This is a genomic window from Actinoplanes sp. NPDC023714 (assembly GCF_040639855.1).
GTDB lineage: Bacteria > Actinomycetota > Actinomycetes > Mycobacteriales > Micromonosporaceae > Actinoplanes.
This window is the reverse complement of record NZ_JBFAAR010000006.1, coordinates 1-426,177: the sequence shown is the minus strand read 5'-3', so window position 1 is coordinate 426,177 and position 426,177 is coordinate 1. Positions and strand designations below refer to the sequence as shown.

The 426,177-nt window shown below is 70.8% G+C and carries 396 protein-coding genes, 3 tRNA genes, 6 pseudogenes and 1 riboswitch; of the genes and pseudogenes, 199 read left to right on the top strand and 206 right to left on the bottom strand.

Annotated elements, in window-relative coordinates; all coding sequences use genetic code 11:
* The first annotated feature begins 293 nt into the window (after positions 1-293).
* Genes AB0G10_RS27615 through AB0G10_RS27605 form a run of 3 tightly spaced genes read left to right on the top strand, consistent with a single transcriptional unit; the run spans position 294 to position 2,710 of the window.
* Positions 294-821 carry a SigE family RNA polymerase sigma factor gene (locus AB0G10_RS27615; protein WP_360927634.1) on the top strand — a complete coding sequence of 176 codons (528 nt, stop codon included), beginning with the start codon at positions 294-296 and terminating at the stop codon, positions 819-821.
* Positions 818-1,657 carry a hypothetical protein gene (locus AB0G10_RS27610; protein WP_360927631.1) on the top strand — a complete coding sequence of 280 codons (840 nt, stop codon included), beginning with the start codon at positions 818-820 and terminating at the stop codon, positions 1,655-1,657. Before AB0G10_RS27615 ends, AB0G10_RS27610 begins: the two co-directional genes overlap by 4 nt.
* 9 nt (positions 1,658-1,666) lie before the next feature.
* Entirely contained in the window at positions 1,667-2,710 is a 1,044-nt protein-coding gene (locus AB0G10_RS27605) for an amidoligase family protein (protein ID WP_360927628.1), read from the top strand.
* 340 nt (positions 2,711-3,050) lie between these two features.
* On the opposite strand, the gene AB0G10_RS27600 is transcribed toward AB0G10_RS27605, so the two are convergent.
* Positions 3,051-4,028, bottom strand: a complete 978-nt coding sequence (locus tag AB0G10_RS27600) for an arabinan endo-1,5-alpha-L-arabinosidase (RefSeq protein WP_360927625.1) — start codon at positions 4,026-4,028, stop codon at positions 3,051-3,053.
* 198 nt (positions 4,029-4,226) lie between these two features.
* On the opposite strand from AB0G10_RS27600, the gene AB0G10_RS27595 reads away from it, so the two are divergent.
* The 4 genes from AB0G10_RS27595 to AB0G10_RS27580 are packed head-to-tail and all read left to right on the top strand — an operon-like array spanning position 4,227 to position 7,582.
* A complete protein-coding gene (locus tag AB0G10_RS27595) occupies positions 4,227-4,952 on the top strand; it encodes a PIG-L deacetylase family protein (protein ID WP_360927623.1) in 726 nt (241 codons plus the stop codon).
* The gene (locus AB0G10_RS27590; RefSeq protein ID WP_360927620.1) at positions 4,949-5,635 is read left to right on the top strand and encodes a 4-carboxy-4-hydroxy-2-oxoadipate aldolase/oxaloacetate decarboxylase; all 687 of its coding nucleotides are present in this window, start codon (positions 4,949-4,951) and stop codon (positions 5,633-5,635) included. Before AB0G10_RS27595 ends, AB0G10_RS27590 begins: the two co-directional genes overlap by 4 nt.
* Positions 5,632-6,636 (top strand): PrpF domain-containing protein, encoded by a 1,005-nt coding sequence (locus AB0G10_RS27585; protein WP_360927617.1) that lies wholly within the window; start codon positions 5,632-5,634, stop codon positions 6,634-6,636. The genes AB0G10_RS27590 and AB0G10_RS27585 overlap by 4 nt, the downstream gene beginning before the upstream one ends.
* Positions 6,629-7,582, top strand: coding sequence for a VOC family protein (locus AB0G10_RS27580; protein ID WP_360927614.1), 954 nt, complete (start codon positions 6,629-6,631; stop codon positions 7,580-7,582). The genes AB0G10_RS27585 and AB0G10_RS27580 overlap by 8 nt, the downstream gene beginning before the upstream one ends.
* Here AB0G10_RS27580 and AB0G10_RS27575 read toward each other — a convergent pair.
* Positions 7,572-8,261, bottom strand: coding sequence for a GntR family transcriptional regulator (locus AB0G10_RS27575; RefSeq protein WP_360927612.1), 690 nt, complete (start codon positions 8,259-8,261; stop codon positions 7,572-7,574). The genes AB0G10_RS27580 and AB0G10_RS27575 overlap by 11 nt on opposite strands.
* A 42-nt stretch (positions 8,262-8,303) precedes the next feature.
* Positions 8,304-9,065 carry an alpha/beta hydrolase gene (locus tag AB0G10_RS27570; protein WP_360927609.1) on the bottom strand — a complete coding sequence of 254 codons (762 nt, stop codon included), beginning with the start codon at positions 9,063-9,065 and terminating at the stop codon, positions 8,304-8,306.
* A gap of 166 nt (positions 9,066-9,231) precedes the next feature.
* On the opposite strand from AB0G10_RS27570, the gene AB0G10_RS27565 reads away from it, so the two are divergent.
* Positions 9,232-10,188, top strand: a complete 957-nt coding sequence (locus tag AB0G10_RS27565; RefSeq protein WP_360927606.1) for a LysR family transcriptional regulator — start codon at positions 9,232-9,234, stop codon at positions 10,186-10,188.
* Here AB0G10_RS27565 and AB0G10_RS27560 read toward each other — a convergent pair.
* The 8 genes from AB0G10_RS27560 to AB0G10_RS27525 all read right to left on the bottom strand — a co-directional run bounded on the left by AB0G10_RS27560 (position 10,172) and on the right by AB0G10_RS27525 (position 18,791).
* Positions 10,172-11,374 carry a VWA domain-containing protein gene (locus AB0G10_RS27560; RefSeq protein ID WP_360927603.1) on the bottom strand — a complete coding sequence of 401 codons (1,203 nt, stop codon included), beginning with the start codon at positions 11,372-11,374 and terminating at the stop codon, positions 10,172-10,174. The two genes, AB0G10_RS27565 and AB0G10_RS27560, sit on opposite strands and share 17 nt — an antisense overlap.
* A gap of 66 nt (positions 11,375-11,440) precedes the next feature.
* Positions 11,441-12,661, bottom strand: coding sequence for an SRPBCC domain-containing protein (locus tag AB0G10_RS27555; RefSeq protein WP_360927600.1), 1,221 nt, complete (start codon positions 12,659-12,661; stop codon positions 11,441-11,443).
* Entirely contained in the window at positions 12,658-13,521 is an 864-nt protein-coding gene (locus AB0G10_RS27550; RefSeq protein ID WP_360927597.1) for a MoxR family ATPase, read from the bottom strand. Before AB0G10_RS27550 ends, AB0G10_RS27555 begins: the two co-directional genes overlap by 4 nt.
* Positions 13,508-14,089 carry a nucleotidyltransferase family protein gene (locus tag AB0G10_RS27545; RefSeq protein ID WP_360927594.1) on the bottom strand — a complete coding sequence of 194 codons (582 nt, stop codon included), beginning with the start codon at positions 14,087-14,089 and terminating at the stop codon, positions 13,508-13,510. Before AB0G10_RS27545 ends, AB0G10_RS27550 begins: the two co-directional genes overlap by 14 nt.
* The gene (locus tag AB0G10_RS27540; RefSeq protein ID WP_360927592.1) at positions 14,086-15,042 is read right to left on the bottom strand and encodes an XdhC family protein; all 957 of its coding nucleotides are present in this window, start codon (positions 15,040-15,042) and stop codon (positions 14,086-14,088) included. The genes AB0G10_RS27545 and AB0G10_RS27540 overlap by 4 nt, the downstream gene beginning before the upstream one ends.
* 13 nt (positions 15,043-15,055) lie before the next feature.
* The gene (locus AB0G10_RS27535) at positions 15,056-17,449 is read right to left on the bottom strand and encodes an aerobic carbon-monoxide dehydrogenase large subunit (RefSeq protein ID WP_360927589.1); all 2,394 of its coding nucleotides are present in this window, start codon (positions 17,447-17,449) and stop codon (positions 15,056-15,058) included.
* On the bottom strand, positions 17,446-17,916 hold the full coding sequence (locus AB0G10_RS27530) for a (2Fe-2S)-binding protein (RefSeq protein WP_360927586.1): 471 nt from the start codon (positions 17,914-17,916) through the stop codon (positions 17,446-17,448). The genes AB0G10_RS27535 and AB0G10_RS27530 overlap by 4 nt, the downstream gene beginning before the upstream one ends.
* Positions 17,917-17,918: 2 nt before the next feature.
* Positions 17,919-18,791: a xanthine dehydrogenase family protein subunit M gene (locus AB0G10_RS27525; protein WP_360927583.1), complete on the bottom strand. Its 873-nt coding sequence runs from the start codon at positions 18,789-18,791 to the stop codon at positions 17,919-17,921.
* 127 nt (positions 18,792-18,918) lie between these two features.
* Here AB0G10_RS27525 and AB0G10_RS27520 point away from each other — a divergent pair, with 127 nt between their 5' ends.
* Positions 18,919-19,968, top strand: a complete 1,050-nt coding sequence (locus AB0G10_RS27520) for an XdhC family protein (RefSeq protein ID WP_360927580.1) — start codon at positions 18,919-18,921, stop codon at positions 19,966-19,968.
* Positions 19,969-20,007: 39 nt separating this feature from the next.
* On the opposite strand, the gene AB0G10_RS27515 is transcribed toward AB0G10_RS27520, so the two are convergent.
* On the bottom strand, positions 20,008-20,304 hold the full coding sequence (locus tag AB0G10_RS27515; RefSeq protein ID WP_111647469.1) for a metal-sensitive transcriptional regulator: 297 nt from the start codon (positions 20,302-20,304) through the stop codon (positions 20,008-20,010).
* 101 nt (positions 20,305-20,405) lie between these two features.
* Between AB0G10_RS27515 and AB0G10_RS27510 the strand changes: the two genes are divergently transcribed.
* Genes AB0G10_RS27510 through AB0G10_RS27500 form a run of 3 tightly spaced genes read left to right on the top strand, consistent with a single transcriptional unit; the run spans position 20,406 to position 23,757 of the window.
* On the top strand, positions 20,406-20,618 hold the full coding sequence (locus AB0G10_RS27510) for a copper ion binding protein (protein WP_360927577.1): 213 nt from the start codon (positions 20,406-20,408) through the stop codon (positions 20,616-20,618).
* Entirely contained in the window at positions 20,615-21,562 is a 948-nt protein-coding gene (locus AB0G10_RS27505) for a hypothetical protein (RefSeq protein WP_360927574.1), read from the top strand. Before AB0G10_RS27510 ends, AB0G10_RS27505 begins: the two co-directional genes overlap by 4 nt.
* Positions 21,563-21,573: 11 nt before the next feature.
* Positions 21,574-23,757 carry a heavy metal translocating P-type ATPase gene (locus tag AB0G10_RS27500; RefSeq protein ID WP_360927571.1) on the top strand — a complete coding sequence of 728 codons (2,184 nt, stop codon included), beginning with the start codon at positions 21,574-21,576 and terminating at the stop codon, positions 23,755-23,757.
* 119 nt (positions 23,758-23,876) lie between these two features.
* Here the strand turns inward: AB0G10_RS27500 and tuf are convergent, their stop codons facing one another.
* The 3 genes from tuf to AB0G10_RS27485 form a co-directional block, all read right to left on the bottom strand.
* Positions 23,877-25,067 carry an elongation factor Tu gene (tuf, locus tag AB0G10_RS27495; protein ID WP_360927568.1) on the bottom strand — a complete coding sequence of 397 codons (1,191 nt, stop codon included), beginning with the start codon at positions 25,065-25,067 and terminating at the stop codon, positions 23,877-23,879.
* A 298-nt stretch (positions 25,068-25,365) separates the two neighbouring features.
* The gene (locus tag AB0G10_RS27490) at positions 25,366-26,205 is read right to left on the bottom strand and encodes a PfkB family carbohydrate kinase (RefSeq protein WP_360927565.1); all 840 of its coding nucleotides are present in this window, start codon (positions 26,203-26,205) and stop codon (positions 25,366-25,368) included.
* Positions 26,206-26,558: 353 nt separating this feature from the next.
* On the bottom strand, positions 26,559-26,951 hold the full coding sequence (locus AB0G10_RS27485) for a nuclear transport factor 2 family protein (RefSeq protein ID WP_360927952.1): 393 nt from the start codon (positions 26,949-26,951) through the stop codon (positions 26,559-26,561).
* A 260-nt stretch (positions 26,952-27,211) separates the two neighbouring features.
* Here AB0G10_RS27485 and AB0G10_RS27480 point away from each other — a divergent pair, with 260 nt between their 5' ends.
* A complete protein-coding gene (locus AB0G10_RS27480; protein ID WP_360927563.1) occupies positions 27,212-27,826 on the top strand; it encodes a DUF4360 domain-containing protein in 615 nt (204 codons plus the stop codon).
* Positions 27,827-27,853: 27 nt separating this feature from the next.
* Here the strand turns inward: AB0G10_RS27480 and AB0G10_RS27475 are convergent, their stop codons facing one another.
* On the bottom strand, positions 27,854-28,516 hold the full coding sequence (locus AB0G10_RS27475; protein WP_360927560.1) for a response regulator transcription factor: 663 nt from the start codon (positions 28,514-28,516) through the stop codon (positions 27,854-27,856).
* Positions 28,513-29,634, bottom strand: a complete 1,122-nt coding sequence (locus AB0G10_RS27470) for a sensor histidine kinase (RefSeq protein ID WP_360927558.1) — start codon at positions 29,632-29,634, stop codon at positions 28,513-28,515. The genes AB0G10_RS27475 and AB0G10_RS27470 overlap by 4 nt, the downstream gene beginning before the upstream one ends.
* A gap of 193 nt (positions 29,635-29,827) precedes the next feature.
* Between AB0G10_RS27470 and AB0G10_RS27465 the strand changes: the two genes are divergently transcribed.
* From AB0G10_RS27465 to AB0G10_RS27455, 3 genes are read left to right on the top strand one after another with little or no spacing between them, the layout of a single operon-like run.
* The gene (locus AB0G10_RS27465; RefSeq protein WP_360927555.1) at positions 29,828-30,568 is read left to right on the top strand and encodes an ATP-binding cassette domain-containing protein; all 741 of its coding nucleotides are present in this window, start codon (positions 29,828-29,830) and stop codon (positions 30,566-30,568) included.
* Positions 30,565-31,314 carry a hypothetical protein gene (locus AB0G10_RS27460; RefSeq protein WP_360927552.1) on the top strand — a complete coding sequence of 250 codons (750 nt, stop codon included), beginning with the start codon at positions 30,565-30,567 and terminating at the stop codon, positions 31,312-31,314. Before AB0G10_RS27465 ends, AB0G10_RS27460 begins: the two co-directional genes overlap by 4 nt.
* Positions 31,311-31,937: a hypothetical protein gene (locus AB0G10_RS27455; protein WP_360927549.1), complete on the top strand. Its 627-nt coding sequence runs from the start codon at positions 31,311-31,313 to the stop codon at positions 31,935-31,937. The genes AB0G10_RS27460 and AB0G10_RS27455 overlap by 4 nt, the downstream gene beginning before the upstream one ends.
* On the opposite strand, the gene AB0G10_RS27450 is transcribed toward AB0G10_RS27455, so the two are convergent.
* Positions 31,918-32,358: a hypothetical protein gene (locus AB0G10_RS27450; RefSeq protein ID WP_360927546.1), complete on the bottom strand. Its 441-nt coding sequence runs from the start codon at positions 32,356-32,358 to the stop codon at positions 31,918-31,920. The two genes, AB0G10_RS27455 and AB0G10_RS27450, sit on opposite strands and share 20 nt — an antisense overlap.
* The gene (locus AB0G10_RS27445; protein WP_360927543.1) at positions 32,310-32,684 is read right to left on the bottom strand and encodes a hypothetical protein; all 375 of its coding nucleotides are present in this window, start codon (positions 32,682-32,684) and stop codon (positions 32,310-32,312) included. The genes AB0G10_RS27450 and AB0G10_RS27445 overlap by 49 nt, the downstream gene beginning before the upstream one ends.
* 543 nt (positions 32,685-33,227) lie before the next feature.
* On the opposite strand from AB0G10_RS27445, the gene AB0G10_RS27440 reads away from it, so the two are divergent.
* Positions 33,228-34,136, top strand: coding sequence for a CDP-alcohol phosphatidyltransferase family protein (locus AB0G10_RS27440; RefSeq protein WP_360927540.1), 909 nt, complete (start codon positions 33,228-33,230; stop codon positions 34,134-34,136).
* 84 nt (positions 34,137-34,220) lie between these two features.
* Positions 34,221-34,886: a hypothetical protein gene (locus AB0G10_RS27435; protein WP_360927537.1), complete on the top strand. Its 666-nt coding sequence runs from the start codon at positions 34,221-34,223 to the stop codon at positions 34,884-34,886.
* Positions 34,887-34,908: 22 nt separating this feature from the next.
* On the opposite strand, the gene AB0G10_RS27430 is transcribed toward AB0G10_RS27435, so the two are convergent.
* The 4 genes from AB0G10_RS27430 to AB0G10_RS27415 form a co-directional block, all read right to left on the bottom strand.
* Positions 34,909-35,526: a hypothetical protein gene (locus AB0G10_RS27430; RefSeq protein ID WP_360927534.1), complete on the bottom strand. Its 618-nt coding sequence runs from the start codon at positions 35,524-35,526 to the stop codon at positions 34,909-34,911.
* A 130-nt stretch (positions 35,527-35,656) separates the two neighbouring features.
* A complete protein-coding gene (locus AB0G10_RS27425) occupies positions 35,657-37,360 on the bottom strand; it encodes a glycerol-3-phosphate dehydrogenase/oxidase (protein ID WP_360927531.1) in 1,704 nt (567 codons plus the stop codon).
* 2 nt (positions 37,361-37,362) lie between these two features.
* A complete protein-coding gene (gene glpK / locus AB0G10_RS27420) occupies positions 37,363-38,880 on the bottom strand; it encodes a glycerol kinase GlpK (RefSeq protein ID WP_360927528.1) in 1,518 nt (505 codons plus the stop codon).
* On the bottom strand, positions 38,873-39,715 hold the full coding sequence (locus AB0G10_RS27415) for an MIP/aquaporin family protein (protein ID WP_360927525.1): 843 nt from the start codon (positions 39,713-39,715) through the stop codon (positions 38,873-38,875). The genes glpK (AB0G10_RS27420) and AB0G10_RS27415 overlap by 8 nt, the downstream gene beginning before the upstream one ends.
* A gap of 126 nt (positions 39,716-39,841) precedes the next feature.
* On the opposite strand from AB0G10_RS27415, the gene AB0G10_RS27410 reads away from it, so the two are divergent.
* Together AB0G10_RS27410 and glpK (AB0G10_RS27405) are read left to right on the top strand one after the other, a co-directional pair.
* Positions 39,842-40,603 (top strand): IclR family transcriptional regulator, encoded by a 762-nt coding sequence (locus AB0G10_RS27410; protein ID WP_360927522.1) that lies wholly within the window; start codon positions 39,842-39,844, stop codon positions 40,601-40,603.
* Complete coding sequence (gene glpK / locus AB0G10_RS27405; protein ID WP_360927519.1) at positions 40,600-42,096, top strand: glycerol kinase GlpK; 1,497 nt, start codon at positions 40,600-40,602, stop codon at positions 42,094-42,096. Before AB0G10_RS27410 ends, glpK (AB0G10_RS27405) begins: the two co-directional genes overlap by 4 nt.
* Here the strand turns inward: glpK (AB0G10_RS27405) and AB0G10_RS27400 are convergent.
* Positions 42,086-42,643, bottom strand: coding sequence for a hemerythrin domain-containing protein (locus AB0G10_RS27400; RefSeq protein WP_360927517.1), 558 nt, complete (start codon positions 42,641-42,643; stop codon positions 42,086-42,088). The two genes, glpK (AB0G10_RS27405) and AB0G10_RS27400, sit on opposite strands and share 11 nt — an antisense overlap.
* Positions 42,644-42,753: 110 nt before the next feature.
* Positions 42,754-42,984: a zinc ribbon domain-containing protein gene (locus AB0G10_RS27395; RefSeq protein WP_360927514.1), complete on the bottom strand. Its 231-nt coding sequence runs from the start codon at positions 42,982-42,984 to the stop codon at positions 42,754-42,756.
* A gap of 74 nt (positions 42,985-43,058) precedes the next feature.
* On the opposite strand from AB0G10_RS27395, the gene AB0G10_RS27390 reads away from it, so the two are divergent.
* The 4 genes from AB0G10_RS27390 to AB0G10_RS27375 all read left to right on the top strand — a co-directional run bounded on the left by AB0G10_RS27390 (position 43,059) and on the right by AB0G10_RS27375 (position 47,244).
* Positions 43,059-44,891, top strand: a complete 1,833-nt coding sequence (locus AB0G10_RS27390) for a YncE family protein (RefSeq protein ID WP_360927511.1) — start codon at positions 43,059-43,061, stop codon at positions 44,889-44,891.
* 218 nt (positions 44,892-45,109) lie between these two features.
* Positions 45,110-45,838: a hypothetical protein gene (locus AB0G10_RS27385; RefSeq protein ID WP_360927508.1), complete on the top strand. Its 729-nt coding sequence runs from the start codon at positions 45,110-45,112 to the stop codon at positions 45,836-45,838.
* 92 nt (positions 45,839-45,930) lie between these two features.
* Complete coding sequence (locus tag AB0G10_RS27380) at positions 45,931-46,440, top strand: pyruvoyl-dependent arginine decarboxylase (protein WP_360927505.1); 510 nt, start codon at positions 45,931-45,933, stop codon at positions 46,438-46,440.
* 135 nt (positions 46,441-46,575) lie between these two features.
* Positions 46,576-47,244, top strand: coding sequence for an NADPH-dependent F420 reductase (locus AB0G10_RS27375; RefSeq protein ID WP_360927502.1), 669 nt, complete (start codon positions 46,576-46,578; stop codon positions 47,242-47,244).
* A 128-nt stretch (positions 47,245-47,372) separates the two neighbouring features.
* Here the strand turns inward: AB0G10_RS27375 and AB0G10_RS27370 are convergent, their stop codons facing one another.
* Positions 47,373-48,389 carry a GNAT family N-acetyltransferase gene (locus tag AB0G10_RS27370; RefSeq protein WP_360927499.1) on the bottom strand — a complete coding sequence of 339 codons (1,017 nt, stop codon included), beginning with the start codon at positions 48,387-48,389 and terminating at the stop codon, positions 47,373-47,375.
* 226 nt (positions 48,390-48,615) lie between these two features.
* Here AB0G10_RS27370 and AB0G10_RS27365 point away from each other — a divergent pair, with 226 nt between their 5' ends.
* The 10 genes from AB0G10_RS27365 to AB0G10_RS27320 all read left to right on the top strand — a co-directional run bounded on the left by AB0G10_RS27365 (position 48,616) and on the right by AB0G10_RS27320 (position 60,234).
* Positions 48,616-49,386, top strand: a complete 771-nt coding sequence (locus AB0G10_RS27365; RefSeq protein ID WP_360927496.1) for a polysaccharide deacetylase family protein — start codon at positions 48,616-48,618, stop codon at positions 49,384-49,386.
* A complete protein-coding gene (locus AB0G10_RS27360; protein ID WP_360927493.1) occupies positions 49,379-50,497 on the top strand; it encodes an aminotransferase class I/II-fold pyridoxal phosphate-dependent enzyme in 1,119 nt (372 codons plus the stop codon). Before AB0G10_RS27365 ends, AB0G10_RS27360 begins: the two co-directional genes overlap by 8 nt.
* A gap of 5 nt (positions 50,498-50,502) precedes the next feature.
* A complete protein-coding gene (locus tag AB0G10_RS27355; RefSeq protein ID WP_360927490.1) occupies positions 50,503-51,714 on the top strand; it encodes a glycosyltransferase family 4 protein in 1,212 nt (403 codons plus the stop codon).
* Between the two features lie 14 nt (positions 51,715-51,728).
* The gene (locus AB0G10_RS27350) at positions 51,729-53,243 is read left to right on the top strand and encodes a cellulose synthase operon protein YhjQ/BcsQ (protein WP_360927487.1); all 1,515 of its coding nucleotides are present in this window, start codon (positions 51,729-51,731) and stop codon (positions 53,241-53,243) included.
* A complete protein-coding gene (locus AB0G10_RS27345) occupies positions 53,240-54,505 on the top strand; it encodes an NAD(P)H-quinone oxidoreductase (protein WP_360927485.1) in 1,266 nt (421 codons plus the stop codon). The genes AB0G10_RS27350 and AB0G10_RS27345 overlap by 4 nt, the downstream gene beginning before the upstream one ends.
* A complete protein-coding gene (locus tag AB0G10_RS27340; RefSeq protein ID WP_360927482.1) occupies positions 54,502-55,728 on the top strand; it encodes an O-antigen ligase family protein in 1,227 nt (408 codons plus the stop codon). The genes AB0G10_RS27345 and AB0G10_RS27340 overlap by 4 nt, the downstream gene beginning before the upstream one ends.
* On the top strand, positions 55,725-56,861 hold the full coding sequence (locus AB0G10_RS27335; protein WP_360927479.1) for a hypothetical protein: 1,137 nt from the start codon (positions 55,725-55,727) through the stop codon (positions 56,859-56,861). Before AB0G10_RS27340 ends, AB0G10_RS27335 begins: the two co-directional genes overlap by 4 nt.
* Before the next feature lie 18 nt (positions 56,862-56,879).
* Positions 56,880-57,902: a GNAT family N-acetyltransferase gene (locus tag AB0G10_RS27330; protein ID WP_360927476.1), complete on the top strand. Its 1,023-nt coding sequence runs from the start codon at positions 56,880-56,882 to the stop codon at positions 57,900-57,902.
* A 9-nt stretch (positions 57,903-57,911) separates the two neighbouring features.
* Positions 57,912-59,111, top strand: a complete 1,200-nt coding sequence (locus AB0G10_RS27325; RefSeq protein ID WP_360927473.1) for an FAD-dependent monooxygenase — start codon at positions 57,912-57,914, stop codon at positions 59,109-59,111.
* Positions 59,112-59,220: 109 nt separating this feature from the next.
* Positions 59,221-60,234 (top strand): GNAT family N-acetyltransferase, encoded by a 1,014-nt coding sequence (locus AB0G10_RS27320; protein WP_360927470.1) that lies wholly within the window; start codon positions 59,221-59,223, stop codon positions 60,232-60,234.
* Here the strand turns inward: AB0G10_RS27320 and AB0G10_RS27315 are convergent.
* A complete protein-coding gene (locus AB0G10_RS27315) occupies positions 60,191-60,571 on the bottom strand; it encodes a MerR family transcriptional regulator (RefSeq protein ID WP_360927467.1) in 381 nt (126 codons plus the stop codon). The genes AB0G10_RS27320 and AB0G10_RS27315 overlap by 44 nt on opposite strands.
* Before the next feature lie 58 nt (positions 60,572-60,629).
* Between AB0G10_RS27315 and AB0G10_RS27310 the strand changes: the two genes are divergently transcribed.
* Positions 60,630-61,619, top strand: coding sequence for a 12-oxophytodienoate reductase (locus tag AB0G10_RS27310; protein WP_360927464.1), 990 nt, complete (start codon positions 60,630-60,632; stop codon positions 61,617-61,619).
* Positions 61,620-61,778: 159 nt separating this feature from the next.
* On the opposite strand, the gene fdhA is transcribed toward AB0G10_RS27310, so the two are convergent.
* The 6 genes from fdhA to AB0G10_RS27280 all read right to left on the bottom strand — a co-directional run bounded on the left by fdhA (position 61,779) and on the right by AB0G10_RS27280 (position 66,858).
* A complete protein-coding gene (gene fdhA / locus AB0G10_RS27305; RefSeq protein WP_360927461.1) occupies positions 61,779-63,017 on the bottom strand; it encodes a formaldehyde dehydrogenase, glutathione-independent in 1,239 nt (412 codons plus the stop codon).
* A 205-nt stretch (positions 63,018-63,222) separates the two neighbouring features.
* The gene (locus AB0G10_RS27300; protein ID WP_360927458.1) at positions 63,223-63,627 is read right to left on the bottom strand and encodes a hypothetical protein; all 405 of its coding nucleotides are present in this window, start codon (positions 63,625-63,627) and stop codon (positions 63,223-63,225) included.
* On the bottom strand, positions 63,624-64,991 hold the full coding sequence (locus AB0G10_RS27295; protein ID WP_360927455.1) for a hypothetical protein: 1,368 nt from the start codon (positions 64,989-64,991) through the stop codon (positions 63,624-63,626). The genes AB0G10_RS27300 and AB0G10_RS27295 overlap by 4 nt, the downstream gene beginning before the upstream one ends.
* Positions 64,992-65,062: 71 nt before the next feature.
* Entirely contained in the window at positions 65,063-65,773 is a 711-nt protein-coding gene (locus AB0G10_RS27290) for a hypothetical protein (RefSeq protein WP_360927452.1), read from the bottom strand.
* Positions 65,770-66,231 (bottom strand): hypothetical protein, encoded by a 462-nt coding sequence (locus AB0G10_RS27285; protein WP_360927449.1) that lies wholly within the window; start codon positions 66,229-66,231, stop codon positions 65,770-65,772. The genes AB0G10_RS27290 and AB0G10_RS27285 overlap by 4 nt, the downstream gene beginning before the upstream one ends.
* A gap of 195 nt (positions 66,232-66,426) precedes the next feature.
* Complete coding sequence (locus AB0G10_RS27280; RefSeq protein WP_360927446.1) at positions 66,427-66,858, bottom strand: hypothetical protein; 432 nt, start codon at positions 66,856-66,858, stop codon at positions 66,427-66,429.
* 119 nt (positions 66,859-66,977) lie between these two features.
* Between AB0G10_RS27280 and AB0G10_RS27275 the strand changes: the two genes are divergently transcribed.
* Together AB0G10_RS27275 and AB0G10_RS27270 are read left to right on the top strand one after the other, a co-directional pair.
* Positions 66,978-67,817 (top strand): alpha/beta hydrolase, encoded by an 840-nt coding sequence (locus tag AB0G10_RS27275; RefSeq protein ID WP_360927443.1) that lies wholly within the window; start codon positions 66,978-66,980, stop codon positions 67,815-67,817.
* On the top strand, positions 67,810-68,394 hold the full coding sequence (locus tag AB0G10_RS27270; protein ID WP_360927440.1) for a TetR-like C-terminal domain-containing protein: 585 nt from the start codon (positions 67,810-67,812) through the stop codon (positions 68,392-68,394). The genes AB0G10_RS27275 and AB0G10_RS27270 overlap by 8 nt, the downstream gene beginning before the upstream one ends.
* Here the strand turns inward: AB0G10_RS27270 and AB0G10_RS27265 are convergent.
* The 5 genes from AB0G10_RS27265 to AB0G10_RS27245 form a co-directional block, all read right to left on the bottom strand.
* Positions 68,383-69,588, bottom strand: a complete 1,206-nt coding sequence (locus AB0G10_RS27265; protein WP_360927437.1) for a hypothetical protein — start codon at positions 69,586-69,588, stop codon at positions 68,383-68,385. The genes AB0G10_RS27270 and AB0G10_RS27265 overlap by 12 nt on opposite strands.
* 80 nt (positions 69,589-69,668) lie before the next feature.
* Entirely contained in the window at positions 69,669-70,715 is a 1,047-nt protein-coding gene (locus AB0G10_RS27260; RefSeq protein WP_360927434.1) for a hypothetical protein, read from the bottom strand.
* Complete coding sequence (locus tag AB0G10_RS27255; RefSeq protein ID WP_360927431.1) at positions 70,705-71,358, bottom strand: sugar transferase; 654 nt, start codon at positions 71,356-71,358, stop codon at positions 70,705-70,707. Before AB0G10_RS27255 ends, AB0G10_RS27260 begins: the two co-directional genes overlap by 11 nt.
* A gap of 23 nt (positions 71,359-71,381) precedes the next feature.
* Complete coding sequence (locus AB0G10_RS27250; protein ID WP_360927428.1) at positions 71,382-72,638, bottom strand: nucleotide sugar dehydrogenase; 1,257 nt, start codon at positions 72,636-72,638, stop codon at positions 71,382-71,384.
* 77 nt (positions 72,639-72,715) lie between these two features.
* The gene (locus AB0G10_RS27245; protein ID WP_360927425.1) at positions 72,716-74,635 is read right to left on the bottom strand and encodes a nucleoside-diphosphate sugar epimerase/dehydratase; all 1,920 of its coding nucleotides are present in this window, start codon (positions 74,633-74,635) and stop codon (positions 72,716-72,718) included.
* Between the two features lie 401 nt (positions 74,636-75,036).
* Between AB0G10_RS27245 and AB0G10_RS27240 the strand changes: the two genes are divergently transcribed.
* Positions 75,037-76,251 carry a glycosyltransferase gene (locus AB0G10_RS27240; RefSeq protein ID WP_360927422.1) on the top strand — a complete coding sequence of 405 codons (1,215 nt, stop codon included), beginning with the start codon at positions 75,037-75,039 and terminating at the stop codon, positions 76,249-76,251.
* On the opposite strand, the gene AB0G10_RS27235 is transcribed toward AB0G10_RS27240, so the two are convergent.
* The 3 genes from AB0G10_RS27235 to AB0G10_RS27225 all read right to left on the bottom strand — a co-directional run bounded on the left by AB0G10_RS27235 (position 76,166) and on the right by AB0G10_RS27225 (position 80,194).
* Positions 76,166-76,744, bottom strand: coding sequence for a VanZ family protein (locus AB0G10_RS27235; protein WP_360927419.1), 579 nt, complete (start codon positions 76,742-76,744; stop codon positions 76,166-76,168). The genes AB0G10_RS27240 and AB0G10_RS27235 overlap by 86 nt on opposite strands.
* Positions 76,745-76,838: 94 nt before the next feature.
* Positions 76,839-77,444, bottom strand: a complete 606-nt coding sequence (locus AB0G10_RS27230; RefSeq protein ID WP_360927416.1) for a response regulator transcription factor — start codon at positions 77,442-77,444, stop codon at positions 76,839-76,841.
* Between the two features lie 707 nt (positions 77,445-78,151).
* Positions 78,152-80,194 (bottom strand): M14 family zinc carboxypeptidase, encoded by a 2,043-nt coding sequence (locus AB0G10_RS27225; protein WP_360927413.1) that lies wholly within the window; start codon positions 80,192-80,194, stop codon positions 78,152-78,154.
* A gap of 161 nt (positions 80,195-80,355) precedes the next feature.
* On the opposite strand from AB0G10_RS27225, the pseudogene AB0G10_RS27220 reads away from it, so the two are divergent.
* The 4 genes and pseudogenes from AB0G10_RS27220 to AB0G10_RS27205 all read left to right on the top strand — a co-directional run.
* Positions 80,356-80,838 (top strand): annotated as a pseudogene (locus tag AB0G10_RS27220) (hypothetical protein); the annotation flags it as partial.
* A gap of 544 nt (positions 80,839-81,382) precedes the next feature.
* On the top strand, positions 81,383-81,994 hold the full coding sequence (locus AB0G10_RS27215) for a hypothetical protein (protein WP_360927410.1): 612 nt from the start codon (positions 81,383-81,385) through the stop codon (positions 81,992-81,994).
* Positions 81,995-82,255: 261 nt separating this feature from the next.
* Entirely contained in the window at positions 82,256-83,473 is a 1,218-nt protein-coding gene (locus AB0G10_RS27210; RefSeq protein ID WP_360927407.1) for an AAA family ATPase, read from the top strand.
* Positions 83,470-84,723 carry a VWA-like domain-containing protein gene (locus tag AB0G10_RS27205; RefSeq protein ID WP_360927404.1) on the top strand — a complete coding sequence of 418 codons (1,254 nt, stop codon included), beginning with the start codon at positions 83,470-83,472 and terminating at the stop codon, positions 84,721-84,723. Before AB0G10_RS27210 ends, AB0G10_RS27205 begins: the two co-directional genes overlap by 4 nt.
* A gap of 49 nt (positions 84,724-84,772) precedes the next feature.
* Here AB0G10_RS27205 and AB0G10_RS27200 read toward each other — a convergent pair whose 3' ends face one another.
* Complete coding sequence (locus AB0G10_RS27200; RefSeq protein ID WP_360927401.1) at positions 84,773-85,558, bottom strand: alpha/beta hydrolase; 786 nt, start codon at positions 85,556-85,558, stop codon at positions 84,773-84,775.
* 102 nt (positions 85,559-85,660) lie between these two features.
* Positions 85,661-86,317 carry a phosphotransferase gene (locus tag AB0G10_RS27195; RefSeq protein ID WP_360927398.1) on the bottom strand — a complete coding sequence of 219 codons (657 nt, stop codon included), beginning with the start codon at positions 86,315-86,317 and terminating at the stop codon, positions 85,661-85,663.
* A 72-nt stretch (positions 86,318-86,389) separates the two neighbouring features.
* Between AB0G10_RS27195 and AB0G10_RS27190 the strand changes: the two genes are divergently transcribed.
* Together AB0G10_RS27190 and AB0G10_RS27185 are read left to right on the top strand one after the other, a co-directional pair.
* Positions 86,390-86,764 carry a PadR family transcriptional regulator gene (locus AB0G10_RS27190; RefSeq protein ID WP_360927395.1) on the top strand — a complete coding sequence of 125 codons (375 nt, stop codon included), beginning with the start codon at positions 86,390-86,392 and terminating at the stop codon, positions 86,762-86,764.
* A 2-nt stretch (positions 86,765-86,766) separates the two neighbouring features.
* Positions 86,767-87,462 carry a hypothetical protein gene (locus AB0G10_RS27185; RefSeq protein WP_360927392.1) on the top strand — a complete coding sequence of 232 codons (696 nt, stop codon included), beginning with the start codon at positions 86,767-86,769 and terminating at the stop codon, positions 87,460-87,462.
* 57 nt (positions 87,463-87,519) lie between these two features.
* Here the strand turns inward: AB0G10_RS27185 and AB0G10_RS27180 are convergent, their stop codons facing one another.
* Both AB0G10_RS27180 and AB0G10_RS27175 read right to left on the bottom strand, forming a co-directional pair.
* Positions 87,520-89,094 (bottom strand): DHA2 family efflux MFS transporter permease subunit, encoded by a 1,575-nt coding sequence (locus tag AB0G10_RS27180; RefSeq protein ID WP_360927389.1) that lies wholly within the window; start codon positions 89,092-89,094, stop codon positions 87,520-87,522.
* A 140-nt stretch (positions 89,095-89,234) separates the two neighbouring features.
* Positions 89,235-89,822 carry a CPBP family intramembrane glutamic endopeptidase gene (locus tag AB0G10_RS27175; protein WP_360927386.1) on the bottom strand — a complete coding sequence of 196 codons (588 nt, stop codon included), beginning with the start codon at positions 89,820-89,822 and terminating at the stop codon, positions 89,235-89,237.
* 349 nt (positions 89,823-90,171) lie between these two features.
* Here AB0G10_RS27175 and AB0G10_RS27170 point away from each other — a divergent pair, with 349 nt between their 5' ends.
* The gene (locus AB0G10_RS27170) at positions 90,172-92,133 is read left to right on the top strand and encodes an elongation factor G (RefSeq protein WP_360927383.1); all 1,962 of its coding nucleotides are present in this window, start codon (positions 90,172-90,174) and stop codon (positions 92,131-92,133) included.
* Positions 92,134-92,522: 389 nt separating this feature from the next.
* Here the strand turns inward: AB0G10_RS27170 and AB0G10_RS27165 are convergent, their stop codons facing one another.
* Entirely contained in the window at positions 92,523-93,272 is a 750-nt protein-coding gene (locus AB0G10_RS27165) for a class I SAM-dependent methyltransferase (protein WP_360927380.1), read from the bottom strand.
* Between the two features lie 135 nt (positions 93,273-93,407).
* Between AB0G10_RS27165 and AB0G10_RS27160 the strand changes: the two genes are divergently transcribed.
* Positions 93,408-93,959: an NUDIX hydrolase gene (locus AB0G10_RS27160; RefSeq protein ID WP_360927377.1), complete on the top strand. Its 552-nt coding sequence runs from the start codon at positions 93,408-93,410 to the stop codon at positions 93,957-93,959.
* A 9-nt stretch (positions 93,960-93,968) separates the two neighbouring features.
* Here the strand turns inward: AB0G10_RS27160 and AB0G10_RS27155 are convergent.
* Both AB0G10_RS27155 and AB0G10_RS27150 read right to left on the bottom strand, forming a co-directional pair.
* Positions 93,969-94,041, bottom strand: a tRNA-Arg gene (locus AB0G10_RS27155).
* A gap of 181 nt (positions 94,042-94,222) precedes the next feature.
* Positions 94,223-94,951: an SDR family oxidoreductase gene (locus AB0G10_RS27150; protein ID WP_360927374.1), complete on the bottom strand. Its 729-nt coding sequence runs from the start codon at positions 94,949-94,951 to the stop codon at positions 94,223-94,225.
* A 34-nt stretch (positions 94,952-94,985) separates the two neighbouring features.
* Between AB0G10_RS27150 and AB0G10_RS27145 the strand changes: the two genes are divergently transcribed.
* Positions 94,986-95,345: a DUF2784 domain-containing protein gene (locus tag AB0G10_RS27145; RefSeq protein ID WP_360927371.1), complete on the top strand. Its 360-nt coding sequence runs from the start codon at positions 94,986-94,988 to the stop codon at positions 95,343-95,345.
* Positions 95,346-95,357: 12 nt separating this feature from the next.
* Here AB0G10_RS27145 and AB0G10_RS27140 read toward each other — a convergent pair whose 3' ends face one another.
* Complete coding sequence (locus AB0G10_RS27140) at positions 95,358-95,939, bottom strand: TetR/AcrR family transcriptional regulator (protein WP_360927368.1); 582 nt, start codon at positions 95,937-95,939, stop codon at positions 95,358-95,360.
* Between the two features lie 58 nt (positions 95,940-95,997).
* On the opposite strand from AB0G10_RS27140, the gene AB0G10_RS27135 reads away from it, so the two are divergent.
* Positions 95,998-96,783, top strand: coding sequence for a class I SAM-dependent methyltransferase (locus tag AB0G10_RS27135; RefSeq protein ID WP_360927365.1), 786 nt, complete (start codon positions 95,998-96,000; stop codon positions 96,781-96,783).
* Here AB0G10_RS27135 and AB0G10_RS27130 read toward each other — a convergent pair.
* From AB0G10_RS27130 to AB0G10_RS27120, 3 genes are read right to left on the bottom strand one after another with little or no spacing between them, the layout of a single operon-like run.
* Positions 96,751-98,091 carry a glucose-6-phosphate dehydrogenase gene (locus tag AB0G10_RS27130; RefSeq protein WP_360927362.1) on the bottom strand — a complete coding sequence of 447 codons (1,341 nt, stop codon included), beginning with the start codon at positions 98,089-98,091 and terminating at the stop codon, positions 96,751-96,753. The genes AB0G10_RS27135 and AB0G10_RS27130 overlap by 33 nt on opposite strands.
* Entirely contained in the window at positions 98,088-98,783 is a 696-nt protein-coding gene (locus AB0G10_RS27125) for a response regulator (protein ID WP_360927359.1), read from the bottom strand. The genes AB0G10_RS27130 and AB0G10_RS27125 overlap by 4 nt, the downstream gene beginning before the upstream one ends.
* A complete protein-coding gene (locus tag AB0G10_RS27120) occupies positions 98,780-100,285 on the bottom strand; it encodes a sensor histidine kinase (RefSeq protein WP_360927356.1) in 1,506 nt (501 codons plus the stop codon). The genes AB0G10_RS27125 and AB0G10_RS27120 overlap by 4 nt, the downstream gene beginning before the upstream one ends.
* Positions 100,286-100,373: 88 nt before the next feature.
* On the opposite strand from AB0G10_RS27120, the gene AB0G10_RS27115 reads away from it, so the two are divergent.
* Positions 100,374-101,735, top strand: a complete 1,362-nt coding sequence (locus AB0G10_RS27115; protein WP_360927354.1) for a cation:dicarboxylase symporter family transporter — start codon at positions 100,374-100,376, stop codon at positions 101,733-101,735.
* A gap of 79 nt (positions 101,736-101,814) precedes the next feature.
* Here the strand turns inward: AB0G10_RS27115 and AB0G10_RS27110 are convergent, their stop codons facing one another.
* Positions 101,815-103,053 carry an FAD-dependent oxidoreductase gene (locus AB0G10_RS27110; RefSeq protein WP_360927351.1) on the bottom strand — a complete coding sequence of 413 codons (1,239 nt, stop codon included), beginning with the start codon at positions 103,051-103,053 and terminating at the stop codon, positions 101,815-101,817.
* A gap of 311 nt (positions 103,054-103,364) precedes the next feature.
* Here AB0G10_RS27110 and AB0G10_RS27105 point away from each other — a divergent pair, with 311 nt between their 5' ends.
* The 3 genes from AB0G10_RS27105 to AB0G10_RS27095 all read left to right on the top strand — a co-directional run bounded on the left by AB0G10_RS27105 (position 103,365) and on the right by AB0G10_RS27095 (position 106,133).
* A complete protein-coding gene (locus AB0G10_RS27105; protein WP_360927348.1) occupies positions 103,365-104,234 on the top strand; it encodes a sulfotransferase domain-containing protein in 870 nt (289 codons plus the stop codon).
* A gap of 80 nt (positions 104,235-104,314) precedes the next feature.
* Positions 104,315-105,286, top strand: coding sequence for an ATP-binding cassette domain-containing protein (locus tag AB0G10_RS27100; protein WP_360927345.1), 972 nt, complete (start codon positions 104,315-104,317; stop codon positions 105,284-105,286).
* A gap of 85 nt (positions 105,287-105,371) precedes the next feature.
* Positions 105,372-106,133, top strand: coding sequence for an ABC transporter permease (locus tag AB0G10_RS27095; RefSeq protein WP_360927342.1), 762 nt, complete (start codon positions 105,372-105,374; stop codon positions 106,131-106,133).
* 30 nt (positions 106,134-106,163) lie between these two features.
* Here the strand turns inward: AB0G10_RS27095 and AB0G10_RS27090 are convergent, their stop codons facing one another.
* From AB0G10_RS27090 to AB0G10_RS27075, 4 genes are all read right to left on the bottom strand, one after another.
* The gene (locus AB0G10_RS27090; RefSeq protein ID WP_360927339.1) at positions 106,164-109,436 is read right to left on the bottom strand and encodes a BTAD domain-containing putative transcriptional regulator; all 3,273 of its coding nucleotides are present in this window, start codon (positions 109,434-109,436) and stop codon (positions 106,164-106,166) included.
* A 247-nt stretch (positions 109,437-109,683) separates the two neighbouring features.
* On the bottom strand, positions 109,684-110,373 hold the full coding sequence (locus AB0G10_RS27085) for a TrkA family potassium uptake protein (protein ID WP_360927336.1): 690 nt from the start codon (positions 110,371-110,373) through the stop codon (positions 109,684-109,686).
* Entirely contained in the window at positions 110,363-111,697 is a 1,335-nt protein-coding gene (locus AB0G10_RS27080) for a potassium transporter TrkG (protein WP_360927333.1), read from the bottom strand. Before AB0G10_RS27080 ends, AB0G10_RS27085 begins: the two co-directional genes overlap by 11 nt.
* Before the next feature lie 7 nt (positions 111,698-111,704).
* Entirely contained in the window at positions 111,705-112,163 is a 459-nt protein-coding gene (locus AB0G10_RS27075) for an anthrone oxygenase family protein (protein ID WP_360927330.1), read from the bottom strand.
* A 153-nt stretch (positions 112,164-112,316) separates the two neighbouring features.
* Between AB0G10_RS27075 and AB0G10_RS27070 the strand changes: the two genes are divergently transcribed.
* Both AB0G10_RS27070 and AB0G10_RS27065 read left to right on the top strand, forming a co-directional pair.
* A complete protein-coding gene (locus tag AB0G10_RS27070; RefSeq protein ID WP_360927327.1) occupies positions 112,317-113,279 on the top strand; it encodes a right-handed parallel beta-helix repeat-containing protein in 963 nt (320 codons plus the stop codon).
* Between the two features lie 95 nt (positions 113,280-113,374).
* Positions 113,375-113,602: a hypothetical protein gene (locus AB0G10_RS27065; RefSeq protein WP_360927324.1), complete on the top strand. Its 228-nt coding sequence runs from the start codon at positions 113,375-113,377 to the stop codon at positions 113,600-113,602.
* A 43-nt stretch (positions 113,603-113,645) separates the two neighbouring features.
* Here the strand turns inward: AB0G10_RS27065 and AB0G10_RS27060 are convergent, their stop codons facing one another.
* Positions 113,646-114,488 (bottom strand): DUF5947 family protein, encoded by an 843-nt coding sequence (locus AB0G10_RS27060; RefSeq protein ID WP_360927321.1) that lies wholly within the window; start codon positions 114,486-114,488, stop codon positions 113,646-113,648.
* A 251-nt stretch (positions 114,489-114,739) separates the two neighbouring features.
* On the opposite strand from AB0G10_RS27060, the gene AB0G10_RS27055 reads away from it, so the two are divergent.
* From AB0G10_RS27055 to AB0G10_RS27035, 5 genes are all read left to right on the top strand, one after another.
* On the top strand, positions 114,740-115,246 hold the full coding sequence (locus AB0G10_RS27055) for a carbohydrate-binding module family 20 domain-containing protein (protein WP_360927318.1): 507 nt from the start codon (positions 114,740-114,742) through the stop codon (positions 115,244-115,246).
* A 154-nt stretch (positions 115,247-115,400) separates the two neighbouring features.
* Positions 115,401-118,130: an AAA family ATPase gene (locus tag AB0G10_RS27050; protein ID WP_360927315.1), complete on the top strand. Its 2,730-nt coding sequence runs from the start codon at positions 115,401-115,403 to the stop codon at positions 118,128-118,130.
* A gap of 63 nt (positions 118,131-118,193) precedes the next feature.
* The gene (locus AB0G10_RS27045) at positions 118,194-118,430 is read left to right on the top strand and encodes a YciI family protein (protein WP_360927312.1); all 237 of its coding nucleotides are present in this window, start codon (positions 118,194-118,196) and stop codon (positions 118,428-118,430) included.
* A 2-nt stretch (positions 118,431-118,432) separates the two neighbouring features.
* Positions 118,433-118,741: a YciI family protein gene (locus AB0G10_RS27040; protein WP_360927308.1), complete on the top strand. Its 309-nt coding sequence runs from the start codon at positions 118,433-118,435 to the stop codon at positions 118,739-118,741.
* Complete coding sequence (locus AB0G10_RS27035; protein ID WP_360927305.1) at positions 118,734-120,077, top strand: sigma-70 family RNA polymerase sigma factor; 1,344 nt, start codon at positions 118,734-118,736, stop codon at positions 120,075-120,077. The genes AB0G10_RS27040 and AB0G10_RS27035 overlap by 8 nt, the downstream gene beginning before the upstream one ends.
* On the opposite strand, the gene AB0G10_RS27030 is transcribed toward AB0G10_RS27035, so the two are convergent.
* Both AB0G10_RS27030 and AB0G10_RS27025 read right to left on the bottom strand, forming a co-directional pair.
* Positions 120,078-121,217: a hypothetical protein gene (locus tag AB0G10_RS27030; protein ID WP_360927302.1), complete on the bottom strand. Its 1,140-nt coding sequence runs from the start codon at positions 121,215-121,217 to the stop codon at positions 120,078-120,080. It abuts the gene before it with no gap.
* Positions 121,218-121,443: 226 nt separating this feature from the next.
* The gene (locus tag AB0G10_RS27025) at positions 121,444-123,255 is read right to left on the bottom strand and encodes a Xaa-Pro dipeptidyl-peptidase (RefSeq protein ID WP_360927299.1); all 1,812 of its coding nucleotides are present in this window, start codon (positions 123,253-123,255) and stop codon (positions 121,444-121,446) included.
* A gap of 102 nt (positions 123,256-123,357) precedes the next feature.
* On the opposite strand from AB0G10_RS27025, the gene AB0G10_RS27020 reads away from it, so the two are divergent.
* Together AB0G10_RS27020 and AB0G10_RS27015 are read left to right on the top strand one after the other, a co-directional pair.
* Complete coding sequence (locus tag AB0G10_RS27020) at positions 123,358-124,968, top strand: M28 family metallopeptidase (protein ID WP_360927296.1); 1,611 nt, start codon at positions 123,358-123,360, stop codon at positions 124,966-124,968.
* Positions 124,969-125,050: 82 nt separating this feature from the next.
* On the top strand, positions 125,051-125,818 hold the full coding sequence (locus AB0G10_RS27015; protein ID WP_360927293.1) for a LamG-like jellyroll fold domain-containing protein: 768 nt from the start codon (positions 125,051-125,053) through the stop codon (positions 125,816-125,818).
* Here AB0G10_RS27015 and AB0G10_RS27010 read toward each other — a convergent pair.
* From AB0G10_RS27010 to AB0G10_RS26975, 8 genes are all read right to left on the bottom strand, one after another.
* Positions 125,776-126,624 (bottom strand): patatin-like phospholipase family protein, encoded by an 849-nt coding sequence (locus AB0G10_RS27010; RefSeq protein WP_360927290.1) that lies wholly within the window; start codon positions 126,622-126,624, stop codon positions 125,776-125,778. The two genes, AB0G10_RS27015 and AB0G10_RS27010, sit on opposite strands and share 43 nt — an antisense overlap.
* A gap of 8 nt (positions 126,625-126,632) precedes the next feature.
* Complete coding sequence (locus AB0G10_RS27005) at positions 126,633-126,935, bottom strand: GNAT family N-acetyltransferase (protein WP_360927287.1); 303 nt, start codon at positions 126,933-126,935, stop codon at positions 126,633-126,635.
* A 42-nt stretch (positions 126,936-126,977) separates the two neighbouring features.
* Positions 126,978-127,667 (bottom strand): HAD family hydrolase, encoded by a 690-nt coding sequence (locus tag AB0G10_RS27000; protein ID WP_360927284.1) that lies wholly within the window; start codon positions 127,665-127,667, stop codon positions 126,978-126,980.
* A complete protein-coding gene (wecB, locus tag AB0G10_RS26995) occupies positions 127,664-128,815 on the bottom strand; it encodes a UDP-N-acetylglucosamine 2-epimerase (non-hydrolyzing) (RefSeq protein ID WP_360927282.1) in 1,152 nt (383 codons plus the stop codon). Before wecB ends, AB0G10_RS27000 begins: the two co-directional genes overlap by 4 nt.
* Positions 128,812-130,812 carry an ATP-grasp domain-containing protein gene (locus tag AB0G10_RS26990; RefSeq protein WP_360927279.1) on the bottom strand — a complete coding sequence of 667 codons (2,001 nt, stop codon included), beginning with the start codon at positions 130,810-130,812 and terminating at the stop codon, positions 128,812-128,814. The genes wecB and AB0G10_RS26990 overlap by 4 nt, the downstream gene beginning before the upstream one ends.
* On the bottom strand, positions 130,809-132,152 hold the full coding sequence (locus AB0G10_RS26985) for a glycosyltransferase (protein ID WP_360927276.1): 1,344 nt from the start codon (positions 132,150-132,152) through the stop codon (positions 130,809-130,811). The genes AB0G10_RS26990 and AB0G10_RS26985 overlap by 4 nt, the downstream gene beginning before the upstream one ends.
* A gap of 68 nt (positions 132,153-132,220) precedes the next feature.
* A complete protein-coding gene (locus AB0G10_RS26980; protein ID WP_360927948.1) occupies positions 132,221-132,886 on the bottom strand; it encodes a PIG-L family deacetylase in 666 nt (221 codons plus the stop codon).
* A gap of 2 nt (positions 132,887-132,888) precedes the next feature.
* Positions 132,889-133,437 (bottom strand): hypothetical protein, encoded by a 549-nt coding sequence (locus tag AB0G10_RS26975; RefSeq protein ID WP_360927273.1) that lies wholly within the window; start codon positions 133,435-133,437, stop codon positions 132,889-132,891.
* 228 nt (positions 133,438-133,665) lie between these two features.
* On the opposite strand from AB0G10_RS26975, the gene AB0G10_RS26970 reads away from it, so the two are divergent.
* Positions 133,666-144,678, top strand: coding sequence for an amino acid adenylation domain-containing protein (locus tag AB0G10_RS26970; RefSeq protein WP_360927270.1), 11,013 nt, complete (start codon positions 133,666-133,668; stop codon positions 144,676-144,678).
* Between the two features lie 25 nt (positions 144,679-144,703).
* Here AB0G10_RS26970 and AB0G10_RS26965 read toward each other — a convergent pair whose 3' ends face one another.
* From AB0G10_RS26965 to AB0G10_RS26955, 3 genes are read right to left on the bottom strand one after another with little or no spacing between them, the layout of a single operon-like run.
* Positions 144,704-145,660 carry a hypothetical protein gene (locus tag AB0G10_RS26965; protein WP_360927267.1) on the bottom strand — a complete coding sequence of 319 codons (957 nt, stop codon included), beginning with the start codon at positions 145,658-145,660 and terminating at the stop codon, positions 144,704-144,706.
* A gap of 55 nt (positions 145,661-145,715) precedes the next feature.
* Positions 145,716-146,639: an ABC transporter permease gene (locus tag AB0G10_RS26960; RefSeq protein ID WP_360927265.1), complete on the bottom strand. Its 924-nt coding sequence runs from the start codon at positions 146,637-146,639 to the stop codon at positions 145,716-145,718.
* Positions 146,636-147,172: an ABC transporter permease gene (locus AB0G10_RS26955; RefSeq protein WP_360927945.1), complete on the bottom strand. Its 537-nt coding sequence runs from the start codon at positions 147,170-147,172 to the stop codon at positions 146,636-146,638. The genes AB0G10_RS26960 and AB0G10_RS26955 overlap by 4 nt, the downstream gene beginning before the upstream one ends.
* A 45-nt stretch (positions 147,173-147,217) precedes the next feature.
* On the opposite strand from AB0G10_RS26955, the pseudogene AB0G10_RS26950 reads away from it, so the two are divergent.
* A pseudogene (locus AB0G10_RS26950) lies at positions 147,218-147,460 on the top strand (substrate-binding domain-containing protein); the annotation flags it as partial.
* Here AB0G10_RS26950 and AB0G10_RS26945 read toward each other — a convergent pair.
* Together AB0G10_RS26945 and AB0G10_RS26940 are read right to left on the bottom strand one after the other, a co-directional pair.
* Entirely contained in the window at positions 147,365-148,060 is a 696-nt protein-coding gene (locus AB0G10_RS26945) for a lysoplasmalogenase family protein (RefSeq protein ID WP_360927262.1), read from the bottom strand. The pseudogene AB0G10_RS26950 and the gene AB0G10_RS26945 overlap by 96 nt on opposite strands.
* Positions 148,061-148,125: 65 nt before the next feature.
* Positions 148,126-148,437 carry a hypothetical protein gene (locus AB0G10_RS26940; RefSeq protein ID WP_360927259.1) on the bottom strand — a complete coding sequence of 104 codons (312 nt, stop codon included), beginning with the start codon at positions 148,435-148,437 and terminating at the stop codon, positions 148,126-148,128.
* Between AB0G10_RS26940 and AB0G10_RS26935 the strand changes: the two genes are divergently transcribed.
* Complete coding sequence (locus AB0G10_RS26935) at positions 148,408-149,799, top strand: hypothetical protein (RefSeq protein ID WP_360927256.1); 1,392 nt, start codon at positions 148,408-148,410, stop codon at positions 149,797-149,799. The genes AB0G10_RS26940 and AB0G10_RS26935 overlap by 30 nt on opposite strands.
* Before the next feature lie 3 nt (positions 149,800-149,802).
* Positions 149,803-150,267, top strand: coding sequence for a SitI3 family protein (locus AB0G10_RS26930; protein WP_360927253.1), 465 nt, complete (start codon positions 149,803-149,805; stop codon positions 150,265-150,267).
* 1 nt (position 150,268) lies between these two features.
* Here the strand turns inward: AB0G10_RS26930 and AB0G10_RS26925 are convergent, their stop codons facing one another.
* The 5 genes from AB0G10_RS26925 to AB0G10_RS26905 form a co-directional block, all read right to left on the bottom strand.
* Positions 150,269-151,288 (bottom strand): aldo/keto reductase, encoded by a 1,020-nt coding sequence (locus tag AB0G10_RS26925; RefSeq protein ID WP_360927250.1) that lies wholly within the window; start codon positions 151,286-151,288, stop codon positions 150,269-150,271.
* A gap of 94 nt (positions 151,289-151,382) precedes the next feature.
* Entirely contained in the window at positions 151,383-152,219 is an 837-nt protein-coding gene (locus AB0G10_RS26920) for a hypothetical protein (protein WP_360927247.1), read from the bottom strand.
* Entirely contained in the window at positions 152,216-153,400 is a 1,185-nt protein-coding gene (locus AB0G10_RS26915) for a hypothetical protein (protein WP_360927244.1), read from the bottom strand. Before AB0G10_RS26915 ends, AB0G10_RS26920 begins: the two co-directional genes overlap by 4 nt.
* Positions 153,397-153,699, bottom strand: a complete 303-nt coding sequence (locus AB0G10_RS26910; protein WP_360927241.1) for a hypothetical protein — start codon at positions 153,697-153,699, stop codon at positions 153,397-153,399. The genes AB0G10_RS26915 and AB0G10_RS26910 overlap by 4 nt, the downstream gene beginning before the upstream one ends.
* On the bottom strand, positions 153,692-154,063 hold the full coding sequence (locus tag AB0G10_RS26905; RefSeq protein ID WP_360927238.1) for a YbaB/EbfC family nucleoid-associated protein: 372 nt from the start codon (positions 154,061-154,063) through the stop codon (positions 153,692-153,694). Before AB0G10_RS26905 ends, AB0G10_RS26910 begins: the two co-directional genes overlap by 8 nt.
* Before the next feature lie 130 nt (positions 154,064-154,193).
* On the opposite strand from AB0G10_RS26905, the gene adhP reads away from it, so the two are divergent.
* Genes adhP through AB0G10_RS26885 form a run of 4 tightly spaced genes read left to right on the top strand, consistent with a single transcriptional unit; the run spans position 154,194 to position 159,365 of the window.
* Positions 154,194-155,204, top strand: coding sequence for an alcohol dehydrogenase AdhP (gene adhP / locus AB0G10_RS26900; protein WP_360927235.1), 1,011 nt, complete (start codon positions 154,194-154,196; stop codon positions 155,202-155,204).
* A gap of 31 nt (positions 155,205-155,235) precedes the next feature.
* Positions 155,236-157,461 carry a formate C-acetyltransferase gene (pflB, locus tag AB0G10_RS26895; RefSeq protein ID WP_360927232.1) on the top strand — a complete coding sequence of 742 codons (2,226 nt, stop codon included), beginning with the start codon at positions 155,236-155,238 and terminating at the stop codon, positions 157,459-157,461.
* Positions 157,462-157,476: 15 nt separating this feature from the next.
* A complete protein-coding gene (gene pflA / locus AB0G10_RS26890) occupies positions 157,477-158,205 on the top strand; it encodes a pyruvate formate-lyase-activating protein (protein WP_360927229.1) in 729 nt (242 codons plus the stop codon).
* A gap of 5 nt (positions 158,206-158,210) precedes the next feature.
* Positions 158,211-159,365: a lycopene cyclase family protein gene (locus AB0G10_RS26885; protein WP_360927226.1), complete on the top strand. Its 1,155-nt coding sequence runs from the start codon at positions 158,211-158,213 to the stop codon at positions 159,363-159,365.
* Here AB0G10_RS26885 and AB0G10_RS26880 read toward each other — a convergent pair.
* Genes AB0G10_RS26880 through AB0G10_RS26865 form a run of 4 tightly spaced genes read right to left on the bottom strand, consistent with a single transcriptional unit; the run spans position 159,355 to position 163,267 of the window.
* Entirely contained in the window at positions 159,355-160,314 is a 960-nt protein-coding gene (locus AB0G10_RS26880) for a cation transporter (RefSeq protein ID WP_360927223.1), read from the bottom strand. The two genes, AB0G10_RS26885 and AB0G10_RS26880, sit on opposite strands and share 11 nt — an antisense overlap.
* Positions 160,311-160,991, bottom strand: a complete 681-nt coding sequence (locus tag AB0G10_RS26875) for a transporter substrate-binding domain-containing protein (RefSeq protein ID WP_360927220.1) — start codon at positions 160,989-160,991, stop codon at positions 160,311-160,313. The genes AB0G10_RS26880 and AB0G10_RS26875 overlap by 4 nt, the downstream gene beginning before the upstream one ends.
* A gap of 40 nt (positions 160,992-161,031) precedes the next feature.
* Complete coding sequence (locus AB0G10_RS26870; RefSeq protein WP_360927217.1) at positions 161,032-162,159, bottom strand: hypothetical protein; 1,128 nt, start codon at positions 162,157-162,159, stop codon at positions 161,032-161,034.
* 22 nt (positions 162,160-162,181) lie between these two features.
* Positions 162,182-163,267 (bottom strand): helix-turn-helix transcriptional regulator, encoded by a 1,086-nt coding sequence (locus AB0G10_RS26865; protein ID WP_360927214.1) that lies wholly within the window; start codon positions 163,265-163,267, stop codon positions 162,182-162,184.
* A gap of 196 nt (positions 163,268-163,463) precedes the next feature.
* Between AB0G10_RS26865 and AB0G10_RS26860 the strand changes: the two genes are divergently transcribed.
* From AB0G10_RS26860 to AB0G10_RS26845, 4 genes are all read left to right on the top strand, one after another.
* Positions 163,464-163,697: a hypothetical protein gene (locus tag AB0G10_RS26860; protein ID WP_360927211.1), complete on the top strand. Its 234-nt coding sequence runs from the start codon at positions 163,464-163,466 to the stop codon at positions 163,695-163,697.
* Positions 163,698-163,773: 76 nt separating this feature from the next.
* A complete protein-coding gene (locus AB0G10_RS26855; protein WP_360927208.1) occupies positions 163,774-164,280 on the top strand; it encodes a GNAT family N-acetyltransferase in 507 nt (168 codons plus the stop codon).
* A gap of 9 nt (positions 164,281-164,289) precedes the next feature.
* Positions 164,290-165,249: an NAD-dependent epimerase/dehydratase family protein gene (locus AB0G10_RS26850; RefSeq protein ID WP_360927205.1), complete on the top strand. Its 960-nt coding sequence runs from the start codon at positions 164,290-164,292 to the stop codon at positions 165,247-165,249.
* Positions 165,250-165,455: 206 nt separating this feature from the next.
* Positions 165,456-166,691 carry an erythromycin esterase family protein gene (locus AB0G10_RS26845; protein ID WP_360927942.1) on the top strand — a complete coding sequence of 412 codons (1,236 nt, stop codon included), beginning with the start codon at positions 165,456-165,458 and terminating at the stop codon, positions 166,689-166,691.
* A gap of 3 nt (positions 166,692-166,694) precedes the next feature.
* On the opposite strand, the gene AB0G10_RS26840 is transcribed toward AB0G10_RS26845, so the two are convergent.
* Positions 166,695-167,984: an alpha/beta hydrolase gene (locus AB0G10_RS26840; protein ID WP_360927202.1), complete on the bottom strand. Its 1,290-nt coding sequence runs from the start codon at positions 167,982-167,984 to the stop codon at positions 166,695-166,697.
* 140 nt (positions 167,985-168,124) lie between these two features.
* Between AB0G10_RS26840 and AB0G10_RS26835 the strand changes: the two genes are divergently transcribed.
* The 3 genes from AB0G10_RS26835 (at position 168,125) to AB0G10_RS26825 (ending at position 170,077) form a co-directional block, all read left to right on the top strand.
* A complete protein-coding gene (locus AB0G10_RS26835) occupies positions 168,125-168,631 on the top strand; it encodes a VanZ family protein (RefSeq protein ID WP_360927199.1) in 507 nt (168 codons plus the stop codon).
* A 66-nt stretch (positions 168,632-168,697) separates the two neighbouring features.
* The gene (locus AB0G10_RS26830; RefSeq protein ID WP_360927196.1) at positions 168,698-169,387 is read left to right on the top strand and encodes a hypothetical protein; all 690 of its coding nucleotides are present in this window, start codon (positions 168,698-168,700) and stop codon (positions 169,385-169,387) included.
* Between the two features lie 69 nt (positions 169,388-169,456).
* On the top strand, positions 169,457-170,077 hold the full coding sequence (locus AB0G10_RS26825; RefSeq protein WP_360927193.1) for a hypothetical protein: 621 nt from the start codon (positions 169,457-169,459) through the stop codon (positions 170,075-170,077).
* 39 nt (positions 170,078-170,116) lie between these two features.
* Here AB0G10_RS26825 and selB read toward each other — a convergent pair whose 3' ends face one another.
* The 3 genes from selB to AB0G10_RS26810 all read right to left on the bottom strand — a co-directional run bounded on the left by selB (position 170,117) and on the right by AB0G10_RS26810 (position 173,272).
* Positions 170,117-171,874 (bottom strand): selenocysteine-specific translation elongation factor, encoded by a 1,758-nt coding sequence (selB, locus tag AB0G10_RS26820; RefSeq protein WP_360927190.1) that lies wholly within the window; start codon positions 171,872-171,874, stop codon positions 170,117-170,119.
* 1 nt (position 171,875) lies between these two features.
* Positions 171,876-173,147: an L-seryl-tRNA(Sec) selenium transferase gene (selA, locus tag AB0G10_RS26815; RefSeq protein WP_360927187.1), complete on the bottom strand. Its 1,272-nt coding sequence runs from the start codon at positions 173,145-173,147 to the stop codon at positions 171,876-171,878.
* A gap of 29 nt (positions 173,148-173,176) precedes the next feature.
* A tRNA-Sec gene (locus tag AB0G10_RS26810) sits at positions 173,177-173,272 on the bottom strand.
* Positions 173,273-173,322: 50 nt separating this feature from the next.
* Here AB0G10_RS26810 and selD point away from each other — a divergent pair.
* On the top strand, positions 173,323-174,321 hold the full coding sequence (gene selD / locus AB0G10_RS26805; RefSeq protein ID WP_360927184.1) for a selenide, water dikinase SelD: 999 nt from the start codon (positions 173,323-173,325) through the stop codon (positions 174,319-174,321).
* 3 nt (positions 174,322-174,324) lie between these two features.
* On the opposite strand, the gene AB0G10_RS26800 is transcribed toward selD, so the two are convergent.
* Entirely contained in the window at positions 174,325-174,963 is a 639-nt protein-coding gene (locus AB0G10_RS26800; protein WP_360927181.1) for a haloacid dehalogenase-like hydrolase, read from the bottom strand.
* A gap of 18 nt (positions 174,964-174,981) precedes the next feature.
* Between AB0G10_RS26800 and AB0G10_RS26795 the strand changes: the two genes are divergently transcribed.
* Positions 174,982-175,212 carry a hypothetical protein gene (locus AB0G10_RS26795; RefSeq protein WP_360927178.1) on the top strand — a complete coding sequence of 77 codons (231 nt, stop codon included), beginning with the start codon at positions 174,982-174,984 and terminating at the stop codon, positions 175,210-175,212.
* A 52-nt stretch (positions 175,213-175,264) separates the two neighbouring features.
* On the opposite strand, the gene AB0G10_RS26790 is transcribed toward AB0G10_RS26795, so the two are convergent.
* Positions 175,265-175,537: an Lrp/AsnC ligand binding domain-containing protein gene (locus AB0G10_RS26790; protein ID WP_360927175.1), complete on the bottom strand. Its 273-nt coding sequence runs from the start codon at positions 175,535-175,537 to the stop codon at positions 175,265-175,267.
* 89 nt (positions 175,538-175,626) lie between these two features.
* On the opposite strand from AB0G10_RS26790, the gene AB0G10_RS26785 reads away from it, so the two are divergent.
* Positions 175,627-176,379, top strand: coding sequence for a Glu/Leu/Phe/Val dehydrogenase dimerization domain-containing protein (locus tag AB0G10_RS26785; RefSeq protein WP_360927939.1), 753 nt, complete (start codon positions 175,627-175,629; stop codon positions 176,377-176,379).
* A 37-nt stretch (positions 176,380-176,416) separates the two neighbouring features.
* A complete protein-coding gene (locus AB0G10_RS26780; RefSeq protein ID WP_360927172.1) occupies positions 176,417-177,007 on the top strand; it encodes a DinB family protein in 591 nt (196 codons plus the stop codon).
* A 1-nt stretch (position 177,008) separates the two neighbouring features.
* Here the strand turns inward: AB0G10_RS26780 and AB0G10_RS26775 are convergent, their stop codons facing one another.
* Positions 177,009-177,599, bottom strand: a complete 591-nt coding sequence (locus AB0G10_RS26775) for a TetR/AcrR family transcriptional regulator (protein WP_360927169.1) — start codon at positions 177,597-177,599, stop codon at positions 177,009-177,011.
* 104 nt (positions 177,600-177,703) lie between these two features.
* Here AB0G10_RS26775 and AB0G10_RS26770 point away from each other — a divergent pair, with 104 nt between their 5' ends.
* Positions 177,704-178,441 carry an SDR family oxidoreductase gene (locus AB0G10_RS26770; protein ID WP_360927166.1) on the top strand — a complete coding sequence of 246 codons (738 nt, stop codon included), beginning with the start codon at positions 177,704-177,706 and terminating at the stop codon, positions 178,439-178,441.
* Positions 178,442-178,454: 13 nt separating this feature from the next.
* Here AB0G10_RS26770 and AB0G10_RS26765 read toward each other — a convergent pair whose 3' ends face one another.
* From AB0G10_RS26765 to AB0G10_RS26745, 5 genes are all read right to left on the bottom strand, one after another.
* On the bottom strand, positions 178,455-179,270 hold the full coding sequence (locus tag AB0G10_RS26765) for a hypothetical protein (RefSeq protein ID WP_360927163.1): 816 nt from the start codon (positions 179,268-179,270) through the stop codon (positions 178,455-178,457).
* A 144-nt stretch (positions 179,271-179,414) separates the two neighbouring features.
* Positions 179,415-180,326, bottom strand: a complete 912-nt coding sequence (gene nrfD / locus AB0G10_RS26760) for an NrfD/PsrC family molybdoenzyme membrane anchor subunit (protein WP_360927936.1) — start codon at positions 180,324-180,326, stop codon at positions 179,415-179,417.
* Between the two features lie 53 nt (positions 180,327-180,379).
* Positions 180,380-181,234, bottom strand: a complete 855-nt coding sequence (locus tag AB0G10_RS26755) for a 4Fe-4S dicluster domain-containing protein (RefSeq protein ID WP_360927161.1) — start codon at positions 181,232-181,234, stop codon at positions 180,380-180,382.
* On the bottom strand, positions 181,221-184,421 hold the full coding sequence (fdh, locus tag AB0G10_RS26750) for a formate dehydrogenase (RefSeq protein WP_360927158.1): 3,201 nt from the start codon (positions 184,419-184,421) through the stop codon (positions 181,221-181,223). Before fdh ends, AB0G10_RS26755 begins: the two co-directional genes overlap by 14 nt.
* 54 nt (positions 184,422-184,475) lie before the next feature.
* Positions 184,476-184,787 (bottom strand): hypothetical protein, encoded by a 312-nt coding sequence (locus AB0G10_RS26745; RefSeq protein ID WP_360927156.1) that lies wholly within the window; start codon positions 184,785-184,787, stop codon positions 184,476-184,478.
* A gap of 160 nt (positions 184,788-184,947) precedes the next feature.
* On the opposite strand from AB0G10_RS26745, the gene AB0G10_RS26740 reads away from it, so the two are divergent.
* The gene (locus AB0G10_RS26740; RefSeq protein WP_360927153.1) at positions 184,948-186,903 is read left to right on the top strand and encodes a hypothetical protein; all 1,956 of its coding nucleotides are present in this window, start codon (positions 184,948-184,950) and stop codon (positions 186,901-186,903) included.
* Positions 186,904-186,962: 59 nt separating this feature from the next.
* On the opposite strand, the gene AB0G10_RS26735 is transcribed toward AB0G10_RS26740, so the two are convergent.
* Entirely contained in the window at positions 186,963-188,681 is a 1,719-nt protein-coding gene (locus AB0G10_RS26735) for a hypothetical protein (RefSeq protein WP_360927150.1), read from the bottom strand.
* A 208-nt stretch (positions 188,682-188,889) separates the two neighbouring features.
* Positions 188,890-189,819 carry a hypothetical protein gene (locus tag AB0G10_RS26730; RefSeq protein ID WP_360927147.1) on the bottom strand — a complete coding sequence of 310 codons (930 nt, stop codon included), beginning with the start codon at positions 189,817-189,819 and terminating at the stop codon, positions 188,890-188,892.
* Positions 189,820-189,858: 39 nt separating this feature from the next.
* Between AB0G10_RS26730 and AB0G10_RS26725 the strand changes: the two genes are divergently transcribed.
* Together AB0G10_RS26725 and AB0G10_RS26720 are read left to right on the top strand one after the other, a co-directional pair.
* The gene (locus AB0G10_RS26725) at positions 189,859-190,098 is read left to right on the top strand and encodes a hypothetical protein (RefSeq protein WP_360927144.1); all 240 of its coding nucleotides are present in this window, start codon (positions 189,859-189,861) and stop codon (positions 190,096-190,098) included.
* 11 nt (positions 190,099-190,109) lie between these two features.
* Positions 190,110-190,853 carry an SDR family oxidoreductase gene (locus AB0G10_RS26720; RefSeq protein WP_360927141.1) on the top strand — a complete coding sequence of 248 codons (744 nt, stop codon included), beginning with the start codon at positions 190,110-190,112 and terminating at the stop codon, positions 190,851-190,853.
* Positions 190,854-190,883: 30 nt separating this feature from the next.
* Here AB0G10_RS26720 and AB0G10_RS26715 read toward each other — a convergent pair whose 3' ends face one another.
* From AB0G10_RS26715 to AB0G10_RS26675, 9 genes are all read right to left on the bottom strand, one after another.
* The gene (locus AB0G10_RS26715; protein ID WP_360927138.1) at positions 190,884-191,165 is read right to left on the bottom strand and encodes a hypothetical protein; all 282 of its coding nucleotides are present in this window, start codon (positions 191,163-191,165) and stop codon (positions 190,884-190,886) included.
* Between the two features lie 18 nt (positions 191,166-191,183).
* Positions 191,184-191,363 carry a hypothetical protein gene (locus AB0G10_RS26710; protein WP_360927135.1) on the bottom strand — a complete coding sequence of 60 codons (180 nt, stop codon included), beginning with the start codon at positions 191,361-191,363 and terminating at the stop codon, positions 191,184-191,186.
* Between the two features lie 171 nt (positions 191,364-191,534).
* On the bottom strand, positions 191,535-192,485 hold the full coding sequence (locus tag AB0G10_RS26705; RefSeq protein ID WP_360927132.1) for a glycerophosphodiester phosphodiesterase family protein: 951 nt from the start codon (positions 192,483-192,485) through the stop codon (positions 191,535-191,537).
* A gap of 157 nt (positions 192,486-192,642) precedes the next feature.
* Complete coding sequence (locus AB0G10_RS26700; RefSeq protein WP_360927129.1) at positions 192,643-193,104, bottom strand: hypothetical protein; 462 nt, start codon at positions 193,102-193,104, stop codon at positions 192,643-192,645.
* Positions 193,104-193,619 (bottom strand): GNAT family N-acetyltransferase, encoded by a 516-nt coding sequence (locus AB0G10_RS26695; RefSeq protein ID WP_360927126.1) that lies wholly within the window; start codon positions 193,617-193,619, stop codon positions 193,104-193,106. Before AB0G10_RS26695 ends, AB0G10_RS26700 begins: the two co-directional genes overlap by 1 nt.
* A gap of 88 nt (positions 193,620-193,707) precedes the next feature.
* Positions 193,708-194,238: a snapalysin family zinc-dependent metalloprotease gene (locus tag AB0G10_RS26690; protein WP_360927124.1), complete on the bottom strand. Its 531-nt coding sequence runs from the start codon at positions 194,236-194,238 to the stop codon at positions 193,708-193,710.
* A gap of 81 nt (positions 194,239-194,319) precedes the next feature.
* On the bottom strand, positions 194,320-195,111 hold the full coding sequence (locus tag AB0G10_RS26685; protein WP_360927121.1) for a helix-turn-helix domain-containing protein: 792 nt from the start codon (positions 195,109-195,111) through the stop codon (positions 194,320-194,322).
* Positions 195,112-195,120: 9 nt separating this feature from the next.
* Positions 195,121-195,894: an alpha/beta fold hydrolase gene (locus AB0G10_RS26680; protein WP_360927118.1), complete on the bottom strand. Its 774-nt coding sequence runs from the start codon at positions 195,892-195,894 to the stop codon at positions 195,121-195,123.
* A gap of 53 nt (positions 195,895-195,947) precedes the next feature.
* A complete protein-coding gene (locus AB0G10_RS26675) occupies positions 195,948-196,760 on the bottom strand; it encodes a hydrolase (RefSeq protein ID WP_360927115.1) in 813 nt (270 codons plus the stop codon).
* A gap of 30 nt (positions 196,761-196,790) precedes the next feature.
* Between AB0G10_RS26675 and AB0G10_RS26670 the strand changes: the two genes are divergently transcribed.
* On the top strand, positions 196,791-197,357 hold the full coding sequence (locus AB0G10_RS26670) for a TetR/AcrR family transcriptional regulator (RefSeq protein ID WP_360927112.1): 567 nt from the start codon (positions 196,791-196,793) through the stop codon (positions 197,355-197,357).
* On the opposite strand, the gene AB0G10_RS26665 is transcribed toward AB0G10_RS26670, so the two are convergent.
* Complete coding sequence (locus tag AB0G10_RS26665) at positions 197,346-197,774, bottom strand: hypothetical protein (protein WP_360927110.1); 429 nt, start codon at positions 197,772-197,774, stop codon at positions 197,346-197,348. The genes AB0G10_RS26670 and AB0G10_RS26665 overlap by 12 nt on opposite strands.
* 33 nt (positions 197,775-197,807) lie before the next feature.
* Between AB0G10_RS26665 and AB0G10_RS26660 the strand changes: the two genes are divergently transcribed.
* Complete coding sequence (locus AB0G10_RS26660; protein WP_360927107.1) at positions 197,808-198,740, top strand: TIGR03619 family F420-dependent LLM class oxidoreductase; 933 nt, start codon at positions 197,808-197,810, stop codon at positions 198,738-198,740.
* 41 nt (positions 198,741-198,781) lie between these two features.
* Here the strand turns inward: AB0G10_RS26660 and AB0G10_RS26655 are convergent, their stop codons facing one another.
* Complete coding sequence (locus tag AB0G10_RS26655) at positions 198,782-199,432, bottom strand: hypothetical protein (protein ID WP_360927104.1); 651 nt, start codon at positions 199,430-199,432, stop codon at positions 198,782-198,784.
* A 104-nt stretch (positions 199,433-199,536) separates the two neighbouring features.
* On the opposite strand from AB0G10_RS26655, the gene AB0G10_RS26650 reads away from it, so the two are divergent.
* A complete protein-coding gene (locus AB0G10_RS26650; RefSeq protein ID WP_360927101.1) occupies positions 199,537-200,694 on the top strand; it encodes a hypothetical protein in 1,158 nt (385 codons plus the stop codon).
* Between the two features lie 9 nt (positions 200,695-200,703).
* Positions 200,704-202,674, top strand: a complete 1,971-nt coding sequence (locus tag AB0G10_RS26645) for a helicase-associated domain-containing protein (protein WP_360927099.1) — start codon at positions 200,704-200,706, stop codon at positions 202,672-202,674.
* Positions 202,675-202,687: 13 nt separating this feature from the next.
* Here AB0G10_RS26645 and AB0G10_RS26640 read toward each other — a convergent pair whose 3' ends face one another.
* Positions 202,688-203,359, bottom strand: a complete 672-nt coding sequence (locus AB0G10_RS26640) for a hypothetical protein (RefSeq protein ID WP_360927096.1) — start codon at positions 203,357-203,359, stop codon at positions 202,688-202,690.
* A gap of 236 nt (positions 203,360-203,595) precedes the next feature.
* Here AB0G10_RS26640 and AB0G10_RS26635 point away from each other — a divergent pair, with 236 nt between their 5' ends.
* Positions 203,596-204,102, top strand: coding sequence for a hypothetical protein (locus AB0G10_RS26635; protein ID WP_360927093.1), 507 nt, complete (start codon positions 203,596-203,598; stop codon positions 204,100-204,102).
* 70 nt (positions 204,103-204,172) lie between these two features.
* On the opposite strand, the gene AB0G10_RS26630 is transcribed toward AB0G10_RS26635, so the two are convergent.
* From AB0G10_RS26630 to AB0G10_RS26615, 4 genes are all read right to left on the bottom strand, one after another.
* Positions 204,173-207,193, bottom strand: a complete 3,021-nt coding sequence (locus AB0G10_RS26630; protein WP_360927090.1) for a Z1 domain-containing protein — start codon at positions 207,191-207,193, stop codon at positions 204,173-204,175.
* 1 nt (position 207,194) lies between these two features.
* Positions 207,195-208,172 (bottom strand): PD-(D/E)XK motif protein, encoded by a 978-nt coding sequence (locus AB0G10_RS26625; RefSeq protein ID WP_360927087.1) that lies wholly within the window; start codon positions 208,170-208,172, stop codon positions 207,195-207,197.
* Entirely contained in the window at positions 208,169-209,695 is a 1,527-nt protein-coding gene (locus tag AB0G10_RS26620; RefSeq protein WP_360927084.1) for an ATP-binding protein, read from the bottom strand. Before AB0G10_RS26620 ends, AB0G10_RS26625 begins: the two co-directional genes overlap by 4 nt.
* 680 nt (positions 209,696-210,375) lie before the next feature.
* Complete coding sequence (locus AB0G10_RS26615) at positions 210,376-212,766, bottom strand: AAA family ATPase (RefSeq protein ID WP_360927082.1); 2,391 nt, start codon at positions 212,764-212,766, stop codon at positions 210,376-210,378.
* A 109-nt stretch (positions 212,767-212,875) separates the two neighbouring features.
* Between AB0G10_RS26615 and AB0G10_RS26610 the strand changes: the two genes are divergently transcribed.
* The 7 genes from AB0G10_RS26610 to AB0G10_RS26580 all read left to right on the top strand — a co-directional run bounded on the left by AB0G10_RS26610 (position 212,876) and on the right by AB0G10_RS26580 (position 222,540).
* Complete coding sequence (locus tag AB0G10_RS26610; RefSeq protein ID WP_360927080.1) at positions 212,876-213,703, top strand: hypothetical protein; 828 nt, start codon at positions 212,876-212,878, stop codon at positions 213,701-213,703.
* Between the two features lie 66 nt (positions 213,704-213,769).
* Positions 213,770-214,852, top strand: a complete 1,083-nt coding sequence (locus tag AB0G10_RS26605; protein WP_360927077.1) for a hypothetical protein — start codon at positions 213,770-213,772, stop codon at positions 214,850-214,852.
* Positions 214,849-216,315 (top strand): hypothetical protein, encoded by a 1,467-nt coding sequence (locus AB0G10_RS26600; RefSeq protein ID WP_360927075.1) that lies wholly within the window; start codon positions 214,849-214,851, stop codon positions 216,313-216,315. Before AB0G10_RS26605 ends, AB0G10_RS26600 begins: the two co-directional genes overlap by 4 nt.
* A complete protein-coding gene (locus AB0G10_RS26595; protein ID WP_360927072.1) occupies positions 216,312-217,625 on the top strand; it encodes an AAA domain-containing protein in 1,314 nt (437 codons plus the stop codon). The genes AB0G10_RS26600 and AB0G10_RS26595 overlap by 4 nt, the downstream gene beginning before the upstream one ends.
* A gap of 42 nt (positions 217,626-217,667) precedes the next feature.
* The gene (locus tag AB0G10_RS26590; protein ID WP_360927069.1) at positions 217,668-220,193 is read left to right on the top strand and encodes an ATP-binding protein; all 2,526 of its coding nucleotides are present in this window, start codon (positions 217,668-217,670) and stop codon (positions 220,191-220,193) included.
* Positions 220,190-221,923 (top strand): DEAD/DEAH box helicase family protein, encoded by a 1,734-nt coding sequence (locus tag AB0G10_RS26585; RefSeq protein ID WP_360927066.1) that lies wholly within the window; start codon positions 220,190-220,192, stop codon positions 221,921-221,923. Before AB0G10_RS26590 ends, AB0G10_RS26585 begins: the two co-directional genes overlap by 4 nt.
* A gap of 17 nt (positions 221,924-221,940) precedes the next feature.
* The gene (locus AB0G10_RS26580) at positions 221,941-222,540 is read left to right on the top strand and encodes a hypothetical protein (RefSeq protein WP_360927064.1); all 600 of its coding nucleotides are present in this window, start codon (positions 221,941-221,943) and stop codon (positions 222,538-222,540) included.
* A 56-nt stretch (positions 222,541-222,596) separates the two neighbouring features.
* Here AB0G10_RS26580 and AB0G10_RS26575 read toward each other — a convergent pair whose 3' ends face one another.
* Together AB0G10_RS26575 and AB0G10_RS26570 are read right to left on the bottom strand one after the other, a co-directional pair.
* Entirely contained in the window at positions 222,597-223,424 is an 828-nt protein-coding gene (locus tag AB0G10_RS26575) for a NaeI family type II restriction endonuclease (RefSeq protein ID WP_360927061.1), read from the bottom strand.
* A 255-nt stretch (positions 223,425-223,679) separates the two neighbouring features.
* Positions 223,680-224,729, bottom strand: coding sequence for an NAD(P)-dependent alcohol dehydrogenase (locus AB0G10_RS26570; RefSeq protein WP_360927058.1), 1,050 nt, complete (start codon positions 224,727-224,729; stop codon positions 223,680-223,682).
* Positions 224,730-224,834: 105 nt separating this feature from the next.
* Between AB0G10_RS26570 and AB0G10_RS26565 the strand changes: the two genes are divergently transcribed.
* From AB0G10_RS26565 to AB0G10_RS26555, 3 genes are all read left to right on the top strand, one after another.
* Complete coding sequence (locus tag AB0G10_RS26565) at positions 224,835-225,113, top strand: hypothetical protein (RefSeq protein ID WP_360927055.1); 279 nt, start codon at positions 224,835-224,837, stop codon at positions 225,111-225,113.
* A gap of 145 nt (positions 225,114-225,258) precedes the next feature.
* Positions 225,259-225,480, top strand: a complete 222-nt coding sequence (locus AB0G10_RS26560; protein WP_360927052.1) for a hypothetical protein — start codon at positions 225,259-225,261, stop codon at positions 225,478-225,480.
* Between the two features lie 541 nt (positions 225,481-226,021).
* On the top strand, positions 226,022-226,687 hold the full coding sequence (locus tag AB0G10_RS26555; protein WP_360927050.1) for a DUF4352 domain-containing protein: 666 nt from the start codon (positions 226,022-226,024) through the stop codon (positions 226,685-226,687).
* Positions 226,688-226,895: 208 nt separating this feature from the next.
* Here AB0G10_RS26555 and AB0G10_RS26550 read toward each other — a convergent pair whose 3' ends face one another.
* Positions 226,896-227,657, bottom strand: a complete 762-nt coding sequence (locus tag AB0G10_RS26550; RefSeq protein ID WP_360927047.1) for a hypothetical protein — start codon at positions 227,655-227,657, stop codon at positions 226,896-226,898.
* A 132-nt stretch (positions 227,658-227,789) separates the two neighbouring features.
* Here AB0G10_RS26550 and AB0G10_RS26545 point away from each other — a divergent pair, with 132 nt between their 5' ends.
* Positions 227,790-228,299, top strand: a complete 510-nt coding sequence (locus AB0G10_RS26545; RefSeq protein ID WP_360927044.1) for a DUF4240 domain-containing protein — start codon at positions 227,790-227,792, stop codon at positions 228,297-228,299.
* A 166-nt stretch (positions 228,300-228,465) separates the two neighbouring features.
* On the opposite strand, the gene AB0G10_RS26540 is transcribed toward AB0G10_RS26545, so the two are convergent.
* Together AB0G10_RS26540 and AB0G10_RS26535 are read right to left on the bottom strand one after the other, a co-directional pair.
* Positions 228,466-228,675 carry a hypothetical protein gene (locus AB0G10_RS26540; protein ID WP_360927042.1) on the bottom strand — a complete coding sequence of 70 codons (210 nt, stop codon included), beginning with the start codon at positions 228,673-228,675 and terminating at the stop codon, positions 228,466-228,468.
* A 75-nt stretch (positions 228,676-228,750) separates the two neighbouring features.
* Positions 228,751-230,307, bottom strand: a complete 1,557-nt coding sequence (locus tag AB0G10_RS26535; RefSeq protein WP_360927039.1) for a cellulose-binding protein — start codon at positions 230,305-230,307, stop codon at positions 228,751-228,753.
* A gap of 393 nt (positions 230,308-230,700) precedes the next feature.
* Here AB0G10_RS26535 and AB0G10_RS26530 point away from each other — a divergent pair, with 393 nt between their 5' ends.
* Positions 230,701-231,132 carry a DoxX family protein gene (locus tag AB0G10_RS26530; protein WP_360927036.1) on the top strand — a complete coding sequence of 144 codons (432 nt, stop codon included), beginning with the start codon at positions 230,701-230,703 and terminating at the stop codon, positions 231,130-231,132.
* 93 nt (positions 231,133-231,225) lie between these two features.
* Entirely contained in the window at positions 231,226-232,461 is a 1,236-nt protein-coding gene (locus AB0G10_RS26525; protein WP_360927034.1) for a vanadium-dependent haloperoxidase, read from the top strand.
* Between the two features lie 9 nt (positions 232,462-232,470).
* On the opposite strand, the gene AB0G10_RS26520 is transcribed toward AB0G10_RS26525, so the two are convergent.
* Positions 232,471-233,472, bottom strand: coding sequence for an SEC-C domain-containing protein (locus tag AB0G10_RS26520; RefSeq protein WP_360927031.1), 1,002 nt, complete (start codon positions 233,470-233,472; stop codon positions 232,471-232,473).
* A 137-nt stretch (positions 233,473-233,609) separates the two neighbouring features.
* Between AB0G10_RS26520 and AB0G10_RS26515 the strand changes: the two genes are divergently transcribed.
* Both AB0G10_RS26515 and AB0G10_RS26510 read left to right on the top strand, forming a co-directional pair.
* Positions 233,610-234,740, top strand: a complete 1,131-nt coding sequence (locus AB0G10_RS26515) for a hypothetical protein (protein WP_360927028.1) — start codon at positions 233,610-233,612, stop codon at positions 234,738-234,740.
* Between the two features lie 164 nt (positions 234,741-234,904).
* Positions 234,905-235,999 (top strand): hypothetical protein, encoded by a 1,095-nt coding sequence (locus tag AB0G10_RS26510; RefSeq protein WP_360927025.1) that lies wholly within the window; start codon positions 234,905-234,907, stop codon positions 235,997-235,999.
* Here the strand turns inward: AB0G10_RS26510 and coaD are convergent.
* The gene (gene coaD / locus AB0G10_RS26505; protein WP_360927022.1) at positions 235,920-236,378 is read right to left on the bottom strand and encodes a pantetheine-phosphate adenylyltransferase; all 459 of its coding nucleotides are present in this window, start codon (positions 236,376-236,378) and stop codon (positions 235,920-235,922) included. The two genes, AB0G10_RS26510 and coaD, sit on opposite strands and share 80 nt — an antisense overlap.
* A gap of 30 nt (positions 236,379-236,408) precedes the next feature.
* On the opposite strand from coaD, the gene AB0G10_RS26500 reads away from it, so the two are divergent.
* The 3 genes from AB0G10_RS26500 to AB0G10_RS26490 are packed head-to-tail and all read left to right on the top strand — an operon-like array spanning position 236,409 to position 238,137.
* Positions 236,409-237,161 (top strand): YwqG family protein, encoded by a 753-nt coding sequence (locus tag AB0G10_RS26500; RefSeq protein ID WP_360927019.1) that lies wholly within the window; start codon positions 236,409-236,411, stop codon positions 237,159-237,161.
* Between the two features lie 3 nt (positions 237,162-237,164).
* Positions 237,165-237,713, top strand: coding sequence for a hypothetical protein (locus AB0G10_RS26495; RefSeq protein WP_360927016.1), 549 nt, complete (start codon positions 237,165-237,167; stop codon positions 237,711-237,713).
* Positions 237,714-237,738: 25 nt separating this feature from the next.
* Complete coding sequence (locus tag AB0G10_RS26490; RefSeq protein ID WP_360927013.1) at positions 237,739-238,137, top strand: hypothetical protein; 399 nt, start codon at positions 237,739-237,741, stop codon at positions 238,135-238,137.
* Here AB0G10_RS26490 and AB0G10_RS26485 read toward each other — a convergent pair.
* The gene (locus AB0G10_RS26485) at positions 238,106-239,056 is read right to left on the bottom strand and encodes a YafY family protein (RefSeq protein WP_360927010.1); all 951 of its coding nucleotides are present in this window, start codon (positions 239,054-239,056) and stop codon (positions 238,106-238,108) included. The two genes, AB0G10_RS26490 and AB0G10_RS26485, sit on opposite strands and share 32 nt — an antisense overlap.
* Positions 239,057-239,110: 54 nt before the next feature.
* Between AB0G10_RS26485 and AB0G10_RS26480 the strand changes: the two genes are divergently transcribed.
* Entirely contained in the window at positions 239,111-239,503 is a 393-nt protein-coding gene (locus AB0G10_RS26480; protein ID WP_360927008.1) for a VOC family protein, read from the top strand.
* Here AB0G10_RS26480 and AB0G10_RS26475 read toward each other — a convergent pair.
* Positions 239,498-240,004, bottom strand: a complete 507-nt coding sequence (locus tag AB0G10_RS26475) for a deaminase (RefSeq protein ID WP_360927005.1) — start codon at positions 240,002-240,004, stop codon at positions 239,498-239,500. The two genes, AB0G10_RS26480 and AB0G10_RS26475, sit on opposite strands and share 6 nt — an antisense overlap.
* A 118-nt stretch (positions 240,005-240,122) precedes the next feature.
* Between AB0G10_RS26475 and AB0G10_RS26470 the strand changes: the two genes are divergently transcribed.
* Together AB0G10_RS26470 and AB0G10_RS26465 are read left to right on the top strand one after the other, a co-directional pair.
* Entirely contained in the window at positions 240,123-240,932 is an 810-nt protein-coding gene (locus AB0G10_RS26470; RefSeq protein ID WP_360927002.1) for a GNAT family N-acetyltransferase, read from the top strand.
* A 96-nt stretch (positions 240,933-241,028) separates the two neighbouring features.
* Positions 241,029-241,637, top strand: a complete 609-nt coding sequence (locus tag AB0G10_RS26465; RefSeq protein ID WP_360926999.1) for a DUF4352 domain-containing protein — start codon at positions 241,029-241,031, stop codon at positions 241,635-241,637.
* A 33-nt stretch (positions 241,638-241,670) separates the two neighbouring features.
* Here AB0G10_RS26465 and AB0G10_RS26460 read toward each other — a convergent pair whose 3' ends face one another.
* Genes AB0G10_RS26460 through sigK form a run of 4 tightly spaced genes read right to left on the bottom strand, consistent with a single transcriptional unit; the run spans position 241,671 to position 244,805 of the window.
* Entirely contained in the window at positions 241,671-241,943 is a 273-nt protein-coding gene (locus tag AB0G10_RS26460; RefSeq protein ID WP_360926996.1) for a hypothetical protein, read from the bottom strand.
* A gap of 10 nt (positions 241,944-241,953) precedes the next feature.
* Positions 241,954-243,441, bottom strand: a complete 1,488-nt coding sequence (locus AB0G10_RS26455) for a serine/threonine-protein kinase (RefSeq protein WP_360926994.1) — start codon at positions 243,439-243,441, stop codon at positions 241,954-241,956.
* Between the two features lie 42 nt (positions 243,442-243,483).
* Positions 243,484-244,206 carry an anti-sigma factor gene (locus tag AB0G10_RS26450; RefSeq protein ID WP_360926992.1) on the bottom strand — a complete coding sequence of 241 codons (723 nt, stop codon included), beginning with the start codon at positions 244,204-244,206 and terminating at the stop codon, positions 243,484-243,486.
* Complete coding sequence (gene sigK / locus AB0G10_RS26445) at positions 244,203-244,805, bottom strand: ECF RNA polymerase sigma factor SigK (protein WP_360926989.1); 603 nt, start codon at positions 244,803-244,805, stop codon at positions 244,203-244,205. The genes AB0G10_RS26450 and sigK overlap by 4 nt, the downstream gene beginning before the upstream one ends.
* A gap of 76 nt (positions 244,806-244,881) precedes the next feature.
* On the opposite strand from sigK, the gene AB0G10_RS26440 reads away from it, so the two are divergent.
* Positions 244,882-245,805 carry an NAD-dependent epimerase/dehydratase family protein gene (locus AB0G10_RS26440; RefSeq protein WP_360926987.1) on the top strand — a complete coding sequence of 308 codons (924 nt, stop codon included), beginning with the start codon at positions 244,882-244,884 and terminating at the stop codon, positions 245,803-245,805.
* On the opposite strand, the gene AB0G10_RS26435 is transcribed toward AB0G10_RS26440, so the two are convergent.
* Positions 245,774-246,484: a TetR/AcrR family transcriptional regulator gene (locus AB0G10_RS26435; protein WP_360926984.1), complete on the bottom strand. Its 711-nt coding sequence runs from the start codon at positions 246,482-246,484 to the stop codon at positions 245,774-245,776. The genes AB0G10_RS26440 and AB0G10_RS26435 overlap by 32 nt on opposite strands.
* Positions 246,485-246,534: 50 nt before the next feature.
* On the opposite strand from AB0G10_RS26435, the gene AB0G10_RS26430 reads away from it, so the two are divergent.
* Positions 246,535-247,926, top strand: a complete 1,392-nt coding sequence (locus AB0G10_RS26430) for an MFS transporter (RefSeq protein WP_360926981.1) — start codon at positions 246,535-246,537, stop codon at positions 247,924-247,926.
* A 20-nt stretch (positions 247,927-247,946) separates the two neighbouring features.
* Positions 247,947-248,705: a class I SAM-dependent methyltransferase gene (locus AB0G10_RS26425; RefSeq protein WP_360926978.1), complete on the top strand. Its 759-nt coding sequence runs from the start codon at positions 247,947-247,949 to the stop codon at positions 248,703-248,705.
* 562 nt (positions 248,706-249,267) lie between these two features.
* Here the strand turns inward: AB0G10_RS26425 and AB0G10_RS26420 are convergent.
* Positions 249,268-249,666 (bottom strand): diadenosine tetraphosphate hydrolase, encoded by a 399-nt coding sequence (locus tag AB0G10_RS26420; RefSeq protein WP_360926975.1) that lies wholly within the window; start codon positions 249,664-249,666, stop codon positions 249,268-249,270.
* A 210-nt stretch (positions 249,667-249,876) separates the two neighbouring features.
* Here AB0G10_RS26420 and AB0G10_RS26415 point away from each other — a divergent pair, with 210 nt between their 5' ends.
* The 3 genes from AB0G10_RS26415 to AB0G10_RS26405 all read left to right on the top strand — a co-directional run bounded on the left by AB0G10_RS26415 (position 249,877) and on the right by AB0G10_RS26405 (position 252,537).
* Positions 249,877-250,479 carry a dihydrofolate reductase family protein gene (locus AB0G10_RS26415; protein WP_360926972.1) on the top strand — a complete coding sequence of 201 codons (603 nt, stop codon included), beginning with the start codon at positions 249,877-249,879 and terminating at the stop codon, positions 250,477-250,479.
* A 231-nt stretch (positions 250,480-250,710) separates the two neighbouring features.
* Positions 250,711-251,838, top strand: coding sequence for a hypothetical protein (locus AB0G10_RS26410; protein WP_360926969.1), 1,128 nt, complete (start codon positions 250,711-250,713; stop codon positions 251,836-251,838).
* 147 nt (positions 251,839-251,985) lie between these two features.
* The gene (locus AB0G10_RS26405) at positions 251,986-252,537 is read left to right on the top strand and encodes an excalibur calcium-binding domain-containing protein (RefSeq protein WP_360926967.1); all 552 of its coding nucleotides are present in this window, start codon (positions 251,986-251,988) and stop codon (positions 252,535-252,537) included.
* Positions 252,538-252,656: 119 nt separating this feature from the next.
* Here AB0G10_RS26405 and AB0G10_RS26400 read toward each other — a convergent pair whose 3' ends face one another.
* On the bottom strand, positions 252,657-254,066 hold the full coding sequence (locus AB0G10_RS26400; protein ID WP_360926964.1) for an MFS transporter: 1,410 nt from the start codon (positions 254,064-254,066) through the stop codon (positions 252,657-252,659).
* A 95-nt stretch (positions 254,067-254,161) separates the two neighbouring features.
* Between AB0G10_RS26400 and AB0G10_RS26395 the strand changes: the two genes are divergently transcribed.
* From AB0G10_RS26395 to AB0G10_RS26380, 4 genes are all read left to right on the top strand, one after another.
* Positions 254,162-254,821, top strand: coding sequence for a TetR/AcrR family transcriptional regulator C-terminal domain-containing protein (locus tag AB0G10_RS26395; protein ID WP_360926961.1), 660 nt, complete (start codon positions 254,162-254,164; stop codon positions 254,819-254,821).
* Entirely contained in the window at positions 254,818-255,939 is a 1,122-nt protein-coding gene (locus tag AB0G10_RS26390) for a hypothetical protein (protein ID WP_360926958.1), read from the top strand. The genes AB0G10_RS26395 and AB0G10_RS26390 overlap by 4 nt, the downstream gene beginning before the upstream one ends.
* Before the next feature lie 183 nt (positions 255,940-256,122).
* Entirely contained in the window at positions 256,123-256,425 is a 303-nt protein-coding gene (locus tag AB0G10_RS26385) for an antibiotic biosynthesis monooxygenase (protein ID WP_360926956.1), read from the top strand.
* A 68-nt stretch (positions 256,426-256,493) separates the two neighbouring features.
* On the top strand, positions 256,494-257,237 hold the full coding sequence (locus AB0G10_RS26380) for an AraC family transcriptional regulator (protein ID WP_360926953.1): 744 nt from the start codon (positions 256,494-256,496) through the stop codon (positions 257,235-257,237).
* Positions 257,238-257,675: 438 nt separating this feature from the next.
* Here the strand turns inward: AB0G10_RS26380 and AB0G10_RS26375 are convergent, their stop codons facing one another.
* Positions 257,676-258,944: an alkaline phosphatase gene (locus AB0G10_RS26375; RefSeq protein WP_360926950.1), complete on the bottom strand. Its 1,269-nt coding sequence runs from the start codon at positions 258,942-258,944 to the stop codon at positions 257,676-257,678.
* A 185-nt stretch (positions 258,945-259,129) separates the two neighbouring features.
* On the opposite strand from AB0G10_RS26375, the gene AB0G10_RS26370 reads away from it, so the two are divergent.
* The 3 genes from AB0G10_RS26370 to AB0G10_RS26360 all read left to right on the top strand — a co-directional run bounded on the left by AB0G10_RS26370 (position 259,130) and on the right by AB0G10_RS26360 (position 262,219).
* Positions 259,130-259,471, top strand: a complete 342-nt coding sequence (locus AB0G10_RS26370) for a hypothetical protein (protein ID WP_360926947.1) — start codon at positions 259,130-259,132, stop codon at positions 259,469-259,471.
* Between the two features lie 97 nt (positions 259,472-259,568).
* Positions 259,569-260,639, top strand: coding sequence for a multiple monosaccharide ABC transporter substrate-binding protein (gene chvE, locus AB0G10_RS26365; protein ID WP_360926943.1), 1,071 nt, complete (start codon positions 259,569-259,571; stop codon positions 260,637-260,639).
* A complete protein-coding gene (locus AB0G10_RS26360; RefSeq protein ID WP_360926940.1) occupies positions 260,636-262,219 on the top strand; it encodes a methyl-accepting chemotaxis protein in 1,584 nt (527 codons plus the stop codon). Before chvE ends, AB0G10_RS26360 begins: the two co-directional genes overlap by 4 nt.
* A gap of 19 nt (positions 262,220-262,238) precedes the next feature.
* Here AB0G10_RS26360 and AB0G10_RS26355 read toward each other — a convergent pair whose 3' ends face one another.
* The 3 genes from AB0G10_RS26355 to AB0G10_RS26345 form a co-directional block, all read right to left on the bottom strand.
* Positions 262,239-263,321 (bottom strand): calcium-binding protein, encoded by a 1,083-nt coding sequence (locus AB0G10_RS26355; RefSeq protein ID WP_360926937.1) that lies wholly within the window; start codon positions 263,319-263,321, stop codon positions 262,239-262,241.
* Between the two features lie 313 nt (positions 263,322-263,634).
* Positions 263,635-264,570 carry a DUF5995 family protein gene (locus tag AB0G10_RS26350; RefSeq protein WP_360926934.1) on the bottom strand — a complete coding sequence of 312 codons (936 nt, stop codon included), beginning with the start codon at positions 264,568-264,570 and terminating at the stop codon, positions 263,635-263,637.
* Positions 264,571-264,753: 183 nt separating this feature from the next.
* Positions 264,754-265,572, bottom strand: a complete 819-nt coding sequence (locus AB0G10_RS26345; RefSeq protein ID WP_360926931.1) for an endonuclease/exonuclease/phosphatase family protein — start codon at positions 265,570-265,572, stop codon at positions 264,754-264,756.
* A gap of 119 nt (positions 265,573-265,691) precedes the next feature.
* Here AB0G10_RS26345 and AB0G10_RS26340 point away from each other — a divergent pair, with 119 nt between their 5' ends.
* Positions 265,692-266,357, top strand: a complete 666-nt coding sequence (locus AB0G10_RS26340) for a DUF998 domain-containing protein (protein ID WP_360926928.1) — start codon at positions 265,692-265,694, stop codon at positions 266,355-266,357.
* 9 nt (positions 266,358-266,366) lie between these two features.
* Entirely contained in the window at positions 266,367-267,215 is an 849-nt protein-coding gene (locus tag AB0G10_RS26335) for an alpha/beta hydrolase fold domain-containing protein (protein WP_360926925.1), read from the top strand.
* Positions 267,216-267,291: 76 nt separating this feature from the next.
* Here the strand turns inward: AB0G10_RS26335 and AB0G10_RS26330 are convergent, their stop codons facing one another.
* The 4 genes from AB0G10_RS26330 to AB0G10_RS26315 form a co-directional block, all read right to left on the bottom strand.
* Entirely contained in the window at positions 267,292-267,909 is a 618-nt protein-coding gene (locus tag AB0G10_RS26330; protein ID WP_360926922.1) for a methyltransferase domain-containing protein, read from the bottom strand.
* A 69-nt stretch (positions 267,910-267,978) separates the two neighbouring features.
* Positions 267,979-268,212, bottom strand: a complete 234-nt coding sequence (locus tag AB0G10_RS26325) for a DUF6582 domain-containing protein (RefSeq protein WP_360926919.1) — start codon at positions 268,210-268,212, stop codon at positions 267,979-267,981.
* A 9-nt stretch (positions 268,213-268,221) separates the two neighbouring features.
* A complete protein-coding gene (locus tag AB0G10_RS26320; protein WP_360926916.1) occupies positions 268,222-269,055 on the bottom strand; it encodes a phosphotransferase in 834 nt (277 codons plus the stop codon).
* Positions 269,055-269,321, bottom strand: coding sequence for a helix-turn-helix transcriptional regulator (locus AB0G10_RS26315; protein ID WP_360926913.1), 267 nt, complete (start codon positions 269,319-269,321; stop codon positions 269,055-269,057). Before AB0G10_RS26315 ends, AB0G10_RS26320 begins: the two co-directional genes overlap by 1 nt.
* A 63-nt stretch (positions 269,322-269,384) precedes the next feature.
* On the opposite strand from AB0G10_RS26315, the gene map reads away from it, so the two are divergent.
* Entirely contained in the window at positions 269,385-270,206 is an 822-nt protein-coding gene (map, locus tag AB0G10_RS26310; RefSeq protein ID WP_360926910.1) for a type I methionyl aminopeptidase, read from the top strand.
* A gap of 624 nt (positions 270,207-270,830) precedes the next feature.
* On the opposite strand, the gene AB0G10_RS26305 is transcribed toward map, so the two are convergent.
* Positions 270,831-271,247: a PRC-barrel domain-containing protein gene (locus AB0G10_RS26305; protein WP_360926907.1), complete on the bottom strand. Its 417-nt coding sequence runs from the start codon at positions 271,245-271,247 to the stop codon at positions 270,831-270,833.
* Positions 271,248-271,484: 237 nt separating this feature from the next.
* On the opposite strand from AB0G10_RS26305, the gene AB0G10_RS26300 reads away from it, so the two are divergent.
* The 5 genes from AB0G10_RS26300 (at position 271,485) to AB0G10_RS26280 (ending at position 274,740) form a co-directional block, all read left to right on the top strand.
* Positions 271,485-271,748: a BON domain-containing protein gene (locus tag AB0G10_RS26300; RefSeq protein ID WP_360926905.1), complete on the top strand. Its 264-nt coding sequence runs from the start codon at positions 271,485-271,487 to the stop codon at positions 271,746-271,748.
* A gap of 89 nt (positions 271,749-271,837) precedes the next feature.
* Positions 271,838-272,251, top strand: a complete 414-nt coding sequence (locus AB0G10_RS26295; RefSeq protein WP_360926902.1) for a hypothetical protein — start codon at positions 271,838-271,840, stop codon at positions 272,249-272,251.
* A 32-nt stretch (positions 272,252-272,283) separates the two neighbouring features.
* Positions 272,284-273,717 (top strand): peptide MFS transporter, encoded by a 1,434-nt coding sequence (locus tag AB0G10_RS26290; protein WP_360926899.1) that lies wholly within the window; start codon positions 272,284-272,286, stop codon positions 273,715-273,717.
* A gap of 37 nt (positions 273,718-273,754) precedes the next feature.
* Positions 273,755-273,964 carry a DUF2795 domain-containing protein gene (locus tag AB0G10_RS26285; RefSeq protein ID WP_360926897.1) on the top strand — a complete coding sequence of 70 codons (210 nt, stop codon included), beginning with the start codon at positions 273,755-273,757 and terminating at the stop codon, positions 273,962-273,964.
* A gap of 134 nt (positions 273,965-274,098) precedes the next feature.
* Entirely contained in the window at positions 274,099-274,740 is a 642-nt protein-coding gene (locus AB0G10_RS26280) for a DUF6082 family protein (RefSeq protein ID WP_360926894.1), read from the top strand.
* Here AB0G10_RS26280 and AB0G10_RS26275 read toward each other — a convergent pair.
* Both AB0G10_RS26275 and AB0G10_RS26270 read right to left on the bottom strand, forming a co-directional pair.
* A complete protein-coding gene (locus AB0G10_RS26275; protein WP_360926891.1) occupies positions 274,737-274,985 on the bottom strand; it encodes a hypothetical protein in 249 nt (82 codons plus the stop codon). The genes AB0G10_RS26280 and AB0G10_RS26275 overlap by 4 nt on opposite strands.
* A 452-nt stretch (positions 274,986-275,437) precedes the next feature.
* On the bottom strand, positions 275,438-276,079 hold the full coding sequence (locus tag AB0G10_RS26270) for a TetR/AcrR family transcriptional regulator C-terminal domain-containing protein (RefSeq protein WP_360926888.1): 642 nt from the start codon (positions 276,077-276,079) through the stop codon (positions 275,438-275,440).
* Between the two features lie 81 nt (positions 276,080-276,160).
* Here AB0G10_RS26270 and AB0G10_RS26265 point away from each other — a divergent pair, with 81 nt between their 5' ends.
* Complete coding sequence (locus tag AB0G10_RS26265) at positions 276,161-277,135, top strand: NAD(P)-dependent alcohol dehydrogenase (RefSeq protein WP_360926885.1); 975 nt, start codon at positions 276,161-276,163, stop codon at positions 277,133-277,135.
* Between the two features lie 105 nt (positions 277,136-277,240).
* Positions 277,241-278,296: a LuxR C-terminal-related transcriptional regulator gene (locus tag AB0G10_RS26260; RefSeq protein ID WP_360926882.1), complete on the top strand. Its 1,056-nt coding sequence runs from the start codon at positions 277,241-277,243 to the stop codon at positions 278,294-278,296.
* Between the two features lie 177 nt (positions 278,297-278,473).
* Here the strand turns inward: AB0G10_RS26260 and AB0G10_RS26255 are convergent.
* From AB0G10_RS26255 to AB0G10_RS26240, 4 genes and pseudogenes are all read right to left on the bottom strand, one after another.
* Positions 278,474-279,286 (bottom strand): annotated as a pseudogene (locus AB0G10_RS26255) (FAD-dependent monooxygenase); the annotation flags it as partial.
* A 28-nt stretch (positions 279,287-279,314) separates the two neighbouring features.
* Positions 279,315-280,601: an AMP-binding protein gene (locus tag AB0G10_RS26250; protein WP_360926879.1), complete on the bottom strand. Its 1,287-nt coding sequence runs from the start codon at positions 280,599-280,601 to the stop codon at positions 279,315-279,317.
* Positions 280,586-281,617: a 3-dehydroquinate synthase II family protein gene (locus tag AB0G10_RS26245; protein WP_360926876.1), complete on the bottom strand. Its 1,032-nt coding sequence runs from the start codon at positions 281,615-281,617 to the stop codon at positions 280,586-280,588. Before AB0G10_RS26245 ends, AB0G10_RS26250 begins: the two co-directional genes overlap by 16 nt.
* Positions 281,614-282,405 carry a 2-amino-3,7-dideoxy-D-threo-hept-6-ulosonate synthase gene (locus AB0G10_RS26240; protein ID WP_360926873.1) on the bottom strand — a complete coding sequence of 264 codons (792 nt, stop codon included), beginning with the start codon at positions 282,403-282,405 and terminating at the stop codon, positions 281,614-281,616. The genes AB0G10_RS26245 and AB0G10_RS26240 overlap by 4 nt, the downstream gene beginning before the upstream one ends.
* Before the next feature lie 198 nt (positions 282,406-282,603).
* On the opposite strand from AB0G10_RS26240, the gene AB0G10_RS26235 reads away from it, so the two are divergent.
* The 3 genes from AB0G10_RS26235 to AB0G10_RS26225 all read left to right on the top strand — a co-directional run bounded on the left by AB0G10_RS26235 (position 282,604) and on the right by AB0G10_RS26225 (position 287,706).
* A complete protein-coding gene (locus tag AB0G10_RS26235) occupies positions 282,604-285,405 on the top strand; it encodes an AAA family ATPase (RefSeq protein ID WP_360926871.1) in 2,802 nt (933 codons plus the stop codon).
* Positions 285,406-285,486: 81 nt separating this feature from the next.
* Entirely contained in the window at positions 285,487-287,025 is a 1,539-nt protein-coding gene (locus tag AB0G10_RS26230) for an FAD-dependent monooxygenase (protein WP_360926868.1), read from the top strand.
* A gap of 66 nt (positions 287,026-287,091) precedes the next feature.
* The gene (locus AB0G10_RS26225) at positions 287,092-287,706 is read left to right on the top strand and encodes a hypothetical protein (protein WP_360926865.1); all 615 of its coding nucleotides are present in this window, start codon (positions 287,092-287,094) and stop codon (positions 287,704-287,706) included.
* Here the strand turns inward: AB0G10_RS26225 and AB0G10_RS26220 are convergent.
* Complete coding sequence (locus AB0G10_RS26220) at positions 287,693-288,202, bottom strand: Pycsar system effector family protein (protein ID WP_360926862.1); 510 nt, start codon at positions 288,200-288,202, stop codon at positions 287,693-287,695. The genes AB0G10_RS26225 and AB0G10_RS26220 overlap by 14 nt on opposite strands.
* A 59-nt stretch (positions 288,203-288,261) precedes the next feature.
* Here AB0G10_RS26220 and AB0G10_RS26215 point away from each other — a divergent pair, with 59 nt between their 5' ends.
* The 4 genes from AB0G10_RS26215 to AB0G10_RS26200 all read left to right on the top strand — a co-directional run bounded on the left by AB0G10_RS26215 (position 288,262) and on the right by AB0G10_RS26200 (position 293,612).
* Positions 288,262-288,936 carry a Crp/Fnr family transcriptional regulator gene (locus AB0G10_RS26215; RefSeq protein WP_360926859.1) on the top strand — a complete coding sequence of 225 codons (675 nt, stop codon included), beginning with the start codon at positions 288,262-288,264 and terminating at the stop codon, positions 288,934-288,936.
* Between the two features lie 66 nt (positions 288,937-289,002).
* Positions 289,003-291,435: a transglycosylase domain-containing protein gene (locus AB0G10_RS26210; protein ID WP_360926856.1), complete on the top strand. Its 2,433-nt coding sequence runs from the start codon at positions 289,003-289,005 to the stop codon at positions 291,433-291,435.
* Positions 291,436-291,499: 64 nt separating this feature from the next.
* Positions 291,500-293,062 carry a serine/threonine-protein kinase gene (locus tag AB0G10_RS26205; RefSeq protein ID WP_360926853.1) on the top strand — a complete coding sequence of 521 codons (1,563 nt, stop codon included), beginning with the start codon at positions 291,500-291,502 and terminating at the stop codon, positions 293,060-293,062.
* A gap of 40 nt (positions 293,063-293,102) precedes the next feature.
* Positions 293,103-293,612 carry a hypothetical protein gene (locus AB0G10_RS26200; RefSeq protein WP_360926850.1) on the top strand — a complete coding sequence of 170 codons (510 nt, stop codon included), beginning with the start codon at positions 293,103-293,105 and terminating at the stop codon, positions 293,610-293,612.
* A gap of 66 nt (positions 293,613-293,678) precedes the next feature.
* Here the strand turns inward: AB0G10_RS26200 and AB0G10_RS26195 are convergent, their stop codons facing one another.
* Positions 293,679-294,440 carry an SDR family NAD(P)-dependent oxidoreductase gene (locus AB0G10_RS26195; protein ID WP_360926847.1) on the bottom strand — a complete coding sequence of 254 codons (762 nt, stop codon included), beginning with the start codon at positions 294,438-294,440 and terminating at the stop codon, positions 293,679-293,681.
* Positions 294,441-294,681: 241 nt separating this feature from the next.
* On the opposite strand from AB0G10_RS26195, the pseudogene AB0G10_RS26190 reads away from it, so the two are divergent.
* Positions 294,682-295,211, top strand: a pseudogene (locus tag AB0G10_RS26190) (IS21 family transposase); the annotation flags it as partial.
* Positions 295,212-295,669: 458 nt separating this feature from the next.
* Entirely contained in the window at positions 295,670-296,380 is a 711-nt protein-coding gene (locus tag AB0G10_RS26185; RefSeq protein WP_360926844.1) for a hypothetical protein, read from the top strand.
* A 41-nt stretch (positions 296,381-296,421) separates the two neighbouring features.
* Here the strand turns inward: AB0G10_RS26185 and pdxY are convergent, their stop codons facing one another.
* Entirely contained in the window at positions 296,422-297,273 is an 852-nt protein-coding gene (pdxY, locus tag AB0G10_RS26180; protein ID WP_360926841.1) for a pyridoxal kinase PdxY, read from the bottom strand.
* Between the two features lie 61 nt (positions 297,274-297,334).
* On the opposite strand from pdxY, the gene AB0G10_RS26175 reads away from it, so the two are divergent.
* Entirely contained in the window at positions 297,335-297,844 is a 510-nt protein-coding gene (locus AB0G10_RS26175; RefSeq protein WP_360926838.1) for a hypothetical protein, read from the top strand.
* 28 nt (positions 297,845-297,872) lie between these two features.
* On the opposite strand, the gene AB0G10_RS26170 is transcribed toward AB0G10_RS26175, so the two are convergent.
* The 3 genes from AB0G10_RS26170 to AB0G10_RS26160 are packed head-to-tail and all read right to left on the bottom strand — an operon-like array spanning position 297,873 to position 301,625.
* Positions 297,873-299,558 carry a Na+/H+ antiporter gene (locus AB0G10_RS26170; protein ID WP_360926835.1) on the bottom strand — a complete coding sequence of 562 codons (1,686 nt, stop codon included), beginning with the start codon at positions 299,556-299,558 and terminating at the stop codon, positions 297,873-297,875.
* A gap of 37 nt (positions 299,559-299,595) precedes the next feature.
* Complete coding sequence (locus AB0G10_RS26165) at positions 299,596-300,597, bottom strand: cellulase family glycosylhydrolase (protein ID WP_360926833.1); 1,002 nt, start codon at positions 300,595-300,597, stop codon at positions 299,596-299,598.
* Entirely contained in the window at positions 300,597-301,625 is a 1,029-nt protein-coding gene (locus AB0G10_RS26160; protein ID WP_360926830.1) for a glycoside hydrolase family 43 protein, read from the bottom strand. The genes AB0G10_RS26165 and AB0G10_RS26160 overlap by 1 nt, the downstream gene beginning before the upstream one ends.
* Before the next feature lie 142 nt (positions 301,626-301,767).
* On the opposite strand from AB0G10_RS26160, the gene AB0G10_RS26155 reads away from it, so the two are divergent.
* Positions 301,768-302,502 (top strand): response regulator transcription factor, encoded by a 735-nt coding sequence (locus tag AB0G10_RS26155; protein ID WP_360926827.1) that lies wholly within the window; start codon positions 301,768-301,770, stop codon positions 302,500-302,502.
* Positions 302,503-302,529: 27 nt separating this feature from the next.
* Here AB0G10_RS26155 and AB0G10_RS26150 read toward each other — a convergent pair whose 3' ends face one another.
* Positions 302,530-303,315, bottom strand: coding sequence for an HD domain-containing protein (locus AB0G10_RS26150; protein WP_360926824.1), 786 nt, complete (start codon positions 303,313-303,315; stop codon positions 302,530-302,532).
* Between the two features lie 230 nt (positions 303,316-303,545).
* Here AB0G10_RS26150 and AB0G10_RS26145 point away from each other — a divergent pair, with 230 nt between their 5' ends.
* The 7 genes from AB0G10_RS26145 (at position 303,546) to AB0G10_RS26115 (ending at position 311,536) form a co-directional block, all read left to right on the top strand.
* A complete protein-coding gene (locus AB0G10_RS26145; protein WP_360926821.1) occupies positions 303,546-305,660 on the top strand; it encodes a nitrate- and nitrite sensing domain-containing protein in 2,115 nt (704 codons plus the stop codon).
* A 16-nt stretch (positions 305,661-305,676) separates the two neighbouring features.
* On the top strand, positions 305,677-306,090 hold the full coding sequence (locus AB0G10_RS26140) for a roadblock/LC7 domain-containing protein (RefSeq protein WP_360926819.1): 414 nt from the start codon (positions 305,677-305,679) through the stop codon (positions 306,088-306,090).
* Complete coding sequence (locus tag AB0G10_RS26135; RefSeq protein WP_360926816.1) at positions 306,087-306,413, top strand: DUF742 domain-containing protein; 327 nt, start codon at positions 306,087-306,089, stop codon at positions 306,411-306,413. Before AB0G10_RS26140 ends, AB0G10_RS26135 begins: the two co-directional genes overlap by 4 nt.
* Positions 306,394-306,960, top strand: coding sequence for an ATP/GTP-binding protein (locus AB0G10_RS26130; RefSeq protein ID WP_360926813.1), 567 nt, complete (start codon positions 306,394-306,396; stop codon positions 306,958-306,960). The genes AB0G10_RS26135 and AB0G10_RS26130 overlap by 20 nt, the downstream gene beginning before the upstream one ends.
* Before the next feature lie 153 nt (positions 306,961-307,113).
* The gene (locus tag AB0G10_RS26125; protein WP_360926810.1) at positions 307,114-309,009 is read left to right on the top strand and encodes a DUF2075 domain-containing protein; all 1,896 of its coding nucleotides are present in this window, start codon (positions 307,114-307,116) and stop codon (positions 309,007-309,009) included.
* A 110-nt stretch (positions 309,010-309,119) separates the two neighbouring features.
* Positions 309,120-311,126 (top strand): hypothetical protein, encoded by a 2,007-nt coding sequence (locus AB0G10_RS26120; RefSeq protein ID WP_360927933.1) that lies wholly within the window; start codon positions 309,120-309,122, stop codon positions 311,124-311,126.
* A gap of 14 nt (positions 311,127-311,140) precedes the next feature.
* Positions 311,141-311,536 carry a hypothetical protein gene (locus AB0G10_RS26115; RefSeq protein ID WP_360926808.1) on the top strand — a complete coding sequence of 132 codons (396 nt, stop codon included), beginning with the start codon at positions 311,141-311,143 and terminating at the stop codon, positions 311,534-311,536.
* Here the strand turns inward: AB0G10_RS26115 and AB0G10_RS26110 are convergent.
* Positions 311,523-312,362, bottom strand: a complete 840-nt coding sequence (locus AB0G10_RS26110; protein WP_360926805.1) for a hypothetical protein — start codon at positions 312,360-312,362, stop codon at positions 311,523-311,525. The two genes, AB0G10_RS26115 and AB0G10_RS26110, sit on opposite strands and share 14 nt — an antisense overlap.
* A 380-nt stretch (positions 312,363-312,742) precedes the next feature.
* Between AB0G10_RS26110 and AB0G10_RS26105 the strand changes: the two genes are divergently transcribed.
* Positions 312,743-314,155 carry an NAD(P)/FAD-dependent oxidoreductase gene (locus tag AB0G10_RS26105; protein WP_360926802.1) on the top strand — a complete coding sequence of 471 codons (1,413 nt, stop codon included), beginning with the start codon at positions 312,743-312,745 and terminating at the stop codon, positions 314,153-314,155.
* 124 nt (positions 314,156-314,279) lie between these two features.
* Here AB0G10_RS26105 and AB0G10_RS26100 read toward each other — a convergent pair whose 3' ends face one another.
* From AB0G10_RS26100 to AB0G10_RS26085, 4 genes are all read right to left on the bottom strand, one after another.
* The gene (locus AB0G10_RS26100) at positions 314,280-315,167 is read right to left on the bottom strand and encodes a hypothetical protein (protein ID WP_360926799.1); all 888 of its coding nucleotides are present in this window, start codon (positions 315,165-315,167) and stop codon (positions 314,280-314,282) included.
* A gap of 194 nt (positions 315,168-315,361) precedes the next feature.
* Positions 315,362-315,979 carry a DUF305 domain-containing protein gene (locus AB0G10_RS26095; RefSeq protein WP_360926796.1) on the bottom strand — a complete coding sequence of 206 codons (618 nt, stop codon included), beginning with the start codon at positions 315,977-315,979 and terminating at the stop codon, positions 315,362-315,364.
* Between the two features lie 84 nt (positions 315,980-316,063).
* Positions 316,064-317,401, bottom strand: coding sequence for a primary-amine oxidase (locus AB0G10_RS26090; RefSeq protein WP_360926793.1), 1,338 nt, complete (start codon positions 317,399-317,401; stop codon positions 316,064-316,066).
* A 17-nt stretch (positions 317,402-317,418) separates the two neighbouring features.
* Positions 317,419-318,147, bottom strand: coding sequence for a hypothetical protein (locus AB0G10_RS26085; protein WP_360926790.1), 729 nt, complete (start codon positions 318,145-318,147; stop codon positions 317,419-317,421).
* A 482-nt stretch (positions 318,148-318,629) separates the two neighbouring features.
* Between AB0G10_RS26085 and AB0G10_RS26080 the strand changes: the two genes are divergently transcribed.
* Genes AB0G10_RS26080 through AB0G10_RS26065 form a run of 4 tightly spaced genes read left to right on the top strand, consistent with a single transcriptional unit; the run spans position 318,630 to position 326,671 of the window.
* The gene (locus tag AB0G10_RS26080; protein ID WP_360926787.1) at positions 318,630-320,141 is read left to right on the top strand and encodes a TIGR02677 family protein; all 1,512 of its coding nucleotides are present in this window, start codon (positions 318,630-318,632) and stop codon (positions 320,139-320,141) included.
* Entirely contained in the window at positions 320,138-321,460 is a 1,323-nt protein-coding gene (locus AB0G10_RS26075; protein WP_360926784.1) for a TIGR02678 family protein, read from the top strand. The genes AB0G10_RS26080 and AB0G10_RS26075 overlap by 4 nt, the downstream gene beginning before the upstream one ends.
* 11 nt (positions 321,461-321,471) lie before the next feature.
* Positions 321,472-325,476, top strand: coding sequence for a TIGR02680 family protein (locus tag AB0G10_RS26070; protein ID WP_360926781.1), 4,005 nt, complete (start codon positions 321,472-321,474; stop codon positions 325,474-325,476).
* 55 nt (positions 325,477-325,531) lie between these two features.
* Positions 325,532-326,671, top strand: a complete 1,140-nt coding sequence (locus tag AB0G10_RS26065; RefSeq protein WP_360926778.1) for a TIGR02679 family protein — start codon at positions 325,532-325,534, stop codon at positions 326,669-326,671.
* On the opposite strand, the gene AB0G10_RS26060 is transcribed toward AB0G10_RS26065, so the two are convergent.
* From AB0G10_RS26060 to AB0G10_RS26050, 3 genes are all read right to left on the bottom strand, one after another.
* The gene (locus AB0G10_RS26060) at positions 326,672-327,097 is read right to left on the bottom strand and encodes a tyrosine-type recombinase/integrase (protein WP_360926774.1); all 426 of its coding nucleotides are present in this window, start codon (positions 327,095-327,097) and stop codon (positions 326,672-326,674) included.
* A gap of 33 nt (positions 327,098-327,130) precedes the next feature.
* On the bottom strand, positions 327,131-327,319 hold the full coding sequence (locus tag AB0G10_RS26055) for a hypothetical protein (protein WP_360926771.1): 189 nt from the start codon (positions 327,317-327,319) through the stop codon (positions 327,131-327,133).
* 447 nt (positions 327,320-327,766) lie between these two features.
* On the bottom strand, positions 327,767-327,892 hold the full coding sequence (locus AB0G10_RS26050; protein WP_360926769.1) for a hypothetical protein: 126 nt from the start codon (positions 327,890-327,892) through the stop codon (positions 327,767-327,769).
* Positions 327,893-327,906: 14 nt separating this feature from the next.
* Positions 327,907-328,066: riboswitch (cyclic di-AMP (ydaO/yuaA leader) on the top strand.
* A gap of 597 nt (positions 328,067-328,663) precedes the next feature.
* On the opposite strand from AB0G10_RS26050, the gene AB0G10_RS26045 reads away from it, so the two are divergent.
* The 7 genes from AB0G10_RS26045 to AB0G10_RS26015 all read left to right on the top strand — a co-directional run bounded on the left by AB0G10_RS26045 (position 328,664) and on the right by AB0G10_RS26015 (position 335,996).
* The gene (locus tag AB0G10_RS26045) at positions 328,664-328,906 is read left to right on the top strand and encodes a hypothetical protein (protein ID WP_360926767.1); all 243 of its coding nucleotides are present in this window, start codon (positions 328,664-328,666) and stop codon (positions 328,904-328,906) included.
* 117 nt (positions 328,907-329,023) lie between these two features.
* Positions 329,024-329,158 (top strand): hypothetical protein, encoded by a 135-nt coding sequence (locus AB0G10_RS26040; protein ID WP_360926764.1) that lies wholly within the window; start codon positions 329,024-329,026, stop codon positions 329,156-329,158.
* A gap of 7 nt (positions 329,159-329,165) precedes the next feature.
* The gene (locus tag AB0G10_RS26035; RefSeq protein ID WP_360926761.1) at positions 329,166-330,878 is read left to right on the top strand and encodes a UvrD-helicase domain-containing protein; all 1,713 of its coding nucleotides are present in this window, start codon (positions 329,166-329,168) and stop codon (positions 330,876-330,878) included.
* Between the two features lie 425 nt (positions 330,879-331,303).
* Positions 331,304-332,221 (top strand): hypothetical protein, encoded by a 918-nt coding sequence (locus AB0G10_RS26030; protein ID WP_360926758.1) that lies wholly within the window; start codon positions 331,304-331,306, stop codon positions 332,219-332,221.
* A 641-nt stretch (positions 332,222-332,862) separates the two neighbouring features.
* Complete coding sequence (locus AB0G10_RS26025; RefSeq protein WP_360926755.1) at positions 332,863-333,915, top strand: hypothetical protein; 1,053 nt, start codon at positions 332,863-332,865, stop codon at positions 333,913-333,915.
* A gap of 27 nt (positions 333,916-333,942) precedes the next feature.
* The gene (locus AB0G10_RS26020; RefSeq protein WP_360926752.1) at positions 333,943-334,689 is read left to right on the top strand and encodes a hypothetical protein; all 747 of its coding nucleotides are present in this window, start codon (positions 333,943-333,945) and stop codon (positions 334,687-334,689) included.
* 68 nt (positions 334,690-334,757) lie between these two features.
* Positions 334,758-335,996 carry a hypothetical protein gene (locus AB0G10_RS26015; RefSeq protein ID WP_360926749.1) on the top strand — a complete coding sequence of 413 codons (1,239 nt, stop codon included), beginning with the start codon at positions 334,758-334,760 and terminating at the stop codon, positions 335,994-335,996.
* Between the two features lie 581 nt (positions 335,997-336,577).
* Here the strand turns inward: AB0G10_RS26015 and AB0G10_RS26010 are convergent.
* From AB0G10_RS26010 to cmk, 3 genes are all read right to left on the bottom strand, one after another.
* Positions 336,578-336,651: transfer RNA gene (locus AB0G10_RS26010), tRNA-Pro, on the bottom strand.
* A 52-nt stretch (positions 336,652-336,703) separates the two neighbouring features.
* Complete coding sequence (gene der, locus AB0G10_RS26005; RefSeq protein WP_360927930.1) at positions 336,704-338,095, bottom strand: ribosome biogenesis GTPase Der; 1,392 nt, start codon at positions 338,093-338,095, stop codon at positions 336,704-336,706.
* A 44-nt stretch (positions 338,096-338,139) separates the two neighbouring features.
* Positions 338,140-338,820 (bottom strand): (d)CMP kinase, encoded by a 681-nt coding sequence (gene cmk, locus AB0G10_RS26000; protein WP_360926746.1) that lies wholly within the window; start codon positions 338,818-338,820, stop codon positions 338,140-338,142.
* Between the two features lie 237 nt (positions 338,821-339,057).
* Here cmk and AB0G10_RS25995 point away from each other — a divergent pair, with 237 nt between their 5' ends.
* Positions 339,058-339,741, top strand: coding sequence for a hypothetical protein (locus tag AB0G10_RS25995; RefSeq protein WP_360926743.1), 684 nt, complete (start codon positions 339,058-339,060; stop codon positions 339,739-339,741).
* 11 nt (positions 339,742-339,752) lie between these two features.
* Here the strand turns inward: AB0G10_RS25995 and AB0G10_RS25990 are convergent, their stop codons facing one another.
* Positions 339,753-340,160 (bottom strand): hypothetical protein, encoded by a 408-nt coding sequence (locus AB0G10_RS25990; protein WP_360926740.1) that lies wholly within the window; start codon positions 340,158-340,160, stop codon positions 339,753-339,755.
* 23 nt (positions 340,161-340,183) lie between these two features.
* Between AB0G10_RS25990 and AB0G10_RS25985 the strand changes: the two genes are divergently transcribed.
* The 4 genes from AB0G10_RS25985 to AB0G10_RS25970 all read left to right on the top strand — a co-directional run bounded on the left by AB0G10_RS25985 (position 340,184) and on the right by AB0G10_RS25970 (position 343,189).
* Positions 340,184-341,347 carry an MFS transporter gene (locus AB0G10_RS25985; RefSeq protein ID WP_360926737.1) on the top strand — a complete coding sequence of 388 codons (1,164 nt, stop codon included), beginning with the start codon at positions 340,184-340,186 and terminating at the stop codon, positions 341,345-341,347.
* A gap of 64 nt (positions 341,348-341,411) precedes the next feature.
* The gene (ribA, locus tag AB0G10_RS25980; RefSeq protein ID WP_360926734.1) at positions 341,412-342,080 is read left to right on the top strand and encodes a GTP cyclohydrolase II; all 669 of its coding nucleotides are present in this window, start codon (positions 341,412-341,414) and stop codon (positions 342,078-342,080) included.
* A gap of 55 nt (positions 342,081-342,135) precedes the next feature.
* Entirely contained in the window at positions 342,136-342,612 is a 477-nt protein-coding gene (locus AB0G10_RS25975; protein WP_360927927.1) for a deaminase, read from the top strand.
* Positions 342,613-342,616: 4 nt separating this feature from the next.
* Positions 342,617-343,189: a MarR family transcriptional regulator gene (locus AB0G10_RS25970; RefSeq protein WP_360926731.1), complete on the top strand. Its 573-nt coding sequence runs from the start codon at positions 342,617-342,619 to the stop codon at positions 343,187-343,189.
* Between the two features lie 21 nt (positions 343,190-343,210).
* On the opposite strand, the gene AB0G10_RS25965 is transcribed toward AB0G10_RS25970, so the two are convergent.
* Both AB0G10_RS25965 and AB0G10_RS25960 read right to left on the bottom strand, forming a co-directional pair.
* Positions 343,211-343,753 (bottom strand): Imm1 family immunity protein, encoded by a 543-nt coding sequence (locus AB0G10_RS25965; RefSeq protein ID WP_360926728.1) that lies wholly within the window; start codon positions 343,751-343,753, stop codon positions 343,211-343,213.
* Complete coding sequence (locus AB0G10_RS25960; protein WP_360926725.1) at positions 343,753-347,976, bottom strand: polymorphic toxin-type HINT domain-containing protein; 4,224 nt, start codon at positions 347,974-347,976, stop codon at positions 343,753-343,755. Before AB0G10_RS25960 ends, AB0G10_RS25965 begins: the two co-directional genes overlap by 1 nt.
* Positions 347,977-348,356: 380 nt before the next feature.
* On the opposite strand from AB0G10_RS25960, the gene AB0G10_RS25955 reads away from it, so the two are divergent.
* Genes AB0G10_RS25955 through AB0G10_RS25940 form a run of 4 tightly spaced genes read left to right on the top strand, consistent with a single transcriptional unit; the run spans position 348,357 to position 351,491 of the window.
* On the top strand, positions 348,357-348,560 hold the full coding sequence (locus tag AB0G10_RS25955; RefSeq protein ID WP_360926722.1) for a hypothetical protein: 204 nt from the start codon (positions 348,357-348,359) through the stop codon (positions 348,558-348,560).
* On the top strand, positions 348,557-349,066 hold the full coding sequence (locus AB0G10_RS25950) for a GrpB family protein (RefSeq protein WP_360926719.1): 510 nt from the start codon (positions 348,557-348,559) through the stop codon (positions 349,064-349,066). Before AB0G10_RS25955 ends, AB0G10_RS25950 begins: the two co-directional genes overlap by 4 nt.
* Before the next feature lie 30 nt (positions 349,067-349,096).
* Positions 349,097-349,477, top strand: a complete 381-nt coding sequence (locus tag AB0G10_RS25945) for a hypothetical protein (RefSeq protein WP_360926716.1) — start codon at positions 349,097-349,099, stop codon at positions 349,475-349,477.
* A 1-nt stretch (position 349,478) separates the two neighbouring features.
* Positions 349,479-351,491, top strand: coding sequence for a caspase family protein (locus tag AB0G10_RS25940; RefSeq protein ID WP_360926713.1), 2,013 nt, complete (start codon positions 349,479-349,481; stop codon positions 351,489-351,491).
* On the opposite strand, the gene AB0G10_RS25935 is transcribed toward AB0G10_RS25940, so the two are convergent.
* The gene (locus AB0G10_RS25935) at positions 351,485-352,342 is read right to left on the bottom strand and encodes an LLM class flavin-dependent oxidoreductase (RefSeq protein WP_360926711.1); all 858 of its coding nucleotides are present in this window, start codon (positions 352,340-352,342) and stop codon (positions 351,485-351,487) included. The two genes, AB0G10_RS25940 and AB0G10_RS25935, sit on opposite strands and share 7 nt — an antisense overlap.
* 180 nt (positions 352,343-352,522) lie before the next feature.
* On the opposite strand from AB0G10_RS25935, the gene AB0G10_RS25930 reads away from it, so the two are divergent.
* Complete coding sequence (locus tag AB0G10_RS25930; RefSeq protein WP_360926708.1) at positions 352,523-352,975, top strand: hypothetical protein; 453 nt, start codon at positions 352,523-352,525, stop codon at positions 352,973-352,975.
* 42 nt (positions 352,976-353,017) lie between these two features.
* Here the strand turns inward: AB0G10_RS25930 and AB0G10_RS25925 are convergent, their stop codons facing one another.
* Complete coding sequence (locus AB0G10_RS25925) at positions 353,018-353,599, bottom strand: helix-turn-helix domain-containing protein (protein ID WP_360926705.1); 582 nt, start codon at positions 353,597-353,599, stop codon at positions 353,018-353,020.
* A gap of 80 nt (positions 353,600-353,679) precedes the next feature.
* Between AB0G10_RS25925 and AB0G10_RS25920 the strand changes: the two genes are divergently transcribed.
* Positions 353,680-354,603 (top strand): NADP-dependent oxidoreductase, encoded by a 924-nt coding sequence (locus tag AB0G10_RS25920; protein WP_360926702.1) that lies wholly within the window; start codon positions 353,680-353,682, stop codon positions 354,601-354,603.
* Between the two features lie 45 nt (positions 354,604-354,648).
* Here AB0G10_RS25920 and AB0G10_RS25915 read toward each other — a convergent pair whose 3' ends face one another.
* From AB0G10_RS25915 to AB0G10_RS25905, 3 genes are all read right to left on the bottom strand, one after another.
* Positions 354,649-355,998, bottom strand: coding sequence for a glycosyl hydrolase family 18 protein (locus AB0G10_RS25915; protein ID WP_360926700.1), 1,350 nt, complete (start codon positions 355,996-355,998; stop codon positions 354,649-354,651).
* 399 nt (positions 355,999-356,397) lie between these two features.
* Entirely contained in the window at positions 356,398-356,736 is a 339-nt protein-coding gene (locus AB0G10_RS25910; protein WP_360926697.1) for a helix-turn-helix transcriptional regulator, read from the bottom strand.
* 146 nt (positions 356,737-356,882) lie between these two features.
* Entirely contained in the window at positions 356,883-357,695 is an 813-nt protein-coding gene (locus tag AB0G10_RS25905) for a MerR family transcriptional regulator (protein WP_360926694.1), read from the bottom strand.
* A gap of 278 nt (positions 357,696-357,973) precedes the next feature.
* On the opposite strand from AB0G10_RS25905, the pseudogene AB0G10_RS25900 reads away from it, so the two are divergent.
* Positions 357,974-359,113, top strand: a pseudogene (locus AB0G10_RS25900) (M14 family metallopeptidase); the annotation flags it as partial.
* 13 nt (positions 359,114-359,126) lie between these two features.
* A complete protein-coding gene (locus AB0G10_RS25895) occupies positions 359,127-360,026 on the top strand; it encodes an aminoglycoside phosphotransferase family protein (RefSeq protein WP_360926691.1) in 900 nt (299 codons plus the stop codon).
* Here the strand turns inward: AB0G10_RS25895 and AB0G10_RS25890 are convergent, their stop codons facing one another.
* Positions 360,027-360,554: a hypothetical protein gene (locus AB0G10_RS25890; RefSeq protein WP_360926689.1), complete on the bottom strand. Its 528-nt coding sequence runs from the start codon at positions 360,552-360,554 to the stop codon at positions 360,027-360,029.
* 132 nt (positions 360,555-360,686) lie between these two features.
* On the opposite strand from AB0G10_RS25890, the gene AB0G10_RS25885 reads away from it, so the two are divergent.
* Positions 360,687-361,481 carry a serine protease gene (locus AB0G10_RS25885; protein ID WP_360926686.1) on the top strand — a complete coding sequence of 265 codons (795 nt, stop codon included), beginning with the start codon at positions 360,687-360,689 and terminating at the stop codon, positions 361,479-361,481.
* Between the two features lie 56 nt (positions 361,482-361,537).
* Positions 361,538-362,224 (top strand): alpha/beta hydrolase, encoded by a 687-nt coding sequence (locus AB0G10_RS25880; protein ID WP_360926683.1) that lies wholly within the window; start codon positions 361,538-361,540, stop codon positions 362,222-362,224.
* Positions 362,225-362,264: 40 nt separating this feature from the next.
* Here AB0G10_RS25880 and AB0G10_RS25875 read toward each other — a convergent pair whose 3' ends face one another.
* On the bottom strand, positions 362,265-363,170 hold the full coding sequence (locus AB0G10_RS25875; RefSeq protein WP_360926680.1) for a hypothetical protein: 906 nt from the start codon (positions 363,168-363,170) through the stop codon (positions 362,265-362,267).
* Between the two features lie 194 nt (positions 363,171-363,364).
* On the opposite strand from AB0G10_RS25875, the gene AB0G10_RS25870 reads away from it, so the two are divergent.
* The 4 genes from AB0G10_RS25870 (at position 363,365) to AB0G10_RS25855 (ending at position 366,939) form a co-directional block, all read left to right on the top strand.
* The gene (locus AB0G10_RS25870) at positions 363,365-363,781 is read left to right on the top strand and encodes a hypothetical protein (protein ID WP_360926677.1); all 417 of its coding nucleotides are present in this window, start codon (positions 363,365-363,367) and stop codon (positions 363,779-363,781) included.
* Between the two features lie 67 nt (positions 363,782-363,848).
* On the top strand, positions 363,849-364,475 hold the full coding sequence (locus AB0G10_RS25865) for a hypothetical protein (RefSeq protein WP_360926674.1): 627 nt from the start codon (positions 363,849-363,851) through the stop codon (positions 364,473-364,475).
* 95 nt (positions 364,476-364,570) lie between these two features.
* Entirely contained in the window at positions 364,571-365,746 is a 1,176-nt protein-coding gene (locus AB0G10_RS25860; protein WP_360926671.1) for a calcium-binding protein, read from the top strand.
* A 62-nt stretch (positions 365,747-365,808) separates the two neighbouring features.
* A complete protein-coding gene (locus AB0G10_RS25855; protein WP_360926668.1) occupies positions 365,809-366,939 on the top strand; it encodes a calcium-binding protein in 1,131 nt (376 codons plus the stop codon).
* 94 nt (positions 366,940-367,033) lie between these two features.
* Here AB0G10_RS25855 and AB0G10_RS25850 read toward each other — a convergent pair whose 3' ends face one another.
* Positions 367,034-367,420: a helix-turn-helix domain-containing protein gene (locus tag AB0G10_RS25850; protein ID WP_360926665.1), complete on the bottom strand. Its 387-nt coding sequence runs from the start codon at positions 367,418-367,420 to the stop codon at positions 367,034-367,036.
* A 47-nt stretch (positions 367,421-367,467) separates the two neighbouring features.
* Between AB0G10_RS25850 and AB0G10_RS25845 the strand changes: the two genes are divergently transcribed.
* Positions 367,468-368,214, top strand: coding sequence for a hypothetical protein (locus AB0G10_RS25845; protein ID WP_360926662.1), 747 nt, complete (start codon positions 367,468-367,470; stop codon positions 368,212-368,214).
* An 86-nt stretch (positions 368,215-368,300) separates the two neighbouring features.
* Positions 368,301-368,618, top strand: coding sequence for a hypothetical protein (locus AB0G10_RS25840; RefSeq protein ID WP_360926659.1), 318 nt, complete (start codon positions 368,301-368,303; stop codon positions 368,616-368,618).
* A gap of 16 nt (positions 368,619-368,634) precedes the next feature.
* On the opposite strand, the gene AB0G10_RS25835 is transcribed toward AB0G10_RS25840, so the two are convergent.
* Positions 368,635-370,425 (bottom strand): AMP-dependent synthetase/ligase, encoded by a 1,791-nt coding sequence (locus AB0G10_RS25835; RefSeq protein WP_360926656.1) that lies wholly within the window; start codon positions 370,423-370,425, stop codon positions 368,635-368,637.
* A gap of 154 nt (positions 370,426-370,579) precedes the next feature.
* The gene (locus AB0G10_RS25830; protein ID WP_360926654.1) at positions 370,580-371,761 is read right to left on the bottom strand and encodes a TetR family transcriptional regulator; all 1,182 of its coding nucleotides are present in this window, start codon (positions 371,759-371,761) and stop codon (positions 370,580-370,582) included.
* 113 nt (positions 371,762-371,874) lie between these two features.
* Here AB0G10_RS25830 and AB0G10_RS25825 point away from each other — a divergent pair, with 113 nt between their 5' ends.
* Positions 371,875-373,089: an acetyl-CoA C-acetyltransferase gene (locus AB0G10_RS25825; protein ID WP_360926651.1), complete on the top strand. Its 1,215-nt coding sequence runs from the start codon at positions 371,875-371,877 to the stop codon at positions 373,087-373,089.
* A 14-nt stretch (positions 373,090-373,103) separates the two neighbouring features.
* Complete coding sequence (locus AB0G10_RS25820) at positions 373,104-375,239, top strand: 3-hydroxyacyl-CoA dehydrogenase NAD-binding domain-containing protein (RefSeq protein WP_360926648.1); 2,136 nt, start codon at positions 373,104-373,106, stop codon at positions 375,237-375,239.
* A gap of 51 nt (positions 375,240-375,290) precedes the next feature.
* On the opposite strand, the gene AB0G10_RS25815 is transcribed toward AB0G10_RS25820, so the two are convergent.
* From AB0G10_RS25815 to AB0G10_RS25805, 3 genes are all read right to left on the bottom strand, one after another.
* On the bottom strand, positions 375,291-376,025 hold the full coding sequence (locus AB0G10_RS25815; RefSeq protein WP_360926645.1) for a PIG-L family deacetylase: 735 nt from the start codon (positions 376,023-376,025) through the stop codon (positions 375,291-375,293).
* Between the two features lie 49 nt (positions 376,026-376,074).
* Positions 376,075-376,842, bottom strand: a complete 768-nt coding sequence (locus AB0G10_RS25810) for an aminoglycoside phosphotransferase family protein (protein WP_360926642.1) — start codon at positions 376,840-376,842, stop codon at positions 376,075-376,077.
* Between the two features lie 435 nt (positions 376,843-377,277).
* Positions 377,278-379,089 (bottom strand): ABC transporter ATP-binding protein, encoded by a 1,812-nt coding sequence (locus AB0G10_RS25805; RefSeq protein ID WP_360926639.1) that lies wholly within the window; start codon positions 379,087-379,089, stop codon positions 377,278-377,280.
* A 151-nt stretch (positions 379,090-379,240) separates the two neighbouring features.
* Between AB0G10_RS25805 and AB0G10_RS25800 the strand changes: the two genes are divergently transcribed.
* Both AB0G10_RS25800 and AB0G10_RS25795 read left to right on the top strand, forming a co-directional pair.
* Positions 379,241-380,608 carry an AMP-binding protein gene (locus AB0G10_RS25800; protein WP_360926636.1) on the top strand — a complete coding sequence of 456 codons (1,368 nt, stop codon included), beginning with the start codon at positions 379,241-379,243 and terminating at the stop codon, positions 380,606-380,608.
* A 33-nt stretch (positions 380,609-380,641) separates the two neighbouring features.
* The gene (locus tag AB0G10_RS25795; protein WP_360926633.1) at positions 380,642-382,882 is read left to right on the top strand and encodes a bifunctional diguanylate cyclase/phosphodiesterase; all 2,241 of its coding nucleotides are present in this window, start codon (positions 380,642-380,644) and stop codon (positions 382,880-382,882) included.
* On the opposite strand, the gene AB0G10_RS25790 is transcribed toward AB0G10_RS25795, so the two are convergent.
* Both AB0G10_RS25790 and AB0G10_RS25785 read right to left on the bottom strand, forming a co-directional pair.
* On the bottom strand, positions 382,879-384,033 hold the full coding sequence (locus AB0G10_RS25790) for a hypothetical protein (protein ID WP_360926630.1): 1,155 nt from the start codon (positions 384,031-384,033) through the stop codon (positions 382,879-382,881). The two genes, AB0G10_RS25795 and AB0G10_RS25790, sit on opposite strands and share 4 nt — an antisense overlap.
* A gap of 33 nt (positions 384,034-384,066) precedes the next feature.
* Positions 384,067-384,840: an endonuclease/exonuclease/phosphatase family protein gene (locus AB0G10_RS25785; protein WP_360926627.1), complete on the bottom strand. Its 774-nt coding sequence runs from the start codon at positions 384,838-384,840 to the stop codon at positions 384,067-384,069.
* 79 nt (positions 384,841-384,919) lie between these two features.
* On the opposite strand from AB0G10_RS25785, the gene AB0G10_RS25780 reads away from it, so the two are divergent.
* Entirely contained in the window at positions 384,920-385,159 is a 240-nt protein-coding gene (locus AB0G10_RS25780; protein WP_360926620.1) for a hypothetical protein, read from the top strand.
* Positions 385,160-385,177: 18 nt separating this feature from the next.
* Here AB0G10_RS25780 and AB0G10_RS25775 read toward each other — a convergent pair whose 3' ends face one another.
* On the bottom strand, positions 385,178-386,404 hold the full coding sequence (locus tag AB0G10_RS25775; RefSeq protein ID WP_360926603.1) for an MFS transporter: 1,227 nt from the start codon (positions 386,402-386,404) through the stop codon (positions 385,178-385,180).
* Positions 386,405-386,476: 72 nt separating this feature from the next.
* Between AB0G10_RS25775 and AB0G10_RS25770 the strand changes: the two genes are divergently transcribed.
* Both AB0G10_RS25770 and AB0G10_RS25765 read left to right on the top strand, forming a co-directional pair.
* Complete coding sequence (locus AB0G10_RS25770) at positions 386,477-387,367, top strand: LysR family transcriptional regulator (RefSeq protein WP_360926600.1); 891 nt, start codon at positions 386,477-386,479, stop codon at positions 387,365-387,367.
* Complete coding sequence (locus AB0G10_RS25765; RefSeq protein ID WP_360926597.1) at positions 387,364-387,861, top strand: flavoprotein; 498 nt, start codon at positions 387,364-387,366, stop codon at positions 387,859-387,861. Before AB0G10_RS25770 ends, AB0G10_RS25765 begins: the two co-directional genes overlap by 4 nt.
* A 56-nt stretch (positions 387,862-387,917) precedes the next feature.
* Here the strand turns inward: AB0G10_RS25765 and AB0G10_RS25760 are convergent, their stop codons facing one another.
* From AB0G10_RS25760 to AB0G10_RS25750, 3 genes are read right to left on the bottom strand one after another with little or no spacing between them, the layout of a single operon-like run.
* Entirely contained in the window at positions 387,918-388,673 is a 756-nt protein-coding gene (locus tag AB0G10_RS25760; protein WP_360926594.1) for a pseudouridine synthase, read from the bottom strand.
* Positions 388,642-389,727, bottom strand: coding sequence for an SMC-Scp complex subunit ScpB (gene scpB / locus AB0G10_RS25755; RefSeq protein WP_360927924.1), 1,086 nt, complete (start codon positions 389,725-389,727; stop codon positions 388,642-388,644). The genes AB0G10_RS25760 and scpB overlap by 32 nt, the downstream gene beginning before the upstream one ends.
* Positions 389,721-390,758: a segregation/condensation protein A gene (locus AB0G10_RS25750; protein ID WP_360927921.1), complete on the bottom strand. Its 1,038-nt coding sequence runs from the start codon at positions 390,756-390,758 to the stop codon at positions 389,721-389,723. Before AB0G10_RS25750 ends, scpB begins: the two co-directional genes overlap by 7 nt.
* 108 nt (positions 390,759-390,866) lie before the next feature.
* Between AB0G10_RS25750 and AB0G10_RS25745 the strand changes: the two genes are divergently transcribed.
* A complete protein-coding gene (locus AB0G10_RS25745; RefSeq protein WP_360926591.1) occupies positions 390,867-391,385 on the top strand; it encodes a GNAT family N-acetyltransferase in 519 nt (172 codons plus the stop codon).
* A gap of 31 nt (positions 391,386-391,416) precedes the next feature.
* On the opposite strand, the gene AB0G10_RS25740 is transcribed toward AB0G10_RS25745, so the two are convergent.
* The gene (locus AB0G10_RS25740) at positions 391,417-391,653 is read right to left on the bottom strand and encodes a hypothetical protein (protein ID WP_360926589.1); all 237 of its coding nucleotides are present in this window, start codon (positions 391,651-391,653) and stop codon (positions 391,417-391,419) included.
* A gap of 120 nt (positions 391,654-391,773) precedes the next feature.
* On the opposite strand from AB0G10_RS25740, the gene AB0G10_RS25735 reads away from it, so the two are divergent.
* Positions 391,774-392,049 (top strand): acylphosphatase, encoded by a 276-nt coding sequence (locus AB0G10_RS25735; protein ID WP_360926586.1) that lies wholly within the window; start codon positions 391,774-391,776, stop codon positions 392,047-392,049.
* A 10-nt stretch (positions 392,050-392,059) separates the two neighbouring features.
* Positions 392,060-392,794: a class I SAM-dependent methyltransferase gene (locus tag AB0G10_RS25730; RefSeq protein ID WP_360926583.1), complete on the top strand. Its 735-nt coding sequence runs from the start codon at positions 392,060-392,062 to the stop codon at positions 392,792-392,794.
* A gap of 361 nt (positions 392,795-393,155) precedes the next feature.
* On the opposite strand, the gene AB0G10_RS25725 is transcribed toward AB0G10_RS25730, so the two are convergent.
* From AB0G10_RS25725 to ald, 4 genes are all read right to left on the bottom strand, one after another.
* Positions 393,156-393,833 (bottom strand): hypothetical protein, encoded by a 678-nt coding sequence (locus AB0G10_RS25725; protein WP_360926580.1) that lies wholly within the window; start codon positions 393,831-393,833, stop codon positions 393,156-393,158.
* 11 nt (positions 393,834-393,844) lie between these two features.
* Positions 393,845-394,777 carry an AAA family ATPase gene (locus AB0G10_RS25720; protein WP_229076018.1) on the bottom strand — a complete coding sequence of 311 codons (933 nt, stop codon included), beginning with the start codon at positions 394,775-394,777 and terminating at the stop codon, positions 393,845-393,847.
* 112 nt (positions 394,778-394,889) lie between these two features.
* Complete coding sequence (xerD, locus tag AB0G10_RS25715; RefSeq protein WP_360927918.1) at positions 394,890-395,795, bottom strand: site-specific tyrosine recombinase XerD; 906 nt, start codon at positions 395,793-395,795, stop codon at positions 394,890-394,892.
* Entirely contained in the window at positions 395,792-396,907 is a 1,116-nt protein-coding gene (gene ald, locus AB0G10_RS25710; protein ID WP_360926577.1) for an alanine dehydrogenase, read from the bottom strand. Before ald ends, xerD begins: the two co-directional genes overlap by 4 nt.
* Before the next feature lie 128 nt (positions 396,908-397,035).
* On the opposite strand from ald, the gene AB0G10_RS25705 reads away from it, so the two are divergent.
* The gene (locus tag AB0G10_RS25705) at positions 397,036-398,145 is read left to right on the top strand and encodes a barstar family protein (RefSeq protein ID WP_360926574.1); all 1,110 of its coding nucleotides are present in this window, start codon (positions 397,036-397,038) and stop codon (positions 398,143-398,145) included.
* Between the two features lie 7 nt (positions 398,146-398,152).
* Positions 398,153-401,506: an NB-ARC domain-containing protein gene (locus AB0G10_RS25700; protein WP_360926571.1), complete on the top strand. Its 3,354-nt coding sequence runs from the start codon at positions 398,153-398,155 to the stop codon at positions 401,504-401,506.
* Here the strand turns inward: AB0G10_RS25700 and AB0G10_RS25695 are convergent.
* From AB0G10_RS25695 to AB0G10_RS25620, 16 genes are all read right to left on the bottom strand, one after another.
* Positions 401,461-401,868 (bottom strand): VOC family protein, encoded by a 408-nt coding sequence (locus AB0G10_RS25695; RefSeq protein WP_360926568.1) that lies wholly within the window; start codon positions 401,866-401,868, stop codon positions 401,461-401,463. The genes AB0G10_RS25700 and AB0G10_RS25695 overlap by 46 nt on opposite strands.
* Positions 401,869-401,879: 11 nt before the next feature.
* Positions 401,880-404,216 carry a hypothetical protein gene (locus tag AB0G10_RS25690; RefSeq protein WP_360926565.1) on the bottom strand — a complete coding sequence of 779 codons (2,337 nt, stop codon included), beginning with the start codon at positions 404,214-404,216 and terminating at the stop codon, positions 401,880-401,882.
* A gap of 144 nt (positions 404,217-404,360) precedes the next feature.
* Positions 404,361-405,203 (bottom strand): CPBP family intramembrane glutamic endopeptidase, encoded by an 843-nt coding sequence (locus tag AB0G10_RS25685; RefSeq protein ID WP_360926562.1) that lies wholly within the window; start codon positions 405,201-405,203, stop codon positions 404,361-404,363.
* 378 nt (positions 405,204-405,581) lie between these two features.
* Complete coding sequence (locus AB0G10_RS25680; protein WP_360926559.1) at positions 405,582-406,160, bottom strand: NUDIX hydrolase; 579 nt, start codon at positions 406,158-406,160, stop codon at positions 405,582-405,584.
* Positions 406,157-407,836 (bottom strand): CTP synthase, encoded by a 1,680-nt coding sequence (locus AB0G10_RS25675; protein ID WP_360926556.1) that lies wholly within the window; start codon positions 407,834-407,836, stop codon positions 406,157-406,159. The genes AB0G10_RS25680 and AB0G10_RS25675 overlap by 4 nt, the downstream gene beginning before the upstream one ends.
* Before the next feature lie 118 nt (positions 407,837-407,954).
* The gene (locus tag AB0G10_RS25670) at positions 407,955-410,120 is read right to left on the bottom strand and encodes a hypothetical protein (protein WP_360926553.1); all 2,166 of its coding nucleotides are present in this window, start codon (positions 410,118-410,120) and stop codon (positions 407,955-407,957) included.
* A complete protein-coding gene (locus AB0G10_RS25665) occupies positions 410,117-411,220 on the bottom strand; it encodes a glycosyltransferase family 4 protein (RefSeq protein WP_360926550.1) in 1,104 nt (367 codons plus the stop codon). The genes AB0G10_RS25670 and AB0G10_RS25665 overlap by 4 nt, the downstream gene beginning before the upstream one ends.
* Positions 411,217-412,749, bottom strand: coding sequence for a lipid II flippase MurJ (locus tag AB0G10_RS25660; protein WP_360926547.1), 1,533 nt, complete (start codon positions 412,747-412,749; stop codon positions 411,217-411,219). The genes AB0G10_RS25665 and AB0G10_RS25660 overlap by 4 nt, the downstream gene beginning before the upstream one ends.
* Entirely contained in the window at positions 412,746-413,579 is an 834-nt protein-coding gene (locus tag AB0G10_RS25655) for a hypothetical protein (protein ID WP_360926544.1), read from the bottom strand. Before AB0G10_RS25655 ends, AB0G10_RS25660 begins: the two co-directional genes overlap by 4 nt.
* A gap of 25 nt (positions 413,580-413,604) precedes the next feature.
* On the bottom strand, positions 413,605-414,540 hold the full coding sequence (locus AB0G10_RS25650) for a copper transporter (RefSeq protein ID WP_360926541.1): 936 nt from the start codon (positions 414,538-414,540) through the stop codon (positions 413,605-413,607).
* 7 nt (positions 414,541-414,547) lie between these two features.
* Positions 414,548-415,726: a putative cytokinetic ring protein SteA gene (steA, locus tag AB0G10_RS25645; protein ID WP_360926538.1), complete on the bottom strand. Its 1,179-nt coding sequence runs from the start codon at positions 415,724-415,726 to the stop codon at positions 414,548-414,550.
* A gap of 73 nt (positions 415,727-415,799) precedes the next feature.
* Positions 415,800-417,557: a DNA repair protein RecN gene (gene recN, locus AB0G10_RS25640; RefSeq protein ID WP_360926535.1), complete on the bottom strand. Its 1,758-nt coding sequence runs from the start codon at positions 417,555-417,557 to the stop codon at positions 415,800-415,802.
* Between the two features lie 50 nt (positions 417,558-417,607).
* Positions 417,608-418,495: an NAD kinase gene (locus AB0G10_RS25635; RefSeq protein WP_360926532.1), complete on the bottom strand. Its 888-nt coding sequence runs from the start codon at positions 418,493-418,495 to the stop codon at positions 417,608-417,610.
* The gene (locus AB0G10_RS25630; protein ID WP_360926529.1) at positions 418,492-419,331 is read right to left on the bottom strand and encodes a TlyA family RNA methyltransferase; all 840 of its coding nucleotides are present in this window, start codon (positions 419,329-419,331) and stop codon (positions 418,492-418,494) included. The genes AB0G10_RS25635 and AB0G10_RS25630 overlap by 4 nt, the downstream gene beginning before the upstream one ends.
* Before the next feature lie 30 nt (positions 419,332-419,361).
* The gene (locus AB0G10_RS25625) at positions 419,362-419,529 is read right to left on the bottom strand and encodes a hypothetical protein (protein WP_360926527.1); all 168 of its coding nucleotides are present in this window, start codon (positions 419,527-419,529) and stop codon (positions 419,362-419,364) included.
* 220 nt (positions 419,530-419,749) lie between these two features.
* A complete protein-coding gene (locus AB0G10_RS25620) occupies positions 419,750-420,838 on the bottom strand; it encodes a hypothetical protein (RefSeq protein WP_360926524.1) in 1,089 nt (362 codons plus the stop codon).
* A 96-nt stretch (positions 420,839-420,934) separates the two neighbouring features.
* Between AB0G10_RS25620 and AB0G10_RS25615 the strand changes: the two genes are divergently transcribed.
* A complete protein-coding gene (locus AB0G10_RS25615) occupies positions 420,935-421,270 on the top strand; it encodes an SCP2 sterol-binding domain-containing protein (RefSeq protein ID WP_360926521.1) in 336 nt (111 codons plus the stop codon).
* A 196-nt stretch (positions 421,271-421,466) separates the two neighbouring features.
* Complete coding sequence (locus tag AB0G10_RS25610; protein WP_360926518.1) at positions 421,467-421,712, top strand: hypothetical protein; 246 nt, start codon at positions 421,467-421,469, stop codon at positions 421,710-421,712.
* Between the two features lie 574 nt (positions 421,713-422,286).
* Here the strand turns inward: AB0G10_RS25610 and AB0G10_RS25605 are convergent.
* Positions 422,287-423,084 (bottom strand): annotated as a pseudogene (locus AB0G10_RS25605) (HAD-IIA family hydrolase); the annotation flags it as partial.
* On the bottom strand, positions 423,072-424,091 hold the full coding sequence (locus AB0G10_RS25600; protein WP_360926515.1) for a Replicase polyprotein 1ab: 1,020 nt from the start codon (positions 424,089-424,091) through the stop codon (positions 423,072-423,074). The pseudogene AB0G10_RS25605 and the gene AB0G10_RS25600, both read right to left, overlap by 13 nt.
* Between AB0G10_RS25600 and AB0G10_RS25595 the strand changes: the two genes are divergently transcribed.
* Positions 424,014-426,092, top strand: a complete 2,079-nt coding sequence (locus tag AB0G10_RS25595) for a hypothetical protein (RefSeq protein WP_360926512.1) — start codon at positions 424,014-424,016, stop codon at positions 426,090-426,092. The genes AB0G10_RS25600 and AB0G10_RS25595 overlap by 78 nt on opposite strands.
* The last annotated feature ends 85 nt before the right edge of the window (positions 426,093-426,177 follow it).

Sequence of the window (426,177 nt, the reverse complement as noted above, 5' to 3'; positions counted from 1 at the left end):
TTCACGCCCGAAATGTCGCTCTCCCGTACAGCCACTCCGGGCCGGCTGCACGGGAGGGCCGCCTTCACGCCCGAAATGTCGCTCTCCCGTACAGCCACTCCGGGCCGGCTGTACGGGAGGGCCGCCTTCACGCCCGAAATGTCGCTCTCCCGTACAGCCACTCCGGGCCGGCTGCACGGGAGGGCCGCCTTCACGCCCGAAATGTCGCTCTCCCGTACAGCCGGGTTTCGGACTGTCAGAAAAAGTTTCGTGCACGAGTGCACGGAACGGTGCCGTCGTGCGTCTGTAAGGGTGTGACCTTCGAGCAATTCGCGGTGGCGCGCCTTCCCAACCTGCTGCGCTACGCGGTCGTCCTGACGGGCGACCGCGACCTCGCGCAGGACGTCGTGCAGGAGGTGCTGGCCCGGGCCCAGGTCAAGTGGCGGCGGATCAGCGGCTCCGACTCTCCGGACGCCTATGTGCGCCGGATGGTCCTCAACGAATACCTGTCCTGGCGGCGCAGCTGGGCCTTCCGCAACGTCCATGCCGCCGGTGAGCGCCTCGCCGAGATCGACGACGCGCGTGGCGGCGTCCACGACCACGCGCAGAGCGTCGTCGACTCGGACGCCCTCTGGAACCGGCTGGCCACCCTCGGGCGCAAGCAGCGCGCCGTGCTGGTGCTGCGCTACTACGAGGAGCTCGACGACGAGACGATCGGCGACCTGCTCAACTGCTCGCCCGCGACGGTGCGCAGCCAGGCGTCCAAAGCACTTCGAACGCTCCGGTTGGAGGAGCGGCAAGCAGAGCAAGATCAACGAATCCACGCCGAGGAGTGGTCGTGACCCAGCACGCTGACCGGCTGCGCGAAGCCTTCCAGACCCATGAGAACGAGACGCCCGACCCGGCCCTGGTCTACGCCCGCGTCGAGGAGCTGGCCCGCAAGCGCCGGTGGCGGCGGCGGGGCGCGCAGGCCGCCGGTGGCGCGGTGCTCAGCGCCGGCCTGATCGCCGGCATCGCGAACCTGCCGGCCATCCTCCCCGCCGGCCCGCAGGCCGTGCCGGTCGCCGGCCTGCCCGCGGGGGCGCCGGCCGAGCCGTCGCCCGACCCGTCCGCCGCCGAGAGGGAGCTGCTCGCGCAGTACGACGCCTACTTCGACGCGGGCTACAGCTACAACGAGGCCGTCGAGCTGGCGAAGCTCTGGCAGATGAGCCCGGAGAACATCGGCGAGGTCAAGGCCGAGGCCGGCCGCCGGCTGCTGCTCGGCGAGACGCTGCCGGTCGCGCCCGCCCCGTCCGCTCCCGCCGAGGAGCCGGTCGACCGGCCGACCCCCACCACCGAGGAGGAGAAGCAGCTCCAGGCCTACTTCTCCGGCGGGTTCGACTGGGACGACGCCGAGAAGCTCGCGAAGCTCTGGAAGCTCGACGATCCCTTCGAGGCAAAGGTCGAGGGCGGCAAGCGCCTGCTCGCGGGCGAGACGCTGCCGGGCGTGAAGCCCGACAAGAAGAAGATCGAGGAATACAAGGACGGTGAGCGGGTCAGCGCGTTCTTCGACGCCGGCTACGACATCGACGACGCGGTGAAGCTCGCGAAGCTGTGGAAGCTCGACGACGCGTGGGCCGCGAAGATCGCCGGCGGCAAGAAGATCCTGGCCGGCGAGACCCTGCCCTTCCAGCCGTAAGGTCCCGGTGTGACAGAGCGACTGCGCCGGCGGATCGGCTTCGAGATCGAGCTGATGGCGCCCCCGGGCGTCAGCCGGCGCACGCTCGCCCTCGACCTCGCCGGGCGCTGCGGTGGCAGCGTCCGGCCGGTCTGGCACCACGACAGCGAACCCTCGCTGGTTCCCGGCCTGGGCCGGTTCCTGCATCTGACCCAGGCCTTCGAGGTACGCCGGAACGACGGCACCCTGCTCTGCACGCTCGCCGACGACGTCACGCTGCTGGCCGGCCTCGACCCCCGGGAGCCCGCCGTCCCGGGCTGGTTCCGGATCCTCACCGACGACGGCCGGCTGCTGCGTCTGCTGGCGACGCAGTGCGATCCGGGTTCGCGGCTGCCGATCGTGCTCGAGCCGGCCGCGAAGCTGTGGGGCACCGAGGTCCGGCAGCACGGGGAGATCTTCCGGCTCGACGACCCGGCCGGCGCGACCGTGGCGCTGGCGGCCCCGCTCTCCGGTGAGCGGGAGCGGCCCTGCGAGGTGATCACCCCACCGCTGTCGACGGGGCATCGCGAGGCGCTCGCCGAGCTGCTGGGTCCGGCGCGGGAGCTGGGGTTCACGGTTCCGCGGGAGGCGGCGGTCCACCTGCATCTGGACGGCGGCCCCTTCCGGCCGGCCGCCGCCCTGTCCAATGTGATCCGCCTGTTCGCCCACTGGCGCGAGCCGCTGCGCCATCTCCTCGCGACGAATCCGCACTGCCGGCGCCTCGCCCCGCTTCCGCAGCCGCTGATCGACGCGGTCGCCGGGAATCCGACGCGGGCCGAGCTGCAGGAAGCGGCCAAAACCGGAAATCTGACGAAATTCTATGATGTCAACCTGACCCAGGTGATCGCCGACGAGCCGCCGATCCGCGACACCGTCGAGATCAGGATCCTGCCCGGCATGATCGACGAGGGCCGGATCGCCGACCGGGCGGCGCTGGTCGAGCTGCTCCTGGAGCGTTGTCTCGATCCAGCACCACTACCGATCGGCGAAGACCTGCTGGAGCTGGCCGCGGAGGCACTGGCCGGCCGCGAGTGAGCCAGGCCGGCCGCGCGGCCACCCGCAGCCACGCCGCCGTCCAAGGCCGCGCCGCCGCCCGAAGCAGGACGGCCGCCTAAGCCGCGCCGCCGCCCGAAGCCAAGCCGCCGCCTCGCCCCAGCGCGGCTGCCTGAAGCCACGCGGCCGCCGGGTGCCAGGCGCCGGAGGCCGGGCGCCGGGCGCCGGGCGCCGGAGGCCGTGCGCCGGGCGCCGGGCGCCGGGCGCCAGGGTGCCAGGGTGCCGGGCGCCGGAGGCCGGGCGGCGGGTGCCGGCCGCCGGGCGCCGGGTGCCGGCCGCCGGGTGTCGGAGGCCGGAGGCCGGGCGCCGGGCGCCGGAGGCGTCAGTAGACGTACGGCCAGCCCGCCGCGTCGAAGCCGAGCAGGTTGATGCCGAGCTTCGCGTTCCCGTTGGACTGGTAGTAGTGGTACGCCAGCACCGTCTGCGACCCGTCCTGGAACACCGCCGGATGCCCCGGCCCGTAGACGGCGTCGTGCGACGCCAGAATCTCGGTGCCACCGCCCGCCGTCATCGCCGTGCCCGATTTGTCAGCATACGGCCCGGTGATGCTCCTCGACCGGCCCACCATGACGCGATAGGTGCTGGACGCGCCCTTGCAGCAGAAGTCGAACGCCACGAACAGGTAGAACCAGCCGTTGCGCTCGAAGATGACCGGCGCCTCGACGGACTTGCTGTTCACGAACCGCTCGGCGATCGACCGGATCGTGCTGTCGGCCCGCTTGCCGGTCGACGGGTTGAGCTTCACCAGCTTGATGCCGCTCCAGAACGAGCCGAAGCTCAGCCACCACTCACCCGACGACGTGATGATCAGGTTCGGGTCGATGGCGTTGTAGCCGCTCGTCGCGGTGGACTCGACGACCTTGCCGTAGTCGGTCCAGGTTCCGGCCGCGCCGGTCGTGCTCGCGGCCAGGAAGATCGCCGACTTGCTGGAGCCGAACGTGGAGGCGGAGTAGTACATCAGGTACTTGCCGCCGGTGTACGTGATGTCCGGCGCCCACAGGTTCTTGTCGGCGGCGGTGTAGGCGTCGGCCCACGGGGTGCCGTTCGGGAACGCCTTGCCCGCGTCGGCGAACGCGGTCCGGTCCGGGGACGTCTTCAGGCCGATGCCCGGGGACGTGTAGGCGAGCAGGTACCCGCCGGTCGGCTTCTTGATCATCGTGGGGTCGTGGGCGAACGTGGAGCCGGTGACCACGCCGGGGTTGGGGTAGGTGGCGGCGTCGGCCGTCTCCAGGCCGTAGAGCCCGGCCGCCGCGGCCACGATCGCGGTCACGGCGGTCAGCAGGACCTTGCGCGCTCTCATGGGGATTCACCTTTCGATGGGGGATGCCCCTATGTGTATTGCAGCGCTGAAAAAGGTTGCCTCGAGCCTTCGATTTCCCGAGCCGGCTCAACAAAATCTGTCCCGCCAACGAGATTGTCAACGATTGTTTCAGCACGACAAACGGCCTACGCTACCGAATGTTGACAATCTTGTTGGAGATACGGACGGGACCTCGTGATGACTGATGCCACCCTGGTGCTCACCGCACACCCCGGTGATTTCGTCTGGCGCGCCGGCGGGGCGATCGCCCTGGCCGCCTCCCGCGGGCAGCGGGTGGTGATCGGTTGCCTGAGCTTCGGCGAGCGCGGCGAGTCGGCCTCGCTGTGGCGCCGGGGCTACACCCTCGACCAGATCAAGGCGCACCGGCGGGACGAGGCCGAGCGGGCCGCGGCGGCGCTCGGCGCCGAGATCCGGTTCTTCGACGCGGACGACTACCCGCTGGTCGAGACGCCCGCGCTGTTGCAGGGGCTGATCGATCTGCACCGCGAGGTGCAGCCCGCGGTCGTGCTGACCCACGCGGCGGCCGACCCCTACAACGGCGACCACGCGTTCGCGCACGCCCTCGCGCTCAAGGCGAGGATCCTCGCGCAGGCGCCGGGCGTCGGAGGGCCGGGCGGGGTGATCGGCGCTCCCCCGGTCTTCTGCTTCGAACCCCACCAGCCCGAGCAGTGCGGCTTCGTCCCGGACGTGCTGCTCGACATCACCGCCGTGTGGGAGCGCAAGTGCGAGGCCATGCGGGTGCTGGCGGCGCAGAAGCACCTGCACGCGTACTACACCGAGCTCGGCGGCCGGCGCGGCCTGCAGGCGGCGCGCAACTCGGGGCCGAACCTCGGGCTGCCGGACGAGACGAAGAGCGAGGCGTACATGCGGATCTACCCGCAGGTCACCCGGGAGCTGTCGTGAGCCGCCACGTGATCGTCCGCAGCACCCGGAGGATCCCCTCCGGCGTGGCGGCCGGGCTGGCCGAGGCCGGCGCGTCGGCGGTGCACGAGGCGGACGGCCGGCGCGGCGCGCTGGGCCCCGGGATCACGCCGATCCAGGACGGCGCGCGGATCGCCGGCTCGGCGGTGACCGTCTCCTGCCATCCCGGCGACAACCTGATGATCCACGCGGCCGTCGAGCAGGTCCGGCCCGGCGACGTCGTGGTGGTCACGACGACCTCGCCGTCGACCGACGGGATGCTCGGCGACCTGCTCGCCACCTCGTTGCGGGCCCGGGGCGCGGCCGGGGTGGTCGTCGACGCCGGGGTGCGGGACGTGGCCGGGCTGCGCGCCATGGGCTTCCCGGTCTGGTCGCGGGCGATCAGCACGCAGGGGACGGTCAAGGCGAGCCCGGGCTCGGTCAACGTGCCGGTCGTCGTGGGCGGCCAGGTGATCCGGCCGGGGGACGCGGTGGTCGCCGACGACGACGGGGTGGTCGTGGTTCCGCACGAGCGAGCGGCGGCCGTGCTGGAGGCCGCCCGTGAGCGCGTCGCGAACGAGGAGTCCAAACGGGAGCGCCTCGCCGCCGGTGAGCTGGGCCTGGACATGTACCGGCTGCGGCCGCTGCTGGAGCGGCTCGGCGTCACCTGGGTGGACGCGTCATGAGGATCCCGGTCATGGTGATGCGGGGCGGGACGTCCAAGGGCGCCTACTTCCTCGCCGCCGACCTGCCCGCCGACCGCGACGCCCTGCTACTGCGGATCATGGGCTCGCCCGACCCCCGGCAGATCGACGGCATCGGCGGCGGGCATCCCCTGACCAGCAAGGTCGCCGTGGTCAGCCGGTCCGAGGACGCGGACGCCGACGTCGACTACCTCTTCCTCCAGGTGCACGTCGACCAGCCCCGGGTGAGCGCCGAGCAGCCCTGCGGCAACATCCTGGCCGGGGTCGGCCCCTTCGCGATAGAGCGCGGCCTGGTGCCGGTCTCTTCAGATCAAGAGACAGCGAGGGTACGGGTGAGAATGGTCAACACCGGTGCCCTCGCGACGGTTCACGTGCCGGTCCGGGGCGGCCGACCGGTCTACGCGGGCGACACCGCGATCAGCGGGGTCCCGGGGACCGCGGCCCGGCTGCTCGTCGAGTTCCGGGACACCGCCGGGTCGGTCGCCGGCGCGCTGCTGCCGACCGGCAACCTCGTCGACGACCTCGGCGGGATCCCGGCCACGCTGATCGACAACGGGATGCCGGTCGTGCTCCTGAAGGCCGGCGACCTCGGCGTCACAGGGTACGAGACCCCGGCGCGGCTGGAGGCCGACGAACGGCTCCGGCACCGGCTCGAGGCACTCCGGCTGACTGCCGGGACGATGATGGGACTCGGTGACGTCGGCGCTTCGACCGTACCCAAAATGGGGTTGATCTCTCCGCCGGTGCGGGGTGGGACGGTGAGCACGCGGATGTTCATCCCGCACCGGGTGCACACGCAGATCGGCGTGCTGGCGGCCGTCACGGTCGGTACGGCTCTCCGGCTCACCGACCGTGACCTCGGCCCGGACCTCCGCATCGAACACCCGACCGGCTTCACCGACGTCGTGATCGATCCCGACGCCGGCACGTCGGCCGTCGTCAGCACCGCCCGCCTGCTCCTGGAGGGAGTCGCCCATGCCTGAGAAGATACGCGACGTCGCCCACGTGTCGGCCGTCGAGCTGCTCACCCCGGTCCTCGACGACACGGTCCGGTTCTTCACCGACCAGATGGCGATGGAGGTGGTCGACCGGCGCGGTGACAGCGTGTACCTGCACGCCTGGGACGACTACGAACAGTTCACCGTGAAGGTGACCGGCGCGAACACCTCGGGGATCGGCCGGACCTGGCTGCGCGCCCGGAGCCCGGAGGCCCTGGAGCGGCGGGTCGCCTCGGTGGAGAGGAGCGGGCTCGGCCTCGGATGGAGCGATGACGAACCGGGGTACGGGCCGGTCTTCCACTTCACCGACCCGGACGGCCACCCGTTCGGGATCTACCACGAGACCCGGCGGTACGTCCCCTCGGACGCGACCCGGCCGTCGCTGAAGAACCAGGCGTCGCGCTTCCCCGGCCGCGGGGCGAACGTGCGGCGGCTCGACCACGTCAACTTCCTGGCGCGCGACGTGGTGCCCAGCGAGGACTTCGTGGTGGCGGCGCTGACCGGGCGGCCCAGCGAGCAGATCGTGCTGGACAGCGGGACGAAGGCCGCCGTCTGGCTGACGTTCTCCGACAAGTCCTACGACGTCGTCCACACCCGGGACTGGACCGGCTCGCCGGGGCGGCTGCACCACGTCGCGTTCGCGACCGACACCCGCGAGGACATCCTGCGCGCCGCCGACGTGTTCCTCGAGGCCGGCGTGCACATCGAGACCGGGCCGCACAAGCACGCCATCCAGCAGACGTTCTTCCTCTACGTCTGGGAGCCCGGCGGCAACCGCATCGAGCTGTGCAACGCCGGCGCGCGGCTGCTGCTCGCCCCGGACCACGAGGTGATCACGTGGACCGAGGCGGAGCGGGCGAAGGGTCAGGCGTGGGGGCTCGAGACCATCGCGTCGTTCCACACCCACGGGACGCCTCCCGTCACCGGATGATCCCGGGCTCCTCCAGCGAGCGCAGCACCTCGATCACGCTGGCGATGTGGTCGCGCATCGCGGACTCGGCGGCCACCGGGTCCCGGTCCTGGATCGCCGTGATGATCCGTTCGTGCTGCGGCAGCGACACGAGGGGCCGGCCCGGCAGCAGGGAGAGCATGAACTGGTGCCGGGCCAGCTGCGCCCGCAGCGTGCCGATGAGCCGGTCGGCCGTGGCGTGCCCGGCGATGGTGCGGACCAGGGCGTGCAGCCGGACGTTGAGGTCGCTGTAGCGGCGGAACTCGCCGGACTCGACGGCCCGGCGCATGAGCAGCCCGATCTCGTCGAGCTCGCTCGCCTGCTCGCCGGTGACCCGCTCGGCGGCCTGCGCGGCCACCAGTCCCTCCAGCACCATCCGTACCTGGGTGATCTCGATCGTCTCGGCGAGGCTGATCTTGCGGACCTGGGCGCCGCGGTTGCGCTGGATCTCGACGAGCCCCTCGCCGGACAGGTCCTGCAGGGCGAGCCGGATGTTGAACCGGCTCACCCCGAAGCGCTCGATCAGCTGTGCCTCGACGAGCCGTTCACCGGGCGTGTACTCACCCGCGAGGATCGCCGTACGCAGTTCGTCGCGGGCGGTCGCCTTGCCCTTCCCGTCCCCGGTCCGGCGTACCCCCGTGAGATTCTTCTCCGCAGACATCCCGTTCCCGTCGCACGTGTGCCGGCCCGCACACGATACCCCTCAGGACAGGAAGCTGAGCAGGGCCGGGGCGAACGCCGGCTCGCGCACCGCCCCGAGATGGTCGCCGTCGACGACGGTCAGCTCGGCGCCCGGGACGGCCTTCGCCAGCACCTCGGGACGGGCCGCCAGCACGTCGTCCCGGCCGGCGATGACCAGGGTGGGCACGGCGATGGTGTCGAGCGGGATCGGGTCGGCGTGCATGCGCAGGGCCTGGGCCGCGAGGGCGGCCCGGTCGCCACCGACCGCGTCGATGAAGGCGCGGAACCCGGCGGCCGCCGGGTCGGTGATCGCCGACGGGTCCTCGGCCGACAGCGCCTCCCGCAGCGGCCCCGGACCGATCACCCGGGTGTCCACGCCGCCGAGCTCGACCACCGCCGCGCCCACGCCGCCCGCGACGAGCCGGCGGATCCGCGTCTCCCGGGTCGCGGTGATCAGCGAGACGATCGCGCCCATCGAGTAGCCGACCAGGTCGTAGGACGGCTCGCCGAGCAGATCCATGAGCTGGATCAGGTCGTCCGACATCCGCACCTCGCCGTAGAACGACGGGTCGTGCGGCTTGCCGGACCGGCCGTGCCCGCGGGCGTCGATCGTCACGACGGGACGGCCGGCCGCGGTCAGCGCCGCGACGACGCCCGGCTGAACCCAGTTGGTGAGACCGTCGGCGATGAATCCGTGGTGCAGCAGAACAGGCGGCCCGGACGCGCTCCCCTCCCAGGTCTGGTAGTGGATCTCGACACCGTCACCGGCCTGGAAGCTGGGCATGTGCGCGTGTTCCCTTCTCTCGCGGAGGCAGGTGAAGCGTAGAGCCGCCCGCCATGATCGGGCATCGGTGAGATCACCGGCATCCGCGACGCGGGCAGCCGTCACGGCGTGACCGCGATAGATTGCGGGTGAGCGTCCGATCACTCCATAGGGGGAATTACCGCCTGTGACCCCCACCCAGTTGCGTGCCTATTCCGCCGTGGTCCGCCTCGGCTCGGTCAAGCTGGCCGCCGCCCAGCTCGAGGTCTCCGAGTCGGCGATCTCCCTCCACATCGGCCAGCTGCGCAAGGAGCTCGGCGATCAGCTGTTCTCCCGGTCGGCCGGGGGGCTCACGTTCACCCCGGGCGGCCTGCGGCTGGCGAGCCGGGCCACCGAGATGCTCGGCCTGCAGGACATCACGGTCCTCGAGGTGAGCGCCGCCGGTCAGGGCCGCCGCCTGCTCCGGGCCGGCGCGTCGAGCCTGTTCGCCGAGCACGCCGCGCCCGGCCTCATCGAGACGTTCGCGAACCGCGCCGCCGACCTCGACCTGGAACTCAGCGTGCGCAACCCGGGCTCGTTCGTGGAGGCGCTGCTGGAGCGCACGATCGACATCGCGATCGGCCCGCCGCCGCCGCTGCCCGATCCGGCCGTGGTGTGCCGCCCGGTCATGTACTACAAGGTCGTCACGGTGGCCTCCCCCGACCACCCGCTCGCCGGCACCCAGCCGACGCTGCGCCAGCTCCGGGACCAGACCTGGCTGCTGGGCCCGTCCGCGGTGGCCGACAGCGGCGCGGTCCGCACGCTGGTGCGCCGCCTCGGGGTGCCCGACGACCGGCAGCAGATCTTCCAGAGCCACGCGGCCGCCGTCGAGGAGGCGAAGCGGGGCCGGGGTGTCGCGGCGGCGCTGTCGTTCACGGTCGCCCCGGAGATCCGCAAGGGCCACCTGGTCGGCTTCTGCGGCTCGCACGCGACGCTCGAGGAGGTGTGGCACTCGATCACCCTGGCCGAGCCGGCCACCCCGTCCGCCGCCGGTGAGCTGGCCCGCTTCGCCTCGACGCCGCGCGCGATCCAGGCGATGATGCGCGGCACCGGCATCAACAAGTCCCGCTTCCGGCCGTCCGTGCACGTCACGCTCTGGAGTTGATCGCTTCCAGGCAGGCGTGCAGGTCTCCGAAACTGGCGGCGGGCATGAGCCGGTCGCAGTAGGGAAGTGCGGCGGCCATGGCCGCCACCCGCGGGGTCCAGCCGGGCGTTCCGGCGCGAGGATTGAGCCAGATGATCCGGTACGCCCTGCGCCGCAGTCGCGCCATCACCGCCGTCATCATCTCCGGCGGATCGCTGTCCCACCCGTCCGACGCGATGATCACCACGCCGCCCCGCAGCGCGTTGCCGTGGTGCGAGTCGAGCACGGCCCGCAGGTTCGCGGCGATCCGCGTACCTCCGAACCGGTCGCTCACCGCCGCGCTCGCCTGATCGACGGCCGCCTGCACGGAGGCGTTCCGCAGCACTGGGGTGAGCCGGGTCAGCGTCGTCCCGAACGCGAACGCCTCGGCGTCGGCCACCACCGTGAACGCCCGCATCATCTGGAGGTACGCGGCCGCCTGCGCCCGCATCGACTCGCTGACGTCGCAGAGCAGGACCACCCGCCGCGGCTCCCGGACCGGTTTCTGCCGGACCACGGTGACCGCCTCCCATCCCGTACGCCGCGCCCGCGCGATCGTCGGCCGCAACGCCACCCGGCGCCCGGCCGGGTCGGTGGTGTGCCGCCGGGTGCGCCGCTGCGGCCAGCGGCGCAGCGCCGCGTGCAGGTTCGCGCCGAGCGCCCGGATCTGCGTCTCGTCGAGTTCCTCGAACGGCCGCTCGGCGAGCCCGGCGAGCGCGCTCGGGCGAAGCTCCGGCACGCGCAGCCCGGAGTCCTCCCCGTCCTCGCCGGCGTCGACGACGGGCGGCAGCGTCGCCCAGGGCAGCCCTCCGCCCGCGCTGGTCCCGTCCCCGCCGGCCGGCACCTTCACGTGCACCCCGTCGTCGCGCCGGCCGGGACGCAGCGCCGAGCGGCTCAGCGGCAGCGGCGCGGCGTCGTCGAACACCGCCGCGAACACCTCGTCGAACACCGCGAGATCCGCCTGCCGCCGCACCAGCGCGATACGCGCGGTCCAATAGAGCCTGTCCCGCGCCGCCGGCGGACTCGCCGCCAGCGCCCGCACCAGGTCGTCCGTCTCGGTGATCCCGGCCGTCAGCCCGGCACGGCGCAACCGCGCCACGAACGCCACGGCGAACGCGGCCCGATCCGTGCCGCGCAACAGCACCGGCCCGGCCTCAGCGGAAGCCACGATCACCGCGCTCCGGCCGGCCGGGCACGTCGGGCCGGCTCGGCATGACGGGACATCCCACCGCGATCAGGGACGCGCCACGGCCCAGACGATCACCGCGGCCACCACGGCCACGCCGACGACGACCGGAATCGCCCTCTTGTAGATCGACCCACCGGCCACCTCGAGCAGATCGAGCGCCTCCGGCTCCGCCGACTCGATCTTCCGCTCCCCACTCGCCCCCGCGGCGGCCCGATCAGTGGCAGCGGCAGCACTCGTCGTGGCCGGCACAGCGCCGTTACCGGCCGCAGCGGTGGCGAGGCCGGAGGCGGTGGCGGGGCCAGAAGCTGCGGCGGGGTCGGCCGGGGTGGTCGTCGAGGCGCCGGCGGTGGTCTCGGTGCGGGCCTCCGCCGCGGCCGTGCTGTCGCCGGCCTTGATGAGCTCGGCCTCCGGGACGTTGAGCGGGGCGATCGGGTCGGGCGTGCCATCGGCGACGTCGGTGCGACCCGCGGCGGCTTCGACCTCACCGGCGGACGGATCCGGAACCGACGAATCCGACTTGTCCGTAATGCCGCCCGCAGAATCGGGAGTGCCCGGCGCCACCGAGCCCAGCGCCACCCCGGTGGCCGGCGCCGTCTCCACCGCGGCCGCCGACGCACCACCCTCCGCGACCGGCTCCGCCACCGAAGCACCGCCTGCCGCCGCAGCCCCCACCGACGCGGAGGGCGCAGCCCCGGCAGCCGCAGACGGCGCCGGCTCGGCAGCCACCGCAGCCTCACCCGAAACGGCCGGGGCGGCCTCACCCGGAGCGGTCGCCGCGGCCTCGCCCGAAGCGGCCGCAGCGGCGGGCGCGGCGGCGTCGTCCTCGGCGAGTTTCTTCTCGAGGTTGGCGACGAACTGGGCGAGCAGCTTGCCGGACACCTCCTTGATCATGCCGCTGCCGAACTGGGCCAGCTTCCCGCTGATCTTCAGGTCGGTCTCGACGTTGACCCGGGTGCTGTCGTCGCCGGACGGGGTGAGCCAGGCGGTCACGACGGCGGCGGCGTTGCCGGCCGAGCGGGCGTCGCGGCCCTTCGCGTCGATGACCGCGCGGTAGGCGGCGTCGTCCTTCGCGGTGAACTGCGCCGTGCCGGTGAAGTCGGAGATCACCGGGCCGACCTTGACCTTCACCCGGCCCTGGTAGACGTCGCCCTCCACCCCGGTGAGCTGGGCGCCCGGCATACACGGCGCGACGCCTTCCAGGTCGGTCAGCACCCGCCAGGCGCGGTCGATCGGGGTGTGGACGACGAACTCGTTAGTGATCTTCATGCGCGGGTCTCCCGGTGGACGGCCCCGGCGACCAGATCACGGTCGTCGGGGGTCTTGGCGATGGTGCCGATGGTGCGCAGGACGTCCGCGTCGGCGAGGTCGGCGACCCCGAGCGCGGCCAGGGCGGACACCCAGTCGATGGTCTCGGCGAGGCCGGGTGCCTTGTCCAGGTCGAGCCGGCGCACCCGGCCGATGAACTCGGTGGTGTCGCGGATCAGCGGGGCCGAGGCGCCCGGCACCGCGCGGCGCACGATGGCGGCGGCCCGGTCCGCGGCCGGGAACTCGATCCAGTGGTAGAGGCAGCGTCGGCGCAGCGCGTCGTGCAGGTCGCGGCTGCGGTTCGAGGTGAGCACCACGATCGGCGGCCGGGTCGCGGCGAAGGTGCCCAGCTCGGGGATGGTGATCGCGGCCTCGCCGAGGAACTCGAAGAGCAGCGCCTCGAACTCGTCGTCGGCCCGGTCGATCTCGTCGATCAGCAGCACCGGCGGGGTGGGCCCGGCGTGCCGGACGGCTTTGAGGATCGGCCGTTCCTGGAGGAAGTCGGTGGTGAACAGGTCGGCGTCGCCGAGCGACCGGCCCTGCGCCTCGGCGAGCCGGATGTGCAGGAGCTGGCGCTGGTAGTTCCACTCGTACAGGGCCTCGCCGGCGGTCAGCCCCTCGTAGCACTGCAGCCGGATGAACGGCGTGTCCAGGGCCTGGGCCAGCGCCTTCGCGGCGGCGGTCTTGCCGACGCCCGGCTCGCCCTCGAGCAGCAGCGGCTTGCCGAGCCGCAGCGCCAGGAAGACGGCCATGGCGAGGCCGTCGTCGACCAGGTAGTCGACGGCGTCGAGGCGCTGGACGACCTCGTCAGGACTGTTCACAGGACCTCAGCAGCCGCTCGTAGTCTTCCCGGGTGTCCACGTCGACCGGCACCGTACCGGCGACGTCCACTGCGGTCACCGGGTACCTGCCCGAGTGCAGCAGCTTCCACACCGCCTTGTCGCCGTGCAGGTCCGCCAGCGCGCCGAAGACCTCCCGGCGGAACAGGAACGGGTGCCCGAGGCCGTCGGCGTACCGGCAGACAGCGATCGGCGTGGGCGCCTCGCAGAGCCGGCGCACGTCGGACGGCCGGATCCCGGGCTGGTCACCGAGCAGCAGCACGAGACGGTCCGAGCCGGCGAGGACATGAGCCACCGACGAACGGACCGAGGAGCCACATCCGCTGGAGAACGCCGGGTTCTCGATCACCCGTACCCCGGAAAGATCCACCCGGTCCCGGACGGCCTCGGCCGAACCGCCCAGGGTGACCAGAAGGTCGTCGAAGCCGCAGGCCCGGGCCATGTCGAGGGTGGTGTCCAGCAGCGTGCGGCCCCGGAACGGCAGCAGCTGCTTCGCCTCACCGAGCCGCCGCGAGCCACCGGCGGCCAGCACCAGCCCGGTCACCGTCATCGCTGCGAGGCCAGGAACTTCGTGCGGCAGCCGGGGCAGCAGAACCAGTAGTCCTCGCCGCCGACGACGCCGTGCGGGGTGTCCTCGCCGATCACCACGGTCATGCCGCAGATGGGGTCGACGGCCGTCGCGGCAGGGGTGGCAGGCCCGACGGGCAGCGTCGGACCTGCCACGAACTCGGGCCGGGCCTTGGCGAAGGCGGCGGCCTCCGCATGCGACGACCCCGGGAACGCACGCGGCGCGAGACCGCCGAGGCGGATCTCCCGCACGATCTCCGCGCACACCGCGAGAGCGATCTCCTTCGGAGTACGGGCACCGATGTCGAGCCCGGCGTGCGGGCGGATCCGCTCCCGCTCGTCCTCGCTCAGCTCCATGGCGTCGAGCACCACGGCCGCCCGCTTGTGGCTGGCGACCAGCGCGATCAGGCCGACACCGGCGTCCAGCGCACCGCGGATGGCGCGTTCCTCGTCGCGGCCGAGCCCGGCCACGACAGCCGCGGTAGCGCCAGCATAGGTCCCGGACGGGGCGATTTCGAAGTCCAGGAAGGACGCCAGCTCCGCGACCGCCGTACCGATCGGGGTGTTCCCCTCCACCGTGACCAGCGGCTTGGGCAGAACCGGACGCAGAAAGATCTCGATGGCTCCGCCACTGTGACAGGGGTTGACGACGACGAGCGCGCCGGGCGTCTCGGGGAACGCGGCCGAATCCTCCGGCAGCACCCGCAGCAGCACGGTGCTCCCGTCCCGCAGCGAGTCCATCGCCGCGGCCCGCACCGACGTCTCCGCGCAGACCCCGCCGACGAAGCCCTCGATGGACCCGTCGGCCAGGATCACCGCGTCGTCGCCGGCCCGGGCCGAGGTCGGCTCCTGGGCCCGGACCACGGTGGCGTGCACGAACGGCTTCCGCGCGTCCGTGAGCTGGCGTGCCCGCTCGGCGGTGCTCGTCGTCGTCATTCTCGCGTTCCCCTCAGATCGGCGGCGTGGCCCGGCCGCGCATGGCGTCCCAGACCCGGGACGGGGTGAGCGGCATGTCCGCGTGCCGGACGCCGAACGGCTTGAGCGCGTCGACGACCGCGTTCACGATCGCCGGCGGCGAGCCGACGGTGGCCGACTCCCCCACGCCCTTCGCGCCGATCGGGTGGTGCGGCGACGGGGTGACGGTGAAGCCGGTCTCCCAGTCGGGCACCTCCAGGGCGGTCGGGATGAGGTAGTCCATCAGCGACGCGCCGAGGCAGTTGCCGTCCTCGTCGAACGCGATCATCTCCATGAGCGCCATGCCGACGCCGTCGGTGAGGCCACCGTGCACCTGGCCCTCGATGATCATCGGGTTGATCCGGGTGCCGCAGTCGTCGACAGCGATGAAGCGGCGGACCTTGACCTCGGAGGTGCCCGGGTCGATGTCGACCACGCAGATGTACGCCCCGTGCGGGTACGTCAGGTTCGACGGGTTGTAGCAGATCTGCGCCTCGAGGCCGCCCTCCATGCCGTCCGGGAGGTCGCCCGCGCCGTGCGCCCGCATCGCGATGTCCTGGATCGTCACCGACTTGCCGGGGTCGCCCTTGACCTGGAAAGCGCCCTTGACCCAGTCCAGGTCGGCGACCGACACCTCGAGCATCGCCGAGGCGATCAGCTGCGCCTTGTCCCGGACCTTGCGGGCCACCAGGGCCGCCGCCGCGCCGGAGACCGGGGTGGAGCGGCTGCCGTACGTGCCGAGACCGAACGGCGTGTTGTCGGTGTCGCCGTGCACCACGTCGATGTCGGCCGGCGGGATGCCCAGCTCCTCCGCGACGATCTGCGCGAACGTGGTCTCGTGGCCCTGGCCCTGGGTCTTCACCGAGAGCCGCACCACGGCCTTGCCGGTCGGGTGCACCCGCAGCTCGCAGCCGTCGGCCATGCCGAGGCCGAGGATGTCCATGTTCTTGCGCGGGCCGGCGCCGACCGCCTCGGTGAAGAACGAGATGCCGATGCCCATGAGCTCGCCGCGGGCCCGCTTCTCGGCCTGCTCCTTGCGCAGTTCCTCGTACCCGGCCATCTCCATGGCGAGGCGCATCGTGGGCTCGTAGTCGCCCGAGTCGTACACCCAGCCGGTCTTGGTCGTGTACGGGAACTGGTCCGGCTGGATGAAGTTCTTGAGGCGCAGCTCGGCCGGGTCCATCCGCAGCTCGTAGGCGAGCACGTCGACGATCCGCTCGACCAGGTAGACGGCCTCGGTGATGCGGAACGAGCAGGCGTACGCGACACCGCCCGGCGCCTTGTTCGTGTAGACCGCCGTCATCTTGCAGTGCGCGGCCTGCAGGTCGTAGCTGCCGGTGAAGACGCCGAAGAAGCCGGCCGGGTACTTCACCGGCGCGGCCGTGCCGTTGAACGCGCCGTGGTCGGCGAGCACGTTCGTCCGGATCGCCAGGATCTTGCCCTCGCGGGTCGCCGCGATCTCCGCCTGCATGATGTAGTCACGCGCGAAGCCGGTGCTGATCAGGTTCTCCGAGCGGTCCTCCATCCACTTCACCGGTTTGCCGGTGACGATGGAGCCGACGATGCTGTGCACGTATCCCGGGTAGATCGGGACCTTGTTGCCGAAGCCGCCGCCGATGTCCGGCGCGATCACCTGGATCTTGTGCTCGGGCAGGCCCGCCACGATCGCGTAGAGGGTCCGGTGCGCGTGCGGGGCCTGGGTGGTCGACCAGAGCCGCAGCTTGCCCTCGACCGGGTCGAAGTCGGCGACCGAGCCGCACGTCTCCATCGGCGCCGGGTGCACGCGCGGGTAGACGATGTCCTCCTTGACGACCACGTCGGCGGTGGCGAAGACGCGGTTCGTCTCCTCCTCGTCGCCGGTCTCCCAGTCGAAGACGTGGTTGTCGTTCTTGCCGTCCAGGTCGGTGCGGATGATCGGGGCGTCCTCGGCCAGCGCCCGCCGGACGTCGATCACCGGCTCCAGCACGTCGTACTCGACGTCGATCAGCTCGAGGGCGTCGCGTGCCTGGTAGCGGTCCTCGGCGACGACGAACGCGACCTCCTGGCCCTGGAAGCGCACCTTGTCGGTGGCGAGCACGGCCTGCACGTCGTTGGAGAGGGTCGGCATCCAGGCAAGGCCCAGGCCCTTGAGCGTCTCGCCGGTCACCACGGCCTTCACGCCGGGCGACGCCTCGGCCGCGCTGGTGTCGATGCTGACGATGTTCGCGTGCGCGAACGGCGAGCGCAGGATCGCGAGGTGCAGCATGCCGGGCAGCTGCACGTCGTCGACGAACCGGCCGCGGCCGCGGAGCAGGCGCGCGTCCTCCTTGCGGAGCATCCGGCCGAAGCCGACCGGTTTCTGATCGTTGTCCTCGAAGTCGGTCAGCCGCTTGTCCTGCAGATCGGTCATTTCGCCGCCGCCTCGTGCACCGCGGCCCACCGGACCGACCGGACAATGGAGGAGTAACCCGTACACCGGCAGATCTGGCCGGAGATGGCCTCGCGGATCTCGCCCTCGGTCGGGTCCGGGTTCTTGTCGAGCAGATGCCGGCAGGTCATCAGCATGCCCGGCGTGCAGAACCCGCACTGCAGGCCGTGGCACTGCCGGAAGCCCTCCTGGATCGGGTCCAGCTCGGCGCCGTTGGCAAGACCCTCAACGGTACGGACCTCGCGCCCGCCCGCCATCGCCGCGAGCACGGTGCACGACTTGACCGGCTCGCCGTCCATCCAGACCACGCAGGTGCCGCAGTTGCTGGTGTCGCAGCCCCAGTGCGTGCCGGTCAGGCCGAGCGTGTCGCGCAGGAAGTGCACGAGCAGCAGCCGGCCCTCGATCTCCTTGGTGTACTCGACACCGTTCACCGTCACGGTGACCTGCATGCTCAGCTCCTCGCCCGCTCGACGGCCGTGCGCAGGGTGCGCCGCGTCAGTTCGTCCGCCAGGTGGCGCTTGTAGTCGGCGCTGCCCCGGGTGTCGGTGGCCGGGTCGCAGCTGCGCGCCGCGACGGCGCCGGCCAGCTCGTACAGGGCCTCGGCCGGCTCCTGCCCCCGCAGCGCCCGGGAGATCTCCGGGATGCCGGTGGTGTTGGGCCCGACCGCGGCGAGTCCCACCCGCGCGTCGGTGATCCGGCCGGCGTCGTCCAGCCAGACCGCCGCTCCCGCGCTGACCACGGCCCAGTCGCCGGCGCGGCGCTCGACCTTGGCGTAGGCGCTGCCCGACTTCTCCGGCTTGATCGGAATCCTGATCTCGGTGAGGATCTCGTCGTCCCCCACGGCCGTCTCGTACGGGCCGACGTGGAACTCCTCCATGCTCACGACGCGCTCGGCTCCGCCCGGTCCGCGGATCACGCAGCTCGCGTCGAGGGTCGTGCACACCGCCGACAGATCCTCCGACGGGTCCGCCTGGCAGAGCGAGCCGCCCAGCGTGCCCCGGTTCCGCACGATCGGGTCGGCGATCACCCGCTCGGCGTCCCGGAAGATCGGGAACACCCGCGCCAGAGCATCCGACTCCAGCAGCTCACGGTGACGCGTCATCGCCCCGATCCGCACCTCGTCCCCGCCGAGCCGGATGTAGCCCAGCTCGCCGTGCAGATCGTTGATGTCGATCAGATACTCGAAGTTCGCCAGCCGGAGCTTCATCATCGGCAGCAGGCTGTGGCCGCCGGCCACCAGCCTCGCCGAGCTTCCGAGTCGCTCCAGCAGTCCAATTGCTTGATCTACGCTCGTGGCACGTTCGTACTCGAACGGAGCCGGCACCTGCACCCTGCACCTCCCGCGAATTCGCGAGAAACCCTCACGCCGCGAGCGTCCAATGTCAACACCGACCTAAGCGTTCTCTTAATCAGCGTTTGACTCTCCCGTGAAGATCGCGGATCGTTCGAGCATGCGTGACATCGTCGACGGCCTGCTCGCCTGGCGCGCCGCGGGCACCGAGTTCGCCCTGGCGACGGTGGTGAACACCTGGCGGTCCGCGCCCCGGCAGCCGGGGGCGGCGATGGCCGTCAACGCGTCCGGCGAGGTCATCGGCAGTGTTTCGGGCGGCTGCGTCGAGGGTGCCGTCTACGCGGCCGCGCAGGAGGTCCTGGAGACCCACAAAGCCCAGACCCAGGTGTACGGGGTGAGCGACGGCGACGCCTTCGAAGTGGGCCTGACCTGCGGCGGAACGATCGAAGTCATGATCCAGCCGTCGTCCGCCCTGACCGATCCCGACGAGGTCCTGCGGGCCATCGCGGCCGGCCACCCGGTCGCCACCGTGACCGTCCCGGACGCCCAGATGGTGGTCTGGCCCTCGTCCGTCTCGGGTTCTCTCGGGGACCCCGAGCTGGATCGGCAGGCGGCCCAGCAGGCGGCCGGCCTCCTCGCCCACGGCCGCTCCGCGATCGTGCAGGCCTGCGACCGCGAGGTATTCGTCCAGTCCTACGCCGCCCCACCCCGCATGATCGTCTTCGGGGCGATCGACTTCGCGGCGGCCGTGGCCCGGATCGGCAGGTTCCTCGGCTACCACGTGACCGTCTGCGACGCCCGCCCGGTGTTCGCCACCCCGGCCCGCTTCCCCGAGGCCGACGAGATCGTCGTCGAGTGGCCGCACCGCTACCTGGAGACCACCGAGGTCGACGAGCGAACCGTCCTCTGCGTCCTCACCCACGACCCGAAGTTCGACATCCCCCTGCTCCAGGTGGCCCTGCATACCCCCGCCCGGTACATCGGCGCCATGGGCAGCCGCCGAACCTGCGAAGACCGCGTACAACGCCTCCGCGAAGCCGGCGTCCCCGACGCGGCCCTCTCCCGGCTCCGCGCCCCCATCGGCCTGGACCTGGGAGCCCGCACCCCGGAGGAGACAGCGGTAGCCATCGCCGCCGAGATGGTGGCCCTCTCCTGGGGCGGCTCCGGAGCCCCGCTGACCGACTTGACCGCCCCGATCCACGGCTCTTGACGGGCGGCGCCCCTTTCAGCGTCCTAGGAGGCTAGGTCGTCAGCCCCGCTTCATCAGGCGTCCGACGGCGGCCATCAACTCGGACGCCATCTCGTCGGCGCGGCCCTCCTGCGCCCCCTCGTGCATGCAGTGCCGGGCGTGCCCGTCGAGCAACCCCAGAGCCACCTTGTCGAGCGCGGCCTGGATCGCCGAGATCTGGGTGAGGATGTCGATGCAGTAGCGGTCGTCCTCGACCATGCGGTCGATCCCCCGGACCTGGCCCTCGATGCGGCGCAGCCGTGATTGCAGGTTGTCCTTGGTGGCGGTGTATCCGCGGGTCGGAGCGGGGTTGGTCATGGCAGACATGGTACAACCCCCCAGGGGTATATCCAGTGAGCGCCGGGACACACCAGTCCGATGCTTGCGATACCCCTACCGGGTATGTGTACGCTGAGGGCATGCAGACGACGACGTACTCCGTGACCGGCATGACCTGCAACCACTGCGTGAGCTCCGTCAGCGCCGAGGTGGGGCGCCTACCGGGCGTCACGGCCGTCGAGGTCGATCTCGCGTCCGGCGCGGTCGCGGTCACGAGCGAGGAACCGCTGGACCGGGAGGCCGTCGCGGCGGCGGTCGACGAGGCGGGCTACGAACTGGCGGTGACACCGTGAGGACAGCGGTGAAACTGGCCGCCTACGCCACCGGGCTGATCGCGATCTTCGGAGTGTCGGCGGGCGCCGGCGCCGCGATCGGCCCGGACGGCACGCCCCCGCCGGCCGAGCCGACCCACGCCGGCGCCGCGGCCCACGGCGAGCCGGCAGCGCCCGCCGAGCCGGCCCACGCCGAGCCGGCCCACGCCGGAACGAAAGCCACCGCAGGAGCGCCCGCCACGACGGCTCCGGGCGGGCACGGCGACAGCCACGAAACGGATGCGCAGCCCGCCGGACTCCAGATCACCCAGGACGGATACCGCCTGGAGACGATCACGACGACCCTCGGCACGAGCGCCGCGAAGCCGTTCCAGTTCCGGATCCTGGACGAGCACGGCGACCCCGTCACCGACTACACGGTCAGCCACGAGAAGGAGCTCCACCTCATCGTGGTCCGCCGCGACCTGGCGCACTACCAGCACGTTCACCCGACCCGCGACGCCGCCGGCATCTGGTCGGTTCCGCTGAGGGCGGGCGCGCCGGGCCAGTACCGGGTGTTCGCCGACTTCGAGACGGCCGGCCACGACCTGACGCTGGGGGCCGACGTCCCGGCACCCGGCGACTACCGGCCGGAGCAGCTCCCGCACCCGGCCCGGGTAGCGGACGTGGACGGCTACCGGGTGACGCTCGACGGCGACTTCACCACGGGGGACGTCGGCTTCACCGTCACCAGGGACGGCAAGAAGATCACGACCGAGCCCTACCTCGGCGCCCGCGGGCACCTGGTGGCCCTGCGCGAGGGCGACCTCGCCTACCTGCACGTGCACCCGACCGACCCGGACGGCCTGGCCTTCCACGCGGAGGTCCCGTCGGCCGGGGTCTACCGTCTCTATCTGGACTTCCAGCACGACGGAGAGGTGCACACCGCCGAGTTCACCGCCGATACCGGGCACGCGCACAAGTGAGGAGCCCCGTCATGAACCGGATAGAGCTGGCCATCGGCGGGATGACCTGCGCCTCCTGCGCCTCGCGCATCGAGAAGAAGCTGAATCGGATGGACGGCGTGACCGCCACTGTCAACTACGCCACCGAGAAGGCCACGGTCACCGTCGACGGCCAGGTCACCACCGCGGATCTCATCGCCACGGTGGAGAAGACCGGATATACAGCAGCAGAAGAGAAAAAACCCGAAATAACCGAAGAATCAGACCCATTGCGTACGCGCCTACTGGTCTCGATCACTCTCAGCATCCCGGTCATCCTCCTCGCCATGGTCCCCGCCTGGCAGTTCGACTACTGGCAATGGCTGAGCCTCACCCTCGCCGCCCCGGTAGTGGTCTACGGCGGCTACCCGTTCCACCGCGCTGCCGCGATCAATCTCAGACACGGCGCCGCGACCATGGACACCCTCGTCTCGCTCGGCACGCTCGCCGCGTTCGGCTGGTCGCTGTGGGCGCTCTTCTTCGGCACGGCCGGCGAGCCGGGCATGACGCACCCGTTCCAGTTCACCGTCGAGCGCACCGACGGCGCCGGGAACATCTATCTCGAGGCCGCCGCCGGGGTGACCACCTTCCTGCTGGCCGGCCGCTACTTCGAGCACCGGTCGAAGCGCCGGGCGGGCGCGGCCCTCACCAGGCTGCTGGAGCTGGGCGCCAAGGACGTGACGGTGATCAGGGACGGCGGGGAGGTCCGGATCCCGGTCGGCGACCTCCGGCGCGACGATCTCTTCGTCGTCCGCCCGGGCGAGAAGATCGCCACGGACGGCCTGGTGGAGGAGGGTTCCTCGGCCGTCGACATGAGCATGCTGACCGGGGAGAGCGTGCCGGTCGAGGTCGGTCCGGGCACGCCGGTGACGGGTGCGACCGTGAACGCCGGCGGCCGGCTGATCGTCCGCGCCACCCGCGTCGGCGCCGAGACGCAGCTCGCGCAGATGGCCCGGCTCGTCGAGGAGGCGCAGTCCGGGAAGGCCGAGGTGCAGCGTCTCGCGGACCGCATCTCCGGCGTCTTCGTGCCCGTCGTGATCGCGCTGGCGGTCGCCACACTCGGCTGGTGGGTCGGGACGGGCTCGGGGTGGACGGCCGCCTTCACGGCGGCTGTCGCCGTACTCATCATCGCTTGTCCCTGTGCTCTGGGTCTTGCCACCCCGACCGCGCTGCTGGTCGGAACCGGTCGTGGCGCGCAACTCGGCATCCTGATCAAGGGGCCCGAGGTCCTCGAGTCGACGCGGCGGGTCGACACGATCGTGCTGGACAAGACCGGCACCGTGACGACCGGCGCGATGACCTTGACGGCGACGATTCCGGCGCCGGGTGAGGACGCGAACGAGCTGCTCCGCCTCGCGGCCTCTGCCGAGGCCGCGTCGGAACATCCGATCGCCGCGGCGATCGCGGCCGGGCTGAGTGATCCACTTCCGGTGAGTGGGTTCACCAGCTTCGAGGGCTTGGGTGTACGGGGGGAAGTCGCCGGTCACCGGGTCACCGCCGGTCGGCTCGCGCTGCTGGAGCGGGAGGGTCTCACGATCCCGGCGGCGGTGAAGGAGGCCGTCGCTTCGGAGGAGGCGGCCGGCCGGACCGCGATCGTGGCGGGCTGGGACGGCGCGGCCCGCGGCGTTCTCTCCGTCGCGGACGCGGTGAAGCCGACGAGCCGCGCCGCGGTGGGCCGGCTGCGCGCGCTGGGACTGCGCCCGATCCTGCTGACCGGCGACAACGAGACCGTCGCCCGGGCCGTCGGCGAGGAGGTGGGCATCGACGAGGTGATCGCCGGGGTGCTGCCGGCCGGCAAGGTGGCGGTCGTGAAGCGCCTCCAGTCCGAGGGCCGGGTCGTGGCGATGGCCGGCGACGGCGTGAACGACGCGGCCGCCCTGGCCCAGGCCGATCTCGGTCTCGCGATGGGCACCGGCACCGACGTGGCGATCGAGGCGTCCGACCTCACGCTGATCCGGGGCGACCTGACCGCGGCGGCCGACGCCATCCGGCTCTCCCGGCGCACGCTGCGGATCATCAAGAGCAACCTGTTCTGGGCCTTCGCCTACAACGTGGCCGCCATCCCGCTGGCCGCGGCGGGACTGCTCAACCCGATGATCGCGGGCGGGGCCATGGCCCTGAGCTCGGTCTTCGTGGTGACGAACAGCCTCCGGCTGCGGCGCTTCAAGGCTCTTTGAGCGTTGTTGAGAAGGTGGCCCGGCTTCTGCCGGGCCACCTCTCCTTGCGTGCCGGCCTTCCTCGCGTGCCGGCCTTCCTCGCGTGGCGGCCTTCCTCGCGTGGCGGCCTTCCTTGTGCGTCAGTCGATCACGGCGGTGACCGTGCCGGCCGCCACCGTGCGGTTGCCCTCGCGGACCGCGAAGCCCATGCCCGGCTCGAGCGCCACCGGCTTACCGAGCGTGACCGTCACGGCGTCGAGCGTGTCCCCCGGCATGACCAGGTCACGACCCCCGAGGTCCATCCCGCCGGACACGTCCGTGGTGTGCAGGAAGAACTGCGGGCGGTAGTTCGCCTCGAACGGCGTGTGACGACCACCCTCCGCTGCCGTGAGCGCGTACATCCGGGCCCGGAAGATCCGGTGCGGGCGCACGCTTCCCGGCGCCGCGACGACCTGGCCGCGCTGCGCCTGCTCGCGCTTGACGCCGCGCAGCAGGATCGCCGCGTTGTCGCCGGCCTGCGCCGACTCGAGCACCTTGCCGAACGTCTCCAGTCCGGTCGCGACACTGCCGACGGTCTCCCCCAGCCCGACGATCTCGACCGGCTCGCCGGCCCGCAGCTCACCGCGCTCGACCTTGCCGGTCACGACCGTGCCGCGACCGGAAATGGTCAGCACGTTCTCGATCGGCATGAGGAACGGCTCGCCCAGCTCACGCGGCGGAATCGGGACATAACCGTCCACCGCGTCGAGCAGGTCGGCGATGCTCCGCTCCCAGCGCTCGTCACCCTCGATCGCCTTCAGCGCGCTCACCCTGACCACCGGAACCTCGTCGCCGGGGAAACCGTATTCGGACAGCAGCTCGCGGACCTCCAGCTCCACGAGGTTGAGCAGATCCGGGTCGTCGACGGCGTCCGCCTTGTTGAGCGCGACCACGAGGTAGGGCACGCCGACCCGCTGCGCGAGCAGCACGTGCTCCCGCGTCTGCGGCATCGAGCCGTCCTGCGCCGACACGACGAGGATCGCGCCGTCCACCTGCGCCGCCCCCGTGATCATGTTCTTCACGTAGTCGGCGTGGCCCGGCATGTCCACGTGCGCGTAGTGCCGGGTCGCGGTCTCGTACTCGACGTGCGAGATGGTGATGGTGATCCCGCGGTCGGCCTCCTCCGGCGCCCTGTCGATCCCCTCGAAAGCGACGTACCGGTTGGTTGCCGGGTCGCGCTCCGCGAGAACCTTGGTGATGGCGGCGGTCAATGTGGTCTTGCCGTGGTCGACGTGCCCCATCGTACCGATGTTGAGGTGCGGTTTGGTCCTGATGAACTGGCTCTTGGCCATTGTCTCTTCCTCACTGGATGCGAGGCGTGGGGGTGTTACGAGCCCCGATGCCAGCCGGGGCGCGCCAGAACCGCGCAGCGTGCGGCCACCCTTCCCCTGGGCTCTGCTGCTGGTGGGGAAGGGTCAGATTCGCGAATCAGCGGTGATGTGCAGGCGAGCGGGAGTGTGCTTGCAAGCGGAATCGTGCAGGCGAGCGGGATTCTGGGTGCGCGCGGGAGCCGCCACGAGGGGCAGCTGCAGACCGGGCGCGAAGAACATGCCGGGAAGATTAGCGCGCCCCTTTCCGATCGACCACCGATTAATGCGGGCTGCTCATTTCCCCCAGATCCGGCCGTCCGCCCGGGTGTCCCACGGTGGCGCCGGCCGCGGCCACCGCGAATCGCCCGGCCCCGATCGGCGACATGCCACGCAGCAGGCCCACGGTCAGCGCCGCGGTGAGGGCGTCCCCGGCGCCGGTGGTGTCGACGACCTTCTCGTCGGTCAGCGGGATGAACTCCTCGCCGCCCTTCCACCGCACGACGTTCCCGTCCGACTTGGCGATCATGATGAGCGGACCCTCGACGTTGCCGAGCGCTGCCGCCTCCTTCTCGTCGGCGCGGATCACGTCGGCCAGCGCGATCAGCCGATCACGCTCGCGAGCAGGCAGTTCCCCGTCGAGGACGACGAGCGCCCCGCCCTCCCGGCCGTACCGGGCGGCCGCCAGCGCCGCCGGCCCGGGCTGCTGCAGCTGCACGAGCACGGCGTCGGCCGCCCGCAGCGCCGGCGCGGCCGCGTCGATGTCCGCCTCGGTGAGCAGTACCTCTTCCGGCAGATGCTGCAGATAACGCCACCCGCCGCCGGCGTCGAGCGCCTCCACGATGAGCCCGGTCGCGACGCCCTCACGGCACGCCACGTACCCGACGTCGATCCCGTCCCGCTCGGCCTGCGCGATCAGCTCCTCGCCGACCCGATCGTCACCCCGAACAGCGATCAGAACCGGTCGCGCCCCGAGCTGCGCCAGGGCGACGGCCTGGTTCGCGCCCTTCCCGCCGAGCATCTCCCGCCGCAGCCGCGCGTCCGCCGACGTCCCGGCCTCCGGCACCTCGTCCACGAGCAACACCAGATCACGGGCGAGCTGCCCGGCAACCACCACGTCCATGAACCACGGCTACCCACGTCGAAGCCTCGTAACACCCCCTACATACCCTATCCTCCCAGTAGGCAATGTGACCGTCATCGATCTGGCCGTCCCCCAACCGCGGGACCGCGAAGGCGGATGATCGCACCCGGCGACCGGCTGCCGACCGTGCCCGTGATCGAGGTGGACCCGGCCCCATCACCTGGACCGCCTGCTGAAAACCGGCTCGGCGGTGCTCGCCTTCACCCGCTACGCCGACTCCCCCGAGCGCGAGGCCCTGCTCCGCGCCCACCAGGCCGAGTTGTGGCCGAAGCCGAACCGCCGAGGCGCTTCCCCTCCTCGCGCCCTTCGTTCTCCCGCCGTCGCCCTCGCCCTCAGGGCTGCGGCGTCAACAACTCGGTCACGGACCAGTGCTCGACGATGAGGCCGGCCTCGAAGCGCCAGATGTCCACGACGGCCTCGCGCACCTCGCCGGCCGTCAGCGAATAGTGCGCCACCACGAACTGGTCATCCGCGATCACGTGCTCGATCCCGATCTCCGCGCTGGCGATCGGCGAGTTCTTGATGAACTCGATCCAGGCATCCCGGCCCGCCGGAGCACCGGGCGTATGCGACACGAAATCCTCTCGCAGAATCTCGAACAGCACGTCAGTGTCGCCCTCCGCGAACCGCCCGAACGCCTCCAGGAACTTCGCTTTGTTGATCTCCGCCTCATCGATGTCAGTCATGCCCTCACACTGGCATCGGCGGCGATCGCTGTCGACCATCGTCACGTGCCTACCATCGCCACCCCATCATGTCCGGCGTTTCCGGAATATCTGTCCGGACGTCCGGGCTCGATGCGCCCGGACGGTCAATAAACCGGCCGGGTGCGCCACCGGCAAGCGGGTTGGTTGCGCTATTCGCTGCGCTTTCCAAGCCCGTGATCGTACGTTTTGAAGCGCCTTTTTCGACACGTCACCACCGGCCCGGCCGCACCCCGGCCATCCGATCCCATCCACACCTCCACTCATCCGAGGAGTTCTTCATGCTGACCGCGCTCGCCGCCGGCGCCCTGGCCGTATCGTCACTGACCTGGACCGCGGTACCACCTCCCAGCAGCGAAATGGTGATCGACGTGGTGACGGCGATGGGATCCGGTTGCCCGAAAGGCAGCGCCGAGGTGACCGTCTCGCCGGACAACAAGGCGTTCACCGTGTCGTACAGCAAATTCCTCGCCCAGGTCGGCCCGGAAGCCAAGGCGATCGATTTCCGCAAGAATTGTCAGCTTCAACTCGACGTCCTCGTTCCCTCCGGTTACACGTATGCCGTGGCCGGTGCCGACTACCGCGGATACGCCAGCCTCCAGGAAGGTGTCACCGCCAGCGAGACGGCGTTCTACTACTTCCAGGGCGAGCAGCACACCACGAAGATCAGGCACGAATTCAAGGGCCACCTCGACGAGGAATGGCAGCGCAGCGATCGCGTGGAGCTGACCTCCGAGTCGTTCCTGCCCTGTGGCGACAAGCGTTACCTGAACGTCAACACCGAGCTGAAGGTCAACGGCGCGAACGCCGACGAGCAGGTCACCAACTGGATCACCATGGACTCGGCGGATGCGAGTCTGGAGACCGTTTACCACATCGAGTGGATGAAGTGCTGATCTCCGTTCTCATGCTCGGCCCTCCTCTCACACCGGACGCGGCTGGACCAGGGCGGTGTCGAAGGCCGCGATCACCAGCTGAGCACGATCGCGGGCCTTGAGCTTCGCCATCAGATGGGTGATGTGCGACTTCACCGTCTTGATCGAGATGCCCAGGGAGTCCGCGATCTCCTCGTTGGACTGGCCCTTCCCGATCAACGCCAGCACCTCCACCTCCCGGCGGGTGAGGTGCCGGAGCACGTCAGCGAGCCGTTCCGGCCGGGGCGCCGACACATAGTGCGCCACGAGCCGGGTCAGGATCGACGGCGCGAAGAGCGACTCACCCCGATGAGTACGCCGGACCGCATCGGCGAGCACCTCCGGCCGAGCGTCCTTCAGCAGGAAACCGGAAGCCCCGGCCTGCAGCGCCTCATATACGTACTCATCAAGCTCGAACATGCTCAACACCAGCACCCGGCAATCCCGCAGCACCGGATCGGTACAGATCCGCCGGGTCGCCTCGAGTCCGTCGACACGAGGCATACGCACATCCATGAGCACGACATCGGGTCGCGTGGCCCGGGCCTGCAGCAGCGCCTCAACCCCGTCACCGGCCTGCCCCACCACGGTCAGATCCGGCTCGTTGTCGATGATGACCGCCAGACTCTGCCGCAGCAGCGACTGATCGTCCACGAGCAGCACGCGCGTCATGCCCTGCCACCCGTGCTCTCGGAGCCGCGCCCACCCGAGCCCGAAGCACCCGAACCCGCGCTCGCACCAGCGCCCGGACCAGCGCCCGGACCACACGCGCCTGACGCACCCGAACTCACGCCCGGCCGGCTCACGTCCGACGCGCCGGAACCCGCACCCGGCCCGCTCACGTCCGACGCAAGGGAGGCGGCGCCGGTCCGGACCGCCGCACCGACCTCGGCAGCCCGGACTCCAGCGCCATGAGCGTCGGGGGTGAAGGCGCGGCTGCCGGTAGGTGGCGTGTCGGGAATTCGGGCTGTCAGGCGGAAACCGTCGCCGGACGGGCCCGCGGTCAGGGTGCCGCCCAGGCTGTCGATGCGTTCGCGCAGGCCGGACAGGCCGTGGCCGGCACCGGGCACGGCGTGCCAGCCACCCGCCGCGGGTCCGTCGTCGGCGACGCTCACCACCACGAAGGGGCCGTCTCTGCACAATCGGACATCGACGGAAGTCGGGCCGGCATGACGGGCCGCGTTGCTCAGCGCTTCGCGTACCGTCTTGCAGACCGCAACCTGCACGCCCTGCGTGACCACACCCAGCGGATCCGCGGCGAGCCGCGGCCGCAGGCCTGCGGCCTCCGCCGCCCGGACGATCTCGGGCAGTGCATGGAGATCTTCCAGCGGGGTACGCGGGCCGGCCTCCGACGGATCGCGCAGGACGGTCAGCATGCGCCGCAGCTCACCGGTCGCGTGGCGGCTGGTCTCCTCGATGTCGTCGAGCGCGTCACGCACCTCCGATGAAGCCGGCAGATGACGGGTGGCCGCCGCCCGCACGGTGATCAGGCCCAGCCCGTGCGACACCAGATCGTGCAGATCACGCGCGATCCGCAGGCGCTCGGCCAGAACCGCCTCGGCCGCCGCCCACTCGGTGAGCCGGCGCTCGTAGTCGGCCCGGTCGGCCCGCCAGCGCCGCACGGCCCAGAGCACCACGGCGACCGCGGTGCCGCCGATGAGCGACGGGATCACGGTGGTGAGCGGGCCGGACGTGCCGACCGTGCACATGGCGAGCACCAGCGCCGTGGCGACGGCGCCGACGACCGGGACTGCCCGGGTCCGCCATGTGGGGCGGGGATTCGCTTGCACCCGGCCGACTCTAGCTCTCAGACCCTGGTCTGATATGGCCTCGCTGAGGCGCTCCCGGGCCCGCCCGGCCGGAAGGTTCCGAGCGCATCGTCGCTGCTCGGAACCCGTTTCATCAGACCCTGGTCCGAGCCCGCGGCGAAAGATGCGATCCAGGTCCGATGTGTTCGATCATCGACGCCGGTTGACTGGGGCAATGATCGCCATCGACCACCTCAGCCGTCCGGGCCGGTTGCACGACGTCTCCTTCGAGGCGCGGCCCGGCCGCGTGACGGGTTTCCTCGGCCCCAACGGCGCCGGCAAGACCTCTACTCTGCGCGTGCTGCTCGGGCTCGACCGGGCACGCGGCGGCACGGCGCTGGTGAATGGCCGGAGATATGAGGAGTGGCCGCGCCCGCTCACCGTGGCCGGCGCGCTGCTGGACGGCAGCGGGGCACATCGCGCCCGTTCGGCGCGCGCCCATCTGCGCTGGCTGGCCGCGAGCAACAGGTTGCCACGGTCCCGGGTTGACGAGGTCCTCGAGCTGGTCGATCTGGCGGGCGAGGCGCGCAAGCGGGCGGGCCGGTTCTCGCTCGGGATGAGCCGGAGACTCGGGCTCGCGGCCGCCCTGCTCGGGGATCCGCCGGTGCTCGTGCTGGACGAGCCGATCAACGGGCTGGACCCGGGCGGGATCCGCTGGATGCGCGAGTTCCTGCGGTCCAGCGCCGATGAGGGCCGCACCGTGCTTCTCTCCAGTCATCTCATGGGCGAGCTGGCCGGGGTCGCCGACGACGTGGTCATCATCGATCGGGGACGGGTGGTGGCGCGGGGAACGGTGGAGGAGGTCACTGCCGGGCATCCGACACTGGAGGACGCGTTCTTCGCGCTGACCGCCGGCGGCCACCGGGCGGACGGCGCCTCCTCGCGGGACGGGCATGCGGGTGGTGGGCCGTGGTGAGCCTCGTCCACGCCGAGCTCCGCAAGCTCCTCGGTCTGCCGACCGCCTGGATCGGGATCGTGCTGGGACTCCTCGCCGCGCCGGCGCTCGTGGTGCTGAACGCGTCGGCGGCCCGGAGCGCGGTCGCGGAAGGGCTGACCCAGGACCCGTCCGACATCGGCTTCCAATACCTCGGCATCGGCCTGCTCGGCGCGATGATCCTCGGAGTCGTGGTGGTGAGCAGTGAATACACGCCCACCGGGGACGACACCCCGGGCGCCCGGCAGATGAGCGCCACACTGCTCGCCGCACCGCGGCGCATCCGCTTGCTGACCGCCAAGGGGATCGCCCTCAGCCTGGTGACCGGGGTGCAAGGGACGATCACGGCGGCGGCGACGCTGGTGCTGACCGAGCAGGTGCACGGGTCGCTCGTTCCCGCGCCGACGCCGGGCCGGGTGGCGGCCGCGGTGCTCTACTGGGTGTTGATCGGGCTGCTGGCCTCCGCGATCACCCTGCTCACGCGGAACGGGATCGTCACCCTGGCCGTGCTGGTCGTGAACAGCACGGTGGTGTCGCTGTCCTACCTGTTGACGAAGGTGACGCCGTGGGCGGCCTATCTGCCGGACATCGTGGGGGCGCACATGTTCTTGCGGAGCATCGACGTCCCGGTCGAGATCGGGCCGGTGACCGCGGGCGCGGTGATGACGACGTGGGTGGCCGGGCTGCTGGCGATCGCCGCCGTCCTGTTCCGGCGGCGGGACGCATGAGCGGGGCGGCTGAGGTGATCGACGCGGGTGGGCGGACGAGCGGGGGCGCCGGCCACGTCGTGTGGCTGCTGCGAGCGGAGGCCGGGAAGCTGCTGACTCTGCCGTCGTTGTGGACCACGGCGCTGCTGACCTGGGCGGTGACCGCGCTGCTGCGGCTCGTCGAACTGCCGGGGTCGGTGCTGGTTCATACGCAGGCGGGCTTCCTGGTGCTCGGGGTGCTGGCGGCGGTTCAGGAGCACGATCGGGGCGGGCAGATCCGGGCGACGCTGCTGGCCATGCCGCGACGGCTGCCGCTCATCCTGTCCAAGGTGGTGGTGCTGGTCTTGTTCACGGTTCCGATCGCCGGCCTCGTCGCGGTCACCGCCGGCGAGCCGGGTGGTGCCGGCTATCTCGTGCTGGTGACGCTGGCGGCCTCGGGGATCGGTGTGGTCGTCCGCAACGGGGTCGGGGCGGCGGGGACGGCGCTCGGTGCGTACCTCGTGGCGGTGCCTCTGGTCAGCGCCGCGCTTCCGGACGGGGCGTTCTGGTTGCCGGACGCGCCACGGTTCGAGCCGGCGGCGGTGATGTGGACGCTCACGGCACTCGGGATCGCGGTGGTGGTCTTCAGGTTCCGTGACGCGTGAGAGGACTGCTCGACGGGTGGGGCGGGGTCATGTGGGCGCACAGGTCGACCAGGGCCTGGGCTCGGGAGATCTCGGTGGGAGTCAGGAGGGGCGATGAGCGGATCAGGTAGAGCGGGACGCCTCCGGGGCCGCGCAGTGGTGCGGCGTGGGGGTCGGCGTATCCGGCGTCGGCGGCCAGTTCCGCACCCAGGAGGCGGTGGACCGCCTCGCCCGCGGTGGTGTGGCCGGCTGCCACCTCGGCGGCGATGGTCAGGGCTCGGGTTGCGGGGTCCACCAGGTCGTGGACGTCGGCCCGGCTCGCCTCGGGGTCCTCGCCACCACCGGCGCGCACCGTGGCGACGAGATCGGCGGGGGTGAGGTCGCGGGGTACGGCTACCAGGAGTTCGTCCACTGCGCCGCGTTCGCCCGGGTGGATCTGCACGGCGAGGATGTTGATGCCGCGGGCGGCGAGGCGTCCCTGAGGGCGGCCAGCGTTCCGGGGCGGTCGGGGAGCGTGGTGCGCAGGCGCATGAGCTCCCGATCGCGGGCTGGGAACGCGAGGAGGTCGGGAAGGGACGACTGGCGTTGCGGGACTTGGGGCCGGTGGTGGCGGGTGGTCGTCCAGCGGCGGCGGGTCGTGGTCCAGCGGCGGCGCAGGAGGGCGCCGGTGCAGAGGATGGCGGCGCTGGCGAGCAGCATCGTCTCGCCGTGGGCTCGTTCGCCGAGCAGGGTGACGAAGAGGTGGACGGCGCCTACCGCGAAGAACACCGCGGCTACGTCGATCAGTTCAGCGGCCCAGTGCGCCGCCCGCGGATGGGGTGGCCGCCACCGCGGATGCGGCGAGGGCGAGCGCGAAAAAAGCGAGCGTGAAAAAAGCGAGCGCGCGAAAAGAGGGCGCGCGAAAAGAGGGCGCGAAAAGAACGAGCGCGAGAGGAGAGGGCGTGAGACCAGCGGACGCGGGAAGAGAGGGCGCTGCGACGACGAGGGCGGCTCGGGTGGAGTGGGCTGGGAACGGTCGGGTGGGTTCATAGGGGAGATCTTCGAGGGGCTACATGTCTCGGGCGATTACTCGCTGTATCAGTCTTGAAAACACTCCGCTGTCCTGTGAAATCGGGATTAATGCGGCGACTCCGGGGGGTTTCGGCCCCGTCGCTGGTGGTTGGCTGAAGATGGGCTGGATACTCTCCGCGACTTCATAGATCATGTCTCCCGAGCGCGGGGGTCGCCATATGTGCATGTATTGCTTCGATGCCGTCCAGGTCACCGCCGCCACCTGTTCACGTCCCTGCGGTCCGACGGTGGAGATACGGCATGGCACAACGACCGACGCTGGCGACCATCCGCGAGCGCACGTACAAACGCCGGGATGCCTGGTGGACCGTCTGGCTGGTCGACCCGCTGGCGGCACGGCTGGTGTGGCTGGTGGCGCCGTGGCGATGGGTCACGCCGAACCGGCTGACGTTCGGCGCGTTCCTGGTGGGGCTGGGTTCGGCGTACTGCTTCTGGCGACAGGACTACACGTGGCTGGTGGCGGGCGCGGTGCTCTACCACCTGAGCTTCGTGCTGGACTGCATGGACGGGAAGATCGCCCGGCTCAACGGGACGGGGTCGCTGTTCGGGACGTGGCTCGACTACGTGTTCGACCGGTTGAGGGTCCTCGCTTGTGCGATCGGACTGTTCGGCGGGCAGTACATGCGTACCGAAGAGGTGGTTTATCCCCTGCTCGCGACGCTCGTGATCTTCATGGACATGTTCCGGTACTTGAATGCTCTGCAGATGTCCCGGGTGAAGCTCTCCATGAAGGAGCAGCTGCTCGCGGCGGCGCAGGCGGCGGGCACGAAGAGGCCGGAGTACGTCGAGGAGACCGACGAGGAGACGCCGGTCGCCAACGCCTACCCGGACGCGGATCCCACGCAGGCGACCGTCGACGTGCACGGTGACTTCCGGACACGGTTCAGCCTGTTCGTGCGCATCCGGAACATGCTGCTGCGGCAGCGCATCCGGGCGCACGTGTTCAGCGGCATCGAGTTCATGATGTTCGTCTTCATCGTCGGCCCGGTCATCGGCCAGATCGTCATCACCACGGTGGTGTCGTCGGTGCTGCTCGCGGCGTTCGAGGCGCTGCTGGTGTTCAAGCTCTGGACCACGACGAAGACGTTCGCCCGGCGGTTGAGGACGCTCGAGGCCGGCGCGGAGGAGCGCGAGCCCGCCATGGTCTAGGCACCCAGCCCGATCGACGAAACCGGACGCATGAGCGACACCTGGAAGTGATCAGGAGCGGCGGCCGCTCGGTATCGTGCTGACATGAACACCGTCCGTGCCGAAGTGGCCGCCGCCCGGGAGCAGCAACGACGTAGGGCCTGGATCTGGCGGATCCTCGAGTGCGTCGTGGTCACCCTGATCATGACGGCCGTCGTCGCGGCGCTGCTCTTCCTCGACTTCGGCAGCCTCCTCCAGGCCGTGGCCGGCTTCGCGATCTTCGCGGTGTCCATCATGGTGGCGATCTACTGGACGTCCGCGACCGGCCGGCTGCTGCGCGGCGGCGTGTTCCACCTGACCGGGTTCTTCATCGCCGTCTTCCTGCTGGCCGGCGCGGCCGGCGGGGGCGCCGGCTCGCTCCTGGCGCTGGACGGCAGGACCGCGACCTGCGCGACGGTCCGGGTCGAGCAGATCGGCGCGGACATGTTCGGCAACGACTGGGAGCACGTGCTGCGCTGCCCGGACGGCACGGTCCTGGAGATCAAGCGCAAGGAGGAGGACGACGCGGCGCTGCGCGGCCCGCTCGTCTACCAGCCGGCCGGCCTGGTGCAGCCGAAACCCCTGGCCGTGTACGAGGGGACCGACGCCACGGTGTTGCGCTGGGCGTTCCTGGTCACCTCCGCCGCCTTCCTGCTCCAGTTCGCCGCGGCGATCACGAGCGGCCTGATCCGCCGCAGCGTCACGAAGCAGCACCCCGACGACAACGACTGAGGACGACAACGACTGAAAGCGATCAGCGCAGGACCGCCCAGGCCGAGACCAGCAGCGACACCCGGGCGCCGGCCCCGGTGACCGTCAGCACCACCAGTTTCTGCGTGAGCCGCGGCGCGAGAGGCGAGACCCGCGCCGTGAGCAGGCACAGCACGTCGCCCTTCCGCACGCCGACCCGCCCGGCCGGCAGCGGGCTGCGCCGGATCACGTCGGCGCACCGGCCCGCGGAGGCCGGCGCCGCGACCACCTCGGCGCCGATGACGCCGGCCAGCGGCAGGATCTCCGCCGACGCGGAGGCGGCAGCCGCGTCGCAGTGCGGTTTCACGGCGACGTCCGCGACCTCGTCGCCGGCCCGCACCCGCGGCTCGTCGAGATCGACGGGCACGAGCGCGCACCCCGCCACGACCAGCGCCTGGTCGAGGTAGGCGATCCGGTAGGACACCGGGTGGGCGGGAGCGACACGGGCCCAGGTGGGGGCGGGCGCCCGCGGCGGCGGCGAGGCGTCCCGGCGGAGGGCCGGGACCAGCAGGACCGCCGCCCCGAGCAGCGCGATCAGCGCGAGTGCCCGCCACGGTCGCCGGCGGTCGGCCGGCGCCGGCACAGGACCGATCAGGCCCAGGTCCGCCGTCTTCGGAGGCACCCTTCCCACGCTATCCACGCGCGCCGATCGAAGCAGCCGCACGATCCGGTGCCTTCGCCTGATGATCGGTGGTCCGGCCCGGGACGTTCGGCGGCGGCTCGGTGAGCCGCCGCCGGGGAGAACCCCAAAATCAAGATCCCAACCGCACGGGTACGACGTCAGGCGCGCCCAATCGCGCCGCGTCCGCGGTCTCGTCGTCCTGCTGCTCCTGCGAGGCCCGTTCCGCCTCGACGCGCAGCCGGTAGTTCTCCACCTCCCGGTCCCGCTGTTCGGGTGTCCACCCCAGCACCCGGCCCATCAGCTCGGCCGCCTCCGGGGCGGCGACCACTCCCCGGTCGAACGTCTCGATGGAGATCCGGGTCCGCCGGGCCAGGACGTCCACGAGGTGCCGGGCGCCCTCGGCCGCGGCCGCGTAGACGAACTCGGCCCGCAGGTAGTCCTCGGCCCCCTCGATCGGCCGGCCCAGGTCCGGGTCGTCCCGGATCAGGTCGAGCACCTCGGCGATGAGCGTCCCGTACCGGCCGAGCAGGTGCTCGACCCGTGCCACGTGCAGGCCCGAGGACGCGGCGAGGATGCCCCGGCGGTTCCAGAGCGCCGGGTACCCCTCCGCGCCGAGCAGCGGCACCGTGTCGGTGACACAGCGCGGCACGGTCCGGCCCAGGCTGTGCACGCAGGCGTCCACGGCGTCCCGGGCCATCACCCGGTACGTCGTGTACTTCCCGCCGGCCACCACGACGAGCCCCGGCACCGGGCTGCCCACCGTGTGCTCCCGGGACAGCTTCGAGGTCGACTCGGACTCGCCGGAGAGCAGCGGCCGCAGACCGGCGTAGACGCCTTCCACGTCGGCCCGGTCGAGCGGCGTGGAGAGCACCTTGTTGACCTCGCGCAGCAGGTAGTCGATGTCCTTGCTGGACGCGGCCGGGTGCGCCTTGTCGAGGTTCCAGTCGGTGTCGGTGGTGCCGACGATCCAGTGCCGGCCCCACGGGATCACGAAGAGCACGCTGGTGGCGGTCCGCAGGATCAGCCCGGTCGAGGACTGGATCCGGTCCCGCGGCACCACCAGGTGGATGCCCTTCGAGGCGCGGACGTGGAACTGCCCGCGCTCGCCGACCAGCGACTGGGTGTCGTCGGTCCACACCCCGGACGCGTTGATCACCTGCTGGGCGCGGACCTCGAACGTCCGGTCGTGCTCGAGGTCGCGGACCCGGACGCCGGTGACCCGCTCGCCCTCCCGCAGGAAGCCGACCACCTCGGTCCGCGAGGCGACGTGCGCGCCGTACGCGGCCGCGGTGCGGGCCAGGAACATCGTGTGCCGGGCGTCGTCGAGCTGCCCGTCGTAGTACTGGAGCGCGCCGACGAGCGATTCCTTGCGCAGGGCCGGGCAGACCCGGAGCGCGCCGCGCCGGGTGAGGTGGCGATGCCGCGGCAGCGCGTGCGACCACGCCATCGCGTCGTAGAGGGTGACGCCCGCACCGGCGTACAGGCGCTCCCAGCCGTGGTGTTTGAGCGGGTAGAGGAACCGGACCGGGCGGGCCAGGTGCGGCGCGAGGCGCTGCAGGATGAGTCCCCGCTCCCGCAGCGCCTCGCGCACCAGCCCGAAGTCCAGCATCTCCAGGTACCGCAGCCCGCCGTGGATCAGCTTGCTGGACCGGCTGGAGGTGCCGGAGGCGAAGTCGCGCGCCTCGACGAGGCCCACGGTCAATCCCCGTGTGACCGCGTCGAGCGCGCAACCCGCCCCCACCACTCCCCCACCGATCACCAGCACGTCCACCTCGGCGCCGGCCAGCGCGGCGATCGCGGCGTCCCGGTATGACGGAGAAAGGGCAGTAGTCATCGTCAGTCCACATCCACCCAGTCGAGGGTTCGCTGCACCGCCTTCTTCCACTTGCCGAAGCCCTGCTCGCGCTGTTCCCGCGACCAGTCCGGCTGCCAGCGCTGCGACTCGTTCCAGTTCTCGCGCAGCTCGTCGGTGGACTTCCAGAAGCCGACCGCGAGGCCGGCCGCGTACGCGGCGCCGAGCGCCGTGGTCTCGGCCACCACCGGGCGGCTCACCGGGACGCCGAGCACGTCCGCCTGGATCTGCATGCAGAGGTTGTTGGCCGTGATGCCGCCGTCCACCTTGAGCACGTCGAGGGTGACGCCGGAGTCCTGCGCCATGGCGTCGACGACGTCCCGGGTCTGGTAGCAGATCGCTTCGAGGGTGGCCCGGGCGATGTGCGCGCTGGTGTTGTAGCGGGACAGGCCGACGATCGCGCCCCGGGCGTCGGAACGCCAGTACGGCGCGAACAGCCCGGAGAACGCCGGCACGAAGTAGACGCCGCCGCTGTCCTGGACCTGCGCCGCGAGCGACTCGCTCTCGGCCGCGTCGTGGATGATGTGCAGCTGGTCGCGCAGCCACTGCACGGCGGAGCCGGTGACCGCGATCGAGCCCTCCAGGGCGTAGACCGGGGCGGCGTCGCCGAACTTGTAGCAGACCGTGGTGAGCAGCCCGTTCTCCGAGCGGACCAGGTTCGTCCCGGTGTTGAGCAGCATGAAGTTGCCCGTACCGTAGGTGTTCTTGGCCTCGCCCGGGGCGAAGCAGACCTGGCCGACCGTCGCGGCCTGCTGGTCGCCGAGGTCGCCGGTGATCGGCACGTCGCCGCCGAGCGGGCCGTCGACGTGCGCGACGCCGTACCCGGTCGGGTCGGACGAGGGCCGGATCTCCGGCAGCATCCGCCGCGGAATGTCGAAGAACGACAGCAGCTCGTCGTCCCAGTCGAGGGTCTCCAGGTTCATCAGCATGGTCCGGCTCGCGTTCGTCACGTCGGTGACGTGCCGGCCCCCGTTGGTCCCGCCGGTGATGTTCCAGAGCAGCCAGCTGTCCGTGTTGCCGAAGATCGCGTCGCCGCGCTCGGCCGCCTCCCGCACCCCCTCGACGTTCTCCAGGATCCACTGGATCTTGCCGCCGGAGAAGTACGTGGCCGGCGGCAGCCCGGCCTTGCGCCGGATGACGTCGCCGCGCCCGTCCCGGTCGAGCGCCGAGGCGATCCGGTCGGTCCGGGTGTCCTGCCACACGATCGCGTTGTAGTACGGCCGCCCGGTGCGCCGGTCCCACACCACCGCGGTCTCGCGCTGATTCGTGATGCCGACCGCGGCGAGGTCGCTCGCCGACAGGTTGGCCTTCTGCATGGCGGTCCGCACCACCGAGACGGTCCGGTCCCAGATCTCGATCGGATTGTGCTCGACCCACCCGGCCTGCGGCAGGATCTGCTCGTGTTCGAGCTGGTGGCGGGCCACCTCGTTGCCACGGTGATCGAAGATCATGAACCGGGTGCTGGTCGTACCCTGATCGACTGCGCCGACGAAGTCAGCCACGGTGTGCCTCCACGTTCTCGTCACCACGGGGTGTCGGTATCCTGCCCGGCTCCGGAGGCTCCTCCGACGGAAGGAAGCGTCCGACCAGAACTTTGTACAGGCCCGCGCCGATGATTCCACCGATGATCGGCGCGACTATCGGCACCCAGAAATAGAGATACCCCGTCTGATCTCGGAACGCGTCCTCGTAGCCGGTCAGGTAGCTGGCGAGCCGCGGCCCGAAGTCACGGGCCGGGTTGATCGCGTACCCGGCGGCGGTCCCCCACGCCATGCCGATGCCGACGACGATCAGGCCGATGATGAACGGCGCGAGGTTGGCCTGCGGCGGCGTGCTGAGCACGTCGGTGACCGCGAGGATCAGGAACAGCAGGATCGCGGTGCCGATGATCTGGTCGCGGAACGCGCCCCACTCGTCGAACGGCAGCGTGCCGTTGCCAGGCAGGGTGGAGAAGACACCCTGCGTCTTGATGGTCAGGCCGGGGTCCGCCGCGTGCAGGGCCTCGGTGTAGTTCCAGCGCACCAGCAGCGCGGCGACGAAGGCGCCGAGGAACTGGGCCACGATGTACGGGGCCACCTTCTTCCACGCGAAGCCCTTGAAGACGGCGAGCGCGATGGTGACCGCGGGATTGAGGTGCGCGCCGCTGATCCGCGCCGCGACGTAGACGCCGAACGTGACGCCCAGGCCCCAGGCCCAGGCGATGCTGTCGTGGTCCCCGATGCCGGCCGCCACCACCTGGGCGACCACGCCGACACCGAACAGAATGAGGATCATCGTGCCGGCGAACTCCGCGAGGAACTCGCCGGCGATTCCGGGAATCTTCGGTCGTTGAGCCATGCTCCCTCCCTGCTTCCGATAGCTGGGACGCTAGGAAGGCGATCGAAAAGGGGCAATGAACGCCGGTCGGCATTGTCGAACAATCGACCACGGCGAGTCGTCACACAGTGGCATAGAGTGCGAAACATGCCGGGCACCGTGCAGGCGATCGAACGAGCGGCCGCGATCCTGCGGACGCTCGCCGGTGGGCCGGGCCGGCTCGGGCTCAGCGAGATCGCCCGCACCCTCGACCTGGCCAAGGGCACCACCCACGGCATCCTGCGCACCCTCCAGCTCGTCGGGTTCGTCGAGCAGGACCGCAACTCCGGGCAGTACCAGCTCGGCGGCGCCCTGCTGCACCTCGGGACCAGCTATCTCGACATCAACGAGCTGCGCTCCCGCTCGATCAACTGGGCCGACCCGCTCGCCGCGCGCAGCGGCGAATCCGTACGGATCGGCACCGTCCTGGAGGGACGGGTGCTCGTCGTGCACCACGTCTTCCGGCCGGACGACACCTTCCAGACGCTCGACGTCGGCACGCTGCTGCCGCTGCACGCCACCGCCCTGGGCAAGGTGCTGCTCGCGTACCGGGCGGGCGGCGCCACGGCGGCCCCCGGTGAGCTGGAGAGGTTCACCCGCAAGACGCTGACCGAGCCGAAGCCTCTCGCGTCCGCCCTGGAGGGCGTCCGCGAGGCGGGCTGGGCCGTGGAGATCGAGGAGATGACGCTCGGCCAGGCGGCCATCGCGGCCCCGATCCGGGGGTACGGGGGACTCGTGGTCGGCGCGATCGGCATCTCCGGCCCGGTCGAACGGCTCTGCGACAGCCGATACCGCCCGCACCCGCATCTGATCACCAATGTCCGGGACGCGGCCCGCGCCGTGTCGCGAGACCTGGGAGCCGCCCGATGACCGAGCGATACGTGGTCGCGATCGACCAGGGCACCACCTCGACCCGCTGCATCGTCTTCGACCGGCGCGGGCAGCTCGTCTCCCTCGCCCAGCAGGAGCACAAGCAGCACTTCCCGAAGCCCGGCTGGGTCGAGCACGACGCCATGGAGATCTGGCGCAACGTGGAGCGGCTCGCGCCCCGGGTGCTGCGCCGGGCCGGGATCGGGCTCGACCAGGTGGCCGCGCTCGGCATCGCCAACCAGCGGGAGACCACGGTGATCTGGGACCGGGACACCGGCGTGCCGGTCGGCCGGGCCGTCATCTGGCAGGACACCCGCACCGACGGGCTGGTCCACGAGCTGTCCGCCCGCCCCGGCGCCAAGGAGCTGGAGGAGCGGTCGGGACTGCCGCTGGCGACGTACTTCTCCGGCCCGCGCCTGAAGTGGACGCTGGACCACACGCCGGGCCTGCGCGAGCGCGCGGAGCGCGGCGAGGTGCTCTGCGGGACCATGGAGACCTGGCTGATCTGGAACCTCACCGGCGGCCTGCACGTCACCGACGTGACCAACGCGAGCCGGACCATGCTGCTCGACGTGCGGACCCTCGGCTGGTCGCCGGAGTCGCTGGCGTTCTTCGGCATCCCGGCGGCCATGCTGCCCGAGGTGCGGCCGTCGGTCGGCGTCTTCGGCACGGCCACCGCCGCGTTCCCGGGGGTGCGGATCGGCGCGGCGCTCGGCGACCAGCAGGCCGCGCTCTTCGGGCAGACCTGCTTCACCCCGGGCGAGGCGAAGTGCACGTACGGAACCGGCAGCTTCCTGCTGCTGAACACCGGCCCCGAGCTGGTCCGCTCGGAGAACGGCCTGCTCAGCACGGTGGCCTACCGGATCGCCGGTGAGCCGGCCGCGTACGCCCTGGAGGGCTCGATCGCGATCACCGGCTCGCTGGTCCAGTGGTTCCGCGACCAGCTGGAGCTGATCTCCAGCGCCCCGGAGATCGAGACCCTGGCGCGGACCGTCGCGGACAACGGCGGCTGCTACATCGTCCCGGCCTTCTCCGGCCTGTACGCACCCTACTGGCGCAGCGAGGCCCGCGGTGTGATCGTGGGGCTGACCTCGTACATCACCAAGGGTCACCTGGCCCGGGCGGTGCTCGAGGCGACCGCCTGGCAGACCCGCGAGGTGGTCGACGCCATGAACGCGAACTCCGGCCTCGCCCTGCGCACGCTCAAGGTGGACGGCGGGATGACCGCCGACAACCTGCTCATGCAGATGATCGCGAACGTGCTCGACGTGCCGCTGGTCCGCCCGCTCGCCGTGGAGACGGTGTCGCTGGGCGCCGCGTACGCGGCCGGTCTCGCGGTCGGCCACTGGCCGGACCTGGACGGGCTGCGCCGCAACTGGCACATCGCCGGCCAGTGGCTGCCGGCCATGGATCCCGGGGTGCGCGCCACCGAGTACGCCAACTGGCGCCGCGCGGTGGAGCGCACCTTCGACTGGATCCAGCCTACTTCGTAGCGCGGCCGGTCAGCTTGTCGCGCAGCCGGTCCACCAGGCCGACGCCCGGGCCGACCAGCTTGTGGAACAGCTCGGCGTTCGGCGCCGACGGGTGCGGCCGGGTCGGCGCCAGCTTCTTCGCGGTCTCCACCTTGCCGGCCAGCTCGACCAGCTTCTCCGCGGGCACGTGCTGCCGCAGCTGCGGGAAGTGCTCGCTCTCCTCGTCCTGGATGTGGTCGGCGAGGATCGCCTCGAGCCGGTTCAGCGCCTCCTCGAACTCGGGCGAGGACACGTCGACGTCCTCGAGGCGCTTCATCGTCTCCTCGAGCTCCTTGTGCTCCTCGACGTCGTGCTCGACGGCCTTGTCGCCGTCCGGGAGGTGGTCGCGCATCGCCGGGTAGACGTACATCTCCTCGGCGACCGCGTGCCGGACCAGCTCGCTGATCGCGGTGTCGGTCAGGTCGCGTCGGATCATCGGATCCTGCACCGACCGGATGTTGCCGATCAGGGCGGTCACATCGCGGTGATCGGCGATCAGGATGTCGATCACGTCGCCGGTGTTCGTCACGATTCCTCCAAGCAGCTTCGATGGGCGGACGCAGGAGCGGCTACCCGGAAGGGCGGCTTTTATGCGTATCGAAGGAGTGAGTTCGCGGGCCGGGGCGGGCCGGGACCGGTCTAGGCCGGCACGCCGAGCCGGTGCGGGTCGGCGGGCCGGAAGCCGCGGCAGTGCCCGCACACCATGAAGTGCTTCGCCGCCTTCACCGGGAAGAGCGGGATGAAGAACAGGGTGAACCTCGTGCTGCGCTTGAACAGCTGCTGAGGCGCCTGCCACCCGCAGATCTCGCAGGTCATCAGGTGGGTGCCGACGAGGTGGTCCTTCGTGCTGAGACCGAACAAAAGGAACATGGCCCTCAGTGTTACCCACCACCGCCAGTGGTCAGTCTCCGTTGTCCCGGGCGAGAGCTACAGGGGAGGCGACGTTGGCAGGACCGAGCCTGGTCATCCGGTTCGGCGCCGGGCGGATCACGCTGGCGATCGACGACGACACGGTGAGCGGCCTGCCGGCCGTCCGGCACCGGGACACCGCGGCCGCCGCGTCGACCACGCCGGCCGCGCTGTCCGGGCTGTTCACCGAGGTGCTGCGGGAGGCGGTGCCGCCGGTGCCGCGCCGGCTCACGGTGATCTGCCCGGTGGGCTGGGACGAGGAGCACCGGACCGCCATGACGAGGGCCGCGGCCGCCGCCGGGGTGTCCGCCCCGTCGTTCCTGATCGGACCGGTCGCGGTCGCGCACGCGGTCGCCACCGGCCTGCGGCGGCGGCGGGCCGCGGCGGTGGTCACCCTGGGCGGGCCGCTCGCGGAGGTGGCGATCCTGATCCGTACGAGGACAGGCTTCACCCTTCTCGGCGACCCGTCGAAGGTGCTGGTCCCGCACACGCCCGAGGGCCGGCGCCGGGTGGTCGGCGAACTGCTCACCACGATCGCCGGGGCCGGCCTCACCGCCGAGCAGCTCGCCGGGGTCTACGTGGTCGGCGACACCGAGCCGGGCGCCCCGCTGGCGGCCGAGATCCAGAAGACGCTCGGCGTGGCCACCTCGGCGCGCCGCGAGCTGGAGACGGCGGCCGTGGACGGGGCGCTCACGGCGTACCCTCCCCGCCGGCGCGGCCCGCGCCGCCGCACCCTCCTCGCGGCAGCCTCGGTGATCGCGCTCATGATCGCCGCGGTCGGCGGCATGCAGCTGCGGGGCAGCGCCGGACCGCCCGGCGCCCGCTTCGTCGCCGCCACCGCCGCCCCGGCCCCGCTCGTGCACGTCCTGGACGCCGACGCCGGGACCCTCACCACGCTCGACCCGGCGACCGGCGGCACCAGCCCGGCTTCACCCGTGCCGGCCGGCGAGGCGGACTGGTTCCGGCTCACCCCGGACGGGCGGACCGCCGTGATCGGCAACATCGACGGCGTCACCCTGATCGACACCGCGACCCGCAGGGTACGGGCGTACGTCCCGCTCCCCGGCGCCACCGCGAGCGTGGTCTCCCCGGACGGCCGGACGCTCTCCGTGCTGACCCGGCCCGGTCCCGGTGAGGACACCCGGATCGTGCCGGTCGACCTCGCCACCGGCATCCCCGGTGAGCCGATCCCGGCCGGCCGGCGGCCCGGTCAGCTGGCCGGCGGCCCCGGCGGCGTGCTCTACGTGCTGGAGCCGGCCCAGCGGAAGGCCTCCTCCGGGGCGCGGCTCGACATCGTGGACACCGCGGCCGGCACCACCCGGCACGTGCCGCTGCACCCGGGCGCCCGGGAGATCGCGCCGGCCCCGGACGGCCGGAAGCTCTACGTCGCGGCGGATCGCTGGGTGGGCCCCTACGACGGCACGCTGCGGCCGCCGCTCGCGATGCCCGGGAAGGTCGCGGCGCTGGCGGTCACCCCGGACGGCCGCTCGCTCTACGTCCTCTGCAAGGACGCGGTCGTCGCCGTCGACGTGGCGACCGACCGGATCCGGGCGACGATCCCGCTGGCCGGCGTCGGCAACGCCTGGCGGCTCAGCGCCTCGCCGGACAGCCGCCGGGTCTACGTGTACGGCAGCACCGACGTCCCCGCGATCGGCTGGATCGACACCGCGACCGACCGCGCCGGCCTGCCGATCCGGGTCGGCGCCCAGCCCGGGGAGATCCTGCACCGGTCCGACGGCGGCGCCGCCTACGTCCTCACCCGCCTCGACGAGAAGCGGTCCGCCCTGGTCACCGTCGACGTCGCGGCCGCGAAGGCGGGCCGCGTCCTCGCGCTGCCGCCCGGCCCCGTCATGATCGCCACCCCCTGACCTCATCCACCCCTTGGCCTCATCCACCACCCTGACCTCATCCACCCTCTGGCCTCATCCACTCCCTGGCCTCATCCACCTCCTGGCCTCATCCGTCCGCGGGCCGGCCGACGCCGATCATCGTCCGGAAAGCGGATCAACGGCGGTGCCGCCGGCGCCGGGCCGGACGGCAGAATCCTTCTCCGAAATGTCCGACACGGGCGATTGAGGAGCTTTCCATGCCGAGCACCATCGTCACCCTCGAGGAACGGCCCGAGCTGGCCGCCCGGATCCCCGGCCTGCTGGAGGCGCGGTGGCCGGCGTTCCTGCTGGCCGGCCTGGCCGCGCACGGCGTCAACCTGCCGGAGCTGCTGCTCGCCACCCCGCAGCACCAGAGCCTGCTCGTCGACGGCGACGAGCTGATCGGCGCCGGGCTCTCGGTGCCGATGATCGGATCGGCGCTGCCGGCCGGCTGGGACGGCGCGCTGCGGTCCGCGGCCGCGCTCGTGACGGAGGACGGCCGTACCGATCAGGTCTGCGCCCTGACGATCACCATGGCCCCCGGCGCCGACCGGCCCGGGACGGCCGGCCTGCTGATCACGGCGTTGCGGCGGAGCGCCGCGCGGGCCGGCGCCCGGCGGCTGATCCTCCCGGTACGGCCGCACCGCAAGGCCGACTACCCGATCACGCCGATGACGGCGTACCTGAACTGGCGCACCGAGCACGGCGAGCTGTTCGACCCCTGGCTGCGCCTGCACGCGCGGCACGGCGCCGAGCTGATCGGCCTCGCCGACCCGGCGATGACCGTCACCGGCACGGTCGCCGAGTGGGAGAAGTGGCTGGACCTGCCGCTGCCCGAGTCCGGCGACTACGTGATCGCCGGCGGGCTGGCGCCGCTCACCGTGGACCGGGCCGCCGACCGGGGCGTCTACCGGGAGGCGAACGTCTGGATGAGCTACCGCCTCTGAAATTCCCCGGTCCGACTCCTTCAGTCCCGCGGCGCCCGGCCGACAAGTACCCGCGAGACAGTCAACACGACTCGAGAGGCCGGTAGAAACACGTGCGTAGCTCCGCGGTTTACGACCAGATCCCCGTCGTCAAGGTGACCGGCCAGGGCACCACGACCCTGTCCGCCTTCCACGACGCCCTGGTCAACGCCGACCTCGCCGTCTACAACCTGGTTCGGCTCTCCAGCGTCATCCCGCCCGGCACGTCGGTCGACGCGACCGGCAAGGCCCCGGTCCCGGTCGGCGCGTGGGGCGACAAGCTGTACTGCGTCTACGCCGACCAGTACGCGACGCTGCCGGGCGAGCAGGCGTGGGCCGGCATCGGCTGGGTGCAGCGCCTCGACGGCAAGGGCGGGCTCTTCGTCGAGCACGAGGGCACCAGCGAGGGGTACGTCACCCAGGCGATCAAGAACAGCCTCCGCGACCTGATCCGCGGGCACGAGGAGGGCTTCACCGACCCCGACTTCGTGGTGCACGGCGTGGTCTGCGAGAGCGACCCGGTCTGCGCCATGGTCATCGCCCCGTACGAGACCGCCACCTGGGCCGGCGCCCCCCGCGACTGACCCGGAGCGAGCCCGGCACACCCCGCTCGGCACACCCCGCTCGGCACACCTCCGCTCGGCTTAGCGGAGGTGTGCCTCCGGTCACGGTCCCCCCATGATCGGAATCCACCGGGACCGCGGGAGGTTCGCGCTGTCATGACGACGATCGGACTCATCGGCAGCGGGAACATCGGCAGCACCGTGGCGCGCCTCGCGGTGGCGGCCGGCCACACCGTGGTGCTCAGCAACTCCCGCGGTCCCGAAACCCTCGCGCCCCTCATCGCCGAGCTCGGCCCGAACGCCCGCGCCGGCACCCCGGCCGAGGCCGCCGCGGCCGGCGACATCGTGGTGGTCACGGTGCCGATGGGGGCGTACGGCGACATCCCGGCGGCCCCGCTGGACGGCAAGGTCCTGATCGACACGACCAACTACTACCCCGAGCGCGACGGCCGCATCGAGGAGCTGGAGAACGGCTCGGCGACGACCGGCGAGCTCGTCCAGAAGCACTTCGCCGGCGCGAAGGTCGTGAAGGGCTTCAACAACATCTGGTTCGAGCACCTGCGCTCGCTGGCCCGCCCGGCCGGCTCCCCCGAGCGCTCGGCGCTGCCCGTCGCGGGCGACGACGACGTGGCGAAGAAGCAGGTGGCCGAGTTCGTCGACAGCATCGGCTACGACGTGGTGGACGCGGGCCCGCTCGCCGAGAACTGGCGCACCCAGCGGGACAGCCCGGTCTACGTGACGCCCTACGGCCGGCACGGCGACCCGGCCGGCGCCACGGCGAGCAGCGACTACATCCGGGAGCGGCTCTCCGCCGCCCGGAGGTGAACTGACGTTACGGATCCACCCGGCCCCGCGGCGGCTCGGCCGGGTGGAGGATGGGCCGCGCGCCCGGTCGGCGGACCGGGCGCGCGGCTTCGTCGTTCCCGGGGCCGCACTCGTCTCCGGGGCTGCCGCTAGGATCCCGATCGCGCGCCGGTGAGCCGCGCCGCGGTGCGCTGCTTCAGCGCGAACCCCTGCTTCGCCGCGTCCCGCAGCCGCGCCACGAGCGGCGACCGCGACCGCCGCGCCCACGGCACCGCGACCTCGGTGGTGCCGTACTTCTGCTTGTACGCGTTGCCGCCCACGAAGTCGAACTCGGTGACCCCGCGCTCCTTCGCCCAGCGCAGCGCGTGCCAGATCAGGGTCTCGTTGGGCCGCAGGTGCTGATGCTCCCGATAGCTCGCGCCGCCCCAGAAGTACATGGTCCGGTGGTACCAGGGCAGCACCGCCGTGGCGACGCACCGGCCGTCGGCGTCCCGGGCCCGCAGCAGCAGGATCCGCCCCTCCGGTTCCAAGTGACGGATCAACGACTTCACTCTTTCCACCGAATAGGTGGGAACCAGATTCTGCTTCGCGAATACGTCCCGTAATTGATCGTAGAATTCGTCGGCGAATGCGGGATCGCCGTGCACCTCTTCGATCACCACACCGGACTTCGCGGCCTTGCGGATGTTGCGCCGGCACGCGCTCGCCATCGCGCCGAAGAGCGCGTCCTCGTCCGGCCGCAGATCGATCACCGCGGTCGGCGCGGCGTCCCACTGCAGGCCGAGCCCGCCGAGGTCGGCCTCGGTCAGCCCGCGGTCGCGGATCTCCAGGTGCGCGCAACCGAGCTCGTCGAAGGCGAACGGCACGAGGGCCTCCAGCGCCCGCCGCCGGGACACCTCCGGGCGCAGGTTGAATCCCACGTAGGAGGTGGTCCACCCGGCCATCGGGCTGCCCAGGATGCGCAGCCCGTACTTCCTGGTGATCAGCCCGGTGAAGTGGCCGGCCGGGGTGTCGCCGTCGTGCACCGTGGCGAGCACCGGCTCGGCGTTCTGGCACTCGGCGACGAACGCCAGCCACTCGGGAGTGTGGAAGATCAGCCGGTCGTGGTAACCGGCACGGTCGCGGATGAGGGCCTCGCTCGGCTCCACCCGTCGCAGTCGAAGCATGATTTCGGTATCCCCGATCGAAATAGGCGCCGCGGAGGGATGGTGCCCACGCGCGCGTCCATTCCACAATGACCCGTTCGGACCATTCCCCATTCACGTGAATATTACTCGCGTTCATTATGACAATTGCTACTGCCGTGATCTCCACGCATTTGCCATCGTGGGTGAGAGCCGCGGGGCTTCGTCAGCGCCGTGGCCCTTCGTGGTCGAGATCAAGAGGGGGACCATGCATCCGCCCACGGCGCTGAAGAAACGCCTGAACGAGCTCGGGCTGCGCAGCCGGCTCCGGGCGCGCCCCCGGACGCAGGGCCGGATCCTGGCGCCCGCCGGCCTCCTCCGCCGCCTGCCCAGCGCGCCGGGCCTCTACTTCCCGTTCTACCACGACGTGCTCCCGCAGTACGCCGCCGACCTGCGTCACCACCTGCGCACCCTGCAGGCGATCGGACCGATGCTCGACTGGGACGACGCGCTCGCGGTGCTGTCCGGCGACAAGCCGCTGACCGGCCCGATGTTCTGCCTCTCCTTCGACGACGCGCACCCGAGCTGGCGCGACGTGGCCGCGCCGATCCTGCTGGAGATGAAGGTGCCGGCCATGTTCTTCCTGACCTCCGGGATGGTCGGCCGGCCCGGCAACCTGACCTGGGCCGACTGCCGCGAGCTCGCGGCCGCCGGCTTCCGGTTCGGCTCGCACACGGTGACCCACCACCGCCTCGCCGACCAGGACGACGAGACCGCGGCCCGGGAGATCGTCGACTCGAAGCGCGAGATCGAGGACGAGCTCGGCGCCGAGGTCCGCGACTTCGCCGCGCCCTACGGCCATCCCGCCGTCGACTACCGCGAGCGGGACGTGCGCATCGCGCGGGAGGCCGGGTACCGCAGCTTCGCCAGCACCCTGCGCCCGGCCATGCACCCGGGCGACTCCCCGGCGTGCATCCGCCGCCAGGGCCTGCACCCGGCCTGGCCGATCATGGCAGTGAGGACCCGGGTCCATGACTGACGCGCGCATCCACCTCTCCCCGCCCGACGTCAGCGACCTGGAGCGCAAGCTGCTGCTCCAGGCGTTCGACTCCAACTGGGTGGCGCCGGTCGGCCCCGACCTGGACGCCTTCGAGGAGCAGGTCGCCGCGGCGGTCGGCGTCCGGCACGCGGTCGCGCTGGCCAGCGGCACGGCGGCGCTGCACCTCGCGCTGATCGGCGCCGGGGTGCGGCGCGGCGACACCGTGCTGGTCCCGTCGTTCACGTTCGCCGCGAGCGCCAACGCGGTGACCTACCTGGGCGCCCGCCCGGTCTTCGTGGACAGCACGCCGGCCAGCTGGAACGTCGACCCCGCGCTGATCGCCGAGGAGCTGCGCGCCCGGGCCGAGCGGGGCGGGCTGCCCCGGGCCGTCATCGCCGTCGACATGTACGGGCAGTGCGCCGACTACGAGCCTCTGCTCACCGCCTGCGACCGCTACGGCGTGCCGCTGATCGAGGACGCCGCGGAGGCGCTCGGCGCGACCTACCAGGGCCGCCCGGCCGGCTCGTTCGGCCTGGCCGGCGTCCTGTCGTTCAACGGCAACAAGATCATTACCACCGGCGGCGGCGGGATGCTGGTGACCGACGACGGCCGGATGGCGAAGCAGGCCCGGCACCTCGCCACCCAGGCCCGCGAGCCGGTCCCGCACTACGAGCACCGCACCGTCGGCTACAACTACCGCCTCAGCAACCTGCTCGCCGCGGTCGGCCGGGGACAGCTCCAGCGGCTCCCGCAGATGATCGCCGCCCGGCGCGAGACGTTCCGCCACTACCAGCGCGCGCTGCCCGACCTGACGTTCATGCCGATCGCGCCGTACGGCGAACCCAACCACTGGCTCACCTGCGTGCTGACCGACGGGAGCGAGCAGCGCGACCGGATCATCGCCGGGCTGGCCCGGCACGACATCGAGGCCCGCCCGGCCTGGAAGCCGATGCACCTCCAGCCGGTCTTCCAGGACTGCGTGATGCGCGGCGGCGAGGTCAGCGCCGACCTGTTCCACCGCGGGCTCTGCCTGCCCAGCGGTTCCGCCCTGACCGGCCACGATCGCGAGCGCGTGGTCACCGCCGTCCGAGAAGCGCTGGAGAAGGGCTGACCGGGATGCACATCGTCTACATCCATCAGTACTACTGCAATCCCGCGATGGCCGGCGGGATCCGCTCGTACGAGCAGGCCCGCCGGCTCGTCGCCCGCGGCCACACGGTCGACGTGATCACCACCGACATCACGCCCGGCGACCGCGCGCTGGGCTGGAAGGTGACCGAGGACGACGGCGTCCGCGTCCACTGGTTCCGCGTCCCGTACTCGAACAACATGTCCTATGCCCGGCGGCTGCGCGCCTTCGGCGAGTTCATGGTGCTCGCCGCGGCGAAGGCCGCCCGGCTGAAGGCCGACCTGGTCTTCGCCACCAGCACCCCGCTCACCGTCGCGGTGCCGGGCGTGATCGCCGCGAAGCTGCGCCGGGCGCCGTTCGTCTTCGAGGTGCGCGACCTCTGGCCCGAGGTGCCGATCGAGATGGGCGCGCTGCGCAACCCGGTGGCCCGCGGCCTGGCCGGCGCGCTGGCCGACTTCGCCTACCGCAACGCCGCCGAGGTGATCGCCCTCTCCCCCGGCATGGCCGCCGGGGTGACGGCCCGCCGGCCGCGCACGCGCACGACGGTGATCCCGAACGCGGCCGACATCGACCTGTTCCGGGTCGGATCCCGGGAGATCGCGGACTTCCGGGCGCGGCACGACTGGCTCGGCGATCGGCCACTGATCGTCTACACCGGAGCCCTCGGCGCGGTGAACGGCGTCGAATACCTGGTCCGGGCCGCGGCCAGGATGCACGAGCTCGACCCGGACATCCGCGTGCTGATCGTCGGCCACGGCAAGGAATGGGAGCCGACGAAGGACCTCGCGGCCCGGTTGAAGCTCGGCGGCGTGGTCCACATGTGGGAGAAGGTCCCCAAGTCGGAGCTGCCGGTCATCCTCGGCGCGGCCACCATGTCGACCAGCTTCGTCCGGCCGATCCGCGGCCTCTGGGACAACTCCGCGAACAAGTTCTTCGACGCGCTCGCCGCCTCCCGCCCGATCGCCATCAACTACGGCGGCTGGCAGGCCGACCTGCTCCGGGAGACCGGCGCCGGCCTGGTCCTCGACCCGGAGAACCACGAGGAGGCCGCGTCGCTGCTGGTCCGGCACCTGCGCGACGAGCTGTGGCTGAAGAGGGCGCGCGAGGCCGCGCACCGGCTCGCCGTCGAGCGGTTCTCCCGCGACCTGCTCTTCGACGACTTCGAGCGGGTTCTCACACGATCAGCGACAACAGCGTAGGGCGGGGAGACAGCGTGGAACTGCGTGCGTACGTCCGGGCCTGCCGGCGCCGATGGCTCTGGCTGCTGGTGCCGGTGCTGCTCGCGATCGTCGTGGCGGCGGGCCTGACCGTGACCGGCCCGCCCTCCTACAAGTCCTCGATGATCGTCTTCGTGACCGGCGGGAGCGGCGACCCGGATGCCGACGCCCGCCGGCTCAACTCGTACATCGCCCTGCTGACCGGCCCGCGGGTGGCGAACGGCGTGGTCGACCGGCTCGGCGACGAGGTGACCGCCGACCAGGTGCAGAAGAGCCTCTCCGCGCAGGTGAAGGAGGGCACCGACCTGCTGCAGATCTCGGCCGTCGACGCCGACCCGGAGCGCAGCCGGCGGATCGTCACGACCGGCGCCTCGGTGCTGGTCAGCCTGGCCCGGCAGATCGGCCGGGCGAACACCGGCGACGGCCCGGCCCCGGCCATCTCGATCGTGCAGGACGCGGTCACCGCCGAGGAGCCGGACGGCCTGGCCCGCAACATCGGCTTCGCCGCCGTGCTGGGCCTGCTGATCGGCGCGATCGCGGTGGCGGTCCGGGAGGCCACCGCCAAGACCGTCGCCGAGGAGGAGGACCTGCGCCGGCTCGGCCTCGGCACGGTCGGCACCATCTCGATCGGCAACCGGCGCACCGGCGACCCGGACCAGGCGCTCGCCGAGGCCTTCCGGCGGCTGCGCAGCCTGCTCCCCGACCTCGCCGACCCGCACCGCGGGCCGGGCCGGGGCCGCTCGGTGCTGCTCACCGGCTCCGGCCGGCGGGAGGGCACCACCGCGGTGACCTGCGGGCTGGCCATAGCGATGGCCGAGACGGGGGCCCGGGTCGCCGTGGTCGACGCCAACCTGCGGACGCCGGGCCTGGCCCGCTACCTCGATCTGGAGTCCTCGGTGGGCCTCGCCGAGGTGCTGACCGGCGACGCCAAGGTGCCCGACGTGCTGCAGAGCTCGCTCGGCGGCCGGGTCACCGTGCTGCCGGCCGGCGAGCACACCCGCGACCCCGGCGAGATCCTCGCCTCGCCGCGGCTCGGCGCCACCGTGCGCACCCTCACCGAGCGCTTCGACATCGTGCTCGTCGACTCCCCGGCCCTGCACGGCGTGGCCGACGCCGCGGTGATCGGCCAGGTCACCGACAGCGCGCTGCTGGTGGTTCGGGCGAACCACACCCGCGCCGCCGAGGTGGAGAAGTCGATGGACCTGCTCCAGCGGGTCGGCGCCCGGCTGGCCGGCGCGGTGCTCAACGCGCTGCCCCGCACGCTGCCGACCGGCAAGGACTGGCACGAGGTGGTCGCCGAGGTGCAGCCCGGCCTCGACGAGATCGGCCTGCTCCCGCCGCAGCACCGGATGGAGGACACCTTCGTCTCGCTGCCGCCGGTCGGCACGGCCCGGGGCCGCGCCCGCGTGGTCAAGGAGGAGCCGAAGCCCGAGATCGTGAAGGGATCCGCACCGGTCTCCACCTCCCCGCCCGCGGAGGTGCCCACCCAGAGGGAAGAGCCCGAAGAGTGAGTGAGCTGCGGGTTCGACAGCAGGAGGCGAAGGCGCCGTCGTCCTGGCTCCTGGGGATGCTGCGGGAGCCGTACATCCAGCTCCTCGCCTCCCAGGTGCTGACCGGCGGGGTCGCCTTCACCGCGAACATCCTGATGGTCCGCTCGCTCACACCCACCCACCGCGGCGAGGTCGCCCTCATGCTGCAGGTGGTGTACCTCGCCACGCAGGTGCTGCTTCTCGGCACCGAGCGCAGTTTCGTGGCGAGTTACCACAACGTCGCCCCGGGTCCGGCGGTCCGCGCGTACGCACGGCTCCTCGCCGTACCCGGACTGCTCTTCCTCGGCGGCGCGGTGATCTATGCGCTGGTCGCGCCGCAGCGGCTCAGCCCCGGCCCGGTGATCATCGGCATGCTGGCCTGGTACGCGCTGATCGAGGCCGCCGGGCTGGCCACCCGCTCCATCGCGATCGCGGCCGGCCGGGTCGGCGACTTCCTGCTGTGCCGGGTGATCGAGGCGGTGCTGCTGCTCGCCATGCTGATCGGCCTCTACGTGACGGGCGCCGCGCACCCGGAGACCTGGTTCCTGGCCTATCTCGTGGCCGGCGCCGCGCCCACCCTCGTCTACGTGGTGATCTGGCTGCGGCTGCCGCCCGCGCCGGACGCCACCCCGATCGTTCCCGGTCAGAACCGCCTGGTCCGCCGGGAGGGCCTCGCGCTCTTCCCGGCCGCCCTGTCGAACATGGCGATGCTGCGGGTGGACCGCCTGGTCATCCCGGCGCTCGCCTCCACCGCGGCGCTCGGCCTCTACGCCTCGGTCGCCACCATGACCGAGCTGCTGGCCTGGCCGATCCGGGCCTACGCCGACTCGCGCCTGGGCCGCTGGCGCGCCTCCCACCGGGAGGGCACGCTCCAGGCCACCCGGATCGTGATGGCCGCCGCCGTCTACGTCGTGATCGTGGTGCCGCTCGTGGCCGGCGGCCTCTACCTGCTGATCGAGCCGGTCTTCGGGCACCACTACGCGCCGGCCAAGGCGATCGTGCTGCCGCTCGTGGTGGCGGCCGGCCTCTACGCGATCTCCCGGGTCAGCCTCGGCCTGCTGATCGCCAAGGGGCACGGCGGTCTCGTCTCGGCCGCGGAGATCGCCGGGTTCGTGGTCAGCTTCGCCGCCTACGTGCTGCTCATCCCGAAGATCGGCATCCTCGGCGCGGCCTACGGCTCGCTGCTCGGCTACGGCGCCTGCCTGATCTTCGCCCTGGTCGCGACCCGGGTGGTCAAGGAGTGACGACGAAGGCCTTCCTCGCGCCGGGACTCGTGCTGGTCCTGGTGACGATCGGCGGCCGGTACACCCTCGACCGGGCCGGTCTCGTCGAACTGGCCTGGGTGGACCTGCGGGTGATCGGCCTGATCATCGGCGTCGTGCTGCTCGCGATCGACCTGGCCCGCCGCCCGCCGCTGCCGGACCGGCCCGTCCGGCGGGAGGGCTGGCTGCTCGCGGCGATCCTGTTCTTCGTCTTCCAGATCGGCTCGGCGCTCTGGGCGCCGCCCGCTTCGCGGATCGGCCCGCAGACCCTCGACCTGGTCCTGCTGGGCGTGCTGGTCCTGGCCTTCTATGCGTACGCCGTGAGCGACCCGGAGCCGGCCGTCCGCACGATCTTCCTGCTCACCTTCCTCGTGGCGATCGTGTTCGCGCTCCAGGCGCTGCTGGTCAGCGGTCCCGGCGAGCAGGGCCGGTACTCCGCGTTCGGCGGCGGCCCGAACGTCTTCGTCCGGATCCAGATCCTCGGCGTGATCGCCGCGGTGGCGCTGCACATGCTGACCGGCCGGATCCTGCCGCTGCTGGTCACGCCGCTGTTCCTGCTGGCCGCGGTGCTCTCCGGCTCCCGGGCCGGGCTGCTCGCCGGGATGGCCGTCGGCGGGTACGCCCTGCTCAAGCTGCGCCACCGGCTCCGGGCCGGCCCGGTCGCGGCGGCCGCCCTGCTGCTGACCGCTGTGGTCGCGGCGCTGTGGGCGTTCTCCCCGCCCGAGTTCACCAGCCTGTTCCAGGAGCGGTTCGTCGAGCAGACCGTCCAGGAGCAGTACCTCTCCGACCGCACCTCGATCTGGGCCGCGGCCTGGAACCTCTTCCTGGACCGCCCGGTCGCCGGGGCCGGCCTGGACGGCTTCTACGGCGCGATCGGCGTGAACCAGATGGTGGAGTACCCGCACAACTACGTGCTCGGGGTCGCGGCCGAGGGCGGCGTGATCGGTCTCGGCCTGCTCGCCACCGCGATCGTGCTCTGGACCCGGCTGGTCTTCCGCGGCGGCGCCCGTCCCCAGCTCACCGGCCTCTGCGTGGCGGCGGCCGTCTTCGTGGCGCTGAGCAGCCTCTTCTCCGGCGACTACTACGACTCCCGGCTCGCCTGGATCTTCGCGGCGCTCGCGGCGGCGGCCGCCCTGCCCCGCGCCCCGGCGCCGCCCGCCGGTGTTGTACCGGTCATGAGAGAACGAGAGCCGGTGCGGCGATGAAGAGACGCAACCTCCTGCTGCTGGGCGCCGGCGCGGTGGTCCTGGCCGGCACGGCCGCGGCGCACACCGCCGTCCGGGACCCCGGCGTCCCGGAGATCCATGACCCGATGCCCGCCGCGGCGCCCTCGACGCAGGACCGGCTCAAGGTGAAGCCGGTGGCCTACTGGGCATCCGTGTTCCAGAAGAGCTGGGACTATCAGTACCGGCACGGCCTGCCGCTGAGCCGGTCCACCGACAGCCGCGACCACTACGACCTGTCGTACGACGTGGACTCCTGCGTGGCGATGTTCCGCGCCACCGGCCAGCGCCGCTACCTCGACCGCGCGCTGACCTTCACCGAGAACGTGGCCGGGTCGGCGCGACCGTCGTCGTCGCTGAAGGAGAGCGGGTTCAAGGACGGCTACCGCGGGTGGGCGTCGAGCAAGTCCGGCGAGGACGGCGACGAGGTCCCGCTCTACGAGAGCTACTTCTGGCGGTACGCCACCTCGCTGCTCACCGCGATCCGCGACGACCCGGGCGTCTGGGCCGACGCCGGCTACCGCGCCCGGTACGACCGGCTGCTCGCCTTCGCCGAGGTGGACGTCTTCGAGAAGTGGTACGAGCGCGGCGCCGACGACACGATCTACCGCGAGCGCACGCACATGGCGTCGCACTGGGCGCTGATCGCGCTGAACCTGTCCCGGCTCACCGGCGACGCCGACCGCCGGGCGCGGTACACCACGGTCACCACGACGATCGCCGAGCGGCTGCGCAACCAGCTGCGGCGCAGCCCGGCCGACCCGACCGCGTACTTCTGGAGCGACGTCTGGGACTCGGCGAAGCGGCCCGGCCAGGACGCCGGCCACGGCAACGGCGTCATCGCGTACGTCGTGGAGGCGCGCGACCGCGGCAGCTTCTGGACCGACGCCGACATGGCGGCGTTCAGCGGAACCCTGAAGGTGGTCTGGCCGGGCGGCCCGACCTACCACGCCTACGTGGACGGCACCGGAAGCGACAACGGCTGGTTCGCCGACGGCTTCGTGAAGCTGGGCCGCTACGACCCGGCCGTGCAGCTGCGGCTGGAGAAACACCAGGTGGTGAACGATCAGTTCGCCGCGAACATGGCGCTCAACGCCCGCTTGCTGCGTGGGTGAGGCGCGGAAGGAGACACCATGACGGCATGCCTGCTGGAGCCCTCAGCGCGCGAGTGGAAGGAGACCCTGCACCACGTCGGCCACGACATGTACCACGTGCCGGAGTACGTCGTCCTCGACGCCAGGCTCTACGGCGGCGCGCCCGCGGCGTTCTGGTTCGAGCGGGACGGGCGCCGGCTGCTGATCCCGCTGATCGTGCGGCCGATCCCCGGCTCGGCGCTGCGGGACGCGATCTCGCCGTACGGGTATCCGGGACCGGTCAGCGACGCGGCGCCGGGGGACGCCGCGTTCTGGGAGCCCGCCTGCGCGGCCTTCGTGGAGACGATGCGCGGGGAGGGCATCGTCTCCGCGTTCATCCGGATGCACCCGCTGCTCGGCGGCCCGGTGCCGGCGATGGCGGCGGCCGGGGCGATGGTCCACCACGGGGAGACCGTGTCGATGGACCTGACGGTGAGCCTCGACGAGATGTGGAGCCAGACCCGCAGCGACCACCGCAACCACATCAACCGGGCCCGGCGGGCCGGCACCCGGGTGGTCTTCGACGACTGGGACCGGCTCGGCGAGTGGGTCGAGGTCTACCACGACAACATGCGGCGGGTCGGCGCGACCGACTACTACTTCTTCACCCGGGAGCACCTCGCGGCGCTGCACGACGCGGTCGGCGACCGGATGCACCTCGCCGTGGCGCTGGAGGGTGACGAGGTGGTCGGCGGCAACACCTTTTTCGAGTACGACGGGATCGCCACCGGCTACGTCTCGTCCACCCGCCGGGCGCCGAAGCGCTACGCCGACGAGATGCTCTACGACGAGGTCCGCCGCTGGTGCAAGGGCCGCGGCGACGAGGTGTTCCACCTGGGCGGGGGGAAGGGCGGCGCGAACGACTCGCTCTTCTCGTACAAGGCGGGGTTCTCCCCGCGCCGGCACCCCTTCCACACCTGGCGCGTGATCGCCGACCCGGACGCCTACCGCGCCCTGGCGCGGCAGCATCGGCCGCAGGCCGATCCGGACGACCTGACCGCCACCTTCCCGGCCTACCGATAGGAGCGCGCCATGCGGATCACCTGCGTCGGAGGCGGACCCGCCGGCCTCTACTTCGCGGTGCTGGCGAAACTGGCCGACCCGAGCCACGAGATCACCGTGCTGGAGCGCAACCCGGCCGGCGTCACCTGGGGCTGGGGCGTGGTCTTCTGGGACGACCTGCTCGACGACCTGTTCCGGCACGACCCGGTGAGCGCCGAGCGGATCTGGGAATCGGCCCGCAAGTGGGACGAGTACGAGGTGCGCGCCACCGGCAAACCGGTCAGCCACCTGGCCGGGTACGGCTTCAGCCTGGGCCGGCACCGGCTGCTCGAGATCCTCGGCGAGCGGGCCGCCGAGCTCGGCGTGCGGATCAGCTGGTCCGACGAGCTCGGCGACCTCGCGGCACTGCCCCCGGCCGACCTCGTGGTGGCCTGCGACGGCGCCCGCAGCCGGATCCGGGACGCGGACGCCGCGCACTTCGGCGCCGAGGTCGAGACCGCGTCGAACAAGTACATCTGGCTCGGCACCCCGCACGTCTTCGACACCTTCACGTTCGGCTTCGAGAAGACGCCGGCCGGCTGGATCTGGTACCACGCGTACCCGTTCGCCGGCGACCGCAGCACGTTCATCGTGGAGTGCCAGCCGTCCACCTGGTCGCGGCTCGGCTTCGACACGCTCGACGCCCGGCAGGGCACCGCGCGGCTCGAGGAGATCTTCGCGGACCACCTGAACGGGCAGCCGCTCATCGACCACCGCGCCGAGGTCGGCGGCACCGGCTGGCTGAACTTCCGCCGGGTCACCGCGCAGCGCTGGGACCACGGCAACGTGGTGCTGATGGGCGACGCCGCGCACACCACGCACTTCGCGATCGGCTCCGGCACGAAGCTGGCCATGCAGGACGCCATGGCCCTGGCGTCGGCGATCTCCTCGGGAGATCCTCTACCGGTGGCCCTGGAACGGTACGAGCACCGCCGCAAGGCGGCGATGGCGCCGCTGCAGAAGGCGGCGCGGGCGAGCAGCGCCTGGTTCGAGCGGCTTCCCGAGTACGCGGATCTGCCCGCCAAGCAGTTCTCCTACGCCCTGTCCAACCGGCGTGGCGAGTATCCGGCCTGGCGGTATCTGCTGCACATGACGACGCAGAGCCGGGTGCCGCGCACGGTGCTGCGATGGACACTGTCGGCGCGGCGGTCGAGTCGTGCCCGGCGCCGCCCTCCACTGATCACCGCATAGCCCCAGCTCAAATCTAGCCCACTTAACAGACTAGTCCGCAGTAGGCACTACCCCGCAGTGGATACTAGTCCGCACTGCGCGGTAAGGCTGACCAGCGAAGGGATGACCGATGGCCGAAGGCGCCCTACTGGAACCCGGCGACACGGCGTGGGCCGACGCGCTCGCGCGTACCGACCACGACGTCTACCACCTGCCGAAATACGTCGAACTCGACGCCCAGCTGTCCGGTGGGACGCCGGCCGCCTTCCGGTACGACGAGGCCGACCACGTCCTGCTGGTCCCCCTCGTGCTGCGGACCATCCCGGACACCGGGCTGCGGGACGCCGTCTCGCCGTACGGCTACCCCGGCCCGATCAGCGACCTCTCCCCGGCGAACACCGGGTTCTGGGCCCGCGCGGCCCGGGCCATGACGGAGCTGCTGCGCTGCCACGACGCGATCACCGCGTTCGTCCGGCTGCACCCGCTGCTGCCGGCGCCGACCGTCTCCCTGGAGAGGGTCGGCACGGTGGTGCGGCACGGCGAGACCGTCGGCATCGATCTGACGCTGTCACCGGAGCAGATGTGGACCGAGACGCACCGGACCCACCGCAACCAGATCAACAAGTCGAAGCGGGCCGGGGTCGAGATCGTCTTCGACGACTGGTCGCTGCTCGACGAGTGGATCTCGACGTATCACGCGACGATGCGGCGGGTCGGCGCCACCGACTTCTACTTCTTCGAGCGCGACCACTTCCACCGGCTGCGCGCGGCGCTCGGCTCCTCGCTGCACCTGGCGGTGGCCCGGCACGAGGGCTCGGTCCTGGGCGGCAACCTGTTCTTCTCGCACGGCGGGATCATGCACACCCATCTCCAGTCCACCCGGGACGGGCACATCTGGTGGGCGGACAAGCTGCTCTACCACGAGGTGCGGCTCTGGGGCCGGGACCGGGGCAACCGGGTCTTCCACATCGGCGGCGGGCTGGGCGGCTCGGACGACTCGCTGTTCCGGTACAAGGCGGCGTTCGGCTCGCTGCGCCAGGACTTCCACACCTGGCGGGTGATCACCGACCCGATCGCGTACGAGAAACTCGCCGGCCCGGTCACGGCCGAGGCTCTGGCGGGACGCTTCCCCCCGTACCGTTGATCTTGTATCTCTCGATGAGACCGGTCAGGATGTCGCGGGTGCGATGCAGGTCGGCGATCTGGCTCTCGACGCGCGTGAGCTCGTCGTCGAGGCGGGCGGCGAGCCAGGGCGTGCGGATCGTCTCGTCGGCCACGCAGGGCAGCACGTCGCGGATGGACGCGCTGGTCAGGCCGGCGGCGAGCAGCGAGCGGATCAGCCCGACCCGCTCGACCGCGGCCTCCGGATAGCCGCGCTGGCCGCCCGGGCTGCGCTCGCTCGCGAGCAGGCCCTGCTCCTCGTAGTAGCGCAGCGAACGGGCACTCGCCCCGGTCGCCGCCGCGAGGTCGCCGATCCGCATGTCTCGTACCTCACTCGCTCTTGAACTTCACATCGGTGTCAAGTCTTAGCGTGACCGCATGACGCTGACAACCCCGTTCCGCCTCGGCGGGCTCACCCTCCCGAACCGTCTCGTGATGGCGCCGATGACCCGGTTCCGCTCGCCGGGCGGCGTGCCGGCGGCCGAGGTGGCGGACTACTACCGCCGCCGCGCGGAGAACGGCGTCGGCCTCATCGTCACCGAGGGCACCCTGGTCGGGCATCCGAGCGCGAGCCACGAGACGACGGTGCCGCGGATGGTCGACCCCTCCCACTGGCGGCACGTGACCGATTCCGTCCACGCCGCCGGCGGCCGGATCGCCGCGCAGCTCTGGCATCTGGGCAGCGAGCGGGAGGGCTGGTCGTGGACGCCGTCGACCATGTCCGTGTCCGACGTCGACACCATCGTGGAGGCGTTCGCGGCGTCGGCGCGGGTCGCCGTCGAAGCCGGCTTCGACGCCGTGGAGATCCACGCGGCGCACGGCTACCTGCTCGACGAGTTCCTCTGGCCGGAGACGAACCGGCGCACCGACGCCTTCGGTGGGACACCGGGCCGCCGGGCGGCCTTCCCGGCCCTGGTGGTGGGCGCGGTCCGTGCGCAGCTTCCGGCCGCGATGCCCTTGATCGTACGTTTCTCGCAGTTCAAGGAGCGCGACTACACCGCCCGGATCGCGGCCTCCCCGGCCGAGCTGGCGGCGCTCCTCGAACCCCTCGCGGCGGCCGGCGCGGACGCGCTGCACGCCTCGCAGCGCCGCTTCTGGGAGCCCGCCTTCGACGGCTCGCCGCGCAACCTGGCCGGCTGGGCCCGCCACCTCACCGGCCTGCCGTCGATCACGGTCGGCTCGGTCGCCCTCGGCTCCGACTTCGCCCACCGCCAACGCCTCGAGTCCGGTCTCGATCAGGGCGAGTTCGACCTCGTGGCCGTGGGCCGAATCCTGCTCGCCAACCCGTCCTGGGCACGGCTGGCGCTGGCCGGCCGCTTCGAGGAGATCCGCTCGTACGAGAAGGCACACGAGGACGTCTACTTCTGAGTCCCCTCCCGATCCCCACCCCGCCGGCGGGAAGGGGCCGCAGGGTTTGCGTGCCGGGGACTCCGTTGATGCGGTCGGGGGCGGCCGCTCAATCCGTACGAAATGAAAAGGCCGCGCCGCGCAGGACGGGTGCGCGGCGCGGCTGGGGAGCGGGAGGGCTCAGCGGCGGATCGAGTGGTGCGGGTCGAGGACGTATTTGCGGGCTGCTCCCTGGTCGAAGTTCTGGTAGCCCTGCGGCGCCTCGTCGAGCGGGATGGCGGTGGCGTTGACGTTCTTGGCGATCTGGACGCGGTCGTGCAGGATCGCCATCATCAGGCCGTGGTTGTACTTCATGACCGGGCACTGGCCGGTCACGAAGGAGTGCGATTTCGCCCAGCCGAGGCCGAGGCGCAGGGAGAGCGAGCCGACCTTCGCAGCCTCGTCGACGCCGCCCGGGTCGCCGGTGACGTAGAGGCCGGGGATGCCGATGGCGCCGCCCGCGCGGGTCAGGTCCATCAGCGAGTTCAGCACGGTGGCCGGTTTCTCGGTGCCGGAGTCCTGGCCGTGGCCGCGCGCCTCGAAACCGACCGCGTCGACGGCGGAGTCGACGAGGGGCTGGCCGATCGCCGGGGCGGCGCGGCCGAGGATCTGCTGCACCTGTTCGACCGGGTCGCCGTTCGCCACGTTGATGGTCTCGCAGCCGAAGCTGCGGGCCTGGGCGAGGCGCTCGTCGTTCAGGTCGCCGACGATGACGACCGCGGCGCCGAGCAGGAACGCCGAGGTGGCCGCGGCGAGGCCGACCGGTCCGGCGCCGGCGATGTAGACCGTCGAGCCGGTCGTCACGCCCGCGGTCACGCACCCGTGGTAGCCGGTCGGGAAGATGTCGCTGAGCATCGCCAGGTCGAGGGCCTTCTCCAGGGCCTGGTCGCGGTCGGGGAACTTGAGCAGGTTCCAGTCGGCGTACGGGACCATCACGTACTCGGCCTGGCCGCCGACCCAGCCGCCCATGTCGACGTAGCCGTACGCCGAGCCGGGACGGTCCGGGTTCACGTTGAGGCAGACGCCGGTCTTGCGCTCCTTGCAGTTGCGGCACCGGCCGCAGGAGATGTTGAACGGCACCGAGACCACGTCGCCGACCCGGATGTACTCGACGTCCGGCCCGACGTCGATGACCTCGCCGGTGATCTCGTGGCCCAGGACCAGGCCCTCCGGGGCGGTGGTGCGCCCGCGGACCATGTGCTGGTCGCTGCCGCAGATGTTGCTGGCGACCGTCTTCAGGATCGCGCCGTGAGGAGTCCTGCGCCCGACGTTCATCTTGTTGACGCCGGGGCCGTCCTTCATCTCGTAACTCGGGTAGTCGATCTCGACGATCTCGACCCGGCCGGGACCCTGGTAGACAACCGCTCTGTTGCCTGACATGGTGCGCCTCCAATGTGTGACGTCGCTGTCACCGTCATGTTTCTCGATCCGTCACCGAAGCAGAACCGTCAGTAGTGGCGGATGACGAATACGACCGTGGTCGGATGCAATGGATCTTCAACCGCGCCAGAGTGGACCCGTGCGAAAGAACCGGGACCTGGTCGGAGCGCTCGTGATGGGGTCGGCGCGTTCCCGTCGGGGCTCGCTACGTGACCGGCCGCGGCCCCAGCTCGGCTTCCAGATCGCTCCTGGTCGCGGCGTCTTTGAAGGACATTATCCGTACGTCGCTGCGCTTGTTGTCGGTGACATCCCAGACGCTGACGCTGACCCCGTTGAGCGGTGTGAGGGTGCTGGTCCAGAGCAGGCGGACGACCTCGTCGGCGACCGGCCGGGGGTCGGCGCCCTCGGCGACCGTCACCTTCACGGCGGCGGAGGCGGAGGCGTCCAGGTTGTTCTGATAGACGATCTCGGCGTCCACGACGTCGTCGCGGGCGGTGAGCGCGCTGCTCATCGCGTCGGTGATCACGTCGTTGTGCTGCTGCTCGCCCGGGCTGTCGCCGCAGGCCGCGAGGAACACGGCGAGGACCAGCACGACGATCAGCCTCCTCATCGCGCGGCCTCGACGCGGGTCAGCTCGTAGACGCGGTTCTCCACTGTCGCGCCGGTGAGGTAGTTCGCGGCGCTCTCCCGGAACGCCGTGATCGACGGGTCGGTGCTGCCGTCCAGCTCCCGGGCCGCCGGCAGGTAGGAGACCGTCGTCGAGTGGTCGTCGCCGATCGTGCCGTGCTGGTTCGCGAAGGTCACCGTCGTCCAGTTGGCGCGGTCCGGATTGTCCGCGGCGTCCAGGTGCGGGACGATGTCGTGCCGGTTCTCCAGCGAGAGCACCTGCACGTCGCCGGGCACGTCGATCCGCCCCACCGGCGAGCCGGCCGTCACCACGTGCGTCACGTTGAAGTCGAACGCCGCGCTGCCGTGGTCGTGCGCGGCCTGGGCCGCCACCATGCCGCCCTGCGAGTGGCCGATCAGCATGACCGGGTCGGTGCTGCCCGCCCCGGCCCGGCGCAGCGCGTCGGCGATCGCGAGCTCGCGGGTGCTGACGTCGCCGCCGAGCACGTGCAGGTTGGTGCCGAGGTCGTTCAGCTCCGGGTTGTGGCCGAGCGGACCGTTCCAGTCCTTCGTACCGGGGATGTCCACCACGTACGACCGGCTGCCGTCCGTCGCGGTGATCACCCGTACGTCGATCCGGTCCGGCTCGCCGCCCTTCACCGCGCTGTTCCGGTGGTCGAGGCCGTCCACGAGGTCGCCGATGCCGGCGGGTGGCCGCGCCGTCCGGGGATCCGGGTCCACCCCGGCGTCGGTGACCGTGTGCCGGCCGTCCGGGTAGAGGTTCGCGATCAGGTCGGCGGCGCCCGGCACGCCGGTGATGCCGACCCCCGGCAGCCAGCTGATCAATCCCGGTCCGGCGCCGACGACGGTGTCGACCGTGCCGGGGTGGTCGGTGAGCAGTCGCTGGATGTCCGGCGGGTCCTTCACGAGCGCGGCGACGGCCCCCGGGTGGGTGACCGCGAACAGGCCGGCGCCCGCCACGACGCCGGGCAGCGCGACCGGGGCGGCCAGCCCGGCCGTGAACCGCACCGCGTCGATGAGCGCGGCCTGCACCCGGTCGGTCGCCTCGTAGGTCGCCACCGCCGCCCGCAGGCTCAGCGCCCGGGTGCCGAAGACCGCGGCCTGGGCGGTCAGCCCGTCCGGGCCGTCGAGGGCGGCCAGCAGCGCGCCGGTGAACCGGGCCGCCGACGCGGGCGCCAGCGCGGCCGAGGCCAGCAGGTCGGGGTCGCCCACGACCAGATGGCATTCGCCGCTGATCCGGCCGAGGGTGAGGGCCAGGTCGTCGCTGCTGTCGGCCAGGGTGAACATGTCGTCGTAGTCGGCGTCGACGCCGCCGGCCCCACCGGAGATCGTCGCGGGCTCAGGCATGGCGGGCTCCGCTCCCGCGCACGCTGATCGGCTCAGGCATGGCCGGCTCCGCTCCCCGCGCGCTGATCGGCTCAGGCATGGCCGGCCTCCAGGATGGCGGTGACGTGGGGCGCGACCCAGGTCGGGAAGTCGGCGCGGTCCACCGGCTCGAGGCGCACCCGGCGGCTGCCGTCCTCCAGCGGGCGCAGGCCGGTCCAGCACTCCCCGGTCAGTAGCCAGGCCACCTGGCCGGCCAGCACGCCGCCGTCGGCGGACCGCCCGGTGATCAGGGCGGACAGGCTGCCGCGGGTCACCGTCCGCGCCCGGGCCGCGAGGTCGTCGCCGCGCTGCGGCATCCAGGGCTGCCACTCCAGATCGGCGAGGTCGACGGTGCCCCACAGCCCGTCGCCCAGTTCCGGGTTCAGCGCGAAGCTGAGCGTGTCGTCGGGCAGGGACAGCGGATCGGGGACGGCCCGGAGCAGCTCCGGGCCGAGGTCGATCGCGTTGAACAGGGACAGCTCCACACTGGCGTCGGCCAGGGTGAACAGGCTCGCCCCGAGATGCCCGGACACGCTGAACAGCCCGCGCAGCACCCGGCCGGGCACCGCCGTCTCCATCCGTACCGCCACGACCGGCCGCGCCAGCACCGCCACGTTCACGGCGAGGGCCTGCTCCTCCTCGGGACTCCAGTCACCCTTGGGGACGACGTCCTCCGGGACGAGGCCCGGCGGCAGCGTCACGCCGGCCCGGGCGACCAGCTCGGCCATCTCGGCGTGGCTCAGCACGAGCCGCCGCGCGGTCACAACGCACCCTGCCTGCTCATGAACCGTCCCACCTCTAGCCAGCGCACGTCGCCGGGCTCCGGAAGACTGTCCGGCCCGATCGGCCAGTCGACCCAGGGGACGTTGCCGGTCACCCGGCGCAGAACGCCGCCGGCCAGGTCCGTGAGGGCGCGCTTCTGGTCGGCGAACCAGTCGGTCACCTGCTTCTCGATCCGGGCTATCGCGGCGAGGGCCTGCCGCACCTCGTCGGCGTGCGCGACCAGCAACGCCGCCGCGTGCTCGATCCCCTCGGCCCGCCGGTCGGTCTCCGCCCGGTCCCGGGCGAGCTGCTCCCGATAGGCGGTGGCGCCGTCCGAGACCCACCGCGCGGTCCGGCCGCGGGCCTCGTGCGCCGCGGCGTCGTCGCGGATCCGGGCCGCCTTGGCGCGCAGACCGGCCGCCAGCCGGTCGAGTTCGTCCGGGTCGCCGTAGAAAGCCATCGCCCCCGCCTTCCAGGTGTCTTACCTGGGGTTTACGCCGACCCGGTGACGGGCGTTCAGTCGCGTAGGAAAGCCGACATGCCACGTTCTGTAGCGTCCTAGGATCCTAGGCTGAGGATTAGGCCTGCGGAGGGCTCAAGCGCGCGATGGAGAGGCTTGCGAAGAGCTCAGGCACGTGATGGAGGCCTGCGGGGCTCAGCCGGCGATCGAGGCTCCAACGCCGGCCCGGGTCGGGGGCGGCTCGGCGGCGGCGAGGGCCACCCGGACAGAGGACGGCTCGCGCGGGATCGGCGCCGCGCCCGCGCCCGCCCGCGGCCGGGGATGCCGCGGCAGCACCTGACCGGCGCTGCCGCCCCGGCCCGGATAGATGAGCAGACCGTTCACCGGATCGGGGACCGCGTCGAGAGCCGCGCGGACCGCCGGCAGGTCGCGGAATGATCCGAATCGGTCATCGGCTCGGAAGCCGATCTCGAAGATCAGGCCCCAGGACTGCCGGCGCCACGCCCAGTCGTAGGCCCCGTGCGCGATCGCGGCCTCGACCAGGACGTTGCCGTGGACGTCATGCCAGAGCGCCGCGGACCGGTCCGCGCCGCCCAGCACCTCGATCGTCCACCACCGCAGGTCCATGGTGCCCCGATGCTACTGCGCCGGGGCGACCACGGGCATCGATCCGGCGTGCCACTTGACGAAGGAAGCTAATGCCATTAGCTTTTAGCTAACAACATTAGCCACACCGGGAGGAACCCATGCTCACCATCGACGGCGGCACGATCGCCTACGACGTCACCGGCGAGGGCGCCCTCGTCGTCCTGGCCCACGGCATGGGCGACAGCCGGCACTCCTACCGGTTCGTCGTGCCGCAGCTCGTGGCCGCCGGCTATCGGGTCGCGAGCGTCGACATCCGCGGCGCCGGCGAGTCCAGCGCGGTCTGGCCGTCGTACTCCCGCACCGACATCGCCGGCGACCTGATCGCGCTGGTGAAGCACCTCGGCGGCCCGGCCGTGCTGGTCGGCCACTCGATCTCCGGCGGCGCGGTCACCATCGCCGCGGCGAAGGCGCCCGAGCTGGTCAGCGGCATCGTCGAGCTCGCGCCGTTCACCCGGGCGCAGACGATCAGCCTCGGCGGCCTGCGGGTGAAGCGGTACCGGACCGGCATGACCCGGCTGCTGATGACCGCCATGCTGGGCAGCGTGAAGTGGTGGCACCGGTACCTCGACGTCGCCGTGCCGGGCCGCAGGCCCGCCGACTGGGACGCGCAGCTCCGCGGCATGGCGGCCATGCTGAACGAGCCCGGCCGGATGAAGGCGCTGCAGAAGATGGGTCAGACCAGCCCGGCCGACGCCGGGGCGGAGCTTCCGAACGTACGCCGGCCCGCTCTGATCATCGAAGGCTCTCTCGACCCCGACTGGGCCGATCCGCGGGCCGAGGGCGCCGCCGTCGTGGCGGCGATGCCCGACGGGATCGGGACCGTCGAGGTGATCGACGGCGCCGGCCACTACCCGCACACGCAGTACCCGGACGAGACCGTGGCCCTCATGCTGCCGTTCCTCGAAAAGGCCACGAGCACGGCGGCCACCGGTGCCTAGGGCCGGACTCGACCCCGCCGCCGTGGTCGCCGCGGCCGCCGACCTGGCCGACGAGGTGGGGCTGCCGAACGTCACGATGGCCCTGCTGGCGACGCGTCTCGGCGTCCGCGCGCCGTCCCTCTACAAGCACGTGAGCAGCCAGGCGGAGATCAACCGCAGGATCGCCGTCCTGGCCCTCACCGAGGTCGGCGACGAGCTTCGCGACGCGCTCCAGGGCCGGTCCGGCCGGGACGCCTTGACCGCCGCGGCCCAGACGATCCGCGCCTATGTGGTGAAGCACCCCGGGCGGTACGCCGCGACCATGCGCCTCGACGCCCGCTCCCCCGAGGACCCGGTCGCGGTGGCCGGCGCCCGGGTCCTGGGCTCGCTGCGGGCGGTGCTCGCCGGCTATCCGGTCGACCCGGACGGCACCGTGCACGCCATGCGCATGCTGCGCAGCGTCTTCCACGGGTTCGCCCTGATCGAGGCGGGCGGCGGCTTCGAGATGGACACCGACGTCGACGAGAGCTTCACCTGGCTGATCGACTTCCTGCACCGCGGGCTGTCCCGGCCAGAAGCGCCGGGATCAGGCGGCTGAGGAGTGCCGGCCCGACGGCAGCTCGCGGCGCTGCCCGGCACGGTGCCGCGCCGGCCGAGCCTGCCGCGCCGGCCGGGCCGACGGGCGAGCCTCGCCGGAGTCGGGCAGCTGCGGACCGGCCCAGGCCGGCAGCGCGCCCGGCACGTTCAGCGAGCGGTCGGGCGGAACCCACAGCGGCTGGGGCGTGGACGCCGACCCCCACCAGAGGAACGTGCCGTAACCCCGGACGAGCGGGGGTTGCAACGCCGGCCAGTGCGCCTCCGGCGGGATGGCGAGCCGCCACGCCTCGACCGGGATGAGCGCGAGCCCGGCCTGCGGCGGGACCGTGACGGCGGTCGCCGGCGCGCCCTCGGCCGCCTTCTCCACCGCGACCGTGGCCGGTGCGTAGGCGAGGACCGCGGCGGCGCCGATCGTGGCGACGCCGGCGATCAGGGCGGCCGCCTCCCAGCCGGGGCGCACCGTGTCGCCGAGCAGCGTCAGGGCGATCACCGACGGCCCGACCACCTCTCCGGTCCAGTGCACGGCCGTCACCCTGCCGACGTCGCCGTGCTGGAGCGCGTTGGCGTACAGAATCATGCCGTTGATCGGAAAGATCAGTAACGCCCATACCAGTGGCTCGGTCGCGATCGCGACGACGGCGGTGCCGAACGAGTCCATCGCGCCGGGCGGCAGCGCGAGGGCCCGGCCGGTCAGGGCGGCGCCGCCGAGCGACAGGCCGCCGACCCCGGCGATCAGGCCGGGGATGCCGATGCGCGTGGTGGCCCAGCCGAGGATCACCACGGCGACGGCGGCACAGCAGAACGCGATCCGCACGGTCCAGGTCGGCGACATCTCGTGCTGCGTGCCCGCCGACATGGCGAGCGTGGTGAGGGCCGCGCCGGTGCAGACGATCGCGACGACGTCGCGGTGCCGCAGCTTCGACTTGAGGAAGAGCCAGGCCAGCACGGCGGTGACGGCGAGCGAGCCGGCCAGGACCGACTCGACGACGTAGACCGCGAGATGCTGGAGCGCGAACATCGCCGCGACCCAGGCGGAGATGTCGAGGGCGATGCCGATCAGGTAGAGCGGGTGGCCGAGCGTGCTCACCGTGTTGTGGCTGCGGGACGCGCCGACGGCCTGGAGGATCGATCCCACCGCGTAACTCAGGGCGCCGTAGACGGCGAGGCCGAGTGCTATCCAGCCCGCGGTGGTCATCGGCTCACCGCCCCCGGTCACGCTGCGTTGATCGACAAATCACGCAATGATGATATGCCGATCCCTCGATCCCCGCGACCCTAGGCGGCGAGCACCGGCGCGAACGAGTGCACCACCTCCGCCATTCGCGACAAATCGCCTGGTCCGCACCGATGGTCGACGGGCAGCGTGAGCATCCGTCCGGCCAGGTCGGCGGCCTCGTGATCACCACTCCAGAGCCGGTGCCGATCCTGCCGCCAATGCACCGGCGCATAGATCCCGTGCCCGGCCAGTCGCGCCTGCAGCGCATCCCGCGCCTGGGTGGTGGGGCACTCCAGCTGCAGGCGGAACGGGCCGTCTCCGGAGACCTTCAGGCCATGGGTACGGGCGGAGAGCCGCGTCCGCAGCGCGCGGGCGTTCGCCGTCGCCGCCTCCCGGATGCCCGCGACGTCCATGACCGGCAGCGCCGCCCGGGTGAACGAGCAGGCCGGCCCGGCGCTGCCCAGCAGGTCGTGCTCGCCCTGCTGCTGGAGCGACCGGAAGTGCTCCTTGGCGACGGTCCCGCCGGCCAGCCAGGACGCCTTGAGCAGCATCGCGGCCAGCTTCAGGTGCGCGCCGGTGCTCTCCGGCCCGCGCGGCGCCGGCAGCGACAGGCCCCGGGGCGACCAGAGCAGGCCGCCGTCCGGCAGCGGCAGGGTCTTGCGGAGAGACGCCACCGCGTACGCCGCCTCGCTCGCCCGCGCCCAGTCGCTGAGCGGGTCGTGCGAGTGGTCCTCGATCACCGGGATCCCGGGGTGCGCCCGGATCCAGGCGTTCCACAGCCGGCCCTGCGCCCCCTCCCGGCCGAACAGGTTCTGCGCGAGGACCACGTCGCCGTCCCGGACCCGCAACGTCTCCCAGCGCGGGCCGCGGCCGTCCGGCAGGTGCCGGTACCAGGCGATCGGCGTCCGCTCGGAGAGCGCCTCGGCGACGCCCATGCAGAAGTACGACGGGACATGCAGCCGGCCGGCCGGGCCGAGCATCCGGAGCAGCTCGCTGAGCGCGCCGCATCCGGTCGCGAACAGCTCGCCGCGCGGCAGCTCGTTCTGCTCGGCGCCGCGCAGGACGGCCGGATCCCAGTGGAACTCCGATCCGATCTCAGACGGCACTGGTCACGTCCTCCGGGGACGGCGCCTTCTGCCGGACGATGTTGAGCGTGTCGACGTGGACCGGCGGTTCCCCGCGTTGCAGCGTCACCGCCGTACGGAAAAGGATCTTCACATCGAGGAGCGGCGACCAGTTGTCGACGTAGTGGCGGTCCAGGATGAAGCGCTGCGGCCAGTCGATGTCGTCCCGGCCGTTGACCTGCGCCCATCCGGTGATGCCGGGTTTCACCTCGAGCCGGCGGGCGTCCTCGGCGGAGTAGTTGGCGACCTGCGGCAGCACGTCCGGCCGCGGGCCGACCAGGTTCATCTGCCCGGCCACCACGTTGATCAGCTGCGGCAGCTCGTCGAGGCTGGTCCGCCGCAGGAACCGGCCGCATCGGGTGATCCGCGGGTCGTTCTCGACCAGGCCGAACGGGTCGTCGATGCCGAGCTGGGCGCTCAGCGCGACCGAGTCGTGCACCATCGACCGGAACTTGAGCATCCGGAACGGCTTCCCGCCGCGGCCGGCCCGGTCCTGGACGAAGAGCACGCCCCGGCCGTCGGCGATCCGGATCCACGCGGCGATCGCGAGGATCAGCGGGCACAGGAAGAAGAGCATGACGGCGGCGACCAGACGTTGCGTGCCGTTCCAGAGGGTGCGTACCACTTGTTACCTCCGCTGTCTCTTTCTCAGATCGACTCGACGTTCGGCCCGGTCAGCCGGTGGCGGGTGTCCAGCACGTACGCGGCGTGCTGGACCACGAGGTCCAGGTCGAACGCGTCGTGGTCGGCGAGCAGCACCACCGCGTCGGCGGAGGCCAGCTGTTCCGGGGTGAGGGAGACCCGGGCGACCCGGCTGTCGACGTGGGCGTCCTCGACCACGTGCGGGTCGGCCGCCCGGACCTCGGCGCCCATGTCCAGCAGCAGCGCCGCGACCCGGCGGGCCGGCGACTCGCGCGCGTCCCCGCTGTTCCTCTTGTAGGCGAGGCCGAGCAGCAGGATCGTCGAGCCGTTCACCGCCTTGCGCCGGTTGTTGAGCGCCGTCACGAGGCGGCGGGCGACGTAGTCCGGCATGTGGTTGTTGATGTCGTTGGCGAGCTCGACGAAGCGGAAGCTCTGGCCGAGCGTCCGCTGCACCCGCCAGGACAGGTAGGAGGGGTCGATCGGCAGGCAGTGCCCGCCGACGCCGGGGCCGGGCACGAACCGCATGTAGCCGAACGGCTTCGAGCTGGCCGCGTCGATCGCCTCCCAGACGTCGATGCCGAGGTCGTGCGCATACACCGCGAGCTCGTTGACCAGCGCGATGTTGACGTGCCGGAAGGTGTTCTCGAGCAGCTTCGCGAGCTCGGCGACCTTCGGGTCGGAGACCGGGACGGTCTGCTCGACGACCGAGGCGTAGAAGGCGCGCACCCGCTCCAGCGACGCCGGGTCGATGCCGGAGACGACCTTCGGCGTGGTGGCGAGGTTCCACTCCCGGTTGCCCGGGTCGATCCGCTCGGGGCTGTAGCCGAGGTGGAAGTCGACGCCGGCGATCAGGCCGGACCCCTCCTCGAGGATCGGCCCGACCAGCTCGGTCGTGGTGCCCGGATAGGTGGTCGACTCGAGCGCCACGGTCGCGCCGGGACGCAGGTAGCGGGCCAGGATGCGGGCCGAGTCCTCGATGTAGCTGAGGTCGGGCGTGCCCTCCCGCAGCGGCGTCGGCACCGCGATCACCGCGACGTCGAAGCCGGCGCAGGAGCGCGGGTCGGCCGACGGCAGGAAGTGCCCGGAGGCGAGGATCTCCTGGAGGTCGGCCGAGGAGACGTCGTCGACGTAGGACTCGCCGGCGGCGAGCCGCTTGATCCGGTCGTCGTCGACGTCGAAGCCGACGACCTGGTGGCCGACCTGGGCGGCGCGGACCGCGAGCGGCAGCCCCACGTAGCCCTGACCGGCGATGACGACCCGCATGGGCGTGCTCTCCTTCATGGTCTCGGCGGCCTTCGACTCGGCCTTCTTGCGCTTTCGGGCGGTTCTGGGTCGTCTGATCACGGCAGCCGGGCCGGTGGGACGGCTTCCGTGTGCCGCGATTTGCTGCGCGGTGCCGGGCGGTGCCAGGCGGTCGGCACGACGGTGTTCTGGAGCACCGCGGGCAGCGCCGGGCTCTCGGCCAGCCACTTGAGCACCGCGATCAGGTCGGTGCGGCTCGCCGACGGGTCGAGCAGCGAGAGCACGGCCCCGTCCAGCGGGGGCACCGGCGCCTGCGAGATCAGCGGATGGTTCGGCCGGTGATCGGGCTCGTCCGGCCCGAGCAGGATCTCGGCGATCTTCTCGCCCGGCCGCAGGCCGGTGTAGACGATCTGGATGTGTCCCTCGGCGGCGTCGGCGATGCGCTTCGCCACGTCGGCGATCCGGACCGGGTCGCCCATGTCGAGGACCAGCACCTCGCCGCTGCTGTCCAGCGCGCCGGCCTGGATCACCAGCCGGACCGCCTCCTGGACGGTCATGAAGTACCGGTTGACGTCCGGGTGGGTCACCGTGATCGGGCCGCCCGCCTCGACCTGCGCGGCGAAGGCCGTCAGCACCGAGCCGCGGCTGCCGAGCACGTTGCCGAACCGGACGCTGCAGTAGGTGCCGGTCGCCGTGGCGTCGGCCGCCGCGGTGAGCCGCTCGGTGATCCGCTTCGAGTAGCCGAGGACGCTGCACGGGTCGGCGGCCTTGTCGGTGGAGATGTTGACGAGCCGGTCCACGTTGTGCCGCATCGCGGTCTGGAGGATCTGGTACGTACCGATGATGTTGGTCTTGAGGGCCTCGGAGGGGTGCATCTCGAGCAGCGGCAGGTGCTTCAGCGCGGCCGCGTGGAAGACCACGTGCGGCTTGTGCTCGGCGAAGACCTCGTCGAGGCGCTGCTGGTCGCGGATGTCGGCGACGACGAGATTGCGGTCGTCGAGCATGCCGCGGCCGTCGAGCGACAGCTGCACGGCGTGCAGGCCGGACTCGTCGCGGTCGAGCATGACGAGCCGGGCCGGGTTGAAGCGGGCCACCTGGCGGCAGAGCTCGGAGCCGATCGAGCCGCCCGCGCCGGTGACGAGGACCCGGCGGCCCTCCAGGTACCCGGCCACCGCGGCCAGGTCGATGCCGATCTCCCGGCGGCCGAGCAGGTCCTCGTGGCTGACCGGGCGGATGTCCTCGACCCGGACGGTCCGGCCGAAGAGCTCGACCACCGGCGGGACGACCTTAAGGTCGACGTTGAGCGGCTGGGCCAGGTCGGTGAGCGAGCGGATCAGGTCGGCGCTGGCGCTCGGGATCGCGATGACCACGGCCTCGGCGTCGAACCGGCGGACCACGTCGGCCATCGCGTCCCGGTTCCCCGCGACCGGCACGCCCATGATCCGGTAGGTGCGCTTCGCCGGGTCGTCGTCGAGGAGCGCGACCGGCACGTACGGGCTGCGCGGGCTGCGCAGCATGGCCCGGATGACCTGGGTGGCGCCCTCGCCGGCGCCCATCACCACGACCCGGATGCCGTGCTCGGGCGAGGGCCGCAGCCGGCTGTCCCGGGCCAGCCGGACCGTGTAGCGCACGCCGGCCGCGATGACCAGCGCGAACAGCCCGGCCGCGATGATCGCGGACCGGGGCACGAGCCGGCCGAGCAGGGTGTCCAGCAGGAAGAGGACCGGTGTCACCACGGCGGCCGTCTTCACCAGGGCCGCGATCTCCTCGAAGCACCCGTACGCCCAGCGTCCGGTGTAGAGGCCGAAGTTGATGCCGGCCAGGGTGTGCACGACCGCCCCGATCGCGGAGAGCACCAGCAGGCCGCGGAAGTCGGTCTCCTCGACCCGCCCGTCGTGCCGCAGCAGCGTGGCGATGAAGAGCGCGGCCGCGAGGGCCAGCGCGTCGGCCCCGGCCCGGGCGGCCCGGCCGGGTAATACGCTCGAGAACCAGGGCGACGCTGATCGCCGTTCCTGCATGGAATCCCCCTCGTACGATGCCGGTCTCGAACACGCATTTCTCACGCCATTTTTTGCGTGATAATAAATGCGAGCCGACGGAATACCTCTTCCGCCCACTCGCCTCAGATGACCGTTTCAAGCTTTCTGCAGAATTAGACTTGCAGCCGGGGAACCCCGATTACAGTAGCAATTGTCATGGCCTACGCGAGGATCATTCATGTTCATCGTTCTCGCGAAATGATCACAACGTTCGGCCTCGTCAGCATGGCCATTCGGGGGAGGATGTCATGCTGGGAGCGAGAAGCTCTCACCTTATGCATGACATCTGCGACTTCCGCCGGGGCCACCCATTTTGGCAGCGTCTTTCTGCGCGGGTGTCGCAAGCGTTCTGTCGTCAATGCGACCGGGGGATGTGAACGATGAAGGTGCTCCACGTCATCAGCACCCGGGGGCCGGGCAGCGCCGGCCATCAGGTGCGGTTGCTGGTGCGCCGGCTGCCCCACGACAGCGAGGTCGTCCTCCTGGCGCCTCCCTTTGATGAGACTGCTCCACCTCCTCTCGATCACATCGCCGACGGCGTTCCGGTGCATCGGGTGCTGACCGGCCGCGACAAGGACCCCGGCGCGATCAGGCGGCTGCTCACCCTCATCCGCGCGGGCCGGTACGACGTGGTGCACACCCACCTCTACCGCGCCTCGGTCCAGGGGCGGATCGCCGCGCGGCTGGCCGGGGTGCGGCACGTGGTCGCGACCGAGCACCACCTCGGCACCGGCGTACTGGAGGGCCGGCGGGTCTCGCCCGGCCTGCGCGCCCTCTACCTGGCCGCCGAGCGCCTCGGCGAGGTCACCGTCGCGGGGTCGCCGGCGATCGCCGACCGGCTGCGGTCCTGGGGTGTGCCGGACGACCGGGTCACCATGATCCCGAAGGCGATCGAGCCCGCCGAGTTCCGCTTCGACGGGCGGTTGCGCGAGGCCGCCCGGTCCCGGCTCGGCGTCGCCCCCGGTGTCCCGCTGGTCGGCGGGGTCGGCCGGCTCGAACCGGACAAGCGGTTCGACCTGCTGATCCGGGCGATCGCCGAGGTGCCGGACGCGTGCCTGCTGCTGGTCGGCGACGGCCCGGCGCGGCCCACGCTGGAACGCCTCGCGGTGATCGAGGGGGTGGCCGACCGGGTGCTGTTCGCCGGGGCGGTCGCGCACACCCGGGAGCTGCTCTGCGCCATGGACGTCTTCGCCTCGCCCGGCCCGGCCACCTTCGGCCTGTCCACCCTCGAGGCGATCGCCTGCGGCCTGCCTGCGCTCTACGCGACCTGCCCGCCGCTGGAGGAGCGGATTGAGGCGCGGACCGCGGTGCGCGGCACCCACCGGCTCGCCGCCCGCGACCGGGAGTCGCTGCCCCGCGCGCTCCGCGCCGAACTGCTCTGCCTGGCCGAGCGCGGCGGCGACCGGCTGCCGGCCCGGTCGGCGGGCTCCCGGTACGACGCCGACCACCTCGCCGCCTCGGTCGGCCGCCTCTACGAGCGGATCGCGGGCCGGCCCGGCAAGCGCAAGGTCATCGCACCACTGCTGGCGCCGCGCGGCCCTCGCGTACGGGAGAGCACTTTTCCACTGCCCGGCGGAAATGTGCGAAACGCATGAGCCGCCGGAACAGCAGATAACCGAGGTACGCGCCGAGCGTGTTCGACATCAGGTCGTTCACGTCGGCCCATCGATTGCCGTGCAGGGTCACCAGCAGAATCGCCTGGGTCAGCTCGATGGCGAGGCTCAGCGCCAATCCGGTGAGCACCACCCGGCGCTTGCCGGTGACGCCGAAGACGGTGTGCAGGATCGCGGCGAGCGGCAGCGTCATCACCGTGTTCAGCACGAAGTCCATCGGGCGCATGTCGAGGAACGGCACGAACAGGATGCGGAACAGCTGCGGGTCGCCCGAACCGGGGCCCCAGGTGAGGTGCATCGGCAGCATCGTCGCGCCGAGCACCGCGACCGCCCACCAGCCGGCGAACCAGCCCGCCGCGAGACTGAAAAAGCCCACCCGGCCGCGGGCCTGGAGAACGACCCACGTCACGACCATCAGCGCCAGGCCCAGGGGCAGCAGCACGGGCAGGGCGGGGATGTCGAGGTGGCTTGGCATCGCCTCCCACGCTACGCGGTCGCGCTGAGAGGGCCCTGGTAGATCAGCTCTTTTCCGGGCCCTGGCATCTCAGCTTTCTCCGGCTCCTGATCGATCACCGGAGCCAGCCCTCTTTCCGGGCGATCCGGATGGCGTCGAGCCGGTTGCGCGCCCCGGTCTTCGAGATGATCGCGGAGAGGTAGTTCCGGACCGTGCCACCGGACAGGTAGAGCCGGCCGGCGATCTCCTTGACCGACTCCCCCTCGGCCGCGAGCCCGAGCACCTCGAGCTCCCGCGTGCTGAGCCCGCGATCGGTGTTGAGCGAGGCGGCCTGGAGCATCGGCGACACCACCCGCTCGCCGCGGGCGAGGCGGCGCACCGCGTCCGCCAGCATGGCCGGCGAGGAGTCCTTGAGCAGGAAGTTCAGCCCGCCGTTCCACCGCCGCGGCGGCAGCATCCCCCGTTTCGACGGGTCACAGAGCAGCAGCATCGAGCAGGACGGGATCGCGGTGTGCAGCGCGTCGGCGATCGGCAGCACCTGGCTCACCATGTATTCCGTGTCGATCACCACGACGCCCGGCCAGAGCTGCGCGGCCCGCTGCGCCAGATCGCCGCCGATCGGCAGGGTGTCGACGTAGTGCATGTCCGGTTCGGTCTCGAGGAACGTCCGCACCGGGACACCGAAGTATCCCTCGTCTCTGACAACGACGACCCGGATCATCACACCACCCTCGTCGAAGGACCGCTGGATGCACTTATCTTTCTATCGCCTCGTGTCCATTCCACCGACAACGGGGCGACAGAACTTCTATTGATCTCGATGAAAGTCGGTCGGGCCAGGTCATGACGGATCCGTGCCAACGGCCGGGGCCGCTGGGCACGTACTTAACGTAACGGTCGGAGGCACTCTTCGCACATAGCCATAGCCGATCGACTGACTGAGGTTTACCGGATCTACGATTCGTGCTCCGAAACCCCGCCAAAATCGATCAGTTACACAGCAGTAATCAAGCCCAAGTCCAGATTTTTCCGGACATAGCGGGCAGAAAAGTGATCGTTATTCGCCATTCCGATCACCCGGAAGTGATATTCCGTGGAGTCCGCAACCAACCCGTTATCCGATCACCAAAAGTCCGAAAACGATTAGCATTCCGAGCACACCTCAACCACTCGCCGGAGAACGCCCCACCCACCGCAGGACACCGCGGCCCACCACCGCGACCCGCCACCACCCCTCGCCGACCGCGGCGGTTCCCGGTCAAGGCCGGATCCCCAGGCGGCCCCCGGCAACAACGGGCCGCAGCCGATCCCCGCCGGCTGCGGCCCATCGCTCCGATCTCATGCACGGGACAGCATCAACAGCGCAGCCATCCCCTCGTACACGGAGGCGGGCGCAACCGGATCACCCAGCGCGCCCACCCACCGCCACTAACGCGCGTCGCCCTGATCCCGGGCGATGCGCACGAGCTCCACCAGCCCGGCCGCGTATTCCTGCGACTCGGCGTGCGCCTCGTCGAACGGCGGCTGGAAGCCGACGCCCTCCCACTGCTGCGTGGCCGGGTTCCAGAGATCGTTGCCGACCTCGAAGTTCCAGGCCGTGATGCCCAGGTCGTAGTACAGGTGGTCGGCCGAGTTGCCGGCCGCGGAGTAGAGCACGTCGGCGACCGGACCGGTGTAGGACGGCCACGTCACGGTTCCCCGCGAGGAGGCGATCGCGCCGACGATCCGCTTGGCGCTGCTCAGGAAGAACGCGGACTCCTCGATCGACGGCCGGGGCAGGGTGATCCGGCCGGGGATCTTGTAGGCGCCGGGCGACCACATGAAGTAGCCGCCGTAGCTGTGCACGTTCAACGAGAACTTGATGTTCGAGTTCCGGGACGCCAACGCTACAACGTTCCGGCTCTCCGCTTCGGACAATTCGGACGTTCCCGCGAAAGTCCCGGACAGGCAGTTCGCGCTGCCTCCGACATATCCGTCAAAGTAAGAACCGACGGCATAATTCCGGTTCACGTCCACACCCCACGAGTTACGGTAGCGAGGGTCCCGCTGGACGCCCGTGCAGTGGTTGACCAGGTTCTTCCGCTGGAAGTTGAAGTCGTTGAAGGAGTAATTCGCACCGTCCGGGTTCACCGTCGGGATGATGAAGACGTCGGTGCCGTCCACGAGCGACCGCGTCTCCGGATCGGTCGCGTAATTCGCCAGCAGCCGCTCGGCGAACTCGAGCGTGACCAGCGGCGTCGCCCACTCACGCGCGTGTTCCTGGGAATAGGCGAGCACCCCGGGCTTCGATCCGTCGCGCACCTTGCCGATGCGCAGCGCCTGCACGGTCTGCGGCTTCGTCGGCACCTCGGTCCCGGCGAGCCCGTCGTCGAGCCGCACCGGCGCGACCACCGGCATGATCGCGTCCTTCTCGGTGAACGCGCGGAACTTCTGCGGATACTTCGCCGAGATGAAGGCGGCGACCTGCGTGGTCGTGCTGATCACCTCACCGCCGGCTCCGGTGGCGAGACTCAAGGTCAAGACCCGATCCCTGTACGTCGCCCGCAGCGTGGCATTCGCCCTCCCGGGATCCACGGTGCGCACCTGCACGCCGTTGAACCCCTGGTCACCGAACTTGACCGACTCCACGACGACGGCCGCGACGGCCGGGTCGCCCAGATACGCGGCGGCCGTCCGCCGGTATCCCTGCGTCTTGTTCGGCAGGTTGATCACGTCGACGAGCTTGGGGTACTGCCGGGCCAGCCGCTTGATCCGCGCGGTGATGTCGGCCGGCGTCATGTACGCGCTGATGAAGTCCTTCTGGTACCCGGCCGGCGGCGCCGGCGGGGTGCTGCCCGGCCACGACGACGGAGTGATCGCCCGGCTCTGCCCGCCGAGGCTGGACGTCGCGGTGACCTTGACCGGCTTCGCGGGAAGCGGCTGCGGCAGCGCGTAGTGGTACTGGTACTCGTCCGCGTCCTCGAAGCGGACCAGCGGATACGAGCCGGTCGTGCCGTCCGCGGCCGTCCAGGTCACGGTGATCTCGACGTCCGGGTCGTCGGTCGCGGTCGTGGCCACCTGGGTCTGCAGGAACGTCTGCCCCTTGCTGGTCCACCAGTAGGCCTGGAGGAATTGCAGGGTGTCGGCGCTCGCGACCCGGAGAGCGGAGGTCGCCTGCCGCCCGGCCGTGGGGATCATCTGTACGGGCTCAGCACCGGATCTCGTGAGCGCGGCGAGTTCCCGATCGTTGACGACCACGTCGGCGAGCACGGCGTCCGGGGTGGTGCGGGGTCGCGCGGCGATGTCGGCCCCGCTGGTCAGGAGGCGCTCGAAGGCGGCCTCGTCGGCGAGCTGGAATCGGATGAGGGCGGTCTGCCCGGGGTCCAGGGAGATGTCCCCTGCCGGGGAGAGGGCTGCCTGGGCGGCCCCGGGTGGAATCGTCAGGATCGACGTGGTGAGCATTGCGGCGGTCAGGATCGCTGGCCAGCGCATCGAACCTCCTGCGGCGTCGAAGGATGTCGCCCTCCACCGCAATCCAAAGATTCGAATCTGTCAATCCCGCTTTCCGGCGGGCCGCTCCGGGTTGTACGCTCCTCCGCGATGAACACCTCCTGGAACGGATTGGGGGTCGCGTTCGCCGAAGGTGAGTGCTGATGCGCTCCCCGACCCCGGTGAACGACGACCGGCTGACTTCCTGGCTGCGCGTGCGTGCCTACGCCGTGCCGCTCCCGATGATCGCGAAGGCGACCGAGCGCCGCCTCGCCGGCGACTGGGCCGGTGCCTGCGCCGCCGCCCGCTTCGACGTGGACCTCGACCTGAGAGCCACCGCCCGCCGCCACGGCACCGACGTGTCCGCCCGGCTCCGGGCGGACCTGCGCCGCCTGGCGCCGGATCTGCTGCGCGGCAACCTCCCCCGCTCCGGCCGGACCGGCCTGCTGAGGCCGGCGTCGACGGTGTCGCTGGCCCGCTACGACAACGGCCTGCACCTGGTGGCGCGCACCGCCCCGGCCTGGGCGGACGCCGGCCAGCGGGTGACGCTGTCGCTGTGGGACCGCTCCGACCCGCTCCCGCGGGCGCACCCCCACCCGCGCCCCGACCGCCGCTTCCGCCTCGACCTGCACCGCCACCTGTGGGACGCCACCCGGGCAGCGGAGTGGTGGCCCCGATCGGCACGCCCCGGCCGATGCGGCGCCGCACCACCGGAGCGAACTCCCGACCCATGGGCCCGCCCGGTCATGGCGCCAGACGACGGCGGCAGGGGCGAGCGGCGGTTCAGGGACGTTCCGCCCGAGGCGACCCCGCAGCTCGCCGAACTGTCCGAGGCGACTCCGCGGCTCGCCGAGCTGCCCGTGGCGACCCCACAGCTCGCCGAACTGTCCCGGACGGCCCCACAGCTCGCCGAGCTGCCCGGGGCGACCCCACAGCTCGCCGAACTATCCGGGGCGGACCCACAGCTCGCCGAGCTGCCCGGGGCGGCCCCGCAGCTCGCGGAGCTGGCCGGGGCGGGCTTCGCCGTCCACCGCTGGGCCGCCGAAGCAGAAATCCTCCGCGAAGCCGACGCTCTCGCCGACGGCCCGATAGCGGTGCGGTTGTCAGGCAGCCGCCGGCTGACATTCGCCACCCAGGCCGATCTTTGAACGCTTCACCCCCGTTCCCGGTGGGAGATCGTCCACGATCGCCGTGCTCCCTCACGCCGCCACGCGGGTACCGGACGACCTGCTGCTCCTCGAAGCGGGCCGGCTGATCCCCGACCAGCTGCACCCCCTCATCTCCGCGGCCGTCCCGGCACCCGACCCCGGCTGGAAGCCCCGGCCGCCCGGCGAACACCCGCCGCCCGCGGACACCCATCCCACGGGGCACTCCCGGCTGGTGGACTGTGACGGCGCCCGCCACCGCATCGGCCTGGTGAACGGCGTCCTCGCCCCACTCGACCACGACCCGGACGAACTCCGCCGCGAGCAGCTCCTGGTGGCCCTGGGCGGTACCCCGATGCCCTGCCTCCAGGCCATCGACGCCACGATCCGCCACCCCGAGGACCTCCCCGACGTACGGGCGCGCCTCGACCACGGCGACTACGCCGGGGCGCTGGACACCCTGGAGGCCCTGCTGGGCCCCGAAGTCCTCCTCCGCGAAGGCGACCTCCAGGACGAGCTCCGGGCGGCAGCCGACCAGCGCATAGCCAACGGCCTCTTCCGCTCCGGCATGACAGGCCACTGCCCACCCCGCTCCCCACACGAATCCCAGCGCCGCAGGCAGCTCCGAACCCGCCCGCGCCAAGCCCACGCCAGCTGACCGCCCGCCGCGCGCCCGTCCCTCAGCCGCACGCGCGGTCTCAAGCCCGCACGCACGCGCGGCGGGCAAGCCCGCACGCACGCCCACAGCGCCGCACGCACGCCCGCAGCGCCGCACGCCCGCAGCGCCGCACGCACGCCCGCAGCGCCGCACGCCCGCTCGCTGACCGTCCCGAGCCCGCACGCACGCCCGCAGCCCACGGCAACGACCGCTCACCGAAGCGGCTCCGTGCCGCCTCCCTCGACCTCAAGGTGACCTCACATGACTTCCTCCCTCCGCACCCTCGACATCGCCGCCGACCTGCTCACCCTGCTCGGCGACACCGCCTCCGAACCCCGCCCCGACACCCAGCTCGAAGCTCTCACCCTCGCCGTGAGCGCCGACCTGCCCGTACTCCTCTGGGGCGAACCCGGCATCGGCAAGACCTCGGCGCTGAACCACCTCGCCGCGTCGCTCGGGCTGCCTCTGACGACGGTGATCGCGAGCGTGCACGAACCGTCCGACTTCGCCGGGCTGCCGGTCGTCGGCGACGATCCCGCGGTGCAGGGCGTGCCGATGGCCCCGCCGGACTGGGCGGTGCGGCTCGCGCGTACGGGAAAGGGTCTTCTCTTTCTCGATGAGCTCTCGACCGCTCCCCCGGCCGTGCAGGCCGCGCTGCTGCGGGTGGTTCTGGAACGGCAGGTCGGGGCGCTGCGGCTGCCACCGGGGATCCGGATCGTCGCGGCCGCGAACCCGCGGGCGTCGGCCGCCGACGGCTGGGAGCTGAGCGCGCCGCTGGCGAACCGGTTCGTGCATCTGCAGTGGGCGTATGACCACGACGTCGTGGTTCGCGGCCTCGGCGGCACGTGGCCGCGGGCGAGCCTGCCGAGCCTCGACGCCGACCGGCTGCCCGAGGCGGTGGCGTTGGCCAGGCGCGCGGTCTGCGGCCTGCTCGGCGCCCGGCCCAAGCTGGTGCACCAGCTGCCGAACAGCGAGACCCGCCGCGGTGGCGCGTGGCCGTCGCCGCGCAGCTGGGAGATGGCGCTGCGGCTGCTGGCGTTCGCCACGGCCGCGGGCGCTTCCCGCGAGGCGCTGTCCATGCTGGTGCGCGGCGCCGTCGGCGACGGTCCCGGCCTGGAATTGCTGGCCGCGCTGGACCGGCTGGATCTTCCCGACCCCGAGGACCTGCTGGCCGACCCGGCGAACGCCGTGCTCCCCCACCGCGGCGATCTGCGCCAGGTGGTGCTCGACGGGGTGGTCGAGGCCATCCGGAACCGCCCGGACCGCGCCCGCTGGGACGCCGCCTGGCAGGTGCTGGTCAGGGCCCTGGACACCGGAGCCCCCGACCTCGTGGTGGTGCCGGCGACGACGCTCGCCGCACTGCGCCGCGACGACTGGCCGGTGCCGGCGGCGATCGACCGCCTCTCCACCGCCGTGACCCTCTCGAACCGCGCCACCGCCGCCACCCCGCCGTCGCGCCGGGCCGGGGCCGCCCGATGACCGTCACCCACGAACAGCCCCGCCCCACGCCGGCCGCCGGCGACCTGGACTGGGAGAAGCTCTTCGCCGCCCGCCTCTATGCCACCCGGGCCCGGCCCTATCTCGCCACCGCCCTGTTCGCGCTGCACCCGGTCGCGTCGCGGGACGTGCCGACCATGGCCGTCGACCGGCACTGGCGGTGTTACATCTCGCCGGCCTTCGTGGACCGGACCCCGCTCGCCGAACTCGCCTCGATCTGGGTGCACGAGGTCTCCCACCTGCTGCGTGACCACCACGGCCGCGGCGACCGCCATGTCACCGAGCACGATCTCCAAGGGCCCGGCGCGCGGCTCCGCATGAACATCGCGGGTGATTGCGAGATCAACGACGATGCGTACGGCGAGGGGCTGCCCCACCCGGCCGGCGCCGTGATGCCGGACCGGCTCGGGATGGAGAGCGGTCTGCTGATGGAGGATTACGCCCGGCGGTTCTCGTTCGGCGCCCTCACCCCCGAGCTGGCGTGGCTGGACTGCGGCAGCGGCGCCGACGGCAGCCCCCGCCCGTGGGACCTCGGACCGGGCGGCGCCCACGGCCTCACCGGCGAGGAGCGGGATCGGGTGCGGTTCCGCGTCGCCGAGGGGATCAGGGGGCGGCCCGGCAGCGCACCGGACGGCTGGAAGCGCTGGGCCGACGAGGTGTTCCACCCGCCGCAGCCGTGGCGCCGGCTGCTCGGCGCGGCGGTGCGGTCGGCCGTCTCCGGGTCGGGCGCGGGGGACGATTACGCGTACGCCAGGCCCGCCCGCCGCTCGGCCAGCCTGCCCGGCGTGATCCTGCCCAGCCTGTTGCGCCGCCCGCCCACGGTCGCCGTGGTGATCGACACGTCGGGCTCGGTCAGCGACGCCGAACTGGGCAGCGCCCTCCTCGAGGTGGCCGCGATCGGGCGCGCCCTCGGCGGCCGCCGCGACGCCGTCTCGGTCATCTCCTGCGACGCGGCGGCGGGCGTGGCCGTCCCGCTCTGCCGGGGCGAGTGGATCCCGCTCGTCGGCGGAGGCGGCACCGACCTGCGAGCGGGTTTCCGGCAGGCGCTGCGCACCCGCCCGCGACCGGACGTCGTCGTCGCCCTGACCGACGGCCAGACCCCCTGGCCCGAGGCACAGCCACCCTGCCGGACGGTGGTGGGCCTCTTCCCCCGCCCTATCGAGTACGACGAGTCCGTCGATTACGTCCCCGATCACCCTCCGAAGTGGGCCCGGGTGGTCCGCATCGGCTGACCGAGCAGGACGGAGCCCTCGGCAGGACGAAGGGGGCCCGGCCCGGCTCTCACCCGGCGGCGACACGGTCGAGCCATTCGTCGATCAGGGCCTCGAAGAGCGCCGGCTGCTCGATCTGCAGGTTGTGGCCGGCCACGTCGAGCACCGCGAACGTCGCGCGCGGATAGTGCGGCAGCAGCCCGAACTGGTCGGCGAACCCGACCGTCGCGTCCTGGAGGCCGGCCAGGATCAGCGACGGGCGGGTGAACGGCGGCCCCTTGTCCGGATCGACGCTCAGCTCCCACCGCTCGGCGATCCGGGACATCGCGCTCGCGTCGGCCAGCTCGAGCCCGGACCAGATCTCGTCGGCGAAGCGGCGCAGCACCGGCGCCGTCCGCACCACCGCCATCTCCTCGAACTCGGCGAGAAGCCGGTCACCGGCGCCGTCGCCGAACCCCGGTTCGCTGCGCAGCACCTGATGAGGCGGCGTGGTGCGCCGGGCACGCGGGAGCACCACGGTCGGGCAGATCAGCCCGACCCCGAGGATCTGATCGGGACGGTCGCGGGTCACGGCGCGGGCTAGATAGCCACCGTACGACTCGCCGAGCAGCAGGAACGGCTCCCCGCCGATCTCGGCGTCGATGAAGCGGTGGACCTCGGCGAGCACGTCGTCGGTGCTGTCGATGCCGGGCGGTGCGGTCGACCGGCCCATGCCGGGGAGATCGGGGTAGAGGCGGCGGTAGCCCGGGCGGGCCGCGAACACGGGCTCGAGACAGCCGAGCATCAGGCGGTGGTCGGGCGTCCAGCCGTGCAGTGCGAGGACCGGGATGCCGGCGCCCACTTCGATGAAATTCATGCCCGGCATGCTGCCACCGGCCTATGACAAAAATGCGGCCGCGCCGGCGGGAGGAGTCCGGCCTGCGACGAAATGCGGCCGCGCCGGCGGGAGGAGTCCGGCCTACGACAGGGAGAGGACGAGCGCCGCGACCGCGGGCAGCCGGGCGACGTCGTCCGGGCCCAGCGCCGGATCGGCGGCGCGGATCGTCACGGCCTCGTCCAGTCCGGCGCGCACCTCGCCGCCCGCGACCCGGGCGAACGCGGCGAGGAACGACCGGGCCGGCGCCGCCATCGGGTGCGCGGGGTCGAGCCCGGCCTGCCCGAGGATCACCGCGGTGAGCGCCACGTCGACCGCGGGCGGGCCGGTCGCCGCGTTGTTCCAGTCGATGACGACCGGGCCGCGGTAGGTGAGCATGACGTTCTCGGGGTGCAGGTCACGATGCAGGAGCCGATGGCCGGGAAGGGTTCCGGCGGGCGGCGGCAGCGCGTGCAACCTGCGGTGCAGGCCGGCGAGGCAGGCCGCGCCCTCCTCGACGCCGAGGCGACCCTCGGTGAAGGCCGCGGTCATCGTGGAGCCGTCCAGACGCTCCATCACGAGATCGGGGCCCGTTCCCTCGTACACATGGGGTGTCGGAAAACCGAAGCGCGAGAGATGCTCCATGATCTCCGCTTCCCGGCTCGTGTCCGTGCCGTCGCGATAGCGACGCAGGACGCGGTGGGCGTCGAGGGCATAGACGTCGGCTTGCCGTCCGGTTCCGATCAGTTCCCCTGGCGTCACGAACCCGACCGTAGTGAGATCGGCCGGCGACCGGTATATCGCGACGCCTCATACCGCGCTATTATGCCTCGCATGATAGTCGCCGAGAACGTGCCGTCCGAGGACGCCGAGCGGCACACCCAGCTGCTGCGCGGGGCGCTCGACATGTGCCTGCTCGCGCTGCTGGCGGCCGAGCCCTCGCACGGCTATGAGCTGGTGCGACGGGTCGAAGCCGCGGGTTTCGGCGCGGTCAGCTACGGCACGATCTATCCGCTGCTGACCCGCATGCGCCGTCTCGGCCTGGTCACCGACGAGCAGCAGGCGAGCCCCTCCGGCCCGCCTCGGAAGGTCTATGCGCTGACGGCGCCGGGGCGTGCGCGCCTCGACGCCTGGCAGCGACAGTGGAACAGGTTCGCCGACACCGTCGCCGCCGTCCTCGCGACATCCGACACCTCCCCGAGGAGCTGACTGTGGACACCATCGACAGCGTGCTGAGCGCCGCCGATCAGGCGTGGCGGGCCCATGGTGTGCGTCCCGCCGACCGCGCGGTGCTCGCCGCCGACCTGCGCGGCGATCTGGAGGCGGCGGTCGCCGACGGCGCCAGACCGCAGGAGCTGATCGGCCCGGATGTGGCGGGGTTCGCGCGAAGGCTCGCCGACGAGGCCGGCGTGCGACGTCACCATCCGGACCACGCGAGGCTGTTCAGCACGACGCTGATCGGCGCGGCGGTGGGCGCCGTCCTCGGCTACGAGTTGCTCGGCGCCTTCTTTCCGCTGGTGATGCGGTTCGTGGACTTCCCGGATGAGACGAGGGTGCCGCTGTCGCTCGCGCTCGCCGTCTACTACGGCATCCCGGCGGCCATCGTGGTCGCGAGCGCGGTGCTGGCGGTGCGGTGGCGGCTGCGCGATCTCCATCGGGTGCGGGAGACCTGCCGGGCGATGGCCCTGCTGCTGCCGATCGCCGGGCTGCTGGTCACGCCGGTGGTGATGGGGTTCGCGTGGGCGACGGGCTACAGCACCGATCCGATCGTGGTCGCGTTCGAGGTGGCGATGGTGATGGCGGCGCTGACCGGGGCGACCTACCTGGCCCGGCGGTGGGCGCTGCGCGAGAGACCGGGCGCCGTCGCGGCGCCGCCGTTGAGCGCCGCCGGTCCGAGAGCGGCCTGACCGATGAGCATGCGAAAGGGCCGGCCCCCGCAGAGGCCGGCCCCGGGAAGAACAGGATCAGTGCATGACGACGGGCGTCGCGCCCTTCTCCGGGTCGAGCAGGTGCGACTCCTCCTTCTTCCGCGGCAGGAAGAAAGCCGGGATCAGCGTGAGCAGCGTCAGCACGAAACCGACCATGAAGGTCGTCGCGAACGAGTCGGCGGCGAACTGCAGGCCGCGCTCGAGCAGCGACGGGTCGGGGAGCTGCTGGGCCACCGCCGGGTCCTGCTGGGCGGCGATCGCCAGGCCGGCCTCGCTCACCGGCTCGCCGCTCACCGGGTTGGTCACGCCGGGGATGATCGGCGACTGGTTGAGCTGCTTGGTCAGGATCACCGACATGACCGCGGAGCCGATCGAGCCGGCGATCTGCTGGAGGATGTTCAGCAGGGTGGAGCCGCGGGCGACCTCGTGGTTCGTCAGCGTGCGCAGCGCCGAGGTCATGATCGGCATCATGGTGCCGCCCATGCCGAGGCCCATCACGAAGAGCGAGCCGCAGAGAAGCAGGTAAGACGTGTCCGTGCCGACCTGGGTGAAGGTGAAGAACCCGGCTGCGATCAGCAGCAGGGCGAACGGCACGGTGCGGCCGACCGGCACCTTGTCGGCGAGCATGCCGGCGATCGGCATGGTGACCATGGCGCCGATGCCCTGCGGCGCCATCAGCAGGCCGGCGTCGAGCGTCGACTCGCCGCGGATCTGCAGGAAATAGCTCGGGAAGAGCAGGCCGGCGCCCATGAAGGCGACGGTGAAGACGGCCAGGGTGATCGAGGCGACCGTCAGGTTGCGGTTGCGCAGCAGGCGCAGGTCGAGCAGCGGGTGCCTCGGCTTGAACGAGTAGAGCACGAAACCGATCACCAGCAGGCCGCCGACCAGCATGGGCAGCCACACCTTCGTGGCGCTCATGGTGCCCTCCTCGGGCAGCGACGAGACGCCGTAAAGGAAGAGGGCGAGACCCGGCGAGAGCATCAGCATGCCGATGAAGTCGAAGGACTCGGACGGCTCCGGGTTGTCCTTCGGCAGCACGACCTGCGCGTAGATCAGGGCGACGAGGCCGATCGGCAGGTTGATCAGGAAGATCCAGTGCCAGCTCGCCACGTCGATGAGCCAGCCGCCGAGGATCGGGCCGCCGATCGGGCCGAGCAGCATCGGCACGCCGAGCACGGCCATGAGCCGGCCGATCCGCTCCGGGCCGGCCGCGCGGGTCATGATCGTCATACCGAGCGGCATGAGCATGCCGCCGCCGAGGCCCTGGAGCACGCGATAGCCGATGAGCTGGCCGATGCTGTCGGCCGTGGCGCAGAGGCCGGAGCCGATGGTGAAGAGCACCAGCGCGGTCATGTAAAGCCGCTTGGTGCCGAAACGGTCGGCGGCCCAGCCGGTCAGCGGGATCACCGTGGCGAGGGCCAGGGTGTACGCCGTCATGGTCCAGGCGACCTCGGCGTAGGACGCGCCGAACTCGGTCTGGAAGGTCGGGAGGGCGACGCTCACGACCGTCACGTCGAGGATCGACATGATCGCGCCGAGGACCACGACCCCGGCGATCTTCAGAACGGCGCCGTCGAGCTTGGCCGGCGCCGGCACGGGTTGACTACTCACGAAATCTCCTGGGAACCGGAATCTGCGGCATGCGATGCGGGCCCAGCGCGCACCCGGGATCGTCCGCCCCGCAGCCTAGCCACGGAAATCCAGCTCCACCTCACCTTTTATCTGTCAGAAGAACGCCCGGCCCCTCAAGATCAAGAGCCTTTCCGGGTACGCCGGCGCGCCGCCATCGATGTGAGAACCCCCAGGCCATTGGCTGCCCAATGCACGGCTATCGGTGCGAGGAGCCCACCGGACAGATCCCTGAGCAGGCCGAGGACGAGGCCGGCCATGGTGGTGAACGCCACTATCAGCAGTTGAGGCCGCCCATCCGGATCGGGTGATATGTGCCAGAGCCCGAAAAGCAGCGCGGTGATGAGCGTGGCCCAGACGTGCCCGTGCGCCTGCTCGATCAGGGTCCACAGCACCCCGCGGAACGCGACCTCCTCGAAGATCACCGTGGCGAGCGGGATCTCCAGGAGGGCGGTGCGCCACGGCGTCGGGAAGTACGGCTCGGCGAGCGCACGCCGGGCACGGGGAATCAGGAGGGCGAGGCCGAACGCCGTTGCGATGATCAGCACGCCGGCCAGGGCGTACCGGAGATCGCCGATCGAAGCCGGCGGCGAACCCGCCAGAAGGACCAGCAGGGCCGCGGCGAGCGGCCCCGTGAAGGGATGTGCCCATGACGGACCGATCCACGTCCAGACGCGGACCGCCACCATGAGCGATAAAGCGATCGACACCGCCGCCACGGCCTCGTAGCCTCTTCTCCATCGTCGCGGCCAGATCGCCGCGATCCCAGCGTCGCGACTCCGTCGCCGTGACCTGACAGTCGCGGCCTCATCGCCGTGACCTGACAGTCGCGGCCTCGTCGCCGTGACCTGACCGTCGCGGCCTCGTTGTTGCGACCGCATCATTGCGACCCGGGAGGAGACCGCCGTGCGTTACCGCACCGCCGTCGTGATCCCCGCGTCGCTCTTCGAGCTGATCCTCGTGTCTGGTGTGCCCGGCTTCGGCTGCGCCACCGGAGCCGGACGTGCCTGACCGCCGATAGTCGCGGTCGGCCCGGCGCTGTCCTCTTCTCGGATCAGCATGGAAAGACCTACGACAATGCGTGTTCGCAATCTCGGCATTCTCGCCCACGTCGACGCCGGCAAGACCACCCTCACCGAACGAATCCTGTTCGCCACCGGCGCCGTGCACAAGACCGGCGAGGTACACCACGGCACTACGGTGACCGACTTCGATCCTCAGGAGCGCGATCGTGGCATCACGATTTTCGCGGCGGCCGTCAGCTGCGACTGGAACGACCACCGGCTCAACCTGATCGACACGCCCGGCCACGTCGACTTCTCCGACGAGGTCGAGCGGTCGTTGCGGGTGCTCGACGGCGCGGTGGCGGTCTTCGACGGCGTCGCGGGCGTGGAACCGCAGAGCGAGGCCGTCTGGCGGAAGGCCGATCGGTACGGGGTTCCGCGGATCGCCTTCGTGAACAAACTCGACCGTCCCGGGGCGGACCTCGCGACGGCCGTGGAGTCCTTACGGGAGCGGCTCGGCGTGGTACCGCTCGTCGTGCAGGTGCCGGTCGGCGCGGAGGGCGGTTTCACGGGCGTCATCGACCTGGTCAACCGCACGCCGGAGACCGATCCTGATCGGCAGGCCGTGGCTGAAGGCCGGCGTCGGCTCGAAGGAGCGGCCGCCGAGGGGCGGCGTCGGCTCGACGAGGCGGTCGTCGAAGGCCGGCGTCGACTTGAGGAAGCGGTCGCCGAACTGCACGAGGGTGCTCTGGCGGAGATCGGCGACATGTCGGACGCGACGCTGCGTTCGGCCGTTCGCGACCTCACCCTCAGCGGTCAGGCGGTGCCGGTCCTGTGTGGCTCGGCCTATCGGAACATCGGCGTGGAAGCGCTGCTCGACGCCGTCGTCGACTACCTTCCGGCGCCGGCCGGGGATCCCTCCGGTGATCTGGCCGCGCTCGTCTTCAAGCGGGCGGGGCGGATGGCCTACCTGCGGGTCTACGACGGCACGATGACGAAAGGGGATGTGGTGTGGGATGCCGGCGCCGGGCGTAGCGAGCGGATCGCCCGCATCCTGCGCGTTCAGGCGGACGCGCACACCGACGTGGATCGCGCGGTGGCCGGTGACATCGTCGCGGTCGCCGGGCTGAAGGCGGTGAAGGCCGGCGCCACGCTGAGCACGCGTGCTCGTCCGGTGCTGCTGGAGGCGCCACAGGTGGCGGAGCCGCTGATCTCGGTCGCGGTGGAGGCGCGCACCCGGCAAGGCGCGCAACGGCTGCCGCACGCCTTGGCCCTGTTGACCGAGGAGGATCCTTCCTTGAGCGTACGAACGGATGCGGAGACCGGGCAGGTCCTCCTCTCCGGGCTCGGCGAGCTTCATCTCGAGGTCGCCGTGGAGAAGCTGCGCCGGACGACGGGCCTCGAGGTGACGACGGGCCGGCCGCAGGTGACCTTCCGGGAACGGGTGGCCGCCGGCGTGAGCGGGGTGACGTACCGGCACGTCAAGCAGGACGGCGGCGCCGGCCAGTTCGCCGTGGTGGTGCTCGACGTCGCCCCGATGGAGGGGGACGGCTTCGCGTTCGCCTCGGCGGTGACCGGTGGGCGGGTGCCGGCCGAGTACATCCGGGCCGTCGAGGCGGGCTGCCGGGAGGCGCTCGCCGGCGGACCGCTCGGCGGTCACCCGGTGGTCGGCCTCGCGGTCACGCTGACCGACGGCCAGACCCACCCGAAGGACTCCTCGGAGATGGCGTTCCGGGCGGCGGGCCGGTTCGGCCTGCGCCAGGCGTTGCGGGCCGCCACCCTGGAGATCCTCGAACCGGTCGCCGAGGTGACGGTGAGCGCCCCGTCCGACGCTCTCGGCGTGGTGCTCGGCGACCTGGCCGCCCGCCGCGGTCAGGTGACCGACTCGGGCGACCGGACGGTGACGGCGATCGTGCCGCTCGCCGAGTTGTTCGGCTACGCGAGCAGGTTGCGCAGCCGCACCCACGGCCGGGGAACGTTCACGAGCCGCCCGGCGGGCTACCGACCGGCGGCATGAGCAGGGCCGGCCCGGCGGCATGAAAAGGCCGGCAAAGGCCGGCAAGGCCGGCAAGGCCGGCAAGGCCGGCAAGGCCGGCCCGGAGGGTGAGCCGGCAACCCGGCCGGCTCTATCGGTCGAGGGCCACCGCCAGCCGGCGCAACCACTGGTCGGCGGTGCCCTCGACGCCCGGGTATTCGTCGGTGAAGTTGCGCCAGTCGACGTCCGACCAGGTCAGGACTCGCCCACCCGCGCGGCCTCGTCGAGCGTGCCGGCATCCGTAAGGACCAGCATCGGCTACAAACGCCGCTCGCCCCGGTCGAGCTCGAGGTGCGCGAATCCCGCGCCGTTGCCGGCCGCGAACGCCGCCAGTGCCTCGGCCTGGCCGGCCGGCACCGTGATGGTGAGGGTCATCGGCGGGCCTCGACCAGGGTGCGGGACGAGTACGCGACGAACGAGCCGTGCTCCCTGATGTGGGCGTCCAGCGCGAGCAGCTGCGGGCGATGACGGTCGACGTCGAAATCGGGCACCCACCAGACGCACCGGCGGAGCAGCCACACCACGGCGCCGATGTCCGAGAACGTCATTCTCAACCGTACGCTGGGCCATTGAACGATCTCCAAACCCGCCGCTCGCGCCGCGGAGGCCTCGCGCGACGGATCTCGCGCGAGGCGATGCCGCGGGAGCGGGCCGGTGAAGAGCTCGATCAGCTCGAAGGCCGAGGCGGGGCCGATGTGCTGCGCCAGATAGGTGCCACCCGGCCGCAGCACGCGTGCGATCTCGTCCCACGCCGGATCGACCGGATGACGGCTCGTGACCAGGTCGAACGCGGCGTCGGCGAAGGGCAGCGGCGATCCCTGCGGCACCTCGACCACCTCGACGCCGCGCGGGCACAGCAGCTCCCGGGCGCGGCGGGCGTTCGGCGGCCAGCCCTCGGTCACCACCATCCGGCTCGCGAGACGCGGGATCCCGGCCAGCACCTCCCCACCACCGGTGTCGAGATCGAGAGCCGATCCGGCGGCGGGCAGCCGTTCCGCGAGCAGGCGGGCATAACCCCACGGCGGCCGCTCCTCGGTGGCCCGCCCGTCCAGCCAGCCGAAATCCCACCCGGTCACATCGGCCGCGACGGCCTCGTCGATCAACTCCTGGAACGCGCGCACCCAGCCATGGTCACCCGGCCGTCAAAGGGTTTCCGCCCCGGCTGCCGGATCATTCAAGAGCGTCATTTGTACGTCCACAGCGCACAGTCCGCGTCAGTGCCGCCAACCGGGACCGTCCCGTGGCAGGATGCCCGGATGCGGCAGTCAGTGATGATCGTGCATGACCTGGTGACGACCCTCGATCCCGGCGACAACCTGGAGGCCGAGCACCGGGCACACACCCTGGGCTGGCTGCGCCGCACCGACGACGTGTTCCGCCGCGTGAAGCCGGCCGAGCCGCCGCAGCACCTGGTCTCGTACGTCGTCCCGATCGACCCCGCCACCGGCAGCCTGCTCCTGGTCGACCACGTGAACGCCGGCCTGTGGCTGCCACCCGGCGGTCACGTCGAGGTGGACGAGGATCCGCGCGACACGGCCGCCCGCGAGGTGCACGAGGAGCTGGGCCTGACCGCCACTCCCGAGGACAAGCCCCGGTTCCTGACCGTCACCCGGACGGTGGGCATCGACGCCGGTCACACGGATGTGAGCCTGTGGTTCGTACTCCCGCTCGGCTCTGATCAGAGCCTGACCCCCGACCGGGGTGAGTTCCGCGCGGTGCGCTGGTGGTCCCCCAGCGAATTGCGCGAAGCCGATCCCGGGCGCTTCGATCCACATCTGTTTCGGTTCTTGACCAAATGCGGGCTGTGAAATGACGCGTGTCCCCGGAGAGATTTGAACTCCCGACCGCCGGATTCGTAGACCGGTGCTCTGTCCGCTGAGCTACGGAGACGTGGGCCCACCCGGGAAGAGAGGACCGGGTGGGCCGGCGCGGCGCGGAGAGAAAAACGCGCGGCGCCTGGGTTGCCGGCGCTGGGAAAAGGCACCGGCCAAGGTTTATGGGATTGTCAAGAAGAAGAGTAATGCCGCCCTGATCTGAATCCACGATAAGCGCCCCCGCGGACACCGGCAAACTAATTAAACGGCGGTCTCGTGGCGTCCGCGATGGCCTTGTGCGAGACGTGCGCGGTGAGGCCCCCGTCGACCACGATCTCGGCGCCGTTGACGTAGGACGACTCGTCCGACACCAGGTAGACGACGAGGGGCGCCACGTCGGCCGGCACGCCGACCCGGCCCAGCGGGATCTCCGGGAGCGCCGCGTCGAAGAACTCCTGCGGCGCGCTGTCCATGAGCGGGGTGTCGATCAGCCCGGGCATCACGGCGTTCACCCGGATGCCGCGGATGCCGAGCTCCAGCGACGCACTGCGGGTGAGCCCGCGCAGGGCCCATTTACTTGCCGTGTACGGGGCGGCCGCGTGCCCGGACACCGCGGCCACCGAGCAGATGTTGACGATGGACGAACCGGCGGGCATCAGCGGCACCAGGGTGCGCATGCTGTACATCGGGCCGGTCACGTTGATCGCCATGACGCGTTCCCAGGCCTCCGGGTCGACGTCCGGGAGCCGATCACGACCGGTCACGCCGGCGTTGTTGACGACCGCGTCGACCCGGCCCAGCGAGGCGGCGAGCGACTCCCACTGGTCGAGGCGGGACACGTCGAGATGACGTACCCCCTCGGCCGGAAGGATGTCGGTGGCGACGACCACCGCACCCTCGGCGCGCAGCGCCGAGGCGAAGGCCGCGCCCTGACCCCGCGCCGCCCCGGTCACCACCACGATCTTGTCCGCGCATCGACCGCCCATAGCGAGGATTCTGCCCGGGGCGGAGACTGGCCGTATGGGATGGCGCATCCTTGCCGACGCGACGATGGTGCTGCACTTCGCCTTCGTCGCGTTCGTGGTGGCCGGCGGCTTCCTCGCCTGGCGGTGGCCGAAGGCGATCATCCCGCACCTCGCCGCCGCGGGGTGGGGGCTGGCGATCGCGCTGTTCCGGTTCCACTGCCCGCTCACCTGGGTGGAGGACCGGGCCCGGGAGCGGGCCGGCCGGGCGAGCCTGGACGGCGGCTTCATCGACACGTACCTGACCGGCGTGATCTATCCGGAGCGCTATCTCGTGCAGGTCCAGGTGCTCGCCGCCGTGGCCGTCGCGGTCTCGTGGGCCGGGGTCGTCGTCAGACAGCGGGCACGATCTTCGTGACCGCGGCGAGGGTCAGACAGCGGGCACGATCTTGGTGACCATGGCGAGGACGGCCTCCGGCGTGGGCGGCGGCCCGGTGCGGTCGGCGAAGAGCAGGTGCCCGGTTCCGATCAGCATGGCCCCGAGCGTGTCCGGGTCGGCGTCGCGCGCGATCCGGCCCCGGGAACGCTCGTCCTCGAGGTAGCTCGCGATCATCCGGGCGCCCTCGGTCAGCACCGGGACACCGGCCGGCCAGTCCTCCCGGAGCCGGGCGCGCAGCTCGTCCCGGAACGTCACGAGCGCCACGATCGCGACGGCCACCGACCCGAAGAGCGCGGTCAGGGCGCCGGCCACGTTCCCGGCGACGGTTCCGGTGCCGGCCGCCTCGGTCAGGCGGGCCGCCTGGGCGTCCATCCGATGCACCCGGTCGAGCACGTAGCCGGCGAGGAACGCGTCGAAGTCGGCGAAGTGCCGGTGCAGCACGCCCTTCGCGCAGCCGGCCTCGGTCGTGACGGCGCGGCTGGTCAGCGCGTGCGGGCCGGCCGAGAGCAGGATGCGGTCGGCCGCGTCGAAGAGCTGTTCCCGCACGTCGCGGAGGGCCACGCCGGTCGGCATCGGAAACCCCTTCCCTCGCGGAGTGGGCAAGTGCCCACTCCAGACCTATAGTGGGCACATGCCCACTCCTGCCGAGATCGCACGGTCCTTCGGCCTCGACGCCGAGCGCTACGACCGGACCAGGCCACGCTATCCCGCGGCCATGGTCGAACGGATCACCGCGGCCCTGCCCGGACGCGTCGTCCTCGACGTGGGGACCGGGACCGGCATCGCGGCCCGCCAGTTCCGCGCGGCCGGCTGCCGGGTTCTGGGCGTGGAACCCGACGAGCGGATGGCGGCCGTCGCCCGGCGGCACGGCGTCGAGGTGGAGATCGCGACGTTCGAGGAGTGGGCGCCGGAGGGCCGGACGTTCGACGGGGTGATCGCCGGCCAGACGTGGCACTGGGTCGACCCCGTCGCCGGCGCCGGGCAGGCCGCGCGGGTCCTCACCGGGGGCGGGCGGATCGCGCTGTTCTGGAACGCCTTCGACCCGAGCCCGGAGGTGGTCGCGAGATTCGCGGAGGCCTACCGCGCGGCCGCGCCGGACCTGCCCTTCACCATGTGGGGAAAGCCGGAGACGAGCGCCGCCGACCCGTTCCACGGGCGGGCCGCCGACGGCATCCGGCGCAGTGGGCGGTTCGAGGAGCCCGAGTTGTGGACGTTCGCGTGGGAGCACACCTACACCCGCGCGGAGTGGCTCGACCTCGTCCCCACCTCGGGCGGCCACAATCTGCTGCCGCCCGAGGAGCTCGAGGCGCTGCTCACCCACCTGGCCGCGGTCCTCGACGACACCGTCACGATCGGCTACCGGACCATGGTGACGACCGCGACGCTAATCCCCCAGCAGCGAATCCGACGGGCCTGAGCTGCCGGCCGGGTACTCCAGCAGCGGCACCTCGCCGGCCCGCCAGGCCGAGGTCACCGGCTCCACGATGCGCCAGCACTGCTCGGCCACGTCGGCGCGGATGGAGAGCGTCGGGTCGTCCTCGAAGACGCCGCGCAGCACCTCGCCGTAGGGCGGCAGCTCGCCCGCCCCGAACGAGGCCTCCAGCGACACCGGGTCGAGCTCGAACGGGTCGCCCGGCCCGTTGATGTTGAAGTCGAGGGCGAGCGCGTCCGGGCCGAATCCGATCCGGAGACGGTCGGGCTGGTCGCAGCCGGTCAGGCCGTCCGGGACGCGGGGCGGCTTCTTGAAGGTGATCACGGCTTCCTTGCGGCTGCTCCCGATCGCCTTGCCCGAACGCAGCCGGAAGGGCACCCCCGACCACCGCCAGGTGTCCACCGCGAGGACGAGCTCGGCGAGGGTCTCGGTCCGGCGGGCCGGATCGACGCCGGGCTCCTCGGCGTACGAAAGAAGGGTCTTCCCGGAAATGGACCCGGCGGTGTATCGCGCTCGGAGGCTGGAGGTCGCCGGATCGGTGGTCCAGAGGCGCGTGGCGCGCAGCACGTCGGCCTTGCGGTCGCGGAACTCGCCGGCGTCGAGGCTGATCGGCGCCTCCATGGCGAGCACCCCGAGGATCTGCAGCAGGTGGCTCTGGATCATGTCGGCCAGGGCGCCCGCGTGGTCGTAGTAGCCGGCCCGGTTCTCCAGCGCGAGGGACTCGTCGAAGACGATCTCCACGGACGCGACGTGGGTGTTGTTCAGCAGCGGCTCGAAGATCCGGTTGGCGAAGCGCAGACCGAGGATGTTCAGCACCGTCGACTTGCCGAGGAAGTGGTCGACCCGGTGGATGCGCTCCTCCGGGACGAGCCGGGTCAGCAGCCGGTTGAGGTCGGCCGCGCTCTCCCGGGAGCTCCCGAACGGCTTCTCCAGCACGAGCCGCGTCCCCTCCGGGAGATCGACGTCGAGGAGCGCCTCGCAGGCACGCGCGGTCACCGCGGGCGGCAGCGCGAAGAAGACGGCGGGCGGTCCGGCGGCGGCTGCGACGAGGGTACGAAGGTCGTCGGCACGCGTCACGTCGGCCCGGATCCAGCGGGTCTCCAGATCGACGCCCGCGGAGTCGGCCACCCGCTGCCGCCAGCGCGCGTCGTCCCAGCCGTCGTCCACGGCCGCGCCGATCAGCGACAGCCCGGGCACCTGGCCCGTCTTCAGCAGGGCGCCGAGGCCGGGCAGCAGCAGTCGCGCGGTCAGATCACCGCTCGCGCCGAGAATGATCAGCGTCTGGTCCGTCATGGACTCCCGATACCCGCCGGGCCGGGCCGGTACTCGACCTCGGGCCGGCCGGGTCCGCCGTACCGCGGGCTGCGGGTGACCCGGGCCGTGCCGGCCAGGTGTTCCAGGTATCGGCGCGCGGTCACCCGGGAGGTGCCGGTCCGGACCGCCACCTCGGCCGCCGACAGGCCGTCCGGCGCGGCCGCCCGCAGCGCCGCCAGGATCAGGTCGAAGGTGCGCTGGTCGAGGCCCTTCGGCAGGGTGTCCGGCGAGCTGCCGCGCAGGGTCGCGAAGACCCGGTCGACCTCGTGCTGGGCCGCCACCTCGCCGGCCACGAGCAACTGCCGGCGGTAGCGGGCGTAGCCGTCGAGCTTGTCGCGGAACGCCGCGAACGTGAACGGTTTCAGCAGATAGTGCGTGACGCCGAGGGCGACGGCCTGCCGGACCATGCCGATGTCCCGGTTGGACGTGACGGCGAGGACGTCGGTGCCGCTCCCGGCCGCCCGCAGCGCGCGGGCGATCTCGAGGCCGTGCTTGTCCGGCAGGTTGAGATCGAGCAGGACCAGGTCGATCGGCTCGGCCCGGAGCCGGGTCATCGCGTCCCGGGCGGTGTGCGCGACCGCCACGACGGTGAAGCCGTCCACCCTCTCGGTGTACGCGCGGTGCGCCTCGGCGATCAGCGGCTCGTCGTCGACGACCAGTACCCGGATCACGGGGGCACCGGCAGGCGGACCGTCAGCACCGCTCCGCCCTCGGGTGGCGACGTGATCGCGTAGCTTCCGCCGTACCTCTCGGCCACCTGCCGGACCAGCGACAGGCCGACGCCTCTCCCCTCACCCGGCTTCGTCGACCAGCCGCGCCGGAAGGCGGCGGCGGCCTGGTCGGGGCTCAGGCCCGGCCCGTTGTCGCGCACCTCGACCCGGACCTCCCCCTCGGCGTGCCTGATCAGGACACGCACCCTGCGCGGCAGGTCGCGGGCGGCCACCGCCTCCAGCGCGTTGTCGACGAGATTCCCCACGACGGTCAGCAGGTCCCGGGCCGCGACGGGCGCTCCGGCCAGCGACGACGCCGGATCCACCGTCAGCTCCACGCCCCGCTCGCCGGCCTGCGCGCTCTTGCCGAGCAGCAGCGCCGCCAGCGCGGGCTCGCCGACCGCGCCGACCACCTGGTCGGTGAGCTGCTGGGCGAGCGCCAGCTCGGCCGTCGCCAGCTCGATCGCCTCGTCGGCGCGACCGAGTTCGACCATGGTGAGCACGGTGTGCAGCCGGTTCGCGGCCTCGTGCGCCTGCGCCCGCAGCGCCTCGGTGAGCCCGCGCACCGAGTCCAGCTCGCCGGTGAGCGCGCGCAGCTCGGTGTGGTCGCGCAGGGTCAGCACGCTGCCGTCGTAGCGGGTCGGGCGGCGGCTCACGACGAGCACCCGGTCGTCGACGAGGACCGGCTCGTCCTCGGTGGTCACCGCTCCGATCTCGTCGGGAAGGTCTCCGTCGAAGGACAGCAGCCGCCGCGCCTCGTCGTTGATCAGCTCCACGTGACCGTTCCTGTCCACCACGACGAGACCCTCGCGGACCGAGTGCAGGACCGCGTCGTAGTACTCGTACATCCGGGTCATCTCGGCCGGCCCGAGACCGTGCGTCTGCCGGCGGAGACGGCGGCTGAGCAGCCACGATCCTCCGGCGGCGAGCAGCAGCGCGATGCCGGTCGCGGCGGAGACGGCCGGAAGCTGCGCGAGAAGGGTCCGGTTGATCGCGGCGGTCGTGATGCCCACCGACACCATGCCGATCACGGTCCTGGTTCCCGGTTCGACAACCCCCACGACGGTACGAACGGAGTCGCCGAGGCTGCCGCGATACTCCTCGACCACGACTCCCCCGTGCAACGCCTCGTCGACGCTCCCGGCGAACGGCAGGCCGATCAGGTCCCTGGTGGGGTGCGTGTACCGGGTCCGGTCCGGCGCCATCACCACGATGAAGTCGGTGCCGGTGGCCCTGCGGGTCGCCTCCGCCCACGGCTGGAGCGCCGCGCTCGGGTCGTCGCTGCGCAAGCCGTCCACGACGGCCGGCGAGAGCGCGATGGTCTCGGCGACCGCGGTGACCTCCTCGATCGCGGCGTTCCGGGCGTCCCGGCGGGCGAGCAGCACCGCGCCCGTGGTGCCGACGGCGACGAGGAGCGTCACGACCAGCACCTGGAGGAGGAAGAGCTGTCGGGCGATGCTCACGTGTCCCATTTCTTCTTCCGGTCTTCTTCCGGGTGAACAGAATGAACGCAATCGTGATCCGGGGTGAGACCCAGGACACATTCACGACATGGAAACCGCACCCGCCCCGAAGGTCAAGAAAGACCGCACCCGCTACCTCTACCCGGCGGTCGTCGTGGCCGTCCTCCTCGGCATCGGCGTCGGACTCCTCGCCCCGGACTTCGCCGTCGAACTGCGCCCGATCGGCACCGGCTTCGTCGATCTGATCAAGATGATGATCGCGCCGGTCATCTTCTGCACCATCGTCCTCGGCGTCGGCTCGGTACGGCAGGCCGCCAAGGTCGGCAAGGTCGGCGGCCTCGCCCTCGGCTACTTCCTCACGATGTCCACGGTGGCGCTCGCCATCGGCCTCGTGGTCGGCAACCTGATCCACCCGGGTTCCGGCATGGACCTGAACGAGTCGGTCGCCGCGGCCGGCCAGAAGGCGGTCGGCGACACCGCGTCGGAGAGCACCGCCGACTTCCTGCTCGGCATCATCCCCACGACGCTGCTGTCCCCGCTCACCGAGGGGAACGTACTGCAGACCCTGCTCGCCGCGCTGCTGGTCGGCTTCGCCCTGCAGGGCATGGGCTCGACGGCCGAGCCGGTGCTGCGCACCATCCGCGTCTTCCAGAAGCTGGTGTTCCGGGTCCTCGCCATGCTGATGTGGCTCGCCCCGATCGGCGCGTTCGGCGCGATGGCCGCCGTGGTCGGCGCGACCGGAACGGACGCCCTGGTGAGCCTCGCCCAGATCATGCTCGGCTTCTACGCCACCTGCGTGATCTTCGTGTTCGGCCTGCTCGGCGCGATCCTCTGGCTGGTCGCCCGGATCAACATCTTCTCGTTCTTCAAGTACCTGGGCCGCGAGTTCCTGCTGATCGTCTCGACCTCGTCGTCGGAGTCGGCGCTGCCCCGCCTGATCGCCAAGATGGAGCACGTCGGCGTCTCCCGGCCGGTCGTCGGCATCACGGTCCCGACCGGGTACTCGTTCAACCTCGACGGGACGGCCATCTACCTGACGATGGCGTCGCTCTTCGTGGCCCAGGCCATGGGCGACCCGCTCTCCGTCGCCGAGCAGATCTCGCTGCTCCTCTTCATGATCATCGCCTCGAAGGGCGCGGCCGGCGTGACCGGCGCCGGGCTGGCCACCCTCGCCGGCGGCCTGCAGAGCCACCGCCCCGACCTGGTCGACGGGGTCGGGCTGATCGTCGGCATCGACCGGTTCATGTCGGAGGCGCGGGCCCTCACCAACTTCGCCGGCAACGCGGTCGCGACCGTGCTGGTGGGCGTCTGGACCCGCGAGTTCGACCGGGAGCGGGCGCGGCTGGTCCTCGGCGGCGGTGACCCGTTCGACGAGTCCACGATGGTCGACGAGGACCACACCCCGAAGCCCGCCACCGAGCCCGGCGCCAAGGAGCCCGCCCCCGCCTGACCCGCCCCCTCCTCCCCCGCGATCTTGTTGATCCGCGCCCCCGCCCTCCCGCGATCTTGTTGATCCGTGCAGGAACGGGTCAGTGCCGATCAACAAGATCGCGGAAGAGGGTCGCCGCGCGCGCCGCCACCTCCTCGTCGGTGCCGTCCCACAGCCTCTCCAGCCACGGCCCCGCGAAGAGACCCACCAGCGTCGGCACGCCATCCGCCTCGGTGGCGTCGAGCCATTCGCTGACGCTCGTCACCTCGGGCCCGTGGATCCGGTAGTAGCCCGCCGGGTGCGACGGCCAGAACCGCCTGTCGAACCGCAGCACCACCTTCTCCACCCGTCCCGCCCCGAGCCGTTCCAGCGCCGCCACGTGCCCCTCCGGTAGCCCCGGCTCGAAGCGGATCTCCCGCAGCACCGGCAGCGGCACCGTGACGATCACGGCATCCGCCCCGGCCTCGAACCCGTCCCCGGCAAGCCGCACCCCGGAATCACTCAGCACGATCCGCCGCACCGGCCGCCCGAGCCGCACGTCCAGCCCGCCGGCCAGATGATCCACCAGCAGCCGGTAGCTCCCGACGATCCACCGATCGCCCTCGCCGACGCCGGGCTCGAACCCGTACCGCGCGCTCAGCCACGACAGCGGCGCACCCGAATCCATCACGATCTCCGCATCGACCAGCCGCAGGATCTCCTCGACCGCGAACGGCCCCGGATCCACCAGCCACTCCTCCAGCACGTCGGCGATCGCCGCCTGCGGCGCCGCATGGTCCAGCCGCGCGCGCAACTCACGCTCCAGTTCCTCGGGTACGGGGCCCGCGGCCGTCCCCAGAACCAGCGGATCCCCGAAGTCGGTGGCGACCACCCCGAGCCCGAGCTTCTCGGCGAGCCGGGCCAGCGCGTTGTCGTCGTACTGCTGCAGCCAGTTGGCTCCCAGATCGAACGTGAACCCGTCGAGATCAACCCCATGGGTACGGCCACCGACCCGATCCCGGGCCTCCCACACCTGCACCTCGGCGCCGCGGTCGGCGAGCGCCCGGGCCGCCCCGAGTCCCGCCATCCCGGCGCCCACGACGGCCACCCGCCGACGACCGGCGGCGATCGCCCACGCGGCGGCCTCGAGCCCCTGCTCGTAGGCCCCGTGCGTCATCCCGGCCCGGGTCGGATGGGTGGCCTCCCCGGCGATCCGCAGCCGGCCGTCCACCGGCGCCCCGAGCGCGACCCGGTCCGCCGGCGACCCGCCCTTGCCGATCAGGCTCCACGATCCCCGGGCCCACGGGTCGTCCCCCCACCGGGAGACGAGGAAGGCGGTCACACGAGCGGCCTCAGTCATGGCCGCAGCCTAGGGTCTGTTTCATAAAGGATGCCTGGGCTGCGGCGTGGTCCTGGCCCCTCTATGAAACAGACCCTAGATCCCGAAGATCAGGAGGTGAAATTTTTTCCCATTGGGCAAGGAGTGAACCAGTGACCCATACCAATGCTTGCTGTGACGAACCTGAAAATCGACTGAGCATTACCGGTCAATGTCTCGAAAACCTGTAAACGACACGTTAAGCCATCTGTAGTAACTCGATCGATCTTGTTGTAAAGTCCCGGACACAAACGTCTCCCCCGACTGCCGCAAGAGAGACACGGGCTCAGACGATGTTCAATCGCACAGTCATGTTCGCCAAACAGCACACCCCGAACCACCTGCGCGTCCGGGCTCGCCGGACGCTGCTGGAAGCGCACAACGCCCGGATCCGGCTCACGGTTCCGGTCGCCGAGCGCTGTGAATATGTCAACATCTATCACTGCGCAGTGCGCAAAACCGCGAGCCAGTGGGTGAAATCGGTTTTCAGCGATCCGATCGTTTACCGACACTCCGGATTGCTGACCTACGACCCGCGCTATTACGACTGGCGGGATCCACGGGTGTGCCCGCCGAACCGCATCGCGCTCTCGCTCTTCTTCCCGAAGAAGCGGTTCGACGCGATCCCGAAGCCGGAGCGCTACCGGGCCTTCTTCGTCTACCGCGATCCGCGGGACATGGTCGTCTCCAGCTACTTCTCGACCAAGGACTCGCACGGCCCGATGGGCGACGTCATCGAGGTCCGCAAGGTCCTGCGCGAGCTGCCGAAGAAGGAGGGCCTGCTCTTCCTCATCGACGACCTCGCGAAGAAGGGCCGGTTCAACGCTCTCCGCTCCTGGGTGCTGGCGCCCGAGGACGAGGCCGTCCGGCTCATCAAGTACGAGGACCTGACCGGCATCCGGCAGACCGAGGAGGTCGACGCGCTGATGCGGCACTGCGGGATCACCATCCCGCGGCCCGAGCTGGAGACCCTGCTCGACAAGTACAGCTTCTCCGCGATGAACCGGAAGAAGGGCGCCGGCGAGGTCTCGCACTACCGCAAGGGCGAGGCCGGCGACTGGCGCAACCACTTCGACGACGACATCCAGGAGGCCTTCCAGAAGGCGGCCGGCCCCAAGCTCGTCGAACGGCTCGGATACCAGGTCCATGACAGCGCCGCCTAGGAGCTGACAGCGTCGTGTGCGGGCCGTGACAGCGCCGGCCCGCACTCTCGATGACGACGACATCGAGGGGATGCGACGACATGCAAGATCTGGTGGTGCGCGCCGAAGGGCTGCGCAAACGATTCGGGAAGACGCAGGCGCTGGACGGCGTCGACCTGGCCATGCGCCGGGGCACCGTCCTCGGCGTGCTCGGACCGAACGGCGCCGGCAAGACGACAGCGGTGCGGGTGCTCGCGACGCTGTTGCGCCCGGACGAGGGCAGCGCGTTCGTGGCCGGCATCGACGTGCTGAAGGACCCGCGGGCGGTGCGGCGCAAGGTGGGGCTGACCGGCCAGTACGCGTCGGTCGACGAGGACCTCACCGGCGTACAGAATCTGGTCTTGATCGGTCGCCTGCTGGACATGAGCGGCAAGGTGGCCCGGGGGCGCGCCGACGAGCTGCTGGCCTGGTTCGACCTCGCGGAGGCGGCCCAGCGGCCGGCCAAGACCTACTCCGGTGGCATGCGCCGCCGTCTCGACCTGGCCGCGAGTCTGGTCGGGCGTCCGGAAGTGATCTTCCTGGACGAGCCGACGACGGGCCTCGACCCGGCCAAGCGCGAGGACATGTGGGGCGTGGTGCGCACCCAGGTGGCGCGCGGCGCGAGCGTGCTGCTGACCACGCAGTACCTGGAGGAGGCGGACGCGCTCGCCGACGAGATCGTGGTCGTCGACCACGGCCGGGTGATCGCGCACGACACCCCGGACGGCCTGAAGCGCCGGGTGGGTGGTCAGACCCTGAGGGTACGACCGACCGATCCGTCCCGCCTGCCCGAGGTGCTGCGGGTGCTCGACGCCGTCGCGGCGCCGGGCATGAGCGCGGCGAAGGACGAGGCGGCCGGTTCCCGCCCGGGCGCCGCGAGCGTGCCGGTCACGAGTGACGCCGCGCTGGCCGAGACCGTGCTGCAGCTGAGCCGCGACGGCATCGAGGTCACCGAGCTCGCCCTGCACCTGCCCAGCCTCGACGAGGTGTTCCACACGCTGACCGGCCGTACTCGGACGGAGGAACTGGTATGACCGCCTGCACCGAGTGGCACTCAGCCGCACCGCACGACGGCCTCGCAGACGAGGGCCAGAAGGGCATGCCGAAGGAGGGCACAGCATGACGGCCCTGGCCCGCCACTCGGCGGCTCTCGCCCAGCGCAGCCTGATCAAGACGATCCGCACCCCCGAGGCGCTGATCGACGTCACCATCCAGCCGGTGATCTTCCTGCTGCTCTTCACCTACCTGTTCGGCGGCGCGATCGCGGACGGCGACCGGCACGCGTACCTCCAGTTCCTCCTGCCCGGCATGCTCGCGCAGTCGCTCGCCATGGGCGGCGTCGCGCTGGGCCAGAACCTGAACGCCGACATCGAGAAGGGCGTCTTCGACCGGTTCCGATCACTGCCGATCTCCCGGTCGGCGCCACTCGTGGGCGCGGTGTTCGCCGACGTGATCCGCTACCTGACGGTCTGCCTCGTGATGCTCGGCTTCGGCACGATCATGGGCTTCCGGGTGGAGACCGGCGTGGTCCCGGCGATCGCGGCGGTGGCGCTGTCGATCGGGTTCGGCCTCTGCTTCTGCTGGATCTCGGTGTGGGTCGGCATGCTGGCCCGGACCTCGGGCGCGGTGCAGGGAATCATGTTCCTGCTGGTCCTGCCGCTCACGTTCGGCAGCAACGTGTTCGTCCCGGCGGACACCCTGCCCGGCTGGCTGCAGGCGTTCGTCGACGTCAACCCGATCACCCCGCTGGTCGGCGCGATCCGCGGCCTGCTGGTCGAAGGCCCGGTCGCCGGCGACCTGGTGCGGACCCTGGCCTGGATGGCCGGCCTGCTGATCGTGTTCGTGCCGCTGGCCCTGCGCGCCTATGCGAGACGGGCCTAGGGCTTCGGTCGGCCGGGCCGGAAACCCGGCTCAGGAGGCCGGGCCCAGGGAGAGCCGGGACGGCTTCACCCGAGTGAGCGCGGCCGGCGACTCGAGGGACCAGCCGGCCGCGTACGCCTCGCCGAACCCCGCGTCGCCCAGCGCAGCCCGCGCCTTCGCCGAGATCGCGGCGACGTGCAGGTCGGTGTGATCGTGAGCGCCGCGCAGGCGGGCTGCCGCACCCAGCAGCAGCGCCGCCTCGCGGTGCTGTCCGCGCAGTTCGGCCAGCCCGCCGGCGGTCACCGCGACCATCGCCATGATCGGCATGTCCTGGGTCTCCACCGCCGCCGCGTACGCAAGCTCGAGCTGCCGTTCCGCGGCGCCCGGGTCGCCGCGGCGCAGCGCCAGGCCGGCCCGGACGCTGCCGATGATGGCGGCGCCGTGATCGCCGCCGACGACCGGCAGGGACTCGACGCCCAGCCCGGTGGCGGCCCGGTCCAGCAGCACCTCGGCCCGGTCGAGGTCGCCCAGGACGATCAGCAGGCCGGCCTCCAGGGCGTCGACCAGAAGCAGCATCTCGACGGACGCGGACCGCTCGGCGCGGGCCCGGGCCGAGTTCACGGCGGCCACCGCCTCGTCCCGCTCGCCGCGGCGCATGTGCAGGTCGGCCCAGCGCAGGTCGATGAAGACCTCGTCGGCGAGGTCCATGGCGCCGAACTGCCGGGCCAGCGCGCGGGCCTCGGTCAGGTCGGCGAGGGCGCCGTCGAGGTCGCCCTCGTACTGGCGGAGCAGGGCCCGCAGCGGCAGCACGGTGGCCTGGCCCCAGCGGTCCCCGGCCGCCGCGAAGCCGGCCAGCGCGGCCGCCACGTCGGACCGCAGCCGGGCCAGGTCGCCGTTGTTCTCGGCGATCTGGGCCCGGAACATCCGGGCCAGCGCCGCGATCCACCGGTCCTCGCCGTTGATCATGCGGTCGATGCGCTCGTCGGCCGCCTCGGTCTCGCCGGCGAAGTAGAGCAGGGCCGCGGCGGTGGCGCCCTGCGGCCCTGGCAGCACCTCGTGGCGTTGCAGGCGCTGCGCGAGCGCACGCAGCCGGTCCCGCCGCTGGGCGGCCGTCTCGGTGAGGTAGGCCGGCTCGTGCCCGGTCCGGTTGATCATGAGGATGGCCTCGGCGCAATCGGCCTCGACCGTCCCCCGATCGCCGGGCACCGCTCCCTGCTCGCCGGGCACCGCGAGGGCCGCGGACAGCCAGTACGCGGCGTCGGCGTCCCGGCCGAACATCTGCCAATACCAGCAGAGGTCCAGCGCCAGCCGGATCGCGGCCCGGGCGTCGCCGGTGTCGCAGAAGTGGCGCAGGCCGCTGAGGGCGTTGTCGTACTCGGCGTGGATCACCCGGAGCGCGATGAGCTGGTCACTGGTGCGCAGGATCGGGTCGTACTCGGCGACCAGCGCGGACAGGTATGCGGCGGCCCGCCCCCGGATCTCGGTGAGGATGCCCTGCTCGGTGAGGCGCTCGACGCCGTACTCGCGCAGCGTCTCCAGCATCCGGTAGCGCCCGCCGTCCGGCGCGAGCTGCAGCAGCGACCGGTCGACCAGGGCGGCGAGCAGATCGGGCACGTCCCCGGGAGCACCGTCGAAGACGGCGGCGGCGGACGCGGCCGTGACCCCGCCGGGCAGCACGGCGACCCGCTCGGCGAGGGCCCGCTCGTCGTCGGAGAGCAGGTTCCAGCTCCAGGCGATCACGGCGCGCAGCGTCCGGTGCCGCGGCTGGGCGGTGCGGCTGCCGGTGGTGAGCAGCCGGAACCGGTCGGAGAGGCCGGTCGCCAGTTCCGGCAGCGCGAGCGTGCGCAGCCGGGCGGCGGCGAGTTCCAGCGCGAGCGGCATCCCGTCCAGGCCGCGGACGATCCGCACGACGTCACGCACGGTGGTCTCGCCGATCGCGAAGCCCGGCCGGACCGCGGCGGCTCGTTCGGCGAAGAGCCGCACGGCGGGTGCTTGCGCCGCCTGCTCCGGTGCGGCGTCCGCGGGGGGCATGCCGAGCGGGCCCAGGGGTACGAGGGATTCGCCGTCCACGGCCAGCGGCTCCCGGCTGGTCGCCAGTATCCGCAGCCGCGGGCATCGCACGAGCAGCGCGCTCGTCAGGTGCGCGACCGCGTCGATCAGGTGCTCGCAGTTGTCCACCACGAGCAGGATCTCCCGCCCGCCGAGCCGCTCGGCGAGCACGTCGACGTCGTCGCGTTCGCCGCGCGCCCGGTTCGCGGTCTCGAAGAGGGCCGATCCGCGCAGACCGGCCGCGGCCACGACGGCGGCGCCGACCTTCGCGGCCTCGGTCACCGACGCGAGATCGACGAGCCAGGCGCCGTCCCGGTACTCCGCTCCCCGCCGCCGCGCCGCCTCCAGCGCGAGCCGCGTCTTGCCCGCCCCGCCGGGACCGAGAACGGTCACGAGCCTCCCGGCCGACAGCAGCGCGTCCACCCGCGCGAGATCGTCGTCCCGCCCGATGAAGCTGGTCAGCGGCGCCGGCAGGTTGCTTCTGGTCACCCCGGGCGCTTCACCAGCGCTTTCTCCGGGTACGGCGGGAGCGCCGCGCAGCAGCCGCAGATGCCGCTCCCGGAGCGCCGCGCCCGGATCAGCACCCAACTCGTCCGCGAGACGTTCACGGATCCGCTCGTAGACCGCGAGCGCGTCGGCCTGCCGGCCCTGCGCGGCCAGCGCGTCGACGAGCAGGGCCGCGAGCCGCTCGTCCAGCGGATGGTCGGCGGCGAGCGCGGTGAGGCGGGCGCCGGCCCGCTCCGCGTGACCGAGAGCGATCTCAGCCTCGGCCAGATCGGCGCCGGCCGCCACGATCACGTCGGCGAGCCGGGTGGCCTGGGCCGGGGCGACCTCGGCGAGTTCCGGTGCGAGCGGCCCGCGCAGCAGCGCGGCGGCCTCCCCGAGCGTCTCCGCCGCGCCGGCCGGATCGCCGCCGCGCAGCCGTTCCCGGCCGTCCGCGGCAAGCTGCTCGAACCGGCTGACGTCCACGTCCGCCGCGCCGACGGCGAGCCGATAGCCACCCTCGGTCTGGACAACCGCGTCCCCAGCCCCGAGCAGCCGGCGCAGCCGAGACACCAGCGACTGCAGCGCGTTGGCCGGATCCGCGGGCCGCTCGTCGGGCCAGAGCGCGCCGGTGAGCTGCGCCGGGCTGACCGGCCGCCCGCCCGCAACAGCGAGCCGGACCAGCAGACCCCGGATCCGCGCACCGGGCAGCGGCACCACGGCCTCCCCGCGGCGCACACTGAGCGAGCCGAGCAGCCCCACCCAGAGCCGCCCGCCGTCCGTGGTCACCACCCGATCCTCCCCCGCCCTGTCCACCGCCCGCACACCCTCCCACCCCGCACAGCCCCGCACACCCTCCCACCCCCGCACACCTCCCACCTCCGCGCAGCCCCGCGCCCCGTCCTTCCCTCGCGCCCCCTCGCGCCCTCTCCCCCGCGATCTTGTTGATCCCCACAGGAACGGAGCCGGCCGAATCGACAAGATCGGGGAGGAGCGGGCAGGAGAGAGGTGGAGCGGGGAGGAGCGGGGGCGGGCGGGGTCAGTTCTCGGCGGCGTAGGCCTCTACCTTGGCCGTGTCGCCGGCGACGATCAGGACGGCGCCGTCGGGCACCGCGGTGGTCGGCTGGGCGTACACGAAATCCTCTCCGGGCCGTTTCGTGCCGACCACCGTGACCCCCCACTTGGTGCGCAGCGCAAGCTGCTCGAGCGTGCGCCCGCCGGCGCCGCGCGGCGCACGGACCTTGGCGATCGCGAAGCCGTCGTCGAACTCGATGTAGTCGAGCATCCGGCCGCTGATCAGGTGCGCCACCCGCTCGCCCATCTCGGCCTCGGGATAGATCACGTGGTCGGCGCCGACCTGGCTGAGGATCTTGCCGTGTTTCACGCTGGTCGCCTTCGCCCAGATCTCCGGCACGCCGAGCTCGGCCAGCGCCAGGACGGTGAGCACGCTGGTCTCCAGGTTCGTGCCGATGCCGACGACGGCCCGCGGGAAGTCGTGGACGCCCAGCTGGCGCAGCGCGTCCTCGTCGGTCGAGTCGGCCTCGACCACCTGGGTGAGCCGGTCCGACCAGTCGAGGACGATGCGCGGGTCGCTGTCGATGCCGAGCACGTCGTAGCCCAGGTCGAGCAGGGACTCGGCCACCGCGCTGCCGAACCGGCCGAGGCCGATCACCGCGATGTTGGTGCCCTCGTGCCGGGCTTGCCTGTCCTGGGTCTTCTCATCCGACAAGGGGTCGCTCCTCGGGATAGCGGTAGAGGCGGCGGCGGGTGTTCAGCGCGATCGCGGTGCCGACCGCGATCGTGCCGACCCGGCCGCAGAACATCAGTACGACCAGGACGACCTGCGCGGACGGCGGCAGGCTGCCGGTGACCCCGGTGCTCAGCCCGACGGTCGCGAAGGCCGAGGTGACCTCGAACAGGGCCCGGTCGAAGGGAACGTTCTCGGTCAGCGCGTCGAGCACGACCGTACCGGTGCCGACCAGGGCCACACCCATCAGTGCCACCGTCATGGCCTGCCGCTGGGTCTCCTCGGCGATCCGGCGCTTGCGGACCACGACGTCCGGCTCACCCCGGATCTCGGCCCAGATCACGTACGCGAGAAGCAGGAACGTGGTGAGCTTGATGCCGCCGGCGGTGCTCGCGCTGCCCCCGCCGATGAACATGAGACCCGTCGTCGTCGCGATCGTCTCGCTGTTCAGCTGTCCCAGGTCGACGCTGTTGAAGCCGCCCGACCGGGTCATGATGTCCTGGGTGAAAGCGGTCAGCACCTTGGCCGGGACGCCGAGCGGGCCGAGCGTGCCCGGGTTGCGCCACTCGAAGATCAGGAAGGTCAGGAAGCCGAAGGCGGTCAGCAGCAGGCTGCCCGCCACGGTCAGGAACGTGTGCGTCGACCAGCAGCCCGGCGTCCGCCACTCCCGGGCCAGCTCGAAGAGCACCGGGAAGCCGATCGAACCGGCCAGCACCCCGAACGCCAGCGGCAGGCAGATCCACGGGTCGGTGACGAACCCGATCAGGCTGTCCGAGTAGAGCGCGAAGCCGGCGTTGTTGAAGGCCTGGACCGCGTGGAACACCGCATACCAGAGCGCCTTGCCGAACGGATATTCGTACGAAATCCAGAAACGCAGCGTGAGCACGACGGCGATGGCGCCCTCGCACACGACCATGACCACCGCTACTCTCCGCAACACGGCGGCGATGTTGCCGCCGGTGAGGCCGGCGCTCTCGGCCTGCGCCATGAGCCTGCCGCGCAGCCGGAGACGACGCGACACCAGCAGGCTGAGCAGGGTAGCGAGGGTCATGATGCCGAAACCGCCGATCTGCGACAGCACGGTCAGCAGCACGTGGCCGAACGTGCTCCAGTAACTCGGCGTGTCCACCACGGCGAGTCCGGTGACGCAGACCGCGGAGGCGGCGGTGAAGAGCGCCGTCACGAAGGGTGCGTGACCGGGTTCGGCGCGGGCGGCCGGCAGCATCATCAGGGCGGTGCCGGCCGCGATCGCGCCGAGGAACGCGAGGGGGACGATTCGCGCCGGATGCTGCCAGGGTGATCGCACCCGAGGATTATTGCTGCTGTTGTGCCCAGACGCTGGCGAGGAACGCGCCGGTGCTCGTCAGGGTGCGCACGGTGTTCCAGCGGATCCACGGTTCGAGGAAGAACTCGCGGATCTCCCGGGCGTCGCTCAGATCGCCGGCCGCCAGCCTGTTGTTGAGCGGGATGCTCCGGGTGAACGTGATCAGCAGCGTGGCGGCGTAGAGCAGGACCGCGATCAGAAGCGGCCATCCGACGGCGGGCTCGTCGCGGTACAGGAACATCGCGACGACGCCGGCGACGAGCGCGCCGAGGAAGATCACGAGGAAGAGCGGGTTCTGGATGGCGATGTTGATCCGTTGCATCGCGTCGACGACGGTGCGGTCCTCGGCCCTGCGCAGACCCGGCATCACCGAACCGGCGTACGCATAGAAGAGGCCCGCCATCAGGCCGAGCAGGACCACCGCGATCAGCAGAACCGTGGCACGCATGGCACGACCCTACCGGCTTGTTGCAGAAATCCTGCAAACGATTTCTCTTCACATCTATGGCGACCTATGTTTTTCTAGGCCTCGGGAGCGCTCCCTATATCCCCAAGATCCGTATTTCCCCGATATGGATCACGCTCTCGCATTGGAGTCTTCATGTCCAGCCGAATCCCCCGGCTCGCCATGGTCGCCGCGCTGCCGTTCGTTCTCACGGCCGCGGCGGCGGGTGGCGCGTCAGCGGCGCCCGTGCAGACCTTCGCCATCACCGACCTGGTCGGATGGGCAACGCAGAACGGCGGCACCACCGGCGGCGGATCGGCCGCCACCACGACCGTGACCAGCGCATCCGCGTTGACGTCGGCCCTCGCCTCGACGGCGGCCGCGAACATCCGGGTGTCCGGCACGATCTCCTGCAGCGGCATGCTGCGGGTCCGGTCCAACAAGACGATCATCGGCAACGCCGGGGCCGCGATCGTCGGGTGCGGATTCAACGTCAACGGCGACCGGAACGTCATCATCCGTAATCTCTCTTTCCGGAATTGGAACGACGACGCGATCAACGTGCAGGAGTCGGCCACCAACATCTGGGTCGACCACAACAGTTTCAGCAACGGGTATGACGGCGCCGTCGACATCAAACGCGGTTCCGATTTCATCACCGTCTCGTGGAACCGCGTATTCAGCCACGACAAATCGATGCTGCTCGGGCACAGCGACGGCAACGCGAGCCAGGACGTCGGCCACCTGCGGGTGACCTACCACCACAACTGGTTCGACGCGTCGACGCAGCGGCACCCGCGGGTGCGGTTCGGCAACCCGGTGCACGTCTACAACAACTACTACCGCAACAACTCCGGCTACGGCGTGGCGTCGACCGAGGGCGCCGGCGTGCTGGTCGAGGCCAACTCGTTCGAGGGCGTCTCCGACCCGTACCACCTCGGCGAGGGCTCGTCCGATCCCGGATCGCTCGTGGCCCGCAACAACCTGCTGGTCAACTCGGGCAGCGGCCAGACCGGCGGCTCGGTGGCGTCCATCCCCTACGCCTACACGGCGGACGCCCCGGCGAACGTGAAGTCCATCGTGACCGCGAACGCGGGAGCTGGTCGCATCAGTCTTTGATCGGTCCGTCCCCCAATGAGCGCGGCGCCCTCCCCATGGGATCGGGGGGAGGGCGCCCGCCCGTTTCTGTCACACCCCGGCGGTAGCTTGCCCGGGTGACCGAGTTCGCCATCGCGGCTCTCTCCGGGCGGCTGCACGCCCTCGCCGCGGACGCCGACGCCGACGCCGAGGAGCGAGCGGCGCTGGTGCTCTCCATGGGTGAGCTGGACCTGGCGCCGAGTCCTTCCTTGAAGATCAACACCGCGGGGTACGAACGTGCGCCGCGCTCGCCCCGGCCCTGGCCACCGACCCGCGCGCCACCGCCGGGATCCTCACCGCGCTGACCGGCCCGAAGGCCCCCGAATCCTGGTTCACCCGGCCGCCGGACTACGCCCGGGTGGCGGACGTGAGCCCGGCACTCGCGGCGTGACAGCGGGCTCGTACCCGAGCCATGAACATCGCGAGGCTTCCGCCCTCACCGGCTGCGGCATGCCTCATGGCAGCTCGGCCGGCGGTCATGGGGGCTCGGCCGGCGGTCACGAGGGCTCGGCCGGCGCTGCCCTGTTCAGTGCGTTCCTGCTCAGTGCGTTCCTGCTCAGTGCGTTCCTGCTCAGGGGCGGGGTGCCATGCGCGAGCCCGTTCGCCGCCGGCTGCACTCCGGCGGGCTCGATCCGGCTGCGCGACAGCCGTGTCGTACCCTCGCCAACTGGTCCGCAGCAGGCCGGCCAGCTCATAGCAGGCGTCGATCGGGATCAGGAAGCATCCCGCCCTCCGCAGCAGCAGCGCCTCCACACCGGGCCGCAACGTCGCGAACGCCGGATGCCGCCGCACGAGCCGCTCCCACACCGTGGCCGGCAGCTCCTCCTCGGTGGCGCCGCCCGGCGCCGGGCCGCAGACCACCAGCCCACCCCCGGACAGCGACACGCCCCCGGGCACGGTCGCCGTCCGGGAGATGAAGGCGAGTCCCGCCGGCACGCGCAGGTCGTCCCACGTCTCCTGAGTCAGCACGTCGGACGGGAATTCCAGGTAGCGGTCCGGGACAGGTTCGTGACGATCGCCCGCCGGATGGTCGTGGCAGGACGGGCAGCCGCAGACCAGCGACCGCTGCGCGACGTCGAGCAGATGGCGGTGGGCCGGGTTGATCGCGGCCCCGCAGAGGGCGCACCTCGGCCCGCCCGGCGGCACCGTCGCGGGCCTGCCGGACCTGCGCAACATCGCTTTCGACGTCATGGATGCCTCCCGGGCACCGGTGGGGCCCAAAGGCTAAACGGGTCGCGGCGACGTTCCGCAAGGCCAGCCACTCCGGAGGCGTACGTACCGTTGAAAGAGTTTTCATACCCGCTGAATGTGGCGTAGTGGTTTCACATAGACGCAGCTCACGAATGTCTTGTGCGCACAGCACAAAGCGGCCACTGTGGATGGAGACCGCTTGCCGGGAACCGATGCTCGGCAAGAAGTTTCAACCCTTGCAGAGGAGAATCATGAGGCGTCACCTCGCCACCGCCGTGCTGGCCGGCATCGTCGCGGCACCCGCACTCGCCACACCGGCACTCGCGGAAGCAAAGCCGGCACTGGCGGAAGCAAAGCCGGCAACGGCAGCGACGGCATCGACGGCATCGACGGCATCGACGGCATCGACGGCATCGACGACCGGATCACAGCAGGCGCAGAACCCGATCGCCGCCACCTTCAACCTGGTCGCCGGCTTCACCACGTACGGCCAGAACGTCTACGTCGTCGGCAGCATCCCCGAGCTCGGTTCCTGGAACCCGGCGAAGGCCGTCCCGCTCACCACGACGAGCAGCACGTTCCCGAACTGGACCGGCGGCGTGGCGCTGCCGGCCGACACCTACACCGAGTTCCAGTACATCGTGAAGAACGCCGACGGCACGGTGGCCCGCTGGGAGAAGGGCTTCCAGCAGAACCGCTCCACGATCACCCCGCCGACCGGCACCTACATCACCCACGACACCTTCGGCGGCTACTGACAAGCGGCCACTGACAAGCGGCCGCCAAAGACGAGGAAGCGCGCCGAGGGATATGGCCTAGATACCCCTCGACGCGTGATCACCCTATGACGCGCGCGAGGCGGCGGGATCGACTGTCCCGCCGCCTCGCACGACCGTCCATATAGTGTCATCCATGGCGCCCGGGCTGAGCTATCACGATGCGATCAAACTGCTCAACGGCTCCGGGCCGCTCCTGCGGATCGCCGACAACGTGCTGGGCGGGGCGCTCTCGATCGCGACGGCGGGCGGGAGCGAGGCCGCGATCAGCCTCTTCGACGCCAAGACCGAGGCGATCCGGTTGGGTCACCTCATCACCGGCAAAATCACTGATTTCGTACGGGACCAGGGGCGCTACAACCGCAGCAGACGGCTCCACGCCGCCCACGGCATCCTGGTCGTCACCGCCTTCTTCGAGGTCCTCGACCACGACGTCGACCGCGACTACCAGCTGTCCGTCGTGGCCCCGGGCAATCCGCCGCCCGGCAACTGGATAGCGCGGCTGCTCGGCGCCGAGATCCCGGTGCCGGGGCCGGACGTGAGCTACGACCGCCTGCTGCGCCGGATCGAGGAGTGGTGCACCGCCCGGGCCGCCGAGATCTGCGAGACGGTTCCGCCTGAGCTGCCGCGGAGGGCGGTCTCGCGCTACGAGGAGCTGGTCCGCAGTCTGGCTTCCGACGTACCCGAATTCGGCCTTTGGATGAATCGGCAGGAGGACCGGGCGGCGTCGCGCGGGCTGGAGGCGCTCGAAGCGACGTTGCGGAGGGTGAGCTCGCATCGTGACCCGCAGCGCCATCGCGCGGCCCTCGCGCTCACCTACCGTGCCGGCTTGGGGCGGCCGATCCTGGGTGGTGATTCCGGTGAGCTGACCCTGCCGAGCCTCGGGGCGGCCTATCTCGATCCGCGGTTCCGGGTGAAGCCGGCGGGTCCCGGCGCGCGACCGGCCGAGGAGGGCTGGTGGGACAGCGAGGTGCGGGACGACTTCGCGGCATTCCTGGCGGTCTATCTCACGACGCCGCAGGCCGCTGCCGCGCCGATGCTCCTTCTCGGTCAGCCGGGCGCCGGCAAGTCGTCGCTCACCCGGATCCTGGCGGCCCGGCTGCCCGCCGCCGACTACCTCGTGGTGCGGGTGGCGCTGCGGGAGGTGCCCGCCGAGGCGGAGATCCAGGATCAGGTCGAACAGGCCATGCGCAGCGCCATCGGTGAGACCGTGGCCTGGGCGGACCTGGCCCGGGACGCGGACGGCGCGATGCCGGTGATCCTCCTCGACGGCTTCGACGAGCTTCTGCAGGTGACCGGGATTCATCAGTCCGACTACCTCCAGCGGGTCGCCGCCTTCCAGCAGCGCGAGGCGGTGCTCGGCCGTCCGGTAACGGTCATCGTGACGAGCCGCGTGGCGGTCGCCGACCGGGCGCGACTCCCGGCCGACAGCCTCGTGGTGCGCCTCGAGCCCTTCGACGATGCGCAGCTCGAACGCTGGATCGCCACCTGGAACCACGCGAACGCCGGGTACTGGCAGGCCTCCGGCCGCCGCCCGCTCACCCTCGGCGTGCTGAAGCGCTACCCCGACCTCGCCTCGCAACCGTTGCTCCTGCTCATGCTCGCCCTCTACGACGCCACCAACTCCTGGGACTCGGAGGGAACGCTGGCGGCCGGCCAGCTCTACGAACGGTTGCTGCGCTCGTTCGCGGAGCGTGAGGTGGTGCGCGTGCACGGCGAAGCGCACCGTGACGGCCTGGTCGAGGACGAACTGCTGCGACTCTCCGTGGTGGCGTTCGCGATGTTCCACCGGCTGCGACTCTGGGTGACGACGGCCGAGTTGGACGGCGACCTCGCCGGGCTCGGCCTGCAACCACGGCGGCAGTCGGGCGAGGCGTTCCGCAGCCCGCTCACCGCCGGCCAGGAGATGGTCGGGCGCTTCTTCTTCATCCAGCGTGCCCAGGCCGTTCGCGACGATCAAACCCTTCGGACGTACGAGTTCCTGCACGCGACGTTCGGCGAATACCTGGTGGCCCGTCTCGTGGTCCAGGCACTGGCCGACGCCGAGGCCCGGTCGAGGGCGCGCACGCTGAGTCTCGGCACGGACGCCGACGACGACCTGCTGCGATCGCTGCTCGGCTACACCCCGTTGTCGGCCCGGGCCACGGTGATCCCCTTCATCGCCGAGCTGCTGGCCGGCCGGGAGGGCGTCGCCGGCTGGCTCGTGGACCGGCTGCGCGACGCGGTGACCCGGCCCCGGCACACGCCGCTCGCCTATCGGCCGATCGAGAAGCGCGCCGACTACTGGATGGCGACCTACTCGTTCAACCTGGCGCTGCTCACCCTCGCGGCCGGTGGCGAGGTGCGGGCGTCCGAGCTCTTCCGGCACGCCCGCGACCCGGCCGACTGGCTGCGGGACATCTCGCTGATGTGGCGTGCGGCGATGCCGGGCGGCATGTACCTGGACGCGCTGGAGACACTGACGGTGACCCGCACCTGGACCGGCGAGGGAAAACGCGATCTGGTCGTCACGGCCGGCGCGGCGCCCTCCGGGCCCGTCGACCTCCGGTGGGTGCAGGGCAACCGGGTGAAGTTCGACCGGACCTTCCCGAGCGACGGCCTGCTGCCGCCCGCTCTCAAGTCGATGGACCTGAGCGGCGCCATGAGCGACGACTATCTGCGGCACGCCGTCGATCCCCTGCTCCGGCGGTTCCCCGACGCCCTGGTGACGTTCGGAACCGACGAGTCGGGCATGCTGCGGTCGCTCGCGCACGAGATCGTCGAAGGCCTGCTCGGCGCGGCGGCCGGCGAACTCGACGAGGAGGGTCTGGAACGGCTCAGCCTCCTTCTCCGGCAGGCGCGGTCCCGAAGTGTCGATTTCCGGTGACCGGCGGCGTCGTGGAGGTGAGTCGCCCACTACGGGAGGTAGATCGTGCGTTACATGCTCTGGATGCTCGAGGCTGATTCCTATCAGCGCGGGCAACGCCTCGCCCCGGCCTCGGAGGCCGTCACGGTACGGGTCCGCGACGGCGAGACGCAGGTGACCGAGGGACCGTTCGCGGACACCCCGGCACCCGTCGGCGCCTTCGAGGTCGTCGACGTGCCCGACCTCGACCGGGCCATCGCGATCGCGTCGGCGCACCCGGCCGCCGTCGAGATCCGGCCGTTCCACCCGGAGGAGCACTGACCATGAAGTTCCTGGCATTCGTCTGCGCCGACGACGACCTCCTGCTGCCCGCGTCGGAGAACACCATCGAGGAGTGGCTGGCCACGACCCCGCAGCGCGCCGAGGGGCACCGGCTGCGCGGCCGGGAGGACGCCACGACCGTACGGGATCACGGCGCCCTGGTCACCGACGGGCCGTTCGCGGACACCAAGGAGTGGATCGCCGGCTACGACATCCTCGACTGCGCGTCGGTGGACGAGGCGATAGCGATCGCGGCGAGACATCCGATGGCGAAATACGGGGCGATCGAACTGCGCCCCTTCCATGACTGATCCCGCCGGATCGACCCCCGCCGGGCCGCGGCCCGGCGGGGACCCGGCCGGCGCGCGGGAGGCCGTCGAGGCGGCCTTCCGCGGTGAGTGGGGCCGGATCGTGGCGACGCTGATCCGGCTGACCGGCGACTGGGACCTCGCCGAGGAGTGCGCGCAGGACGCCTTCGCCAAGGCCCTGACCAGCTGGTCCGTGGACGGCGTACCCCGCAACCCGGGCGCCTGGCTGACCACGGCCGCCCGCAATCGCGCCATCGACCGCCTGCGCCGCGCCGCCGCCGAGACGGCCCGATGGCGGGCCCTGAACACCATCCACCCCGAGGACGAGCCCGCGACCGAGGACGATCCCGTGCCCGACGACCGTCTGCGGCTGCTCTTCACGTGCTGCCACCCGGCCCTGCCGCTCGATGCCCGGGTGGCGCTCACCCTCCGTACCCTCGCGGGTTTGACCACTCCCCAGATCGCCCGCGCCTTCCTGGTGCCCGAGGCGACCATGGCGCAGCGCCTGGTCCGCGCGAAACGGAAGATCCGCAACGCGGCGATCCCCTACCGCGTCCCCGAGCCGCACCTGCTCCCGGAGCGGCTCTCCGGTGTCCTCGCGGTGCTCTACCTGATGTTCAACGAGGGCTATTCCACGGACCGTGCGGACCCGGCCGCCGAGGCCGACCGTGCGGATCCGGCCGCCGAGGCCGACCGTGCGGATCCGGCCGCCGAGGCCGTCCGTGCGGATCCGGCCGCCGAGGCCGTCCGGCTGACCCGCGTGCTCGCCGCCCTGATGCCCGACGAGCCGGAGGTGCGTGGCCTGCTCGCGCTCCTGCTGCTGCACCACGCCCGGCGCGCTGCGCGCACCGACGCGAACGGCGATCTGGTCACCCTGGGCGACCAGGATCGCGCCGCGTGGGACCAGACCTCGATCGCGGAGGGCGTACGTCTCCTGGCCCGCTCGCCGGGCCGCGGCCCGTACCGCATCCAGGCCGCGATCGCCGCCTGCCACGCCACCGCCCCCACCGCCGCCGCGACGGACTGGGAGCAGATAGCCGCCCTCTACGCCGAACTGCACCGCCTCACGAGATCCCCGGTGGTCGAGCTCAACCGTGCCGTCGCGATAGCCGAGTCCGCGGGCCCGGCGGCAGGCCTGGCACTCCTCGAATCCCTGAGTTCCCAGCTGGCGGGCTACTACCTGTTCCCGGCCACCAGGGCCGAGCTGCTCACCCGCCTGGGCCGTCACACCGAGGCGGCCGAACTCTACGGCGAGGCCCTGCTGCTGGCCCCCACCGACCCGGAGCGCCGCTTCCTGACCGCGCGCCTCCGGGCCGTCCGCCCGGAGTCCCCGCCGTAGCTACTTCCGCCGGACCGTGATCCCGTACAGAACGCCGAGCCCGATCAGACCGATCGCGATCGCCACGACGACGGTCCGGAACGGGTCCGCGCTGTCATATCCCTGCACCAGGCTCGCCAGCCCGACCACGATGCCGAGCGCCACCGCGATCTCGTTCCGCGACTTCTCGGCGTGATCGGCCCGGCCGGTGTGCGGGACCTCCGGCACCTCCGCCGTCGATTCCGCGACCGCTCCCAGGTGAAGCGCCATGGTCACCGGTTCGGGCACCCGGGCGGTGCCTCGGTAGACGATCGGAGGTGCCGCCGGAGTCGTCGGACCCTCCTCGCCGAGGCGGAGGCGGCGCGATCGGTAGCGGACGGCGGCGACCACCGGGACGGCCAGCAGCAGAGTCGCCGAGGACAGAATCAGGTAGAAGGTGATGGAGGCGCCGACGGTGTCCGCATGCGTCCAGGCCTGATCCGGATCCCGATCCAGGACGATCAGTACGGCCACCAGCCCGACGAGAATTCCGGCGCCGATGTGGACGCCGTAGACGGCACGATGCCACCCCCGTTTCGTGAGCCACCACTCCGACCACATTCCCGGCAGGCGCAGCAGAGCGCACAGAATGAGCGCGGCGAGAAAGCCGGCGGTGTAGTCCTCAGGTTCGAGACTCACCAATCCCGGCGTGATGAGCAAAGCGACCGCCAGCAGGAAGACCATGTTGAACCAGAAGACCGCGGAGATGGACGACAGGGCCCAGCGAAAGCCGGCATCGTGCGTGACCCGTTCATCGCCGCGCACGGACGCGCGGATCAGCGCCACGACGGCGCCCACACCGAGCCCGGCGAGGGTGACGCACGCATATGCGAAAAGCCCGACCCCCCACCCACCGGCAGTCGCGGTGCCGGTCGCAACCGGTGGCGCGGACGGCGTGGCTCCGGCCACCCCGCCCACGACGAGACCGGCGACATGGCTCGTGACCACGCTGATCTGACGCCCTCGCCGCAGGAGGTAGACCTCCAGGAGGACGGACAGCAACCGCATCGGCAGAAGGAGAATGATCGCGAGGACCACTCCGCTCAGCCATGCCTCGCCGGCCGGTAACAGGCTGGGGCCGGCCAGCACACAGCCGGCGACCACCAAACCTGCGTTGACCATGAACCTGCGCTGCGTCAAGCGCGGCCCGGAAGCATCATTCTTCTCTGATCGCACAGCCGGAAAAGCCACGCGTGGCATTGTCACTTATCGATCTTTGAAGTTGTTCCTCCGAACGGCCGGGTCCTGCCGGCGAGGGCGGGACCGGCCGGCCGAGGGCGGGACCGGCCGGCCGAGGGCGGGACCGGCCGGCCGAGGGCGGGACCGGCCGGCCGAGGGCGGACCGGTGTCAGCTGAGGCGGATCTGGAGGCTGGACAGGCTGGGCCGCACGTCCACGACGGTTCCGGCCGGGTAGCGGAGGGTGTGGTCGCGCTCGGTCGAGATCAGCACCAGGCCGATGCGGTGGCCGGCCGCGAAGACGTGGTCGGTCGTCTGCAGGTCCCAGTGGAAGGTGTATTCGCGGCCCGGCACGAGCGGCACGGTCCGGGCCGGCGACTGGCGGTTGCGGACGTCGAGCCAGCCGTAGGAGACGATCTCGAAGGGCGTCGTGGCCGTGACGTATTCGCGCTGGTTGAAGCAGCCCGGATCGCCTTCGATGCCGGGGCCGATGCAGTCCTGGGTGGTGAGGGTGCGCAGGCCCGCGAACCGGTCGGTGACGCCGTAGTCGACGAGCATGGCGGTCAGGTAGGGCGAGTCCCCGGTCAGCCCGGCCCGTACGGTCACGGACGGCGTGCCGGAGACGCGGGTCTCCCGGGGCAGCGGCCCGGTCAGGTAGGCCAGCCGGTTCGGGTCGTCGCCGGGCGCGGCCACCAGGTCGGCGGCGGTCCGGGACGGGTCGTCGACGAAGCTCTGCCGGGCGTGCGACCACCCGCCGCCGAGGGTTCCGTCACCGAGCCGCAGCGCGGCGGGCACCCCGGGCAGCGGCCAGCGCGTGGACGTCCGCCACACGTTCGGCGCGGTCTCCACGTCGGCGATCGGCTCCCGCATGATCCCCGTGTCGATCTTGTAGAGCCACTGGTCGAACCACTTGTTCAGGGTCGTGAGCCACGCTTGCCGTCGTACGTTGAAGGGGTCGGTGTGCGCGGCCTGATGCAACCAGATCTTGCGCGGCACGCCTCGCGCTGAAAGCGCGTCCCACCACTGACCGGCCTGCAGCGTCCGCACGTTGTCGTCGTGCAGGCCGTGCACCAGGAAGACGCTGGCCCGGACCTTGTGGACGTCGCGCAGATAGTTCCGCTCGTCCCAGAACGCGTTGTAGTCGCCGGTCTCGCGGTCCTGCGCCTCCTCCAGATGTGCCATGACGTCGGCGCACACTTCCGGGTTCTGCCGCGTCAGCACCGCCTTGGCCAGCACGTCGGTGTCCTCGCCCTGGAACCCGCCCGGCGCCACCACCCCGCCGTTGGCCCGGTAGTAGTCGTACCAGGACGAGATCGCGGCGATCGGCACGATCGTCTCCAGCCCGCGGACGCCGGTGGCCGCCACCGCGTTCGGCAGCGTCCCGTTGTAGGAGACGCCGATCATGCCGGTCCGCCCGGTCGCCCAGGTCGCCGCGACCGGGTTGCCGGCCGCGTCGAAGGCGCGCGCCCGCCCGTTCATCCAGTCGATCACGGCCTTGGCGCCGAGGGTCTCGTTGCGCCCGCCCGAGGTCGGGCAGCCGTCCGAGCCGCCGGTGCCGAGGCTGTCCGCGAAGACCACCGCGTAGCCGCGCGGCACGAAGTAGTTGTCCAGGTACCCGGCGAACGTGATGTTCTGCGCCCGGTCGGCGATCGCGGCCGACCCCACGGTGAGGCCGCCGTCCCGGTCGATGTCGTCGTGGTTCGGCACGTCGTTGAGGCCCGCGTAGTACGGGCTGGCCTGGAAGATCGCCGGCACCTTCGCGGCGATCGCGGGCCGGATGATCCGCACGGCGACCCGGTCCGGGGAGCCGTCGGCGTCGCTGTCGGCGGGCGACTCCACCCACACCTGCTCGCGGATCGCGGAGGCGTAGTCGTAGATCGGCTGGGTGCCGGAAGCCGGCACCGCTTCGAAAGAAGCGGAGGCGGGCGCCGTCCCGAACGCAATAGACGCGACGACCAACACGAGGGCCAAGACGTATCGCATCGCCGCACTATATCGCCAACTATCGATCACCGAGAGGATGATGCATCGATCGTCACCATCGTTTACGGTCGGCGTGTTCCGATGTGGACAGGAGAATCCGCGATGAAGCTGAGGATCTTGGCGGCCGTGGCGACCGCCACCGCCCTCGTGGTAGTCCCGGGCACGGCCGCGACAGCCGGCGGCCACGGCCACGGAGACCCATGTGCGAAAAATGCCAACGACACCTATGCCGAGCTGCTCAAGTGCGTGACGCTCAAGGGCGTGCTCGGCCACCTCCAGAAGTTCCAGAAGATCGCCGACTCCAACGACGACGCGTACTACCCGGGCTCCCGGGCGGCGGGCACCGAGGGGTACGCGGAGAGCGTCCGCTACGTCTCCGGGCTGCTGCGCAAGGCCGGCTACCGGGTCACCCTCGATCCGTTCGAGTTCCAGTTCGTCTTCCCGGCGCTGCTCCAGCAGCTCACCCCGGTGAACGCCGAGTACGAGACGGGCGCGTTCACGAACAGCCCGCCCGGCGACGTGACCGGCCCGGTCATCCCGGTCGACATCAACCTCGAGGGCGACCGCGCCACCACCAGCGGCTGCTCCGCCGACGACTTCACCGGCCTGGACTTCAGCGGGCCGAACGACATCGCGCTGATCCAGCGCGGCGGCACCCTGCCGGACGGCACCACCGCCTGCTCCTTCGTGATCAAGGCGCAGAACGCCGAGGCGGCCGGCGCCGAGGCCGTGGTCATCTTCAACCAGGGCAACGACCCGACCCGCGAGGCCCTGATCGTCGGCACGCTCGGCGACGACCCGCCGGTCACGATCCCGGTGGTGGGCGCGAGCTTCGCCGACGGCGCCGCGCTGGCGCAGGCCGGCTCGACCGCGCACGTGCGGGTGCTGCCGTCCGAGACGCGCACCGACGTCAACGTGATCGCCGAGCTGCCCGGCAGGAACCGGAACAACGTCGTGATGGCCGGCGCCCACCTGGACAGCGTCGGTGACGGGCCGGGCATCAACGACAACGGCTCCGGCTCGGCCGCGATCCTGGAGACCGCGCTGCAGATGGCGAAGATCAAACCGCAGAACACCGTGCGGTTCGCCTGGTGGGGCGCCGAGGAGGAGGGCCTGATCGGCTCGGCCGCCTACGTCGCGGATCTGACCCAGGCCGAGCGTGACCGGATCGCGCTCTACCTCAACTACGACATGGTCGGCTCGCCGAACTACATCTTCCAGGTCTACGACGCCGACGAGTCGTCGTTCCCGGCTCCGGTCGTGGTGCCGCCCGGTTCGACGGCGATCGAGGATCTGTACGAGTCGTACTACACCTGGAAGAACAAGCCCTACGACGACGCCGAGTTCTCCGGCCGCAGCGACTACCAGGCGTTCATCGAGGCGGGCATCCCGTCGGGCGGCCTCTTCACCGGCGCCGAGGTGGTCAAGACGGAGGAGCAGCAGCGGATCTGGGGCGGGGTCGCGGGCGAGTCCTTCGACCAGTGCTACCACCAGGCCTGCGACGACATCGGCAACCTCGACCTGAACGCGCTCGAGGTCAACAGTGACCTGATCGCGTTCGCCCAGCTCACGTTCGCCTACTCGACCGAGTCGGTGAACGGCGTGCCCGGGAGGAAGGTGCCCGGCAAGCCGATCAGGCTGCCGGCGCCCGCGGGTCCGCAGGGCACGTTCGTCACCGACGGCGGCGACGCCCCGCACCACCCGGAAAGCTGATTCGAAGATCAAAATCAAGGGCTCGGGCCGCAGCGTTTCGCTGCGGCCCGCTGCCTGGTCCGGGTGCGTGCGTTGATCGTACGTGGACCGCTTCCGCCCTCGCCTCGCCGTGCTCACCGGGGCCCTGCTCGTACTGGCCACTCTGCTGGCCGCGACCACGGCGGCGAGGACCCGGACCGGGTCCGGCGCCGCGTTCTGGGTTCCCGCCCCTCCGCCACCGGTCGTGGTGGCGCGCTACTCCTTCGACGGTCCCGGGGCGTCGGCCTGGGCGGACAGTTCCGGGAACGGCCACACGCTGAGACCGGTGTCCGGCAACGGCGCAGTCGCGGAGCTGGTCCGCCGCCAGTCGGGTTCCGCCGTACGATTCCCTGATCCTTGCCGGAAGGCGCCCTGCCGCCGCCTCGTCCTCCGGACCGGGACCACCGCCGATCTGAACCCCGGAGCCCGGCCGTTCCGCTACGGCGCGTCGGTGCGGCTGGCGCCGAACCGCACGAGCCGGGGGCAGAACGTGCTGCAGAAGGGCTACTCGACCGAGGGAAGCCAGTACAAGCTGCAGGTGGACGGCGACTCAGGCCATCCGAGCTGCGCCCTGGTCGCCGGCGCGACGATCCACCTGGTGCTGGCGCGGGTGAGCGTCGCCGACGACCTCTGGCACACCATCGAGTGCCGGCGGCACGGCGCGAACCTGGCGATCTACGTGGACCGGGCGGTGCAGGGCATGGTCGCGGTGCCGGCCGGCCTGTCGGTGGTGAACCAGGAGCCGCTCAGCCTGGGCGGCAAGAGCGCGTACGGCGACAACGACCAGTTTCACGGGGTGCTCGACGACGTCTGGGTGGCGGTCGGCCCCTGACGCGCCGACTCCCACTCCTTCCGCGCGGCGGCCGCCTCCTTGAGCGCCTTCAGCAGCGGCAGAGCCTCCGCGGTGGCGGCGCGGCCGGCCTCCTCGAACTCGGGGATGCGGGACAGCTCCCAGAACGCGTACCCGTCCACGTCCGGGGTCAGCACCAGGTCGGCGTCCTTCGCGAGGGTGCCGGTGCCGCCCGGCTGCAGCGTCGACACGGCCACCATGATGTGCAGGATCGTCGCCGGTGGCCGCCGCGGCAGCGGCCCCGACACGTCGACCGCCACCACGATGTCCGCCCCGAGCCGCCGCGCCAGGCCGGCCGGCACGATGTTCACCAGCGACCCGTCGACGAGCATGAGCCCGTCCCGGTCCACCGGCGGGAACACCCCCGGCACCGCGGCGCTGGCGAGCACCGCCTGAGCGACCGACCCCTCCCGCATCACCACCTCGTCACCGGTGGCGAGGTCGCACGCCACCGCGGCGAACGGCAGCTTCAGGTCGTCGAAGGTGGCGTGCCCGAGAGCCGTGTCGAGAAAAGCCCCCAGCCGGCTGGTCTCGAACAGCGCCTTCCGCGTCCGCGCCGGCCGCACCATCTTCGCCCACCGCAGCGTCTGCGCCAGCTTCACGATCTCCGACGGCGACTGCCCGGCGGCATAGAGCGCCCCGACGAGGGCCCCCGCACTGGTCCCGGTGACCACCGCCGGCTCCAGCCCGGCCCGCACCAGCTCGTCGAGAACCCCGACATGAGCCGCGCCCCGGACGGCCCCACCACCGAGAGCAAGCCCGATCCTGATCCCCGGCGTCTGATCCACAGGGGTCCCTACTTGACCTTTCGGGTGGAGCGGGCCACCAGTTCGTCGTATTCCTTGTGCTTGCCGAGCCAGTCGCTGAGGAAGGGGCAGATCGGCACGACGGTGCGGCCGCGGGCCCGGGCGTCGTCCATCACGGCCCGGGCCAGCGTGTCGCCGACGCCGCGGCCCTCGTAGGCCGGTTCGACCTTGGTGTGGGTGTAGACGACGATGGCGCCGGTCAGCTGGTAGGTGACGACGCCGGCCAGGGTGCCGTCCTCGTCGTGCGCCTCGAAGCGCTCCCGCTCCGGCGCGTCGGTCACGGTGATACTCACCCGTCCATCAAATCAGAGCGGTGGCCGCGGGCCGCGGCTCGGTCAGGTCAGCAGCGCCACCGCGGCGGTCAGGTCGCCCACCACGGCCGTGGCGGCCGGGGTGTCCGGCGCGCCGGCGTACTCCCCGGTCCGCACCCGGATCGAGCGTGCGCCGAGCGCCTGCGCGACCGCCACGTCCTTGCCCGGCCGGTCGCCGATCACGACGAGCTCGGCGGGCGGCACCCCGAGCTGCGCCGCCGCCTCGTGCAGGCCGGCCGGGTGCGGTTTGCGCGCCTCCCGGCCGCCCAGCTCGTCGGTGATCACCACGGCCGTGAAGGCGCCGGTGAGGCCGGCGGCGGCCAGCTTGGCCCGCTGGATCAGCGGGTTGCCGTCGGTGAGGCAGGCGACCGGGAAGCGGGCGGTGAGGGCGGCCAGCGCGGCATCCGCCCCCGGGAAGAGGGGCAGCCGCCGGGGACGGTAGCCGGTGAACGCCGCCACCAGGACCGGGACGAGGGTGGTCACGTCGCCGGGCGGCAGGCCGTACCGGGCGAGCGCCCGGTCGATCGTCCCGCCCCGGTCCGAGCCGGCGAGGAGCTCCCGCCGGACGGCACGGCCGAGCCGCACCGGGTCGAGACCGGCCTCGGCGCCGGCCCGGCCCACCGCGCGGGCCGCGCCGTAGAGGTACGCGGCCTGCGGGTAGAGCGTGTCGTCGAGGTCGACGACGACGGCCGTGACGCCGGCGAACAGGGTCACGCCAGGGCCCAGGGCAGCGGCCCGTCGGTGTAGTCGGGCTCGTCCAGCCGGAGCAGCGCCTCCACGGCCGGGTCGGCCAGAAGTTCGGCGACCCGCTGGCCGGTGGTGCCGTCGCCGTACGGGCAGGGCAGCGCCGCGATGTGCGCGAGCATGAGCGGCTGGCTGAGCCGGTGCGCCGCGGCCACCGCACGGTCGGCCTCGTCGTCGCTGCCGATGCCGGTGAGCACGGCCGTGCCGGTCTCGACGCCCTCCCAGCGCGGGGTGGAGCGGCGCAGCACGACGACCGGGACGCCGAGGTAGGAGGCCTCCTCCTGGAGACCGCCCGAGTCGGTGACCACGACCCGGCTGGTGGCCAGCTCGCGCAGCAGCTCGTCGTACGGAAGCGGATCCTCACAGGCCACCCCGGGCACCGCGGCGAGCCGCTCGGCCAGGCCGAACTCGGACAGCCGGGCGCCGGTCCGCGGGTGGATCGGGAACCGCACCGGGCCGATGTCGGCGAGCCGGGCGACCACGTCGATGAGGCGGGCGAGGCGGTCCGGGTCGTCGACGTTGGTGGCGCGGTGGGCGGTCACCAGGACACCGGTGCGGTCGGCCGGCGCCACCGGCGTGATGCCCCGCTGCCGCAGCGCGTCGACGACCGGGTTGCCGACGATGAAGATGCGGTCGGCGTCGACGCCCTCCTCGGCGAGGAAGCCGGCGGCCCGCCCGGTCGGCGCGAAGTGCAACTGGGCGGTGGCCGCGGCGACCCGGCGGTTCACCTCTTCGAGGCTGCGCGGGTTGAAGCTGCGCAGGCCGGCTTCGAGGTGCGCGAACGGGATGCCGGCGGCGCGGGCCGCGAGCGCGTACGCCGGGACCGTGTGGGTGTCCCCCAGCGCCAGCACGAGGTCGACCGGATGTTCCCGCAGGGCGAGGTCGGCTCCGGACAGCACGGCCCCGAGACGGTTGCCCTCGGCCGGCACCGTGAGCCGCACGTCCGCCGTGAGGCCGAGGTCGCGCTGCACGTCGCCGGCCATCGCGGCGTCGGTGTGCTGGCCGGTGTCGACGGTCACCACGGTGTGCCCGTGCGCCCGCAGCGCGGCCACGACCGGCGCGAGCTTGATGACCTCCGGCCGGGTGCCGAACGGGACGAGGATTCGTTTGCTGCTCATCGGGCGGCCCCTACGAGGTCGGAGGTGTAGAAGACTTCGCTGAAATACCTGGCCATCTGCAGGCCGGGCTGGAAGGAGAGCGACGGCAGGACCGCCGCCGGGTCGAGGATCCCGGCGACGTACGCGCCGACCACGTCGGCGCCGGCCGCGAGCGTCAGCGGCAGCCCGCCGGAGAACCGCGGGTTCACCTCGACGATCGTCACGGCCCCGGACGGGTGGACGAAGCCCTGCACGTTGGCCGGGCCGCTGTGCCCGACGGCCCGCAGGGTGGCGGCCACCGTCTCGGTGACGAGCGGCGACGCGAAGGTGGTGCCGCGGACCGAGATGCCGCCGCGGGTCTCGTCCCGCCAGCGCGGCACGCAGGCGACCAGCCGGCCGTCCCGGGCCACCAGCGCGTCGGCGGTGAACTCCCGGCCGTCGAGCCGGGTCTGCACGATCGCTGCCGGGACCGTGAAGAACGCGTGCGGCAGGTCGGCGGGCTCGTCGACGAAGATCACGTCCCGGCTGCCCCGGCCGCGCGCCGGCTTCACCACCCACGGGCCGGGCACCAGCCCGGCGGTGCCGGCGGTCCAGGCGGTGGCCGGGTGCGGCACCCCGGCGGCGTGCAGCGCGGTCGCGAACGCGATCTTGTCGAGGCAGGTCTCGGCCGAGGCCGGGTCGGGCAGCCAGGTACGGACGCCCAGCTCGTCGAGGCGGCCGGCGAGCGGGGCGAGGGCGTGGTACTCCTCGGCGACCGTGCAGACCAGGGCGAGCGGACGATGCTCGTGCATGATCGCGAGCAGGCTCTCCTCGTACCCTGGCTGGTCCGCCCGGGGAAGCACGGCGGAGTGACCGGCGAGACGAAGCCCGACCCCGTCGGGGTTGGCGTCCAGAGCGAGAACCTCGTCGCCGGCCGCCTGCAACGCCTGGATGACCGCCACCCCGGCCGGACCACCAGCACCCGTGACGGCGATCAACCGCCCGGTCCTGGCGGGCGACGCGGGCGAAGCGGCCGGGGCGGGAGATCTCATCAGCCACGCCCGCGCCCACAGCCGCAGCGCGACCACGTCCTGGCTGGCGACCGGTTCCCACTGCCGGGCCGCCACCGCGTCGGCGAGCGCGTCCAGCACCCCCAGGTCGGTCTCGTGCGTGGCGACCGCGAGCAGCGTGGCGGTGTGCACGCCCAGACCCTTGCCGGCCAGCTCGCGGACGATGGAGGCGCGGCGGGCGGCGTTCTCGTGGCCGACCCGGTAGTCGACGCGGGTCCGCTCCCGGCGGCGGGCCAGCCGGGCGGAGAGCGCGCGCGGCAGGATCCTCCGGTGCAGGAACGCGGTCACCTGGACCTTCGGGGCCTTCGGGGACTCGTCGAGCGGCACGCGATGGCCGAGCCCCGGACGCGCCCAGGCCTCCGGCCGGTCCGCGGTGTGCCGTCCCGTGTGGTCCTGCTCGGCGCGCTGGGCGTCGTACATCGTCATTCCGATCATGATGAGCAGTCCGATCAGGGTGTAGGCGAAATTGATGACCGCGCCGATCCAGTCGTGGAAGAAGACCAGCGCGTCCACCGCGAAGTAGCGTCCGGCCAGCAGCGACAGCAGGAGCCTGAGCTGGTTCGCGGCCAGCACGAAGACGCTCGCCACGAGGAAGCCGGCCAGGACCTGGGGCCGGCCGCGCAGGACGATGACGGCGAGGGCGGCCAGGGCCAGGACGCTGGACAGGATCGAGCAGGAGCCGGTCATCGTGGCGGTCACGGGTTCGAATCCGGGGCCGAAGACGATGAAGGAGTCGCCGAGGGCCGCCGACACGCGGTCCACGCCCATCGCCAGAATGATCTGTTCGCAGATGCGGACCTCGAAGTGGCGGGCCCAGTCGATGAAGAGGATGTAGCCGCCGACGCAGCCGGCCACGGCGAGGGCCATCTCCAGGATGACGAGGTGGCGGCGGCGGGCGGTCGCGGTGGGGACCCTCTTGCGCGCGCGGGAGTGCAGGGCATGATCGAGGCGGCGGGCGACGAGGGTCATGCCGCATCCGACATAGGCGACATTTCCGAAATTTCGGGCTTTTTGTGTACGAGGGGAATGGTGCTCGTCGCGCCCGACCGTGCCGTCTTGGACCAGCTGTAGGTCGTCCCCCACATCCCGTCGAAGTACGCCTTGGTCGCGGTGAGGATCGACATCCCGAACGCGGGGATGAACCCGACGAGCATCCACACGGCCTTGCGCGACACCCGCCCGAGAACCAGCCCGACGGCCAGTTCGGTGAACGGCCCGGCGAACAGCAGCGCCGACAACGAGATCATCTGCAGGAACGAGGACCCGCCGATCCCGAACGCCCGCAGCCCGATCAGCACGAGCCCCAGCCCGCACAGGACCGGGACGTGATACACCCAGAGGAAGAGGATCGTCTCCAGCTTCTCCATGGCCGACAGATGGCGGCTGAGCAGGACCGGCCGCCAATAGTCCCGCAGGCACTTCTGATGCCCGCGGGCCCACCGATACCGCTGCCGCCAGAACCGGCTGTTCGACAGCACCGCTTCCTCGAAATCCACGGCGGTCGAGTCGTAGCGGACCCGGTAGCCGTCCAGGAGAAGGCGCAGCGTCAGGTCGGTGTCCTCGGTCACGGTGTGCGGATTCCAGCCGCCCAGGCCCCGGATCAGATCGGTGCGGACCGCGCAGTTCGCCCCACCGTAGGCGGGCAGCTCGAAGAGGGCCTGCCGGCCGTACTCGTTGACCAGATATCCCGACAGATAGTCGATGAAGATGGTCGAGGCGAGATTCGATTCGACGCCGTTGCGGACCACGCAGCGGCCCATCACGGCGCCGACGCGCGGGTCCCGGAAATGCCGGACGAGCCGGCGCAGCACGCTCGACTCGGGCTGGTGGTCGGCGTCGAAGATGACCGCGATCTCGGCGTCGACGAGCGCCAGGGCGTCGTTGAGGGCGCCGGACTTGCCGCCGCCGGCGCCGGGCTCGCGGTGCAGCACCCGCAGCCGGGGGTTGGCCTCGTGCCAGGCGTCGAGCTTCGCCCCGGTGCCGTCGGTCGAGGCGTCGTCGACGACCACGACCGTCAGCTTCGACGGCGGGTAGGACAGGTCGAGCATGGCCGCGACCATGCCGTCGACCACCAGTTCCTCGTCCTTGCAAGCGACCAGGACGGCGATCGACGGCGTCCAGGTGTCGATGCCGATGACGGGCGCGTCCAGGTCCCGTTCGGCCCAGCGGGCCGCCGAGACCGCGAACGCGAGATGCCGGAAGAAGAAGAGCAGGAACACGACGTTGAGCACGGTCGCCGCCCAGCCGAGCGTCCGGTCCACCCCGAACAGCGCGAACGCCGCCACGGTGACCAGGGCATGGCCGAGCAACCCGCGCCTGGAGTGCCCGGGAACATGGCGGTGGCGCCCCCTTCCGGCAGGGGGCGCCACGCCACCGGTCACGCGGCGACCATCTCGGCAAGCGAGGAGGCTTGATGGGGCAGGGTGATCGGCGGCGCCAGGTCCCAGACGAACCGGGCCGGCATGAACGCCTCCGCGAACCGCACCCGGGCCTGCGCCCCGAAGTGCCGGGCCGACGCCGCCACCACCTCCGGGTCGACCATGGCGGACGCCTCGACCTGGCTGTGGTGGCACGCCAGCGCGTCGATCTTGCGGTCGAGGTGCGCCGAGATGTCCACGTAGACGGTCGGGTCGAACCGCGTGGTCGACGGGCTCCGGTAGTGCAGGATGCGCCGGCTGTGCCGGGCCGCCGAGAGGGTGGCCGCCGCGACCGCCCGGTGGTCCTGGTGCGAGTCGTCCGGCGCGTGCACGTAGACGACGTCCGCCTCCACCTCGCGGATCGCCCGCTCGATGATCGCCACGGTGGCGGCGTCCGGGGTGACCGCGCAGTCCTCGAGGCCGCCCCAGACGAGGCCGCAGTCGAGGCTGCGGGCGGCCGCCTCGGCCTCGGCCCGCCGGCCGCCGACCAGTCCCGGCCCGTTCTGCCCGCCGGTCACCACGAGCATGGTGACCCGGTCGCCCGCCGCCCGGTGTGCGGCGAGGGTGCCACCGCAGCCGAGCTCGATGTCGTCGGGGTGCGCGCCGATCGCCAGGACGCTGCGCATCGTCACGGCTGGGCCGCCGAGCGGCGCTTGCGCCAGAAGAAGATGCCACCGCCCACCAGCGCGGCGATGAGCAGCGCGAGCAGCGGGCCGGATCCGTTGCCGCCGGCCGGCAGGCTCACGTCGCGGCCGCAGGTCGGCTTGTTCCAGTGCGCCGTGACGGTCTTGCCGCCGACCTTCCAGGTGATCTGGGTGTCCTTGGAGAGCCAGCCGGTCGCGAACGTGGCCTTGTGGGTGCCCGGCTCGAAGCGCGTCGTCACCTTCGCGTCGGTGCTCTTCGTGGTGCCGATGAGCACGACCTTGTTGTTGTCGCCCGCGTCGATCTTCCCGGTCTTGCCGGCGGTGCTGACGTAGCCGAAGACCGCGCGGTAGGTGCCGGTCTTGCTGTCCTGCACGACGCAGTCGCAGGTGGGCGTGCCGGAGAACGTCTGCCACGTCGCGGCGGCGGGCGTGGAGTTCAGCACGAGTACGGTCGCGATCGCCGCGACGAGCGCGGCTCCGGACGCTGCGAGCAGCGCGCGGCGCCGCCGCAGTGACTGGGGCACGAGACTCATGGGTTACCTCCGCAGGTTCTCCGGACACGCCGGGTGGCGCGTCGTACCCATCGGCCTCCCCAGGCCTCGCCTGAGTAGCGGGCGGGTTGCACGGTCTTCACCAAGGGTGTGCCGAATTCGCCCGCCCTTGCAGCGAAATGCGCGATTCGGCCTCGGCTTCGCCTTCGGCACCTGTTGCTTCGGGTACGGCCGGAGCACCGTTGATGATCTTCGGTACCGTTCCGGGACATGACGCTCACCGATGTCCTGGCGCGCGCCGCCGCGGAGGCACCCGGCCAGGGGATCGTGCACGCCGGCGACGTCGAGCGCTTCGTCAGCTACGCGGAGCTGTGGGCGGATGCGCTGCGGGTGGCCGGCGGGTTCCGGGCGGCCGGGCTCACTCCCGGCGAACCGGTGCTGGTCGTCGCCGCGGACAGTGCCGATTTCGTGGCGCTCTTCTGGGGGGCCGTCGCCGCGGGACTGGTCCCCGTACCCCTGCCCCCGGAACCGGACCGCCTGGCCGCCGTCTGGCGTCACCTGGAATCGCCGGCCCTGGCCGGCGATGACGCCCTCGCCGGCGCCCGGCACCTGCCGCTGTCGTCGCTGCGTGCCGCCGCGCCACTACCCGCCCCGCACCCGGCCGCCCCCGACGACCTGGCACTCCTCCAGTTCTCGTCGGGCAGCACCGGCGCACCGAAGGGCGTCGAGCTCACCCACCGCAACGTCGTCGCGAACCTCGAACAGGCCGCCGCGGCGACCGGCGCCGACGCGTCCGACGTGGTGGTGACGTGGATGCCCTACTTCCACGACATGGGCCTGATCGGCACCCACCTCACCCCCGTGTATCTGCGCTGCCGCCAGGTGCGGATCAGCCCGCTCACCTTCGCGAAACGCCCGTGGGTGTGGCTCGAGGTGGCCGCCCGGCACCGGGCAACCCTCCTGTCGGCGGCCAACTTCGCGCTGGCCCTCGCGGTGCGCCGGGTGCCGGACGCGGTACTCGACACGATCGACCTCAGCAGCGTGCGCCTCGTCATGGTCGGCGCCGAACCGATCTCGCCGGCCGTATGGCGATCGTTCGCGGACCGGCTGGCCCGGACCGGTCTGCGGTCGTCGGCGCTCGCTCCGGTCTATGGGCTCGCCGAGGCGACGCTGGCCGTGGCGTTCCCGCCACGGGGTGAGGTCGCCTCGCCGGTCCGGGTCAGCCGGGCGGCGCTGGCCCGTGGGGTTGCTGTTGCGCCTGTCTCCGGCGGTGCGGCCGTGGAGTTCATGGATGTCGGGTATCCGGTTGCCGGCTGTTCGATCCGGGTTGTCGACGAGGTCGGGGGCGTCCTCGAGGACGGGTTGGTGGGGCGGATCGAGGTCAGTGGGCCGAATGTGACCCGTGGTTATTTCCGGTCATCGGTGGTGGCCGTGGTGGGCGGGTGGCTGCGGACCGGCGACCTGGGATTCATCCGTCACGGGCGGCTTGTCGTGACCGGCCGGGAAAAAGACGTTATTTTCGTGAATGGCCGGAATTTTCATGCGTCCGATCTCGAGGAGGTAGCCGCCGCGACTCCGGGTCTCGGCGACGGCCCGATCGCGGTGGTGGGGGCCACCGATCCTTCATCCGGCCACGAGATCGTGGCGGTGCTCCTGTCGAAGCCCGCGGTCCGCACCGACCCGTCCGCGGCCGAGCGTGCCCGCCGGAGGGTGGCCGAGGCCCTGGCCTACGACGACGTCCGCGTCGAGGTGGTCCCGAGAGGCACCTTCACCAGGACGACGAGCGGAAAGCTGCGCCGCCACCTCCTGCGCGACCGCCTCCTCGCCAAGTCCTCCTCCGCGCCTCCCCTTCCCGCAGCCGCCCTCCCCCTCGCCTCCGCCAAGCCCTCCTCGATGGAGGAACTCGTCCGGGCGACCTGGGCCCGCGTCCTCGGCGTCGACCCCACCACGATCGCCCCCGGCGACCGCTTCCTGGAGATCGGCGGCTCCTCCCTGAAGGCCATGGAGGTCCTGGCCGACCTGGAGGACGCCCTGGGGCGCACCCTGGACCCCTCCCTCCTCCGCGACGGCGCCACCATCCCGGCCCTGGCCGACCGCCTCCTCTCCGCCCCGATCCAGCCCGGCCCCCGTCCGGCCTCCTCGAGCACCACCGACCTGGCCGTCATCGGCATGGCCTGCCGTTTCCCCGGAGCCGACACCCCCGAGCAGTTCTGGGACAACCTCGTCAACGGCCGGGACGCGGTCACCGAAGGCGGCGCCTTCCTGGCCGACCCTTCCCTCTTCGACGCCGCCTACTTCGGCATCCCCGACGACGAGGCCCGCCTCATCGACCCGCACGCCCGCATCTTCCTGGAGCTGGCGCACGAAGCCCTGGAGCAAGCCGGCTACGCGGGCCCCCGCCGCCACACCCATCGCATCGGAGTCTTCGCAGCGGTAGGCGAATCCGCCTACCCCGACCTCATCCGCGAGGCCATCCTCAGCACCCCGCACGCATTGACCGGAAGTCTGCGCAACCTGACCCCGGCCCGGGTGGCCCACCTCCTGGACCTGCGCGGCCCCGCCGTAGCGATCGACACGGCCTGCTCCTCGGCCCTGGTGGCCCTGCACACGGCCCGCCTGAGCCTCCTGGCCGGCGACTGCGACATGGCCATCGTCGGAGGAGTCAACCTCAACCTGACCACAACCGGTCAGACCCTCCTGGCCGAAGCCCAGGCCCTCTCCCCCACCGGCCGCTGCCGGGCCTTCGCCGACGACGCCGACGGCTTCGTACCGGGCGAAGGCGGCGCAGCACTGGTCCTGACCCGCCACCGGCCCGAGGCCACCGACCGCGTCCTTGCCCTGATCAAGGCGACGGCGGTCAACAACGACGGCCGTTCGCTGAGCCTGATGGCCCCGAACCCGCTACGCCAGAGCGAGGTCATCACCGAGCCCTACCGCCGCGCGAACCTGAACCCGGACGACGTCACCTACATCGAGGCCCACGGCACCGGTACCCCGGTGGGCGACCCGATCGAGGCCCGCTCCCTCGCGAAGGCCTTCCCACCCCGCCCGGACGGCACCCCGCGCTACCTGGGCTCAGTGAAGACCAACATCGGCCACCTCCTGAACGCCGCCGCCATGCCCGCCCTCATCAAGGTGATCCTGGCCTTCCAGCACAGCGAGCTACCGCCGTCCCTGCACCACACCACCCCTTCCCGGCGCTTCGATCTGGAGGCAGCCGGCCTCCACCTCCTGACCGAACGCCACCCCTGGACAGGCAAGCTCGCAGCCATCAACAGCTTCGGTTTCGGAGGCACCAACGCCCACGCGGTCCTGGCCCCACCCCCAGCCGCCAGGGAATCCCAGGCAACCACCAAGCCCGCGCCGGCGGCCGAGCCCTCAGCCACCACGCCGCAAGCACTCACGACCCCCACACCCGCCGGCCCACAGCCGCCCACCGCCTCCTCAGCCGCCAGGTCCGGATCGGTGGGCCCTCACCTGCTGACCGTTTCCGCCCATTCCCCGAAGGCGCTGGCAGCCCTGATCAGCGACCTGGCCGAGCACCTCCGCACCCACCCCGACCTCCCCGAACACGACGTCTGCGCAACGGCCTCAACGTCCCGCGACGATCACCCGTACCGTCTCGCTCTGATCGCCGAAGGCGACCTCCCCGCGCGCCTCGCCGCAGCAAGCGCGAGCCTCGGCACGAGCAGCGCCCCCGGCACGGGCAGCACCCACCGCACAGACCGCGTCCCTCGGATCGCCTTCCTTTTCCCCGATCAGATTTCGGTAGCCGACGCGATCGCCGAATCGTCCCAGTTGCGCGCATATGGCATCCATCCAAACGTCATCGCCGCCGAGGGCAGAGGCGCCTGGGCGGCCGTGGCAGTGGCAGGAACCCTCACCCCGGCCGAAGCGATCAAGCGAGCCGCCACCGAGCCGGCCACCCAGGCCACCCACGCCGCCGAGCCGACCGCGCCCGCCGCCGAGTCGCTGGTCGCAGCCGTGGAACGCCTCAAATCGGAGGGCTTCGACACTTTCGTCAGCCTCGGTTCCGTCGACGTCGCGGCATCGTCCGACGCAGGCGCCGTGCTGGTCGCCGGCTCCACCCCTCGCGAACTGCTGCGGCTCGCGGGCGAACTCTGGCAGCGCGGCGCCACCCTCGACCGGACACATCTCGACGAAGGCGCTACTCGGGTACCGCTACCGACCTACCCCTTCCAGCGCCGCCGCCATTGGATCTCCCCACCGGCGACCCTCGCGACCCCGAGCTGGTCGCCCGCACCGCTGACCGATTCCGAACCGAGTGGCGAAGTGTCCGTTATGCAGGGACCTTTCACCGCCATGACAGCACCGGAGACCGGTCACCTCCTTGTCATAACGGACAACGCCCTGGTCACCGGGATAGGAGACGAGACCCACGACCCCCTTCAAGCGGTCACCATCGGACTCGCCATGGCGTGGGCCGACGAGAACCCGAACCTCGGCGTCCGCATCGTCGACCTCTCCACGACCGACTCCGATCAGGACCGTCGAACAGCGATCGCGCAGGAGTCGGCGGCGCCACCGACTCCGGGACCGGCGACGATCGTGGCGTGGCGGGCGGGCCGGCGATGGCAGCGGACCTTCAACCCCGCGGCCACTTCCGAACCGGCGTCGCTGCCGGAGGACGGCAGTTATCTGATCGTCGGCGGCGCCGGCGCGGTGGGTACGGCCATCGCCCGTGACCTGGCCCGCCGGGGACGACCTTCCCTGCTGCTGGGGGGCCGTTCCGAAAGGCCTGAGGCACTACTGGCGGAATTGCGGGAACTCGGCGCCCGGGCCGAATACCGGATCGCCGACATCACCGCGGAATCCGACGTGGCGGCCCTGACCGAGGGTCGGTCGTTCGACGTGGTCATCCAGGCGGCAGGCACGGTCCGACCAGGCAGTCTGCGTTCCAAATCGCCCGCCGAAATCGGGGCGAACACGGCGGCGAAGGTCCGGGGAACCCAGCTCCTCGCCGCAGCGGTGGCCGATCAGCGCCCGCTTTTCATCGCCCTGTCGTCGATATCGTCGGTGCTGCCGGGAATGGCCGGTGCGATAGGCGACTACGCGGCGGCCAACGCATTCCTGGACTCTTTCGCGACCGTCCAGCACGCGGCCGGCCACCGTTTCATGGCCGTCAATCTGCCACCCCTCTCCGGCGGCGGAATGGCAGCGAACCTGAACGGCGGGCTCCCGACATCCGAGGTTCCCGACCTGCTCAGGGCGGCCCTGGCCCTCGACGCTCCCCAGGTCTTGATCACCCCGTCCGCGCAGGCCGACGCCCCTCGAGCCTGGATCTCCCCGCCCGCGCAGACCAACGCTCCCCAGGTGCTGATCGCCCCGTCGCGAATGCCGGCCGGGCCGTCGCGCCAGAGCGCGCAGGCCGTCACGCCCCCAGCGGCCCCAGCGGCCCCGACCGCCCCAGCGGCCCCGACGGCCCCAGCCGCGCCAGCGGCCCCAGTCCCTCGGAGCATCGACCACCCCGTTGTCACGCCCGACATATCGGATTTGTCGGGCGTGACGACCGCGTCCCGCAACGAACTCGCCGCCCTCCTCCGGGAACTCCTCGCCACCCCGCTCGACCGCGAACCCGCCACCATCGGACTCGACGAGCCGTTCCTCACCCTCGGCCTCGACTCCCTGACCGCCGTGGACCTGGTCAAAGAACTCGAAACCCGCCTGAATCGAACCCTCTCCACCACCCTCTTCTTCGAGCACCGCACCGTCGGCGAGCTGGCCACCCACCTCGCCACCAGCACGGCACCGCCTACAGAGCGTCCGAAAACGAGCATCGACAAGCGACCGCCGAGCTTCCCACTGAGCCCGGTCCAGCGCGCCTTCCACACCGCGGGCCGCCTCTACCCCGAGGTGCCCGCCTACGCATACGTCCGGCAAACCATCACCAAACCGCTCGACCCCATCCGGCTTCGGACCGCGTTCCTCACCCTGCAGCAGCGCCACCCGATGCTGCGCGCCCGCCTCAACGCCGACGGCCAGCGCTTCACCACGACCGATTCGGTCCACTGGTTCACGGTGACGGACCTGACCGGCCCGATCGAGGAGCTCGAGGCCGGCCTCCGGAACAGGACATTCGACCTCGATCACGAGCCTCCGATCCGCGCGGTGCTCGCCCTCGATGGGCCGGATCGGTCACACCTGATCGTGGTGGCTCACCACGCGGCCGCCGACGGCTTCAGCCTCGCGATCCTCGGCGACGAGCTGTGGTCGCTCTATGCCGGTTCGGCGCCGGCCGCGTCGCCTGCGGCGACCTTCGAGGATCACGAGCGCTTGGGTACGGGTCCAAGGCCGGCCGACATCGATCATTGGAGACGGGCCCTCGCCGATTATCCCCGGCTGGCGCTGCCGTTCGAGGGCTCGACTGAACCGCAGCCACCCTATGCGGTGCACCAGCTCTCCCTGGACGCGGCGACGGCAGCAAACCTGGAGCTCACGGCAAGGAACGCCGGGGTATCCCCGTTCCATCTGCTGCTGGCCGGCTATGTCCGATGCCTGTCGCGCTGGGCCGGCCAGACGGCGGTCCCGGTCCTCGTGGCCCGAGCCGGCCGCGACGCCCGCCTGCCCGGAATCGATCGCATGGTGGGTCCCTTCGCCGACACCCTCCCGCTGCTCGCCACGGTCGACGAGGACGAGCCCGCAGTCGTACTGGCCGCCCGTCTCCGCGACGCCTGGCTGATCGGCGAACAGCACGGCTCGGTGTCGACGGTGGACCTCGCCCGCCTGCTCACGGCGAACGAAAACGGTCCCCGGACGGCCAGCCCGGCAAGTTTCAGCTTCGCGAGGTTCCCGTCAGCAGGCGTGACCGCTGCCGATCAGGTGACGGAGACGTTCGCCGGCACCGCCTCGGCAGCGACCCGCCTGGGCCTCGTCTGCTTCGAGGCGCACGGCACCCTGCACTTCTCGTGGAACTACCCGGCCGCCCTCTTCACCCAAGAGACCATCACCCGGCTAGCAGCCGACCACCTGTCCGAAATAGCCCACCTAGCCACATCAGAGCTCCCCGCGCCGCCGGCACAACCGCCCTCCCTGCCGGCCCCGCTGATCCCGCCAGCACCACTTGCACCGGCGAAGGACACGCAGGGCGCAACACCCACGAAGGACGCGCAGGATGCAGCGACCGCGAAGGACGCCCAGGGAGCGGCGACCGCAAGCGGCGATCCAAGTTCGGTCGTGGAACGCATCCGAGCCCAGTGCCGGCGAACCCCCGCGGCGACCGCCGTCCTCACCGACGGCCGGCCGCTCACCTACCTGGACCTCGACCTCGCCTCCGACCGGGTGGCGGCCCGCCTGGCGGAGACCGGCGCCAACCGGATCGGCCTGATGACGGGCCGAGGGGCAGAAACGGTCATCGGGCTCCTCGGAATTCTCAAGGCCGGAGCCGCCTGGCTACCCCTCGACGCGACCCACCCACCGGCCAGACTCATCGACCAGCTCCACCGGACCGGCGCAACCGTCGTCGTCTGCGACCCGTCGACGCGCGCGGCCGCCCGCGCGTTGGGAGAAACCAGGGCAGGCGCGACCGCGGAGAACACATCCGAGCGGCTCACCCTCGTCGACACACGAACGGCACCGCTCGGGAGTCCGCTTCCGATCAGCGTGTCGGCGGACGACGTCGCCTACGTCATCTTCACCTCGGGGTCGACCGGGCGGCCCAAGGGCGTGCCGATCACGCACCGGGCGATGGCGAACTACCTGGACTGGGCGATCACCGAGTTCGGATATCGGGCCGGTGACCGGCTCGCCCAGACGGCATCGATCTGCTTCGACGCGTCGGTGCGACAGCTGCTCGCGCCACTGCTCGTCGGCGCCACCGTCGTGACCTGGGACGACGCCACCCTCCGCGACCCGGAGCTTCTCCTCGACCACATCGAGCGGGACCGGATCACCGTGTGGAGCTCGGTGCCGACGCTGTGGGAGCGCCTCCTCAGAGCCGCCGAGAAACGAGCCAGCGACACCACAGAGCCAAGACCCCATTTGTACGATCTCCGCTGGGTCCACGTCGGCGGCGAGGAACTCTCCCCGGCCCACGTCCGCCGCTGGTTCGACCTGTTCGGGAACGGTCAGCGGATCACCAACCTCTACGGCCCGACCGAGACCACGATCAACGCCACCTTCCACGTGATCAGCGAACGGCCCGGCGACGACGTGCTGCGTCTGCCGATCGGACGGCCCGTCGGCGGAGCCGTCGTCGCGGTGATCGGTTCCGACGGGCGGCCGTGCGGACCGGGTGAGATCGGCGAGCTGTACATCGGCGGGATCGGGCTGTCCGGCGGCTATCTCGGTGATCCGGAACAGACAGCCGCCGCGTTCGTGGAGCGGGACGGGCGGCGCTGGTACCGCAGCGGCGACCGCGCGGTCCAAGACGCCGATGGCGTGCTCTGGTTCCGGGGCCGGGTCGACGACCAGGTGAAACTCCATGGCTACCGGATCGAGCCGGGCGAGGTGGAGGCCGTGCTGCGACGGCATCCGGCGATCGAGGGTACGACCGTGCGCGTCGAGTCCGGCCGTCTCCTGGCCCGGATCGAGCCCCGCCCCGGAACCGTCCTCCCGACCGAGATGGATCTGAGGGCGTTCGCGCGGCGGTGGCTGCCCGCATACCTGGTCCCGTCCCGATTCGAGACCGTCGCCGCGCTCCCGCTGTCCCCGACCGGCAAGGTCGACCGCACTCCCCTGTCCGCAACCGAGCAGCTCCTCGCGAAGGTCTGGTCCGACCAGCTCGACGTCCCGTCCGTGGGCCGCGACGACGACTACTTCGCCCTGGGCGGCGACTCGATCAGCGTCCTGGACATGTTCGCCATGCTGGAAGGCGAGCTCGCCGTCCTCCCCCGCCCCGCCGTCATCTATCAGAACCGGACACTCGCCGCCCTCGCCGCCGTCATCGACGACACTGCCGGCCCCGGAGAGGATGGAGAGAACGATCTCCGGGAGCCGACCGGCGGCTTCCCTCTGACCGCCGGCCAGCGTGGCTACCTGCTGGCCGATTCGGTCGGTACGCCGTCGACCTGGCTGGCCGCCCCGCGCCTGCACGGGCCACTCGACCTCGACCGTTTCCGACAAGCCGTGGACCGGCTCGTCGAGCGCCATGCGATGTTGCGGACCGTGTTCCTGCCGGACGCGCGGCCGCCGCTGCAGCGCGAGCTGGCGTCACCCGGCCGGCTGACCGTCGAGTACGAGTCGCACCCCCGGCCGCTCGCCGACGAGCTCGCCGCCGAACGCGCGCGCCGCTTCGACCTCACGGGCTGGCCGCTCCTGCGCCTGCGGCTGCTCCGGATCACGGACGGCGAGCACGTGCTGATCATGCACGCGCACCACCTGATCGGCGACGGCTACAGCGTGACGCTGCTGGTCAGGGAGCTGTTCGCGATCTACGACGGGCGGGCGCTGCCGCCGCTGAGGTCGAGCTTCCGGGACTACGCGGCGCTCATCGGCGGCCTCACCCCGGAGGTGGTGGAGAGCGATGTGCTGAGCCACGGCACGGTCTCGACCACCACGTTCACGGTGAAGGGCCGGAGTCCGTTCTCGGCGGTGCTCACCTCGTACCATCGCTCTTTGGCCCTGGTGACCGGCTCGCCGGAGCCGGTGATCGGCGTAGCGGTGACCGGTCGTGACCACGCTCTGCCCGACCTGCCCCGCATCTTCGGCCCCTGCGCGACGGCGGTGGCGGTCCGCCCCACCCCGGCCGGCGCGATCAAAGCGACCGACGCGACCGACGCGACCGAGGCGACCGAGGCGACCGAGGCGACCGAGGCGACCGACGCTGACCTCGGCGTGACCGAGAACGACATGACCATCGCCTTGGCCGAGGCCCGCTCGAAGACGTTCATCGCACCGCGGGGATGGCGCTTCTTCATCACCCATCTCGACTTCGACGCCCTCGGGCCGCTCCGGGGCGAAAGTCTGCGCCTGACCTGGGACGACGTCGAATCGGAACTGATCGTCCCGCCCGGTACCGAGGTCATGCTCTCCACCCGCCCGATCGGTGACAATCTGCGCCTGACGCTGCGCGGCCGCATCCCCGCCGCGGCGCTGAACCGGCTGGCGGACGAGCTACGCGCCGATCTGGATCGGACAGCGGCCGCCGACGAGCGGAGGGTCGCGCTCGATGCCGCGCTGATCGGCTACCTTCCCGCGCCGGCACAGCTCACGGAATTGATGGGTGCGATCCCGGACCGGGACACGATCAGGGCGGCCCTCTTCCCGGACGGCCGGCCCCGGCTGCTGGAATCGGTCACCACACCGCTCGGCCGATCGGGGTTCGTGTGCTTGCCGAGGTTCGCCGACGAGCTGGGCAGAAGCGACGAGCTGGGCGGAACCGGTCTCGCGGCCGACACCGCCGCCGCCGTGGACCTGGCCGCGGAGCACGGCGCGCGGACCGTCTCGCTGGCCGGCATGATTCCGGCCCATACCGGCTACGGAGCGGCGGTCGTGCCGCACGTCCGATCGTCGGCACGGATCACTACCGGTCATGCCGTGACGGCGGCGTCGGTGGTGCGCACCGCCCTGGCGGCGCTCGCGGCCCGGGACCGAACCCTCGCCGGCTGCACGGTGGCGTTCCTCGGAGTGGGATCGGTGGGCGGTTCGTCCCTGCGCCTGCTGATGGACCACGCCACCCGCGCGGCCGAAAAGGATCAGCCCGCAGCCCTGATCCTCTGCGACCTGCCCTCGGCCACCGACCGCCTCGAAGCCCTCGCCGCCTCGATCCGGCACCCGACCACACCCGACCAGGCCACACCCGGCCAGGCCACGCCAGACCAGGCCACGCTCGATCAGGCCGCGACCACGGACCGACCCACCGAAGATCCGCCCATCACGATCGTCACGGCTACGCCGCAGGCACCGGACGAGGTCTACGCCGCGGACCTCATCATCGCGGCCACCAGTGGCGGCCCCGGAACTCTCGACGTCGACCGGCTGCGGCCGGGGACGATCGTGGTGGACGACTCGTTCCCGCACTGCTTCGACACCGGGAAGGCCCTGGCCCGGATGCGGGAACGCGGCGACGTCCTGATCGTCGGCGGCGGCCTGCTCGACTGCGGGCCGTCGACCCGGGAGATCGCGCCCGGCCTGCCGGACGTGACGGTCGGCATCCCCGGCACGATCGCGTCCTGCCGGCTGGAGTCCCTGCTGCACGCGGCGACGCCCGGACTTCCCGAGGTGATCGGGCCGGTCGATGCCGATCGTGCGGCGGCCTACCGGGACGCCCTCGACGACGCCGGCGTCCGCGCGGCCCCGCTCCACCTCCTGAACGAGCTGCTGTGACCGCAACGAGCTGCAGTGAGCGATCTCAATCCCAGGTGGGGATCCACCACCGCCAGCCGTAGGGCGGCGCCGGCCAGGAGGGATCGGGGCGCCACCCCGGCGGCGGCTTCCAGCCCGGAGGCGGGGTAGGCCAGGTCGGCGGCACCACGAAGGTCACCCCCGTCGGCTCGGGAGGAATGGAGACCGGAGCAGAAGCCGGCGGCCGGCCGGCGCCGGCACCAACGGGCGAGGAGACGCCCGGCGAGGAGACGACCGGCGCAGAGATGACGGCGCGGGGCGTAGGAGCAGGCTCGTCCGCCGCCCCCGAGGCCACCTTCACGGCATGGACGTGGGCGTCCGCGATCCAGCTCTCCGGCAGCTCATGAGCCCTGGCCGCGTAGAGCACGACCCCGGCGGTGAGGTGATCGCCGGCGACGATCGCGCGTACCCCGGAAATGAGCCCGCCCTCGGCGAGCAGATCCACGACCGGAAGCAGGCCGGCGCCTGCCTCCGGGGTCAGCTCGCCCACCCGGACCCCGTCGACGCGCACCGCGATCGGCGTGTGCGGCGCGGAATGGAGGGTGGCGTGGACCCAGCAGGCGCCCTCCGGGCGGAGCCACGGGGTCAGGGCGTCGCGGTCGCCGAGGACCGGGACGGCGGCGCCGGGCGGCAGCATCAGGTGTGGCCCGGCGGGTGGGGCGTTGGCCGGGACGAGAAGGTGCGGTTCGGCGAGATCGAGGTGGATCGAGGAGGCTCCCACCAGGGCCGTCACCCGCGGTTCCCAGCCACCGGCGACGAGGCGGGCGAGGACCGGCGCGTAGCGGGCCGCGTCGGCGGTGGACAGCGCGCCGACGCGGCGGGTCCCCGCCCACACGCCCACTTCCCGGGGGTCGGGCGCGAGGCTGACGGTGAAGTCGTGGAGGACGCCGGCGTCGAGCGGCTCGCCGACGACCTCCACGGTGGCCGCGCCACGTTGTCCCCACAGGTCGAATCCCACCGGCATGGACGGCAAGCCTATCGGCGGGCCCGCATGATCACAGCCGGAAACAGTCCGCCGATCAGGTGGCTCTGCGCATCCGTACGAGGTAGGTCTGCGCCACGACCACGAGCGCCAGGAACGTTCCGCTGATGACCTGCTGCCAGTTGCTGTTCACGTCGCCGACCTGGTTGATCAGGTTTTGGATGACGCCGAGCAGCAGGACCCCGGCAACGGTTCCGGCGATCGTGCCGGCGCCGCCGGTCAGCAGCGTCCCGCCGAGGACCGTGACGCCCGAGCCCAGCTTCGCCGCGTTGATCGTCCCGGCGAGCCCGGCCAGCAGCCCGGACATGACGTAGACGGCGATCTTGGTGCGGCGTACCCGGACGCCCATGAGCGCCGCCGCGTCCTCGCTGCCGCCGACCGCGTAGACCGCGTTGCCGAAGCGGGTGCGCGCCAGCACGACCATGCCGGCCAGGACCAGGAGCAGGACCATCCACACCTGATAGCCGATGCCGAGGAACGACCCGGTGCCGAGCTCTCTCAAGAAGGGCGAGGAGACGAGGTACGTCGATGAGCCCTCCCCGCTCAGCGCCCGCATGAGGCCCCGCGCCCCGAGCAGCGCGGCAAGCGTGACGATGAACGGCGCCATCCCGGTGTAGGCGATCAGCACCCCGTTCACCACACCGATCGCACCGCAGACGGCCAGCGGCAGGACGAGTCCGGCCAAGGCGCCGTACTGCGATCCCCACGCCGCGAGCACTCCACCCAGGACATAGAGGGAGCCGACCGACAGGTCGATCCCACCCGTGATGATCACGAACGTCATGCCCAGCGCGATCAGCATCGGCGGCGCCGCGGCGACCAGGATCGTGCCGGCGTTGTCGAGGCTGCGGAAGTTCGGGAAGACCGCGATCGCCACGACGACCACGGCGCCGAGCACGGCGAGCGCCCCCTGCCGCTGGAAGGCGCCGGCCAGGCGGGGCTGGAAGGCGACGACGCTCACCGGTTCCTCCTCTCCCGCGCCACGTACACGGCGACGAGGATGATGACGGCCTGCACCATCTCGGTGGTGGACGGCCGCAGATTGTGTTTGATCATGGTGGCGACGACGAGCTGCATGAGGATCGCGCCGGCCACGGTGCCGAGGACGCGGACCTTCCCGCCGGTGAGCGGCGTCCCGCCGACGACCACCGCGGTGATCGCGGAGAGCTCGATGAGCAGGCCGACCGCCGAGGCGTCGCTGGACTGGATCCGGCCGACCGAGAGCAGGCCGGCGATCGCGGCGAGCACCGCGCAGAGCACGTAGACGGTGATCAGCACGCGCTGCACCGGCAGGCCGGCGAGCTCGGCGGCGGGCCGGTTGCCGCCGATCGCGAGCAGCCGGCGCCCGAACACCGTTCGTCTCACCACGAACGCCACGACCAGCACGAGCAGCGCGGCGATCCAGACCAGCACCGGGATGCCGGCGATCGATCCGGAGCCGAGCCAGATGAGCTGCTCGTTGCGGACGTCCTTGAGCTGCCCGCCGGAGATCACCACGGCGAGGCCGCGGCCGCCGACGAAGAGCGCCAGGGTGGCGACGCGATCCGCCAGGCCGGCCTGACCGTGCCCGGCGACGTGAGCGTGGTGGGTTTCGACGACCTGAACTTCGCGGCGTGGACCGCTCCGCCGCTCACCACGGTCCGGCAGCCGCTGCACGAGATGGGCGTGGCCGCGGCGCGCACGCTGCTACGCCTGGTCAACGGCGAGCGGCTGGAGTCCACGCGGATCGAGCTCGCGACCGAGCTGATGCTGCGGGAGAGCACGGCTCCGCCAGGGTCTTGACGGCTCGTCGACGTTCGCGATCCGGGTCCAGCCCGTCGCGATCAGGCCGAGGGCCAGCGCGTGCGTGGCGGCCGCGATCACCGGCAGATGCGCGCCCGACACCGCGCCGAGGCCGGTCAGCACGTCGGAGATCACGAAGAGCACGCCACCCGCCGCGAGCATCGGCGAGACCCCTGCCGCTGCCGCGGCCATGGCGGCGAGCGCGAGGCTGTAGAAAAGCACGGGTACGCGCAGAGCACCGAGACGGTCGCCGACGAGCGCGTTGGCCGAGACCGCCAGCAACGCGAAGATCGCCGACGGGGCGGGCAGGGGTTTGGCCCGGTTCAGGAATGCCAGCGTGAGACTGATCAGGGTGCCGAGGAAGAACACCATGCTCGCCAGGAGGCCGGCCCGGTTCGGGATGAGCAGGGCGAGGTCGCCGAGGGCGGCGAGCGCGAGTCCCCAAACCACCATGTCCGAATTTTTCCTGATTTTCAGGATATGCCATATCAGAAGCGGCGCGAGTAGCGGGCGGGTGAGCCCGGGCAGTCCGATGGTGACGGCAGCGACCTCCACGGCGGCCGCCGCCGTGAACAATTTCAGCGGCAGGCTACCCAGCATGGCGCGCAGTCTGGTTTCCCGGACTGCCCCGAGTCAACCGATTCGACCAGGTATTAACCCGCGGTTCACAAGATCGTGTTGCGCGGCCCGGCCGCGCCCCGGCAGTACCGATGGCCCTCCGCGTTCCGGCCGCCGCTCTCGATGTCGAGCTGCAGATGATCGGGCAGACCCGTCCCGCATGAGTCCATGAAGACCGCGTTCCGGACCCGCGCGGCACGGCCGCCGGGCAGCGTGACCCGGGCTCCCGGCGCCGCGACCGTATCCGGTGGGCAGAAGATCACCTGTTCCTTGACCAGGCAGGGGCCGACCTCGGTCCCGTCGACGTGCACGGTGTGTGGGTCGGCGGCGTGCAACAGCGCGAATTCGAGCCAGTTCACGCCCCCAAGTTTGCCCGGCCGCCATTCGATCAATCCAGATCTTCCACATGGGAACCCGAGACCCCGGCGCCGTCCCGTGAACCGCGGCCCGCCCCGGCCGGTACACCCAGGCAGACATTCACCAGCCTGGAGGTCCCGGTGCCCGATGCGACAACCGGCCTGGGCCTCGTCGAGGACATCCACGAGACGGTCGCAGGCATCCAGAGCGGCAGCTGGATCGACGCCTCCCTCGGCGGCGTCGGCGTCTCCCTGGAGGCGCTGTCGCTCATCTTCGACCCGCTCGGCAGCATCGTCAGCTGGGGCGTCGGCTGGCTCCTGGAGCACGTGGCACCCCTCCGCGAGGCCCTGGACCAGCTGGCCGGCGACGCCTCAGCGGTCGCCGCCCACGCCGCCACCTGGGAGAACGTGGCGGCTTCGCTCCCCGCCTCCTATCCGCCGCCGCCCGCCGACTGGTCCGGCGCCGCAGCCGACGCCTACCGCGCCCACGCCGCATCCCAGGCGGATGCCCTGGACGGCATCCGGCTGGCGGCGGGCGGCATCGCCTCCGCGGTCATGGGTACGGGCCTGCTCGTCGCTCTGGTCCGCGAGCTGGTCCGCGACCTGATAGCCGACTTCGTAGCCACCCTCGCCATCCGGCTCCCGCAATGGCTGGCCGTGGAAGGCCTCACCCTCGGCATCGCCACCCCGGTGGTGGCCGGCCAGGTCGCCGGCCTCGTGGCCGACTGGGCCCACCGCATCCAACACTTCCTCCGAGGCCTGCTCACCAGCCTCCGCAACCTGCTTCCGAAGACCGACTCGCTCCGCAACGCTCTCGAGCCCTTCGGCATGCGTTCCTCCGACACCCGGACCGACCTGGACCTAGCTCGCGTTCACGCCGAAGCCTCACAGCCGTCCACCAGTGGCAGCTCCAGCGGAGGAGGCAGCCCCAGCTTCACCGCACCGTCCGGCGCTCCGGACCCGAACCGCCGGCCGTGGGGTGAGAGAACCCCAGCCCATCCCACCGCTGAAGACAATCGTGGCTTGCGGCGCGAGAATGAGTCGGCCGACCTGATCGCACAGCACGGGTACGACATCCAGCAGAATCCCGAGGGTAAGACCAACGGGAAGCATCCCGACTACAAGATCGAAGGCATCTACTTCGACTGCTACGCCCCCACCACCGATGACCTGGACCAGATTCGGAAGACGCTCAGCCGCAAGACGCGGACCCAGGCGGAACACTTGATCCTCTATATGGACGACACGCCACGCTCGCTGGCAGACGTCGCCGACATACTCCGGCGTAAGCCGATCGCCAAGCTTGAGGAGATCCTCGTGATTCAGGACAACGAGATCATTCGCTTTTTTCCCTTCAGCGAGTGATGGATGGCGACCGAATACAGTTTGAGCAGTGACGCCGATCTCGCTACCGGCGAGCTGCTGGCATTCTTCGCCGCCGCAATCGGGGGCCGGGTCGATGACGACGGTGAGGCGGTCATCGGTGATGGCATGACCATCTGGGCAGACCTGGCCGACGAGGACGACGCCGACGTCATGAAGCGGCTTTTCGGATTCGAAGAACGCATCGCAGCGACGTTCCGCTTCCATAACCTTGCGGGTCCGGAGACCATCGAGCACAGCACCGCCCTGATGGTCGCCACGGTCCTCGCTCTCACCGAGCGATACACCGGCAACGGGGTACTTCTCTACAACAGTGAAGTAGCGGTGATCCGATGGTCACCTGATGAGGTCGTCTTCCACGAAGCCTGGGACGCCTGGACACGCTATGCGGAAGTGACCCCTCTTCTCGTGGGTCATCCGGTGCGATCGCTGCCGCAACCACTGCTCTGACTCAGCGCCGCCGCAGCGACGCATCCAGCAGCGACGGCGGCGTGTCGAACTTCTCCTGCGGCGCCAGATCCACCCCCGGCGCCACGATCTCGTCGATCGCGTCCAGCACGTCCGCCGGAAGCACCGTGTCGGCCGCCGCCAACTGCGACTTCAAGTGCTCATGCGTACGAGGACCGACGATCGCGCTCGTCACTCCCGGATGGGCCGTCACGAATCCGAGGGCCAGCTGGATCAGCGTCAGCCCGGCCTCCTCGGCGACCGTGGCGAGCCGCTCGACCGCGTCGAGCCGGGCGCGGTTGCCGGGGATCGTCAGGTCGAAGCGCTCGGGCAGCCTCGCCGCCCGGTTCGAGGTGATCTCCCGCCCGGCGCGGACGGCACCGGACAGCCAGCCCGACGCGAGCGGGCTCCACGCGAGCACGCCCATCCCGTACTCCTCGGTCACCGGAAGCACGTGACTCTCGATGCCCCGTTGCAGGATCGAGTAGCTGGGCTGCTCGGTGACGTACCGGCCCAGATGATGTGCCTGCGACGCCCACTGCGCCTGCACGATCCGGTACGCCGGGAACGTCGACGACCCGAAGTACCGGATCTTGCCGGCCCGCTGCAGGTCGGTGAGGGCCGACAGCGTCTCCTCGTCGCTGGTCCGCGGATCCCAGCGGTGCATCTGGTAGAGGTCGACGTGATCGACCCCGAGCCGGCGCAGGCTGTCGTCGAGGGCGGTGACCAGCCACCGCCGGGAACCGCCCTGACGGTTGCGCTCCTCGCTCATCGGCATGGTCGCCTTGGTGGCGAGCACGACGTCGTCCCGCCGCCCGGCGATCGCCTTGCCGACCATCTCCTCCGACTCACCACGGCCGTACATGTCAGCCGTGTCGATCAGATTGACACCCGCCTCCAGCGCGGCATCAACGATCGCGGTCGCCTCCTCCTGACCGACGTTCCCGATCTTCCCAAAGTTCATGGCGCCGAGCGCCAGCGCGCTCACCTGCACACCGGTGCGCCCCAAGGTGCGGTACCGCATGGCCGTTCCTCCCGAGAAAGCCCCTGAAACGGAACCCCGTTCCGCAACCAAACATACGGAACCAAGTTCCGTTTGCCAACCACCGTGACGCCCCTCACCGCCCAGGCGACCAGGGAGCCGGCTCCGGCGCCCGGCGCCACCACCAGCCCTTCTCCCCCGCCACACCGGAGATCTCCCGCGTCCCCGCCCGGAACGCCTCGTCCACCCTCGCCAGCGCTGCCGTGAAGGGATCCACCACCGACTGCGGGATGATCTCGAGATCGGCGGCCAGCCGATCGCGCATGACCATGTCGTCCTGCCAGTACTCGAGCGGGTACCACCCGTCGGGGGGCCAGCCGGTCGCCATCCGGGCTGTCAACGCTTCCCAAGCACCGAGCCGATCCATCGCGTGGGTGAGTGCCGCGTTGCGGGTCAGGATCCGGGGATCCGCGGCCAGCAGGCGCTCGAGTTCCTCCGTGATGGGCGTCGGCATCCGGTGGGACCAGATCACCTCGGGCTGCAGCTCGACCTTGACGTCCGGCAGCAGGGCGACCGGTTTCTCCACCGCGTCGATCACGTGGAGCGTCGTGTCGTCGAGGTCCTCGTCCTCGATACGGGCCCTCGTTCGCGAACCGTCGGGCTGCACCAGCCAGAAGGCGCTCGGCGGATTGCTTTCGGCCGGATAGAGGATCAGCTCGCCCAATTCCACCGCGAGGTGCCGGGCGAGTTCTTCGACCGCCGGCTCCACCGTGCTCAAATGGATGTCGAGCGAATAGGAGATGTCGCCGTCCAGTTCCTCATAGGTGCAGAGCACCGGCGCGTCCCAATTGCGGTCGCCGCTCCACCCGGATCCGACATCCACCTTCTCCACCGGGACCTGGGCGACGGAGGCCAGCGCGGCCTGCATCCGGAGGATGTCGAGGTCGCCGATGAGCAACAGGTCGTAGGTCATTGGCTATAGGTCCCGTCGTAGATCGACTTAGCCTTGGCGATGACTTCTGGATTCTGGACGAACATCGGCGCGTGTTTGAACATTTCTACCTGTTCGACGTCGCCCTTCGCGAGGGCGATCTGCTGGAGCGCCTTGTACTCGTTCCGGTCGAGCCGCACCAGGCCGTCACCGGTTCCCGGGAAGACCGTGCCGTTGGGTTTGACGCCGTAGGTCCGCCCGTTGATCTCGTAGAGCTTGATCGTCTCTTTCCAGTCGGCCTCACCCGCCGCTATCCCGCGGATGTCGTCGCGAACGGCGCCCTCGTACCCCGGCAAGATGATCGTGTTGTGCTCCTTGGCGACACCGCTCTTGGCGCCGGCGAGCGTATGCCGCCGATGCGGGAGGCCGAGTTCCTTGCCGCGCGCCGGTCCGGCGATGTCGTCTCGGGCGTGCCACGGCGGGCCCGGCGGCGGGACTCCCCCACCTCCACCCTTCGGCGGCGGGTCGGGGGAAGAGTTCATGCGGCCGGGTTCGACCGGCTTGGGTCCGATCAGGTTCTTGAGTAGCCGCTTCAGCGCCTCCAGAACACCGTTCAACCGCCTCAGGCTGGTGAGCAACCCCCGTACGAAATGCTCGATCCTCCTGGCCCAGGAGGCGACCAACGCGCCCACCTGGCTCACCACGAACGGGGTGGCGACGCCGAGGGTGAGGCCCTCCATGGCGAGCCATTGCGGGAGCCGTGCGGCGAGGGTGGCTACGAAGTCGGCTATCAGGTCGCGGACCAGCTCGCGGACCAGAGACACGAGGAGGCCCGTGCCCATGACCGCGGAGGCGATGCCGCCCGCGGCCAGCCGGATGCCGTCCAAAGCATCCGCCTGGGATGCGGCGTGGGCGCGGTAGGCGTCGGCTGCGGCGCCGGACCAGTCAGAAGGCGGCGGCGGATAGGAGGCGGGGAGCGAAGCCGCCACGTTCTCCCAGGTGGCGACCGCTGAGGCGTCGCCGGCCAGCTGGTCCAGGGCCTCGCGCAGCGGCGCCACGTGTTCCAGGAGCCAGCCGACGCCCCAGCTCATGATGCTGCCGAGGGGATCCAGGACCAGCGACAGCGCCTCCAGGGAAACCCCGACACCACCGAGGGAGGCGTCGATCCAGCTGCCGCTCTGGATCCCGGCCACCGTCTCGTGAACGTCCTGGGCGAGACTCATGGGGAACGGAGGACCGCGGCCGCGTCCGCGTCGGTTCCCTCCATCGTCCGGACCGCGGCCTTCAGTGCGTACGCCGTCTCCTCCAGCGAATCGGCGCTGCCGTTCATGGCGACCACGGCCACCTCGAAGACGCCGGACAGGATCGCCGGCAGGAAGCCGCACAGCATCCCGTAGGCGCCGGGATCCATGGTCACCTGCGACACCGCGGCCCGCGCCGAGCGGACGGCGCCGGTCACCTCCTCGACCGCGGCGGTGTGCTGCAGCACCGCAGGAACCGGTAGGTGAACGAAATCAGCCATCGTTGGCCTCCGCGGGGAAGCGCCTGGTGAATCCGTCCAGCACGGCGCGTCCCGTCGGCGAGTCCGCTCCGACGGTGTCCCGCACCTCCTCCGCCACGAGATCCACGAGCGAGGACTGCGCCGAACGCATCACGGCCAGGATCTCCGCGCTCAGATCACCGGGGCTCAGGTCGTACATGCGCTCGTCCAGCGTCAAATCCACGACCTGGCCGTTCGCACCCACCGTGACCACCGCGTAGTGACTCCGCGCCTGCGCGGAGAGCCCTGCGACACGCTGCGCGAGCTGCGCGGCGCGGGCGGCCTGTGCGTCGACGCGCGCGGTCCAGTCCGTCAGCCACTCGTCGGCCGCATCGATGTCCCTCACCGGATGACCACCTCCAGACGGGGTGGTGTACCCGCGGGCACGGCGCCCGGTTCAGACGGGACCTACGGCCCTGACGACCCGGACGGTCCGGGATGAGGCTGAAGGGGACACGAGCGAGGGAAGTGACGACATGCGTGCAGCGGTGGTGACCGGGTTCGATCAGCCCGTGGCGGTCCGGGAGGTGCCTTCGCCCACTCCGGGCGAAAACCAGATCCGGGTACGGGTGGAGGCCAGCGGACTGTGCCACACGGACATCCACGCCGCCCGGGGCGACTGGCCGGTGAAGCCGAACCCGCCGTTCATCCCCGGTCACGAGGGCGTCGGCATCGTTGACGAGATCGGCCCGGGAGCGACCCCGCTCACGATCGGGGACCGCGTCGCCGTCCCGTGGCTCGGCTACGCCTGCGGCACCTGCGACTACTGCGTCGACGGCTGGGAGACCCTCTGCGAGCAGCAGCTCAACACCGGCTACGCGATCGACGGCGGGCACGCCGAGTTCCTCGTGGCCGACGCCCGCTACGTCGTGAAGGTGCCGGACGGCATCGACCCGGTCGAGGCGGCGCCGCTCACCTGCGCCGGGGTGACCACGTACAAAGCGGTCAAGGTCGGCGGGGTGAAGCCCGGCGACCGAGTGGCGATCTTCGGGATCGGCGGCCTCGGGCACCTGGCCCAGCAGTACGCGCAGATCTTCGGCGGCGAGACGATCGCGGTCGACGTGACCGGGGAGAAGCTGGCGCTGGCCCGGGAGCTCGGCGCGGCGCACACCGTGAACGCGTCCGAAACCGATCCGATCGCGGCGATCCGCGAGCTGGGTGGCGCCGACGTGGCGGTCGTCCTCGCGGCGAGCCCGCGGGTCCTCGAGCAGGCGCACGCGTCGCTGCGGCGCGGCGGCCGGCTGGTGCTGGTGTCGCTGCCCCGGGACAACGCCATGGCGCTGCCGATCTTCGAGACGGTGCTGAAGGGCATCACGGTGATCGGCTCGATCGTCGGCACCCGCAAGGACCTGGCCGAGGTGTTCCGGCTGCACGCGGCCGGGCGGACCCGGGTGCTCTGCGAGACCCGCAAGCTCGACGAGATCAACGGCGCGATCGACGACGTGCTCGCGAGCCGGGTGCCCGCCCGCCTCGTCCTGATTCCCTGATCCGCCGAAAGGCGAGAGAGGAAAGACGATCATGAAGGCGTGGCGGGGCTTCACCGGCGGCGAGTGGCGGACCACCATCGACGTCGCGAAGTTCATTCAGGACAACCTGCAACCGTACGAGGGTGACGCCGCGTTCCTGGCGGGGGCGACGGACCGCACGGAACGTATCTGGCAGAAGCTCCAGCGGATGTTCGCCGAGGAGCGTCGCCGCGGCGTCTACGACGTCGACGCGCACACCCCGTCGAGCATCACCGCGCACGAGCCGGGCTACCTCGACCGCGACAGCGAGCTGATCGTCGGCCTGCAGACCAGCGCGCCCCTGCGCCGGGCGATCATGCCGGCGGGCGGGCTACGGATGGTCAGGACCGGACTCGCGGCGTACGGATTCAGCCTCGACCCGGCCGTCGAGGAGGTGTTCACCCGCTACCGCAAGACGCACAACGACGGCGTGTTCGACGCCTATCCGCAGCCGGTGCTCGCCGCGCGCCGCTCGCACGTGATCACCGGCCTGCCGGACGCGTACGGCCGCGGCCGGATCATCGGCGACTACCGCCGGGTGGCCCTCTACGGCGTGGACCGCCTGATCGAGGAGCGCCGGGTCCGCAAGACGGGTCTCGACGAGAAGAGATCGAGCGAGGACGTCGTCCGCGACCGCGAGGAGCTCGCCGAGCAGATCCGCGCCCTCCAGGAGCTGCGGTTCATGGCGGACAGGTACGGATACGACATCTCCGGCCCGGCCACGAACGGCCGCGAGGCGATCCAGTGGCTGTACTTCGCCTACCTGGCCGCCACGAAGGAGCAGAACGGCGCGGCCATGTCGCTCGGGCGCACCGCCAGTTTCGTCGACGTCTACCTGCAGCGGGACATCGCCGAGGGGACGCTCACCGAGGAGGGGGCGCAGGAGCTCGTCGACGACTTCGTGATCAAGCTGCGGATCATCCGGTTCCTGCGCACCCCGGAGTACGACGAGCTGTTCTCCGGCGACCCGACCTGGGTGACCGAGTCGCTCGGCGGCATCGGTGACGACGGCCGGCCGCTGGTCACCCGGACGAGCTTCCGGTACCTGCAGACGCTCTACAACCTGGGCCCGGCGCCGGAGCCGAACCTGACCGTGCTCTGGTCGCCGTCGCTGCCCGAGGGGTTCAAGCGGTTCTGCGCGCGGGTGAGCATGGACACGAGCGCCATCCAGTACGAGAACGACGATCTGATCCGGCCGGCGTACAGCGACGACACGGCGATCGCGTGCTGCGTCTCGGCCATGCGGGTCGGCCGGGACATGCAGTTCTTCGGCGCCCGGGCGAACCTCGCGAAGGCCCTGCTCTACGCCGTCAACGGCGGCCGCGACGAGATCAGTGGTGATGTCGTCGCTCCGGGGCTGACGCCGATCGGCGACGACGTGCTGGACTACGACACGGTGATCGAGGCCTACGACCGGACCCTCGACTGGCTCGCCGGGACCTACGTCGACGCCCTCAACGTCATCCACTACATGCACGACAAGTACGCCTACGAGCGTCTCGAGATGGCGCTGCACGACTACCCCGTGCACCGGTTCCTCGCGACCGGCGTCGCCGGCCTCTCGGTGGCCGCCGACAGCCTGTCCGCCATCAAGCACGCCCAGGTCAAGGTGGTGCGCGACGCGACCGGGCTGGCCGTCGACTACGCGGTCGACGGGGACTTCCCGACGTTCGGCAACAACGACGACCGGGCCGACGCGATCGCCGTGGACCTGGTGGAGCGGTTCATGGCGAAGATCCGGCGGCAGCAGGCGTACCGGGGCGCCGAACCGACGCTGTCGGTGCTGACGATCACCTCGAACGTCGTCTACGGCAAGCACACCGGGAACACGCCGGACGGCCGCCGGCGCGGCGAGCCGTTCGCGCCGGGCGCCAACCCGATGAACGGCCGGGACCGGCACGGCCTGGTCGCGGCGGCGCTGTCGGTGGCGAAGCTGCCGTACGCCTCGGCCCGCGACGGCATCTCGCTGACCACCACGGTCACGCCGGACGGGCTCGGGCACTCCCGCGACGAGCGGATCGGCAATCTGGTGGGGGTGCTCGACGGCTACACCGACGCGGGTGGCTTCCACCTCAACGTCAACGTGCTGGACCGGGCCACCCTCGAGGACGCCATGGTCAACCCGGAGAAGTACCCGCAGCTCACGATCCGGGTCTCCGGATACGCGGTCAACTTCATCAGGCTCACCCCGGCCCAGCAGCGCGACGTCATCTCCCGCACCTTCCACGGCGGGCTGTGACCGGAGATGACCACCATGAGGGGCTCCGTCCACTCCTTCGACGTATCGACGGGGGTGGACGGGCCGGGTACCCGGTTCGTCGCCTTCCTGGCCGGGTGCCCGCTGCGCTGCCTCTACTGCCACAGCCCGGACACCTGGTACCGCCGCTCCGGCACGCCGACCACGGCCGGCGAGCTCATGGCCGAGATCCGGCGCTACGAGCGGTTCATCAAGGTGGCCGGGGGCGGCGTCACGATCAGCGGTGGCGAGCCGCTGCAGCAGCCCGCGTTCGTCCGGGACGTGCTGCGCCGCTGCAAGGAGATCGGCCTGCACACCGCCGTCGACACCAGCGGATACCTCGGTGACCGCGCCGGCGACGACCTGCTCGACGCGACCGATCTGGTGCTGCTCGACATCAAGTCCGGCGATCCCTCGACGTACCGCACCGTCACCCGCACCGGCCGGCTCGCCCCGACGATCGCCTTCGCGCATCGGCTCGCCGAGCGAGGAAAACCCATTTGGGTACGGTTCGTGCTGGTGCCGGGCCTGACCGACGCGGTGGAGAACGTCGACGCGGTGGCCGGGATCGCCGCGTCGGTGCCGACCGTGCAGCGCGTCGAGGTGCTGCCCTTCCACCGCCTCGGGGCCGTCAAATACGACGCGCTCGGCCTCGGCTTCCCGCTCGCCGGGACTCCGGCGCCAGATCAAGATCTGATCGACCGGGTACGTCGGCAGTTTCGTGGCTACGGGCTCTGCGTATTCTGAGGCCGGTGGATGTTGATCTCGCACTGGTCGGGTTCGGTGGCGCGGCGGCCCTGACCCTGATCGAGCTGGCGAGGGCCGGGGTCCCCGGCCTGCGCGTCGCCACCGTCGACCCGGCCGGCCTGCCCGAGGACGGCCGCGCGGATCACGGCAGGCGCCGGACCTGGGCGTTCTGGACCGGCGCCACCGACGACCTCGACCCGGTGCTGGACGCGCAGTGGCCGGCCGTCGACCTGCACGGGCCGTCCGGCGTGCAGCGGCTCGACCTGGGCCCGGGCCGGTACGCGATGGTCCGCTCGGAGCCGGTCTTCGCGCAGGCGCTGGCGGCCGCCGACCGTTTGGGATCAGTGAACATCCGGGCCGCCGCCGGGACGCTCGCCGACGACGGCTCGGCCGTGGAGATCCGCGACGAGAGCGGGACGACCGTGTGCCGGGCCCGCTGGGTGCTCGACTCCCGTCCCGCCCGGCCGGTGAAGCCCGGCCACACGTTCTGGCTCCAGCACTTCCGCGGCTGGTGGGTGCGGTCCGCCGACCCGATCTTCGATCCGGCGTCGGCGGTGCTCATGGACTTCCGGACCCCGCAGCCGGACCGCGGCGTCTCGTTCGGCTACGTGCTGCCGACCGGCGCGACCACCGCGCTGATCGAGTACACCGAGTTCTCCCCGGCCCGCCTCGGCGGGGATGCCTACGACACGGCGCTCACGGCGTACACGAGGCTCTGGAATTTGAAGAACTTGACGATCGACGAGGTGGAGGACGGCGCGATCCCGATGACGGACGGCGTGTTCGAGCGGAGGCCGTCGGCGCGCGTCGTGCGGATCGGGACGGCCGGCGGGGCGACGAGGCCGTCGACCGGGTACACGTTCTCGGCGATGCGGAGGCAGGCCCGGCAGATCGCCGAGCTGGTCAAGAACGGTCACGATCCCGTTCCGGACGCCGCCTATCCGCGCCGCCACCTGTGGATGGACGCGGTGGCGCTGCACGCGTGGGACAGCGGTCTCGTGGCGGCGCCGGACTTCTTCGAGCGGCTGTTCCGGCGCAATCCGGCCGATCGGGTGCTGCGGTTCCTCGACGGCCGGACGACTCCGGCGGAGGAGTTGGCCCTGATGGCGTCCACTCCCCTGGTGCCGATGACGCGAGCGGCCGCCCGGGTCACCTTTTAGGGGTGTCGAGGCTCGGTACCGGCGAGATGACCAGGTCGTGCATGCGCCAGTCGAACGAGCGGCAGTAGTCCTCCAGCTTCGCGAGCCGCTCCACCAGGTGATCGGTATCGGGCGCGGGAACGATCAGCAGCTCGCCGACGAAGACGTGGCCCTCCTCGCGCAGGCGCAGCCAGGCGTCGGTGATCCAGTCGTGGTCGCGGACCGCCGCGAGGAGCCGGTCGGGCAGCGGATGATCCTCCGTGCCGCCCACGACGCGCGGCCGGTCGTCCATGAGGTTCCCGACCGCGGCCTTCGTCGTCGTGACGCCGTCCCGGACGATGTCCCCACCGATGATCAGCGCGGCGACCGCGTCGGCCCACCACAGGCCGGCGCCGATCCCGAGCACGCCGGCGATCGCGGCGCTCGCGGTGAGCCAGTCGGCGCGGTTCATCTCGGCGTCGGCGTAGAGCACCTTGTCGTGCAGTTCCCGGGCGATGCGCTGCTTGATGCGACCGAGAATGATCGCCGGGATCATGCTGAGGAACAGCACCGTGATCATGAGCCAGCCGAGCCAGAACGTGTGGCCGGCCACCTCGATCAGCCCGATCGGCGGCCGTTCCCGCAGCAGCAGCCGGGTCAGCGAGTCGTAGACGACGTAGCCGCCGAGCCCGAGCAGCGCGACCGCGCCGGCCAGGAACGCCACGCTGACCGAGCGGTGGTAGCCGTACGGGAAGCGGGGGTTCGGCCGGCGGTTGCGGTAGCGGGCCGCGACCAGGAACGCGATGGGCGGCACGACGCCGAGCATGTCCTCGATCCAGGCCGCCTTCATGGCCTGCGACTGGCCGAGGGTGACCGCCATGACGGCGACCGTGATCGCGAAGTAGACGATGGTCCACCATTCGAGCTTCACGGCCCTGCGGTGCAGCGCGGCCTTGTCCGGGGGCAGCTCGAAGCTGTCGTACGGTTTCACGGCAGCTCCTCGGCCGCGACCAGGAGGTCGGTGACCTGCTCGTGCGAGAGGTCCAGCAGGAACCGCTCGACCTCGGTCTGCCAGGCGTTCTCGCCCGGCGGCACGGCCCAGACGTGGTCGGCCTCGCCGACGTCGTGGCCGGACTCGGTCAGGCCGAGAGCGTCGACGCGCCACTCCCCGACCGCGACCGGGATGCCCTCCTTGCCGGAGATCTCGGGATAGGCCGCGACGGTCGCGCCCTTCGCCGCCACGGCCGCTACGTCGGCGGTCCCGCCGCGCACCCCGACGCGTACGCCGGTGAGGTCGTCCGGGACCGGCCCGGCCGCCGCGATCACCGTCCGCATGGTGACGTAGGGCCTGGTCAGCGCCGCCTTCTCGATCCACGGGGCGTCCGCTTCCAGACCGCCGACCACCAGGTCGAGCACCCGGTCCTTCAGGGCCGCCATCAGCGCCGACTCGCTGCCCGGATACCACTCCACGGTGCTGCCGGTCCGCTCGGCGAGCCGCCTGACCAGCTCCGCCTCGGCGCCCCGATCGGGGACGGACGTCCACGGCGGGTTGTCGGTGATGCCGACCTTCAGCACACCGCCGCGGACGTCGTCCAGGGTGGTGCCGACGTCCCGGGGGAACCCGCAACCGCTGAGCAGCAGGGTCGTACAGATGAGGGCTCTTGCCAATCGCCGCACGAAACCCTATTTCCCAGGCCGGGGTGATTTCTCACCCCCGCAGGAAAGACCTCCGGAACGCCTCGGAGGGAAGCACGTGATGCGACATTCCGACCTCGTTGAGGAATTTCTCCGGACTGGAGGTGACCGGGACCCGCCAATCCAGGAAGTCCTGCCAGCGGGCGAGATCGGCACGCCACAGATCCACGAAGTTGTGGCACAGCCAATGGGTGATGCCGGCGCTGCGCCCGCGGGCCGCCTCCAGTGAACGGCGCATCCTCTCGTGCTCCGGGGCGCTTTCCAGCATGCCGATCATCAGGTCGATGAATCGGCGCCGGCGGAACAGCGCGTCGCCCCAGAAAGCGGTGCCGGCCACGTCGATGTCCCGGCCGGAGTCGAGCAGCCAGAAAAGACCCTCGGCGAGGGTGTCGCCGAGTTCCTCGCCGGCCGCGCGGGCCGGGTTGGCGAACGGGTCGTAGGGCCGCTGGCGCATCACGCCGGCACGCGCCGCCCGGAACGGGACGCCGTCGCCGAGCAGGAAGAACCAGTCCTCGTTGTAGATGTTCGGGTAGAACGACCGGGTCCGGGCCGCGTCGATGATCATGGCGCCGCCGCCGATGAACGTGCCCTGCTCGCCGCCCACCGCCCGGTAGGCGTGGCAGACCACCGAGTTGTCCTCGTAGCCGAGGTTCGCGAGGCCGACCGCGCGGAAGTCGTCGGCCAGGCCGGCGACGCGGTGCAGGTGCTCCGGATCGTCGATGTGGATGTCGTCGTCCAGGAAGAGGACCCGCTGCCAGCTGGAACCCCGGGCGAGGACGAGCCCGAGGTTGCGTTTCACGCTCAGGTCACTCGTCGTACCGAATCCGCTCTTCTGCAGAAGGCGGTCGGTGGCGAAGGAGGGCAGCGTGCGGGCGAGCGACGCGTCGACGTCGACCGCGAGAACCGCGGCGTCCTCGAGATCGGCCAGCTGGCGGGCCTGCTCGGCGGAGGCGTCGCGGCTGCAGAGCGCCACGACCGGGACGTCGATGGCCCGGCCCACCCGCATGACGTGACGGAGCGCGTCGACCGGCCAGGCGGTGGGCACGATGACGGCGTCCAGCCTCCGGGCCGCCGGCGGATGGGGTTCCTCCGCCAGCAGATCGGCGTGCGATCCGTGGTGGAGTTCTCGGGCGTCGGCCAAGGACGCCTGGCTCGGCACTTTCCTATACCTCCGGCCAGGAATGCAGAACGGTGCCCGGCGCGGTCCAGTCCGGAGTGGTGACGATGCCGGTCAGCACCTGGACCCGGAAGAGCAGGCTGAACGTGTCCCCGTCGAAATGGTGCGCGAGGTAATCGGCGTTCTTCTCACGGAAGACGTCGTGTGTCAGCGTGCGCACCGCTCCGTAAACACCACTACCGTACATTCCATTGCATACGGTTATGGTTCTTTCCCGGTTCAACGGGTTGGGCGCCCGGAAGAAATGCCCCACGTCCTGCACCAAGACCCGGGCACCTCCGCGACTGTCGAACTCGGGAACGAAGGACATCGGGTCCTTTCCCTCGACAACGACCTGGAAGCAGCCACGGCTCGGGTCGTCGTCGTCGGAGAGCTGCGCCACCGGCACCGGGGTCAGCCGCATCGCGTCCTGCGTCGCGTCGTTCCAGTCGATGCCGCCGAGCAGGACGAGGTGCGCGGTCCAGTCGTCCTCCTGCAGATCCCGGGCCCCGAGGTAGCGGACCTCCAGGTCGGGGTTGACCGCGCGGATGTGCCCGTGCAGCTCGAACAGCGAGTCGAGGTCGGCGAAGCGGGAGAGCCGCGACCGGTCCGGGTCGATCGAGGGCGGCGAGCCGTCGCCGGGCTCGGCGCAGACGATGACGACCGGGCCCTCCTTGTAGTGCCACGGGCCGCGGCCCACGATGCTCGGCCGGGACGGCGTGCCGGTCAGCGCCTCCGCGTCGGACTCGGCGACGGCGGCCTCGCGGAGCCCGAAGAGCTCCTGCTTCAGGCGATCGCGGGTGGCGGCCTCGTCGGCGGTGAGGTCCTGCTCGCTGATCAGCCGGTAGGGGCGGGTCTCGATGGACCGGCGGGTGCTGAAGAAGGTGAGGATCGCGTCGAGCCGGTCCTCGGGCGGCAGCGTGCTCGCGCGCTCCCACGAGGAGATCAGCTGAAGGCTGGCCGGCTTGCGCCTGCTCAGCGCCTTCGCCAGCTCGGTCTGGGTGATGGTGACATCGGGCCACTGCGTCTTGCGCAGCTGGCGGAGCCGGTCGGCCAGGCGGCGGCCGGGGTCCCCGGAAGGTTGCACCTTCATGCACCTCCAGAAAATTTCACTGTACTACAGGTTTGAGGCCGGGCAGCGCTCCGAACCGTAGCAGACGGCGGGCACTCATTCACGTTCCACTTTGTTCTCGGCATTGCGACCAAGAACTACAGCCACTTACAGTTTTACTACTGGACTACAGGTGGATCGGATGCGAATCCGAGATCGACGTGTAGGGGGTCCCATCGTGCAGACCATCATCCCGACGTCAACCGATGCCATCTCCGCGACGTACGCGGAGGACCTGACGGCCGCCGTCGTGGCGGCGACGGCCCTGGTCGCCGTCCTGCTCATCACGTACCTGGTCATCCGCGCCACCTTCACCGTCCTGCGGGTCTTCGTCGTCCGGCGGGTGATCGCCGACACCCTCGCGATCGGCATCCTGGTCACCGCCGTCCTGATCGGCCTGCTCCACCGCTGATCGATCGCCGCGTATCGACAGCGGTGCTCGCGTGACGGCACGATCACCTCCAGGTACGGCGAGCGGGGAGGCCGCGGTGGAGGACGACGTGTCGATACGGGCCGCATCGGACGAGGAGGTGCGCACGCTCGTCGGGCGCCGGGACGAACGGCACTACTTCCTCGAACACCTCGGGAAGGGCCGGGGCATCCTGCTCTTCGCGTTCCTCGGCGAGCACCTCGTCGGTCACATCTTCCTGCGGCTCGAACCACCCGAGGAGGCCGAGCTCCGCGACGGCCTCCCCGGTGTCCCGCTCCTCCAGCACCTCCGCGTCATGGATGAACATCAACGCTCCGGAATCGGACGCCGACTACTCAGCGCGGCCGAGCACCGGTTGTACGCGCTCGGGCACCGGCGTGTAGCCCTGGGGGTGCATCCCGATAACGATCCGGCCATCCGGCTCTACCGGGGGCTACAGTTCTCGGCGTGGCGCGACGAGCATCTCGCCACATTCCGTGAACATGTGCTCGACGACGGCAGCACTGTGCGTACCCAAGAGCCCTGTCTTGTCCTCGTGAAGCACCTGGATCCGCCATTCACCTAGAGGGACGCCGTGACCTGGATCGTGACCGGTGGGGCCGGCTTCATCGGCGCGCACGTCGTCCACCTGCTCAGCGCCGCGCACGACGTCGTGGTCTTCGACAACCTCTCCACCGGACGCCTGGAACGCCTGCCGTCCGACGTGCCCGTGGTGAAGGGGTCGGTCGCCTCCCCCGAGGACCTGGCCCGGCTCTTCGCGCGCTACTCGGCCACCGGGGTGGTCCACCTGGCCGCGCGCAAGTTCGCCCCGGACGGCTCCGGTTTCCGCCCGGACAACATCGACGGCGTCCACAACCTCGTCGAGGCGATGACCCACGCCGGAGTCGACCAGTTGCTCTTCGCCTCCTCGGCGGCGGTCTACGGCGAGTCGGGCCCAGCGCCGGCCCGCGAGGATCAGCCGCTGGAGCCGGTGAACCCGTACGGCCTCACCAAACTCGAGGGCGAGCGGATCATCGAGGGCACCGGGCTGCGCTCCATCGCGCTGCGCCAGTTCAACGTGATCGGCGCCGGCCCGCACCCGTTCGCGGCGGACACCGGCCCGGCCGCCCTGCTGCCCGCCGTCTTCCGCGCCCTCACCGCTTCCTCACCGGCGCTCGTCGTCCGCGGCCACGACTACCCGACCCCGGACGGCAGCGCGGTCCGCGACTACGTGCACGTGCTGGACGTGGCCCGCGCCTACGCCCGCGGGGTCGAGCTGCTCGCCACCCTCCCGGAGGCGGCCCATCTCGCGGTCAACGTCGCGAGCGGCAAGGGTACGTCGGTGCTGGATCTGGTCCACCTCACCGCCGGGATCGCCGGCCACGCCGTGCCCTTCACCACCGGCCCCCGCCGCCCCGGCGACGCGGCCGAGGTGGTCGCCGACGTCTCCCGCGCGGTATCACTCGGCCTCGGCGCCACCCATCCCCTCGCCGCCGCCGTCGCGTCGGCCTGGCGGTCCTGGCCTGAGCGCGCCCCCGCGCCATCGAAGATCTGACAGCCCCTCCGCTCCGGGCGGCCCCACGCGGCCGCACGACTTCACCGCCCGGTCGGATGCGTGTTTCCGGCTTCCCCGGGTATTCCGCTCCGGTGACTGTTTCCGCTGGTGGTTACGGGGATGAGGTGGCTCGGCTGGCGACCGCCCTGTACGAGCCCGCCGATCTGGATCCGCTGCTCGCACGGGTCGGGGATGCGCCGGTGGTGATGCTCGGCGAGGCCACCCACGGGACCCACGAGTTCTATGAGTGGCGGGCTGCCCTCACCCGCCGGCTGATCGCCGAGAAGGGGTTCTCGTTCGTGGCGGTCGAGGGGGACTGGCCGGACTGCGACCGGGTGGATCGGGCCGTACGGGGCATGCCGGGCGCGCCCGGGGATCCGCGGGAGGCGCTGCTCACGTTCGAGCGGTGGCCGACGTGGATGTGGGCGAACGAGGAGGTCGTCGCGTTCGCGCGGTGGCTGCGGGAGTTCAACGCGGGGCGGGACCCGGCGCGGCGGGCCGGCTTTCACGGGTTGGACGTCTACTCGCTCTGGGAGTCGCTCCGGGAGATCCTCACCTACCTGCGCGAGCACGATCCGTCGCGGGTGGGGGCGGCGCTCGCGGCGTACCGCTGCTTCGAACCGTACGGGGAGGACGCCCAGCAGTACGCGCTCGCCACCCGGTTCGTGCCGGTGAGCTGCGAGGTCGAGGTGATCGGCATGCTGCAGCAGCTCCGGGCGGCAACGGATTTCGGGGTGTGGCAGAACGCCGAGGTGGTGGCCGGCGCGGAACGCTACTACCGGGCGATGGTGCGGGGCGGCCGGGAGTCGTGGAACGTGCGCGACCGGCACATGGACGAGACCCTCGACCGCCTCATGAAGCACTACGGCCCGGCCGCAAAGGCCGTCGTCTGGGCGCACAACACCCACGTGGGCGACGCCCGGTTCACCGACATGGGTCCGGCCGGCATGGTCAACATCGGTCAGCTGGCCCGGGAGCGCTATGGGCGGGACGAGGTCGTCCTGGTCGGCTACGGCACCCACCACGGCACCGTCATGGCCGGCGACGGGTGGGGCGCGCCGATGCGGGAGATGACCGTCCCGGCCGCCCGCCGGCGGTCGCTGGAGGCCCTGCTGCACGAGGCGGCGCCCCCGCAGGCGCTGATGATCTTCAAAAGCGACCGAGGAAGCGACCGAGGAAGCGACCGAGAAAGCGACCGAGAAAGCGACCGAGAAAGCGATCGCGAAGGCCACCGGCCGGCGTTCCTCAGCGACGTGCTGAAGCACCGGGCCATCGGCGTGGTCTACCACCCCGAGGCCGAGCAGGCGGGCAACTGGGTGCCGACCGTGCTGGGTGACCGCTACGACGCCTTCTGCTGGTTCGGCACCAGCCGGGCCGTCGATCCGCTGCACACCCGGCACGTCGACGTGCACGAACCGGAGACCTATCCGTCCGGGGTGTGAAACCTAGTAGTCGTCGATCTCCAGACTGACTCGATGCTTGCTGGACTTCCACGCCGGAATGGGCATGTACGTGTACCCGCCGCCCCGCGACCGCACCAGGATCGAGGTGGTGCCACGGGCCGGGATGTAGTGGTCGATCCCGGTCATGAAGGTGATGGCGAAGAACTCCGGCAGCGGCGCCGCCAGATCCGACGCCCGGTCGAGGCCCGCGTCGAAGGCGAAGATGCCGATCACCCGTTTGGCGCGCGGGGCGTTGGCGCCGTTCAGGATGTTCGTGCCGTTGACGACGAGGCTGTCGCCCTCGGCGCCCCACCACTCCTTCTGCCGCTGGAACGTCAGCGCCGTGTGCCGGTCGGAGGTCTGCACCAGCGCGCCGATGCCCTCGCCCGGCCGGCTGGTGAGCAGGCGCAGGAAGGTGTCGGTGCGGCGGAACGGTTCGAAGTAGAAGTGGTGCACCGCCTGGCCGGGGCGGACCAGCGCGAACTCGTAGCGGGCCCGCGGGTCGACCGGGATCGGGGCGAAGGCGCCGTCGGCGGCGACCGGGCGGATCGCCACCGGGCGGTGGGTCGACCGGCGGCCGTTGAGCGGGTTGAGGCGGTAGACCTCCACGGTGGCGTCCTCGACCCCGGCGTTGCTGGGGAAGAGCACGGCACGGCCGGAGACCCGGGGATGACGGTCCGGGATCAGCGCCGTCGTCTTCGGACCGCGGCCGGTGAAGAAGCGGTAGAACGCCCGGAACGTCTCCTCCGAGGAGACGGTCTGGGTGTGGGACTGGTCGGGGAACGCGACGTTGGTGGCGCCCGCGACGGTCCGGGCCGGGTCGCCCTCACCCCAGATCGCCAGGGTCGGGACACCGCCGGGCGGCGCCGCCGCGGGCCGGCCGTCGAGGTTCACGTAGTGCGCCACCCTGGCGGCCCGGGCCGGCGAGCTGTTCAGATAGCCCTGGATCACGAAGGTGCCGAGCGAGTGGGCCAGCAGGTCCACCCGGTCCGCCCCGCTCGCGGCGAGCAGCCGGTCGATCCGCGCGTCCAGGCCCGCGTAGATCTGCGGCAGGATGGTGGCGACGTTCGGTGAGTCGTACTCATGGGCCTCGATGATCCGGGCCGGGTATCCGTTGCTCGCGAGGCGTTTGGCCTGGGTCCGGAACTGCATGGCCGAGCCGGCACTGCCGTGCACGAAGACGACGGGACGAAGTGGATTCTCCGGATGCGCGGCAGCCGGAGCGCTCAGGCCGGCGGCGCCGAGGACGACGCCGGTGAGCAGGGCGAAGAGTTTTCGGCGAGCAATCAACACTGACCCTCCCGATCGATGACTTTGGTTATTGCACTCTAGGTGCCGAAACCGCTGCCGTATACGACTTTCGGCCGATCGGCGTCCGTCGCGGGGAAGATGTGGCGCCGGGCCGGCTTGTCGATCATGGAGACATGTCCGGCATGCAGACTGAGATCCCCGCCCTTCCCGTGCTCCTCCCGCTCGCCGCGGTGCTGTTCGTCGTCACCTGGTGGCGGCTCCGCGGCGACCTCGGCCGGCTGCTGATCGGCTGGCTGTCCGCCGCCTACGGGCTGGCCGTGCTCGCCGTGACGTTCCTGCCGCTGCAGATCGCGACCGGCGACCACGCCAACCGGATCGCCTGGTACGAGAAGGGCAACTGGATACCGCTGCTCACCATCGACGTGGTGACGTTCGTCGCCAACATCGTGATGTTCCTTCCGCTCGGCGCCCTGCTCGCCATGACCGGCCGGACCCGCACCGCCCGGCAGGTCGCCGTGATCGCGCTGGCCTGCAGCGCGGCGGTCGAGGTCGTCCAGTTCCTGACGAACGTGCTGGTCAGCAGCGGCCGGCAGGCCGACGTGAACGACCTGATCGCGAACACCCTCGGCGGCGTGCTGGGCTTCCTGGCGTGGCGCGCCATCGCCGTGAAGCTCGTGTCGGCCACCTGATCCACAAGGGTCCGGAGCGCCTCGACTAGCATTTGCCTCGTTCGGCAAGCGGTGAGGCGAGGCTATATGCGGTTTCTCCGGCTCGGGCTGCGCAAGCGGCGCGTCCAGCACGATCCCGCCCTGCAGCAGGAACTGCTCCAGGACGTCCGTCAGCGATTCGGCACCCACGAGACCACCCCCTTCGGCGACCAGGCAGCCGCGATAACCGGCCTGCTCGAAGGCGCCGACGGCGTCATGGTCGCCACCGAGATCCTGCGCGAGTTCGCCGAGGGCGCCCATGCCTCGGTGGTCGTGCAGGCCGCCGAGCTCGGCCTGGTGGCCGACCGGACCAACTACCGCACGCTGTGGAAGAGCGCCGGCAAGCGCCTGCGCTCCCCGCTCTTCGGGCAGGCCCTGCATCCGTACATCCAGGTCTCCGCGGCGGTCACGGCCGTGGGCGCGCAAGCGCGTCAGACGGTACGGGTGACCGAACCCGAGCCGCTGCTCGCCCACATGTTCGAGGTGCTCGACCTGACGGTGGCCGGCTGGCAGTACGGCCGGGTTCTCGTCGACACCCACGGCGCCGAGCTCGCCGCCGGGCTGATCACGGCGACGACGGAGCTGCGCGCGGAGATGTCCGATCCGCCGCCGCTGCCGCCGCCGGTGCGCGAGCAGATGCGCTCGAACGCGTCGGTCGACGTGCTCGACCCGGCGATCAGCCGGTTCGTCGGGCAGTGGAACCCCGGCAAGCAGATGAGGGAGTCACTTCTGGCCTGAGGTTTTCCTTGACCGACGCGCCGGGCCGCCGATGTAGCGGGCCGTTGCGGAAGGAAAGGATGCCAACCGATGAACCAGACGGCTACCCGCGCCGTGCCCCGGCGCGACGACCGCTGGCAACCTCAGGACGAGGTGCTCAACAGCGTCATCGACAAGCTCATCGAGAACGCGTACCGCGGTACGCCGGACAGCGGCGGCAACAGCGGGCCGCTGTTCGTGGCCGGCGGGATGGTGCTCGCCGTGCTCGGCGTGATCATCGGCGCCGGCACCGGCAGCCCGATGCTGGCCCTCGGCATCGTGGTGGCGCTCGCCATCGCCGGCCTCGCCTACATGGGCCTCGCGGCCGAGCCGATGCACATCAGCAAGCTGTCGGTGCTCGACCCGATCGGCGGCCCCGGCAACCTCCCGGCCGGCTACCTGGTCTACCCGAAGGCGTGGCAGGCCGGCATGCGCGAGTACCTGCTGCCGATCACCGACCGCCAGTTCCGGATCGCGGTGAAGCTCTGCCGGGAGCACCCGGGCTCGGTCTCCGACCTGATCCGGCTGGTGAAGCGGGCCGAGAAGCACGCCTTCAACCACCACACCGGCCACGAGATCACCGAGTACGACGTGCACCGGATCGCGCAGCGCTGGACCGCCGAGCACGCCCGCAACTCGCCGACCATGGTCATGCAGGTCGCCGCCAAGTGAGAGCAGGGCCGCCCCTTCGAAAGGGGGCGGCCCTTTTCGCTATGCCGGCGGCGGCGTCACCCGGCGGTCGTCGGGGAGCCGCCGGGTGAGGCCGGTGCGGTCCAGCAGTTCGAGCAGCGGGACGGCCACCCGGCGGGTCGTGCCGAGCGCCTTGCGCGCATCGCTCAGGGTGAACGGCTGCGGGATCGCGGCGAGGACCTCCGCCGCCCGCTCCGGGGTGCCGGGCCGGAGGACGACGTTGCCGGCGAGCCTGACGATCAGCCCCTCGCGGGCCGCCGCGGCGATCTGTTTCGGTCCGAGTCCGGCCGCGGCGAGATCATGGGCCTCCGGCGCCGCGAACGGCGCAACGCCGTCGAACGCCCGACTCATCTGATTTTTCAGGATTTCTGCGTTCTTATTGGTGCCAGCGGTGACGCGTCCCCCGGTCGTGCTCAGCGGCGGACGGATCAGGGCGGTCACGAGATCACGGCCGGGCAGGCCGAGCCGGTGACGCAGGGCTTCGAGCGGCGCGCCCGGTTCGAGGGGGTTCTCCGCCGCGTACGCCGTCACCTCCTCGCGCAACTGCTCCGCCTTCGCCGCCCAGTAGCCCGGGTCGGCGTACCAGTCGCCGGCCACCGGTTCGGCGCCGCCCACCGCCACGCCCATGCCGGCCAGGTCGGCACCGGAGATCAGCTTGCGGCGGCGCAGCTCGTCCGCGAGGTCCGGGATCCCGGTCATGGCGTCGAGGTCGGCGGCCCGCCGGACGGCCGCGCCCCGGCGGGTCAGGGCCGGCGGGGCCACGTCGAGGACCGTCACGCCGCCGGCCACGTGGTGCCGGCCGGGGTCGCGGAGCAGGGCGCGGTCGCCGATCCGCAGCGGGAGCGGGCGGGTCAGCCGCAGCCGGGCCGTGTCGACGCCGAGCGGCCGCACGTGCACGGCGACGGCCGCCGAGCCGGCGTGCAGGGTGAGCGTGGCCGGCAGCGACTTGGGCTGGTCACCGTGCAGGCGGACGTCGATGAGGTCGGCGTGCCGGAACCTGCCGGGGGTGAGCAGGGCGGCGCCCCGGGCGATGGTCTGCCGGTCCACCCCGCGGAGGTTCACGGCGACCCGGGCCACCGCCTCGGCACGGCCGGCCGGCTCGCCGAGGGTCTGCAGGCCGCGGACCGTCACCCGGCCGCCGCCGAGCTCGAGTTCGTCGCCCCTGCGCAGGACGCCGGCCCCGAGGGTTCCGGTCACCACCGTGCCGGCGCCCTTGATGGTGAAGGAGCGGTCGATCCAGAGCCGCACGGCGGTCTCCGGCCGGGTGTCCGGCGGCGGCAGGCGGTCGGTGAGCCGTCCGAGGGCGGCACGCAGCTCGGGCAGACCCGCGCCGGTGAGACCACTGACCGCGACGGCCTCGGTTCCGGCTCCCAGCGAGGTCGCCGCCATCTCGGCGAGGGCCTGTCCGGTGGCCGGGCCCGGGTCGGCCAGGTCGGACCGGGTGACGACCAGCAGGGCGTGGCGGACGTCGAGGGCGTGCAGGGCGGCCAGGTGTTCGGCGGACTGCGGCATCCACCCCTCGTCGGCGGCCACCACGATCATCGCGGCGGGCACCGGACCGATCCCGGCCAGCATGTTGGGCACGAACCGCTCGTGCCCCGGCACGTCGACGAACGCCACGGTCCGCCCGGCGCCTATCGTGGTCCACGCGAAGCCGAGGTCGATGGTCATGCCCCGGCGGCGTTCCTCGGCCCAGCGATCGGGCTCCATCCCGGTCAAGGCCCGGACCAGCGTCGACTTGCCGTGGTCGACGTGCCCCGCGGTCGCTACGACGTACATCTCAATCGCCCGCCGCCGAAAGGACGGCCTCGGCCACCGCATGGTCGTGAGCCGCCGGGACGCAGCGCAGATCCAGAAGCAGCCGGCCCCGCTCGACCCGGCCGACGATCGGCGGCACGCCCTCGCGCAGCGGCCGCGCCAGTGCGGCCGGGAGCGCGAGCGCCCAGGACGGCAGCTCCAGCTCGGGCGCCCCTCCCCCGCCGACCACCGCCGTCGAGGCCGTCACCTCCCCGAGCCCGGTGCGGCGCCGCAGCCGCTCGGTGCGTTCCCGCAGCTCATCGGCGTCGTAGCGGAGCGCCTGCCAGGTCGGCGTGATCGGTCCGGCGAGGGTGGCGTGCAGGGCCGCGAGGGTCAGCTTGTCCACCCGGAGGGCGCGAGCGAGCGGGTGGCGGCGCAGGCGCTCGATCAGGGTGGCGTCGCCGAGCAGCAGGCCCGCCTGGGGGCCGCCGAGGAGTTTGTCGCCGCTCGCGATGACGAGGGCGGCGCCGTCCTGGAGGGTGGTGGCGGCGTCGGGTTCACCGGGAAGCAGCGGATCCTTGTCAAGGAGCCCCGAGCCGATGTCCACGACGATCGGCACGCCCATTTCCGACATTTCGCTTATTTCGGCCGATGAGGTGAAGCCTTTGATCACGAAGTTCGACGGGTGGACCTTGAGGATGAATCCGGTCTCCGGCCCGATCGCGTTGCGGTAGTCGGCGACCGACGTCCGGTTCGTGGTGCCGACCTCGCGCAGCCGCGCCCCGGTCGACTCGAGGAGATCCGGCAGCCGGAACCCGTCCCCGATCTCCACCATCTCCCCGCGGCTGACGATGATCTCCCGACCGGCGGCGAGGGCGGTCGCGGCCAGGACCAGCGCGGCGGCCCCGTTGTTGACCACGTGCACGCCCGAGGCCCCGGGCACCGCGGCGGCCAGCGCGGCGAGGGCGTCCCGGCCCCGCCTGGCGCGCTTGCCGGTGCCGAGGTCGAGCTCCACGTCGGTCGGCCCGGCCGCCTCGACGACGGCGTCCACGGCGGCCTGCGACAGCGCGGCCCGCCCGAGGTTGGTGTGCAGCACCACCCCGGTGGCGTTGACGACGGCGCGCATCCCGGCCGGCAACCCGCGCACCGCGGCGTCCGCGACCTGGTCGGGTGGGATCTCCCCGGCGCGGGCCCGCTCCTGCGCGTGGGTGACCGCGGCCTTGACGGCGGGTCGCCCCAGTCGCGCGGCGGCGGCTTCGAGGCGGGGATCGGCCAGGACCACATCCGTACGAGGAATGAGCCGCCGCGGATCCATACCCACCCCTCCCCGGTCAACCCGGCAGTTGGCGGAGGCGGACGGGAATCGAACCCGCCTGACCCGGGTACCGGGTCACGTCGGTTTTGAAGACCGCGAGGAGCACCAGCCACCTGAACGCCTCCGCCGCCCACCGTATCGGGCGGCGGCCGCGGCGGTGTGGGAGGGTTCGGAGGTGAAGATCCGGCTGACCCAGTACGCGCACGGCGGTGGCTGTGCCTGCAAGATCCCGCCCGGGGAGTTGGAGGCCGTGGTGTCCGGCCTGGTCGGTGGCGCGCCGCCGGAGGGCCCGGGCGAGCTGATCGTCGGGCTCGACGACGGCGACGACGCGGCCGTGGTGCGGATCGCGAACGGGACCGCGGTGGTGGCCACCGCCGACTTCTTCACGCCGGTGGTCGACGACGCGTACGCATGGGGCCGCATCGCCGCCGCGAACGCCCTGTCCGACGTGTACGCGATGGGCGGCACGCCGGTCGTCGCCGTGAATCTGCTCGGGTGGCCGCGGGAGAAGCTGCCGATGGAGCTCGCCGCCGAGGTGCTGCGCGGCGGCCTCGACGTGGCCCGCGAGGCCGGCTGTCACGTGGCCGGCGGGCACAGCGTCGACGACCCGGAGCCGAAGTACGGCATGGCGGTCACCGGCGTCGCCGACCCGGACCGGATCATGCGGAACGACGCGGGCCGGCCCGGTGTCCCGCTGACCCTCACGAAGCCGCTCGGCATCGGCGTGCTGAACAGCCGGCACAAGTCGACGGGCGAGGTGTTCCCGCAGGCCGTCGAGGCGATGACCCGGCTCAACCGGGAGGCGTCCGCGAAGGCCCTCGCGGCGGGCGCGGTCTGCGCCACCGACGTGACCGGGTTCGGCCTGCTCGGGCACCTGCACAAGCTGGCCCGGGCGAGCGGCGTGACGGCGCGCGTCGACGCGGCGGCGGTCCCCTATCTGGACGGCGCCCGGGAGGCGTTGAAGGACGGGTACGTCAGTGGCGGCACCCGGCGCAACCTCGACTGGGTCCGCCCTCACCTCGATCCGGCGGCTGTGGCCGAGGACGAGCTCCTGCTGCTGGCCGACGCGCAGACGTCCGGCGGCCTGCTCGTGGCCGGCGAGGTCCCGGGCTATCCGGTGATCGGTGAGCTGCTGCCGGCCCGGGACGGCGTGACGGTCGAGGTCCGGCCGTGACGGCTAACCGACGTACGCGATCAATGCCGGAACGACGGCGCGCAGGTCATCCCCGACGACGCTGACGTGGGCCGCCGCCCGGGCCGCGGGCTGGGCGTTGAAGGCGATCGCCAGGCCCACCTCGGCGAAGAGCGGCAGGTCGGAGCGGCTGTCACCGACCGCAGCGCACCGCGTCATCGCCAAGCCGTTCTCGGTGGCGAACCGCTTCGCGAAGTCCCGCTTGCCGAACTCGTCGATGTGCTCGGCCACCTCCCCGGTGTAGCGGCCCCCGACCACCTCGAGCCGAGGCCCGCAGTTACCGGCGAATCCGAAACGGTCCCGGAGGAACGCGCCGACCGGATCCCACGCCAGCGTCGCGACGACCGGAAGCAGATCGTTGGCGCGGCACCAGGCCACCGTCTCCGCGATACCGTCCACGAGCGGCAGCGTTTCGAGGAATCCGCGCACCTCGACGGGCGTCCATCCGGCCCACCCCCGCGCGTCGATCACCGACGCCTCCTGATTGGTGAGCGCCCCGGAGTCGTAGGCGGCCTCCGCTTCCCGGCAGGCGTCCGCATGCCCGAGCCGATCCGCGAGATGCTGCCCGCTGCTGCCATCCGGAACAAGCGTCCCATCGACGTCGAAGAACACGGCCCCTCTCACGTCCGGCAGCCTATAGCCATGACCGCTCCACCGGCCCGCCCCCTGACCGCCCCCGAACAAGCCATCCTGTCCGCGTTCCTGAGCCTCCCGATCCCCGGCCTCCCCGGCGATCTCCCCGGCCTCCGCGTCACCGGCCGATGCGGGTGCGGCTGCCCGACCATCCACTTCAACGACAGCACCGACGACATCGCCCTCGTGGCCGACGCCCCACCCCCGCCTCGCCACCACCGACCTCCCTCACCGGCTTGAGGGCGCGCTGACCACCACCTCGCGACGGGGGCGTGGCAGGCAGCACGCCGGATCAGGGGTCGAGCGGCTCGACGACCTGCTTGCGGGTGTGCTGGTAGATCACCGAGCTGCGGAATCCCACGATCTCGCGCCTCCCGCTGAACTTGTCCATCACGAAAGCGTGCAGCGCGTCGACGCTCGGCACCGCCACCTGCACGAGGAAATCGTCGCCGCCGGTCACGACGAAGACGGACACCACTTCGGGCAGGCTCATCGCATAGGCTTTGAAACCCTCGATCACCGTACGGCTCAGCGGCCGCACCTGGACGTGCAGGAATGCCTGCACGCCGCGATTCAGGGCCGGCAGGCTGATCTCCGCGGAATAGCCGGTGATGACGCCTCGCTGCCGTCCATTCGACAGCGCTCGGGCAGGCGATCGGCGGCTGCCGCATCGCGCACTATCCGCACTGGCGTGACGGCCTCACCGACGCGCTGCGCCTCTCCGCCGCCATGACCGATAAAGCCGCGCTCGCCGGCCTGCCGAACGGCGGCGGCAAGACCGTCGTGGCCCTCCCGCCGGGCCGTTCTCTCGACGCCACCATTCGCCGCGACGTGCTGCACGACGTCGGCGACGTGATCGCCGGGCTGGGCGGCCTCTACGCGACCGGCCCGGACGTCGGCACCGGCCCGGACGACATGGTCACGATCGCCGAGCGCACCGAGCACGCGTTCTGCCGGCCGATCGGTGCGGGCGGCAGCGGCGACTCCTCCGAGCACACCGCCACGGGTGTCATGGCCGCCCTGAGAGCCGTCTGCGCCGACCGTTTCGGATCACCCGATCCGGCCGGCCGCAGCTTCGCGGTCCTGGGTCTGGGCCGGGTGGGCGCGCAGGTGCTGCGCCTGCTCACGGCCGAGGGGGCGCGGGTCGTGGCCGCCGACGTCGACGAGACCCGGCGCGCGGTCGCGGGCGGCGCCACCTGGGTCACCCCGGACGAGGGCCTGACCGCCGAGGTGGACGTCCTGGTCCCGGCCGCGCTGGGCGGCCTGCTCACCCCGGCGACCGTGCCGAGGCTGCGCGTCACCGCGATCGGCGGCACCCTCTCCACCGTCCTGCGGTCGGCGCGCGCCGCGGGGACGACGCCGCTCGCGGCGGCCCGCGACGCCGCCCGCCGCCGCGTCGGATATTGAGGTTCGCCGTCGTCGTCGCGGTGGCAAGCTGCTCGGCATGAATTCCGCGGGCTTCAAGGCCGACCTTCACACCTACCTGCAAGAGGGGCGCGATGCCCTGCTCTGGAAGTTGGAAGGGCTTTCCGAGTACGACGTACGCCGCCCCCTCGTCGACACCGGCACCAACCTGCTCGGCGTGGTGAAGCACGTGGCCGGCGTCGAGTCCGGCTACTTCGGTGTCACGTTCGGCCGGCCGTTCCCGGAGGAGCTGCCGTGGCTGGAGAGGACCCTCGACGCCAATGCCGACATGGCCGCCACCGCCGAGGAGAGCACCGGCGACATCGTCGCCCTCTACCGCCGGGTCTGGGCCCACTCGGACGCGACCATCGAGGCCCTCGACCTCGACGCCGAGGGTGAGGTGCCGTGGTGGCACCCGGACGGCCGCCGGGTGACCCTGCACAGGATCCTGGTGCACATGATCGCCGAGACGCATCGGCACGCCGGCCACATGGACCTGGTGCGCGAGCTCATCGACGGGTCGGCCGGGGCGCGGCAGGAGAACAGCAACATGCCCGACCAGGACCGCGAATGGTGGGCGTCCTACCGGGAGCGTCTCGAGGACCTCGCCCGGAAGTTCCAGCAGGGCTGATTCACCGAGCAGGGCCGGGGACGGCCAGCAGGGCGATGTCCACCGTCGCGTGGAGGGCGGCCCTCGACGCGCCCGCGGCGGCGTGGACGGCGTTGCCCTCGCTGACCACCATGACGTAGCGGGCCAGCGCCACCGGATCGATCTCCGGTGGCAGGTCGGGGGCCTGCGCGAGCCGGTCCGCGAGGGCCTTCTCGCCGCCGGCGCGGCTCTGGGCCAGGAATTCCGCGATGTGCCCGTTGTCCGTGCCGCCGGCGAGGCCGCCCTGCACGGAGAGGCAGCCGGCCGGCCGGTCCGGGCGGGTCAGGGCGTCGGCGTTGGCCCGCAGGAACGATTCGATGACCGCCCGGGCCGTCGGCTGCTCCAGCGCCTCGCGGGCGTAGGCCATGTCCGCTTCCGCGTAGCGGGCCACGGCTTTGCGGAACAGGTCCTCCTTGTTGCCGAACGCGGCGTACATGCTCGGCCGGTTGATGCCCATCGCCTCGGTCAGGTCGGTGAGCGACGTCCCCTCGTACCCATGCCGCCAGAACACCTCGATGGCGCGGTCGAGGGCCGCGTCCGCGTCGAAGCCACGCGGTCGTCCGCGTTCCGCCATGTCGCCCCCCACACCGAACCGAACCCAGTGACGCAACTCATTCTAACCGATCGGTACAGAAGTGCTAGCTTCTTCAGTACCGAACGGTACAGAAATGAGGAGTCATGGGACAGCTCGACGGCAAGAAGGCTCTGATCACCGGCGCGACCTCGGGAATCGGCCTCGCGGCAGCGCGCCGGCTGGCCGCCGAGGGCGCCGACGTGGTGATCACGGGACGGCGGAAGGAGGCGCTCGACGAGGCGGTCGCGTCGATCGGCCCGCGCGCCACCGGCATCCAGGCGGACGTCGCGAACCTCGACGACCTGGACCGGGTGTTCGCCGGCATCGAGGGCCTCGACATCGTGTTCGCCAACGCCGGAGGCGGCGAGTTCGCGGCGCTGCCGGACATCACCTGGGAGCACTACGCGACCACGTTCAACACCAACGTCGGCGGCACGCTCTTCACCGTGCAGAAGGCGCTCCCGCTGCTCCGGCCCGGCGCCTCGGTGATCCTGACCAGCTCGAACATCGACGTGAAGGGCGCCGGCGCCTTCAGCGTCTACGCGGCCACGAAGGCGGCGCTGCGGTCGTTCGCCCGCAGCTGGGCGGCGGAGCTGGTGGGCCGCGGCATCCGGGTCAACAGCATCGCGCCCGGGCCGATCGCCACGCCCGGCCTGAGCGGGCTCGCCGGCGACCCGGCCTCCGCGGAGCAGTTGCTGCAAGGGCTGGCGGCCGGGGTGCCGATGCGGCGGCTCGGGCAGCCGGAGGAGATCGCCAACGCGGTTCTGTTCCTGGCCTCCGACGCGAGCAGCTACATGACGGGCGCCGAGATCTACGTGGACGGCGGCGCGAGCCAGGTCTGAGACGGGCGCCGGCCTAACGCCGGCGCCGACGGGGGCGGGGCGGCGCCGGCGAAGGCGGCGGGGGCGGCGGCACGGACGGGGCGGCGGGCGAAGGGCGGCGGGCGAGGCGGTCGCTGCGGTAGGCGAGGTAGGCCACCACCGCGGTGATCAGGGCTGCCAGGCCCGCCGTGCCGCCGAGGATCGTCCAGAAGTTGCGGGACGCCACGCCCAGGACCTTCGCCGCCGTGGTGTCCACGTGGATGCGGATCTCGAAGAACTTGGTGGGTAGCAGCGCCACCTCGGAATCGGCCCGCAGCGTGGTGATCGCGATGGTGAGGGTGAAGTCGCCGCTCGCGCCGGCCACGACCGACCAGCGCCACTCCCCCGCGTCGGCCGGCTGGGTGATGGTCTGCACCGGCTCGCCGGCCGGGGTGACGACGAGCTTCGGGTCGTAGCTGGTGGCGGTCGCCCTCACCCGGCCGCCGACCAGCACCGATCCAAGATCCTGGGTGCCCGGTGCGGTGGAGGAGAGCGCGCTGGGAGTGACGGCACACCCGGCGGCCGGGGACGCGCAGACGGTCAGGCTCAGCGGGAACGGCTTGTCGACCTCCGCTTCCCGGTGGATCTTCGCCGACGCCACCCCGGCGTAGAGCCGTCCCCGGTCGTCGTTGATGCCGGCCATGAACTGTTCCTGCACCGGCGGGTCCTGGGCGGCCTGGGCCGTCGGGTCCGGGGTGGGCGTGCTGATCCGGTCACCCGCGTTCGCCAGGGCGGCAAAACCGAGGGCGACGAGCAGCGGGACGGCCCACCGGACGATCCGGCGCAGCGGCCGGACACGGCGGAGCGGCACGGGGCCGCCGGGCACACTCCACGGCGAAGAAGGCCGAGACGGCGAAGGCGGCCGCCCCTCGGGAGGCACGCGCGGCGGCTGCCCCTCCGGACCATTCTCCACGTCGCTCCCCCATGGACCGCTGTCGATCAGGGAACCATGGTGTCAGGACCGGTTGCGCCGCGCCAGCCGCTCCCGCTGCGGGACGACGGTGTATTTCGGATCCTTCGCCGAGGCGATGCCGCCCTCGAAGATGCCGAACCGGGTCGCCAGGGAGGCGGCCAGCAGGGCGGCGCCGGAGAGCGCCGAGACGACCCGGCTGCGGCGGCCCAGCACGGCGCCGGCCACCCCGAGGGCGGTCAGCGTCCGGCCCGCTCGCAGCAGCTTCCCGGGACGCCCCTGCGCATAGGGCTCGCTCAGGATGCCCTTCGTCGTCTCCACGCGATGCGCGCCGTACAGCTCCATGGCCGCGCCGAGGACCGCCATCTTCCGTACGGGGGCGGCCTCGTCCACCGGTGCGGCGATCAGTCCCACCCCGGCGCCACTCGCCAGTGCGCTGCCGGCGAAGACGAAAGGCAGTTCCGGGTACGCCGCGTGCCAACTGGGAGTGGCCGTGTCCGCCAGCAGGACCGCCGTGTAGGTGGCGAGCGCCGGGGCCGTCACCGCGGCGGCGTACCCGCTCACGGTTCCGAGCGGCGTGGTGAGCCGGCGCAGCGGGGCGGGCGCGAGCTCGGCCGCGGCGGCCGCGCCCGCGAAGGCCCCGAAGCCGCTCAGGATCCAGGTGCCCATCGACATCGGCGACGTCGGTTTCGCCACCCGCAGCATGTGGTGGAACCGCTCCGGCCGGCCGAGGTCGTTGATCAGGAAGTAGGTGCTGGCGACGAGCGCGCCCAGCGCCGTGACCCGTCCGGCCCGGCGCAGCGAGGACCGGCCGGTCGCGTCGCCGCCCGCCGCGAGCAGCGCCGATCCGGCCGCCAGGCCGCCGGTGAACAGGTAGGCGGCGATGTCGTGGTGCCAGACGGCCGGCCGCACGATGGGCCGCCCGTAGTACGACCGGAAGTCCGCGGGCGGGACCATTGACCGGTCACCCTTGCCGGCGCCCTTCGACGAACGGCGGCCGGTTTCCTCTGTCACGAACGTCCTCCCAGAAACGACACGACGACGGCCGCCGCCATCGCCAGGCCCGCCACACCCGCGCGTTTCCACATGGCGGGCAGTTCCTTCGTGGTGACGATCGGGTCGGGCGGCAGGCCGTACACCTCGGGCTCGTCGAGGAGCAGGAAGAACGCGCCGTCCCCGCCCACGCCGTCGTTCTCGTCGTGCCCGTAGAGGCGCGCGCCCTCCACCTCCTGGACACGCTGCGCCGCACGCTCCCGCAGCTCGTCCAGGACACCGTACTGAATGGACTGGGTCGGGCACGCCTGCGCGCAGGCCGGGGTCAGCCCGTCGCCGATCCGGTCGTAGCACATCGTGCACTTCCAGGCCCGGCCGTCGTCCTTGCGCTGGTCGATGACGCCGTAGGGGCAGGCCGGGATGCAGTACCCGCACCCGTTGCAGACGTCCTCCTGCACCACGACCGTGCCGAACTCGGTCCGGAACAGCGCGCCGGTCGGGCACACGTCGAGGCAGCCGGCGTGGGTGCAGTGCTTGCACACGTTGGACATCATCAGCCAGCGGAAATCGGGATGCGCCGGAGCACCGCCCGCGATCGCCAGAGCGTCCATGGAAGGCTGCGGGGCCGGCTGTTCGATGAAGGCGACGTGCCGCCACGAATTGGCGCTCAGCCCGCCCGTGTTGTCGTACGAATGGCCTAGAAGATCGAAACCGTCGTCCGGGACCGCATTCCACTCCTTGCACGCGACCTCGCAGGCCTTGCAGCCGATGCAGACGCTGGTGTCGGTGAAGAACCCCATGCGCGGTGGCGGCTCGGCATATCCCGCGTCGGGCGCCGGGTCGAGCGGCCCGTAGAGGCTATTGGTTCCCATTCGCCCGCCTCCGGTACTCGGCCACGTAGTCGATCAGCGCCGGGCCGGTGGGGCGGCGGCCGGGCTGGATGTCGCAGGTGCCGACCTTGCTCTCCTGGATCAGCACGTTCGGGTCGAGCACGATGCCGATCAGATCATTCGCCGAGTCGCCGGTGACCACGCCCTGGCTGCCCCAGTGGTACGGCATCCAGATCTGGTGCACGGTCCGGCCGTCGATGCGCAGCGGCCGCAACCGGTCGGTGATCATGACGCGGGCCTCGATGGCGGCGCGGCTCGTCACGATGTGCGCCCAGCCGAGGTGCTCCAGGCCGCGCTCCTCGGCCAGCCGCGGGGACACCTCGACGAACATCTCCGGCTGCAGCTCCGACAGGTACGGCAGCTGCCGGCTCATCCCGCCGGCCGTGTGGTGCTCGGTCAACCGGCTCGTCGTGAAGACGTACGGAAAAACGTCGCCGAAATCCGAGTTGTCCGGATTATCCGGCCGCTCGTAGCGCTTCCTCGTCGGATTCGCCTGCTGCGCGTAGAGCGGGTTCGTCACCGGCGACTCGGCCGGCTCGTAGTGCGTCGGCATCGGGCCGTCGATCAGCCCGCTCGGCGCATACAGCCAGCCCTTGCCGTCGCCCTGCATGATGAACGCGTCGTTGCCGGCGATCGCGTCGACCCCGGTGGCACCCTCCGGCGGCTGATAGCCCGGTGGTTTCGATTTTTCGAAGTCCGGTACGTCGTACCCGGTCCATTCCTTCTTCTCGAAATCCCACCAGACGTATTTCTTCCGCTCCGACCAGGGACGGCCGTCCGGATCGGCGGACGCGCGGTTGTAGAGGGTGCGGCGGTCGGCGGGCCAGGCCCAGCCCCATTCCCGGGCCACCCAGTCCTGCTCGTGACCGGGCTTGCGGCGGGCGGCCTGGTTGACGCCGTCCTTGAACACACCGGAGTAGATCCAGCAGCCGCAGGCGGTGGAGCCGTCGTCCTTGAGATCGACAAAACCTGATACGGGCGATTTGTCGGAAATATTATATCCGTTGATCTCGCGCAGCACGTCCTCGCCGCTCGGCTCGTCACCGTGCATCGCGTAGTCCCAGGTGAGCTTGAGCAGCCCCTCGTCGCGCGCCTTGCCGGATCCGGCCAGCTTCGCCCGGATGCGGCGGCCCAGGTGGTAGAAGAACCACAGCTCGGAGCGGCAGTCGCCGGGCGGGTCGACGGCCTTCTCCCGCCACTGCAGCATCCGCTGGGTCTGCGTGAACGTGCCCTCCTTCTCGGCGTGCGACGCGGCCGGCATGAAGAAGACCTCGGTCCGGCACTCCTCGGTGGAGATCTCGCCGGTGGCGATCTCCGGACCGTCCTTCCAGAACGTCGCGCTCTCGATCATGAACAGGTCGCGGACGACGAGCCAGTCGAGGTTCGCCATGCCGAGCCGCTGCGCCTTGCCGTGCGCGGAGCCGACGGCCGGGTTCTGCCCGAGCAGGAAGTAGCCCTTGATCTTCCCGTCGATCATGTCGAGAACCTGCTGATACGTACCGTGATCGCCGGTCAGCCGGGGCAGCCAGCCGAATCCCCAGTCGTTCTCCCGGGTCGCGGCGTCCCCCCAGTAGGCCTTCAGCAGGCTGACCGCGTAGGACTCGGCGTTGGCCCAGAAGCCCTTCTGCTCCGGGTGGCGGATCTCGTCGACCCACTTCCGGAACGTCTCGTGCTGCCGGTGGTGCGGCATCGGCAGGTAGCCGGGCAGCAGGTTGAACAGCGTCGGGATGTCGGTGGAGCCCTGGATGCTGGCGTGCCCGCGCAGCGCCATCACCCCGCCGCCCGGCCGGCCCATGTTGCCGAGCAGGAGCTGGATGATCGCGCCGGTGCGGATGTACTGCACGCCGACGCTGTGCTGCGTCCAGCCCACCGAGTAGACCAGGGCCGTGGTGCGCTCCCGGCCCGAGTTCGCGGTCCAGGCCTCACAGACCTCCAAGAACAATTCCTTGGGTACGCCGCAGACGCGCTCGACGACCTCGGGCGTGTAGCGCGCGTAGTGCCGCTTCAGGATCTGGTAGACGCAGCGCGGATCCTGCAGGGTCGGGTCCCTCGGCACGTCGGCCGGGATGGGCGGGCCGTGCGACTCCTGTTCCAGGCCGGACGCGGTCTCCCGGTCGGCGTGCGCCTCGCCCTCCTCCTGGCCCATCTCCTTCTGGCCGGCGTACTGCCAGCTCGCCTGGTCGTAGACGTTCAGCTCGGGGTCGTAGCCGGAGAACAGCCCGTCGAGGTCCTCGGTGTCCCGGAACTCCTCGTTCACGATCATGGACGCGTTGGTGTACGCGACGACGTACTCCCGGAAGTCCTTCTCGTTGCTGAGGATGTAGTTGACCACCCCGCCCAGGAACGCGATGTCGGCGCCGGCGCGCACCGGCACGTAGCTGTGCGCGAGCGCGCTGGTCCGGGTGAACCGCGGATCCACGTGGATGATCTTGGCGCCGCGGTTCTTGGCCTCGACCACGTACTGGAAGCCCACCGGGTGGGCCTCGGCCATGTTCGAACCCTGAATCACGATGCAGTCAGCGTTTGCCAGATCCTGGAGGAATCCGGTGGCCCCGCCACGGCCGAAGCTGGTTCCCAGACCGGGAACGGTGGCGGAGTGTCAAATGCGCGCCTGATTTTCGATCTGGATGGCGCCCATCGCCGTGAAGAGCTTCTTGATCAGATAGTTCTCTTCGTTGTCGAGCGTCGCCCCGCCGAGGCTCGAGATCCCGAGGGTACGGTTCAGCGGCCGCCCGTCCTCGTCGGCGTCCTCCCAGGTCTCCTCCCGCGCGGCGATCACCCGGTCGGCGATCATGTCCATCGCGGTCTCCAGGTCGAGCTCCTCCCAGTCCCGGCCGTAGGGCCGGCGGTAGAGCACCTTCTGCACACGGCGGTCGCTGGTGACCAGGCTCTTGCTGGCCGACCCCTTGGGGCACAGCCGGCCCTTCGAGATCGGGCTGTCCGGGTCACCCTCGATCTGGACGACCTTCTCGTCCTTCACGAAGATCCGCTGCCCGCAGCCCACGGCGCAGTAGGGACAGACGGATCTCGCCACCCGGTCGGCGGTCTCGGTGCGGGCGGTCAGCTCCTTGGACCGGGTCGACTGCGCGGCCGCGCCCCGCCCCAGAGGATCGGTGCCGGTGAGTTGCCGGTAGACCGGCCACCCCTCGATCCACGTCCGCACACCCATGAGATCGACCCTAACCCGGGGCGCCCGCGGCCGCACGGCGACGGGCCCTCGTCGTCACTTCTCCGCTTCTCCGATGAATGCCCGGATCTGCTCGGCCAGGTCCCGCGACTTCTTGCCGCCCGCGTCGTCGAGGGCCTGGAGGACGGCCGGACCCAGCTCGACCGGCGCGGCCTCCTCGGACGGCCACTCGAGAGCCGTCTGATATCCGGCGTCCTGCGCCGACAGCTGGATCCGGACCGTGTCGCCGGCCCGCGACACCTCGAACTGCGGCTTCGCCACGGTCGGATAGGAGTCGACGAACGCGTCCGGCCCGACCTGGGTCGTCTCCAGAGGCTTATCGAGGAACACGAAACGGGTGCTGTTCAACGTGGTCTCCTTCCCACGGCGGCTGGTGCCCTCGATTACCCGCGAGCAGCCCCGGCAACCACCGTCACCCGGGGCCGGGAACGTCACGATTCGGCCACTTATCCCTCTCCGCAGTGACCCGGTTGAAGTCGCCCTCCCGTGGCCACCATGATCTAGCCCTATGACGGCGCTCGCGGGTTTGCACGACATCGACTGGTCCTCCCTGGAACAGGGCTCAGCCGTACCCCGCCTGCTCGCCCGTCTCGCCGAGGGCGACGCCACGGCGCTGCGCGATCTGTACCGGATCGCGCCGGACGGTGAGGATGTCCGGCCGTGGGTGGTGTGGGCGCTGCCGTTCCTGCTCGACCTGGTCACCGACGAGTCGCAGCGGCTGCGCGGCGAGACGCTCCGGCTGGTCGGCGATCTCGCGGGCGCCGACCGGACCTGGCAGATGGCCGGCCGCACCCTGACGGCCAAGCGGACCCTGGCCCAGTGGGACGGTCTGTCGGGGTTGCTCCTCGATGAGGACCCGATCGTGCGGGACGCCGCGGCGTACACGATCCGCGCGGTCTACCGGCTGATCACCAACCCGACCGGGGACCTGTGGGAACGCTTCGCCGAGGAATCGGACGCGGACGTGCGGCTCACGCTGCTGCGGACCAGCGTGATCACCGGGGCGGTGGGCGGCGGCTACGAGCTGACCAAGGTCTGGCTGGCGTCGGTTGCGGACACCGATCAAGATCTTCGGGTACGGATCTCCGCGCTCACCGAGCTGATGGCGCTCTACAACCCGCCGCCGTTCGACGTGGCGCGGGCCCGGGAGACCGTTCTGGCGGCGTACCGGGAGGGCCTGAACCGGGAACCGGAACCGGTCGTCGACATGGCGGCGCCGCTGCTGGCCGGCGCGCGGATGGCGACCCGGCAGTGGACGCCCGGCTACCACCAGGTCGTCAGCGCGATCCGGTTCAGCTATCGCGACGACGTGACCGCGCATCTGGATCTGCTGCACGAGATGCTGGCGATGGACGCGTGGGACGCCAAGCAGGACGCGCTCTACGAGGCCCGTACGCTGGTGCAGCGTCTGCGCGGACCCTACGGTCCCCTCGTCGGCCGGGCCGCCGAGCTGCTGTTCGACAAGGACGCGCAGGTCCGGGCCGCGTCGCTGCGCCTGCTCCAGGGCATCGGCGAGGTCGCCCGCCCGGCCGCCGACGCCGTCTGGGCCACCCTGTCCGGCGCGAAGCCGTTCCTCCACCAGGGCAGCCTCATCCCGGCCGTCGAAATGCTCGCCTGCCTCCGCGACGAGCGTGTCCTGCCGATCCTCGAACGCCTCCTCGACGACGCGCCGGAGACCCGTGACCTGCATCAGTGCATCGCCGGCTTCGGTGTCCGCGCGCGTGGGCTGGGCCGCACGCTCCGCCGCCGGCTTCGAGGCCTCCGGCCCGATGCGTACGCCGAACGCTGGCGTTTCGACGCGCATCGCGCCGGTCTGCTGGAGGCCCTGGTCTCGGTCGCCCCTTCGGAGGCCGCCGACCACCTCATGCAGGAGCCCCTGGATCTGACCGGCCTGGACCGCCTCACCCGCACCGGCCGGGCCATGATGGCCCGGGCCGCCGAGATCCGCACCACGCTGACCAGCGAGGACCCGGCCCTGGCCTTGGCCGCCGCCCGCGCGATCTGGTTCGTGGCGGGCGACGCCGGCGACGCCGCGGCCGTGTACGACAGGTACCTGGACTCCCCGGAGCACGCCGTGACGGCCGTCGACGGCCTGGCCGAGCTCAACTCCCGGGCCGCCGACCGAGCACCACGCCTGACCCGCCTGCTGAAGGGCCGCTCCCCCGCGCCGGTCACGGTGGCGGCGGCCCGAGCCCTGTGGCGCATCACCGGCAACCCGAGCAGCGCCCGCCACCTGGGCCCGATCTGGAACGACGCACCGCGCCTGCGCCCCCGCATCGCCGAACTCTGGGTGGAGACGGGCATGGGCGCCTACGCGAAGCGCTACGTCCAGGCAGAGCTGGCCCTGACACCCCGCCACAACCTCACGAAGATCGGCCTGGGCCCAGCCGAAGTCTCCGACGACGAGCAGCTGCTCACCCATTGCCGCCGCCTGCTGACCGAGAAGCCCCGCTGGTCGATCTGACGATCCGCCGAGCGACGCCGGAGCTTCTCATCGAGACGGCGCGCCAGACGCCCGCCGGGTCATATCGCCTGCCGGGCGGTGGCGGCTGCGGCGCTGCTACCGAGCCGCGCCAGAACGTCGACGACGGCGACGCCGCTCAGTTCCACCACCAGGCCCCAGAGGCCGAGCATGACCCAGGAGGAGAGGTTGCTGTCGAAACCCGGATTGTCGAGGTACTGGGTCTTCAGGCCGACGAGGGACACCACGGCGACCGATGCGGCACCGGCGAAGGTCCGGGCGTAACGGAAGAACACCGGTACCGGCGCGAGGTCGTCCAGCCAGGCGGGTTCCGCCTCCCTGGGTGGCGGTGACGCCTCCTTGCCCGACGCGCCGGGCAGTGGCACTTCGGTCTCGGCGGTGTCGCGAAGGGCATAGGCCCTCCTGGCCGCGGCGCTCCGCCCGCGTTGCAGATATCGGATCGCCTCACGGAGCTTCTTGTTCGCCGGCGACCGCAGGAACGACCCGATGACGTGCCCGGCGAGAACCAGGTCGTCCCGGATCGTGCCCAGCGCGGTCCGGATCTCCGCGGTCTGTTTCGGCCAGGGCAGGGACTGCGCCTCCACGAGAGTGCGGTGCGCCTCATCGACGGCCGCGTCGGCCAGCGCTCGATCGTCGTGGGACAACGTTCCACGGCATCGCTCGATCGCATCGGATAGGGAATCGAGCTGGTCGTAGAGGACCGCTGTCTGGCTCGCGAGCACGGCGGCGTCGTTGCGCAGCGGGTCGAGCTGGGAGAACGCCCGCTCGGCTCTGCTGAGGTCCTGACGGAGGATGTAGTCCTCCAGCTCATTGAGCCGCAGCCGGGCGGACAGCGGCAGGTCACGCCCGTCCGCACCCCAGCCCATCGTCCGCCGCAGCGCGTCGAATCTCCTCATGAGGGCGGCCTGCGGGGTGAGCCGTTCGGTGATCCACTTGACGGTCAGGCCCAGCGCGGCGCCGGTGGCGATGATGAAGAACGCGGTGACGGCCCACCATCCGCTGCGCTTACCGAGCCCGATGATCAGCGGAATCTCCGTCCAGTTGCCGCCCGCGGACAGGACCAAGGTCTCCTCGTAGAGCCCCGAGTCGACACGTTCGGGCACCCACGGGTCCACCGTCGCGGTGACCAGAACCGAGTTGCCGACCAGCGGAATCGCCGTGAGGATCACCTGGTCAGCGGGGAATTGGCCACCGGCGTGGTGCGGATCGCGCTTGACCCATACGGCGAGGTCCGCGGGGTCGCCGACGCCCGCGGCACCGATCTCGACGACCGCGGACCGGGTCAGTGGATGCCGGAGCTTGTCGAAGGAGACCGCGAGGGCGCGCTGGCTGGTGATCGGCATCTGATCGACCGGCCAGCCAAACAGGACCACCGACAGGACGACGACGTAGAAGACGAGGAAGACCGTCAGGAGCGTCATCCGGATCCTGCGGACACGCTTGCGGTGGGCGGCGGAGACCTGGTGCCGGCGCCGCACTTCTCGATCCCGGTAGGGCATGGCCGCCCCCGATCCTCGGCATGGCCGGCCGTCAGGGCGAATCCATGCTACGAGTGCGGCGCCGCGCCGAAGTATCGCCGGACTGACACCGGAGCAGTCGGCCTTCTTCCGCTCCCGCCCCGATGTCGCACGGCCTCGCGCAGGACGGCCGCAGCCGATGCCACGGTTGTGCCAGCCGCCGCCGGCCAGCGGATTGCCCGCTATGGGCCGGCGCCGCACCGCCTCGCCGTGGACCGAGCGCCGCGAACCGCCCGGCGCCACGCCGTGGACCGAGCGCCGCGGACCGGCCCCGGGTGCGCGCCTGTCGCCCCGTGGATGGGTTCCGTTGTGGTGATCGTGGGCGTCAAGGGCCCTCCCCGCACCTACCACCGGCGGCCGCGCATCGGCCTCGCGTTGCAGGCTCGCCCGCGTCGTGCGGGCGGGACGCGGATGATGCGGTTGGGGGCGGGTCGAGCCCTCGTACCCATGATCATGATTGTTGGTAGTTGACCGCTGCGAACTCGCAGGGCGCGTGAATGTGCAGGTAGTAGGCTCCTTCGCCGTCGTCGATGTCGGCGCCGCTGATCAAGCCGGCGTAGTGCATGGCCGTGCCGCAGCCGGGGCAGTCGGGGTGTTCGGCGTCCTGAATCCAGTCGGGGTGGCCGCCGAGGGCGGAGCCGCCGGAATTCCAGGCGCTGATCAGAAATGGACTTTCCCGTCGTGGGCCGATGGCCGCTCGCACCGTCGGTGGATCTTCGGGCTCGGGGTTGTCGGGCAGGTAGTGCGGTTTGGTGTTGCCGGGCCACCACTGCGCGCCGCCGTCGGGCGTGACCCGGCTGAACAGGGTCTCGTAGCAGGCGCAGAAGTGGCACGTCTCGAACACGAGACGGCCTTGCCAGCCGGTGTGCGGCAGCGTCGTGGCGACGGTCTCGGCGGGCAGGTCGGCCGCCACCCACATCGGCGAGGAGCACCAGGGGCAGGTCTTGCCGCTCGGGGCGCCGTCGGCGAGGCCCAGCTCGAAGGCGGTGTCCGCACAGAGATCACGCCGGGCGCCGCCGGGATCGATCGTCCAGCCGCCCTCGCGGGTGTAGGCGAGCGGCGGCACGTGAAGCTCGTCCGCACCGGGAGGCGGCTGTGCCGACCAGCGGCGAAATGCCTGCTCGGCGTGGGGATGACCGCTGTGGGCGAGGATGAGCAACAGGCGGTTGAGGCGCAGATGCTCCTGACCGGCGTCGATCTCGGCGACGACCCTGTCGATCGTGGCGGCGTCGGCGGCGCGGTAGAGGCGCGCGGGCCAGAGCAGGCCGAGGTCGAGCATGAGGCCGTGATGCGGCGTCAGCGACGACGGGTCGGTGGAGGCCAGCTGCTCGGCCGCGACGTCGTCGTCGGCGGCCGACCGTCTGAGCAGGTCCTCGATCATGGGGCAGATGTTAGGCCGGGGGTACGACAGAATCGCGGCGTGACGATCGACGATCTGCTGACGCGTGCCGCGGTGGAGCCGGCCGGCGACGTGTGGTCCCAGCTCTGCGGCGATGTGTGCCATCAGGGGTACTTCCTCATCCCGATCCTGGCCGGCGACATCGACCTCGACTGTCCGGAATGCACCCTCGGTTTCTCGACCGACCTCACCGGCGGCGCGCCGGCCTCTCCCGCGGACATGCCGGAGGTGCGTGTCGCGGATCGGATCGGCGCGCCGTGAAGGGCCGCGTCGTGATCGTCACCGGGGCCAGCCGCCGGATGGCGATCGGTGCCGCCATCGCGCGGCGTCTCGTCGCCGACGGGGCTTCGGTGGTGCTGCATTCGTGGGCGCCCTACGACGCCGAGCAGCGGTGGGGTGCCGACGAGGAGGGTCCGGCGGCGCTCGCGGCCGAGCTCGGCGCCACCCACGTGTCGCTGGACCTGAGCGATCCCGCGGCCCCGGCGCAGCTGGTCGCGGAGGCGATAAGAGCTCATGGGTACGTCGATGGCATCGTCGCCAATCACACCCGCAGTGGCGTCCGGCAGTCGCTCGAGGAGTTGACCGCCGACGAGCTGGATCTGACGTACGCGGTCAACACCCGCGCCTCGCTGCTCCTCGCCAAGGCGTTCGCGGCCCAGCACGACGACTCCCGGCCGGGTGGCCGCATCGTCCTGTTCACTTCCGGTCAGTACCACGGCGCCATGCCCGGCGAACTGCCGTACATCGCCTCGAAGGCCGCCCTCCACGAGCTGACCCGAAGCCTGGCCGTCCACCTGATGCCGCGAGGCATCACCGTCAACTGCGTCAATCCGGGCCCGAACGACACCGGATGGCCCACCGACGACATCCGCGCGGCGATCGCGGCGGCCAATCCGGGCGGCCGCTGGGGCAGACCCGACGACGCGGCCCGGCTGGTGGCCTGGCTACTCAGCGACGAGGCCGGCTGGGTGACCGGCCAGACGATAGCCTCGGACGGCGGCTGGTCCGCCCGCTGATTCCTCCGGCAATCCCGGCGGGGCACGGGCTCAGATCGTGCAGAACCAGAGGTCGTCGGCGGTGAAGGGACTCACGTCGACGGGCGTGCCGAACGCGGCGCGCAGATCCTCCTCGTCGCCGACGAGAACGGGATCCGCGAAGGACGGCACCAGCACCACGCCGAACGGATGGCCGGCCGCCCGCTCGACCACCTGTTCCTCGCCCGCGGCGAGAACGGCGAGGGGACGGCTCGCCGAGACGATGCCGACGCGGCTTCGCGACGGCGAGCGCGACGTCCCGCGTCCACGACGGCGTCGGCGGGTTCGCCGCAAGGCTTTCCGTGAAGTCGATCAAGGTGCGCCTCCAGGGCTGCCGTGTACGCCACCACGCTCGTTCCGATAGACGTTGATGTAGTCGGTCAGTTCCCCGGTCTCCCCGAGGACACCGACCGGGCCGTTCACCACGAGCACTTTCGCCTTGCCCTTGCGCCAGAGGTCGTTGGCGTCCGCGAACGCCGCGGCGTCCAGCACCGCCTTCTCCGCGTGAACACCGCTCAGGAGCCGCGGCGATCTGGTGGGCGTCCTCGGCCAGGCCGAAGCCGGTGACGCCGGTCGTGGAGTCGCGCGCGGCCGCGACCAGCGGAGCTGTCACGACGTGGCCCCCTATCGTCAAGGGATGTACACACGCGCCGGGCGACGAGTTCAGAGCAGGTCGATGCGGTTCGTCCAGATGCCGCCCGACCAGCCGTCGGGGATTCGGTTCAGGTCGGCGGGGGTGTCGAAACCGGCCGAGAAATCGCCTCCGTCGGCGGTCAGGATGACGCGGGTGCCGGCGTCGGCCATGCGGTCGACGAAACGGTTCGGCCAGCCCCAGAGGAAACGGCCGACGCGTTCGGGCAGGTGGAACTGGATGTTGTGACAATCGGCGGGGACGTGGCCCGTCCAGCCGGTGGCCTCGTACCCGATGAGGCATTTCTTCATGATGGCCTTCGAGGTCGCGCGCACGTCCGGGAGCGCGGCGCGGAAGGCGTCGACGGCGGCGTCCTCGCCATAGACGGTGAGCAGTCCTCGTTGCGGCCGGGGCGCGAGCAGCGCGGCCAGGGCCTCACCGTCCGCGGCGTCGCCGTTCTTCAGGTGGATGAGCAGTTCGCGGCCGGGAAAGGCGTCGAGCACCTCGGCGGCGGTCGGCATCAGCCCGGCGCCCTTGCCGCGGAAGGGATGGGTGGCGCCGCCGTCGGCCGTATAGCCATATCCGATGTCGAGTCGGCGCAGCTCGTCCATCGTGTGGTCGCCGATCGTCCCGGTGCCGTTCGTGCGGCATTCCAGGGTGGCGTCGTGGAAGACGGCGAGCTGCCCGTCGCGCGTCAGCTTCACGTCGAACTCGACGACGTCGGCGCCCGCCTCGAAAGCGGCGCGCATCGAGGCGATGGTGTTCTCGAGATACTGATGGCTCGGCGGGTGGATCACCTGCGCCGTGCAGGTGTCGGCCTGCACCTCCGCCACGTCGAAGGTCTGCGCCAGGCCGCGATGCGCCATCAGGAACGGCTCGCCGCCGCTGCTCACGAGCGTGGAGTTGTTGCCGAGCCAGAGACCCGCCACGACGGCGAGCAGCACCACGAGCGCGATCCGCAACCGCTTGGCGATCTTCGGCATCCGGACATCCTGCCAGCGCGGCGCAACCCCGCCGCCGGCTGCGCCGCGTGCCGGCAATGCGGACCGCCGGACGTCAGGCGGTCCAGGCGCGGCCCGCCACCGCGTAGGCGGCGTCGGCGCTCGCTGTCATGGGTGGGGTGCGAGGCGGTGGGAGGGCCTACGGTTCGCCGAGTTGGTGGGTCAGGGTTGTCAGACCGGTCCTGATCAGTTGGGCGTAGGGGTCGTCGCCTAGGGCGTCCATGCGGTCGTGCGCCTCGCGGAGGTGGGTTCGGGCGCTGTCGAGGTCGCCCAGTCTGCGGTAGCAGTCGGCCAGGTTGAGGTGCAGGGACGGGTAGAGGGCGGCCTTCGACAGGGGCACCCCGGCCTCGGCCACCCGCTCGTCGGTGAGGTGCGCGGCCGCCGCCAGGGCACGCCGGTCCCAGAGCAGCTCGTCGTGGACGTCGTCCTGCACGTCGGCCATCGAGTGGGCCAGCACGCAGACGTGCAGCGGGTCGCCCTGCTCGCCGGCGATGTCCTGCCAGATCGCGGCGAACAGGTCGCGGGCGTCGTCGCGCCGGCCCTGGGCGTGGTGGAGCTGCACCGCCTCGTTGATGCGGGCCAGGATCGGATCGGCGGCCATCAGGAGGCCACCGGATCGGCGTAGATGCGGACCTGCTGTCCCGTCCTGCCGTAGACCATGTCACGTTCGTACCCGAGACCGATCTTCTCCGCCACTCGCTGCGACGGAATGTTGGCGGGCGCGATGATCGCGATCAGGCGCCGGACGGCCAGGGCGTCGCGGGCGTGATCGCGGCAGGCGGCGGCCGCTTCGGAGGCGTAGCCGCGGCCCTGGTGCTCCGGCCGTACGTGATAGCCGATCTCGATCTCGATCTTGCCTTCCACCTCCTGCGGAGTGAGCCCGCAGTCGCCGAGGAACTCGCCGGTCCCCCGCGATCGGATGATCCAGAGGCCGTGCCCGGCGCGGTCGTAGAGGTCCTGATTCCAGGTGATCCAGTTCTCGGCCTCGTAGCGGCTCTTCGGCCGTGGATAGTGCCGCATCACCTCGGGGTCGCCGAGCAGGGCGGCCATGTCGCCGAGGTCGTCGATCGTCATCGCGTGGAAGGTCAGGCGCTCGGTGCCGGCGGGGATCCTCATGCGGTCCATCCTGGCGGGTCGCGCAGGGGAGGCGGGACCCCTCCCCTACGCGAGCCGGGTGAAAAGACGCGAGCCGGATGAGAACCGGTCAGCCGGCCCAGGTGAAGACGCGTGCCTCGGTCGCCGCCGCGGTCGCGAAGTTGCGGTTCACGGTGGCCCGCTCGGTGCTGTTCGGGTTGGGGTTGGTGCAGCTCACCGGCGCGCTGCTGCCGGACATCAGGTCGGTGCAGAGGCCGGTGCGGCGGTCCGGCAGGCCGAGCAGATGACCGAATTCGTGCGCGGCGATGCGGGGCTGGTAGTAGCCCTGGTTGACCGCCTGCCGGCCCATGTACCAGTAGCCGTTGCCGAGCGACTGCGTGTAGGCGCGCGGCCATCCGTTGTCGGCGTAGACGCGGATGTTCGGGGTGCGGCCGCTCGGCACGGGTTCGAGGCGCACATTGGTGACGCTGTTGTTCCAGATCTGGGCGCCCTGCGCGACGACGGCCCTGAATTCCTGGGCCTGGCTCGCGTCGTAGTAGAGGATTCGGGGCGCGGCCGCGGCGGGGGCGGTGGTGACCGCTTGCACGCCGGCGACGGCGAGGACGGCGAAGACGGCCGCCGCGAGTCTGCGGAGCAGCATGGCTTCCTCCGGGGAATAGGGAACGGGTGCCCCTATTCAATGACGCAGATCGATGGAATGCGCCATACTGATTCGCCCCTATCACCGTGACGGCCAGGCCACCGGGTCGATCGCGAGCCAGGGGGCGGCCGCTATCCGGGCCGGGGTCTGGCCGGTGAAGTCCCGGACGTCGCGGTGCAGGTGGGATTGATCGGTGTAGCCGCTCGCCACCGCCACGGTGGCCGGGGGCCGGCCCGCCGCGAGGAGGTGGGCGGCGTGGTCGAAGCGGATCAGGCGGACGGCCTGCTTCGGGCTCATGCCCAGCTGGCTGCGGAAACGCGACCAGAGACGCTTGCGGCTCCAGCCGACCTCGTCGGCGAGCGCTTCGACGCGGAGGCGGCCGCGGGTCTTCCGTGCCGTCCGCCAGACGTGCGCCACCTCCGGGTCGAGGACGCGGCCGGGCCCGATCATCGCGGCGGCGATCGTGAAGCGTTCGGTCCAGGTCGCGGCTGATCGCAAACGGTCTTCGGCTCGGTCGGCGTTGCGGCCCCAGAGATCTTCCAGGCGGATCGTGCCGCCGCCCAGATCTCCGATCGCGGCCACGGCCGGGTCGAGGCGGATCTGCAGGCACTCGCCGACGCCTCCGGAGGCGCGCAGGTCACGCGGGGCCAGGCCGATCACGGCGCTTCCGGTCTGGCGGCGGCCGGCGTGGTCGAGCCGGAAGCCGCCCCCTCCGGTCAGGTCGATGATGACGGTGACGGCCGGGTGGGCCACCATCGTGATGTCGACGAGCGTGTCGGCGCGCTGATGAAAACCGGCCATGCGGATGCCGGGACATGTCTGCGACGGATGCGGGACCGCGACGTCTACCCACGCCCAGTCGATCGACGGCATCCCCTCACCCTAAGCGGTTCCGGCCAGGAGCAGCCGGCTCGTTTCACCGGGGGCCTCGAGCATCGGGAGGTGTCCGACACCGGCCAGCATCTCCACCCGTACCCCCGCCGTTGATTCATAGTCGTGAGCCGATGCCGGATCCCAGCGCGGGTCGGCATCCCCGAAAATCACCAACCCCTTCAGATCAAGAGCCTTCATCCGTACGGGGACCGCGCGTTCCCGGAGGAATTCCGTGGCGTGGCGGGTGATCGTCCGGAAGGTTCGGTATTGGAGTCCGTGCATGTCGGCCACCCATGCGGCGGGGATGTCGACGGGCCGGGCCGCGGTGGCGGTGATGCCACGGCGGATCATGGCGTCCGAGCGCAACGCCCACAGCATGCGACCCAGCGGCGGCCCGAGCAGCAGCTTCAGGACGGGCGGTTCGGGCAGGAACGCGTCGAGGCTCGGACCGGTACTGATCAGCGCGAGCCGGCTCACGAGATCGGGGCGCTGCTCGGCCAGGGAGACCGCCACGTAACCGCCGCTGGAGTGCCCGGCCACCGCGACGCGACGCAGGCCGAGATCGTCGAGAAGCGCGGCGACCCGGCCCGCCTGCTCGGGAACGGTGGCGCTGCCGACCGGCGGGGACTGACCACAACCGGGCAGATCGACGCGGATGACGTGGCGGTGGGCGGCCAGGGCCGGGACGATCGGCGCCCAGCTCGCGCCGGACGCGCCGGAACCGTGGATGAGCAGCAGCGGCGGCTCGTGCGGAGAACCGTCGTGGACCACGTGCATGTTCATGCCTGCCGACTCTCCGGCAGCGGGGGCCGCTCGGTATTGGACGAATGTCGCCCTCAGATCGCGACCGTCGCGAGCAGGCCGCTCTCCATCGCCACCCACACCTCCTTCCCGGTCACCCAGAGTCCGTGCGGTTCCTTCCCGGGCAGGTCGTGGAGGGTGATCTCGCCGTCGCGGGTGATGTGGGCCAGCTGATGCGTGCCCCAGAGGGTGGCCCAGCAGGAGCCGTCCGCCGCGGTGGCGACGGCGTGCGGGCGGGACGCCCGGTCGGGCAGCGGGAAGTGCTGCACGGCGCCATCGAAGCCGGCCCGGCCGACCGCGCCGCCCGCGATGTCGGCGTACCAGACCCCGGGGCTGATGCCGACCGGCGCCGACCCCTCCGGCAGCTCGACGATCTCGACCCCGCCGTCGCGGACCCGGGCGAGGCAGCCGGCGCCGTTGAGGGCGGCCCACGGGGTGCCGTCGTGGTCGAGGGTGAGCATCGCCGGGCGGGACTCCGGGACGGGGATGTCGAACCAGCTCAGGTCGCCGTCCGCGAGCCGGCCGATCCGGTTGGTGCCGGGCGCGGTGAACCAGACGTCGTCGCCGCGGGCCGCGATGCCGTAGGGCGCCGAGCCCTCGGGCAGCGCGATCTCGGTGGAGGCGCCGCCGGGGTCGCGGCGGACGAGGCGGTCGTCGGACCGGGTGTACCAGACCGTGTCGCCGGTGACGCTGAGCAGCATCGGCCGGCCGTCCCCGGTCGGCTCGTGACGCATGCCGGGGCCGACGCGGGCCAGCCCGGGCGGGTTCAGCACGGTGAACCAGATGTCGCCGCTCGCGTCGCCGGCGACGGCGTAGGGGGCCCAGCCCTCTTCGAGTTCGACTGTCATGCCCTAACACTACACATGTAGCATTAGGCCGTGTCCAGAGAAAAACGGCCCGGCGGCCGCACCGCGCGCAACCGGTCGCTCGTCCTCGACGCCGTCGCGGCGATCCTGCTGGAGCAGGGCTTCGACGCGCTGACCGTCGACGCCGTCGCCGAGCGGTCCGGGGTGCACCGGACCACCGTCTACCGGCGGTGGCGCGACGTCGGCGGGCTGCTTGCCGACAGCTTCGACGCGGCCCGGGAGGACGCCTGGGAGCCACCGGACACGGGTTCCCTGGTCGACGACCTGATCGCGATCAACCGGCAGGTGGTGGCGGCGTTCGCGGAGCAGCCCTCGGTCACGCAGGCGTTGATCGCGGCGTCGTTCCGGTCGGCGGCGGCCGAGCGGGCGCTGCGGGAGTTCTGGGAGGACCGGTTCGCGCGGTGCGGGATCGTCGTGACCCGGGCCGCCGAGCGGGGTGAGATCCGCGCCGGCGCCGACGCCCGGGCGGTGATCGTCGCGGCGTGCGCGCCGGTGTTCTACGAGCTGGCGCTCATGCGGGGGCCGGCCGGCGCGGACATCGCCGAGCGGTATGCCCGGATGGCCGCCTCAGGGCTCTGAGGGCTTGCGCAGGCCGCGGACCGCGAGAGTGACGATCGCGGCCAGCACCAGTCCGAAACTGATCGTGTATACCCACGACCTGCCGGTGATCAGGCAGAGCAGGATCAGCCCGCCGTAGTACGGCACCCCGACACCGAGGCCGACGAGGGCCCCGCGCCGGTCCACGAGGCTCGCCGGGCGCGGCTTCCTCCGGCCGTTGAGCCACGCGAACACAGGGATCATCAGGGCCCAGATCACGCCGTACAGGGCAGCCCTCGCGACGACCAGCGCGAGCGGATCGCCGCCGTCGAGGAACAGGCGGAACGGGAACCAGACGAGCGCGAGCAACAGGGACGCGACGGTGAACCAGCCGGGTGTTCCGCCCCACGCCCTGACCAACGCGGCGCCACGACTCGGTGCTGATCGCTGATCGTCCATGAATCCCCCGATCCTTTGTGGAATTGTTGGCGCATGGTGAAACTCGGTGTCAGTCTGCCCCAGTTCCAGCATTTCACTCCCGGCAAGGACGTCGTCGCGGCCGCCCGGGCGATGGAGGAGATCGGCTTCGACAGCCTGTGGGTGTTCGAGCGGGTGCTCGTGCCGGAGGACCAGAGCGGGCCGCACGGCCTCTACGGCGTGCCGGACCTGCCCTGGCCGGAGCGGTACCGCGGGGTCGCCGACGCCCTGGTCACGCTCGCCACGGCGGCGGCGGTGACCTCCCGGATCGAGCTCGGCACCGGCGTGCTCGTGGTGCCGCTGCACCTGCCGCTGCGGCTGGCCCGGGAACTCGCGACCCTCGACGCGGCGAGCAACGGGCGGGTCGTCGCGGGCCTGGGCTCGGGCTGGTCGCCGGACGAGTTCGCGGCGGCCGGCGCGGTGCCGCTCAACCAGCGCGGCCGGGCCCTGGACGACTTCCTCGACATCGCGGCCGAGGTGTGGGGTCCGAATCCGGTCAGCTTCAAGACGCGGCACTTCGAGGCCGACACCGTCGACATCGGCCCGAAGCCGGCCCGCAGGATCCCGATCCTGCTGGGCGCCGGCAACGAGCGGGCACTGCGCCGGGTGGCGCGGCGCGCGGACGGCTGGGTGGCCAGTGGCGTGACGCCCGCCCAGGTGAAGCAGTCACTCGCGGGCCTGCGGGCGATGGCGGAGGAGATCGGCCGGGACCCGGCCACCGTGAGCTGCACCGTACAGATCGGCACTCTCGATCTGACGCCCTCGACGGCGTCCCCGCGGCCGCCCTATGCGGGCGACGTGGCGCAGCTGGCCGAGGACGTGGCGGCGCTCGCCGAGGCCGGCGCGGACCACGTCTACATCACGCTGCCGGCGGCGGTGGAGAGCATCGGTGAGCTGATCGACCGGGCCTCGGAGTTGCACGAGAGGGTGCGCGCCGCGGGCGTCTGACCGATTGCGGGCGGGCGCGGTTCCGTGCCCGCCCGGCGTCGTCAGCGGTCGTCGGTGACGGTGGCGTCGAGGGTGGCCGCGAGCTGCCTCATGAGGTGGACCGTGTGCCCGTCGGCGTCCCGTACCTCGATCTGTTGGTTGTGAAAGAACAGGTCGTCGTCGTTGAAGAAGAACGGGATCGGGCGGCCCGACGGGTGGCCGGTCCAGCAGTCGATCGGCGGGCACGGGATGGCGCGGGTCCCGGAGGGCAGCTCCGCCTCGATGGTGGACATCGTGATGAAGTCGGACCGGCCGCCGATCAGGGTGGCCCACTCGTCGGCGCGGATGATCGGACGGTCGTCGCCACGGGTGATGAAGTGGCGGCGCACGTCGTGGGTGCGCCGGCGTTCGGTCAGCTTCACGCCGTCGTACTCGTAGATCTCGGCATCGTCGCCGATCACCCAGGCGTCGAGCTTCTCCGCCAGCTCGATCATGCGGCGTCTGAAGGCGGGCTCGGGGTCCTTGACGCTGAGCCGGCCGTCCTGGAAGAGCAGGTGGTGACCGCCGCCGGCCCAGGACACGTAGCGGAGGTCGGGCGGGATCGTGAGGTCGGGCTGCTCGCGGACCAGGGCCTCGACCTCGGCGCCGAGGATCGGGAATCGCTCGCTCTCGTACGCGACGGTCGCCCTGGTGATGTGAAGCTCGTACCCCATCGTCGGATGATGGCAGACCGGCCCCTGGGGGTAGTGCCTGGTATACCCCGGAACTCCATCGCGCGCTACTGCGCCGGACCGGTCCCGCCGGGTTTGCTGAACCCATGCTGACAAACCTCCGGCGGACCGCCGCCGCCGTCGCTCTGGTGACGGTGGCCGCGCTCGGCCTCGCGGCGCCGGCCGTCGCCGCTCCCGTGTTCTCCCTTCCGCAGCCGACCGGACCGTTCGCGGTCGGCCGGGACGTCCTGCACCTGGTCGACCGGTCCCGGCACGACCCGTGGGTGCCGGCGGAGCCGCGCGAGCTGATGGTGTCGATGTACTACCCGGCCACCGGTTCGTTCGGGGCCCGCGACCCCTACCTCACGGCCGAGGAGTCGCGGCTGTTCCTGGAGGACCGGCAGCTCGCCGGGGTGGTCGACGCGCAGGCGCTGGCCGCCACCCGCACCCATACCCGCGCGGCGGCTCCGGCTCGCCCCGGACGGTATCCGCTCGTGGTGCTCTCCCCCGGGTTCACGCTGCACCGGCACACCCAGTCCGTGCTGGCCGAGGAACTGGCCGGGCACGGGTACATCGTCGCCTCCGTCGACCACGCCTACGAGTCCGCCGGCACGGCCTTCCCCGGTGGGCGCACGCTGACCTGCGTCGCCTGCGAGGTCGCCGCCGTCGCGGACGTCGCCGGCAACCGGGCCGCGGACATCTCGTTCGTGCTGGACCGGCTCACCGCCGCGAAGCCGGCCTGGCGCCGGGCCGCCCGCATCGACAGCGGCCGCATCGGCGTGGCCGGGCACTCGATCGGCGGGAACGCCGCCGCCACGACCATGGCGGCCGACCGCCGCGTCCGGGCCGGCGTGAACATGGACGGCACGTTCTTCTCCGACGTCCCGGTCACCGGCCTCGGCGGGCGCCCGTTCCTGATGCTCGGCAAGCCGTCGCACAGCCCCGGCGGCACCGACACCAGCTGGGACCGCGCCTGGCAGCGCCTCGACGGCTGGAAGCGGTGGCTCACCGTGACCGGCACGGCGCACCTCGACTTCAGCGACATCGCGGTCCTCGCCGAGCAGGCCGGGCTGCCCGATCCGGAATCGCCGCTGTCCGGGGCGCGGACCGCCTCGCTGATGCGCGCCTACGTGCTCGCGTTCTTCGAGCAGCACCTGCGCGGCGTCCCGCAGCGGCTGCTGGACGGGCCGGTCGCGGAGAATCCCGAGGTGGTGTTCGCGGGCGGTGATTCAGCGCACCTGGCTCGCGGCAGGTCGCGCGCGTAGGTTGGCGGCGTGTCCGCCTCTGATCGTCTCGCCGCCCACCTGCGGGGTCTGAACCGGTCGCAGTTGATCGCGCTGATCGCTGCCCGGGCCGTCACAGAGCCGGCACCGGCCTCCCTGGAGCAACTGGCCGCGCACCTCCTGCGACCGGAATCGATCACCTCCGGGCTGGAGACGTGCACGCTTCCGGAGCTACAGCTGGCCGAGCTGATAGCGACGCTGGGTGACCGGTGGTCCGTTGATCGTCTGGCCGGGCTGCTGTGCGTCCCGGCCGACGACCCGGATCTCGCCGGGGTGCTGTCGTCGCTGTTCACGAAGGGCCTGGTCTGGCCCGGTGGCGGCGCTCACCTGCGGGCGGCGTGGCCGCATCCGTTCGGGCTCGGGCCGGGCGCCGCCGACCTGCTGGCGCAACTGAGCGTCACTCAGGTGCGGATGATCGCGGAGCGGGTCGGTGCGCCGCTGACCGGGCGGTCGAAGCAGGTTCTGATCAGTGACGTCGCGGACTGGCTGGCGGTGCCGGAGAACGTCCGGGACCTGGTGATGCGGGCGCCGGTGCCGGTGCGGGATTCGCTGTGCGCGTCGGCGGAACGGCCGGCCGCGCCGTCGTCGTGGCGGCGGCCGGTGGACGCGCCGCGGTGGGCGGTCGAGCGCGGGCTCGTCATTCCGAGTGGCTGGAACGGCGGGCAGATGCCGGCCGAGGTGGCGCTTGCCCTGCGGCACATACCGTTCTCGCCGAGGCCGCCCTTTCCAGGTGTTTCCCCGCCTGATTTCGAAGCCGCTGTCGAGCGCGAGGCTTCCGCCGCCGCCACCGACGTGCTGGGGCTTTTCCGGGCGGCCGCCGACGTTTTCGCCCGCACTCCGGTGGCTGTTCTCGCGAACGGCGGAATCGGCGTGAAGGAGATGCGCCGGGTCGCCAAGGCGATCGGCCGGGGTGAGGACGCGGCCCGTTTCGCCCTGGAGATCGCGGCGGCCGGCGGGCTGGTGTCGTCGTCCGCCGAGGGATTGACGCTGTCCGCCTCTTTCCCGGACTTCGCCGCTCTCGAACCGGCCTCCCAGCTCGTCGCGCTCGTTTCGACGTGGCTTTCCATGCCGGCCTGCCCCCTTTCGGCCGGCGCGTCCGTGCTCGATTGGGATCGGCGGTCGGCGGCGGTTCTCGTCGCGCTGCGGCCGGCCGTGCTGCGATTCTCTTCCGGCGATCCGTCGCGGGCGGCCGCTCTGGTGGCGTGGCATTCGCCGATGGTCGCCGAGCAGGCCGCCGAGGACCTGGACCGTTTCGTCGCCGGAATCCATCGGGAGGCGCATCTGCTCGGCCTGATGGCGCACGGCCGGATGTCGGAGCTGGGCCGCCTGCTCATCGACGGCGCGGACCTCCGCGAACGGGCCGTCGCGATGGTGCCGCCCGCCGTTTCCCGGGTCGTTCTCCAGAACGATCTGACGGCCGTCGTCACCGGAACTCCGACCGCTTCCCTGATGACGCTGCTCGATTCGCTCGCCGATCCGGAATCCCGCGGCGGCGCCTGGACGTGGCGGTTCTCGCCGTCGAGTGTCCGGCGCGCTTTCGACGACGGCGCCGACGCCGATTCGCTGACGGCACGACTCGCCGAAGTAGCCGATCGGGTGCCTCAGGGCCTCGAATACCTCATCAAGGACGTGGGCCGGTTGCACGGGCGCGTTCAGGTCCGGGCCGTCGGGTGCGTGCTGTGTAGTTCCGACGCCATTCTGCTCGACGAGATCGTGGCGTCGCGCGCCCTCGCCGCCCTCCATCTGGTGCGCCTCGCGCCGACCGTCGTCGCCAGCGGCAAGCCGCCGGCCGAGACTCTGGTCGCGCTGCGTGATTCCGGTTACGCCCCTTCTTCGGTACGGGAGGAAGCGGCCGTTCTCGACATCGCACGGCCGGCCGAGCCGTCCCCTGTTCCGATCGACAGTTCGCCGCCGCCTTCACGGGTCGATCCGGAGGCGCTGGCCGACATTCTGCTGGGCTGAGGTCGCGGGCATCTCACCCCACGGGGAGGCAGAGGTCGTCCACCTTCGTCTCCTTGCGGCCGGTGCGCTCGAAGGCGCCGTTCGCGTGCCGATAGGTGTAGGTGAGTTTGAGATCGGCGCAGGCCGGGACGCCGCCTTCGCTGACGCCGTACGCCTCTATGGCGACCGTTTCGTCATTCACCGTCATGGATCGGTACCACGGCAGGTCGGTGGGGCCGACATCCTCGAGCAGGATCGCGATCCGTTTCGTGCCGTCGAAGATTTCCACGGTGCTCGGGATGTAGGACGTGCTCGCCTCGCAGGTGCGGGCGATCAGGGTGTCGACGGCGCCGTCGCCGGTGGCGTCCTTGCGGAGTATCTGCTGGATTTGAGGTTTCTGGCCCTCGTTCGGGCAGTCGGCCAGGGCGTTGAGCCAGGTGCTCGCCTTATCGGGGTCGCCGGTCGGCTTTCTCGGAGGCGTGGCGGTCGTGGTGGTCGTGGTGGTGGTGGCCTCGGCGGGTTGAGCAGGCGGGCTGGTCGTCTCGGGCGATGCCTCGTCCGGGCTGATCACCGGGGAGGTCGACGGCGGCGCGGGCGTCGGCTCTGCCGTGCGAGCCGACGGGCCGGAGCAGGCTACGCACGCCATGGCGATCGCGATGGCCAGAGCAGCTTTCCCGAGCACGATCGACTCCCGTCGTTGGGTCACTGCCAGATGGTCTCGCCTGCGGCGGCCACTGCCAAGTGGTCTCGCCCGCGGCGGCCACTGCCAAGTGGTCTCGCCCGCGGCGGCCACTGCCAAGTGGTCTCGCCCGCGGCGGCCACTGCCAAGTGGTCTCGCCTGCGGCGGCCACCTGCCAAGTGGACGAAGACGGTGGCGCCGTGCCAGCGCGGCGGGAAGGTCATGGCGCTCCCGGTGTTGACCTTCGAGGCTAGGGTCGTTCCATGGCTTCTGTTTCCTATGGGCGGGCCGTCGGGCTCGCGGCTCTGCAGGCGGCACTGAGCAGCACGTGGATCGCAGCCCGCGAGTTGTCGCCGGCGAAGCGGAGGCTCGCACGCGCCGGAACGGTGGCCACGATGGTGGCCGTCGGTTGGGTGACGGCACCCAAGGAAGAGCCGGCCGAGGAGATCGACCTCGTCGTCGGCGCCACCCCTTTCTCGGTGGCCGACGGGGTCCCGAAGACCGATGCGGAGGAGGAGGAACCGCCGCCCTTCGACAAGCGCAAGGCAGCCCTGGCCGCGGGTGCGATCGGCATCGGCGTGGCCGCGATCGTCGGTCGCCGGCAGCTGGAGAAGCGCTGGCTGGCACGGCTGACCCGGAACGGTCACGCCCATCCGACGCGGGCGCTGGCGGTGCGGATGGCGGGCGTCGAGTTCGCAGCACAGCTGGCGATGCAGCTCAACGACGTACGCAAGGCCCGTGCTGGAGTCAGCATGTTGAACGGCAACTGAAGCCGAGGCGGATCCGCGTTACCCGCAGCCAGGTGTTGCACCGGCGGCGGGTAACGCGAGGCAAGCCCACCTAATCCTGGCGATCAACGACGGGCGAACCCGATGATCCACTGCGAGCTGGCTCCCAGCTGATCACTGAACGGCCACCCGGAGTAGCTGTAGCGGGGGCGACCGTAGAGAGCAAGATTGCCAGATCACTGACGTCAGGGTTAGACGAGAGATCAATCGCGCGGCAGGTGTCTGACGCCGCGAGACTTGCGATGTCTGCGGCGATGGAAACCAGCACCGCGCCACGCCGCTTAGTGGGGCTGCGCAAGGCGTCTGCTGCCGGATCCTCGAGAAGCGCGTCAGCACCGGAGATACGTTCAAGCGCGTTCCTGTGCTTGGGGTCGCTACCGACGAAGTCGAGGCGAGGGAGTGCCCGGCGGCTACGGGTGATCGCCTGGGCCACGCCGACTCCGGGAAGCTCGATGGTCTGCGTCATCTGGCTTACCTTCGGCCAGACAACCACGACGTCGTCGAGCCGCCCGGTGTCGATCATCCCCTCGTAGAAGCGAAGAACAGGCGCAAATACTTTTTCCTTATAGTTCGGGTGCCATTCCAAGCCCTTCAGAATTGAGATGAATTCCCCAGCGGAAACCACGCCGATCCGGGCTTCGAAGGAGCTGTACGATCCCGACTTACTTGGGGTAGATAAAAAGGTCTGGGTTCCGGTGGCCGCAGCGAGCAGCGGAAGAACCGCACGATAATTGGACTTTTTGGCACGCCGATCGTCGCGAACCGGCAGGCCGTAACGGTCTTTTAGACGGCCAGCATCGCCACGACTATGGATCACGGCGTTGAACATCTTCGTGCGGCTCGTGGGCCGCAGGTAGGGCAGGTGCTGAGTCACGATGCTGGGTACCTGCCACGGTTCAAGGATCGGCTTCCCATTCTCGTCCCAGCCATCGTATTGCTCGAGTTCCTCGCGAAAGGACTCCTCATCTTGCATGAGAGCCTCGAAAGCCTCGTAAAGATCCACCCGATTCGGCGCATCAGCAGGATCACGACGGATGAAAAGCCGGACGAGGTCCCGATACCCGTGGCGGAAGCCGAACCAGCGGCCTGCCTGCATGAGCGTGTCAGCCTGAAGCGCCTTGCGGGTGTAGAACGAGATCGTGAGGCCTTCGACGGTGAATCCTCTACTGATCTTGGCGCCGCCAACGAGGACCCGCCATACCCGGTTTCGGTCGAAGTCGAGAGCCTGCTGGTTGGCCTGCACGTCGCTGTCGCTATTGACGACAAGGACGGGGTCCCCGACCTCCTTGATCCGCCGGCACGCCTCGCCGATCGGGTCATGCAGCTCTTCGAACCTTTCCGGAACGGGATGGCCGTCGGAGCGCGCGGCGCACACGGGTGCATAGTCCGCATCCCAAAGGCGGCGCAGCCGCTCTAATGCCTGAGGCTCACCGTATCGCCCCTCACGCCAACACCTGCGGACGAGGTCCGCTTGGTCTTGGTGGGCCTGCGTGTCAGTAGCTTCATGAACAAGCATTGTGTGGTGCTTGTAGAGGCGGCCTGACACATTCTCGCGATAAACCTTCACAGCTCCAGCCAGGACGAAAGAGTCCAGGGCGGCGCGCATCTCCTTCTCACGCTGCTGCAACTGGGCCGTGTCAGCAGGGTCCGGCGGTGGACCCACTGGGCGGATATAAGCGCGCTCATTGGACAAGGCAGGATCGCTCTTGTCGTCCTCACTGTTCCAGCCGACATCGTGGAAGTCTCGTACGCCCATGTAGTGCGGCGGCCTCGGGAGCGACACGATGAAGTTTTTGGGGAAGATGTCATCTTCGTCATCGGGGTCTACGAAGACGTTCGCGAACGGAGTGGCGGTGTACATCACCAGCTGCCCTCGGGGACAGATCCTCAGCAGGTCGGTAATCGCACGGTTGATCTCGGTCTTCGCCTTGGTCTTCTTCGGGTTTTTCGTGTTGACCGAGGCGAGGTCCGACTCATCGTCGATGATGAGCGTAGGAATCTCGTTCAACTTACCCTTAAGTGGCTTGAGATCCTTGGCCAGTTTTTCGAGGCTGCTCTTGATCTTTTTGACGACAACGAGCTTGGCATTGGCCTGCATCAGGTTGTCGGGATCATTGAATGGCTTGGAGGGATTCAAGGGATCAAATTTGAAGCTCGTGCGCCCCTGCGGCAGCCGCTGATAATCCTTGTGCAGGGTAGTAAGCCGATCTATGCCCGGATATCCGAGCATTTGGAAATCCTTGCCGTGACTGATGAACTTTCCGCTGAGCCACTCCTCGTCGGTGGCGTAGTCGAATTCATCGTCAGACTCATCGGTGCCGGCGACGTCACGACCGAGGTTTTCTACTCCGACCAGCTCGCGATCAAGACGCCGCTGCGTCTGCGAGCGCAACAGCTCAATGGTTCCCGTCATAACGATGATCAGCCGGTATCCGGCATCAATCGCCTTGGCGATGACGCCGGTGAAGTTCGCTGTCTTGCCGCTCTGCACGTAACCGACGACCAGACCCTTACTAGGCTGGGCTTCTTTGGTCGGATCCGCCAGCCTGCGAACGACGTCAGTGGTGTTCGAGTCCAGCACCTCGACCGACGGTCCGGGCCAGCCCTGTTCCTCGACAAGGTATCGCTCGTAGTGTGACCAGTAAAAGTCGGAGGCCGTCGGACGTGCTTTGTCGTACCAAGGATCCCAATTAGTGCTGATTACTGCCGAGCGCATCGGGACGACCGGCGCCATCCGGTCGAGTAGCGAACCTACTTCCGCAGAGAGACCCAGCAACTGGTATACCCTCTGCCGCCGCTCTATAGACTGAGGCGGTGTGCCTGCGGCGTCCCAGCGACGATTCTCGTCGGCGTCGAAGTCCCATTTCGCCAAAGCCCGCGAAAGCCGCCGGACAGCGGGATCGCCCTGCTGGTTGCGAGCCTCCAACAGTTGACGGAGGTCTTCCATGGTAACCGTGTCTTCATCTTCACGGTCGATGTTGACCCACTTCAGCAACTTCGCCGGTCCTTTTTCATGCAAGCTGGCCACCGCGGCGGTCAGGTCAGGCGTCCAGCTTTCGAACGATATTCCCACGTCAGCCAATCCCTTCGACGAAAAGGTCCACCGGCGCCGGCGGCTCACCGGCGTTCAGCGAGGTGACATCGACTGTGTAGGTGGCTTCCACGATTAGTTCGGGCCGGACACAGCCGTTGTCAATGACGGTACGGTTGAGGATGGGAAAGCGAGCATCGGCGGGATAGGCCGCCGGTGAAGAACGCAAAGCCAGCAGGTCGGCGTAGAGCGGCCGGTCGCGTTCCCGCCAGCCAATCTGGGTAATCATCGCATCGAACCGCGGACTCGCAGCGCCGAGAAGGGAACGGATATTATCGATCAAGGTCGCCAAGGTCCGCCCCGCGCCGGGGCTGGATGAGGTGAGCTGTATCGATAGTAGCCAGAGCGGGACGCCGGGTAAGGGCTCCAGCTGAGTCAGCCCGGAAATCCGGTGCCGGCGCCGCTCGGCCCGAGTCGTCTTCACTTCGAAGCATGCATGAGGAAATACAAAGTCATGCTCATCCTGTGTGAAACCACGCCAAGCGTCGAGCACCTCATCTGCCTTTAGCGTCCGCAAGCAGCTTTCTAGAAGGAGCAACTCCCCGTAGAGGCCCAGTTGCTTTTCAGGAGATAAACCGCGGGTCCGGGTCAATAGGTTGTCGAAAGTGGAAAGCGCCGACCGGACGGCATTTTCAAAACTGAGACCGCTGATCTGCATAAGGTCAGCGACGTCGCTGACCAGCAGATATGCTTCTGCTGGCTGCCCGGCATATTGCACGAGTAGTTCTGACCACTCCTTGCCTTCAGAGGCCACCGTGCGGGTGGTGACATTCTCAAAGCCCGTCACCGATGCGGTGTTCTCCGGCTGGTATGGCGTACGCAACGACATGCGCCGCCGGGCCGGCTCGATAACCACCCTGCAGTAAGGATCTCCGGGCACCACGAGTGCTGCCGGGGAGTCGTCGGCAAGGTATTCCTCGAGTGCCGTCCGCGAAAGATGACGGCTGCTTCTTGCCATCATCCCCTGCCTCCCTCACGGTAGGCATACTCAAGCTGCACGGCGGTTCCGAGCACGCTGTCCCACATCTCGGCGAAGTCCTTATCTCGCGGACCCCAGTGTTGTCCCTTAAAAAGCTCCTCCACGAGAAGGAACATCAGCGTCTTAATCAGCGGTGCGTCGCTGAGACCGGTCTTACCGCCGGTAAGCATTTGACGGTACTGCTGATTCAAATAGACCGTCCGAGCCTCGCGGTCGATCTCGAAGAACTTTTCCGCGGGCATTCGCCGCCAGCGCATCTCGACCGGATCCTCATCCTGCCGGATGGGGATTTCCGCCCGGATAGCCCGCCGGATCTCGTCGTGCAGACCCTTCGACGGTTCAGCTACTGGCTTGCGAACGCGACGCCGCTGCCGCGACTCGATGAACACGGCTTCGGCTCGCTCCAGATAGTCCTTGAACGAAACCGCCGAGCCTGCATCCTCCGGAGCGGTCGCAGCAGCCAGCGCGTGCTGCAGCTCATGCGAGAGGATGATGCCGCTTTTTTCCGGGTTCATCCTCACCAGGCCTGCAATGGAGCTGAAATCATCGATCACCACGCGGGCGAGGCCCCGATGGCGATGTGCGGTCGTTACCTCGTTCCACCCACCTACTTGGAGCAGACGGTCGTTCCGATAGATGAAGAAGCCTTGAAAGTCGGCTCCGTCACGCCCGTATAGCCGGAACGAGGGCCCACTTGATTTGGGTGGCACGATGTGGCATCCCAGCCGAACAGGCACTTCACCGACGACGGCCACGAGGTCCCGGGGATAGCCGGTGACGGCTGACGCGGCAAAACCGAGTGGATCGATCGGCGCTACCTGCTCCGGGGCTCCGTACGCGTTCAGATCCCGGTCGAAGACACCGATCTGGATCCGCACCCGATTAGCGGCGAGCAGGCGGTGATAAATCACGCCTAGATGCATCCTCAAGCGGGTTTTGGAGTCCTCCAGCCAGTCCGAATTTCCTAGCGCAGTAGTCCGGGGGAAGCGCGTGTCCGACCACCGCACCACAGTCCCAGATCGGGCATCGAACCTCGCCAGGCAACCTTCCAGCTCTTTCCGTATGGCGCCAGGAACGAGCACGTCACACCCGTAATCGCGCTGCATGTCGCTGCGATGCAATCTGCGGCCATGCACGTCGGCCAGGTCGGTCGTCGTCAACACTGTCAAGGTATCGGCGTGACTGAACGAAGCTGCCTTCAGCCCCACTCCGTAGTGCCCTTGAGCGTCGTTCTCGTAGTCTCGTTGCTGACCGAGACGCATCGCCTCGTCGACTTGGCCGCCGGTCATCCCGCGGCCATTGTCAATGACTGTCAAGCCGGCCGGTGCACCATCAGCGGTCTCAAAGGTGATGGCAACCCGGCTGGCGCCGGCGTCGATGCTGTTATCAACCAAGTCCGCCACGGCCGACTCAAGGGTGTGGTGCATACCCAGGCTCTTAACCAGTCCCGGATCGGGCACCAACGTCTTACGTTCGAGAACGTCATACTCATTGCTTGTTGTCACGGCCGCAGCCTAACGAGAGGAACCGGCGACGCCGGGCCATCACACCATGGCGGGACTGCCACAAAAATCCACCCGAAGTATCGTTGCCGACAGGCGAAACGGATGATGCCCTCGAGGGCATACGGCTGATAACGGCCGAGATTCGTGAGAGTGCCGGCTGCCGCGCACGAAAGCTTACCGAGCCGGCTGGTTTCGTAGTGCGAATTCGATACCCCGTTGGCGTAGCAGGGTTCGTGATCGCTGGGATCCTGAGCGGTTTCCGCATGCGTCGCTCTACGACGCGAGAGGTGACTACACGCACCGTGCCGCAATCCTAGAACTAGCGGCGAAGCTGAGCGCCTCGACCATGTCTGACACCTCCTGGTGCAAATGCCTCAGCTCCGTCGCCGTAGGTGCCAGCTCATAACCGTGATGGTGGCCCGCACGCGACAGCGCCCACCACAGATAGGCGGCTCTGCTAGCCATGTCGGCACTGGTGTACCGCCTCAGCATGAGCAGCTGTGCCCGGCGGCTGCGGCAGGCGGCGACAGACGGTGCAACCTGCTGCCAATACCGGTCGAGAGCGGCTTCCAGTGCCAGACGCAGGAGCCATGAGGTCGCTCGCGGCCAGAGTCCTCGTGTCCCCGTGGCTGGTTTGGTCATTAGAGCGACGGCGTTGAGCAGATAAGTCTCGGCGGCGGTCATCTGAGTCTCCCCACCAGACGCGCCACATCGTCGACGAGCTGCTGCGAGTCGACGACCGCTACTCCGTGGGCGCCCTCCTTGCAGGCACGCATCGCGTTGCCAGCCCAGGGCCCATAGGCGCTGTTGAGTTTGCCGAACACCTGGCCTCCTGCATCTGCGTTGTCGAAGAGGGCGAGCGCCGCTACCTGCATCGTGGTCTTCGCGGTTTGTAGAGCGGCGTCCACGTCACGGTGCCGTTCTCCGCGGCCGATCCGGCGGGCCCGCACAATCTGGTGGCATCGGGCCTCCAGCGCCGACCGGCAGTACGTGACCACTACTGGGGTTCGCACCTCGGGCGGCAGGTCCTCGGTGCGGGCCAGGGCGGCCGCGTCGGCGAGGTAACGCTTCACCGGGTCGATGTTCTTGCGGATCTCGACCGTGGAATTCTCGCGGCGTGTCACCTCCCAGATCGTCGCGTCGATTTCCAGCCGGCGGACCGCCTCCGGCAACCGGTCGTCGTGGGTGAACACGATGACCTGCCGGGTCGTGGCCAGCTCGGCGAACACCCGGGCCAGCCCGTCGACCTTGGCGGGGTCCATGCTCTGCACCGGGTCGTCGATGATGAGGAACCGGAACGGGCTGGCGTCTGCGCTGGCTCGCGGCAAGAAGACGGCCAGGCCGAGAGCCTGCATCTCGCCCTGGCTCATCACCGACATGGCGCTGGTCGCGGTGCCGTCCACGGTGGCCGGGAAGGCGACCCGGCGGCGGGTACTCGTGCCGTCCAGCTTCATGCCGGCCAGCTCCACGTTGCTCTCCTGCCGCAGCTGCTCCCAGATCTGCTGGGACTTCGCCGCGAACGGCGCGAGCTGCTCCGATCGGAGACTTCCGATGAGCGGCTTGTACCAGTCGATCGCTTCATTGACTCGCGCGAGGGGCGCCTCGTACACCCGCGTCCCACGCGCGTCCGCATGCCATTGCTGCAGCTGAGCGGCGAGATCACGCCATTGGTCGTGGCGTGCCTGCAGCCATGCCGCCGCGGCGTCGCGGACCGCGGCGACGGTCTCGGCGAGCGCCGGGTAGGTACCGGTGAGGTGGGCGGCGACGGCTTCCGGACCGGCTCCGGCGGGCAACCCGCTCCAGACGGTCCAGGCTGCGTGCAGCTGTTTGCGCAACTCCGCGGGGAGGTCATCGGGCAGGCCGGTCGGTACGCCGGGCCCCACCGGCAGGGCTTGAACGGCGCGCCGGGCTGCGGCCACCGCCTGCGTCGCTTCGCGCCGCGCGGACGCATCCTCACGCAGACGATCAAGTTGCGTTTCAGTCTGTGTACGCCACTCCGCGTCCAGCTCGCCGGCATGGCACAGCGGGCACGGTCCGCCGCCGTGCGCGTCGTAGTGCTCGATCGCGGTTTCGAGCAGCTGGGCCAGCCCTTCGACGACCGCGGTGTCCGGTGCACCGCGCAGCCCGTGCGCTGCCGCGACCAGCTCCCTGGCCACCGAGGCGACCTCGGCCTGCTCCGGCAGAGGGGGCAGATTCGTGATCCGCCGGTACGCGGCGACCTGCGGGTCGGCGTCGTCGGTGGACGACAGCAGTTTGTCGAGAGCGTCGAGGTCCGGCCGGGTCGACGCGAGGAGTTTCGTGGCGGCCCGGGCCCGGTCGTCGTCGATGCCGGCCAGTGCCTGCCGCAGCACCTTTCGTCGCTCAGAGACCGCCTTTAGGCCAGCCTCGAGTTCCTTGCGGACCGACTTGAGCAGGGCATCCGCGTCGGTGACGGGTTCAATGGCGAGCAGCGGGGCGAGCGCGTCGAACAGGCCGCTGGGCCGCGACGACATGAGCCGGCCCAGGTCGTTCGCGGTCAGCAGCGGCCGGTAGGCCTCCAGGGGCTGCCGCCAGCCGAGTTCGTCGATACTCGCGTGCGCCCGCGTGCCGTGCCGGATGTCGGCAGTGGCCTGGTCCGGATCGGTAGCTTCGTCACGCCACCGCCGACGCAGCCGGATTGCGTCGGGGTCGCCGTCATACCGGGCGGTTACCTCGATCGAGGCCGGGGAGGGGTGGTGCAGGTTGCGCCAGCCTTCCCGGAAGATCCTGTTGTTCTCGGCCCAGCGCTTGCTGTCGCCGGTGAGGGAGAGCTCGATGGCTTCGGCGAAGCTGGACTTGCCGGAGCCGTTGCGGCCGATCACCAGGGTAAGCCCGGGCTGGGGCTGCAGGTGCAGCATGGCGGCCGGTCCGATGCCGCGGAACCCCGCCACGGTGATCCGCTCCAGATAGACGTGGCGCTGCTCGTGTGCCTGGTGCTCGCTTTCGGGCAGGTCGGCGGGCGCACCATCGAGAACGGCGCGGAGCTGCTCGTCGCCGGCGTAGGCGCCGAGGACGACCTCGGCAGTCTGATCGGGGGTCTTCAGTTCGGCCAAACGGTCGAAAAGATGCTCCAGGAGTGCGTGTTTCGTGCTCACCGTCTGCTCCTATGCCGACGTTACGGTGGGCAGCCCTGGGGGTGACTACCGCTAGGAAGACTGGGGATTGCTGGAACTTGCTGGAAGACTGTACGGTACAGCCATGGAACAAGTCGAGGCCCTCGATCGGCGGATCGAAGCTCTGCGCACTGAGGTGCGGCAGGCGTTGCTCGCCGGCGACCGCGAGCGCGTGACGGCCCTGCGCAAACAGCTGCGCCAGGCCGAGCGCGAGTGGGACGCGCTCGTCGACGATGAGCTTGAGGAGGCTCCGCTTGTTCCGGCGCCCCGGCCGGCGACCGGGCCGCTTCTCCCGGTCCGCGAACAGGTCCACCAGGCGCTGACCCTGCTTGGCGCCCCGGCCGCGCCGAAGCTGGTGGTCGCGGTGCACGAGGCATTCGCCACCGGCGAGCTGACACCCACGAAGCTCACCAGCCTGCGGCGCGATGAGGAACGATCGTTCCAGTCGGCACCGCACTCCCGCCCGTACTATCTCTGCGCGGCCTTGACCGCCGACCATCTGGCGCCGGCCCGCGGCCTGATCGCGGTTTCCTCGTGGCCCATGGCCACGAGAATCATCGGGCCGCTCAGCCTGCGCGTCGACTTCCTCACCGCCGCCATCCGGCTCGCGGAACATCTAGACCGGCTCGCCGAGACCGGGCCGAACGCACGACGGCTGCTGTGGCGGTTCGCCGCCACCGTTCCCGGCGCCGCGACCAGCGCCGACGCCATGACCCCGGCATCGGTCGCCGATGCCGCCCGGGCCGAACTCGCCATTCACGCCGACGCCGACCGGTCGCACCGCGAAGCGGCCGCGAAACGCGCCAGCACGCAGCTCACCGTCACGCAGCAACTCTTCGGCGCCCGATTGCGTGGCATCGCTGCCACCGGTAGCTGATTCCCTCTTCCCAGACCCCGCTCCACCAGACCCCCGCGACGACGTTCTCCCGCGAAGGAACGAACGATGCAACCCGAGACCCCTGCCCGGCTGCGGAAGCTGCGCGGTGCCGCACCTGCGCAGCGGCACAACGCGCGCACCGTAGCCGCACTCACCGGCAATCCCGGCTGCGCCCGCCGCGCGGTGCTCGACGCCGCCGGAATCGACAAGGACGCCCTGGCCCGCAAGATCGGGCATCCGGCGAAGTTCGGCCAGTCGCAGTTCGCGATTACCCGTGGCAACGCCTTCGAGGCGCAGGTGAAAGCCAACGGGTACGCCGAGCTGCTGCGCCTGCTACGGGAGACGCTCGGCCTGGAGATCGAGGAGGTCGGCAGCAAGGACCTCAACGAGGTCGCCGGCAACGACAGCCAGGAGTTGCGGCACATCCGGGCCCGCCAGGCGCTCGAGGCCGCGGTCAATGGACACGAGCCGCTGACCTTCCTCGACCACCCGCTGCTGCGCCTCGACGTCGGCGGCAACGACGTCTACCTTGAGCCGGACCTGGTCGCCTTCCACCACGACGGCGTCATGCACGTCGTAGAGATCAAGTCGTTCGCGATCATCGACGACCAGGCCGACGGCGGCAAGGTCGCGGCGGCGGCCCGGCAGTCGGCGGTCTACGTGCTCGCACTGCGCAAGCTGCTCGGCGACGACCGGGTGTCGCACGATGTCGTGCTGGTCTGCCCGAAGGACTTCTCGAACCAGCCCACCGCTGTGAAGATCGACGTCCGCAAGCAGCTGATCACACTCGACCACCAGCTGAGCCGCCTGGCCCGCATCGACACGCTCGTCGGCCAGCTCCCAGAGGATCTGAGCCTCGAACTCGACACGCACACGCCGCAGGAGCTGGTCGACGCGCTGTCGCGCATGGAGGCCCGGTACGAGCCGACCTGCCTGAACAGTTGCGAGATGGCGTACTTCTGCCGCAGTGAGGCCAGCGGGTGCACGTCGGCACTCGGCGCCACCGTCCGCGAGGAGCTCGGCGGCATCGAGTATGTCGCCCGCGCCCTCGATCTGGCGCACGGCAAGACGGTCCCCTCCGTCGAAGAGGTGGAGGCCACCGCCATGCTGCAGGCCACCGCACGGATCTACCGATCGGTGGCGGCATGAGCGCGATCTCCTCCTATGCCCGGGCCCTCGCGGCCGGCGACGGCCGCGCGTACCCCATCGCCAGCCGCCGCCATCTGCACCTGAGCGACCACCCGCTGGTCTTCATTCCCCTCACGATGGCCGGGGAGGCGAACGCGCCGCTCGCCGCCATGATCGGCACCGACCGGGACAGCCCGTCGCTGCTCGTCGTGCCGCAGCCCCGCAACCGGGACCTGCGGTTCGCGTTCGCCGCGGAACTCGCCGGACACGTGCTGCGGTACGTCGAGGATCGGCCCAGGCACGGCGTGGAAACGTACGGTAAAGAGGCCAGAACGCGCTATCTCGACGCGCCGCAGATGCTGGTGCCGAACGGCGCCGGCGTGGGTTTTGTAAAGCTCTTCGGCCGCTCGACCCGGTTCCGCCGCACGACCGGCCAGTACGCCGTCACGCCCGAGGTGCCGCTGCTCGGCCGCTGGCTCACCTGGTTCGCGGAGCGCGCCGAGCACCCCGGCTGCTCCACGCTGGTGGCGATGACCAGCGAGCTCAGTCAGCACTGGGCCAGTGGTCAGAGTGCTCTGGAAGACGCCAACCTCGCCGCGCAGCTTGCCTGGATCGATCCGCCCGCCGGATCGGACGCCGCCCAGGCCGCGCGGGAGGCCGAGGATCCGATGATCTGGCCGCCCTCCGGGCCGAGCACCGACCCCACCTTCGACAACGCGGTCCTCGCACCGGCCATCCGCCGCTACGACGAGGGTCAGCACGAGCGCGCCCTCGCCGTTCTGGAGCGGGAGCTGCGCACCCAGCTCGAACCGACCTGGCGGCTCATGTGGCAGGCCTACGACCTGCTGCGCGCGCTGCCGGCCGGCGACACGGTGGAGTCGCGCTGGGCGACGGATCGGACCGAATTCACCGGCCACCACATCTACGTGGGCGGAGGTGGGCTGCCGCAGGCGCGGCGTGATGGCGCGGTCGCGGCGGCGCGGCGGCTTCAGCGTCTGGAGAGGGAGCAGCAAGAGTACGACGCCACGCGCGCCCTGGATGACCCGATGGTGATGGCGAACTTCCGGGTGACCGGGGAGGCGTTCACCGGCACGGTCGTCAGTGTCGAACCGGACCGGCGGGTGGTCAGCGCCAAGGGCCGCCGCGTCCTGCGGCCGCTCGTGGTGGTCCGCACGAGCGATCCGGTCCGGCTCGTCGCGCAGACTACGGTGCGCTCGCCCGCGCGCCCCTCTCAGGACGCCACGATCATCGACATCTCCGGCGAGCTGGTCACCCTGCAGATCGAGAACGGGATGGGCCGGGGCGCCACCGCCGCAACCGGGAGCTTGCCCATTGCCGGCGACGACCTGACGTACACCAGCATTTTCCCGGACGGTATCCGCTCCCCCGAGTTGCCGTCGGTGGATGACACGCCGTGGACCCATGGCGGGCCGCCGCAGCCGTACACGCCCTCCGACGACGACGCCCGGGAGGTGTGGGAGTGACCTTCGATCCTGCCGCGGAGGCGGAAAAGGCGACCCTCCGCATCCTTGGTGACTTCCGCTCCGGGGCGCATCGTGGCGTCGTGGTCAACTCGCCGCCCGGTGCCGGGAAGTCGACCCTGGTCGTCCGCGCCGCCTCCGAGCTGGTCCAGGACGGCGAGCGTCTGATGATCGTCGCCCAGACGAACGAGCAGGTCGACGACCTGACCGCTTCGCTGGCCCGCCGCCTGCCCGGCGCATTGATCGGGCGGCTAAGTGCCGGCGGCTACGTACCGTCGCCCCGCATCGGCGGCCTGCCCAACGTCGCCTGCGATGACAAGGTCGCGAATCTCGCCGGGTGCGCGATCACTATCGCCACCGCCGCGAAGTGGGCCTATGTGAAGGACCGCTCGTGGGAGTGGGCCATCATCGACGAGGCCTACCAGATGCGGTCGGATGCGCTGCTAGCAATCGCGGCGCTCTTCGAGCGGGCCCTGTTCGTCGGTGACCCGGGGCAGCTGGATCCGTTCTCGGTCGTGGAGAACGACCGCTGGCGCGGCCTGACGTGGGATCCGATGCAGTCGGCGGTGGCAGGACTGCTGCGCAACAACCCCGGGCTGCCGGAGCATCAGCTGCCGGTCTCCTGGCGGCTGCCGCATTCGGCGGCCCCACTGATCGCGCCCGCGTTCTACCCGTTCACGGGTTTCCGTACAGGGACGGGTCCGGGCGATCGCGAGCTCACTTTCAGCACGCGGGCCTTCGGCCGGTCGCCGGTGGACGCCGTCCTCGAGACGGCTGCTGCCAGCGGGTGGGGGTTCCTGGAACTCCCGGCCCGGCACACCATGCGCACCGACGGCGAGGCCATCGCTGCCGTAGCCGGCGTCGCGCGGCGGTTTATCGAGCGCGGCGCGGTGGCCCGATCGGGATCGTCTTCTTCACCAGTGACGCAGGAGCGGGTCGCGGTGGGCGCGGCGCACCGGGACCAGGTTGCGGCGTTGCAGGCGGCCTTGACCGGCCTCCCCGGGATCACGGTCGACACGGCGAACCGGTTGCAGGGCCGCGAGTATGACGTGACCGTGATCCTGCACCCGCTGTCGGGACGGCGGGACGCGACGGCCTTCCACCTGGAGGCGGGGCGGCTGTGCGTGCTGACGTCGCGACACCGGCAGGCGTGCGTGGTGGTGGGACGCGCCGGCATCCGCGAACTGCTCGACGCCCACCCATCCGCCGAACCGGTCCACCTTCACGACCCCGTGAAGTTCCCGGATGGCTGGGCCGCCAGCCAGACGGTCATCAGCCATCTCGAAGCTCATCGCGTTCCCGCCAGCGCGTGACATCGCTGACCCCCGCCAGTACGACCCCGAAGGAGCAAGGACTTGAGTGAGCACACTCTGGTCGACATCCAGCCCACCCCGAACGTCCTGCTCGCGCTGACGCGAACCCCCATCACGCCGCTGGATGCGTTGTGTGAGCTCATCGACAACGCGATCGACTCCTTCCGAGCCGCCGAGCTTGAGGGCATCAAGGTGCCTTTCCGCCAGGTCTTCATCGATCTGCCGGGCGCCTCAGAGGTGAACCGAAACGGGGGACTCGTACGGGTTCGTGACACGGGTCTCGGCCTCACCGAGAAGCAGATCGCGGACGCGTTACGCGCCGGATACTCGTCCAAGAACGCCTTCGACACGCTTGGTCTCTTCGGAATGGGCTTCAATATCGCCACCGGTAAGCTTGGCCGGGTCACCAAGCTGATCTCCGCACGGCAGGAGGACAACTTCGCTCTCGAGGTTGTCGTCAACCTGCCGAAGCTCATCGAGCAGGGCACCTTTGAAGTACCAGCGCGGCAGATTCCCAAACCGATGGGCCTCGAACGAGGCACGATAGTTGAGATCCGCGATTGGTGGCCCGCAGGAGATCCCAACAACGCCTTCATCCGCAAGCTCGCCACCATGCCCAAGGCCTTGGTCCGGAGTCAGCTGGCGCGTCGCTACGCAACACTGATCCGCGGTGAAGACGGGCCCCCGGCCCGGATCTCAGTAAATAACGAATCCGACGATGCCTTCGAACATTGCGTATGGGACGCGACCCGCTTCGTCGAGCGCAGCGGATACGGCCGCATTCCGGCCCGGATTGAATTCAACGAGGAACTTGCCACCTCATCACGGTGCCTGCGAGACGGGACGCTGATGGACGGTCCCGGCCCTTGCCCCCGCTGTGGCGGCTCGGACGTCCGCGAAATCTCCGAGCGTGTCTGGGGCTGGGTGGGAATCCAGCGCTACGACGATCAGAACGACTTCGGCATCGACCTCATCCGCAACGGCCGGGCCATCCGCGTCAGCGAGAAGAACGCCTTTTTCGAATACACCGACGAGAACACCAAGCGTCCCGACCGGGAATATCCCGTCGACCAGCAGTACGGCCGGATCGTCGGCGAAGTCCACCTGGATCACGTTCCGGTGGACTTCTCCAAGCAGGACTTTCAGCGAACCAGCGACGAGTGGCACAACGCGATGGCCTTCCTTCGCGGTGAATCACTGCTGCCAAGCAAATGGCCAGCCGGTCAGAAGAATGAGTCTCCGGTGTCCCGGCTCTTCCAGGGCTATCGGAAGGTTCGCAACTTCGGCCTGTCCGACATGTACATGGGCCGATACAACCCCTCCCGCCAGAAGGCTGAACGAATCCCCCGGGAGGTCGAGAAGGAGTACCTCGCGAAGTTCCAGGCCCGTGAGACCGGCTTCTACGATGACGCCGAGTGGTGGAAACTCGTCGAGACGGCTAGTGACAAGCCCATCGAAGAGCTGCCCGAATGCCCAGAGTGCGGCTACCAGAACGCCGCCAGCGCGGAGCAGTGTGAAGGCTGTGATTACGTACTCCGCGCGAAGGCCTGCATCAGCGACGACTGCGAAGCCGAGCTGCCTATCTCGGCAGTGCAGTGCCCGGAATGCGGCGCGTCGCAGGTTCCCACCATCGTCGAGCCGTGGAGCTGCACTTTCTGCGCCAAGGTGAACGAGGGCGACGACGCCGCCTGCGCTCGCTGCTCCCACCCCAGGGGCACAGCTCACCCGGCCGACCCCGACTCGCTGGACGCCGACTCCACTGCCGACGAAGGGTTGAGTGTTACGGGCCTGGAGTTGAACCTCGCCAGGGGAGGACCAAGTGCTCCACTCGACATCTCGGTCCGGACCGTGCGGCGCAGCATCATCCCCAGCCACGGCGCGGACCCCATTCCACTGGTAGTCCGCAAGCTGCCTCGTAGCCTTACCGTCTACGTCGACATGACACACGCCGGTTTCGCGGATCTTGGCATGCGCGTCGAGGATGCCATCGCCGCAGAGGTAGCGCACTTCGTCTACGAATCGAACGCCAACCTTGCCGGCACCCGGGGGCACAGCACCGCGAGCCTCATGGCGCAGGTACTGCAGAAAGCTTGGCCCGAGCGAGTTACCGAAGCACCAGACAGCGTGCGCAGCGACATCGAGCGCCTGTTCTCGCTGATCGCTGACCGCATCGGCTCCCTAGAGGAAGCCGGCGACTTCTACACCGAGCTGACGGTGGATGAGCAGCGGCGGCTGCTGGACAACATGTTGTCGTCCGGTGTCGAGCTCGGCAAGATCAACGACGTCCTCAAGTCGGGTGACTACCTGCGGTACGCCGACCTTCCAGTCCTTGTCCGGTTCTACGACCGCTACCCGCACCTCTGGTTCGACGGGCGGGTGTGGGAGGACGCATGGCCCACCGATGATCTCGGAGCGGCTGTGGTGGAGGCCGTCCGCCAGGAGATCAAGGATAAATACCTTCGCTGCATGCAGGACTGCGCTTCCTACCTCAGGTACCAGTCGCCCGAGCGGCTGCTAGTGGTCCGAGCGAAAGCGGCATTTGACTATTTGTCAGGCAAACTGCGATGACCCAGCGAATCGTCACGGATCTGCTCGTCAGCGGAACAGGATGGCAGGCGCTAGAACGCATGGTGATGCGCGTGCTGCTGGCGCGCGACTTCGAACATGTACGGCTAGCTGGCATGTCGGGTGACGGCGGTGCCGACGTCACGGCAACGAAGAAGGGGCGCCGCTGGCTGTTCCAGGTGAAGCGATGGAAGACGCGGGTCGGGTCCGCCGTCGTGGAGGAGACGCTTCAAGCCCTTCATCGATACGGCGCAGACATCCCCGTCATCGTCTCTGCCAATGGCTTCGAATCTTCTGTCTACGAGCGGCAGCGGCAGCTTTCCGCCATGGGCGTTCCTCTCCAGCTCTGGGATAAGCAAAAGTTGAGGCGCCAAGCCGACCTCGGTGAGGAAGCCTCCCTGGTGGAGCGGTATCCCGACCGGTATGAGCTGCGTCAGTATCAGCGCGACGCCGTGGAACGTGCGATGAGTGAACTCGTCGAAGGCCGCAGAAGTGCCCTGGTCGTGCTGGCCACCGGGTTAGGTAAAACTTTCGTCGCTGGAGAGTTCTACCGCCGTCTCGCGAACCTGCGGCCGGGCGCCAAGGCGCTGGTTCTGGCCCACCGCAACGAGCTCGTCTACCAGCTCGAAAAGGCTTTCTGGCCCATGCTGAGAGCCTCCCAGTCGACGGTGGTCTGGAATGGCTACGAGAAGCCAGATCAGGACATTCTGCAGTACGCAGACCTGGTCTTCGCCTGTATCGACAGCGTGGCCAGCTACGTCGCTGGCGGAGGTGTCCTGCACGACTTCGGGGTCGTTATTGTCGACGAATGCCATCACATCGGGGGTGGTGACTATGACAAAGTCCTCAGGGATCTCTCTGCAGGTGAGGGTGGCACGTTCCTTCTCGGGCTGAGCGCAACACCATGGCGGCCCGGTGGCGCATCACTGGATCAGTGGTTCGATCGCCCCGTCGTCGACATCGACATGGTCCGCGGGCTGCGGGAGGGATACCTCGCAAACATCGATTACCGCATGTACACCGACAACATCAACTGGGACCGGCTACAGAACCTGGACGGGCAGGTCTTCACGCCGAAGGCGATCAATCGCCGGCTGTTCATCGAAGAATGGGACGATGCGGTCGTCGAGCGGCTCGCTGAGACCTGGCAGGAACAGGCCAATCCCAAGGCCATCGTCTTTTGCGGCACGATCGACCACGCTGAACGCATGGCCGGCAAAATCAACGCGATGGCGTTCACCTCGGCACGCGTCATAGCTTCGCGCAGCTCGAATGGCACCGGGTTGACACCCGTCGAGCGGGCACAGATCCTCTGGGACTTCGCCGAGGGCCGCACCGGTGTGCTCTGCGCCGTTGACGTGCTCAATGAAGGCGTCGACGTACCGGACGTCAACATCGTGGTGTTCCAGCGCGTCACCCACAGCAGGCGCATCTTTGTCCAGCAGCTCGGCAGGGGCCTCCGGCTCTCCCCCGGGAAGAAGAAAGTCATCGTCCTGGACTTCGTCTCGGACATCCGCCGTTTCGCGGCCGGCTTCGAGCTCCAGGAGTCGCTCCAGCACAAGAACAGCCAGGGCCGGGTCCGCCTTGGCAACAAGGTCTCCTTCAGGCGAGCCAACTCGGAGGACATCAAGGGCGCACAATTCCTGCGGGAATGGCTTGGTGACGTGGCCGCCATCGAGGCGGCCGGTGAAGATGTGCACATCCTCAGGTATCCGCCGGCTGCGGACCTGTGAACGGGGAGGAATCAGTGATGACCAGCTTTGAAGCTGCCCAGCAACTGGAGAAATGGCGCTCGGCGAAGAAGGAACTCAAGCGCTCATACGAAGAGCTTCTGGCCCTGCTGGATGACGAGTCCTCGACCCAGGACCTCTTGCACGGCTACCTTCGCGCCAAGCGTCTCTCCGCTGTGGCATTCCAGTCGCTGATGCTGGCGAGCATTCCGGATCACCGGGCGGCATGGGACGCCATCCGAAAGTCCGTCGGGCAAGCCCTTGACGAACGTTACTCGGGTTTGTTGCCAGACTGGGCCATCAAGGTCCCGTACGGCTCCGACACCCACCGCATGCTCTTCTGCATCCTCGCGGAACACCGTGGTGAACCTGTCTCAGCAGACTACTTGCGTGTCGTCGCCGCCGATGCCGTTCACGCTGAGCGCCGGGTCCGCGAACTTCGCGAGATCGGACTGGACGTGGTGGCAGCGAAAGCGAACGGGCGCGATTCCTACACACTGACCAGCTTCGATGTGGATCTCGATGTGATACCGACAATCGCCGTCAACCACATCCGGGCCTACAAAGGAATTCCGGAAACCGAGAAGAAGCGGCTGCAGGACATCGCGCGGCGGAAGTAGCAGACTGGGCAGGGCCGTAGCAAGGTGCGGCCCTGCCCAGGTAGTCAGGAAGCATGCTATGCGTCTACGCCCGCGAGTTCACCAGCGGGAATGGCGGCCCACGCCGCAGCACTAAGGTCCAGGCCAAACCTTGCTGCCGCCGACCGGTGACTGGGCCATTTCCCGCAGAGCAGCTTGTAGCCTTTGTTCAGCATCTCGGGACGGATATCACGTACGCGCTTCATCGGGTCATCCCGGCCGGCACAGACCGTCAGGATCGCGGGCCTCGGGATCACCGTCTTCGGCAGCGCACAGAAGAGGTCAATCAGCCGGGGTTGCTGACCTCGCCCATCGAAGACCTTCGCGGATTGTTCTGGGGTCAGATCCTTCAAGGGGTTATTCCGCATCGCTGCTGTGGGATAGAGCCGCACCCCATAAGCAGACCGGGCAGCCTTGCTGATGCCTCGCTTGCCGTCGTTATTGACGCCGTCGTTCAGCCAAGCCCGATGCGTGCGGATGAGCCAGGACTCATGCTCGTTTCGCCTCACATCAAGCCTTATCGCAAGCGTGATGCCGCATTGACCCTCTCGCGGAATAGTCCAGTTTTTGCCTATCGTGCCCTTCAGCTCGACGCCCACGCCATCAATCTCAGTATCGGGATGCGGTTTCTTTTCTAGCTTGAGGTACTGGAGCACGTGGTACTGAAGCTTTGTTCCGATCACCCGCTTCTCATCGCTGTCAACACGCGGGTCGCTCAGGTCGTATCGCCCGGTCCGGGCACAGTCGAGCACGTAGTAGATGGTGTCCTCGAGCGCATCGCCAATGGTTTGAGCAAGATCCTCACGACTTGCGAGCCAGGCATGGACGCGTTGCAGATCTACGTCGCGGACCAGCGAGCCAATCACGTGCGCTTCACCGCGGTCATTGAGACATATCTGTCCCGGGCCGGGAAGCATCCGCTGCCCCCGAGGTCCCGGCTGGAGGCTCGACGCAGGGATACGGCTCAAGTCTTCGCGTGACGGCATGGGGAAGACATCGCTTTCGCAAATGGTCGCGCCCGGACACAGCGGGCCTTGTCTGGAGCACACTGCAGGTGCATCACAACGCATCCTGCCGGAAATTCCGACGGCTCGCACTCCCCCCGCTCACCGACCAGGCGGCTACGGGACCACGACGGCCCGTCCCTGCAGCGACCCCTGGTGCATCCGCTCGTAGACCTCCGGCCCCTCATCCAGGGAGAACGTGCTGATCTTCGGCTTCACCAGGCCCCGGGCGCCCAGATCGAGCACCTCCGCCAGCTCCGGCCTCGAACCCCAATAGGTCGTCTGGATGCTCACCTCATAGGGCACCGAGAAGAATGACAGCGGCAATGTCCCGCCGCCGATTCCCACTATCGTCAGGTCGCCCATGCTTCGTGTCGTTGCCGCTCCGAGCGCCAGGGTGGCATCGACGCCCACGAAATCGAGGACGACGTCGGCGCCGTGGCCTCGGGTCGCACGGCGGATCTCCTGCGCCGCGTCGGGGCCCGACCTCACCATCTGGTCGGCGCCGCATTCCTCGGCCAATCGCAGTGCTTCGTCGCGGTTGTCGACCGCAATGACGCGGGTCGCTGTGGTGGCCTTGAGGATCTGCACGCCGACATGTCCCAGACCGCCGACTCCGATGACGACCGCCGTGCTGCCGGGCGGCAGTTTCGGCCACGAACGCCGGACCGCGTGATAGGGCGTCAAACCGGCGTCGGTCAGGGGCGCGGCCTGCACCGGATCCAGGCCCTCCGGCAGCGGCAACAATTGGCGGGCGTGCGGAATCAGCATGTATTCCGCCATTCCGCCGTCGAGGCCCAGGCCGCCACCGCCGCCGGGTACCGGAGCGCCGGCGATATTCTCGCAATACGTCTCGATCCCGAGCCGGCAACGGTCGCACGTGCCGCATCCCCAGGGTCCGTAGACGGCGACCGCCTGCCCTTTCGAAAGCCCCGTCACATCCGGGCCGACGTCGTGGACCCAGCCGGCATTCTCGTGGCCCAGCGTGAACGGCGGGCTCCACGCCAGCGGTGAGCTCTCGTCGAAGTCGTGCAGCAGGTGCAGGTCCGAGTGGCACGCTCCGGCGCCACCGATCTTGATGACTACCTGGCCAGGGCCCGGCTCAGGCATGTCGATCTCGACGAGCTCCGGATCCGACTTCCACTTCAGCAGCCGCATGGCACGCATGTCCGCTCCCTCTCCCGGTTACAGCGGGTCACCCTCCAGCCTCCCCGCCGCTTCGCCGAAATACAGCGCGACCGCTGAACTCAGACGTTTTGTATCCTCGCCCGCGTGACCCCGAACCGCGCCGCCGTTCTCCTCGCCGCCCTCCCCCACGCGCTCATTCTGGCGTGGATCGCATTCACACTCGCCGGTTCCGAAGGCGCCTACGCGGGCTTTCTCGGCATCCTCGAACTGTTCGTCATCCCCATCGGACTGCTCGTCGCGCTCGCCGCGCGCTTCACCCCGCCGATCCGCCGTTTCGCGCGCCCGATCGCCGTCACCACCGCGGCAGGCGGCCTCCTCGTGGTCACCGTGGCATTCATCGCCGCCGGCATTTCAGGACATTGATTCCGTACGATGCGACGGAGTCCCCGACCGCATCGACGGCAGTCGACGGCCACGACGCGGGCGCCTGCCGGGTCGAGGCCGCTGCGCGCCTTTCGCTATCGGTGCATGGTTGCGCACCGCACCGAACCGGGTATCGACGACTGTCATGACGGAGACTCGGGTCCGCCCGGCCGGATCGGGCAATCTGCTGCTGGCTCTGGGAATCGGAGCACTGGTCGGGCTCGCCGCATTCGGCCTGGCCTACCTGAAGGGTCCGCGAACCGACGGCCTCCCCGCGATGCCGCTGGCCCTCTTCGTCGGCGTCGCGGTGGGCGCCCTGTGGACGTGGCGGATGTACCGCAACGGGTGGCGCCTGTTCCGCCGATAGCGTGCGCTCCGCCATAGATCCGGCCCATCAAGCGAACGCACCCTCGACCCGGCCCAGGGACGACGGCACCCTCGACCCGGCACAGGGCGCGACCGCGGTCCGCCCATGAGCGAACGCAACGCTGCGGGCGCGTCTCCCCCGGGCCGGCACTCGTGATGACCGTTGCGCGTCCGCGAAGGCCGGGAGGACGGCCACCCGGGACCCTGATGACACGGCGGAACGACCACACCCTCCATTCCGCACGGTGAGCGGCCGGTCCACCCGTACCCATGAAGGGGTTGATCCTCGGGAATCCGGTCCAGATCGGGGTCACGAGGAGGTCACACGCCGTCAAGATCGGTCAAAAGTTGATCTTGTTTCGGCCGTGAAGTTGATCTTGTGGCGGTCGATCGTCGTCGTTGATCGACCGACCGCCCGTCCATCCACCCGATTCGAGTAGTGATCTTGGACGGAGACGCCGGTTGACTGGTCGGGCGTCCGGATCGTCGACCGGGGCCCGGGCGCAGATCAATCCTCAGTACCCGGTCCACGGGGAGCACCAGTGACATACCCTCCGCAGACGCCCGCCGACCCGAACCAGCCGCCCGCGGCCCCCTACGGCACGCCGCCGCCCGGATACGTGCAGGCCCCGCCGCCCGGATACGTCCCGGCGCCGCCCGCGAAGCGCAAGAAGAAGTGGCCGTGGATCGTCGGCGGCATCCTGCTCGTGATGATCCTCGGCTGTGTCGGCATCTTCACCGCGATTCTCGGCGTCGGCAAGGCCGCCGTCGACGAACTCGACGACAACGTGAACGGCAAGAACGCGGTCGCCGGTGAGATGAACAATGCCACCGCCGACGGCTCGCTCGAGTTCACCGTCACGAAGCTGGAGTGCGGCAAGGCCGGCGTCGGCGAGTCGGTGCTCGCGGTCGAGGCGCAGGGCAGCTTCTGCATCGTCTCCGTGACGGTGAAGAACGTCGGCCAGGAGGCGCAGACCTTCGACGGGTCCAGCCAGAAGGCGTACGACGCCAAGGGCACGCAGTACTCCAACGACGGCTCCGCGGAGCTCGCGCTCAACACCAGCGCGAGCACCTTCCTCGAGCAGATCAACCCGGGCAACAAGGTGACCGGCAAGCTCGTCTACGACGTGCCGAAGGGCACCGAGCTCACCGAGATCGAGCTGCACGAGTCGTTCCTGTCGGCGGGCGTCAAGATCCCGCTGAAGTAGTGCGCCCCGGTCATGGGCGGCGGCGCGATGCCGTCGCCCATGACGGCCGTCAGGCGATCGTCACCTCCGTCGACGTCGTCACCGCGTACGCGAAAAGCCTCACCAACTCTCTCAGCGTCACCGCCGGATAGATCCGCATCAGCGGATCGGCGTCGGCGATGGTCCCGCCGTGGTCGAACAGGGGACGCAGCGGCGTAGACCGGCACCGCTATTCGGTCGCGAGCTCGGCGCCCGTCGGAGCCTTCACGTCGACCGGGACGCCGAAGTCGGAGTACGTCATGGTCATCTCGACCGGCTGCTCGGAGGCGATGCCGGGGATGGTCAGCGCGTACCTCACGAGCCGGCCCTCGCTGTCGAAGCCGGCCTCGAACGGGACCGTCGACGTCGACAGTTTCGCCGCGTCGCCCTCGCCCATGCCGAGCTGCCGGCCCGCCTTCGTCAGGTCGATGCTGCCCTTCACCGCGTCGTCGCCGGCCCAGCTGACCTCGGCCGCGGACTCGAGGCTCTGAATGGTGTCGGCCGGGTCGAAGCTGCCGAGCGTCCCGGCACCGCCGGCGCCGCTCATCCTGCGCCAGGTCTTGCCGTCCATGCCGGGGATGTCCGCGCCCGGGATCGACACCTTCATGTAGTTGACGCCGTCGACGATCCGGGTCTCCGACGTGATCTGCTGACCGTCGGACTCGGCCTGCATGACGAACTCGCCGGTCTTCGCCGCCGGGTCCATCACGCCCTCGACGGTGCCGGCGTCGCCCATGTCGATTTTGTTCCGATAGGACTGCTGCTGCGTCTTCGCCGCCGCGGCGACCAGAGCGGCCGTTGCGTCGGCCGGCTTCTGCGCCGCCTCGGCCGGCGCCTGTGTCGCCTCGGCCGGCGGGCTGCTGCCGGCTTTCTCCGCATCGGCGCAGCCGCTCAACGCCAGCGCCGCGGCCAGGGCCAACGCCGTTCCGCCGCGGATCATTCGCTTGTTCATCGGGTCGTCCCCCGTCGATCGTGTGTCCGACTTGCTCTGGAGGCGGGTCACACTAGCGGGACCCACCGACAATTCGCGGCCCGGTCCGGCTCACGGGTGAAACTGTCATACCCGGCGGATAGCGTCCCGCCCATGCCGCTCGAGGACACTTTCTGGGACATCGTGGAGCGCGCCCGGCTGTCCGCGGACGACCCTGACGACGTCGCCCGCCACACCGTGGCGCTGCTGACCACGATGCCCGCCGCCGAGGTGGCCGCCCTCCGCCGGCCGTTGCACGACCTGATGGCGTCGTCCTACCGGTGGGATCTGTGGCAGGCGGCCTATCTGATCAACGGCGGGTGCTCCGACGACGGTTTCGAGTATTTCCGCGGCTGGTTGATCGCGCAGGGCAGAGATGTGTACGAGCGGGCGGTGCGTGATCCGGACAGTCTCTCCGGGCTACCGGTGATCCGGGAGGAGGAGGACCTCGAATGCGAGGACATGTGTGGTGTGGTCGTGGACGCCTATCGGGAGCTGACCGGTTCGACGGATCTGCCGCCGGCCGAGGGACGCTATCCCGACCTCGGCCCGGGCTGGGATTTCGACGACGACGATGAGGTGCGGCGCCGGCTGCCGAGGCTGGCGGCACTGTTCCTCGACTGACGGCTCGTCCGCGCCGCGGACGGCTCCGGCGGACCAGGAGCCGCGGGCCGCGGGCCGCGCGGAGAGGACCAGGAGCCGTAAGCCGCGCGGAGAGGACCAGGAGCCGCGGGCCGCGCGGAGAGGGCCAGGGGCCGCGGGCCGCGCGGAGGACGCGGATGGTGACGGGTCAGGAGGGCGCTCTGTTCTGCTCCCGCCACGTCACGAGGCGGGACTGCAGGTCCTTCACCGCCCGCTCGTCGAGCGTCATGCCGTCGCGGCGGTGGAATCCGTGTCCGGCGAGCGGTTTCAGCTGCGTGTGCCGGAGTTCTGCGTCACCGGGTCGCCGCCCCTCGACCATCGGTGCGGTGGCTTCGGTCGGGGCGGCCGACCCGGTCATCGGGGATTGGCGAGCATGAGAGCACGCGACCCCCGGGACGGCGGCGCGTGAAAGACCGCCGTCCCGGAGGTCACTTCAGACGGCCCTGCAGCTGATCGCCGGCCAGCTCCAGTTGCCGCCGTGCATCACGGTGAAGCCGAAGGCGTTGCCGCTGCCGTTCGGTCTCGCCGTCAGGACGGTGTTGTTGCCGGTCAGGGTCACCGCGGCGTTCCAGCTGTTCTGGAACCGCTGGGGTGACGTGGCGGTGGCGGTCACGACCCAGTTGGCGGCCCCGCTCACGGTCACGGTCAGGTTGAAGCGGTCGGCCCACTGCTGACCCTGGGTGTAGGTGGTCGAGCACGTGCCCGCCGGAGAAGAGGGTGACGGAGACGGGGAAGAGGGTGACGGCGACGGGGAGGAGGGCGACGGCGAGGAAGGCGAGGAGCCGAGGACCGGTGTCGACCAGTCCCGCCACTCCGCCAGGTTGCCCGCCGCCCGGCCGGAGATGCGCATGGCGCCCGCATGGCTGCCGGTCCTGGTCAGGAACTTCTGGATGGTGCGCTGCAGCGGCTCCCGCCACTCGGCCCGGTTCGCGCAGTGGCTGCCGTCCGTCACGTCCGACCAGTACGTGATGTTGTCGCCTGCGCCGAGGGCCTTGTAGACCTCGGCCCCGGCCAGCGCCGCGACGCTCGCCGAGCGCGGGCCGAGGTTCGCGATGTGCGGGTTGTCCATCACGAACAGTCCGCGTGGCGCGATCATCGCGATCACCGAGTGGGTGTCCACCGGGAGCCTCCCCGGGCTCCCGGTGAACGACCCGAACGCGTCGCCCAGCCACGGTTGCTCCCCGTACGCGCTACTCAGGCTCTGCGCTCCTTCCCCGGGTATCCCGCGGAAGATGGGTACGCCGGCGCTTCCCGATTCGATCGGCATGGTGAGCGCGATCCGCTGATCGAAAGCGCCGGTGACGAACGCGCCCTTGCCGAACCGGGAGCACCCGGTGACTCCGGTGGCGTCCGCCTTCAGAAGATTGCCGCCGGACTGCTCGAGCACGTCGATGATCCGGCTGACGCCCCACGCCCAGGCGACCAGCAGTCCGGTGCTGCTGGTCGAGCCGTAGAGGCTGTAGAAGGCGCCCTGCTTGTTCGCCCGCCCGGTGCCTTCGCGGCCGACCGCGTACGGGTCGTACTTGATGACCGCGGCGCCGGCGGCCTTGATCGTGGCGGTGTCGGCCCCGAATCCGCCGAGCACCACGACGGCCGGGAACGGGCCGGTACCGCCCGGCAGCTCCACGCCGGCCGAGAAACTGCTGCTCCGGCCGCCTTCGCTGACGTTCACGGTGACCGACGTCGAGGAGACCGTGCCGGTGACGGACGTCGGGCGGGCGGGTTTCGTACCGTAGATGAATCTCTCCGAAAGCTTCTTGATCTCGTTGCGCTGGCAGCGCCAGTCGGCGGCCGACGAGATCCGGCTGCCGTCGAGCCGTTTGAAGGGATCGGGCAGCTTCGCGACGGACGGCAGGGATTCGAGGGCGGGCAGCGCGGGTGCGGGACAGCCGGCGCCCTCGTCCTCGACCGGTGCGGCGGCGGCACCGGTGGGCGCGGCGGCGACCAGACCCGCGGCGGCGATCAGCGCGAGAGTGGCTCGTTTCCACATGAGACGCCTCCTCCTGCAGGGGTCAGGTGAGGGACCCCGGCGCAGGCACGTTCACCGGCGGCCGTGACGGATGGCGCCGGCGAGCGTTGGGGATGAAGCCTGCGCCGGGGTCGAGAACTCGCTGGGAGCGGTCCCCATCGATGCCCACGAGTATTGGACCGGCCCGCGACCGTGTCAATGAGTTTCGGAAACATAACGGTAATCCGGGGTTCTACCTGCGCAGGTCACGCGGATGCGTACCAAATGAAGATCGATAAGAAACAGGTGTGCCCCCGAAACTTTCAGGAACCGGGGCCCCTCTTAGAAAAGATTTAAGAACATCTATGTACGTCGTCATCTTCGCGACCTAGGGTCGTTTGCCAGATCAGTCCGTTTCCGGCAAAGGAGCGTCTATTGTCTTCCCCCCGCTTCGCCTCGATCACCTGGCCGCTGTTCCGGATCGTCGTCGGCCTGCTCTTCGCCTGCCACGGCGTCGCCAGCCTGTTCGGGCTGCTCGGCGGCGCACGCGGCACCGGTGAGCCGCTCCAGGCCGGCGTTTGGCCGGGCTGGTACGCGGCCGTCATTCAGCTCGTGTGCGGCCTGCTCGTCATGATCGGCCTGTTCACCCGGCCGGCCGCGATCCTCGCCTCCGGCTCGATGGCGTACGCCTACTTCGTGGTCCACCAGCCCGACGGCCTCATGCCGATCGAGAACGGCGGCGTCACCCCCGCGCTGTACGCCTGGTCGTTCCTGCTGATCGCGGCGTCCGGCGCCGGCCAGTGGTCCGTGGACACGCTGATCAGCAGCCGCCGCGCCGGCCCGGATGTCGCGGGCGAGGCAGTCTGATCAACGACGGATGACCGCTCCCGGATGAGGGCGGGTGCATGGTGATGCGAGCACGGCCATCCCGACCGCGCCCTCGAGGAAAGGGCCGAATCCGTGATCAAGCTACTGGTCGCCAGTCTCACCCTGCTCAACGCCGGCGTCGCCACGGCGCCGGCGACCATGCCGGCGCCGGACATCCGCAGCGTCGGCACGTGGAACGAGCTGGCCGTCGACGCCGTACGCATCAATCGCTCGACCGACGCGGACGCCGCGCGTCTCTATGCGATGGTCAACGTGGCGGTGTTCGACGCGGTCAACGGCATCACGCGGCAGCGGACACCGGCGCTGATCCCGGCCACCGGCCCGCGGCACGCCGATCAGCAGGCGGCAGCCGCCGCGGCGGCCCACGCGGTGCTGACCCGGCTCGATCCCGCGCGGGCCGGGTCGTACGACATTCAGCTCGCCGCCGACCTGCAACAACTCGGCAGGGGCCGGGAGGCCGGCGCGGCCTGGGGCGCCGATGTCGGCGAGCGGGTCGTCGCGGCGCGGGCCGAGGACGGTTCCACGCCCGTCGAGTCGCAGCCGGCCGGGAGCGGGCCGGGGGTGTTCCGGGCGGCCTGGTCCGGGACGCAGTACCGGAACGTCACGCCGTTCGCCGTGCGGGACGCACAGGCCTTCGTCCCCGGCCCGCCGCCGGCCCTGGCCAGTGCGGCCTACGCGACGGCGTTCGCCGAGGTCGCCGGCCTGGGGAATGCCGCGATACCCGCTCCGGATCTCCTCGCCACATACCAGTTCTGGTCGCTGCCGGCCGGTTCTGATCAGCCGCCCGGGGAATGGTTGCGGATCGCTCTCGGGGTGGCCGCGGACCGCCGGCTGCCGCTGGCCGACGAGTCCCGGCTCACCGCGCTGCTGACCATGGCCCTCGCCGACACGACGGTCACGACCGTGAGCACCAAGTACGCCTACCGGCACTGGCGGCCCACCACCGCCATCCGCGAGGCCGGCACCGACGGCAATCCCGCCACCACCGCCGATCCGGCCTGGTCGGCGCGGGCCGGGAGCGTGGGCGGAACACCCGAGTACGTGTCGGGACACAGCTCCTACAGCGGGGCCGGCTCGGCCGTGCTCGCGCTGTTCTTCCACCGGGACCGGATCGCGTTCACCCACGCCACGGACTCGGCGCCGGGCGGAGTGGCCCGGACGTATCCGAGCTTCTCGGCGGCGGCCGGTGAGGCCGGACGGTCGCGGATCTACGGTGGGCAGCACTTCGAGTTCAGCAATCGGGCCGGGCTCGGCCTGGGCCGGGCCGTGGCGACGGAGGTCGTCGCCACGAGCCTCAGGCCCTGCTGACGAATGGCCTCAGCCGCGCGACCGCGGCAGGCAGCACTTCTTGTACTTGCTGCCGGAACCGCACCAGCACGCCGCATTCCGCTCCACCGGCCAGCCGATCTGGCCGGTGGCCGCGCCGGGGCGCTTCGCGTAGCCGGACAGCGTCTTGGGGTCGGCCGGGTCGCCATCGCCGCCGGCGAACGCGGTCAGGCCCGCGACCGTCGACGGCAGCAGCGCGAGGTCGGTGCGGCCCGCCGCGGCGAGGCGCACCAGTTCGCGCTCGAGGCGGGCGCGGTGCTCGTCCCAGTCGGCGCCGAAGGACGACGTGAGGGCCGGCCACTGCGTGATCAGCTGATCGAATTCGGCCCGGGGCCAGAACAGCAGGTCGCCCACCGGCTCGGCGGCGGCGCGGGCCGAGGCGTTGGCGAGCCTCGTCTCGAGTCGCTCGGCCATGTTGTCGTGCGCGTCGTGCTGCAGGCCGAGGGCGTGGCGGACGCGGTGGCGCTGCTGGAGCAGGAAGAACAGCAGGCCGGCCTCGTCGACGGTGGTGGGCTCGGTGGCGTTGCCACGATCGGTCAGGGCCTGCTGGACGGCCTCGGACAGCCACTGCTCGGCCTCGCGCAGCCGGCCGCCGACGGCGAGGGCGGCGCTCACCGACGCGGCGGCGTCGTTGTGCTGGAGCAGGGCGGGGCGCAGCGGCTCGATCTCGGCGAGGGCTTCCTCCTCGCGACCGAGACGGAACAGGATCCGTCCCCGGACGGCGCGAGCGGCGACGGAGGCGGCGTCGTCGCGCTTGCCCAGGGATTCCAGGGCCTGGTCGGCGTAGCGCAGGGCGGCGTCGAGCTTCGTCCGGCTCTCGGCGATCTCGGCGGCGAGGGTGAGCGCGGCGCCGGCGTCGTCCGGGTCGGCGAGGCGTCCGTCGGTCGCGGCCTTCGCCAGATCGGCGGCGAGGCCGAGCGGGTCGGCGGCGCCGAGCGCGGTCTGCCGGAGCTCATCGAGGTCTGCGCTGGTCAGGTCAGTTTTCAACGGCACAGGCTCACCGTACTGCGCCGCACGCTTCCACGACTGTTGATCTGGGTCTCACTTCGTCTGGTCAATGGCGTTCATCGATGGTAAAAACTTTGTAACACCGACCTGGGAGCGCTCCCAGCACAGTCCGGAGGATCTGCATGAAAAGTCGGGTAACCCTCCTTCTAGCCGCGATCGCGCTCGCGATAGCGGGCCTGAGCAGCCCGGCAGCAGCCGCTCCTCCGGCCGCGTCCACCGTCGCGACCGGCTACGGGCACACCTGCGCCGTCCGCGCCGACGCCTCGCTGTGGTGCTGGGGAACCAACGCCAGCGGCCAGCTCGGCACCGGCACCACGACCAGCAGCACCACAGCGGTCCGGGTCGGCACGGCGTCCTGGAGCAGCATCGACGCCGGCACCAGCTACACCTGCGGCATCCGCACCGACGGCACCCTGTGGTGCTGGGGAAGCAACACCCGCGGCCAGCTCGGCATCGGCACCACCTCGCGCAGCACTTCACCGGCGCAGGTCGGCACCGTCGCCACCTGGGCGAGCGTGAGCGCCGGCGACGCGCACACCTGCGCGACGCGTACCGACGGCTCGCTCTGGTGCTGGGGCTTCAACCGGCTCGGGCAGCTCGGCGCCGACCCGTCGGCCGTCTACACCGCGACCACCCCGCTGCGGGTCGGCACGGCCGGCGACTGGACCAGCGTCACGACCGGTTTCGCCCACAGTTGTGGGACGCGGGGCACCGGCACGCTGTGGTGCTGGGGCGACAACGGTGACGGACAGTTGGGCCTCGGCCGTCTCACTCCGTCGACTTCGCCGGCGCAGGTCGGCACCGCGAGTGACTGGACCGGCGTGACGGCCGGCTACGCGTTCAACTGCGGCGTCCGGGCCGACGGCAGCCTCTGGTGCTGGGGCGACAACGGATACGGGCAGCTCGGGGCGGGTACCACCTACCAGACCGCGCCGGCCCGGGTGGGCACCGGCACCGGCTGGGCCGCAGTCGACGCCAGCTTCAACACGGCGTGCTCCACACGTACGGATGGATCTCTCTGGTGTTGGGGTAACAACGCATCCGGGCAGCTCGGCGACGGAACGACCAACCACCGCTCGGCGCCCGCCCAGGTCGGCAGCGCCACCACCTGGTCGGCCGACTTCCGCACCGGATATCACAGCTGCGGATTCCGCGCCGATGACAGCCTGTGGTGCTGGGGCGGCAACAGCAACGGACAGCTGGGCGACGCCACCACGGTGCAGCGGACGGCACCCATTCAGATCAACGTCTGATTCTGTACGGCGGGCGCGGACCCTGGACCGGTCCGCGCCCGCCGTCAGGACAGCAACCTGATCCGCGGCGCCTCGGCGTCCGTGCCGATCGCCGCCTCGCACAGCCGGCAGGTTCACACCGTGCGGATGATCCGTGAGCGTCGATGGGCTGCTCTGATGGGCCGATGACGACCACCGCGACCCTCGTGTTCCTCGCGGTGGTCGGCGCCCGTTTCCTGGTGCCCCTGCTCATTCCGCGCTATCCGCTGCCGGCCGTCGTCGCGGCGCTCGTGCTCGACGCCGTCGACCAGACGGTCTTCCAGGCGTTCGGCTTCGATCCGCCCGGATATCAGGGCTACGACAAGGCGATGGACGTCTATTACCTGGCCATCGCGTACCTCGCCACGATGCGGAACTGGACGAGCCGGCCCGCCGTGCAGGTCGCGCAATTCCTCTACTTCTATCGCCTGGTCGGGGTCGTCGCGTTCGAGCTCACCGAGTCCCGCGCGCTCCTCATGGTCTTCCCCAACACCTTCGAATACTTCTTCATCGCGTACGAGGCGTACCGGCTCTTCTGGAACCCGGCCCGGATAAGCCTCCGGGGCTGGATCACCACGGCCGCGGTCATCTGGGTGTTCGTCAAGCTGCCGCAGGAGTGGTGGATCCACGTTGCCCAGCTGGACTTCACCGACACGGTCGAGGAGGTCTGGTGGTTCGGCCCGGCCTGCGCGGCCGCCGTCGTCGCGGCCGGCCTGGTCTACTGGTTCGCGATCCGGCCGCGGCAGCCCGCACCGGACTGGCGCTGGCACGTCGCCGCCGATCCGCTGCCGGCCGACGCCGCGACGGTGGCGTCGCGGAACCGGTGGGTCGCCGAGCACGGCCGGCTCTGGTCCATCGGCACGCTGGAGAAGGTGGCCCTGGTCAGCCTGATCTGGATCATCTATGCGCAGATCCTGCCGAGCGCGACGTTCTCGAACGTCCAGCGCTTCGTCATCACGTCGCTGTTCGTGGTGGCGAACGCCGCGATCAGCCTGTGGTCGGCGCGGTCGTCGCGCAGCGTGGAGAGCGCACCCGTCGCGTTCGCCGTACGGGTCGTCATGAACGCGGCGCTCGTGGCACTCTCCGACTGGCTGCTGCCGTTCTCCGGCGGGGATCTGAATCCGGGGGTGGCGCTCTTCTTCATCCTGCTGCTCAGCCTGATCACGCTGCTGGACGACCGTTACCGCCCGATCCACGAGATCCGGGTGCACGGCTCGCCGGCGCAGAAGGTGGCGGGGTAGCGCGCACCGCGGTGGACGACATCGCCACCAGCTCCGGGCTCGCGGGCAGGAACAGCGTCGCCACGCCGAGGGCCTCGTTCATCGTGGCGAGCTCGCATTCGCGCTGGTAGTCCGTGGCGTTCCGGACACCGCGGACGATCACCCCGCAGTCGTGGAGCCGGCAGTAGTCGACGGTCAGGCCGTGCCACGACGCCACCGTGACGTTCTCCCAGCCCGCGATCCGCTCCGCCCGCTCGGCAGCCGATCGGCTCGGCCGCTTGTCGCCGTTGACGGCCACCAGGATGGTGAGGTGGTCGAACAGGCGCCGGGCCCGGTCGGCGACGTCGAAGTGCCCCGGGGTGAAGGGGTCGAACGTTCCGGGATAGACCGCGCGCGTCATCCGTCCACCCTAGATGTGATCATGGGGAATGTGATCGATCTTCCCGAGTGGTTGCCGCGGCGTCCGGCCATCCGTCTCCGCGCCGCCTCGCCGGGTGACGTCGTGGTCGGGCAGCTCGGCGGATCAGCGGCGCTGCCCGTCGGTCACCCCTGGCCGATGATCTCGGAGGAGGAGCCGTTCACGTTCGTGGCCCGGCTCGACTGCGGCGCCCTCAGCGAGTATGAGGTCGACCTGGAGCTGCCCCGCGGTGGCTCGCTGCTGTTCTTCCTGCCCCGGTTGGAGGAGGTCGGCGACGAGTCGCTCGTCCTCTACGTCCCCGACGGGGTGGAGACGGCCGGCCGGCTCGTGCCCGACCACCTGCGGCATCCGTCGGAGGAGTACGACCATCCGCTGGTGGAGCTCACCGGGCAGCCGATCCTGACCGTGCCGCGGCCCTATCACCCGGTGCTCGACCACGACCGGCTGGCCGCGGTCGCGGAGCTCTGGCGCCGTCGTCGATCCACGCCTGGTCATCAGGTCGGCGGGTATTCGGATGTATTCCAGGGCCCGCTCGAGGTCGGTGCGGCCTGCGCGACATTCCGGCCGTACGCCGGGGACTCCCCGCACGCGGATCCGGAGTTCCTGACCGAGGCACGGAAATGGGTGACCCTGCTCCACCTCGAAGAGGACTCGGACGCCCGGATGGGCTGGGGTGACGGCGGCATCGCCCTGTGGGCGATCCGGCGGGAGGATCTGGCGGCGCGCGACTTCGGTGCCACCTACTTCACCACCCAGAGCCACTGAGTCATGGCGATCGAGTGGGAGACGCGAGTCGACAGAGCCTTCAGCCTCCGGCAGGCCGCCGAGGCCACCGGCGCGTTCGCGGCCGCTCTGCTGGGTGCGGACCCGGGTGCGGATCTGGGCCTGATCGGCGTCGAAGTGCTCGACGCCGACGCGGGACTCCTCGACCTGGTCTGGGAGCCGGCCGCCCCGGAACTGCGGGAGACGGTGTTCGTGCGGTTCCACATCCCCCGGTGGAGTGCGGGGATGTGCCAGGTGATGCTCAGTGAGGCGACGCCCCGGCACGAGGATTCCGAGTCGGGGCTGTTCGTGACGGTCACGCCGGCGCGGGACGATCCGTCGCTGGTGCTGAGCATCGCCGCGGTGTGCGGGTTCGCCCGGGTGGGTGGCGGGAGCGTCATCGATGAGTGGAACAGCCTGCGCGGCGGGCGGGAGCAGGCGCCGGCCGCCGTGGTGGAACGGCTGGGCCTCCGGGAACGCGCCGAGAACCGGGATGCGGGGATCGCGGCGGTGCTGGCGCGGACGTCGCTGGGTGTCACAAAGCGCGAAGCTTGATCGTCCTGGAGGCATGGATCCGATCTTGAGGCAGCTCCGCGCCGGGCTCTGGGCGCTCGCCGGGCTGCAGATCTTCGTCTCCGCCTGGCAATATCTGCTGCCGCGCGCGTTCTACGACCACTTCCCCACCGTCGAGCTGGATCCGCCCTACAACGAGCATCTCGTGACCGACGTGGGCGGGCTGGGGCTGGCCATCTCCGCGGTTCTCGTCGTCGCCGCCGTCTCGCTCGATCTGAAGGTGGCCGCGGCGGCGCTCGTCGGATATCTCGTCTACGCGGGCACCCACTTCGTCTTCCATGTGACGCATTTCGACGGGTTCTCGCTGGTGGAGGCGCTCGGCGTCGGCACCGGGCTGGGCATCGAGGTGGTCCTGGCCGCTCTGCTGCTCTATCTCACGCGTCGTCTCCAGCAGCGTAGGCCGTGATCCGGGCCGCCCATGCGCGCACCTCGTCGCGGAGCTCGGCCGGCTGCTCGATGACGAACGGCAGATCCAGGCCGGCCAGGACGGCCGGCACCCAGGTGAGCCGCTCGGCCCGGAACCGGACGGTGGACCAGCCGTCCGGCGCCGGCTCGACCCGGGCGAGGCTGAGGCGCAGCCGGGTCCGCACCTCCTCGGCCTCGCCCCGCACCGCCACGACGATCTCGTATCGCCAGGGTGTGTCGGCGAGACCGGCGAGGACCGCGTCGGCCGGGTGGAAGTCCGGCGGCACCTCGAACTCGCCGGCCGCCATGCGCACCGCGATGATGCGGTCGAGGCGCAGGGTACGCATCTCGGCGGCACCGGCGTCGAGTCCGGTGACGTACCACCGGCCGGAGTGGGCGACGATGCCGTAGGGGTGCAGGACGCGGGTGCTCGTGCGGCCCTTCCGGTCGACGTATCCGACCTCCACGGGGCGGCGCCGGCCGGCCGCCTCCGCCAGTTCCAGCAGCACCGACGCCGCCGGGCCGTCGCTTCCGGGCGCGGTGAAGTCGATGGCGGCGACGAGGGACTCCAGCCGGGAACCGAGTGACTTCGGCAGGACCCGGCGCACCTTCGCGGCCGCCGACTCGGAGGCCGAGGCGAGGCCGGCGCGGCGGCCCGCCATCAGGCCGAGCACCACGGCCAGGGCCTCCTCGCCGGTCAGCATGAGCGGCGGCATGCGGAATCCGGGCGCCAGCCGGTATCCGCCGTAGCGGCCGCGCACCGACTCGACCGGCACCTCGAGGTCGAGCAGGTGGCCGACGTAGCGGCGGACGGTCCGCTCGTCGACCCCGAGCCGTGCGGCGAGCCGGCCGACGGTGTGGGTGCCGCCGTTCTGGAGGATCTCCAGCAGCGTGAGGACTCGTGCGGTCGGCCGCGTCACTCCGGTGACAATACCGGGCGGAAAGTGTCCGGTATCGGCTCTAGCGTCAGCGGCATGAACCTCAACGCGATCCGCCTCATCACCGACGACGTCGCCCGCCTCACCGACTTCTACGAGCTGGTCACCGGCCATACCGCAATCCGGCACGCGCCCTATTTCGCCGAGCTGGTGCTGTCCGGCGCCAAGATCGCGATCGGCAGCCCGGTCACCGTTCCGGGCGAGAACACGACGCTGCCGGCCGTGAACCGCACCGCCATCGTGGAATTCCGGGTCGACGACGTGGACGCCGAATTCGCCCGGCTGCGGGATGCCGTCGGGGAGGTGGTCCAGGAGCCGACGCTGATGCCGTGGGGCAACCGTTCGCTGCTGTTCCGCGACCCGGACGGCACGCTCGTCAACATCTTCACGCCGGTCACCGCCGAGGCGGTGGCGCGCCAGCAGTCATGACGTGCCGGCCGCCATGCTCTCCGCATACCGTTTCAGGTTCGGACTCGTGGCGGCCTCCGCGTAGCGCCGGAATTGGTCGCGGCATTCGGATCGCTGATAGCCGCCGGTGATGGCGGGCAGCCGGGAGAACGGCTGATCCTGGCGGGCCGGGCGCCACACCCGGGGAATGCCGGCGGCGCCGTCGTCGGGAGCTTCGAGGCCGTAATGGACTTCGGCGACACCGAGCACCATGGCCGCGCCGAGACACATGAGACAGGGTTCCAGGGTGATGGCGAGAATCAGCGGATGCGGCCGTCTCTCCCAGCCGAGCAGCCGATCCGCCTCCTCCATCGCCAGCAGATCGGCGTGCACGAGGCGCCGGCCCCGCGACCGTTCCCGGGTGTGGCCACGGCCGACTATCTCTCCACCCATCGCGACGACGGCGCCGACCGGCAGTTCCCCCGTCCGCAGCCCCTCCTCGGACACTTCCAGCGCGGCGCCGACCAGTTCCTCCGGCGTCATCGGAACCGCACGCGCTGCACCACGACATCCATGACGGTCATGCTGTCGCTCGGAGAGGCAGACCCACAAACCCTTTTCGGGTACGGCGGGAACGGCCGTTTCCCGGCACCATGTGTCCATGGTCGATACTGCTTCTCTCCTCGCCGCCTACGACACGCAATGGCGTATGCCGACCGCGACCGCCACGGTTCCGACCGGGGTGACCCATGAGTACGACGGTCCGCTCCTCCGGATCGTCGGCGGGCATGTGGGGCGGATCCGGGCGCCGCGCGACGTCGGTGTCCGCGGCGCGGAGCTGGATCGGCTGATCGCCCGGCAGCAGGAGTATTTCCGGGATCGGGGGCAGGGTGTCGAGTGGAAGGTGCTGGCCCACGACCTGCCCGAGGAGCTTCCCGAGCGGATGGTCGCGGCCGGGTTCGAGCCGGAGGCGTCGTCGGCCGTGCTGCTCGGGTTCGCCGGGGAGATCGCGGCCGAGCCGGTGCTCCCGGACGGCGTGGTGCTGCGGCAGGTCAGCGAGGCCCGGGACCTGCGCCGGATCGCCGACCACCAGGGCGCCGTGTTCGGCGAGGACCTGTCCTGGGTGGCCGGCCACCTCGACTCCTACGTGACGGCCGACCCCGGGCAGATCACCATCTGGGTCGCCGAGGCCGGCGACCTGGTCGTCTGCACGGCGTGGTCGCTCTACTCCCCCGGCACCGACTTCGTCGGGCTGCTCGGCGGCGCGACCCTGACCGAGTGGCGCGGGCGCGGGATCTACCGTGCCCTGCTCGCCGCCCGGGCCCGGGAGGCCGCCGACCGGGGATACCGGCTGCTGCACGTCGACGCTTCCCCGTACAGCGCGCCCATCCTGCGCCGGTGCGGGTTCCACGAGATCACGACGTCGACGCACTACCGGTGGACCCCGGCTGCTCGGCCGGAGCCACGATGATGCCGGAAGATAGCGGGGGCGTAGGCGTGTTCCGACTTGTCCGATCAGGCGAAGCTTGCCGCTGATCAGGCGAAATCGGTGGCTGGTGACCTTTGCGTGACTCACAGTGAGGGGGTGCGCTCTCCTCGTACACAACAGGGTTTTGATCCCGGCGCGCCCCCGCTCAAGCCCGCGCTCGCGATAGTGGTCGCCTGTGCTGTGGTGATCGCGCTGTTCGCCGTGGGGATGGTGGCCGGGCAGCGTGGCCGCGAGCAGAAAGAGGTCGTCGCCGCCGCGCCGGCCGTCACGCGCAGTACCGGCAAGCCGGCCGCCGGCATCGGCGATCCGGTGCGTGACGGCAAGTTCGAATTCGTCGTCTCCGGCGTCGACTGCTCGCGCTCGAAGGTCGGCATCGAGCAGCTCGCGCGCACCGCTGACGGGAAGTTCTGCGTGGTGAGCCTCTCCGTCCGCAACATCGCCGGCGAGCCGAAATACCTCATCGGCGCGGCGCAGAAGGCCATCGACTCGTCCGGCGCCTCCTACGGCAACGACGAGATCACCTCGGTCTATCTCAACCGCGGCATGCGTACGTTCTTCGCGAAGCTCGACCCCGGCGAGAGGGTGAGCGGGGTGCTGGTCTTCGATGTTCCGGAGCGGGCGCGGCTGACCAGCCTGGAACTGCACGACTTCCTGCTCTCCGGCGGTGTCACGGTCAGCCTCCGCTAGCGGTCAGGGCCGCGAACACCACGACGCGGCGGATCATCGCGGGGCCCGTGGCAGGGTGAAGGCGCGCCGGCGGGCGACGATCAGCGCGGCCATCGCCGTGAGCAGGGCCAGGCCACCGTACGCGATACCGGCGGTGACTCCGGGCTCGCGCGCGCTGCCGTCGCCGGTCGCCACACCTCCGACCGGGATCGAGCCGGCCGCGGCGCCGGCGACCATGCCGCACAGGGCGAGGGTGCCGGGCGGCAGGTCGGCGGCCGGGGTGGCGAGCAGGAGCGCGGCGGCGGCGAGCGGGATCAGTTTCTTCATGGCGGGCCCTTCAGGCGGCGGAGGCGAAGAGGTCGACGAGGCGGCGTTGCAGTGCGGTGGAGGCGGCCCAGTCCCGGTCGGCAGTGGTAAAGCGGAGCAGGTACGAGCGGTCGCCGCTGACGGCCAGCAGGACGCGGCGCTCGTGGCGGACCGTGCCGGAGTCGGGGCGGTAGGTGTACTCCCAGTCGGCGCCGCCGCGTCGCAGCAGCAGGACGCCCATGCTGATGCGCCGGTAGCCGGGCAGGGCGGCGGCCTTCTCGCGGTTCTGCCAGTATTCGAGCGGCCGGCCGGCGACGACCGCGACGACGCCGACGGTGAACGCCTGCCGGCCGTCGGGGCTGGTATAGCAGACGTTCGCGCCGTCCACGACCCGCCGCCAGCCGTCCGGGAGCGCCAGGGCGAAGCCGGCCGGCTCGCGCACCCAGGTCCAGTCCGAGGGCAGATCCGCCGGGACGGTCGCGGTGGCCGGCGTGACCGGTTGCGGGTCGGCGCCGCAGAGGCCGAACGCCATCGGCCGCATCTCGGGAGCGCGGGACGGGGAGGCGGCGGCCGCGGCGGTGGGCGACGGGGAGGCGCCGGCCGCGAGGGTGGGCGACGAGGACGACGGGTCGAGGCGGAAGTGCGCCGACGTCGCCGCCACGCCGGCCGTGACCAGCACGAGCATCACGGTCACCACGGCCATCGGCAGCGGCCGCCGCCACCGGCCGGGAACGGGCGGCACCGGCGGCACGGGCGGCACCTGAGCCCTCCCCCGAGCGGGCCGGGCGGCGAGGACCCGCGTCAACCGATGCTCCACCTCGCCGGCCGACGGCCTGCGCGACGGCTCCTTCGACAGCAGGTCCAGCAGCAGCGGCGCCAGCGCGCCGGCCGCGACCGGCGGGTCCGGCGGCGCGGACACCACGGCCCAGAGCGAGGCCTCGGTGTCGTCGCGGGCGAACGGCGCCCGGCCCTCGACGGCGGCGTACAGGGTCGCGCCGAGCGACCACAGATCGGCCGGCACGCCCGAGTCGTCGCCGCTCAGCCGTTCCGGCGCCACGTAGTTGGGCGAGCCGAGCCGGGGGTCCGGGCCGTCCTCGCAGCGGATCGACGCGAGGCCGAAGTCGCCGAGCACGACCCGGCCGTCCCGGGCCAGCAGCACGTTGTCCGGTTTGACGTCGCGGTGCAGCACCCCGGCGTCGTGCGCCACCCGCAGGGCGGCCACGACGCTCAGGCCGATCCGGCAGACCTCGTCGACCGGCAGCGGCAGGGCGCGCTGCAGGGAGACGCCGTCGACGTACTCCATGACGATCCACGACTCGAAGACGTCGTACACCTTCACGACGCCGGGATGGCCGAGCCGGGCCGCGGCCCGCGCCTCCCGCAGCATCGCGGCGCCGCCGGTCACCTCCTTGACCGCGACCTCGCGTTGCAGCAGCTCGTCGACGGCCCGCCAGACCCGGCCCATCCCGCCGGTGCCGATCAGCTCGACCAGCCGGTACCGCCCGCCAACAACATCCATGCCGGTCATTCGGAGCCGCCGGCCCGGCGGATGGGTGGAACCTCAGAGTTCGACGAGCGCGTCCAGCGGGGCCGTCGGTTTCGCCGAGCCGGGCGCCGGTTCGACGGTCACCCCGACCGCCGACGCGTCCCCCATGCCCTCGACGATCTGCACCGCCGTGGACTGGCCGCCGCCCAGCGCCCCCTCGCTCAGCGGCGAACCGCCCCGGATGGTCCAGAGCTGGTACACCCGGCCGGCCGCGGGCGCCTCCGACGCCGCCAGCATGATCACCCCGGCGTTGCGCAGCGCGGAGCTCGCCACCGTGACCCGGCCACCGCTGTTCAGCGGCTCCTCGCGCACCACCACGTCGGGGGCCGCGAGCACCGCCCGGACCCGGGCCTCGCGGTCCTGCGCCTGGTCAGCGAGTGCTTCGGCACGGCGTACCCTCTGGTCCTGAACCACATAGGTGGCGGCACCCGCCCCGACCGCCGCGACCACGACGGCGGCCGCGGCGATCAACCGCAGGCGGCGCGGCGGCCGCGCCGGACGCGCCGCCACCGGAAGCTGGCGGGTCGTGGAGACCGCGGCGAGAACGTTCTCCCGCAGCCGCGGCGGCGGCACCGACCAGGCGCCGTCGGCGAGCCGGGCAGCGGTCTCCCGGAGATCGTCGGCTTCCAGCCGGCAGGGCTCGCACTCGCGCAGGTGCCGTTCGAAGGCCGCGCGTTCGAGATCGTCGAGGGCGTCCAGCGCATACGCGCCGACCAGGGCGTGGATGTCCGCGCTCACGCTGCCACCCCCGGCGTCAGGCAGTCACGCAGGCGGATCAGGCCGTCGCGCATCCGCGTCTTCACCGTGGCGAGCGGGATGTCGAGCAGCTCGGAGACCTGCGGATAGGAGTGGCCCTGATAGTAGGCGAGCGTGACGGCCTGCCGCTGCAACTCGGTGAGGGCGTCGAGGCAGTGCCTGACCTGCTGCCGCTCCAGCCGGACCGCCACCTCGTCGGCGACCGCGTCATAGGGCGTGTCCACGGACGCGGCCCCGGCCTTGACGGTGCGGTCGGTCGCGGCCTGCTCGGCCCGTACCCGATCCACCGCTCTTCGATGGGCGATCGTGAAGACCCAGGCGGTCGGCGAACCCCGCTCCGGATCGAACCGCGCCGCCGTCCGCCAGACCTCGACGAGCACCTCCTGCGCGACCTCCTCGGCCTGCGCCGGATCGCGCAGCACCCGCCGGATCAGCCCGTAGACGCGCGGCGCCACCAGGTCGTAGAGCTTCCCGAACGCCGCCTCGTCGCCGCGCGCCACCGCCGTGAGCAGGGCGGCCGCGTCGGGCGTGGCGTCGGCGGGCACCGGGCGGAGATGATCCCGCCGGCTCGGTTCTGTCATGGCGCTCCTTCGTCCTCACCGTCCGAAAGGCGATTCGGCGCCGGGGAACTCGCGGATTGGTGTCAGATTACGAGACATGCGCATCGTGGTCACCGGCGCGACCGGAAACATCGGCAGCGCCCTGCTCCCCCGGCTCACCCGGTTCGCGGACGTCGCCGGCATCGCCCGGCACGTGCCCACGGACGGCGGTGTGACCTGGCACGCCGCGGACATCGGCGCTCCCGGCACCGATCTGACAGCCCTCTTCGCGGGCGCCGACGCGGTCGTCCACCTGGCCTGGAACATCGTCGCCGGGCACGATCGGGCCGATCAAAAGGCGATTGATCTGTACGGGACCAGCGCCGTGGCCGCGGCCGCCCGCGCGGCGCGAGTCCGTCACCTGGTGCACCTCTCCTCGGCCGCTGTCTACTCGCCCCGGCTGAGCCGGACGCCGGTGACCGAGGGGTGGCGGCGCCGGGGCATCCCCGAGTCCTCGTACAGCCGGGACAAGGTGGCCGCCGAGGATCTCCTCGACCGGGTGACCGGCCTGCGGATCGCCCGGATCCGGCCGCCCGCGGTGCTGCAGCCGTCGGCGGCGGCGGGCCTGGCCCGGATGGCCCTGGGATTCACCCCTCCGGTGAACCGTGTCCCGCTGCTGCCGCTGCCGGCCCGGACCGTCATCCAGGCGATCGCGGCCGACGACGTGGCCGACCTGGTGGTACGGGTTCTCCGGGCCGGAGCTACCGGGGCGTTCAACGCGGCCGGGGAGCCCGCGCTGTCCGCCCCGGCGCTGGCCTCGTTGCTCGGCGGGCGTCATCTGCCGGTCTCCCGGACCGCGCTGCGGCGCCTGCTGGCCGTGACGTGGGGGCTGCGGCTGCAACGCCTCGACGCGTCCTGGGCGAACCTGCTGGTCGACACGCCCCTGCTGGATTGCACGAGGGCGCGGGAGGAGCTGGGATGGCGGCCCTCGCACGACGCGCGCGAGGTCGTCAGAGAAGCCCGTTCAGCATCAACTCGATAGTGAACGTGAACCGGTCCTCGGTGCTGCCCGCCGTCAGCTCGTCCGCATAGCGCTTCGTCTGCGGGAACGAGTCGGGCAGGGCCGCGAACCGCCCCGTCATCTCCTCCCGGCCGACGACCCACCCGTCGTCGCTGTGGTTCCGGCGCCGCTTCGCGTAGGACACCTCGAGGGTGTGCGCGTTGACGTACAGGACCAGCGCGTCGATCGCCCAGGCCGCGGTCTGCGGCGGGACGCCGCCGGCCAGCAGGATGGCGAGCATGCCCTCGCTGACCCGCAGGGTGTCGAGGTTCGCCGGCGCAGCCGCGAGCGCCGCCTGCGAGATGCCGGGGTAGCGCAGGTACTGGTCGCGCAGCTGGGCGCAGACCCCGGCGATCTGCTCGCGCCACCGGTCCGGGTGCGGCTCCGGCAGCTCGATCGCGGCGCAGAGCCGGCCGATCAGCAGCTCGTCGAGGTCCTCCTTGTTGACCACGTGGGCGTAGAGCGACGACGGCCCGGTCTCCAGCGCCGTGGCGAGCCGCCGCATGGTCAGCGCCTCGTAGCCCTCCCGCTCCACGATCCCGAACGCCGTGCTGATGATCGCCTCGACGGTGATCGGCGCGGTCCGGCCGCGCCGGGCCGGCGGCGCGCTGCCGATCAGCCCGTGCCGGGCGGCACGGCGTTCCTGCGGTGTCGGTGACATGCGAGACACTGTACTTGATACGAACACTGTTCGGGAGTAGAACGGTGTTCGTGAAACTTGCCCTGACCGGCCTCTCCGCCGTCTTCCTCGTCGAGATGCTCGACAACTCGATCCTCAACGTCGCGCTGCCCACGATCGGCCGCGACCTGCACGCCTCCACCGTCGCCCTGCAGTGGGTGACCGGCGCCTACGCCGTCGTCTTCGGCGGCCTCATGCTCGCGTTCGGCGCGCTCGCCGACCGGTACGGCCGCCGCCGCCTCATGCTGACCGGCCTCGTCCTGCTCGGCCTCGCCAGCCTCGCCACCGCGTTCGTCACCACCGCGGCGCAGCTCATCGCCGTCCGGGCCGTCACCGGCGTCGCCGCCGCGATGACCACGCCCGGGTCGATGGCCCTCGCCTTCCGGCTCTTCGACGACGACGCCCGGCGGGTGCGCGCCACCACCCTGATCTCCACGGTCGGCCTGGCCGGCCTCGCGGTCGGCCCGACGGCCGGCGGGCTCCTGCTCGCGGTCGCGCCCTGGCAGGCCCTGCTGCTGATCAACGTGCCGATCGCCGCGCTCGCCTTCCTCGGCATCCGGGCCGGCATCGCCCCGGACGACCCGGCCGGCCTGCACCGCGACCCGGCCGACGTGACCGGCGCGCTGCTCGGCACCGCCACGGTCGTGCTGGCCCTGCTCGCGCCGGCGGAGTTCGTCAGCGGCGGCCTCCCGTGGATCACCACGGCGGCGGCGGTCGTCGCCGGGGTCCTCTTCGTCGCCCGCCAGCGCACCGCCCGGCACCCGATGCTCGACCTCGCGCTGATCGGCCGCCCGCTCGTCTCGGCCGGCCTCGCCTACAAGGCCGCGGCCGGGCTCGCCACGGCCGGCCTCGGCTACCTGGTCACCCTGCAGCTCCAGCTCGACTGGGGCTGGACCCCAACCGAGGCCGCCCTCGGCATGCTGCCGCAGGTCGCCGTGCTGATCGCCGGTGGCGCCGTCGTGGGCCCGCTGGTGCAGCGCGCCGGCATGGACCGCGCCGCCCTGCTCAGCGCCGCGTCGGTGGTGGCCGGCCTCGCCGTCTACGCCGCGTTCGGCCGCCTCGGGTACGCGTGGATCGCCCTGGCCCTGGTCCTGGTCGCGGCCGGCCTGCGCGTCGTCGGGGTCGTCGCCGCCGTGAACGTGCTCCGCGGCCTCCCGGAGAACCGCACCTCGATCGGCGCGGCGCTCACCGACACCGCGTCGCAGGTGACGTCCGGCGCGGGCCTCGCCGTCACCGGCACGATCATCGCGGCCGTCTTCACCGGCAGCGTCGCCTCCTCCGGCTGGACCGGCCACCAGACCGCCCAGTTCGAGCAGGCCGTCACGATCGCGGCCCTCACGCTCACGATCGTGGCCGCCGCCCTGGCCGGCTGGGCCTTCCGCGTCACCGCCCGCTCCGAGAAATCCCGCAGCGCGGCCGCCTGACTCGTGGCAGGATGCCCGGCATGTCGGTTCGCGCGTTGAGTTTCGGAGCGGTGGCGGAAGCGTACGAGCGGTTCCGCCCGGGCTACCCCGGCGAACTGGCCGACCTCGTCGCGGACTACGCCGGCCGCCCGATCCGGACCGCCCTCGAGATCGGCGCCGGAACCGGCAAGGCGACCCGCCTCTTCGCCGCCCGCGGCATCGCCGTCACCGCCACCGAACCGGACGCCGGCATGCTCACCGAGCTGCACCGACTCGCCCTGCCGAACGTCACACCCATGCAGAGCGGCTTCGAGGAGTTGTCCTCCCCCGGGACGTTCGACCTGGTCTACGCCGCCGCGGCGCTGCACTGGACGCGACCGGAGGGCCGCTGGCCCCGGATCGCCGGGATGCTCGTCCCGGGCGGCGTGTTCGCGTGCTTCGGAGGCCCGCTCCAGCTCAGCGACCCCGCTCTCGAGGAGGACGTCCGCACGGCGCAGTCGCCGTACCTCGAAGGCTCCGACATCCCGTCACCCGATGGCACACCGCCCGACGCGGAGATGCAGTGGCCGGGGACCGAGCTGCTGCAATCGGACCTCTTCACCGACGTGCAGCAGCATGTCCTGGAGCGGCCGCTCACGATGACCGCCCGGGACTATGTGAGCCACCTGTCGACGATCTCCGCCTACATCCAGTTGCCGGCCGGCGAGCAGGACGAGGTCTACCGGCGCATCGAGCTCGCCCTGCCCCCGGTCGTCGAACTGACCGCCGACATCTGGGTGCACCTGGCCCGTCGGCGCTGAGCTGCCGCCATTCTCGCGCTGACCACGGCCGGCTTGCTCCCGCCACATCTTCGATGGCCCTGGTCCCCCGCCACCATCACCGCGGCATTCCCTTCACCCTTAGTCCATAGGGCAGGCGCGTGTCCGCGTCACCCTCGGCGCCCTTGAGCCGGCTCTGATGAAGTCCCGCCGATCCGCGCAGGTCGGCCCCGAGTCGGAGCCCGGCAACGCCGCGACAGCCGTGACGATGGCGACCATCTCGCGCAGGCTCACCCACGCGGAGGTCCTAGGGTCGGAGAGCGGGACCTGCGGGCGTGGCCTGACGCGTACGCCATCCCCACGCCATCGGCGCCGGCGAGGACGACCCCGGGAGACAGGCTTTCCCGCCGACATGTGCCCATCGTGACCAACACCCGCAAGTGATCCCGTTCGATGCCGCTTGCCGCCCCTCTCCACCGGAGACTGCTCATCGCGGCGGCTCAGCTGGAGCTCGACCGTACAAAAATCGATCGTGTTCTTGCATTGCTCGATCGGCTGGAATGGGAGCTCGGAGGGCGCGCGGATGAGGCGTGGTGCGAGGACCTCAAGGCTCTCGCGAAGTGGTCATGAGCCTCGTCAACTCCGCGGTCAGCGCCGCCCGCAATGCGTCGTGCTGCGGGCCGAGCAGGCTGCTCGCCGCGGAGGACACTTCCCGCGGATAGTGCGACACCGGCTTGTTCGCCAGATCCGCCGGCTCCCATTCGTATCGGGCGTGGATGTGCGCGTGCAGATAGGGGTCGAGGTTGCCGAGAATCGCATAGTTGACCCGCCGGAAAGCGCCGTCGAAACGCGCGCACACCGTGGCGACCGCCTCGCCGACCAGGTCCATGTCGGCGAGGAAGGCGAGCCGCCGCGAACGAGGCAGATCGGTGAGCCGATCGACGGCCGGATCGTCGGTCAGCAGGACGCAATAGCCCGGCAGGAATTGCGCGTCGCCGATCACCGCGAACCCGGTCGGCAGCCGGGCGAGAACGGTCGGATTCTCCCCGCGAAGCGCCGCCCCGATCCGATCCGCGCCAATCGCCCATGTCCGCAGCTCCCGGGTGTGCCGGATCTCCTCGCCGTCATCATATTGGTGACGGCGGGCCGATGAGTTTCCGGACGCCCGCCGGTCTACCCCCTCGAAACAGCTGACGCGAAGGGAACCGCCACCATGGCCAAGGTCATCTCCACCCTGTTCATCTCCGCCGACGGCGTGGCCGAAATCGATCCCGCCTGGCACTTCCCCTACTTCGACGAGAACATGGGCCAGGCCGTTACCGAGGACTACGCGACGGCCGACACGCTGCTGATCGGCCGCGAGACCTATGACAGTTTCGCCGGCGCATGGCCCGATCGCGAGGCGGCCGGCGGCGAGGACGCCCCGTTCGCGAAGCAGATCGGCGACCTCCGCAAGGTCGTCGCTTCCCGCCAGAACCTCGAGTTCACCTGGCGAAACACCGAACTGATCTCCGGCGACCTCCTCGACGCCGTCCGCGCCCTCAAGTCCGCCGACGACGTCCAGGGCATCCTCATCCCCGGATCAATCTCGGTCGTTCAGCAGTTGCTCGCCGCCGGCCTCATCGACGAGCTTCGCCTGCTCGTCCACCCGGTCGCCGCGCGCAAGGGCCGCCGCCTCTTCGACGACGGCGACACCGCATACCACCTCAAAGTGGTGTCAACCGACGTGTTTCCCACCGGCGTCATCCGCGTGATCTACGCCCCTGCCGAGCCGCCCGCGCCCGCCGGCTACGAGGAGACCAAGGGCCAGGTCTGAAAGATCAAAGACCGATTTTGTACGGATTCAGCGAAGTCCCCAGGCGCATCAGCGGCGTCCCGGGCCACGACGCGGGCACCTGCCCGCTCCGGGCCGCTGCGCGCCTTTCGCTATCGGTGCATGGCTGAGCCAGCGGTCGGCGCCACCCGCTGAGCCGCGGCAATCCGCATCGGTCGGCGTGAATTCCGCCGGGGCCGTACCTCACCCGGCTCACCCGCTACGCTGCCCGGCATGCCGCTGCCCGCTGAGCTGAGCGACCACCTCGAGAACCCCGATTTCTGGCGCGTCTACTTCTTCGAGGCCGAATACGACGAGCTCTTCGAATCCGCCGACGGAGACGACGATCTCGACGACGGCGGCGACGACTCCGCCGGCGGCCTGGTCGCCGAGTTCCCGGTGGGCGGCGGCTACGCCCTGGTCGTCGACATCGACCTCGAGATCGGCTCGATCGAGCTGGGCCTCAAGACACCGAAGAGCGACGACCCTCTCGAACTCGGCTGGGACGACCAGGCCCACTGGCACCCCCACGCCCTGCGCTGGTCCGAACTCGACCTGATAGCCCGATCCGCAGCCGTCCTGGACCCCGCACTCCCTCACCCCGGCCCGGTCCTCGCCCTGGCAGGCCGTTTCGTGGTCCTGGCCCGCGACCAGAAGACCACCACCTCCGACCCCGGCGAACTCGACGCGATCACTCCGCTCATGGACGCCGCCTACGGCCCTCCGCCGCCCGGCGCCGAGTGGTGGCCGACCGCCCGCGACTGGCTGTACCGCGCCGACTTCCGCCGCGACGCCACGACCTGGCGCCAGGACAGATCCGGCGACTGGACCGTCGAGCAGGACGAGAACGAGAACCCTTCCCGAGGCCTCTACAGCCTCCGCCACCCCGACGGCGACTTTCCCCTCAAGAAGTGGCGGAAGCTGCTGGCCGCGGCCGAGTCGACCCTCGCCGCCGGCCCGCTCCCGGCTCCCCGCACCCCCGCCGAACAGTGCTGGACCGACGAGATCCGGACCGGCGTACCCCGAGGCTCCCTGATAGCCGCCCATTTCGGGCCCAGCCCGCTGCGGAACGCCCGGATGTACCCACTCAGCCTCACCATCCCGGTCGAGAACCGCTACTCCGTCGCGAAGGCGGTCTTCGACGACCTCGACCGTGTCCTCCGCCGGGCCGCCCGCGGAGAAGCCGAGATCACCGGCTCCACCTCGAGGCCCGGCTACGGCTACACCGACGTCTCGGCAGACCTGGAGATCTTCGACGATCTGGAGGCGGGCCTGACCCTGATCCGCGAAGTCCTGAGCAGCCACGGGGTCCCCGCCGGGACCCGCCTCACCCGGAACGGCGAGGACATCCCCCTCACCTGACGAACCGTCGACCTCACGAGCCTGCCGCTGCCGGTGGAGCCGTTCGGGCTATCGCTCGGCGTTGATCAATCGGGGCAGACTGCGTCTCATGTCGTCGCCGCCTGCCGCACACGAGCCTCGGGAAGTGCTGACCCCGGAGATGCCGCCATGTTTCGCCTGACTCCGCCGTGGCAGGGCATTCTCGATCGGCGCCGGGAGGAGGAAGCCCGGCGCAGGGCCGAGGAGGAGCGACGCAGGGCCGAGGAGGAGCGACGCAGGGCGGAGGAAGCCCGGCGCAAGGCCGAGGAGCAGCGGCGCCAACGCTGGGCCCTGGTGTTCCTCGGGGTCGCCGGGGTGATCGCCGCGATCGGTATCACGATCGGGGCGATCACCGAGGACGACACGGACGGCCAGCAGGTCGTGGCGGGCGCGTCCACGCCCGCCGCCGCGCAGCAGAGGGCGGTCGCGGCGGCGAAGACACCGAAAACGGCGGCCACGACACCGAAGACCGCGGCCACCGCCAAGCCGGCGGCCACCAAACCTCCGACCAAGGCGGCGACCGTCGAGGACGAGGAGGACGAATCGGACGGCGGAACGGATCCGCGCTTCGCCACGTGCGCGAAGGCCAATGCCGCCGGATACGGGCCGTACATGCGGGGCGTCGACGTCGAATACGCCTGGTATCGGGACCGGGACAAGGACGGCCAGGTGTGCGAATAGCGGGGTGACCCGGCAGTGGCGCGAAAGTCGCCGGGCGGCATCGACCACTGAGAAAGCCCGCGTCGAAATCCGGGTTCGGCGGTTGATGCGGTTGGGAGCGGTCGTTCAGATCGTACGAATCAATGGGTTTTGGTGCTCCTGGAAGCGGCCCAGATGACCAGGCCGGCGCAGACCGCGGTCAATGCGAGAGTGGCCGTCGTGACCGCGTTCTCGAAGGAGTGCGACGCCGCCGCGCTGGAACCTATCGTGGTGAGCGAGCCCGCCAGCGCCGCCGCGACGATGGTGCCGGTGATGGCCATTCCGACGCTTCCGGCGACCTCCTGACTGGTGTCACTGAGAGCGGCGCCCGTCGATGTCTGATCCTCCGGGAGGCCGCGCATCACCGTGACGCCGGCGATCGTGGCGACGACGCGCATTCCGGCGGCGGTCAGGGCGAGCGCGACGGCGATGAAGACGTAGTCGTAGCGGCTCAGCAGCGCGTAGATCAAGAGTCCGATCACGACCATGGTCGCGCCGATCGCGCCGGCTCGCTGGGTGCCCAGTTTCTCGGCGAACTTCTCGACGAACGGGCCGACCGCGATCAGCACGATCACCTGCGGGAGGTTGCCGAGCGCGGCCTGTGCGGGCGACCAGCCCCAGACGAGTTGCAGCTGGAGCGAGACGCTGTAGGCGATAGCGGCCATGCCGAGGCCCATCGCGGCTTCGTAGGCGAGGCTCGCCGACACGGCCGGACGCTTGATCAGCTTGATGTCGAAGATCGGGTGCTCGGTGCCGCGCTCCCGGACGACGAAGGCCGCCGCGCTCAGGAGAGCACCGACGAGGGAGGGAATCGCGGCGCGCCAGCCGTTCTCGACGGCCTGGGTCGCGGTCCATAGAACCAGGATCAGGGTGGCCGTGCCGAGCATCGCACCGAGCAGGTCGAGCGGCGTCGTGTTGCGCTTCGAGAAGTCGTCACGCGGGATGCCGCGGCGAATGCAGACGAATGCCAGAATCGCGATCGGGACATTCATGACGAGCAGTGTCTGCCACGGTGACACCTGCAGGATGAGGCCGCCGACCGTGGGGCCGACAGCCATGCCGACGAGACCCACCGTGGCGATGAGCGAAGTGGCCCGCATCAATAGGTTTTCCTGATCGAACAGGCGGAAACAGAGCGCCATCGTGCCGGGAGCGGTCATCGCGGCGGTCACGCCGATCGCGGCGCGGACCGCGACGAGCTCGCCCGGAGTGCGCACGAACAGGACGGCGAGGCTCGCTAGAGCGAACAGGCTGAGACCGATAAGCATCATGCGCCGGGTGCCGTAGCGGTCGGCGATCGCCCCGAACGCGATCATCAGGCCGCCGAAGAGCAGCGAGTAGCCGGACGTGATCCATTGCAGGTCGGTGGCGCTCGCATGCAGCTCGCGGGCGATCGTCGGCAGCGCGACGCCGAGAACCGAGTTGTCCAGCATCTCCACGAGGAAGACGACGGACAGCCCGAGGATGGCGGGCCACACGGCCCGCAGGGAAGCGGGACGTGCGTCCAACATTGCGGTACTCATCCGGAACCCCCTTCTGTCAGCTGGTGGAACGTTGTTCCAGAGAAGAGTTTGGAACGGCGTTCCAGACATGTCAAGATGAGTACATGGGTACTGGGACGCGGAACACAGGGCTGTCGCGGGAACGCATCGTCGCGGCGGCCGTCGAGATCCTCGACGTCTCGGGCGAGAGCGGGCTGACCTTCCGCGCGCTGAGCGCGAAGCTCAGGACCGGGGCCGGCGCGATCTACTGGCACGTGGCGAACAAGGGCGAACTGCTGGCGGCCGCGACCGATTTCGTTCTTCTCTCGGCCCTGACCGACGAGGGCACGACCCCGCACGAGCGCATCCGCCTCCTGGCGGTCGGCATCTTCGACACCGTCGATGCGCACCCGTGGGCCGGCGAGCAGATCGCACGCCTTCCCTCACAGCGCACGACCCTGCGGATATTCGAGCGCATCGGGCAGCAGATCCAGGCGCTCGGCGTTCCCCGGGAATCGCGATTCGACAGCGCGTCGGCGCTGCTGAACTACATCCTCGGGGTGGCCGCCCAGAACGCCGCGTTGGCCCGGTCCGCCTCGGGCGAGACGAGCCGCGACGCCGTTCTGGAATCGGTCGCCTCACTCTGGGAAGGCCTCGACGGCGACGAATACCCGTTCATCCACGACGTCGCCACCCAGCTGCGTTCCCACGACGACCGGGAGCAGTTCCTCGCCGGCATCGATCTGATCCTCGCCGGGATCTCCCTTTCCATGGGTACGAAGTGAGCGACTCCGCCGACCGGCTGCCGGCCGAGGTGGCCGATGCCCTGGTCGAATACGGTCATCTGTCCACGGCTCAGCGACCGGCCGCGGCGGGTGACCGGCACTGTGCCCGGGCACTGGCGGGCCGGGACGATCCGGCCACCGGCGGCCACCAAGCCGCTCTGCGCCTCGCGTCTCGGCTCGCGCGCGAAGGAAGCATCGGTGAGGTGCTCTCCCTGCTGGGACCACACGTGGCCGATTTCGCTCATGCCCGGGCCCTGGTGGATCTCACGGCCGGCGCGGGACGTGACGACGAGGTCGTGGCGCTGCTGCGAGCGCGGAAAGACGATTCCTGGCCGCACATCCCCGGCGACACCGAACTGCTTCTCGCCGATGTTCTGGAGCGCCAGGGGCGAATCGACGAGGCGATGGCGCTGCTCGATGGCGCCCGACGCGACCACGCCGACCGGTTGGCGCGCATTCTGGCCCGGGCCGATCGGGAGGACGAACTGCGGGCTCTCGTTCTCGTCCATGAGCGCGCGGCCGTTCCGCTGGCCGCTTGGCTGGAGGGAAAGGGCTGTCATGAGGAAGCGGTGTCCGTGCTCCGAGCCGGCCTTCCCGGCACGGCCCCGGCTCTGGCCGATTCACTGGCTTCGCAGGGCCGGCGTCGTGAGGCCGTCGCGGTGCTGTGTCACGTGGCGACGACGACGGCCGACTCGGAATGGCTGCTCGGCCGATTGGGTGACCTGTTGCCCGGCATTCCCGATCCGCTCGATGTCGTTGACGACCTCGAGCGGCAGTGCGGCACGTCGCGGGAATCGCGGATTCTGCGTTCCCGGCTGCTGGCCGCCGATGGCCGGGTGGAAGAGGCCTCGGCAGCCCTGAGCCGCGATTCCGAGCCGGTCGAGCTCGCCCGTCTGCTCCTCGAGGCGGGCCGGCCGGACGAAGCCGTCGCGGTTCTGCTCACTGCGCCACGCGATCCGTGGAGGGCCGTCGCCGTGGCGAAGCTGCTCATCGAGCTCGGTCACCCCGAGGAGGCGATCGCGCCGTTCGAGGCCGAGACGGCGGCGCGGCGGGCACAGCAGGAGGTGAAGGAAGCGGAGGACGCGGCCTTCTGGCGCCGCTTCTCCGCGGTCGCGTGACCTGCTCGGGCCGATCGTTCCTGCTCGGGCCGCCCTGTCCTGCTCGGGTTGCTGCGTCCTGCTCGGGCCGCCCTGTCCTGCTCGGGTTGCTGCGTCCTGCTCGGGGTCGCTCTGTCCGATGGGAGCGCAAACCTGTCCGGCCGACGGCAGTCGCCGGTGGGGCGGCCGCGCCAGGATCGTTGCATGTTCATCGCCATCGTTGATTTCCAGACCACCGCCACCGACCGTCCGCACGCCCTGGCCCAGCTCGATCGCGAGTTCCGAGAGGTGCGAGGCATGCCGGGCAACGTCGCGTTCCGGGTGTACGCCAGCAGGGACGACGAGACCCGGGTGACACTCGTCCACGAGTGGACGGATGAGGAGTCCTTCAGCGGCTATCAGAGATCGGAGTCGTTCGCCCGCTCGGGAGCCGTCCTGCGCCCGATGATGACCGCGCCTCCGGTGAGCCGGCGATTCCGCGCCGACCTGCTGGAGACCGTCGCCTGACCTCGGGATCCCGCGCCGGTTTCCGGAGCGGCACCCGGCTTCTACGATCTGGTCGTGCGAGGCCGTCGATGATTCCGAAGGCGTACAGCTTCGTCCGCACGTTCGCGCCGGAGCCGGCCCGCGAGATGCTCACCGACCGGCACTATCTGCTCTGCGCCTCGGCCGGCGCGCTACGGCTCGAGGCGAACGGGCAGTCGTGGGTGCTTCCTCCGGCCCGGGCGGCGCTGATCGCTGCGGGCCGGCCGATCCGGGTGAGCATTCCGCAGCCGGTGACGACGTCGTCGGTGCTGTTCGATCCGATGTTCGCGCCGGTGCCACCTACGCCGCTGACCGTGTTCGACCTCAACCCGCTCGCTCGGGCGCTGCTGGCCGAGTGTGGCTCGTGGGGTGACAGCTCGGATCCGTACGCCTCGGCGCTGTTCGACGCGCTCATCGCCGTGACGTGGCGGCTGGCGGAGCGGCCGAGCCCGGTCGTCGTGCCGGCCGGGTCGTCGCCCGAGTTGCGCCGTGCCCTCGCGCTCACCGAGGAACGGCTCGGCGGGGAAGTCCGCTTCGAGGACATCGCCGCCGAGGTGGGGTTGGTGCCGCGTTCGCTGGCCCGGCGGTTCGAGGACGAGACCGGCATGACGTGGCGGGCGGTGCTGCGCCGGATGCGGATACTGCGGGCGATCGAGGAACTGGCCGCCGGCGACGCATCGGTCACCGCCGTGGCGTTCGCGGTCGGTTATACGTCGTTGTCCGGGTTCAACGCGGCGTTCCGGGAGCTGACGGGGCGGACGCCGTCGGAATACCGAGCCAGCTTCCGCCCCTGACAGCCGGGCGGGGACGGCAGCCAGGCGAGCACGGCGACCGGGCGAGGACGGCAGCAGGCCCGGACGGCGACCGGGCAGGGACGGCAGCCAGGCCCGGACGGCGACCGGGCGAGGACGGCAGCCGGGCGGGGACGGCAGCCGGGCGAGCGGTGACCTTCACGTCCGCCGGTTGGTCACGCCGGGTACGCGACCAAGCGGGCTCGGGACACCGGCCACGTGCGAGCTGCCGCGTGACGGATCCCGACTACGTGCCGGGGCGCCGCGTGCAGGACGCCCGCCACGTGCCCGGGGACGCCGTGCGCAGGACGCCCGCCATGTGCGGGCTGCCGTGTGCAGCGGGGCGCCGGGCGCGCTGACGGTGACTGACCGCGCGGCCGGGCGTGACCGCGCGGCCGGGCGTGACCGCGCGGCCGGGCGTGACCGCGCGGCCGGACGTGGTCAGCGTCTGGTCAGCAAGGGCTGGAGCACCTCGTGGACGTAGGTGTTGGGGTGCTGGCCGGTGAAGCGGGTGGATTGGGGGCCGTACGCCGTCACGGGGACGTTCTGGCCTGTGTGGGCCTCTGTCGTCCAGTCGATGTGGAAGGTGAGGTTGGTGCCTTTGACCGGGAAGGGGCCGTCCTCGTCTACCGATTCGTCGTCGGGGTCGGTGGCTTCCACTGCCAGGCCGCCGGTTTCGTGGTCGCCGGTCACCACCAGGAGGGTGTCAGGGTGGTTGGCGGCGTAGGAGCGGGCCACGGCCACTGCTTTGTCGAGTTCGCCCATGGATTGGAGGGTGCGGCGTGCGTTGTTGTTGTGGGCGAACTCGTCCACGGCCTCCTCCTCGACGAGGAGGAAGAAGCCGTCACGGTCGGCTGCCGAGAGGACGTCGAGGGCCTTCCTCGTCATCGTCGAGAGGCTGACCACCGGGTCGTAGATGTCGCCGGCGCCTTCGGCCCGCTGCTGGAACATCTCCTGGTTCGCGAAGAGGCCGAGGATCTTGCCGTTGCGGGCGGCCTTCAGCTGGGAGGGGGTGGAGACGTACTGGTAGCCGGCCGTCTTGGCCTTCTCGATCAGGTTGCCCTTGGTGCTGCGGCTGCCCTCGGAGGGGTCCTCGGCGGGCTGGTCGGGGTAGGCGCCCGGCGTTCCGGCGGGCAGCCACCAGTCCTCGCCGCCGCCGAGGATGACGTCGGGTTTCGAGACCTCGAGGTACTGGCGGGCGATGTCGTCCTGGGCCGCGCGGTCGACCGCGTTGGAGTAGAACGCGGCCGGGCTCGCGTCGGTGACCTGGGCCGTGGTGACGAGTCCGGTGGCCTTGCCGGCCCGCTTCGCCTCCGCACCGAGGGTGGGCAGCGGGTTGCCGTCGGTGTCGACGCTGATCGCGCCGTTGTAGGTGGCCACCCCGGTCGCCCACGCACTGGCGCCGGCGGCCGAGTCGGTGATCGGCGTCTCCGGGTCGTCGGGGCTGGTGGTCAGCTGCCCGGATACCGGGAGCTTGTCCATGGTGAGCCGGCCCTGGAGGCCCGCGTAGAACAGCCGGGCGGCCTCGCGGTGGGCGGCCGCCATCCCGTCCCCGTTGACGAAAATGACGTTCCTGACCGTTCCACCCCGGCTCCTGCCCTGCTGCTCGGCCCCGGCGTCGGTCACCGGGTTCATGAGGCTCAGCCCGGCAGCCGCCACCAGGCCCGCCACCACCGGCGCGGCCAGCCAGCGCACGCTACGAACCAGCATTCGTCTCCTCCTTCAGCGTCATCGATGAAAGACGGGTGTCGGTGAAAGATGTACGTCGATGCTGAGTAAACGCTCCGGACCACATGAACGGAAGGTGAACCCGTGTTCCACGCTAGACCCCGCCGGGAGCGGCGGCAGGGAAACCCATCGACGAGGCCGATCACGGGACCGGCTACCGTGCGCGGATGCCCGCTCCGATCCGCACGTGGTCGCTCACCGCCGTCCAGGCCGTCGTGGCCGCCGCCTACTTCTCCGGCGTGATCGCCTACGCGACCACCGACGCCCTCTACTTCCCGGAGCAGGCGCCGCCCGGCTGGGCGTGGCCCGCCGTCGTGGCGACGGCGATCGGGTTCCTGCTCCTCGTGCCCTGCCTGCTGCTCGCCGTGCCGCTGCTGGCGGCACGCGACTACCGCATCGCGAACCGGTTCTGGGTGCTGCTGCTCGCCGCCACCGCGGCCGGTCTCGCGGCACTGCTGACGATGGCCTCGCCGGCCGGATGGGAGATCTTCGACTGGTACGTTTCGTGATGTTGCAAACACGTAGGGTGATTGGTTTAGTACGGGTACGGTCCTGCCGATCACACCGCCGACAGGAAGAGCACGACCTGAGAAGGCGGAGGCGCCGGTGTTCACACGGTGGGCGGCATTGGCCACGGCAGCGGCTCTGCTGACGGCCACGGCAGGATGCAGCGGCGGCGACGACGAGCCCGCGGCGGCGGCCACCCCGCAGCGCGGGACGATCGGGCTCGCCATGCCGACCAAGGCGTCCGAGCGGTGGATCGGCGACGGCGAGAACATGGTCAAGCAGTTCGAGCTGCTCGGCTACCGCACCGCCATGCAGTACGCGGACGACGACGTCGACGTGCAGGTCGAGCAGATCGACGACATGATCGACGCGAAGGTGGCGGCCCTGGTCATCGGCGCCATCGACGGGACGGCGCTGAAGAACGTGCTGTCGAAGGCGGCCCGCGCCGACATCCCGGTGATCGCCTACGACCGGTTGATCCGGGACAGCGGCGACGTCGACTACTACGCGACCTTCGACAACTTCAAGGTCGGCGTCGAGCAGGGCACGGCGATCGTGGACGCGCTGAAGCTGAAGTCCGGTGGAAAGAAGTACAACCTGGAGCTGTTCGCCGGTTCCCCGGACGACAACAACGCGACGTTCTTCTTCAACGGCGCCGTGAGCGTGCTCCGCCCGTACATGAAAAAAGGTCTTTTGAATGTGCGCAGTGGCGAAACGAGCTTCGCCGACGTCGCGACGATGCGGTGGGACGCGGCGGTCGCGCAGAAGCGGATGACGCGGCTGCTCGAGGGCGGCTACGAGGTCGACGCCGTGCTGTCGCCCTATGACGGGATCACGCGAGGGATCATCACCGCCTTCCAGGAGGCGAAGCGGGACCTGCCGGTGATCACCGGGCAGGACGCCGAGCTGGACTCCGTCAAGCTGATCGCTTCCGGTCAGCAGACCGAGACCGTCTACAAGGACACCCGCGAGCTCGCCAAGGTCGCCGTGCAGATGACCGACGCGCTGCTCAGCGACGAGAAGCCCATGGTCAACGACACCGAGCAGTACGACAACGGGGTCAAGACCGTGCCGACGTTCCTGCTCCAGCCGGTCAACGTCGACAAGAGCAACTACCGCCGCGTGCTGATCGACGGCGGGTACTACACGGCCGCCCAGATCGGAGCATGACAGTGAGCAAAGGCTCAGTGCTGAGCGACACCCCCGTCTGGGCGAAACTGACCGGGCTGGTCACCGCCGGCCTGCTCGCCGTCGGCACCTGCGTCGGCGTCACGCTCTACACCAACCACGTCGCCGAGGACACCGCGGCGCGGCTCGCCGACCTCAACACGGCCAGCACGCTGGTGCTGCGCCTCGACCGCGTGGCCGGCGACCTCAAGGTCAACGGCCTGCAGTCGATCACCCGGGACGACCCGGCCGCGCAGTCGGCGATCCTGGCCGCCCAGCTGAAGCAGGCCGACGCGCTGCTCTCCGAGCTCGACGCGGTGGAGCTGCCCGGCGAGCTCGACGACGCGGTGAACCGGATCCGCGCGGCCTACACCGACTACAGCGCCGTGATCGAGCGGTTCGTGGCCGGCGCAGTCGCCGATCAGGCGCAGGCCCGGCTCGCGTGGGAACAGATCGACGTCGACAACTACCTGACCAGTGCGGTGCTGGACAACGAGCGCGCGCTGTTCGCCTCCTCGGTGGCTCGCGCGGAGGCCGACGCCGCCGCCAGCCGGGATCGCGCCCAGATGATCCTGCTCGGGACCGCGCTCGCCGCCGCGCTGCTGCTCGCCGTCCTGGCCCGGATCATCGTCACCTCGATCACCCGGCCGCTGCAGCGGGTCCGCACGGCGCTGACCGCCATGGCCGGCGGTGACCTCACGGTCACCGCCGACGTCACCTCGAAGGACGAGGTGGGTCAGATGGCGCGGGCTCTCGACGAGGCGCAAGGGCACATGCGTACGGTCGTGGCGCAGGCCGCCTCGTCGGCGCGCAGCCTGGCCGCCGCCGCCGAGGAGATGACGTCCACGGCCGGGACCATCGCCGACACCGCCCGCGGCTCGTCGTCGCAGGCCCGCGACGTGTCCGGCACGGCGGCCGCGGTCTCCTCCAACGTCGGCGCGGTCGCGGCCGGCGCCCAGGAGATGGCCGAGTCGATCCGGGAGATCTCGCAGAGCACGGCCCGGGCCGCCGAGGTCGCCGGGCAGGCCGTCGAGGTGGCCCGCTCCACCAGCGCGCACATCGACAAGCTCGGCGCCTCGTCGGCGGAGATCGCCAGCGTGGTCAAGGCGATCACCAGTATCGCCGAGCAGACCAACCTGCTCGCGCTCAACGCCACCATCGAGGCGGCGCGGGCCGGCGAGTCGGGCAAGGGGTTCGCCGTGGTCGCCAGCGAGGTGAAGGACCTGGCCCAGGAGACGGCGCGGGCCACCGAGGACATCACCCGGCGCGTCTCGGCGATCCAGGGCGACACGGCCGGCGCGGTCGAGGCGATCAGCCGGATCACCGCGGTCATCGAGCAGATCAACGACCACCAGGCCACCATCGCGGCCGCCGTGGAGGAGCAGACCGCCACGACGGCCGAGATGAACCGCAGCATCACGGCGGTGGCCGACGGCGCCGGCGAGATCGCCGGCGGTGTGGAGGGGCTGGCCTCGGCCTCGGAGCGGACCACCGAGGGGGTCGCGCAGTCCCGGCAGGCCATCGGCGAGCTGAGCACGATGGCGAACGAGCTGCAGACGCTGGTGGCCCGCTTCCGGGTCTGAGATCGGCGGGGCCGGCGGTCTACTCGCAGTTGACCTTGACGTCCTTCGCGGCCACGTGGCAGTTGTCGCGGTCCGCGCCGCCGTCCAGCAGGTCGGCGGCGTTGCCGTCGGGCGAGTCGTCGCCGACCAGGATGTCGAAGCCGGCGCCGCCGTACATCCTGTCGGCGCCCTGGTGGCCGGCGATCCAGTCGTCGCCGCCGAGACCGTGGATGACGTCCTTGCCGGGCCCGCCCTCCAGCGAATTGGCGCCGCCGTTGCCCACGAGACGGTCGTTGCCGAACCCGCCGACCAGGTTCTCGACGTCGGACGCGACCGTGTCCCGCTCGCCCTTCATCCCGTCGTCGCCGGTAGCGCCGTCGAGGTCCACGTTCACGGCGGCCCGGTACGAGTAGTGCACCGTGTCGAGGCCGCTGCCACCAGAGATGTAGTCGTCGTCGCTCGGGTAGGTGCCCTTGATCAGCTCGTTCAGCGAGAGGAAGTCGTTGCCGGCGTCGCCGTAGATCTTGTCGTCGCCACTGCTGCCGATGATGTAGTCGTCGCCGTTGCCGCCCCGCACCACGTCGTTGCCGGAGCGGTCCTCGATCCAGTCCGCGCCGTCACCGCCGGAGATCCGGTCGCCGTCGTAGCCGCCGTCGATCGTGTCGTTGCCACCGGAACCCCAGATCTGGTCCCGGCCGCGATCACCGCGCAGAGTGTCACCCTTCGGCCCACCGGTGATCTTGTCGTTGCCCGTGCCGCCGTCGATCGTCGCGCCCAGGCCGGTCTTGTTGACGATCACGTCGTTCCGGTCATAGGTGTAGACGCGGACCCGCGTGGGCGGCTTCTTCGTCGTACACCGCACCTTGGTCTTGTCGTTCTTGACCTTCTTGCAGCCTTTGCCGGCCCGGAGAGCGACCCGATCGTCGACCGTGATCGTGTTGCCGCTGCGGGTGACGACGACCCTGTTCTGCTTGCCCTTGGCCGCCTTGTACCGCACCTTCGTCGTCTCGACCACCGTGACGACGCCGGTCGAGGCGGCCTGGGCGGGTGCGGCGCACAGGCCGGCGGCGATCACGGTGAGGGCGGTGAGGCCGGCGCGGCCCACCCCGATGCGACGTGACACGTGGATCCTCCCCGAACGGATCCGGCGGCTCCGATGGCGGCCGGCGCGGTGATCATAGAACCACCGCTCGGAGCGACCCCGGGAACATGGCGGCCGGCCTCGGCAGCGTCTCCCGCGGATCGCTCACGTCGTCCTCCGGCGCCGGATCCGCGTGGATGCCGTCGGCCCCGAGGGAGCTGTCACGGCCGGGCAGTCGGCGAGGTTGTCCGGATCGGCCGCGACGGCGTCGACGGCGTCCCGCCCGAGGCCGCCCACCCGGCCGGTCCGGCGGTTCGATGAGGGCCCAGAAACCGGCGGGATCCACGCGCACACATCACTTCTTGCCGGCCGCCTCCAGCTCCTTCGGGCTCCGATTGCCGCGCACCGTGTGCCACAGGTTCGCCGCGGCGGCGCGCATCGTCAGCCACAGCACGCGGACGATCGACGCTCCGTGCAGAAGGGTCTCGCCGGCGACGGCGGCGATGCGATCCTGGACCAGCACGGCGCGGTCGAAATCTTCCTTGTCGTCCTGCAACTCCCAGAGCCGCTCGGCCTGTTCCCACGCCCGCGCGCGAGTGGTGCGCACCAGGACCCGCTGGCTCCAGTCGTCCAATTCGCCGACGCAGCGGTCGATCTCCATCTGCCACGCGTTCGCGAAGCGGCGGCGCAGCGGCGGGATCTCCTCGTAGAAGATTTTGTTGACCAGCAGATAATCGGGGTGCTGCGGCCCGTCACCGGTGTATCCGAGCCGTTTCCAGGTGGCGATCAGCGCAAGCGACAAATCGCGGTTGATGTGCGCGTTGACGCCGAGGACGGCGGCTTCGAGCGTGCTCATCCGCTGGTCCTGGGCGCGGCGGAACAGCACCTCCCAGGCGTCCGGCGTGTCCACGTCGGGCACGCCCCAGGTCGAGAGGGCCCGGAAATAGAGCCGGGCGAACTCGACGTCGAGCACCTCGAGCCAATTCTTGTCGACGACGTCCTTGCCCTGCAGATGTCTCTCGACCCGCTGGGTGATAGTCAGATAGAGCGAGTTGAATGCGGCGACCCGATGCGCTCTCGGGCTGGGCGGCATCTCGTCCAGAATCTCCTGCAACACCTTCAGCCGGGCCACGACACCGGCGATGTCCTCCGGCGGCACCCGGCAGGCGTCCGCCATCGCCTGCTCGGACGGCGTCCACCCATTGATGACCTCGACGTCTTTCTGGATGCGCTTGCGGCATTCCCGCAGCCGATCCGCGGACGCCTCCACCTTCTCCCGATCGAAATTCACGCCTCATGGTCGCGCCGAGCCGAGCCGGACCACATCCGATTTACGGCCCCACCCCAGTCGGATAGACGACTACCTCAGTCCACTTAAGATCAAGACCCCCATTCGTACGATTCCGTGTCGGCCGGCGACGAGACCGTGGTTCTCAACGTCAGGACGAAGGCTCCGACAGCGGTGAACGGCCTCTCAGCCGCGCCAGCGCAGGTCGGCGACGACGCCGCGGTGGTCGGAGGGGAAGATGCCGCCGATCGGGTCGCCGGCCAGCTGGACGCCCTCCACCTGGACGTCCTGGTCCTCGCGGCCGGCCCGGAAGAAGATGTGGTCGATCCGCTGGTCGACCATCTGCGGGCCGGCCTCGAGCGGCGCCGAGGGGTGGGTGGACGGCAGCGTGATCGCGCCGGGTGCGCCGCCGCCGGCGGTCCAGGCGTCGACGAGCACGTCCTCGGCCGCGCGCAGCACCGGGGAGCCGGTGGCCGCGTTCAGGTCGCCCATGAGCAGCACCGGGCAGGGACCGTCGAAGCGCGGGTCGGTGGCCAGGTCGGTGACGAAGGCGCCCTGGGCGATGCGGTCGTCGGTGTACGGGACCCCGTAGTCGAGGCAGGCCGCCACGATCGGCAGCGGACCGGCCGGGTGGTCGACGCGGACGGTCAGCGCCACCGGATCCCAGCCGCGGTGGCGGGCCGGCATGACCGGTGCCGCCGAGTCGAGGATCGGCCACCTGCTCAGCACCGCGATCCCCAGATCCACCCCCGCCCAGTCCTCCTCCTCGTCGCCGCCGGGAGCGGGTGGATAGGAGGGGGAGGCGAACACGGCGTGCATCGTGAGGGCGGCCGCCAACTCGTGAGCTTGCGTCGTACCCTCGGCACTCCACACCTCCTGGAGAGCGATGACGTCGGGGCGCAACCGGCGAAGGGTCTCGAGGACGGCGGGTTGCCGATCGCGCCAGTGAGGCCCGAACCGCCACCACAGATTCCACGTCATCGCCCGGATCATGCTGTCGGCCATCGTCCTCACTTTCCCGCCCTCGGCGCCGTCACACACCCGGCCGGTAGGGGTGGCCCTACCCCGGGGAAGCGGGTCTGCCGCAGTGATTCCGGCACCGGAACGCTGATCTACTCGGGTCTATGCATATCGACCGTATGAGCAGGGCCGGCGCGCTCCTCCTCGCCCTCGCCGCACCGATCTTCCTCGTCGCCAACCTCGTCGTGGGGCTGGGGTGGGACGACCCGGGATTCAGCTGGGTCTCGAACAACGTCAGCGACCTCGGGAACGTGAGCTGCGGGGTGTGGGACACGACGCGGCCCCGGTACGTCTGCTCGCCCTGGCACGACGCCATGAACGTGGCGTTCGTGCTGACGGCGGTGCTGCTCGTCGCGGGGCTGCTGATGACACGGCGGGTACGGGGGCAGGGGCGGTGGAGCCTCGCCGCGATTGTGGCCGGGGCGGCCGGGCTCGGGTTCGCCGGCGCGTTCCCGGCCGACGTGAACGAGAACGTTCACCTGCTCGCGGCCGTGCTCGTGTTCCTGCCGGGGAACGCCGGGCTGCTCGCCCACGGTGTCGCCCGCCGCTCGGCACCCGCGCTGGTGGCCGGGGTGCTCGGGCTGGCCGGGGCCGTCCTGTTCCTCGCCCAGCAGGGGCTGGGGCTGGGCCTCGGCACGATGGAGCGGATCGCCGTATTCCCGCTGACCCTGTGGGCCTGCTACGCCGGTTGCCGCCTGCTGCTTTCTGAGGGAAGAGCCGGGAAGAAAGATCGTCGCGAGGTCTGGTCCGCGGATCGAACCCGCCGGTAGCCTGCCGCCATGGTCAGCTGGCAGATGAACGGCGTCGCGCACGTCATGCGGCTCGTGTACCGGCGGCGGTTCGTCACCGAGGCGGCCGGGATCCGGACGCTGAACCGGCCCAAGGGTCCGTCCGCGCCGCCGAAGGCGATCCGGCGGCGGTGGAACGTGACGACCACGAGCGTGAACGGCTTCGACGTGCACCGGATCGGGCGGGCCGACAAGGCGGTCGTCTACCTGCACGGCGGTGCCTACACCAGCGAGATCGTCCGTCAGCACTGGTCGCTCGTCGACTTCCTGGCCGCCCGGACCGGGTTCGAGGTCCACGTACCCATCTATGGCCTCTCGCCGGAGCACCACGGCCTGGAAGCGCTCGGCCTGGTCACCGAGGTGGTGCGTGGCCTGGGGAAGCCGTGCTATCTGGTCGGGGACTCGGCGGGCGGCGGGCTGGCGATGCTGACCGCGCAGGCGTTGAAGGGCGACGGGATCAACGGCTTCACCATGATCGCGCCGTGGCTGGATCTGACCATGTCCAACCCGGGCATCGACGCGGTCGAGCCGACCGACCCCTGGCTCTACCGGGCCGGCCTGCGGCCGATCGCCGACGCCTGGACCGGCGGCCTGCCGCTCGACGATCCGCGGCTCAGTCCGATCCACGGCGATCTCGACGGGCTGCCGCCGATGCAGATCCTGGTCGGGACGCGGGACATCACGCTGCCGGACTGCCGGCTGCTGCGCGACAAGGCCGGCGGCGAGGTGACCTACCACGAGCAGGAGGGCGCCATCCACGTCTATCCGCTGCTGCCGGTCCCGGAGGCGAAGGCCGGGCGGCGGGCCATCGTGGAGCACATCCGCGCGACTGTCGCATAGGGCGATTCCGCCGATGTCCGGAAATATCCGGCGCTCGCAGAGGACTGAGGTGCTGCAGGGACTCTCGAACAGGCCGCTATGAGAGTTCTGGCAGCCGCGCGTGGATCCTCTCGATCGTGCCCGCCTTGAGGCGCTCGGTCTCCACGATCGTGAATCCGGCCGAAGTCACGAGCGGCATCTGGCGGCGGGTCATGTGCTCCCCCGCGGTCCGGATCGTGATCTGTTCGAGCAGCCACTGGGCGGCGCGGACCGGCGGCCAGGTGCTCGCCACGTGGTCGAGGAGGAGCAGGCGGCCGCCCGGAACGAGCACCCGTTTCGTCTCGGCGACGGCGGCCCGCGGGTCGGGGATGGTGCAGAGCGCGAGCGCGCAGACCACGGTGTCGAAGGAGGCGTCCGGGAACGGCAGCCGGGTGGCGTCGCCCTCGTGCAGCTCGACCGGGCGGGTCGCGCGCTGCCGGGCCACGGCCAGCATCGCGGGGCTCAGGTCGATCCCGGTGACGGTCGTTCCGGGCGGGTAGTGCGGCAAGTTGCGCCCGGTGCCGATACCGACGTCGAGGATCCGGCCGACGGCCCGGGCGCCGAGCCACTCCCGGCCGCCGGCGAACCAGTGCCGTTCCAGGAACGCGATCTGCCGGTCATAGGTCGGCGCCGTCCGGTCCCACACCCGGCGAGCCTTGACGGTCTCGTCCTCCACACCTGGACTGTAGTGGCCCGGCGGGCCGGTGCTCCGCCCGTACCCTCGCGGTCTTGATCTTGAAAGGGTCTAGGGCTTGCCCAAATCCTGCCATTTCGTCTCGGTCATCTCGACGCCGAACTTCTTCGCGGCGCGCTGGATGCGGTGGAAGGCCTCGTCGCGCTCCTTGTCGCTGACGTCCTTGACCTGGTCGAAACGGGCGATGGCGTTGCGCACGTGGCTCGCGTCGTTGAGCGGCTCCTTGCGCACGCGGGGGAAGGCGAACTCGTTGTCCGGCATGGCGTTGCGGTCGTCGGCGTCCATGACGAGTCGTTACCCGGCGTCCGGAACTCCATGCTTCACCCAGTCCCGGATGACGTCGGCCGCGCGGTCGGCGGCGGTGTTGCCGGCGGGACGGTTCATGAGGTCGCTGAGCGCGAACATGTCGAGCACCCGGCCGACATAACGGGATTTTTCTGAAATTTCGGCGCCCTCGTAGAAGCCGGCCAGGAAGTCGGGTGGATAGTCGGCGCCGTGCCGGGCCATGTTCGCGATGTCGCCGTAAGGGCAGCCGGAATAGCTGAACTCCCAGTCCAGGATCGCCGCTACCCGGTCCTGGGCGATCAGGATGTTCTTCGGGTTGATGTCGGCGTGCACCAGCCGGGCGTGGTCGTCGACCTCGCGCAGCGCCGGGGCATGCTCCTCGCACAACCGCACCCAGCGCCGCACGGTCTCCGGATCGAGCCGTCCCGGCCGGACGCCCGCCGCCACCTCGGCGAGCTGCTCCGACCACGGGCGCTCTTCTGCCTTGACGGTCAGCGAGCCGTCAACGAAGAACCCCGGCCGATCGAAGCCGACCTCAGCGATCCGGGCGACGGCCCGCCCGACCTCTCGCCCGATATTTCTGGAAAAAGCGTGGTTAAGGGTGACGCCGTCCACGAACTCGATCACCATGGGTGACACCATGAGGACCGCCGGGACCGGGACCACAACCCGGGCAGCCTCCATGACCGCCGCCTCGACCACCGGATCCCCGCCGCCGAGCCGCGCCACGACCTTCCCGTCGGTGAGCGTCAGCAGAAGGGTCTCATGCGAGAACCCGCCGGCCAGTACGGTCGAGGAGACGAGCCTGCTGCCCAGCGCGTCGGCGATGTCACCGGGACGCATCAGGACGCTTGCCGCACCGGCATGCCGGCCAGCCACACCTCGGCGAGCGACTCCAGCGGCACGGCGAGCGCCTGGCTCAGGCAGACCACGGTCCCGAACGCCGGCGCCGGCAGCCGGCCCGCCTCGATCTTGCGGAGGGTCTCCGGGGAGATCCCGGCGGCGACGGCCACCTCGCCGAGGCTACGGTCGGCTCGTGCGGATCGGAGCGCGGCCCCGAGACGCTGGCCCGCTGCGATCTGTTCCGGGGTGAGCGGTTGGCGAACCATGCCAGCAGGATAGCGCGTGGTATAAAAATACCCGGTATTAAAATACCGAGCGGGAGGAACCTGATGATCGAGTTGAAGTCGGCCGCCGAGATCGGCCTGATGGCCGTGACCGGCCGGTTCGTCGGTGAGCTGCTCGCCGAACTGCGCGACGCCAGCGCCGTCGGCGTCAACCTGATGGACCTCGAACACCTGGCGCGCCGCCGGATCAAAGAGCGCGGCGCGGAGAGCTGCTACTGGGACTACGCGCCGTCGTTCGGCCGCGGCCCCTTCCGCAACGTGCTCTGCCTGTCGGTGAACGACGCGGTCCTGCACGGCCTGCCCCACAAGTACGTGCTGCGCGACGGCGACCTGCTCAGCATCGACATGGCGGTCGGCATCGACGGCTGGGTCACCGACTCGGCGCTCTCCTTCGTCGTCGGCACGCCCGAACCGTCCGACCTGCGCCTCATCGAGGCGACCGAAGTAGCCCTCGAAGCCGCCATCGTCGCGGCCCAGCCCGGCGGCCGCATCGGCGACATCTCGGCCGCGATCGGCGCCGTCGCCCGCGACTACGGCTACGGCGTCAACATGGAGTTCGGCGGCCACGGCCTCGGCCGCACCATGCACGAGGCCCCGCACATCGCCAACGACGGCCGGCCCCGCCGCGGCATGAAACTCGAGCCGGGCCTCACCATCGCCATCGAGCCGTGGCTCTGCAAGACCACCGACAAAATCACGTTCGACGACGACGGCTGGACCATCCGTTCCGCCGACGGCTCCCGTACCGCCCACTCCGAGCACACCGTCGCGATCACCGCGTCCGGCCCCGAGGTCCTCACCCGCCGCCCGGGCGAGACCGCCGACTCCCACCACCGTGCCGGGCAGTCTTCCGCCACACCTCTTTAGATCAAGACCGCGAGGGTACGGGCGGAGCACCGCCCCAAAAAGTCGGCCACCGTGTTGAGTTGAGGTGCGGATCGCGCCCGAACCCAACACGCTGCCACGACAGCCGGCCCGCGTGTTGAGCTGAGGTGCGAAACGCGCCTCAACCCCACACACTGCCGCGACACCCGGCCCGCGTGTTGAGCTGGGGTGCGAAACGCGCCTCAACCCAACACACTGCCGCGACACCCGGCCCGCGTGTTGAGCTGAGGTGCGAAACGCGCCTCAACCCCACACACTGCCGCGACACCCGGCCCGCGTGTTGAGCTGAGGTGCGAAACGCGCCCAAACTCAACACGCTGCCACGACAGCCAGCCAGCTTGCGTGTTGGGTTGAGGTGCAGTCCGCGCCCGAACTCAACACGCAACCCCGAGAGCCGGCGCGCGTGTCGAGTTGAGGCGCAATCCGCACCCGAACTCAACACGCAACCCCGAGACCCAGCCCGCGTGTCGAGCTGAGGCGCGATCCGCGCCCGAACTCAACACGCAACTGCGAGAGCCGGCTTGCGTGTTGAGCTGAGGGGCGATTCGTGCCTGAACTCAACACGCGACGATGAGAGCCGCTTGTGTGTTGAGTTCGGGCCGGTGGTCAGCGGGGAGTGGGGAAGCCCGGGTAGAAGTAGCCGGGTGTCCAGTACGGCGGGTAGCCGTAGTGGCCGTAGATCTTCTCGAAGTAGTCGCGCTGGGCCACCAGGTCGGGGTCGTATCGCGGGGCGCCGGCGATGCGGTTGCGCGGGGTTTCGACGTGGACCTCGTCGTCGGTGACGCGGCGGACGGCCTCCACCGGGATGAACGATGAGGTCGCGCCGATGCCGAGCAGGCCGCCGTGGTCGACGCGCAGGAAGCGCACGTGGTTGGTGCCGGTGTCGATCAGCAGGTCGGCCACGGCGCCGATCTTCTCGCCGTCGCTGTCGATCACGTCGCGGCCCCGGACGTCCTGGGCCGGGTCGGCGACCATCTGATCGGTGTCGGTCAGCGGGGTCAGGGTGCCAGCGGGTTCTCCCATCTCGGCCACCTCCTTTGATCATGAGTACCCCGCCCGGGCGGTTCCTAGTCATGGGGGCGGGCTGCAGATCGGGTGCTCACGACGTACCCAAGAAGGGTCTTGAACGAAAAATCGTCATAAGGCTGTCATGTGAAAGGGGCGAGACCGCCACGCCCGCGATCGAGACTGGTGTCTTGTTTCCGCGCCCGGTGGCGGCGCACCGGTTCGGGCGTCGTCGCCAGGTGTGGAGCTCAGCGCATGAATCACGATCCCGACATCGTGCTCACCTATCGGGTGATCGCGCGGATCGTCGGTGATCCGGCGCTGCGCCGCCAGCGGATCACGGTCGAGGTGCAGGACCGGGTCGTCACGCTGCTCGGGAAGGTTCCGTCGGTGCAGGCGCGGCTCGTCGCGGCGGATCTCGTGCGGCACACGCCGGGCGTTCGTGACCTGTGCAATCGGCTGCGGGCGGGTGGGCGCGCCGAACCGGACGCTTTCGATCAGCTCGTTTCCGGATGGTGACCGTCTCACGGGCAATTGACCCCTGTACGGGACATGATCGGGCACTCCATGATGGAAGGTGGCAACGTCGCCCATCCCCAGGAGCGCCCGTGGACCTCGTCGACAGCCGTGCCGGTGACATCTTCGCGCTGGGATTCCCCGCCCTCGCCCAAGGGGTGACCTGCGTCGGCGTGATGGATCACGATTTCCGGGTGCGGTGGCCGGCCATGTACGACCGCTACCGCGAACGCTGCCGGGCCGGGAATCTGCGCCTCGGCGGCGTGATGTCGTGGAAGACGCCGGAGGGGCTGCTCGTCTACAACCTCGTGATCCACCAGCGGGCCGGCGGGCCGCTCGACGTGAACGCGCTGCGCAGCGCGCTGACGGCCGCGATGGAGGACGCCGTCATGCGGGAGATCCCGTCGATCGGGCTGCCGCCGCTCGGCGACTGGGACGCCGTCGAGCCGGTGGTGCGGGAGTTGGCGGCCGGCAGCCGGGTGCGGCTCGTCGTGGTGCATCCCTGATTCGAATGGCCCGATGCGGGTAGCCCCCGTGGATGCCGTCGACATTCTTCGGTCAGCCTCGGGCGCTGGCCAACCTGTTCGGGGTCGAGCTGTGGGAACGGTTCTCGTTCTACGGCATGCAGGGCATTCTGCTCATCTACCTGTATTACTCGGCCGCCGACGGTGGGCTCGGCATCGATCAGGGAACGGCCACGAGCATCGTCGGGGCCTACGGCGGCGCCGTCTATCTGTCGACGATTCTCGGCGCCTGGACGGCGGATCGGCTGCTCGGCGCGGAACGGGTCCTGTTCCTCAGCGCCGTTCTGGTGATGTGCGGGCATATCGCGCTCGCCATTCTTCCCGGACTGGTCGGGGTGGGTGCCGGGCTCGTCCTGATCGCGATCGGCAGCGGTGGCGTGAAAGCGAATGCGACGTCGCTGGTCGGGAGCCTCTATGCGGAGAACGACGAGCGGCGGGATGCCGGATTCTCGCTGTTCTATCTGGGCATCAATCTGGGGGCGCTACTCGGGCCGCTGTTGACCGGGTTGTTGCAGACGCGGGCCGGGTTCCATTGGGGGTTCGCGCTGGCGGCCGTGGGGATGGCCATCGGGTTGATTCAGTATTCGCTGGGGCGGCGGCGGTTGCCGGAGGCCGGGCGGGAGGTGCCTAATCCGCTTCCCGTCCGGGGTGTTTATGTGGCCGGTATCGTGTTTGTTGTATTGGTCGTGGTCGTTGTCATTGCCGCCATGACGGGACTGCTCGCCGCCGATCGGTTGTCGACGATCGTGGTGGTGCTGAGCGTGATCGCGTCCATCGGATATTTCGGACTTATCCTGTTAAGTCAGCGTATCTCGGATGTGGAGCGGCGGCGGGTGTTCGCTTTCATCCCGATGTTTCTGGCCAGCGCGGCATTCTGGTCGCTCTATCAGCAGCAATTTACCGTTGTCACGATTTATTCGGACGAAAGGCTTGATCGTACGATCGGAAGCTGGGAGATTCCGGTCTCCTGGGTGCAGTCGATCAACCCGGTCTTCATCATCGTGCTCTCCGGTGTGTTCGCCGCGCTGTGGACCCGCCTCGGCGACCGCCAGCCGTCCACGCCTCTCAAGTTCGCGGCCGGAACCGTCATCATGGGCATCGCGTTCCTGCTGTTCCTGCCGCTGGCCGGCGGCGGCCCGAACAGCACCCCGCTCCTCGCCCTGGCCGGCATCCTGCTCGTCTTCACGATCGCCGAGCTGCTGCTCTCCCCGGTCGGCCTCTCCCTCTCGACGAAACTGGCCCCGCACGCCTTCCACACCCAGATGGTCGCGCTGTTCTATCTGTCGGTGGCGCTCGGGACGGCCATGTCGGGAACCCTCGCCGGCTATTACGACCCCTCCTCCGAGACCGCCTATTTCGGCATCCTCGGAGCGGTCGCGATCGTCCTGGGCCTGGCGCTGGCCGCACTGGCGCGCCCGATCTCCCGCCTCATGAGCGGCGTCCGCTGACGGGTGTAGGCGCCTGACCATCGGGTAAGCCCCGCCCATGACAATCTTCGCCGACGTGCAGAAACTCCTCGAGGATCTGGACTTCCCGGCCGACAAGGAGGCGATCGTCGCGCACGCCGAGTCGCGCACCGGCGCCTCGACCGAGGCCGTGCGGGCGCTGCGAGCCATGCCGGTGGGCGCCTACCAGAACATCTCCGAGATCCGCAGTTCGATCGACCTCCCGCCGGGCGAGACGCCCGCACCGTGATAATGGTTGCATTACCGCGAATATGCAATTTGCAGATGTCAATTGATCTGCGTCGTGGCTGATTGCCGTACTGCTGTTTGGAAATAGTGCGCGCGTGTCGCAAACTCTTCTTAGAACGCGAGAAGGGGCCGGACATGAGCGTCGACGAGCGTGCAATCGGCCGGTCAGCCGTGTCGTCGCGGGACGTGTTCCGGATCGTCAGCGCGACCCTCGCCCTCACCGCCGCCGTGGTCACCGCCGGCGTCGGCATCGTGGCCCTGATCGGCCAGCGCGGCGCCGACACCACGTGGCAGCGCTGGAGCGACGTGGGCCAGGCCTTCGGCGCGGTGAGCTCGGTGGTCGCGGCGTTCGCGGTGGCCGCCCTGGTCGTGACGTCGACGGCGCAGAGCCGCAGCCAGCGTGACCAGCAAACCGAGATCTCCCTGCGCCAGCAGCACATCGAACTGGCCAAGATGGCAATCGACAACCCGCATCTCGCCGCGGTCTGGCCCCGGACGACGATGGAGGACCCGGTGACCCAGGCTCAATACCGGTATGCCAACTTATTGCTTCAGCACGCCTGGCTGCATCACAAGACCGGCCTCTCCTCGCGAGAGGAAATGATCAGCAACATGAGGTACTTCTTCGCGAGCCCGACGATCCGCGATTTCTGGGAGAAGACCGCGAGCACCCGGCGCAGCATCTACGTCCAAGGCGCCCCGGACGCCGGCATGGCCGAGATCGCGGATCAGATCTGGCAGGAATGTCGAGCTGTCATCGAGTGCTCGGGTGATTAGAGGTCTTTCGCCGCGGCGAGGAAGGTGTCACGGTTGATCACGACGATCTTCTCGTAGGGCGCGACCCCCGCATCCGGCGGCAACATGCCTTCGAGTTCGCTTGTCCGGTCCGTCCCGACGACGGCGAAGTTGCCGTCCTCCAGCTCGAAAACGTCCGGGCATGTGCAGTCAGTAACACTCCCACGCTCGGCGGGAGCCAGCCCGACCCGCCGCAGGACCGGCGCCGCCGGCAGGGCACCGCCCATATTCACCCGATATGACACGGGGCATTCTAAACAGATCGCCGACGCACCAGCGAGGAAAACCACGCAGGCGAGGGACGCCGGTCGCACCCGGCGCCCCCAAAGGTCAGCTGGTGACCGTGCCCGGGGTGTTGTCGGAGAGGTTGGTCAGATTCAGGGCTGAGAGATTGGTTGCTGGACTCGGCATCCCTGCCCCTCCGCTCCCGCTCTTGCCGATACCCCGCGATCTTGATGAATGGCACAGGGCCGTCCCTGCAGAACTTCACAAGATCGCGGGAGAGGGCGGCGGGCGCGGGAGGCGCGGAGCCGAGGCCCCGCGATCTTGTTGATCTGTGCGGGACTGACGACGGGAACGGCCCTGTGGAACTTCACAAGATCGCGGGAAAGGCGCGGGCACGGCGGCGCGGGGCCCAAGGGCGCGGGGTCCGAGGGCGCGGGGTGCGGGAGGGTTCGGGTCAGGGGTGCCAGTTTCGGGCGTGTAGGTGTTCGAAGCCGTCGAGGAGGATGTCGAGCGCGAATTCGAACTCGAACTGGTCGTCGCAGCCGGCGCCTACGACCGAGTCGTTTTCGTGGGCTGCTGACATGGCTACTTCCAGGACGTGCGGGAAGAGGGTCAGGTCGGGCGGGGGCGCCGCGGCGCCGGCGGTGAAGAGCTCCTGGGTGAAGCCGAGGATCCGGCTTCCCAGGGCGTGCATGACGTGGTGGGTCAAGGCGGCGGACATGCCGCCGGCCCGGAACATTCCGATCACCGAGTTCATGTACGCCAGGACGGCCGTGGTCGGGGCTTGCCGCACCTCGATGGCCCTCGACGCCCAGGGGTGGCGCAGCATCGTGCGCCGGGCGGAGAGGATGCGCTCGCGCACGGCCGGCTTCCAGGCCGTGTCCGGGCCGGGCGGGTCGATCTCGCCGACCACCACGTCGATCATGCCGTCGAGCAGTTCGTCCTTGTTGGCGACGTGCTTGTAAAGGGCCATCGGTACGACGTCGAGTTCGGTCGCGAGCCGGCGCATGCTCAGCTGCTCCAGACCGATCTCGTCGGCCAGGGCCACGGCGGTGCGCAGCACCCGGTCGCGGTTCAGCCGCAGCGTTCTCACCACTCCGGCACGATAGCTCCCTTGACAGGTGTACGCCGTACACCTCAGTCTGGGTGTACGGCGTACACCTATGGGGAGGCTGACATGAAGGCAGTGACGCAGAACCGCTACGGCGGACCGGAAACGCTCGCGTTCACCGAGGTCGCGCCGCCGGTCGCGACCGGTGACCAGGTGCTGGTGCGGGTCCGGGCCGCATCGCTCAACGCCTACGACTGGCACGTCATGCGCGGCGATCCCCGGTTCGCGCGGCTCACGTTCGGGGTGCGGCGGCCCTCCGCGGCGATCCGCGGCCGGGACTTCGCCGGCGTCGTCGAGGCGGTCGGGCCGGACGTCACCCGGTTCCGGGCCGGCGACGAGGTGTTCGGCGACACCGTGCACGCGGGCGGGGCGCTCGCCGAGTACGTCGCGGTGTCGCAGGACCGGGTGGCGATCCGCCCGGCGGCGCTGACCTGGGAGGAGACGGCCGCGCTGCCGCTGGCCGGGGTGACCGCGCTGCAGGGGGTGCGTTCCCTACGGCCGGGACAGAAGGTGCTGATGAATGGGGGTTCGGGTGGGGTGGGGACGTTCGGCGTACAGATGGCCAAGGGTTTGAAAGCCGAGGTGACGGCCGTGTGCAGTGCCCGCAACGCCGAGCTGGTCCGGTCGCTCGGCGCGGATCATGTCATCGACTACCGGCTGACCGATTTCGGCAGTCGGATCGCGGGGTACGACCTGGTGCTCGACCTCGTCGGCAACCGTCCGTTGTCGACGCTGCGGCGGGTGCTGGCGCCGGGCGGCACGGTCGTGCTGTCCGGCGGCGGCGTGTATCGGGGCGGCAGCCTGTTCGGTCCGATGCGGCTCGTCGTGCAGGCGCGGCTCAGCTCGCGGTTCGTGAAGGAACGCGTGGAGATCCTCTCGGCGGTCACCGACCACGCGTCGCTCACCGCGCTCGCCGAACTGGTCGCCGCCGGCACCGTGAAGCCGGTGATCGACAGGACGTTCCCGCTGGCCGACGCGGCCGCGGCGATCCGTTATCTGGAGACCGAGCACGCCCGGGCGAAGGTCGTCATCACGGTCTGAGGACGGGCAGCGGGCGCGGACCGTTCGATTTTCGTCAATGGGCTATTTGTAGCCCATCCCTCCGGCGGGGCGGCCTCACCATCGGACTCGACCTGAGGAGGTCCGATGGAACAGCCGCTTCCCCTGATCGGCCGGGACCGTGAGATGGGCGTCTTCCGTACGCTGCTCGACCGTGGCCGGCCCGCCGTACTCCTCGTCGAAGGGCCGCCGGACAGTGGGCGGGCGCGGTTCCTGCGGGAGTGCGCAGTCGCCGGTGTATCTGCACGGATTTTTCCGGATAAGTTGGTATTTGAGACCGGCCTGGTCGTCACCACCACGCTCCCCGACGCGGAGGTGCACCGGCTCGTGCTCGGGCCGCTCTGCCCCGAGGACGTCCGCCGGCTGGTCACCGCGGCGCTGCGGGAAGGCCGGCCCGGTGAGCGGCTGCTCGACCTCGCCCGGGTGGCGGCCGGGCGGCCGGGGGCGGTGGTGCGGCTCGTCGCCGGACTGCGGTCCGAGGGGTTGCTGCGGGCCGGCGACGGGGTCGTCGTGCCGGTTCCGGGGCGGCTGCCGGAGAGCTTCCGGGTCCGGCTCGCCGATCGCCTCGCCCTGCTGTCGCCGGCCGCGCGGCATCTGGTGCAGGCCGCTACCGCGCTGCCGTCCCCGTTCCCGCCGGCGCGGCTGGCCGGGTTGCTCGGCGCCGGGGTCGTGACGTTGTTGCCGGTCATCGAGGAAGCTCTCGATTCGGGGTTGCTGGTGGCGGCCGGGGATTCGCTCGGGTTCGGGCATGAGGTGGTGCGCGGGGTGGTGGAGGGTTCGATGCCGCGGGCCGTCGTGGCGGCGCTGCACGCGGAGCGGAATACCCGGCCACGAGCGGGCGCCCGGCACCGGCAGCCACGCGCTGCCGGCGCAGCCGGGGGCACCGCGGTCAGAGGCACCGCCGGGGAAGAGAGCCGGGCCGCCGCCGGACACGAGGGTGGAGACGTGCTCAGCGAGCGGGAATGGCAGATCGCCGAGCTTGTCGGGATGGCTTTGACGAATCGGCAGATCGCCTCACGGGTGGGGATCTCGCCGCACACCGTGAACTATCACCTGCGGCAGATCTTCCGGAAGCTCGGGATGTCGTCGCGGGTGGAGGTGGTGTCGTTCCTCCAGCGGCGGGCCGTAAAGCCAGTCGTGTGAGCCGGGTGGCGCGGTGGCCAGGGCGCGGTCGCGGGCCTGCTGGCCGGGGCCGTCGGGCAGGTGGTGGACGTGGCGGCCGGCTCGGGACAGGTCGTAGACCTGCTGGACCCGGTCGCGGCGGGCTGCCTCGAAGCGCGGGAACCAGTCGGGGTGGCCCGCGTGGACGGCCAACTCAGCCGCGTCCTCTATGGCCTGGGCGGCACCCTGCGCTATGAACGGCAGCATCGGGTGGGCCGCGTCGCCGATCAGGACGGTTCGTCCGCGGTGCCAGGCCGGTGACGGGGGACGGTCGTAGAGGGTGCGTGTTGCGAAGGAGCTTTTCGTCAACGTTTGGACGGTCGGGTCCCAGCCGGTGAAAGGCATGCCGGGAACGGCCGTCACGACCACGAGATTGAGCAGGCCGGGAGCAATCGGGTAGGCGACGCAACTGCGGGATGGACCGAGCCACACCACCACGCGATCCGGGGCTCCTAATACGTCGATAGCGTCCAGCGGCAGTACCGCACGATGAGCGACGAAACCGCTCGGCATCGGTGGATCGGTGACCACTGCCGCGCCCGCCGTCGTGCGCAGGCCGTCGGCGGCGATCACGGCGTCGAAGAACTGGGTCGAACCGTCGGCGAATCGGATGGTCCCGCCGTTCACCGCCACGCAACGGTGTTCGGTTCGTACCATTTCTTTGGGAATTGCAGCGTGCAGCGCGGCGATCAGCGCGCCCCTCGGCATGGTCTTATAAGAGGTCCGATAGCGATCCAGATCGGTCCGGGTGAGCAGTTTTCCGTCCTGCCAGCGGCGCAGTTCGCGGTGGGTGATCGGGACGGCGGCGTCGAGTCTCACCCCCAGGTCGAGCAGCGGGGATGTGGCGTTCGGCGACAGCTGGATGCCGAAGCCCTCGTCCGGAATGGTGGGGTGGCGTTCGAAGACGACGCATTTCATGTCGCGGCGGGTGAGCGCGAGGGCGGCGGTGAGACCGCCGATTCCCGCGCCCACGATGGCTATCCGCACGGGGAGCAGCCTTTCAGTAATAGCGCAGCGCCCGATCCCAGTCCTCGCCGGCGTGGAAGAGGCCGCGCGGTTTCATGATTTCGGGCAGGGCCGTGAGCACTCGCGGCGGCACGAGTGAGCCGGGAGGAAGTGCTTCGATCAAGGGCTTGATCGGGTACGCGGAACCGATCGCGGCCGTCAACTCCCCCACCGCGGCATCGGCGAACCGGGCCTCCACCTCGATCTGCACGCGCAGGCCGGAATCGGATTCCCGGGCCCGCCAGAACAGCACGCCGAACGTCGCCGGGAGACGGAAAATCAATTCCTCGAGACCGACCGGGGTGATGCCGGAGCCGGTCGGGAAACGGCCCAGGACGCGCACTTCCGGCAGTGCCCATCCGCAGGCGCAATCCCGGTAGGAGACCTCGACCCGATCGCCGATGTGGTAGCGCAGCAGCGGCATCGCCTCCCGGAACAGCGGCGTCACGACGAGCTCGCCGGCGCCGTCCGCGGAGATCCGCCCGGTCGCCGGATCAAGGACCTCGAAGATCGCCCGGTCGGCCCAGAGGTGCAGGGTGCCGTGCGGGCACTCGCCGGCCAGGCCGCCGGTCTCGCTGGCGCCGTACTCCTCGACGACCGGCGCCCGCCAGATCTCGGCGATCCGGTCCCGCTTCGCCCGGCTCAGCGGCTCGCCGGCGACCAGCAGCGCCCGCAGCGCCGGGAAGTCGCGGCCGGGATCGAGACCGGCGTGCCGCGCGGCCGCCGCCCAGAGCAGGGTGTCCGTCGGCAGCGACCAGGTCAGCGTCACGTCCAGGTCGTGCAGGAGCGTCACGACCTTGGCATACGGCGTGGCCGCGGACCGGTTGTCGGCCGGCACCACCGTGGCGCCCCGGGAGCGCGCGCCGGCCTGGGCCACGTGCCCGGTCAGCATGAGCGCGTAGGGGGTGCGCACCATCAGCGTGTCGGCCGGCCCGATCCCGACGGCGATCCGGGTGTAGCGCTCGGTGAGGTCCCGCCAGTCGGCCTCGGTGTAGTAGGAGGCCGTCGGCGTGCCGGTGGTGCCGCTCGACTCGTGGTAGGTCGCCAGCTGCGCGCGGTCCACGGCGAGCATGCCGAACGGGTACGCGTCGCGCAGGTCGGCCTTCGTGGTCAGCGGGAGATCGGCGAGCGTGGTGAAGGTCCGGTCCCGGTAGAAGGGTGATCGCCGCGCCGCCGCGAGGGTGGCCGGCAGCTGCTCCTGCTGCAGCTTCGCGAGGCCGGCGAAGTCGGCCCAGTCGCCGGGGGCGGTCCCGTCGCCGAGGGCGGTCATAGCTCGTGGCACAGTTCGTCGATGGGGTAGCCGACGTGCCGCTCCCGGCCGGGCAGGTAGCCGAGGATCGTGTCGCCCGGCTTCAGCTCGGTGGAGTTGTGCACGACGCCGCCCGGGCCGAGCAGCCGCACGTGCCAGTCGTCCTGCACGATGAGGTTGAGCTGCTCGCCGGTGGGCGCGACCGCGTCGATCGCGAGCAGCGGCCGGGTCTCGATCTTGATGCGGCCGACGGTGACCGGGCGGGTGCGGCCGTCGGCGCGCACGGCCAGCACGGTGGAGCCGGCCTCGAGCTCGCAGAGGTACCGCGTGCGTTCGGCGTCGCCGAGGGTGTACGACATGACCGCGCCGGCGTTGACCCGGAACGGCCGCATCGGCATGTACGGCAGCGGGTGCGTCTCGCTGACGCAGAGCAGCAGTCCCCGCGACCGGGAACCGACCAGGATGCCCTCGTCCGGCCCGAGGTAGGAGCAGGTGTCGACGCAGGCGCGCTCCCCCGACCCGCAGTGCCGGACCCCGGTGACGGTGAGGGTGACCAGGGCGAGCTCGGGTGAGCGGCGCCGCACCACCTCGGCCAGCTTCGTGGCGTCGCCGGGGCCGCCGGGGCGCAGCAGCACGCCGTCCGGGCCGCGCTCCAGCACGCTGAGGTGCACCTCGGCGGTCTCGACGTCGTCGACCTCGGTGACGATCCGGCCGGGTGCGCCGTCCGCGGCGGCCAGCACGATCTCGAGGGGGATGTGCGTCGGGTCGTGGAAGCGCAGCACGGTCAGGTCGTCGCGGCGGACGCGTTCGCAGGCCAGCTCCAGCGAGTCGGCGTCGGTGACGTCGAGGCGGGTGGCGAAGGGTCTGCCCGCACTGATCAACTCGCCGCCGGTGAAGAGGACGGGCCTGATGGTGGGCGGGAGGCCGTCGAAATCGGTCTCGTCGTCGCTGACGATCACCTCGAACCCCTGGTGGATGGCCTCCTCGATGACCGCTGCCCGCCAGTCGCCGGCGCCCCTGAGGTCCAGCCAGCACTCCCGGGGCTTCATCGGACACCCGCCGGGGTGCGGTCGTGGACCACCGCGGCGAGCCGGCGCAGCATGGCGCCCGGGTCGTCCGCCGTGAACACGAGACGGCCCACCGCCACCCCGGCCGCGCCGGCCCGCATGGCCGCCGCCATCCGGGTGAGCACCGCCTCCGGCTCCGGGCCGGGCGTCCCGCCGGCCGCCAGCACCGGGACGGGCGCGCCCGCGATGATCCGGGCGGCCGCCTCCGGGTCGTCCGGCAGGGCGGTCTTGACCAGGTCGGCGCCCATCTCGGCGGCCACCGTGACGGCGTGCGCCACCAGGCCGGGCTGCCGGCCGTCGCGGACCGCGGGGCCGCGGACGTACATCATCGCGAGCAGCGGCACCGACCAGCGGTCGCAGGCCTCGGCCACCTCGGCCAGGTGCGCGATCTGCGCGGCCTCGGTACGCGACGACGCGTTCACGTGCACGCTGACCGCGTGCGCGCCGAGCCGCAGCGCCTCCTCGACCGAGGCGACCGGGTATTTCGCGTCCGGGTCGGCGGACATCCGGGTGCTCGCGTTGAGCTGGACGATCAGCGACAGGTCCCGGAACCGGGCCGGGCGGATGCGCCGTACCGCTCCCTTGTGCAGGACCACGCCGTCGGCGCCGTGCTCGGCCAGCGTGCCGGCGAGCGCGTCCAGATCGCCGTCCGGGCGCAGCGGGCCGGCCGCCATCGTGTGGTCGAGCGGCACCAGGACCAGACCGGATCCACCCCGGCGGCCGAGGTGTCCCAGGCGCAGCCGCCGCCCGTAGGACTCGTTGGAGTACATGACAGCTCCTCTCTCGTTCGTCATTGCGACGCGACCGAAGCTAATGACGTCGATGAATGGCCTTCTACTGCTCGAAGAGGTGGCGAGCGGGCCGCCCAGCTCAGACGCGAAAGGCGTATCGCACTGCCGGAACGAGTAGTTGCATCCCCCCACGACTGTGCTAAACAGGACAATCAGCGTCCGACAGACGGGGGCGGTATGAGCTGGCGTCTTCTCGGCCGTGAGGCGGAGATCGGCTTACTCACCCGGATCCTGGAAGACACCGCGGCCGGCGCCGGCGGTTTCCACACCATTTCCGGGCCACCCGGGATCGGCAAGTCCCGGCTGCTGCAGGACGTGATCGAACGCGCCACCGGGCTCGGCGTCACGGTGGCGGCCCGGGAGGCGTTCCCGCTCGACCAGGCGGCGCCGCTGGTGACGCTCGCCGGCGCGCTGCGCGACTGCCGGCCCGCGAGCCCGGCGTTCGCATGGCTGGCGAAGCGCGAGCCGGAGCGCGCCGACCCGTTCGGCACGCTGCAGCGGCTGCGGGCGTCGCTGGAGGAGGCGGCCCGGGAGCGCGCGCTGCTCATCGTGATCGACGATGCGCAGTGGATGGACGAGCTGTCCGCGCTGGCCATCCGGGAGCTGATCCCGGCGCTCGCGTCGTCGCCGGTGCGGTGGCTGTTCGCGCACCGGCCGCCGTCCGCCGAGGACCGCCGCTCGGCCGGCCATCAGCTGATCCAGTGGCTGGCCCGGGACGGCGGCGCTCCGATCCGGCTCGGCGCCCTCGACGATCGGACGATCACCCAGCTCAGTGCGGACGTCGTCGGCGCCCGGGTGGACAACACCGTGGTCGCGCTCGCTGCCTCCTGCGGCGGCAATCCGCTGCGTACGGAACAGCTCCTCAAGGCGCTGGCCGCGACCGGCCAGCTGCTGGTCGCCGACGAGGTGGCGTCGGTGATCGGCGACGACCTGCCGTCCAGCTTCGTCGACTCGGTGCGGGAGCTGCTCGAGACGCTGTCCCCGGCGGCCGGGCTGATGTTGCGCGCCACGTCGGTGTTCGGCCGGCCGTTCGGCATCGAGGAGGCGGCCCGCCTCACCGGCCGCCCGGTCACCGACCTCTATCCGCTGGTCGGCGAGGCGATGACCGACTTTTTGGTCGAGGACGGCGCCGGCGGGCTGGCGTTCGCGCACGACCTGGTCCGGCAGGCCGTCTACAGCATGCTGCCGTTCACCATGCGCGAGCAGCTGCACCGGGAGACCGCGGCGGTGACCCGCGACGCCGGCCGGCCCGCCCTGGAGGTGGCCCAGCACCAGCTGCGCAGCGGAGCCGCGGGGGCCGCCGACGCGGCCCGGATGGTCCGGTCGATGGCCCGCGAGATCGCCCGGGTGGCGCCCAGCGCGGCCGCCGAGGTGATGCTGCGGGCGCTCACCGACGCCGACCCGGACGACCCGGAACGGCCCGTGCTGATCGCCGACGCGGTCGGCCTGCTCGCCGCGGCAGCCCGTCTCGAGGAGGCGCACCAGCTCGGCAAGGAGGCCCTGCACGCCGGCCTCGACCCGCAGACCGAGGCGGTGCTGCTGCTCGGGCTGGCCGAGGCGAGCAAGCACGGCGGGCTCAACGAGAAGGCGGTCCGCTACACCGACGACGCGCTGCGGCTGCCCGGCGTCGCGCCGGCCGTGCGGGCGCGGCTGCACGCCGTCCGGGCGCACGCCCTCTGCTACCTCGGCGACCTGGCCGCCGCGGACTCCTCCGGCGCGCGCTCCGACGAGCTGGGCCGCGGCTCCGGTGAGTTCGGCGCCGCGGTGTTCGGCCTCTCGGCGCGCAGCCTGGTCGCGTTCACCGAGGGCCGGCTGCGTGACTCGCTCGGCCACGCGCGGACCGCGACGGCGCTCGCCGACGAGGCCGGCGGCGAGGCGGCGCACCGGCACCCGCGGATCTGGCTGGCCGCCGCGCTGATCGCGCTGGACGGGTTCGGCGAGGCCCAGCAGGTGATCCGGGCCGGCCGCCGGGAGTCCGACCGGGGCGGCGCGGCCTGGACCGAGCCGCTCTGGCACCACTTCCAGTCCACGCTGCTGTTCGCGACCGGCCGGGTCGAGGAGGCCGCCGTGGAGGCCGAGTCGGGGCTGGCCGTGGCCGAGCAGCACGCCGCGTACGCGCTGGCCATGCCGCTGCTCGGGATGCTCATGCGGATCGCGGTGCTGCGCGGTGACCTGGACGCCGCGCAGCGGCACCGCGAGCACGTGCACCGGCTGGCCGCGGGCGGAGTCACCGCGGTCCCCGAGGACGTGTACTGGCCGGAGGCCCTGCTGCTGGAGGCGGCCGGTGACCGGGCGGCCGCGTTCGACCGGCTGGCCGGCATCTACGCGGCGCTGCCCGGCCGTCCGGCGCTGCTGGCCGGCGACCCGCTCGCGGCGGCGGGCCTGACCCGGATCGCCCGCGACGCCGGCCACCCGGAGGAGGCCGAGCTGGTGGTCCGCGTCGCCCGGGAGCTGGCCGGGCGCAACCCGGGCGCCCGCTCGGTGGCCGGGGCCGCCGCCCACGCGGCCGGTGTGCTGCACGGCGACCTCGGCCGGGTGCTCACCGCCGCCGCCGCGTTCCGGCCGGCCGGGCGCCCGCTCGCGCTCGCCGCAGCGCTGGAGGACGCGGCCGCGCTGGGCCGGGTCCGCGCCGACGCCCTGGCGTGGGGCCGGGAGGCACTGTCCATCGTGTCCGCCGCCGGGGCGGAGCGGGCCCGGGCCCGGGTGGCCGGGCTGCTCGACATGTGGGGTGAGGAGGCGCGGGAGAAGCCGGAGCCGGCCGCCGATCCGGCCCTCTGCCTGCCCGCGCTCACCCCGGCCGAGCGCCGGGTCGCCGTGCAGGTCGGTGCCGGGCGCACCAACATCGAGATCGCCGAGATCCTGTTCATCTCCAAGCACACCGTGGACGCGCACCTGCGCAACATCTTCGCGAAGCTCGGGGTCCGCCGCCGGGCCGAACTCGCCGCTCTGGTGGCCCGCGAATGCGACTCAACCACGTGAACACGTGATTGTTCGGGCACGGCCGGAAGCCGAGCATGGGCGAGGTGACCGCAGCCAGCCGATCGTCCCGGGGGACCAGCGATGCCGACACCCGCCCTGCGTACGCCGGTGCTCGTGGCCGGAGCCGGCGTCACCGGCTCGCTCACCGCGCTGGAACTGGCGCACCACGGCGTGCCGAGCCTCGTGGTGGAGCGGTCCGGCGGGCCGTCCCGCTACCCCGATCCGCTGCTGATCAGCGGCCGGGGCATGGAGCTGATGCGGCGGCTCGGCCTCACCCGGGCGCTGCGGGCCGGCGGCATGGATCCGAGCTGCCCGGTCGACGTGCTGTGGAGCCCTGAGGCGGGCCTGCCGGCCGTGCCGGTGTGGCGGCTGCCCGCGCCGGCCGAGCTGAGCCGGTCGTACGCCTCGAGCGCGGACGGCACCGCGCCGATCGAGCCGTACCTGGTGATCAACGGGCCGGTGCTGATCACCCGGCTGCGGCGGGCGCTGCACGAGCATCCGCTGATCGACCTGCGGACCCGGTGGATCCTCACCGACGTGCACGCCGAGCCCGGTGGTGTCACCACCACGGTGATCGACGCGGCGGCCGGGTCACGGCACGTCATCGAGTCGGCGTACCTGGCCGGCTGCGACGGCGCGGACAGCACGGTGCGCCGCTGCGCCGGTCTCGGCCTGCAGCAGCTCGGCCCGTCGGCCACCCGGTTCACCGTCTACTTCCGCAGCCCGGCGCTGACCGGGGCGTGGCGCCATCCCTCCGTACTCATCACGCGGGGTGCGACAGTGACCGGCGGGCACGACGGCGACAGCTGCGTCGCGCACCTGCGGCTCGGCACCGACGACCCGGACCAGGTCGGTGACCCGTCCGCGCTGCTGCACCACCGGCTCGGCCTCACCGAGGACCCGCCGCAGGTGGTCGCCGTGGTGCAGCGCACCGGCGCGCCGTCGGTGGCCCGCGCGTACCGGGAGGGCCGGATCTTCCTGGCCGGCCGGGCCGGCCACCAGTCCGGCGCGCCCGGCGGCGACGTCGACCTGTGCATCGGCGACGCCGTGGACCTGGGCTGGCGGCTCGCCGCGACACTGCACGGCTGGGGCGGCGACCGGCTACTCGCCGGATACCAGGCGGAGCGCCGGGTCGCGGCGCTGGCCGGTCAGCGGTCGGCCCGGCAGGTACGCCGGACCCGGGCCCGTCTCGACAGGCTGACCGGGTCCGGCGCCGGGCAGGACGTCATCGTCGGCGCGCTGCGGCGGCACGCGCCCCGGGTCGATCCGGCCGGCACCGGGCCGGCGGCGGCGGCCGGGACGCCCGGGCACCGCTCCCCCGCCTTCCCGCTGGCCGGTGGCGGGCAGCTCTTCGACCGGCTGGGCCCGCAGTTCACCCTGGCCGACCTGACCGCCGACCAGAACGGCTGGCCGCTGGTCACGGCGGCGCGGACCCGCGGCATCCCGGTACGGCACCTGCCGATCGCCGGCACCCGGGTGCCGGCGGCGTGGCGTGGCCGGCTCGTGCTGATCCGCCCGGACCAGCGGGTCGCCTGGTGCGCGGACGAGCTGCCGGACGACTGCGACCGGGTGCTGTCCGAGGTGACCGGGTCCCGACAGGTGTTATACGAGAACACGTGATGCGCGGCGTCCAGCCGAGCGGCGACGCTGACATTCCCCAGCCGAACGGAACGAACAGAGGCACGGATGTCAACGAAGATCATTGAGGATCTCGCGCGGACCACGATCGCCGGCTGGTATCTCCGGCTCGCCGACAACCAGAGCACCCAGCGCAACCACTGGCAGACGAAGGTCATGTACTACCGCGCCGTCATCGAGCTGGTCGCCGCCCGCCCCGGCCACCCGCTGACCTGGAAGGCCGTCGTCGGCGCGGTGCAGCCGCGCGGCTGCCGGAGCACGTTCTACGAGGTGGCCGGCCAGCGCGCCCGGCACGGCATGATCGGTGAGCTGCTCGCCGACGGCAGCCTCGCGTCGGTCGAGATCGCCATGCGGTACGGCCGGACCGGCCCGGTCGAGCAGCTCATCGACGAGACGAAGGTGTGGTCGTTCTGGCCCTACCGGCAGCGGTTCGCCGAGTCCGCGCCGGCGCTCGGGCCGTACTCCGACCCGGTGCCGGAGCTGCTGGTCGAGGCCCTGGTCGCCTGGCAGCGACGCAACCCGGCGCTGGCCGCGGCCACCGCGTTCCGGCCACCGGCCTGCGCCGTGGAGGACCTGACCGTGCTGCACCGGGGGCGGCTCGCCGCCACCCGCGCGGAGAGCCGGCTCACCGAGATCCTGCGCCACGCCGCTACCAGCCGGTGAGCCCCATCCCGGCGGTGACCGCCATGAGCGCGAGTGCCGCCAGAAGAGTGAAGATCGCGACGTTGATCGCGTGGTATTTGCGGGCGGCCACGTTCGCGTTGGACAGGATCTGACCGCTGATGGCGGCCAGCAACGCGGACCGGTCGCCGAGCAGCGCCTCGAACTCGCCACCGAAGGCGCCCGCGTCGTGCCCGAACTCGTCCGCGATCGCGCCGTAGAACAGCAGGTTCCGGCTGCCGTGCCGGCGGAACTGCCGGGGCCGCAGCGCGATCCCGGCGGCCGTCGCGGCCGTCACGATCGCCACCGCCGAGAGCGCGGCGAACAGCGCGAACAGCACCCCGCCGACCTTGTTCTGCGAGACCAGGCTGTAGAGCAGTCCACCCAGGACCCCGCTCGACGCCAGCGTCGCGGCGGCCTTCGTCTCCGCGTGCTTGACCAGGTCGAACTGCAGTTGCAGGGCGCGCCACGCGTCGTCGGTGGGTTCGGGTGTCGCCATCGGACTCCTTACTTCGAGGTGATGTCCGGACTCTTTCACAGCCGTGCATGATGGTGGGCATGGCCGAGAGCTGGGCGCCCGGGACCTTCCTCGGCAGTCTCACGCCGCCGGTCGCCGCCGAGCTGCTCGACCTCTGCGCGCGGCGCCGCTACCCGGCCGGCCGCGCGATCCTGCGGGAGGGGGCGCTCGGCTCGCACGTGGTGGTGCTGGAGAGCGGCTTCGTGAAGGTGACCACGGCGGTCGAGGGGATGGAGACCCTGCTCGGCATCCGGCTGCCCGGCGAGCTGCTCGGCGAGATCGGCGCGCTGACCGGCAGCCCGCGCAACGCCACGGTGACCGCCTGCGGGACCGCGTACGTCGGGGTGCTGGCGCGGGCCGCCTTCGAGCAGTTCCTGCGCCGTCACCCGGACGTGTCCAACCTGGTCATGGCGACCATCGCCCGCCAGCTGAGCTGGGCGAACCGCCGGCGCAGCGACTTCGCGGCGTTCCCGGCGCACGTCCGGCTGGCCCGGCTGCTCGTCGAGATCGCGGAGACCTGCGGGCGCGTCCGCCCGGACGACACCATCGAGATCGCGGTGCCGCTGAGCCAGCCCGAGCTCGCCGCGATGATCGCGATAGCCCGGGCGACCGTGCAGAAGGCGCTGCACGAGCTGCGGTCGCGCGACCTGATCAGCACGGCGTACCGGCGCATCGTGATCCTCGATCCTGGCGGCCTGGCCAAGCTGGCCTCTTGACACGATGCTGTCTGATAGATGTGGATCGTTTCGCCTAGCACGGGTGGTGCAGCGGTGAGCTCCTGGATGCGCAGACGGGATCACAACATCTTCGTCAACGGGTTCGTCCTGGTGATCTGCGGCCTGATCACCGGTGTCGTGGTGGCCGCCGGCGCGTTCCCGCTGGCCGCGATGTCCGGGCTGACGCTGCGGGCCGGCGAGGAGGCGTTCGCGAGCCTGCCGACCGAGCTGCGCGCGTTCAAGGCCCCGCAGATCACCCGGGTCTACGCCGCCGACAACAAGACCGCGATCACCCAGTTCTACGACGAGTTCCGCAGCGACGTCCCGCTGACGGACATGTCGGCGCACATCCGCGCCGCCATGGTCGCCGCCGAGGACCGCGAGTTCTACCACCACGCCGGCGTCGACCTCAAGGGCGTCGCCCGGGCGCTGGTCAACAACAACCAGGGCGGGCAGAAGCAGGGCGCCTCGACGATCACGATGCAGTGGGTGCGGATGTCGCTGGCCTATTCGGCGACCAGCCCGAACGAGGTGGTCGAGGCCACCAAGGACACCCCGAAGCGCAAGGTCACCGAGATGAAGTACGCGCTCGAGGTGGAGAAGCAGCTCTCCAAGGAGCAGATCCTCGAGCGCTACCTGAACATCGTCCCGTTCGGCAAGCAGACCTACGGGATCTTCGCGGCGAGCCGGGTCTACTTCAACAAGGCGCCGAAGAACCTGACGCTCGGCGAGGCGGCCATGCTCGCGGCGATCGTGCGGGCGCCGTCCGGCTACGACCCGACCACCTCCGACGGCTACGAGGCGCTCAAGCAGCGCCGTGACGCGTACGTCATCCCCGGCATGGTCGAAATGGGCGCGATCACCCAGAAGCAGGCCGACGCCGCGGTGAAGGAGCCCATCCCCCGCAAGGTGCGCCCGGTCAGCAACGGTTGCGTGTCGGTGGCGAAGAACCAGTGGGGGTTCTTCTGCGACTATTTCTACCGGTGGTGGATGGGCCGGGAGGAGTTCGGGGCGACACCGTACGACCGGGAGCGTCGCCTCAAGAGCGGCGGCTACCGGATCACGACGACCCTCGACGTCAAGGCGCAGTCGAAGGCCCGCGGCCGGATCGCCGACCTGATCTCCGAGAAGAACAAGAACGCGCTGCTGCTGGCCGCGGTCCAGCCCGGCACCGGCAAGGTCCGGATCCTCGCCGCGAACCGCAGGTACAAGCTCGACGATCCGGCCGACCCGCAGAACCGGATCTCCTCGGACCCGGCGAAGGCGCGCAAGGGCCAGCGCGGCTCCTACCCGAACACCACGAACCCGCTGCTCACCGGCGGCGGCGACATCACCGGGTACCAGGCCGGCTCGGTCATGAAGATCTTCACGCTGGTCGCGGCGCTGGAGAAGAAGCTGCCGCTGGCCTACACGATCAAGGCGGAGTCGCGGTACAAGTCGAAGTACATCATCGACCGCGGCAACCGCGCGGCCTGCGAGGGCACGCACTTCTGGTGCCCGCAGAACTCCGGCGGTGGCGGCGAGGGCGTCTACAACATGTGGAGCGGGTTCGGCCGGTCCATCAACACCTACTTCGTACCCCTGGAAGAGCGGGTCGGCGCCGAGAACGTGGTCGACGTGGCGAAACGGTTCGGCATCCAGTTCCGGGAGCCGGAGGACGCGAAACTCGCCTCGCCCGGATACTCCGACCAGTGGGGCGCCTTCACCCTCGGCGTCTCGGCGACCACCCCGCTCGACATGGCGAACGCCTACGCCACCCTCGCCGCCGACGGGAAGTACTGCCCGCCCACCCCGATCGAACGGATCGTCACCCGCGACGGCGACAAACTCGACGTGGGCCGCTCCCTGTGCACCGAGGCCACCAGCGCCGACGTGGCCCGCGCCGCCGTCGACGCGGCCCGCTGCCCGGTCGGCGACTCCGCCCAGCTCGGCCGCTGCGGCGGCTCGACGGCGGGCGACACCCGCTGGGTGGTCGGCCACCCCGTCTTCGGCAAGACCGGCACGACCGACCGCGACAAGACCGCCTCGCTGATCGCCGGCACGACGTCCCTGGTGGTGGCCGGCTACCTGGTCAACCCCGACTACCAGAACCACAAGGACCGTCTGCGCCACGAGCAGGTCAACCCGGCCGTCTACCGCACATTGGCCGACTACATGGACGGCAAGCCCCGGGTCCAGTTCAAGAAACCCGAAAACCGCAAGATCGCGTACGGCGACCGCCGCTCCATCCCCGACGTCGAATGCGACTCGATCAGCCGCGCCACGAGGCGCCTGGAACGGGCCGGCTTCACGGTCGACGTGGGCCGCGAGGTCGACTCGACGTGCCCGGCCGGCACCGCCGCGGGCACCGACCCGACCGGCCGCACCGTGAAGGGCGGCGTCGTCATCATCGAGGTCAGCAACGGCAAGACGAAGGAACCGGACAAGCCCGAACCCCCGGACGTGCCGGGCCTGCCCGACCTGCCCCCGATAATCCCGATCCCCACCCCGACCCGCTGACGCACCCTTTACGGCTCCGTGACGGCGAAGGCACAATGAGTCACTCCGGGGTCAGGAGGCGCTCGTGGCGCGACCGACGAAGCTGGGGCCACATGATCCGCCCGGGGTCGGGCCGTACACGTTCCTGGCCCGCCTCGGCCGCGGCGGGCAGGGCGAGGTCTACCTCGCCGCCGACCGGGACGGCGAACGCGTCGCCGTCAAGGTTCTCCGGGTGGACTGGGATGCCAGTGGCGCGATGAAGCGCTACCTCGACCGCGAGCTGGTCAACGCGCGCAAGGTGGTGCCGTTCGTGACAGCCCGCGTGCTCGACTTCGACGTGACCGGCGAGATCCCCTACATCGTCAGTGAGTACATCGAAGGGCCCACGCTCGCCGAACAGGTCCGCGAGCACGGCCCGCTCGGCGGCAGCCAGTTGATGCTGGTCGCTAGCCAGTCACTCAACGCCCTGGAGGCGATCCACCACGCCCGCGTCATCCACTGCGACTTCAAGCCCGCCAACATCATCCTGGGGCAGGGCGGCGCCCGGGTGATCGATTTCGGCATCGCCAAGGCGCTGGACTCCACCCATCGGGTCGGCCACATCGCCGGCACCATCCCGTACATGGCCCCGGAGCAGCTCCGCAGCGAGCAGCTGACGTCCGCGGTGGACCTGTTCGCCTGGGGTGCGACGTTCGTCTTCGCCGCGGCCGACCGGCCGGCCTTCCCCGGCGAGATGCGCGAGGAGATCGCCCATCGCATCCTGACCCAGCCGCCCGAGCTGTACGCGACCGAGGAGCCGCTGCGTACGGTGGTGCGGGCCTGCCTCGAGAAACGGCCGGAACACCGGCCCACCGCCGCGCAGGCTCGCCGGATGCTGCTCGGCGCGCCGGACCGCGCGGCCGCCCGCCCTCGATCCGGGGCACCCCGGACCGCCTCCGCCGGGCCGCGCACAAGGCGCCGGCCTGCTCCTGCTCCACCGCCGTCGGCTGCGCCCGCCCGAACCGCGGCCGCCGCGCGTCCGGCGGCGACACGGATCGCCCCGGAGCCGACGCCGGACACCCGCGGCAGCACCTGGAAGGGCGCGGCCGCCATGGCCGCCGCCGTGCTGACCGCCGCCGTCGTCGCGCTGGTGTGGGCCATCCCACGCAGTTCGGGCGATCCGCCGCCGGACGGCCAGGCGGCCGGCGCGGAGTCGCCGTTGCCGTCGCCGGTCGTCACGGACAGCCTGCTCCAGCCCTACGAGGCCTTCTGGACCGACGCCACCTGCCGGTGGGAATCGGCGCCGCCGACGAGCCAGCTCGCCCGGCGGAACTGCAAGTTCTCCCAGGACGGCGTAGCCCTGCTGCTCTACTGCAGCCGCTACCCCGACGTGACGGTGATGCGCAGGACCGGACGGCCGGCGGGCGAGGACAACGGCATCTGGGAGCGCAACATCTTCTGGCGCGACGAGTGGTACCGGGAGGACGGCCCCGTCACCGGCCAGTTCGTGGCGTACCGCCTGTCTTCGAGCCGCAAGGGAATCTGGTGGGAGGACAGCGCCGTCCCGGTCGCCTGCATGATCCACGGCGACACGTCGATGGCGACGATCGTCGCGGCTTTCACCGGGCACGGGTTCCGCCTCCGGAATCCGGTGCCGTCGAGCACCTGAGTCCGCGGCCGTAGCGATGTCATCCTGACACAATTCTGCGGTGATCGAGACGTTGGAGCGGCTGGTGCCGCCGCCGTCCGGGGGCGTGCCGCCCGTCGACTGGGCCGCCGCCGGGCTCGCGTTCCCGGCGGACTATCGCCGGTTCGTCGACCGGTACGGCGCCGGCTCCATCGGCGACTACCTGGATGTGCTGCTGCCGGAGCCGCTGGAGGGTACGGCGGCCCGGGCCGGGATGCAGGCGGAGACGCGGATGGCCGTGTTCCAGTGGGGGGACACCCCGAAGCCGGCGGCGTTGGAGGGCACGGCGCCGCGGCTGATCGCGTGGGCGGTCGACGGCGACGCGTCGATCCTGTGCTGGGATGCCACCGGGCCTGACCCGGACCGCTGGGTGGGTTGCCGGGCTTGTTCGGCGTACGCCGGGCCCGGTTCCTCAGCCACGAGGAGCAGGCGAGCGCCTACCTGTCCGGCCGATGATTCTGGTCGTAGTTTCGGGGTCCACTTCTTCTTGAGTTCCGGTCCCACCGCTTCTCGATGGTTCTCAGTTTCGTGAGTTTCGGGACCAGCCTCCCGACCTGGCCGACCATGCGCTTGGCCGGCCAGGTCGCCCGATGCGGCTTCAGGTTGCGGTGTAGCCGCCGTCGACGGCGAGTATTGAGCCGGTGATGTAGCCGGCTGCGGGTGAGGCGAGGAAGGCATAGGGGGCGGCGATTTCGTCGACGGTGGCGCGGCGGCCGAGTGGGGTGAAGGTGTTGATGCGCTGGTCGGAGGCCGGGTCTTGGTGGGCGGTGACGCTGTCCATGATGTTGGCGACGTAGCCGGGCGCGACGGCGTTGACCCGGATGTGGTGCGGTGCCCATTCCGCGGCGAGGGTGCGCACGAGCTGGTTCACGCCGCCTTTGCTGGCGGCATAGGGTGCCAGGGTCGGCACGCCGACCTGGCCGGCGATCGACGAGGTCATGGTGATCGACCCGGCGAGGCCCTGGCCGATCCAGTGCCGGGCGGCGGCCTGGGCGGGCAGGAACGCTCCCCGCAGGTTGATGGCGAGGATCCGGTCCCACTCGTCCGGCCGGTAGTCGATCGCGGGCTTGATGATGTCGATGCCGGCGTTGCAGACCAGGTGGTCCAGCGCGCCGAACGTGGTCACGGCTTGCGCGATCAGCTGTTGAGCGATGCTCTCGTCAGCGATGTCACCAGCCAGGCCCGCGACGCGAACCTGTCCGTCAGCGGTGTCGGGGAACTGCTCCCGCAGCGACTGGGCGGTGTCGGCGGTCTCGGCGGAGTCGTAGCCGTTGATGAGAACGTGGGCGCCTTGGCCGAGCAGGGCGCGGGCGATGGCGAGGCCGATACCGCGGCTGGACCCGGTGACGACGGCGGTCATTCCGGTTAGGTCGAAAAGGCTGGTCACACGGTCTCCTCGGGGTGCCGGCGTCGCCGGAGTGACGCGGGTAGTCCTCATGAGTTGTAGTAGATGACTACCGGTGAATGTCCGGCGGGACCTCGATGTTCCCGGAGTCGGCCGGGCTGGTCGGAGGGCCGGTGACCTGCGTCTTGTTCGCCATTTCTGGCACCACACCACGACCGGCTGATCGACGAACACGGCATGCAGCAGGTGTCCTACGCACCGGCCCGGCGTCGAGGCCGAGGTCGACTTCGGGGAAGTCGTCGTCAACCTGCGCGGCGAACCGGTGACCTGCATGCTGTTCGCGTTCCGGCTCTCGTTCTCCGGCAAGGCCGTGCACCGGATCGTCGCCTCCGGCGGCACCGAAGCCTTCCTGGAAGGCCACGTCCACGCGTTCAACCGCCTTCCGTTCGCACTACTCGGCGCAGGCCTTCTACTGCCAGCCAGGCTTACAAGGCGCCCACGAGAAGGGCGGCGTCGAAGGGCAGATCGGCTGGTTCCGGCGCAACCACCTGGTCCCCGTTCCCGACGTCGACTCCTTCGCGCAGCTCAACACCATGGTCGAGGCATGGGACGCCGACGACGACGCCCGGCGCATCAGCACCCGCAAGCAGACCATCGGCGCGCACTTCGCCATCGAGCAACCAAAGCTGGCACCGCTGCCTGAGGATGCGTTCGAGACCGGCACCTGACTGAGCCCACGCGTCGACCGACAGCCCGATCACCGTCCGCACCAACCGCTACTCGGTGTACTTCGCCGGCGCGAGCCCGGCAGCCCGTCGCGAGGTCGACGCACTCCTGCACGCCCGAGACATCACCGGCGGCCCCGGCTGGCTGATCGACATGCTCGCGCTCACCCGCCTACGTCTGCACGGTGGGACCGAAACTCACGAACATTGATCACGCTGAAACACACCGCCCGGGACCAAAAGAGCCGCCCATTCGAGCCCCACTTTCACGACCGAAGCCAGGCCGAGATCCCTGGTCGGACTGAGGCCTCGTGCCGGACGCGTCCCGCGACTTCGCGGGCGGCTCGCTCGCGTGTTGACTTCAGGTCCGGATCGCGACTCAACTCAACACGCCGTCGGGGCACCCAGGTTGCGTGTTGAGTCGGGGTCCGGATCGCGCCTCAAGTCGAGACGCGGTCGGGGCTGGACAGTCGCTGTCACCATGGCGGCACGGTCCGGATACGTCGGGGGGCGGACGGCATGCAGATCATCGAAGTGACCGATCTCGGGGTGCGGTCGGCGGTCATCCGGCTGCGGTGCAAGGACTCTGCGCTGCAGTTCGTGCTCTATCCGATGATCCACATGGCTAAGCCGGCGTTCTACGCGGCAGTGACCAGCCGGCTCAAGCACGCCGACGTCATCGTGATCGAGGGGGTCGGCGGCGGCCGGCGCAGGAACTCGGTGCTGACCAGCGCGCTGACGCTCAGCTACACGGCGCTGCGGTTCAACCGGAAGGCGCAGCTCGTCGAGCAGGACATCGACTACGGCGCGCTGGGTGTTCCGGTGGTGCATCCGGACGTCAGCCACGAGGAGTTCGCGACGGGCTGGCGGCGGGTGCCGCTCGCGCACCGGCTGATGATGTGGTGCGCGCTTCCCGTCGTCGTGGTCGCGCGCCTGTTCGGCGGCACCAAGATGATCTGGTCGCGGTCGATGGAGCAGAACGATCTGCCCTCGGTGGAGGCGGAGCAGGCCGCCGAGTGGTCGCCGCAGCTCGAGGCCGCCTTCGGTGGTGATCGCGACGATCGGCTGCTGGAGGCCCTCTACCGGCTGCACGAGGAGCGCGGCGGGGAGCCGATCGAGGTGGCCGTCGTCTACGGCGCGGCTCATGTGCCGGCGGTGGTGTACGGGTTGATGAGGCGGTACGGCTATCGGCCGCGTTCGGCCGACTGGTTGACGGTGGCCGACGTGTGAGCGCGCGCCTGCTCGGGGAGCGGGCGCGCGCGATCCTCGGCTCAGCGCACCTTCTCGGCCTTGAACTGCATGCGCGGCGTCGCGTAGAACTCCTGCGCCTGGATGAGCCGCAGCTCGCGCTCACCCGACTTGAAGGTGGTCTCGATCAGGTCGAAGACGCTGGACGCGGTGCGCTCCAGGGCGAGCGCGGCGTCGTTGGTGGCGACGTAGTGCGCGGTGAACAGGGCGGCCGTGACGTCGCCGGAGCCGTTGGCCTTGAACGGCAGGTGCGGGGTGGTGACGATCCAGGCGCCGGACGGGTCGACCACCAGCATCTCGATGGTGCCCTCCTCCCGGTCGGGGCGTTCCACGCTGGTGACCAGCACCGTCTTCGGGCCCATGGCGCGGGCCAGGTCGGCCGACTCGAGGGTCGACGCGATGTCGGCCGGTTCGGTGCCGGTCAGGAAGCCCAGCTCGAACTGGTTCGGGGTGATGATGTCGGCGACCGGCACCACACGGTCCCGCAGCAGCACCGGGATCTCGGGCGCGACGAAGCATCCCGACTTGGCGTTGCCCATGACGGGGTCGCAGGCGTACACGGCTCGGGGGTTGGCGTCCTTGACCCTGCGCACCGCGTCGATGATGACGTCGGCGATGCCCGCCCCGCCCTGATATCCCGACAGCACCGCGTCGATCTGCGGGAACACGCCGCGCTCCTCGACGCCGAGCAGCACCTCCGCCACATCCGCCGGCGGGATGAGCGGCCCGCGCCAGGCGCCGTAGCCGGTGTGGTTGGAGAAGTTCACGGTGAGGACCGGCACGACCTCGACACCGATGCGCTGCAGCGGGAAGACGGCCGCGGAGTTGCCGACGTGGCCGTGCGCGACCGCCGACTGGATGGACAGAACCTTCATGCCACCAAGCCTAGAGTCCGGCGGCCCACGGCATACGGCCGAGTCGCTAAGCTGAATCGCCGTGCGTACGTTGACGATGGTCCTCGGCATCGCGCTGGTCGCGGCCACTTCGTCCTGCGCCGCCGGGGCGGAACCGGCCGGCCCCGGGCCGAGCCTGCCGCCGCGGTCCTCGGCCGCTCTGGAGGTCCACGACCGGTGGACGTCGTGCGCCGAGGAGCCGTCGGTGACCTACGACGACGAGGCCGTCCCCGAGGAGACGACTCTCCCGCTGCTGGATGCCGCGTTCCAGCCGGTCGCCGCCGTCGTCTGCGACCGCGGCCTCGACCCGTCCGCCGTCACCGAGACGCGGTCGGACGACGTCACCGCGTTGACGGCGGCCCTGCGCGCACCCGACCAGCCGCCGCCGGTCCCGGACGGCGACACCGTCTACGGCTGTACGGCGGCGATCATCCATGTGCCGTGGCTGGCCGTGCTGGACGCGCGGGGCCGCTGGGTGCACCCCGGTCTGCCCCGCGACTTCTGCGGCGGGGTGACCGGGGACGTCGTCAAGGCGATCCGCGCCCTCGCCTGACGGTGATCCGGCCCCTGCCGAACAGAACCTAGCGTTGCGCCGGCCTGTCGGGGAGCAGGAGTTCCTCGTGGTCGAGTTCGCGTTCCAGGGTGCGCAGGCCTTCGTCGGGCAGCCGGCCGGTGTCCCGCCAGCGCAGCAGTTCCTCCCGCTGGGCGTCGAGCGCCACCCGGCGCACGTGCAGCGCGGCCTCGTACGTCGCCGACACCGGCGGGCTGTCCGGGTCGCTGGTCCGCAGGAGGGCGACGCGGCGCTGGTAACGGCCGAGCCGCGTACGCAATTGGCCGCGCATCGTGTCGATCACATGGACGTGGATGTCGTCGTGGTTCTGCTCCTGCAGGTCGTCGAGGGCCACGAGGGCCGCCTCGACGGACGCCGAACGTGCCTCGTTGCGCAGGCGGGCCTTGTCGTTGTCGTTCGCGCGCAGTCCGAGCGCCCGGACGATCGGCGCGAAGGTGAGGCCCTGCCCCACCAGGGTGACGAACACGACGACGTACGTGCAGAACAGCAGCAGGTCGCGATCCGGGAACGGTTCTCCGCTCTCGGTCACCAGCGGCAGCGTGAAGATCGCCGCGAGGCTGATCACGCCTCGGGTGCCGGACCAGCTCAACGCGACGACCTCCCGGCCCGTCAGCGGCGCGCCGTCGTCCGGCTCGGTGTCGTCGTCCTTGTCGAATCGGCCGCTGCCGAGGTCGAATCGGCCGCTGCCCAGCCAGGTGTGCAGGGAACGGGGAAGCGACTGCGTCAGCAGCAGCCAGAGGGGCCGCAGCAGCAGGACGACCCCGACCGTGATCGAGACGGCGACGACGACGGTGCTCGTGTCGTAGCTGGCCAGGCCCCGGACCACGGCGGGCAACTGCTGACCGATCAGCAGGAACACGAAGCCTTCGAGCAGGAAGTCGACGAGCCGCCAGACCGCGCTGGTCTGCAGCCGGCCCGCTCCGGAGGCGGACTGCGGCCGATGGTGGCCGACGACCAGACCCGCCACGACGACCGCCAGCACACCGGAGACGTGCAGTTGCTCGCCGATCAGGTAGGCGACGAACGGGACGCCGAGCGACACCGTGTTGGCCAGTAGCGGATCGCTGCTCACGGGCCGGGACAGCAGCCGGACGACGAAGGCGACCGTCACGCCGACGGCGACCCCGCCCACGGCGGCGATCACGAACTGGCCGAGCGCGGCCGGCGCCGAGAAGTCGCCGTCCACCGCCGCCGCGACGGCGACGCTCAGGATGGTGAGGGCGGTGGCGTCGTTGAGCAGCCCTTCACCCTGGATCAGGGTGACGAGCCGGGGAGGGAGCCCGGCCCGGCGCCCGACCGCCAGCGCGGCCACCGGGTCCGGTGGCGCGACGGCGGCGCCGACCGCGACCCCCGCCGCCAGGGTCGCGCCGGCGACGAACCACGCGAAGCCGAAACCGATCAGCAGCGCGGTGAGCAGAACCAGGAAGACCGACAGGCTCACGACGGTACGCAGATTGCGGCGGATGCCGAGCAGTGAGGAGTCCAGGGCCGCGCTGTAGAGCAGCGGCGGCAGCACGAACGTCAGGATGATGTCCGGGTCCAGCGAGACGTTGGGTCCCGGCAGCAGCGCGTAACCGATGCCGATGAGCGGCAGCAGCGCGGCGGCCGGGAGCCCCGTCCGGTTGGCGATCCACCGCACCACCACGATCACGGCGCCGGCGGCGAGCACGAAGATCAGCAACTCGTGGACGCTCATGACCTCCCATTGTCCACGGGTGGCCCGGTCGTGGGAGTCAGAGGCCCCAGCCGTACCTCACCCGGTCGCGGCCTGAGGTGTTGCGGACGGTCAGGTTGAGGTCGGTGCCGCTGCCGCTCAGCGCGAACATCGAGTAGTAGTCGAACCCGGAGCTGCCGGTGGGCTTGCCGCCGACGGCCGGCCAATACACCCCACCCATCTGGCTGTCGCGCATGACCTGCGTGACGGCGCGGATGTGGCGCACGAAGTTGTCAGTGCTGTTCGCGTCCGCGTAGTTCAGGCCGGTGGACATCGGCGCGCCGTACTCGGTGACGACGGCCCGGGAGGCGCAGTTGCCCAGGCGGGTCTGCACGTGGCTACGGAAGGCGTCGTAGGTCATCGGGCTGTAGAAGAAGGCGTAGTGGTGGAAGGAGAGCAGGGTTCCGCTGAACCGGCTGTCGTTGCAGACGTCGCGCAGGTCCTGGCTGTATCCGGTGCCGCCGATGAGCGTGCGGGCCGGCACCGCCGAGTAGTGGTAGCTCAACCAGTTCGCGGCGACGGTGCGCCACTCGGCCGAGGTGTAGCCGTGCGGTTCGTTCATCGGCTCGAAGTAGACGTTCGTGTTGGCGCCGTAGGTGTAGGTCACCTTGGACCACATGGTGTTCCAGGCGGCGATGTTGGTGATCCGGCCGCCCGAGGCGGCGCCGTCCTCCCAGTACGCCAGGATGACCTTGAAGCCGCGGGCGGTGGCGGCGTCGATGGCGCCCCGGTAGGCGTTCCACCAGGTGGTGCCGACCGTGTGGGTGTTGATCGGCAGCCGGACGGTGTTGACGCCGATGGCGGCCATGTCGTCGTACACGGCGTTGGCCTTCGCCCGAACCGTGGCGTTGCTGTCGGACTGGCTCAGCCCCTGGATGACGAGCGGGCCGGTGCTGAAGTTGTCACCGAGGACGGCCCAGTTCATGCCCCGGAATCCGCTGGTGGCGGCATGAGCCGGTGAGGGGACGGCGACGACGCCGGCCACGAAAGCGATCAGAGCGATCTTGGCGAGATTCTTCATCACGAATCTCCCGACGGGCCTGCGACGGAGACGCCGGTCCGCACCGGGACGCCGGGGTTGGGGGTGCCGTCGGCGTTCCAGCCGATCTTCTGCGCCCGAGTGGTGCGGGTGGTGCCGCAGCCCTGGTTGGCCGCCGCGTTCGCGTGGTAGACGATCCACGTCTCGGCGCCGTCCGGGGACCGGACGAAGGAGGCGTGGCCGGGGCCGTAGATGCCGTTCGCATCACTGCGCTGGAAGATCGGCGTGGACCGTTTCATCCACGAGCTCGGCAGCGTCGGGTCGCCGCCGGTCCAGGTCAGCGTGCCGAGTTTGTAGTCGGCGGTCTGGCAGTGGCTCGCCGAGTACGTGAGGAACGTCTTGCCGCCGTTGTACACGGCGTACGGGCCCTCGTTGACGGCGCCGCCCTGACGTTCCCAGGACAGGGTCGGCGTCGAGATGCGGGTGCCGTTGCGCGAGACCTGGATGGGCGACGACATCGGCGCGATGAACAGGCTCTGCTCGCCGCCGCGGAACGCCGAGTAGACGAAGTGGTTCGGCCAGCCGTTGAAACGCACGACGCTGCCGTCGATCGCCCACCCGCCGTTGGGCTCCAGGTTGAGGATGCCCCGATACGTGTACGGCCCGAGCGGGTCGGTGCCGTTGCTCTCCAGCACCCCGGTCCGGCGCTGGCCCTGCCCGGGTGAGGGCTCGGCCGAGAAGTAGATGTACCACCGGTTGTTGATCCACTGCAGGTCCGGCGCCCACATGGTGCAGCAGCCCGGTCCTGCGGTGAGCGTGAACACGGTCCGTTCCGGCGCGTTCTTCAGTCCGGCCATCGTCGACGACGTACGCATGATGATCTTTGACGACCAGGTGGTGGCCAGGTAGTACCAGTTGCCGTTGGAGTAGACGATCGAGGGATCGGCGCTGTTCGGCGTGCCGACCAGGGGGTTGGTGAACGACGGGCCGGGGGCCGCGAGCGCGGGCGTGCCGGGGATGAGCGCGGCCAGCAGTGCCGCGCCGGCGAGGACGACCTTTCGAAGGAACATGGGGGATCCTTCCGAATGTTACGGCGGTGTTACCGGGAGATGTTATCGCTAACACCTAGCCTGTCAAGAGACAAACATCAATGTGTACGGGACGAAGCACGCGCGATATCCAGTGGAAACAGTTGTCGTGAACAGTGGCGTCATGAACCTCCTTCTGCTGACCGGTAACCACCTCGAGGCGCTGCCCTCCCTGGACCTGTTGCCGTACACGGTCAAGGTCTCGCCCCTGGAGAGCTGGACCGAGTCGACGAGGGACCCGAACGTCGCGGCCGTGCTCGTCGACGCCTGCACGCAGCTCAACCAGGCCCGGGCGACCTGCCGGGCGCTGCGCGCGAACGGCGTGAACGTGCCGGTGATCGCGCTGGTCCGGGAGGCCGGCCTCGCCGCCGTCAGCGCCGACTGGTCGATCGACGACTTCATCCTCACCACCGCCGGCCCGGCCGAGGTCGCGGCCCGGCTCGCCATGGTCGTGAAGCGGCGCGGCCTGGAGAACGCCACGACCGACGACCTCATCCACGTCGGCGACCTGACCATCGACCCGCACAGCTACACGACCAAGCTGCGCGGCGAGTCGCTGGTGCTGACCTACAAGGAGTTCGAGCTGCTGAGGTTCCTGGCCCAGCAGCCCGGCCGGGTGTTCAGCCGCGACCAGCTGCTGCGCGAGGTGTGGGGTTACGACTACTTCGGCGGCACCCGCACCGTGGATGTGCACGTCCGTCGGCTGCGCGCCAAGCTCGGGCCGAACTGCGAGAAGATGATCGGTACGGTGCGGCAGGTCGGCTACAAGTTCGTCCTGCCCGGAGGCAGCTCGGGGGCCGTGAGCGCACTGCCCACGGAGGACAGCTGGGAGCGATCGCTCGCTTCCGTGCTCGCGTAGTTCACGCCCGGCACCTTCGTCCGCGCCTCAGTCCCGGCGGTGCGCTCGCAGCAGTGCCGCCAGGCGCTCGGCGGCGCGCGGATCGCGCCCGAACAGGGTGGCGGCCAGCAGCGCCAGCGCACCGGCGCCTCCACTCACCAGCGCCCATTCCGGCACCGCGCCGCTTCCCAGCAGGGCAGCGCCTCCGCCGAACGCCGCGACCGCCTCGGCGGCCGACCGCGGATCGGCGCGGCGCATCGCCTGTGTCATCCGTCGGCGCCGCTCCCGGATGCCCGGGCTGTCCAGGGTGTCGAGGGTGGCACACGCCAGTTCCGTCATCTCCGTCGCGATCCCGGTGACCTGAAGACGGTGGGCGAGCGGCACGTGGAATACCAGGGTGTCCAGGGATGCACGCTGGCGTCGCGGGGCTCGCAGCGGGCTGATCGTCCGCATGTTGTGGAGCCGGTCAGCGAGGGCGACCAGAGCCAGGCCGGGGTCCGCCGAACGTTCGCTCCGGACCGCGTCGAGCGTCAGGTCCTCGACCATGCCGGCGATGCCCGGGCCGAATTCGGCGTGCAGCTGGTTCGAGGTCACGCGGGTGTCCTCGATGACGTCGTGCAGTAGAGCGGCGCAGATGGCGGGAATGGTGCCACCGTGCGACGCCACGATTCCCGCGACCGCAACCGGGTGGGTGATGTAGAGGTCGCCGCTGACCCGGCGCTGCCGGCCGTGCGCACGTTTCGCGATTTCGTACGCGTTCCAGACCTGCGGGATGTCGCCGTGGCGGCCGGAGTCACTGAGAGTCCTGAGCAGATCACCCATTGTGTAGCCCATGCGGCGAGTGTATCGACCCTCGCCACCGCGCCCTTCCCTCCCATTCCCGGACATGCGGTTTGCAGCGCCGGTAATTTCTTGCGGGCAGCTATTGACCATGACCGCTGAACGGCAGATTCTGATTCGGCGGCGAACGGAGAGTGATCCTTTCCGGACCGTCAGAGATCCCCGTCATCCAGCACGGGTTCCACGGATTCGGGTGTGTGAACGAGCACAGAGGAGCTGATCGCGTGCCCGCCAAGCACGAGACGATCCGCCACCCGGGCGGGACGATCCAGGGCCGGATCGCGCGGACCCTGGCCCTGCCGGTGGCGGTCATCTTCGCCCTGATCGGCGTCATCGCGGCCGGCGAGATCGGCAACTACCGGGCCGCCGCGCAGACCGACCGCGCCGTGACGCTCGACCTCGCCGTGCTGGACCTCGTGGATCACCTCCAAACCGAGCGCGGCCTAGCACTCGCCGCTCCCGGTGGGCCCGATCTTGACCGGGCTCGGGAAGCGGTCGACCGGCAGCGCGAAGCCGTCGAGGGCCTGACCGAGCGCGGCGGCGAGGTCGAGGACCGCGTCGCGGCCGTGGTGGCCGAGCTCGACGACCTCCCCGAAGCCCGCGCGACCGGCGACATCGCCTTTTATACGGCCTCGATCGGCCGGCTCATCAACATCGAGTTCGGCCTGGACCGGGTCGACGACGCCGAACTGCGCCGCAACTACGCCACGCTCAGCATGTTCAGCGTGGCGAAGGAGTCCGCCGCGCAGGAACGCATGCTGCTGCACAACGTCTTCACGGCCGGGCGGTTCGGCGACGGCCAGTTCGTCCAGTTCGTCTCGGCGAAGTCGGCGCGCGACACCGCGATCCTGGCGTTCAACCAGTACGGCAATCCGGCCGCCGTGCAGGCCCAGAACCAGGTCCTCGCCACGCCGGCCGGTAGGCAGGTGGTCGATGCCGAGAACGCCGCCCTCGCCGCCGCCGACGGTCGCCGCCTGACCGTCGATCCGGCCGCCTACTGGGAGGCGTCCGGCGCCGTGCTCGGCATCCTGCATCAGGCCGGCCGGGACATGGGAGCCGTCGCCCAGGCCAACGCTTCCACGATCAAGGACAAGGCGACGGTACGCCTCGCGGCGCTGGTCGCCGTCATGGCGCTCTGCGTCGCCGGCGCCGTCGTGCTCGCCGTCGTGGCGTCCCGCCGCCTGGCCCAGCCGCTCGCGGCGCTCGCCGAGGAGGCCGGCCGGATCAGCGCCGAAACCCTGCCCGAGGCGGTGAACCGGGCGACCGCGGGCGGCCTCGACATCCGTCCCCCGCCGGTGCGGGTCGCGCCGGACGCCAGCGTCGAGGTCCGTCAGGTCGCCGAGGCGTTCGAGCAGGTGCAGAACACCGCGTACACCCTCGCCACCGCCCAGGCCCGGCTCCGCCTCGCCACCTCGCAGTCCCTGGCGAACCTCGGGCACCGCAACCAGAACCTGCTGCGCCGGCTGCTCGGGTTCATCACCAAGCTGGAGAGCGAGGAGGCCAACCCGACCGGCCTGGCGAACCTGTTCGAACTCGACCACCTCGCCACCCGGATGCGCCGCAACGCGGAGAGCCTGCTCGTGCTCGTCAACGCCGCCGACCCGCGCAAGTGGACCGAACCGATGCCGATCGCCGACATCATCCGGGCTGCCGTCAGCGAGGTAGAGGAATACCGCCGGGTGACGCTGCGCCGCGTCGACGATGTGCTCGTGGACGGGCCGGTGGTCGGCACCGTCGTACACATGCTCGCCGAATTGATTGAGAACGGCCTCGTGTTCTCGCCGCCGGATGTCGACGTGGAAATCCACGGACGCAAGCTCGGCGACGGCTATCTGGTCGCGATCATCGACGGCGGCGTCGGAATGAGCCCGGACGAGATGGAGCGCGCCAATAAACGGCTGCGCGGTGAGGGCGATTTCATCACGGCGCCGGCCCGTTTCCTCGGTCATTACGTGGTGGGGCGGCTGGCCGCGGAGATCGGGGTTCAGGTGCAGTTGGCGCCCTCGCCGGTGACCGGGGTGACGGCGCGGATGTCGCTGCCGGCCGCGCTCATTTCTTCAGAAGTGCCGCGTCCGGCGATCGCTCCTTTAAGGGCCGACACCATCGAGTACGTCGTGATGCCCGAGCGCCCGGCCATCGCCTCGCCGGCCGAGGACGCGGGACGCACGGCGAACGGCCTGCGCCGTCGTACGAAAAAGAATCGCGCCTTTCCGTCAAGCCCTCTTCCGGCGGCGGAAAGTCCGGCCCGGCCCGCGGTCATCGCCGACTCGCCGGAGGCCGTCAGTGACCGGCTGTCGGCATTCCATGCGGGCGTGCGGCGGGCCGAGGCGGGGTCGTAACACATCGGGGGGAACAATGAACACTGACATTCACCAGTTCAACTGGCTGCTCGGCAATTTCGTCCAGCAGACCGACGGCGTCCGCGACGCGGTGGCGGTCTCCTCGGACGGCCTGCTCATCGCGAGCTCGGACGGCCTCGATCGCGCCGAGGCCGACCAGCTCGCGGCGATCGTGTCGAGCATGGCGAGCCTGGCCCGCAGCGCGTCGCGACGCTACGACTTCGACGGCCTGAAGATCATCATGATCGAGATGCGGCGCGGCTACCTGATCGTGTCGCAGATCGAGGGCGGCAGCGTGCTCGGCGTGGTGGCCGGAAGTGAATGTGCTCTGGGCGCGATCGGCTACGAGATCTCGGTGCTGGCCGACCGGTTCGGCGCCCTGCTCACGCCGGCGCTGATAGCCGAGTCCCGGCAGCACCTGCCGCGATGAGCGACCCTCTGGTGCGTCCGTTCATGCTCACCGGTGGCCGTACGGAGCCGGTGATCGACGGATTGCGGGTGGAGTCGCAGTTGCGGGCCGCTCCGGCCGCGCTCTCGGCCCCGCTGCGGTTCGAGGCGCGGAGGATCGTGGAGCTCTGCCAGCGGCCGCGTTCCCTGGCCGACCTTTCGGCGGCGCTGCTCGCTCCCCTCGGCGTGCTGCGGGTCATCGTCGGAGATCTGCTCACCGAGGGCTACCTGAGCATCGAAGAGCAACCCGGCGAACTCTCCGTCGACCTGATCGAAAGGATCCGCGATGGTGTCCGCGCCCTCTAGTCCCATAGCCGTCAAAATCGTCATCAGCGGCGGTTTCGGGGTGGGCAAGACGACATTCATCGGTGCCGTTTCGGAGATCGAGCCGCTGGTGACCGAGGCGGCTCTGACTTCCCAGTCGATCGGCGTGGACGATACGTCGGCCGTGTCCGGCAAGACGACCACGACGGTGGCGCTGGACTTCGGCCGCATCACCCTCGAGGACACGCTGCTGCTGTATCTGTTCGGCACACCCGGGCAGGACCGGTTCGCCTTCCTCTGGGACGACTTGGTGGAGGGCGCTTTAGGTGCGATCGTGCTGGTCGACACTCGGCGGGTGGAGGACTGTTTCCCCGCGATCGGCTATTTCGAGGAGAACGGAATCCCCTTCATCGTCGGCGTGAATTTGTTCGACGGTGGGATGCGGTTCGAGCTGGAGGAGGTGCGGGATGCGCTCGGCATCGACGGCGGGGTGCCGATCGTGGAGTGCGACGCCAGGCTGCGGGAGTCGGTGAAGGGGACGCTGGTGGCGCTGACCGAGGAGATTTTGACCCGCCGCGTCAGGCGATAGCACCTCGACGTCTCCATCCCCGCCGGCGTCGTAGCGGCGCGATCACCGTGACGATAAAGTCTGCGGTGTCCGTAAGCGGTCCGACAGGCTTCCTGCACCTGGATATGCCTCCCATCCGCACGATCGATTCGTGCTGCCCGGGGGCATCTGTTCATGTCGGCATTCCGTGTATCCGCGGCTGCTCTGCTTCGTCTCGCCACCGAGGGCACGTTGGCCGACCGGATCGCCGAACACCTGTGGGCGAACAAACACGGCGTCAACCCGGCCGAGCGCCGATCATGGTCGCGCAGCCTGTCCATTCTCGCTCAGGACCTGGCCGACGCGGGCCTGGACGACGTCGAGGTCCTCGTCGAATACCAGCTGCCGCTGACCAGCCGGCGCATCGACGTCGTTCTCGCCGGCGTGCACCCCCGGACCGGCGCGGACTCGTTCATCGTGGTGGAACTCAAGCAGTGGAGTTACGCCACCCGGTACGAGGGCTCCGACACCCTCGTGGACGTGGAGCACGCCGCCGGTCCGCGGCTGCATCCGGGCATCCAGGTCGCCGAGTACTGCCAATATCTGGTCGACTTCCTGGGCCTGCTGTCCGACACGCGCAGCACCGTGCAGGGCGTGGCCTATCTGCACAACGCGGTCGACAGGGACATCGCGGAACTGCTGGAGCGCCCGGCGACCGAGCACAGCCGCATCTTCACCAAGCAGCGCCGCAGCGCGTTCCTCGACTACCTGCGGGCCGGACTCGACGGCCGCAAGCCGGGCGCCGGGGCCGCCGACCGCTTCCTGTCCAGCTCGGTGCGCCCCAGCCGGCACCTTCTGACGTACGCAGCGAGCGAGCTCAAGGAGCGGTCACACTTCACGCTTCTCGACGAGCAGCGGATCGCGTACGAATTGGTGTTGCACGCGGTCGAGCGGGCGCGCTCGTCGGACCGCAAGCGGGTCGTGGTCGTCTCCGGCGGGCCCGGCAGCGGTAAGAGTGTCATCGCGTTGAGTCTGCTCGGCGAACTGGCCCGGCAGGGGCGTTCCGCTCTGCACGCGACCGGTTCCCGGTCGTTCACCCAGACGCTGCGCCGCTACGCCGGCAAGGGATCCGCCCGGCTGAAGAACCTGTTCCTCTACTTCAACAGCTTCATGACGGCCGAACGCAACGGCATCGACGTGCTGATCTGCGACGAGGCGCACCGGATCCGGGAAACGTCGGTCAACCGGTTCACCCGTGCCCAGCAGCGGCAGGGCGCGCGGGCGCAGATCGAGGAACTGCTCGCCGCCGCGCGAGTGCCGGTCTTCCTGCTCGACGAGCATCAGGTGGTCAAGCCGGGCGAACTCGGCAACGTGGAGGTCATCACCGCGTTCGCGAAGAGGCTGAACCTCGAGGTGGAGACGGTGTCGCTGCACGACCAGTTCCGGTGCGGCGGCAGCGAAGGCTACGAGCAGTGGGTGCTGGACCTGCTCGGGCTCAGCGGCGAACGGCCCTCGACCTGGGAGGGTGACGGCCGGTTCGACCTGCGGATCGCGGACTCGCCTGAAGACCTCGAGGCGTTCCTGTCCAAGAAGCAGGCCGCCGGGGAGACGGCGCGGATGACCGCCGGGTACTGCTGGCCGTGGAGCGACCCGCGGCCCGACGACACGCTCGTTCCCGACGTCCGGATCGGCGGATGGTCGCGGCCGTGGAACGTCAAGTCGGATCGCAGTGTCGGCGAGGCGCCGGGCAGCCCGTTCTGGGCGACGGATCCGAACGGGTTCGGGCAGGTCGGGTGCGTGTACACCGCTCAGGGCTTCGAGTACGAGTGGTCGGGTGTGATCATCGGTCCGGACCTGGTGGCCAGGGACGGGCGGCTCGTCACACGCAGGGACGAGTTCAAGGATCCCGCGTTCCGCAGCCGCAAGACGGTCAGCGACGACGAGGTGGACCGGCTGATCCGGAACACCTACAAGGTGCTGCTGACGCGGGGCATGCGGGGAACCATCGTCTACTCGGCAGACGAGGAGACGCGGGACTTCCTGCGCGGTCTTGTCCGGGTGAGCCGCGGTTTGGAGACGGTCTACCGCTGAAGACGGGCTACCGGCCGTTGGCTCTTTGGCCCTGCGCGGCTGAGGAGGAAATGCGTTCCCTCGATGGCGTGCGCTCCCTAGGATCTCCGTTGATCAAGGGGGATGACACGGTGGGCGATTTCCAGCAGTTCGTAGCGGACGTGACGACACGTCTGTCCGCGATGTCCAAAGGCGAGTTGTACGCCGTCGGTGACGCTCTCGACCGGGACTCGCTCTGGCTCACCTTCCTCGACTCCTTCCCCGCCGGCACCAATCTGCGATTCCGGGAGCGGACCGAGTACGACTGCTCGACCTGCCGCGGATTCGTCAAGAACTTCGGCACCGTCGTCGAGATCCACGACGGACAGGTCCGCACGCTGTGGTCCGGGGTGTCCGCGTCCGACCCGGTCTTCTCCGTGGTCGCCGCCGCGATGGACGAGTTCGTCGGCACGCTGCCGCTGTCCGGCGTCTTCCGGTCCACCCAGGAGCAGTACGGGACGAGGACGACCCGGACGCTGCGCGACGGCCGGGTCGAGGTGTGGAACCACCTGCACGGCAAGGTCGCGAAGCGGCATCACACCACGGACCTCGGCGCGGCCCGGGGCGCCTTCGACGCGGCGGTGCAGGTGTTCCAGCGTGGTCTGGCCGAGCTGGCCCCGCACGCCCTGGACACCGTCGCCGGCCTCATCGACGACAACGCCCTCTACCGCGGCACGGAGCACCGCCGGGCGGTGACCGAGTTCCGGTCGTTGCAGAACCGGTGGACGCAGGCGGCCGACCGGCGGGCCTTCGTGTTCGCCAACGCCATGAACCCGGCGGCCCGGTTCCGCAACACGGTGATCGGCACCCTGGTCCAGGACCTCTCCGCGGGCGTCGACCTCGAGCAGGCGGTCCGGTCGTTCGAGACGAAGGTGGCGCCGCAGAACTACCAGCGCCCCACCGCGTTGATCACCCCGGCCATGGTCAAGGCCGCCATGAGGACCATCGACGAGCTCGGCATCGAGGAGTCGCTGCAGCGACGGTTCGCCCGGCTGTCCGACATCTCGGTCACCAACGTGCTGTGGGTCGACAACGACACCCAGCCGCTGATGAAGGACGGCATCGAAGGCCTGCTCATGCAGGCGGCCACCACCTCCTCGGGTACGCGGCCTCGCGACGCGAAGCCGGAGGAGGTTCCCGTGGTCACCTTCATGAAGGACATCCTGCCCGGCGCCGCGAGCATCGACCTGTGGGTCGCCAACAGTCACGAACCGCACTTCGTCAGCCTCACCACCGGCCGGAACCCGGGCGCACCGCGGCTGTTCACCTGGGACAACGACTTCGCCTGGTCGTACAACGGCAACGTCACCGACTCGATCAAGGAGAGGGTCAAGCGGGCCGGCGGCAACGTCACCGGCAAGCTGCGGGTGAGCCTGTCCTGGTTCAACCACGACGACCTCGACCTGCACGTGTTCGAACCCAACGGCGACCACATCTGGTACCAGGAGAAGCGCAACAAACTGGACGTCGACATGAACGCGGGCGGCAGTTTCTCGCGGGAGCCGGTGGAGAACGTCACCTGGGCCGGCAAGGTCCCCGACGGCGAGTACCGGATCGAGGTGAACCAGTTCCGCAAGCGGGAGAGCACCCAGGTCGGCTTCGTGATCGAGACCGAGAGCAACGGGCGGATCGAGCACTACCGCCACGAGCGGGCGGTCGGCCACAAGGAGACCGTCGAGGTGGGCCGGATGACCGTCGCCGGCGAGGTGATCACCGCTTTCCGGCCGGGCCCCGACATGCAGCGCGGCAGCGCCGGCAAGGACCTGTGGGGCATCACCACCGAACAGTTCGTGCCGGTGTCCACCGTCATGTACTCACCGAACTACTTCGACGACAGCGAGGTCGGCAACCGGCACTACTTCTTCATGCTGAAGGGGTGCGTGAACGACCAGCCGACCCGGGGCATCTACAACGAGTTCCTGCGCCGCGACCTGCAGCCGCACCGCAAGGTGTTCGAGGTCCTCGGCGACCGCACCAAGTGCGAGCCGTCCCCGGACCAGCTGTCCGGCCTCGGCTTCAGCTCGACGGTCCGCAACGCGGTGGTCGCCAAGGTGACCATGACCGGCGGCCGGCGCCGGCTCATCAGCATCCAGTTCTAAATGGAAAGGCGATCGTGACCATTTTCGAGAAGGCCACCCGGGAGAAGTTCCGCTACCCGTCGACCAAGGGCCTGCTGACCACCGAACAGCTGTGGGAGCTTCCGCTGACCGCCAAGTCCGGCTTCAGCCTCGACGACGTGGCCAAGGCCGTGAACGCCGAGCTCAAGGCCGTCGACACCGAGTCGTTCGTGGCCACCGAGACCAACCCGGCCAAGGCGACCCTGGAGGCCAAGCTGGACGTGGTCAAGCGGGTCATCGCCGTGCGCCTCGCGGAGGACCTGGCCGCGAAGGCGGCGGCGGCCAAGAAGCTGGAGAAGGAGAAGCTGCTGGCGGTTCTGGGCCGCAAGCAGGACGCGGTCCTGGAGAACCTGACCGAGGAGGAGCTGCTGGCCCGGATCAATGACCTGTGATCCGTGGTGACGCCCACAGGAGCAGTGCGGGGCCGGCCAGCACGAGCAGGACGCCACCGCCGGTGAGGGCGATGGTGGAGAGCGAGGCCGGCGTCCCGTACGCATAAGCGCACCCGATGAAGACCCCGGGTGGTGGTGGAGCCAGATATCGCAATTGCACGATGGGATCGGCGACTTTTTCCAGGACGAAGAGCCCGGGTACGAGGGAAAGCACACCGCCGCCGATGAGCGCCGCGGTCCTCGCCCACCCGCCCGGGGCTCGGGTCACGGTCAGCACCGTCAGCGCGGCCGCCGCCAGGAGGGTGAGGGTCGCCGGCATCGTGGGGTGGAGCAGCTCGGCGAGGTCGTCGGCCGAATAGATCGGATAGAGGCCGATCAGGATCGCCGGAATCGCGACAAAGGTGATGAGCAGGGACCGGTGCCAGGGACGCAGCCCGGGCCGCCGGGGCAGTGCCGACACCGCCAGGGTCGCGCAGATCAGGGCGCCGCAGTGCAGTGCCGCCGCGATCTGGGCCAGCCGCAACCGGCTGGTCCAGAAGTCGGTGGTCTGCTCGTCCGCGACCGGGCAGCCGTTCTGGCCATTGGCCGCCGGATCCGGGTAGGGCAGCCAGGCCGCGGCGAGATCGGCGAGAGCCGCGGCGGCGAGCAGCAGGCCGAAGAGGCGCAGCGCGCGGTGCCGGCCGCTCAACGCCGCGCCGGCGGACAGAGCCAGCATCGCGACGGCCTCAGCCCCGTACTGGACCTTCGACGAGTCCAGGCCGGCCCCGGCCGCGGAGACGACGGCGGCCGCCGCGAACACGACGATCGCCGGGGTCAGTGGGTTCACGAGTGAGGATTCTGCACGAGGCAGGCGGCCCGGAAGCAGCAACCCGCGAAATCCCGAAGCCGGGCGGCGCGCGTCGTGCCGCCCGGCTCAGGCGCGTCGAACGCGATCGCGGCGCCGGGCCGTGTCGTGTTCGGCATCAAGGACGACCAGGCCATCGACCTCGCGATCGCGCCCGTCTGATCCATCGCCGGTCGGGGCGGCCTCAGCGCCGCCCCAGCCGGTGCGGGCTCATCCCTGCGAGGTGAGACCTGCGACGCGCGGGCCGTGGAGACTGACGGCGTCACAGCGGGTCGCTCCGGCGCCGGCGGAAGGATTCGGATCATGCACGTCCCACCGCGCGCCAGTTCCTCGCTCCGAGGGCCGGGGCGCGAGGCTTCCTCATGACCACCGCGGAACGTGCCGATGTCTGCGTCGTCGGTGCGGGACCGGCCGGGGTCGTCGCCGCCCTCCGTGCGGCCCGGCTGGGTGCCCGGACGGCGCTGATCACCCGTGACGCGGTGGGCGGGATGGCGGCAACCGACGGCCCGGTCCCCGTGCGCGTCCTCGCGCAGGCCGCCCGGCTGCGGCGCGAGGCACGTCACTTGAGCCGCTACGGCATCGACGTCGGCGACACCGCCCTGGACTACGGCCGCCTGCTCACCCGGGTGCGCGAGGTGGTCGAGGACGTGGCCGAGCACTCGGTCATGCGTACCGAACTGCAGGACGCCGGCGTGATCCTGCACGCGAACGCGGGGACCGCCCGATTCACCGGCCCGCACACCATCGAGGCCGAGCACGGCATCCGCGTGCAGGCGGACAAGGTCATCATCTGTGCGGGCGGCACTCATCGGCCCCTGCCGGTACCGGGTGCGGACCTGGCGGGCTCCCATCGCGACGCCTGGAATCTGACCACCGTGCCCGAGTCGCTCCTGGTGATCGGCGCCGGGGCCACCGGCGCACAGGTCGCCTCGGTCTTCACCGAGCTGGGCTCCCGGGTGATGCTGTTCGAGGCCGGCCCGCGGATCCTCGCGACCGAGGACGAGGACGTCTCCCGCGTCATGGCCGCCTCATTCCGGGCGTCGGGCATGGACGTCCGCCAGGACTTCGGCCGGATCGACCGGTTCGAGAAGGCGCCCGCCGGCGTACGAATGATCTTCACGAAGGAGGGCACGGCCGACGGCGTCGAGGCGACCATGGCGGTCGTCGCGATCGGCTGGCTGGCCGACACCGCGGGATTGAACCTGGCCGCGGCCGGCGTGGCCACCGACGGCCGCGGCTACGTACAGGTCGACGAGCACCTGCGCACCACGGCCCCCCACGTGTTCGCCGCCGGAGACATCACCGGACGGCTCATGCTGGTGCCGCAGGCGGTGCAGGACGGCTACCTCGCGGCAACCAACGCGGTCCTGGACCACGAGGCCACGCTCACCCCACCGGCGTCGCCGATCGGCAGCTTCACCGACCCCGAGTACGCCCAGGTCGGCCTCACCGAGGCGCAAGCCCGCCAGGACCATGACGTGGTGGTCGCCATGGTGCCGTTCTCGGTGGCCGCACGGCCGATCATCGACGGACGCCCCACCGGCTTCTGCAAGCTCGTCGTCGACCGTGGCACCCACCGGATCCTCGGCTGCCACGTCGTCGGCGAACGGGCGGTCGAGATCGTCCAGGTCGGCGCCGTCGCCGTGGCCGCCGCGATGCCGGTGGAGCAGCTCGTCCGGATCCCGCTCTCGTTCCCGACATACAGCAACGTTTTGGGCAGAGCCGCTGTCGACGCCGCCCGCCGGCTCGATGTGCCCGGGTTCTGGGACGAATAGCGAGCGCGGCTGCCGGTCACGGTCCTGGTCGATCGCTGCCCTGCCGTCGTCGTCCGAAGCTCCCGGCCAGCGCCTCCCAGAACCGTGACCGGCAGCCGCTGAGCAGCTCGCCGGTGCGGTGGCTCTATCCGGCCGGCGTCTCGTTCAAGCCCAGACCACGCAGGACGTCATCGCGGTTCGCGTCCCCGCGCAGTGCGGTCAAGGATTTCAAGCGGCCCAGCAGAGTCGTGGAAGACGCGGGGCACTTCAAGTCCTGAATCGCTGACAAGGTCCTCTCGTAACGCTGGATGCGGCTTTCCAGGTCCGTACCACTCGGCAGGCTCGCATTCTTGAGCGCCACCTGCGCGTTCACCTGGGCTTGCGTGGGCGGGCAGCGACCGGGAACGTTCACCCCGGTCGGGCCCACGCGGTCGGCTGTCGCGTTCGGATCGCCCGGGCTGAAACCCAGCGCCGGCACCAGAGCGCTGATGTCACCGGAGCCGGCTCCGGCGTTCCCCGTCGCTCCACCCGCGGCCGCGTCACCGGATCCGGCGGCTCTATCCGCCGGCGTTTCGTTCAACCCCAGACCACGCAGGACGTCATCGCGGTTCGCATTCCCACGCAGCGCGGTCAAGGATTTCAAGCGACCCAGCAGAGTCGTGGAAGACGCGGGGCACTTCAAGTCCTGAATCGCCGACAAGGTCTTCTCGTAACGCTGGATGCGGCTCTCCAGGTCCGTACCACTCGGCAGGCTCGCATTCTTGAGCGCCACCTGCGCGTTCACCTGCGCTTGCGTGGGCGGGCAGCGACCGGGAACGTTCACCCCGGTCGGGCCCACGCGGTCGGCCGTCGCGTTCGGATCGCCCGGGCTGAAACCCAGCGCCGGCACCAGAGCGTTGATGTTACCGACGTTGCCCTGTTCGGCGGCCTGGCTCATGCCCGTGCCGACCGCGAGCGCCGAGCCGAGCAGCGCTGCGGCGGCGCCTCCGATCGCCAGCTTGCGCGTCCGGCTACTGACTCCGCGTCGATACATGCACGGCCCCTCTTCGTCTCGGTACTGCTTGTGCCGAGATGTACGAGCAGTGATGTGGCAGCAGTTCATGACGCTGAGCAAGCGATCCTTAAAGTTTCTTTAACGCTCCCGAAGCAGTAGCCGACCGGCGTGAGATTGCTGAGATCGGCCCGCGCATCCATGTCCACCGGCTCGGTAGCTGCGCGACCGGCCGCTTACGCCGAGCCGGCCTCGAGCAACGCGGTCATGGCGTCGTTCTCGGCGGTCTGCTCGTTGACGACGTGCTTGGCCAAGTCGCGGATGTAGGCGTTGCCGTCCGGCAGCTCGAGAACCGACCGGGACATCGCGATGGCGCCCCGATGGTGCTCGATCATCAGCCGCAGGAAGACCCCGGGCGCCGCCGCCGCGTCCGCACGGTCCAGATCCGCCAGCTGAGCGGCGGTCAGCATGCTGTGCTCCGCCGCGTCCGGCGCCGAGGCCGCGGGCGCCGAGGCCGGCGGCCGGCCCCACGCGGTCAGCCACCCGTCGATCTGGTCCATCTCCCGCTGCTGATCATGTTCGATGAACTCAGCGATCAGGCGGATCCGCTCCGGCGCCCCGCCCTTCGCTAGCAGGGCTCTGCTCATCCGCACCGCCTGCTCGTGGTGCGTCACCATCATTCGGGCGAAGTGCTCGTCGGCGCTGTTCGGCGTCCCCGCGGCCGCGGGCGCGGCGGCGGGGCGGGCGGCGGACGCGCCGGCATCGGCGCCGGTGTCCGCTCCGGCGTCGCGGAGCTGGAACACGGCCACCCCGGTGACCGCCAGGGTCAGGAGAGCGGCAAGGCGGCGGATCATCGCGGGACTCCTTTCCGAATGCGCCGGCGCGGCCCTCGTCACCGAGGACCGCGCCGGCCGCTGCTCAGTTCTGCTCAGTTCTGCTCAGTTCTGCGAACCCGACGGCGCGAGCCCCTCGGGCTCCTGCTCCGGCGCGGGCTCCGGATTGCCGTTCTGCCCGGTGCGGCCGTCCGGCGTCAGCGGGTTCATCGCGCTGAAGTCACGAGGCACCAGATCGAAGCCCTGCCAGTGCATGGGCATCGGGCTCTGGTCCTCGTCGCGCGGCACGTGGTGGAACCCGACCCGTACCCACATCACCGGGTCGGTGAGCTTCTGCTTGTCCTTGACGAAGTCGAGGACGGTACGGACGTCCGCCGGGCACTCCGGGTCGGCGTCGTTGTCGCTGGCCCACTTCTCGCACAGGTTCTTCTCGGAGAACGTGACGTCCGGCTTCGTCTCCGGGTGGCCCTGGTAACGGTCGTTGCCGCCGGTGACCAGCTCGTACGAGCGCGGGTGCCCATCGGTGTTCTTGCTCTTCCGGCTGACCATCCGCCACCAGCGCTGGTCCACCTTGTTGAACGTGCCCTCCGAGGTGATGTCGGTCTTGGTGGTCTTCAGCTTGGCGGTCATGTCGCCGCGGCCGTCGAGCGCGGTGTCGTACTGCTGCACCCGCTCACCGCCCTGTCCACCGATATTGAAGTCCACCCGCCAGAACGCGTTGTGGTAGTGCATCGCCGCCTTGTACGCGTCGTCCTTGCCGACCGGCCAGCCGCGCGCGGTGTCCGACTCGTAGCCGGGCGCCAGGTCGCCGGTCGCGCCGAGACGGGCCGAGATCTCGCCGTCGTCGGAGAAGCGGTACTCGGTGACGTACTCGTACCAGGAAAGCTTGCTGATGGTGCGCAGCACCAGGTCGTGGCCCTGCTTGGAGTAGAGGGTGCCGGCCTCCGGCCCGTTCTCGCCCCAGTTCTCCTCGCGGGCCCGGTACGCCAGGCCGGCCGGCTCGGCGCTGACGCAGAGCACCGGGCGCTGGGCCGGCTCGGCGGAACCGTCCGAGCCGAGACGCGCCGACCCGCCCTTGCAGTCGTCGCCGTCCAGCGTCTCCAGCGACCAGCCGCCCATGCCGATGTCGGTGAGGTCGTCGAACTCCATGTCACCGGTGTCGTACGGCACGTGCAGCTGGGCCAGCCGGATCGAGTCCAGCACCTGGACCTGCTCCGGCTGGCGCGGGGTCGAGACGGAGACCTGGGTGAGCACCAGCCCGGCCATCTCGTGGATGCGCCAGCAGAGCTGCCACGTCGTACCGTTGGGCAGGGTCTCCTTCACCGTCGAGGCGCCGCTGCAGTTGGGAGCGGCAGCGGCCGCCTGGGCCGCCGCCGGAACGGAGGCGCCCAGCGCCGCCGCGGTCAGCAGCGCCACGGCGCCGGCCATCTTTCGGTACGTCATGCTGCCGGAGCCCCCGCTCACTTGAGGCGGGCGACCGTGCGCCCGGAAAGGTCGATGATGAACTCGCCGACGCTGAGGAACTGCCCGTCATCGGTCGACACGATCAGCTGCACGCAGCGGCTCTTGCCGCACTGCCGGTTACCCTCGTCGGCGGGCTTGGCCGTGTAGGAGTGCGCGGTGGGCACCAGGCCCTCGGTCCCGGTCAGCTGCTTGCCGGTGGCAGCGCGGTAGGCCTCGCCGATCCGGCTGCCGGCCGGGTCCGCGAGCAGCAGCTCGAGAGCGGTCCGGGTCTCCTGCTCGGACGCCGGCGGCTGCATGCCCGCGGCCGAGAACGACCGGACGAGCTTGCCGGCCGTCAGGTCGACCACCTGCTTGACCAGCTTCTCCGACTTGTAGTCGTAGAAGTACAGCTCCGCCTCCCGGCCGGCGGCCTCGGCGTCCACCTCGGCCGACAGGTACTCCGGACCCGCCTTGCCGGTCACATCCTGCGCGTTCGCCGCGAGCTCGGGGGTCAGCGCGATGGCGCGGGCCTTCGCGACCTCGGTGCTGGTGAGCGCGTCGTCCCCTCGCCCGGTGGCGGCCTCGGGAGCAGGCCGCGGATCGGTCACCGACACCTGCTCCGACGTGACCGTGGGCGTCGGCGCCGACGGCGCGGCGTTCGCCTGCCACGACGCGAGCCCGAAAGCCGTCACCGCCGAAGCCGTCGCCACACCGAGGCCCCAGCCCCATCTCTTGTGATGAACCACGTTCCACCTTTCTCCACCCGTCGCAAATCCACAGAGGACCCTACGGAGAAAAAGTTAGATTCCCGTGAAGAAAAAGAAGACAAATATCAATCCAGCGAAAGGCCGTCAACAAAGACGCAGGTCACCACGATCATCGGACCCCAGAGATTTCCCGAGCCGACAAGCCGCAGCTCAGTCCCGCCCCGGCAGCAGAGGACCCGAGCCAAAAAAGGGCATCCCCAAATCGTGCCAACAGTTCGCGGAAGCCGTACCCGAAGGGTTGGAAACAGCGAGGCGGGGAGCCGATGCGGGCACCTTCACCGCGACCACTCACGTGTAAGGAGTTCGGCAGGAGGGGCGCGAATACGATCGTTTCACGGGCTCACCCCGCACACTGTCGTCCCCGAACGGCTATGACGTGCCGCCCGAACCACCGACCGCAGACGTGTGCTGGCGCGCGATTCATCAACCGATAAACTCGACGCGTGGTCGGAGGAGGTCGAGTGTCGGAACCACACGCCGCCTCCTTCGGGCTTGACGATTTCGGCCTGGACGACCGCCTCCGGCTCTTCTCCTACGTCAACGCGGAGAACCGCCTCGGCTACCTCTGGGTTCTGCGGGCCTTCGAGTCCGCCCGCAACTCCTACCACGTCGTCCTGCACACCTCCGAGGTCCAGGAAGCGCTACAGGCCCTCGGCCAGGACCCGACGACGATGGACCTGCCGCGGCTCCTCGACGCCCTCGTCGACTGGGGTGTCCTCGACCGCGGCCAGGACGGCACCCGGGCGGCCACCCTCGCCGAATACCGCAACCGCCACTCGGTCTACCAGTTCACCGAGGCCGGCTACCGCGCCCACCGCGCGGTGGAGAGTGTCCTGACCGCCGGGATCGACGACAGTACCCTGTCCCGGCTCGTCTTCGCCGACCTCCTGGCCGACCTCCAGGCGCTGAAGACCGCCAATGAGGACGGTGACGCCGAGGAGGTCTACCGCAAACTCAACCGCCTCGACCGGGCGCTGGCCGACGTCGCGGAACGTGCCGCGCGGTTCTACCACATGCTCGGTGACCTGGGCCGCACCCACGACGTACGCCCGGAGGTCTTCCTCACCCACAAGGACGCCCTGCTCGCGCACCTGCGCGACTTCCACGACGAGTTGCAGCGGTACACGCCGCGGCTGCGTGAGGCCGTCCACGAGGTCGAGGCGACCGGCCTGGACCGGCTGATCGAGGCCGCGGCGGAGGCCGACGAACGGCTTTTCTCAACGCCCGCAGAACGCGAGAGTGACTGGCGGAGGCGCTGGGAGGGGCTGCGGTCCTGGCTGGCCCCCGCCACCGACCGCCCCAGCGAGGCGGAACGGCTCGGCAGCGCGACCATGGCCGCGATCGGCGATGTCCTGGCCCTGCTGCGCCGGGTCACCGAGGCCCGGCGCGGTGGTGTCAGCCGGGAGTCGCAGCTGCGGCACCTGGCCGCCTGGTTCACCGGCGCCGGTTCCGACGAGGCCGCCCACGCCATCTTCGACGTGGTGTTCGGGCTCGGCGCGCCCCGCCACGTCGGTGTCGCGTACGCCGATCCCGACGCCGTCGCGAGCAGGCTGTCCTGGTGGGAGGCACCGGCCGTCGAGCTGTCGCGTTCCCTGGTCCAGAGCGGTCGCATGCCGGGACAGGGCAACGGCCGCATCGCGCGAGTCGACCGCTCGGAGAATTCCCGCCGGGCGCTGCGCGAGAAGCAGCTGGCCGAGGAACAGCGGCAGGCGCAGGCGGCGGCGAGCTTGATCGACGCGACGGTGCTGACCGAGGCGCAGGCCGCGGTGCTGCGAAGACTGCTCGACATCACCCTCAGCGCCCGTAACGGCGATCGCACGATCGCGGCTGCCGCGTTCGGCGTGCGGCTGACCTTGACCCGCCGGCCCGGCCGTTTCACCACGGTCCGTACCGAGTCCGGGAACCTGCACCTCGACGGCTACGAGCTATCCGTCACCACGGCCGATCACACCAGGATCAGAGCCGCCGCATGAGATTCGCCGCCGACGTCTCCGATCTGGAGCTGGCCGACTACCAGCGTGCCGTCCGCCTGCTCATCAGGAACCCGCTGATCACCGCGACATGGCCGGACGAGAAGGCGCTGCCCCGGGTCCGCCGGTTCTCCGCCGAGCTGCGCCGCGACCTGGCGGAGGCGTTCGGGTACCGCCTCGAGCTGCACGGCGCGACCGCCCGCCTGGTCCGCACCACCGGACGCCTCGAACCCGACCGTCCCGCCGTGTCGAGGACCGGCCGCCCGTTCGACCGGCACCGCTACGCCTACCTGTCGCTGTGCCTGGCCGCCCTGGGCCGCGCCGGCATCCAGATCACCCTGAGCGAGCTGGCCGAGTCGGTCGCCGCCGACGCCGGCCGGATCACCGGGCTGGGCCTGGACCCGGACGTCGGCGCGGACCGGCGCGCCTTCGTCGACGCGGTCGCCTGGCTGGAGGAACGCGGGGTGCTGCGCCTCGCCGACGGTTCCAGCGCCGCCTGGGCCAGTGATCCCGGCGCCGGTGAGGCGCTCTACGACGTCGCTCGCGACGCGGTGTTCGCGCTGTTCCGGCCGCCGCGGGTGCTGCAACACATCGATTCGGTGACCGCCCTGCTGGAACGCTCGATGACCAGCAGCGGCAACGCCGAACGCCGGGCCGCGGCGCAGGCCGCCCGCCGGGCCGTGCTGGAGCAGCCGGTCATCTACTTCGACGACGTGAGCGCCGAACTCGGCAACCATCTGCGCGGGCAGGCCCTGCCTGCCGACCTGTACCGGCTGACCGGGCTGCGCCTGGAACGCCGCGCCGAGGGGGTGCTGCTGGTCGACACGAACGGCTGGTCGGCGGAACGGTTCCCGGGCACCGGCTCGGTGGCGCAGGCCGCGATCCTGCTGGCCGTGGCGATCGCCGACCGGGTCGCCGACCCGGACGGCCGCAAGGCCCGCCGGATGCCGGCGCCCGACCCGCGCGAGCAGCAGGCGAAGCTGATCGGGCAGATCGACGCGGGCCTGCCGTCGAGCATCGAACTCATCGAGGACGAGGCCGCCGACGACGATCCCGGTGCCGGCGAGACCGGCACCGAACAGCGCCTGCCGTTCATCACCGACAGCTTCCTGCGGGAGGCCACGGCCGAGATCCTGCAACAGTTCGGGACCGCGTTCGGCGCCGCCTGGCACACCGACCCGGACCGGCTGCGCACCGAGGCGATCGGTTTGCTCGTACGATTCGGTGCGGTCATCCCCGTGCCCGGCGGTGTCCTGGCCCGCCCGCTGATCGGCCGCTACCGCGGCACGACAGCCCAGGTGAAACAGCGAACCCTTTTCTAGAAGGACCGTCCTTGGCCCGCTTCGCACCCACCCGCGCCGGCATCATCAACCTCTGGGACTACCGCGACGAGGAGTTCCTGTTCGTCGACGGCTGGCTGGTGCTGCGCGGCCCGAACGGCTCCGGCAAGACCAAGGCCCTCGAGGTGCTGTTCCCGTTCGTGCTCGACGGGCGTATCGAGCCGCGCCGGCTCAACCCGTTCGCCGGCGAGGACCGCACCATGAAGTCGAACCTGCTCTACCGCGGGCAGGACTCGTCGTACGCGTACGTGTGGATGGAGTTCGGCGACGGCGAACGGCACGTGACGATCGGCATCGGCCTGCGCGCGCACCGGCACAACGACCGGGTGACCCGCTGGCACTTCGTCGCCGACGGCCGGGTCGGTGTGGACCTGTCGCTGCTCGACGCCGACGACCGGCCGGTGTCGCGCCGCGACCTGATCGACCGGCTCGGCGCGGAGTCGGTCCGCGACTCCACCGAGGAGTACCGGCACCTGGTCGACGCGAAGCTGTTCGGCCTTGGACCGGCCCGCTACGAACAACTGCTCGACCTGGTGCTGACGCTGCGCAAGCCACAGCTGGCGAAGGATCTCAACCCGGTGGAACTGTCCCGCACCCTCCAGCGAGGGCTGCGCCCGGTCGAGGACCATCTGCTGGTCGAGGCGGCCCGCTCGTTCGACGACATGGAGGCGGTGGCCCGCACCCTCGAAGGGTTGATCGCCGCCGATGCCGCGACCACCGCGTTCCTCGCCGTCTACGCGACCTACCTGCGTACCCATGCCCGAGCCGCCGCCGACGCACTCACCTCGCGCCGCGACAGCATCGGCGAACGCCGGGCGATGCTCGCCGCCGCCAGGCGGGAAGCGGCCGAGGCCGCGCGACAGGCCGTCGAGATGGCCGAACAACTGCGGGCGGTCGAGGGCGAGCCGGGCCGGTTGCGGGCGCACCTGGAACGGTTGAAGGGCTCGGCCGCCTACCGATCCCACGAACAGCTCGCCGACCTGGAACGCCACGTCGCCGACCTGGCGAAAGCCGCCACGGCCGCGGAGGTCCTGGTCACGTCCGAGCAGCAGACCGCGCGGCGCCGGCAGGACGAGTCGGTGAAGGCGGCCGCCACCGCCCAGGACGCGCACGCGAAAACCGGCCGGGTCGTCGCCGACCTCGCATCCGAAGCGGAGATCGGCGGCCTGACCTGGTCTTCCACCGACGCCCGCGAGGACGGCCTGGTCACCCGCCTGGCCGCCCGGTCCGAGGCGCGCCGCGACGACGTCCGGGCCGTTCGCGAGCTCGCCGCACGCCTCACCGACGCCGAACGCGAGCATGTCCGGGCCGCTGAGGCCGATCGGGACGCGCGGGCCGCGGCCGACGACGCCGCGCTGGCCGAGCAGGAGGCCGCCGAGATGGTCGAGACCGCCAAAGAACAAACCGCTTCAAGGGTACGGGCGTGGGGCGCCGAGAACGCACCGCTGCTCGGCGAATTGGGAGTCCCCGAACTACCGGAGATCCTGGCCGGCGCCGTCGCCGGGCATGCGTTGCGAGACCTCTTCACCGAGCAGGTCGCCACGCCGGTCGCCACGATCCGCGACGAACTCGCCGCCCTCGGCGCCCGCGAGGACCGGCTGACCGGCGAACGCGATGAGGTGATCGCCGAACGCGCCGCGATCGCCGCCGAACACGACGACGCTCCACCGCCGTCACCGACGCGCCCGGCCGCGCGGACCGGCCGGGCCGGCGCTCCCCTCTGGCAGCTGGTCCGCTTCGCCGACCACCTCTCCGGCACCGAGGCCGCCGGGATCGAGGCCGCCCTGCACGCCGCCGGCCTGCTCGACGCCTGGGTGACCCCGACCGGCGACGACACCAGTGACCACGACGCCTTCCTGCGTGCCCTCAGCCCGGCCGGCGGCGCCACGCTCGCCGACGTGCTGATCCCCGAGGACCAGGACCTGGTCGGCGCCGACCGGATCACCGCCGTTCTGCACGGCATCGGGCTCGGCGACCTCGGCGGCGCCTCCGGCATCAGCGGCGACGGACGCTGGGCACAGGGCTCCGCGACCGGCCGTTTCACCAAGCAGCAGCCCGAATACATCGGCGCGACCGCCCGCGCGGCCCGGCGCGCCGCCCGCATCGCCGACTGCGATCGGCGCATCGCCGCCCGGCAGACCGACATCGATCAGGTAGCGGCGGCCCGCCGGACCCACCGGGACACCCTGGCCGAGGTGGACCGGGCGGGCGCGGCGCTGCCGCCGCGCACCGCGATCACCGAGGCCGAGCGGGCCTGGGACCGGGCGGCAAGCCTTTCCCGGGTACGGCGGGAGCAGGCCCACGAGGCCGCCGGCCGTCTCGATGCGGCCGTCGCGCAGCAGGCGTCGGCCGGCGCCCAGCTGCGACGGGCGGTCGCCGAACGGTCCCTGCCGGTCGACCGTCTCGACGTCGTCGCGACGGCCCTGGATCGGTTCGAGCGGCTCGGCGTCGAACTGCGGCACGCCTACGAGCGGGCCGGGACCGCGTCGACGCAGGCCGAACAGGCCGCCGACCGGCACGCCGAAGCCGAGGAACGCGCCGAGGCCGCCGAGCGGGCCGCCCGTGACGCGCGGCTGCGGCACGGCGAGAAGGACGAGGAGCTGCGGACGCTGTCGGCCGCGATCGGCACCGAGGCCGCCCAGGTCCTCGCCGACGTCGCGCGGACCGAACAGGACGTCATCGCCGCCGAAGCCGCCCTGTCCACGGCGCGCAAGGCCGACACCGACGCCCAGAAACACCAGGCCGGCGCTGATGCGCGCGTCCAGCTCGGCGACCGCTCCGTTGAGGAGGCGGTTGCCGAGGCGCGCCGGGAAGCAGTGCGGCTCCGCCCGTACGCTCAAAAAGATCTCTTGGGTCTGATGCGCTGCCCGCCGCACCTGCGGTGGCCCGTCACCGAGGTCGCGGAAAGCGACCTGGACCCTGCCGTCGTAGCGCTGCACGAGGCCATCCTCGGCGCCACCCGCGAGCTGAGCCCGACCGAGACGTCGCTGAAGCAGTCCGCCACCCGCCTCACCAGCGCCCTCGCCGACCTGCAGGCCCAACTCCCGGCCGCCGGTCTCGACCACCGGCCGGAATGGGACACCGACGAAGGCGTCATCGTGGTCCGCGTCGCCGACGAGCAGGGCCTCACACCGGTCGCGAACTTCGCCGAACGCATCGCCGGTGAACGCCGTGACCAGGAACAACTGCTCACCGACGCGGAACAGCGGGTCTTCGAGGACGCGCTGCTCGGACAGCTCGCCGGGCAGATCCACCGCCGGACGATCGAGGCCCGCGACCTGGTCAGCGCGATGGACACCCAGATGCGCGCCCGCCGAATGTCCTCGGGCCTCACCGTCGGGGTCGGCTGGCGCCTCTCCGACGACCTCGACCCGGAGCAGCGCGAAGTCTGCAAGCTGCTCGAACGTGACCCGGCCCGGCTCGGCCCCACACAGCTCACCACGCTGCGCCGGCACTTCGCCGCCCGGATCAAGACGGCGCGGGCGCAAGCACCGGAAAAGCCCTACCGCGAACTGCTCGCCGAGGTGCTCGACTACCGGCAGTGGCGGGTCTTCGCGTTCACCCTGCACCGCCCCGGCGGCGTCAGCGAACCACTCACCAGGGCCCGGCACAGCCAGCTCTCCGGCGGCGAGCAGTCGGTGTCGCTGCACCTGCCGCTGTTCGCGGCGGCGAACGCACTGTTCGGCTCGGCGCGGCCGGACGCGCCCCGGCTGCTCGGCCTCGACGAGGCGTTCGCCGGCGTCGACGACAACGGCCGCGGCGAACTGATGTCGCTCGCCAAACAGTTCGACCTGGACCTGTTCATGACCGGCTACGACCTGTGGGCGACACATCCGGCGGTGACCGGGTGCGCGCACTACGACCTTTCCCACTCCACCGTGGAACATGCGGTGTCGGCGATGCTGCTGGTCTGGGACGGCGCCGCGAACGTGGCCGATTTCGACGGCACCCTCGCCCGGGCGCTCGGCTCACCGGAGACCCGCCGTGCCCTCGCCTGAATCCCCCGTGTCCTCGCCTGACTCCCCCGGCTTTTCGCTTGAGTCCCCCGGCTGGGTGCGGCTGCTCGCCGCGGCTCGGCGCAGTCTCGAACGCACCGGCGGCGACCTGGGCGGATCGGTGTCGCTTGCTGCCCCGGACGAGGCCGAACGGCTGGTCGTGATCGGGGTGACCGGGGTGTACCGGCCGGCCGGGGTGAGCCGGGTGAGCGTACGGCTTGCCGATCTGGACCAGTTCCTGCGCGAGGCACACGGTGTGGGTCTGACGGAGGCCGTCGGGCCGTTCCGGGACCGGCCCGGTGACCGCGCCCGCGAGGCTGTCGGCCGCGACGCCGTGGTTTCGCTGGCCGCTGATTGCCGTCACGCCGGCGAGGCCTGGTTCGCGTCCTGGCTGGACTCGCTTCCACTGACGCGGATCGTCCGGTCCGGCCTGCCCTTCCCCGATGTGATCTCCGTGCTGGACGCGTTGCCGGCCGACGACGAGCCGATGCCGGTGTTCGCCGAACGGGTACTGGGCGACACGAAAGCCCTGGTCGACGGGCCGGTGCGCGGGCTGGTACTGCGTGCTGTCGCGGCCTGGCACGAGGTGGGAGTCCCGGAACGCGCCGAACAGGAACGGGCCCTGTGGGAGCTGGCCGGGGTGGTGCCGGACGACCTGGCCAGCCAGGTACTCGTCCTGAACCTGCCCGCGGCGGGTGGGCTGCTCGGCTCGTGGCTGACGTCAGCCGCCGCGGCGCACGTTCCGCTGCGGGTGACATTGCATCAGCTGCGGCTCGAGCCGTTGTCTTTTTTCGCACTATCGGACGTCTACGTGTGTGAGAACCCCGCCGTGCTGCGGGCGGCCGCGGGCCGGGCCACCGCGCCGCTGATCTGCACCGAAGGGGTGCCGTCAGCGGCGGTGCACGTGCTACTCAGCGCGCTGCCGCCATCGACCGTCATCCGCTGGCGCAACGACTTCGACTGGACCGGGGTCCGGTTGACAGGAGCGGCGCTGGCCCGCTATCCCGGGGCAGTGCCGTGGCGGATGGGGATGGCCGATTACGCGGCGGCGCAGGGCGGGATCGCGCTGGCAGGGACGCCTGCTGTGACGGGGTGGGATGCAGGGCTGGCGGAGGCGATGGCTGCGTCGGGGCGCGCGGTCATGGAGGAACGGCTGCTCGAGGGGTTGCTTGCTGACCTGCTTCGGGCGGCACCTTGATCATGGCCGAGTCGTTCGGCGACCTCGTGCACGCCGAAGCCGGCGTCGAACAGTGTCGACGCGGGTCAGGTGCCGGATCTGATGCGGCTTGATCGGCCGCACCCCGGCAGCCTCCGCGAGCTTGTTGAACCTGTCGGTGAGATTGTCCGGCCGCAGCAGTCGGCCGGTGCGCCCGGTGAACAGGTACCGCGACGCCGCTCCACGGCTCGCCGCCACCTCGCTCAACATGTCCAAGGTGAGCGGGTCAAGGATCAGGGTGCGTTTGCCGTTGTGCGACTTCGGCGGTTTCACCCTGAGCCGGCTGCCCGGATCCTCGACAACGATCTGCCGACGGACCCTCAGTGTGCCCTGCACCGGCTCCAGATCTCCGCGCCGCAGCCCGCACAACTCGCCGCGCCGCAAGCCTGTCACCAGCAGCAGCCGCAAAACATCGGGAACAACCGATCCCCGGCGACGTAGTCACCGAATCGCTGCGCTTCTGTCAACGTCCAGACCGGCCCGCTCTTCGTCGGTCTCCCGAGGCTTGCGGACGCCGAGCGTGATGCCGAGTTGTTCGGCGAACGCTTTAGCCAGCACGAGATCCAAGGTGCGGATGGTGGTGCGGGAGTAACCGCCGGTCTCCAATTCGCCGTAGGCGCGCTCCACCATCCGGGCGCTGAGCCGCGAGGCCCGAGTCCGGCCGATGTACGGGTAGATGAGGCTGAACAGCCAGGCGTAGTTGTAGCGCGTGTTCGGGCTTTAGCTCCTGCTTCCGAGACAGCAGCCACCCATCACAGATCGTCTGCGCGGTATCACTCTGCCGCGGCCGGGCCGGACGTGTATCCCGCTGCCGGCACAGCTGGTCATACACCTTCTTCGCGGCCTTCGCCGTGGCGAACCCGGAACGCCGCGCCTGCATTTGGACTCCGTTGCTGTCATGACCGAGCTCGAGCCTGAACCCGAACAACCCGGTCACCGTGCCCCACGAGATGATCATGGAAGGACTACCGGCATTCACTGATGCCACTCGATCGGGGTACGCATCCGGAGCTGCCGGCAGGCTCGTCGATGACGGCCGACACCAGCCGTCTCCGTAGGGCGGGCATTGCCGTCAGCTCATGAAACAGACTGTCCGCATCCATGCGGGCGTTTCAGCGAGGTGGACATCAGCACGGCGAGCAAGCTGCCCCAGCCCTGCATCCAGTCGGTGATCTTCGGAGCCTCAGCGGCGAGCACGAGCACAGCGCGAGGGTATCGATACACCGCCACTGTCTACTGTTGGCGGTGAACTCACGGCTTCGGTAGTCTGGTCGGCACGCTCGCCTGCTCGGGGTGAAGTCGCTGGAACTTGGCGACCGGGCACACCTTCCCGCCCGAACCCGACAGCTAACCTCGCAAGTGTGCCGAAAAGGAGAGACGAAGCTTAGCAGTCGCCACCCGTGAAGAAGGCCAAGACGAGTGCTAACTCGCCCTTCCTCACTGGCAACGCACTGAGCCCTGACCCGGCCAGGCGGCTGCATTATGAGGCGCACCTTGGGTCAGGGACGGGGGAACCATATCCGCAGCGAGTTCGCATCTGCATGTCCATATGCGGTTGTGACTCGTCGTGTGAGCGTCGATTTCTTCGACGAATGGATCCCGCCGTGCCCTGGATCGTTGCCCTCGTTCTCGTGCCCGTCCTCGCCTGGGGGATGTGGCTTCTCTTCTGTTACGCGATCACCAAGGCCCACGGTGTCGAGGCGCTGAAGGCTGCTCCACCCATCGCGAAGGCTTTCCCCGTTGTCGAGTGGATCTCCGGCTTGAAGGCTGTCGGCCCTTGGGTGATGGAAATTCTCGGCCGAGGCGGACCGCCTCCTCCTCCCCCTCCAGCCGTTAGTCCTCCGCCACCCCCGGTGTAGACATCGTGGGACCGTCGGAACTTCCGTCTAGACATCGTGGGATGGAGGTTAGGCCAGGTCACGCGATCCTCTTACGTTCGCTGCGTTCCACCCCAACGACGCAATGGAGGACGCCATGACCGACCAGCCGACCACCCCCGCGACCGAAGCTGCCGCCACCCCGGAGGTTCCGGCCACCGAGGCGAAGCCGAAGACCACCCGCCGCGCTCCGGCGAAGAAGGCCCCGGCCAAGAAGGAATTCGCGCCGAAGGTGACCGAGTCCGGCCGCCTGGACCACTCGGACTGCGGGCACGAACGGACGGCGAAGGGCCGGTCGGCCTGCCGGGCCGAGTATGCCAAGACCAACAAGCAGGGCTGACCACACCCACCGATCACCCGATGAACGGCTCTGCCGCCCGAGGCAACTGACGACCAGGTCCGCGCGCACGTCCGGCACCTCTTGCAAGCCAGGAAGGGCTCAAATGACGGGTACGCCGTGCTGCTGATCAACGAGTGCCACAGCGCCGCCGAACTACCCGCCTCATTGTCCAACTTCCTCCAAGCGATCGACGCCCACCTACGTCCGGCGTCGACGGCCGACGCGGAATCCACGGCGGCGCCGGAAAGCTGAGATGCCGGTGGAACTCGACGACACCCGCAAGGCAATCCTCGCCGCATCTGGGCACCTGCTGATCCAGGGCGGTCCCGGTTGCGGCAAGACCACCATCGCCCTGCTCAAGGCCGCCGAGGTCATGAACACACTGGAGCCCGAGCAGCGAGTTCTCTTCCTCAGCTTCTCCCGGGCCGCGGTGCGCCAGATCTCCGATCGGATGCGCGGCACCCTCACCCCGAGCATCCGCGACCGGCTCGAGGTCCGTACCTTCCATTCGTTTTTCCTCGAACTCGTCCGAGCGCACGGACCACTACTGAACGGCAGCCCCTCGTCGTTCATCGCGCCGGACGGGGAGCGGCAGCTCAAAGCGGACTTCACCGGCGACTGGGCCCTCGAAACCGAACGCCTGGCCCGAGACGAAGGCCGATACGTCTTCGACCGTCTCGCCCCGACCGCGGCCACTCTGTTGACCACGATCCCGGCCGTACGCACGCTCTACTGCGACACGTATCCGCTGGTCATCGTCGACGAATTCCAAGACACCAACGAAGACCAATGGCGCGCAGTACGAGCCTTGAGTGAGACGTCGACGATCATCTGCCTGGCAGATCCGGACCAGCGAATCTACGAAGGCTTCGTACCCGGCGTCGACGAACATCGCATCGAGCAAGCCATCGAGCAACTGGCACCCGAACAGTTCGAACTGTCCGGAGACAACCACCGCAGCCCTGGAGGAGGACTCCTGGACTACGCCAACGCGGTCTTGCGCAACGACCCCAACCAGCCAATCCCCCCGAGCGTGAAGACCAGGTCATACCAATTCCCTGTCAACGTCGAGCAGTGGACGCACACGGCTATCGTCGCGGTACGCGCATTCCTCGAGCAGCGGCTCGGCCGAACGCCGACGATCGCGGTACTTGCCGCCTCCAGCGCCCTGGTCGCTCGAGTCTCTGAGCGGATCTCCATCGATCAGCCACATCTCACCAAGGCGAACGCCATGCTGCACGCAATCGACCACGAGCTGCACTGGGATGCGGCCCTATCGGCCGCCGCCGGCTACGTCGTCGCGTCGATCATGGAGTGGCCCAGCCTGACCAAGATCGAAGCCCTAGCCGGCACTCTGACCGCCATCACCGACTTCTACCGGATCAAGCTCGCCGACGGCACCAACGGGGCACGCGCCACCATCACCACCATCGAAAAGGCCATCGCCGCGATACGAGACGGCAAGGCTCCCCGCTCCAACGCCGCGAAGGTGCTTCTCGCCGACTTTGACTCGCCCCCGGAATTCTCCGGTGACCCCGTCAGCGATTGGCAGATCGCCCGCAAGCGGCTACACAGCGCCACCGAGCTTAAAGAGATCTTCAGCAAGGCCCGGCTCCTACGGCTGTTCAAGGCGACCGACGCGCTTGCCTGGACGTTGATGGACGTCTGGAACGGCCGCAACGCCTACCCGGGCGCCGCGCTCGCCGTCCGACGGGTCCTGGCCAACGAGACATTGGAAGCTGCACAGGCCGACCCCGTGCCGGTCAGCTTGATGAACATGCACAAGTCCAAGGGCAAAGAGTTCGACGCTGTCATCATCACCGAGGGTCAGTACAAAGATCAACTACTCGACACCGCCTGGGAGGCCGTTCGAGTAGAGCGAGCTCGGCGGGTTCTGCGAGTCGCGATCACCCGTGCGCGCTTCCTGGTGGTCTTCGTACGCCCGGTCGGCGCCAACTCGCTGATCGGCTGAAATGGCCCAAGTCCAGAGGCATCGTGGCTGTTGCGGCTCGGTTGTACAGGCTCAGATGCGCCGCGTGAACTGCCCAACGCCGGTAGATCAGCCTGCTGAGGGCTCATCGGAGTATTGCTAGTTCAGCCACCGCCCGGCTTGTCAGACCATTGGTAGCCGGGCCGGCCCCGGCACCTCCTGCGGGTGAACTCGCCAAGCCATATGTCGAGCCGCCGAGTCTGGTCCGTGTTGGCTCGATACAGTCTGAAGCGGCGGCTCGGAGCCGGCCGCCCGCTGCACAGCGACATCCGATGCCCGGACATCGATGCCCGCAGTTCAAGGGTGGTGCCCGTGGCTCTGTCTATGCCGAAGCTAGTCTCCATGCCGATTGACCTCAGCAAGCCGCGGCGTGGTCCGGGACGTACGCCGTGCCTGGAAGGTCAACCATGAGAGGGACGAACCCGAGTCGCTGGAAGTACCGTCGGGACATCACGAAGGAGCCGAGCGCCCTCGCCCGCCGGGGAATTCCGCAGCGCGGCGAGTTACTGAAGCAGCCGATCAGCCAGCAAGTTCTGCAAGCCACCCTGCTCGAGATCTTCGCCCATGCCCGCCGGAACCACCCGTGGAACCCGACTGGCCGGACGTTGACCGAGCTGTTCGACTGCTACGGATCATGGATCTCGCCGCAGCCGGATCGCATCATCATGGGCTCGACCCTGGCTCCGCGGATGGCCAGCTACCTGTTGCCCTACGTTAGCGAGCGGCGCGGCTGGCTGGAGTGCCGAGGCATCCCCGGATTGCGATTCCATGGCCTCACCCGCCATGGGTACGAGTTGCTGCATCTTCCCACTGACACCATCATCGAGATTCGTGACCGCCGTCGTGCGACCATCCAGCTGCTCGAGTTCGAGGTTCGGGACAACCGTGACGCCAAGGGATTCGAGCCGGTCTGGCGTACCAGCGGCCTCACCGAACTCGAAGACCGATGGGGCAACCTCTGGTTACCTACCTCGCACACCGGCCTCTACAGCGCGTTCTTCCCGCTTCTGCCCGTGCTCGATAGCCAGAGCGGCCGTGACGCCGTTTTCGTCCCTGCCCCGGCTGAAGCGGCACGGGCCCACCTGAGCTGGTGCGGCACGATCACACCGGCCGAAGCGGTGGCCTACCTGAACGACCTGGACGTCGACGTGTACGGCGGGCCGCTAACCATCACCTCGCAGGCCCCTGGGTTCGCGATCGCGAGCGCCGGCGGCATCAGCATCGAGCTGCACCAGCGCGCGGCCTGCATCGAATGCCAAAGCTCCGATTCAAAGTGGGAAGGCCGACCCTCTGCACTTGAGGAGGAACACCGACAAGCGGCGTAAGAAGGCAGGGGCTACCTGCCGGTAGCCGCAGCGCGGATACCGGCAGGCACCACCACTACCTCGTCGGTCGCTGGCGGCCTGGACTTGCTCGCACCAGCGGTCACGCTGGGAGACCTACATGTAGTAGGCGTAGCGAGTGGCGATACGGGCTCCCTCGGGGTCTGTAAAGAGAACGGCTCTGGCGCATATTCGGTGACCGCATCCGAATAGCCGTGCGTCTACGCCTTGCCACCGGCGGCTGGCCTACTCCGAGAAGACCAATCGACCTAAAGTTGACGTCGGCGTTCGCGCCTGGCCACGAACGGCTTCACGCAGTCACCGCCGCCAGCGACATGGCGATCATGGACCCGAATCTAAGCCGAAGGCGGCAGACGTTCCGCCCGGAAGCACCGAGACGGTGCGCAGTCCGGGATCGGTTACACCTGCGAGGTACTTCGGGACGGCTCACGCCCGGCCGGCCACTGCGAATGTTGTCGAGAAACTTGAGCCCTACAGAGCGTAGTTAACGATCCAGGCAGCGGTGTTGTTACGGCCCAGGCTAGGCGACTTACGTTACTGGCGGTGACGGCAAGATCGGCGTACATTGCTCGTCAGTTCGATCACCTGTACGAGTAACTTGCCAGCGCCAGATGAGGACGGCCGTGTACGAAGTTGACTTCCTTCCGGTGGAGAACGAGAACCAGGACGGCGGCAAAAGCGGCGACGCCATTACGGTCCGGTTCACCGTCGAGTCCACGCAGCGCCTCGCCGTCGTGGTGATCGACGGGGGCCGCGGCTACACCAGTGAAGACCTCGCCGGCCACGTGGAGAAGCACTATCAGACCCGCCAGGTCGATCTGATGATCTCTACGCACCCTGACGCCGATCATCTGGACGGCCTGGCCGGGGCGATCGATCTGCTCGATGTGCGACAGCTGATGATCCACCAGCCCGGCCTGCACCGCCAGGACATCGCCGACTTCTCCAACCTGGAGTCGCTGGAGAAGTTACTCGCGACCGCCCGCGCCAATCGGGTGTCGCTGGTCGAGCCGTTCGCCGGCACCTCCCGGTTCGACGGTCAGCTGACCGTCCTGGGACCGACGCGGTCATACTACGAGACCTTGTTGGACCAGCAGCTGCGGGAAGCCCGGTCTGCGGCGCTGTCGGTCGCCGCCCGAGAGTCGGTGCGGCAGACGGGCGTCAACCTGCTCGAGCATTCGGCCGCGTCCCTGCCGACGGAGACGTTGAGCGACGATGGGGAGACCAGTCCCCGCAACAACTCTTCGGTGATCACGCTGTTGACCGTGGACGGCGAACGGATGTTGTTCACCGGCGACGCCGGCATCCCGGCTTTGGAGGCGGCCGCCGCCCGGTACGAAGACCTGCACGGGTCATTTCAGCTACAGCCGCTGAGGTTTCTGCAGGCCCCGCACCACGGCAGCCGCCGCAATCTCGGCCCAACCGTTCTCGATCGGCTAATCGGGCCGCCGTCGGCGCCGCATCCTGGCACCCGGACCGCGATGATCAGTTCGGCGAAGGCGGCGCCGAAACATCCGTCGCCGAAGGTCGTCAACGCGTTGATCCGCCGGGGGTGCGTGGTCGTGGCGACCGAGGGCGGCACCATCTGTCATCACAGTCCTGACGCCCCGTCCCGGGCTGGTTGGTACCCCGTCACCCCGCTGCCGGCGCTGGTGGAGACCGGCGATGACGATTGACCGCCGTGGGCGCCGCGCGAGGCGGGCATGACCCTGCTGCAACTGGTCACCGACCGGTACACCCGGACGGCGCGGTTCCTGCCCGCTGTGCTTGTCGTGGCCCCGGTGTTCGTCTTGACGGTCACCGCCATTCCGGTCGCGGTCGGCATCGCCAGTAAGGTGTCCGCGGTCGCGGCGTTTTGCCTGCCGGTGCTCGTGTCGCAGGCAGTCCGCGACCGCGGGCTGCGCGTCGAACCGGGACTGTTCCGCGCCTGGGGAGGGCGCCCCTCCGAACTCTTGCTGCGCTGGCGAGACGCGCCAGCGCCGGCCGTGGTGGCCCGGCGGCACCGCCTCGTGCTTACACATCTCGGTATCGATCTCCCCGACGCCGCCGGTGAGCATGCCGACCCGGTCGAGGCCGACGCGCTATACGCAGTCGCTACCGCGGCGCTGCGGGAACGCACCCGCGATCGAGCCCGGTTCCCGCTGGTCTTCGAAGAAGTCGTCGCCTATGGCCTGCGACGCAACGGGTACGCGTGCCGCGTACCGGGAATGATTGTCTGCGGGCTGGCCATCCTGGTTACTCTCGCTCTCGCCTACTGGGCGATCGTGCCGCTGGGCTGGAAGCAACAGACCGGGCTGATCCTCTTCGATCTGGTCTGTGCGGCGACATGGCAGTGGTGGTTCACGCAGGGTTCGATACGTCGAGCCGCCGAGAAGTATGCCGAGCAGCTGTTCGTGTCGCTGGAGACACTCGGTAACGCGGCCGCCGTGCCCTCGTCCGACGAGCCCTGACGAGTCCGGCGCTCCGGACTCGACGGTCGATTGGAGAAAGTGTCAGACCCGTTCGGCAAGATGACCGGGTGGCAAGTATCCATCTGTTCAATGGCCGCGAGTTACCGGCGGACCTTGGCACCAACCACAAGCAGGTCGTGGACGCCCTGAACGGCTGGGACGACGACGACTTCCTGGCGCGCACCGACGCGGACCTCATTACCGAGCTCGTCGCGGTCGGCGCGGTCGAGTGCCCGGAGCTTCACCGCGAGCAGTGGTACATGGAGGAGAAGCCGATCGAGACCGAACGCATCGTGGTCGATGCATTTCGGGAACGAGTACGCCAACGAGTCATCCGGTACACCGTCCGAATCCCGTTCAGCGGTCACCCTGCCCCCTTCACCATGAAGGCGAGCCAATACTTCACGTCGCCGCTGGAGGGCAAGGTCGACGAAAAGGCCAGCGAGTTGGTGATCGTCTGGGAGGGCACGCACCCCCAACCGGACGAGATCAGACAGTGGTTCCAAAGGTTGATCGATCGCATCGAGCAAGCTCTGGGCTTTGCCCGCGCTGACATCAATGCCCACAACGGCAACCTGCTCAACCAGGTCCCGCAATGGGTCGCCCAGCGACGGGCGCGCCTGCTCGCGGCGCGGCAGGTCCATGCAGACATCGGCATTCCAATCCGCCGGCGAGCCGACGCTGACGTCCACACCGTGCCTGTACGGCGGCGCCGGCTCGTCACACGTACGCCACCGCCGAACCAGAGCAACACGAAACCGTTCGAACCCGAGCCAACGCTCGAAGAAGCTAGCTACGAGGACGCACTCGCGGTGTTGCGAAACGCCCGCAACGCGTTCGAACGCAGTCCATCGCTGACCGAGAAGCTCGGTGAAGAACTGATCCGCGACCTGCTGCTGATCCTTCTGAACGCCCAGTTCGAGGGAAAGGCAGGGGGCGAGCTCTTCAACTGCGGCGGCAAGACCGACATCCTGATCCGCGAGAAGGATGCCAACGTCTTCATTGGCGAGTGCAAGATCTTCGGCCCGAAGGATGGACCCGGCAAGATCACGGACACGATCGATCAACTCTTAGGCTACCTGACCTGGCGCGACACCAAGGCCGCATTGTTGCTCTTCATCCGGGATCGCGACGTCACCAACGTGATCAGTAAGGCCATCACCGCGTTCGAGGACCACCCGAACTTCAAGCGACGCGGCACGACCCACCCGGATGAGCGATACGACTTCGTCATCCACGCAAATGGTGACACGGCCCGCGAGATGCGTATCGCCTTCTTGCCATTCCTCGTCGGCGGTGCCCGGTAGATCGACACGCCAGAGCCGCCGATGTTTCTCGCCTCACGAGTTAGCGGTGCCGACCAATGGCTCGGTGCCGCTTCGCGACTGGCAGAAACCGTCGAGCTGGCCCATTCGTCCGCGACGACACGCGACGGCGGGCGGAACCGAGCGACGATGCTCACGTCCTCAACGTGCCTCGAGACCAAGTTGCTGCGGAGCCCCATACAGCCTCGGCTGACTGAGCTGCCGACCGTACAGATGCCATCCGAGCAGCGTCAGAAGTTTGTCCTGATTCCTACAACTATGATCCCTGATTGGCACGCCCAAGATCGCATGCGACTAGGAGCCACTCCCCCACCCTTCCCCGCCGGGAAGAACCAATCGGCAACGATCCCATGCAAGGCGAGGCCTGGCTCATGAGCCAGACACCGACCGCGTACAGATCCCTAGGAGGACTGCCCTCCCTCTCAGGCCAGGTGAACGGAAGACCGAACGGTGCGACATCCACTACCGCCCCGCTCGATCTCAAAAGCGTGGGTAAAACGGGGGACAGTCTTGCCATATAAAAAAGATGACCTGCGTTTCCGCAGGTCATCCGCTACATTTTGTCGGGCTGACAGGATTTGAACCTGCGACCCCTTGACCCCCAGTCAAGTGCGCTACCAAGCTGCGCTACAGCCCGATCCCGCCCCGAACCTCAGCCCGGCGCGACATCTCCTAAACCATACCAACCGCTACCCGTGAGCCTTCCCCCGACCCCCCGGCCCCAGCTTCTTCCGGGGCTTCACCGAGAGCTCGATCGGAGTCCCCTCGAACCCGAACTCCTCCCGCAACTTCCGCTCGATGAACCGCAGGTACCCGGCGTCGAACGGCCCGGTAGTGAAGAGCACGAACCGAGGCGGCGCCACCCCGGCCTGAGTCACGAACAGCACGCGAGGAGCCCGCCCACCCCGCACAGGGTGAGGCGTGGCCTGCGTCAAAGCAGTGATCCACTGGTTCAAAGCGCCGGTAGGAATCCGCTGCTCCCACGAGGCGAGGGCCTTCCGCAGAGCAGGCGCGAGCTTGTCCACGGCCCGACCCGTCTTGGCCGAGATGTTCACCCGAACAGCCCAACCCACCCGCTTCATGTCCCGGTCGATCTCCTTGTCCAGGAAGATCCGCCGGTCAGCGTCGACCAGGTCCCACTTGTTATAGGCGATCACCAGAGCCCGCCCAGCCTCGATCACCTGCGAGATGACCCGCTGATCCTGCTCACTGATCACTTCACCGGAGTCCAGCAGCACGACAGCCACCTCAGCGGCTTCGACGGCCCCGGCGGTGCGCAGCGACGCGTAGTACTCCGTACCCGAAGCCTGATGCACCCGCTTCCGCAGCCCAGCCGTATCCACGAACTGCCAGACGTCCCCATCCATCTCGACCAGGCTGTCGACGGGGTCAACCGTGGTGCCGGCGACGGAGTCGACAACAGCCCGCTCTTCACGAGCCAAACGGTTCAGCAGACTCGACTTCCCGACGTTCGGCCGGCCCACCAACGCGACCCGCCGAGGCCCCCGCGGCCCGCCCTCGACAACAGGCGGCGTAGGAGGAAGAGAAGAAAGGATGACATCCAGAAGGTCACCCGACCCACGACCATGCAGAGCCGAAATCGGATAAGGCTCCCCCAGCCCGAGCTGCCACAGCGAGACAGCTTCCAGCTCGAGGTTCTGGTTATCGGCCTTATTCGCGACCAGGATCACCGGCTTGTGACTACGCCGCAGCATCTTCACCGCGGCCTCGTCGACGTCCGTAGCGCCGACGGTCACATCGACGACGAAGATGACCACATCAGCCGTCTGCACAGCGATCTCAGCCTGAGCCGCGATCGCCCGGGCCCGGTCACGAGCATCCGGCTCCCACCCACCGGTGTCGACGACGGTGAACCGCCGCCCACTCCACTGAGCGTCATAGGGAACCCGGTCCCGGGTCACCCCGGCGACGTCCTCGACGACCGCCTGACGACGGCCGATGATCCGGTTCACCAGCGTCGACTTGCCCACGTTGGGGCGCCCGACGACGGCGACAACCGGAACAGGTCCGGAGAAATCGGAATCATCCGAGGAAGAGGACGAAGGCGAGGAGAAGTCCAGACCACCCTCGAAATCGTTGAGATCGAGACCAGCGGGAAGATCAGTCACTTACTTACCTTGCTGTTGAGCAGATCGAGCAGATGCGCCACGACCTCGTCGATGCCCATCCCGGTGGTGTCCACCTCGATGGCGTCGGAGGCCTGGCGCAGCGGGTCGACCGCGCGGCTGGAGTCGAGCTTGTCGCGGCGGGCCAGGTCGGCCTCGGTGGCGGCGACGTCGGTGGCGTCCTCGGCGCTGCGCCGGGCGGCGCGGGCGGCGGCGGACGCGGTCAGGTAGACCTTCAGGTCGGCGTCGGGGGCGACCACGGACGCGATGTCCCGGCCCTCGACGATGATGCGCGGGTGCGCCGCGATGATCGCCTGCTGCAGCGCGACCAGGTGTTTCCGCACGGCCGGCACGGCGGCGACAGCGGAGACGGCCCCGGTGACCTCCGCACCGCGAATGGGCGCGTCGACATTCACCCCATTAGCGGCGAAATGCGGCGCCGAAGGGTCGGTGCCGATCGACAACTCGGTCTCCAGCGCGATCTTCGCGATCGCGTCCGGGTCCGCCAGGTCGGCGCCGCCCTGCAGAACAGCCCAGGTGATGGCCCGGTACATGGCGCCGGTGTCGAGGTAAACACCCTCGACCGCCGCGGCGAGCCGCCGGGAAACAGTGGATTTGCCCGAGCCGGACGGGCCGTCGACGGCGACCACGCACGTTTCCGGCCGTTCCTGAAGCGCCACCGTTCCTCCTGAAGTCCCCACGGCAACCAACCCTCCCATTGTGCCCGTCCATGCCGTCACCGACGAACCGGGGCTCACCACCCCAAAGATCAAAACCTTTCACGGGTACGATCACAGCGCGTCACCAACCGCACCACCGCCGTCCCCGCCCACGACGCGGGCCCCTGCCGTCCCGACGCCGCAGCGCGCCTTTCGCGTGAGGCGAGGCGCAAGCTCTGACCCGTCTACGCTGAGCCCGTGGACCGAACAGATCAGGTCCACCCACCACCCGTACCAGCCTCCATGCGCCAGGACGGCACCGACAAGACCGAGCTGATCGCCTTCTGGGCCCCGATGCTCCACCTGCTTGTCTTCGGCCTCGGCTGGCGCCGCCCCGACCTTGGCCTCGAGCGCTGGTACGAGACCGGCGAGCCGCCGATCCACCCGGCGCTGAGCGTGTTCTCCCGGTGGTGGGGGCCACACATCGAAGACGTCCTGGCCTGGGCCGCCGCCTCGACGAAGATGGCCGCGGCCGGCGAGTCCCTGCTCACCGAATGGCAGCCCTCGGACGACCGCCGCGTCCAGGCGAACTGGCTGGCATCTCGCCGCGACGATCGCAACTGGCTCCGCGTCTGGGGCGGCGACGGCGACGCCTTGCACCTGTCCGACCACGCGAAGTCACCACGCTGGGACTCCCCGGAGCCGACCTACGAACTCGTGACCGGCCCGAACGCCACAGCGCGAGCGACCCTGCTCTGCGACACCTACCAGGGCTGGTACCACGCCCTGTCCCACTGCGGCCTCGCCCAGACCCGCTACCACCGCTCCTGGCAGGTGGACGTGATCGTCAAACCGCTCGGCTGGCTCGGCACCTACCGCCTCTCCCGCGACACCGGCGCGTGGTTCTCCGGCCGCCACAAGTTCCACCTGTGGGGCTGGTAGACCCCCACCGATCAGGCCGGGCAGTCGATCTCGTCGTAGGTGGTGTAGTCCGCGTACCTCAGATGCACCTCGAACCGCAGGCAGACGATCGCGTTCTCCTGGGTCTTGCCCAGGTAGCCGCCCGAGGCCGACATCTCGAACCGTGCCTCCACCCACGCCTGCAGCGCATCCTGCTCGAGCGACGACTCGCCGCCCGATCCCAGCACCTCGCCGCGACGGTCGGTGATGTTCGACGTCAGATACGAGATCCCGCCCGCGCTCATGTCCCCCGCGCTCAGGTTCGCCAGCGACACGTCGACGCTGCGCGCGATCGCCGCCGCGGTCCGGTCGACGGCCTCGGCCCCGGCGTTGCCCCCGCCACCACCACAACCGGTGAGCACAGCCAGCAGCACGACACCGAGAACACCGACGATCTTCACTGTCTCAGGGTAGAAGAGAGGTCATGAGCGTTCGTGCCGTCGTCTCGCTGCTCGCGCTGGCGCTGTCCACCTTCACCTACGTGACGGCCGAGACGCTGCCGATCGGGCTGCTGCCGATGATCGCCGGGGACACCGGGACGACGATCTCGCAGGCCGGGATGCTGGTCACGGTCTACGCGCTGGTGGTGGTGCTCACCTCCGTACCCCTCACCAAAATCACCCACCGCATCCCGCGTCGCATGCTGCTCTGCAGCCTGCTCGCGATCTTCGTGGCCGGGAACGCGGCCTCGGCGGTGCTCGACGGCTATGGGCCGCTCATGGGCGCCCGCATCGTCGTGGCGATGAGCCAGGCCCTCTTCTGGTCGGTGGTCACTCCCGCGACGGCGGCTCTCTTCGAGGCCAGGCTGCGGCCGCGCGCGCTGTCGATTCTGTACGCCGGCAGCTCACTGGGAGCGCTCGCCGGCGTGCCCGCCGGGACGTGGCTGGGACAGCGGCTGGGATGGCAGGCCGCGTTCCTGGCCCTGTCGGGTGTCGGGCTTCTGATCCTCGTCACGATCGTGACGCTGATGCCGAAGACGCCGCCGGCCGAGGCCGAGACGGCGGTGGGCAGCGCGCCGGACGCAGGACGGTACTGGGCGATCGTGGTCTACACGGCGCTCGCGGTGGCCGGTTCGTTCACCGTGCTGACCTACATCAACCCGTTCCTGACCGAGGTGAGCGGCTTCGACGAGTCGGCGGTGAGCCCGCTGCTGTTCGTGCGCGGGCTGGCCGGCCTCGCGGGCGTCTTCGTGGCGGGCTGGCTGGTCGGGCGCAACGGCTGGCTCACCATGGCCCTCATGATCGGGTTGCAGACGGCGGCGCTGTTCGCGCAGTGGGCGTTCGGAACGTCGGCGGCCGCGTCGGTGGTCACCCTCGCTGCCGCCGGTTTCACCCTGGCGTCGATGGCGGCCGCGTTGGGGGTACGGGCCCTCGAAACCGCCCCGAAGAGCACCGACATGGCCGCGGCCGGCACCTCGACCGCCTTCAACGTCGGCATCATGGGCGGTGCGCTGATCGGCGGGGTGCTGATCACCGCGGCCGGGGTGCGGAGCCTGGCCCTGGCCGGCGGGGTCCTGAGCCTGCTGGCCTTCGTGGTCGTCGTCCTCGAACCACGGCTCTCCACCCGGCGTGAGTTCTCTTACTCCTAGATGCTCTTGAAGTTTCAATATCGCGGGCGGATGCTTGTGAAACTTCAACAACATGGGGGTCGGCATGACGGTCACGCTGGATCTGCCAGCCACGAGGGTGCGGACCCGGGTTTCGGTGCCCCTGCGGTTCCCGGACGGATACTCCACCACCGCTGACGTCTTCACGTTCACTGGGCTGGTCGACGGCAAGGAACACCTGGCGCTCGGCCTCGGCCCGTGGCGGGCCACGCTCACCGGCGGCGGCGCGGGCGCAGGAGCCGGCGAGGCTCCTCTGGTCCGGCCGCACAGTGAATGCCTCACCGGCGACGTGTTCGGCAGCGAGCGCTGCGACTGCGGCCCGCAGCTGCGCGAGGCCGTCGAGCGGATCGCCGGGCAGGGCGGGTTCCTGCTCTACCTGCGCCAGGAGGGCCGGGGCATCGGCCTCTACGCGAAACTGGACGCGTACGCGCTGCAGGACACCGGGCTCGACACCTACGAGGCGAACCTGGCGCTCGGCCACGGCGAGGACGAACGCGACTACACCGCTGCCGCGCAGATGCTCACGGCGCTCGGCGTCGACCGGATCCGGCTGCTCAGCAACAATCCGGACAAGGCCACCCAGCTCACCGCGCTCGGCGTCGAGGTGGCCGAGCGGATCCCGACCGAGGTGCACCTGACCGGGGCGAACGCCCGCTACCTGACCGCGAAGCGCGACCACACGGCGCACACCCTCGACCTGCCGCTGGCGGGCTGACATGAGCCTGGTGAAGACCGCCTTCCCGGCGCTCGGCATCGTCCCGGCGCCCCGGATGCCGGACCGCATCGAGTCGGTCGCCACCGACGCCGACTGGATGGACGCCGCCATCACGTTCTCGAAGCTCGCGCCGCGGGTCGGCGACCGGTACGCGGTCGGCGCCATCGTCGTCGACTACGACGGCAGCATCCTGGCGACCGGCTACACCGGCGAGACCGACCCGCACGAGCACGCCGAGGAAGCCGCCCTCGCGAAGATCGCGCCGGGGACGGACCTGTCCCGGGCCACCATCTACACGACGATGGAGCCGTGCACGAGCCGCCGTTCCCGGCCCGCCTCCTGCACCGAGCTCGTCGTCGCGGCCGGCCTGCGCCGCGTCGTGCTGGCCCTGCGTGAGCCGCTCGTCTTCGCCGACTGCGACGGTGTCGGCACCCTGGTCCGGGCCGGCGTCGAGGTGGTCGAGCTGCCCGGCCAGGCCGGCGAGGTTCGCGCCGTCAACGCGCACGTCCTCTCCCCCGGCCAGGCAGGATGAGACCGTGACCGTCTTCCCCGACGTGGTGCAGGCCGCCGGATCCGTGAAGCCGGCCGCCGAGCCCCCGGTTCCGGCCGTCGAGGCTCCGGCGGCCGACGTTCCGGCCTCCGGCACCGAGCCTCGCTGGCTGACCGACCCCGAGATGCGGACCTGGCTCAACCTCGCCCAGGTCCTCATCCTGATGCCCGCGGCCCTGGACCGGCAGCTGCGCGAGGACACCGGGATCCCGCACGCCTACTATCAGATCCTCGCGAACCTCAGCGCCGCCCAGGGCCACTCCATGCGGATGACCGACCTGGCCCGCATGGTCGGCACCACCACGAGCCGCCTCTCGCACGCCGTGGCCAGCCTCGAACAGCGCGGCTGGGTCCAGCGCCAGGCCTGCCCCAGCGACAAGCGCGGCCAGGTCGCCTGCCTCACCGAACTCGGCATGGACACCCTCCGCGCTGCCGCACCCGGCCACGTGGCCGAGGTGCGCCGTCTCGTCTTCGACAACCTGACCGAGGACGAGGTCGCCCAGCTGCGCGAGATCACCGCCAAGGTCCTGCCGGCGCTGAGCCGGGACTGCCGGCGCTGAGCCGGGACTGCCGGCGCTGACTCACCCCCACGGGTTGTCCGGCAGGTTCCACACAGGTTCGGCGTCGCCGCTCGCCGGGTAGGGCTCGTCCTGCCGCCAGCCGTCCACCCGGCCGGTCACCCAGGAGACGGATTCGGGGCGGTCGCCCGTGCCGGCCGCGCAGAACTCGACCAGCGCGGCCCGCACCCTGTCCAGCGGAAGAGCACTGCGCCGGTGGTAGAAGGCCCCGGCGTGCGGGTCCTTCACCACCCGGGGGTCGGCGTCGGCCGGGTCGGGGTTGTCGGTCACCCAGACCTCCTCGTATTTCTCACCCTCGAGCGGCCAGCCCTGCATCACATACCAGGTGAGGGCCCCGAAACCGGTCTCCTGGTTCACCGAGACGAACAGGTGGTTGTCGGTGTCGACGTCGTGCCCCTGCCACGCCTTGCGGGTGAAGGTCAGCTCGGCGACCGGGATGGAGGCGTCCGCCGACAGCGCATCGAGGATCTCCTCGACGACGCCGGCGGGGTCGTCCACCGGGTCGATGAAACGCCAGGTCGTGCCGACCATCACCGCCAGAATCACTACCGCTTCCCCTTGATCTCTGCTTTCTTCATCCCAGCCCGGGATTTGTAGTGAACGTACAAGGTCTGATTCTTGTAGAACAGCGCCCCGACCTGCCGCAGACAGATTCCGCAGGGGCCGTACTTGTTGTTGATGACGACGTGCGCTTCCGTCACCGAACGGTTGTTTCCGAGGTGATAACCGACCCGGCCCTCAACGTGGGTGCTGGATTCGAATTCGTAGTAGGAGACGCCGTCGGCGGGGTCGACGCGCGGTTTCTTGCCCGGATTGTTGATGGCGGGCGACTGGGTGAACGCCTTGTTCACCGCGATGGAGATGGCGTCGTTCTGACTGCCGCTCGTGACGAGACCACCGAGACGGTCCCAGGTGTCGTCGCCGTTGGGTTTCACGACCTGGCCGGTGGTGGGATCGTTGATCCCGCGATCCGGCAGGCTGTCGGCGATGTCCTCGAGGGACTCGCAGTTGGCGTTGTGGACGAGGACCGGTGTGCCGCCACCGACCACGTAGTAGGTGTGCAGGCCCGCGACGGTGAGGTTGTGGACCCGGGTGCTGGCGTCGCGGTGGTCGATCGCCGCGATCTGGACGTACGTGCCGGCGCTGGTCCGCAGCCACTGCTGCGGTGACAGCAGCCCGGCGTCGACCCAGGTGCCGAGGTCGGCGACCCAGAACGGGTGCCTGTCGGTCGCCGTGACGGTGGCCGTCCGGTCACCGCGGTCGCCGTCGAGGTCGACGGTGACGTCGACGAGCTTCTTGTCGCCGGTGCCGAGGATCGTGGCGGTGACCGGCTTCGCCGCGGTGAGCCCGGTGACCGGATCGGTGGCGAGGACCCGATCGCCGACCTTCACGTGCTCGATGGCGACGGTGGCGCCGTTCGCCAGCAGCACCGGTGTGCCCGGCAGGAAGCTGTTCGACGCCCCGGTGCGCTTGCAATCGGGATCCCTGTCCTTGCGCTTCTTCCGGAGCTTGGCGAGATCCCGCAGCGCGTCACGGCGCTTCTGCGCGTCCTTGATGTTCTTCAGGAAGGTGATCAGCTTCGGGACGAGCTTGCCGAGCTTGTACGTGGCCTTGACCATCTTGACGGCGCCGAGCAGCCCGACCAGGGTCCACAGGCAGGCGACGACATTGCCGTCCCGGACGCAGGAGACCAGGTCCCCGGCACCGGACAGGTCCCAGAACAGGTCCTCGGCCTCGGCCTTGATGAAGTCCAGGACGCTCATCCCGGCCGCCTGCTCGGCCTGGCGCAGCTGCTCCTGCTCCTCGGGGGTGAGGTACTGCCACAGGTCCGCTTCGGTGGCTTCCGGCGGGATGCTGGCCATGGCGTCGGCGAGTTCCTGCGCCGCCCGCTGCCGTTCGGCCTCCTCGGCCCGGTCCGCCGCCTTCTGCGCGTCGGTGGCGTGCTGCAGCGCCTGGTCGGACGCCGCCGCGGCGCTGTCGGCGTACTGCTGCGCCTCATCGGCGGCCTGCCGGGCCTTGACCGCGTCGGACTCCGCCCGGGACGCGATGTCACGCGCGGCGGCGGCGTCGTTCTCGGCGTCGGTGGCGGCCCGGTCGGCGGCGTCGGCCGCTTCCCGTGCCTGCTGGGCGGTGCGTCCCGCGATGGCGGCGTCGTTGGCGGCCTGGTTGGCGAACTGTCGCGCGGCGGCGGCGTCGGCGCGTGCCTGGGCGTCAGCACGCGCGGCGCCGGCCGCTGCGGCCCGGGCGGCGGCGCCGTCGGCGGCGGCCTGCGCCGCCGACTGCCGGGCCTGGGCCGCCGAGACCGCGGCGTCGGCGGCCGAGTGCGCCGCCGCCGCTGCCGAGAGGTACGCCGGTCGCACCTGGTCGGCGGCGTTCCGCGCGGCCGTGTCCGCCGCCTCCGCGGCGTTCTGTGCCTCGGTGGCCCGGGCCTGCGCCGCTTCGGCCTGCTCGGTGCCGATGACCTCGGCCTGCGCGGCGACCTGCGCCACGAAGTCGGCGTCGATGTCGGCGCCGGTGAACGGGCTCACCATGCCGATCGCGGTGTTCGCCGGCGCGGCGATGCCGGCCGACGACTGCGCCGCCGCGGCCGCGGACCGGACCGCGGATTCGGCCTGCTCGCTCGCGGCGACCGCCTCGTTGCGGGCGCCCTCCGCCTCGGCCTTCGTCCGGTCGGCCGCCCACAGCGCCCGCACCGACTGCTCGGCCGCCTGATTCGCCAGCTGCTGCGCCCTGGTCGCCGCGTCGGCCGCCTTCGCCTGCTGCGCGGTCGCCTCGGCCGCCTTCGCATCGGCCCGGACCCGGGCGGCGTGCGTGGCCCGCGCGCCCGCCTCGGCCTTGTCCGCCGCCTGATCGGCGGCGGCGGCAGCCGCGTCGGCCGCCTGCGCGGCCGCCCATGCACGATCCGCGGCGGCGTCGGCCTGGGTGGCGGCGGCGCGGGCGTTCGCGGCCGCGCCGGTGGCGGTGTTCGCCGACGCCCGCGCCGAGCGCGCGGCCGTGGAGGCGATGCCGGCCTGCCGGTCCGCCTCGTCGGCCTGCGCCTGGGCCTCCCGCCGCTCCTCCTCGGTCTCGGCGTGCGCGGCGGCGGCCCGGAGCGCCTGCGCCCTGGCCTTGGCGGTCTGCTCCTCGCGCTCGGCCGTCATGGCCTGGTCGCGGGCGTCGCGGGCGACGCCCTCCTGCTGCCAGGCCCGGTTGTTCGCGTTCGACGCGGCGACGCCGGCGGCTTCGGACTTCTGCCGCGCCTGCTCGGCGATCGCCCCCTGCGCGTCGGCGGCGGCGCGGGCGTTGCGGGCGATGTTGGCCTGCTTCTCCGCCTCGGCGCGCCGCTCCTCCGCCACGGCGCGCTCCGTCGCGGCGATGTCGCGCTGCCGCTTGGCCTCCTCGGCCTGCGCCTTCGCGATCTCCTTCTGCTGCCGGACCTTCTCCGCCTCGGCCCACGCCTTGGCCTCGGCCGCCTGCGCCTGCTCGCGGGCGGTCTTGGTCCGCGCCGCCGCGGTCTTCGCGGCGTCGGCCTGCTTCTTCGCCGCCGCCGCCAGCTTCGCCGCCGCGACCGCGTGCTCGGCCGCGTGGTTCTTCCAGTCCAGGGCCAGCTGCGCGTGCGCCTTGGCCTTCGCCTCGGCGTCCTGCGCCGCGTTCGTCGCGATGGTGGCGTCGACCGCATGACCGGCCGTGGTGATCGCGCCGGCCGCCGCGGTGGCGGCCTCGCTCATCCCGACGGCCATCGCCGCCCACTCCACCCCATACGTCAGGCCGGTCTCCTCCAAAACCTGCACCGCCGTCCGGGCGGACGCCGACGCCGCCTGCGCGTCCTGAACCGCCTGCTCGGCGTCCTCCAGGTCGTTTGCGATCTGCTGCTTGGCCAGGTTCAGGTCACCGGCTTTGCTCGCGGTCGTGCCCGACCCTGCGAGGACCCGTTGGCTGTGCCGGGCCGCGTTGGCGGCACCGGCCATCGCGTTGGCCGACCGCTGCAGGGCACGGACCCCGTCGCCGTGCGCCACCATGATCTGCACCCGGGCCTGGTTCGCCCGCTCGGCCCGCTTGGCCAGATCGCTCAGCTGCTCGGCGGCCCTGTTCCGTTCCTCCAGATCAGCCAGATACCGCTCCCGGGCCTGCGCGTCCGCCTGCGCCGCCACCGCGTACCCGGTCTTGAAATACGCCTCGACCGCGGCGTCATCACCGGACAACGCCCGCTCCGCCGCCGCCCGGACCTGCGAACCCTCCGGCGCGGCGGCCGCGAACACCCGCAACCGTTCCCGCAACTGCGCGGCCCGCTCCCGCGCGTCATCGATCTTCGCCTGATCACGCGCCCGGGCGATGTCCGCGCCATAGGCCAAGAACGTCACCCGGTCGTAATCGCTGCCCCGGTAGACCCGCTCCGCCTCGGCATTGAAGTAGCCGCCCGCTACCCCCGTACCCAACAGGCTCTTGACCTTGGCGAGACGCTCCGTCGCCTCCTTCGCCTTGCGGTCACTGACCTGCTTGGAGATCACCGGCATCTGGGTCAGCGCCCACTGCCGGATCGCCGCCGCATCACCGGTCGCCAGGATCTTCAGCGCCGCGTCGCGGACCTCCGGCTCCTCGGTCAACTCCGCCAGATCGGAGATCGACTTCACCCAGCGCTCATTGCTGGTGACGACGCCGGTGCTGCCGTTCCACTCCTCGGTCACCAGCGGCGGCACCGGGATGGGAGCGCCGGTGTCCTCGGCCGCCGCGGGTTCCTGCGACGGCGCGGCCATTGCGGGCGGCGCGTGCAGTCCGGCGCCGAACACCACGGCGGCGAGGAGCCCGGTCAGACCCGTACGGATCCTGGTTTTCAGGAAAGGGCCGGAAAATGGAGACGCCAAAGGCGGCCGTGCGCGCACTATTACCCCCGTAAATAAGGCTTACGAGCCGGGGGTGGCCGGCCACCAGGGAAATGCCGGAAAAACGGGTCCTGGATTCACGCCGGCGCGACCGACGCCGCTGCCATGTGCAGCCGCAGTCAATCATGGTGATGGATATGACGCAACGCCCTCAGCGCATAACCGGTCGCCACGGGGAGCGGCGATGGGGCATCCTGACCGGCATGGAATGGGTGAGGATCCTCGGCACGGTGACGCAGCGACCCGGGCCGGCCGTGCGGGGTTGACTGCGGGATCGCGGCGTCGACTGGATGCCGTTCGGAGACGAGGCGGTCCGGGTCGACGTGATGTGCGGGCGGAGCGCCGACGGCCGCTGGTGGTGCGACCGATCAATCTCGGTCAAGGCCGAGGAGCTGCGCCGGATCGGACTGCATCCGGATCAGCCGAGCGCCGTGGTGGACGGCTCGAGCCCGCCGCAGTGGTGGCACGCCGAGGCGGAGAGGAGATTCCGGTGAGCGGTGTGGAGGTCCGGGCGCACGACCCGGCGTGGAGGGACCGCGCGCGGCGGGCGATCGCCGAGGTGACCGGTGCGCTGCCCGGGCTGGTCGTCGCGGCCGAACATGTGGGCAGCACCGCCGTGCCCGGGCTCGCCGCCAAACCGATCATCGACCTGATGGTGTCCGCCGACGACCTCGATGCCGTGGTCGCGGCCGAGGACCGGCTCGCGGCGATCGGGTACCGGCGGCGGGACACGGGCATGCCGGAGCGGCTGTTCTACCAGCGGGACGGGCATCACCTGCACGTCGTCACCACCGCGTCGTGGGACACCCGCAACGAGCGGATCCTGCGCGACCATCTGCTGGCGAACCCGGCCGACCGGGAGGCCTACGCCCGGCTCAAGCGGGAGCTGGCCGGCAACGACCCGGACACCTACACGCGCGGGAAGACCGCCCTGATCCAGCGCATGGTGGACGACGCCCGGGATCGGCTGGGCCTGCCCCGGGTGGACGTCTGGGAGTGACCGTGGTGTCACCCATCTACGCTCATGGTTGTGACCAGTGATGGCGTAGTGCTCCTCCAGTTCGTCACGCCCGGCGACCCGGCCCGTGCCGAAGATCTGCTCCGCGAGCTTCACCACGACGTCGCCGATTTGTTCCGCGGCGAGCTCAAGCCCTTCCTGGTCACCGCGCCGGCGCCGCGGGACGAGGTGCCCGCGAAGGACGTCACCGCGGTCGCCGAGTGGGTGGGCGTGGCCGCCACGGCCGCGCCGGTCCTGATCGATCTGCTGCGGCTGGCCGCCGAGTGGGCCGGCCGGGCCAAGAACCCGGTGCGGGTGAAGCTCGGCGACGACGAACTGGTGCTCGGCAACGCCACCGCGGAGCAGCAGCAGAAGATCGTCGACGCCTTCGTAGCGCGCCACGGCGAGACGTGAGATGACCGCGACGGCGGGCGACCGCGTACCGGCGCCGTCACTGCCGAACCTGCGGCGTCACGCGCTCGTGATCGCCAACTCGATCTACGACCACGCCGAGATCATGGACCTGGTCGCACCCGGGCACGACGCCGAGCGGATGACGGCGATGCTCGCCGACCCGGACATCTGCGACTTCGCGGTGACCACGCTCGTCGACGCCGACTCGCAGCAGGTGACGCGCGCCCTCAACCAGATCTTCAACCAGTCCGACCCGGACGACTACATCCTGGTCTACTACTCCGGTCACGGCATCAAGGACGGCAAGGGCCGGCTCTACCTCGCCACCCGCGACACCGACCCGGACATGCTGCCCGCGACCTCGGTGTCGGCCCGGAACCTGCGGACGTTCTCCGACGACTCGCACTGCGACCGCCAGGTGGTGATCCTCGACTGCTGCCACAGCGGCGCCTACGACAAGGGAGCGGCGGCCGGCGGCCTGATCGACACCGACCCCGACCTGGCCGAGGCGCTGCCGACCGGCCGGTGCCTGCTCACCGCGACCCGGCAGGCGGAGTCCGCGCAGCAGCGCCGCATCGAGGACCACGCGATCGACGGCTCGGTGTTCACCATGGCCCTGATCGAAGGGATCCTCACCGGCGAGGCGGACACCACCGGTGCGGGGCTGATCAGCGTCCTCAACGCCTACCGGCACGCCTACGTCACGGTTCGCCGGCAGCAACTGCGGCAGCACCCGCAGTTCCGCATCAAGGGCGCCGAGGGCAGCGGCTCGCTGATCCTGGCGCGCAATCCGCGGGGCATCGACCCCGACGCCCGGCAGATCGCGCACCTCGTGGACCTGCTGGGCGAACCGAACGAGGAGGTCCGGCGCCTGGCCGTACAGATGCTCGGCAGCCTGGCCCTGGACCCGCGCCCAGGAACCGCGATGTGGGCTCGCCGCGTGCTGCAGGAGCAGGCGGACGGCGTCGATCCGGAGCTGGCGGCGCTGGCACGGAGCTTGATCCCACCGCCGGACGGCACACTTCCTCAGCCGATCCCGCAGCCGGGCCCCTCACCCCAGCCGGACCCGCAGCCGGACCCCTCGCCTCGGCCGGAGCCGGCACCCTCGCCGCGACCGGCCCCGACCTGGCCGCCGGAGCCGACTCCGGAGCCGACCTCGGAGCCGACCTCGGAGCCGACTCCGGAGCCGACTCCGGAGGCGGCGACACCCGACGGCACCCGGCCGGACTACCTCGACGACGACTTCGGCTACAACGACCCGGCCTTCGACACCGGCTACTACGACACCGGCTCCAGGGCGGCACGCGACAAGGATCCCGACGAGTACGAACCTCCCCCGTTCGCCGAGTTCGACGACCTGCCGGATGTCGCCGACCCGCGAGGCGTCTTCAACCCGCGGCGGATCCTGCCTCTCGAGGACGAGCCGTCCACCCTGGTGGCCCGCTACCTGTTCCCCACCGAGCGGTACCGCGGCGAGTGGAAGCGGCATCCGGTCTACCTGTTCCGCGCGATCGTGGTGACCGGCGCGTCCGCGGCCGGCGCCTATCTGGTGCACCTCCGGCCGGGGGCGACCGAGACGTTGCTGGCGCGTCCACTGCCGGACTGGATGCCGTTCACCATCCCGGCCACGGTCCACGGCGTACCCCGCACCACGGTCCTGATGTGGGCACTGATCGCGCTCGCGGTGATCGGTCTCGGACACGAGCTCGGCTACGCGACCTGGCGGCTCGTCCTCACCAACAAGCGCCTCATGATCGTGCGAGGGCTGTTCTTCCGCCGCGTCGTCGCCCACCCGCTGACGAAGCTCGCCGACGCCCGCTTCCGGCAGACGCCGCTGGGCCGGCTCGGCGGGTGGGGGACCCTGATCGTCTACAGCGGCGTGCTGCCGATCCGGCGCATCCGGTACGTCCCGAACCCGTACGAGTTCTACCTGCGGATGGCCGAGGAGACGTACGAGCCGGAGGCGGTGGAGGCCCGGCTCGGCAAGGACATGACGGGCGACGACGACTACTGACGGATCAGCGGGACCACCGCCTCCAGGTACGGCTCGCGGACCACATAACGCGTGATCCCCCACTGCTGCTCGTGGCGGCGGATCGCGGCGCGGATCTCGTCGAGGGTCCCGATCAGGGCGAACGGCGCGTCCAGCAACTCCTCCACCGGGATCCCGATCCGGTCGGCGTGCGGCTTCGCGGCAGCCGACGCGTCGTCCGTCACCTCGACGATCTGGACGAGGGCCTCCAGGACCGGCTTTCGCTCAGCGGCCCCGAGACGCACCTGCGCGATCTGGTGCTCGATCTGCGCCCTCCCCCACCGCGCCTCGTGCCGGTGACCGTCCGGCAGCGTCCGCCCCAGCCCGCTCAGCCCCACGATGTCGGCGTGCTCGGCCGCCCACCGCAGCAGCCGCGAATTGGCGGTGCCGATCGTCATCGGCACGCGATCCTGCACCGGGCGCGGGCCTTCGAGACCACCATCCAGCAGTTCCCGCACGGCCAGGGCCACCGCGACACACCTTTCAACCCTTCCGTGTACGCCGGGCCGCACCCGGCCTACGGCCTCCCACTCGGCCGGCGTGTGCCCCGCTCCGAGGCCGACGATGGCCCGCCCACCGGAGACGACGTCGAGGGTGGCGACGTCGGCCGCCAGATGCACGGCCTCGCGTACCCCCGCATTGCTCACATTGGACCCCAGCCGGATCCGCGACGTCACGGCAGCGGCCGCGGCGAGGGCCACGAACGGCGATGCGCTCGTGCCGGGATGGTCGGCGGCCAGCAGCGCGTCGAAGCCGAGCTCCTCGGCGCGGATGGCCAGTTTCAGCCACGAGCCGGCGTCGGTGGGCTGGGCTTGCAGCGAGAAGACGGTCACGGGCCGAGCATGACATCGTGCGGCTCACCCGCGAAACGTTTCTGCGCGCAGCAGAGGCACGCCGTCGCCGGTGTCGAGCCGGCGCGGCGCCAGGGACCGCGACCAGGGTTCGTCCCTGGCTCGACCGGGGACCGTGCACGGGCAGTCTGGTGGCACCGAGAAGACGAAGGAGCCACGCAGATGTCCACGATCCGCCTCCACCAGCACACCACCGTCACCCCCGAGCAGTTCGTCGCGGCGATCACCGACTTCGGGCCGGGCCGGCAGAAGATCTTCGGCAACAGCGCGGACGCCGATCTGCGGGTCCACGCGCTCGGCGCCACCACTGCCGACGTGACCGAGGGGTCGGGCGGGATCTGGGAGCGGCTCAGCTACGACTGGTCGGATGTGCGTCGCGTGACGATGCGGACGACCGACTCCAATGTCTGGGGTGGGGAGTCCGGTCACACGTACACATTGACGCCCTTGACCGACGGCACCACCGACATCGACGTCGTCGTGGTGCGGGACGGGAAGAACCTGAAGGGGCGCACGCTGGGGTTCCTGTTCCGGTTCGCGGGGAGGAGTTTCCTCGGCAAGGCTCTCGCCGGCACGGTTGCGGCGGTCGAGGCACGGGTCGCCTCGGATCGCTGACCGGATAAATCCAGATTTATCCGGTCAGGGAAGAGGTGGTGGTCAGCCCATTCGGGGCGGTGGGATCGGCAGCGGTGTCGCGCCGGCGGGACGCAATCCGTCGAAGATGATGGACAGGTAGCGGCGCCACAGGTCGGGGACGGGATTCGGGGCGAAACCGGCCACGTGGCCGGGCGCGCACATGAGCAGCACCACGTCGGCGCCGGTGATGTCGGGGCGGATCGCGCCGGCGTCCCGGGCTCGGGTGACCAGCCTGTCGATCAGGGTGAACATCGCGGTACGCGCCTCGGTGAGCCTTGCGTTGACGGCGTTCGCCTGCTGGAGGACGGTCATGTCGTTCCTCTGCTGACGGTCGGCGGCCAGGGTCAGGAACTCGAGCAGCGCCGCGCCCGGATCCGCCGACTCGAGCAGGCCGCGGCCCGCTGCCGTGAGCGCGTCCATCCGGTCCAGCATCACGGCCGCGAGCAGGTCGTCCTTCGTCGGGAAGTGGCGGAACACGGTTCCCTTGCCGATCCCGGCCCGGGCCGCAATGTCGGCGACCGAGGCGTCCATGCCGTGCTCGGCGAACGCCTCCTCGGCGGCGGTCAGCAGCAGGGCCCGGTTCCGGGCGGCGTCGGCGCGCATGGTGGCGATTATAAGTTGACCGGCCGGTCCGCTTCCTCGTAACCTGACCGCACGGTCCGGTTATGACAGGGGGCGGTTTCATGAAGGCTGTTGTCACATCGGACTATGGGCAGCAAATCACCGTCGCCGACATCCCGGCGCCACGGCCGGGGCCGGGTCAGATGCTCGTGAGGATCCGGGCCGCCGCGCTCAATCCGGTCGATCTCGCCGTCGTCCGGGGCGGGATCGCCGAGCTGACCTTTCCTCATGTGCTCGGCAACGACTTCGCCGGCACGGTCGCGGAGGTCGGTTCCGGCGTGACGGGCTATCGGGCCGGCGACGAGGTGTTCGGGCACGCCATGCCCCGGGCCCTGCGCGCCATCGCCGGGCAGGGCAGGCCGTCGCTGGGGACGGGCACGCTCGCGGAGTTCGCCGTCGTCGAGGCGGATACGCCGTTCATCGCCCACCGGCCGGCTTCTTTGAGCCCCGTCGACGCGGCCGCGCTCGGCACCGCCGGCATCACGGCTCGCGCCCTCGCCCTCACGGCCGGCATCCAGGAGGGTGAGAGAGTCCTGGTCGTGGGGGCCACCGGTGGCGTCGGCACCACGCTGCTGCCTCTGCTGCGGGGCGCTCACGTGATCGCTACCGGGCGCCCCGGCGATACAGAGCTGCTGCGTGGGCTGGGTGCCGACGAGGTGATCGAATACGGTCAGTACCCCGCCGGCGTGGACACTGTTCTCAACCTTGTCCTGCCATCGGATCGGCTGGGCGATGTGGCCCAAGCCCTGCGGCCCGGCGGGCGGCTCTTCACGATCACGTTCCCGGTCCCCCGCCCTGAGTACATCGGCCGCGACGACGTCGAATTCCGGCTGGTCCTCGATGTTGAAGGGGAGCTCGGCGGGGCCGCGGAGGTGACCGGGCTGCGGGCGACGGTGGGCCGCACATACTCGCTGGACGAGGGGCCGCTTGCCTACCGCGGTCTCGTCGACGAGCACGTCGTCGGCAAGCTCGTCGTGGTGGTGTGAATCGTCGCGCCCGGGTCCCCGTGAGCCCGGGCGCGACGACGGGTGTCAGGGCAGGGTCCACCGCTGGTTGGTGCCGGCGAAGCAGTCCCAGATCTGCAGCCGCGTGCCGTTGGCCGAACTGTTGTTCTGGGCATCGAGGCAGCGGCCGCTCGACGGGTTCCGCAGAGTCCCGTCGGAAGCCGATTGCCAGCGCTGGGCGCCCGTACCGTTGCAGTCGTAGATCTGGACCAGCGAGCCGTTCGTGGTCCCGGCGGCGTTCACGTCGAGGCACTTGCCGAGCGCGCGGATCGTGCCGTCGGCGCCCACCGTCCACGTCTGGGCGGAAGTGCCGTTGCAGTCGTAGAGCTGCACGGCCGTACCGTTGGCGCTGTTGGCACCGGCGATGTCGACACATTTGCCGGCGATCCCGGTGATGCGGCCGGTCCTGCCCGTCGGCGGCGTGCCGCCCATGACCGTCTCGTAGATGGCGCTGACCAGCGAATTCGCCCCGGTCGCGTCCTGGGACAGCTCCCAGTTCATGATGCCGCCGGCGTTCGCCATGGCCCACTGCGTCTTGCGCCGGATCGTCGGCAGGCCGTTGTAGCACTCGCCGGACGGGGTGCAGTCCCGGTTCGCGTTGGCCGGGTCCTGGGCGACGAGCTGCGCATAAGTCAGGTAGCCGGGCCGGCTGTAGAACGGCACACCCAGCACGGTCTTGGCCTTCGGCAGACCGCGGCTCTTCCAGAAGTTCGCCGCGTTGATCGACCAGTCGTAGTTGGCGTGCGGGCTTCCGCCGTCGTACGCCATGATGTTGAGCCAATCGACGTAGCCGAACACCGCTGGCTGGACGCCGTTCGCGGTGCCGCCCTCGCTCACGACCGCGGCGGTGAGCAGCTTGCCCTCGTTGTGCAGGGCGGTGCTGAGCTGACCCATCAGCGCCGTGTAGTTGGTCGCGGACGCGCCGGGATCGGGGTATTCCCAGTCCATGTCGACGCCGTCGAGGCCGTATTGGCGGACCACGCCCATCACGGTGTTCACGAACGTGGTGCGGGTGCCGGCGTTCGCGGCCAGGGTCTCGAACGCCGAGTCGTTGCCGTCGTTCCAGCCGCCGATCGCGAGGGACACCTTGACGTTGTTCTGGTGGCCGAGGGTGACGAGCTGCTGCAGCTTCGCGGTGTTCTCGATCGGCTGCAGGGTGCCGTTCGCGTTGGGCAGCGCGAACGAGTAGTTGATGTGGGTCAACTTCGAATACTGGATGGCGGTGACGCTGCCGGCCCAGGAGGGCATGTAGCCGACGCTCTTGAAACCGCCGGGCAGCACCGCGGCCTGGGCGGCGGTGGCCTGGCCGGCGACCGCGAGACCGGTGCCGGCCAGGACTGCCGCGAGCGCGGCCGTGACCGATCGTCTGAGGTTCATGGGGACGCGACCCTTTCATGGGGGATGAGCAGGGGCGCGTCAAACGTTAAGAACGTTAACAGAAGGCGGTCAATATGATGCGTCGGTTCCGGAACAAAATGACGTGTTACACAAGCTCTCGACCAAGCAACGCCGGCCCCGGAGCAGGCGTGCCCTGCGGCCGCGCCTGGCTTCGTGCGGTGCGCGAGGGGAAGGCAGGCAGACTGGGCACCCAGAGCGCGCTGGGCGCCGCCCGGCCCCCGGGGTTTCTATCGGGTGCAGGCTGGTAGGCCTGAAGTCCGCACCGACCGGACAGCCGGCGCCGAACCCTCGATCGGGACGCCTAAGGCTTCGCCGTGTCCGGCATGAGCCCGACGTGTGCGCGCTGAGCTTTGTCTCGGTCGGTCTGGGGTTGGGGCGTCATCGTTCGGTGCGCTGACTGCGTGCGAAGTCGGTGACTGCTTCGACCTGTTGTGGGGTGAGCCGGCTCGCGGCGGCCAGGAGGGAGCCGATTTCCTGGCCGGCCTGCTGACGTGGGGGTTCCGTGGTGGGAAGTCCCGCCATGACCAGCAGGTCAGCGAGCGGGATCTGCAGGGCTGGAGCGATGTACTCGAGGACTTCCGGGGTGGGTGCGAGGCGGCCGTCGAGCAGACCGTTGATGGTGGACTCCGCTCGCTCCGAGGCGCGGCTCAGCATCCGGGAAGTGATGCGTCGATTGGTCATCAGCCCTTGCAGAACGGCGGAGAACTCAACGGCCATGAGGCGAACGTAGTTCATCGGGTTCCGGATCCAGTCCAGGGCGGGCTCGGCGGGCGACCGACGCCTTCTTCGACGGTCCTGCGGCCGCCGACGGCCCGAGAGGGCGGGTGACCCTCACATGTGCAGGTCACCCGCCTCATACGGAATCACACAAGCGGCGTCTGCAGTTCGGTGACCCATTCGTCGCGATTTTCCGGGCATTCCAGGCTCACCTCGCGGGCGTAGCCGGTCGCGCGGTGCCCGCTCTCGTCGATCCAGCGCGCCAGTTTCTGCTCGGTCGGCATGACGGCGTCCATCGAGCCGCGGTGGACGATGGTCGCGGCCTTCTCGATCGCCGGGAGATCGACGATGCGCAGACGGGGATCGTCGGCCGAGGCGGCCGCCACCTCGATGCCGGCGTGCACCACGATCCGTCCGTCGGAAGCGTCCTCGTAGTAGGCGACACCCGGACCTGTCGGATTTATCCCCAGTGTCGCGAGAAGAGCCATCAAGTCGTCGTAGAGCGGCCCGATCACCGGCCCGATGTCCGACGGCTCGTAACTGTCCGCCACGGCGACCAGCTCGGCCACCCTGACGGACGGAATCCGCTTCACCACAACATCGTCGGCAGACATCCTGCCCTCCCTCTCCAAAGCCTGGAGACGCGCCTCGACCTGCACCAGCCGCCCCGTTGCGTCAGCGATCGCCACGGACAGCTCGACCTGCCGCAACCGCAGCATCCCGCGCAGCTCGTCGGTGCCGACCGACTCGTCGACGATCGACTGGACCTGGCGCAGGGTGAACCCCAGGTTCTTGAGCGCGACGATGCGGTTGAGCCGGGAGAGCTGGGAGGCCGTGTAGAAGCGATAGCCGCTGGACGGGTCGACGTGGGCGGGGCGCAGCAGTCCGATCTCGTCGTAGTGACGCAGCATCCGGACCGACACGCGCCCGGTACGGGCGAAGTCTCCGATGGTGAACATGATGTCTCCGACTTCACCGCCTCACATGGTGTGAGGGTCAAGCATCACTTGGCGATAGGGATCGTATTGGCATGCCCGCATGCATTGCCTTGCATCTATGCGCAGTGGTGGGGTGGGACCACCATCCCCCCTGATCCCGGAGGTCGTTCATGAGACGACGTTCCCTCGCGGCCTTCGCCGCTGTCACGCTCTGCGCGACCGCGGCGTTCACCGCGTCCGCCCCCGCCGGGGCGGGGCCGGCCCCCGACCCCGCCGCCGAGTACGAGATCTATGACGTGCGCACCGAGGCGCAGCGCAACCAGATCGCCCGGGCCGGTGCGGCCATCGAGGACATCGAGCACGGCGTCGCCGCTGTCACGGCGACCGGCGCCGAGGTAAGCAAGCTGCGCAAGATAGGCTACAAGATTGAGGAAGCAGCGGGTGAGGTGACCACTCTCGACTTCCCGCCCGCCGACTCGGCCTATCACAACTACTCCGAGATGGTCGCCAAGGTGAACGCGGCGGCCACGAACTACCCGTCGATCGTGAGCAAGCGGGTCCTCGGCAAGAGCTATGAGGGCCGGGACATCGTCGCCGTGAAGATCTCCGACAACGTCGGGACCGACGAGTCCGAGCCGGAGGTCGTCTACCAGGCCAACCACCACGCCCGCGAGCACCTCACCGTCGAGCAGGCGCTCTATCTGCTGGCGCAGTTCACCACCGGGTACGCGACGGACAGCCGGATCAAGGCGATCGTGGACAGCCGGGAGCTGTGGATCATCCCGTCGGTGAACCCGGACGGCTCGGAGTACGACGTCGCGACCGGCAGCTACCGCTCGTGGCGCAAGAACCGGCAGCCGAACAGCGGTTCCAGCTATGTCGGCACCGACCTGAACCGCAACTACGGATATCAGTGGGGCTGCTGCGGCGGCTCGTCCGGCAGCACCTCGTCGGCCACCTACCGCGGGCCGTCGGCGTTCTCCGCGCCGGAGACCCGGGTGATCCGCGACTTCTACAACAGCCGGGTGATCGGCGGCGTCCAGCAGGTCAAGGCCGTCATCGACTTCCACTCGTACTCGAAGCTGGTGCTCTGGCCCTACGGCCACACCACGGCGAACACGGCCACCGGCATGAACGCCGACCAGGCCAACACGTTCGCGACGCTCGGCCGGCAGATGGCCGCCACCAACGGTTACACACCGCAGCAGTCAAGCGACCTCTACATCACCGACGGTGACTCGCTCGACTGGCTGTGGGGCGTCCACAAGATCTTCGCGTACACCTTCGAGCTCTATCCGGGCAGCTCGGGCGGCGGCGGCTTCTACCCGCCGGCCAGCGTCATCCCGACCGAAACTGCCCGCAACCGGACGGCGGCGCTCATGCTCGCCGAGGCCGCCGACTGCCCGTACAAGGTGATCGGAAAGCAGTCGACATACTGCTGACAATGGACGGGTGAGAGTCGATGTCGCCACGGTGCGGAAGCTGGTCGAGACGCAGTTCCCGGAGTGGGCCGATCGGGAGATCCGGCCGGTCACCTCGCACGGGACGGTCAACGCCATCTTCCGTATCGGCGACGATCTCACCGCGCGCTTCCCGTTCCTGAGCGGCGAAAACCCCGACTCTGCCGAGATCTTGCAGATCCGGCGGGGGCTCGAGACCGAGATGTACGGGGGGAAGCGCCTGCACGGCCGGACCCGGTTCGCCACGCCGCTTCCGGTGGCGCTCGGCGAGCCCGGTCCCGGATTCCCGGCCGCCTGGTCGGTGCAGACCTGGCTGCCGGGGACCGTCGCCACCGACGCCGACCCGGCCGGATCGGAGGATCTCGCCGCCGACCTGGTCGACCTGATCACGGAGTTGAGGTCGGTCGAGACGGACGGCGAGTCGTTCCGCGGCCGAGGGCGCGGTGGGGTGCTGGCCGATCACGATCAGTGGATGTCCCGCTGTCTTCAGGAAAGCGAGGGTCTTCTTCCCGTACGAAATCTTCGGGTTTTGTGGGAAGCCATGCGCAAGCTTCCCCGCGGCAGTGACCCCGACGTCATGACGCACTGTGACCTGATGCCGGGCAACCTGCTGGTGACCGGAAACCGCCTCACCGGCGTCCTCGACGTCGGCGGTTTCCAGCCGGCCGACCCGGCGCTCGACCTGCTCAGCGCGTGGCATCTGCTGGATCCGGGGCCGCGCGAGGTGCTGCGCAACGGCCTGACCTGCGGTGATGACGAGTGGGCGCGCGGGCAGGCGTGGGCCTTCGAGCAGTCGATGGGCCTTGTCTGGTACTACCGCGAGACCAACCCGGTGATGTCCGGAATCGGTCGCCGCACCCTCGAGCGCATCCTCGCCGACCCGGCGGTCTGATCACCAGTCCAGGTATTGCCGCTTCCAGGTGGCGAAGGCGTCGCCGAACTCGGCCTGGGCGGCGGCGACCAGGGTGGCCGGGTCGTCGGCGGGGGCCAGGCCGAACCGGTCGGCGAGCCAGGTCACGAACGCGTCGTGGTGCTCGCTGTGCTCGTCGTCGGGGTCGCGGTAGAAGACGACGCCGTCGTGGTCGACCATCGGCTCGCTGTCGAACGTGAGCAGGCGGAACAGCTCGCGGACGTTGCGGGCGACCACGTGCTCGCCGCCCTCGTCGCCGAAGACGATCACCGGGAGGTCGGGGCGGTCGTCGATCCTCCACAGCGCGTAGAAGGAGCCGCCGCCGGTGGCGCGGGCGAACGGGATCAGGCCGGCGAGGAACCCGGGGTCGGCGGACCAGCCCGCCTCGAGGCCCGAGGTGTCGTTCCAGTCGTCCAGGCCGAAACATTCCGAGTACGACTCGTAGCCGTGCCGCTCCTGGAACGCGTGCAGCAGGTTCAGCTCCGGGACCGGCGAGTATGCGGTGCTCACAGCGGCAGAGCGTAGCGACACCCACGGTCGGCGATATGAGCGACCCGGGATTTAAACATTGGCAACTATGAATGCCACGATCTTCTCAGCGGCGTCACCTACCGGGCACGCCCCTACTGAGGAGGACCCCCTATGCGCAGATGGCGAACCCTTCTGGCGACCGCGGCGGCGGCGTTCACGGCGGCCACCATGGGCGTGCTCGCGGCGCCCTCGGCCGCGGTCGCGGACGACGTCACCCCCTACGTCGTCGGCGGCACCCGCGCCTCCCAGGGCGAGTTCCCGTTCATGGTGCGGCTCTCGATGGGCTGCGGCGGCGCCCTCTACAGCTCGCGACTGGTGCTGACCGCCGCGCACTGCGTCAGCCGGACCGGTACCAACACCTCCATCACGGCCACCCTCGGCAACGTCGATCTGCAGGCCAGCGGCCGGATCACGGTGCGGTCGAACTACGTCTACCGGGCGCCCGGATACAACGGCAACGGCGACGACTGGGCTTTCATCCGCCTCGCCACCCCGGTCACCACCCTCGCTACCCTGCCGATCGCGACGTCGACGGCGTACGACTCGGGCACCTTCACCATCGCCGGCTGGGGCGCCAACCGGGAGGGCGGGTCGCAGCAGCGCTACCTGCTCAAGGCCACGGTGCCGTTCGTCAGCGACGCCACCTGCAACTCCAGCTCGATGTACGGCGGTGAGGTGATCGCGGCCGAGGAGATCTGCGCCGGGTACACCTCCGGCGGCGTCGACACCTGCCAGGGCGACTCCGGTGGCCCGATGTTCCGCCGCGACGCCTCCAACGCGTGGATCCAGGTCGGCATCGTGAGCTGGGGCGACGGGTGTGCCCGCCCGAACAAGCCGGGCGTGTACACGCAGGTCAGCTACTTCTCCTCGGCGATCCGGTCGGCGGCGGCGTCGCTCGGGGGCTGATCTGCTCCTGGCAGACAGCGGTGGTGCGGTGACCCGACGAAGAACATCATCGGGGGATGCCGGAGCTCACGTCCGTACCTCTGAAAGAGCTTGACCTGGCACTGCGGGTGTGGCGGGCCGCGGAGAGCGGCCACCCACCCGCGGTGCTGCTTCACGCCACCGGGAAGACCGCGGCCGATTGGGATCACGTCATCCCGGCCGGGCGGACCGTCGTGGCCGTGGATCTGCGCGGGCACGGGGCTAGTTCGTGGCCGGGGTCCTATCGGCTCGAGGAGTTCGCGGCCGATGTAGCCGGGGTCCTCGAGCGGTTGGATCTCGGGCCGGTGGATCTGGTGGGGCATTCGCTGGGTGGTCTCGTGGCGCTGCTGGTGGCGTCCTCGCGACCGGAATTGATCCGGCGGCTCGTGGTCGAGGACATCGGGATCCCGCATCCTCGGACGCCGTCTCTGCCGGAGCGGCCCGCCGGTGAGCTGCCGTTCGACTGGCGGATGGTGGAGCAGGTGCGGGCGCAGATCGACTCGCCGGACGTGGAGGCGTGGCGCTCTGTGGCGGCCCGGATCGTCGCGCCGGCGCTGGTGGTGGCGGGTGGGGCGGCCAGTCCGGTGCCGCAGGAGCATGTGGCGCTGCTGGCCTCGGTGATTCCGGGTGGGCGGCTCGTGACGATCGAATCCGGTCACCTGGTGCATTCGTCGCGGCCTGAAGAGTTCTGTCGGGTGGTGAGTGGGTTCCTGGACGGCGTGTAGGGCGGGAGCGATGCGGTCCCCCGCCCCTCACGACGCGTTGCTACTTGCCGGCGGTCTCCTCCGCGGCGCCCTCGTCCTGAGCGGCACCCTCGTCGGCAGCACCTTCCTCGGCAGCACCTTCCTCGGCGGCACCCTCTTCAGCGGCGCCTTCCTCGGCTGCGCCTTCCTCACCGGCCGCGCCTTCCTCGGCGGCGCCGGCGCCGGCTACGGCCTTGGCGTCGGCGAGCGCGAGGCAGGACTGGAGCAGGCTCTGCTGAGCGGAGGCGACGGCAGCGGCGGCGGCCTCAGCGTCGACCGCACCTCCTTCGGCGGCACCCTCTTCGGCAGCTCCGGCCTCTTCCTTGCCCGCCTTGTCCTTGCCGGCCTTGCCCGCCTTTTCGCCGGCTGCGGCCTTCCTCAGGACCTTGGCCCACTTCTTGGCCTGCGCCTTGTTCTCGGCCTTCGCGGCCTTGGAACCCGGAGCGGGAGCCTTCTCGGCCCCGGCGCCCGCCTCGTCACCGGCTCCGGCTTCCTCACCGGCACCAGCCTCTTCGCCAGCACCTGCGTCTTCGCCAGCACCGGCTTCCTCGCCAGCACCCGCCTCTTCGCCGGCGCCGGCTTCCTCGCCCGCCTCGGCTGCTGCCACGTCGGCGGCGAAGGTGTCGCAGGCTGCTTCCAGGGCCACCGCCGAGTCGGCGGCGGCGTCCTCCGGCGCCTGCTGTTCGACCGGGGCCAGCTCCTCGCCGTCGCAGATCACCGAACCGGCGTTGACCTGCAGTTCCGTACACTGCGAGACGTCGAACTGCTGACCGTCCACACTCACCAGATCGGCGGCTTTGGTCTCGGTTCCGGCCGAGGCCAGCTGTACTCCGGTCACCCCGGTGGCGACCAGCACTCCTGCTACGACGACAGCTCCGATGGTCTTCCGCCGGTTGCCGTCGTTGCGTCGGTACGAACGCGACCTCATGAACACTCCTCGTCGTGGACGTCGATGTCACCCCGGTCGGGGGCGGATACGGGCCGTGACGGGCGGGTGGTTCAACCGGGTTTTGCGCGATCACTACCGGACAGGGTGAAACCCCTGCTCAACGGCGAACCTGTGAATCGGCTTATTGATGAGATCACCCGTCGGAGGCGGGCGTTTCGGGGCATCATGACCGCATGACGGAAACCCTCGCTGTGAACAAGGATGCGGCCGAGGTGGTCTGGAGCCGGGCCGGCGCCGACCTGGGCGGCGGCGACGGCGACCGGCATCTCCGGGCGCTGCTGCTCGTCGACGGCATCGTGCGCAACTGCGGGCCGGCCCACGCGGCGCTCAGCTGCGAGCCGGCCGAGCTGTCCGCCGCCGCGGAGGCCTGCCGCTACCTGGGCCTGGACGATCTCGCCGCGGTGATGGCCGGGCTGCCGGCCGCGACCGCCGGTGACGACGCCGAGCGACGGGTCGACGACGCATATTACGACCTGGCGCCGGAGGACGAGACGATCCGGCGGGCGTTCGAGGCGCGGTTCGCGAGGACGCCCGGCGACTTCGAGGCGATCACGGCCCGGCGTTTCCCGAGGTACCACACGGCCGAGTGACGGGCTGGACACGGCCGACTACCCTCCGTGCTATCGATTGATAGCCATCAATACGGGGGTTAGTCGCATGGCGCGTTCGTACCATCTCGCAGTCGTCCTCGTCGCAGCCGCCGCCGGCGCTGTCGCTCTCGCCCCACCGGCCCGGGCCGCGGCCGCCGGCACCGCCCAGGTCTCCGGCAACCAGGTGCAGTTCTCGGCCGGCGCCGGAACCGTCAACGACGTCGTCGTGACCCGCTCCGGCCGGACCGTCACCGTCGACGACCGCGTCGCGGTCACGGCCGGCCCCGGGTGCGCCCCGGTCGAGGGCGACGCGACCATTGCGGTCTGCACGCTCAAGCGGAAGCCCGCCTCGGTCGTCGTCTACACCGGCGACCGCGACGACACCGTGGTGAACCGGACCGCCATCCCAGCGCAGATCGACGGCGGCGACGGCGACGACCGGCTGACCGGTGGGGGCGGCGGCGACTTCATCGGCGGCGGCGCGGGCGCCGACCTGATCGCCGGGCGCGGGGGCGACGACGATCTGCTCGGCGGCGGGGGTGACGACACCCTGCGGGGCCAGGCCGGCGACGATCGGCTGTCCGGCCAGGACGGCAACGACACGCTGCGCGGTGGCGCCGGCGTCGATGAGCTCGACGGCGGACCGCTCGTGGACCGGTGCGTGGCGGAGTCCGTCGTGGAGTGCGAGTTCTGACGTACGCATATGGGCCTTTCACCCGAGCCCCGGGCCACGCATGATCATCTATACTCCCGTTCATCACATCGACGCCTTTGACACGGGGGAGTTTCATGGCGCGTTCAACAAGCGTGGCCCGGATCGGCATCATCCTGCTCGCCACGATCGGCGCGGGCGTGCTCGCGTCGCCGGCCCAGGCGGCATCGACCGGCGTCGTGTCGGTCTCCAAGACCACCCAGGTCAAGTACACGGCCGGCTCCGGCAAGGCCAACAAGGTCGTCATCACCCGGTCCGGCCGGACCGTCACGATCGACGACAAGTACAAGATCAAGGCGGGCAAGGGCTGCAAGGCCGTCAAGGGTGACAAGACCAAGGTCCGCTGCAAGCTGAAGAAGAACCCGACCAAGGTCTTCGTGTACGCCGGCAGCAAGAACGACACGGTCACCAACAAGACGAGCATCCCGTCGCTGCTCGACGGCGGCACCGGCAAGGACAAGCTCATCGGTGGCTCGGGCGCGGACGATCTGATCGGCCAGTCGAACAACGACCGTCTCTACGGCGGTGGCGGCAACGACTACCTCACCGGTGGCAGCGGCCACGACACGCTCTTCGGCCAGGCCGGCAACGACGACCTGGCGGGCAACCACGGCAACGACACGCTCTACGGCGGTAGCGGCAACGACACGATGCAGGGCGACGGCACCTACATCGGCGACCGGGGCAACGACAAGCTCTACGGCGAGGGTGGCAACGACAGCCTCGAGGGTGGCTACGGCAAGGACTACCTCTCGGGTGGCACCGGCAACGACCGCCTCGACGGCGACGTCAACGCCGAGGACACCACGGGCGAGGTCGCCGCGGACGTGATCCTGGGCGGCCCGGGCGTCGACTCCGCCGACTACTACCGCGCCAAGGCGATCGTCGACCTCGACGGCTCCAAGGGTGACGACGGTGCTCCCGGCGAGGGCGACACCGTCGGCGCCGACGTGGAGAACCTCAACGGTGGCGACGGCGACAACATCTTCACCGGCAACAACGCCGCCAACGTCCTGAGCGGCGGCGAGGGCGACGACGTCTTCCGGGGCGGCGGCGGCAACGACAAGCTGTACGGCAGCTACGGCGCGAACGCCCTCTACGGCGACGACGGCGACGACCAGATCTTCAGCCGGTCCGCCGGCGAGGCGCCGCACACGTCCGACGGCGACAAGGTCGACGGCGGCGCGAACACCGCGGCCGGCGACCTCTGCTACACCAGCCCGGTCGACACGGTCACCGGCTGCGAGCGCTGACGCGCGATCACCGGCCGGGGCAGCGTCCGCTGTCCCGGCCTTCGTTCTACGGGGGGAATCACATGATCGCTCGGGTGGGGATCATCCTGCTCACCACGATCGGCGCCGGCGTCCTCGCCGCGCCGCCGGCCCAGGCCGCGTCCACCGGCGTCGTCTCGGTGACCAAGACGACCTGGGTCCAGTACAAGGCCGGCTCCGGCACCACCAACAAGGTCACCATCACCCGGTCCGGCCGGACCGTCACCGTCGACGACAAGGTGAAGATCAAGGCCGGCAAGGGCTGCAAGGCGGTCAAGGGCGACAAGACCAAGGTCCGCTGCAAGCTGAAGAAGAACCCGACCCGGGTCGTCGTCTACGCCGGCAGCAGGAACGACACGGTCGTCAACAAGACCGGCATCCGGGCCACGTTCGAGGGCGGCTCCGGCAACGACGTCCTGGTCGGCGGCTCCAACCTGGACCGGCTGTTCGGCAACTCCGGCGCCGACCGGATCTACGGCGGCGGGAACAACGACTACGCCCACGGCGGCACCGGCAACGACAAGCTCTACGGCCAGGGTGGCAACGACTATCTGTACGGCAACGAGAACGACGACACCCTCTACGGCGGTGAGGGGTTCGACGTCCTCGCCGGCGACACCGGCAACGACAAGCTGTACGGCGAACGCCACTACGACCGGCTGACCGGTGGCGCCGGCAACGACCGCCTCGACGGCGGCGCGGGACCGGACGTCCTGGACGGCGACAAGCCCGGCGTGATCGGCGCCGACGTGATCCTCGGCGGCCCGGACGACGACATGGTCATCTACCGCCGGGCCACCGCGACCGTCGACCTGGACGGCGCGAAGGGCGACGACGGCGCGCCCGGCGAGCGCGACTCGGTCGGCTCCGACGTGGAGGACATCACCGCGGAGGGCTCCGGCACATACGTCCTCACCGGCAACAACGCCGCCAACTGGATCCGCGGCGGCTCCGGCGACGACGTGATCCGCGGCGGTGGCGGCAACGACGAGATCTACGGCGACGCCGGCGCCAACCGCCTCTTCGGCGACGCCGGAGACGACAAGATCCACGGCAGCGACTTCTACGAGGACGCCGCCGACACCCTCGACGGCGGCACGAACACGCCGGAGATCGGCGACCTGTGCTGGCTGGGCGGCACCGACACGGCTACCGCCTGCGAGCGGCTGCCCTGATGAACGTGGTGGGCCGGCCCCGCCCCGGCCCACCACCCCTCGGCTGACGCCCCTGCTCAGCCTCTCGAGGGCTCCGGCGGATTCGGCCCGGACGTCACGCCTGCGGAATGACGGCATCCGGATCGGTGAAGCGGGCGCGTGCTGCGGCCATCTCGGCGGCGTGGTCGACGGCCCACTGGCCGAGCGCCATCACCAGCGGCAGCAGCGATCGGCCCAGGTCGGTGATGCGGTAGGTGGTTCGCTGCTCGGTTGCGGTTCGGCTGATCAGGCCGTCGTACTCGAGGTGGCGCAGGGTACGGGTGAGGATCCGCCTGCTGAGTCCTTCGACGGCCCGGTCGAGTTCGTTGAAGCCGTACTCCCGGTCAGCTACCAGGGCCAGGATCAGGACGCTCCACTTCTCCCCCACCCGGCTGAGCACCCCACCTGCGTCGCAGGTGTCGCGGGCGGCGCTGGTCACGGGGGTGGCGATCACCGGTGACATGGATGTGCCTTCTTTCGCCGGGAAGGGGCGGCTTCCACGATGACAGCATGCGCACAGTGGTCATCACGGGCGGGACGCGTGGCATCGGCGGCGCCCTCGCGAGAATCCTGACGGAACGCGGCGACCGGGTGGTGGCGCTCGGCTCCGCCGACGCCGATCTGGCCACGGTGGAGGAGACCGAGGCGCTCGTGGAGAAGCTGCCCGATCGGATCGATGTGCTCGTGCTGGCGGCCGGCGCCTTCAGCACCCGGCGGGTGGAGACGGCGACCGGGCTCGAGCGGTCGTTCGCGATCAGTGTGCTGTCGCGGTTCGTGCTGGTCGAGCGGCTGCTGCCGGCTCTGGAGCGCGGCGAGGGGCCGATCGTGGTGAGCCTGTGCGGCGTGGGCGGGATTCCGGCCGGGCGGATCCACTGGGACGATCTGCAGCTGACCCGCGGGTATTCGCTGTTCACCGCGACGATGCAGGGCGCCCGGGCCCTCGACCTGCTCGGCGCCGGCTTCGCGGCCCGGCATCCGCGGAGCCCGGTCCGCTATCTGCTCTGGAATCCGCTGTTCGTCGGCACCGGCATGCACCGGCAGCTCGGCCGGCCGATGCGCTGGATCACGGGGGCCGCTGCCGCCGTACTCGCGGAACGCCCTGACCCGGCGGCGGAACGCCTGGCTCGCGCCCTCGACGAGCTGCCGGCAGCGCAGCTGACGGCGCTGCGGAAAGGCCGCCCGATAAATCTCGCCACCGACCCGGCCGACGCCGTGCGCCTTTACGCGGCGCTGGAAAAAATGGCCGAACGGCCATAGCGGAACCGTTCGGCGTCCCCGGTGGAAACGGCGGCGTAGATTCAGTCGCCGAAAGGACCGCATTCGACCGGGAGGGAAGCAGCTCGATGAACATTCAACGATTCGGCGCGGTACTCGCCGGCACCGTTCTGATCGGCGCCGGCGGCCTGGCCGCGGCGACCGCACCGGCCTCTGCCGCACCCGTTCCGCAGTCCGCGATCACCCATTCCATACCGCGTCCGGCCTTCTGGGAAGGCTATCGGGACGGTCGCCGCGACGGCTTCAAGGCCGCCCGGGAGGACTGCCTGGCCCCGGCGCCGGCGGCCCTGAAGGGTCTGGCCGCCGACGACAACATGGATTACATGGACGGGTACGAAGAGGGCTGGAGGCGCGGTTTCTACGAAGGTTACGAAACGTATTGCTGAAGGGGCTCGGTCACCGCTATCGGTCGTACAGATCGGCGATCTCGGCGGCGTATTTATCGGTGATGACACGCCGGCGCAGTTTGAGCGTCGGCGTGAGCTCCCCCGTTTCCGGGGTCCAGCCGTGCGGCAGGATCCGGAACGATTTCACCTGCTCGGGGCGGGCCAGTCTGATGTTCGCCGCCTCGACCGCCGCGGTGATCTCGGCGAGCACCGCCGGGTCGCCGGCGAGCGACGCCGTGGAGTCGCCGGTCAGGCCGCGGGCCCGGGCCCAGAGCGGCAGCACCTCCTCGTCGAGGACGATCAGCGCGGTCACGTAGGGGCGGCGGTCGCCGATCGCGACGGCCTGGGCGATCAGCGGGTGGGCGCGCAGCAGGTTCTCGATCTGGGCCGGTGAGATGTTCTTCCCGCTGGAGTTGATGATCAGTTCCTTCTTGCGGTCGGTGATCGTCAGGTAGCCGTCGTCGTCGAGGACGCCGACGTCGCCGGTGGCGAGCCAGCCGTCGGCGTCGGTGATCGGTTCGACGCCGCCGTCGGCGCGCAGGTAGCCGGCCGCCACGAGCGGGCCGCGGACCAGGATCTCGCCGTCCTCGGCCAGCTTGAGCTCCATGCCCGCGTTGATCCGGCCGACCGTCCCGGTGCGGAAGTGGTCCGGCGTGTTGATCGTGGCGGTGCCGGTGGTCTCGGTCATCCCCCACACCTCGAGCACGTCGACGCCGAGGCTCGCCAGATAGAGCAGCACCTCGACCGGGATCGGCGCGGCGCCGCTGCCGGCCCAGAGCATGTTGTCGAGGCCGAGCTTGGCGCGCAGCGGCCGGAGCACCTTCTCGTCGAGGGCGGCCACCTTCGCGGCCAGCTCGGCGGGCACCTCCTGCTCGGCTTCACGCAGCTTGTACGCCTCCAGGGCGGCCTCGCGTGCCACGTCGACGGCCGCCTTGACCTGCGGGTCGGCGGCGGCGAGCTGGGCCTGCACGCCGGCCACGAACTTCTCCCAGATGCGCGGCACGCCGAAGAACGACACCGGCCGCACCTGGTTCAGCCCGGCGAGCAGCTGCGTCGGGTCGGGGCAGATGGTGACGTGCCCGGTCCGGTAGATCGGGTTGTAGACGCCGAGCACCCGCTCGGCGATGTGCGCCAGCGGGAGGTACGCCAGCGACGGGGCGTGGTCGGGCACGGCCGGCACCACCGCTTCGAGGACCACCGACTGGTAGATGACGTTGTGGTGGGTGAGCAGCACGCCTTTCGGGTCACCCGTGGTGCCCGACGTGTAGAGCATGGTGACCGGCTGCTCGGGCCGGACCTCGCGCCAGGTCTTCTCGAAGGCGCCGAGATCGCCGTCGCCACGGGAGATCACGTCGGCGAGGGTGAGGCCGCTGCCGTCCACCACGACGACATGGCGGAAGGACGCGGCGGCCGGGCCCCATCGCTCCAGGAGGGCGGCGTTCTCGACCACCAGGATCTCCGCGCCGCTGTGCCGGGCAAGATAGCCGAGCTGCTCTGAGGACAGGGTCGCATAGACGGTGGACGGCACCGCCCCGAGATGCACGGCGGCCAGATCGACCAGCCAATGCTCGGGCCGGCTGGACATCATGATCAGCAGCCGGTCGCCGGAGCGCAGGCCGAGGTCGGCGAGCCCCCGGGAGAGGACCGCGACCTCGTCGCGCAGTTCGCGCCAGGTGCGGGTGCGCTCGTCGCCGAGCACGCTGAGCGCCGGCAGGTCGCCGCGCTCGGTCGCGTTGCGGTGGAGCAGCGCGGGAATGGTCAGGCCGCGTGCGGTGTCGGCGCACCGCTGGGCGAGGGAGGGGTCCATGGTCGTGCCTCCTTCTGGCCGTGTGCCGCAGAGGCGGCGGACGGATTTCCGGCAGAGAGGGGTGGCGCTCTTTTGCGGCACTGTAAACCCCGGTTAACTTTCTGGGAAGGGGCCAGCGCGGAAGCGTCCGCCTAGCGGAGAATCAGCCCTAACATCAGGCCTTTAAGACGGCCATGCAGAGGCGCACCAGGTGGCGGTCCATGCCGCTGCGCCGGTCGAACCGCACCCACCGGCTCAGATCGGTGACCACGTTGAGCGCCGCGTGCACCAGCAGCCGCGCCTCGGCGGCCGGGAGCTCCGGGCGCAGCCGGCCCAGCAGCCGCACCCACTCCTCCACGTGCAGCCGCTGCACCTTGCGCAGCTCGTGCCGGTCGGCCTCGGGCAGATTGTTGTTCTCGGCGAGGTAGACCGAGACCAGCGCGCTGCGCTCGAAGGTGAGGTCGACGTAGGACTCGGCCATCCGCCGCAGCGCGTCCTCGTCGCCGTCCGCCGCGGCGAGCGCGACCGCGGTGGCCTCGGCGACCCGCTCGGACGCCCGGTAGAAGGCGGCGGCCAGGATGTCGGCCTTGCCGGGGAAGTACCGGTAGACACTGGACGCGTTGATCCCCGCGGCCCGGCCGATCTCCTCGACACCGACCGCGTGGTATCCGTACCGATGAAAGAGCTTGACCGACTCGGCCAGAAGGATCTCGCGGCGCGCGCCCACCCGCACGGACTGCTCTTCCGGAGGTCCCGCAGGGACCGGCAGGGGCGTCGGTGGATCGCCGAGCAGCACCGACCACGCAGCCCGCCGCAGCGCCGCCTCACCCCGGCCCTTCGCGATGGCCGCACGATGCGTGCCGGGACTGCCGAACACGCTGAGAGCGGCCCTGACCAGCGCTTCGGCATCCGGCTTCTCAAGACCAGAGCGAAGAGCGAGCAAGGGTACGGCCAACCGCCCCACCAGCGTCTCGACGTCAGCGAGGAACTCTTCCCGGTGATCGGCGTCGAGGTAGCGCCACTCCCACTGATAGAGGCCCGCGACCTTGCGCCCCTCGACGGCCAGCCGCGCCAGGGCCGACAGCAGCTCGTCGAGGTCGGATGACTCGGTGGCGGCGAGGATGGTGTCGGCGAGTTGCCGGGTGGCGAAGACCAGCATCGCGTACTTGTTGGGGAAGTGCCGGTAGATCGCCGGGCCGCTGATCCCGACCGCCGTGGCGATCTCGTCGAGGCTCACGCCGTGGTAGCCGTGCTCGCAGAACATCTCGGCCGCGGCCAGCGCGAGCTGCGCCTTGCGGTCCTTCGGGCGCTTCCGGACCGCCGGCGCCGGCTCTCCGGAGGCCTCTGCGATGCTCACGCGAGACAGCCTAGTCGTGATCCGCAGTTCGCGTCACTGTCGTCCGCGTAGCCTTGACATCAAGCGGAAACATCGGCAAAAGTTAGCCGCAATTCGCACCCGAGGGAGTACGCGTGACTACCGAGGCCTTCATCTACGACGCCGTGCGGACCCCGCGCGGGCGCGGCAAGAAGACCGGTTCGCTGCACGGGGTGAAGCCGCTCTCGCTGGTCGTCGGGCTCATCGACGAACTGCGCCGGCGCTTCCCCGACGTGGACCCGGCCGAGATCGACGACGTCGTGCTGGGCGTCGTCTCGCCACTCGGCGACCAGGGCTCCGACATCGCCAAGACGGCCGCCATCGCGGCGGGCCTGCCGTACACGACGGCCGGTGTCCAGCTCAACCGCTTCTGCGGCTCCGGGCTGGAAGCCGTCAACATCGCCGCCCAGAAGATCCGCTCCGGCTGGGAGGACCTGATCCTCGCCGGTGGGGTCGAGTCCATGTCGCGGGTGCCGATGGGCTCCGACGGCGGCGCCTGGGCGCTCGACCCGGACACCAACCTGAAGACCGACTTCATTCCGCAGGGCATCAGCGCCGACCTGATCGCCACCCTCGACGGGTTCAGCCGGGAGACCGTCGACGCGTACGCGGTCGGCTCCCAGCAGAAGGCCGCGAAGGCCTGGCAGAACGGCTACTTCGACAAGTCCGTGGTGCCGGTCCGCGACCGCAACGGACTGCTCATCCTCGATCGCGACGAGCACATCCGCGCCGACTCCACGGTGGAGAGCCTCGGTAAGCTGCCCGCCTCCTTCGCGGTGATCGGCGACCAGGGCGGCTTCGACGCCGTGGCGCTGCAGAAGTACCACTGGGTCGAGAAGATCAACCACGTCCACTCGGCCGGCAACTCGTCCGGGATCGTGGACGGCGCGGCACTCGTCATGATCGGCTCGGAGGCCGCCGGGGTGCGCGCCGGCGTCCAGCCCCGCGCCCGCATCGTCGCCGCGGCGCTCAGCGGCGCCGACCCGACGATCATGCTGACCGGCCCGGCCCCGGCCGCCCGCAAGGCGCTCGACAAGGCCGGCCTCACCGTCGACGACCTCGACCTCGTCGAGATCAACGAGGCGTTCGCGGCGGTCGTCCTGCACTTCATCGACGACCTCAAGCTCGACCCGGAGATCGTCAACGTGAACGGCGGCGCGATCGCCATGGGACACCCGCTGGGCGCGACCGGCGCCATGATCCTCGGCACCCTCGTCGACGAGCTGGAGCGGCGCGGCGGGCGATACGGCCTCGCCACCCTCTGCATCGGCGGCGGCATGGGCATCGCCACCATCGTCGAGCGGCTCTGAGGGAGAACGCGCACATGACCGAAACCATCCGCTGGGAGCAGGGCGAGGACGGCATCGTCGTGCTCACCCTCGACGACCCGGCCCGCGGCGCCAACACCATGAACGACGCGTACGTCCGCAGCATGGGCGAGACCGTCGAGCGCCTCGAGGCCGAACGCGACTCCATCACCGGCGTCATCATCACCTCGGCCAAGAAGTCCTGGTTCGCCGGCGGCGACCTGGACCAGCTCGGCTCGGTCCCGGCCGACCGCGGCGCCGACGTCTTCGAGCTCGGCACCCGGGTCAAGGGCCAGCTGCGCCGGCTCGAGACCCTGGGCAAGCCGGTGGTGGCCGCCCTCAACGGCTCGGCGCTCGGCGGCGGCCTCGAGCTCGCGCTCGCCACCCACCGCCGGATCGCGCTGAACGACCCGCGCATCGAGTTCGGCCTGCCCGAGGTCACCCTCGGCCTGCTGCCGGCCGGCGGCGGCGTGGTCCGCACGGTCCGGCTGCTCGGCCTCACCACGGCGCTCACCCAGGTGCTGCTCCAGGGCACCCGGCACCGCGCGCCGGCCGCCAAGGAGCTGGGCCTCATCGACGAGCTGGTCTCCTCCGAGGAAGAGCTGCTCGCGTCGGCCCGCGCGTGGATCCTCGCAAACCCGGCGGCGGCCCAGCCGTGGGACACCAAGGGCTACAAGATTCCCGGCGGCACGCCGTCCACCCCGGCCCTCGCGGCGATGCTGCCCGCGTTCCCGGCGAACCTGCGCAAGCAGCTCAAGGGCGCGCCCTACCCGGCGCCGCGCAACATCCTGTCCGCCGCGGTCGAGGGCGCGCAGGTCGACGTCGACACCGCGTTCGTCATCGAGTCGCGCTACTTCGTCGAGCTGGTCACCGGCCAGGTCTCCAAGAATATGATCAAGGCGTTCTTCTTCGACCTGAACGAGGTGAACAACCGCTCGGTCGGCGACGTCCCGCCGATCAAGAAGATCGCGGTGCTCGGGGCCGGGATGATGGGCGCGGCGATCGCCTATGTCGGCGCCAAGTCCGGCGTCGAGGTGGTGCTGCGCGACGTCTCTCTGGAGGGCGCGCAGAAGGGCAAGGGCTACTCGGAGAAACTGGTCGCCAAGGCCGTCGGCCGCGGCCGGATGACCCCGGAGAAGGGCCAGGCCCTGCTCGACCGGATCACCGCGACCGCCGACGTGGCCGACCTGGCCGGCGCCGACGTGGTGATCGAGGCGGTCTTCGAGGACCCGGCGCTCAAGCACAAGGTCTTCGCCGAGATCGAGGACATCGTGGCGCCGGACGCGCTGCTCTGCTCCAACACCTCGACGCTGCCGATCACGCTGCTCGCCGAGGGCGTGCGCCGCCAGGCCGACTTCATCGGCCTGCACTTCTTCTCCCCGGTCGACAAGATGCCGCTCGTCGAGATCATCAAGGGTGCGAAGACCGGTGACCTCGCCGTCCGCCGGGCGCTCGCCGTGGTGAAGCTGTTCCGCAAGACGCCGATCGTGGTGAACGACAGCCGCGGCTTCTTCACGAGCCGGGTCATCGGCACCTTCACGAACGAGGGCATCGCCATGCTCGCCGAGGGCGTCCCGCCGGCCAGCATCGAGCAGGCCAGCAGCCAGGCCGGCTACCCCGCGCCGGTGCTGCAGCTCATGGACGAGCTGACCCTCACGCTCCCCCGCAAGATCCGCAAGGAGTACCAGGCCGCCGCGGGTGACGCCTACGTGGCCCACCCGGCCGACGCCGTCATCGACCGGATGATCGACGAGTTCGAGCGCCCGGGCCGTTCCGGCGGTGCGGGGTTCTACGAATATGCCGACGGCAAGCGGACCGGTCTCTGGCCGGGACTCTCCGCCTTCGCCACCGACGGCGGCCGGCAGATCCCGTTCGAGGACCTCAAGGAGCGGATGCTCTTCATCGAGGCGATCGAGACGGTCAAGTGCCTCGACGAGGGCGTGCTGCTGTCGGTCGCGGAGGCCAACATCGGCTCCATCTTCGGCATCGGCTACCCGGGCTGGACCGGCGGCGTCCTGCAGTACATCAACGGCTACCCGGGCGGCCTGCCCGGCTTCATCGCGCGGGCCGAGGAGTTGGCCGCGCGCTACGGCGATCGCTTCGCTCCGCCTCCGCTGCTGCGGGCGAAGGCTTCCGCCGGGGAGACTTTCTGACGCTTGGTTTTTCAGCGGGCCGGTTTCACCGTACGGGTGACCGGCCCGCTCTCAGCTCCGCCACCGTGCCGCACGGTGATCCCACCAGCGGTCGTCCGTCGGCGCTGCGACGAAGGCCTCGTCGGCCACCCAGCTCGCGTAGTCGTCGGCGCCCATCGCGGCGATCAGGGCCTCGGTCTGGGTGGTCTGGGCGGCCAGGGCCTTGACCTTGCGCTGCAGGGTGGCCGGGTCGAGGGTGAGGTACAGGGCCAGGTCCGGCTCCGCGGTGGTGATCGGGTAGCCGGGCTCGAAGACGGCGAAGCGCTCGTGGACGGGTCGCCAGCGGTGCGCCCACGACGCGGGGACGGCGGACTGCAGCAGCCTCGTGCCGGCCGGGACGGCCGCCTCCACCCAGCGCGCGACGGCCTGATGATCGGGATGGCCGGTGTTGCCGTCCGGCCCGAACGAGACGAGAGTGTCCGGCCGTACCCTCGCCATCAGCTCGGAAAGCCGGGCCACGGCTTCGCTCGGCGACACCCGCGCGCACTCGCCGTCGCGGTAGCCGAGCTGGTGATGCTCGGTGACACCCAGAATCGTGAGGCATTCGCGCAGCTCGCCGGTGCGCTGCACGGCGAGGCGGCCGGGCGGCCATCGTGCGGGATCGGCGGTGCCTCGCTCGCCGCGGGTGGCCGTCACGCAGACGACGCGCGAACCGGCGTCGGTGGCGAGGGCCATGAGGCCGCCGGAGAGGTAGGCCTCGTCGTCGGGGTGGGCCCAGATGCCCATGATCGTTCCGAGATCTCTCATGGGGTCACTGTGGAGCGGGCACCTTGCCGGATACTTGCCGGCCGGTGACTCACCGGGGGAAGGTCGCCAGCTCCTTGACCGCCGTCGCCAGTTCCAGGTCGTAGCCCGCCTCGATCAGCTGCTGGCAGCCCGGGTCGCCGGCCATCGCGAGCCGCCGGATGTCGTGAATGGAGGCGCTCACCCGGTCGCGCGCCTCCCGGACGATCTGCGAGGAGTCGCCGCGCCACCCGTACGCGTCGAGCAGCAGCCGCAGCCGCCGCGACCGGTCCCCGAACGCCGTGAACCCCTCGGCCGCCGCGACCTCGCGCGCCGACAGCGGCACCCAGGCGAACGCCGTGAACGCCAGATCGGCCTCCACCGTCACCGGCCCGGCGAAGTCCCAGCCGGCGAACCCGGTGAGCCGCCCGTCCGCGTAGTGCGCGTTGCACGGCGCCGCGTCGTTGTGCCCGATGATCAGCCCGGGCTCCCAGGCGCCGCCCTTGCGCCAGACCGCACCCTCCGGCGGGACGAAGCCGGCGACCGCGGCGTGGTACTCCCGCAGCCACTGCGCGACCTGCCACAGCGTCTCATCGCTGTGCGTCCACGGGGGCCACGGCCTCTCGTCGCCGACGGTCTCGCCCGGCAGCAGGGTGAGGATCTCCCGCCCCTGCTCGTCGATGCCACGGGCCGCCGGCGCGCCGTCGAACCCGGCGTCCTCGAGGTGCGTGAGCAGCGCGTGTACCGCCGGCGTCCACGCTCCGGCCGGCCGCCGCACGGTCTCCCCGACGCGGACCGCCCCTCCCGTCCGGCCGCCGGACAACCCCCGTTCCCCGCTCATGATCAACTACGGTAACCCGGGAGCGCCCGATCCCGCGCGCCCGGAATCCTCCGAGCCGCCTCCCAGCCGGGCCATAGCGGGCACACAGCCCAGCTCAGCCGGGCCGGGACGCCGCTCTGTTCCGCTGATCACTCTCCGGGCGACGCCGCGCGCCCGGTCCGGCAGCCACCCACCCGCGATCTTGTTGATTTGTGCAGGACCGGGGCGGGCCCGATCAACAAGATCGAGGCAGGGCGACCGCGCCCACCCCCACCCGCGATCTTGTTGATCGGCGCAGGAACGGGGCAGTGCCGATCAACAAGATCTGTGAGGGTTGGCCGCACCCACGCGCGATCTTGTTGATCTGTGCGGGAACGGGACCGGTGCCATCAACAAGATCGCGGAGGGGTGAGCGGAGGGAGGGGTGAGGGCGTCGGGGTGGCGGTCACGGCCTGGTCATGGTGAGCCATGCCAGGAGGGCAGGGTCACGGTGGCGAGGCGGCGGTAGTAGGGGTCGGATCGCGACAGCTCGTCGTGGGTTCCCTCGGCCGTCACCATGCCGCCGTCGACGACCAGGACGCGGTCGGCGGACTGGACCGTGGAGAAGCGGTGGGCGATCACGACGAGGGCGCAGACCGCTGAGACCTCGCGCAGGGCTTCGGCCAGGGCGCGTTCGCCGTCCGGGTCGAGGTGGGCGGTGGGCTCGTCGAGGAGGATGAGGCGGGGGCGGGCCAGCAGGCAGCGGGCGATGGCCACCCGCTGGCGCTGCCCGCCGGAGAGCCGGCGCCCGCGCTCGCCGACCGGGGTGTCGAGGCCGCGGGGCAGGGCGGCGACCACGGCGGTCAGACCGGTCATCCGCAGCACCCGGGCCAGCTCCGCGTCGGTCACGCGAGAGTCGGTGAAGCGAGAGTCGGTGAAGCGAGAGTCGGTGAAGCGAGAGTCGGTGAAACGGGCACCGTAGAGCAGGTTCTCCCGGAGCGTCCCGGCCAGCAGCGGGCAGTCCTGCTCGACCAGACCGACCGCGGCACGATGGCGGGCATAAGAGGCAAACCGCACGTCGCGGCCGTTGAGCAGCACGGCGCCCCGGTCCGGCTCGTAGAAGCGCTCGGCCAGCGCGAAGATGGTGGACTTGCCGGCGCCGGACGGGCCGACGAGGGCGATGTGGCCGCGGGCCGGGACCGTGAAGCTGATGCCGCGCAGCACCGGGCGGGTCCTGTCGTAGCCGAACCAGACGTCGCGGAACTCGAGGACCGGGCCGGGCCGGCGGGCCATCGGGACGACCGCCACCGCCTGATCTTTTTCAGTCGGCAGCGACAGCATCTCGTTGATCCGGTGCAGTGCGCCGGACCCCTGCTGGACGGCGCTGACGGCCTGGAAGATCTCGTAGATGGGCGAGGAGAGGTAGGTCATCGCGAGGGTGAACGCGACGAGCCGGCCGAGGCTGGTCTCACCGGCGGCCACCCGGGTCGAGCCGACCAGCAGCACGGCCAGGAAGGCGCCGCTGACCGCGAGGTCGTTGGTCGGGCCGGAGAGCGCGACGAGGCCGGCCATCCGCAGGTTGGCGACGTAGGCTCGGCCGGCCGCCCGGTCGATCCGGGCCGCCTCCACGGGTTCGGCGCGGCAGGCGCGGACGGTGCGGACACCGCCGAGTGCCCGTTCCAGGTCGGCGGTGAGCGTGCCCTCGGCGTTCTGCGCGGCCCGGGACGCCACCCGCAGCCGGCTCACCACGGCGAGCAGGCTGCCCACCGCCACCCCGAAGAGCACCACGACCATGAGCAGCAGCCACCGGTCGAGCCAGCCGAGCACCACCACGGTGGCGATCAGGCCGGCGACCCCGGCCACGCCGGTGCCCATGCTCTGCGCCACGAGGGTCTTCACGATCGTGGTGTCGCCACAGGCGCGGGCGATCAGGTCGCCGGTGCGTACCCGATCGAGAACGGACAGCCGGACGCGCAGGACGTGGCCCGCGACGGTCCGGCGCAGGTTCCGGGTCATGGTCTCGCCGGTGTACGCCTGCACCCATCGGGCCAGTGCGAGCGCCGACGCCTGCGCCGTGAACAGGCCGGCCAGGGCGCCGAGCACCGGCCACGGGACGGTTCCGCCCGCCGCCGCGTCGATGGCCCGGCCGGCAAGCAGCGGCTGGGCCAGGGCGAGCCCGGAGCCGAGCAGGCTGAGGGCGGCCGCGAGGGCGATCCACCGGCGGTACCCCTCGGTGAGGCGCCGCAGATCCCGCCAGCGGGCCAGATCGGCGGGGGCGGAATCCGGCATAGCCCAACTCCTCGGCAGATATCCCGACAATGACCAGACGCTAGGCAGGCATCCGGACCGGCAACAACCCGGTGGTCACTCCCGGACAGGCGAGAAGCGGCGCGAGATTCCCCCGGCCGGGCTGCAAGAAAGGAGAAGAGACAATGAGCGGATGCTGACCGCGCTCACCACCGGCGACGATCTGGAAGCCGCCGTCGCGACCCCCGACGAGACGAGATCCCGGCACGAACTGCTCGGCTGGGCCTGCGCCGTCGCCGAGCGGATCGCCGGGGCCGAGCGGGTCGCCGTCGACGCGAAGCCCGGCCTGCCGACGATCGCCGCGGTCGCCGGGGCGCTGCTCGCGGGCGTCCCGATCGTGCCGGTGCCACCGGACGCCGGCGAACTCGAGCGGGCGCACATCCTGAGTGACTCCCGGGCCGCCCTGATGCTCTCGGACGACCCCGCCGCCACGGGCGGGTCCCCCGTACAGATCATGGGGATCAGTGACCAGAAACGGCCAGGCAGCATGCCGCCGGAGCCGGAAGCGAAGCGACCGGCGCTGGTGCTCTACACGAGCGGGACCACCGGGCCGCCGAAAGGTGTGGTGATCTCCCGCGCCGCGCTCGCCGCCGGCCTCGACGGGCTCGCCGAGGCCTGGCGATGGACCGCCGGCGACACGCTCGTGCATGGCCTCCCGCTCTACCACGTGCACGGGCTGGTGCTCGGCGTGCTGGGTCCGCTGCGGCTGGGTGGGTGGTTGCGGCACACGATCAAGCCCACACCCCATGGGTACGCGGGGACGACCGGCTCGATGTATTTCGGCGTGCCGACGGTGTGGTCCCGGATCGCCCAGGCGCCCGACGCGGCCCGCGCCCTCCGCCGAGCCCGGCTTCTCGTCTCCGGGAGCGCCCCGCTGCCGGTGCCGGTGTTCGACGCCATCGAGGAGCTGACCGGGCAGGCGCCGGTCGAGCGCTACGGCATGACCGAGACGCTGATCACGGTGAGCGCCCGGGCGGACGGCGAGCGGCGGGCGGGGCACGTCGGCCTGCCACTTCCCGGAGTGGAGACGAGGCTTGTGGACGAGAAGGGCGGAATCGGTCACCTCCAGGTCAAGGGGCCGACGCTGCTCGACGGCTATCTGCGCGGCGACGGCATCGAGCCGCCGCCGCTGGACGACGGCTGGTTCCCGACCGGCGACGTCGCCACGATCGGGCCGGACGGCTGGCACCGGATTGTCGGCCGCGCCTCCACCGACCTGATCAAGACGGGCGGGTACCGGGTCGGCGCCGGCGAGGTGGAGGACGCGCTACTGCTGCACCCGGCGGTCCGCGAGGCCGCCGTGATCGGCACCCCGCACCCCGACCTCGGCGAGCAGGTCACCGCGTTCGTGGTGGCGTCCGCGGTCACCCCGGAGGAGCTGATCGGGTACGTGGCGGACCGGCTCGCCGCGCACAAACGGCCCCGGGTCGTGCACCTGGTCGGCGAGCTGCCGCGCAACGGCATGGGAAAGGTGCAGAAAAAACTGCTCCATGACCGGTGACCTGCCGATGGTCCGGACATGATGCGTCGGGCCGTGCGTGTACTGATCCTGGCCACCGCGTTCTTCCTGATCAGTACGGTGCTGGGGCTGCTCGCCCCGCAGCTCGGCTCGCCGCCGTGGCTGCTCTGGCCCTCGACGGTCGGCGCGGCCGGCACGTCGATGCTGGCCTGCGCGCTGGCCGCGGGCACCGGCCGGGGACCGGCCCGCGACTTCTGGCGGCGCCTCACCTACGCCTCCGGCTGGCTCACCGCCGGCACGGCCGCGCAGGCGATCGACACGCTGCTGGCCGGCCACCGGGTCACGATGAGCCCGTTCGCGAAGGCCGCCTTCCTGGCGGCGGTGAGCGTCGCCGTCCTCGCGCTGGTCCGGCTGCCGCGCCCGCTACGCACCTGGCGGGCCAACGCCGCGATGCTGCTCGACGTCGCGATCGTCGGGGTCGCCGCGAGCCTCGTCGTCTCGCACTTCCTCTGGACCACCTCGATGCCGGCCGCCGGCGCGCCGCCCGGGGCCACCATGCTGATCGTCGTGCTGGCCGTCGCCTGCGCCGCGGTCGTCGCCGTGATCAAGGCGAGCATCACCCGCAGCCCCGCGGTGCACCGCCCCGCGCTCTGGTCGCTCGCCCCGATCGGCCTGCTCGGCCCGGTGGCCTGGGCCGTCGCCCCGCTGATCACCGGCGTCCCGTTCCTCAGCCCGACCGCCGTGACGCTGCCGTCGGCCGCGCTGTTCTTCGCCACGGCGGCGCTGCTCCAGATCCGCGCCAACCTGAGCCCGGCGGCCGCCGCGCCACGGCCGCTGCCCGCCGACCGGCCCGGTCACCTGGGCATCTGGCGCAACATCAGCGTGGTCCCGTACGCGGCCGTCGCGGTCACCGCCGTCATGCTGATCGGCATCACGCTGCGGCACGGATACCTGTCGGCCGGGATGGCCGGCGGCTCGGTGGCGCTGACCCTGCTCGTCATGGTCCGCCAGTACGCCGCGCTCGCCGACAACAACCTGCTGCTCGACCGGCTGGACGGCCAGGCGAACCAGGACGACCTGACCGGCCTGCCGAACCGGCGCTTCTTCACCGCCACGCTGGGCCGGCGTACCGAGGCAACCACCGTCGCGGTCTGCGACCTGGACGGGTTCTCGGCGCTCAACGACCGGCTCGGCGACGAGGCCGGGGATGCCCTGCTGACGGCCGCCGGAGCGCGCCTCGCCTCGGTGGCCGGGCCGGACGCCGTGGTGGCGCGCCTGCTCGGCGACGAGTTCGGGATCCTGTCGCCGGGGCTGACGCTGTCACCGGAGTCGATCGTGCAGGCGTTCCGCAGCCCGCTGCGCGTCGACGGCCACGACCTGCTGGTCACCGTGACGGCCGGGGTGGCGTCCGGCGCCGGCGCCGAGGTGCCCGACCTGCTGCGCCGCGCCGAGCTCGCCCTGCAGGCCGCGAAGCTCGCCGGCGCCAACCGGTTCCGGGCGTACTCCGCCGAGCTGGACGCCACCGCCCAGCACCACGCCGAACTCGCCGCCGCCCTGCGCCGCGGCCTCGACCGGGGCGAGTTCCGGCTGCTCTACCAGCCGATCGTCGAGCTGCCGACGGGCGCCATCACCGGCGTCGAGGCGCTGGTCCGCTGGCAGCCCTCGGACGGCCCGGTCGTCTCCCCCGCCGAGTTCATCCCGGTCGCCGAGCACAGCGGCCTCATCATCGACCTCGGCGCCTGGATCATCGACCAGGCCTGCGCCGACGCGGCCGACTGGCAGCGCCGGCACGGTGCGGCCGGGCCGCGCGTCAACGTCAACGTCTCGGCCCGCCAGCTCCTCGACCCGGACCTGCCCGGCCTCGTCGCCGACGCGCTGAGCCGGCACGGGCTGGCGCCCGACCGGATCACCATCGAGATCACCGAGACCGCCGTCTTCGCCGGCGGGGTGGCCCTGGCCACCGTGCGGGAGCTGCGCGAGCTGGGCGTGGGTCTGGCTCTGGACGACTTCGGTACGGGGCACAGCTCGCTCACCCTGCTGCGCACCTGCCCCGTCACCACCCTCAAGGTGGACAAGTCGTTCATCGACGACCTGAACGGGACCGCCGAGCAGGAGGCCATCGCCACCTCGCTCAGCACCATCGCGGCGACGCTCGGGCTGCGGGCCGTGGCCGAGGGCGTGGAGACGCGGGATCAGGCGGACCGGCTGCACACGCTCGGATACCGGTATGCGCAGGGCTACTACTTCGCCCGGCCGGCGCCCGCCTCGGAGATCGACGCGGCGCTGGGGGTTCCGGCCCCGTCCATGGCCTCCTAGTCGGTCACCTCGTCCGGCTCGGTCACCCATGCGGAGAAGACCGGGACGCCGTGCCAGGGCCCGTCCGGCTGGGCGGTGACGGCGACGACCGCGTACGGATGGGCGAACCGCAGCTCGGCGTGCCGGATCGGGGCCTCGGGCGGGAACGACGTGAGGGTCGCGAAGCCGGAGACGGCGGCCGCCTCGAAGCCGTACCGGCTGTAGCGGGCGGTCGCCACCTGCTTCGCCTCGAACTGCGGGTCCGGCGAACCGGCCAGCCGGCCCAGTACCCCGGCCGCCGCCGGGAAGCCGAGCGCCGGGTCGGCGGCCAGGTCCAGCTCGCTCGTGGCCGACCAGGCCGGCAGCAGCGCCCGGACGTGCTCCCGCCGGTGATCGTGGCCGCGTTCCTCGCGGATCGTCCAGAGCGGCGTCTCACCGAGCGGCAGGTCGAAGAGCGAGATTCCTCCCGGGCGGCCGGTGACCAGTGCGGGCGCGATCCCGTACGCGGCCGCCAGCACCTCCCGGGCCGGCACGCCGGCGGCCGCGGCCACCGAGACCACCGTGAGGCCGTCCGCGTCGGCGGCGTGCACGATCACGTCGCCGGCCGGGCTGCCCGCGATGAACGCCTCGTGGGTGTGCAGCGGCGAGCGCAGCACGGTGCTGAGGCCGGCCCAGTCGCCGCCGAGCCGGGACGCCGGTTCCACCTCGAACGGGTCGGTCCACTTCACCTTGGTGGCGAGGGCGCTGGCGAGCAGCAGCAGCATCCGGGGCGACGGCTGGATCGGGAAACGGTCGATCAGACCGTACGAATGATCCCGCGCCCAATCGTCGAGCTCCTCCCTGCCCGGCAGCGGGCCGAATGTGGTGGCCTGCGGCAGGGCCGACCGCCAGCCGGTCAGCGCATCCGGGTCGACCTGCTCGGTATGCCACACGGCGGTGGCCGCGGCGACGAGCGGGTGCGGGTTCGCCAGCAGTTCATCGGCGATCTCGGCGGCCCGGGAGGGGTCGACGCCGAGCGCGTCCTCGAGGTCGTTCTCTTCCTTGGTGCCCGCGCCGGTCAGGGCCAGCAGGAGCCAGGCGCCGAGCGGGGAGGCGACGTGGTGGCGGGCGCCGGCGGTGGCGTGCAGGCGGTCCGCGTAGCGGGCGAGCGCGGTAATCCATTCAGCGGCCATGGCCCTATCCTCCACTCCGAAGCGGTCGGTGCCCTATCCTCCCGGCGCCACCAGGTCGGCCACCACTCCGAAGTGGTCGGTGGCCCAGACGCCGCCGACCGGCTCGTCGAACGCGAGCCGGCAGTCCACCACCTCCAGGGTCGGCCCGTGCGTGCCGCAGCGGACCATCACGTAGTCGATCCGCCGGCCGATCTCGAGCGGCATCTCGCCGTCCCGGACCAGCGGGTTCGCCGGGGTGAAGGTGTGGCCCGGCTGGTCCGGGTGGATCGCCTCCCAGGCGTCCCGGTAGGCGACGCTCATCTCCCTGAGCGACTGCCGCCCGGTCCAGAACCGCACACTCGCCGAATCCGGGGTGTCGTCGAAGTCGCCCACCAGGATGACGTGCGGGAACCGGCCGGCGAACCGCTCCTCCACGATCCGGGCGCAGCGCACCGCCTGTTCCTCGCGCTCGGCGGCGTAGCCGTACTGATAGGTGGGCTTGTGGTGGACGACGGCGAGCGGCCCGAACGGCGCCTCCACCTCGGCGATCACGGCGGCCGACCACGGCAGGTCCACGCGCCCCGAGACGTGCAGATCGATTTCGGACACGGCGCCGATCGGCCACCGGCTCGCCAGCGCCGCGCCGACGCCGTTGGGGGAACGCCGGGAGTGGTGCGCCAGGTGATATCCGGGCCCGAGCACACCGGTGGTCCGGTCGTACTCCTGCAGCGCGACGATGTCGGGCTTCCAGGCCGCCACGCCGTCGCGCAGCACCGGGAGCCGGCGCTGCCAGTCGGCGTGATCCGGCGACAGCAGATTGACTGTCATCACTCTGAACGGGATCGCGGGCATAGGATTCCGGTTGCCCCGGGAGGCGAAATCAAACGATCCGGGTAACGTTTCGTTCATGATCCCTTCCTGCCCCGACTGCGGCGCGCGAGGTGTGCCGCTCATGTTCGGCATGCCCGTGCCGGAGGCGATCGACGCGGCCGAGGACGGCGACCTGGCACTGGGCGGCTGCGTGATGCGCGAACCCACCCCGAACTGGCAGTGCCCGCAGGGCCACCAATGGCGCGACGACGACACCGACTCCTGGGACCGGCATCTGCTGACGGTCCTGACGGCCCACGGGTATCGCGCTCTCTGAGGCCGGCCGCGGCCGGTTTCATCGGGCGCTGTGGACCAGGTCGCCCGTCGCCGCCCGGACGGGAGCTTGCGGGGGCGAGGCGGGGACCGCGGCCCGGCTGCGGCGGTTCAGCAGGGCCATCCCCGCCAGCAGGACCAGCAGCACACCGGCGAACCACGTCATCACCGTGACGGCCGGGAATGCCTGGCTCGCGACGCCCAACCCGATCGCCGGCACGCCCAGGCCGACATAGGCGACCAGGAACAGCCCGGCGAGCGCTTCGCCACGGGAACCCGGGCCCGCCGACGCCGCGACCTCCGCCAGGGCTGCCTTGAAGAGGACGCCGGCCCCGACGCCCGCGAGCACGCCGCCGGCCAGGAAGGCGGCCAGGCTCGCCGTGTGCATGCCGGCCACCAGCGTCACGATCCCTGCCGCCTGCGCGGACAGTCCGAGGCGCGTCCTGAGCACCGGGCTGAGAGCGCCGGTCAGGGCCTGCGCCGCCGCGGCCGCGCCGAAGACGGCGAAGACGATCGCGCCGGCCAGGGCCCGGGACGGGTGGTGCAGGGTGCCGGCCACGAAGCCGGGGGCCAGCGAGGTGAAGACGCCGAACACCGCGAACGAGGCGAGGGCCGAGGCCCCGGCGGCCAGGTAGACGGTCCGGTCGCCGTGCGCGCCGATGCGCTGCGGGCGGTACCGGAACGGGCTCGGGGTGACGGTCTCCGGCGTGAGCGCGACGAGCAGGATGCTGAGGGCGAGGAGACCGGCGAAGACGACGTACGGCGTACGCAATGGCCCGGACACGTATTGAGCCAGAAGGCCCGCGATGAGCGTGCCCAATCCCAGGCCGCCGCTGTTGGCGGCGGTCGAGACCACCTCGAAGCGCCGGCCGGAAGCGCCCGGTCGGTGCGCGGCGTGCAGCTCCGCGAGGTGCGCCGTCGCCGTCGCGGTGATCATGCCGACGCCGAGGCCGGTGACGAACCGGGCGGCGATCAGCACCGGCAGCGACGTGCTGGTGAGGAAGAGCGCGGCGGCGAGCAGCTCCAGGGCGAGGGCCGGTATCAGGATCCGCTTGCGGCCGAGCCGGTCCGAGACGTGCCCGGCGAGCAGCAGGCTCACCACGACGCCGGCGGCGTAGACGGCGAACACGACGGTGACGACGAACGGCGAGAAGCCGTAGAGCGGGTAGAGCGGGGTCGGCACCGTGGAGAAGGCCATCGCGATGAGGAAGGCGAGGGCCACGGACCAGAATCCGGCGTGCGTTCTCATGCGCTGACTGTCGCTCCGCCGAACCATCAACACCAACGAAGAAAAGTGCTCGCATGCATCAAAATCGTTGATGTGGAACTACGTCAGCTGGAGTATTTCGTCGCGGTCGCCGAGGAGCAGAGCTTCACCCGGGCCGCGACCAGGCTCTTCGTCGTCCAGTCGGCGGTCTCCGCGGCGGTGAAGGCGCTCGAGCGGGACCTCGGCGTACCCTTGCTCGAACGCAACTCGAAGCGGGTGCTGCTCACCGACGCGGGCGAGGCGCTGCTGCCCCGGGCCCGATTCGCGCTCGACGCCGCCCGCGACGCCCGGGATGCGGTGGCCGAGGTTCGCGGCGGTTTGAGCGGCACGCTGCGGATCGGCACGCTCACCTCGATCCGGGTGATCGACCTGCCGGCCATTCTCGGCGAGTTCCACCGGCGTCATCCCGGCGTCCTGCTGCGCACCACCGCCTCGCCGTCCGGTTCGGCCGGTCTCCTCGAGGCCGTCACCGATCGCCGCCTGGACCTCGCCTTCGTGTCCCTTCCAGGTTCAAGGTCAATGGCGGGGGTACGACTCATCGCGCTCGCCGAATCGGTTTTGGACCTGGTAGTTCCCGAGGATCATCCGCTGGCTCGCGAATCCGCCGTCCCCATCGCTTCCCTCGCCGGCCTCGACTTCATCGACTCGCCGCTCGGGTACGGCAACCGCTCGGTCACCGACCGCGCCTTCACGGCCGCCGGCGTCCCCCGCCGCGTCACCATCGAGATCACCGACATCGGCACCGGCGCGGCCCACGTCCGGCACGGCCTCGGCATCGCACTGCTGCCCCGCTTCGTCCTCACCGGCGCTGAGGGCGTCGCGGTGATCCCGGTGACCGGCGCCGATCTGGTCTGGCCCCTGTCCCTCGCGATCGCGGATGATCGGAATCCGGGCGCCGCCGCGCGCGCCCTGATCGACCTGCTGCTGGAGAGGATCCGCGGATGACCCTCTATGTGATCGTGTGCGCCACCGGCCCGGCGCCCGGCGTCGGCGAACTGGTCGGCCAGGCCCAGGCCCGGGGCTGGGAGGTCCAGGTGGTCGCCACCCCGCTCGCCGTCGACTTCCTCGACACGGCGGCCCTCGAACAGCAGACCGGCCGCCCGGTGCGAAGCCGCTACCGCAAGCCCACCGAGCCGAAACCACCCCGCCCCGAAGCCATCATCGTGGCCCCGGCCAGCTTCAACACGATCAACAAGTACGCGGCCGGCATAGCCGACACCTATCCGCTGGGCCTGCTGGCCGAGGCACCCGGCCTGCACATCCCGGTGGTGATCCTCCCGTCGGTCGGACCAGCCCTCGCCGCACGTCTCCCGTTCCGGAGCAGCGTCGCCCAGTTGCGCGCCGAGGGGGTACGCCTACTCGACCCACCCACCGTCACCGACCCGTTCCCCTGGCACCTGGCGCTGGCCGCCCTCCCCGCCCCTCCCCGATCTTGTTGAACGGCACAGCCCCGTTCCCGCACAGCTCAACAAGATCGCAGAGAGGACCGGAAAACTCAGTCGCCGACGGCCTTGAAGAGGGCAGCCACCTCGGCCTGGGACAGGTGCCGGAAACCGCCCGGCCGCAGATCACCGAGCCGGATCGGGCCGACGGCGGTACGGATGAGCCGCGTGACCGGGTGCCCCACCGCGTCCATCATGCGGCGGACGATGTGCTTGCGGCCCTCGTGCAGGACGATCTCCACCTGCGCGGTCTTGCCGATCGCGTCGACGAGTTTGAAGGCGTCGACCTTGGCCGGGCCGTCCTCGAGCTCGACGCCGGACTGCAGGGCGCGGCCCACGTGCCGGGGTAGCGGCCCGACCACCTCGGCCAGGTAGGTCTTGGAGATCTCGTACGAAGGGTGCATCAGCTTGTGGGCGAGAGCACCATCGTTGGTGAGGAGCAGCAGGCCCTCGGAGTCGGCGTCGAGCCGGCCCACGTGGAAGAGCCGCTGTTCGAAGTTGGCGCCGAGGAAGTCGGCGAGCTCCGAACGGCCCTTCTCGTCGTCGAGGCTGGAGACGACGCCGCGGGGCTTGTTCAGCGCGACGTACACCAGCTTGGTGTTGGTGATCACCCGCTGCCCGTCGACGTGGATCTCCGCCGTGGCGGGGTCGACCTTGTCGCCGAGCTTGGCGACCCGGCCGTTGACGGTGACGCGCCGCCGGAAGATCAGATCTTCGCAGGCGCGCCGGGATCCAACACCGGCCGCCGCCAGGACTTTCTGGAGGCGTTCGGCGGTGTCAGCCTGAGGCATCGAGCACTTCTTCCACATCGTCGGGCAGGAATGGAGCGAGCGGCGGCAGCTGATCGACCGAGTTGAGGCCGAGCTTCTCGAGGAACAGCACGGTGGTCCGGTACAGGTATGCACCCGTCTCCGGCTCCGTGCCGACCTCCTCGATGAGGCCGCGGGTGACAAGCGTACGCATCACGCCGTCACAGTTCACACCGCGGATGGCCGAGATGCGCGAGCGCGTCACCGGCTGTTTGTAAGCCACCACCGAGAGTGTCTCCAGCGCGGCCTGGGTGAGCCGCACCGACTGCCCGTCCAGCACGAACCGCTCGACGTACGAGGCGTACTCCGGCCGCGTATAGAGACGCCAGCCACCCGCCACCCGCCGCAGGTCGATGCCGTGCCCGGCCGCCGTGTAGCGCGCCGACACATCCTCGAGGGTCCGCGCGATCCGCTCGACCGGAACCTCCATGACCTGCGCCAATTGCAGTTCGCCCACCGGCTCGTCGACCACCAGCATGATCGATTCCAGAGCCGCCGCCAGGTCGGCGTCGTCAAGAGCAGCTTGGGTACGGGCGGAGCCGTCACCAACATCGCCCCGGTCCCGCGCCCCCGTGGCCTGAGCGGGAACCGCAGCCACCGCCCTCTCCCCGATCTTGTGATCCGCGGCAGCCCCGCCCCCGCCCGAATCAACAAGATCGCCAGCAGGACCGGCCGGCGCGACCTCACCGCCCCCCACCTCCCCGATCTTGTGAACTGCGGCAGGCCCGTCCCCGTGCGGATCATCAAGATCGAGAGGGGGGCCGGCGAGGGTGGAGGCGGGGGCGTCTACTGGGACGTGGGGCTCGTCGTCGGGGGCGGGCTCGTCGAAGACGGGCTCGTCGGCCTCCTCGATCGGGTCGGGCAGCGGGAGTTCCGGGCCGACCTCCTCCTCGGTGGGCTCGGGATCCGGCTCGTCCTCGTCCTCGGGGATGTCCTGCGGCGCGTCCACGGCGTCCTGGTAGTCCCGGTCGGGCTCGCGCCGGCGCTCCCACGGCGGAACCCAGGCAGCCGCCTGCGCCGCCAGGGAGTCTTCCCGCTCCTCGCTGCTCACGATCTCTCCTCTGCCGCGTCGACCTCGCCAAGATCACCATTAACCGGGCTCTCGTCAAGATCGCGCTCGCCGAAATCGTCCGGAACGGTGTTCATTCCGGCATCATCGGCCCCCTCGGGGTCGGCCTGGGCGGAGTTCGCCTCTTCCGAGCCCTCCGGGGCCGGTTTCGTGCCCTCGTAGTCGTCGATGTCGAGTTCGACGGCTGCCGCGTCGTCGCCGCCGATCCAGCGCACGGTGAGCTCGTCCAGCGAGACCGGCTGCTCGAAGTCGATGAGGCCCTCGCGGTAGAGCTCGAGCAGCGCGAGGAACCGGGCCACCACCTCGAGGGTGTTCTCGCAGTCCGCCACGAGCAGGCCGAACGTCGCCACGCCGGCCCGGCGCAACCGGTCCCGCAGCAGTGTCGCGTGTTCCCGGACGCTCACCCGGACCTGGTGGATGTGGGCGATCGAGACCTGGGGCGGCCCCGGCTTCGGCAGGAACTGCTTCAGCGCCAGCTTGAGCAGTCGCTCCGGTCCGACGCCGAGGACCAGTTCGGGCAGCGCTTCGGCGTACCGTGGCTCCAGCGAAACCAGACGCGGCCAGCGACGCGCCCCGGCAAGCTCGAGTTCCGCGATGTGCGCGGCCGCCTCCTTGTAGGCCTTGTACTGCAGGAGGCGCGCGAAAAGGAGGTCCCGGGCCTCCAGCAGCGCCAGGTCCTCCTCGTCCTCGACCTCGGCGGCGGGCAGCAGCCGGGCCGCCTTGAGGTCGAGCAGGGTCGCGGCGACCAGGAGGAACTCGCTCGTCTCGCCCAGATCCCAGTCGTCGCCCATGGCCCGGATGTAGGCGATGAAGTCGTCGGTGACCTGGTGCAGCGCGATCTCGGTGACGTCCAGCTTGTGCTTGCCGATCAGCTGCAGCAGCAGGTCGAACGGGCCGGTGAAGTTGTCCAGCCGCACGGTGAACCCACCGGAGTCGATCTCTGCCGGCGCGGCTTCTGCGTCGTGGGCCTCCACGACGGGGGCGGACTCTTCAGGCACGTGCCGACCGTAGTCCATGGCTTCGACGAGCTGTTCCAGGCTCACGCTGTCCGTTTCCTCTAGATCTCCTGCTTCTCCAACGTCGCAGAACGTGACCGGTTGCTGCTCTCCGGTTACGCTGCCGCGATGAGGTCCCTGATCTCTCCGCGCCTCCTGCTCCGCGAGTGGGAGGAGAAGGACGCCGCGTTCGTCCTCGACATGTACTCGCGCCGGGAAGTCATGCGCTATCTCGGCGCCGACCCGCAGGTGCTCACCGATCTCGCCGGTGCACAGGCCCGGCTCACGGCCTGGCGCGACCGGCAGGACGACGTGCACACCGTCTGGGCCGTCCAGGATCGGCAGACCGGGCGGCTGCTCGGCACCGCGTTCCTCGTCCGGCTGCTGTCCTCGGGCACGCCGCTGACCCGGGCCGACGAGACCGAGGTGGGATGGCATCTGCATCCGGACGCCTGGGGGCAGGGCTACGCGACCGAGGCGGGCGCGGCGGTCCTCTCGTACGCGGCCCGGTCCGGCATCAAACCGGTGCTCGCCGTCGTCAACCCCGCGAACGAGGCGTCGCAGGCGGTCTGCCGGCGGCTCGGCATGCGGCGGGTGGGTAGCACCGACCGGTACTACAACATGACCTGCGAGCTGTACTCGACCTGAATGGGCCGCCCTCCCGGACGGCCCATCCGGATCACTTCTTCTTGGCGGCCTTGACCTTCACCGGCTTCTCGACCTTGACGGCCTTGACCTTGACCGGCTTCTCGGCCTTGACCTTCACCGGCTTCACTGCCTTCGGCTTGTCGGCCTTCTTGGTCTTGGGGGCCTTGACCTCCGCCTTGACCTCGTTCTTGGCCTTCACCGCCTTGGCCTTGACCTCGTCCTTGGCCTTCACAGCCTTGCTCTTGACGTCTTTCGCCGTCTTCGCCACAGCGGCCTCCTCTCCTCGTCGACACCGCGGGACCGGGCGGCTCGCGTCCGATGACCTTAAATGCCTCAGGGTACGAAGGGAACCGCCGTGTTCACCTGCTGGACTCCGTAGGGTTACCTGGTGATCCGTAGAAGGGTGCTGGTGAGCGGCCGTGTCCAGGGTGTCTTCTATCGCGACACGTGCCGCAGGGAGGCCGCCGCGCTCGGCGTGGCCGGCTGGGTGCGCAACCTGCCGGACGGCCGGGTGGAAGCGGTCTTCGAGGGTACGGAGGAGACGGTCGCCCGGATGCTGGCGTGGACCCGTACCGGGCCGCCGCAGGCGACCGTCACGGCCGTCGAGGAGTTCGACGAGCCCGCCGAGGGCCTGACCGGGTTCGGCGTCTCCCGAGCGGGGTAGAAGTCGAGCCATGTCGATTTTGGATGACCCGGGGCTGTTCGGGCGGCAGTGGGCGGCGGTGTACGACAGGCCGGGCAACCCGGATCCGGCCGGGGCGGTGGACTTCCTCGCCGGGCTGGCCGGGAACGGTCCCGTTCTGGAACTGGCCATCGGCAGTGGACGGGTGGCGCTGCCGCTGTCCGAGCGCGGCATCGCCGTCGAGGGCATCGAGGCGTCGCCGGAGATGGCGGACCTGCTGCTCGCCAAGCCGGGCGGCGACCGCATCCCGGTCATCATCGGGGACATGGCCGACGTCGAGGCCGGGGGCACCTATCCGCTGGTCTACCTGGTCTTCAACACGCTCTTCAACCTGACCACGCCGGGCCGGCAGGAGGACTGCTTCGAGAACGTCTCCCGGGTCCTCGCGCCGGGCGGCCGCTTCGTGATCGAGGCGTTCGTGCCGGACGAGGAGAACTTCGACCGGGACGAGCGCGAGGTCCGGGTCTGGGACGTGACCGAGGAGTCGGTGTCGGTGCGGCTGCACAAGTACGACCGGGCCGCCCAGACGTTCCTCCGCCAGACCCTGATCTTCACGAACGGCGGGGTGGAGCTGCAGCCGTTCGGAATGCGGTATCAGTGGCCCGAGCAGATCGACGCCATGGCTGCGGCGGCCGGGCTGACGCTGGAGGCCCGCTACGCGGATTGGGACCGCTCGCCGTTCACGCCGGACTCCCCCAGCCACATCTCCGTCTACCGCAAGCCCTGACCGCCCAGCGGAACCGGCTGCAGCCTGTCGCTCCCGCGCCCGACGTGTCGCGACCACAGACTGCAGCCACGCGAGACCGGCTGTACGGCACGGCTCGGGTGACGCCCGAAATGTCGCCCTCCCGTACAGCCAACCGAGACCGGCTGTACGGCACGGCTCGGGTGACGCCCGAAATGTCGCCCTCCGGTACAGCCGGGTTGAGGGGTGGCTGGGGACGGGACGTGCGGTGGGAGTGCGCGGGGAGGGTGGGGGCAGCTCAGGGGCCGGCGGCGGGTCGCGCCGGGGGGAGGTGGCCGCAGGTGTGACGCGGCGCGGGGACTCCGGTAGTGCGGTGGGGAGTGCCGTCGATCTTCGTACGAAATCAGGCCCAGACCCGGAGGAAGAGGACTCCCAGGAAATCGAGGACCATGTGGAGGAGGGGGTAGCCGGTCGGGAAGAAGGCGAAGATCAGCAGGAGCAGGACGCCGATGTTCTTGTCCTCGAACCAGAGGCGCATCCAGTTCATGGACGCGCCGGGGCGGCGCAGCGCGTTCCAGAGGATGCCGAAGCCGTCGAGGGGCGGGATCGGGATGAGCGCGAGCAGGCCGAAGGCGAGCAGGCCGACGCCGAGAGAGAGCAGGATCTGCTGGGCGGCCGGCAGGGCGACGCCGCGGAGGATGTCGCCGAGGCCCGCGTTCGCGAGGACGAAGGACGCGGTGTCCGGGAAGACCAGCGCGTAGACGGCGATCAGCAGTTCGCCGGCGAGGATGCAGGAGACCGGGCCGGCGATGAAGACGGCCGCGGCCCGGCCACGTCCGCGGTAGCGCGGGACCTCGTCGACGGTGAGCTGCTTGCCCCAGCCCATGCCGCCGACCGCCGCCGAGACCGCGCCGAACGGGTCGATGTCCTCGCGCGGGCTCAGGCGCAGCGAGATGCGGCGCTCGGCCAGGCCCACCGTGCGCGCGGTGAAGCGGATCGCGATGGCCCGCAACGCCAGGCCGAGCAGGAAGGCGACCACCAGGGCGACGAACGCCAGCGGCTCGCCGAGGGCGAAGAGCACGGGTGTGGAACCTAGCCTCGTTCTGCCTTTGCGGCGATGACCTCGCGAGCGAGCTGACGGTAGTTGCGGGCGCCGGAGGACGCCGGGTCGAGCGAGGTGATCGGCGCGCCCGCGACAGTGGACTCGGGGAACTTGACGGTCTTCGTGATGACCGTCTGGTACACCTTGTCGCCGAACGCCTCCACGACGCGCTGCAGCACCTGGCGGCAGTGGGTCGTGCGGGAGTCGTACATGGTGGCGAGGATGCCCTCGAGCTCGAGGTCGAAGTTGAGCCGCTCGCGGACCTTGTCGATGGTGTCGAGCAGCAGGGCCACCCCGCGCAGCGAGAAGAACTCGCACTCCAGCGGGATGAGCACACCGTGCGCGATGGTCAGCGCGTTGATCGCCAGCAGGCCCAGCGAGGGCTGGCAGTCGATCAGGATGAAGTCGTATTCCTTGCGGACCGACCGCAGGGCCCGCGCCAGCGCCATCTCCCGGGCGACCTCGTTGACCAGCTGGATCTCGGCGGCCGACAGGTCGATGTTGGCGGGCAGCAGGTGCAGACCGGCCACATCGGTCTTGATGATGACGTCCTCGGTGGTCACGTCGTCCTGCATGAGCAGGTTGTAGACGCTGAGGTCGAGGTTGTGCGGGTTCACCCCGAGACCGACCGAGCAGGCGCCCTGCGGGTCGAAGTCGACGAGGAGGACCTTGCGGCCGTACTCCGCCAGGGCCGCACCCAGGTTGATGGTGGTGGTCGTCTTGCCGACGCCACCCTTCTGGTTCGCGAGGGCGATGATCCGCGCGGGACCGTGCCGATCGGTCGGCATCGGTTCCGGGATCGGGCGGCGCATCGTGTAGGCCGTCGGGTCGGCCGGGCCCAGGTCAGCACCGAGATCCAGGGAGTTCTGCTGCTCGCGGAGCGTGGAAGTCCAGGCTTCCGCGCGCTCGCCGTTTCCTGACATTGCCCTCGCCCCCCTCCGACTCAATGCCCGAGCCGATGCTCGACTGTACGCCACGCACACCGCTCGTCCGGGGTCAGCCGTTCGGCGTGTCGCACCTATGGGTACGCAGCTTCTAACGAGCGCGCGGGTGAGAAGTGGCGTACACCTCTCGGAGCCGCTCGACGGTCACCAGCGTATACACCTGCGTCGTGGTGACCGACGCGTGTCCCAGGAGTTCCTGCACGACGCGTACGTCGGCGCCGCCGTCCAGCAGATGGGTGGCGTAGGAGTGGCGCAGGGTGTGCGGGGAGACGGCGTACGGACCGTCGGTGGGCAGGCCCGCCTCGACGGCGCAGCGGTGCAGGACGGTCCAGGCGCTCTGCCGGGAGAGCCGGCCGCCGCGGGCGTTCAGGAAGATCGCGGGGGTGCCGCGGCCGTTCTCGATGAGCAGGGGGCGGGCGCGGGTGCGGTAGTCGTCGAGGGCTTTGAGGGCGTAGCTGCCGATGGGGACAAGCCGGCTTTTTCCACCTTTGCCGCGTAATTTCGCGTCGGAGTCCTCAAGATCATCGATGTCCGCCCCCACTGCCTCGGAGATCCGGGCCCCGGTTCCGTAGAGGAACTCCAGCAGCGCCCGGTCCCGCAACCCGAGCGGCGAGTGCGTGTCCGGCACCGCCAGCAGCCGGGCCACCTGGTCGACGTCGAGGGCCTTGGGCAGCCGTTTCGGCAGCGCGGGCGGCCGGATCTCGGCCGACACGTCCTGCGCCACGAGCCGCTCGCGGACCGCGAACCGGTGCAGCCCGCGTACGGCGCTGACGGCCCGGGCCGCGCTCGACGGCGCGAGGCCGCCCTCCCGCAGCCGGGCCAGGTGGCCGCTCACGTCGGCGGCGCGCACCTCGCCGAGGTCGGTGATCCCGGCCTCGGCGAGCTCACCGGCGTACCGCTCGAGGTCACGCCGGTAGGACGCGAGCGTGTTGCGGGACAGTCCCCGCTCGACGCTCAGATGATCGAGGTACGCCGTGACGGCCGTCTCGAGGCTCAGCGCAGCACCTCCGTGAGCGGTATCGGGCGCATGCCGTGCGCCTCGGCGACCGGCTCGCAGACCACCTGGCCGTCGAACGTGTTCAGGCCGGCGGCGAGGGCCGGGTCACGCCGCAGGGCGTCGCGCCAGCCGAGGTTCGCCAGCTCCAGAGCGTACGGCAGGGTGACGTTGGTGAGCGCGTAGGTGCTGGTGTGCGGCACCGCCCCGGGCATGTTCGCGACACAGTAGAACATCGACTCGTGCACCCGGTACGTCGGCGCGTCGTGCGTGGTCGGCCGCGAGTCCTCGAAACACCCGCCCTGGTCGATCGAGATGTCGACGAGGACGCTGCCCGGTTTCATCCGCGCCACCAGGTCGTTCGAGATCAGCGTCGGGGCCTTAGCGCCGGGCACCAGGACCGCGCCGATCACCAGGTCGGCGTCGAGCACCGCCTTCTCGATCTCGTACGCGTTGGAGGCGATCGTCTGGATGTGCCCCCGATAGTCGGCGTCGACCGCGCGCAGCCGGGCCACGTTCTTGTCGAGCAGCAGCACCTCGGCCTGCATGCCGAGCGCGATGGCGGCGGCGTTCAGCCCGGAGACGCCGGCGCCGATCACCACGACCTTCGCGGCGTAGACCCCGGGCACACCCCCCATGAGTACGCCGCGGCCACCGCCCTGGCGCATCAGGTGGTACGCGCCGACCTGCGGGGCGAGCCGCCCGGCCACCTCGGACATCGGGGCGAGCAGCGGCAGCGAGCGGTCCGGCAGCTCGACCGTCTCGTACGCGATCCCGGTCACCTTGCGGTCCACGAGCGCGTCGGTGCACTCCTTGGAGGCGGCCAGGTGCAGATAGGTGAAGAGCACCTGCCCGGCCCGCATCCGCATGTGCTCCTCGGCGATCGGCTCCTTGACCTTGAGGATCAGGTCACCGGTCCCCCACACCGCGTCGGCGTCCGGCAGGATCGTCGCGCCGGCCGACCGGTAGTCACTGTCCGTGATCGAAGAGCCGAGACCCGCGCCCGCCTGGACGAAGACCTCGTGACCGGACCGGGCGAACTCGAACACCCCGGCCGGAGTGATCGCCACCCGGAATTCGTTGTTCTTCACCTCGCTGGGAACGCCGACCTTCACGAGCCGACACCGTCCTCTCTCCACGCTGAGTCGAGTCCTCTGCGCGGAGAGTACCCCCGCAGACCTCGGGATTCGCGCCTTGCGTCCCGGGTTACCCCCGTTGGCGGTTCAAGCGTTAGGGTCGCCCGATGATCGGCCTTCCCTGGCTCCTGGTCGACGAGACCATCGATGACGGTGACAACGTCGTCGCGGCGTGTGCCGACATCGACGGCCTGTTCGTCCCGGTTACCGAGCCACCCCTGGAGCGTTACACACTGCTCGACTGCCGGCCGGCCGGCCGGTTGCGTGCGGCGTGTGACGACACCGGTCCTCTGTGGGTGGGCAATATCGGTCTGGAGGCCGTCAGTTCGCCCGATCTGGATCAAGAGCTGCTGGACGTGTCGGTGCTGGAGGCGCGGCGGTCGTCCCGGCACGGGCCGGTGGAGTTGACGGTGTCGGCCAGGACGCGGGCAGGAAAGAGATGGGATAAGTCCGGATACAGGCTGACCGGGCTCGAGGATTTCGGTGTTTGCGGAGGTGTCGCGGGTCCGGAGGACCGGGAAACCCTCCCCCGCCCCGCCACCCTGCTCGGCTGCCGGCCCGGCACGCGGCTGCAGCGCGCCATCGACGCCACCAGCCGCAACCGCCGCTGGGTACACGCCTCGATCTTCACGGTCGCCGACGACGGCACCGCGACCCGGCTGCTCGACGCCGGCCTCGGCGCCGAGGTGGCGGCGGTGCGCCCGTCGCTGATCGGCGACGGCCTGGTCGACGTCGAGTTCCGTCCCACCTATGCGGACGCGGTCGGCCCGCCCCGCCCGCTCGGCGCCCGGGACGTGTGGCAGCGCTGGCGGCAGGGCCGTCCCACCGAGCCGGGCAGCTGGGCCGGCTACGACCGCGAGCTGCGCCAGGAGTGGGCCGGCGCCGCGCTGGCCCACCACACCCCGGCCGGCTCTCCACAGACCACCGTCCACCTCGACGGCCGGCACATCACCGACGAGGAGGGCTTCTACTGCGCCGTCGGCGAGGCGGTGAACGGCCCTGGCGGCTACTTCGGCTGGAACCTCGGCGCCCTGCACGACTGCCTCCTGGGCGGCTGGGGCGCCGAGCCCGGCTTCCGCCTGATCTGGCACGACTCGGCCGTGGCGGTCGCCGCCCTGAAGCCCGGCTACGACCGCCGCTGGTGGGCGCCCGCGCTCACCATGGACCAGCTGCTGGGCCTGCTCGCCGCCGACGGGGTGGACGTCGAGCTGCTTTGATGGAGGCGTGCGCGCTCTCCCGGTGATTCTGGCCGGACTCCTGGTCGCGATCACCACCGCGCTCTCCGGGGTCGCCCTCAACGTCGCCACCGGCGGTGATGCCCCCTGGTTCCCCACGATGGATCAGCATCCGCTGCGCTGGCTGGCCGTCTCGGTGCCTTCGCTTGCGCTCGGCGGGTGGCTGATCTGGTGGGCACAGCGAAGGTACGAGGACCAGCGCGCCACGCTGATCCCGGCCGCGCAGCGCCCCGAGCCGTGGATGGTGGACCGTCCCCGGGAACTGGGCGCCGTGGTCCGGGCCCTGCGGCGCGGCTCCTCCACTGTCGGCATCACCACCGCGCTGTCCGGGGCGGGCGGCTTCGGCAAGACCACCATCGCCCGCCTGGTCCGCGCCGACGCCCGCGTCCTGCGCCACTTCGGCCGCCGCGTCTACTGGGTGACCCTCGGCCGGGACACGCGCCGCGGCGCCCTCGTCGAGAAGGTCAACGACCTGGTGCGGCAGATCGATCCGGCGCGGGCCCAGCCGTTCACCGACGTACGGCAGGCCGCCGACCACCTGGCCGCCGTGCTGGCCGGCGGCCCGAGGCGGCTCGTCATCCTCGACGACGTCTGGTTCGACGACCAGCTGGCCGCGTTCCCGGTCGCGGGCCGATGCGCGAGGCTGGTCACCACCCGGGTGGCCGCGCTGGTCGCGGGCGCGGCCATCCCGGTACGGGTGGACCAGATGTCGCCGGAACAGGCCCGGCGGGTGCTCACCGCCGACCTCCCGGCGCCGCCGCCGGCCGCCGTGGTCGACGGGCTCCTGGTCGAGACCGGCAACTGGCCGCTGCTGCTGCGCCTGGTCAACAAGGTCATCGCCGACCAGCTCCGGTCCCGCGACGACGTGGACGCCGTGAGCCGTGACCTGCTGGCCCGGCTGCGCCGGGAGGGGCCGCTGGAGGTGGACCGGCTCACCGGGGCGGCGCAGCGGGAGCTCGACGTCACCGACCCGCAGCAGCGCGACCAGGCCCTCAGCACCACGATCGAGGCCGGAACCGGCCTGCTCACCACCGAGGAGCGGGACCGTTTCGCCGAGCTGGCCGTCTTCGCCGAGGACGAGGTGGTGCCGGTCGCCCTGGTGAGCCGGCTGTGGCAGGGGTCCGGCGGCGTGAGCGAGGCACGCACCCGAATGCTGTGCGCGCGGCTCGCCGACCTTGCGCTGCTGGACCTGACCGGGAACGAGTCCGGTGGCGCGATACGCCTGCACGACGTCCTGCGGGACTACCTCGCCCGGCGGCTCGGCGCCGCCGAACTCGCCCGGTTGCACGGCGTCCTGCTCGACGCCGCCCGGGTGCAACCGTGGTGGTCGCTGCCGGACGGCGACCGCTACCTGCGCGACCACCTCGTCGAGCACCTCCTAGCAGCGGGCCGGGCCGGCGAGGCGGAGGCGCTCGCCACCGATCTCCGCTGGGTGACGAGCCGCCTCGACGACAACGGCCCGGCCGCCCCGGCCGCCGACCTCGCGACCGTGGGGACGCCGAAGGCCGAGCGCCTGAACCGGATGCTCGGCCGGACCGCGCACCTGCTCACCCCGTCCGAGCCGGCCGGCGCACGCGCCGCCATCCTCGCCGATCGCGTCGCCCACGACCCGGACTGGACCGCCCAGGCCCGGGAACTGGCCGCGGACTCCCCGCTGAGCAGCATGTGGGACCTGCCGGACCTTCCCGACCCGGCGATGCGCCACCAGTTCCACGGCCCGGCCGCCGGTGTCCTCGCGCTGGCGATCGCCCCGGACGGCACCTGGCTCGCCAGCGGGGGCGAGGACGGCGCGATCCGCGTCTGGAACCCGGCGACCGGCCTGGAGCAGCGCTGGATGCGCGGCACGGCGACGCCGATCTCCGCCGTCGCCGTCACCCCGGACGGCGGCCGGATCGTCAGCGGCGACTTCGACGGGACGATCACCGTCTGGGATCACACACGACGGCGGTGGGACGTCCGGCGGTTCGGGCACGAGGGGCAGGTGACCGCGCTCGCGGTCGCCCCCGACGGCACGTGGTTCGCCAGCGGCTGCGTCGAGGGCGTGATCAAACTCTGGCGGACCGGGTCCGGCGAGCACCTGCGGACGTTCACCGCGGACGCCCCGATCAAGAGGCTCGCGGTCGTCGAGGACGGCAAGGAGATCGCCGCCGTGTCGGCCCGCGACCGGCTGTCGCGGTGGGACGCCGGGACCGGGCACCAACGGGATCTCGCTGGCCGGCTGACGTCCGGGGACCTCACCACGCCGGACGGCACGCGGACCGTGTACCGCACCGAGCGGGGGACGATCGAGATCCGGGACGCCCGCACCGACGCGCTGATCACCAGCTTGACCGGGCACCGCGGCGCCGTCCGGGCGGTGGCCGCCGCGCCGGACGGCACCTGGATCGTCACCGCCGGCGCCGACGGGACGATCCGCTCCTGGTCGCTGACCGGGGACGCGGCCGGTGTCGCGAGACCGCGCTCGGAGCTGCCCACGTCGGCGGTCGCCGTCTCGCCGCGCGGCACCTGGCTCGCCCACCTCGCCGGCGAGGGCGACGACCGGGTGGTGGGCGTCCGGTACTTCGGCGTCGCCGGGGAGTACCTGCTCCGGGAGATCGCGGCGCCGGTGGCCGTCACCGTCCCGGTCGCCGACGAGCTCGTCGTGGCCGGCCGCTGGAGCGGCGTGTCGGCGTGGACCAGCGTGGGGAACCCCGGCACCGCCCTCCCCGCCATCCGTGTGGACGACGTCCGGCACCTCGCCACCGGCCCGGACCGGGTCTGGACGGCCACCGTCTCGGCGCGGGGCACGATCCGGTTCTGGGACGCGGCCGGCGCCGAGCAGGGCGCCACCGGCCCGCGCCCGGGCGGCATCACCGCGATCGCGGCCGACCCGGGCGGCCGCTGGCTGGCCGCCGGCGGCGACGACATGCGGATCCAGGTCTGGGCCGCGCCGCAGGCCCGCCCGCTGTGCGCGCTCTCCGGCCACACCGGCGCCGTCACGGCGCTGGCCGCCGGCCCCGCGGACCGGCTCGTCAGCGCCGGCGCCGACGGCACGATCCGCCGCTGGGACGTCGCCACCGGGCAGGAGACCGGCCGCTTCGGCAGCGAGTCCGCGGCGCTGACCGCCCTGGCCCTGTCACCGGACGGGAGGTGGCTCGCCGTCACCGGGCTGGACGGGACCGTGCGGGTGCGCGACGCGGAGACCGGCGAGGTGGTCGCCCTGACCCGCATCGAGCCCGAGGCGCTCTGCTGCACGTGGCATCCCGGCGGCGAGCGCCTGCTCGTCGGCGGCTATCACGGCCTGTACTGCTTCAGATTTCAGCCGACGAAAATGCAGAACGGGTGGCCGTCCGGGTCGGCGTAGACGCGCAGCGGCTCCTCCGGGTCGTCGCTGCGGTCGAACCTCAGCGTCCCGCCGAGACTCAGCACCCGCTCGTGCTGCCGGTCCAGCTCCTCCTTCGAGCCGACCGCGGTGTCCAGGTGCATCTGCTGCGGCACGGCGGCATCCGGCCACGTGGTGGGCCGGATGCCGTCGGTCTGCTGGAAGGCGAGCTGCCACGACCCGTCGTCGCCGAGCAGGACGAGCCAGTCCGGGGAGTCGGCGTCGGCCGGGCCGGGCTCGTCGCCCGGCCGGTACTCCAGCCCGAGCAGGTGGCGGTAGAACTCGGCGAGCCGCCGCGCGTCGGTGGTGTCCAGGACGAAGGACCTCAACTTGGGAACGCTCACAGCAACCGTTTCTACCCCGGCAGCTGGTAGACAACCACCTTCCCGGCCCGGAACCGCTCGGTGGCCAGCGACGCCAGCGCGGGCGACACCTCTCCGGCACGGCCGTCGGCGTAGAGCCATTTGGCGCCGTACCGATCCCGCAGTTCCGCGAGACCCTCAGCGGTCGGCGCGTAGAAGGCGGCGTCGTTGATGCGCTGCCGCTCCGGGTCGGGCGAGGTGGCCTTGAAGTACGGGATCCCGTTCTCGCCGTGCCGCGACTGGGTGCCCGGCTGGTACGCCCAGCCCTCCAGGACCACGGCGTGCTCGGTCAGCGCCGACACCCAGAACGACCGGTTGATGCAGTCGGCGTCGGTCTTCACCTTCTCGCAGTGGATGTTGGTGGCGATGTAGTCCTCGTCCGGCGCGTTCGCGGCCAGCCACGCGGCGGCGCGCATCTCGTTCGCGGTGACCAGCGGGTCGCCCTTGCCGCCGGCCGACGGGGTCTTGCCGGCCAGCGCCGACTCGACCTGGCTGGAGACCTGCCGCCAGGTGGTGGCCCAGCCGAGCCCGATGCCGGCGGCCACGAGCACGGCCAGCCCGGCGCCGACCATGGCGGGCCAGCGGCGGCGGTGCAGCCACCAGAGCGCCACGCCGATCGCGAGGACGGCCAGCAGGACCAGGACCGGCCGGGCCAGGTTGTAACGCCAGTAGTCCTGCCACGGGCCGTCCAGGCCCGGCCCGTACCGGTGCAGCATCGCCCCGGTGAGCGCGCCCGCCAGCAGGCCCCCGGCGATCGGCAGGAACGCCTTGCGGGGCGCTACCGCGGTGAGCAGCCAGGCGGTGAGCGCGGCCTGCGCCGGGACCGCCGAGTAGAGGAAGTAGAGCTCGCCGTTCGCGGTGTGGTTGATCAGCAGCGCGCCGGCCCACCCGGCGATGCCGATGCCGGCCAGCACCCAGGCGGCGGCGTCGCGGCGGATGTCGCGGCGCAGCAGGGCGGCGAAGCCGAGCACCCGGCCGATCTGGCTGATCACGAAGCAGACCAGCAGCGCCGGCAGGATCAGCTTGAGGCCGAACGGAACCTTGGACAGCTGGGTGGGCAGCAGGCCGCCGGTGCCCGGGATGGAGTCGTTGCCGACCACCCAGATGAACTGGGCCTTGAAGCTGAACGTCGCACCGAACTGGATGCCGGCGCCGGAGCCGCCGCCGGCCAGGAACGGCACGGTGGCGGCGAGGACCAGCGCGGCGGCGCCGAGCGCGGCGAGCATCATCCTCGGCGGGCGCCGGTCGAGGATCCACAGCGCGAGCGCGCCGAGCCCGATGCCGCCGACCAGGGTGGGCAGCGAGCTGGACTTGCTGGCGGTCGCGACCACCAGCAACATGACCATCAGGGTCCAGCCGCGCCGGCCCAGAGCGGTGCCGCGGGCGATGTCGAGCACCAGCGCCGCCACCACCGTCACGAACGGGATGGAGAACGTCAGCGTCGGGCTGTACCAGGGCTCGATCGTCACCGGCCAGCTCGGGAACTCCGGCCAGATCGAGGTGAGCGGCAGCGCGATCGCGACGAACGCGGCGACCGGGCCGGACCACCAGACCCGGCTCGCCTGCCGGGCCAGGCCGGCGATCACCAGGATCGAGGTGAGCACGACTGGGCCGGCCCACAGCCGCAGCATCACGGTGCCCAGGTCGGCGCCGCTGATCAGGGTGGCCGAGGCCCGGTACGCATCGGAGAACCAGTGGTACTTCAGCGGGTCCCCGGCCATCTGCGGCTGGGTCGGGAAGATCGTGTGGCTGAGCTGCCCGGCGTTGGCCCAGTGGTACCAGATGTCGCCGAACAGCGAGTACGTCGCCGGCGGCAGCGGGTTGTTCGCCCACTCGCTGAACGCCAGCACCGCGATGCCGAGCAGCGCGATCACCGCGATCATCCAGTGCCAGGCGAGCGGCAGCGGGCGCGGCTCCTCGATCCGCCAGTGCCGGCGCAGGCCCGGCACCCCGGCGAAGACGGCGAGCACCAGCAGCGGCCACACCCAGAGGACGTCCTCGAGGCCGGCGCTCACGAAGATCGCCCAGCCGATCAGCTGCACCGCCATGCCGGTGGTGGCGCCGAAGCCGGCGTCCTCCGGCAGGTTGCCCCGGCTGCCGCGCAGCGCCCGGAAGACCAGCACACCCGGCACCAGCACGCCGAGCGTCCAGTAGACGGCGTAGCGCAGCGTCTCGGTGCCCGGCGCCTCCGCCCAGGTGAGCATCCCCAGCAGGAACGCCACCACGACCACCCAGGGCAGCGCCCGCAGGAGATCGACGCGCCGCGAAGGCGCGCCCGAATCAGGCTCGATGACAACCGGCCGCTCGATGACCGCCGTTGATTCGCTCACTTGTTCCCCCATGCTCCGATCGGCGACACGGTAGCGGATCGTCGTTTCCGCTCCCGACCGTCCGACCGGAGCAAAACCGCAGCTCAGAGGGGGTAGGCAATTCCGCGTTCAGGATCGGGCCAACTGGCGTGCGTCAAGAAATCATCAGCCGATCAGCAACGGCAGCAGGGCCAGCCCGTTGATCGCGCCATGGACGGCGATCAGCGCCCAGACGTTGCGGTACTTCGCCCACAGGTAGCCGGCGAACAGCCCCAGCGCGCCGTTCGAGGTGAGGATCAGCAGGGTGATGTCGAAGAACGCGCCGTCGGCGTAGCGGTGGGCGTGCATCGCGACGAAGAGCAGCGCGGTCGCCGTGATCGCCGGCCAGCGTCCCCACAGCTCCTCGAGCCGCGTCTGCAGGATGACCCGGTAGAAGATCTCCTCGAGCACGCTGGCGGTCAGGAACGTGTAGAGCGCGACCAGCGCCAGCTCGGCACGGTCCCAGTCCTCGTACCCGGAGAGGTCGGTGCCGGTGAGGGGACTGTAGAAGAACAGGTAACCCCAGACGACGATCACGATGGCCGGGCCGAGCCAGTACCAGAGCTTCGGGATCCGCTGCCGGTGCGCGCGCGCCGCCGACGGCCGCCGGATCCGCCGCAGCACCACCCAGGCGCCGACGAGCAGGATCAGGATCTTCAGCAGGGGATAGAGCGCCGTGTCCCGGGTGAGGAACGCGGCGACCGGGAAGGCCAGCGCCAGCCCGATCAGCCACCGGGACTGCCGGCGCAGGGCCGCGTCCGGCGCGCCGTCGAGGGCGGGCAGCGAGGGCGGCGTCAGCCTGATCAGAATCAGCCCCACGAGGTAGGGCACCACGATCGCGGCGAGCGGGACCGCACCCGCTTCCTCGTCCGCCGAGGCGGCCAGCGTGGTCCGCCCCATCAGCAGCAACAGAATCGGCGCACCGGCCAGCAGCACCAGCCCGGCCGCGGTCAACCCTTTGATCCGCATCCATCCATGATGGACACCAAGAGCAACACCAGCCGGTCCCCGCTACGCCTGATCTTGTGGACTTGCGCAGCAACGGTCCTGCACAAATCCACAAGATCGCGGGAGAGGGGGCGCGAGGGCGGGCGCAAGGGCCGGCCCGGCGCCCACTTTCGCGTGTCGACTTCGGGCGCGGATCGAACCCGAACTCAACACACGCAGCGCACTTCGCCCCGGCGTGTCGACTTCGGGCGCGGATCGAACCCGAACTCAACACACGCAGCGCACTTCGCCCCCACGTGTCGACTTCAGGCGCGGATCGAACCCCCACTCGACACACGCGGCGCGACCCCGTACGCATGAAGCGGCGCCGGACCAAAGACGGCCCGGCGCCGGAATCGCTCAGAGCGGGCGCAGCAGGGCCCAGCCCGTGTCGCGCGCCCGCGCGGCAGCCAGCACGCCCGCCACCGCGGCCGCGTTGGTGATCTCGCCCCGCATGGCCATCTCGACCGCCGCGTCCAGCGGGACCCGGCGGACCTCCAGGTCGGCCTCCTCGGCGGTGCGCTCGTGCCGCTCCGCCGCCGGCACCTCGGTGAGGTCGCGGGCCAGGTAGACCAGCGCGAACTCGTCGCTGAAGCCGGGCGAGGTGTGCAGGTCGACGAGGCGGTCGAGGCGGCCCGCCACCAGGTCGGCCTCCTCGGCGAGCTCCCGGGCGGCGGTGAGCGCCGGGTCCTCGCCCTCGACGTCGCGCAGGCCGGCCGGCAGCTCCCAGAGGTGCTTGCCGACCGGGTGGCGGTACTGCTTGATCAGCACCACCCGGTCCTGCTCGTCGAGGGCGACCACGACCACGGCGCCGCGGTTCTCCACCACGTCGCGCGGCGCCGAGCTGCCGTCGGACATGCTGATCTCGTCGGTGTAGACCGAGAAGATCGCCCCGTCGTAGCGCGGTGTCCGGGACAGCCGCTCGTGGGTGAAGCTCATTCCGCGGCGACCGGCAGCTCGTCCGCCGACGCATACGCCACGGCGGCCTTCACGAGGCCGTCGAAGAGCGGGTGCGGCCGGGTCGGTCGGCTCTTCAGCTCCGGGTGGGCCTGGGTCGCCACGAAGTACGGGTGGACGTCCCGGTCCAGCTCGATGAACTCGACGAGCCGGCCGTCCGGCGAGGTGCCGGAGAAGACCAGGCCGGCCTGCGCCAGCTTGTCGCGGTAGTCGTTGTTCACCTCGTAGCGGTGCCGGTGCCGCTCGGAGATCTCCGTGGCGCCGTACACCTCGGCGACGATCGAGTCGGCTTTCAAAGAAGCCGGGTACGCGCCGAGGCGCATGGTGCCGCCCAGGTCGCCCTTGCCCGCGACGATGTCCTCCTGGTCGGCCATCGTGGAGATGACCGGGTAGGTGGCGGTCTCGTCGAACTCCAGCGAGTTCGCACCGGTCAGCCCGGCCAGGTGCCGCGCCGCGTCGATGGTCATGCACTGCAGGCCGAGGCAGAGACCCAGGATGGGTACGCCGTTCTCACGCGCGTACCGGGAGGTGTTGACCTTGCCCTCGATGCCGCGCACGCCGAAGCCGCCCGGGATGACGATGCCGTCGACGCCCTTGAGCGCCGTGGCCGCGCCGGACGGGGTCTCGCAGCTGTCGCTCGGCACCCACCGGATCTTGATCTTCACGGTGTTGCCGAAGCCGGCCGCCCGGATCGCCTCGGTGACCGAGAGGTACGCGTCGGGCAGGTCGACGTACTTGCCGACCAGCGCGATCGTGATGGTGCGCTTCGGGTGGTGCACGCGCTCCAGCAGGTCGTTCCACTGCTTCCAGTTGACGTCCCGGAACGACAGGCCGAGGCGGCGGACCACGTACGCGTCCAGGCCCTCGTCGTGCAGCACCTTCGGGATGTCGTAGATGCTCGGCGCGTCCGGGCAGGCGATGACGGCCTCGGCGTCCACGTCGCAGTAGAGCGCCAGCTTGTGCTTCATCTTCTCGGGGATCTCGCGGTCGCTGCGGCAGATCAGCGCGTCCGGCTGGATACCGATGTTGCGCAGCGCCGCCACCGAGTGCTGGGTCGGCTTGGTCTTCAGCTCACCCGACGGCGCGAGGTACGGCACCAGCGAGACGTGCAGGTAGAAGACGTGGTCCCGGCCGACCTCGTGGCGGACCTGGCGGATCGCCTCGAGGAACGGCAGCGACTCCATGTCGCCGACCGTGCCGCCGACCTCGGTGATGACCACGTCCGGCACGTTGCCGTGCTCGTCCGGGTCGGCCATCGCGAAGATCCGGCTCTTGATCTCGTTGGTGATGTGCGGGATGACCTGGACGGTGTCGCCGAGGTATTCGCCGCGCCGCTCCCGGGCGATGACGGCCGAGTAGACCTGGCCGGTCGTCACGTTCGCCTTGCCGGACAGATCCCGGTCGAGGAACCGCTCGTAGTGCCCGACGTCGAGGTCGGTCTCGGCGCCGTCCTCCGTCACGAAGACCTCGCCGTGCTGGAACGGGTTCATCGTCCCGGGGTCGACGTTCAGGTAGGGGTCGAGCTTCTGCATCACGACGCGGAGACCGCGGGCGGTGAGCAGATTGCCGAGGCTGGAGGCGGTGAGGCCCTTGCCCAGCGAGGAGGCGACGCCCCCGGTGACGAAGATGTGCCGCGTGTCGCGCACTGTTGAGGCCAAGGCCCGCTCCCGTGGTCGCCTGTCTTTGATCTTGCGGCGGGGGCCAGGCCCCATCCACGGGAATTCACCGTAACACTCCTTGCCGGAGCAGCGCCGTTCGGGCTGCTCCGGCCGCGTGTCATCGGATCCGTTCCGGCTCTTCGTCCGTTTTGCGCATCAGCGGGCCGCCCGGTCCGTCCGTTTCGCCGGGCGGCGGGGTCCGGTCCGCGGCGTGCAGCAGCACCCGCAGCGCGGCCAGCACCGCCATCGGCACGGCGAGCGCCGCGGCCGTGCCGGCCACCCCGAGCGCGCTGCCGCCGAACACCCCGGCGATCAGCGTCGCCACGATCGTCCCGGCCACGCCGGCCCGGATCGCCGGGTTCAGCCCGTACAGCCGGTAGAGGCCACCCCACGGCGAGAACTGGCAGAACACCAGCATCAGCGCGCCGAAGAGCGCCAGCAGCGTGAGCGGGCTGTCCAGCAGGGCCTGACCGCTGGCCGCGGCGGCCCGCTGCATGGCCGGCCCGGCCGTGCCGTTCGCGAGCGCCGTCAGGAACCGGCCGAGCGTGCCCTGCTCCAGCGGCGGCCGGCGCAGGTCGAACACGGCGAAGCCGATGGTCACCACGAGACCGCACAGCGCCGCCCAGGCGAAGCGCGGGAACGTCAGCCAGCCGCCGGTGCTGATCGCCGCGGCCACGCACACCCCGGCCGTGAGCGCGATCGCGCCCACCGGGTCGGCGCCCAGGTAGGGGCTGCCCACCACGACCACGCCCAGCCCGCCGAAGATCACCACGACGAGCGGGCGCCACTGCCGGGTCACCCGCTGCGCCACGCACCCGGCCAGCAGCAGTAGGCCGGCCACGAAGACGCCGAGACCGACGCTGCCGACGCCGGAGTAGCGGACGCCGTACACGGCCGAGTAGCCGGCCACCCCGTTGAGCTGCAGCCGGGCGCCGGTGACCAGGTCGGCCGCGACCACCAGCACGGCGGCCGCGGAGACCGCCGCCATCGGCAGCAGCGTGCGCGGGTAGCGCGGCGACAGCCGGATCAGCAGTGTGCCGAGGATCATCAGGGCCGCCGTGGCCGCGCCGAACATCCAGGCCGGGTGCTCACTGGTCCACCACGGCACCAGGTCGGCCACGAGCGCGGCCGGGATCGCCAGCCCGGCCGCGATCAGCGCGGCCTCCACCGCCGCGACCAGGCGCGGCGGCGGCAGCGGTGGTCCCGCCGGGCCGGCATGCCGCCGGGCCCTGATGAGTACGGGGACCGCCAGCGCGAACAGCAGCAGCTGCACGACGGCCAGCACCGTGAAGAAGATCTCCGCGACGCCGCGCTGGGCGATCGCCCGGCGGTCCGCGTCGTGCTCGCCCTGCATCGCCTCGGCCGGGTCGGCCGGGCGCCCCTCCGCCACGGTCGCGGCGTACCCGGCGAACAGCTTCTCCGGCGACGGCCGGCCCAGCGCCGACAGCACGGTCGGCGCCAGGTCGACGAGCTGCAGGTACCCGTCGCGGCCGGTGCCGGCCGAGGTGAGCCAGCCGCCCTGCCAGCCCGGCCCCTCGGCGATCGCGACGTGCAGCCGGGAGCTGGTGTCGGTGTCCGAGACACCGGCGATCAGCATGAGCGAGCGCTCCGGGCGGGCCGCGAGCACCCGGGCCAGGGTGGCGTCGGCGGCGGCCACGGCGGCCTGGCGCTCGGCGCCCGAGCCGGTGATCGTGCCGAGGTCGACGATGCTGAGCACGCAGTCGCCGAGCACCCCGGACGGGTCGGCGGGCAGCTCGGCGGCGTACTTGTCGACCCGGCCGAACGGGCGGGCCGCCGCGATCGCCGCGCCCGGGCCGATCGCGTACGTGCACCGCACCGACTCGGCGAGCGCGCCGGGCGTGGTGCCGTACGGCATCCGGTCCTGGTTGTTGCGGACCACGGTGCGCTGGTCGACGACGCTGGCGCCGATGTCGTCGGGGCGGTTCAGCTGCGGCGCGGCGGGAGCGCACTTCCCGGTCACCTCACGGGTGTCCCAGGCCGCGTAGTTGCCGGCGCCCAGGGTGAGCCAGCCGTCGGCCGGGCAGGTCACGTCGTGCGCCGAGCGCACGGTCAGCCAGCCCACCGACCCGGTCCGCGCCTCCTGCCAGAGCGCCGGGGTCCGCTGCGGGTCCAGGTCCTCCCAGCGCAGGCCGGGCGCGGCGGCCACCACCACGTAGTCGGCGGCGCCGCGGCGGGCCTGCTCGGCCGGGCGGATCGCCAGCCCGGCGAGGCTGGTCAGCGCGACCAGGGCGACGAGCAGGTAGGTGAACCAGGTCTTCTTCACCGGGTCGCCTCGGCATAGGCGGCGCGCACGTCGGCGACCACGTCCGCCTCCCGGGGCCAGCTCGCGGCCCGCACCGGGCCGCGGGCCGCGTAATCGGCGCGCAGGTCCGGGTCGGCCAGCATCCGGCGGACCGCCTCGTCGAGCGCGTCCAGGTCGCCCGGCGGGATGGTCAGGGCCGCGTCGCCGACCAGGCCGGGCAGCCCGCCGACCGCCGTGACGATCAGCGGCACGCCGGCGTGCAGCGCCTCCTGGGTGAACAGCTGCCGCGCCTCCCAGTCGCTGGTGACCACCGCGAGGTCGGCGCCGAGCAGCAGGTCGGGCACGTCGGTACGGTGGCCGAGCAGGTGGAACGGGGCGTGCAGCTGGGACGCGCGCTGGGCCAGCGGCATGTAGCTGGGGCCGGAGCCGGCCACCGCCACGACCGGGGCCGGGCTCAGCTCCCGCCACCGGGCGGACGCGTCGACGAGCAGGTCGTAGCGCTTCTGCGGGTGCAGCCGGCCGACCGACAGGATCAGCGGGGTCTCCGGCTTGAGCCGGAACTCGGCGCGGACCGCCGCGCGGGTGCGCTTCGGCGAGCCGAGCTCGGGCGCGGCGACCGGGCCGAGCCGGGCCCTCTTCGCGCCGAGCGCCACGGCCCGCTCCACCAGGTCCTCCGAGGCGCCCAGGGTGAGCGTGGCGTTACGCGCCACGATCCGCTCCAGCAGCGCGCCGGCCTGGCCCTTGAGGCCGCGGGCGAGCACGGCGTTGTGCCAGGTCACCACGACCGGCAGGCCGGTGCGCGCCAGCGACACCACGAACCCGGCGCGCAACCCGTGCGCGTGGATCACCGCGGCGTCGCGGCCGGCGATCGCCTTGCGCAGCTGCCGGATCGCGCCGGAGTCCTGCGGGCCCGGGTCGGCCGGGATCTCCACCGGCGCGAAGTCGAGGCCGGCGGCGCTGAAGCCGAAGTGCGCGTCGGTGGCGGCCGGGCCGCAGACCAGCACCCGGCAGCCCGCCGCGACCAGGCCGCGGGCCAGCGAGGCGACGTGCTGGCCGATCCCGCCGGTGCTGGACGCCAGCACCAGCACGACCGAGCCCTGCCATCTGTCGTCGCTGCTCACGAGCCGCGTCCTCGCCTTCTGAGAGTTTCCCGGTCCAGCACCCACACCACCGCGGCGTACGCCACCGCGACCACGACACCGCCCAGCATGCCTTCGAGGAGGCTGCCTCCCACGCTCGGGGTGTCCGGTTGCAGCTGCCGCACCACCCACCAGCCGGCGCCGCCTGCCAGCGCCGCCGCTACCACCGCGGCGGCGGTGGCTCGGGCCAGCCCGTTCAGCGATCGTGGAGAATGCCGGTGCACGGCGGCGGCCAGCAGGATCGCCAGCACCGTCATGCCGGCACTGTTCGCCAGCCCGAGGCCCAACGTGTCCGCTTTTATCAGGAAAAATGCTGCGATGGCCGCCACGAACCATCCCGCCGCCGTCGCCCCCGCCGCCGCCCGCGTCGCACCCCGCGCATAGAGCGCTCGGGACAGCAGCGCGAATAGGGCATATCCGAAAAGTCCCGGCGCGAAACCAGCGATCCCCTCCGCCGCCGGCGGAGCATCGATCAAGTAGGCGGCAGGCTCGGCCAGCGCGACGAGAGCCGCAACCCCCAGCCCCGCCAGCACCACCACGGTACGGGCGGACGAGCTCAACGCCGCCCGATAACCCTCCTCATCCCCGTGCTCGGCGGCGGCCGACAGCCGGGGATAGACCGCCGTGGCCAGCGGCACCGCCAGGATCGCCCACGGCAGCAGGAACACCGTCTGCGCCGTGGTGTAGAGGGTGAGCCCGCCGGTCGCGGTCAGCGCCAGCACCACCAGCGTCATGACCTGCTGCGAGCCGACCGTCACGGCCCCGGCCCAGCCGAGCCCGACCGCCCTGCGCCCCTCCCCGCCCGGGAACCGCAGCGAGGGCCGCAGCCGCAGCCGCAGGCCCCGCAGCGGGACGACCAGGCAGAGCGAGAGCACCACGACGCCGAGCGTGGTGCCGCCCGCCAGGATCAGCTCACCGGTCCCGGACAGCCCGGCGATGTCGCTCTTCGCGCCGTCGACCACGGCGTACGTGAGGTAGGCCGCCATCACCGTGACGCTGGACAGCAGCGGCGCGATCACCGGCCAGGCGAACCGGTGGTGGGCCTGCAGCACACCGGTCAGCACGATGCCGATCCCGTAGAGCGGCAGCTGCGGCGCGAAGATCCGCAGCATGCTCGCGGCCAGCTCCCGGTTCTGCTCCGGGGCCCCGGCCAGCAGCAGGTCGCTGATCGGCCCGGCCAGGACGGCGAGCAGCAGGGCCAGCGGCACGAGCAGCACCAGCACCCAGGTGAGCAGGGCCGAGGCGACAGCGTGCGCCCGGTCCCGGTCGCCGGCCGCCACGGCGCCGGCCAGCAGCGGCACCACGAGGCTCGCCAGGGCGCCGCCGGCCACCAGCTCGAAGACGATGTTCGGGATGACGTTGGCGGCGTTGTAGACGTCACCGAGCGACTCGTGGCCGACCGTGCGCAGGAAGACGAAGGTGCGGGCGAACCCGGCCAGCCGGGCGACGACCGTCAGGATCGTGATGAGGGCGGCCGCCCCCACGAGCCCGGTCTTGACGGCTCGGGTCACGCTTCGGGAGGCCGGCGGCCGAGCTCGTCGACGGCGCGCAGCCACGGCGTGTCCTGAATGACCTTGGTGAAGCTGATCTGCTCGCTGGCCGCGGTGAGCGACGCCAGCACGGCCAGCGCGGCGACCCGGCCGGCCGTCCCGGAGCGCGCCGTGAACGCGACGCCGAGCAGCGCGCCCAGCGCGTTCGCCCCGGAGTCGCCGAGCATGATCTCCTCGTTCAGGTCGGCGGGCAGCAGCGCGGCACCGGCCCCGAGCGTGCCGGCGGTCAGCGCGCCGCCCCGGCCCAGCGCGAGCGGCGCGCCGAGGATCGTCCCGGCCTTGAGCGCGCGGCCCGGGCGCAGGTCGAGCAGGTTCAGCAGGTTCGCGGTGCCGGCGATCACCCCGGCGCCGAGCAGCACGTCGGCGCCCCTGCCGAAGCGCGACGAGCGGCGGCTGCCGATCAGCGCGGACGCCGCGAGCCCGGCCGCGCCCACTCCGGCGATCTTGACGAGGCCGCTGGTGACCTTCCCCTCGCGCAGCGCGCCGAGGTGGCCGGCGAAGCCCTTGAACGCCTTCTGCTCGGGCCGGTTGCCGACCACGTCGTCGTAGAAGCCGACCGCGCCGCTCACCGCGCCGGCCGCCACCGCGGCGGCCGCGAGCCGGGTCGTCGCCGCGCCCGAGGCGGCGCCCGCGGTGGCGCCGAGGGCCAGCGCGGGACCGCCCGCGAGCGTCACCGTCCGCCCGTGGAAGTTGGTCCGGCGCAGGTCACCCGCGTTCGGGTCGCGCCGCACCCAGCCGAGCGCGGTCCGCGCGACGAGCGCACCGATGCCGAACGAGCGGAGGAAGGCCATGGCCCGGAAGTTTAGTCAGCCGGGCCTAGGACGCTGCGGACGGCACCATCGAGGTGGCGCCCGCGGCGAGGCCGTACTGGCCGACCCGGTTCTGCACCAGGCGCTCGGTGGCCGCCATCGCGGTCGCCACCTGACCCTGCACCGTGCTCACGTTGTCCACCGTGGAGATCTTCTGCACCAGCGTCGGGTCGTTGCGGACCCCGGAGACCAGGCTGCCCTCGCCCGCGCCGTCACCGGCCACCACGAGCGGCCGGTTCTGGTGGAACTGGGTCGCCACGGTCACCGCCGACTGGCTCTTCGTGGTGGCGTCCTTGTCGGTGGCCGGCTCGGCGGCGACCAGCACGATCGCCTCGGCGCCACCGGTCGCGTCGTCCTCGACGGCGAGGTAGCCCGCCTTGGACAGCGCGGTGAGCACGGCCGTCACGTCGTCCGGGGTGGGCGGGGTGGAGCCGGAGCCCTGCTGCAGGGCGAGCGCCAGCAGCGCGCTGGCCGTCTCCACGCCGTCGCTGTTGCGCGGCAGCGAGGTCACCGGGATGGTCGGCTGCGACGACTGGTCGGCGAGGTCGAGCAGCTCGTTCGTGTAGTTCGGGTCGAAGAACTTGTCCTCGACCGCGACCCGGGCGGTGAGCGTCGCGCCGGCCACGTTGAGCATCTTCGCCACGCCGTCGGCGGACTCGTCGGCGCCGGGCAGCGAGACCACCGCGACCTTGCGGGCGGTCAGCTTGCCGGCCAGCACGACCGGCGCCATCTCGGTGGCGAAGTCCTGCCCGCGGTTGAGCTCGTCGCGCAGCTGGTTGACCTGGTCGCGCCGGACGTCGTTGTCCTTCTTCAACGCCTCGAGGTTGGTGCGCAGGTTCTCCGAGACCGGGCCGTTGAGCGCCGCGGTGCCGACCACCAGGCCGATCGCGAGCGCGAGGAAGACCGCGGTGAGCGACACCACGTGGTACCGGAAGTTGATCACGACTACCTCAGAAAAGATTGCCGAGCTGGAAGACGAAATTGTCCCACCACTCGGACACGACGGTGAGGTACGCCTTCCCCACCGTGGACACGGCCACCGCCGACGCCATCGCCGCGAGGGCCGACAGGACCAGCAGCAGCAGCGCCGAGCCGGAGATGTTCTGCCGGTAGAGCCGGCTCACGCCCTTCGCGTCGACGAGCTTGCCGCCGACCTTGAGACGGGTCAGGAACGTCGACGCCATGCCGCCGCGGCCCTTGTCGAGGAACTCGACCAGGTTCGCGTGGGTGCCGACCGCCACGATCAGCGACGCGCCCTTCTCGTCGGCGAGCAGCATCGCCAGGTCTTCGCTGGTGGCCGCGGCCGGGAAGGTGATCGCGTCGACGCCCAGGTTGCTGACCCGCTCGAGACCGGGCGCGCGCCCGTCCGGGTAGGCGTGCACGATCACCTCGGCGCCGCACCGCAGCACGTCGTCGGTGACCGAGTCCATGTCGCCGATGATCATGTCGGGGGTGTAGCCGTTCTCCACCAGGGCGTCGGCGCCGCCGTCCACCCCGATCAGGACCGGCTTGTATTCCCGGATGTAGGGCCGGAGGACGTCGAGGTCCTCCTTGTAGTCGTAGCCGCGCACCACGATCAGCACGTGCCGGCCGGCGATGCGGGTGCGCACGTCGGGCACGCCGACGCCGTCGAGCAGCAGCTCCCGCTCCTGCTTCATGTAGTCGAGGGTGTTCGCCGCGAACGCCTCGAGCTGCACCGACAGGCCCTCCCGGGCGTCCGCCATGGCCTTGGCGACGCTCTCCGCGTCCTGCCGCTCGCCGCTCGCCACCGGCTCGCCGTTCAGCAGCACGGTGCCGCCGTCGATGCTGACCGTCTGCCCCTCGCGCAGGCCCTTGAAGACGTCCTCACCGAGACCGTCGACGAGCACGACGCCGCCCTGGATCAGCACCTCGGGACCCAGGTTCGGGTAGCGACCGGAGATCGACGGCTTCGCGTTGAGCACCGCCGTGACGCCGGAGGCCACCAGCGAGTCGGCCGCCACCCGGTCGAGGTCGACGTGGTCGATCACGGCGATCTCGCCGGGCCGCAGCCGGCCGGTCAGTCGTTTCGTGCGCCGGTCGAGCCGAACCAGCCCGGAGACCGGGCCCGGCTCGGTGGCACGCGTGCGCCGCAGAGTGGGTAGTCGCATCCCGGCCATCCTGACACGCCGTCGCACACTGTCCCCCCGCGACATGCGCCACCTCACCGACAAATGCGACTTTTCACGCACGTTTCTCACGAGCCGCTACCGACAGTAGTTCCTCGGCATGCGCGATGCCGAGGTCCGAATCGGGCAGACCGGCCAGCATCCGGGACAGCTCCCGGGCCCGCTCGGTCTCCTCCACGATCCGGACGCCACTCGTGGTGATCGCGCCGCCGGTGTCCTTCGCCACCACGAGGTGGCGATCGGCGAATGCCGCGACCTGCGGCAGGTGCGTCACGACCAGGACCTGATGGGTACGGGCCAAGCGCGCCAGCCGGCGGCCGATCTCCACCGCGGCCGTGCCGCCCACCCCCGAGTCGACCTCGTCGAACACCAGCGTCGGCGGGCCACCGGCACCGGCGAACACCACCTCGATCGCCAGCATCACCCGGGACAGCTCACCACCGGAGGCGCCCTTCTGCAGCGGCAGCGACGGCGCGCCCGGGTGGGCGTGCAGCCGCAGCTCCACCTCGTCGGCGCCGTCCGCCCCGGCCGCCAGCTCCTCGCCGTCGACCGTCACGGCCGGCTCGTCCTTGGACGGCGTGCGGGTCAGCACCGCCACCTCGACCCGGGCGTGCGGCATCGCGAGCCCGGCCAGCTCCACGCTGACCGCCTCGGAGAACCGGACCGCCGCCTCGCGCCGCGCCGCGGTGAGCCGGCCCGCCAGCTCGCCCACCGTCGCGGCGAGCCGCTGGCGCTCCTTGTCCAGCTCCTCCAGCAGCTCGTCGGACGAGTCCAGCTCGGTGAGCTTGGACTTCGCGTTCTCCGCCCAGGCGATCACGCCGTCGATGTCGTCCGCGTATTTCCGGGTGAGCGCCCGCAGCGCCGCGCGGCGCTCGTAGATCGCCTCCAGCCGGGCCGGGTCGGCGTCCAGCTCGCCGAGGTAGGAGCTCAGCTCCGAGGAGACGTCACCCACCAGGGTCGCCGCCTCCTCGATCCGCAGCGCCAGCTCGCCGAGCCGCGGATCCACCCCGGCCTGGCCCTCCAGCGTCCGCCGGGCGGTGCCGAGCAGCTGGGTCGCGTCGGGCGTGTCGTCGGCCGCCTCCACCCCGCCGGCCAGCGCCTGCGCCGCCAGGGCCGCGGCCACCCGCAGACCCTCGGCGTGCTCCAGCCGCTGCACCTCCTGGCGCAGCTCCTCGTCCTCACCGGGCTGCGGGTCGACCCGGGTGATCTCGTCGAGCCCGAGCTTGAGCAGGTCGGCCTCCTGCGAGCGCTGCCGGGCGTTGCGCCGCCGGTCGGCCAGGTCGTCGACGACCCGGCGCCAGCGGGTGAACGCCTCGCGGTAGCTCTCCAGCAGCTTCTCGTGCTCCGGGCCGGCGAACCGGTCGAGCGCCGAGCGCTGCTCGGACGGGCGCAGCAGCCGCAACTGGTCGGACTGTCCGTGCACGGCCAGCACCTGCTCGCCGAGCTCGCTGAGCGTCGACACCGGCATGCTGCGGCCGCCGACGTGCGCCCGGGAGCGGCCCTCGGCCGTCACGGTGCGGCTCAGCAGCAGCGAGCCGTCGTCGTCGGTCTCGCCGCCCGCATCGGTGATCCGGGTGCGGACCGCGTCACCGAGCGTCCCCGCCAGGCGCAGCCGGCCCTCGACCACGGCACGGCCCGGATCGGCGCGGACCCGGCCGGCGTCGGCCCGGCCGCCGAAGAGCAGGCCGAGGCCGGTCACCACCATCGTCTTGCCCGCACCGGTCTCGCCGGTGATCACATTCATTCCCGACGTCAGCCTCAGCGTGGTGTCGTCGATGACGCCGAGCCCGGTGATGCGCAGTTCCTCCAGCACAGGGCAGACAGTATCGGTGCCCACCGACAATCGCCCAACTCGGGAGGTGATCAGCGTCGATTGCCGCGCCAGCCGACCACCGGGAGCTCGAACTTCGCCACGAGCGTGTCGGTGAACGGCCGGGGCGCGAGACGGACCACCCGGACGGGCAGCCGGCCCCGTTCGACCGTCACCGTCGAGCCGGGCGGCAGGTCCCAGGTGCGGCGACCGTCACAGCAGAGCACCGCAAAGGACGTATACGGGTCGACCGTGAGGACGAACGTCGACGTCGGCGCGGTCACCAGCGGCTTGGAGAAGAGGGCGTGCGCGCTGATCGGGACCAGCAGCAGCGCCTCCACCTCGGGCCAGACCACCGGTCCGCCGGCCGAGAACGCGTACGCCGTCGACCCGGTCGGTGTGGCGCACACCACACCGTCGCAGCCGTAGCGGGAGAGCGGCCGGCCGTCCACGTCGACGAGGAGCTCGAGCATCTGCGCCCGCTGCCCCTTCTCCACCGACACCTCGTTCAGCGCCCACGACTCGGCGATCAGCCGGCCGTCGTACTCGGCCCGCACGTCCAGGGTGAGCCGCTCGTCGACCGTGTAGTCACCGGCCACCACGCTCGCGACGGCCTCGTCGATGTGGTCGATCTCCGCCTCGGCGAGGAAGCCCACCTTGCCCAGGTTGATGCCGAGCAGCGGCGCCTTCACCGGGCGGGCCAGGTCGGCGGCGCGCAGGAACGTGCCGTCGCCGCCGAGCGCCAGCACGATCTCGGCGCCCTCGGCCGCGGCCGGGCCGTCCACCGGCTGCACGCCGTCCGGCAGGTCCAGGTCGGCGACCTCCTCGGCGATGACCCGCACCTCGAACCCGGCCGCGATCAGGTCCAGCGCCACGGCACGGGCGTGCTGGGTGCTCTGCCTGCGCCCGGTGTGCGTCACCAGCAGGGCCGAGCGGGTCATTTCTCCTCCAACTGTGACTCCGGAATGGGGGACGCCGGGCCGGGCCCTGCCTCGACCACGCTCTCGATCCGCTGCCGATCGGCGGGAGGGGCGTCCCGCCGGAACCACACGAAGAACTCCACGTTCCCGCTCGGGCCGGGCAGCGGGCTCGCCGTCACGTCCCGTACCCCCAGGCCCTGCTCTTGAGCGGCTGCCGCCACGTCCATGACCGCCTCGGCACGCAACCGCCAGTCCCGGACCACACCACCGGCACCGACCCGCTCCTTGCCGACCTCGAACTGCGGTTTCACCATGAGCGCCAGGTCGCCGTCCGCGGCCGTGCAGGACGCCAGCGCCGGCAGCACCAGCCGCAGCGAGATGAACGACAGGTCCGCCACGGTCAGGTCGACAGTGCCGCCGATCGCGTCCGGGGTCAGCGTGCGCACGTTGGTGCGCTCCATCACGACCACCCGCTCGTCGGTGCGGATCGGCCAGGCCAGCTGCCCGTACCCGACGTCCACCGCCACCACCTGCTTCGCCCCGGCCCGCAGCAGCACGTCGCTGAAGCCGCCGGTCGAGGCGCCGGCGTCGAGACAGCGGCGTCCGGTGACGGACAGGTCCTTGAATCCCGCGAGGGCGCCCGCGAGCTTGTGCCCGCCCCGGGAGACGTACTCGGTCTGCGGATCCTCCCCGGTCACCACGATCGGGTCGGCCGGGTCGACCATGGCCGCCACCTTCTGGGCGGCGACGCCACGGACCTGCACACGGCCGGCCGCCACGAGGGCGGCGGCCTGTTCCCGGGAACGAGCGAGCTTGCGGCGGACGAGTTCAGCGTCCAGTCGCGCACGGCGGGCCATCTAGATCAAACCCTTTTTCTGTACGAGGTCTCAGCGGTCGATGCTCGCCAGGGTTTCCTGGAGCACCTGGTGCGCGGCCTCGTACTCGGCGATCTGCTCGGCCGGTGCCAGCCGCGCGGCGTTGGCGAGCGACCGTAGCACCGCGTCCACAGCGGGGTGCCCGGTGTCCTCCCCCATCCCGCCGCCGGCCTCATGCATCCCCGCATCAGGCCGCGCATGCGGTTGGGCGTGCGGCGCGGCACCCGGCTGAGCGTGCGGCTGGGCGTGCGGCGCGGCACCCGGCTGAGCGTGCGGCTGGGCGTGCGGCGCGGCACCCGGCTGCGCATGCGGCGCCCCGGCGGGCGGACCCGGCCGGAATCCACCCGGCGGCGGCCCCGGACGCGGACCCGGCTGTGCGGCGTAAGGGAACGTCACAGGATCACGCCTCCGTGCTCTCGACCGGCGCCGCCTGGCCGGGCACCGCCTTCTGTGCTGCCGTCTTCCGAGGAGCCCGCTTCCGCGCCGGCGCCTCGGTTCCGGCGTTCCCGGTTGCGGTCTTGCTTCCGGCGCTCTCAGCCGTCACCGGGCCAGCCTTGCGAGGCGCCCGCTTCTGAGCCGGCGCAGCCTTGCGGGCAGCGGCCTTCCGGGCAGGCGCACCGGCCTCAGCCGTCACGGCCTCCACCGCCGGAATCTCGGTGGCCGCCGCGGCCTCCACCACCCCGCTCACCGGAGCGGCCACGGTCCCCGCCGGAACATCCACACTCCCGGCCGGCACGGCGACCTCCGCGGCCGGCGTCACCACATCCGCGACGGGCGTGGCCTGCGCCGGAACGGCGGTCTTCCCCGCGACCGCCTTCTTGGCCGGCGTCCGTTTCACAGCAGCCTTCTTGACCGGCGCGCTCTTGACGGGCGCGCTCTTGGCCGGCGCGCTCTTGGCCGGCGCACTCGTGGCCGGAGTCTCAGCGACCGAGCCGGCGCCGCCCCCGTTCGAGGAGCCCGCGGAAGCCGCCCTCTTCTTCGCGGCCTTCCGCACCGGCGACGACGGAGTAGCGGGCGCCGCCGAAGCCACATTGGCCGGTGACACCGACGGTCCGGTCGCGGCGGCGGGCATCGCGTTCGGCTTGGCCTTCACCGCTTTCTTGGCGACGGCCTTCTTCCCCGGCCGGACGGGCGGCACCGCGGCCACCGGCAGATCCGGAGAGACACCCGTGCCCGAACCGGCGCGCGCCTCGGCCTCCCTCAACTGCCGCTCCAGGTCGTGAACCCGGGTGGTCAGGTCGGAAACCTCGTCGGCCGTGGCCAGCCCGACGCGCCCGAGCGCGCGGTCCACCTCGTACCGAACAATGTTCGTCAATGCCTCACGGTTCGCCATCCCGGTCGAGAGCAGGTCCTCCACGAGGCCCTGCAGCTGCGCCGCCGTCGCACCGCCCCGGGAGAGCACCTCCCCGGCGACCTGCTGCGCCCTCTTCCTCGGGGCCTCGGTCAGCCCGAGCGCCAGGTCCAGATATGCCCGCCATGCATCCGCCATGATCCCGCCTCCTCTCGCCGCGTCGGGTGCCACGCTACCGGGCACCCCCGATAATCACCTGAGGTACCGTGCTGGTGTCGTGAGAGAGGGAGCCGAATGGCCACCGTGGAAGAGTGCCGGCAAGCGTTGCACGACCTGGCGGCGAAACTGGCCGCCAACGCCGAGGCCCAGGGCCATCTGGATCTCGATCGCACCCTCGCCTGCCGGGTGACCGACCTCGGGACGGCGTTCCACGGCCGGATCACCGGCGGCCGCCTGATCGACATCGCGGACGGCGACGACCCCAAGGCGAAGATCGCGCTGATCGCTTCGAGCGACGACCTGATCGCGCTGATCCAGGGCAGGCTCGACGTCACCCGCGCCATCGCGTCCCGGCAGGTCACCGTCAAGGCGAACCCGTTCGACCTGCTCAAACTCCGTAAGCTCCTCTGAGGCCACCAGCAGCGCTCCCGGATACGTCCCACCAACCCGGATCGTTCAATTCGCCCGTCCGGGCGAGCGCTAATGCCTGACCTTTTCCCGGACGTAGCCACCGGCCCCCGCGCGGTGCCACGCTGGCGGTGAGGGCACGTAGGCCTCACGGGGACGACGGACTTGACCGGCGCGGGCCGGCCGGGAAGGAAGGATCATGACCACCTCCGACGAGCTGCACGCCCAGGCTGAGAAGATGGCGGTGCCCAGCTTCGACTGGATGAGCACCCCGGTCCTCTCGGTGATCGACGGCTTCCTGCACATCGACCCCGACGCGCCCCTTCCGCGCCGCCGTCACCACATCCCCATGCCGGTCAACCGCGAGCACACCCCCGCCGACAGCGGAGCGATCGCTTCGAGCCGCCTGCTGGCCGAGCTCTCCCGAAGCCGCAAAGCTCACTAGAACCAGCGATAGGCCGAGCCAGGAGATCCGGCGCAGCCTTTTGCTTGCGTACGCCGGAAGCACCCGGCAGCGACTCCCCCACCGCGCCCCCCAGTCCCGCCCGCACGTCTCCTCTTGGCGTCCTAGGAAACTAGGAAGAAAATGGGCGCAAAGAGGGCCGGTTCGGCCGCATCGGGAAGGGTCAGGCGTTCCAGGCCTGCAGCAGCTCGCCCGCTTCCGGAGAGCCGGCCTCGACAGCGGCGAGCGGCACGCCGTTCCAGGTGAGGGCGCACAGCAGACGCAGAGCATCCACGGGTTCGCCGGCGCCCTCGAGAACGGCACGATCACCGCTTCGAGTGACACGCCAGCCACCGGCCTCGCTCTCCGCGGGCGCCGGCGGGCGGGCCGCGATGTCCGCGTCGTTCGCCGAGCCGGCCTCCAAGTTCGTGCCGTTCGCCGAGCCGGCCTCCGAGCTCGTGTCGTTCGCCGAGCCGGCCTCCGAGCTCGTGTCGTTCGCCGAGCCGGCCTCCGAGTTCGTGTCGTTCGCCGAGCCGGCGGAGTCGACGGCGGGGAGGCGGGCCTCGTCGGCGGAGCGGAAGAGGCCGGACAGGTCGGCCGTCACGTAGGTGGGGCGGCGTTCCGGCGGCGCGGCCAGCAGGTCGGCCGGGCCGCTCACGCCGGTGAGGACGAGGAGGCTGTCCATGCCGGCGTTGACGGCGCCCTCGATGTCGGTGTCCAGGCGGTCGCCGACGACGAGGGGGCGGTCCGCCCTCGACAGGGTCGCGGCGGTCGTGAAGAGGCCCGGCTGCGGCTTCCCGACCACCACGTCCGGATCACGATCAAGAGCGGTGCGGAGTACGGCGACAAGCGACCCGTTCCCCGGCAGGGGGCCACGCGGGCTGGGCAGGGTGCGGTCGGTGTTCGTGGCGAACCAGGTCGCCCCGGCCCGGACGGCCAGCGCCGCCTCGGCCAGGATCTTCCAGCCCACCTCGGGGCCGTAGCCCTGGACCACCGCGACCGGCTCGTCCACGGCCGAGGCGACCGGGGTGAGCCCGGCGTCGCGTACCTCGGCCCGCAGCGCCTCGGCGCCCACCACCAGCACCGGGGCGCCGGCGGGCAGGCGTTCGGCGATCAGGGCGGCGGACGCGCCGGCCGAGGTCAGCACCTCGGCCGGCGCAGCGCTCACACCCATGCCGGTCAGCAGAGCGGCCACGTCGGCGGCACGTCGCGACGCGTTGTTCGTCGCGTACGCGATCGGCGTCCCGTCCGATCGGAGCCGCTCGACCGCTTCAGCAGCGCCCGGGATCGGCTTGTCGATCAGGAAGACCACGCCGTCCAGGTCGAAGATGACCAGGTCGTAGCCGCCGGCGAGGTGGTCGCTCATGCCTTCGGCTGCTCCGAGCCGTCGGCCTTGGCGGAGAACTCGTCCGCCTGCTTCTTCTCGGTCTCGAGGGCGTCGGTGTTCACGTCGGTCTCGGACAGCTCGGCCGGCTCGTCGTCGTCCTCGTCGGCATCCGCGGCGGTCACCGCATCGTCCTCGTCGGCGTCGACGGTCACCGCGACGGGCTCGTCGTCCTCGTCGTCCGCGGCGAACCTGTCGGCCTCGACGGCCCGCCCGGCCGCGACCGGCGCGTCCTCGAACTCGTCGGCCCCGGTCACCGCGACCGGCTCGTCGTCCTCGTCCTCGTCGTCGAACTCGTCGTCCCCGGCGGCAGCGCCCTCGGAGTCGTCGTCGTCCTCGGAACGGGTCTCCGGACCACCCTCGCCGAGCGCCGCCTCGGTCTCCTCGTCGCCCTCTTCGTCGTCGTCACCTTCGATGGCGACACCGTCGAGCTCGAGCAGACGCTCCGCGGCGTCGGTCAGCTGGTCCTCGTCGACCGAGGCGGCCCGGGCGAACCACTCCCGTGCTTCCTCCCGGCGGTCCGCCGCGAGCAGGGCGTCAGCGTACGCATAACGCAGGCGCGCCGCCCACTCCGCGTCCTCTTCCGTGGTGAGCTCCTTGACCTGGAGCATCGCCACGGCGGCGTCGTGCTGACCCAGGTCGCCCCGGGCGCCGGCCGCCACGATCAGCAGCTCGATCGCGCCGCTCTTCTCCAGCTTCGCCACGTCGGCGCCGCGGTAGAGGTCGATCGCCCGCTCGGGGCGGCCCAGCGCCCGCTCGCAGTCGGCCAGCTCGGCGAGGTGCGTCTGCCGGCCGGTCATCCGGTGGTAGGTGCGCAGCTCGGCGATCGCGGTCGTCCAGTCCCCGGCCGCGTAGGCGGCGAGACCGACGGCCTCCCGCACCACGGCGATCCGGGACGCGAGCCGCCGCGCCGCGATGGCGTGCTGGAGCGCGAGCTCGGAGTCCTCGTCGATGATCTGGCCGGCCGCCACGAGGTGCCGGGCGACCTTGTCGGCCATCTCGCGGGCGAGGGAGTTCAGCTCCGCGCGGACCTCCTGGTCGAGGTCGGTCGCGACGATGTCCTCGGGGATCTCCGGCGCCTGGAACGAAGGCTGCCCGGCCTCACGGTCGTCCTGGGGACGCCCGTTGTCGCCGTCGCGGTTGTAGCCGCCGCGCTCGCCGTCCCGGCCGTAGCCGCCGCGCTCGCCGCCCTGGTAGCCACCACGGTCCCGGTCGCCCCGGAACCCGCCCCGGTCGCCACCGCCCTGGTAGCCACCGCGGTCGCCGCCGCCCTGGTAACCGCCGCGGTCGCCGCCACCCTGGTAGCCGCCACGCTCACGGTCGCCCCGGAAGCCGCCACCCTGCGGACGGTCCCCGCCGCGGAACCCGCCCCGGTCGCCGCCACCCTGGTAGCCACCGCGGTCACCCTGCTGACGGTCACCACGGAAGCCGCTCCCCTGGAAACCACCGCGGTCACGGTCGCCACCACGGAATCCACCGCGGTCGCCGCCACCCTGGTAGCCGCCGCCCTGCGGACGGTCGCTGCGGAAACCGCCACGGTCACGGTCGCCACCGCGGAACCCACCGCGGTCGCCGCCCTGGAAGCCTTCACGGGGACCACCGGTACGGTCACGGTCGCCCCGGAACCCGCCCCGGTCGCCGCCACCCTGGTAGCCGCCACCCTGCGGACGGTCACCCCGGAAGCCGCCACCCTGCGGACGGTCACCACCACGGAAACCGCCACGGTCACCGCCCTGGAAGCCACCGCGGTCACGGTCGCCGCCACGGAATCCGCCGCGGTCGCCACCGCCCTGGTAGCCGCCACGGTCGCCCTGCGGACGGTCACCACCACGGAACCCACCGCGGTCACCGCCCTGGAAGCCACCGCGGTCACGGTCGCCACCACGGAACCCACCGCGGTCGCCACCCTGGAAGCCACCGCGGTCACGGTCGCCACCACGGAACCCACCGCGGTCGCCACCCTGGAAGCCGGCGCGGTCGCCCTGCGGACGGTCGCTGCGGAAGCCGCCACGGTCGCCGCCCTGGGGACGGTCGCCGCCGCGGAAACCGCCACGGTCACCGCCCTGGAAGCCACCGCGGTCACGGTCGCCACCACGGAATCCGCCGCGGTCGCCACCGCCCTGGTAGCCACCACGGTCGCCCTGCGGACGGTCACCACGGAAGCCGCCGCCCTGCGGACGGTCACCCCCACGGAAACCACCACGGTCGCCGCCCTGGAAACCACCACGGTCACGGTCACCGCCACGGAAGCCACCACCCTGGGGACGATCGCCACCACGGAACCCGCCCCGGTCGCCGCCACCCTGGTAGCCGCCACGGTCGCCCTGCGGACGGTCACCACGGAAGCCGCCGCCCTGCGGACGGTCACCCCCACGGAAACCACCACGGTCACCGCCCTGGAAACCACCGCGGTCGCGGTCGCCGCCGCGGAAACCGCCGCGGTCGCCGCTCACCGAGCGCTGTCCGCCCTGGTAGCCGCCACGGTCACGGTCTCCGCCGCGGAAGCCTCCGCGGTCGCCGCCACCCTGGTAGCCGCCACGGTCGCCCTGCGGACGGTCGCCACGGAAGCCGCCACCCTGCGGACGGTCACCCCCACGGAAGCCTCCACGGTCGCCACCGCCCTGGTAGCCACCCCGGTCGCCGCCACGGTTGTAGCCACCACGGTCTCCGCCACGGTCGCGGTCGCCGCCGCGGAAACCGCCGCGGTCGCCGCCCTGGTAGCCGCGGGACCCACCTCGGTCGCCGCCGCCCTGGTAACCGCCCCGGTCACCCCGGCGCTCGTCACCACCGTCGCGACCGCGGCCGGGACGACGGTCGTCGTCGCGGTTGCTGGAGCCGCCGTTCTGCGGTCCTTCAGTCACGGATCATTCCTTCCAGTACGGCGGCAGGCCCTCGGAGCGGGCGGCCAAGCGTCAACACACAAAGTTACTCGGAGAATCTGTCTCAAACGCAGTCGAGGGCCGACCCCGAGCGGGGGCGGCCCTCGACCTTCACGTTGAGTCCGGCGGCGTCCTACTCTCCCACACCCTCCCGAGTGCAGTACCATCGGCGCTGGAGGGCTTAGCTACCGGGTTCGGAATGTAA

Coding starts and splice junctions, on each gene's coding strand:
- AB0G10_RS27040 (WP_360927308.1), top strand. CDS start 118,433: ATGAAGTTCCTGGCATTCGTCTGCGCCGACGACGACCTCCTGCTGCCC.
- AB0G10_RS26825 (WP_360927193.1), top strand. CDS start 169,457: ATGAACCAGACGGCTACCCGCGCCGTGCCCCGGCGCGACGACCGCTGG.
- AB0G10_RS26335 (WP_360926925.1), top strand. CDS start 266,367: ATGGTCAGCTGGCAGATGAACGGCGTCGCGCACGTCATGCGGCTCGTG.
- AB0G10_RS26770 (WP_360927166.1), top strand. CDS start 177,704: ATGGGACAGCTCGACGGCAAGAAGGCTCTGATCACCGGCGCGACCTCG.
- AB0G10_RS26700 (WP_360927129.1), bottom strand. CDS start 193,104: ATGGCCGCCGATCCGATCCTGGCCCGCATCAACGAGGCGGTGCAGCTC.
- AB0G10_RS26695 (WP_360927126.1), bottom strand. CDS start 193,619: ATGAGGATCCCCGCCGGCACCGAGCGCCTGACCTTCCACGCGATGACG.
- AB0G10_RS26655 (WP_360927104.1), bottom strand. CDS start 199,432: ATGGGGTACGAGCTTCACATCACCAGGGCGACCGTCGCGTACGAGAGC.
- AB0G10_RS25635 (WP_360926532.1), bottom strand. CDS start 418,495: ATGACCCGCTCGGCCCTGCTGGTGACGCACACCGGGCGCAGGCAGAGC.
- AB0G10_RS25850 (WP_360926665.1), bottom strand. CDS start 367,420: ATGTCACCGGTGATCGCCACCCCCGTGACCAGCGCCGCCCGCGACACC.
- AB0G10_RS27355 (WP_360927490.1), top strand. CDS start 50,503: ATGCACATCGTCTACATCCATCAGTACTACTGCAATCCCGCGATGGCC.
- AB0G10_RS26650 (WP_360927101.1), top strand. CDS start 199,537: ATGCTGACAAACCTCCGGCGGACCGCCGCCGCCGTCGCTCTGGTGACG.
- AB0G10_RS27225 (WP_360927413.1), bottom strand. CDS start 80,194: ATGCGCTGGCCAGCGATCCTGACCGCCGCAATGCTCACCACGTCGATC.
- AB0G10_RS25975 (WP_360927927.1), top strand. CDS start 342,136: ATGCCGGACCGCATCGAGTCGGTCGCCACCGACGCCGACTGGATGGAC.
- AB0G10_RS25720 (WP_229076018.1), bottom strand. CDS start 394,777: ATGTCAGGAAACGGCGAGCGCGCGGAAGCCTGGACTTCCACGCTCCGC.
- AB0G10_RS26665 (WP_360927110.1), bottom strand. CDS start 197,774: ATGGACGATCAGCGATCAGCACCGAGTCGTGGCGCCGCGTTGGTCAGG.
- AB0G10_RS25705 (WP_360926574.1), top strand. CDS start 397,036: ATGATCGGCCTTCCCTGGCTCCTGGTCGACGAGACCATCGATGACGGT.
- AB0G10_RS27425 (WP_360927531.1), bottom strand. CDS start 37,360: ATGACTACTGCCCTTTCTCCGTCATACCGGGACGCCGCGATCGCCGCG.
- pdxY (WP_360926841.1), bottom strand. CDS start 297,273: ATGAAGGTTCTGTCCATCCAGTCGGCGGTCGCGCACGGCCACGTCGGC.
- AB0G10_RS25855 (WP_360926668.1), top strand. CDS start 365,809: ATGATCGCTCGGGTGGGGATCATCCTGCTCACCACGATCGGCGCCGGC.
- AB0G10_RS26680 (WP_360927118.1), bottom strand. CDS start 195,894: ATGAACATGCACGTGGTCCACGACGGTTCTCCGCACGAGCCGCCGCTG.
- AB0G10_RS25865 (WP_360926674.1), top strand. CDS start 363,849: ATGGCGCGTTCGTACCATCTCGCAGTCGTCCTCGTCGCAGCCGCCGCC.
- pflB (WP_360927232.1), top strand. CDS start 155,236: ATGAAGGCGTGGCGGGGCTTCACCGGCGGCGAGTGGCGGACCACCATC.
- glpK (WP_360927519.1), top strand. CDS start 40,600: ATGACCGAGCGATACGTGGTCGCGATCGACCAGGGCACCACCTCGACC.
- AB0G10_RS26220 (WP_360926862.1), bottom strand. CDS start 288,202: ATGGCGACACCCGAACCCACCGACGACGCGTGGCGCGCCCTGCAACTG.
- AB0G10_RS26325 (WP_360926919.1), bottom strand. CDS start 268,212: ATGGACGCCGACGACCGCAACGCCATGCCGGACAACGAGTTCGCCTTC.
- AB0G10_RS27245 (WP_360927425.1), bottom strand. CDS start 74,635: ATGCAGGAACGGCGATCAGCGTCGCCCTGGTTCTCGAGCGTATTACCC.
- AB0G10_RS27240 (WP_360927422.1), top strand. CDS start 75,037: ATGAAGGTGCTCCACGTCATCAGCACCCGGGGGCCGGGCAGCGCCGGC.
- AB0G10_RS26375 (WP_360926950.1), bottom strand. CDS start 258,944: ATGCTGGTTCGTAGCGTGCGCTGGCTGGCCGCGCCGGTGGTGGCGGGC.
- AB0G10_RS26360 (WP_360926940.1), top strand. CDS start 260,636: ATGACAGTGAGCAAAGGCTCAGTGCTGAGCGACACCCCCGTCTGGGCG.
- AB0G10_RS27320 (WP_360927470.1), top strand. CDS start 59,221: ATGGCCGAAGGCGCCCTACTGGAACCCGGCGACACGGCGTGGGCCGAC.
- AB0G10_RS27530 (WP_360927586.1), bottom strand. CDS start 17,916: ATGCAGGTCACCGTGACGGTGAACGGTGTCGAGTACACCAAGGAGATC.
- AB0G10_RS25915 (WP_360926700.1), bottom strand. CDS start 355,998: ATGAACCTCAGACGATCGGTCACGGCCGCGCTCGCGGCAGTCCTGGCC.
- AB0G10_RS25940 (WP_360926713.1), top strand. CDS start 349,479: ATGACCGCGACGGCGGGCGACCGCGTACCGGCGCCGTCACTGCCGAAC.
- AB0G10_RS26845 (WP_360927942.1), top strand. CDS start 165,456: ATGCTCGGCGAGGCCACCCACGGGACCCACGAGTTCTATGAGTGGCGG.
- AB0G10_RS26540 (WP_360927042.1), bottom strand. CDS start 228,675: ATGACCGGGTCGGCCGCCCCGACCGAAGCCACCGCACCGATGGTCGAG.
- AB0G10_RS25745 (WP_360926591.1), top strand. CDS start 390,867: ATGAGGTCCCTGATCTCTCCGCGCCTCCTGCTCCGCGAGTGGGAGGAG.
- selB (WP_360927190.1), bottom strand. CDS start 171,874: ATGTACGTCGTAGCGACCGCGGGGCACGTCGACCACGGCAAGTCGACG.
- AB0G10_RS26150 (WP_360926824.1), bottom strand. CDS start 303,315: ATGGGCTACACAATGGGTGATCTGCTCAGGACTCTCAGTGACTCCGGC.
- AB0G10_RS27275 (WP_360927443.1), top strand. CDS start 66,978: ATGCTCACCATCGACGGCGGCACGATCGCCTACGACGTCACCGGCGAG.
- AB0G10_RS27330 (WP_360927476.1), top strand. CDS start 56,880: ATGACGGCATGCCTGCTGGAGCCCTCAGCGCGCGAGTGGAAGGAGACC.
- AB0G10_RS27535 (WP_360927589.1), bottom strand. CDS start 17,449: ATGACCGATCTGCAGGACAAGCGGCTGACCGACTTCGAGGACAACGAT.
- AB0G10_RS27235 (WP_360927419.1), bottom strand. CDS start 76,744: ATGCCAAGCCACCTCGACATCCCCGCCCTGCCCGTGCTGCTGCCCCTG.
- AB0G10_RS27600 (WP_360927625.1), bottom strand. CDS start 4,028: ATGAGAGCGCGCAAGGTCCTGCTGACCGCCGTGACCGCGATCGTGGCC.
- AB0G10_RS26300 (WP_360926905.1), top strand. CDS start 271,485: ATGAATCACGATCCCGACATCGTGCTCACCTATCGGGTGATCGCGCGG.
- AB0G10_RS27205 (WP_360927404.1), top strand. CDS start 83,470: ATGACCGTCACCCACGAACAGCCCCGCCCCACGCCGGCCGCCGGCGAC.
- AB0G10_RS26055 (WP_360926771.1), bottom strand. CDS start 327,319: ATGGTGGAGCGCGCCTACGGCGAATTGGAGACCGGCGGTTACTCCCGC.
- AB0G10_RS27385 (WP_360927508.1), top strand. CDS start 45,110: ATGCCGAGCACCATCGTCACCCTCGAGGAACGGCCCGAGCTGGCCGCC.
- AB0G10_RS26635 (WP_360927093.1), top strand. CDS start 203,596: ATGGCTTCTGTTTCCTATGGGCGGGCCGTCGGGCTCGCGGCTCTGCAG.
- AB0G10_RS27070 (WP_360927327.1), top strand. CDS start 112,317: ATGTCCAGCCGAATCCCCCGGCTCGCCATGGTCGCCGCGCTGCCGTTC.
- AB0G10_RS27105 (WP_360927348.1), top strand. CDS start 103,365: ATGTTCAATCGCACAGTCATGTTCGCCAAACAGCACACCCCGAACCAC.
- AB0G10_RS26965 (WP_360927267.1), bottom strand. CDS start 145,660: ATGCCGGTGGGATTCGACCTGTGGGGACAACGTGGCGCGGCCACCGTG.
- AB0G10_RS26345 (WP_360926931.1), bottom strand. CDS start 265,572: ATGGCCGACAGCATGATCCGGGCGATGACGTGGAATCTGTGGTGGCGG.
- AB0G10_RS25680 (WP_360926559.1), bottom strand. CDS start 406,160: ATGAGCTTCACCCACGAGCGGCTGTCCCGGACACCGCGCTACGACGGG.
- AB0G10_RS26400 (WP_360926964.1), bottom strand. CDS start 254,066: ATGTTGGACGCACGTCCCGCTTCCCTGCGGGCCGTGTGGCCCGCCATC.
- AB0G10_RS27585 (WP_360927617.1), top strand. CDS start 5,632: ATGAGGATCCCGGTCATGGTGATGCGGGGCGGGACGTCCAAGGGCGCC.
- AB0G10_RS26195 (WP_360926847.1), bottom strand. CDS start 294,440: ATGACCGCCGTCGTCACCGGGTCCAGCCGCGGTATCGGCCTCGCCATC.
- AB0G10_RS26385 (WP_360926956.1), top strand. CDS start 256,123: ATGTTCATCGCCATCGTTGATTTCCAGACCACCGCCACCGACCGTCCG.
- AB0G10_RS26755 (WP_360927161.1), bottom strand. CDS start 181,234: ATGGGAACCAATAGCCTCTACGGGCCGCTCGACCCGGCGCCCGACGCG.
- AB0G10_RS27515 (WP_111647469.1), bottom strand. CDS start 20,304: ATGACCAACCCCGCTCCGACCCGCGGATACACCGCCACCAAGGACAAC.
- AB0G10_RS25910 (WP_360926697.1), bottom strand. CDS start 356,736: ATGGCCGTTGAGTTCTCCGCCGTTCTGCAAGGGCTGATGACCAATCGA.
- AB0G10_RS27370 (WP_360927499.1), bottom strand. CDS start 48,389: ATGCTTCGACTGCGACGGGTGGAGCCGAGCGAGGCCCTCATCCGCGAC.
- AB0G10_RS27300 (WP_360927458.1), bottom strand. CDS start 63,627: ATGAGGAGGCTGATCGTCGTGCTGGTCCTCGCCGTGTTCCTCGCGGCC.
- AB0G10_RS25600 (WP_360926515.1), bottom strand. CDS start 424,091: ATGGCCGACAAGGTCGCCCGGCACCTCGTGGCGGCCGGCCAGATCATC.
- AB0G10_RS26625 (WP_360927087.1), bottom strand. CDS start 208,172: ATGATGGCAAGAAGCAGCCGTCATCTTTCGCGGACGGCACTCGAGGAA.
- AB0G10_RS26660 (WP_360927107.1), top strand. CDS start 197,808: ATGGTGAAACTCGGTGTCAGTCTGCCCCAGTTCCAGCATTTCACTCCC.
- AB0G10_RS26515 (WP_360927028.1), top strand. CDS start 233,610: ATGAAAAGTCGGGTAACCCTCCTTCTAGCCGCGATCGCGCTCGCGATA.
- AB0G10_RS27595 (WP_360927623.1), top strand. CDS start 4,227: ATGACTGATGCCACCCTGGTGCTCACCGCACACCCCGGTGATTTCGTC.
- AB0G10_RS26830 (WP_360927196.1), top strand. CDS start 168,698: ATGCGGTTTCTCCGGCTCGGGCTGCGCAAGCGGCGCGTCCAGCACGAT.
- AB0G10_RS26560 (WP_360927052.1), top strand. CDS start 225,259: ATGACGGAGACTCGGGTCCGCCCGGCCGGATCGGGCAATCTGCTGCTG.
- AB0G10_RS26340 (WP_360926928.1), top strand. CDS start 265,692: ATGCATATCGACCGTATGAGCAGGGCCGGCGCGCTCCTCCTCGCCCTC.
- AB0G10_RS26990 (WP_360927279.1), bottom strand. CDS start 130,812: ATGACCCTCGTCGCCCGCCGCCTCGATCATGCCCTGCACTCCCGCGCG.
- AB0G10_RS27075 (WP_360927330.1), bottom strand. CDS start 112,163: ATGCGTGCCACGGTTCTGCTGATCGCGGTGGTCCTGCTCGGCCTGATG.
- AB0G10_RS25760 (WP_360926594.1), bottom strand. CDS start 388,673: ATGTGGAAGAAGTGCTCGATGCCTCAGGCTGACACCGCCGAACGCCTC.
- AB0G10_RS25870 (WP_360926677.1), top strand. CDS start 363,365: ATGACGGAAACCCTCGCTGTGAACAAGGATGCGGCCGAGGTGGTCTGG.
- AB0G10_RS27160 (WP_360927377.1), top strand. CDS start 93,408: ATGCGGCAGTCAGTGATGATCGTGCATGACCTGGTGACGACCCTCGAT.
- AB0G10_RS27045 (WP_360927312.1), top strand. CDS start 118,194: ATGCTCGAGGCTGATTCCTATCAGCGCGGGCAACGCCTCGCCCCGGCC.
- AB0G10_RS27295 (WP_360927455.1), bottom strand. CDS start 64,991: ATGCCTGAGCCCGCGACGATCTCCGGTGGGGCCGGCGGCGTCGACGCC.
- AB0G10_RS25765 (WP_360926597.1), top strand. CDS start 387,364: ATGACCCTCTATGTGATCGTGTGCGCCACCGGCCCGGCGCCCGGCGTC.
- AB0G10_RS27580 (WP_360927614.1), top strand. CDS start 6,629: ATGCCTGAGAAGATACGCGACGTCGCCCACGTGTCGGCCGTCGAGCTG.
- AB0G10_RS26030 (WP_360926758.1), top strand. CDS start 331,304: ATGAGAGGGACGAACCCGAGTCGCTGGAAGTACCGTCGGGACATCACG.
- AB0G10_RS26730 (WP_360927147.1), bottom strand. CDS start 189,819: ATGATCGAGGACCTGCTCAGACGGTCGGCCGCCGACGACGACGTCGCG.
- AB0G10_RS25780 (WP_360926620.1), top strand. CDS start 384,920: ATGATCCCTTCCTGCCCCGACTGCGGCGCGCGAGGTGTGCCGCTCATG.
- AB0G10_RS27030 (WP_360927302.1), bottom strand. CDS start 121,217: ATGGTCAACGCAGGTTTGGTGGTCGCCGGCTGTGTGCTGGCCGGCCCC.
- AB0G10_RS27490 (WP_360927565.1), bottom strand. CDS start 26,205: ATGGACGTGGTGGTTGCCGGGCAGCTCGCCCGTGATCTGGTGTTGCTC.
- AB0G10_RS26470 (WP_360927002.1), top strand. CDS start 240,123: ATGGTCGATACTGCTTCTCTCCTCGCCGCCTACGACACGCAATGGCGT.
- AB0G10_RS25845 (WP_360926662.1), top strand. CDS start 367,468: ATGCGCACAGTGGTCATCACGGGCGGGACGCGTGGCATCGGCGGCGCC.
- AB0G10_RS25860 (WP_360926671.1), top strand. CDS start 364,571: ATGGCGCGTTCAACAAGCGTGGCCCGGATCGGCATCATCCTGCTCGCC.
- AB0G10_RS26100 (WP_360926799.1), bottom strand. CDS start 315,167: ATGTATCGACGCGGAGTCAGTAGCCGGACGCGCAAGCTGGCGATCGGA.
- AB0G10_RS26475 (WP_360927005.1), bottom strand. CDS start 240,004: ATGACGCCGGAGGAACTGGTCGGCGCCGCGCTGGAAGTGTCCGAGGAG.
- AB0G10_RS26435 (WP_360926984.1), bottom strand. CDS start 246,484: ATGTCACCGACACCGCAGGAACGCCGTGCCGCCCGGCACGGGCTGATC.
- AB0G10_RS25655 (WP_360926544.1), bottom strand. CDS start 413,579: ATGGCCTTCCTCCGCTCGTTCGGCATCGGTGCGCTCGTCGCGCGGACC.
- AB0G10_RS26245 (WP_360926876.1), bottom strand. CDS start 281,617: ATGAAGCCCCGGGAGTGCTGGCTGGACCTCAGGGGCGCCGGCGACTGG.
- AB0G10_RS26285 (WP_360926897.1), top strand. CDS start 273,755: ATGACAATCTTCGCCGACGTGCAGAAACTCCTCGAGGATCTGGACTTC.
- AB0G10_RS26865 (WP_360927214.1), bottom strand. CDS start 163,267: ATGAAGGTGCAACCTTCCGGGGACCCCGGCCGCCGCCTGGCCGACCGG.
- AB0G10_RS25730 (WP_360926583.1), top strand. CDS start 392,060: ATGTCGATTTTGGATGACCCGGGGCTGTTCGGGCGGCAGTGGGCGGCG.
- AB0G10_RS26315 (WP_360926913.1), bottom strand. CDS start 269,321: ATGGTTCGCCAACCGCTCACCCCGGAACAGATCGCAGCGGGCCAGCGT.
- AB0G10_RS25625 (WP_360926527.1), bottom strand. CDS start 419,529: ATGCATGAGGCCGGCGGCGGGATGGGGGAGGACACCGGGCACCCCGCT.
- AB0G10_RS26535 (WP_360927039.1), bottom strand. CDS start 230,307: ATGTGGAAACGAGCCACTCTCGCGCTGATCGCCGCCGCGGGTCTGGTC.
- AB0G10_RS27335 (WP_360927479.1), top strand. CDS start 55,725: ATGAAGAGACGCAACCTCCTGCTGCTGGGCGCCGGCGCGGTGGTCCTG.
- AB0G10_RS25805 (WP_360926639.1), bottom strand. CDS start 379,089: ATGCCGGATTCCGCCCCCGCCGATCTGGCCCGCTGGCGGGATCTGCGG.
- AB0G10_RS26495 (WP_360927016.1), top strand. CDS start 237,165: ATGGCGATCGAGTGGGAGACGCGAGTCGACAGAGCCTTCAGCCTCCGG.
- AB0G10_RS26185 (WP_360926844.1), top strand. CDS start 295,670: ATGCAGATCATCGAAGTGACCGATCTCGGGGTGCGGTCGGCGGTCATC.
- AB0G10_RS26545 (WP_360927044.1), top strand. CDS start 227,790: ATGCCGCTCGAGGACACTTTCTGGGACATCGTGGAGCGCGCCCGGCTG.
- AB0G10_RS26105 (WP_360926802.1), top strand. CDS start 312,743: ATGACCACCGCGGAACGTGCCGATGTCTGCGTCGTCGGTGCGGGACCG.
- AB0G10_RS27060 (WP_360927321.1), bottom strand. CDS start 114,488: ATGACGTCGAAAGCGATGTTGCGCAGGTCCGGCAGGCCCGCGACGGTG.
- selA (WP_360927187.1), bottom strand. CDS start 173,147: ATGGATCCGCGGCGGCTCATTCCTCGTACGGATGTGGTCCTGGCCGAT.
- AB0G10_RS25615 (WP_360926521.1), top strand. CDS start 420,935: ATGGCCACCGTGGAAGAGTGCCGGCAAGCGTTGCACGACCTGGCGGCG.
- AB0G10_RS25610 (WP_360926518.1), top strand. CDS start 421,467: ATGACCACCTCCGACGAGCTGCACGCCCAGGCTGAGAAGATGGCGGTG.
- AB0G10_RS26230 (WP_360926868.1), top strand. CDS start 285,487: ATGCCGACACCCGCCCTGCGTACGCCGGTGCTCGTGGCCGGAGCCGGC.
- AB0G10_RS27280 (WP_360927446.1), bottom strand. CDS start 66,858: ATGGACCTGCGGTGGTGGACGATCGAGGTGCTGGGCGGCGCGGACCGG.
- wecB (WP_360927282.1), bottom strand. CDS start 128,815: ATGAGCAGCAAACGAATCCTCGTCCCGTTCGGCACCCGGCCGGAGGTC.
- AB0G10_RS25885 (WP_360926686.1), top strand. CDS start 360,687: ATGCGCAGATGGCGAACCCTTCTGGCGACCGCGGCGGCGGCGTTCACG.
- adhP (WP_360927235.1), top strand. CDS start 154,194: ATGCGTGCAGCGGTGGTGACCGGGTTCGATCAGCCCGTGGCGGTCCGG.
- AB0G10_RS26460 (WP_360926996.1), bottom strand. CDS start 241,943: ATGAAGAAACTGATCCCGCTCGCCGCCGCCGCGCTCCTGCTCGCCACC.
- AB0G10_RS25630 (WP_360926529.1), bottom strand. CDS start 419,331: ATGGCCCGCCGTGCGCGACTGGACGCTGAACTCGTCCGCCGCAAGCTC.
- AB0G10_RS25810 (WP_360926642.1), bottom strand. CDS start 376,842: ATGAGCGGGGAACGGGGGTTGTCCGGCGGCCGGACGGGAGGGGCGGTC.
- AB0G10_RS27575 (WP_360927612.1), bottom strand. CDS start 8,261: ATGTCTGCGGAGAAGAATCTCACGGGGGTACGCCGGACCGGGGACGGG.
- sigK (WP_360926989.1), bottom strand. CDS start 244,805: ATGACAGAACCGAGCCGGCGGGATCATCTCCGCCCGGTGCCCGCCGAC.
- AB0G10_RS25790 (WP_360926630.1), bottom strand. CDS start 384,033: ATGGCCGCTGAATGGATTACCGCGCTCGCCCGCTACGCGGACCGCCTG.
- AB0G10_RS26440 (WP_360926987.1), top strand. CDS start 244,882: ATGCGCATCGTGGTCACCGGCGCGACCGGAAACATCGGCAGCGCCCTG.
- AB0G10_RS27480 (WP_360927563.1), top strand. CDS start 27,212: ATGCTGACCGCGCTCGCCGCCGGCGCCCTGGCCGTATCGTCACTGACC.
- AB0G10_RS26170 (WP_360926835.1), bottom strand. CDS start 299,558: ATGAGCGTCCACGAGTTGCTGATCTTCGTGCTCGCCGCCGGCGCCGTG.
- AB0G10_RS27285 (WP_360927449.1), bottom strand. CDS start 66,231: ATGGCTTTCTACGGCGACCCGGACGAACTCGACCGGCTGGCGGCCGGT.
- AB0G10_RS27555 (WP_360927600.1), bottom strand. CDS start 12,661: ATGAAGATCACTAACGAGTTCGTCGTCCACACCCCGATCGACCGCGCC.
- AB0G10_RS27365 (WP_360927496.1), top strand. CDS start 48,616: ATGCATCCGCCCACGGCGCTGAAGAAACGCCTGAACGAGCTCGGGCTG.
- AB0G10_RS26510 (WP_360927025.1), top strand. CDS start 234,905: ATGACGACCACCGCGACCCTCGTGTTCCTCGCGGTGGTCGGCGCCCGT.
- AB0G10_RS26320 (WP_360926916.1), bottom strand. CDS start 269,055: ATGCGTCCCGGTGACATCGCCGACGCGCTGGGCAGCAGGCTCGTCTCC.
- AB0G10_RS26225 (WP_360926865.1), top strand. CDS start 287,092: ATGTCAACGAAGATCATTGAGGATCTCGCGCGGACCACGATCGCCGGC.
- AB0G10_RS26925 (WP_360927250.1), bottom strand. CDS start 151,288: ATGCGGTACCGCACCTTGGGGCGCACCGGTGTGCAGGTGAGCGCGCTG.
- AB0G10_RS25820 (WP_360926648.1), top strand. CDS start 373,104: ATGACCGAAACCATCCGCTGGGAGCAGGGCGAGGACGGCATCGTCGTG.
- AB0G10_RS27050 (WP_360927315.1), top strand. CDS start 115,401: ATGGCGCCCGGGCTGAGCTATCACGATGCGATCAAACTGCTCAACGGC.
- AB0G10_RS26395 (WP_360926961.1), top strand. CDS start 254,162: ATGGGTACTGGGACGCGGAACACAGGGCTGTCGCGGGAACGCATCGTC.
- AB0G10_RS26155 (WP_360926827.1), top strand. CDS start 301,768: ATGAACCTCCTTCTGCTGACCGGTAACCACCTCGAGGCGCTGCCCTCC.
- AB0G10_RS26425 (WP_360926978.1), top strand. CDS start 247,947: ATGTCGGTTCGCGCGTTGAGTTTCGGAGCGGTGGCGGAAGCGTACGAG.
- coaD (WP_360927022.1), bottom strand. CDS start 236,378: ATGACGCGCGCGGTCTATCCCGGAACGTTCGACCCCTTCACCCCGGGG.
- AB0G10_RS26415 (WP_360926972.1), top strand. CDS start 249,877: ATGGCCAAGGTCATCTCCACCCTGTTCATCTCCGCCGACGGCGTGGCC.
- AB0G10_RS26915 (WP_360927244.1), bottom strand. CDS start 153,400: ATGAGTCTCGCCCAGGACGTTCACGAGACGGTGGCCGGGATCCAGAGC.
- AB0G10_RS26210 (WP_360926856.1), top strand. CDS start 289,003: ATGCGCAGACGGGATCACAACATCTTCGTCAACGGGTTCGTCCTGGTG.
- AB0G10_RS26240 (WP_360926873.1), bottom strand. CDS start 282,405: ATGTACTCCAACGAGTCCTACGGGCGGCGGCTGCGCCTGGGACACCTC.
- AB0G10_RS27265 (WP_360927437.1), bottom strand. CDS start 69,588: ATGACCACCGCGGGCTGGATAGCACTCGGCCTCGCCGTCTACGGCGCC.
- AB0G10_RS26265 (WP_360926885.1), top strand. CDS start 276,161: ATGAAGGCAGTGACGCAGAACCGCTACGGCGGACCGGAAACGCTCGCG.
- AB0G10_RS26585 (WP_360927066.1), top strand. CDS start 220,190: ATGACCCAGCGAATCGTCACGGATCTGCTCGTCAGCGGAACAGGATGG.
- AB0G10_RS27310 (WP_360927464.1), top strand. CDS start 60,630: ATGACGCTGACAACCCCGTTCCGCCTCGGCGGGCTCACCCTCCCGAAC.
- AB0G10_RS27325 (WP_360927473.1), top strand. CDS start 57,912: ATGCGGATCACCTGCGTCGGAGGCGGACCCGCCGGCCTCTACTTCGCG.
- AB0G10_RS27375 (WP_360927502.1), top strand. CDS start 46,576: ATGACGACGATCGGACTCATCGGCAGCGGGAACATCGGCAGCACCGTG.
- AB0G10_RS26780 (WP_360927172.1), top strand. CDS start 176,417: ATGAATTCCGCGGGCTTCAAGGCCGACCTTCACACCTACCTGCAAGAG.
- AB0G10_RS25685 (WP_360926562.1), bottom strand. CDS start 405,203: ATGCGGATCAAAGGGTTGACCGCGGCCGGGCTGGTGCTGCTGGCCGGT.
- AB0G10_RS27130 (WP_360927362.1), bottom strand. CDS start 98,091: ATGACGGACCAGACGCTGATCATTCTCGGCGCGAGCGGTGATCTGACC.
- AB0G10_RS27250 (WP_360927428.1), bottom strand. CDS start 72,638: ATGCGGGTCGTCATCGCCGGTCAGGGCTACGTGGGGCTGCCGCTCGCG.
- AB0G10_RS25905 (WP_360926694.1), bottom strand. CDS start 357,695: ATGTTCACCATCGGAGACTTCGCCCGTACCGGGCGCGTGTCGGTCCGG.
- AB0G10_RS25930 (WP_360926708.1), top strand. CDS start 352,523: ATGTCCACGATCCGCCTCCACCAGCACACCACCGTCACCCCCGAGCAG.
- AB0G10_RS26455 (WP_360926994.1), bottom strand. CDS start 243,441: ATGGATGTTGTTGGCGGGCGGTACCGGCTGGTCGAGCTGATCGGCACC.
- AB0G10_RS26260 (WP_360926882.1), top strand. CDS start 277,241: ATGGAACAGCCGCTTCCCCTGATCGGCCGGGACCGTGAGATGGGCGTC.
- AB0G10_RS26835 (WP_360927199.1), top strand. CDS start 168,125: ATGCAGACTGAGATCCCCGCCCTTCCCGTGCTCCTCCCGCTCGCCGCG.
- AB0G10_RS26975 (WP_360927273.1), bottom strand. CDS start 133,437: ATGAGTCTCGTGCCCCAGTCACTGCGGCGGCGCCGCGCGCTGCTCGCA.
- AB0G10_RS27455 (WP_360927549.1), top strand. CDS start 31,311: ATGAGCGGGGCGGCTGAGGTGATCGACGCGGGTGGGCGGACGAGCGGG.
- AB0G10_RS25785 (WP_360926627.1), bottom strand. CDS start 384,840: ATGACAGTCAATCTGCTGTCGCCGGATCACGCCGACTGGCAGCGCCGG.
- AB0G10_RS26160 (WP_360926830.1), bottom strand. CDS start 301,625: ATGTTCCTTCGAAAGGTCGTCCTCGCCGGCGCGGCACTGCTGGCCGCG.
- AB0G10_RS26020 (WP_360926752.1), top strand. CDS start 333,943: ATGACCCTGCTGCAACTGGTCACCGACCGGTACACCCGGACGGCGCGG.
- AB0G10_RS26125 (WP_360926810.1), top strand. CDS start 307,114: ATGTCGGCATTCCGTGTATCCGCGGCTGCTCTGCTTCGTCTCGCCACC.
- AB0G10_RS27115 (WP_360927354.1), top strand. CDS start 100,374: ATGGAAACCGCACCCGCCCCGAAGGTCAAGAAAGACCGCACCCGCTAC.
- AB0G10_RS26140 (WP_360926819.1), top strand. CDS start 305,677: ATGAACACTGACATTCACCAGTTCAACTGGCTGCTCGGCAATTTCGTC.
- AB0G10_RS27170 (WP_360927383.1), top strand. CDS start 90,172: ATGGAAAGACCTACGACAATGCGTGTTCGCAATCTCGGCATTCTCGCC.
- AB0G10_RS26980 (WP_360927948.1), bottom strand. CDS start 132,886: ATGCGCAGCGTCCTGGCGATCGGCGCGCACCCCGACGACATCGAGCTC.
- AB0G10_RS27110 (WP_360927351.1), bottom strand. CDS start 103,053: ATGACTGAGGCCGCTCGTGTGACCGCCTTCCTCGTCTCCCGGTGGGGG.
- AB0G10_RS27315 (WP_360927467.1), bottom strand. CDS start 60,571: ATGCGGATCGGCGACCTCGCGGCGGCGACCGGGGCGAGTGCCCGTTCG.
- AB0G10_RS27020 (WP_360927296.1), top strand. CDS start 123,358: ATGAAGCTGAGGATCTTGGCGGCCGTGGCGACCGCCACCGCCCTCGTG.
- AB0G10_RS27095 (WP_360927342.1), top strand. CDS start 105,372: ATGACGGCCCTGGCCCGCCACTCGGCGGCTCTCGCCCAGCGCAGCCTG.
- AB0G10_RS26075 (WP_360926784.1), top strand. CDS start 320,138: ATGAGATTCGCCGCCGACGTCTCCGATCTGGAGCTGGCCGACTACCAG.
- AB0G10_RS26945 (WP_360927262.1), bottom strand. CDS start 148,060: ATGCTGGGTAGCCTGCCGCTGAAATTGTTCACGGCGGCGGCCGCCGTG.
- AB0G10_RS27135 (WP_360927365.1), top strand. CDS start 95,998: ATGCCCACTCCTGCCGAGATCGCACGGTCCTTCGGCCTCGACGCCGAG.
- AB0G10_RS26405 (WP_360926967.1), top strand. CDS start 251,986: ATGTTTCGCCTGACTCCGCCGTGGCAGGGCATTCTCGATCGGCGCCGG.
- AB0G10_RS27395 (WP_360927514.1), bottom strand. CDS start 42,984: ATGTTCCTTTTGTTCGGTCTCAGCACGAAGGACCACCTCGTCGGCACC.
- AB0G10_RS26305 (WP_360926907.1), bottom strand. CDS start 271,247: ATGGGAGAACCCGCTGGCACCCTGACCCCGCTGACCGACACCGATCAG.
- AB0G10_RS27210 (WP_360927407.1), top strand. CDS start 82,256: ATGACTTCCTCCCTCCGCACCCTCGACATCGCCGCCGACCTGCTCACC.
- AB0G10_RS27435 (WP_360927537.1), top strand. CDS start 34,221: ATGAACACCGTCCGTGCCGAAGTGGCCGCCGCCCGGGAGCAGCAACGA.
- AB0G10_RS26135 (WP_360926816.1), top strand. CDS start 306,087: ATGAGCGACCCTCTGGTGCGTCCGTTCATGCTCACCGGTGGCCGTACG.
- AB0G10_RS27100 (WP_360927345.1), top strand. CDS start 104,315: ATGCAAGATCTGGTGGTGCGCGCCGAAGGGCTGCGCAAACGATTCGGG.
- AB0G10_RS27510 (WP_360927577.1), top strand. CDS start 20,406: ATGCAGACGACGACGTACTCCGTGACCGGCATGACCTGCAACCACTGC.
- AB0G10_RS26600 (WP_360927075.1), top strand. CDS start 214,849: ATGAGCGCGATCTCCTCCTATGCCCGGGCCCTCGCGGCCGGCGACGGC.
- AB0G10_RS27360 (WP_360927493.1), top strand. CDS start 49,379: ATGACTGACGCGCGCATCCACCTCTCCCCGCCCGACGTCAGCGACCTG.
- AB0G10_RS27150 (WP_360927374.1), bottom strand. CDS start 94,951: ATGGGCGGTCGATGCGCGGACAAGATCGTGGTGGTGACCGGGGCGGCG.
- AB0G10_RS25840 (WP_360926659.1), top strand. CDS start 368,301: ATGAACATTCAACGATTCGGCGCGGTACTCGCCGGCACCGTTCTGATC.
- nrfD (WP_360927936.1), bottom strand. CDS start 180,326: ATGGTCCCGCCCGCGGACTTCCGGTCGTACTACGGGCGGCCCATCGTG.
- AB0G10_RS26795 (WP_360927178.1), top strand. CDS start 174,982: ATGACCGCTCCACCGGCCCGCCCCCTGACCGCCCCCGAACAAGCCATC.
- AB0G10_RS26045 (WP_360926767.1), top strand. CDS start 328,664: ATGACCGACCAGCCGACCACCCCCGCGACCGAAGCTGCCGCCACCCCG.
- AB0G10_RS26910 (WP_360927241.1), bottom strand. CDS start 153,699: ATGGCTGATTTCGTTCACCTACCGGTTCCTGCGGTGCTGCAGCACACC.
- AB0G10_RS26215 (WP_360926859.1), top strand. CDS start 288,262: ATGGCCGAGAGCTGGGCGCCCGGGACCTTCCTCGGCAGTCTCACGCCG.
- AB0G10_RS27570 (WP_360927609.1), bottom strand. CDS start 9,065: ATGCCCAGCTTCCAGGCCGGTGACGGTGTCGAGATCCACTACCAGACC.
- AB0G10_RS26685 (WP_360927121.1), bottom strand. CDS start 195,111: ATGCCGTCGATCGACTGGGCGTGGGTAGACGTCGCGGTCCCGCATCCG.
- AB0G10_RS26970 (WP_360927270.1), top strand. CDS start 133,666: ATGACGCTCACCGATGTCCTGGCGCGCGCCGCCGCGGAGGCACCCGGC.
- AB0G10_RS25875 (WP_360926680.1), bottom strand. CDS start 363,170: ATGAGGTCGCGTTCGTACCGACGCAACGACGGCAACCGGCGGAAGACC.
- AB0G10_RS27465 (WP_360927555.1), top strand. CDS start 29,828: ATGATCGCCATCGACCACCTCAGCCGTCCGGGCCGGTTGCACGACGTC.
- AB0G10_RS27190 (WP_360927395.1), top strand. CDS start 86,390: ATGATAGTCGCCGAGAACGTGCCGTCCGAGGACGCCGAGCGGCACACC.
- AB0G10_RS25955 (WP_360926722.1), top strand. CDS start 348,357: ATGCCGTTCGGAGACGAGGCGGTCCGGGTCGACGTGATGTGCGGGCGG.
- AB0G10_RS25815 (WP_360926645.1), bottom strand. CDS start 376,025: ATGAGAGATCTCGGAACGATCATGGGCATCTGGGCCCACCCCGACGAC.
- AB0G10_RS25775 (WP_360926603.1), bottom strand. CDS start 386,404: ATGAGAACGCACGCCGGATTCTGGTCCGTGGCCCTCGCCTTCCTCATC.
- AB0G10_RS26570 (WP_360927058.1), bottom strand. CDS start 224,729: ATGCGTGCCATGCGGCTGCTGAAGTGGAAGTCGGATCCGGAGCTCGTC.
- map (WP_360926910.1), top strand. CDS start 269,385: ATGATCGAGTTGAAGTCGGCCGCCGAGATCGGCCTGATGGCCGTGACC.
- AB0G10_RS27540 (WP_360927592.1), bottom strand. CDS start 15,042: ATGACGACGACGAGCACCGCCGAGCGGGCACGCCAGCTCACGGACGCG.
- AB0G10_RS25985 (WP_360926737.1), top strand. CDS start 340,184: ATGAGCGTTCGTGCCGTCGTCTCGCTGCTCGCGCTGGCGCTGTCCACC.
- AB0G10_RS26605 (WP_360927077.1), top strand. CDS start 213,770: ATGCAACCCGAGACCCCTGCCCGGCTGCGGAAGCTGCGCGGTGCCGCA.
- steA (WP_360926538.1), bottom strand. CDS start 415,726: ATGCGACTACCCACTCTGCGGCGCACGCGTGCCACCGAGCCGGGCCCG.
- AB0G10_RS26675 (WP_360927115.1), bottom strand. CDS start 196,760: ATGACAGTCGAACTCGAAGAGGGCTGGGCCCCCTACGCCGTCGCCGGC.
- AB0G10_RS25925 (WP_360926705.1), bottom strand. CDS start 353,599: ATGCGCGCCGACGCCGCCCGGAACCGGGCCCTGCTGCTGACCGCCGCC.
- AB0G10_RS27025 (WP_360927299.1), bottom strand. CDS start 123,255: ATGCGATACGTCTTGGCCCTCGTGTTGGTCGTCGCGTCTATTGCGTTC.
- AB0G10_RS27520 (WP_360927580.1), top strand. CDS start 18,919: ATGCGTGACATCGTCGACGGCCTGCTCGCCTGGCGCGCCGCGGGCACC.
- AB0G10_RS25880 (WP_360926683.1), top strand. CDS start 361,538: ATGCCGGAGCTCACGTCCGTACCTCTGAAAGAGCTTGACCTGGCACTG.
- AB0G10_RS26280 (WP_360926894.1), top strand. CDS start 274,099: ATGAGCGTCGACGAGCGTGCAATCGGCCGGTCAGCCGTGTCGTCGCGG.
- AB0G10_RS27545 (WP_360927594.1), bottom strand. CDS start 14,089: ATGACGGTGACCGGGCTGGTGCTGGCCGCCGGTGGCTCGCGGCGGCTC.
- AB0G10_RS25800 (WP_360926636.1), top strand. CDS start 379,241: ATGCTGACCGCGCTCACCACCGGCGACGATCTGGAAGCCGCCGTCGCG.
- AB0G10_RS27145 (WP_360927371.1), top strand. CDS start 94,986: ATGGGATGGCGCATCCTTGCCGACGCGACGATGGTGCTGCACTTCGCC.
- AB0G10_RS26740 (WP_360927153.1), top strand. CDS start 184,948: ATGACGGCGCTCGCGGGTTTGCACGACATCGACTGGTCCTCCCTGGAA.
- AB0G10_RS26580 (WP_360927064.1), top strand. CDS start 221,941: ATGACCAGCTTTGAAGCTGCCCAGCAACTGGAGAAATGGCGCTCGGCG.
- AB0G10_RS27475 (WP_360927560.1), bottom strand. CDS start 28,516: ATGACGCGCGTGCTGCTCGTGGACGATCAGTCGCTGCTGCGGCAGAGT.
- AB0G10_RS25750 (WP_360927921.1), bottom strand. CDS start 390,758: ATGGACTACGGTCGGCACGTGCCTGAAGAGTCCGCCCCCGTCGTGGAG.
- AB0G10_RS26550 (WP_360927047.1), bottom strand. CDS start 227,657: ATGAACAAGCGAATGATCCGCGGCGGAACGGCGTTGGCCCTGGCCGCG.
- AB0G10_RS26705 (WP_360927132.1), bottom strand. CDS start 192,485: ATGCCGAAGATCGCCAAGCGGTTGCGGATCGCGCTCGTGGTGCTGCTC.
- AB0G10_RS27415 (WP_360927525.1), bottom strand. CDS start 39,715: ATGGCTCAACGACCGAAGATTCCCGGAATCGCCGGCGAGTTCCTCGCG.
- pflA (WP_360927229.1), top strand. CDS start 157,477: ATGAGGGGCTCCGTCCACTCCTTCGACGTATCGACGGGGGTGGACGGG.
- AB0G10_RS26930 (WP_360927253.1), top strand. CDS start 149,803: ATGGCGACCGAATACAGTTTGAGCAGTGACGCCGATCTCGCTACCGGC.
- AB0G10_RS27410 (WP_360927522.1), top strand. CDS start 39,842: ATGCCGGGCACCGTGCAGGCGATCGAACGAGCGGCCGCGATCCTGCGG.
- AB0G10_RS26290 (WP_360926899.1), top strand. CDS start 272,284: ATGCCGTCGACATTCTTCGGTCAGCCTCGGGCGCTGGCCAACCTGTTC.
- AB0G10_RS25620 (WP_360926524.1), bottom strand. CDS start 420,838: ATGGCGGATGCATGGCGGGCATATCTGGACCTGGCGCTCGGGCTGACC.
- AB0G10_RS26090 (WP_360926793.1), bottom strand. CDS start 317,401: ATGACGTACCGAAAGATGGCCGGCGCCGTGGCGCTGCTGACCGCGGCG.
- fdhA (WP_360927461.1), bottom strand. CDS start 63,017: ATGTCAGGCAACAGAGCGGTTGTCTACCAGGGTCCCGGCCGGGTCGAG.
- AB0G10_RS27200 (WP_360927401.1), bottom strand. CDS start 85,558: ATGAATTTCATCGAAGTGGGCGCCGGCATCCCGGTCCTCGCACTGCAC.
- AB0G10_RS26275 (WP_360926891.1), bottom strand. CDS start 274,985: ATGGGCGGTGCCCTGCCGGCGGCGCCGGTCCTGCGGCGGGTCGGGCTG.
- AB0G10_RS26235 (WP_360926871.1), top strand. CDS start 282,604: ATGAGCTGGCGTCTTCTCGGCCGTGAGGCGGAGATCGGCTTACTCACC.
- ribA (WP_360926734.1), top strand. CDS start 341,412: ATGACGGTCACGCTGGATCTGCCAGCCACGAGGGTGCGGACCCGGGTT.
- AB0G10_RS27485 (WP_360927952.1), bottom strand. CDS start 26,951: ATGGTCGACAGCGATCGCCGCCGATGCCAGTGTGAGGGCATGACTGAC.
- AB0G10_RS25835 (WP_360926656.1), bottom strand. CDS start 370,425: ATGGACCCCTCCCTCGCCCAGCGGTGCGCCGACACCGCACGCGGCCTG.
- AB0G10_RS26095 (WP_360926796.1), bottom strand. CDS start 315,979: ATGATCCGCCGCCTTGCCGCTCTCCTGACCCTGGCGGTCACCGGGGTG.
- AB0G10_RS27440 (WP_360927540.1), top strand. CDS start 33,228: ATGGCACAACGACCGACGCTGGCGACCATCCGCGAGCGCACGTACAAA.
- AB0G10_RS27055 (WP_360927318.1), top strand. CDS start 114,740: ATGAGGCGTCACCTCGCCACCGCCGTGCTGGCCGGCATCGTCGCGGCA.
- AB0G10_RS26480 (WP_360927008.1), top strand. CDS start 239,111: ATGAACCTCAACGCGATCCGCCTCATCACCGACGACGTCGCCCGCCTC.
- AB0G10_RS26410 (WP_360926969.1), top strand. CDS start 250,711: ATGCCGCTGCCCGCTGAGCTGAGCGACCACCTCGAGAACCCCGATTTC.
- tuf (WP_360927568.1), bottom strand. CDS start 25,067: ATGGCCAAGAGCCAGTTCATCAGGACCAAACCGCACCTCAACATCGGT.
- AB0G10_RS26775 (WP_360927169.1), bottom strand. CDS start 177,599: ATGGCGGAACGCGGACGACCGCGTGGCTTCGACGCGGACGCGGCCCTC.
- AB0G10_RS26370 (WP_360926947.1), top strand. CDS start 259,130: ATGCCCGCTCCGATCCGCACGTGGTCGCTCACCGCCGTCCAGGCCGTC.
- AB0G10_RS26920 (WP_360927247.1), bottom strand. CDS start 152,219: ATGACCTACGACCTGTTGCTCATCGGCGACCTCGACATCCTCCGGATG.
- AB0G10_RS27140 (WP_360927368.1), bottom strand. CDS start 95,939: ATGCCGACCGGCGTGGCCCTCCGCGACGTGCGGGAACAGCTCTTCGAC.
- AB0G10_RS27230 (WP_360927416.1), bottom strand. CDS start 77,444: ATGATCCGGGTCGTCGTTGTCAGAGACGAGGGATACTTCGGTGTCCCG.
- AB0G10_RS26690 (WP_360927124.1), bottom strand. CDS start 194,238: ATGCTGCTCCGCAGACTCGCGGCGGCCGTCTTCGCCGTCCTCGCCGTC.
- AB0G10_RS27500 (WP_360927571.1), top strand. CDS start 21,574: ATGAACCGGATAGAGCTGGCCATCGGCGGGATGACCTGCGCCTCCTGC.
- AB0G10_RS26380 (WP_360926953.1), top strand. CDS start 256,494: ATGATTCCGAAGGCGTACAGCTTCGTCCGCACGTTCGCGCCGGAGCCG.
- AB0G10_RS25920 (WP_360926702.1), top strand. CDS start 353,680: ATGAAGGCTGTTGTCACATCGGACTATGGGCAGCAAATCACCGTCGCC.
- AB0G10_RS26130 (WP_360926813.1), top strand. CDS start 306,394: ATGGTGTCCGCGCCCTCTAGTCCCATAGCCGTCAAAATCGTCATCAGC.
- AB0G10_RS26165 (WP_360926833.1), bottom strand. CDS start 300,597: ATGAAGAATCTCGCCAAGATCGCTCTGATCGCTTTCGTGGCCGGCGTC.
- AB0G10_RS27035 (WP_360927305.1), top strand. CDS start 118,734: ATGACTGATCCCGCCGGATCGACCCCCGCCGGGCCGCGGCCCGGCGGG.